Raw genomic sequence first — 461373 nt, forward strand, 5'->3', positions numbered from 1 at the left:
ATCGCGAGAAACACGATAACATGCTCCTAATTCGCTGAATATTCTAAGGACTGTACTGATAATGAAAAAGACACTACTGACCACGCTGATTGCATTGAGCTGCAGCTTTAGCACTTACAGTCATGCTGAAGACCTAATGCAGGTGTACGAAATTGCACTTGAGAACGATCCCGTTGTTTTAAAAGCTAAAGCTAACGCCGAAGCACAAGAGCATAACACAGACCGTGCACTGAGCGCGTTGTTGCCTCAGCTTGGTTTCAGCATGGGCTACACTAAATCAGAAAGTGATAGCTACGAGTTTGATGACGACTTGCTACAACTGGTCAAGGTTGACAGCGAGCGCGATACGTTTTCTCGTGAGATTGGCTTAAGCCAAGCCATATTCGACCTTAACGCATGGCGCTCATTGGATATTGCTGAGAAGCAAGCTCTGCAACAAAAGACCGTATACGACCAAGCACAACAAGCGCTGATTGTGCGTGTCGCACAGGGCTATTTTGAAGTATTAGCTGCCATTGATACCTTAGAATTTGTGCAAGCAGAAAAACGCGCTATCGAACGCCAGCTCGAGCAAACCAAGCAGCGTTTCGCGGTAGGCCTAACTGCCATTACCGATGTACACGAAGCGCAAGCGCAATTCGATAACTCAGTCGCTCGCGAAATCGTCGCTAAAAACGATGTTGAAACAGCGCGCGAAAAGCTCCGTGAGATCACCGGTAAGTACCACGCCAAACTCGACCAGCTTGATACTGAAACTTTCTCTACGGTGAAGCCGAATAAAGCCACTGAGGATTTTGTTACTCTGGCCAAAGCGAACAACTTAGAGCTGCAAGTTGCTAAAGCATCGGTTGATATCGCCAAACAACAAATCGATTTGGCGCAAACAGGTCACTATCCGAAGTTGACCCTCAATGCAGCCTACGGCGATTCATTAGTTGATAGTGAGCGTACTATCATGGGCCAAACCGTTGTTAATGACCATGTTCCGCGTGGCGACACAGCGTCAGTGGGCTTAAACTTCGAACTTCCGCTTTACTCTGGTGGAGCAACAGTGGCTTCAACTGACCAAGCACGTGCCCTTTATGTTGTTGCCAGTGAAGACTTAGAAGCGACCCTGCGCGGGGTAACGCGAACCACGATTACCTCTTATAACCAAGTGGTGTCTGATATCGCTACCTACAAAGCATTGGAGCAAGCTGTGGTTTCCGCAGAAAGCGCCTTACAGGCCACGGAAGCTGGTTTCGAAGTGGGTACACGAACCATTGTTGATGTATTGATTAGCACCCAGAACCTTTACAATGCCAAACGTAACTTAGCCGATGTGCGTTACCGCTATGTAGTATCGACTCTGGCACTGAAACAAGCTGCGGGCACGCTTACCGCTGAGGACCTAAAGGCAATAAATCAAGGCCTGAAGCCACAAAGCTAACGCGTCAAGATAAAGCCAGTGCCCAGCACTGGCTTTGTTATATGAATAACGTATACTGTCCGCCATCTACAACGGTGAATAACAACTACAGTGGTCAACAAAGCAACTTTCCAACTTGCCTTCTTAACCCCCAAGTATTGGCCAAGCTGGCTCTCCATTTTTTTACTTTACACCCTTAGCTGGCTACCACAATCCTGGCAATTAGCCTTAGGGCGTGCATTAGGTCGTTTAGTGCATCGGTTTGTAAAAAAACGCCGAAAAATTGCTGAAGTCAACATTGCCTTATGCTACCCAGAGTTAACAGAAGCCGAGCGCGCCGAGTTGGTGCTTAAGAATATGGAAAACACCGGCATGGCCATTTTTGAAAGTGCCATGGCATGGTGGTGGCCCGCATGGCGAGTAAAACGAGTGATGGGGTCCATCACCGGATTAGAGCATGTAGATCAAGCCAATAAAGACGGTAAAGGTGTGCTGTTATTGGTGCCTCATATTCTGCATTTAGAAATGGCCTCTCGCGTAATGGGATTAGAGCGCCAAGGCGTGGCTTTTTATCGCCCCCATAACAATGCCTTAATGGATTACTTTACCGCCAAGGGACGTTTGCGTTCGAACGAGTATTTGGTTGGAAAGCGTGATGTTAAGTCTTTACTTAAAGCTCTAAAAGATAAAAAGTTTTGCTACTACCTGCCGGACCAAGATTATGGCCGCAATCGCAGTGTTTTTGCGCCTTTTTTTGCCGTCAAAGAGGCAGCAACCACCACAGGTACACTATTATTTGCAAATAGTCGCCATTGCCGAACACTGAGCATTATGACTCACCGAGACGCACAGGGAAAATATCACCTCGCGGTGCAACCTCCGCTAGAGAACTTCCCCAGTGGCGATGATGTGCATGATGTCACGCAAGTAAACCAGCGTATGGAGCAAGCCATTAATAATGCACCTGAGCAATATATGTGGTTACACCGGCGCTTTAAGACGCGCCCTGACGAGCATGCACCGTCTTATTATCGCTAGTCAATATCAACAATGACCAACTATGCTTAACAATAACAACATCATCAGGAGTAGCTATGTGGTTTTGGATTAAACATTTATCACTGGCTTTTATTCTTATTTTAGCCGCCGCCTATTTTTTACTCGGCGATGGCCCTGTATTTCAAGTAAGGGAAGACAGCAACCCAGCCGCCAAAGGGTTGTCACAATTTTACGCTAACATCAAAAACACCGTGCGCAATGCCACTGAACGTGAAAAGTATGTTATCGAGCTGGGCGAGCCTAAAGACGACATCACGCGCATGCTGGAGCAACGTGTCGGTGTGGTGCAACCCACTGATATTCGCTGGCAAGGGCAAGTTAAAAGTCGTCGCTTTGCCGCTGGGGCTACACTGCGCAAGGTGATGTCTGACTTCGCCAAGGAAGAAGGTATCGCCTTTTACTGGTACTTAAATAAAGACTACGTAGTGAAGCACCCTTTTCGCGTGGACGACACTTTTGTATCAACGCTCTACCAAGTAGGCAAAGCGATTGACAGTGATTTTGAATACGAGGTACAGACCTTCTATTGCCACCGCGAGCGCGCGGCCGTGATCACCGAGCGCCCCTCACCTTATATTCGCGAAAACTGTAAAAAGATGTCTCGCGCTTAATGCCCCTCATTTGGGAGCAGCAAAAAGTTGCTCCCAGATTTGGCTGACCGAGGCGATTTCATCTTGCAGCTCTATTTTGGCAACCATTTTCTCTTGATTGCGTAAACTCAGTACATGATATAAGCCCCGATAGTGGCAATAAGCGTGTATAAGCTGCTGTGTCTGACGTTCGCTGATACAGCCACAGTGCGCCGCCGCTTCCAAAATGCGGATATTATCTGAATACTCGAGTAATGCAGGATGGTGGTGCGCATGGGCTAAAACCAAAAATTGAGTGATGAATTCAATATCGGTCATCCCACCAACACCCTGCTTCAAATCAAGCATAAACTCGTTTTCCCGGTTTAAATGCCGTCGCATTTTTTCCCGCATGGCGGTCACGTCGTCGCGAAGCGGTGCTATCTGCCGCGCTTGCGCTAATATCTCTATACGGATTTCACTAAATCGTTGGCGTAGCGCGCTGATTCCATAGACCATGCGGGCGCGCACCAAGGCCTGATGCTCCCAAGTCCAAGCTTGAGTTTGCTGGTAGTGAAGAAAGCTCTCAATATTGATGGCTAACAAGCCAGATGACCCTTCAGGGCGCAAGCGGGTATCGAGTTCATATAAAATGCCGGAGCTGGTGCGCGTGTTAAACAGGTGCATCAAGCGCTGCGCTAGTTTTAAATAAAACTGCCGTGCGGAAATCGACTTATCACCGTCGGTGCTGCTGTCGCCATCGTGGTTGTGAACAAAAACTAAATCGAGGTCAGAGTCATAACCTAACTCCAATCCGCCCGCCTTACCGTAGGCTATTACGGCAAAGCCCTTATGTTGCTCATCGGTGCCGGGGACTTTGCCAAAGCGCGCCACCATTTGCTGCCAGGCAAGGTTAACTGCCTGTTCTATAATCGCCTCCGCTAACGCGCTGAGGTGGTCGCTGACTTTCATTACTGGCAACGCACCGGTCGCATCCGCCGCAGCGATACGTAATTGCTGGGTTTGCTTAAACTGCCTGAGCGCCTCCATCTGCATTTCTAAGTCATGCTCATCAATGCGTAAAAAATATTGGCGGATCTCGTTACTATAGGCATCCAAAGGGAAAGGGTTGTAAAGCTCCGCAGGGTCAATAAGCTCATCCAACAGAATCGGATAATGAGCAATATGTTCGCCAATCCAACGACTGTGCGCACACAAGCGTACTAATTGCTGGAGAGCCCCTGGGTTTTCAAGTAGTAACTCTAAATAGGCGGTGCGCGACATAATTTTATCGAGCACATTGGTGACCAAGGCCACGACCTCACCACATGCGTGAGCATGCTGCAGCTGTTGCAACACATGGGGCATTAATTTATCCAGTGTGTCTCTGCCACGTTTACCTATAGGCTGTTTGCTTACGCGCTCATGAAAGTGATTCAGGGGTCCCTGCCAGCTCATACGCTGCTGGGCATTGGCAATCACATCACTGAGGGCCTCGGTATCGTTATGCTCCCACGCCAGGGTATAGCTGTCATCCAAGTCATCACCCTGCTCTGGCTCAAAGCCAATGACTTGTTCAAATTCATCGCGTATGCGCCCCATCGCCGCCTCAATAACTGCACGACTGTGTTCTTCATTAGCTTGATTGAGCAATGTATTTAATCGCAGCCAATCACGTTGTGACTGCGGTAATTGCTGGGTCTGCTCATCATTAAAGGCTTGCAGATATTGTTCTACCTGGCGCAGCAACGCATAGTCTTGCCATAGTTGCTGCTGTTGCCCGTCAGTAAAAACCCCGAGCTCTGTCAGTGCTGCCAACGCTTTAGCTAAGCTTTGAGTTTGTAGTTGCGGCTCTCGACCTCCTCTGATCAGCTGCAGTGCCTGAACAATAAATTCCACTTCTCGAATACCACCAGCGCCCAACTTGATATTGTCTTGTAAGCCTTTACGGCGTACCTCTTGGGCAATCAGTGATTTCATCTTGCGCAATGACTCAATCACTGAGAAATCAATATATCGGCGATAAACGAACGGTCTTAGCATCTCGTTAAACTCATGCACATAGTTACATGGCGCGTGAATGAATCGGCCTTTGAGCATGGCGTAGCGCTCCCACTCTCGGCCTTGCTCTTGATAGTACGCCTCCATTGCCGAAAAGCTCATGACTAAAGGACCACTGTCCCCAAAGGGACGCAGACGCATATCGACGCGGAAAACTCGCCCATCTACGGTATGTTGGTCTAAGGCAGCAATCACTTTTTGCGCCACCTTAGTGTAAAACACCTGCGCTTCAATACTGCGCCGCCCGCCTTGGGTGGGGGTGTTAAGGGGGTAAATGAAGATAAGGTCGATATCGGACGAGTAATTAAGCTCCTTTCCGCCCAGCTTGCCCATACCTAAAATCATCATGGCGATCGGGTGGCCGTGTTCGTCCACAGGTGCGCCATTAACTTTAGCTACCTGAGCGAAGGCCCATCGATTGGCTGCGTCTATCAGCGTATCACTTAAAGCAGACACATAAGCCATGGAGTCAGCGATGTCGTTGCCGCATACCAAATCGAGATAAGCAACCTTTAGCCAATACTGCTGGCGGTAACGACGCAACATGGTTAATGCCTGAGTTTCTGACACATCACTTAACTGCTGCGGCAAAGGATCCGGCACCGCACGACACTGCTGTTGCTCGGGGTCAACAAGCCACGCTCCCCACTGTTTATGGGTACTGAGTACATCGTAGGCAAAGTCGCTAAGCGCTAGCAGTTGCAACAAATCGTTGTCTATTTCTGTGTCGCCATATATCTGTTCATAGCGATCTTTACCAAGTTGCTGTAATTGCGAATTAAAACCAGAAGGTGCAGTCATAGATACCGCTCTCTTTTAAGTTAGGGCCAACCGTACTAGAATGAAAACAAAGTTCCTTTTCGGCTGCCAGTATGACGTATTTTTCTTTGTCAAACGAGTCCTTATATACCTTTGCTATTAGCTTCGTAGCTATTGCTGCGGTGCTGTTTGCACTGCGTATTTACACCCAAGTCAGAGCGCGGCAGGCCTTAAAAGAAGAGCTCGCCCAGCGTGATAACTTTGCGCTGGGAATTAGCTATGCCAGTTACCTGCTCTCGTTAGTGCTGATTATCGGCTACCTAGTGGATGACTTTTCACTGACGGTGATGCGCGAAGAGCCGTGGAAAGTGCCGCTTTTGTTAATACTGATGCTACTTTTTACAAAAGTTGGCCAAGCTATTCATCGAAAATGGATTCTCAGTCGTTTTAATGAAGAGAAGGCTATTTTAAAGCAGAACGTGTGCGCCGCCTTAGTCGACTCGGGAATGTTATTAGGAAATAGCATTGTGGTTATAGGTTTGGTCAGTTGGTCTCAAACTAACAGCATGTATTCTTTGCTTGTGGTGTTTGTAAACTTCTTATTTTTGCAGGGCTTATTTGCCCTAGATAGCAAAGTGCGCGAAGCTCGCTTTGCTAAGGTAAACCAAGGCGCATCGCTGCAAAGTAACTTTAACTTGGAAAATACCTCAATCGGTATTCGTTACGCAGGCAAATCTGTAGGTATGGCTCTGACCCTTTACGCAGGTCTAGCCAGCGCCAATTACTACAGCGGCAAGATGGTAGAAAATGTCTTTACATTGGCTGTGCACTGCGGTCTGATGTGGTTATTGGTCAATGCCATGGCTCGCGCCGTGTTGTTGATCGTACTTTATCGTGTCGACACCGGGGTCGAGGTTGATCACCAAGACAATGTTGGCATTGCTGCAGTGGTGTTTTCTGTATACTGTGCCATGGGCTATTTGCTGATTCAGTTTTTCGCCTAGTGGCAACGGAGAGAATGAATGGATAAGGATCTTAGCAACTATTTACTCATCGACAGCGATCCGCTGTTGAGCCGAGCCTTTTGCGCCAATCCCTATGCGCACACAGTGATAGTTGCTGGAGCGAACACCCGTCATATGGTTAAGCTTATGTTTGACCAGCAGGTAAAGGATTATTGTTATTGTGACTTTGATAACGAAATCAGTGTAGCTGAATTATCAAGTTACGCCTCGCGACACCATAGCGTTGCTGGCGTGCTGGTGTTTGCCTGCGCCTATGAAAGTGCTAGCAATTCCTTTAAATGGGTCATTGATTCGTTACATGAAAATCGGTTATTAATTAATAAGCAAGGCGCTGATTACCACCTTACACCACTGACTACGCCCTATCACCAAAATCACCTCAGCTGTAATCAGGATCCTGATATACTTGCGCATTTAGGCGACTAGTTTAGACTGTCGCAAAATCCTGATGATGGACAGCGTAATGAGAATTCCGCATATTTTCGAGCCGACCATAGGCGCTTTAGGTACAGACTTTAATTTAAGTGATGATGCAGCTGGGCACGTAGGCCGTGTGTTGCGCATGCAAGTTGGCGATCAACTGCGGCTGTTTAACGGCCACGGTGGTGAATATCACTGTGAAATCGTTGATAGCAGCAAAAAATACGTGACCGTTCGCTGTATAGAGTTTATCGATAGTGAATGTGAATCTCCCCTTGCTATCCATCTTGGGCAAGTGATCTCCCGTGGCGATAAGATGGACTTTACCATTCAAAAGTCGGTGGAGCTCGGGGTGAGCGAAATTACCCCGCTATTTAGTGAGCGCTGTGGGGTTAAGCTCAATGGCGAACGCTTAGCAAAGAAGCATCAACAATGGCAGAAAATCGCTATCGCCGCAGCCGAGCAATGTGGTCGTAATCGTATTACCACCATTCACCCGCCAATCGCTCTGGAGCAATGGCTAACCCAGCCGAGCGACGCCACTAAGCTTACGTTACATCCTCGCGCGCAGCACAGCATTAAAACTATGCCGGCGCCAAGTGCGGGTGTGCGCTTTTTAGTTGGCCCTGAAGGCGGCTTTACCGATGCAGAGATCCACAGCAGTCATGAGCATGGCTTTATGGATATTCGCATAGGTCCACGCGTCTTGCGCACAGAAACGGCGGCTTTAACGGTCTTAAGTGCGTTACAGATGCAGTTTGGTGATTTAGCGAATTGAATTTACTGCGCGCCAACCCCATAAAATAATTAGATTGATTAAACGAGTAGAGCAATGGCAATTAAACTGGGCATTATCAGCGACCCAATTTCTGGGTTTAATATTAAAAAAGACACCGGCTTTGCAATGATGCTGGAAGCCGAAAAGCGCGGCTATGAATTGTATTATATGGAAATGGACGATCTGTTTCTGCGCCAAGGTGAAGCTTTTGCTCACGCTGCTCGCGCCCATGTGTTTGATAATGCCGAGAAGTGGTATGACTTAGCGCCGCAACAGGACATTGCTTTAGGCGATCTCGATATTATTTTAATGCGCAAAGACCCACCTTTTGATACCGAATACATCTACGCCACCTATATCTTAGAGCGCGCAGAACTGGCTGGCGCCTTAGTCGTTAATAAACCGCAAAGCCTGCGTGATGCCAACGAAAAGCTTTATACCGCCTGGTTTAGCGAATTTACTCCAGACACCTTAGTGACCCGCTCGGCGAAGCAGATCCGCGCCTTCTTGGCTGAACATGGTGATATCATTATGAAGCCACTCGATGGCATGGGCGGCGCCTCTATTTTTCGAGTCAAAGAAGACGACGCCAATATCGGTGTGATCATCGAGACCCTGACTGAGCATGGCAAGCGTTATGCTATGATCCAAAACTATATTCCTGCCATTAAAGACGGCGACAAACGAGTCTTAGTCGTTGATGGCGAAGTGGTTCCCTACTGCTTAGCGCGTATTCCTCAAAAAGGCGAAACGCGAGGCAATCTCGCCGCTGGTGGTCGCGGTGAGGTGCGCCCTCTTACCGATGATGAGCGCCGTATCGCTGAGACACTGGCGCCAACGCTAAAGGCCAAGGGACTATTATTCGTGGGTCTGGATATTATTGGTGACAAACTCACCGAAGTGAACGTTACCGCGCCAACATGCGTTAAAGAAATAGAGGCTGAGAGCAACTTTTCTGTCACCGCATTGTTTTTTGACGCGCTTGAGCGCAATTTAACAACTTCTTAATCGTGGAGATGTCTATGCAGTCATTAACCAACCACTTTTTGGTCGCCATGCCCTCGTTACAAGAGCCATTCTTCAAACACGCAGTGGCCTATATTTGCGAGCATAACGACGAAGGCGCCATGGGTTTGGTGATTAACCAACCTATTGATGTCACGGTGGGTGAGTTATTGGACAAAATAGACATCGACAACGATAAAAACCAACAAGCCGCTGGACGCCAGGTGTTTGCTGGCGGACCGGTGAAAACGGACCGAGGCTTTGTGCTGCACACGCCTAAGCCGGGCTACGCATCATCGCAAAGTTTAAGCTCCGAGATAATGATCACCACCTCCAAAGACGTGCTTGCGAGTCTCACCACCGAGGATGCACCGGAGCAATTTATCATCACCTTAGGTTATGCCGGTTGGTCTGAGGGTCAGTTAGAGCAAGAGCTGTTGGAAAACTCGTGGTTAATTATGGAAGCCGACCCCGAGGTTATTTTCAATACCCCCATCAACGAGCGCTGGCATAAAGCCTTAGAACTTATGGGTATTGATGCTAATAAGCTTAGTTTGGAGGCGGGTCACGCATGAGTGAGTCCTCAAGCTCTAAAATGGGCCAGCGCAGTGTAATGGGCTTTGATTTTGGTACCAAGAGTATTGGCGCCGCCATCGGCCAAGAGTTAACAGGTACTGCTAATGGCCTGCGCGCTATCAAGGCTCGTGATGGTATTCCTAATTGGGATGATGTTCGTACCCTGGTCGATGAATGGCAGCCAGACTTGTTAGTGGTAGGCTTACCACTGAATATGGATGGCAGCGAGCAAGAGCTCACGCGCCGGGCACGCAAGTTTGCCAATCGCCTGCACAATCAAACGGGGTTGCCAGTACAAACCCAAGATGAACGACTAACCACGGCCGCCGCCAAGGAGCAGCTATTCGCCGAGGGCGGCTATCGAAACCTAAGTAAAGGCAATATTGATAATGCCTCTGCGGTGCTTATTCTGGAGAGCTTTTTTGCCGCTCAAGGGGGCTATTAAGCACGGCCATCTGCGTTAAATCAGGAATAAACCCCGCTTGCTCGTAAGCTGCTCGAATTCGGCCCTGCTCGCGCAGTTTGGCCAGCCCTTTTTGGAGTGCTTTAAAGGCCTGCTGACCTTGGGGGTGATTACGAGACACTACGAAGTGACGGCTGTCTTTTATTTGCACAACAAAGTGCGGATGCGCCTTCAGTGATATGTTATCCAGCTGGTAATGGTTATTATACTGAGGCATCAGTGGCATCAACATAAAGTCGACCCACAGCATCGACACCATGCGCGCTTGCGATAACCATTCATCTTCCTTAATCATGCGTTTCAACGGCAGTGCCTGCAAGGTGCGCCAATCACTGCGCCAGCGCGGCGTAGATACAGCGGTGAGTGCGGTCATATCGGCCAGCGATGTTATACTCTGCACCCGCGTGTTATCTGGGTGACTATAAATACCCGCATAATACTCACCTTGACGGATCACCGCATCGCTGACAAAAACCGCCTCACTGAGTATTAGCGCATCAGCACGCCAATAGGTATCAAAACTAATTAATAATTTACCTTGTTCCAGCAACCGCGTATTACGAAAATTAATCTTGCCGACACGGTAGTTAAAAGTGTACTCGAAGCCGCCTAGACGCAGCGCTTGCTGCGCCACTATCATATCGACCACATCCCGACGCACACGCTTACCGCTAAAGTCGCTGACGGCTAAGGGCGAGCGCCCAGCCAAAAAAGCTACATAATCGGTATAAACATCATCACGCAAATAGATGTCAATGCTTTGCTCTCTGCCCTGAGCAGGCAGTAGCACGGTGAGTATCAGCGCGTAAAAAAACGCCCTGATACTTTTTACGCTTGAGCGTTTAGCTATCGCTATCGTCGCCAAGGCCGTCCACCGTTACCCCTTGTAGGAAGCCTGCACCTTGTTGTTCGTTGTTACGAAGCTTAATCATCAAACGAAGATCGTTCGGTGAGTCAGCGTGGTGCAGTGCATCGGCGTAGTTGATGAGGTTTTGCTTGTACAGATCAAACAGCGCTTGGTCGAAGGTTTGCATGCCCATTTCTTTGGACTTAGCCATCACCTCTTTGATGGAGCCGATTTCGCCTTTTTTGATCAGCTCGGCAATCATCGGTGAGTTTAGTAACACCTCAATCGCTGCCACACGACCATTACCATCTGTGGTAGGGATCAGCTGCTGAGCAATAATAGCGCGCAAGTTAAGGGCTAAATCATATTTGAGCTTGTCGTGCTTTTCCTTGGGCACCAAGTGCATAATACGGTCAATGGCTTGGTTGGCATTGTTGGCGTGCAAGGTAGCAACACACAGGTGGCCAGTTTCAGCGAAGCTTAACGCATATTCCATGGTTTCTTGCGAGCGGATCTCACCAATGAGAATTACATCCGGCGCCTGACGCAGCGAGCTCTTCAGTGCAGCCTCAAAACTCTCGGTATCAAGTCCAACCTCACGTTGGGTAATGATACTTTTGTTATGCTCGTGTACGAATTCAATTGGATCCTCAATGGTAAGGATATGGCCTTTTTGGTTGCGGTTACGATAACCCAGTAGCGCCGCCAATGAGGTTGACTTACCGGTGCCGGTACCACCGACGAACAGCACTAGACCACGTTTTTTCATGATCACATCGGTAAGCACTGAAGGCAGACCGAGTTCATTAACGTCGGGTATGGTGGTAACGATACGACGAATAACCATCCCCGCCTGATCACGTTGCCAAAATGCCGAGATACGGAAACGTCCCTCATCGGTGGCAATGGCAAAGTTACATTCTTTAGAGTTATGAAACTCATTGATTTGTTTATCGGACATTGCCGACTCTACCAAGGTCAATGCCTCATCATCACTGAGCACATAGTCATCAAGGGGGGTGAGCTCGCCATTCACTTTGGCACTCACCGGCAAATGCGTAGAAACAAATAAATCCGATGCCTGCAAGGCGATCATCTTCTGCAAATAATGCGCTAAAGGTTGTATCATGGTGTTAATCCTACTACTGACCCGACATTCCGAATTGGGTCTTATCATGGGCTTTCGCCTGTGCTGCCTGTGTGCTGATAAGGCCACGGTTTAGCAAGTTTTGTAAGCACTGGTCCATGGTCTGCATACCATGCGCAGCGCCAGTTTGAATCGACGAGTACATCTGCGCGATTTTATCTTCACGAATAAGGTTTCGTATCGCTGGGATACCTATCATAATCTCGTGTGCCGCAATTCGCCCGCCCGACACTTTTTTCAACAGTGTTTGCGAGATAACCGCGCGCAGTGATTCTGAAAGCATCGAACGCACCATGTCTTTTTCTTCACCGGGGAAGACGTCGATGATACGGTCAATGGTCTTTGGTGCTGAGGTGGTGTGCAAGGTGCCAAACACTAAGTGACCTGTTTCTGCGGCGGTCATCGCTAGGCGAATGGTTTCTAAGTCCCGCAGCTCACCGACCAAGATAACGTCGGGGTCTTCACGCAACGCACTGCGCAAGGCATTGTTAAAGCTGTGCGTATCACGGTGAACTTCCCGCTGGTTAATCAAGCTTAGCTTGTTTTGGTGTACGAATTCTATCGGGTCCTCAATGGTGAGGATATGGTCGTGGCGTGATTTATTGATGTAATCAATCATCGCCGCCAAGGTGGTTGATTTACCCGAACCTGTTGGCCCAGTCACCAATACCAGACCACGCGGGTTTTCCGAGATGGTTTTAAATATCTCCGGCGCGCCCAAATCATCCAAGGTCAGCACCTCATTGGGGATGGTACGAAACACCGCTGCTGGGCCTCGGTTAGAATTAAAGGCGTTAACACGAAAACGCGCTAAGCCAGGAACCTCGAACGAGAAATCCACTTCTAGGTTTTCTTCGTATTCTTTGCGCTGTTTATCGTTCATAATGTCGTAGACAAGGCCGCTGACTTCCTTGGCCTCAAGCACGGGAATGTTAATACGGCGCACGTCGCCGTCGACACGAATCATCGGCGATACACCGGCTGAAAGGTGTAAATCCGAGGCCTTGTGTTGCACACTAAAGGCCAATAATTCAGTAATATCCATAACAGGACTCCACAACTAACTGATAACTTTATGGTTACAATAGCAGAACGACTCGATGCCGCCTACGCCCGAATCGCTACGGCGGCAAAAAAATGCAATCGCGATGAAAAAGACATCACTTTAATCGCCGTTTCTAAGAAAAAACCCTTAGAAGATATTTTAGCGGCTTTTGATCATGGTCACCGAGAATTTGCTGAATCCTATGTCCAAGAAGGTGTTGAGAAGGTGCAGGCACTTAACGACCATAAGACAATAGTATGGCATTTTATAGGCCCCATTCAGAGTAATAAAACCAAAGCGATTGCCGAGCACTTCCACTGGGTGCAAAGCGTTGATAGGGAAAAAATTGCTCGGCGTTTAAATGAGCAGCGTCCCACGAATATGAAACCGCTCAATATTCTCATTCAAGTGAATATTGATAACGACGATAATAAGTCTGGCTGTGCAGTAGCACAATTGCCGCAGTTGGCTGAACTCGTTAACAATAGCCGACAGCTGCACCTGCGTGGATTAATGGCAATCCCAGCAAAAACCGACAGTTTCGATGCGCAACTGCAATCTTTTGAGAAATTAAAGGCTTGCTTTGATAAACTACAGACCCAATATCCACAGCTAGATACCTTGTCCATGGGCATGAGTGCTGATGTGGATGCGGCCATCGCCGCCGGTTCAACCATGGTCCGAGTGGGCACTGCTATATTTGGAGAGCGCAGCTAGGACGTTGAATCGTATATTCTAATAACACAACAAGTTGAGGTTTATATGTCACAAAAAACCATCGCGTTTATTGGTACTGGAAACATGAGCTACGCCATTATTGGCGGCATGGTGAAAAACGGTTTTGCGAAAGAACGCATTATTGCTACCAACCGTAATCAGGAAAAACTCGCGAAGGTCGCCGCTGACTTTGGTGTACAAACCACCTCGGATAACGTTGAAGCGATTGAAAAGGCCGATGTCATCGTGTTGTCGGTTAAGCCACAAATGATGGCGGATTTAGCGCAAAGTTTTATTGATGCTGGTGTTGATTTTAGCGGCAAAGTGTTTATTTCCGTGGCGGCGGGTATTACTGTTGCGCGCTTACAAGAAATGCTCGGCCAACCAGTGAAAATGGTGCGCTGCATGCCAAACACGCCTTCATTATTGGGCCGTGGTGTATCAGGCCTGTATGCTGAAGGTATCAATGAGCAAGAACGCGACTTTATTCAAAGTGTATTTGAATGCACCGGTATCGCTGTATGGGTTGATGAAGAGACGCAAATTAACAACATTATTGCTGTTACTGGCTCTTCACCTGCATACTTCTTCTTATTTATGGAAGCCATTGAAGAAAAAGCTAAGGCACTAGGCTTTGATGAGCAACAAGCTCGAGCACTAGTACAACAAACAGCTTTGGGTGCAGCGGAGATGGCCTTGTCGCAGGACGATATTAGCATTTCGCAACTGCGCGCTAACGTCACCTCTAAGGGCGGTACCACCCACGCTGCCGTTGAGCACCTCAAAGACCAAGGCCTAGTACAGACTGTTGCCGGAGCCATGGATGCCTGTATTGCCCGTGCCCAAGAGATGGAAAAAGAAATTTAACTTGCGAAGAGACTAAGCTCATGAATGCCATGCAATTTCTTGTTGGGATCGTATTCGATCTATTTTTAATGGTGGTACTGTTGCGCTTTTGGCTGCAGGCTGTGCGAGCGGATTTCTATAATCCGCTGAGTCAATTTGTGGTGAAGGCCACCAGTTTTGCAGTGAACCCATTACGTAAAATCATCCCCGGTTTTGGCGGTTTGGATATCGCTTCACTGGTGCTGGCATTCATTGTTGCCTTTGCCAAGGTCAGTGTGCTTCTGATGATGTTCCACGGCGGCTGGAGTGCCCCTACGGTGCTTATCTCCGGCGCTCTAACGGTAGTTAAAGAAGGTCTTAACTTACTGTTCTGGGTGCTCATTATTCGTGCCATTTTGAGCTGGGTCAGCCAAGGTTACAATCCCATAGAAGCGATTTTCCATCAACTTACTGAACCCATGCTAAGACCGATACGCAAGGTGATCCCACCCCTTGGTGGCTTAGATCTTTCTATCCTTGTCTTGATTATCGCCTTACAGTTCTTACAAATTTTGTTTATGGACTTTATCGGCTAACCTGAACTCGCAGCAAACCCCGGCTTTGCTGTTCTCTGGTACACTTAAGGGTAAAGAGTGCGTTGGTCGAGCTAAGGCCAACGCCTAACCACAGGAGTCATATTATGAAAACCCTGTTCACTGCATTGCTGTTAAGCATACTCAGCATCTCCCCCAGCTATGGCGAGCAAGCCGAAGTTCAAGGGGGTCAATTTAAAAACTTGGGTCACTGGCAAGTACACTATATTGCCTTTCCCTCAACATCCGTTCCCGCAGAAGTTGCGCGTAACTATGACTTAGAACGGGCTGGCGATAGAGCCCTAATCAATATTTCGGTATTACAAAATAACCAAGCCCAAGCCGTCGACATTCAAGGCAGCGCCAAAAACCTCATTGGTCAAACAGAACAGTTAACCTTTAAAGAAATTAAAGAAGGCGAGAGCATCTATTACATAGCCCAAATGCGCTTTGATAACGAAGAAGTTTATCGCTTTGAAATAACCTTAACGCAAGGAAATACAGTTGAAGTGCTGCGTTTCCATCAAAAGTTGTACGAACATTAAGAGAGAATACATGACCACTTGGGTGCTAGCCACAGGTAACAAAGGCAAAGTTGCTGAGCTCAGTGCGCTGTTAAGCGAGCTAAATATTGAAATAAAACCACAAAGTGAGTTCCAGGTAAGCGATGTTGCAGAAACTGGCACTACCTTCGTTGAAAATGCCATTATTAAGGCTCGCCACGCCAGTGCCGAAACGGGTCTGCCTGCAATCGCCGATGACTCCGGGTTGATTGTTGATGCCCTTGACGGTGCTCCCGGCGTGTATAGCGCTCGCTATGCTGGGGCCAATGCCAACGATGACGACAACATAGATAAATTACTCGCGGCCATGCAAGGCAAAAACCAACGCAGTGCCCGCTTTTGCTGTGTGTTAGTGCTGGTACGCCACCAACACGACCCATTGCCATTAATCTGCCAAGCCACTTGGGAAGGAGAAATTACTTCGGCGCGCAGCGGTGCCCAAGGTTTTGGCTATGACCCGGTATTCAAAGTAAATGGTTTGGAAAAAACCAGCGCCGAGTTAAGCAAGGAAGAAAAAAATCGTCTGAGCCATCGTGGACAAGCATTACGCCACTTACTCAGCGCGTTAAAAGGCTAAGCAGTGCAACACCTTCCACCTTTGAGCTTATATATTCACATCCCATGGTGTGTCCAAAAATGCCCTTATTGCGACTTTAATAGCCATGCGCAAAAAGGCCAACAAATCCCTGAGCAAGAATATGTCCAGCATCTGCTTGGCGACCTGCGCAATGACGCGCCGCTCGCCTGCGGACGCCCTATTCACAGTATTTTCATTGGCGGTGGTACGCCAAGCTTGCTCTCCGGTCAGGCCATGCAACAATTGCTTGACGGTGTGAGAGCGCTCATTCCTTTACAGGAAAATGCCGAAGTGACCTTGGAGGCAAACCCAGGCACAGTTGAGGCGGGGCGTTTCAGTGAGTATGTCCAAGCCGGCGTTAATCGCATCTCTATCGGGGTGCAATCAATGCAACAAGATAAGCTGACCGCCTTGGGCCGTATTCATAGCCAAGAAGAAGCCATCAATGCGGCAAAACAAGCCCATGATGTTGGCCTTCGCAGCTTTAACCTCGACTTGATGCACGGCCTCCCCGGCCAGTCTATTGATGATGCATTGGCAGACTTAACACAAATCATCGCGCTGCAACCCCCGCATATTTCTTGGTATCAGCTTACTATTGAGCCTAACACGCAATTTTACTCCAAGCCCCCGACCCTGCCAGAGGACGACACCTTATGGCAAATCCAAGAAAGGGGGCAAGCACTGTTGGCCGAAGCGGGCTACCAGCAGTATGAAATTTCCGGCTACGCAAAGCCGGGACATCAGTGCCAACACAACTTAAATTATTGGCGATTCGGCGATTATTTAGGCATAGGCTGTGGCGCTCATGGCAAAATAACCAAGCCTGATGGGCAGATCGTGCGCACCGAGAAGGTGAAGCACCCGCGCGGCTATATGGATTTAACCAAGCCATATTTGTATCGCGACTGGTCAGTCAGCGAACAAGAGCGGCCATTTGAGTTTATGATGAATCGCTTGCGGTTAATAGAGTCTTGCCCTATCGCTGAATTTGCCCAGCTGACCGGCTTGGCGTTATCGCATATTGAGCCGCAGCTGCAACGAGCGCAGCAACTAGGGTTAATCGCATTAGATAATACCCAACTAACAGTCACAGCTCAGGGTCATCGTTACCTTAATGAGTTACTTGCGCTCTTTGTTGACGATTAAACTTCGGCTTATAGAGTAGCCACAAACACAGAAGGATAAGCACAATGAGGTGGGTGTTTTTGCTAATAACACTGTTGGCTGGTACGGCGCACAGCGCCACTAATGAGCCGGTCATTAAAGACTTTGGGCTCTTTTATCCGGTACCCGACAGTGACCCTATTGGCCAGGACGTGCGCTTTAAAATTGCCTTTGACGTGGCCTCTGGGGCACCGGTTGGTGAGCAAAATAACCACATCAACTCATTAGCCCGATTTATAAACATGCATGTGGCCCATGGCGTGAACCCAAAAAATATAGCATTGGCACTGGTAGTTCATGGCGATGCGACCCAAGATGTACTCAAAAGCAGTGAATACCAAGCGCGATTTGCCGCTGATAATGCCAACGCTTCGTTAATTCGCCAACTGCTCGCAAATAATACCCAAGTGTATGTGTGCGGCCAATCGGCAAAGCACAACAACATCAATGCTAAGCAGTTGTTGCCTGGGGTCCGCATGGCCCTTTCTGCCATGACCGCCCATGCACAATTACAACAACAAGGGTATACACTGAATCCATTTTAGCGATATAGCAGCCAATAGCGCAGTCCTGCATTTAGCCTAACGACTGTGATACTTGGCGCTATGTGCAATATTAAAACAACAAGTGAAATAGGTATCTAACTATGCGTAAGCTCACTCTAATCGCGGCCACTGTCAGTGCCGCACTACTGGCTGGCTGCCAAGGCACCCCAGCAAATAACAGCACTGCTAACAGTGCGCCAGTACAGCAGCAAGTGGTGCAATCGGAAGTAGCAAAGGCCAATGCATTTTTCGAAGAGGTCTTTAACCGTAATGTGATGCGCAGCCCTGTGTACCAAACCTACATGGGCATTAAAAAAGACTATGACAAATGGGACGATGAAAGCGAAGCACGCGCTAAAGAAGATTTAGCGTTAGCGAAAAAAGATCTCGCCACGCTAGCGACCATAGATCGCGCTAAGCTCGATGCGAATACCCAAATCAGCTATGACCTAATGCAGCAAAACTTAGAGCAAAGCATCGCTGATTACCAATGGCGCTACCACAACTACCCAGTTAACCAAATGTTTGGCACCCACTCTATGGTGGCGGCGTTCCTTATCAACCAACACCAAATCAGCAGTGTTGAGGATGCCAAAGCCTATATTGCTCGTTTAAATGGGGTGCCTAAGCTATTTACACAGCTACAAACCAATTTACAAACTCGTGCAGACAAAGGCATCATAGCTCCGAAATTTGTATTCCCACACGTCATTGAAGCCAGCCAAAACATCATTAAAGGTGCCCCCTTCGGTGGTGATAAAGACTCTACTTTATTGGCCGACTTTAAACGCAAAGTCGACAAGCTAGATATCGACAATGGCGATAAGAGCGCCTTAATTGCCGAGGCCACCGAAGCGCTACAAGTCTCAGTCAAGCCGGCATATAACGGCTTAATCAGCTACCTACAACAACTTGAAAAACGCGCCGATAACCGTGACGGTGCTTGGAAGTTCCCTGATGGTAAAGCCTTCTATAACACCATGTTGGAGCGCACCACCACCACCGACTTAAGCGCGGAACAAATCCACGCCATCGGTCTTGCGGAAGTACAGCGTATTCATGATGAAATGCGCGCCATCAAAGAAAAAGTCGGCTTCGAGGGCGATTTAAAAGCGTTCATGGAGTTTATGAAAACCGATGAGCAGTTCTATTACCCCGATACCGAAGCCGGTCGCGAAGCATACCTAAATGAAGCTATTCGTGTCATTGATGACATGAAGGGACGCCTCGATGAGCTGTTCTTAGTTAAACCTGAAGCCGGACTAAAAGTAAAACGTGTCGAGGCATTCCGCGAAAAGTCAGCGGGTAAAGCCTTCTATCAACAGCCGGCTCCCGATGGCTCACGCCCAGGTGTCTACTACGCTAACTTGTATGACATGGAAGCCATGCCCACCTATCAATTGGAGGCCTTGGCTTATCACGAGGGGATCCCAGGCCACCACATGCAAATCGCCATTGCCCAAGAGCTCGAAGGCGTGCCTAACTTCCGTAAATACGGGCGTTTTACCGCTTACACCGAAGGCTGGGGACTTTACTCAGAGCTGCTGCCAAAAGAAATGGGGCTGTATCAAGACCCTTACTCTGACTTTGGCCGTTTAGCGATGGAACTTTGGCGCGCATGCCGCTTGGTTGTAGATACCGGTATCCATGCTAAACGTTGGACGCGTCAACAGGGTATCGACTACTACGTCAATAACACCCCTAATGCAACGTCAGACGCAGTGAAAATGGTTGAGCGTCATATCGTTATGCCATCACAAGCTACCGCTTATAAGATTGGTATGCTGAAAATCGTTGAGCTGCGTGAGCAAGCTAAAAAGGCGCTAGGTGATAAATTCGATATTCGTGAATACCGCAATATCGTGCTTAAAAATGGCCCAGTACCACTGAACCTACTTGAAGAAATGGTTGCCGAATGGGTCGCTAGCAAGCAGGCATAAGGCAAGAGAAACAGCAGCCGTAACAAGCAAAAGGTTTGTTACGGCTTTTTTATGTTCGCACTAAAGCCCGCTGTCTTGGGGCTAATCTACCAAGTAATACTCAATGGTGCTCACCACCCTGACCTTTTTTAAATGCGGCGAGTTGGAGTCGCGGCTGCTAATGCTAAATTGGCCTTGGCGCGCCGACTTAATTTTGCCGAGCGTTGATTGCGAATCATGGGCAAATTTAGTCGCCACTTCACGGGCATTATGAGTTGCCTGTTCAATCATCTGCGGTTTTAAGTCATTCAAGCTCGTGAATAAATACTCAATACGATTGCTGTAGCTATCGCCACTGACAGCAATTCCTTGCTTCGCCAGTTCGCTTATCTGACTGCTCGCATGACGAACTTTTTCGGGGTCTTGACTGTACACCGACATATTCGCGGTAACCAGGTACCTTAACCCCACTTGCTCTGGACCATATTGCTGAGCTTTCTTATCTACCACCGCAACCTGGCCGAGGGATATTTCTTCATCACTGAAACCGTGCAGTTTTAAAAAGGCTACCACAGCAGCTTGCTTTTTCTCCACCGCCGCCATCACATCATCGAGTTTATCCCCCGCCTCGGTAAAGGCAATGGGCCAAATGGCGGTATCTGCAGGCACTTGCTGCTCGGCCAAACCTTTAACCGTGACCGTTCTGTCCATGGCTTTAAATTGCACTATGGCGCTGTGTAGCAAAAAACCAATTGAGGCCAGCCCCAAAGCCAACAAAAATGCCGGTAATATATTGATGTGCGTTATACTTTTGTGCATTGGTGCTTTCCTTTTGCAGCAAGTGTGAGAGTATATTTCAGTGATCAGTGTACCAAAAAGAGTGAGCTATGAGCGTAAAACGCATTAGTCAGTTCTTCAACCCCCAATCGATTGCCGTTATTGGCGCCTCTAATAACCCCTCGCGCCCTGGTTACATCGTGATGCGTAACTTGCTACAAGGGGGCTTCAATGGCCCCATAATGCCAGTCACACCGAAATATGAAGCGGTACATGGGGTACTGGCCTATGCCGATATTGCCAGTCTGCCACAAACACCCAGTCTCGCGGTGATCTGCACCAATAAACAGACCATTGCGGGCTTACTTAGTGAATTAGCCGCTCGCCAATGCCGCAACGTTATTGTTATCGCCGCCGGGCTTAGCAGCGAGCAAAAACACAGCCTCACGCAGCATTGTAAGGCGCTGGGAATGAATTTACTGGGGCCCAATTGCTTGGGGTTGATGATCCCCCATTTAGGCGTTAACGCCAGCTTTTCACACACTGTCACCCGTCCGGGGAGGCTCGCTTTTATCTCCCAATCGGCAGCGGTGTGCTCAACCATTTTAGACTGGGCCGAACACAAAGATATTGGCTTCTCTTACTTTGTCTCTGTCGGGGATTGCCTCGATATCGATTTTGGCGAGCTGCTTGATTTTCTCGGTCGCGACGCGCGCACTAAAGCGGTATTACTTTACATTGATAACCTCAAAGACATTCGTGGCTTTATTTCTGCGGCGCGTGCTGCCGCTTTTAGTAAACCGGTGATTGTTATCAAAACCGGACGTACCGAGGCCGGCGCCCAAGCTGCTTTCGCTCACACCGGCGGCAATACTAGCTCAGATGCGGTATACGATGCCCTTATTCAGCGTGCCGGTATGCTCAGAGTTGCTGATTTACGCGAGCTATTTGCCGCCACGCAAACCCTGGCGCTGCACCCTAAACTGCTTAAAGTCGAACCGCTGTGTATTCTTACCAATGGCGGCGGCCCGGCGGTAATGGCTGTGGACAGCCTGCTGCAGAGCTCCGGTAAACTCTGTGAGCTCAGTGACGAGACCTTGGCGGCGCTCAATGCGGTGATCCCACAATCAGAAGCAGCCGCTAACCCGGTGGATATTTTCGGCGACTCCGACCCGGGACGCTACCAACAAGCCTTGAAAATATTGCTCGAAGCCAAAGAAGTGGAGAACTTATTAATTATTCACACTCCTTCTGCACTGGCGCCAAGTACTGAGTATGCGAAAATCATTGTCGATACCGTGGCCCAAGTCGATAGCCGTCGTCGTCCTTTTGTAATGACCAATTTTATGGGTGAAAATGCCGCCTATGAAGCGCGCAAGATATGCGCTCAAGGGGGCATTCCCACCTACCGCACACCAGAGGGCGCAGTGGGCGCATATATGCACCTAATTAACTATCGCCGTAACCAAAAGCACTTAACGCAAACCCCTGAATCCATCGTTGATGAGTTAGCAATTAACGCCCAAGATACCCAAAGTGCTATTGATGCTCATTTAAGTCGCAGTGAAACCTACCTCAGTACTCATCAAGCGGCCCCCTTGTTGGCCTATTATGGTATTGATACGGTGACTACCCATATCGCCACCACTCCCAGCGAAGCTGCTGAGGTGGCCAGCGAATGTGGCTTTCCGGTGGTGTTAAAGCTGATTAGCCCTGACATTGCTAGCAAATCTGAGGTCGGAGGCGTGCTGCTCAATCTCAATGATGCACATGAGGTAGAGCAAGCCGCGTTTGCTATCTTGCTGCGTATCAAGCAAACCTACCCACAGGCAAATATTCATGGCTTTTCCATCCAACCTATGGTGCCGCGCGCCGGTACTCATGAGCTGCGCATTGCCATTAAAACCGATCCCCAATTTGGGCCAGTGATCCTGCTGGGTGAGGCCGGGAGCGCCCTTGATTTTTCACAAGCGGCGGTCGCCCTGCCGCCGTTAAACATGAATTTGGCCAAGTACCTGATTGCCAGCGCCCAAGATAAAGGCGTACTCAAGGAGCGGACGCTACCAGAAAAAGTGGATAAGTATCGACTCTGCGCACTGCTCACTCGGGTGTCACAGCTGATAATCGATCAACCGGATATTCATCACTTGGAGCTAAACCCGCTGCTTGCCACCCAAGGCCAGTTTTTGGTGCTCGATGCCTGTATTGAAATCAGTCACTATCAACGCCTAGCACATCGTAAGCGCTTGGCCATTCGCCCCTACCCTAAAGAATGGGAGCACCCGGTAACGCTCAAAGACGGCTCTCAAGCCTTACTACGCCCTATCCGCCCCGAAGATGAGCAAGCACACCGTGAGTTTGATGAATCTTTGTCGAAAGAGGATCGTTATCGCCGTTTTTTTGGCGAAATGCCCCATTTTAGCCATGAACAATTAGCGAAAATGACTCAGATAGACTACGACAGAGAAATGGCGTTTATTGTCACCCGTAAACACCATGCTAAAGACTGCACTTTAGGTGTATCACGGGTACTTATGGACCCAGATAATGCCATAGCGGAGTTTGCCATTGTCATTGGCTCGCAGTATCAAGGTTTGGGCCTAGGCCGGCTGCTCCTACAAGCGGCCATTGATTACTGTAAAGAGCAAGGGGTTGCCAGCGTTCAAGGGACCACCTTGTGGGAGAACACCGGAATGATTGAGTTGGCACGCAAGCTCGGATTTACCGTGCGTCGCGACTTTGAAGAAGGCACGATAGAGATGATCTTGCCGCTGAATAATGAATGAGAAACGATGATAAGAATAAGAAACACCTTAGCACAAGTATTTGAATCTCGGGGCCGGGTGCGCCATTACGGCTACGCCTTTGACGCTATTTTAGTGGCACTGATCCTCGCCAATGTCATTGCTATTGTTATTGAGTCGGTGCCCAGTGTTGCTAAACAGCACATTGGCTTTTTCGCTTATTTTGAGCTTATATCGGTGAGCATTTTTACCCTTGAGTATTTAGCTCGGTTGTGGACCAGTGTTGATTTGGAGCGCTTTGAGAACAGCACTTTGAGTGATACGCAACGGCGCCTGCGCTACCTTTGCTCGCCCATGGCGATTATCGATTTGTTGGCTATTCTGCCCTCTCTACTGGTGTTCTTTGTGTCCTTCGACTTGCGCTTTTTGCGGGTTTTACGACTGCTGCGTATCTTCAAACTCACACGCTACTCGCGGGCCATGCAGTTGCTGCTGCAAACCATTCGAGAAGAAAGTGGCTCTTTGTTTGCGGCCTTCTCTATTATGGCGGTGATTTTAATCGTCGCCGCCAGTGGCATTTACTTACTGGAACATGATGTCCAACCCGATAAGTTTGGCTCTATTCCCAAGGCCATGTGGTGGGCATTGATCACCCTAACGACCGTCGGTTATGGCGATGTCGTGCCGATCACCGGGTTAGGCAAGGTGTTCGGCGGTATCATTACCATTTTAAGTATGGGGATGGTGGCCATTCCCACCGGTTTATTGGCATCAAGCTTTTCCGACCAACTGCGCCAACGTCGTGACAGATACAGTGAAACAGCCTACCAACTGATGGAAGACGGAGTGATTTGTGTTGATGATCGTGAACATCTCGACGAATTAAGAGTAGAGCTGGGTCTGAGCAAGCAAGAGTGCGCGCAAATAGAGCAACAAGTACGGGAAAAACATCCTTTAAAGCGCTTTTGCCCACATTGTGGGCATCACCTAAATTAGCTGCGGTTACTTAAGCAAACTAGCAATGCTGTCGCCCAAGGCTGGGCGCTGCATGTGAAACCCTTGTATCGCGGCACAGCCGATGTCACGCATCAGCTGTGCTTGGCGCTCAGTTTCCACGCCAACGGCAATTACGGTCAGCTCCAAGGCGTTAACCACCTTGAGAAAACGAGTGACTTTAGCTTGCACCGACATATCCATACAAATTTCAGCAACTAACTGCGGACCCAACTTCACTGCGCTGAGCGTATCACCACACAGTTCAGGGACACAAAAGTCATCACCACGATTGACCTGCAGAGCTATTTTTACACCCTCTTGCTGAAGCATTTGCAATGCTTGTTTGGCTTGCTCGTCTAACTGCAGCCAATCATTCACATGTATCTCCAACATCAGCTGCGCGAGGGGAAAGTTAAAACTGCGCAGCAGGTGAGTGATATCGCCGGTACACCCCGGTTGGCTAAACTCGCGCCCGGACAGGTTCATGTTGATAGTCAGGTCATGACGCTGGCGCAACCAAAGCTGACTCTCTAGTATCGCTCGCTCTAGGGTTTGTAAAAATAACTTAGACCATAGTTCGGGCTTGCGCACATGAACTAAAAATTCGTCAGGAGCTAGTAATTGCTGCTGCTTTTGCCAGCGTAATAACACCTCAAAGCCGATAACTTGCTGACTCTGCGCTGCAAAAATGGCTTGATACTGATTGACGAACTCACACTGCTCGTAAGCAGATGCCACTGCTTTTTCGGTGTCTATTCGCCGTTGCACATAAGCGTTCATTTCCGGCTTAAAGAACTGACAGTGGCTCCCGGTTAGACGCTTTGCCTGATACATCGCCAAATCAGCACACTTTAATAACTCGTCACTGCGTTGCGCGTCTTGTGGGAAAAGCGCGATCCCAAGGCTAACCTCAACCAGCGGTTCCATTACCCGCTGCTTGAACGGCTGAGTTAATACGTCGCGTACTTTTTTACACACAGTGACGATGTGTTCGACATCGTCCATATTCTCCAACAGCAATGCAAACTCATCGCCACTCACACGCCCTAGACTGTCTTGCGAACGCACCGTACGCTGTAGCCTATAAGCGAGGCTAAGTAACAGCTGATCACCACTTTCGAAGCCACGCGCACTATTGATTTTATTAAGATTGGCAATATTAATCAGCACTAAAGCACACTGGTTTTGTTGCCGCGCTGATTGCTCCAGCGCATGCTCCACTCGGTCCATAAAAAGAGCCCGATTAGGCAAGCCCGTTAAACTATCGTAATGGGCATGCTCACGCTTACTGGCGAGAGCGTTTTTAGGCGCGTTAATGTCGGTAAGGATAATGATATAGCTGGTGAGGTGGTGCTCAGCATCTGCCACCGCACTCATTTTCAATAGTACCGGTACCTGCTCACCATTTTTAATAATGACAACTTCCTCACTCTGATAATGCTCACCCACATTGAGGTCATTCAAGATACGTAAGTAGTTAATACGGGTATTTTTGCTCAACCCAAGAGTGAGGTGTCGACTTGAGCGTGTACTTGGTGAATAGTTAAAATGCTCCCGTAACGCTTGGTTAGTGGCACGGATACGCAATTTATGATCAAGAATAATCACCCAATCACTGGTTTGCTCAAACGCTGCACCAAATAGCCGCGCATTTTCTTCAAATACCAACTCCCGGGTCATATTGGTATAGGTACCAGCAACTTGCATAGGCAAATCGTCTTGCCACGCCATGACTTTGCCAAAGTCCTTATACCAGCGCCATAAACCGTTGCTGTGACGCAGGCGATACACACAGTTGAAGTAACCCTTATCTGTGGACAAGAACTCTAACCACTCAATACGGAATTTTTGCCGCTCATCAGGATGAATAAGTGCCAGATAATCATCTAAGTGGCAGCTATCGTAGTCATAACCCAGTTCCTCGCGCAGACGCGGTTGGTATATTTGGCTACCCTCTTGTCGCCAATCCCATACCCCAGAGTGACTGCCGTCCAAGGCGAGTTTCAGCCGAGCTTCTGACTCTTTACTCTCATTGTGGGCAGCAATAATCATACGCTGAATCTGATTACGGCGGTACAGCCACAAGCCCACCAGGGTCGCCCCCAGCAGTACATATAAAGTCAGGTAAAAAGGTGAGCTCCAAGGCGGATAATCGACCTTGATTTGCAGCTGCGCGGGATCAGTAAATTCGCCTGTGAATGGGTCCTGTGCCCACACCTTGAGAGTATGCAAACCTGGGTTAAGCTTTGAAAATACCACCCGGTTATTATCTTTGGTATGTGCTTTGGGACTGTCGCCAAGCTGATATTGAAAAATAATACGGTCTTGATAGTTATATATCATTGCCGCAAAAGACACCTCTAAGCCGATATCATCATGCTCTAGATGCACTTGCTCTAACGGGCTAAGTTGTTTATCTAACTCCCGATAGGCGAGCTGTGCGGAAGTAATATTGACGCGCTTAAGTAACGCTCGCTGCGGCTGATTCTGTTGTGGGTAAAAAAGTGTTGCGCCTTTCACGGAACCATACACCACTCGACCATCATCAAAACGGCTAAAAGAGCCGCCATTAAACTCATTCGTGGCCAACCCTTCTTCGGTGGTATATTGCTGAAAGTGCTCGGTCAATGGATTAAAACGCCAAATACCTTTGTGGCTACTCATCCAAATCATGCCATGCTCATCCAGCACCAAATCATACATTAAGGTCCCCAGCCCTAGTTTCTGTAAATCGATGCGTTTAATCAGCTCGAATGTGCGCGCATCCAGCGCCACTAGTCCAAAGTTAGAAAACGATAGCCACAAAACATTTTGATGGTCGACGACATAGCTGTTGAGATTCACCGCCAAGTTTTCATGGGACTGAGGTACTTCGTAGAGCAGCTGTAATTTTTGCTGCTCGCTATCAAGGCGTAACAACTGACCACCACTGTAAAATAAGGGTTGGTTCGGCTTATCAGGCAGTGGTTTGTTGAAGCCAAGCGCAAGGAAGGGATCAAACTCATCAAGGTCGCCGTGCAGCGGCGTGAGCACTTTCGTATCTAAGTCGAAATAGAAGAATCCTTGGTCTTGGTTCACTCCATATACGCGGTTATCTGGGGTTTTGTATAGGCCATGTAACCAGCCTTGCAAATACTGTTGCTGATCATTGTTGGTAGCAATAACACGATGTAGCTCAGTACTATCAATATCGAAATAGAATAAGCCTCGTGTAGTATTTAACAGTAACTGATCAGCAAAAGGAATGAGCCTGTAAATACTAAAGGCATTATCAAGCTGATCGCTCAAATAGTTTTTGTACAAAATTTGGCTGCTATTGTGCTGTGTATCGACAATAGTAAGGCCATTGTGAGTCCCCAAATAAAGGGTATTATCGACCACGGTGGATGCCCAAATATTGTGGTGCGACAGGCCCTCGCCACGTAAATTCTGTGCTGTTAGATTATCAAATTGAAAATGCTTTTTCGGTAAAAAGAAGGCGCCATCACTTTTGGTTCCCACCCACAAATCCCCTTGCGGCGTCTCTTGCATAGCAATAATACTGGCGTCTGACAAACTGTACTCGCTGTCGATAAGTTGGCGACGTTTACGCAGAGCTCGGGTGGAAATATTAAATTCAAATAAGCCTTTATCAGTGGCCAACAGTACGGTGTCTTCGCCTAACACCTGCATTTGCCATATATTCAAGTCAGCTATTAACATTTCGCTAGCAGGCGAATGTGCATCAGCGGCGAGCGAACCATCGGCGTTAATATCAAGCTGATACAGACCTTTTACCGTGCCAACCAGCAAATGTTCAGCGTCTATCACCGCGAAAGACTTCACATTATTACGGTGAATCCCACTGATGCCTGCGGGAAGGTGTGCCAAAGAGCGGACCTTCTTAGCCTGCAAATCATAGATATAGGCACCCGAGCTAGTACCGACATAGACCTGCTCGCCGAATTTAAACATCTGCCTTACTAAAGAGCGTTCATCTTTACTCTCCAGCGTGAACAATGAGGTAACTTCGCCGGTCTCTATATTCAGGCTCGCCACATCCTCACCACGACCAAGCCAAAGCTCATTGGGGCCAATAGCCAGCATAGTAAATACCGCTTTAGCGAATGTAACGTCATCGCTCTGTGGTGGCCCCAGCACTTGCTCGGTGCGCCCGGTATCAGGGTCAAAACGATGTAAGCCAGCGAGTAATGAGGCTATCCAAATATGACCTTGTTGGTCTTGATAGAGAGCGTCGATCATCGCCTCATCAAGCTCGCCGTTGTCTCCGGCCACAGCAATGACCTGATAACCATCGTAGCGATTCAGACCGCTTTCGGTGCCCAACCACAAATAGCCGTATTTATCGATCAACATATTACTGACATAGCTTTGCGACAGTCCTTCATTCGGCGACAGTCGTTGTACTTTGGCACTCACTGCACACGCAAAGAAGCAGCAACACACTAGCAAAGCTCTAAGCATGGTTTCCTCGATTCAGGCAATATGCCAAGATATCGCGTCCTTGGCGCTGATAGGCATTAAATCGCTGTTGTAATTCGTCGGGCAAATCGGGCTCGGGCTGAAACCCTAAGCTGAGGTAAAAAGCGGCTAAATGGGCGTAAATAAAACTAAAAACGGGCTGCTTTTGGTGTTGGCACACAGTACTGATTAACTCCCGAGCAACCCCGTTTTGCCGCCACGGTGGGGCAATAAACACGCCAACGAGTAGCAAGTTCCCCGACAAGTGCAGCAACCGTGCTGCACCAATGATGCCACTATCGGCTCTGGCTACCCAAACCTGGTCTGCCTTAGAGGCACGACCTCGAGCCCCATAAGCCTGATAAAACTTGTTAACTAATGGGGTGGCGATGTCAGCAAGGCGCTGCACATCAACGTCGCTCATCGCGATGCACTCATCAATGCCAAATAATGTTCAAACTGTTGCTTGAGATAATTTTGCTCAGAGACAGGACGAATATTAATCGCCTCATAAACTTTGTCGCGGGCATTTTTACCGCGCACTATTTGGTAAGCCCAAAATGAGGCCTCGTAGTCTAGCTGAATACGGTACTTTTCTTCGCGAGGCAGTAGGCACAAATTGAAACTCATCGCAGTTACACTCAGGTTGGTGTTCATATCCTGACTATACTATACCAAATCCGACCTAGGGCAAAAGTAGATAGTTTGTTGCTTAGTTGCGACAAGTGCTAGAAAAACCTAACTAACTTCCCTAGAATGGTGGCGAAATTTAACGCGTATTTTACATGGGTAACGGAGTAAGCCCAATTGCGAAACAAGGAAGTGCCACGCATAAACTATGGTATAGCATGCTTAACTCAACCTTGTTACAACGCACCATCCTCTATATTACTTCGCTATGGCTGCTGAGTGCGTCTGTTGGCGCCTATGCATCGTCTAACATGACCTTTAACAAGCCTGTTGATACACCACAAGCTCGCTATGTTATTGAACTTATGGATTTAGCCTATGATCAGCTTGGATATCAGCTTGAGTTGATAGAGTTTGACCAGCCACAAGCATTACGCGCTGCCGACGAAGGAACTTTAGACGGGCAATTAGGGCGCATTGCTGCAATTGAATCTCGTTACGCTAATTTGGTTCGCGTTGATTTTCCATTGTTTAAGTTTGAGTTGATCATGCTTACGCGCTGCGCCGAGTGCCAACTGAACGATCTTAATAGCGTGGTGCTGCGTAGCGGTTACCCGGTAGCCGAACAATACCTCGACAGCCAAAATTACCAAGGCCGGCGGCTCAGCCTAAAAAGCGTGTCGGCGCAATTAAACCTCTTAGCTCAACGACAAGTTGATGGCATTGCCATCTTAGACTTTCACCTCAAACAGGCTTTCGACAGCCATAGCAACCCCAGCTATCATCGCCAGCATCTTAATGATTACTACAGCTACCACTATGTGCATAAACGCCATGAGGCGTTGATCCCTGACTTACTTGAGGTGTTAAACACCCTTAAACAGAATGGCGTTGTTGACTACCTAAAACAAAAGCACGGCTTATAAATCAAGCTCTCCCTGCCCCGTATCAGGTGTGTTGATGTCACCCTGTTGTTGCTTGCGCTGCATTGCTCGCTTATAGCGCTGATGACAAAGTAGGTTAACGTGACGTTTTTGCTCATCACTGAGTTGGTTCCACATAAAACGCTCATCACGAGAACGAAAGCAGCCTAGGCAATAACCTCGGTTATTGACCTGACATACCCCTTTGCAGGGGCTATCAATAGAAAAGATTTCCAGCTGCTGCATGTACGCTCTACCCAGTGTGATTAGGCCAAGGTTCAATGCTGCTTGCAGCGCATAACGCCGAGCGCATCGACTACCCTAACCTTTGTTACCCTTGGTGTGTATTAAAAACCAACCCTAGGTATAACGTTAATGCCAAAGACTCTGAATTACCAGCCTAGGTATCCATTTCTTCCTTGCGCAGTACTGGGCGCGCATACAAGGCCGTAACGAGATCGCGTAGCTCTTCGGGAATTGCACGCATACGCTCATCAAACTCTTTCACATCCACGGACTCGGAATCAACAACCGCATCACCGTGCTTAGCGGCAATGTAATTGCCTGGGTGCAAATAAAAAGATTCAACAATCTGCTTATCGATGGTTTTTGCAAGATCCTCTGGGGTATCACAGCCGGTTTGCACCGGTTGACCAAAAGCGAGGTGGACATGGCCTTTATTGGTCGTAAAGCCCTCTACTATACTGCTGATATCCTCACCGGCAGATTTTATATACTCGCCGTGGTGCTTTTTATGATAAAGCTCCTTCGCTTTGGATATTGCACACGGTTCATACTGATAAGAAATGGACACCGGCACAATTTTTAGCTCACGTACATACTCAGCAAACTCTTTCTTTTGCTTGCGCCCATTCAATTGCAACATTTTTAATAACGCCGGATCGGTTTGATCAAAACCGTCTTTGGTACGCCCTTCGCGCTGGGCTATCCAAATACTGTGGCCATCCTGCAACGAGTCATAAATATAGGCTGAGAGCTGTGATAACGCTTTAAGCATTTCTTTGGGTGCTTTTGCCGAGCGTTTTACAATAAAACTTTTGTTTAAGCGCATCAGCTCAGTGATGTATGGGATCTGTAGCAGATTATCACCAATGGCAATGCGCACGGTATTCATATCATGTTGGTGCAAGCCAAAATTCACCAACGCGGGATCAAGTACGATATCACGGTGATTGGAGATAAACAGATATGCTTGGTTTTTATCGAGCTTGCCTAGCCCTGAATAGGTGACCTCTGAGGTGGTGTTGTGGATGATGCGCTCAAGATAATGCACAACTTCAAGCTGGACTTGGCGCACTGAGTTTACTTGGCCCCATTTACGTTTCAGGCTCGCACGCACCAGCGGGCGAGATAGAAAGCGCATACCGGCAAGCCAACCGGGCAAATTATGCTTCGCTATCAAATCAACAAAGTCATTATCTGCTACCAACCGGGCAACAGCATCTGCTACTTCGTCGTCATTATAGGGTCTTATGTCTGCATACTTATCCACGATTACACCTTATTACCACAGGCAAAAAAACGGCGCTTATTGTATCGCGCCATTTACGTATTCGCTAAGTTTATCAACTCTTACCAGTAAGGGATACAACCCTTTATGCATTATCATGGTGCTGCGCAGGTGCTTGCCATGCGCGCAATTTCAGCCATACCAAGCGTAATAACAACAGCAGTAAAATCACGGCTAAGCTTTGCGATAACCACGGTGCCATAAGCTCGTGCTGATGCCCAACTAAAGGGCTCACTGCAAAGCCGAACCGTACCACCAGCCAATCCGTTAAATACCCAAATGCTAAGGCTACACCAATGACAGCACTGAGATAGGCAACAATCGCGCGCTTGCCTAACTCCTTACCAACAACACCGAGTGTGGCAATGTTAGTCGCAGGTCCTGCTAGCATAAATACCAATACCGCGCCTGGCGATACTCCAGCAATGAGCAGTCCAGCGGCAACTGGCGTAGATGCCGTGGCACAAATGTACATTGGAATACTGATAAGCACCATCACCGTCATCGCCAATAATCCGCTGCCCCACTGGCTTAAGTAAGAAGCGGGCACATAAGTTTGCACTAACGCCGCGAAAAACAGACCAATCATTAACCACATGGCGGTATCATTTAACAGTTTCGTGGTACTAAAGTGCACCGCTTGCTTAAACTTAGCCATGAAACTGGACTCTTTTGTAGCTTTAGAGCGGCTACTGCAGCATGAGGCCGGCGCTGTATTATCAGCCTGTTGTGCCTGCGTGGGAGCTTGGGATGCTGGCGCTTGTTGCTTATTGGTGCAACATGAAGTGCTCGGCTGTGGCGTTCTTTCGGCGCAGCAACTCGGCGAAGATGTCTGTGTTGGGGTTGCCTCGGGCTTAGACTCTTTACCTACTAGCACACCTGCGGTAATGGCACTGGTAATTGCGGCAATAGGACGAATAATAGCCATAAAAGGGCCCAGTAAGACATAGGATACGGACACTGAGTCGACACCAGTTTCAGGCGTGGAGACTAAAAAGGACGTAGTCGCACTTTTCGAAGCGCCTGCCCGTCTGAGCCCAACGGCTGCAGGGATCACGCCACAAGAACATAATGGCATGGGAGCGCCAATAAAAGCCGCTTTCACAGTTGTCCAAAAGCCTTCTTTACCAAGGTGGCGTTGCAAAAAGTTAGCTGGAAGGTATACATTGATGAGCCCAGCTAAAAACAGCCCCAGCATCAGCCAAGGTGCAGATAGCACAAACAGTTGCCAAAAATTAGTTAGTAAGTCCATCAACGTCCTCCAATGCGGTCAAAATTGAACAATGCTCTGCCGGTAACTCTGTGCCACAACACTGCTCCGCCAATTGTGAAAGAGAGGCATAAAAGCGTTGCAACTCAGCGATACGCTCTGCCACAAGTGCCTTTTTTCGCAGCGTGAGTTGCTTCACTTCATGACAGCTATGCTGCTGTTTCTCAAAGTTAATCTTCAATAACTCAGAGATTTCTTGCAAACTAAAGCCGACGTCTTTAGCACGACGAATAAAGTTTAATTGCGCTAAATGGGCGTGCGTATAATCCCGGTATCCTGCTGCAGTGCGATTAGGCGGCTGTAATAGCCCTTGCTGTTCGTAGTAACGAAGCGTATCGGGACTCATGTCCACCTTTTTTGCTAACTCTGAAATTCGCATTAGTTTTTCTCGCAGTTATTTAACTGTCACTGATTGTAGACCTTAGTGTTAACTCCAAGGTCAATATTTTTTTGCGTCCGCTAAGTCACCATGAAAGACTAGTGCTAAACCACCGTATTTTAACGCCTACTTTGTCTCACTGGCGAAACGAGAGAAGAGAGTTATGAACATAGTACTACTTGATGCAAAAACTTTAGGTGACAATAGCTTAGCCCCACTGGAGCAACTCGGAGACTTCCATTCTTATGAGCTAACTGAGCCGCAGTCCGTTGTTACTCGTTGCCAAGATGCCGAGGTTATTATTAGCAACAAAGTAGTGATAAATGCTGAGCACATGCAATCGCTACCCAAGCTTAAATTGATTTGCGTTGCTGCCACCGGCACCAACAATATCGACTTACAAGCCGCTGCCAAGCAAGGCATCACAGTATGTAATGTTGCTGGCTACTCTACCGCCTCAGTGGTGCAACACACCTTCGCCCTACTCAACGCCTTATTAGGTAACATTCATCGCTACATTAATGACTGCCATCACGGTGCGTGGCAACAAAGTGATATGTTTTGTCGCTTGGATTATGCCATTGAGGAGCTTGCCGATAAAACCCTTGCTATCATCGGCTATGGCGAGTTAGGTCAGGCGGTGGCGCGCGTTGCAGAAGCCTTCGCTATGAAGGTCATTGTTGCGGAGCGTAAAGGACAGCCAGTACGAGAAGGACGGGTTAGCTTTGAACAAGCACTGCAAAACGCTGATGTGGTCTCTATTCATAGCCCTTTAACGCCACAGACTCAGCAACTATTTAACGCCGACGCATTCACTTTAATGAAACCAAGTGCAGTGCTCATCAATACAGCTCGTGGCCCTATTATTGATGAACAAGCGCTCGTTGCAGCCCTAGAGCAAGGTGATATAGCCGGTGCGGCGTTAGATGTGCTTACACGTGAACCTGCCACCGCAGATAATCCATTAATTGCATATCAAGGCCATAACTTATTGTTAACACCACACATTGCTTGGGCCTCTCGCCAAGCCCGCGACCGCCTCATTGAACAATTGGCGAAGAATATTATTGGGTTTGCCAATGGTGAAATCCGCAATCAGGTTAGTTAGATTCACTAAACTATGGGTTTCTAGGCCTAAGAGACACCTTGGTAATTTAATAACCTAATGATAATAAAGACAAATAAATATTGGCATTAAATTTGTTATCTTACCTAGGTGTTAACAATACTTAATAACGGATATAACAATGAAAAAAACACTTATTGCCGCTTTAGTCGCCCTTCCTTTACTGGGAGGCTGTGTTGTTTCAGTGAATGATGGCGATGCTGATGCTCGTTGGGCTGGCAGTGATTGGCAGCAGCAACAAAAAGACAACCGCACATATATTGCTGACTTGCAGCTAGGTACGGGGTTTGCGCAAGTGAAAAATTCTTTGGGAACGCCAGATTTCAGTGAATCGTTCCGTCATCAACAAGACAACTACCAAGTGTTATTTTACGCCACGCAAAGTAAAAAGTCTGATGGCAAAATCTCAAAGGACGAATGCACTCCTTTGGTTTTTGCTGATGGCGCCTTAGTCAGTGTAGGTGACAGCGCCTACCAAGCGCTTATCAATAAGCTATAAACGTTCAGCCACCCACAGGGTGGCTTTTTTTATGCGAAAAATACAATGGTGTTACGCCCTTGTTGCTTCGCTTTATAAAGACCCTTGTCAGCGCGCTCAATAAGCTGTGATTCCGATTGCGCATCACCAAAACCAGGATAGGTGGACACCCCCATACTGATAGTGACATGGTCAGCAACAGGCGAGTCTATATGCGCCACGTTAAGCTCTTCTATAACGCGTTTTAGCTTTTGTGCCAACGCCATGGCTGTCCCCTCTTCACTCCCTGGCAGCACAGCAGCAAATTCTTCACCGCCATATCGAGCGACGAAGTCACTACCACGTTGACAATTGGCCACCAAGGTTGAAGCCACTTTCTTCAAACACTCATCACCGCGTTGGTGGCCATAGTGATCGTTGTAGCGTTTAAAAAAGTCAATATCAATGAGCACCACAGACAACGGCAGCCCAGCACGGACACTGCGCCGCCACTCCCGCGAGAGCTGTTCATCAAAATAACGGCGGTTGGGGATTTCGGTTAAGCCATCGATACTGGCCAGCATCTCTAATAGGTCGTTCTTTTGCTTGATAGTCAGCTGGTTTTTAACGCGCGCGCGCACTATGGCACTACCAAAGGGTTTGGTTATGTAGTCCATGGCTCCTAGCTCAAGGCCTTTAGCTTCATCAACGAGAGAATCATTGGCGGAAATGATAATGACAGGAATAGGCTGTGTGCGCTCATCATGCTTAAGCTTACGCAGCGCTTCGTAACCATCCATACCGGGCATGACGATGTCCAGCAAGATCAGATCAACACTGTTAGTCGCTAACCACTCGAACATGGCCTCAGCACTTTCGACACCAAACACTTTGTGCTTGGGGCTCAGCGTTTTCTCCAAAACCACCCGATTTAACTCGTCATCATCGACAACAAGAATACGTGCTGACCTCATTTATTTGCCCTAGTTTGTCTTAACTGCTTGCAGAACCAATACAAAAGAATGAATTAGGCTGCAATTTACCCGCTATTTAACGTATTTACCCAGTTTAGACATAAATACCTAACAATTCACTGAATATATGGCAGAAATTAGCCACATACACAGTGAATTAGCTTGTATGCTTAGAGGTTTTCTTCAGCAAATGAAGCAAGGCGACTGCGCACCACACCGTTTAGATTTACGGTGGCACTGCCCTCAAAATGCTTAAAGCGCTCAACGATATAGGTCAAACCCGATGTCACTGGGGTCAGATAGTTACTGTCTATTTGCGCCAGATTCCCCGAACAAATCAATTTAGTGCCCGCCCCGCAGCGCGTGATGATCGTTTTCAACTGTGAGGCTGTTAAATTCTGGCTCTCATCAAGCAATACCACGGCATTTTGGATACTACGCCCACGCATGAAGTTCACCGATTTAAACTGAATATTGGCTTTTTCCATAATATAGTTGCGACTGGAAATCGGGTTCTCATCGCCTTTGTGCAACACCTCCAAAGAATCGGTGATCGCTGCCAGCCAAGGCGCCATTTTTTCTTCCTCTGTGCCTGGCAAAAAACCTATAGACTCCGCTATTTCAGGGGTGTTGCGGGTCACAATTAGTTTGTCGTATATACCTTTTTCGATGATCATTTCAAGGGCGGCCGCTAAGGCTAAAATCGTTTTGCCGCACCCTGCCGGGCCTGTGAGTAACACCAGTTCGATATCTGGGTCGAGCAAGGCATCCATGGCCATGCCTTGGTAAATATTTTTTGGTTTAACGCCCCAGGCACTGCGCGCCAATAGCCGTTCAACTCCTAGGTCTTTTAGGGTTATATGTGCTTCATCATAGCCAACTACACGAGCCGCGAAATGGCCACTGTCATCAAGCAAATATTCATTGGCAAAGACATCAGGTACCAACTCTCTGGCAACGTGATGAAGCGCATCGCGCCCTTGCTGCTCGGTTTCACACTCCCCAACATGCTGCCAGAAATCACCCTCTATTTTTTTATACCCTGAGGTCAGTAGTGTAATGTCATCAATCAGTTGGTCTGTACGGTAATCTTCAACATAATGCAGACCCGCACCTTTGGCTTTAAGACGCATGTTGATATCTTTGGTCACTAGCACCACTTTGGCATCGCTGTACTGCTTTTGCAGATACACTGCGCAGTTAATGATGCGGTGATCGTTTTCATCCCCAGGCAGCCCAGAGATGCTATCTGCAAACAAATGATCATTAACAATAATGAGCTTACCCCGAGGCGCTTCTGGTGCACGTTTATTACTGGGCAATAGCACCCCCTGCAACATTTGCTCTGGGGTGGCATCGCGCAATACTTCATCGAGTGCACGAATAGCCACTCGTGCATCGCGACTCACATCACGTTTGCGGTCTTTTATGTGGTCGAGCTCTTCGAGGACAGTCATTGGAACAATTACATCGTGTTCTTGGAAAGAGAGGAAAGCAAGGGGTTCGTGGAGTAATACGTTGGTGTCGAGCACATACATTTTACTACTGGTAGCGTGGCGGTCTTGGTCCATAGCGCGTTCCTATTTGTCTTTTATTGTATGTATGCCGCCGCAGCTCAATAAACAGCCTGAATCAGTAACGGCATACTTCAAGTTTAGTCTATGGATTACAAAAGACGCTTTTATGACAGTAAAAAAGACGATGAAAATCACACTTTTTTGTTTGCAAAAATGCCCTTCTTTTGCTGCTGTATATAAAACACACAAGCGTAGAAACTTTTCTGCGTTTTGTGGTGATAATCAATCAAGAGCACGCTAATATAGCCGCCTTTTTTTGCTTGGGCCAACGCGCTCAAGCCTAGGTAAATCAAAGTCGAGTCGAGCAAGTAATGAATTTTTCCTTAGGTCAACGTTGGATCAGTGATACCGAGTCCGATTTAGGATTAGGTACCGTAGTTGCATTGGAAGGACGCCAAGTAAGCATTCTTTTTCCTGCAAGCGGGGAAAACCGGGTCTATGCACAAAGTGAAGCCCCCGTTACCCGTGTAAAGTTCAATCCTGGCGATACTATTCGCAGTGCTGATGAATGGGAACTTGAGGTCAGCGAAGTAACACAAAGCGATGGCTTATATACCTACGTAGGCAAACGTCTTGATAATGACGAACCGGTGGAACTCAAAGAAACTTTTCTCGATCATTTTATTAAGTTTAATAAGCCTCAAGACAGGCTTTTTGCTGGTCAAGTAGACCGTTTCGACCGTTACACGCTGCGCTACAACACGTGGCAACATCGCTACCAGCGCGCGCAGTCACCACTAAAAGGGTTAATTGGGCAACGCGCTAGCCTTATTGAGCACCAATTGCATATTGCCCGTGAGGTGGGACAACGTTTTGCTCCGCGCGTGTTACTCAGCGATGAAGTGGGTCTAGGTAAAACCATTGAAGCCGGTATGATTTTGCACCAACAGTTGCTTACCGGGCGCGCTGCGCGCGTGCTCATAGTCGTGCCGGAGAATTTACAACATCAATGGCTAGTAGAAATGCTGCGCCGCTTTAACTTACAGTTTGCCATTTTTGATGAGGAGCGCTGCGCCGAAGCCTATGCCGACAGCCCCAATGTGTTTGAGACCGAACAGTTGGTGCTCACTAGCTTAGAATTCCTAACCAAGAAAAAACGCTGGTTTGAACAAGCAACCTTGGCGGATTGGGACCTTATGGTGGTTGATGAAGCGCATCACCTAAGCTGGTCGGTGGATAACCCCAGCACCGAGTATCAGCGCATTGAAGAGCTCAGTCGCGATATTGCCGGTCTTATTTTGCTTACCGCCACCCCAGATCAGCTTGGCCACCAAAGTCACTTTGCCCGTTTGAAACTGCTCGACCCTGACAGGTTCTATGACTACGACGCCTTTGTTGCCCAAGAGTCACATTATCAAGACATTGCTGACGCAGCCAATAGCGTACTCCAAGAACAAGCTCTGAGCACTGAACAACAGCAAGTACTTACCAACCTGCTAGGTAGCGAAGCGCAAGCACTACTTGCCGGTATTGCTAAGGGCGATGAGCAAGCGAAAGCCAGCATGCTAGAGCAGCTTCTGGACCGTCATGGCACAGGGCGCATTTTATTCCGTAACAGCCGCAGTGGCATAAGCGGCTACCCCGAGCGTATTTTGCACACCTACCCAATGGCAATGCCGTCGCAATACCAAACGGCGATGAACGTAATGGGCAGTTTAGGCAGCTCAGGGCCGGCTGAGCTCAACGCCATGCGCGCGCTGTTCCCAGAGAAAATGTTCCAAGAATTCGAGGGTCAAGACAGCAGCTGGACACAATTCGACCCTCGGGTACAGTGGCTTATCGACACCCTCAACGCCAATAAGCCGCAAAAGATGTTGGTGATTTGTGCTAAAGCCGAAACCGCGTTAAGCCTTGAGCAAGCACTGCGTGAACGCGAGGGGATCAAGGCCGCACTGTTCCATGAAGGTATGAGCATTATTGAACGTGACCGCGCCGCCGCATTCTTTGCCGACATTGAAGACAGTGCTCAGGTCCTTATTTGTTCTGAGATTGGCTCTGAAGGGCGCAACTTCCAGTTCGCTCACCACCTCGTGCTGTTCGACTTGCCGCTCAACCCAGACCTTCTAGAGCAGCGCATTGGCCGCTTAGATCGTATCGGTCAAAGCGAAGACATTAAAATTCACGTGCCTTATTTTCAACACACTGCACAAGACATCCTGCTGCAGTGGTATCACCATGGATTGAATGCCTTTGAACACACTGCCAGCACTGGGCATATTCTCAATCAAGAGTTTGGCGATGAGCTCATCGAGTTACTGGCTGATGGCAGCTACCAAGATGAACCGCTGCAAGCACTGGTACAGCGCGTTCATGCGCGTTATCTAGCGCTCAAAGCGCAAATGGAGTCAGGACGTGACCGGTTATTAGAGCTGCACTCCAGCGGCCAAGGCCAGTCTGAGCACCTAGTGCAGGATATCAATGCCTTAGACCACAGCTTTGAGTTGCCCAGCTACATGATCAATGTGTTTGATATTTGGGGTGTAAACCAAGAAGACAAAGGCGAAAATAGCATTATCCTCAAACCCACGGAGCACATGCTTGGTGCCACCTTCCCCTGCTTAAAAGAAGAAGGCATCAGTGTCACTTTTGATAGAGACACGGCGCTTGCGCAAGAAGACTTGCACTTTATCAGTTGGGATCACCCCATGGTCGAAGGGGCGATGGAGATGATCTGTGATGACGATTTTGGCACCGCTTCGGTGGCGCTGTTTAAAAACAAAAAACTGCCGGCCGGCACCTTCTTTGTTGAATTGGTCTACATCGCCGAAGCCATGGCTCCGAAATCATTACAATTAGGCCGCTATTTACCGCCGACTCCCATACGACTGCTACTGGATAAGGGCGGTAACGACCTCAGCGCCAATGTTGCCTTTGATACCTTTAATCAGCAATTAAATGCCGTTGGCAGACAAACGGCTTCGAAACTCGTAAATGCATTACAAAGTGCCATTCACCCGCTAATTGAGCAAGGTAATGAGCAGGCGCAGGTGCACATGGAGCAACTACGTGAGCAGGCCAAACAGAGCATGCATCAGGCTCTGGATACAGAGCTGACTCGCTTGCAAAAACTGAAAGAAATCAATCCGAATATTCGTGACGAGGAGCTCAGTTATTATCGTGATAACAAGCAGCAAATGGATGATTACATCGACAAAGCCAAGGTTAAACTCGATGCCATTCGCTTAATCGTTGTCAGCCACTAAGCATTTCTTTAAAATGGCCGGCCTTATCTAACGGGGCTGGCCATGCTGTTACACTATAATCCACCGCGCACTCCTTATCTGCGCATTCTTTACCAAGATGATGACTTATTAGTACTGGATAAACCCAGTGGTTTACTCAGCGTTCCCGGTAAAGACCCTAAGCATGCTGATTGTGTGATCCGTCGCGCTAACCTTGTTTTTCCTAGCGCCAAAATTGTGCACCGCCTGGATATGGCTACCTCCGGGGTTATTTGTCTGGCATTAAATAAAGCCGCACACCGCCACCTAAGTATGCAGTTCCAAGAGCGGCAAACGGCCAAGCGTTACCTTGCTCGGGTTGAGGGCCACCTAAAAGAGCAAAGTGGTAGCGTCGATTTGCCCCTTATTTGCGACTGGCCGAACCGGCCAAAGCAAATGGTCGATCATGACCGAGGAAAACCCTCACTCACGCATTATCAGGTGCTTGATTATGAGCAGGACGCCACCCGTGTTGAGCTCACCCCTATCACCGGTCGCAGTCACCAGTTACGCGTACATATGCTTAGCCTAGGACATGTGATCCTCGGCGATAGACTTTACGCCCACGAACGCGCCAAAGCCCGAGCAGATAGGCTACAACTACACGCCACTTGGTTACAGCTACGCCATCCTAGTAACGAAGAGATGATGGAGTTCACCGCTTCGTGTCCGTTCTAAACTTTTTATGACGTTGGCCGATAGCTATGTAGATATAAAAATAATAGAGGGTGTTTAACGTCTGTGCTGCGATTGATACTGATATTAATAGGGTTGCTCGTGCAATGGCCAGCCAATGCCAGCCCGGCCCTCGATAGGCATTACCTAGCTAGCCTCGATGAGACACAAACGCTACTCGCCAAAGGGGAAGAGTTTAGTGTGGTGTTTCGCCCACATATGGCGTCAGAGCACCGCGGTGTAGTGCTTATGATCCCGAGCATCGACGACCCCTATGGTAATCAACGTGGTTTTATTTTTTTACGGGCACTGCTCAGTGAGCGTGGCTACAGCAGCTACCTCTTAGTTAACCACCCAGCAACACGTGACGATGAGCAACAGAGCGAAGCTGCCCAGCAAGACGCTAGCGAAGAGCAGCAACAAGACCAAACGCAGCAATCTCAGGAGCCGCCTCCACAACCTGCTGACGAAACCGAGCAGCCGCAACCCAGTTATGTCCCAGGCTATCAACAAGCCATCTCCTCTGAACTGTTGGATAAAGAACAACAGCGCTTAAGCGCACAACTTACTAGTCTGCTAGAGCGGGCACAAGAGCAAGGCAAAGCGGTTAGTGTGTTCGCTGCTGGGCGCAGCGCCGGCTTACTCAGTGAGTACTTTGTCGATAATCTACAGGTGGATATTAACGCGTTTATTGCTGTGGGCGCCTACTTGCCGGTCCCTGCGCGCCACCATCACATTAGCGCCAATTTATCAGTGATGCCCCCTGCGGTGCTCGACGTGTACACCCCTTTTGATCATAGCTGGGCCACACAGCAACGGCCACAGCGACGACTCTGGGCAGAGAAAAACAGAAAATTTGATTACCGCCAACGTACATTATTCGCTGAGCTTAGTGAGCAGCAGCAAATACACCGCCTAGCAACGGAAATCGACGGTTTTCTGCGGCGCTTATTCTAAGCCTTTAAGTACTCATACGCCGCTTGGATATCCTGACTTTTCTTTTGCGCTAACTTCATCATATGCTCAGGAAGGCCCTGAGAGACTAACTTATCTGGATGGTGCTGCGCCATCAACTTGCGGTAGGCCTTTTTAACAGTGCGCGCATCCGCTCCCTCTTCCAAACCAAGAATATCCAACGCCTGACGACGATTCATACCCGCATCGCTGGTACTTGATGTACGCCCTTGATGATGCTGCTGTTGTTGCTGAGAAAAGCGTTGCTGCTGTTGGCGAAAAGCAAATTCGGCTTGGTAGCGTTTGAGGATAAAGTTAAAATGGGTTTTACTGACACCCAGCCCTTTGGCGACCTGCTCCAACAGCGCTTTTTCTTGCTCGGCTAAGTGACCATCACTGAAGGCCATCTGAATTTGGATTTCCAAAAATAACTGCAACATATCGAAGCGCCCGGCAAAATGCTCGCGGAACTCTCGCAGCGTCGCATTCATGGAGAAATCAGCCTCTTTCCCCGCGCGAAATGCATGCTGAGCTTCGCGCTTGTCTTCACCACTTAAGCCCATTTCATCCATAAACTGTGTAGCTGCACGAATGTGCATCTCGTTGACGCGACCGTTGGATTTCGCAATGTGCCCCATGACAGCAAAGCAACTAGAGAAAAATAAGGCTTGGCGCTGAGATACATCTTCGTGGTTAAAAAAGCCACGAAAACCGCCAGCACGGTCAAAGTCCTGCTTTAAGCTTCTATCGAACATATGCCCAACGAACAGCCCCAATAAGGCGCCAAGAAACTTACCAAACATAAAGCCAAAGCAGGCACCAAGAAGCTTGCCCCACATCACCTAAATACCTCTGAAAACCAATGTGCACCACATAGTGACGAAAAATCATCGAACTAACAAGCGAAAGCATGACCCAGTAGCGCAGCTAGTTGTATACCCTAGCGCTTTTATTGCTAACAATTTTTAACCCTTATCCGCTGACATCGCTTTGTCAGCGGATGTAATTACGGAAAAATTGCTTTATTATGTCATGCTTATTTCCAGTGCACTTGGCAAGCAACATTAAGTTTAAGGGAAGTCGATGAATAAATTGTGGGGCATGGTTATTCTCGCCCTGTATGGTGCCAGCGCAGGCGCCGTTTTTGCGCGCACAGCAGAGCTTGCGGCCAACACCGCTTCGGCGCAAGAGCACACAGATACCGATAAAAAACAGTTATCACAAAATATGAAGGTAGCGCACTGCTTAGCTGCTTCACGCCCTGCGCCTTGGCAAGCCCCTAACTTACCCTTGGGTCTAGTAGAAATTGTTTCCGACGACGTTGAATTAATAGGCCAAGATAGTGCTCAGTTTGACGGCAACGTCAACATCAATACGCGCACCATGAGCTTACAAGCGCAGTCGGCACTGATCGACAAACAACAAGGTTTATTAAATGCGACTGGGCCGCTAACTTACCGAGACGGTGTCTCTAAAATCACCAGTCGCGGCTTAAATGCAAGCTTAAACGACTCTAATATCAGCCTTCTTGGTGCCGATTATCAGCTCACTCAACAGCAAGGCCGTGGTGGCGCTGAACAATTGCAGGTTAATGAGGACGCCTTAGAGCTGAGTAATGCCAGCTTCACGACCTGCCCAGTCGATAGCGAAACCTGGGCAATCAGCGCCGATAAAATCATTCTTTCGCAAAAAGAAGGTTGGGGCGAGACCTACGGTGCCACACTGAAAATTTATGACACTCCGGTGTTGTATCTGCCTTATTTTACCTTTCCTATTGATGATAAACGCAAAACAGGGTTTTTAGCACCACAGATTTCCAGCTCAAACCGATTTGGCGTGGAGACTATCACTCCTTACTACATCAACTTGGCTCCTAATTACGACCTCACATTAACGCCGCGCTATATGTCCAAAAAAGGTATTCAGCTGCAGTCTGAGTTTCGTTATTTAACCCCGAGCAGCCAAGGTTTGCTAGGGCTCGAATACTTGGATTCAGATAAAAGTGAGCGCGAGCTTGGAAACCGTTATTTATTCCACTGGCAGCAGCAGAGCTACTTTAGTGATGTCTGGCGTGCAGGCGTTGATATTACGAATGTGAGTGACGATAACTACCTCACGGATTTGAATTCTAATTACGCCAATAAAACCGACACCCACTTAGCCCGTACGGGGATTCTTACCCATTTGGGTGAGCGTTGGCGCACTGATATACAATTGCAAGATTATGAAGTCCTGGGCGACCATCTTGAGTCCTACACAACCTTGCCTCGCATCGGCTTTACACAGACGAATGCCTATAAATTGGGTTGGTTTGACGCCACAGTAAGCGGCGAGTTGAGCCATTTCCGTAACAGCACGCGAACTATTGATGAAGCCACACGAGTGCACATAGAACCGCAACTGCGTTTTAGTGAAGAGCGTTATGCGTGGTCATTTCTCTCCGAGTTCAGTGTGCTGCACACTTATTATGACCAGCAAGGTAACCTTGAAGGGACGCAGTATGAGCAAACGGTAAACAGAACCCTACCGAAAGTTCGCCTATACAGCCAACTTAACTTCGAGCGCGACACCAGTTTACTCGTCGAAGATGGTATTCAAACCCTGGAACCACAAATTCAATATTTGTACACCCCCAATAAAGACCAAAATAACATTGGCCTGTTTGATACCACCAAACTCCAAGACGACTTTTATGGCCTGTTCCGCGATCGTCGTTTCTCCGGTGTAGACCGCATCGCTGCGGCTAACCAAATTACCCTCGGGGCGACAACGCGTATCTTTGATAAACAAAATGAGGAATTATTTAACCTCAGTGTCGGGCAAATATTTTATCTCTCTGATTCTGCTAAACCCACAGAGCAAGACTTTGCCGGCGAAAACAATTACAACGCGTTATTCGCCGGTGAAGCCATGTGGCACTGGCACCGTCGTTGGTATCTCTCCGGCGGCATTCAGTATGACACCGATGGCAAGCAAATAATCCAATCCCATGTGACCCTAGATTATAAGGGCGACGATAATGAGTTGGTGCAGTTGAACCATCGCTATGCAAACGATGTCTCAGGGAATACAATTGAGCAAATAGGTATGTTTACCAGTGTCCCAATTGACGATAACTGGCAATTCGTGGCCAGCTACCACCGTGATATTGAAACCGGTCGTAGCATCGAAGTGTTCAGTGGTTTACAGTATGAGTCATGTTGTTGGGCAGTGCAGATCACTGGCCGCAGACAAATAGAAACGGACTTAAACCAAAGCATAAACCAAGAGCAAGCCATCTTCGACTCGGGGATCGGCATCAAATTTGTCCTTAAAGGACTTGGAGGCAAGAGCAGTTATGATGCACAAAAGTTACTTAGAGAAGGCATTTTTGGCTACCGTCGCCCCTATTTCCTTACCAATTAAAGCAATAAAAAGTATGAAATTCAGACGTTTTTTAGCAACAACTTTATTCGCCCTAGGGTTATCTCAGGGTGTACAAGCACAAGAACAACTTATTGACCAAGTCGTAGGTATCGTTAACGAAGGGGTGATCCTTGAAAGTGAAGTGGACGCCATTGTTAACCGAGTAAAAGCACAAGCCAAAGAAAGTGGTCAAGATCTTCCCACTGACAGTGCTTTACGTGTGCAAGCTATTGAGCGACTCGTCAATCAAACCTTACTGATGCAAATGGCCGACCGTATGGGCTTAGAAATCTCCGATGGCCAGCTTGATCAAACTCTTGCAACCATGGCTAAAGACCAAGGCGGTACGATTGCCGACATGCGTCGCTCTGTGGAAGCATCCGGTGAAAGCTTCGCCCAATTCCGTGAAGATATTCGTAAAGAGATCACCACTCAGCAGGTATTGCGCGCTAACGTCGATCGTCGTATCTACATTAGCTTGCAAGAGATTGAAAACCTCTTACAAATTATGGAGCAGCAAGGCGGCAACAGTGAGGAATATGATATTGGCCATATTCTTATCGATATTCCCAGCTCTGCAACGCCAGAGGAAATTGCCAGTGCGCAAGACCGTGCAGCTAAAGTAATTGAATTACTTGAAGAAGGCCGAGAGTTTAAGCGTATCGCAATCGCCTCATCCAGTGGCTCTAAGGCGCTCGAAGGTGGACAGCTAGGGTGGATGAGCACCAATGAAATGCCTTCATTATTTGCCGAGGCAGTGAAAGGTAAGAAAAAGGACACGATTGTTGGCCCACTGCGCAGTGGCGCGGGCTTTCACATCATTAAAGTACAAGACGTGCGTGGCCGCCAAGTCGTGGAAACTGTCGAGATGCGCTCACGTCACATTCTTCTCAAGCCCTCAATTATATTGAGTGAAGAGAAAGCACGCTCAATGCTTGAAGGCTTTGTCAAAGACTTGCGTGCCGGTGATGCTGACTTTGCCGAATTGGCAAAAGAATATTCTGAAGATCCGGGCTCAGCGCTTAAAGGTGGTGAGTACGATTGGACCGACCCTACTACCTATGTGCCTGCGTTTCGCGATACGTTAATGTCGCTAGAAAAAGGCGAGATCAGTGAACCGTTCCGTTCCACTTTCGGCTGGCACATCGTGCAGCTGTTAGATAAACGCGTCGCCGATAAAACCGATTTAGCGAAGAAAAACCGTGCTCAACAGCTGCTATATAATCGTAAGTTCAAAGAAGAGAGCTTTGCGTTCCAGCAGGAGATCCGCGAGCAAGCGCACATTGAGATCTTCGCAGAGGATTAATGGTTATGACCTTACGTATCGCCATTACTCCGGGGGAGCCGGCTGGCATAGGCCCGGACTTATTGCTTGAATTAGCACAGCAGCAGTGGCCCGCACAACTGGTCGCTATTGCTGATGCTAAGCTATTGCAACAACGAGCCAAAGCGCTGGGTCTGCCGCTACGGTTAACGCCTTTTGATGAGCAAGCTCCTGCCCAGCCCAGCGCAGCGGGTGAGTTGTATATCCATCAAGTCGATTTAGCAACGCCTGTGGTGGCTGGTGAACTTGATGAGAAAAATGGCGAATATGTGCTTGATACTCTGCGTATTGCCTGTGAGAAAAACATGGATGGCACGTTCGATGCCATCGTCACAGGCCCAGTTCACAAAGGTATCATTAATAAAGCGGGTATTTCTTTTAGCGGGCACACCGAATATTTTGCACAACAATCAAATACCCCGGATGTCGTGATGCTGTTAGCAACACAAGGACTGCGAGTTGCGTTAGTCACCACGCACATCCCGCTGGCCTATGTAGCCAAAGCCATTACAGAAGAGCGCTTGAAAAAGGTAATTGGTATTCTTGAGCACGATTTACGTACTAAATTCGCAATTGCCAAACCGCGCATTTTAGTCTGTGGTTTAAACCCACACGCTGGCGAAGGCGGGCACCTTGGCCGTGAAGAAATTGAAGTGATCACTCCGACCTTGGAAGCGCTAAATCAACAAGGTATGAACTTAGTGGGCCCCCTTCCTGCAGACACCCTTTTCCAAGATAAATACCTCAATGAGGCGGATGCAGTACTAGCGATGTATCACGATCAGGGGTTGCCTGTGTTAAAATATAAGGGTTTTGGAAATTCCGTAAATATCACCCTTGGCCTCCCTTTTATTCGCACCTCAGTCGATCACGGCACTGCCCTTGACTTAGCTGCGAGTGGCCAAGCAGACGCTGGCAGTTTTCGCGTTGCTTTAAATGAAGCAATCAAAATGGCGAGCAAAAAAGCTAAGAGACAATGACAGATAAATTACACCTAGGCCACTATGCTCGAAAGCGATTCGGGCAAAACTTTCTTCATGACGAAACCGTCATTGACAAAATAGTCACCGCTATCGACCCGCGTCCGGGCGATAACCTAGTCGAGATTGGCCCAGGTTTGGGCGCAATCACCGAACCGGTGTGCGAGTTGACCGATCACCTTAACGTGGTTGAGCTTGATAAAGACTTAGCCGAGCGCCTGATTCACCACCCTTTTATGGCACCGAAGCTAACGGTACATCAAGGCGATGCGATGAAATTCGATTTTTCCTCGCTGCTACGCAACGACGCCAAATTAAAAATATTTGGTAATCTGCCTTACAATGTTTCAACACCACTGCTATTCCACCTATTCAACTTTGTTGATGAGGTGGAGCATATGCACTTTATGCTGCAAAAAGAGGTGGTTAATCGTATGGTCGCAGGTCCAGGTAGCAAAGCCTTTGGCCGTTTGAGCGTAATGACACAATATTACTGCCATGCCATTCCTGTTATTGAAGTGCCGCCTAATTGCTTTAAACCGGCACCTAAGGTGGATTCGGCCGTGGTGCGCTTAGTGCCGAAAGACAAAGCACAACGCAGCGCTAAAGATACTAAGTTACTTAATACCGTGTGTTTAGAAGCGTTTAATCAGCGCCGTAAGACACTGCGAAATAGCTTGAGCAATTTATTGGATGAATCGCAGCTAAAAGGCCTAGGTATCGATCCAAGTTTGCGAGCAGAAAGCCTGAGTTTACAACAATTTATTGAGATTGCGAATTGGTTATATGACAACAAGCAGTAGTACAGATTCAGCGATTAAAGTGAATGTCGAGACCTTCTACGTTGAAGGTCAATCGGAGCCAGAGCAAGACAAATACGTATTTGCTTATAACATCACGATAAAGAATCACAGCCTGAGTAGCGCCAAGCTCGTCAGTCGTTATTGGCTTATCACCGACGCCAATGGCAAAGAAGTCGAGGTAGAAGGTGAAGGCGTGGTTGGCGAGCAGCCAACCATCGGCCCGGGTGAAAGTTACAGTTATACCAGTGGCGCAGTGTTGGAAACTCCCGTAGGCACCATGCAAGGCTACTACGTGATGCGCAGCGAATTTGGCAATGAGTTCCAGGCGCCCATTGATGTTTTCCGCCTGAACTGCCCCAACATTTTACACTAAGCTCATGGCGCTATACGCAATAGGTGATCTGCAAGGCTGTTATCATGAATTTGATGCACTGTTGCGGCGTGTTGATTTCAACCCCAGCCAAGATCATCTCTATTGTGTGGGTGATATCGTTGCGCGCGGTCCCGACTCGCTGTCATGTCTGCGCCGACTTGCGCAATTGCAAGGCAGTGTGAGTGTCACCTTAGGTAATCACGATTTACACCTACTGGCTTGTGCAGCATTAAATAAAGAACCCAACCCAAAAGATAAACTCGCCCCTTTATTTGCCGCCGATGATTTTGATTCCCTACTCGCGTTTTTACGTAACCAACCCTTAGCTCTTTGGTTAGCACCGCTAAACACTCTGGTATGCCATGCTGGTTTGTCTCCACATTGGTCACTTGCGCAAGCTCTTGAGCAAGCGCAACAAGCGCAGCGCTGTTATCAAGGAAAAGACGCAGCCCATTATTTCGCGCACATGTACGAAAACAGACCTGTAAAATGGTGCGATTCTCTCAGCGAAATGGAAAAGTTTGTCTATACTATCAATAGTTTCACCCGCATGCGCTTTGTGGAACCCAGCGGTGCTTTAAACCTAAAAGAAAAAGGTAAACCAGGGTGTGATGATCAGCTTGTACCTTGGTTTGCTCACAGCCATCGTCAGCATGATGATTTTGACATTGTATTTGGGCATTGGGCGGCACTAGAAGGCAAAACCGGGCGAGATAATGTACATGCTTTGGACACAGGATGTGTTTGGGGTGGCAGCATGACTCTGATGGACTTGCAGAGTAAGAAAAAAGTTGTAAAGCAATGCGAATTTTTATCGCAATAAGCTGATAAAAACGCAAAAAGTTGTTACATTTTAGCAATAGTTACCTTAATTTATCCTTAATCCTGCCGATAAGTTAAGATATTTTATGTAGTTAGGAACATCTATGAAGCTTACTGTGAGTCAACGTATCTGGGGTGGATTCATCTTTATCACCCTCCTCCTTTTGGTTATAGGTGGCAACTCTCTTGTTCGCATTGCGAATATTGATAGCTCGACGCAAAGTGTTAACCAACTTTCTTTACCTGCTTTAGATAAAAGCTCTGAGCTACAAGTTGAATTTGTGCTCATGAGTAAAGCTGCACTGGGCGCCTACAATAGCGAGGATGAAAAGTCCCTTGCTGAGCTAAAACAAGCTTACAATAAAGAGCAAAAGCGCTTTGACAAGTCCATGGCGAACCTTATGGATGTGGTTGCTGATGAGCCAGAATTAAAACAGCTCGCGCAAACCGTAGAAAAAACTTACACCCAGTTTGAGGGCCAAGTCACTCAGCTGTTTAGCAATAAAGCGAAAGCGCTGGCGCTTCGCAATACACTGCGCAGCCAGTTTGACGATATCGACCTAAACGCAGAAGATGCCATTTCTGTGGTTCTTGATATTTCTGACTTAGACGGCCTAGAAGAAGACTCACCACGCGCTTACCAGGCAGTTACGCAATTGGAAAACAACCTCACCGCAATTGCCACCACAGGCAACGACATTCTGTCTGTTAAGAATAAGCAAACGCTGGAAATTATTAAGAACGACCAACTGTTTTATATGGACGAGCTTGAACGCTCAATGGGGCTGATTGAAGAAGCTGTAAGCGCTAAAGATGCGTCACTGTACAGTGATTTAAATACCTATGTGAGTACCATTAGCGATGCGGTTAAAGGCTCAAGTTCACTTGCCGCAAACAAGTTGGAATTACTTAATACCTTAGATAAAACCACGGTTAATCTTGAAAACTCAGAAGTAACCACTGAGCAGGCGATCAAAAACCTGACCACCTTAGTGAAGCAAGTAAATAACCTTGCCTTCAAGCAACAAGAAGGTGTACGTGCCGATGTCAGTGCCGCTAACCTGTGGACTTGGTTGGGCATGATCATAGCCACCATCATCGCAGTGATTGTTGCTTACTTCACCGTAAGCCGTATTACTAAACCATTGAGTGAAGTAAACAGCGTACTTAATATTGTTGCCTCGGGAGATATGACGCAACGCTTAGACGACAGTGCACAAGATGAATTTGGTGAGCTGGCACGCAGTTGTAATACCCTAATTGACAGCTTGCGAGCTTTGATTCAAGGCATCATCTCGCGTTCAACACAACTTGCTGCAGCATCAGAGCAGACGTCGACCATCACCTCTGAGTCAAGCCACGCAATTCAATCGCAGCGCGCTCAGGTAGAGCAAGCCGCGACTGCCACAACCGAAATGAGTAGTACCTCTCAGGCAGTGAACGACAGTGCTCAACAAGCACTGAGCGAGATTAAGAATGCCGACAGCGAAGCTAGCCGTGTTAAAGGGATCTCTAACCAAAACAAAGAAACTATCGAACAGTTGGCTATTGAAGTTGATAACGCCTCACAGGTTATTAATCAGCTGCATCAAGACAGCGCATCAATTGGCGGTATCTTGGATGTTATTCGTGGCATTGCCGAGCAAACTAACCTCCTGGCATTGAATGCTGCAATCGAAGCCGCACGAGCAGGCGAACAAGGGCGAGGCTTTGCCGTTGTAGCTGACGAAGTACGCTCGTTGGCAAGTAAGACACAAGAGTCGACGCAAGAGATTCAAAATATGATTGAATCACTACAAACCGGAGCTCAAGCTGCTGTAGAAGCGATGTCGAAAGGCCGTCAACAAGCCGAGTCCTGTGTTGAGCAAAGTGAGCATGCGACCACTGCACTAGACTCAATCACTCACGCCGTTGCCACTGCACACGATGTGAGCGAGCAAATCTCATCGGCAGCGATGGAGCAACAGCAAGTGTCGCAAGAAATAAGTGAGCGCTTGGAGCAAATTGTTTCTATCGCTGAGCAGACAGCTCAAGGGGCCGACCAGACTTCAGAATCAAGTACTGAAGTGGCCAAGCTCGCTGAAGAGCTGCGCCAATCTGTGGACCGCTTTAAGGTTTAAACAGCCAAGTGCTGATGATAAGGGCCGCTTTAGCGGCCCTTTTTGTTGCTGCTTAATTATCCTCCCCTTCCCGGCTGTTCCCTTGCGTATAAATTTGCTACATTCACAAAGCTGCTAACAGAGGATAAAAATGATGAAAAACAAACTCGTTGCACTATTAATGATGTGCTCTATACCTTGCACAGTATTGGCACAAACCACGGTTATTCATAACATAAAAGGCTATACACCCACTCAAAAAGGCGAGCTTGAGACCTTTGCAACCTTAGTGATTAAAGATGGGCGAGTGATCAATCGCGGCAAAGCACAACTTAGTAAAAGCTACCCTGATGCAAAGCGCATCGACGGCCAAGGTAAGGTGCTACTTCCTGGCCTTATCGATGCACACGGTCATATCATTGGCTTAGGGCAAAACCTAATGCAGCTTGATTTACGCGGTGCAACCTCGGTTGCAGAGGTGGGAAAGCGTCTTCAAGCGTTCGCCGCACAGTCTGAACAGCCATGGATTATAGGTCGTGGCTGGAACCAGGAACTTTGGCCTGGAAAAACCTTCGCCAGTGCCGCAGATTTAGACAAGTTCGTAAGCGACAGACCCGTGGTATTAAGTCGCGTAGATGGTCATGCTATTTGGGTCAACTCCAAAGCCATGGAGTTAGCAGGTCTTGATAGTGAGGTAACAAGTCCAGCCGGAGGTGAGATAATACGCACTGCTCAAGGGAATCCGAGCGGCGTGTTTATAGATAAAGCAGAGCAGTTGATCACAGCACACATTCCCAAGCGCAGCGAGAAAGCTCTCGCCACAGCCTTAGATAAAGCCGGTCAACATTTATTAAGCTTAGGTATTACCAGCGCCCATGATGCCGGCATCGATTTTGATACGTGGCAACTGTATAAACAACGCGCCAAAGACAACAACCTTCCGCTGCGCATTTACGCTATGCTCGGGGCCACCGATGCTAAGCTCGAGACCATGCTCAAAGCTGGTAAAGTCGATGATAATGAAGACATGTTGGCCATTCGCAGTGTGAAAGTGTACGCGGATGGCGCGCTAGGCTCTCGTGGCGCCGCCCTACTGCAAGACTATGCTGACAGAAAGGGGCATCGAGGCCTGATGCTTGAGGACCAACAACAGCTCGAGGATATTTTCAGTTTATGCTTTAAGCATGGTTTCTCCGCTCATACCCACGCTATAGGCGACAGAGCGAACCAAATAGTGCTTAACGCATACGAGAATGTCTTTAAACGCACAGGTGGTATTTTGCTACGTAACCGTATTGAGCATGCGCAAATTGTTGATACCGATGATATCCCGCGCTTTAAAGCACTTAAGATTATTCCTTCTATGCAGCCGGTTCATGCCACCTCTGACATGCATATGGCCGAGCAACGCTTAAGCGACTCACAACTAGCAGGCGCTTATGCGTGGCGTACATTTTTAGAGCAAGGCTCTCGTGTGGCAGCGGGTTCAGACTTTCCCGTGGAGCTTGCAAACCCTTTCCATGGTCTTTATAGCGCTATCACACGCCAAGACCATCAAGGCTTACCTGAGCAAGGTTGGCGTCCTAAAGAATTGCTCACGCGCGAGCAAGCTTTGCGAGCATTCACTCTAGACGCTGCCTACAGCGCCTTCCAGGAGTTTAAGGTTGGCAGTTTAGAAAAAGGCAAGTGGGCAGATTTTATCCTTGTCGACACCGACATTATTCATGCCCCGGTGCAGCAGGTATGGCAAACCAAGGTGTTAGAAACTTGGTTGGCAGGCCAGCGTCGCTACCAGCGTCAGCCTGCGCTTTGACGTTTAGCCTGGGCTAATTTGTGCAAGTGATAGATGTTAACAACAGAGAGTAAGGCGTTGGTCAGTGCCACTGGCCACGCCGCAATGGCGACCCCATAGGCAGTGAACGCGATACAGCCGGCGAGATTAAACCAACGCAGTTTCACGACATCGCTCATCGCCAGTGACGTAACTAATAAAGCAGAAGCGACATAGCCTAAATATTCCCAGGTCATTTGTTCTCTCCTCTGCTTTAAGTTAGCATAAACCTCGCTTGTTATAAGCCATTGTCGGCAACATCGCGAGAATAAGATAAAAAAGCCAATTCACACCACTGAGTAAAAACGAATAAGTAAACACGGGAATGATTAAACCTATGACGGACTCAGTCTCTGTGCGTAAATTGGCATAAAAAGCGCTACATTTTCATCGTAGCGACATATTGGTGTAACAAAAAGGACAATTGTCCCAACGAGTTTTGACTATGTTTCAATATCATTTTTCTACCGACTTGGTAGAGCAGCTACTTCATTTCACTGGCAATCGCTACCAGCAGCAAAAAAAGGAAGTGCTATTACACCAAGATCAACCGCTTAAAAAGCTGGTACTGGTGCGCAGCGGTACCGTGTCTTTTAGCTACGATGTGGGCAATGGGCGACGTTTGCTCTTAGGTCAGCTTGATTGCAACAACACCCTGATTGGGGAAATAGAAGCGCTTAACAATCAGCCCTGTATCTATACCGTAACCTGCTTTAGCGATGTAAGTTATAACCTTATCGAGCTCAAGCATTGGCGCCAAGTATTATTAGAGAACCCCCAGCTGAGCTTGTACACAGCGCAAACTATAGCCGCGAAGTTTCAGGAAAACCAAAAGGTTAACCTTGATAAACTGTTACTGCCGCTAAGCTATAATATTGCCAAAGATTGCTTAATGCGGGCACAAAACAACAACCCGACCTTGTTACGCGCCTACCCCACTGTGAGCGCCGAGGCTGAGCGCTTTGCCACCACAGAGCGGGCTTATCGACGCGTGGTTACCGAGCTGGTTGATAAAGGGCTTATTGTGCGCAGTAAAGAAGGCTTACAAACAATTGATGTGTCAGCTTTAGAGGAGTTTGTAGAAAGCTTCACGTAAGTGAGATCAGAGCACCAGCCTGCCCACTTGGGTTGTAAAAATGGGATAAAAAAAGCAGCTTACGCTGCTTTTTTTAATCGACTAATAAGTCTTTAATGTTGGCTAAATCCGATTTACCTTCAATCAATTCCTCGGGGGTTAACCCTGAAAGTTCATGAGGGAACACCAGCCACTCATCCGATTCATGGATGTAATAGTCAGGCTTCATAGGGACTTTGGTATTTTTCGGCTTATAATATGGGCAAGCTACGCGAATATCTTTAGGCAGGTTCAAACGCATCAATTCTGCTAACTTTTCTTTTAATGCAAAAATACTGCGTCCTGAGTCGAAAACATCATCCACAATAAGGAGTGAATCACCCGCATTGGCATTTTCAATGATGTAATGCAAACCGTGTACTTTGATCTCTTTCGATTGCTTACCAATACCATAGTAAGAAGAGGTACGAACGGCGATATGATCGGTCTCTATCCCTTTATAATCATAAAACTCTTGTACAGCAATCCCAATAGGAGCACCACCGCGCCAAATACCAATAATAAAATCTGGACGGAAGCCGTCCTTATAGACTTGCGCAGCGACACGAAACGAATCTTCCAATAGTTGCTGTGCGGTAATATAAAGCTTATCTGACATAAGTTGCCCCTAGTTTGTGGTGGCTGAAGTTGAACACTGTGTCTTAGTGTGCCGCCACCAAACGATAACATGTGGCGGCAAATTCTATCGCATTTTCAGAATAAATGCTCTAGCCTTGCACTGGCGATTGCTTTTTACTGGGTAAAACAAGATTGAGCACGATGCCAAATATGGCGCACAAGCTAACGCCTTGCAGGGCAAATTCATTACCACCTATTTGCATACCGCCAATACCCAACACCAAAATAAGTGCAATAATCACTAAGTTGCGTGGTTCACTCACATCCAAATCAGCCTTTAATAACGTTTTTAATCCAACCACAGCAATAGAGCCAAACAACAAAATCATAATGCCCCCCATTACTGGGACCGGAATAGTTTGTAAACCCGCCCCCATTTTGCCTATAAACGCCAGCAAAATCGCGATAACGGCGGTCCACGTCATAACCTTGGGATTGAAGTTCTTGGTCAGCATCACTGCACCGGTGACCTCTGAATAAGTAGTATTAGGCGGCCCGCCAATACTGGCAGCTAGGCTCGTCGCGACGCCATCTCCCATCAGTGTGCGGTGTAAGCCCGGTTTTTTTAGGTAATCTTTACCGGTAACCTGACTAATAGCCATCATATCGCCAATATGTTCAATAGCAGGCGCAATGGCCACGGGGATCATAAACGCCACAGCCTGCCACTTAAATTCTGGCGCGCTGAATGCGGGCACAGCGAGCCATTGGGCATTGTTGATCACCGCAAAATCGACTACGCCAAAGGCCAATGACAAGGCATAGCCAACAACAACCCCAGCTAAAATAGGCACTAAACGCCACACTCCTTTGCCAAACACAGCAAAAACCAGCGTTGCCACCAGAGCCGCCATGGATATCCACATTGCATGATCATAGGCCACTAATTGGGCGCTGCCATCACCACTTTTGCCCATGGCCATATTCACTGCCACAGGTGCCAGCGCCAAACCTATGACCATGATCACCGGGCCAACAACCACCGGTGGTAGCACGCGGTGCAGCATGTCTGTGCCTTTCAAGCGAACAAGTACGCTCAGTAACATGTAGGCGACACCTGCAGCCATTAACGCGCCCATGGTAGCGGCACTGCCATACAATTGGTTACAGGCAATGATAGGTGCGATAAAAGCAAAGGACGAAGCCAGAAATACCGGAACTTGCCCGCGAGTAATAAGCTGAAATGCCAATGTGCCAGCCCCAGCACTAAACAATGCGACGTTCGCATCAAGGCCTGTTAATAAAGGAACTAGAACCAAGGCGCCAAAGGCGACAAACAACATTTGCGCGCCGGTGAGGATGGTTTTAGGTGCAAATAAAGGCGTCATTAAACGGTACCAAAAATCTTGTCTCCGGCGTCTCCAAGCCCTGGCACAATGTATCCTTTTTCATTGAGGTGGTTATCAACTGATGCAGTATAAATATCAATATCTGGGTGTGCCGCCAGTGTCTTTTCTATCCCCTCTGGGGCAGCGACTAGCACGATCACTTTAATTTGTGTGCACCCTGCTTTTTTCAACATATCTAAGGTCGCAATCATTGAACCACCGGTGGCCAACATTGGATCGATAACTAGGCTCAGGCGCTCATCAATATTGCCGACCAGCTTTTCAAAGTAAGGCACCGGCTCTAAAGTTTCTTCATTGCGCTCAAGGCCAACAACACTTACTTTCGCTGCAGGGATCAGGTGCATCACCCCCTCTAGCATCCCCAAACCAGCGCGTAAAATAGGCACTACGGTAATCTTTTTACCTTTGATGCTTTGCACTGACAATTCACTCCCTTGCCATCCATCAATGGTTTTATCTTCTAACTCTAAGTTTTGAGTGGCCTCATACGTGAGTAAAGTACCCACTTCCGATGCTAACTCACGAAAACTTTTGGTACTAATGCCGTGTTCGCGCATTAAACCTAGTTTATGTTGAACAAGAGGATGATTGATTACATGAACTGCCATATTGATTTCCTGAAACGTTGTCGTAACTGCTATTTTATCTCAGTATAGGAAGAGAACTGAATGGCTATCGCCAATTATAGGCAAAAAAAAACCATGGACTTGGCCATGGTTTTTTTTGTAGACGGTGCTTAAAGACCGGCACGGTCCTTAATGGCTGCGATCAGCGGTGAGCCTGCGTGATTGCTTGTTGCCCAATTTAAATCGGCGCCATCTTCTAGTGAACTTTTCGGTAAGCTTTTAATGATGTACTCGCCGGTGTCAACTGCGTTGCTCGCAACTGCGTGACGGACTAGGTTGTTGCCATTACACTTTACAGCATCGCTGATATCACGAATCTTAAGGCGTGCTGAGCGCAGCGTCTTACGTAAACGGTTTTTATCATCTGCAGCAATATACTCACAGATACTAATAGCTAGGCGATCATTCGCACTTGCAGGAGTGGTATACAGCGCACTTCCAGCTAATACGGCAGTAGCGATAAGCGTTGACATTAATTTCATTTGTAGCACCCTTTAATACTTTTTTCTTACAAAGTAGACTAATAGTTTACCAACAAGCACTAATTTTATCAATCAACTCACACTTCTTTATTAAGTGTAACAAACTCGTAGTTATGTGGATTCGTCGCATCTTTACTATGGCTAACCCGCTCTACACAGCGCCACCGGCCAACTTGCTCATAATCAGGGAAACGAGTGTCGCCTTCTACTTGCAAATCGATAAAGGTCAGATATAAGGATGAGGCTAAGGGTAAAAACTGCTCATAGATATGCCCGCCACCGATGACCATTACCTCTTCAACATCCTCAACTTGCGCTAGCGCTTGTTGCACCGACGTAACCACTTCGGCTCCTTCAAAAGCATAGTCTGAGTTGCGGGTGATGACAATATTGCGTCGTCCTGGAAGCGCTCGCCCAATAGACTCTAGCGTCTTACGACCCATAATAACGGGCTTACCTAAGGTCACTTGCTTAAAATGCTTTAAATCGGCTGGAAGATGCCATGGCATATCGTTGTCTTTGCCAATTATGCGGTCTTTGGCCATGGCCGCAATCATCGATATTTTCACTACAGATATCCTATATACAAAAGGGCGCAAGTGCGCCCTTCATAACAGTTGTTAACGTTCGTAAATGATCTCAACATCGTAGTCGTCATCATCCCAATCGTCCCAATCATCGTCATCACTGTCTTTAGTGGCATGACGGTGGTAGGTGTCCCACTTAAACTCAACTTCTTCTTGTTCCTGCTCTTGCGCGAATTTTTCTTTCGGCATGGACTCAAGAAGTTGCATAATATCCTGGCATAACGCTTGGGTGTTCAAGCCGCTCGCCGCTGAGATTTTATAAATATCATGCTCGACACCCAGCTCATTAGCGATGCGGTTACATACCTCATCTACTTCGCTTTCATCGAGTAAATCAATCTTATTAAAGACTAACCAGCGCGGCTTGTCAGCCAACTTAGGGCTGTATTGGTGTAGCTCATTAATAATGGCAAACGCATTATCCAAAGGGTCTGAGCCGTCAACAGGCAACACATCAATGATGTGTAATAACACTCGGCAACGCTCTAAGTGTTTCAAAAAGCGTATCCCTAAACCGGCACCATCAGACGCCCCTTCGATAAGCCCTGGAATATCAGCAATAACAAATGACTGCCCAGAGGCCGGGCGAACTACACCTAGGTTGGGTATCAAGGTCGTAAATGGATAATCAGCCACTTTCGGCTTGGCTGCAGAAACGCTGCGAATAAAGGTCGACTTACCGGCATTAGGTAAACCTAACAATCCCACATCAGCAAGCAACATCAATTCAAGTTTAAGATTACGTACTTCGCCAGGTGTTCCCAGGGTCTTTTGACGTGGTGCACGGTTGGTGCTTGATTTAAAGCGCGTGTTACCAAGGCCATGAAATCCACCTTTTGCTACCAGTAGTTTCTGTCCATGCTTGGTTAAATCCCCTAACCCCTCTTGCGTATCAACATCGGTGACTCGCGTGCCGACGGGCACTTTCAAGGTAAGGTCTTCACCTTTTTTACCTGTACAATTTCGGCTTTGGCCATTGGTACCACGTTGGGCCCGATGAAAACGCTCGAATTGGTAATCAATTAAGGTGTTAAGGTTTTCGTCTGCTTCTAAGTAGACGCTGCCACCATCACCGCCGTCGCCACCATCAGGGCCGCCGTCTGGGACATATTTTTCGCGTCGGAATGACACCACGCCGCTGCCGCCGTCGCCAGCTTCTGCACGGATTTCGACTTCATCAACAAATTTCATGATTTTTCACTTAGCGGATCTGCGATTGAATACCTGTATTATACAAGTTTATATGTATTGAAAACAAAAAACCCCGCAAAAGCGGGGTTTTTCTGTAAGCTGGGTTACTGATTATTCAGCAACGATGCTTACGTATTTGCGACCTAGGGGACCTTTTTGTTCGAATTGAACTTTACCATTTGATGTTGCAAATAGTGTGTGGTCTTTACCCATGCCTACGTTTGAACCCGCGTGGAAACGAGTACCACGTTGACGTACGATGATGTTACCCGCAAGAACTGATTCACCGCCAAAGCGCTTAACACCTAGACGTTTACTTTCTGAATCACGACCGTTACGAGTACTACCAGCTGCCTTCTTGTGTGCCATCTTTCTGTACCTCTAAATTAAGCGCTAATGCCAGTGATTTTAACTTCAGTGAACCATTGACGATGGCCCATCTGCTTGCGAGAGTGCTTACGACGTCTAAACTTAACAATCTTCACTTTCTCGCCACGACCGTGAGAAACAACCTCAGCTGTTACTTTACCACCGTTTACGAACGGGGTACCGATCTCGATTTTCTCACCATCAGCAACTAAAAGTACTGTGTCAAATTCAACCGCTGCACCAGTTTCTACGTCTAGTTTCTCTAGACGAATTGTTTGACCTTCAGTCACACGGTGCTGTTTACCACCACTTTGGAAAACCGCGTACATAATTAACTCCGTCTGTGCGCCCTCAAATCGACGCAACTAAATATTCTTCAATAGGGCGCGAAGTCTACGCTAAAACGCCCGGCTTGACAAGCTGTTTTTTCAATAAAAACTTGAAAAAATGGCGTCGATGAGGACATGAAAAAAATTTTCCTTATTCTATCTGTTTTTAGCCCGTTGCCAAGCAGATTAAGCAGTTTTTAATCACTTTTTTTAGCTTTGGCTTATTTTTACTGCTAAAGCTTATAAAAATGATGCTTTGCTGGGAAAGTGTCGAGCAATGGCAAAAATTCATGTACAATTCATCGCGCATTTCCTTGAACAACCGACAGTGGGCACGGAGTTAAATGGATATAAAAGCTATCCAGACGCTTATCGCTGACGATATGAACAGCGTCAATCAGTTAATACATGCGCAGATGCAATCTGACGTCGCACTGGTTAACCAGCTTGGTTTATACATAGTAAATAGTGGCGGCAAACGCGTACGCCCCATGTTAGCGCTGCTCGCAGCCCGGGCCTTAGGTTACCAAGGCGATAAACATGTCACCCTAGCGACTATCGTTGAGTTTATCCATACGGCGACCTTATTACATGATGACGTGGTAGATGAATCTGACTTACGTCGCGGCGAGCCTACCGCTAATGCCGAATTTGGTAACGCAGCCAGCGTGCTTGTGGGGGATTTTATCTATACCCGCTCTTTTCAGCTCATGGTCGGGTTAGGGCAAATGCGGATCATGGATATCTTGGCCGATGCCACCAATGTTATCGCCGAGGGCGAGGTTTTACAGCTAATGAACTGTAACGACCCAGATACCACCGAACAAAGCTATATGCAGGTCATCTATTCGAAGACCGCTAAACTGTTCGAAGCAGCCACTCAATTAGCAGCAGTGATCACCGAGCAAGACGCAAACGTTGAAGAGGCAATGCGCTTGTACGGTATGCACCTCGGTACGGCTTTCCAGCTCGTTGATGATGTGTTGGATTACAGCGCCGACGCCCACACGATGGGCAAAAACATTGGTGATGACTTAGCTGAGGGTAAGCCGACGTTACCATTAATTTATGCTATGCAGCATGGCGAAGCGGCGCAGAAACGACAAATACGCGAAGCAATAGAGCAAGGAAATGGCTTAGATTACCTCGGTGATATCTTGACGACATTAACACAAACAAAAGCGCTTGATTTCACTATGCAGCGCGCTCAACAAGAAGCTGACAAAGCCATTTCGGCATTGGATTTTTTGCCTGAAAGCGCAGAGAAAGAGGCGCTTGTTGCCTTAGCGAATATCGCAGTCAAACGCGACCATTAATGGGTGCCAGTAAAAACACACTATAAGTAGTGCTTTGATAAACAATTACTTAGATCGAAAAAGGCCAGCTAAGCTGGCCTTTTTTGAGCACGGTATAACTACTTATGCCATCGCATTTTGCAGCTTTTTCATCGCCGTTTTTTCTAGCTGGCGTACACGCTCTGCTGACACTTCATATTTTTGTGCCAACTCTTGTAATGTCGCTTTCTCATCTGCAAGCCAACGCGATGTAACGATATCCTGCGAACGATCGTCCAGCGTTTTCAGTGCTGAGAATAAGCGTGCATGAGATTGCTCTTGCCATTGCTCCTGCTCTACACTTTCGGCTAAATCCGAAGCGTTGTCAGTTAAGTATTGCACTGGCGAATAGCTTTGCCCAACACTGCTATCATCTTCGTCAGCACTTAAATCGAAGCCCATATCTTGGCCGCTCATACGTGATTCCATCTCACGTACTTCTTTTTCACTAACGCCTAGCTCGCTGGCCACTGTGGCCACCTCTTCTTGGTTGAACCAACCTAGGCGCTTTTTATTTTTGCGTAGATTAAAGAACAGTTTACGCTGCGCTTTAGTGGTCGCAACTTTTACGATACGCCAGTTCTTTAACACATATTCATGGATTTCAGCTTTGATCCAGTGTACGGCAAAAGACACCAAACGCACTCCCACACTGGGATCGAAACGTTTAACTGCTTTCATAAGGCCAATGTTACCCTCTTGGATTAGGTCTGATTGTGGCAAACCATAACCGCTGTAACTTTTGGCAATATGGGCGACAAAACGCAGATGCGACATGATCAACTGTTTTGCAGCCTCTAGATCGCCTTCTTGCTGTAATCGAGTCGCTAACCGACGTTCTTCCTCGGCCTCGAGCATTGGGATGGTGCTAACAGCCTGCAAATATCCTTCGATGCTCGCGCTTTGTTGGCCAACCGTTAATGCCATTGCATTTAAATTCGTGCTCATTTTTCACCTCGGGTGATCAATCTGTCCATTTAATTTAGCACTCTTTAACCGAGAGTGCTAATCGCATTGTAACCTTTGACCTTATGCATATCAAGAAGTTCTACAAATCTTCTTAATGCGCTCTAACTTAATGATAAAAAAGGAAAATAAGTTGAGAGATTCAATTGTAACTCACAAAGATGACAAAAGAATAACAGCAACTTTTAAATTCAACCTAACAAAGAAGCCCTGAATTAGAAGTGAACTATAGCACCACCTCACGCACTTGCCACAAGCAAAGCTGTGAGCATCACTTGATGAAACAACCGTGCTTACAAGCGGTGCCGGCCCATTAAACTTTATCCGGTTCAATTTCCTTGATATATCGACGCACAGATGAGTACGAACCACTAAAGCCCAAGATCACCGCTAAGCCAATAAGAATGAGGAATTCGTTAGCATCGAGCCCTTCTAAAATGAAGTTCGACTGGTATATTCCGGTCACTTGCACAACGGCCGACTCTAACCACCACATCATCAGCAGGTTGCAAATTAGCGCCACAAAGCCGCCAATAATGCCATACCAGATGCCTGTCCATAAGAATGGAGCTTGAATAAAGCCGTTGGTAGCACCAACTAACTTCATTACTTGAATTTCACTGCGCTTATCAATAATCGACAAGCGAATGGTATTGCCAATAATAAGAATGACAGAAGTGAGCAATAATAGGGCAATAGTGATCACGCTTTCCTTAAGAAGATTCAAAATTGCATTTAGACGCTCCAGCCACTCGATATCCAACTTGCCAAAGTCGACCTCTCGCTCTTGTTGTAATTTATCTAGTAGCGCATTAGCAGCATCTGCATTACGGTAGCGTTCACCCGGAGTGACCAGCACCACATCAGGCAAAGGGTTGTCATCCAAATAATCTAACGCATTAGCAAAGCCAGACACCTGTTTAAACTCTTCTAGCGCTTGGCGCTTGCTAATAAAGCGCACTTCTTCAACTTCTTTATAGAGCGCCAAACGCTTTACCAAACTTTGTGTTTGTTGCTCCGACATTTGTTCTTTAACAAATAAGGAAATCTCCGCTGCATTATCAAAGCCACTACTGACTTTCTGTACATTTTTAACGACCAAGTACAAAGTAGAAGGTAAGGTTAAGCTTAGTCCCAGTACAAGGATTGTCATCATTGATGCGGTTGGTGTACGCCACATCTCTCCTAAGCTCTGCACCCCTTGACGAATCGTATTAATAATACCGAAGTACATGCGTGCAACGGGCGAATGGCCTTTGCGCTGATAATCAGTTTCCCGACCTTTAAATAATAGACTCATGAGAGCGCCTCCTGAGCCAGTGGATCACTGAGCAGACGGCCTTCTTTAAGCGTCAGGCTACGATATTTCATCCGCGCTATTAAACCAAGATCGTGAGTGGCGATAAGCACAGAAGTACCATGGCGGTTGAAGTCTTCAAATAATTGCAGAATTTCCATCGATAACTCTGGGTCTAGGTTACCCGTGGGCTCATCCGCGAGCAGCAAAGGTGGGGAGTTAACGATTGCGCGGGCTATGCCCACCCGTTGTTGTTCACCCCCAGAGAGAGTTGTTGGGTTACAGCGGGCTTTATCACTGAGCCCCACTTTATCCAGCGCAGCATAGACACGCTTTTCTAATTGTTTGCGATGTGCCCCTTCAATAATCAGCGGTAACGCGACATTATCAAACACGGAGTAACGTTCAAGAAGTCGATGATTTTGAAAAATAATACCTATATCGCGGCGCACAAATGGAATTTGCTTTGCTTTGATAGCAGCGAGGTCTACGCCATTAATGGCGACTTTACCAGCTGAAGGGCGCTCCATTAAGCTAATAAGCTTAAGCAGCGTACTCTTACCAGCGCCACTGTGCCCGGTGAGAAAAGCCAACTCTCCTTTTTCGATATGAAAGCTGATTTTCTCTAAGGCTCGATGCCCCCCCGGGTAGGTTTTACTGACCTCTTGGAACTTTATCATTGTTATTATTTCCCAATGTTAGGGTAATTATTGTTCGTTGCTAAACAGCGCCTCTATAAAGTCATCACTTTTGAAAGTGCGCAAGTCATCGATGCTTTCACCCACACCAATATAGCGAATAGGTGTTTTAAACTGATCGGCTATGGCGAATATGACTCCCCCTTTCGCCGTGCCATCTAGTTTAGTCAAAGTGATACCGGTCAAACCAACGGCCTGATCAAATAGTTTTACTTGGCTTATCGCATTTTGACCTGTTCCCGCATCAATGGTCAACATCACTTCATGGGGTGCTTCAGGGTCTATTTTTTTCATCACTCGCGCTATTTTTTCAAGCTCTTGCATTAGATTGTCTTTATTTTGCAAGCGCCCGGCGGTGTCAGCAATTAGCACATCAACGTTGCGCGCTTTTGCAGCTTGGAAAGCATCAAAGACCACAGAAGCGCTATCAGCTCCGGTATGCTGCGCGATAACGGGAATATCATTACGCTCTCCCCACACCTGCAATTGTTCTACCGCTGCTGCACGGAAGGTATCGCCTGCAGCAAGCATTACCGACCTCCCTTGTTGTTGATACTGTTTAGCAAGCTTACCTATGGTGGTGGTTTTACCGACACCATTAACACCGACCATAAGTATGACAAACGGTCCATCTTTGCCCTCAAGGTTTAATGGCTGCTCAGCACTTGCCAACATTGTTGCCATCTCTTGCTTCAGTAGCTCATATAAAGCCTCGCCATCTTTGAGCTGCTTGCGATCTGCTGCATCGGTAAGGCTATCAATCAACTTCACGGTGGTATCAACACCGACATCGGCTGTTAGTAGTTGTGTTTCTAACTCTTCGAATAATTCATCGTCAATTTTTTTGCCGCTAAATATAGACGCAAAGCCGGAGCCGATGTTTGACTTGGTTTTTAATAGCCCTTTTTTGAGTCGTGAGAAGAATCCTGGCTTTTTCTCAGCTACGGCCGCTTTTTCTGCCTGCTCTTGGGCGAGGCGTTCTTGCTGTTCACGTTCTGCTTGTTCTTTAGCTAAGCGTTCCTGCTCTTCGCGTTCTGCTTGTTCTTTCGCTAAACGCTCCTGCTCTTCACGCTCGGCTTGTTCTTTAGCTAGGCGCTCCTGCTCTTCACGTTCTGCTTGCTCTTTCGCTAAACGTTCTTGCTGTTCGCGTTCTGCCTGTTCTTTCGCTAAACGTTCTTGCTCTTCACGTTCTGCTTGTTCTTTAGCTAGGCGCTCCTGCTGTTCACGTTCTGCCTGTTCTTTCGCTAAGCGCTCTTGCTGTTCACGTTCTGCCTGCTCTTTAGCTAGGCGCTCCTGCTGTTCACGCTCGGCTTGTTCTTTCGCTAAACGCTCCTGCTGTTCACGTTCTGCCTGCTCTTTTGCAAGGCGCTCCTGCTGTTCACGTTCTGCTTGTTCTTTAGCTAAGCGCTCCTGCTGTTCACGCACTGCTTGTTCTTTCGCTAAGCGCTCCTGCTGTTCACGTTCTGCCTGCTCTTTTGCAAGGCGCTCCTGCTCTTCACGCTCGGCTTGTTCTTTAGCTAAGCGCTCCTGCTCTTCACGCTTGGCTTGTTCTTTAGCTAAGCGCTCCTGCTCTTTTCGTTCTGCCTGTTCTTTCGCTAAGCGCTCTTGCTCTTCACGTTCAGCTTGTTCTTTAGCTAGGCGCTCTTGCTGTTCACGTTCAGCCTGCTCTTTAGCTAAGCGCTCCTGCTCTTCACGCTCTGCCTGTTCTTTCGCTAAACGTTCCTGCTGTTCACGTTCTGCTTGTTCTTTCGCTAAGCGCTCCTGCTCTTCACGCTCAGCCTGCTCTTTTGCAAGACGTTCCTGTTCTTCTTGTTTTGCTTGCTCTTCTTTTTTACCTAATCCAAACCAGGACAGAAACTTACTTTTTTTAGCCATTGTATGAAACCATATTTCCAGTCATGGCGATGCACTCGCCTTTTAAAGCAGCTGTCGTTAGCCACAAATATTATTTATAATTGCGCGTTATATTACCATTTTCCCAGCCTGTGGAAAAAGCATATAGTGAGTAAATGCATGTCCATCAATAGAAAAGCCGCAAAACCCGCGCATAAACGCACAACAAAAACAGGGCAAATACGCATTATTGGTGGTCAACATAGAGGCAGAAAGTTACCAGTACATGATATTGAAGGCCTAAGACCAACCACAGATCGCGTAAAAGAAACCGTTTTTAATTGGCTCATGATGGATATTCGTGATGCCCAGGTATTAGACTGCTTTGCAGGTGCCGGCAGTCTAGGGTTTGAAGCCCAATCACGATTTGCCAAACAAGTGACTCTGTTTGAATTGGAGCCCAAAGCAGCACAGCAACTACGCGATAACGCAGCACTCCTTAACATGCTAAACGTGAGTGTACAACGAGGGGATGCGTTATCTCTGTTAGCTCAACCAAGCAGTGCGGCTTATGATATTGCTTTTATTGATCCACCTTTTAATAAGGGACTCGCGAATAAATGTGCCCAAGCCTTGGAAGAAAATGGTTGGCTAGCTGACGATGCTTTAGTGTATGTGGAAGTGGAGGCGAATAACGCCGACTTCACTGCCCCTAATAACTGGCAGTTGCGAAAGGAAAAACGCGCTGGGCAAGCTTGGGGACGCTTATACCAGCGCATGTGATATGTGGCGTTGGGCTAAATTTCTACACCAATGTTAGTGTGCCCATCCTCTACAGCAAGATGGCGCAAGGCTTTAACATTGTCTTTATCGATGCGATTCAAGGCCGAGACAAAGTCAATTAACTCACTTAGCACCCCAACCTCGTATTCCATTAATGGGTGTTGGTTTACATCTTTGGCTTGATAAGGTTGCTCGTCCAGCTCAAACTGATACTCAATCAATCGTGCTACTGTACCTTGAGCAATCTTGCATACGTTGACGTACTCTTGCTCATCCTTGCTTTGAATCCCATGCAAAAGCGTTAGCAGCGCGGTTGCCGCATCGATAGCTGGATATACACCAAAGACATCAAAATCAGACACTTCTGGCACATTTGGCTCAACTTTCTCGACTAACTTCTCGATACTAATCTTACTTTTTGGTAAAAGAATTTTTTCCCAACATAAAGCGAGTGCATTTTTGAGTACTGCGGGATCTCCAAATTCAAGTGCATCACTGAATAGCGAGTAGTTAGGAAGCATACGTTCCATTAAGGCTGCCGCTAACGCAGCCTTTTGCACCGTATTCAACTCACGAATACGCTGAAAGTTATTGGGCTTGTTCATGTTTTTCTTTCATGCAGGACCAACACAGATCAAAGCTTGCAGGGTTCCACTGCTGACAATGGTGGCATTGCCACTTCTGCGCGGATGTTTTCGATTGTCGATATTCTAACAAGATTTGTTGGGCGGCGGACAGTTTTATATCGTACACCCACACACCAACGCCAGCCTCAATGAAAGGGATCTCTCCCAAGGCCCCTTGCAGAGCCTCGCCGGTCAAACGACTTTCTATACCAGCATGTTGTAGGCGACCTTTAATGATATTGGCCTCGACGCCGTGCTCAGCGTCGAAGACCTTAACCCACTTGAAATCCACTACGAATCGCTTTGCAGCTGCTTCTGGGCGTAGTCAAATTTCAGTTTGTATTCCATCATTTTCTCTTGTGCTTGCTCTAGCTCATCTTTGAGTTCGATGTGCTCAGAACGTAAGCTATCAAAAGCTTGGCGAGCTTGTCGTGAATCATTATCAATACGTGAACGCAAGCTCTCATTACGCTCTCGCTCATCGCGATGGCGGTTGGTCAGCTCTTGAATTTGCTTCTTCAGCTCTTCAATTTCTTGCTCTTCTTGCTCACAACGTACTTTATGTTGCTCAAGCTCTTCAGCAAGCGATTGCTTCTGTTGATCCAGCTCTTCGGTTTGCGATTGCTTCTCAGCTAAGCCCTGCTCTAATTCCTCTAACCGCGCTTGCCACTGTTGCTGCTGCTGTTCAAATTGAGCTTGTTGCTGTTGCGCTTGTTCTTGCAGAGCTTGCTCATGCTGCTCGCTTTGCGCTTGCATTTGCTACTTCAACTCATCAATGGTGCCCAGCTGTGCCGTAAGTTGCTCGATTTTCTGCTGCGACTGCTCAATTTGCTGAGCCATATCGCCGCTACTCGCATCTTGGCGCTCTAAACGCTCAATGAGTTGCTGATTTTCTTCCTTATGTTGAGCAACCGCAGCTTGTTCCTCGCTGAGCTGTTCACGTAGCTGCTCACCTAGTTGCTGTAAGCGCTCAACAGTAAGCTGGTGATTTTCACCTTGCTGCTCTGTTTCATTAAGCTTTTCAGACAGCTCCGAGAGTTGCTGATTCTGACGGCTAACAAGCTGTTCGTAGTGAGCCAGTTGCTCTGCAACAGCTTCATTTTCTTTTTGCAGATCAGTGAGCTGCTGTTCGAGCTGCTCGTTACCTTGCTGTTGCGAAGACACTTCTTGCAGTTTTTCTTGCCACGCCATATTGCTTTGACGTTGGCTCTCAAGCGCCTGCTTCAACGATTGGTTGTCTTGCTCCAACCGTGTTTTTTCCTCTCGCAACGCTGTTACGGCATCCAGTAACTCTTGGCGCTCACTTTGCGAATTGTAATTATCGCTCTCAAGCTCCGTTAAACGATGCTTCAATGCCGCCAGTTCATGTTGTTTTTGCTTAAGTTGAACATGCTCATCGGCATACTGCGCATTTTCCTGCTGCGCTTCTAGTAACTGACGATTCTGTTTGGCATAGCGCTCTTTAATAGCACTGAGCTCGTTACGCAATTCGTCTAGCTCTGCGCTATCTCCACCACGACCCAGCTGCGCTGCAACGAGAGCAATGCTCAGCTGCTGACTTAATTGCGCGGCAAGTTGATTTACTTGTTGATCACTGGATGAAGCCGCCAAGGCTTGATTTAACTGCTCTGGCTCAACATTGAACAAATCAGCACAACGTTGTGCGAAGTCACTTGCTAATTTATCCGTTACTTCATTGTGATGGTATTCACCACTGTTGATAGCCATCTCTCCCCCTTTGCATCAACGTGCGGCACCGTATCACCGACACGAGCCCTCTACGCATACGCATATTCTTGATTAATCTTGTCTTTTGCCTTAGCTTTTGAATTGGCGAGCGGCAAATTGTTAACATTAAGCCCGTTATTTGTAAAAATGTCTAGCCCATAGTTAACATTCCCTAATTATACACATAAAAATTGGAAAAAATGATGACATTAACCACCCCTGCACTGCTTTTTCCAGCGATTTCTCTTCTCCTGTTAGCCTATACCAATCGTTTTCTCGTACTGGCACAACTGATCCGCGAACTTAATGCCCGCGAAGGCGAGCAAATCCGACCCTTCGTGATTGAGCAAATATTAAACTTAAAGAAGCGAATTCGACTTATCCGCAGTATGCAATTTTGGGGGGTAGCGTCGTTCTTACTGTGTACCCTAGCGATGTTTGCGTTATTTGTTGAGTTTACCCCTCTAGGCACGGCCTTATTTGGCATAAGCTTAGTGGCACTCATGGTCTCTTTGCTCACCTCTCTTTACGAAATACATATTTCCTGTGATGCGATTGCCATTGAATTAGAAAGCATAGGAAAACATTCTCACTCACCAGAGAAATAAATCTCACCTATACTCAGGTTACATTGACCTGAAATGGTGGAACCCAGTGTGAGTGAGTATCTTTTTTCCGAAGTCGATGACGCAGAAACACAAACAACAGAAACTAGTTTACCGCCTTGGCGTGTACTTGTTGTTGATGACGACCAAGATATTCACCATGTCACTCGGTTAGTGCTTTCTAACTTTGAGTTCGAGCATCGCTATGTAGAATTAACACACGTCTATTCAGCACAAGAAGCTATCGAATTACTGGAACAAGATAGCACTTTCGCTGTTGCGCTAGTCGATGTGGTTATGGAAACCAATCACGCCGGATTGATGCTCATAAAGCATATTCGCGAGCAAATTGATAACCATGATATCCGTCTTATTTTACGCACTGGGCAACCAGGAGAAGCTCCCGAAGAGTCGATTATCCGCGACTACGACATCAACGATTACAAAAATAAAACTGAGCTTACCGCTATAAAACTCAAAACGTTGGTTTATTCGGCGCTGCGCGGATATCGCGATATTCAATTAATTAACCGCCAGAAACAAGGGTTAGAACGCATCATCAACGCCTCTACGGTGTTTCTCAAGTGTGACAGCATCCACCAATTTGCGTCCGTGGTGCTCAATAACATTTCCCATATACTGGGCCTAGAAGATGCCGAGCTATACTGTGCTGCGGTGACCTACAGCAGCAACCAAGAAGATACTGAGTTTAAATTGCTCGCGGCTTCAGGACACCCTCCCGAGTCAGACATTAGTAAACTGCCACACAATGTGCGCCAAGATTTCCACAGTGCTCACCAGCGCAAACGTTCAATAAAAAATGATAGTAACTATGTCGGTTACTTCCCAGGTCAAAATGGCATGGAGACCATGCTATATGTTGATCGCGGCGCCCACTTGAATACTCATGAACACCAATTACTAGAGTTTTTCGCCAATAACGTGGCGCTGGCTTACAACAACTTAAAATTACGGGAAACGGTAAGAGAGTCGCAAAAAGAGCTGTCGTATATTCTCGGTGAAGCCGTGGAAAAACGCTCGAAAGAGACCGGTTCTCATGTAAAAAGGGTGGCTAATTACAGTTATCTATTGGCAACACTTTATGGCTTAAGTGATTATCAAGCTGAAGTACTTAAACTGGCATCGCCGTTACATGATATTGGCAAAATAAGCATCCCGGATCATATTTTAAATAAGCCTGGAAAGCTCAATGATCAAGAATGGGAAATAATGCAACAACATGCACAAGTGGGTTACGAAATACTCCACAGATCCAGTAACGAAATTTTACAATGTGGTGCAATAATCGCCGGCCAACACCATGAAAAATGGGATGGCTCTGGATACCCTAAAGGCCTTGCCAAAGAGGCCATTCACATTGTTGGCAGAATTACGGCTCTGGCAGACGTATTTGACGCACTAGGGAGCGAACGCTGTTATAAAAAGGCTTGGCCTATGGAGGATATAATAGACTTTATAGAACAACAAAAAGGGCATCATTTCGACCCGACTTTAGTCGAATTAATGATCAAAAATATTGATGAATTCATTGCTATAAAAAACCGCTACCCTGACTGATGATTATTATTAATTAACCCCACGATGAACTTGAAAAATTTGTTACAAAAGACATCTTTTTATTTCAGGTACAATGTACTAGTATTGAGGAGGATTAACCCCAATCCATACACCTAATAACTTACTTAAAAGGAATTAAAAGTGAGATTCGAACAACTTAAACAATTCCTCGCCCTTGGCTCTTTGCGCCATTTTCGCCAAGCGGCAGAAAAAACCAACATCAGTACCTCCGCATTAACACGAAGCATTCAAACTTTGGAAGAGGAAGTTGGTCATCAACTAGTATCACGCTCTACACGCTCAGTCATATTAACGAAGGAAGGCGAAGTTTTTTTACGTTTTTGCCAAAATACCCTAGATGAATATGCACGTACCAAACAATTACTCGACAAACTCAGTGGCAAAAGTGAAAACCGTGTTGTAATTGGCTATACCAGCTCAGCAAGCTCCATTGTGCCCATGTCTTGCGGTCAGTTTATGGCACAGCACCCTGAAGTGAAAATCGAGATGCAGCTACAAGATCAGCAAGAGCTACATTCTCGTCTGAAACGAGGCGAAATTGATATTTTTGTCAGTGAAGAAAACGCCTGCCTCGGCGGGAGCGATATCCATTTACCGGATCAGCTCGTACTCTTTGCAAGTCGCAACCACCCTTTAGCACACAAAGCCAGCGTCACCTTACATGACCTTGATGCCTACCCGCTGTTTGGTTGTTTTTCGCAAAGCCAGCATGTGCAAAGCATGATAAAAGAGGCTGCCGACGTACTGCGCAAGGGCAATGGCCTGCGTTTAGGTAGCCTAGAAGAGGTGATTAACGCGGTGACCAACGGGCAAAGCATTGCCATTGGCGGCATTGAACATACAAATGCCATCAACAACCACGATGACCTTATATGCCTACAAGCCAGTGATGAAGCGCACTCGCGTTTAATCGTCAAAACCCAAGAGCAATTGGAGCAGCAACAGCACATTATTCAACTATTAGATGTGATTGAACAAGTTGCCAGCGCTCGGCACTTGAGTGCTTAACTCTTCGCAGCCTCTAAGTAAACACCTACCGACTCGCTCAAACTTGGGCGAGTATTACTACTCCTCCTTAAGTGCCAAGCCATTAAAAAAATAGCAGCTAAGACTAGGCGGGCGAGGCTTATCTATCAATGTGCCCACATTTACACCAATAAACAGTAGTGCTTTGTCATTTCGAGGGTATACTAAGCCACCTTTTAACTTGAATTTCCCCATGTGAATCAAGAACCATTATTTGCACAGATCATCGATGATGTGCATCAGCACGGTTATGCTGTGATTGAACATGCATTACCGAGCTCTTTAACCAGCCAGCTCCTGAATACAGCGCAACAACAATACGATGCCTTTTCACCAGCTGGAATTGGCCGCCGCCAAGAGTTTCAACATAACGAGCAAATAAGAAAAGACAAAACTTTGTGGTTTAGCGGACACTCACAAGCAGAGCAAGACTACATAGCTTTAATGGAAGCATTGCGCCTGCACATTAACCGACATTTTTTCCTTGGCCTGTTCGATTATGAATGCCACTTTGCCCACTATCAGCCTGGGGACTTCTATAAAAAGCATTACGATGCTTTTAAGGGGCGCTCGAATCGTGTATTTACTACGGTTTGCTACCTAAACACTCCTGATGAGGGAGGCGAGTTAGTGATCTATCAACCGCGCTCCAAATTAGTTGCCCGGCGCGTAGCTCCCCGCTGTGGCACACTGGTTGTGTTTGAAAGTGAGTTATTTATGCATGAGGTATTGCCAGCAAAGCAGTCGCGCTTCTCTATCGCTGGCTGGTTTCGCAAGAATAATTCAGTCGCCGGCTTTGTTGACCCGCCGAATTAAAGCAAGCTAACGGCAATACCAATAAAAATGGCTAGGCCGACATAGTGGTTATTCAAAAATGCATTGAAACACGCGGCTCGCTCTCGGTGGCGACACAAGTATAGCTGTCGCACCAACAACATAGTCGCAATGCTGAGACCAAGCCAAAATGGCCAAAAAAGTTGCATATCCAAGCCGATATAGGCCAATAGTGCAATAAAGGTGACATCCAATAAAGCCACCGCCAGAAGGTCGTAACGACCAAATAAAATAGCGGTGGATTTGATACCTATTTTAACATCATCATCCCTATCCACCATCGCATATAAGGTGTCATACGCTACAGTCCACACTACATTGGCAAAAAATAGTAACCATGCATGTATCGGCAGCGCTTCGATAGTAGCCATGTAAGCCATTGGAATTGCCCAGCTAAACGCAGCTCCTAATACCACTTGGGGTAAATGGGTATAACGTTTCATAAAGGGGTAACACGCAGCCAAGGCAAGCGCCCCAAATGACAGCAATATCGTCTGCCAGTTAAGTAATAACACTAGCGCAAAAGCCATAACTACCAGCAAAGCGAATAAGCTCAGCGCCTCACCGGCACTCACGGTTCCTGCTGCCAAAGGGCGCTGTTGAGTACGCTGTACCGCACCATCAACATTACGATCGGCAAAGTCATTGATCACGCACCCTGCGCTACGCATAACGAACACCCCCAAGGCAAAAATTACCGCGAGACTCACCGGCGGCCAATCTGCACCAGCAAGCCACAAAGCCCAAAAAGTGGGCCACAGCAGTAGCAAGGTGCCGATAGGCTTATCAATACGCATCAATTGCTTATAATAAGGCCAATGCATCGCCTTAAGTGGTGCTAGTTTCATAGGTAAGGATAGGCTCCGGGTAAAAATATCTCGCACACCATTATTTGTTGGTTCGTTAAATTGAAGCAACTACGGCGTCCCCATAGCGGCCCACCAGGCAGCTTTAACGAGTGTGTAAGCTCAGCCAGACTCTGATTGTGAGCGAAATCAGCCACCTCCATACCTACTCGTTGGATTTGCGGGTCTTGGAAAATCACTTCGCCCAATGGATTATTGCCCAAATGGGCTAAATCAACCCCTTGCTCCGACTGCTGTTCAGGAAGCCAAGTTTGCGCATAGACCATAGGTTCATTATCGCAAAACAGCAACACTTCACGCACACGCACATTCGTACCGGGGGGCTTGAAAATAGCGTGGTCGCAAAAGCGACTGGCTACCACTTTTTCACTTAGAACTTCCACCGCAAATTGTTGGCACTGTGACTTTAAACGCTTCGTTAGCGAGCCAGACTCCAGTAGCCAATCGGCTAGTGTGTCAGTCACCTTAGCGTGCTCGATGCTTATCCACTGCGCGCGAAGAGGTATAGGGTGTGCAGGCAAAACATACTACCTTGATTCGACTATTGCTTCGATCATACCACTGCTACACTAATGGCAAAAGCTCTCACAGAGCACAGTAACCCCTTTACTAATAAATCTGGACGATAAATCGCTAAGCGCGCTAAAATATGGATAACTTGATGAAAACTAGCACACTAATTATTATGCCTCGAGCGCTCAAACTATTACTTGTCAGTGCCTTTACTCTGCTCATGTTCAGCCCCGCAAAGGCGGCGGGAGATGTTGGTTATTATGGCTTTGAGCCTGATATCGTTGCGAACTACATTAGCCAATCAAGTAAGAAGCTCGGCTATGTGCGAGTGACTGTCGATCTGATGTTAGAAGATGTTGGCAATATTTCAGTGGTTGAACACCACATGCCACTGCTGCGTGACGCCATTGTTGAAATTTTATCGCAAGAGCCAGAGGATAAAATCAAAAGCTTAACGGGCCGCGAAGAGATAAGACAGAAATGCATCGAACGGCTTAAAACCTTACTAAAGCAGGAAACCGGTAAAGATATTATTCGCGATGTACTGTTTACCAAATACCTTTATCACTAACATTACGAGTAATAAAAAAGCGGCTTAAGCCGCTTTTTTATTACTTCCAAAGGCCATCACCAGCGCTAACACGATACCGCTGACTAAACCGCCTAAATGCGCCCAGTTGGCCATAGGCATAAAGAAAGTATCGGTAAAACCAAAAACTAGCCACAGTAGCAGAAAACCAATCATCGCCTTGGTCATCATCGGTTTAGTTTTCGCTAGCAAAGGATAAATCCAGCAAAACCCTACCTGCGCATACACAACACCCGAGAGACCACCGAAATTAGGGCCGACCATAGTATATTGCGCCCACGCGCTGGCCAAAGAGCCAAGCAAAAACACACTCAATAAAGTGAGTTTCGATGTCTGGCGTTCAATAGCGGGCCCTAACGTCAACCACCACAGCACATTAAATATCAAATGAATTGCAGAGAAATGAACGACTGCTGGCGTTATCCAAGAGAGCGGCTGCGATGCTTTAAACTGTAACAGTGGGAATATATGACTAAACTGGCCCAATAAAAACAGCGCATAGATAATCACACTGATAATACTGACGCTTTTAACCAATAAACTTAGCCCGTTGAAGCGTTGCCACAAGTTAAGCTTATTGCCGCTGTAAACCAAGCCTGAATCGGTACGCCCACTTTGCCAAGCGGCATCACTGTATCGCGGATGATTCGGCTCTGTTTTAAACTCATTCCATAACGGCTGAGCAGCATGAAAATGCTCCGGATCAACAGCAATAATTACATGCCCCTGCTGTGCAGGTTTGAGCTCGCCATGCAGCCCTTGAGTACTCAAGTAATCAATAAACCCTTGAGCAGCACGCACGTTATTGGTGCTCCCTAGTTCAATCATTTTTCAACCGACTGTGGAAATTGCTTCGCCCAGGCGTCAAAGCCGCCATCCATACTGTATACGTCATCAAACCCTTGCTCAGCTAGGTAACCAGCAGCGCCTTGCGAGCTAATACCGTGGTAACACACAATAATAATAGGTTGCTCATACTCCTTATGCAGCATGAACTCACCGATATTACTATTACTCAAATGCTCTGAACCAGGAATATGGCCGCTTGCGAAACTGTTCGGGTCACGTATATCAGCAATAACGACATTATCGTCGTTTAGTAATTCATGTGTCTGCGACACCGAGATATGTTTAAAAGCCATGGGACTCCAAATTTACTAAACACTGAAAAGGCGGCTTAGCCGCCTTCATAGGCTACTTACTGCCAATCGAGGATAACTTTACCCGACTGCCCCGACAACATCGTGTCGAAACCTTGCTGAAAGTCATCAATATTGAATTGATGAGTGATCACAGGGGAAATATCAAGACCTGACTGAATCAAGCTGGCCATTTTGTACCAGGTTTCAAACATCTCACGACCATAAATACCCTTGATTACCAAGCCTTTAAAAATAACTTGGTTCCAGTCTACAGCCATATCTGAAGGCGGAATACCCAGCATGGCTATCTTGCCGCCATGGTTCATGTTATCAAGCATAGAGTTGAATGCCACCGGCACCCCTGACATCTCTAAGCCAACATCAAAGCCCTCTGTCATCCCCAACTCTGTCATCACGTCTTCGAGCTTTTCTTCACTGACGTTAACGGCCCGTGTAGCGCCCATCTTACGGGCCAAATCAAGGCGGTACTCGTTGATGTCGGTGATCACCACATTGCGTGCGCCAACGTGCTTAGCTACAGCTGCAGCCATAATACCAATCGGGCCTGCGCCGGTGATCAATACATCTTCACCGACCAAATCGAACGACAAAGCAGTGTGTACAGCGTTGCCAAACGGGTCAAAAATAGAGGCCAGCTCATCGGAGATATTATCGGGGATCTTAAAAGCATTGAACGCCGGAATAACCAAGTATTCCGCAAAGCTGCCTTCACGGTTAACGCCCACACCTGTGGAATTACGACACAAATGTACACGCCCAGCACGACAATTACGACAATGACCACAGGTAATATGACCTTCACCAGAAACCCGGTCGCCGACTTCAAAGCCTCGTACTTCCTGGCCCATATCGACAACCTCACCGACATACTCATGACCTACCACCATAGGCACTGGAATGGTGTTTTGCGCCCACTCATCCCAGTTGTAAATATGCACATCGGTGCCGCAAATAGCGGTTTTACGAACTTTAATCAATAAATCGTTGTGGCCCACTTCCGGTTTTGGCGCATCAGTCATCCAAATCCCGGTTTCAGCCTTTAATTTTGATAATGCTTTCATCACTGCGCTCCTAAATTACGCCCAACTCTTTGCCGATACGAATAAAGGCATCAATGGCTTTGTCGAGTTGCGCTTTGCTGTGTGCAGCAGAGATTTGGGTACGAATACGCGCCTGCCCTTTTGGCACCACTGGGAATGAGAACCCGGTGACATAAATGCCTTCAGCCAGTAGTTTATCGGCCATTTGCCCAGCGAGCTTGGCATCTCCTAGCATCACCGGAATAATGGCATGATCTTTACCAGCACAAGTGAAACCCGCCGCTTCCATTTGCTCACGGAAGTAAGCCGCATTGGACCATAAAGTATCGCGCAACTCTTTGCCATCAGCCAGCATATCCAGCACTTTTATTGACGCAGTCACAATGGATGGTGCCAGCGAGTTCGAGAATAAATAAGGACGTGAGCGTTGGCGTAGCCACTCAACGATTTCTTTCTTACCTGAGGTATAACCGCCTGATGCGCCGCCTAAGGCTTTACCTAGGGTTCCAGTGATAATATCGACACGGTCTAACACGCCACAGTACTCAGGCGTACCACGGCCGTTTTCACCAACAAAGCCTACAGCATGAGAGTCATCGACCATAACGAGGGCATCGTACTTATCAGCTAAATCACACAGCGCTTCGAGGTTACAAATCACGCCATCCATCGAGAACACGCCGTCAGTGGCGATCAGCTTGGTTTTAGCGCCTGCTTCATCAGCGGCAATCAGTTGCTGCTCAAGGTCGGCCATATCATTGTTGGCATAGCGGAAACGCTTTGCTTTACATAGACGCACACCGTCGATAATTGAGGCATGGTTTAGCGCATCGGAAATAATGGCGTCTTCAGGGCCAAGAATGGTCTCAAAAAGACCCGCATTGGCGTCAAAACAAGAAGAGTAAAGAATGGTGTCTTCGGTTTGTAAAAAGTCACTGATTTTGCTTTCAAGGGTTTTGTGAATGTCTTGCGTACCACAGATAAAACGCACGGAAGCAACACCGAAACCATGGTCGTTCAAGCCTTGTTGCGCTGCTTTAATAAGCTCTGGATGATTCGCTAAACCAAGGTAGTTATTAGCACAAAAGTTAATCACTTTATCGCCGCTGGCAACGTCAATTTCAGCCTGTTGCTGCGAGGTAATAATGCGCTCGCTTTTGTATAGGCCATCGGCTTTGACTTGCTCGATTTGCGCTTGCAGTTGAGTATAAAACGCAGAGGCTCTCATAGATTTCTCCAATACTTGAACGGGGGACCCATGCTACGTCAAAGACGTGGGTAGGTTCGCTTGTTAAACAAAGTTAGGGGTATTGTAAAAGGTTACACGTACAATTGCATTGTTTGTACACGCGGTTGGACCACAGCACAGCGTGGTAACCCATCCCGGATGTAAAGATTCCCTCACAGCAGTGCAGGCACATCAGCGAGCGCGTCGCAGGTGTAATCGGCATCACTTTGCGCCTTTTGGTCAAACTTTTGGCCGCTACGCACCAACACTTTAGTGCCAATGCCACAGCGCTGTGCAGCTTGGATATCGCCATGTTTGTCACCGACCATGACACAGTGCTCGGGGTCGAGGTTAAACGCAGCAATGCCGCGTTGCAACATGCCCGGTTCAGGCTTACGACAGCCACACTGCTGGCGGTAGTCGCCTATCCCCTTAGTGGGGTGATGAGGACAGTAATACACCTCATCAATGCGCACATCGTGCTGTAAAAACTGCTCTTTCATCCAGGTAGTAAGTTCAGCAAATTGTTGTTCGCTGTAATAGCCACGGGCAATACCCGATTGATTCGTGACAATTATCAGTCGATAGCCACGCTGTTGAAAACTGCGACAGGCGGCAAACACGCCCGCAATAAACTCAAAATCTTCGGGTTTGTGGACATAGGCATGGTCGACATTAATAACGCCATCGCGGTCTAAAAAAACGGCTTTATTGCTCATAATCGGTGCTCGTGTACAACTTTATCAAACATCGCGGTCACAGCTTCAACACTAATGCGATGCATTAGCTCACCTTTAACCCGCGTGCCCCAAGGTAACTGCTCAGCAGGCTTACCATGCTGTTCTTTAACCGCGTCAAAATAGCTTTCCACTACGTACTGCTGCGATAGGTAGGGCCCGGTTCGCTTCGGGTTTGAGTGCGCATATAGGCCAATAACGGGTGTGCCTTGGGTCGTTGCCATATGCGCCGGACCGGTATCGGGAGCCAGTACTACGGTGGCCAAAGCCAACACGCAGGTCAGCTCTTTAAGCGAGGTTTGGCCCACCAAATTATTCACCTCAAAATCGCACTGGCTGATAATATCAGCGGCTAAAGCGCGCTCCATGTCGGTCGGGCCGCCAGTGAGTGCCACCTTGAAACCTTTACTCGCCGCATACTTGGCAACAGCAGCATAACGTTCAGGTAGCCAATTACGCTCCGCTTTACTTGCCGCAGGGCTTATCACCAATAACGGATCGCCATTGTCGCCCACCAGCTCAACTGCTTTGGCTTTATCTACCCCGCTCAAGGGCAACTGCCAGTGCGGGGTAAAATCTTGCACCCCTAATTGCTCGGCAAATTGCATAAAACCTTCGAGCACATGAGGTTCACTCTTAGCGTCGATGCGTTTATTAATAAATAGGCTGTGCAGTTCTTTTGAGCGTGCTTTATCGAAGCCGATTTTCACCCTAGCTGGAATACAACGGCTAACCAAGCCCGCTCTAAAAGCCACTTGCATGTTCAATAACACGTCAAAGCGCTGACCTTTGAAGCGTTGCTTTAAAGCTTTAAAAGCAGCCCTTCCCTGCTTTTTATCAAACACCACCAGCTCGACCCCCGGCAATCCTTGCAACAGCATGGCCTCAACCTTGCCAATCACCCAAGTAATCTTGGCATTAGGATGCACTTTTTGAATCGCTTGCACGGCACTGACGGCATGACACACATCGCCAATCGCAGACAAACGAAGGATACAAATGGATTGCACAGACTCTAGCGGCACGCGGTATTTCCTAATAGCAATTAATCTTCGCAAATGGTAAAGCAACCCCAGCGCAATGCAAGCGTGAAGCGGTTTAACCTGACTCCAAAAGCAGCTACACTAGCGCCATTATTTTGTTTGCCTTGTAACACTCATGCATACTCGCCCACTTTCTTCCAAGCACACGCTATTAACGTACAAATACCCAGCCCAATCTGTGCAGGAAAATTGGTTCGAGCCGACGTTTTGGTTAAAGCAAAATAAGGTCTATGCACAAAAAAGCGGCCGAGCAACCACCTATTTTTTCGAACATCAGGGTTTACGGGCAGTGCTTCGCCACTATTGGCGCGGCGGATTGATTGGCAAGGTGCTGAGCGATCAGTATTTTTATACTGGTTTAGCCAACACCCGAGTATACAAAGAGTTCGCCCTCACCTGCCAACTTCATGAACAAGGCCTGCCTGTAGTTGAACCCATAGCTGCCATGATTCGCCGCAACGGCTTAATTTACCGGGGCGACATTATCACCCGGGCACTACCAGGGGCGCAAAGTTTGTGTGAAAAGCTAGTTGCCGCGCCCCTAGAAGATACGCTGATAAGCCATATCGGCACCACCCTGGCTCGCTTCCATCAAGCCGGGGTGTATCATGCTGATTTAAATATTAATAATATTTTGTTTGGCGCTGACAACCAGGCCCATGTTATCGATTTTGATCGTGGCGAGCTGCGCATTCCCAAGCAACAATGGCAGCAGCAGAATATCGCCCGCTTACAACGTAGTTTCGCTAAAGAAGCCGCTCGACAGCCCAGTTTTCATTGGCAAGAACACCATTGGCAACGCTTAGAGCAAGCTTACCTCGATACCCTAAACGCTCTATAACGCCAACAACTCTTGAAATTGCTTGGCAATGAAATCTTGGCTATGCAATTGCGCACGCCCCTGCAAAGCGTTTTGTATGCTTGCCCACTGCTGTTCATCATTGAGCAGTGCTACCGCTTGTGCAGTCAGCGTGTTACGGTTTAACGGCGCAGCATGCACTAACCCCTGTGCAGAGCACATTGCTAGGCGCTTAGGCTGATCTTTAGAAACGGGCGCGGCAACACAAGGGAGCTGCAAAGCAATCGCTTGTAATAAAGCATCGCCGGCACTCAGCAGACCCATCTTGGCATTAGCCAGTAAAGCAATAAACTCAGCATTACTCAAGCCACCGACAACATGCACCAAGGGGTCGCTCGATACAGGCAAAGCGTCAGGGTAATTAGCCCCAAATACGACCACCGTCGGGATATTTAAGCGCTCACTTAACTCTTGTGCAGCCTTATAAAATACATCGGCACAGACTCCTTGCTCACTCAGGTGCCCGCCTGAGCCGGCGTTAACAACAACGTATTGACCCGCTTGAACCCCTCTATCGGCCATTGCTTGTCGTGTTGATTGAGCATCAGGGAGCGCAAAGTAAGGGCCTATGTTGATTGGCTCAACTAAGTTGAAACAGCGAATTTTAAGGCGTTCCAACCAACTTAGTGGTTCGATGCAAAAGTCTGGCTGCACCACCCAGTGCTTATCAATACAATCAACGCGATTTAGCTTGAGCCCTTTTGCGCGCTTTTTAGCGTGCTGAGAAATAAACACAACCTGGGCTCCCGCTGCACGGGCACTGCGCATCTGCGATGCTCTTCCAGCACAATCAAAAATCACGACATCGGGCTTATAATCTTGGATTAACGCACACACACGCGTATTTTCTTTTGTCGGCGACTGCACCAGTAAGGTGGTATTGAAGGGACAGGTACTGGCGTACTTGGTGTGCTGATTAAGAGCAAAATGCACATCAATAGCATCCGCGTAGCGCTGCTTTAAACTCAGGGCTAGGGTTAGAGAACGTATATATTCGCCGATACCTTCAGTGGATGAGACCGGAATGAATAGCAGCCGTTTTACACTTGTTGGTGCTATTGGGCTAATGCGCTCGGAATGTTCCATTTACTCCACATTCTGGCTTGCGTTAATCGCCTCATTATATAGGGGGTTGATGTAGTTTTCGATACCCTCACGGTCGCTGTATTGAATATTTAATAAATTATCAAAGCGTATTTCAACTGCTGCAAACTCACTATTAGCTTGGTAGACTACCCGCTCGTTTTGTATTAGGGACTAATAACGTGCGCTTCTCTACTTCTTCATTATGCACTTTTTTGTGTTTAGTTAGTTCTTCAGTTTTTGCTGAGCCTTGGGTTAAGCCTGATGATTATGGTCTTCGTGCAGATATCCAACGCCTTGCCGATGCCGGTGTAATCTCAGCCCCGGTAACCACATTTCCACTTATGTGGAATAGCTTTATCGACGAGTTGCGCGCGGCACCGGTTGCGTCATTAAGTGCTGAGCTTCAAGATGCGGCACTGCGTGTACGTCACCGCTTTGAATCCGAAAATGGCCAACCTCACAACTTTCAAGTGCATAGCTTTAAAGCCACCGACCCCCGTGCAGTCACCAGTTTTGGGATGAGCCACTCTCAGCAAACAGAAATGCTTGCAAGTTACAGCTACTTGGGAGAGAACTTTGCGGCAAAACTGGCAGTTAATCACCGCGAAGACGGACGTAATTGTTATGTCAAAGATAAAGGCCAAGCGGATATCGTGGCCAATGAGCAAGCACTCGAGCAATGTGATGACACGACTTTGGACCACAGTTATATCGCTTATCGTTTAGGAAACTGGATATTTCGTGCCGGTGCGGTTGAGCAGTTTTGGGGGCCGGGTATTGATAACAGCTTGATTATATCCACCAACGCCAAGCCGCTACCAGCGATTAGTGTGAGCCGTGAAAAGGCCACCGCGTTTGAGACGCCGTGGCTAAGTTGGATTGGTCCTTGGTCATTTACCGCACAGATGGCGCAACTTGAGTCAACACGGGTCGAGCCTGATGCGATGCTATGGAGCACCCGCGTTAATTTCCGCCCGCTACAACAACTTGAAGTCGCTTTATCGTGGTCAGCGCAATGGGCAGGTGAAGGCCAGCCAAGCTCCTTAGGAGACTTTGTTGATATGATCTTAGGTAAAACCGAATGTGCAAACGGCGCTGACAGCTGTACCTCTGAGCAGGAGACCAAACTCGGTAACCAACTTGCGGGGCTCGATGTGCGTTGGTCAGACACGCTTTTTTCTCAGCCTTATGCCTTGTATGTCAGCACAATTGGAGAAGATGCAAGCAGTTACTTTAAACCGGCAGACAGAGCTTATGTCTTTGGCGCCCAAACCAGCGCATATGCATTCGCGCAAAACCTGACTTTTAACCTGGAATATATCGATACTGGCGTCAGCTGTGCCGCCGAAGCACCGGATATTGAAAACTGCTATTATGAGCACTCTATTTATCTATCTGGCTATCGTTATCAAGGACGGACTATTGGCTCGGCTTACGATAACGACACGCAATCTTGGGTATTTACTGTTTTAGGCCAACAAAGTAATGGTCATGACTGGCAAGTCAAGTTGCGCCAAATCGACTTTAACAGTGACAACAGCGATCGTTACCCCAACAACCCTGACCTTGGTCATAGCATTACCAAAACACCGATTGATAGCCAGCAGCTGGAAGCTCGCTATCGCTTTTTAGCGATGAAAGGACGTTTCACTGTGGGTGGCGTTGTTGCTAACAATGATACCGTTGAGGGCTCAGAAACAGACACCAGCGCATACTTAAAGTTTGAATACAACTTTTAAACCTGACTCATCAAAAAAGGAGCCGTAGCTCCTTTTTTACTGTCCTTTTTTACTGTCCTTTTTTAATTCGCTCTATCACGTTGGAAGTTGAGCAACCATCGAGAAACTCCAGCACTTCAACATGGCCGCCATGGCGCAGCACATGTTCGGCCCCTGCAATTTCTTCTACGTTGTAGTCTCCGCCCTTGACTAAGATATCCGGGCTGATTTGCTCAATCAGTTTTGCCGGCGTGTCGCCCTCATGCTCTTTGCCGAAAGGGATCACCCAGTCCACAGAGTTCAGCGCACTCAATACCATGGCCCGCTCAGCTAAAGGATTGATAGGACGTTCAGGCCCTTTCAGCCGAGCAATGGAGTCATCGGTATTTAAGCCAACAACGAGCCTGTCTCCCATGGCTTTCGCTTGTGCCAAATAGCGCACATGACCGGCGTGGAGGATATCGAAGCAACCATTGGTGAATACAATTTTCTCACCATTTTGTTTCGCAAACTCAATATGCTGGATTACGGATTCAAAAGGCGTTTGGTAATGCTCGCCATTCGCACGCAGGTACTGGCCTAGTTTTGCACTGAGCTCCTCAGGCGACACGGTAGCCGCACCTAGCTTACTCACAGCAATACCCGCTGCTAAATTGGCCAGCTCTACTGCATCAGAATCTGGCATTCCTGCCCCGAGCATCACCGCTAAAGTTGCGATTACAGTATCGCCAGCGCCTGTGACATCACTCACTTCTTGCACTTGTGCGGGATAGTCGTGTTTAGCGCTGGCACTAATCAACGACATACCTTGTTCTGAGCGAGTCAGCAACATCGCGCCAATTCCCGCCTCTTTTATTAATGCCCGCGCCGTATCAGTCAATGCCTGCTCGCTGCTGGCATCGCCACCGGCGAGCTTAAACTCATTTAAATTAGGCGTGATGTAGTCAGCACCACGGTATAAGCCTAACTGCGGCGACTTAGGATCTACCAATACGGTTTTTCCCGCATCTTTGGCTACCCGGATCATAGCCTCAATGAGCGTCAATGAGCCTTTGTTGTAATCTGAGAAAACAATGAAATCATAGTCACCCACCACACGCTCTAAACGATTCAACAATAACTGCGAATGCTCTTTAGAAAACTGTTCTTCTTGGTCTAGGCGCACCACTTGCTGGTGTCGACTAATCACCCTGAGCTTGGCTATCGTCGGCAATTCCACAGCATGGACTAACTGTGAGTCAATGTGTTCATCAGCAAGAATGCGCTCTAGAATTTGACCACTTTCATCCTCACCAATAAGCCCTAGCAGGCCTACCTGACCATCAAGGCGCGCGATATTCTTGGCAACATTGGCAGCGCCACCGGCTTTGTCTTCAAGCTGGTTCACTTTGACCACCGGTACCGGCGCTTCAGGGGAAATACGCCCGGAGTCACCATGCCAGTATCGGTCAAGCATGACATCCCCAACCACCAAGACCTTGGCATTGTGCAGCTGTTTTAACAGACCTAAATCCATGTTGCTTACTCCGCCACTAGCATATCTAGGGCTTCACACAACCAGTGGCCGATAAACATATGGGCTTCTTGGATACGCGCGGTCTCATCATTGCTGATGATAATGGGAAGTTTAGCAATATCTTTAACGGTGCCGCCTTCACGGCCAGTCAAAGCCACGGTATAAGCACCGATGTCGTTGGCCGCTTGGAGCGCAAGATTGATGTTAGCGCTGGTTCCCGAAGTCGTCAGGCCAATAACCAAATCCTGTGGTTTACACAACGCCTGAACTTGACGCTCAAATACAGTATCAAAATGATAGTCGTTAGAGTGCGCGGTTAAAATCGAGGTATCCGTTGTCAGGGCAATGGATGCCAGTGGCCCACGCTCTTTTTTATAGCGCACCACAAACTCTGCAGCGAGATGCTGTGCATCTGCGGCGCTGCCACCATTACCGAACCAGATCACCTTACCACCAGCAGCTAGTGTCTGATGACAGGCGCTCAACAATTGCGATACTTGCGGTTGGTATTGTTCCATGGTGTCGAATAGTGCGCGGTGGCGCGCAAGGCTATCGAGGTAAGTGTTGGCGGCGTTGTCAATATTAGCCATAAAGCGTCCTCATTCACGGGTTTATCGGCATTATTCCAAAGAGTACTGATAAATGCACGTTTTTGTCAGCCAAGCTTTGGCTTGCCCTATTGCCTGCGGTACACTTTAGTCGAATTTTACAATTAGGCTTTATCGTGTTTGCCCGTTTTCTTTATTCGCTTGTTTTAGTACTACTGATCCCCATAGCCTGGGTATACCTGTATTGTTTACGTGGTCGTAAGAACCCTGGTTATCGCCAACACTTTGGCGAGCGCTTTGGCTACACTCAGGCCACTGGCGATATTATTTTGCATTGCGCCTCAGTCGGTGAAGTACTTGCCAGCGCACCACTGATAAAAGCCTTGCTCGGTGCCAAGTACCGCTTAATCATTACTTGCAACACCCCCACCGGGCGTGAGCAAATCACCACTTTATTCGCCGACGCCATAAGCCAAGAACGTTTAAGCTGCTGCTACTTACCGTTCGATTTGCCTTGGTGTCAACGGCGCTTTATCCGTCGTACACAAGCAAAAGTACTGTCTATAATAGAGACCGAACTGTGGCCGAACTTATTAAAGCAGGCGAAACAAGCAGGTTTAGCGACCGTGATTATTAACGCGCGGCTGTCGGCGAAATCCGCCAACGGATATGCCAAAGTAGCTCCCCTCACTCGAGATATAATGCGCCATATTGATGTGCTTGCCTGCCACCATCATGATGACGCCGAGCGATTTGTAAAGCTGGGTCTGGCCCAGCATAAAGTGCATGTTACCGGCTCCATCAAGTTCGATATCACCGTCAGCGAAAAGCACCAACAACAAGCTCAGCAATTGCGCCACAAGTTCAATAAGCCCTTTGTTTGGATTGCCGGCTCCACTCACCCTTGCGAGCCGGAATTACTCCTTCAAGCACACCAGGAATTACTGAAGCAGCAGCCCTCGGCTTTACTGATCATTGCCCCGCGTCATCCGGAGCAATTTGACAATGTTGCCACCGTGCTTAAACAGCAGAATTATGATTTTTGTCGTCGTAGTCACAACGACTACCAAGGGCAGAGCGTCATGCTCGCAGATACTTTAGGAGAGCTGACCATGCTTTATGGCTGCGCTGACCTCGCTTTTATCGGCGGCAGTCTTATCGCGCGCGGCGGACACAATCCATTAGAAGCTTGCGCCCACGCCATTCCAGTTTTAACAGGCCCCCATACTTTCAACTTTGCCCACGTTTACCCAGAGCTCATCAAGCAAGGCGGTGCGCAGCAAGTGCAAGCCGATAACTTAGCAGCACAACTGATCGCACTCAGCCATGACCCTCATAAGCGCCAACAAATGGGCGCGATAGGTCTTAATGTAGTGAAGAAAAACCAAGGGGCGATAGCGAAAACATTGGCGATTATAGAGGAATACACTGATGTCTAACTGTGTTGCAGCCATGCGTGAATGGGTCAGTGCGGTCATTGTTAAATACAACTTTTGCCCGTTTGCTCGCAAAGAAGTCGAAAGCCAACGCATTCATTATCACCCCAGTGATGCCGTTAGCGTTGATGAGGCGGTGCTTGACACCCTAGAGCAGTGTCGTGTGCTTGATAACGATAGCGACATTGAAACCACCTTGGTGATTTTTGCTAAGGGTTTTAACGACTTTGATGATTTTCTCGAGCTGATAGATTTAGCTAATGCTTTATTAGTTGCACAGGGCTTTGAGGGCACCTATCAATTAGCCCACTTTCATCCGCACTATGTATTTGCTGACGCCGAGCCGGAGGATGCCGCAAATTACACTAATCGCGCGCCCTACCCGGCCTTACATATTATTCGCGAACACAGTATGGAGCAAGCACTCGCACAGTACGATGACCCTGAAAGTATTCCCGAAAACAACATTCGTTTGGCTCGGCGTAAAGGTAGCCGTTTTTGGCAGCAACTGTTGCAACACTGCACTAACGCAGCCGATAAGTAAAAAAGACCATTAACTGGTGCGTATAATGTGTCGATACTAAAGGGCTGTGATAAATTTCATCGTCCCAGAATTCGCTTCGGTAAGCGGCTACTGCCTGCCATTGCGGTGCGAATTGATAACTCAGGGCAACACGTGCAAAAGGGTTGATAGCGCCTTGGGAGTGATACTCCGTGCGCCCATACTGTGGGGCAGCTTGCACCTTACTTACACCATAAAAGTGTTGGGTATAATCTTCACTGAGCAACCGAACTCCGAATCTTGTGTGTACCCGGAGCTTGTCACTCAACTCCCAAGGAGACAGCGTGTAGGAAACGTTTGCCGCCAGCGAACTGGATTCATTGCTAATATCTTGGGCAAAACGGGCCGAGAAGCCATGATAGTTGAGCGCCATAGTTGCGACCAGCTCGCCACTAGGGTCGTCATAAGAGGTGAATACAGGGTCGTCAGAAAGGTCGCTTTTATATAACAAAACACTGTCGTAGCTGGGGTCGCGAAAGTTAAGGCCCATATCAATACCGACTTGGCTATCCAACACGCGGTAGCTCACCAACCCTTGGTCAACACCAAAGCGCCAACGTCCATATTGAGCACTTACAAACGGCAGTGACTGATGTTGTGTTGCCATTCCAGCCCAAGGGGTTGTGATAATGGCTCCGCCAGCACCGAGGGTGACCTGCCATTGAGTAGACTGCTCAGCCTGAGCCTGCACGGCGACTAACAAGAACCAGGCAGCGTTCAATACTTTTTTCATTGTTCGTATCCTGTGATGAGGTTGAAGTGTCACTGTAAAGAGCAACACCCCATTCGACCTGTGCCAAATGTCACTGGATGCGAAAAAAGACAAAAAAAAGCGCCTTCAGGCGCTTTTTATCTGTGCTTTATTACGGTTTCAATGCCGCTTTGCGTTCGTTATAGCCGCGTATCAGTTCATCCACCGTGTCCTGACAATACTCACGAATCCCCGAGACCAGCATATGCTTTTCTCCACGACCCACAACTTCACCCTGAGCCAGTAAATCAAAGCGCAAAATAATCTTGCCGCGCTTACCTTCGTAGGTAAATACATGTTCGGCTTCGCGCAGTTCTGGAGCTGTTACTGCTAGAGTATCCATATGAATACTCATTGATTCATAAATGATCATTGGCCGCGCAGGGTTAATCATTACACCTTGCTTTGCCATCAGTGGCACAACCACATGGGGAAAGGCCTTTCCCGAGAATTCAACATAGTTTTTGATCAGCGCATTGGTCAGGGTTTTACATTGGCTGTTTTCACCCTCACGCTGCACGCTTAGATAGCATTTGTCGCCGTCTTTAATATCGAACTGTGCTTCTCCTTGCGGCATGCTTAGCTTTACACCCTCATCGACCATATTGGCGAAGGTGAAGTGCATTTGCTCATTAATTCCATATTTATCGAGTACCACCGAGAACAGTAAATCCCCAGGCACGCAAAATTTCTTCGCCTCGACATCATGTAATGGGTTGAAGTCATCGGCGACCGCTTTGGCAAATCGGCTGCCTTGCTCACGAGAAATGCACACATGGGTACCAAAGTCTTGATAAAACTGCTCTAACATACCTGCTCTGCTTTAGTTCAAAAAAACTGCGGCAGTGTAACAAAATTTACGCATGGAGAGGTCGAATCTGTTGCAATTTATGGAAAAAAGGCACAAAAAAGCCGCAGCATAACAGGCTGCGGCTGTCTTTTTGCCAATGCTTAGTTAAAATCGCGGTAGGCTTTTTCTAGTTTCTTCGCTTGCTTCTTAGATACACCAATGTGCCCTAGCGCTACACGCAACCGTGCTCGCGACATATCAGAGCCAAGAATTTCCATCGCATCGATCACCGATGTAGATGACTTCTTGCCCGTAATAGCAACAAAAATAGGCTCTAAAAAGTCTTTGATCTTCAATTCATGGAAGGTCGCCACTTTTTTCGCAATAGCAAAGATCGCTGACTTTTCCCAGGTGCGCAGTGTTTCCAACTCCCAAATAAAGAACTGCAGTGCTTGGCGCACCACATCTTCTGGCGCTTTACCATCGGTTAATAGCGCAGGGTCATATTCAGGCATCCCGGCGACAAAATGCCCGGCCAAGTCGACTAAGTCAGAGAGTGTATCAATACGGGTTTTCGCTTCAGGTAGTATGCGCTTTAGCGTATTAGCGTTATATTTCCAGTCGACAAAACGCGTAATCAGTTGCTCATCGCTAAACTCTTCACGTAACCAAGTGCCATTCAGCCACTTTAGCTTTTCCACATCGAATACCGGACCACCCAGAGAAACACGTTTCATATCAAAGTGTTCAATCATCTCAGCGAGGGTAAACTTTTCTCGCTCATCAGGCATCGACCAACCCATACGACCCAAGTAATTCAATACGGCCTCAGGAAGGAAGCCCATTTCCTTGTAGTAATTAATAGACGTTGGGTTTTTGCGCTTTGAAAGCTTTGACTTATCAGGGTTACGCAGCAAAGGTAAATGCCCTAATACCGGCGCTTGCCAACCAAAATCTTCATACAGTTTCAGTAGCTTTGGTGCCGAGTTAATCCACTCTTCACCACGGAAAATATGGCTAATTTGCATGTGGTGGTCGTCCACCACGTTAGCTAAGAAGTAAGTAGGGAAACCATCTTGCTTCAATAACACCTGCATATCGACATTTTCCCATGGGATTTCAATCTCACCACGCAAATAGTCATTGAAAGTAAAGGTGCCTTGCTCCGGTATTTTCATGCGGATCACATAAGGCTTACCAGCATCCAGGTTGGCTTGAATTTCTTCTTCGCTCAAAAGTAACCCACGCCCATCGTACTTAGGACGCAAGCCTTCGGCCATTTGCTGCTCACGCATTTGCTCAAGCTCTTCGGCGCTGGCAAAACAATAAAAAGCTTTGCCCTGCTCCACGAGCTGGTGTGCATACTTTTTATAAAGCTCTGAGCGCTCTGACTGACGGTATGGGCCAAACTCACCACCGACATCCGGTCCATGATCCCATTGCAGGCCTAGCCATTGTAGGCTGTCCATGATCGCCTGTTCTGATTCTGCGGTACTGCGCACTTGGTCAGTGTCTTCTATACGCAATACGAATTCACCGCCTTGCTGCTTGGCAAAACAGTAGTTAAACAGGGCAATATAGGCAGTGCCTAGGTGCGGGTCACCCGTAGGTGAAGGGGCAACACGGGTGCGAACACAGATGTGGTCAGTCATGCTAGCTTCTCTTTCAATTAGCAACAAAAATTTGCTGCAAATGCTAGCACAAAGGGGCAAAACTTCGTAGTGGAAAACGCCGCAATTGCGGCGTTAACGATAAATAGAATGGTTGCTTAAGCAGCTAAATCATCAAGGTAGGCAACAATGTCGGATGATTCATACAACCAGCGCACCTGCTGGTCTTGTTCAATACGTAAACATGGCACTTTTACTTTGCCCCCTTGCTCAGCAAGCTCTTGGCGGTAAGTGTCATTGTTTTTAGCGTCCCGCGTTTGTATTTTTAGGCCGTTACGCTTAATCGCGCGGCGTACTTTGACACAAAAAGGACAGGCGTGAAACTGATACAATGCCATATTCGCGGTTTGCGCATCTAACTGCTGCTGCGCTTCAGCAGGACGTTTTTTACTGCGCGGAGTAAAGACAAAATTAAAGAACAAAATAATACGGCCTAGCAACCAACGTACAAACTTCATAAGCACTCTCAAACAGAAAAATTCGGCGCAGAGTTTAGCACGCTCTGAAAGTGGTTAAAATAGCTCCAACATATCGTCGTCTAGATCATCGTCGCCTGCACCCTTGGGATTATCAGGAATATTTAAGCTATGGAAATCGACCACTTGGTTGCGGCCATTATTTTTCGCACTGTAAAGAGCTAGGTCGGCTTTATGCACCAGCTCAGGGACCATTGAGGTGTTATCAAAAGCACAAAAACCAGTGCTAATAGTCAATCTTTTCACCTGCGGAAAGGTAAAATCAGCCACAGTTGCGCGCAGTCGCTCTAACACTTGCATCGCTTGGTCTTTATTATCGCACAGCAATAGCACGGCGAACTCTTCGCCTCCATAGCGAAACACATAATCCTCACTGCGAAAGCTCTGTTTTAAAATTCGCGCTACGAGAATAATAACCTCATCACCAATCACATGGCCGTAGGTATCATTAACGCGTTTAAAGTGATCAATATCGAACATGGCAAGATACCATTGGCGCTCAAGTTCATTGTCACGGCGCTCAGCAAAGCCGTCGCCATTGATGATGTCCATCACCTGTGAGTCAAAAGTTTGCCGGTTAAGCAGTTCAGTGAGTGGGTCTAATCGCGAGCGATACAGTAAATACAGCTGGTTGGCGTAAATATTAAGAATATTAGTGATCACGAAGGGGGAATCATGCGTCAGCGCGAAGTCACTTCTGCTTTGCACAAAACCTATCACTGCACCAAGATGGTAGATAGGAAAGTAGACATATTGTCCTTGGCTACCACTAATGCGCATGCGCTCAGCATCAATTTTTGCCACTAACTGCTGAGCTTGTTCATCATTGAGTATTGCGGCTGAGCCCCCTGAATAGCTGCATCGTATGTGGCCCTGCGAAGTAAATTGTTTATTCATGTACAGAGCAAAATTGTTATCGGCAAACACCTGGCTAAGTATATCAATAAGCGCTGCATCCAACGCACGTTCACTTTGTTGCTGCGTTAGACGAATGATCCATTGATGACCACAGGAGTTACTTTGCATAGGCGCTTGTTTTGCTGCTTGATTCTCCTAAGTGTAGACGAACAAAAAGAGTTCTGTGCCCAGTGCACAATGACTGTGTGCAGGCTAAACACTGTCAGTGAAATTGATAAAATCATCGCGATGCACCAGCATAGCGCCATTACTGTAGCCCAAGGTTTCGACGATAGTTTGCTCTTTATGAGCCAGCAATTGGGCCACAGCCACACTGTCATATCTCGCCACGCCTTTGCCTAAGTTAAGCCCTTGCTCGTCACACAAGGTGATGACATCACCACGACTAAACGGCCCCTTTAATTGCGTTATACCAACCAGAAGTACACTGGCCCCACCTTTTGCAATCGCTGCTGCCGCACCGACATCAAGCACCACCTTGGCTTTGCTCATCGGCCCTGCTAGCAACCACAGCTTGCGACTGCGCCGAGGTGCTTTTAAGCTCAATACCCGGGTGCCTGTTTGCTGCTGCAAACAATTTATAATGACATTCTGGCCATGTCCTGCACTGATCACCACATCCACACCACCGTGACGGGCAATACTCGCAGCTTCCAGCTTAGTAGCCATCCCCCCTGTGCCCACAGTACTGCCCGAACCTCCTGCTAACGCCTTTACCTGATCATCAATATGGCGGATTTCCGCAATCAGCTCGGCATCGGGGTGGCTGCGCGGATCGGCGGTGAATAATCCAGGCTGATCAGTTAACAATAACAAGGTATCAGCGCGAGCTAATATGGCTACCTTAGCGGAAAGGTTATCATTGTCGCCCACTTTAATTTGTGTGGTTGCGACGGCATCATTCTCATTGATGATGGGCACCGCTCCCTCTTGCAATATAGCTAGCAACGCATCACGAGCATTGAGGTAGCGCTCGCGGTTTTCTAAATCCGCTTGTGTCAGTAACATTTGCCCCACGGCAATCGAATAAAGCGCAAATAGGCTTTGCCAGGTATGCAGCAGCTGGCTTTGCCCGATAGCAGCTAACATCTGTTTTTGGGCCAAGGTCTCAGCACCAGGCTGGCGGCCCAATAATTCTCGCCCCGCTGCAATCGCCCCGCTGGTGACGATAATTATACGATGGCCTTGTTGCTTCAATTGCGCGCACTGGCGCACTAAATCAACCATGTGCGCTTTATCTAGGCCTCGGCCATGATTGGTCAGCACGCTGGTGCCCAACTTAACGACAATAGTTTGCACTTCATTGCTTCACTTTGTGGAAATAATGACTAATTATTACCCTAGGACTAGGCGCACAAACAAGTTAAATTAATTCAAGTGTGCTAGCATCGCCGCAATTTTGCTTAACCCCACGTTTGTTTATGCCTGCAAGCTTATGTTTAATTATTGCCACCTTCTTATGGGGCAGTTCTTTTATCTCGCTAAAGTATGCCATTGGCGTGTACGACCCAGCCGTGGTTATTTTCTTGCGTATGCTCACCACTCTAGCTGTAAGCCTATGCCTGTGGCGTTTTATTACGCGTTTTGATTATCGCCAGGGTGACTGGAAGTACCTTGTGTCGATGAGTTTAGCCGAGCCTTGCCTGTATTTTCTATTCGAAGGCCACGCTATGGAGCACACCTCAGCATCACAGGCAGGGGTGATTGTGTCGTGTTTACCGCTGATTGTCGCTGTACTGGCATTTTTTATGCTCAAGGAGCGTATCAGCCGCGCCATTATTGTCGGCTTCACGCTGTGTATCGGTGGCAGTATTTTGCTCACTATGCTCTCTCCTGCCTCTGAGCATGCGCCCAACCCCATTGTTGGCAACACCCTAGAGCTACTGGCGATGCTCTGCGCCGCTTATTACACTGTGAGCGTAAAACACCTCGCGGCGCGCTACTCACCGCTGAGCTTGATTGCTTTGCAAGGTCTGGCAGGCTCACTGTTCTTTGCGCCATTTTTGCTTTTTGTAGAAGTGCCGCAGAACCATGATCCCATTGCCTTTGCCCATATCCTCTATTTAGGCACCTTTGTAACCCTTGGCGGCTATGGCATGTATAACTATGCCATCAGTAAAGTATCGGTGCTCACTGCCGCCGCCTACTCAAACTTGATCCCTATTTTTACCCTGTTGCTCTCTGCCATTGTGCTCAGCGAGGTACTGACTCTGGGTCAATGGTTAAGCATTGCCGTGGTGTTCGCTGGGGTGATGATAAGCCAACGACATCAGGCGATTGTCGTTGACTTGGAAGAGGAAGAAATCAATGAGGCAGAAACTAACAAGCGCAAATCCGTGCCAGAGGCGGGCGAATTAAAAGGGTAGCACGTCACCAGATGCAAACCGGGAGCACTGGCCGCTGCGGTCTGCTCCTGGTGCACCACTTGTTTTTGCTCAATGCGATAACTTAATTGACGACCATCAGCGAGCGACAACACCAGTGTGTCGCCCACCTGCACATGGCGTAAAAAAGCAAAGTGGGTATCATTATGCGCAGCAATCACGCTGCTACCATCACTGCCTAATGGGCTCGAGGCCAAAGCATGAGCGGGGCCGAACGCCAAATTTCGGCCGCTGGCTCCGGCCAGCACATAGCGCTCAAGCGCTAAGTCCGGCACACTGAGCTTTGCCACCACATGGGTATCAGCATAATACCAAGGCGCGACTGCGGCGCCTTGGCGTATCAGGCTTTGCTGCCAAGCTCGCTCAATAAGGTGCTGAGCCAACCATGCTTTGGCTTGTACATAGCCCCCTTGAGTAAAGAGCAACAACCCCAATGCAAACACCCCATAAAGGGCGTAACGCCCCTTCTGTTTACGCATGTTGACCTCGCACCTTAAGCCAAGCGGATGCAATCACCATCAGCACCATGCCCAGTAGTACATGCCACAATGACTGACCATCTGTTTGCGCAAAGCGCATAAGACGCTGCCCCTGGGCCACAGGGTTAGGCACTTGCTCATCATGCATTGCCGGGCTTTTAGCTGGTGTTTCATCAACCGCAATAAAGGCGGTGAATGGGCTTAACAGCTGATGCTTCAGCGCTAATTCCAAGACTTGCTCACGCACCGCTTGCTGTTCATTATAAAGTAACAGTGAAGCTATTTGTTGACGCGCCCAGACTCTCGCAATGGCTTCGCTACGCTCATAATTACGCGCACTCTCATGCATCGGCATACTCAGACGTAATGGACCATGTTGCGACGTGGCGTTAATGTGGATATCTTGCTGCTGACTGTCGAGCTTAATTGCCACCATTAACGGCTCGCCAAAATAAAGATCCGGTAGCGGTTTGGGCCAGTAGTCTAATTCACCACTGCGCGCCCCAGCGAGATGCAAGTCTCTCAGTGCAGGGTTGGCAAGGCGTGCTATCAATGCTTGCATTTGCGCTTGCACCTCAGAGCCATCACTAATAAAGGTGTAGCTACCACGACCCACTTGCGCAGCGCGGCGCATAAAGTAGCTATTGGGCGCACTACCGATGCCCACCGTAAATAAACGGCTATCGCCTAATCGCGCTTTAATCAAATCAAACAGCGCTTGCTCATTACTCACGCTACCGTCGGTCAAAAACACCACCTGACGAACAAACCCCGGGTGTTGCTTAGCGTCTAGCGCGTGATGCAACGCACCGACTATTTCGGTGCCGCCATCGGCGTCAAGGTTATAAACAAATCGCTCAGCCTCATTGCGGTTAAACTCATTAGCCGCCACGGCACTGGGCCGGAATAAACGCGCCGTAGAGTCAAAGTCAATGATATTGAAGCTGTCATTTTCATTCATGTTGTCCAGCGCATAAAACAGTGCCTGTTTTGCCGCCTGCATGGAGCTGCCATGCATTGAGCCGGAACTGTCAATCACGAAAATGAGCTCTCGCGCTAAACGCTGCTGAGCGCTAAATTCATCGCTTGGTGGTAGTAGCATTAACAGCCCATAATCACCACTTTGCGCTGTCTGCCTAAAGAAAGCGGCACGTGCTTTATCGCTTTGCTCCACCTTGGCACGCAGCACAAAATCGCGGTTCATAATTTCGTCACTCACTAAAAGCTGGTAACGACCAAAGCTAGGGTTGCGAATATCCGCCTTATAATGAGGGGTGCGAATGCTGTGCAGTGCGAGGCCAAAATCGATATCTACCTGCAGCTGCAACTTCGGCTGTGTATTGGTTATTGGCTGCTGACCGGTGGCTTGTTGAACAAAACGCGGGCTCATCCAGCCTGACACTAACTCTGCTGCCCCACTTGCAGTCGCCCCTGCGGTCGCCCCTGCAGTCGCCCCTGCAGTGGTTTCTAGTCCAGGGCTGCTAAGCGTTGCGACCTTATCAGCCCCATCAAGACGATACTGCCTTGGGTGATAACGAGGCGTGAAGGTCATCGGCAAACGCACGCTGAGCTGGGCATCGCGTAAAGACACCATTTCTTGATACTGCAAGGTAATGCGCACTTGCTCACCGGGGCCGAGGTTAGCCAGTCGCGAGGTAAACATATTGGCACGTTGCTGGTTAACTAGAGCCGCACGCTTACCGGCACGTTTAGCCGCTTGATACTGACGCTGTGCCGCTTGTTTCTCAGCAATTTTACCGACAATTTTGCGCTCTCCCACGGTCATAACCATGGCGTGTACCGCACTCTCACTGGGCAACGGAAACACATACTGGGCATTGACCGCAAACGGATGACGATTGATAAAAGTTTGCGTTACCTCAACATGGTTAATTAACCCAGTAATACGCATTTTTGCTTGGGTATTCAGTAACACTCCGGGCGCTACATGGGCGCCATGCGCATCACTTAAGCGCAGCTGCGCTTTGTTGTTTGCATGACTATCATTACTGGCTAAAGCTGGCGAACATAGAAGTAGAGAAAAAAGGCCCACAGCGAGAGCTGTGAGCACTTTGCTAGGACTACTCAACATAATCGGGTCCTCGTGATGATTGGCAAACTTAGTTTTTAGCCATTTGGCTTTGCGTCGCACCACGGGCCGTTAATGTTACGCGACGATCGAAGAAGTTAGTTTCATATTCATTGCCGTTATCGACCAGTTTCTGCTCACCATAGCCTTGAGCATAGAGTTGTTCGCCACTCACGCCTTGGTCAACAAGGTAAGCCTGTACTGCATCAGCACGACGCTGCGATAAACTCAGGTTTGCGCTTTCATCGCCCTGAACATCGGCATAGCCGTTCAAGTTCAGGCTCAATTCTGGCTTACGCTTAAGGATTAAAGCGAGCTGGTCAAGCTGCTCGGCGAAATGTGGCTCGATACGCGACGAACCCGAACGAAATTGCACCGTCATTGCCAGTAAGTTATCAATGCGCGCTTGTTCTAAGCGATTTTGTTCATTTTCTAATGCGTCGATTTGCGCCGTCAGTGAACGGTTACGATCTAAGGTGCTACGCAATTGTTGGTCAGTGTCTTTATATTGGCTGAGCATCACTTGTTGTGATTCAACGGTGTTCTCTGCAGCTTCTTTCTCGCCGATGATGCCGCCGATAAATGCGCCTGCGAAAGCGCCAATCGGGCCACCGACTACGGCACCAATGGTGGCGCCCGTGCCAAGTCCCCATGCTGTTTCTGAGGCCATTTCTTTTTTCTCTTTCGCCATCGCTGGTGCAGCCATTAGGGTTGAAATAAGTGCAGTTGCAAGTAGTTGTTTTTTCATCGTCTTCATCCTTCAATACTTAATTTGGTTGGTGTATTGCAAGCAACAAAGTGGTTGGTGACTGTGCTGTCTTGCTTAGGAGTTATTAAAACAAGACACAGTGGCAACAAAGGGGAGCAAAAAAGGAAAAATGAAGGGCAATTATGGCAATAAAATGGCAAGTCTGAGCGCCAGCTTAAAATGGTAGTGAAACCACCTCTGTAGAGACGTTTTGCGGCCATAAACACCGCAGCTGATGATGAAAATAGTCGGGGCAAGCGGAAGTTGCGAAGCGTGTTTCCCCCACTTTAGAGGCCGGATTAATTGCTTGGCTGGGTAAGCACCGTTGCAGTTGCAGGGCCACCGCTTGCTCGGTGGTCAGCACACCAATGTGTGGGCCATATAGCTTGCGCAAGACAGGAGCAATAAAGGCATAGTGTGTGCAACCCATCACCAAAACATCGGCTCCTTGGTCAATCAAGGGCTGCGCGTAGCTGTGCAGCAGTTGCTCCACCTTTTTGCCACTCAGTTGCAATTGCTCTATGGTGCCTGCCAGCTCAGGGCAAGGTTGGAAAATAATACGCCCAGAGGCCTCGCCTTGGCGTTGACACAATTGAATGAATCGTGGCGAAGCCACGGTATTGGGTGTTGCTAACACCCCAACCACCTTGGTTTTGCTCAATGATAATGCCGGTTTCACGCCGGGCTCAACACCCACAATAGGCAGCGTGAATTGTGCTCGTAAGGTATCAATGGCTGCCATCGTCGCAGTATTGCAAGCCAAAACAATCGCACTGGCCCCATGCTCGCATAAGTAAGAAGTAATACGCGAGCACCTTGATATCACTTGCTCAGGGCTTTTGTCGCCATAGGGCATAAAGCCACTGTCCGCAACATAGTGAATATCATACTGGGGCAGCAATTGTCGCACTTGTTGGGCAATGGCAAGACCACCCACGCCAGAGTCGAAAATACCGATAGAAGAGAGGAACAAAATAGCGCGCTCAGGGTTACTAAGGCGGCCAAGTGTAGAGCCTTTATGACACAAAGCCAAGCAACAAAAACCGGCTTAGCCAGGTATTTAAAGGTTACAGTTGCTTGTCTATAAAGTACTCTTCGACATCATCTTTAATATCGAGGTAATCGTCATTTTCGAGGTCGAGCACGGCTAAGGCCGACGCCTCAAAGTACTGCCAATCCTGAGACGGTGAAAACCGCCGCTGTAAATGCACGAAGTTTTCCGCCATTTTCAACGTTGCCATGGTCATACGCAGAGTTTCATCTTGGCAGCTATTAAAAAAGTGGTGATCATGGTGGCGTAAAATAAGCTGGCAGGTGTCTTTTGGTAAGTTCCAGGCACTGGCCAAGTAATAGCCAATAACGGCATGATTAGTACGATAAGCCATTTCTTCATAGGCCACTAAACTACAGCTATGATCGCTGTTTGCTTGCTCTAACACATTGATATAGTCCGGATACTGAACGGCTAAAGCAGGGATCCCTGCATCATGGAATAAACCGAGCATATGTAGATTTTCGGTGGGCACTCTAGATTTAATCTTTTTGCCAATTAATACTGCCATATCAGCCACTTCCGTGGCTGTGTCCCAAAACCGCTCTAACTTGATGCAGCACTGATGTTGTGAGTAGGCTTGCTTTAGTAAAAACCCTGTCACTAACGTGGTAATACTGTCGAGACCAAGAAACATTACCGCTTGGCGAATATCAGTGATTGACCTTGCCAAGCCATAGCAAGGAGAGTTTATCACTTTTAACACCGCCGCTGAGGTGGCCACATCTTGGGAGATGAGCTGAGCAATATCATGCAATTCAGGCTCTGGCTGTTCAAGGCTATGCTGTAGCTGGGTGAGCAGCTCGGGTTTGGGAGGTAAGCTAAAGCCGCGCTCAACATCTTGTAGCACGGAGCTGTCAATATTTATCATATTCAATGCACTCGTAAATGGGTTATCGCCATCCACTAGCTGAACCTTGCGTTAACGAGATAATAGTTTAGCTGGTTATTTTTTACTACTATTTTGTTAATTAAATTTTAAAAAGCAATACAAAATAACTATTATCTATATGCATAACATCTGGCCCTAGTTGCAGGGCACAAAAAAGCCGAGCATAGTACTCGGCTTCGTTAAAAAACATTCCAGTTTAAAGCTGAATTACCGCGTCAGTGCCTAACCCCGGGCCGTAGACAATGGCATTGAGCAGTAACCGTGCGGTGCCTTTAGTGGCACCACGGAAGTTAGGCATATTGGCAAACATGATCACTTGGCCATTGCCCTTTTTCTCGCGCGTAAGGTAAGCGGCATTACTCATTCGCTGCGCCGCTTCAGGCCACAACAAACCACTCATACGCACGTACAAGTCCTGCCCTTGCGGTATGGTCGCCCAGCCAATCATGCGCTGCTCGACCTTACTATTTTCTTGCAGCACACCGTAGCGCACCACCGCATCAACACCTTGCTTGGCCATAAACAAAGGCACATCACCAGCTAATACGGGCAGCTGCTGATTAACCCCGTAGCTGAGCCAATGTTTTTGATCTGTGCGCCCAGCGACTATCGCCCCTGAAGGCATAAATGCAGCACTCCAATCATGCCAACGCTCAAGCTGCTCCTTGTTCAAAGGCTTCACATCGTCGCTTTTATCCCAAGGGAAACTCAATTGTGCAGAAACCTTATGGGCATTAATCAAATCAGCATTGGCGATACGCTGCTGCTTGGCTTGCCACTCGCGCATCAGCGCCAGATCATACTCATCGGCCTTATCAAAGCTCTGCTTCAACAGCGCCACTTTTGAGAAGTCTTCTGCTGTGGCTAATTGCGCAGCCGAGTTACCATTAACGATTAAGGTGCCGCCCTGCGCGACCCATTTGTCCAAAGCGCTAATGTGGCTTTTCGATAACTCACCATACCAACGACTAGGGACAATGATGACATTGTAGCCACGAAGATCGCTGTAAGAGAGCATCTCTTGGCTTAAATGGCTATGACGAATACCAAGCTCGGTATCAAGCATATGCCACATCGAGCCAATATCGCCCGGAGCAATGCCATTTTGACTAATAAAGGCTATTTTTGGTGCTTTCAATAACTTAAAGTTTTCGCCGCCAATATCGGGTAAGTCTCCTTTACCCAAACCTTGGTCTATAGCGATGGCAGACACGCCGACTTCCTTTGCCACCTTATCCAGTAAGGCGCTCAGCTCGCCGCTCTCTAGGGTGTTATCATAATTATTGACCACCACCGAGCCTCGGTTGAAGCGGGTGTCGTTAAACACGCCCGGCTTAGCCAATACGCGCACTTTTACGCCTTGCTCAAGTAAGCGCGCGGCAAACGCCACAGAGGCATCGCTGGCACCATCAACAATATAAGCAATGGCATTATCACGAGGTTGCACACCGGCTTCGCTGGGGCGCTGGTAGGTGGTGAGATCATCATCAAGGTGCTCAGGTACTTCCAATGCCGGCAGACCAAACATCATCGATACATTCCACGCGGTGGTGTCATACATAATTGAGCTGCCATCACGCAGGGTCTTTTGTCGCTCCTCCAATAGCACCGCATCATTTAATTCTGCGTCAAACTCCATGATAGTTGCCAGTAACGGCGCATCATACTGACGATTGGGGATGACAATAGCGCCCTTAGGGATGGTCGCATCACGCACCTGCCCGAGGTGGTTTTTGGCCTTGCGTACCTTAAGCTCTTCAGTGGTTGCATAATAATCGATGCCCTGCAAATCAAGGATATCCAACAGCTTGTGCAGGCGCGCGGTATTATCGGTCGGGAGAATAACAAAACTGCGCTCACCATATTTTCCGTCGGGGTCAATATGCGCTAAGCGGTTACTGACAAAGTCACGGTACATAGCTTTACTGTGCTGTTGCAGGGTCTTAAGGTTAGCCAAAGAGCTAATATATTGATGATCAACAGACTCTTTGTAACTACGCACATTGCCATTTTTTAAGCGCACGCCATCTTCTGCGGTACGTGCTTGTTCATATAGAATATGTACCGTTCCTTTGTACTCGGCATAATTGGAGTAACCCGGGTAGAGGTTTTCAAACCACTCGCCGGTGTAATAAGGCCAGTTTTTATCATCAAAGGCGCTGGCATGATCGCCCGCGAATACCTTGCTCCATTTACGCGTACTGGTGGGAATATTCACGTTCAGCGGCTCACGCGGCGGGCCCATTAAAAAGGTGTCTAAGGCACCCATTTCATGGCCATCGATCATCAGCTGCGGGAACCATTCATTAATGGCTTGTATACGACCCTTTGATTCTGGATTTACGGCAAAGTAAAAGTCGCGATTGAGATCGAAGTAATAATGGTTAGTCCGCCCAAATGGCCATGAACCGCTGTGCAGCAGTGATTGCGTGTCAAAGTTAGGCGCGGCACTGCGGCTTTCTTGCAGGCGTTTAGTAAAACGGGCGCGCCCATCGGGGTTCATTAATGGGTCGACCAGTATCACCAAATCATCTAGGAGCGATTCTATCTCTGAGTCTTGTGAGGCAAGTAATTGGTAAATAAGCGCTAAAGATGCATCCGCACCGGAAGATTCATTGCCATGGATACTGTACGCCATCCATGCCGTACCTGGAGTCGAATCAATGAGAGTATCTATTTGTGATGATGAGAGCGCGTCCGGTTCGCTGAGTTTACTAATATTCGCTTTAATTTCATCAATATTGGCCAGATTCTTTGCTGAGCTAATCATTAAATAATGCAACGGGCGCCCTTCATAACTGCGGGCGTACTCAACGATTTTTGCTTTATCACTTTGCTCGGCCCACTTATTTACCAGCTCAGTAATTTGCGCTGGCGTGGCGGTGCGCTGACCCACGTCAAAGCCAAGCACCTCATTGGCTGGGGTGATATTTGCCGCATATTGCCCTTGATGTAGCGCGGGATAGTCGCCACCGGGCACCGACGTGGGCTGCATTAGCACAGTGGCATGGGCACTGGCCGCAAACACTGCACAGCCCCATGCAGCACTTGCTAATATCCTGTTTAGCTTCATAAATTTACCTTTTTATTATGGTTTTACGTCGCCTTCACTATAGCAGCTGCAATCTAAGCCGAGCATTATTTGAGCTAAATAGCATTATGCTGCGATAACCATAACGCGAGATAGCGCAACAGCAATTGCAGCAAACATTGGCATGATGTTTCTGTGCCACGTTATAATAGGGCTATACACCATTGGTTTTTGCTACCTACCTAAGCGTGACAAAGGGCAATGAACCTTTGCTAAACGCGTAATTGGGGAAGCACAATCAATTTAACCAGCACTAAACTCAACCGCCTCGGTGTCGACGCACCTCTATTTTTACTCAGCGCCGGATTCATCATCTGCTTTTGCCTTTTTGCCCTGTTCGACCTCAAGACCCTATCGCAGTGGGTTGATGCCAGCTTTGCTTGGTCGGCTAAGTATTTTGGCTTGTACTGGCAGTTGTTGTTATTAGCCACCTTTATCATTGCCATCGCCACTGCCATGTTGCCTGCAGCCAAACAGCGTATTGGCAACTTAGCCGCCCCGGAATTTTCGTTATTCCAATGGGGAGCCATGATTATGTGCACTCTGCTCGCGGGCGGTGGCGTATTTTGGGCTGCTGGAGAGCCCATGGCTCACTTCTTATCCATGCCGCCCCAATTTAACCACGTCGCGGCGGCAACCCCAGAGGCGGTGCCCTACGCTTTGGCCCAGTCATACTTGCATTGGGGCTTTCTGGCTTGGGCCATACTCGGTAGTTTAACCACTATTATGCTGATGCATTATCACTATGATAAAGGCTTGCCTTTAGCACCACGCACTTTGCTCTACCCGGTATTTAAAGAAAAAGCCCTGAGTGGGCCCATTGCCGTTATCGCCGATGCCGTGTGTATTGTGGCTGTGGTAGCCGGTACCGTGGGGCCAATCGGCTTTTTAGGCTTACAGGTAAGCTATGGCTTGAATGCGTTATTTGCCATTCCCGATACCATGCTCACCCAAGTAAGCGTGATAGGCGTGCTCACTTTTATTTTCGTGATGTCGGCCGTCTCTGGGGTTACCAAAGGCATTCAGATACTCAGTCGTTTGAACATGTTACTTGCGCTGGTGTTACTGGCATTTATATTGGTTGCGGGAGCCACCTCATTTATTTTCACGAGCTTTTTTAGCGGCCTTATCACCCATTTAAGCCACTTTTTTGATATGGCTTTATACCGGGGCGAGGCAGGACTATTTAATGATGCCGGCTGGCTTGGTTGGTGGACAGTGTTCTTTTGGGGTTGGTTTTTAGGATACGGCCCGATGATGGCCATTTTTATCGCGCGCATTAGTCGTGGCCGCTCTATTCGCGCCATTATTATTATGCTGTGTGTCGTCGCCCCACTTATTACCATGTTCTGGTTTACCATCGTCGGTGGCACCGGGTTAAGCCTCGAACTAGAACAAGCCGATACTATTTCCAAAGCGTTTGCTGGTTTTAACCTTCCCGCAGCATTAATTGCCATCACTCAGGCCTTGCCGCTAGGCGGGTTAGTGTCTTTACTGTTTTTAATTCTAACCCTGACCTTTGTCGCCACTACGGGGGATTCGATGACCTATGTATTGTCGGTTTCGACCTCACGTTCAGAGCACCCCGCCGTGCCCATTCGAGTATTTTGGGGGATAGCTATGGGCTTGATGGGCAGTATTTTAATCATCATAGGCTCTGGCGGTATCGACAAACTGCAAGCGTTTATAGTGGTCACCGCCGTGCCGGTCTCTATTATCTTACTGCCCTCGCTGTGGGATGCGCCGCGTATTGTGTTTGCTCGGGCAAAAAATCCGCCAAACCATATGTGAGGATGAGTTCAAGGTTAGGGTGTAGCAGCGAGGCGTGAGTGAGAGTTATCAACACGCCTGCCCACAGGCCCAGCCGCAGCTCCACGCATATTGGAAATTATAGCCACCGAGCCAGCCGGTGACGTCGGTAACTTCGCCGATAAAGTAAAGCCCTGGGCTTTGCTTTGCTTCGAAGGTTTTCGAGCTAAGCTCATCGGTGTCCACTCCGCCTAGGGTCACTTCGGCGGTGCGATAACCTTCGGTGCCATTGGGCTTAATCTGCCAGCGGTGAAGGTAGTTGCCTAACTCGTTTATCTGGCTATGGCTTAACTGGTTTACATTACAATCAGCAATAGCGTTCGTCTCGTGCAACATCTCCACAAATCGCTTCGGTAAGATGGTGGCCAAGGCATTTTTTAGCGACTTCTGCGGGTTATCTTGACGCTGCTGATCTAACCATTGCTCAACACTCAGATCGGGTAAAAGGTTAATAGTCACGGCTTGGCCGGCACGCCAAAACGAGCTTATTTGTAAAATAGCGGGGCCCGACAAGCCGCGATGGGTAAAGAGTATATTTTCTCGAAACTGCGTGTTGCACTCACAGCTCACTTCACACTCCACACTAATCCCAGAGAGACCATCGAAACGGTCTTTATCGTGCTGGTGCAACGTAAAAGGCACTAAGGCCGCCATAGTCGGTAACACCTCTAAGCCGAATTGTTCAGCAATTTTATAGCCTATTGGCGTCGCGCCTAGTTTCGGCATGGTTAGGCCGCCAGATGCTACGACCAGAGATTCACACGCATAGGTTTGCGTACTGGTGGTGACCACATAGCCCCGCTGTGCTTTTTCAACACTGATGACTTCACTGCGCAGCTGCACATGAACGCCCGCCCATTGACATTCGGTCATAAGGATATCGACGATATCTTGCGCACTGTTATCGCAAAATAACTGCCCCAAGGTTTTATGGTGATATGCCAGGCCATGTCGCTCGACTAGGTCGACAAAATCATGCTGAGTGTAGCGACTGAGACAGGATTTAACGAAGTGGGGATTATTGCATAAATAGTTATGAGGACTGGCATGCTCGTTGGTAAAGTTGCAACGCCCGCCGCCGCTGATAAGAATCTTACGTCCGGGCTTTTTGCCCATGTCGACGACCACCACATTGCGCCCACGATACCCTGCTTGTGCAGCGCACATAAGCCCCGCAGCGCCAGCGCCTATAACCAGTACATCGACTTGTTGCATCACTTAAACCCACATCAACATAAAGATGCATTATAACAGCTGAATACAACTCAGCGACAGCAACTTTACCCACTTATACGGCTTGATATAACTTTTTGTACCAGTTTTATTTCAAAATATTATTTTAACAATGTTCACAGTATCTTTACGATTGTCCCCTCATTTGATCCAGATCAAATGTAAAAATTCAACAAAAGGGATACCTTATGACAACCACAAAAACCCCTCGCTCATTGAGCGTCAAGAAAACCGTTTTAGCCTTGGCAATTCCAATGGCGCTAAGCACCACTTCAGCCTTAGCAAATGATCTTCAAGAAGTTTCCGTACCAGCCCAAGCAACCATGGCGCAAACACAAGCCAAACTGCAAGGCCAATCGTCCCTAGGTACTCAATTCATCATAAAATACAAAAATGTACCTGAATTCGGTGTTAACAGCCCTGCTACAGCGGCAAATGCCAATCTTCGTGCGCAAAAGTTTGTAAACAACTTTAAGAATAAAGGCCTAGCTCGCGCTCAATACGTGCGTGAAATGGCCATGCAAGACCACCACGTTATTCGTACAGACAAAAAGTTAAGCACCCAAGAAGCTCAGCAGTTTATGCAAAGCATGGCGTCGAGCGGTGAAATCGAATACATTGAAATTGACCAAATGCTACAACCGTTTGCTACGCCGAGCGATCCACGCTACAGCGATCAGTGGCATTATTTCGAGCAAACAGCTGGTATTAACTTGCCTAGTGCATGGGATAGCGCAACAGGCGCGGGGGTCACTGTGGCCGTGCTTGATACAGGGTATCGCCCGCATGCCGATTTAGCTGCTAACCTTCTTGCTGGTTATGACATGATCTCCGACACCTTTGTTGCTAACGATGGCGGCGGTCGTGACAATGATGCACGCGATCCAGGTGATGCGATCACCGCAAACGAGTGTGGCTACACTCATGGCGCACAAGGCTCTAGTTGGCACGGTACACACGTAGCAGGAACGGTTGCAGCCGTTGCCAATAATGGTGAAGGTGTCACGGGTGTTGCTTATGACGCCAACATCGTTCCGGTTCGTGTTCTTGGTAAATGTGGTGGTTTAACGTCTGATATTGCTGATGCAATCGTATGGGCGTCTGGTGGCAGCGTATCGGGTGTGCCTGCAAACGCTAACCCAGCTGATGTTATCAACATGAGCTTAGGTGGTTCAGGCTCTTGTAGCTCAACTACGCAAAATGCGATTAACCAAGCACGCGCTAACGGCACGGCCATTGTAGTGGCAGCTGGTAACGATAACGACAACTCTGCCAACTACAACCCAGGTAACTGTAACGGCGTTATCAACGTCGCTGCGGTAGGTCGTGACGGTGGTCGTGCATACTATTCAAACTACGGCAGCAACATCGACGTAGCAGCCCCTGGTGGTGCGCAAAGCTTTGCAAACGACCCTGAAGGGATTCTTTCAACCCTAAACAGCGGTTCAACTTCACCGGGTAGCGACAACTACGCCTACTCTCAAGGCACTTCAATGGCTGCGCCGCATGTTGCCGGTGTTGCTGCCTTGATCAAAGAAGCAAAACCTGCTGCTACGCCAGATGAAATTGAAAATATTCTTAAAGCAACCACCAAGTCTTTTGGTGCAACGTGTAATAACTGCGGTACAGGTATCATCGATGCAGCAGCAGCGGTTGCCGAAGCAGGCGGCACCACGACACCCCCACCAAGTGGCAATAATGAGCTTACTCCTGGCCAAGCAGAAACAGGCCTAAGTGGTGCGCAAGGTTCTGAAACCACCTTCACAATGACCGTTCCTTCAGGTGCGTCGAACGTGACCTTCACCACCAGCGGTGGTAGCGGTGACCTCGACATGTATGTGAAAGCAGGTAGCGCCCCAACAACTTCAAGCTATGACTGTCGTCCATACGAAAGTGGTAACAACGAAGTATGTAGCATTGATAACCCTGCAGCAGGCACTTACTACGTGATGCTACGTGGTTATAGCAGCTACAACAATGCCAGCCTACTAGGAGAGCTAACTACCTCAGGTGGCAGCACTGGCGAAGGTGGCGGCGGCAGCGTTACAGACATCTCTGCAAGCTCTGGCCAATGGAAACATTACACCCTAGAAGTACCTGCAGGTATGAGCACACTAGACATTGATATGTCGGGTGGCACAGGTGACGGTGATCTTTTCGTGCGCTTTGGCTCACAACCAACAAGCAGCAGCTACGATTGCCGTCCTTATAAATCAGGAAACAATGAAAGCTGTAGTTTCAGCAACCCACAAGCAGGTACTTGGCACATTAGCATTAATGCGTACCAGACCTTCTCTGGAGTTACGCTAAACGCACAGTACAACCCGTAAACAACCCTACGAAAACACCAAGGGCCGCAATTGCGGCCCTTTTTTATGCATTCTCGCGTGTTTTACAGATTCGCCAGAACCTGCTCTGCACTTGAAACGCCAAATTGCTTGTCTTGCTCAACAAATAACTGCGTCACGACCCCATCATCAACCACCATGGCATAACGTTTCGAGCGTATGCCACCAAAACCAGCGGTGTCTTTGTCCAAGCCAATGGCTTTGGTAAAACTGGCATCACCATCAGCTAGCATGGTGATCCCCTGCGCACCTTGGTGCTCACCCCAGGCTTTCATGACAAAGGCATCATTCACCGATAAACAGATGATGCTGTCTACACCTTTGCTGCTAAACTGCGCTTGATGAGCAATAAAGCCAGGAAGGTGCTTAGCCGAGCAAGTGGGGGTAAACGCGCCTGGCACAGCAAACAGTACAACCTTTTTGCCAGCAAAAAGCTGCTCTGTGCTGGGGTTGGTCATTCCTTGCTCATCAAGGAGAGAAAAAGTGGCAGAAGGGAGCGCTTGGCCTTGGGCTATCATTATTTATTTCCTCTTTTAAACGGGGTTAAGCCGATTGATTATCAAGCCCTAGGCTAGCACGAATACTTTGCATTTGTTGCTGCAGGCTCAGGTGAATATCTTTAACCCGGGTATCCGATGCGCTAATTTGCTTTTGCATATCTTGCATGGAGCGCTCGAATTCAATCAGCATATCACGCTGGCGATGCGCGTAGTCGGTTGCTTGTGCCGCCACTTGGTTAGCATGCTCTGCGCTTTGAGAGATATCTTCGGCGTTACGCTTAAGCTCTTCGGCGTTGTCTGTTTGTGCTTGCGCTTGCGTTGCCAACTCGCCAATGTGTTGTGACACGCGCTGCGAATTAGCACTTAAACTATTGAGTTGGGCGTGAATATCGCCCAAAGAAGCTTGTGTTTGCTGCGCCAGTTTACGCACCTCATCGGCCACTACAGCAAACCCTCGGCCATGTTCACCAGCACGAGCCGACTCAATAGCAGCATTAAGCGCTAGCAAATTGGTTTGCTCGGCAATGGTATTGATCACATCCAACACCTTGGAGACATCCTCAACACCAGCGAGTAACTGATTAAGACTTTGCATGCCTTGCTCAATACGTTGCTCGGTGGTCGACGAAGCCGCTAACATAGCATCGGCGAACCCTAAGCTTTGCGCCATGGTGGTCAGCGTATGCTGGGCGTTATCAGCCACTTGGCTATTCACCTCATTGACATCATCGCCAATACGTTGCACTTCACCGAGTAAGGTTTGACTGTGCGACGCATGTGCTGAGGTTTGCTCAGCGCCACTGCGAATATGCTGCAGGTTATCGCTCATGTCACTCATAAATTCATTAATGACCCGCAGCATCTCTTGGCGCTCACGCACTTCATTGCGTTGGCGCTCTATAAGCTGGTTAAAGTAATCCGCAATTTCGCCTACTTCCGTTTCGCTATTTTTGCTTACTATGGGGTTAAGTTCGTTGCTTTCTATGAGTGTGGCGAAGCCGTCGCGCAATTGGCGCAGTGGGTTCAGCACTTGCGAGCGCTGCAACCAATATACCGCTGCGGCCAAAATAAATAGCAAACCAATGGCAATGCCAAATACCACTAAAAGGCGTTGCTTGAGAACATTCTGAGCCGCGCGCAGCTGCTGTTCAGCATCAATAACCACATCAACGACACTGCTTACCTCTGTACGCAGTTGCATTATGCCCTGCTGGTGAATTTGTCCTTGTTCAATGGTACTTTGCAAATCGCGCGGATAACGTTTTGGCCAGCTGCGGATCTCCGCTTTTATATCGCCAGCGAGGTCTTCAGGCTCAGCACCAAAGAACAACTCGTCTTCATCTACCTCACTCATCACCCCGAGGTTTTCGGTATTTTCAATCTCTGCCGCTAAAGTATTGAGCTGCTTTACTGCTTGTTCAACCGCTACCTGCTTGTCGGCGCTATAACCTTGGTACAACGCTTGAGTTGCGAGGCTTAAATCAAGGACGCTTTGGTAATAATCTCCCGCCAACTCAATGTACCTTGAGGCACTGCCGCGCTTATCTTGCGGTGCTTGTTGGGCATAATTAATTAACGAGGTTGCCGAGCCCGCCATTTGCCGAAGTGCGTTATCTAATAACGCGGTTTCATTTCCAGAGAGCTTACCCAGAGCGCGATAATCGCCGTCAATGCCACCAAGCAGTACTTGCAAACGGGTATTGAGCTGGCGCTGCAATTGCGCCGACAACGAGGGCAAGTATTGATTTTGAATGGTTTCGATACGCTGTTTGGCATCTACCAGATTTTGCGCATCTCCAGTACTTAAGTAGTCTTCGATGTCACCCGATAAGCCGATGATAATGTCATTTTTAAGAGCGCCATAGTGGGTGTTTTGTTGCTCCAAAGAGACTAAGGTTTTAGATGCCCACCAAAGTACAGCAACAAGCACCAAACTGGCTGTTGAGAGCAACAGTGCTACCAAACGAGTAAAAGTAGAAACACGCATAAAAAACCCCACCAATGCAAGTGGGGATAGCGTATTACTTATTTATGACAGTTGTATTAAAAAACACATATAGGGGTATTGAAGGCGCTACCGACTTGGTTTATTTCATGGCTGCATTCACATACACATCAAAGCGGTTTTTCTTGGTTTTTATTTGTGTGCTAGGCGTTTTATCTTCTAAAAACGGGGCGTAGTCAGGGCGCTTTACCACAACCCGTTTTGTCGCTAATGAAAGAGCCGGTGCTAATAACGCATCCGCGTCTTGATCATCCCCCACTAAGGTTTGAAATACGCGCATCTCCTTTTTTACCAAAGCCGACTTTTCTCGGTGCGGGAACATAGGATCAAGGTACACGACATCAACAGGCTGCTCACTACTGACAATGGGTAGTAACTGCTGCGACGCGCCATGCTCTAAGCGCATACGCTCACGCATCCAAGGGCCAATTTCGCTATCCATGTAAGCCCGCTCTAGGCCATCGGCAAGTAATGCAGCAACCACAGAGTGGCGTTCAAATAGAGTCACCGTGCATCCAAGCGATGCCAGCACAAAAGCGTCTCTTCCTAGCCCTGCGGTGGCATCAAGAACATGGGGAATTGCGCCTTTGTTTAGCCCCACCGCTTTGGCAATCGCTTGGCCTTTGCCGCCACCGAATTTACGACGGTGCGCAGCGCCGCCGCTGACGAAATCAACACGAATAGGCGCGAGTTTTGGCTCATCCCGTTTCACCAAAGATAAGCCGTGTTCATCGTACTGAAGATAAAAAGTGTCGTTGTCGTTATACTCTGCTAGTTGAAAACGTGTTGCTAGGGTATCAACATAGCCTTGTGCCTGCGGAATTCGGCAATAGATTTGCACAGCTCGCTCCAAGAAATCACCAAGGCGCCCATAATAACAAAAGTTCGTTATTCGCAGGGACTAAATTCCCGCCTAAAACAGCTCAACATCCGTTTGACTGCTGCACTGTTGTTCTGAAGGGGGTTGGGCGAACTGCTCAATATAATGAATTAGCTCATTGCGAATACTTTGTAACTGCGCTCCTTGAGTGGCAACCAGGCGCAATAACTCTTTTTCACCATGGGCCTCAAGCTTGTTCATTAACTGGCTTTCAAACGCCATAAACGCTTCACCAAATAATGCTGCGCAGCGCAGCGCTTGGTCACTGTTTTCCATATCCTGTAACTTCGCGTTCGTGGCCTCTAATAAATGTGGGAATAAATCTTTATAGCGCCCATACAACGCACTGTCATCAATAGGCATATTCTTTATTAATAATGACACTTTGGGGTAATTAATAATGGTGTTGTCGTCAAAATCAACGAAGCGCTCACCGTGGCGCTGTTGCAACAGTAGCTCCTGCTCTAGCGGACACTCTGCGCCATGGTTAGCAAAGAACTGATGCTCATCCTCGTGCCAAAACGCCACCACGACGTCGAGCCGCATTGGCTCAAAAAAGGCCAAAAAGTTGCGCGATAAGCTCGCTAAGTCATGAGTAGCAAACGACTGACTGACAAAGCGCATAACACGTCCCATATCTCCCGAGTCGGTCATGGCCATTTCAGCGGTACTTTGAGCGCGATTTACCTCGTGTTCTAACTCCTTAGAGCGCTGTTTGTATTGGTACAAGACATCAATACGCGCTGCCAGCTCGTCACTGGCAAAAGGTTTAATGATGTAGTCATCAGCACCGGCATTATAACCGCGAATACGTTCTTCTAAATCTGCACGACCGGATAAAAATAGTATGGGAATGCCTTGCGTAAGCTCATTATTTTTAAGTTCTTTACATACCGCATAACCATCCATTTTGGGCATTTCAACATCAAGCAAAATGATATCAGGCTGGTGCTTTTGCGCTTGACGTATGCCTTGTTCGCCGTTTTTTGCGTGGATCACCTGAGCAACCCCAGATAACGCTTCTTCCACTAGATGGTGAATCACTTTGTCATCGTCGATGGTCAGCACTATTTTCGCCATTGGCCACTCGCATACTTAGAAAAGTTACTATTAGCATAGTATGAGTGACTGATTTTGCGAGAGAAAGTGAGAGTTTTATAGGGGAGGAAAAGCAAACAGCGCCCGCAGGCGCTGTCAGTTGTATGGCTTAAGCCGCGATGCCACTGTGCCTAAGCAATGCGTCAACGGTTGGCGCACGACCACGAAAACGCTCAAATAGCACTGCGGGCTCTTCAGAGCCGCCTTTTTCCAAGATATTGGTTAAAAATGCACGACCGGTATCGCTATTAAAAATGCCCTCTTCTTCAAATTTAGAAAAGGCATCGGCCGAGAGCACTTCTGCCCACTTATAAGAATAATAACCCGCGCTGTAACCGCCGGCAAAAATATGCGCAAAACCATGCTGGAAACGGTTGAAACTCGGCGGTTGAATAACGGCCACCTGCTGGCGCACCTTATCGAGTATGAATTGAATTTCACTGCCCGCAGTGGGGTTGTAATCGGCGTGAATATGAAAATCAAATAACGAAAACTCGAGCTGGCGAACCATCTGCATAGCGGATTGGTAGTTCTTTGCCGCGAGCAGTTTTGATAGCAGCTCTTGCGGTAAGGGCTCGCCACTTTCATAGTGGCCAGAGATAAAGGCAAGTGCCTCTTTCTCATAGCACCAGTTTTCTAAGAACTGGCTTGGTAATTCCACCGCATCCCAAGCCACGCCGTTTATACCGGCAACGGCAGCGGCATCCACTTGAGTCAACATATGGTGCAGACCATGGCCAAACTCATGGAACAAGGTGACCACCTCATCGTGGGTAAACAGTGCCGGTTTATCCCCTATTGGGCGATTAAAGTTACACACTAAATAAGCGACTGGGGTTTGCAATTGCCCACCCAAGCGTACTTTTCGGCCCATGCAGTCATCCATCCAAGCGCCACCGCGCTTGTGCTCACGGGCATACAAATCAAGGTAAAAACGCCCGCGCAGCGTGTTATTGCCATCATAAATGGCGAAGAAGCGCACATCGTCATGATATGTATCGATATCTTGCTGCTCTTCAACACGCACACCAAACAGTTGCTCAACTGTTTTAAATAAACCACTGAGGACTTTATCTTCAGGGAAGTACGGGCGTAATTGTTCGTCGCTGATGGCGTACTTTTCTTGCTTTAGCTTTTCACTGTAGTAGGCATAATCCCACGCTTCGAGCTGATCAATATCGTGTTTTTCTTTGGCATAGGCACACAGCTCCTCTAGCTCTTTTTGCGCTTGTGGTCTCGACTTTTCCGCCAAGTCATTTAAGAAGCCAAACACTTGCTCAGTGGAGTCTGCCATTTTAGTGGCTAACGACATTTGCGCATAGTTTTCAAAACCCAACAACTGCGCTAATTCATGACGCAGTGCCAATTCCTCATCCATGATAGCGCTGTTGTCGTATTCACCGGCATTGGGGCCCTGATCGGACGCACGGGTCACGAACGCGGTGTAGGCCTCTTGGCGAAGTTCACGGTTATCGGCGTGGGTCATAATTGGCAGGTAAGAGGGAATATCTAATGTAAACAACCACCCTTCTAACTCTTTGCTCTGCGCTGTTTGCGCCGCCAAAGCCTTTGCTGATTCAGGTAAGCCTGCGAGTTGCTGCTCATCGGTAATATGCTTTTGCCATGCCAGTGTCGCATCCATCACATTATTACCAAACTTAGCGGCAAGTTCACTTAAGCGACTGGATATTTCGCCATAGCGTTTTTTATCACTGGCATTCAACGCGATGCCAGAGAGCTTAAAATCTCGTAAGGCATTATCAATAACTTTTTGTTGCGCCCTTGACAGCTGCGTGTATTCATCGCTTTGCGCTAAAGCAGTGTATGCATCAAACAACCCTTGGTGCTGACCCACATAGGTGCTGTATTCACTTAATTTAGGTAATACTTGGTCATACACTTCACGCAGAGCTTGAGAGTTTACCACCGAGTGCATATGCGACACGGGCGAGAACAGTCGGCTTAGCTTGTCGTCCGCTTCCTCCAGCGGCATCACTAACCCTTGCCAAGTAAAGTCTTTGCCAGCAAGCACTTGTTCAATGGTTTTCTTGCACTGCTCAATACCGTGCTCCACGGCTGGCACCACATGCTCGGGTTTGATCTTTGAAAATGGCGGTAAGCCCTCGAGGCCAATCAACGGGTTGGTCATAGTAATCTCTCATTATTCGTTTAATACCTACATTCTTGGGGCGATGATGGAAAATGCAAGTGCAGATCCACCGCCTTATTTCTGCTAAGGTATGGCAATATAGTGATGACAACATCAGTTCATAGGAATAAAGAAATTATGGCTCAACATTTTGATTATATTTGTATTGGCGGTGGTAGTGGCGGCATTGGCTCGGCAAATAGAGCGGCCATGCGTGGTGCTAACGTCGCATTAATTGAAGCAACTCACTTAGGTGGCACTTGTGTGAATGTAGGATGCGTGCCTAAAAAAGCGATGTGGCATGGTGCCCAAGTTGCAGAAGCAATTAAGCTATACGCCCCAGATTATGGTTTTGATGTTGAACTAAAGAGTTTCAGTTGGAGTAAGCTGGTAGAAAGCCGTGAGGCCTATATTGGCCGTATTCACCAAGGCTATAACAAGTACTTGGCCAGTAACGGTGTAACCGTGATTAATGGTTTCGCTAAGTTTGTTGATAGCAATACCGTAGAGGTGAATGGCGAGCACTACAGTGCCGATCATATCCTTATTGCCGTGGGCGGACGCCCTATTATTCCAAATATTCCTGGTGCTGAGTATGGCATTGATTCGAACGGCTTCTTTGAACTCACCGAGCAGCCTAAACGCGTTGCGGTTGTGGGTGCTGGCTACATTGCCGTAGAAATTGCCGGTGTACTGCATGCCCTCGGCACAGAAACGCACCTGTTTGTGCGCCGCCATGCACCACTGCGCAATTTCGACAACATGCTGGTAGAGACGTTAGTGGAGGTCATGAAAAAAGAAGGGCCAACCCTACATACCGAATGCTCGCCTAAAGAGGTGGTGAAAGAAAGCGATGGCAGCCTCACCATTCACTTTGAAAATGGCCACAGCCAAAATGTCGATGAAGTGATTTGGGCCATTGGCCGCACGCCTACTACCGATGCGATTAACGTTGCTGCTGCAGGTGTAGAGGTGAACGAAAGTGGTTATGTGAAGGTCGATGAGTACCAAAATACCACCGCCAAAAACGTTTATGCCGTTGGCGACATTATCGAAAATGGCATTGAACTCACACCGGTTGCAGTTAAAGCAGGCCGCTTACTCTCTGAGCGCCTTTTCAACCCAGAAATGCCTAATGCGAAAATGGATTATGACCTAGTTCCGACCGTGGTATTTAGCCACCCACCTATCGGCACTATTGGTCTCACCGAGCAAGAGGCCATTAACCAATATGGCGAAGAAAATATCAAAGTGTACAGCTCTACGTTTGCAGCAATGTATACCGCCGTCACCCAGCACCGCCAACCATGCGCAATGAAATTAGTATGCGCTGGCAGTGACGAAAAAGTGGTCGGCTTACATGGTATTGGCTTCACCGTTGATGAGATGATCCAAGGTTTTGCGGTAGCAATGAAAATGGGCGCGACCAAAGCCGACTTTGATGCCGTGGTTGCCATTCACCCCACCGGCTCAGAAGAGTTTGTTACTATGCGCTAACACGCTGAGTCACTGATAACCTCTGGCAGGCTGCTCAAAGTAGCCTGCTGCCCTAGCCCCTTCGACAACACCCTATCTGCTAAGGCCATACAAACACACTCTTGAAGGCTGTTCACTCTCTATAACACTCACCATGATAAAAACTAGCGTTAGCTCTTAATAGCGGGCACGTTATTTAAGTACGACTTGATGACGTTAACACGCAACTGGCTCCGCACAACACACTTAACCTTTTCAAGGTGGCAGACACTTTCAACTAGAACAGGCGTGTGCTATATTTTGAAGCTCTAGCAGGATGGCTAGAGGTAATGGAATACAACTTTAAAAGGATGATTAAAATGCCTATCCCAACCCATTTAACAGCATATAACCTCTATAACACATACAATTCAGCTCAAAATCAGCAAAAGTCGAACGCATTCGCTCGAGTTTTAAAGCAAGCCGAAAGTTTAACCGTGATTCAAATGAATACCGATGAATTCTTTGATTTCTACGTATGTACCTTTTTAAAACTCGGCTTCTCACGACTAGATATAGCCGATCTGTTTGGTAAAAGTGCTGAGCTTGGCAACCTCACCAAAGAACAGCGCGATACTGCCTATGAATATATCAAATCAGGTGTTGTTCAGGCTCCTTTACTGTCTGACATAAATACACTCAAGGGAATGCTCCAAGATATAATGAATAAAGCGAGAATATTGTCTAAGTATCAAGTAAAGCGTTATGGTGGCTCAATCAGCGTGGTAATGAAGGGCAATTCACGATTTATGCGCTTTCTTGCTGGTACCTGGTACATAGCAAAGAACCCAAAAGTATTTAAAATCGCAGCCGGCACGCAAGTCGTAAGGGGGACGTTAAAGTCAGGGTTTGTGATGACTTTGGTTTTATCGCCTGCGATTCGAGGATTTGAGCAACTAATGTACGATAATTTGACATGGCATCACTTCGTAGTAGGTGTGGCTGTTGATTATGCAATCGCTTTGGCTTCAATAGCTACTGCTGCTGGACTAGCTTTTGGAGGCACAGCAATAATTGGTGCTTCGGCCGCAGCAGCGATACCGATGGCAGTTATAGTCCTGGTTGGGTTAGCTTTCTCCTGGTTCACAAACGTGGTTTTTAGTGATCAAATAGAAAAATTCATTGACGATACGGCAAAAATATTAGCAAAAAATGAAGAAGAGCTCTTTTGGAGATTAAGAAACAAGAGCATTATTTTAAAAATAGAGAATACCCCAGATGGATATGAAAAATTCATACACAATCTACTAGCCGTCCCAAACATAAGTGGGATATTTGAAAATAAAACATATTAGACTTTAAATATGAAAATTTTCCAAGAAGAACCAATCCTTAAAGCCGGTTTTACATATAGAGAGTTAGGCGCTTTAATAGTAGCTATTTTTTTTGCAACACCAATATTAATTGCATTTTCAATAGGCCTAATAAGAATTTTTTTTGAAACAATAAGCTTATTAATAATGGTTAACAAAGGTGAGTTGCTATTTTTAAAAGAAAATGGACAGTCTCTAGGAATGGTTTTTTTCTTTATAACCATGGCAGCTTACATTTTCCTATCCCTACCAGCATTAATAAACAAAAGGTTCAACAAAAAAATAATATTTTTTTCATGCGTTTTTGGCGGATTATCATTATTGATAGGGATAATAACTACTCCCATCTCAAGCTTTTTAGTAGAGAGTTATATTGAGAAAAGAGGTTATACGAGGTGCGATTACTATTCTGGCCGTGGTTTCAACCCTATGGATTACTATGTCTTTGACTCAAAATATTGTGTATCAGCAGTCTCTGTTTTAAAAAGCGAAGCATTTCCTTGGTTTGAAGAAATGAACAAAAAGGGAGAGGTCGACTACGACGAGTTTTTGCTCAAAGTCGAGCAATGGAAAGCAGAAAGCCCTTTTTTTGAGGATGAATAGCCCAAATTGACAACTCTTTAGATCTATCTGCGATAAAAAGCACCAAATGTCGCGCCTCCCAATGAAGTGTCTTGAACCTGAGAACATTAATATGGATATTTTTAGTAAAGAGTCAGTTTTCACTTCCCAAACGCCTTTTAAAGAAGTAGCGCGCGGAATTTTATGTGGAATTTTCGCCCTGCCTATTTTGGTAATTTTATCAAAAGGAGCTTTTGATAAATTTTTAGAAACAATCTCATTATTAAAACTCGTTGATAAAGGTGAGATATTTTTTTTCTACGAGGCAGGACAATCTCTAGGGTTAGTCTTATGCATAATCACCATCATAATATTTATATTTTTAACATTACCTGTTTTTATAAATAGAAGATTTAGCAAGCCAATAGTAAGATGGTCATGCATTGTGGGCGGACTACCACTTTTGATAGGTTTAATAACTGCTCCCATCTCAAGCTTTTTAGTAGAGAGTTATGTTGAAGAGAAAGGTTATAGCAGGTGTAGTTATTATTCTGGTAGTGGATACAATCCTGTAGACTACTACGTCTTTGACTCGAAGTACTGTGTTTCAACGGTCTCAATCTTAACAAATAAAGCATTACCTTGGTTTGAGGAAGCAAATAAAAAGGGAGAGGTCGACTACGACGAGTTTTTGCTCAAAGTCGAGCAATGGAAAGCAGAAAGCCCTTTTTTTAAGGATGAATAGCCCAAGTTGAAAACTTCCTTGGTCTATCTGCTACAAAGTAACACTAAAGATCACGCCTCCCTATTTAGGAGGCTATAATCTGAGAATATTATTAGAATATGGATATTTTAAGTAAACGGCCTTTTATTGAGCCCGGCACCCCACCTAAAAAACTTGCATATATGATTGGGTGCACTATTGGCACATTAATAGCCACTACAGCAATTTCTTATGGATATATATACAAGTTTTTCGAGACAGTTGAATTGCTGAAGCTTGTTGATAAAGGCGAGATATTTTTTTTCGAAGAAGCTGGCTATACTCTTGGACTTATCCTTTGTATCACTCCAATGATATCATTTGCTATAATGATTCTACCCACATTTATAAACCGCCGCTTTAATTCTAGCATCTCGCTAGGCGTGCTACTCATAGGCTTACTCGTCTTTCCAATAGGCTTAATACTAGCGCCCATTTCCAACTTTATCGTAGAAAGCTATATTGAGAGTCAAGGCTATGAAGAATGCTATTATTATTCAACTAGACGTGGGGGTAGAGGCCTACCTCCAGACTACTACGTCTTTGATTCAAAATACTGTGTATCAGCGGTATCTAAGTTAAGAAATAAAGCATTTCCTTGGTTTGAGGAAGCAAATAAAAAGGGAGAAGTCGACTACGACGAGTTTTTGCTTAAAGTGGAGCAATGGAAGGCGGAAAGTCGAAGACTTAACAAATAATTATATTAGCAATTGATCTGGCCTGTCTGCTGTAAAATAGCACAAAGATCACGCTCCCCATCGGGGGAGCTAGAGCCTGAAAATATTACTTGGACATGGATATGTTAAGTAGAGAGCCCGTTTTCAACTTTCAAGCTCCTTTTAAAGAAGTAGCTCGTGAGATTATATATGAAACTTTTACTTCTCTTACCTTTTAGACAGCAGCAGCGCTTTATAAAAAGCATCACAATGAAAAGCACCTAAATCCATTGATCGCTTGTTATTTGTTTGCACAAGCTGTCGTGCTAGTCTGAGTAAAAACTCTAAGGATTTACTCATGCCAGATAAACAACAGTTTTTAGAACGCTTTCCGCACGCCTGTGAAATTAAAGTGGCCTGGGGTGATATGGATGCGCTACAGCACGTCAATAACAGTATGTACTTTAAGTACTTTGAAATAGCGCGCATTGATTTCTTTGCGCAAGCGGGGCTGTTTGATCGCCTCGAGGCAGAAAAGATAGGCCCCGTACTGGCTGACAACTATTGTAAATACAAGCGCCCGGTTACCTTCCCCGACACCTTACTCATTGGAGTCAGCGTTAGCGAGATTGCCGAAGCAGGGTTTATGACTCACTACACGGTGTTTTCTTGTGCCCAGCAAGCCATTGTTACCGAGGGTCAAGCTCGAGTGGTGATGTTCGATTTCAAGACATCGCAAAAAGCACCATTGAGTGATACCTTACGTACATTCCTGCATGCGAATGAAAAAGGATAACTCAATGCACTATACAAAACTTGGTCACAGTGGTTTAAATGTATCGCGGGTGTGCCTAGGGAGTATGACGTGGGGTAGGCAAAACACTCAACAAGATGCCGATGAGCAACTCAACTACGCGCTTGCTCAAGGCGTTAACTTTATTGATACTGCAGATATGTATGCAGTTCCCCCGACGCCGGAAACCTATGGTAAAACCGAAGCCATTATTGGTGATTGGCTAAGCCGCCATAGCGACAAACGTAAGGATGTGGTTATTGCCACCAAAGTGGCTGGGAATGGCCTAGCTTGGGTCCGTGACGGTGGTGATATCACCAAAGAGTCAGTCATCAGTGCCGTTGATGGCTCGTTGCAACGTTTACAGAGCGACCATATCGATCTTTATCAAATTCATTGGCCTAACCGCACCTCGCCACATTTTGGTAAACAGTGGCCAGGTATGGTGGATTTGCAGCAAATAGATAAAAGCGCGCAGCGGGCGCAAATGCACGCTATTTTAGAGGGCTTAGATGCGTGTGTTCGTGCCGGTAAGATTCGCCACTGCGGGCTTTCAAATGAAACGCCTTGGGGCTTAAATCAGTACCTTGATTTAGCGAAACAGTATTCGCTTCCGGCCATGGTATCGATGCAAAATGAGTTCAGTTTAGTGCATGCCAAAGATTGGCCTTATCTGCTTGAGCAGTGTCACCATGAGGGCATCGCTTATTTGCCTTGGTCTCCTTTAGCGGGCGGCATGCTCAGTGGTAAATACTTAGGAGGAGCCCGGCCACAAGGCTCGCGTTGGACCATAGCCCAGCGTAACGGCTTGTTCCGCGATACTCACCTTGCGCAAGAAGCGGTTGCTAAATATCAGGCTATCGCGAAAGAACACAATATGACGGCGGCACAACTGGCCCTGGCGTGGTGTAACCAAGTGCAAGGGGTTACCTCCACAATCATTGGTGCAACCACTATGGCGCAACTTGAGGAAAACATTGCTGCATTTGATATCCAGCTTGAGGACGAAGCACTGGCGCAAATCGACTCAGTGTTAAAAGCCTATCCCGCTCCCTTTTAATGTGGAAGTAGCCTGTAATAGGCTACTTTTCTGATTTCACATCTATTTGCGTGCGCTTTTTCACATTGGCTACGCTGAGCCAGTAATACACTTTCTCTAACAGCTGATCAGCATCAACAGGTTTGGTGATGTAATCACTCATACCCGCTTGCAAGCAGCGTTCGCGATCCCCTGCCATGGCGTTGGCAGTCATCGCGATAATCGCAATGCCGGTGTAATGCTCACCCGCATCCCCTCGGCGAATCGCTAAACTGGCGCTGTAGCCATCCATCACCGGCATTTGGCAATCCATTAAAATGACGTCAAAGTGCGGATCAGCATTGAGAATATCTAACGCTTGCTTGCCATCCCCACAACTGACTAGGGTAATGGGTAAATCTTTAAAGACACCGGTCACAACCACTTGGTTAATAGCGTTATCGTCTACCACTAGCACTTTTGCACCTGAAACCGAATGAAAGTCGAGTGCGGTGACCGGTGGGCTATCACACAGTGGCTGCTCCGCACCTTCGGCTGAAAACAAAATATGGGCCAACACCACAGCAGAAATAGGTGGTAAGAGGCATTCAACATTGTCATATTGCTCAGCAAATGCCGTATTCATTTGATACTGACTACAATTGACGATGACTTTAAGTTTTTCACTGTGCTGGGCATGTAATAAGGTATGTAAATGCGCTTGCACCTCTCGGCCTTGTTTCGTAGCGTCGACAAACAATAACAACTGATGGAAATCACCAGAAGCTGCGAGTTCGTCAACATCATGCCAGTCGGCGTCGATTACTTCTGCGCCCCACTGGCGCAAATGATTAGTGATCACCTGTTTACGTATGGCCACTTCATCGATGATAACTGCGCGAGACCCAGCCAAAGGCTCAGCCATTACCGCACGGTTTTCAGCACTGCGTAACATGATATGGCCGATAAAGCGCGACCCTTTGCCAAGCTCACTCTCAACACGGATCTCGCCCCCCATCAGCTGCACAAGTTGTTTAGTGATAGCTAACCCTAGTCCAGTGCCGCCATACTTGCGGGTAATGCTGTTATCCGCCTGTGTAAACGAGCTAAAGAGATCTTTTAGCTTACTCGGCTCAATACCCACACCTGAATCTTCTACAACAAAATCAATACGGTACTGACCTTCTTGTAGCCGACTTTGCACCTTGATTAACACATGGCCATTGTCAGTAAATTTAATGGCGTTACCAAGCAGGTTGGTAAAAATTTGTCGAATACGGGTGACGTCTCCCAAAAACGTAGGTTGAGTCAAGCCACTGCTATCTAATAACAGCAACAGCCCCTTCTCTTTTGGGCGAATGGAATTGGATTGCAGTAACTCACTGAGCACCACCTCTAAATTGACACTTTGTACTTCAAGCTCCATCTTTCCTGCTTCGATTTTAGAGATATCAAGCACACTGTTGATCAGCCCAGTTAGATTCGTAGCACTGGCTTGTGCTAATTGCAGATAATGGTTTTGTTGCTCGCTTAACGGCTCTTTTTTGATCAGGTTGAGCATGCCAAATACGCCATTCATGGGGGTGCGCAGCTCGTGGCTCATATTGGCTACAAATAGACTTTTAGCTTCGTTGGCTTGCTCCGCTTCCTTGCGCGTCGCTTCAAGTTGCTCTGTGCGTTCGGCTACTTTAGTCTCGAGAGAGGCATTCATACTCTGCAATTGTCGGCGTAAATTAAACTCAGTAGTATGATCATAAAGCAGCAATGCAGCCACCGCAGAAGAGGTTGGCTGCTTCTGCTCGTACACAGGTAGCACGCTAACATTGACTTGTCGTTCTTCACCATCAGCATTACTGATACCCAATTCCATATCAAGGTGTTCACGCTTATCGATAGCGGCTTGAATTTGCTTGCATTGCCGCTCTTCGAAGCCCAACAATGTGGCAAAGTGCTGATTTTCCGAACCATTTACAGAATTAAATAGCTGCTCAGCCGCCGGATTAGCACTGCACACAGCCCCTTTGCTATTTAACAGCAGCACAGGCATTGCGGTGCGTTGAAAAATGGTGTGGTACTCACGAATCGTGCGCGACAAGGTCAGCTGACGAATAACAAAATGGTGATACGTTAGGGCACTGAGTAGCAAAATAACATAGAGAATGATGAGGACCCCCAGCCACACCTGCCAACGCCTATCTATCGCCATGGCGAGACTTTCTTTACTGAGATAAAGTGCAAGGCTTAGGGCGATAGGCGTTTGTGGACTGCCAACGGTTATCGACTGCTGTTGCGCATAAACGTGTTGAGCAGAGAGCTTATCTAAGTACACCGGCATTCCCAACTCTTGTTTATTGGTGCGAACAAATTGCTGCTGCGCGGGCACGAAGGTAGCATTGAATTCATTGGCAAATAGCCAGCGTGTATCAGGATGAGCAAAGAACTGCTGTTGAGCGCCGATACCAATTAACTCTAAGCCTTGAGCAAGCCCCTGTGCTATCGAATTAATCAATACATTAGCGTCATAGTTGACGACTAATACGGCCCGGGGTTGGCCCTGCTCATCATGTATCAGTTGCGTGATGCGATAAGTCGGCTGGTAAGGCTCCTGCACGCGTCCAAACTCGTGATTCAGGTTGATATCAGAGACATAAGTTTGCTGGCTTTGCAGCTGCATACTATGGGATATATAGTCTCTGCCCCCTTTAGCTTGTAGTTGGGACTGTGGTGTACGTACTATTTCGTCGTCGACGAGCTCCACCCTAACCAATTCGGAATAATTTTTATCAGCCAAAATATAGCGAATTTGCAGCACATCTCCGTGCTCTTGAATGTAGGAGCGAAATATAGTCGCGAGGCGGTCACGCCATTGACTTAGCGATGTTTTATCTTGTTCATCAAAACCTTGGTTATCAAGGGCGCGGATAATGCCACGATTAGGAGGAGTATTAGCAAGAAATCGAACTTGGCTGCGCCCGTATTCGAAATGCTGCTGTACGTCGTCAACTCGCATCGCTAGCTGGCTATTGATTGTTTGTTTGGCGTTACTTGCTTCGCTGCTTTGGACCAACACGTATGCGTAATAACCGACCCCCGCAAACAGGGTAGTGAGAACGGCCAGCATGACTATTAACCCGTAGCGCTCAAACCATGTCACTGTCATCGTCCCTTTAGTGATTATGCCTCATGGACACCCGTCTTTTTAGTCTAGATGAGTTCCCGCACTTCACAACATGGATCTCGCGCTTTGTCTCTCCCTTAGAGAAACTGGCGAGACTCATGTGAATTTCTATACTCACCTAGAGCACACTGTAAATACCATTACTGCACAGGGAGAGACTATGCTTAAGCCACGACAATTACTTGTTGCCACTATGGTTTTATGTACAGCTTGGAGTACCAAGGCGCAAACGGTAGAGAAAATCATTTGGCTACAAAGCAAGACTCCGCCTTTCCATTTACCTCGTACTACAGAATATCCCTTTGCAGGGCTATGTGATGAGTTGCTAAACCAGCTCATCACCAATATGCCAGGTATTGAACATGAAAAGCTGCTATTGCCGCAAAAGCGTATTCACCGCTATATGAATGAAGGCGAAAAGGTGTGCTTCCCGTGTATGATCCACCGAAATAAAGATACACATACTGCCAAGCTGAGTATCCCCACAGCGGTGTATCCTCCCTTTGCACTTATCACTACGGTAGACAAGCGCGATCAACTCACACAAGTCCATGGTCAGCCTATTAACTTGGCGAGTTTGTTTGCCGATGACTCTTTTACTTACGGCCAAGTGGCTGCGCGACGTTTTAATGGCGAGCTGCAAACGTTACTACAACAAACGGCTCACTCCCGCCCTGCGGTATTGAGTTATCGCGCCGATGGCGAAAGCGGTGCAATTGCCGAAATGCTACAACATGACATCATCGACTACACCCTTGATTACCCGTATATGGCTCGCTATTTTGCTAAGAAATACGGCAATATCCGCGCCTTAGAAACCAACCTCACACAAGACTTAGTCAGAGGCGCAGTAGGCTGCTCCGCGAGCGCTGCAGACGGCTTCGCTGAGCAAGCTATTTCAGCCATCAACAAAGCGCTCAAACAAGTCGTTTTGGAAAATACCAATTACGTGCTGTCACAGCGTTTTTGGTTAGCCCCTTATTTCACCGATTTTGATGCGGTTTATAAAACTCACGTGCTCAAAGCCACTGACGAGCAACCACCATCAACGCAAGACCCATAAAGGCAACACTGAGTAAGCGATTGATCAACACTTGATTGCGCTCCAATACAGGTAAAAATCGACCATGGCTACACAATAGTGCCACTATCACATACCAACTCGCATCAATGACGGTAGGCGTTGCCACCATAACAGCGCCTTGCACGGTACTGACTTGCTCTGCGGGGATGAATTGAGAAAATAACGCGATAAAGAAAATGGCTAATTTAGGATTCAAAAAAGCTATAAAAAAGCCATCTGTGGCGGCTTTTTTATAGCTCCCTTGGGTTGTCTCAATGGTCAGCTTTCCTGCGCTACTACGCCAACTGTTAATAGCGAGGTATACGAGATAAGCCGCCCCCCCATAAATGAGCGCGGTGTAGAACATCGGCCACTGATGAATAAGTGCGCCCAACCCTAACACGGCTATTAAGGCATACACACCCACACCAAAACCATGGCTCAATGCGGTGATAATACCCGCCGTGCGGCCACTGGCTAGACAATGCTTCAGCACCACAGCCAAGCTAGGCCCGGGAGACATCGCCCCCATTAAGCATATTCCTACCAGCGCTAACCACATTGATAACTCCATTGTTATTCTTGCCTTTGTTGTTGTATTAAATTAAAAATTGCCACCGTTGCTTCTGCGTCACTCATGGCGCGGTGATGCCGCGACAATACAATATCTAAATCGGCACTTAAACGTGCTAACGAGTATGATGCATGTCCGGGCAAGTAACTGCGACCCAAGCGCACTGTGCATAGTTTCGCCATACTTAAGTGGCGCTCGGTACGGGCGAATTCTGCTTTTAAAAATCCATAATCAAAGTTAACGTTATGGGCGACAAAAATACAGCCTTGCATAAATTGCCATAGCGATTCTGACAACTCTGCGAATACAGGGGCATCGGCCACCATCACATTATCTATGCCGGTAAGCTCAGTAATTGCTCGCGGAATGTGGCGCTGTGGGTTAACTAACGAATGCCAACGCGCAACTTCCTTACCAGCCACCACCTTGATAGCGGCAACTTCGGTGATTCGATGGCTTTGATGGCGCCCACCAGTGGTTTCTATATCAACAATCACATAAGGCTGTTCACTGTTCACCTGCCAGCGTACAGTTTGCACACTGACATCAAAGCCGGCACGCTGCAATTGTTTTAACGCCACCAGCTGATTGCGCCGCAAGCTATCACCCGGTGCTTTTATTTCTTCAAAACGCACTTTGCCAGATGTGATCACCATCAAATCTGGATAACCGTCCTTGGCGCTGCGGAAGTCTTTCGCCATGGTTTCCAGCTGCGTATAAACCGCGCTTAGGGGGGCATGATTGATGAGAGCGACCAATGGCGCTAATACTTCTTCGTGCCAACGAATAAATGCGTTAGGCTGATGGTAGTAGCGACTGGCCGCCGCGCTGATGTGAGTGATTAACGCCCCTTTACTGCTATGCTCTGCGAACAGTTCGCGTATTTGCTGCTGATAATAGTGATAAAACTGACCGTCACGTAAGCTTGCAGGAAAAACATCAAACTCACTCCCCCTGCCAGCCTGTTCGCCATCAAACAATAAGTGCCAAAAACAGAGCGCAAATAAGTGTTGCCACAACTGATTTTCGCTATGCAGCGCTTGTTCGCCGCGTTGGGTATATAAATCTATCACCCCCTGCTCGACTTGATGGCGATACGCCTCATCTATAGCCAACGGTTCTTTCTCAGCCAGCAGGTCGCTCAGTACGCTGGTGCGTTTGCCTTGATATTTTAAAGCGTAAAAATCCTCAGCGAATACAAACACCTCATCGCTAGGCGGATCGTCAATCAGTGCGCATAAACGCTGCTCAACCCATTGCCTGTACCCTTTTTTAAAGCGCTGACGCAGCAGCAACTCAATGGCGCGGTTATCCTCACTGTGTGCTAGCACTGATAATGCTAAATCTTGATGCGGTGCTTCCGCGAGTAAGGCTTTACCTAAACGATAGAGATACTCATGCGAGTAGCGCTCTGCCAACGCACCAATAGCGCTTGGTAGCTGCGTTACTTGCTCGCCATGCTGCATCAGCTGCTGCTCGCTCAACTCGCTAACCTGGGCCCGTAATTGCGCATAAGTGAACGCACTTTTAGCCTCCTCTAAGGTGTCAAAGCGCGGGATGACCTTGCCTTGTTGGGTACGCATGATCCCTAAATCACGTAACGAAAAATGACCCAGCCCAGCTTGTAGGCGACCAAAAAAGATAAAACATAAATAAGCTAAAACCGGGTTATAGGCATGGACTACATAACTGAGAAATACATGGCTGTGGCAAGCTTTGGCAAAGCTCACGTGGGTTTGGCAATAGCCCAACCATTGCTCCTTACGCTTAGACAACGCCACCCCGGGTAGCCCCAGTTCACGACAAAGTGCGACTAGCTCAGCTTTGGTTAATGCCACCAACCATTGTTCAAACTCCCCCTCGTGTACATGACGCAACCAACCTCGACGCTTGAGTAAGGCGAGCGCCAGTGGCGCTTGCTCTATCTCGTCATAATGCAAGCTGCTTTGTTCAAGAAAATCAGACTTGCGATTAAAGCCGCGCACCAACACACACTGGGCATTTTTTGGCAAGGCTAAAAAGTCATCAATAAAGCGCTGTTCATGGGCACCGCATAAATGCCAGCCTTGGTGCTGGAAAAAATGCAGCAACTCCAAGAAGTGATCATGATAATAGGTTGGGGGTAAAGACTTGTTGTACATAAACTCGGTAATTCCGACTTGGTGGCACAAGCCTAATACTGTTTATTTATACAGTCAAGTTATCTCTTGCGCGCCAGCTCTGGCTCACTATCACCTCTTGTGAGAGCAGCAGCTGCGCCGTAAACTCAGCTTCTGCGTGTACTTCCCCAACGCCTTTAGGGGTGCCAGTCATCAGCCAATCGCCCGGCTGCAAAGCCATAAATGTGGCCAGCTCTTGCACCGCCATAAGAGGCGGATACATCATATGCTTTACTTCTCCGTGTTGTACTTGCTTGCCATTAATCAGTAAACGCACACCCAATTGCGAAATCTGTGCTTCGCTAATATCAATGAAGTCGCTCATCACCACGGCACCGTCAAAGGCTTTAGCACGCTCCCAAGGCAGTCCAGCTTGCTTGAGCTGGCTTTGCAGCATGCGCTTAGTTAAATCAAGGCCCACCGCTGCTTGAGTGAGACCTTGCTCGGTCATACGCAAGCAGATCTCAGCTTCGTAATGTAATCTATCGCCTTGATGCTGAGCATAAAGATGCTGGCTAAGACTACTGCTAGGCTTGTTAAATACCACCATCTGCTCTGGAATAGCATTGCCCAACTCGTGAATATGCTCAACATAATTACGGCCAATACATACAATTTTTCCCGGTAAGCTCATGGGCGTTATCTCTTTTTTCTTTATTTGCCGCTCAGTGTAACTGCCTTTATAAAGAGCGCCAAGCTAGACACCATAGCGTCGACGATAGTGCTGCGCGGCGTACATCAAGCCCGCGCTACCAACCAAAGTGGGTAGCAGCCAACCAATTAACTGGGCATCACTTCCTAATACCGCATTAAATAGACGGCGTCCGCCAAAGGCACCAAAAGCGGTATACACACCAATACCGGAGCCTAACATGGCGCTTAGGTGCTCAATAACCCAGCTACGAGGCCGCAGAGAGGGTCGGTAAATATAATGCGCCATAGTGACTGCGATAACCATGGATAACACCGAAAACGCCAGCAATAACACTTGTTGCTGTTGCCACCCTAGGTAAAAGGTATAACAAGCACATACAGCCAGTGCTGCAATAAGCCCAAGGTGAGCTGGCGTGCGTAATAAGGAACGCTGCTCCTTGGCCACCAACACTCGCCGGCCATGATAAACCGACACCCACACCAATATTGATAACATGCTTAAAAACCATGCCATACGATGGTTAACCTGAAGATAGCGGCGCAACTCTTCTGCCGTGCTCAAGGTATCGATATTGCGCGCGCCCAACGGGTCTAATAGCACTAGTGCACAGCAAAAAAGGCCACTGCCTGCAACTGCGTACATTACATATGCATAGACCTTACCACTTTGATTGTGCAGCCGGGAGCCTTTGGCTGCGCACACTGGCAGCCAAAATAACACTAAAGCAATGCATCCTAATACAATATGTATATAAAGCGCCCCTTGATGTAACCAATACATAACTCTTCTCACTGTGTTGCCAATTAACAGTGTTAGAGTGCAAACGCCATGCTGGCACGGTAAGTCACATTCGTCATTTTGGCGCATGACATCTGTCACAACATGCGTTGCACTGCTGGTGTTAGATGCGTGCTGTGGATATAGTTAAGAAATGAAAAAATACTTTCGTTATCAGTTATCTTGGTTAGTGGTCGTGCTCGTAACTTGGGCCGTTATCGCGATACCGCGCATCATGGTCAACACTGAGCATGGGTTTACTGCATTAGCCACCATAGAAGTGGTGATACACACACTCATGTTGTTTTGCTTACTACTGGTCATAAACGAGCAAGAGCAAAGTTACGGCTACCCGGTACGCTATGTACTACTCGTTGTTATTGGCGCGGGCATTATCGGCCTGCAACTGCTCACTAGCGCAACACTGATTCTCATCTACATGGTGATGTTTAGCGCCATTTTAGTTTATTACTTGCCGCTGCGTTACTGTTACCTCAGCATTGCTGTTAACGCGGTACTCTTTTTACTCCTACAGCGATTTTATTGGCATCACCCATGGCCTGTTTTGAATACGCTTTCTACCAGCGCCTTTTGCTTATTCGCGTTAGTGGTGAGTCAACGCACAATGGCCGAACAGCAAGCCAAAGAAGCACTGCAAATCAGTAATGCTTCATTACAAACCACTCAAGCCTTATTAATCCAAGCTGGAGCAAGTGAAGAGCGCTTACATCTTGCGCGTGAACTGCATGATGATGTAGGCCATCAATTAACGAGCCTTATAATGCAGCTAGATATTGCTCGGCGTACCGCCTCGGATACGCTTAAACCACAACTTGAACACTGTTATCAACATGCTCGGCAAACGCTTGCTAGTGTCCGCTCTGTGGTCAGTGACAAACGCAACCACAGCCCGATTGATTTACAGCCTACCTTAATGCAGCTAGCTGAAAACACGCCACGCATTGCGGTGGTTGTACACTACCAAGCTCACCCACTGCTGGCACAACTTAATTATGCCCAATGTGTGCTGCGCTGTGCTCAAGAGGGAATTAGCAACGCTTTAAAGCATTCGCTTGCTACGGAGCTACATATACATTTATATAACCATAACCCACTGCGGTTGACGATAAGTGACAATGGTGGTCACTTACATAATCCAGTACCTGGCAATGGCCTGTTAGGGTTAAAGGAGCGCGTTGAAACCTTAGGCGGCACGTTTACGTTCACCCCCAATAGTAAAGGCATGGTGTTAAATGCGGAGTTTCCCTATGCAAACGACAACCATTAAAGTTCACCTAGTTGACGACCAACACTTAGTTCGTGCAGGGTTGGCGAGTTTGCTGGCGCTCGATAAGCGCATCCAGGTCAGTGGTGAGTCTGTGGACGGCCAAGCCTTTTTAGAGTGTTATCAACAGGGAAACGTGGATGCGGATGTAATTCTACTGGATGTACGCATGCCACGATTAGACGGCATAGGCGTGCTACAGGCACTTGCGAAGTACCACGCGCCGCCCTGCCTTATCCTAACCACCTTCAACGACAGTGACATTTTGTTTCGGGCTATTGAGCACAACGCCAAAGGGTTCATGCTTAAGGATGCATCACTGGAAGAGTTAGTTGCGGGGATCACAGCACTCTCGCAAGGCGGTAGCGTATTACAACAAGCATTAAAAGAGGCGGTGATGGCTAAGCAGCGCAGTGTAGTAACGCCACAAGTACAGGGCTTAACAGCGCGCGAACAGCAAATTTTACAGCTTATTTGTGCAGGCTATGCCAATAAAGAAATCGCCGCTAAATTACACAAAGCACCAGGCACTATTCGCAACGCGGTATCGACGATATTAACTAAACTTGAAGTGCGCGATCGCACCCAAGCCACCATTAAAGCCATCGAATTAGGCCTGTACTGCGCTGCGAATACACCTAGTGATTAATGCACACTTGATTACGACCCTGCTGCTTTGCCTTGTAGAGGCTTCCATCCGCACGACTGAGCGCAGAACCGATATCTTCACCTTGGTTAACGTGAGTAACACCGATGCTGCACGTCACGCGAAGTTCGGGGTAGTCATCAAAAGTAAGTTCACTAATGGCGATGCGAATTCGCTCGACAATGCCACGACCTTGCTCAAGGTGTGCACTGAGTAACAATACAAACTCTTCGCCACCAAAACGAGCGGCTAAGTCATGCTCACGTAATTGCTTGGTGAGGCAATAGGCCACGCATTCCAACACTTCATCACCAGCCTGATGACCAAAGCGGTCATTCACCTTCTTAAATAAATCTAAATCGACAACCGCAATGCTGCTACTTTTTCCCTTTAGCCCACCGCAGCGTAAGCTGTGCTCAGCGGCATCCATAAAGGCATTTCGCTGCATTAACTGCGTCAAGTCGTCAAACCGAGCTTGGTGCTGCCAATAGTGTTTTGAATCGGTCTCATTGAGTAATTGCGACTGCAATAGCCGCCCACCTATGGTCAACATAGAAAGGGTCACAATAAACGATTGCAGCATAAACAATGACTGCATGGGGGTATCTTGAATAAAAGGGCCAAAGTCATGACCAAAAAGCACCACCAGCGCCGCCACAACGGCTAGCAATACCGAATAAACAAAGACACTGGCGCAGACAAATATCATCACCAGTACGCAAGGCAAAACAGCAAAAATAAAGCCACCGAGCCAGAGTTTGGCTGTGAGCATCGCCGCCAAAGCCAGCACAATCGCTGCACATGCCAGCGCCGATTGGCGCAGTGGCCATTGCTTTTGCTTCACAAAAGCATCAAAAAATGCGTAGACCAGCAAAGCACCTAAAATGTCGGAAAACAGCAATTGCAGCACATACTGAGCAAAGAGTTCGCTACCAATATACCCACCTAAAATAAGGTTGGCCGTTAGCATCACCACAGACAACGCAATAGGTAGCAGATAAACTCGCACAACCAAGGTGACCAAGTCTTGAAAGCGGCTTAAGCCACTTTGTAAATGGCGTTTAACAAGCCCCGCCATCACCCAAGGCGCAAGTGTATCAATCAAAGCCGCGATACTGGTATGCACTACCCCATGGGCCATGTCCGCCACCTGCATACCAGGATAATTAGCAGCGAAACTTGCAACAAAAACCACAATGGCGGATGCCTTGCCCAATCGCAAATACATCACTAGCGCTACACCAACACTGAGCCAAATCAAGGTAATATTAGCAGGCTGAGTCGCCATAAAGGTCATACCGAACTGCGCTAAAGCGTAGTACAACAGGCCGCCAATCAATAGCTTAGGAAACGTATTGAGATGAGGTAAGCGCGCGCTTGCATGAGATTGTGCTTTTACTGTCGGTGTCACAGCGAACCTGTCTAATGATTATTTATTATTTTGGGACGAAATATACCTTGTATGAGGTAGATCAATCCAATAAAAATTTACATTTGCTTAAATAATAGTCGTAAAATGTGACTAAAAGTGATTACCCCATGCAAAAAGCCACCCAACTCACCCTATTAAAATGCATCATAGTATTGGGACTGTTGCTCATTTTGAGTGGTCATAGCCTGCTTGTCGTGGATGGATTCCGCCAGTATTTTGGTATGTACAGCTATATGCTTGGCGCTATGTGTATTGCTATTGGGCTTATTCTCTCACTTCCCACCAAAATATATCTAACCATTTTATTAATGCGCCATGAGGGCCACGATTCCAAGCTTTAGGTTAATTTTAGGCATAAAAAAAGCGGCGCAAGGCCGCTTTCTATCGAATTGTTAAAGTTACGACTTTTCTTGTAGCGTACGTGCAACCGTACGCATGCCTTGTGTCGTTGCCCCAGCTGCCCACATGCCCGTAGCGGATGTTTGAAACGCTGCGGCTAAATCGATATGCACCCAGCCTTGTCCTTCATCACGAACAAAGCGAGACAGGAATCCGGCGGCGTTTGAGGCGCCACCAAAACCACCACCTTTTTGTGGACGACTATTAGCGGTGTCAGCATAAGGTGATGGACAGTTGTGCTGGTGGAACTTCTCCAATGGCAACGGCCATGCACCTTCAAATTCTTCTTTAGCGAAGCCTTCAACATCGCGCACCATGTCTTTGTCTAAGCCAAACAGAGCGTTATATTCCTGACCCACAGCCACTAACGCTGCGCCCGTTAAGGTGGCTGCATTAATAATGGTTTTCGCCCCAGACTCACTGGCGGCCATCAAACCATCAGCTAGCACTAGGCGGCCTTCGGCGTCGGTGTTCACAATCTCCACTGTGGTGCCGTTTTTATAGGTCAGAATGTCACCAAGTTTATATGCGTGCCCTGAAATCAGGTTCTCAGCACAACAAAGGTATAATTTAACTCGCTTGTCTAAACCACGACTAATTGCCAGGGCCAAGCCTGCGGTGACGGTTGCTGCACCGCCCATATCGCACTTCATGCCCAGCATCCCTTCGCTCGGCTTGATTGAATAACCACCGGAATCAAAGGTGATCCCTTTACCAACAAGTGCAGAAGCCACTTCAGCGGCATCATCACCTGTGGGGTTAAAATCAAGCTCTAGTAGCACCGGTGGGCGCTCACTACCGCGACCGACTTCGTAAATACCAATCCACTGCTGCTCTTTTAGTGCTTCGCCTTTAATAATTTGATAGCTGACATGCTCAGGCGCCAGCGACTGAATAAACTCACCCGCCTTTTCTGCCAGGCTTTCTGGGTAAATTTCTTCTGCCGTGCCGTTGATCATCTGGCGCATCCAAGTCGCTGCTTGCTTAAGCGCTTGCAGCTCCTTAATGTCGCTTTGGTCGTTATCAACAAAGCTCACCCCATCGAGTACCTTAGGGCTAACAAAGCCTTGGTAGAATGCCCACTGACTTTCAGTGCACCAAGTATCGCCGCTTAACTGCACCGCTTTTACGCCTTGATTAGCTATGGCGCGGCCCGCCTTTTGTACGTTTTTAAGGGTTTCATCTTCACTTAAGTGCACCGTGGCACCTTGTTCATTGAAAGACACTGATGCAGATTCGCCCCAATGACTAGGCGCAGCTTGTTCACTTAGGTGTACTAAAAATTGTTGACTCATGTGGGTCCTCTTGGACTGTGATTACAATTACTAGCAGTTTACACTAGGGCTATGCAGTTCTAAAGCGAAGTGAGATTAATGTTATTTCCTGCCCCGTTACAAAGCGCCACCCTGCTAAAGCGCTATAAACGTTTCTTAGTGGATTTGCGCGACGAAGATGGTAATGAGTTTACCGTGCACTGTGCTAACACCGGTAAAATGACCGGCTGTGCCGAGCCTGGCGTGCACGCCTACTACTCCACCAGCGACAACGCCAAACGCAAATACCCGCATAGTTTGGAGCTCAGTAGTAACGCCCAAGGGGATTTAATTTGTGTTAATACCGCCGTGGCTAATAAAGTCGCCATTGAGGCCATCAACAACGATGTGATCGAAGAACTGCAAGGCTATGAACAACTACACAGTGAAGTAAAATACGGTGCAGAAAATAGCCGTATCGACATACTGTTGCGCGATGCCGACAAAGCAGATTGCTATATCGAAGTAAAATCAGTGACCTTACTTGAGCACTCAGGACAGGGTTACTTCCCCGACGCGCAAACGCTACGTGGGCAAAAACACCTGCGCGAGTTAATCACCATGCGCCAACAAGGAAAGCGGGCGGTGTTACTGTTCGCTGTGCTGCACAGCGGCATCAACCAAGTCAGCGCCGCCGCCCATATTGATCCGGTTTACGCCGACCTCCTGCGCCAAGCGCAGCAAGCCGGCGTTGAAGTGTTAGCCTATAAAGCCCGTATCAGTGCCGAGGAGGTCACCCTCACTCAGCGCTTGGCTTTTCAAGACTAATACTCATCTCGGCAATCAAGTTGTTGCTAATGTCGCCCTCAGAAAAATACAGCGGGCGCAAAGCGGCTTGTTGCGAGTAATAACGGCTTTGGTCGTCAAAGTGCGGTGAGTCTGAGTGTGCGCTCTGAGACATGGTCAGCAACCCTTTGGCAACCGGGCCGTTCTCGGTAAAGTTCATCACAAACATCCAGCTTGAACCATAGTTGATGGGGTAACCAGATGCACTGAGATTGGAAGCCAGTGGTGCGCCGCTAAGCGCATCATTGAGCGCGGGGTAGCTAACATAAGGGATCACCGTCGAATCGGAAAGCCCACGGCGGTCAAAGCGAAATACGTTAAAGCCGCCTTCGACATGCATAGGGCCCGCCCAGGGGAGTTTTTCTCCTGAGGCCATGCCCCCGGCCAGTGTTTTTTCAACGAACTGTAACTCACCCAAGGTCGCATCCAGGGCAAAACCATTGTCGGTCACATTTAGTACCGCATGTGCCAGAGTTTGTAATGCTGAGCCATCGGGGCGCAACGTGTTCGGAGTATTTGCAGCATCGATGCTGGAGAAGTTATCAAACAAGTGCACTTCTGGGTCAAATAAATGCGCAAACTCACGGATCAGCGCAGCGCCTTTGGTCTGCAAGGTCATCTTGCCGTCAAACTGAGCCAACAGCGTGCAGGCATCACTTAAGTCAACCGCCCGACCATCAAGGTTAATAGGCTCGCTGCCCTGAGCCTGACATTGATTTACTAGCTCCGGAAAGACCAAGTCATAAAGGTAAATATCATTGCCAATTAACGCTTGCTCGAGCTCAGCTAATGAGAACTTACCGTCTTCGCCACCGCCTTCACGCAGTAGCTTTAGCCCCATGCGCGTGCGCAGTGATTGCGGGTATTGCACGTCACCATATTGCGCGGCAAACCCTGACAGCGGTTGCTCGGGGTTGGTAAGCCAATAACTGTCATTGGAATTTTGCACATAATCGCTACGCTCTAACTTCGGTGCCTCGGCATAAGGCACGACACCATCAGCGGCAAATAATGAAGTATCGCCAGGGACTAAATCGAACCCTGTTTGCTCACGTAATGCCACTAATTGTGGCTCTAATCGCAGCGCCAAGTTAGCGGTTTCCCCTACTTTTAGAACGGTGGAGTCATCAATAAAAAAGGCATTGCCGTGCTTGTCCGCTGCCATGGTATTGTTAAAGGATACGCCATCAAACTCGGCAAATGCTGCTTTCATGTCGTCCAAGCTACTGGCGGCATTCATACGCGACCAAAAGCCCACCACATCCATATTAAATTCGTTGGCATCTTTAATGGTAAATGCGTGACTGTCACTCCACCCTAATCCTTGCGCGGCTGGGGTCTCGATCATCAAGCCTTGATGTGAGTAATAGTAGTCTTTCGTCAAGGTAATACTCTGCCCTGGTGCAATGGCAACATCGACATTGATGGTTTTGCTGTTAATGGCCATAGGCTCACCATCTAAGGTGTAACTTAAGCGGTCATTGTCACTGAGCGCTAACTGGTAAATAATGAAATGCCGAGCCTTGGAGAAGGTATGAGTCCAAGCGACATGCTCATTAAAGCCGATATTGACCACACCCGGCATGCCCTGCAAGCTTCCGCCCATGACATTGAGTGATTCAGGGATGGTCAAATGCGATTGCCAGAACCTGAGGTTACCGCGATGCGGAAAATGCGGGTTCGCTAACAAGCCACCCATGCCATTTTCCATTTTATCTTTACCTAACCCCCAACCGTTCGAGCCCAAGTGCTCATACTTCTTTTCTAGCTTTAAGGTTTTCGTACGGGCATTCAAATTGGCGGCAAAACTCTGCGCCACCGCCCCGCTTTGGGCCATAACTGGCAGGTATTCATCGCCCTCACCAGGGTTGGCATAAAAGGCTAAATCAAGAAAGTTGGCTGAGCTTGCTAATTGCACCGTAGCCATAGAGTAGGCCAGCATATCTTCAGGGGTGAGCGTGATCACCCAAGGTTGTGAGGCGCACTCGGGGGCGAGATTAGCAGCCCCAGTGTCACTGACATACTTATTAAACCCAGCAACAAAGCCTTGATAATGGGCGCGACTTTGCGCATCGAGCTGGTCGTAATTTTCTGCAGCGTAGTCATTAACGCCCAAGGCCTTATAACCAAAGTCCGAAATCAAATGAGCGGAGTCGCCAGTGCCAGGGACTTCATCTGGGCCAAAGTAACGGCTACGGTGGCCTCGCACTTTGACGATTTGGTCCATCAACACACAGGCGTTGTCTTTGGCATAGGCGTAGCCACTACCAAATGCCAAGCTCTCAACATTGTCTGCTTTAATATGGGGGACGCCATAAGTGGTCCAACGTATATCAGCGTTTAAGGTACCATCGTCATCAAACAGCACCAGAGGTTTAGGTTCAGGGTCCGGTTGTACTGGGTCCGGGGTTTCGACCACAGGCGAGGTATTGTCATCGGAGTCAGAGCCGCAACCATTTAAGGTTAGTGCGCTGATGACGGCAAGGCACAGCGGCGTAAACGATGTTTTCATAGGGTGTCCTTCTCTATTGTTATTCTACTTGCTCTGCTTCACCTTGCCCTAAGCTCAGGTGTAAATCTTGACCTATAACGCCAAAAATTGACTTTACGCGCCAATTAGCGCAGCGTGGATAAAGAACAATAAAATAATAACAAATAGCTCTATGAGTCCCTCTTTTGTCAGCCATCAAGTACTGCGCTCTTTGGTTTTGTTTTTAGAAACAAAGGGGCTGAAACGAGCCGACGCCTTGCACCAGCTGCGCTGCGATGAGCAGGCACTACACCAGCCCAGTGAAAGCTTTCACCTTGGCCATTACCACCGTCTAATGCTTTGGGCGCATCAGCAACTCAATTGCGCACATATCGGCTTATACTTTGGCGTGCAGTTGGACCTTGAGCGCTGGGGCGTGCTTGGTCACCTTGCTGCCGTGAGCCCTAATTTACACCGGGTCATTGACTACGGACGTCGATTTCACCCATTGGTGCGCCATACCCAAAGCCTTACCTTTCATCAGCGAGCGCAAACGCTAACTTTGGATTTAGGGCCCACGCAGTCGCACTGTTACTACGTAATTGATGAGCTTTTTGCTAGCTGGCTAAGCTTTGCTCGCATGTATGTCTTGCAAGCTGAGCAGCTGACGCCGGTTGCCGTGCACCTAATGCGCTCGCCACCTAATAACACCAAGGAACAGCGTATTTACGAAAACGTGTTTAAATGTCCAGTGTATTTCAATAGCAGCACTAACAGCATGACCATCGCAAGGGTGTTGCTTGGCCAACCTCTCAAGCAGCCCGATACCACCCTAGAGCAGCTGTTACTGCATCAAGCTCAGCAACAACTGGATGCGCGCTTTGATTTACGCGAAAAAGTAAAACAGCAACTGGTAGCGCATTTGCCGCAGCGGCTCAATGTAGAGCAAGCGGCGCAACTGTGCGCTGTGCCAACACGCACATTGCAGCGTCATCTGGCGCAGCAGCAAACAAGCTTTTCACTATTATTGGATGAAGCCCGTGCACGTCTGGCTTTACAGCTCTTTGAATCCGGCTACAAAGCCATTGATATTGCAACAAAACTTGGTTTTTCTGAGCAAAGTGCGTTGCAACGAGCTTTCAAGCGTTGGTATGGCAAATCACCAAAACGTTATCTTATTACAAAAAACAACTTGAAATAGTGGCCAAGGACACCATATAAAGCTGAATTAAGAAAAGAATAAACGCCACACCTTATCGTTCCTTTTTACCAGTCACGATGGATTCAGTCGCCATCGGGTTAAGAAAAAAGTGTTTGCTAAGGGGGTGGTATTCTGCTATTTATAGCCGCCGGTTATTTCCGGGGACTGTATATTAAGGATTTAGGAGAGTGTTATGCCAGAGCAGCGTAAACTAGGGTTAATCGCTCAGGCGGGGTTAGAACCGTATCAAGAACAGCCAGGCGAAGAGTATATGAATGAGCAGCAACGTGCTCACTTTCGCAAAATTCTGGAATCATGGCGTAACGAACTGAGAAACGAAGTTGACCGCACCAAGACCCATATGGCGGATGAAGCGGCTAACTTTCCAGACCCAGTCGATCGTGCCGCGCAAGAGGAAGAGTTCTCTTTGGAACTTCGCACTCGTGACCGCGAACGTAAGCTAATTAAAAAGATTGAAAAAACCCTCACACTTATCGATGAAGACGAGTTTGGTTATTGCGAATCTTGTGGTATTGAAATCGGTATTCGCCGCTTAGAAGCGCGACCAACTGCAGATTTGTGTGTGGACTGTAAATCACTCGCTGAGATTAAAGAGAAGCAAGCCGGTCGCGGTTAATCAACCATGACAACTACGGGTTTGGGCACGAGCACACCTGCCGCGCGCCATTACGTTGGCCGTTTTGCCCCTTCCCCATCCGGTCCCCTGCATTTCGGCTCTCTGGTAGCTGCTCTTGGTAGCTACCTAGATGCCCGCTGTCATCATGGCCGCTGGCTCGTTCGCATTGAAGATATTGACACTCCACGCGTCAAAGCCGGCGCTGATACCGACATTCTAAAAACCCTCGAAGCCTATGCACTGCATTGGCATGGTGACGTCGTTTACCAAAGCCAACGTTTAGAGCGCTATCAAGCAATCACCGATGAACTTTATGACCGAGGTTTAATTTACCGCTGTCAATGCACCCGCAAACAAATTAAAGCCATGGGTGGCGTCTATGACAATCGCTGCCGCAACTTGACGGTGAGCGGTGATGAATATGCCCTCAGATTAGTTCAAAACCAGATTGTCGAGCGTTTTCAAGACCGCCTTCAAGGCGAGGTAAAAGTGTTGGCGCAACAAGCACGCGAAGACTACATTATTAAGCGCCGGGACGGCTTGTTCGCATACCAACTGGTCGTGGTCATCGATGACATTGACCAAGGCATTACTGATGTTGTCCGTGGTGCCGACTTACTTATCCCCAGCGCACGGCAAATCGGCTTATTTACTGAATTAGGGGCCACTCCACCGAGCTATATGCATCTGCCGTTAGCTGTGGCTAGCCCGGGCTTTAAGCTGTCGAAGCAAAATTACGCGCCAGCTATCGAGCGCGCACACCCTCAACCAGCTCTATTAGATGCATTACGCTTTTTAGGTTTTCAACCCGACCCTGAACTGCTCCATGAGCGCGCTGCAACCATTGTTGATTGGGCTGTTAGCCAATACCCTAAAGTACAGCTGCGTCAGGCCCTAGAAGTGCAAGTAAGTGAAGATGAAGCGGGCAACACCGAATTAACCACCCTATAAAGCCGTGATTTTTTGCTCCCTCGCTTAATTTTTCCGCCGCGCTGGTATATTATAAGCCACTTCTAAAATCGCCATAAATGCAGCCTAGGAGAGCGATTATCATTTCCAAATTGTTTCATTTTTGCCGACAAGCACTGTCCGCAAAAGAGCACATTGACGCCCACTCAGCAACCGTAGGGACGCTCGACGAGCCGGTGATTATCCCCCGCAGCGAGCACGGGATTTCGCGCAGCCAGTTTAGCCCCAACGCGTTAAAAGTATTATACCGACTCAAAGACGGCGGTTTTGAAGCCTACCTGGTCGGTGGTTGTGTGCGCGATTTGCTACTGGGTCTGCAACCAAAAGACTTTGATGTTGTTACCAATGCGACGCCAGAGCAGGTTAAGAAGCTGTTTCGCAACTGTCGTTTAATTGGTCGTCGCTTTCGTCTCGCGCATATCGTATTTGGCCGCGAGATCATTGAAGTGGCGACCATGCGTGGTCACCACGAGGCGCAAGACTCAAAAAATAACGTCAGTCAGTCATCTGAGCATGGTCAACTGCTGCGCGACAACGTGTACGGTACTATCGACGAAGATGCCGAGCGCCGTGATTTCACTATCAATGCGCTGTACTACTCAATTAAAGATTTCTGCATTTATGATTACGCTAATGGCGTCGCAGCCATTAAAGGCCGCCGCATAGAGCTTATTGGCGATCCAGAGACACGCTACCGCGAAGACCCTGTGCGTATGTTGCGTGCCATTCGCTTTGCCACCAAATTAGACATGAGCATTAGCAGCGCTACAGCAAAACCCATTACTGAATTGGCTGACTTACTTGCGCATATCCCGCCGGCTCGTTTGTTTGAAGAGTGTTTGAAGTTGTTTTTAGGCGGCAAAGCCGAAGCTAATTTCCATGCTTTGCGCCAATATGGGTTATTTAAGTATTTATTTCCCGCATTGGACAAGCTGCTTGATGCCAACCCAGGTGGTCAAGAAGAGCGTTTTATAGCGCAGATGTTTGCCAATACCGATGTGCGGATTAACGGCGACAAGAAAGTCACCCCGGCGTTTATTTTTGCCGCACTGCTGTGGTTCCCGCTGTTAGAGCGTTGTCAGTTGTTGATGCAACGCGATCAATTGCCACATTTTGAAGCCTTGGCTGCGGCCATGAACCAAATTTTATCGGAAAACGCCCAACATGTGGCAGTGCCAAAGCGCTTCACGCTAGGAGCACGAGATATTTGGCACATTCAACACCGTTTTGATAAACGCGGTGGCCAACGTGCCTATCGCCTGAGCCAGCAACCACGCTTTAAAGCCGCTTACGACTTTATGTTGCTACTGGTAGATAGCGGTCAAGAGGACCTAAAAGAGCTGGCTGATTGGTGGAGTGCCTACCTTAATGCCGATGTGAATGGTCAAAAGATGATGGTCAAAGCCCTAGGAGGCAATAACCGCCCTCGTCGGCGTCGTCGTAGCGGCGGCTCACGCAACCGCAATAAACCTAAGGGTGAGTCACAATAATGACTCAGGTGTACTTAGGATTAGGTGCAAACCAAGGCGACCCTATCGCCCAATTACACCATGCCATTACTGAACTCAAGGCTCTGGCGGGCACCACAGCACACCGCTGCTCGGCGCTGTACGCCAGTAAACCTATGGGACCGCAAGATCAGCCCGACTATGTGAATGCGGTGCTCGCAATGCAATGCACCTTAGGCGCACACCAACTTCTCGATGCCACTCAAGCGATTGAACAACGACTCGGTCGAGTGCGCAAGGCCGAGCGCTGGGGACCACGTACTTTAGATATCGATATCCTCTTATTTGGCGAGCAATGCATTGATGATGCCCGCCTCACAGTGCCACATTACGGTATGAAAGAGCGTGAATTTGTGCTCTACCCACTTCATGAGCTAGCTCCTGATTTACATCTACCAGATGGCAGCTCGCTGCAACGCCTCGTGGCCAATACCCCACGCAATGGCTTAGAACAACTCTAATAAGGACAGCATATGGCGAAGATCTCAGTTTCTACTCTGGCAAAGAAAAAACAAGCAGGTGAAAAAATAACCTCGCTTACAGCCTATGATGCCAGTTTTGCAAAACTTTTTGCCGACAATGGCGTTGATGCCGTATTGGTCGGTGACTCCCTCGGCATGGTGCTGCAAGGCAGTGATGATACGCTCGCAGTCAGCATAGAGGATATTGCATATCACACGCGTTGCGTTCGCGCTGGCAGCCGCGATTTGTTTGTCATCGCTGATATGCCATTTATGACTTACAACACCGTTGCAGCAAGCTGCGAGAATGCAGCTAAGCTGATGCGTGCCGGTGCCAACATGGTTAAGGTGGAAGGCGGTGAGTGGCTGCATGATAGTATCCGAGCTCTCACTCAGCAAGGCGTACCGGTTTGTGGACATTTGGGGCTAACGCCGCAATCGGTCCATGTGTTTGGCGGCTTTAAAATTCAAGGCCGTGACCAAGCGCAAGCGCAGAAAATGATTGCCGATGCGCAAGCATTAGAGCAGGCTGGAGCGCAGCTTTTGGTACTTGAATGCATACCTAGCGCCTTAGCCAAAGCCATCACCGATGCGGTGAGTATTCCCACTATAGGCATTGGCGCAGGCAACCAGACCGATGGACAGATTCTGGTTATGCATGATTTAGTCGGTATTTCCGCAGGGTATATTCCCAAGTTCTCGAAAAACTTTCTTGCCGAAACCGGTAACATGCCTGCGGCGGTGCAGAAGTTTTGTGAAGATGTAAAAAGTGGTGCCTTTCCTGGCCCTGACCATGAATTCAATTAGACGAAGATAGCTATGCAGACTACCAGCGAAATTCGCTCACTACGCAGCCAAATTAAGTCTTGGCGCCAAGCGGGGTTGAGCATCGCCTTTGTTCCAACTATGGGCAACTTACATGAGGGGCACTACTCACTTGTTGATAAAGCGAAAACATTAGCAGATAAGGTGGTCGTCAGTATTTTTGTTAACCCTATGCAATTTGGCGCCAATGAGGATTTAGATGCGTACCCGCGTACCTTAAAAGCTGATCAACAGGGGTTAAGTGAGCGCGGTGCCGATTACTTATTTACTCCCACGGTACAAACCATCTACCCCAATGGCTTAGAAAGTCAAAGCTATGTTGACGTCCCTGGCGTATCATTGGGTTATTGCGGCGGTGCCCGCCCAGGACACTTTCGCGGTGTTGCCACTGTGGTCACTAAGCTGTTCAATTTAGTACAGCCTGACTTCGCCTGTTTTGGCGAGAAAGACTTTCAGCAGCTACAAGTTATAAAAACCATGGTGCGCGACCTGTCCATGCCTATAGAGGTCATCGGTGTGCCAACCGAACGAGATGTGAATGGTTTAGCACTAAGCTCTCGGAATAACTATCTTAATGAAGCGCAAAAGCAGCAAGCGAGCACCTTGTTCACTACCTTGCAATGGGTCAAAGAACAAATACAGGCCGGTAATAACGACTTTGCCGACTTGGAGCATCAAGCTATTGCCCGCATAGAACAGCAAGGACTGCGTATCGATTACTTTAATGTGGCTGAGCGCAATCGACTGACAGCAGCGACAGCCAAAGACTCTGAGCTGGTGTTATTAGTGGCCGCCTATTTGGATAAAGTGAGACTTATCGATAATTTAACGCTAGACTGCAGCTAAGTAACAGAAAAATAAAAGGGATGAATACCATGAAAGCGATTTTCGCGTTAGCTTTAGTCGCCGCTCTAAGTGGCTGTCAGAATAGTGTGGAAAACCCTGAGCTTAACCAGTGTGCGCAGCAAAATTTTCAGTGTGAAACCAACTGTAGCAACAGCACCGTTGAAGAGAGTATGACCAACACCGTGTGCGTGGCCCAGTGCCAAGAAATCTACAACCGCTGTAAAGAGCAAGCCGAAAAGCTCGGCGAAATTCAATAACCAAACAAGCCGCCTAGAGCGGCTTTTTTTATGGCTCATTGCTGAGCACAACTAAAGTCCCCTCCAGGGTGCGCACATAGGCGTAGGTGAGCCCTTGATGAGTTGCCGGTGGCGACAGTGGTTCAGCCCCAGCGGCCACCGCTTTAGCAAAGCTCTGAGCAACATTATCGCAGCATAGGCTCAACTCAAAGCCCAGTGCCGGCTGCTTTGGCTGAGTACGGATATATTCTTGGCGAAAGCGTGATTGCGCAAATGGATGGCTGGCAAAGGCGATTTTAGCGGCCCCGCAGGCTAGTTCGCCGTAAGTGCCTTGCTCGTCAATGTAGTGTGTCGATAAACCAAAAGCTTGGTAATAAAAATCCAGCACTTCTTCGACATTATCAACGAAGATAGTCGTCCCTACGCACTTCATAGCCACTCGTTTTATTTCTGAACAATAGCTTAAGAATAGCGCTAAGGGCGTATAAAATAAACAAAAACGGCGCTCTAATTGCGCCGCTTTCATTACTTACCTTTAGACTCTTGGCTGATTTTTTTCAGCTTCCGTCGCTGTGATAAGGTCATTTTATTACTGCGTCCTGCATAAGGGTTATCCCCTTCACGGAATTCAATTTTGATCGGCGTCCCCATGATGTCTAGGGCTTTGCGATAATAGTTCATTAAGTAACGCTTATAGCTATCCGGCAACTCATGTACTTGGTTACCATGAATAACGATACGCGGTGGGTTATAGCCACCGGCGTGCGCATACTTTAACTTCACTCGACGACCACGCACCAAAGGTGGTTGGTGATCCGCCTGTGCCATATCCATGATCCGCCGTAACATCGCCGTACTAATTCGTTTAGTGGCGCTATCAAAGGCTTCTTCCACCGACTCAAATAAATGCCCTACCCCAGTGCCGTGCAGCGCTGAGATAAAGTGAATACGCGCAAAGTCAACAAAGCCAAGACGACGGTCTAACTCAGACTTAATACGGTCTTTGACATCGGTATCCAGTCCGTCCCATTTATTTACCGCCAATACCAAGGAGCGTCCGGCATTGAGGGCAAAGCCAAGCAAGCTTAGGTCTTGATCGGAAATGCCCGTGCGCGCATCAATCACCAACAGCACGACGTTCGCATCTTCTATGGCCTTGAGCGTTTTAATCACCGAAAACTTCTCAACCACATCACTGACTTTCTTGCGCTTTCGAACACCGGCAGTGTCTATCAACACATACTCGCGCTCATTGCGGGTCATAGGTATATAAATGGAGTCTCGTGTGGTACCTGGCATATCATAAACAATTACTCGCTCTTCACCAAGGATACGGTTAGTGAGTGTTGACTTACCAACATTAGGACGACCAATAATAGCCAACTTTATGGCTTGATTCTCCAGCTCTTGCTGAGCTTCGTCGCTCAGCTCACCGTCGTGATCAAACGCAGCAAAGGCTTCTTCCTCAGTACCAGCCTCTAATGCGCTGAGCTCTTCGATAACCGGGTGCAATGCTGTAGTAAGTAGCCCAGCTATACCACGACCGTGGGCAGCTGCAATCTGGTATACCTCACCGAGGGCTAACTGATAAAACTCCGCACAGTTAGAATCAGCATCGATGCCGTCGGTTTTATTTGCTACCAAGAATACCTTTTTTTCCTGCTTACGCAGGTGGTGGGCAATGGCCTGATCAGCCACCGTCATGCCAGCTCGAGCATCGACTAAAAACAGCACCACATCGGCTTCATCAATCGCCAACAGCGATTGCTCTGCCATTTCTGTTTCTATGCCCTCTTCAGAGCCATCGATACCACCGGTGTCGACCACAATAAAGTCATAGCCATCATAGCTCGCTTGACCATATTTACGATCACGAGTGAGCCCGGGAAAATCAGCAACGAGCGCATCTCGAGTGCGAGTTAAGCGGTTAAACAATGTCGACTTACCAACATTAGGTCGCCCCACTAAGGCGATCACAGGAAGCATAATATACCTCTTAAACAACAAAAAAGCTCCGCCATGACCAATTGGCCTGAAGGCGAAGCCTATTTTAGGGCAAAGCCCAATTAATCTAACTTACGGCGCTTTAACGGCGCTTACTTCGCCATCGCGCGTGACAATGATCAAGCGATCATCAGCAACCACAGGTTCAACGTAAAACCCTGAGCCATCAAACTCGTGACGAGCGACTAACTCACCGCTGTTGCGGTCTAGCCAGTGCAAGTTACCTTCTTGGTCACCCACAGCGAGGTAATCACCTAGTACTGCAGGGCCTGTGATATACCAGCCACGCAGTGCTGGCTGTGACCAGCGTTCGATCCCCGAACTCTTATCTAAAGCATAGATAACACCATCAGAATCGACCACATAAATCGTAGTACCAACAATACTGAATTCGCGGTAGCTGCTGTATTCACGCTTCCAGACCACGTTACCAGAGCGAATATCAACCGCAGCCAAGTTGCCGTTATAAGCTAAGGTGTACACCATAGAGCCGCTTACTTTGGGCTCAGTGTCAACGTCGACTAAACGCTCGAACTCAGAAGCACCTTTAGGCTGGGCAATATCTGCCTGCCACGCGGCAAATCCACTATCGGAAATAAGCACAGATAACTTACCCGTCTCTTCACCCACTAAGACTCCGCCATTCGCGACAGTGGGAGCACTTAGGCCACGCAAGGTCAACGGCGGCACTTCTTGCTCATAGCGCCAGCGCTCTTCCCCGCTATCAGGGTGTAACGCCAGTAACTTACCCGAGCCTAAGTTAACGTAAACCAGGCCATCTCCAGCGGCGGGCTTTGATAGCGCTTCACCGGGAACACTTTTACGCCAAATGACCTCACCAGTTTCTCGGTCAAGAGCAACCACTTGACCATGCTCCGAGCCGATAAATAGCTTGCCATAGGCTTGCAAGATACCACCTGAGAGTTTGGCGCTGTCTGTGCTTTCCCATGGCCAAAACGAGGCGTCTGCGCGCACATCGTTCTCCCACAAGACGTCGCCATCAGTTAATGACAATGCTTGTACTTCACCAAAACGCGAGGCAACAAAGACGCGGTCTTTATAAACAGCGGGCTGTAAACGAGAAAAATAATGCTCTACACCATCTCCCACAGTTTCTTGCCACAACACTTGCGTTTCAAACTGGTTGGCAATCTCTGGTAACACCAACTCATCTTCATCACTGGAAGAGCAACCGGTGAGCGACGCCATACACAGTGCTAAGCCTGCCAGGGTTAACTTTTTCATACTACCCACTCCTTAAGCTGCTGGAGTCTGCTCGGCTAAATCGTCTAACTTCACTTGTAGTAAAGGGTTACTCTCTAAACCGCCATTGTCTGCTGCCGCTTGGTACGACGCCCGCGCTTGTGCTTTATCGCCTTGAGCTAGGTAAATATCACCCTTAAGCTCGGCAACATTGGCCTTATAGCTTTCAGGTAACTGCGTATCAAGCGTTGCGAGTGCCGCATCATAGTCTTTCTGAGCTAGTTGAATACGCGCTAAGCGCGTGGTAGCAATCGCTTGCAATTCTGCTTTGCCAGCATTTTTTTGTGCCCACGTTAGCTTCTCAGCAGCCAGAGCTAAGTCGTCATTATCAACCGCTTCTTTCGCTGCAACGAAAGCCGCCAGCACGGCATAGCTCGAGCCATTGTACTGCTCAATAAAGGCATCACTTTTAGCAACTACATCACTGTCTTGTGACCCAGCACCTTCAATCACCTTGTTAAAGGCATCAGATGCTTGCTCGGCGCTGCTTAACTGGTTTTGGTTATAGGCTTTCCAGCCATATAAGCCACCTAGACCGATAACAATACCTAGGCCTAGCGTAATACCATTTTCTTTGAAAAAGCGCTTAATCGCTTCTGCTTGTTGTTCTTCTGTTGAATAAATTTCCATTATTACCTCGTAGACTCAGGTCTAAATCATCTCAGCCAATAGCTGGGTAATTTCATTCAAGGAGTGGGTTGCTTGTGGTTTTTCTTCACGCAGGTATTTCACTGTCACCACTCCCTGCTCAAGTTCGTCTTCACCGAGGATCAGCGCTACTTCAGCACCGCTCTTATCGGCTCGTTTTAATTGTTTTTTAAAGTTACCACCACCGGCGTGTACTAGCACTCGTAAACCTGGCACTTGCGCACGTAACTGGGCAGCAATAACGGGGGCTTGAATACTGGCTTTGTCACCCATTGCTGCAACGTATACATCGGCATCACGGCGAATGTCGCCGACGCTATCTAATGCTTGCAACAACAACACCAAACGTTCCATACCCATGGCAAAGCCAACAGCAGGCGTCGCTTTACCACCAAGTTGCTCAACTAAGCCATCGTAACGACCGCCCGCACAAACTGTGCCTTGGGCCCCCAAACTATCAGTCACCCACTCAAACACAGTGCGGTTGTAGTAATCAAGACCACGCACGAGTTTTTCGTTAACCTGATATTCGATACCCGCTGCGTCTAAACGTTCACATAAATCTGCAAAATGCGCTTTAGATTCATCATCTAAGTGCTCTGATAACTTAGGTGCGTCGGCCAGAACGGCTTGTACATCAGGGTTTTTACTATCAAGCACTCGCAGTGGGTTGGAGTGCATACGACGCTTTGAATCTTCATCGAGCTTGTCTTCGTGCTGCGCTAGGTAAGCAATAAGTGCATCACGATATTGTGCACGCGCTTCATTGGAGCCCAACGAATTAAGCTCGAGGCGCACATGCTCGCTAATACCAAATTGCTGCCAAAGCTGCGCAGTAAGCATGATCACTTCGGCATCAATATCAGCACTGGCAATACCAAACACTTCCAAACCGAACTGATGAAATTGGCGATAACGACCTTTTTGAGGGCGCTCATGGCGGAACATAGGCCCCATATACCACAGGCGCTGTTCTTGATTATACAGTAAACCATTTTGGTTCCCGGCACGCACACACACCGCGGTGCCCTCAGGACGTAAGGTGAGGCTATCACCGTTACGATCGGCAAAGGTATACATTTCCTTTTCTACGATATCAGTCACTTCGCCAATAGAGCGCTTGAAAAGATCGGTTGATTCAACGATCGGGAAGCGGATTTCTTGATAACCGAAAGAGGCCACACACTGGCGCAAGGTACCTTCCACTTTCTGCCAAACTTGTGTATCACCCGGTAGGATGTCATTCATCCCACGGACTGCTTGAATTTGTTTTGCCACTGATAATCCCAAAAATTCTGTTTAGGCGCTCAAGCGCCGATGTCAAAGCGTCGATAAATTAAGCGCGCCATTATAGCCTTTTGTGCCGCTACCACCAAGTAGCAGAGCAAGGCTTAATCAACTAATTTAACGTCGATTGGCGTTTGTTGTTCTTGTTTAGCGAGGTAATCGCGCACTTGCTCTTCAAGTTGATCGACAATGTTATCGTTATCGATACGCAGCTTTTGTCGCTGACCGTTGATATACAGGCCTGAACGGCGATTTGCCCCGGCTAAGCCAATATCACTGACCAAGGCTTCACCCGGGCCATTGACTACGCAGCCGATCACAGAAACGGTCATCGGCTTGACCACGTCTTCGAGGCGCTCTTCAAGCTGGTTCATGGTGCCGACCACATCAAACTCTTGACGCGAACAGCTTGGGCAGGCAATAAAGTTAATACCGCGCGAACGTATGCGCAACGATTTAAGGATATCAAAGCCGACTTTAATTTCTTGCACAGGATCGGCCGCCAACGACACCCGTAAAGTATCACCAATCCCCTCGGCTAGGAGCATGCCTAAACCGACTGCTGACTTCACCGAGCCAGAACGAAAACCACCTGCTTCGGTGATCCCTAAATGCAACGGCTGATCAATTTCTTGTGCTAACAATCGGTATGCGCCCACAGCCAAAAATACATCGGAGGCTTTGACGGACACTTTAAACTGGTCGAAGTTGAGACGCTGTAAAATTTCCACATGACGCATCGCCGACTCAAGCAGAGCTTCAGGCGTTGGCTCGCCGTACTTCTCTTGTAAGTCACGCTCTAGTGAACCGCCATTAACACCGATACGAATCGGAATATTACGTTCACCAGCGGCATCGACTACTGCTCGAATTCGCTCCTCATTACCGATATTCCCGGGATTAATACGTAGGCAATCAGCGCCGTACTCAGCCACTTTAAGCGCGATACGATAGTCAAAGTGGATATCCGTAACTAGCGGAATATCCACTTGTTCTTTAATGCTTTTAAACGCCTCAGCCGCCGCCATAGTGGGCACTGAGACACGCACCAAGTCTGCGCCTGCTTGCTCAATAGCTTGAATTTGCTTGACTGTGGCATCGACGTCCATGGTGTCGGTATTGGTCATGGACTGCACCGCAATTGGCGCGCCGTCGCCAATAGGCACATCACCTACATAAATACGCGTCGATTTGCGGCGTTTGATCGGTGACTCTGAAAACATACTACTTACTCTGTTAACGGTAATGAAAATTTAGCGAGGCGGTTTTTCGGAAACTGTGAAATATCAACCGCTTCACCATTTAATTCGATATCAACAACATCGTGTTTGCCAAGCGTGACAGCAAAAGGCGCTTTGCCAATGAGTTCAAGCTCTTGTCCTGCATTTTTTATATCGTAAACTAGGCGCTTACCATCAGCATCTTCTACCGCCACCCAGCACTCACCGCTAAAACGCATATATACACGCTGCTGACCACTTTTTAAGGGCTCGCTTTGCACTGCAGTATTTGCTGTAGGTGTTGCATCAGCAGTCTCTTCACGCTCTTCTGTCGCAGTGTTAGAGATTGGCTCTTGCGCGCTCAGCGTCGTGGCTGATTGCTGTGCTTCGGGAGCAGGTGTTTGTTGGCTTTGTTCTTGGGTTTCGCCACTTGGTTGCACTGGCTGTTGTTCAGCGTTTTCAGGCCCCTCACTGGATATTGGGTTCGAGCTCACAGTGCTGGACTCTGGGGTAGACAAACTCAGCGGGTCATCACTATTTTGCCACCACCAAATAGCGGAAGAGCCCAAGATGATAGCCAGGATAATATAGCTTACCAGCATCAAGCGGCTGTCATGGGCTTCTTTTTCAGTTCTTCGCGAAAAGCTTTGCATGGCCGCGATTTGTTCACTGTCATCTTGTGGGTCATAACCCTCAAGCAATTCTTTATGATCTAGGCCTACCACTTTGCAGTAAGCCTTCACATAGCCTTTAACAAAGATCGGCGGGCCGAGCTTTTCGAGGCGGTCATGCTCTAAATCATCAAGCTTTTGCACTGTCAGGTTCAGCCTTTTCGCCATTTGTTCTTGGCTTAACCTGTGTTGCTCCCTCGCTTGTACTAAATATTTCCCTATTTCTAATGGAGCACTTTCCTCTGTTATTTCACTATTTTCGCTCATATTTAATAGTTTTGAGGATCAACTAAATACAGTTTCTCGCCGGGTACTAGGCGAGCGCCCTCATCTAGCTGATTCCATTCCATTAGTCGTTGCAGAAGAATGTTATACTGGGTGGAGATACTGAACAGCGTATCTCCTTCTTGCACAGTATGATAAATGTTCGGCTCTTTTAAGTAAATTTTACTACCGCTGAGCACGTGATCTGCGCTCTTAAGGTTATTCCATTCACGCAATGTGCTTAAGCGAATATTATAGCGTGCTGAAACACTAAATAAGGTCTCCCCTTTTTTCATTACGTGATAGGGCAGCGCCAGTGGGTCATCACTATCGACCTGTGCGCCTTGAGCGATAAATTCGCTGACCCCTTCACTGAGCTCAGTATTACTTTGCTGTACCACCACATCTTCACTGGCTAAAGCCTGTGCATCGGACGCTTGCGTACTGTCTACAGGCGTAGTGTCATCACCCGCATTCTGTACTGGAGTATCACTCACCTGTGCCATTGCTTGTTCATCGGTGGATAAAGATGGCGGCTCGGCGCCGTCATTGCTTTCGGCCACTACGTCAGATGCACTGTCAGCCCCTTCGCTTTGGGTCGCTACTTCATCAGCATTTTGTTGCTCAGCAACCGTGTCGACTTCATCGGTGACGGCTGTGGTTGCAGGCTCATCTTGTGCAGCGGAGTCGTGCTCTGGCAAATCGGCCGGTGACGTTGATTGTTCATCAATTTCGGCGCTTGCTTGCAGCGCTTTAGCAGGCTGTTGCGGTGCACTCTGCTCGCCATCGCTATTATCGTCACTCGGCTGTGCTGCAGGTTGTGCAGCTGACGGCTCTGGATTCGGGGTCGTTATCTCGTCACTGGTATCGGTGGTCGTGACCACCGCAATGTCCTGAGAGTCTGCATTAACCTGCTCGGTAGCACTTTGTTCGGTTTGAGTCGCTTCAGTATCTGAGGTTTGTGCTTTAACAGCTTCTGCGGCTGTATCCACCTCAGTATTTGCTGCTTCTACCTTGTCATTTGTGGTTGCTGCATCGTCATTTGCAACCAGGTCGCTATTTTCATGAGCACTGTCGACCATTTCTTGAGTCTGCTCGGCACTGCTGGTTGCGGCCTGTTGCTGCGCTGGTGAAGTGATGACTACCGGCGATGTAGTAGGCGTTGTCGAAGTGCTCGACTTTTTCTTCATCACCTTGATTTTTGGCTTGGCAACGATGCGGTCATCTTGCATCACCCCTTGCAACTCAGAAAGTTGGTGTTTGCGATACTGCTCTCGCAACTGTTCAAACTCACTGGCGCTATAGCGCTGCTCGCGGACAATACGCGCTTCAATCGACGACGGGTACGTCAGCTCGATGGTTTCTGCTAATTTACGCGCATCTTCCACATGACCCATACGATCTTGAATCAAATATCCAAGTAACAATGACCGCGATGAAACTCGTCCAGTGCGCTCATAACGCTGGAGCACCTGCTGTGCTTTATAAAAATCGCTTTTAGCATAGTGCACTGCAGCTAAATTAATGAGGCTGGATGCACGTAAAGAACTGTGATTCAACGCTTCTTCAAGGTAGGACTCAGCGGCATCAAATTTATCAAATTCGAGTGCGCACAAAGCTAAGTTTTCGTAGCTTTCCGCAACCCGTAAATAGCTTGGAATTTCAATTGCTGACATAAACTTGTCAACCGCGCCTTCATAATCGCCAATATCACATAAAAACACCCCATAGTTATTCAAGGTGTTTGGATCATTCGGCTCGAGCTCAATCGCACGTTCGTAAGCATCTTGGGCACGCTGATGCTCACCGACTCGTTGATAGTAGTAAGCCATCGAGTAATGTACTTCAGGAAGCTCTGGTGCAAACTTAGCTGCGCGTTCGAGGTTATATTTAGCTTGTGTGCTGTTGCCCTGCGAGAGATAGTTGAGGGCTAAAGAGATGCGCGTACGCGCGGCGTCGACATTATTTATTCGTTTTTCTACTACAGGCCGGTCGCTGCCCACATAGGTGCTTTCGGTTACACACCCGCCTAAGGCGAGTAAACTGACACTGGTCACTAAAAGCTTGCGCATGGCGTCGCCTCGTTAATTCCGTTATTGCACCTATATTACCGAAAAGCCCTTTTGTTTCATCTATTTTTTAACAAAAGGGCGATATTTTCTGTTATTGAGCCACATTTATAGCGATAGCGCTCTTTTCTCGCTCTTTTCTCTTGGCCAAACGTTTGGTTCTATCAACCACATCACCCACCAGCTGACCACATGCGGCGTCGATATCATCGCCTCGGGTACGACGCACGATGGTGGTAATACCGGCCCCTTGCAGTACCTTCGAGAAGCGGTCGATACGACTGTTGCTTGAGCGCCCGTAATCATTGCCTGGGAAAGGGTTAAAAGGAATCAAGTTAACCTTCGATGGCGTGCCTTTAAGTACTTTCACTAATTCATGGGCATGATCGGTGCTGTCATTGACTTCTTGCAGCATCACATACTCAATGGTGATGTCTTTATTCGCTTTTGAACCGTCAATATAACGGCGACACGCCGCTAAGAACTCTTCAATAGGGTACTTTTTATTAATCGGCACTAGCTCATCACGCAATTCGTTATTCGGAGCGTGTAAGGAGATAGCCAAGGCCACGTCTATTTGCTCTTTTAACAAATCAAGCGCTGGGACCACACCTGAAGTACTCAAGGTAACGCGACGTTTCGATAAACCAAACGCCCAATCATCCATCATCAACTCCATCGCCGGAACCACGTTTTTCAAATTCAGCAGTGGCTCTCCCATGCCCATCATCACCACATTGGTGATAGGACGGCGGGTGCTGTCACCGTGCAGACCGATATCACGGGCTACACGCCATACCTGACCGATGATTTCAGAAACCTTGAGGTTACGGTTAAAGCCCTGTTGTGCAGTCGAGCAGAAAGTACATTCCAATGCACAACCCACTTGCGACGATACGCACAAGGTGGCGCGATCTTTTTCCGGGATCCAAACGGTTTCTACCTCTTGGCCACCATCGAGTAGCAAGGCATATTTGATAGTGCCATCGCTGGATGGCTGCTTTACCGAAATTTCCGGAGCGCGAATCTCACACTCAGCACTCAGTCGCGCTTTGAGTTTTTTATTGAGATTGGTCATGTCGTCGAAATTGTCGATGCCGAAATGGTAAATCCACTTCATCACCTGATCGGCGCGGAACGGCTTTTCACCAATGGATGCGAAATACTCGCGCATTCCTTGGCGATTAAAATCGAGTAAATTGATTTTTTTCTCAGTCGTGGCCATGAACAAACCTCTATCAGGTGACGGATAAAACGAAGGTGGCAAATTGTACACAATTTAACCATTATAGCAATTCCTTAGCTCACTGGCTGCACTGCCAATAAACTAAGGAATTACAAGGACAAGAAAAGGGCCCGAAAGCCCTTCCCGCGACTGTTGTCGTAGCTCGAAATTAACGAGTACGAGGACAGATTTCTTCTTCAGCGAAGAAGTAAGCGATTTCGCGAGCCGCAGACTCTGGCGCGTCAGAACCGTGTACTGCGTTTTCGTCGATGCTGTCTGCGTAGTCAGCACGTAGTGTGCCAGCAGCCGCTTCCGCAGGGTTAGTCGCACCCATGATTTCGCGGTTTTTACGGATTGCATCTTCACCTTCAAGAACTTGCACCATTACTGGGCCAGAAGTCATGAAAGAAACAAGGGCACCGAAGAAAGGACGCTCTTTGTGTTCAGCGTAGAAGCCTTCAGCTTGCTCTTGTGATAGGTGAACCATTTTTGATGCAACGATCTTAAGACCTGCAGTTTCGAAACGGTTGTAGATTGCACCGATGTGGTTTTTAGCTACCGCATCAGGCTTAACGATAGAGAAAGTGCGCTCTAAAGCCATGTTTTGCTCCAAATAACGTTAAATTTTAAGTGTTAAACTTTACCGGGCGCGAATTATACGCGCTTTAGCGTGAAAATCCTACTACATTGTTACGCCCGTGAGCTTAGTGAATAAACAAGTCAGGGCGATGACAACCTCGTTTCGGTGATGATGTACCCTGCCGCCCTACTGTGCTTAGTGCGCTGACGCAATAGCAAAAGCTGATCCATATCAAACCATCCTAGCGCCCTCACCGCTACACTGCCGAGCTATTTTTTCACTGACCTGGACTCAGTTAAGGAATCATTATGTCTGTATTTTCACCAGAGCTGCTCAGCCCTGCGGGTAGTTTAAAAAATATGCGCTACGCCTTTGCCTATGGCGCTGATGCCGTCTATGCGGGACAGCCTCGCTATAGTTTGCGCGTTCGAAACAACGAGTTTAACCTCGCTAACCTCGAGCTTGGTATAAATGAAGCCCACCAGCAAAATAAAAAACTTTATGTGGTTTCTAATATTGCGCCGCACAACGCCAAAATAAAAACCTATTTGCGCGATATAGAGCCGGTTATCGCCATGAAGCCCGATGCCCTAATCATGTCTGACCCGGGGCTTATTATGTTGGTGAGAGAAAAATGGCCTGATATGCCCATTCACTTGAGTGTTCAAGCCAACGCCGTGAATTATGCCAGCGTGCTGTTTTGGGCCAAACAGGGGGTTGAGCGGGTGATTCTATCGCGTGAGTTATCACTGCAAGAGATTGCAGAGATCCGCGAACTGTGTCCTAACACCGAATTAGAAGTGTTTGTCCATGGCGCGTTATGCATGGCGTATTCCGGGCGCTGCTTACTCAGTGGCTACATCAACAAACGCGACCCCAACCAAGGTACCTGCACGAATGCCTGTCGCTGGAGCTACGATGTGCAACCGGCCACCGAAACGCCGACCGGTGATGTGGTGCATAAGGTGGACCCAACACTTGGGTTGGGTGCGCCTACCAATGAGGTATTTATGCTTGAAGAACAAGGCCGCCCGGGGGAGTATATGCCAGCATTTGAGGATGAACACGGCACCTACATCATGAACTCCAAAGACCTGCGCGCCGTGCAGTATGTGGATGCGCTGACGCGTATGGGCGTTCATAGTCTTAAAATAGAAGGCCGTACTAAGTCGTTCTATTACGTTGCACGCACGGCTCAGGTGTACCGCCAAGCCATTGATGACGCCGTCGCTGGCAAGCCATTCGACGCCAACTTACTGCGCAGTCTCGAGCATCTCGCCCACCGAGGCTATACCGAAGGCTTTTTAAAACGCCATGCGCACCAAGAGTATCAAAATTATGACTATGGCCACTCTATTTCTGATTCACAGCAGTTCGTTGGTGAGGTGCTTGGTCGAACCGCAAATGGCTTGGCGGAAATAGACGTCAAAAATAAATTTTGTACCGGCCACTCATTGGAGTTAATGACACCTAAAGGCAACGTGCATTTTAACTTACAACACATGGAAAACACCAAGGGCGAGCGTATTAGCGATGCAAAAGGCTCTGGCCATCAAGTGCGTATTCCTATCCCCGAGGATATCGACCTTGAACACGCCATTTTGATGCGTAACTTAGAAAGTGGTCAAGATACACGCAACCCATTTAAGTCGTCGTGTTCGTAAGCCATATAGCTTGATAAGGGCGCATGCTCAGGCATGTGCTCATGTCTTTATAGACAATGTCACTGAGCAAATCGCACCACGGCTGGGTGTTCACCAAGTTTAAATCTTCCAGTGACAAGGTTTGTGGCTGATTGCTAATGTTAAACAGACAAAAAATACTTTGTTGGCGGTCGGCGCTTTGCCGCCAAAAGCCGAAAATTTCTTGGCCAAGGTGCAAAGTAAACTGCGTTGCATTGGGGTGAAAGGCTTTTTGCTTCCCGCGTATCTTAAGCAAATTCAACATACCACGATGCACCTTTTGGTGATGGCTATGTGGATCGGCCAATTTGGCCTCTAAGTCATGCCAGTGCCAACGATGGCGATTAATGGCACGATTATGCTGGGTATTATTAAAACGCTCATAGTCGTTTTCGGTCCCCGTGAGCGAGTGAATATACACACCGGGAATTCCCTCCAGTGCCAACATAATGGCATGAGCACATAGAAATCGCGCCACAGCAAAGTTATCTGGCCCCTGCTGCGCTCCCTGTAAGGCATCAAACAACGCGATGTTGATTTCATAAGGCGCTAACGTACCGTCATTTTGTGTGCGCCAACTCACCTTGGCACCAAAGCGCTGCATACAGGCCACCAGAGCATTAATTTGCACGGTATCTAACAGGCCCTCTGCTGGGCGCAAGCCAATGCCATCATGGGAGGCTATAAAGTTAAAATAGGCCGTACCATCTTGGGCGGGGGGCATGCGCATCATCCACTTTTTCAGTGCTGTGCAGTCACCGGTAGTCAAGGTGTGTAATAACAAAGGAGGTAAAGAGAAGTTATAAATGCAATGCGCTTCATTGGCATTACCAAAATAGGAGAGATTTTGCTCATTGGGAATATTGGTTTCAGTAATGATAATGGCCTGTGGCTGCACATGTTCTATCAAAGTGCGAAGCAAACGCACCACTTCATGTGTTTGCGGCAAGTTAATGCAGGAAGTTCCGGGGACTTTCCACAAAAAGGCCACCGCATCGAGGCGAAATAAACGTACCCCGTTGTCGAGATAAAAGCGGATAATCGCCACAAACTCTCGCAACACCTGCGGGTTAGCGAAGTCAAAGTCCACTTGATCATGACTAAAAGTGCACCACACATGTTGCTCACCCGCTGCCGTACGCACCTTGTTGAGTAGCTCAGATGTGCGTGGACGCACCACACCCTCTAGATTGTCACTGATATTGGCCGTTTTAAAGTAGCCCTTTCCAGGGGCAACGTTAGCAATAAAGTTACTAAACCACAGGCTCTTACTGGAACAATGATTGATCACTAAATCGGCCATCAGCCGGTAATCTTTGCTGATATCGTTTATATGCTGCCAACTGCCAAGGGCCTCATTGACTTGCACGTAATTCATCACCGCAAACCCCTCGTCTGACGAGTAAGGGTAAAACGGCAAAATATGCACCGAGTTAATGGCGCCTTCGGTGTAGGTATCGAGAAATTGTTTCAGTGTATACAAAGGCGGTTCAGTGGGCAGCGTATGGGGTTCATGAGCCTGCGTTTTATTCACCGAGTCGCCATAACAAATCAACACCGCATCCCGTTCATCCCAGCGACTTTTATGGGGGGTGGGCTGGCGAACCACATCACCTTGAAGCATCGATTCCAGCAACTGTGCCGCGAGCTCCTGACATTGCGCATCATCAAGAATACCGGCGTAAATGATCGCTAAATGGTGGGTGACACGTTGCTCAAACTGACGCTGGCGAGAAGTCATACTACCCCGCCTTGCGTATGTGTGCGCTGAACTGCTGATTATCAAGCTCAACCGCTTCACGTAATCGGGCAAACACGTCAGGCATTGCCGACACTACCCGGTTCCAGCTGGGCACGAAAGGCGCTTCCATCGGGTGCTCTAAAAAATGTTGCCCGGCATGCATAATATTTTGCGCGAACATTTCCACCGCCTTTTCTTCTTGGTGAATATCGAGGCTTAAACCATTCATAAGCGCATCATTATGATAGGTTTCGACAAAATCCAAGGCAATGCGGTAGTAAGTTGCTTTCAGTGAGCGAATGGTTTCAGTAGTAAAGGTTTCCCCTTGGGTGGCAAGCTTGCGAAATAACGCTTTGGTAATATCCACCGACATTTTTGATAGCCCAGCGTTTCTATCTTCCAAGGAAAGATCTTGGTGTTTGTGGTCATAGGTTTGGGCAATATCGACTTGGCATAAACGGTTATGAGCGTAGTTGCGGTACATCTCCGAAAGCACACCAATCTCTAAGCCCCAGTCACTGGGGATACGAATATCATTGAGCACATCGCGGCGAAACGAAAATTCCCCCGCTAAGGGGTAGCGAAATGAGTCCATGTACTCGAGGTAATCGGTACTACCTAATACCGTTTTGAATGAGCGCAGCAGTGGCGTCACCAATAAACGCGAAACTCGACCATTGATTTTTCCTGCCGCAGTACGGGCATAAAAGCCCTTACAGAACTCATAGTTAAAGCGTGGGTGGGCCACAGGATAGATAAGCCGAGCCAGCAGTGCACGGTCATAGGTGAGAATGTCGCAATCATGCAAAGCGATAGATTCAACTTTTGATGCAGCAAGGGTATAGCCCATGCAATACCACACATTACGCCCCTTCCCTAACTCCTTAGGGGCCACACCAAGGGCCTGTAGCTCACTATCCAAGGCACGTAAACGCGGGCCATCATTCCATAGTACCCGGTGTTTTTGCGGCAATTTATCGAAGAATGTCAGCGCATGACGGTACTGTTGCTCGTCTGCTCGGTCCAGGCCTATGATGACTTCATCGAGATAAGGCACTTGCTGCAGGTGATTCACTATGTTTCCTAACGCGGGGCCTTCGAGTTCGGAAAAAAGCGATGGCAGAATAAGACCCATGGGCCGTTCTTGGGCAAATTGCACCAACTCCCCTTCAAGTTCAGCGACCGAACGCTGAGAAATATTGTGGAGTGTTGTGACAATGCCATTTTGATGAAAATCAGCCATGGTTACGCACCTCATCTGCTGCTAGTTGCTCTTTGATCAGCGCTAAACTACTGAGCGTTTCCTGCCAACCTCGCGGCCCGGCATGAACACTGAATAACGCGCTGCGTTTTTTTAAAATCGGGGCTGTGTTTTCGCTGTTCGCAATAACTATCGCAGTGTCTGCCGCCTCTAGCATTGCCACATCATTATGGCTGTCGCCCAGGGCGATGCTGTGCAGTGGGCAACTATATTGCGGTGCCAGCATTTGCATCACATAGTGCAGCGCTTTGCCCTTGTTCACTCCCAGACTCAGGTGCACAAAGCGCCCACCGCGCAACACTTCACATCCTAATTTCTGCGCCGCCAGCGTGAATTGGTGTAACACCTCGTCACTACCTTGCCAGTAAAGCGGATCGCTGTAATGGCGTGTTTGCGCTTGTGTTAATGCCTCTCCAGTGAGGCCAGTTAAGGCACTTAAGCGCTTAGACGATAGTTGACTAAAAGAACGAAAGCTGTCGCCGAATTGTTCTGCCAAAGCCGAAATGCACTGTTGTAAGGTCACTAAAGGCGGGGCAAAGGGCATAATCCAGTAGTTATCGCACTGCTGAGCAGCTTTAGGTGGTGTAATAAAGTGCCCTTTGGGCACATACAGAGCGGCGCCATTTTCGCAAATAAAGGGCAAGTCTAGGTGTAAAGCCTGGCACAGCGCATGGATTTCCGCCGCTGTTTTACTGGAATTAACGATCACTGGCACCTGCGCCTGATTCAAAGCATTGAGTAAGGGCTTCGCCTCATCACACTGATAGCTGTGATGATCTAATAAAGTGCCATCCAAATCGGTAAAGACCACCGGAAATGCCGACCCCTGAGTGGCTAGTTTATTATCGCATTGGTAAATGTGTCGTGTGTTATCAAGGTGATAAACTACATCACAGTGCGCGGGTAAGTGAGCTAAACAATGGCGGGTTAAGCGCTCAAAATAGTTAATAAAGGATTTGACTCCTTGCTCGTCGAGAGTGTGCTCACTGGCTCCACGGCGGGCAATAAGCTGCTGCTCTTGCTGCCAACGCCACGCTTGCACAGCATCAAAGCTGGGCGCTTTCAACATGATGCGAATATCAGCGGCGTTGAAAACCGCTTGATACTCATTGGCCAAACGGGAATTCACACAACGCCGCCAGCGGCCATCTGGATCTTGGTTCTGCTCTAGACTATTAACCGCGACGTTAAGCTCACACGGGCTTTGTGGCTGCGCACCAACACACCAGCCTTCAAGAATAAACACATCGATGGGGCGCTCAAAGCAAGGCCAATTCACTAACGGCTCGCGGTCATCGGTGGCTTTATTGAATCGCGGCACTCGGATACCACGAGCTCCGTCTTGAACTTGTGCGATCACTTTATTGAGCAGTGCAATATCATGGGTGCCCGGCACACCTCGGGTGGCAAAGAGCGGATGCACTGACTGCGCTAACTGATCACGCACCGCTCTTGGGAAGTAGAAATCATCTATAGAGCACGCGCAGGTATGCAAAGCAAAGCGCTGTTGTAATGCTTGCGCCAAGAACGCTGCTAAGGTGCTTTTACCCGACCCTTGCGCACCATTTATAGTGATAAACAACGCCTGTCCAGGTTGCTTACTATTTGCTAACTGCTGCGCCAGCGGCATGAAGTGGTGCTGAATTTGCAATTTATAACTCGACTGCAACTGTTGCGCTGATATAAATTTTTCAATATCCATGCCGTGCTCACACAAGGTTCGATTGTAACTATGAAGGTAATCTGCAGGACTTAGGCCAAATTGTAAAAGGCGGCCTTTTCATAAGGTTAGTAAATAAGCGAAGAGTAAGCGCACCAAAAAAGTGCAAAAAGGAGGGATTATGCGCTGCTATCGCACTTTGTTTTAGATCAAGCAAAGTAGTAAAACGATAACTAAAAGGCTGTGCTTGAACCACGTTTTTTGTACTATCGCGTCCGCGCTGAAACAAGGGGAGTGGTGATGGCTTTATTAATCAACGATAAGTGTATTAACTGCGATATGTGTGAGCCCGAGTGCCCTAATGGCGCTATTTTTATGGGCGAAGAAATCTATCAAATCGAGGCGAGTAAATGCACTGAGTGTGTTGGTCACTATGATCAACCAACCTGCGTGCAAGTATGCCCTATTGATTGCATAAAACCAGACCCTGCACACAAAGAGAGTGTGGAGCAGCTTGCCGATAAGTATGTACGCTTAACCGAACAAACTGCCCACTACGGCAACACATAAATTACGACCGAGGCGCAGATGTATTGCTTTTCTCTGCAGTATTCACATCATCATCAAGTGTTTGCTCTAGCAAATTAGAGACACTCGCTCGCAGTGCTTCACGTTGCGCTTGTACAAAGTTTTCAAGTGCTTGCTCAGCCGCTTGTTTAACGGCTAATTCCACCTCTTCGGCTAGACTGGCTGCTTGAGTAGAAAAGCTCAATGTCATTACAGTAGTGATAAGTGCGATACGTGCGAATTTCATAGTTGTATTCCTTTTTCAGTTTAATTAAAGCATCTTTTGATGCGCTTACTGTAGGAATATCAAGGTCCGTGCCAAAAATTTAAATGTTTAATTATCAATAACTTAAATATTTAACACGCATTTTATTCGTAGCTAAGCTGTCCGCCTGTGGACACGTATGCGTCCGCAATCGGACACTTTTGTTGTATCAGCTTGCTTATCACCGCAACCAAAAACAGCCATTGCTCGATAGACTCACCCCAACAGGTTCAGTATCAAGCTATCGAATTTAAAGAGGGGTTAAGCGCCAACGATACCCAATGGTGTGGCGCTTTTCCAGGCACCACGAGTAAAATCAGGAATACTCAAGGACTCACTGCGATTAGCCACCGACTGCGCAGATAAGGGAGAGATCACTGACCACGCGGCGCCATCGTATACATCTTGATCCAATGGCTCACCATTGCGCAGACAGTAGATCATGCGCCAAAACATCAAGAAATCCATACCACCATGGCCACCATTATGCTCTGCTTGCGCACCCATTTTTTGCCATAAGGGATGATCGTATTTGTCATACCATGGCTGCATGTCGTACTCCCACTCATGGAAGCTTTTACCGCCTCCTTGCTCCAGAGCGATGCGATTAGGGAAGCCGGCAAACACGCCGTTGGTTCCTTGGATAAGATTATGACGACTATAAGGGCGAGGAGTGGTGGTATCGTGCTGAACCATAATACTGCGCCCTTTAACGGTTTTTATCAGCGTGGTATTCATATCGCCAGCTATGAATTCCATTTGATTACGCGAGTGTTCGGGGGGAAATTCGCGCTGTGCATACGCAGCACGTCCTAATGCTGGGGAACTCATAGAGGTGAGGTAATCGAAACGATCGCCACGATTGATATTCATGTATTGCGACACCGGACCTAAACCATGTGTTGGATACAAGTTACCATTACGTTTGGTGTGCCATGCAGTACGCCAAGAGCCGGTCTTATGGGTGATTTCTTTCATTTGCCAACGCAGCTCATGAATGTACGCAGCTTCACCATGGAGTAACTCACCAAATACGCCCTGGCGCACCATATTTAACACCATAAGCTCATCGCGACCGTAATTGACGTTTTCCATCATCATACAGTTCATTTGCGTGCGCTCAGCGGTATCTACCAGCTCCCACATTTCTTCTACAGTCAACGCCAGTGGCACTTCAACAAACGCGTGCTTACCGCTTATCATGGTATCGATAGCCATTGGCGCATGCCATTGCCAGGGCGTGGAAATAATAACAATATCAATGTCATCGCGTGCGAGCATATCGCGATAAGCATAGTCACTATCGCCGTAGGCAGTGGGCTTAGGTTGACCGTTATTAACAACGAACTGGACGCTGCGCTCCAGCACTTCTTGGTGGGTATCGCAGATGGCTTTGATTTCGGTGCCTGCAATGGCACTCATGCGCTTTACATGGCCGTAGCCTCGTTGACCAACGCCGATAAAGCCGACCCGAACAACCTCCATTTTAGGTGCCACCAAACCAATCACTGAACTGCCTTGGCGTGCAGGCGTCACTGCTTGTTGTGAACTGGCACAGCCAGCCAAAGAGGCGGTTGCCGCCCCAGCGGCAACCGCGCCTGCGGCCTTAATGAAATCGCGTCGATTAAACTGCTTCATAATCTATTCCTTGGTAAATGCGTCACTAGCACGCTATCGCAAAGCGGTTGGCTAGGCAAAAGGAACAGGATGAATAACGCGCTGGTTGGAGCTGTCGTCAGCTGAGATAACGCGACGACAGCAAAAAGCTAAGCGTGATCGATCAGTTTTTTCAGAGTGTCGGTGTTATTGATGAGATCGCGGTACAAGGCAAACTGATTGTTTGCTCTGTCCAAATTATGCTCGGGATACTTAGTGGCAAAGTACTTATCGCCATTAATATAATCAGTTAAAAAGCGTACACCAATCATAAATGGCATCACTTGCGCACCGAGCCAAAAACTGCGTTTTTCCTGTACCGTGATCAGCCCTTTTAATGGCTCAATATAACCCTCAACAATAGCGGCAAATATATCTTTACGCACCCGCACATTACTAAGCTCGGTACTGTCTTCGGGTTCAGGCGAGCAAAAGGTACGGACCATATCACCGAAATCAAATAACCAATAACCTGGCATACAAGTATCTAGGTCAATGACCGCCTTGGCCTGATCGGTTTTGTTGCTAAAGAGCATGTTATTTATCTTGGTGTCGTTATGACATGGACGCACTGGAACACAGGTCACAAGTTCTGCCAATTGGTGCACAAGATGGGTTTGCTGTTGGCAAAAGGCTAATTGCTCATCCACCTTTGCTACACGCCCTTGGCTATCCGCTTGCACCGCTTGCTCGAGCATGTCCAAGCGCATTGCTAAGTTATGAAAGTCCTTAATCACCGGATAAAGCTGCTCGGCGTCGAAATCCTCAAGCGCTGCTGCAAATTGACCGAACGCATTAGCCGCGACCCTCGCTTGGCTTGGTGAGCGCACCACTTCCTCGCTGTAACTACCACCGATAAACTCCAATGCACGCCATTTCTCACCGTTGATATCGAGTAGGTAGCGCTGATCTGTAGTGGCTACATGTTTAATAATATCAAGCTGATATTGTTGTTTATGATGCTTTTTAAGCAAGTGCTGTTCGATTTTACGGGCATTCGCGACCAGCTTATCAGGCTTAGGAAACACATCGGTATTGAGGCGTTGTACCACGACCGCGCCGTGAGCATGTTTCAATAACATGGTGGTATTAATGTGACCATTACCAATGGGATTTAAACTAAGCTGGGTCGGCTCAAAGCCGAACTGGTGCGCCAATAACTGCGCATGAGAGTCTGTATTCATAGGTTCAATCTTGAGTGCCGCTTCGCTCATTGCTTAATCCCTTGAGCTGTTTTATTTTTTTTGCGATTACAGCGAGTTCATCTTTATAAGTCATGCCGAGCCAGGGCTGTGTGGCAGGGTAAACATCAACGGTCGCCAAATGATGGTCAATGCAATATTGTATTTGATCGGGAAGATAATACTCTTTTTTGACACCGTTGTCAGTGCGCGCCAAAAAGCGCTCGAAATTATCCGCTAACACATCAAATAATGCTCGCCCTACACCCCAAAAGGTCATTGACGCGAGCGCTCCCGAATCAATTTGTAACCTTTCATCCTTATCATTATAGCCGACAAGCTCGTCATCAACGTTTTGAATATTAAGCACTTCATCAACACGTTGAAGTTGATTATGGCTGTTAAGCTGACAGATCCCCCGATTCACGCCGCCCTGCTCACTACAGGTACTCACCACCGGGTAAGCAACACAGGCCCAGTGCTCACTGTGCTCAAAGTGTGCCACCACTTGCTGATAGGCGTGCTCACCATAATAGTCATCGGCGGTGATCACGATGGCTTTATCCCTCACCTTGTCTCTCGCACATAGCAAAGCATGGCCAGTTCCCCAAGGCTTATTGCGCTCATGTACTAAGTGAGCATAAGCCGCTGGTACATCACTGATATGTTGCTCGACCAAGTCAACACTCATGTCCTTTGGTAATTGCGGTAATATATGCTCGCACAGCGTCGCCCGTACTTGTTGGTTAATGACCAATACTAAATGGCGCACCCCCGCCCTATAAGCGTCTTCAATACTCAATTGCATTATAGTCTTTTGCAAACCCGGCAATACCGCCACCTGCTTGGTGCCACCAAAACGACTCCCTAAGCCGCCAGCAAGAATAACTAAACTTAGCGTTGCTGCACTCATATTCGTCCAATTACTACGACAAAAGGTAGAGTGTACAGATAACTGAGGGAGTTGAGCAAATAGTTGGGAGGGAATCCAGATGAGGCGCGTTTGCACGCGCCCCCACTTAAGCTGTTAATCAAGGTTGAGACACAAATACTTCTCTTCGAGGTACTCTTCTAACCCTTGGTGCCCCCCTTCACGGCCAAGACCAGACTGTTTCACCCCGCCAAAGGGTGCTACAGGATTAGAAATGAGTCCTTCATTGATACCTACCATGCCATATTCAAGCGTCTCTGCGACCCGGTGTATCTGGGCTACATCTTGACTGTAAAAATACGCCGCTAAGCCGTAGGGAGTGTCATTGGCCTGTTGTAGTGCCTGTTGCTCGTCTTTAAAAGTGGCAACCGTGAGCACTGGGCCAAAAATCTCCTCACGACTGATACGCATCTCACTGGTAACATTACTCAATAACACTGGCGCCACAAAATTTCCTTCAAGACTTTGACGCTCGCCCACTAAGGTCGCGCCTTCTTGCAGCGCCGAGTCGATAAGCTCATTCACTTTCGTTTTGGCTTGTGGGTAAATAAGTGGGCCAATATCAACGCCTTCTTCGGTGCCTGACCCTACCTTTAATTTGGCCACTCGCTGCTGTAACTTGGCAAGCAACTTGTCGGCAATGCGCTCGTCAGCTAAAACACGATTAACGCACACGCAGGTCTGCCCAGCATTGCGAAACTTACTGGCAATGATGCCATCAGCCGCCTTATCTAAGTCAGCACTGGCGAACACCAATAAAGGCGCGTTGCCCCCCAGCTCCATAGAGGTGCGCTTAATGGTATTCGCGCATTGTTTTAGCAGCTGGCTGCCGACCTGGGTTGAGCCAGTAAAGGTGAATTTACGCACCGTTTCGCTGACCGTAAGTTGTTCCCCAACCGCTTTAGCATCATCACTAAGCAGAACATTAAAGGCGCCCCGAGGGAACCCCGCTTGATGCGCCAAGTGAGCCAGAGCTAACGCGCACAGTGGTGTGTGTTCTGAGGGCTTAAGCACAAAGCTACAGCCCGCCGCATAAGCAGGTGCAACCTTACGAGTGATCATGGCAATGGGAAAGTTCCACGGGGTAATGCCAGCAACTACACCAACGCCTTGCTTAATCACACTAATGCGATGTTCAGGCTTGCTAGCTGGAATAATTTCACCATAGCTACGTTTGGCTTGCTCAGCAAACCATTTTACAAACCCGGCACCATACGCGACCTCACCTTGCGATTCGGCTAACGGCTTACCCTGCTCCAGCGTCATCAGCTCAGCAAGGCTGTGTTGATGCTTCATAATCAACTCATACCAACGATAGAGTACTTCGCTTCGCTGCTCAGCAGTGGTTGTTTTGAGACCTTTAAAAGCACGTTGTGCACTCGTTATTGCCTGCTCTACCTGAGAAGGGCTCACCCTTGAGGCACGCACTATCTCGCTCCCATCGGCGGGGTTAGTTACGGCAAACTCCCCCTCTCCTTTTAGCCATTGCCCATCAATAAATGAGTGTTGAAATATCCAAGCTGAATCCATAACGCGCCTCCAAAACAAAAAAGCCGCTGAAGATAAATTACAGCGGCTTTTTGCATAAATTAAGTTCGAACCAAATTAATGCTCTTCATTAACGATGTTGAGGTTGTATTTGGGAATTTCAACCACTAAGTCTTCGTCATGAATTTTGGCTTGGCACCCAAGGCGTGATTCGGCCTCAAGTCCCCAGGCTTTATCAAGCATGTCATCTTCAAGTTCATCACTTTCTTCTAAAGAATCAAACCCTTCGCGGATCACCACGTGACAGGTAGTGCAGGCACAAGATTTTTCGCAAGCATGGGGAATACTGATGCCATTTTTCAGTGCCACATCAAGGACTGTTTCGCCCTCTTTTGCCTCTAAAGCCGCGCCATCGGGGCACAATTCATCATGGGGTAAAAAGATAATTTGTGGCATTGCTTATACCTCGTCTACTGACTGGCCCGTAAGAGCCTTTTTAATGGATGCATCCATACGACGCGCAGCAAACTCGCTGCTGGCCGCATCAACTTTCTCAATTGCTTGTTTAATTTGCTGTGGCTCATCGGCCTGACTGCTAATTTCCGTGAGCTCCGCCATGGCTGCTCGCAGCGCATTCAACTCTTGCTCATCAAGCAAGTGACTGTCGGTTGCCAATGAAGCTTCTAGTGCCTCAACAACCCGTAGCGCCTCTACTTGCTGCTCTTTAAGCATACGCGCTTGCATGTCTTCTTTCGCGTTGCTCATTGACGATGTAAGCATCTCGGCAACCTGATCATCAGATAGACCATAAGAAGGTTTGACCTGAATCTCTGCTTGCACACCGGTGGATTTTTCCATCGCCGTCACACTCAGTAAGCCATCAGCATCAACATTAAAGGTAACCCGAATGTGCGCTGCACCAGCGGCCATGGGCGGGATTCCTTTTAAGCTGAATTTCGCCAGAGAACGACAATCGTCAACCAGCTCTCGCTCGCCCTGCAAAACATGCAACGACATGGCTGTTTGCCCATCTTTGAACGTGGTGAACTCTTGCGCCCGTGCAACCGGAATTGTGGTATTGCGGGGAATGATTTTCTCCACCAAGCCACCCATGGTTTCTAATCCTAAAGACAGCGGCAACACATCAAGCAATAACATATCAGAGTCAGGCTTATTCCCGACTAAAATATCGGCTTGAATCGCAGCGCCGACGGCAACAACACGATCTGGGTCAATGCTGGTTAATGGCTGTTTGGCAAAAAACTCGGCCACTTGCTCACGCACTAGCGGCATTCGAGTCGAGCCACCGACCATCACCACTTCGAGCACTTCTTCGTTGCTGATTTGGGCATCTTTTAACGCCCGGCGACAGCTGCGTAAGGTTTTCTTAACTAGCGGCTGTGCCAGCTCGGCAAACTGTTCACGGGTCACGGTAACGGTGTGAGATTGACCATCAAACTCCAACACCACATTCACTTTGCCATAGCTTGTCAGTGCTTCCTTACAGGCTTTGGCTTTATTGATAAATAACCGTAAGGTATTGGCCGTTAATTGCGTAACGCCGGTTTGCTGCTTAAAGTAATCCACCAGCAAAGAATCAAAGTCATCGCCGCCCAGAGCTGAATCGCCACCGGTTGCCAGCACTTCAAACACGCCTTTGTTTAAGCGCAAAATAGAGATATCGAAGGTACCGCCACCGAGATCATAAACGGCAATCACCCCTTCTTGGCCCGAATCTAAACCGTATGCCACCGCCGCTGCGGTTGGTTCATTCAGTAAGCGCAACACTTTTAGCCCTGCTAATTGGGCCGCATCTTTGGTGCTTTGGCGCTGGGCATCATCAAAATAGGCAGGCACGGTGATCACCGCCCCGGTGATGTCCTCACCGCCGAAGCTTTGCTCGGCGCGGTTACGCAATGCTTTGAGAATCTCACTGGAAGCTTGTACTGGGCTGATATCGCCTTGACGAGTGTGAATGTGCAGGCTGTTATTGGTATCAGTGAACTGATACGGCAGCTGGCCATAACTGGCTTCGATTTCCTCTTGGGTCTTACCTAAAAAGCGCTTAACCGAGATCAGCGTATTATGAGGGTCATCTGCAGCGTGCTGCTGGGCGTCGGTGCCGACGACCACGTCTTGCTCTAAATAACGCACAACAGAGGGTAAAATAGCCTCACCTTGCTCATTAGCTAAGGTTTTTGCCTCACCGCTTTGCACCGTGGCAACAAGCGAGTTGGTGGTGCCTAAATCAATTCCCACAGCGAGTTTGTGTTCATGTGGTGCCGCGCTTTGCCCCGGCTCAGCGATTTGCAATAATGCCATGTAATCTAAAAAACCTTTTCGTTTAATGCGCTAGTCAAATAACTCATCTTCAATGCGTTCTAGTTCATCTCGTAACTTGTAGACAAACTTCAGTTTGCGCACGTCATCTGCAGCCTTGTGCCACTGTGCTGAATCGTCGCTCGCTAACAGCGTCGCGAGTTCATTGCTGTATTGCTTATCTAAGGCAGCAATGTGCTTTTCAAACTCAGCGATGGCCGTATCCGGGTCGCTGGCTGATTGCAATTCTTCAAGCTCTTCACGCAGCTCCATTTGCTGCATTAAAAATTCAGGGTCTTGCAGCGTCTGCTGTTCGCCGCGCAAATCCACCCCAAGCTCAGCCAGCATATACTCTGCGCGCTTTACTGGGTGCTTAAGCGTTTGCAACGCATCATTGATTTCCGCTGTTTTTTGCACGGCGACGAGTTTATCTCGCTCACTGCCACCACTGTGTCTGTCTGGGTGAGCAGCACGTTGCAACTCTAAATAGCGCTCATTAATTAAGGTTAAATCAACCGTAAAGCTGACTGGAATAGAAAATAGTTCAAAATAACGCATTGGTTAAACCCTATAATGAAAAGCCCTACATTGGGTAGGGCTTAAAAACGTGCGATGCACACCGCTTCGGCGTACTCACTGTTGGTTATTAAACAGTGAAGCTCTCGCCGCAGCCACATTCACCACTTTGGTTCGGGTTATTAAACTTAAACCCTTCATTCAACCCTTCTTTGGTGAAGTCCAGTTCAGTGCCATCAATATACACCAGGCTTTTTGCATCAATGATCAGGGTTACGCCCTTGTCTTCGAAGGTTTGATCTCCTTCGCTGAGCTCGTCGACAAACTCTAGCACATAGGCAAGCCCCGAACAGCCGGTGGTTTTGATCCCCACGCGCAAACCTATGCCCTTGCCACGGTTTGCGAGGAAGGATTTAACTCGGTCTGCTGCTGAGTCTGTTAAGGTGATTGCCATATACTGCCGCCTTATTTGTCTTGCTTGCTCTTGTAATCTTTGATTGCTGCTTGGATTGCATCTTCCGCTAGGATTGAACAGTGAATTTTCACTGGTGGTAACTCTAGCTCTGCACTGATGTCGGTATTTTTGATAGTCGCCGCTTCATCTAAAGTTTTGCCTTTCACCCATTCGGTGACCAGCGATGATGATGCGATTGCACTACCACAGCCATAGGTTTTGAACTTAGCGTCTTCGATGACACCTGTATCAGATACCTTGATTTGCAACTTCATAACGTCGCCACACGCAGGTGCGCCGACCATACCAGTTGCAACGCTGGGATCGTTTTTGTCTAGAACGCCCACGTTACGTGGGTTTTCAACATGATCAATTACTTTATCACTGTATGCCATAACTTTTACCTCGCTACCTTGTCATTCGCCAAGGCTTAATGATGTGCCCATTCAACCGATTCTAAATCAATCCCTTCTTGGTGCATCTCCCACAACGGAGACATTTCACGCAAGCGGCCAATGGACTCTTTAATAAGTTTTACGGTGTAATCGATTTCCTCTTCAGTGGTGAAACGACCAATACTGAAGCGAATCGAGCTGTGTGCTAGCTCATCGTTACGACCTAGTGCACGCAGCACGTAAGACGGCTCCAAGCTTGCTGATGTACAGGCTGAGCCAGAAGATACGGCAATGTCTTTCACTGCCATTAACAGCGACTCACCCTCAACAAAGTTGAAGCTAATGTTGGTAATACCAGGAACCGACTGCTCCGGTGCACCGTTAAAATACACTTCGTCCATGTCATTCATAATGCCGTCAATTAAACGCTGACGCAGGGCACTGATGTGTGCATGGTCTTTATCAAAGTCCTGTTTGGCATAGCGGAATGCCGCGCCCATGCCAACGATTTGATGCGTTGCCAGCGTGCCCGAGCGCATACCACGCTCATGACCACCACCGTGCATTTGCGCTTCTAAACGCGCACGTGGCTTACGGCGCACATACAATGCACCAATGCCTTTAGGGCCATATACTTTGTGGCCAGAAAATGACATGAAGTCGACTTTTAACTCTTGTAAGTCAATTTTCACCTTACCGGCGCTTTGAGCGGCGTCGACATGGAACATAATTTTACGTTCGCGACACATCTCACCGATGGTGGCGATGTCTTGAATGACACCAAGTTCGTTATTTACGTGCATCACGCTCACCAAAATGGTGTCGTCACGCATTGCTGCTTCCAGCTTTTTCAAATCAAGTAGGCCGTTTTCTTCAACGTCCATATACGTCACTTCGAAGCCCTGACGCTCAAGCTCACGACAGGTATCGATCACCGCTTTGTGCTCGGTACGCACGGTAATCACGTGCTTACCTTTTTTCTTATAAAAGTTAGCGGCGCCTTTAATAGCTAGGTTATTCGATTCAGTCGCACCCGAAGTAAATACAATTTCACGGGCATCGGCGTTGATTAAATCGGCAATGTCGTGACGCGCCTGATCGACCGCTTCTTCCGCTTGCCAACCGAAGCGGTGTGAACGCGATGCGGGGTTACCAAAATTACCTTCCATTGTCAGGCATTGCATCATTTCTTCGGCAACGCGCGGGTCCACCGGCGTTGTTGCTGCATAATCTAAATAAATCGGTAACTTCATTACTTTCTCCGCTTACGGCAACCTAGTTGCTTACAGTTGACAGCTGACTTGAATATTTTCTAACTTGCTAATGGCATCATTAAGCTGTTTATCTTGGCGATCGGCCACTTCTTTAATGTCAGATTTGCTGACTAACTCAGATAAACTAATACCATGTAAAAACTCTTCTATGCGCTGACTTAAGTCAGACCACAAAGTGTGGGTCAAACAGCGCATGCCGCTTTGACACCCACCATCAGCGCCATGACAACGAGTGGCATCCACCGACTCATTAACCGCACTGATAACATCGCCGACCGAAATAGCACCGGCTTCTTTACCTAGTAAATAACCGCCGCCTGGACCGCGCACTGAGGTCACTAACCCTTGCTTACGTAGGCGAGCGAATAATTGTTCAAGATAAGATAATGAGATTTCCTGCCGCTGTGAAATATCGGCAAGGGGAACGGGCCCTGCATCGGTGTGCAGCGCAACATCGAGCATCGCGGTAACCGCATATCTGCCTTTGGATGTTAACTTCATATCGCCCCCATACTCTTCAAGAGTGTGAATTTTAATTACCTGAGTATTAGAGTCAAGTATTTACTGGAAGTACTTGAGTAAAATACTCGGGTATTGACTGTCATTGTAATTACCTGAGTAAAATAGTCAAGTATTAACCTGCAGTGTATAGAGGGATCACGAGCGCCCCTTCACAGTGGCGCTCTAGTGACGTTTCTGAGTATCAGTCTTGGTTGTTTTGCTGTTTATCTACGGAAGTCAGCATACCGCGCAGAATATTGAGCTCTTGTTGCTCTGGGCGGGCACGGTTAAACAAACGTTTTAGTTTTGTCATCACCTGGCCAGGGTGCTGTTTGATGATAAATCCGGTGTTGCTAAAGGTACTTTGCAAGTGTTCATAGAAGCGCTGCATTTGTTCATTGGTAGGGTATTCGTTGTCGTCTTGTTCGACCGCTTGCTCTTGAGTATCTAAAAACTGCATGCGCGTCTCATAACACAGAGTTTGTACCGCCATGGCTAGGTTCAATGAGCTGTAGTCTGGGTTCGCCGGAATACACACATGGAAATTACATAGCTGCAACTCTTCATTGGTTAGGCCGCTGTTTTCACGACCAAAAACCAATGCCACAGGGCTACTTTCGCCTTCTTTAACAAGTTTTTCACCGCATTGGCGAGGGTCTACCATCGGCCAGCTCAAAGTTCGAGAACGGGCGCTAGTGCCGATGGCCAATACACAGCCTTCAAGTGCTTGCTCTAGCGTATCGACCACTTGAGCCTGCCCTAAAACATCCGTAGCTCCAGCTGCGAGTGCGCTGGCATGACTATCAATTTCACAGGCTGGGTCAACAAGATAAAGGTTACTAAAACCCATGGTTTTCATTGCTCGAGCCGCCGAGCCAATATTACCTGAATGCGAGGTGTTAACCAAAACGATGCGAATGTTCTCAAGTGCCATAGTACGGTGTTTATTCTTTAGTAAATTACAATACGCCGTAGTTTATCATAACCCTAGGTAGAGAGCCGCTGAAAAATTTTTCTAAGCAAAACAGCGCTGCACAAAAAACCATCAGGTTATTTTTACTCGCGTATTTACTTTAGTTGAAAAACCGCTAGAATACGCCGGCTCGAAATATTGTTCTTTTACAACCCAAAGGTAATGCTATGCATCCGATGTTAAACATTGCGATTCGCGCTGCGCGAAACGCAAGCAAGGTGATTTTGCGCGCCTGTGAAGATTTATCAAAAGTAGAAGCCAGCCAAAAAGGCAGCAATGACTTTGTAACCAGCGTTGATAAAGAGGCGGAAGCCGTTATTCGCGAAACCATCTTAAAATCTTACCCTAACCACAGTATTATAGGGGAAGAGTTAGGCCAACATAATGGCACTGATGCTGACTACCTTTGGGTGATCGATCCCCTCGATGGCACCACTAACTTCATTAAAGATATCCCGCACTTCTGCGTCTCTATTGCCTTAAAGGTAAAAGGCCGTATCGAACAGGCCGTTGTCTATGATCCTATCCGTGGTGAGCTTTTCACTGCAAGTCGAGGTCAAGGCGCGCAACTTAATAGCAAGCGTATTCGTGTTAGTAACGCTAAAGAGCTTTCTGGCACAGTGCTAGCCACAGGCTTCCCATTTAAACAAAAGCATCACATGGATGCATACATGGAAGCGTTTAAATCACTATTTGTATACACTGCCGATATTCGTCGCGCGGGCTCTGCCGCGTTAGATATGGCGTATGTGGCGGCAGGCCGTGTTGATGGCTTCTTTGAGATTGGTTTGAAACCTTGGGATACCGCTGCAGGTCAACTATTGGTAAAAGAAGCCGGTGGTTTGGTGATGGATTTTGCTGGCGGTGCTAACCACGAGAAAAGCGGTAACGTGATCTGCGGTTCACCAAAACTCGCTAAAGCTATTGTAAAAGAAATTCGCCCGGTATTAACAGAGTCACTACTGAAGTAATGTCGTGACCGGCGCTTGAACTATCAAGCATAATAGAAAAAACGCGAGCTTAGGCTCGCGTTTTTTATTGCTCTCTAAAAACCGTAGTTAAAGCTGACGCCCGCAACTCTTGGCTCGGCATATTGCACGTAAGTTTGCGCGATGTAACCATTCACTGGGTTATTGCCGAATTTAAAGCCGCGATTGTAGTAGTCTTTATCTAGGGCATTGCGCACCCAGAAGTTCACTCCCCAATATTCGGCTTGGTAGCCAACACTGGCATTAACAAGGTTGTAGCTCGGCGACTTCGAATTATGGCTATTTGAGAAATAGTACTCGTCTTTGCCTTCTACCCCTAAGTTCACGAATAGCGCGTCGGTGATGTCAAAACGGGCGTTCAATGCATACTGATAATGGGGCGCTTGCGCTTGATCGCGGTCACTTTGATCAACGCCCTCAGCGGTAACAAAACCATCGATTTCACTGTCCAGTGCACCGACACTGCCCGTTAAGGTTAAGCGCTTAGAAACAGCATACTCGCCTTCAATTTCAAGGCCGTAGTTTTCGCCGCTGTTGCCGTTATCAAAGTAGCCTGCGAACTGCTGGTCTTCGGTTTTCCAGGCTTTTAGCTGGATATTATCGCGATACATATAAAACGCGGTGATGCGTAAATTAAGGCGCTTATCGGCCGAGCTGCCCTTCACGCCGAACTCAGCATTCCATAAGTACTCTGGATCGAAAGTGCGATGGTTTAAGAAAAAATCAGCATCTTGGCTTAACCCTTCGTCATTAGCCTTGGCGATGGCTTCGGCATTGATACCACCGGCTTTGTAGCCTCGGCTGATACTGGTATAAATCATCGTTCTCGGCACTACTTGATACTCAAGCGCCACTTTTGCACCGACCATGGTGTCGTCCACATTCTCGACGACCGCAGCGGAGTCACTGTATTGGCCCTCATTGCGCTCAACGCGAAGTCCCGTGACCAACCGCGTTTTGTCGCTGATAGGCATTTCTATTTGCCCATATAAGGCAATATTTTCACTGTCATAGGTCGATGTGAAATCACCGGCATTCCAGGTGTACTGACGCAATAAGTCAACATCGCGAGACTGGTAATATAGCCCAGAGACCCAATTCCCCGCTTTGCCGCTAAGTTGTAGCTCTGCGGTGTAATCTTGACGGTCACGTTGATAGCTGTCAGTGGAGCTGTAAGCATAGGGATGCAAGCCCTCTAAACACAACGCTGGCTGCTCGGGGTCATTACACACCCAATCTTCATCGTAACTATACAAAAGGTCAGCGTCTAAACCGGTTAAGTTAAATTGCACATCGGCAAAGTTAAAGCCGCTGTAGATATTGCTCAGCCCCACAGCAACACTCTCTTGAGTATCTTTACCTGGCTCATCGGCCACACTGATACGGGTATTATCTAAGGTGAACGCATCATAGCCGTTATCAATATCCATATAATGAGCAACGAGCTCCGTACGCCAATGCTCAGTAATTTGCGAGTGCAGCTTTATGCGGGCGACTTGCTCATCAATATTTTGACTGTTGCTATCAAGGTACTGGTTATCAACATAGCCGTCTGACTTATTTTGATAGAAGCTCGCGCGCACACTGCTTTTTTCACCAAACCCAGTGCCTGCAGCAATACCGGCATCCCACGCATTGTAGTTACCCGCACCAAGCTTCACCTTAACACTAGGCTCCAAGGTTGGCTCAGCGCTTTCCATGTGGATCATCCCCGCAAGCGCATCGGCGCCAAAACGCGTGCCTTGTGGGCCTCGATAAATCTCTACTTGGTCAACATCAAACAGCATTGCGGCGCCGCCAAGGCCGGAGTAATTAATACCATCAATCACCACTCCGACCGATGGATTAACAGGGTCAACAAACTGCGAACGCAAGCCGATACCACGAATTTGCACAAACTTACCGCGCGACGCGCCGGCAGTAAAATTCACATTGGCAGCTTGGTTAAGTAGCTCATCTAAATATTTGGCTTCGCGGGAGGCAATATCAGCCTCGGAGAACAAGCTTGCGCTAGCGCTAAGCTCTTGGATTGATTCGCTTTTAAAGTCACCCGTTACAATGATCTTTTCAATATCACTTTCATCAGCGTGTGCACTGAGACTCAAACTTTGAGCCACGGCACAGGCCAGCAAACATAGACGTGCATTCATGCGCAGCTTGGCATCCCTAGTGGATTAAAAAAGGAACACCGAGTCTAGCAAAATCAGGCCATTAAATGAATATCTGTGGGGGCTAAAGCTTAGAACGTTTACCTTTAAGATAAGCGTTGCGAAAGTCAATAAAATGCTCGGCGAGCTTGCTTGCAGCTTGGTGCTGTTCAGCTAACTCTAAAACCATAATAGCCACTTCAGCAGTCCCTAACTGATGCTCATGTGGGGCAATACGTAAGCGATAGTCCGACACCTGCTCTGGGGCAATGGATAGCACCGGAAAACCATCTAAATAAGGAGATTTACGCATCATTTTTTTCGCCTCACGCCAAGTGCCGTCAAGGAAAATAAACAAAGGCGTTTTGCCCTCAATAGGCTGTACCTCAGTACAGACTCGTTGTGGTTCAACGCCTTGCTCCGGGAACACCACCCACGGCTGATAACGACTATCTTCTAATAGCGCTAATAATGCAGGGTCTGGATCGGTTCTATCCCAGCGAAAAGCAAAGTTCTGCGGCACGATATCGGCAATGAGCCGACCGGTATTAGAGGGTTTAAAACTCTCGTTATGATACATCAACAAACACACCGCAACATCACAAGGCACCGTTTCAACCCCGGCACAAATACATAATGACTGCGCTAACAAGCAATGTTCACAACGGCTGAGCTTACTGCCTCGGGCTTTGTATTCGCGTTTGGCATCAGCAATTTGCTGCGCACGAAGTTTTAATACAGAATTAGTCACCACATACCTCAGGTCGACGATAGCCGCTTATTGTAAGCGAATTAAGGATGCAAGAACATGGTTAACCTAACCAATAGCGCGCGACTACGCTTTCGCCTTATGGATCTTAGCGACGCCGAGCTATTGTACGAACTAGACCAAGACCCCAAGGTGATGCGCTACATTAATGGCGGAACGCCCACCTCCAGAGCAAGCATCAACGAAGTTTTTCTGCCTCGCCTTCGCGCATACCTTAATCCTGCAAAGGGCTGGGGCATTTGGCAAGTCAACCGTATCGCAGATGATGCCTATCTCGGCTGGATACTCGTGCGCCCTTTTGATTTTTTCAGTGACGCACCAAAATGGCACGATATTGAGCTCGGTTAGCGCTTTAAACACTCAGCATGGGGCCAAGGTTATGCCACTGAAGCGGCTCATGCGGTGCTTCATGGTCTTGCTGAACAGCAACCAGAAATACGTTACTTCAGCGCCATCGCGATGGCCGAAAATCTTGGTTCCATCGCCGTCATGAAGCGCCTAGGTATGCGCTTTCAGCGCCAGTATGTGCACCATGATCCACTGGGGGACTGGCCCGTTGTCCACTATCAGTTAGCGGTGTAACCCACTGTAATGTGAAGTCCCAGCGTTTGAATCTACATTGGTTAGTACACCTAACAGGCACTGAGTGCGTGTTAACCGTCATTACCCTATTGATTCAAGGAGCTGAATATGAGGCTACCCCTCATTGCTGTTGCCACTGTTGGCGCACTCAGTACGTTTGCTAACGGCCATGCGCAAACAACGCCCACACAACAGTTAACCCCCCATCTACCCAAAGACATCAGCGTCACCGAGCCAGTCACATTGCAGTCTTTACAGCATGACTTTGATGTATTTTCTTGGCAGTCCTTTATTGCTCTGAATTGGCCTGCAAATGCGGACGGTCTGCCGGATACCAGCAAAACCATAGGCCAACAAGGCAACGCTGTGGTATGGCAGCACTATAAGGAAAGTCGCGATATATTTTTAGCTAACGGCGCCAAACCGCCCGGCTGGAAAGAGCACAACCCGCCGCCAACTCAGTGCGATGCACCTAATAATGCGTTAGTGCTGTCGCAAGTGGGAAAAACTCCGAATGTGCTTGATGAAAGCGGTGAGCCGTTTCAAACCGGGCCACTGATAGACCAAAATGGCCAGTACACGCGCTTTGAAATTCTCACCAATAAAATGATGTTCGATTACATCGTTGATAACGAACTCTACAACCAGCAAGGGCAACATAAATTCAAAGGCGACGCTGACTTTCCGTCTACCGATAACAGTAAGGATAAAGACGGCGCAATTATGATAAAAGCCGCTTGGAAAGTGATGGGCCCAGGCGATGATCGCAGCCGTTTTTATACCGTAGATGCCTATGTGTATAACAATCCCGACGAAAACCAGGGAGTTCAAGCTGCGTGCCAATTGCAGCGAGTTGGCTTAGTTGGCTTTCATATCGCCACAAAAGTAGAAGGCAACCCACAATGGATTTGGTCTACTTTCGAGCATATTAATAATGCACCCACGCAAGGCCAACCGGCAACTAAGCAGAGCTACAACTATTACCGACCCAACTGTGATGATTGCACTGCGGTGAATACTCCGCCGCCACGCCCGTGGGACCCAAGCACACCCCATACGCAACCCTCGCAGGTTGAACGCGTAATTGCAATTGACGAGGCGACCAACAAGCTGAATCAGAAATATCATGCCCAACTCAAGCACGCCTTTGCCGAAAGCGTTTGGGTGAACTACGAACTAGTGAGCACTCAGTGGCCCACAGACGCTCAAAGTAAAACGGATCCAACCGGCGTCCCAGCCCCCAGCTTTCTTGCCAATACCACCTTGGAGACTTACATACAAGGCGAGGTTAAACAAACGTCATCAAGCTGTATTGGCTGTCACAACAATGCCGCCATGACCAATGGCCGCTTTGCTGATTTCACCTACCTACTACAACGTGCACAAGCCAAAGGAGAAAAGTAATGAGTAAAATGGATAATTTCATCGGCTTGAGTGCCGTTTTAACAGGCTTTGCCGAGAGCAAACTCGCGCCGCAAATCGACCCTATTGATATCAAATCTGAGTACCTGCCGCTGTGGCAAGAAAAGGTTGATGAGCAAAGTAACGGCTTAAGCAGCAAAATTCTCGCCACTTACAGCGACCTAAAAAGCGTTCAACCGCCCTTGTCAGATCAAAAAATTGGTGAGGCCATGCTCAGCGAGCGCAACGGCGCTGACTTCACCATGGCCTGCCGACAACTCATTTACCTTTGGTATATGGGGGCCTGGCCCAGTGTCCCAAAGGACAATAGCCGTACCGACTTCACCATAGTGTCAAGTAAAGCTTACTCTGCAGGGCTGGTGTGGCAGGTCATGCAAGCCCACCCTATGGGCGATTCGAATGAACGCTACGGCTATTGGGCGGAGAAGCCCAGCGCCACATTAAGTGACTTTACCGGCCACAGCAGCGAGCAATAAGGAGTAACATGATGAATAGCAAAACCGAATATGATGTGGTGATTGTCGGCGCAGGAATCGCAGGTGCCATTGTCGCCTACGAGCTTGGCAAAGCAGGTAAAAAGGTACTTATTTTAGAGGCCGGACCTGCCGTGCCCGCTGATCGCTCCAAATATATGGATACTTTTTTTAAAGCTGCCGCAAAAACACCTGAAAGCCCGTACCCACCGGCAACACAGAATGCGGTGGCAAATAGCCTAGACAATCCCCTTGGCTTACCCGATCCCAGTACCGAAAACACACCAAGATACACAGTATTACAAGTGGATGCTTGGCGTAAACCGACACAATGTTACTTTGATTATCCACCGCAAGATGCCAATGTCAGCGGCACGAGTTTAAATGCTAAGTTTGCTTTTGCCAGCTCCTACGAACGCATCGGTGGCGGTACCACATGGCACTGGTTAGGCACCTGCTTGCGCTTGTTACCACAAGATTTTGAGCTTAAAACCTTGTATGGCCAAGGGGTTGATTGGCCCGGTGGTGAGCAGTTTTATCAGGACTTAGTGCCGTTTTATGAAAAAGCGGACCAAGAGATAAACGTCGCTGGCGACAAACAGCGGATGCAACGCCTGTATGAGCAGTTTGGCGTCGACCCCAGCGGCACCTACGGTGCTCATTATGATTTCCCCATGCCGGGGATCGTCCCTGCCCTACAAGACAGAGTCTACGAGCATGCCACCTTGGGCATGAAATATGAGGGCAATGAAGTCTATGTATCGCCAACGCCACAGGGACGAAACTCTCGCCCCGGTGAGCGCCGCCAATGCGCCGGCAACACCAACTGCATACCTATTTGCCCTATTCAGGCTAAATATGATGCCACCGTGACCTTGGCTCGAGCACTGCAAACCGGCAACGTTGAGATCCGCTATCAACATGTGGCAAGCAATATCCAGCTCGATAGCACGACCCAACAGGTATGCGCCATTGATTACATCAGCTATACCCATGCTAACGGCATTGCCACTGGTCAGGGTTCGGTCACTGGCAAACGCTTTGTGCTTGCCGCGCACGCTATTGAAACTCCGAAACTACTGCTTATGTCGAATAAAAACCCTGGCTTCGAAAACGGGGTTGCTAACAGCAGCGATCAGGTGGGCCGCAACCTCATGGACCATATTATGTATTTAGGCTGGGGACTAGCGGAAAAGCCAATTTACCCGTATCGCGGTCCACTTTCCACAGGTGGCATTGAATCGCTGCGCGATGGCGACTTTCGTAAACAGCGCTCAGCTTATCGCATCGAGATTGGTAACGAGGGCTGGCAATGGGCCGCTAATGATCCCGGCACGACACTCGCTGATTTCATATTTGGGCAGAACAATAGTCAGTTGAATGGCAACTCGGTGAATCAACAAGGACAAGAGCTACGCTTAGATGATAACTTACCGGCGAATAGTAAGTTGTTCGGTCAACAACTGGTGCAGACCTTGAATCAGGCCTACACCCGCCAACTGCGTTTAGGTTACCTAATTGAGCAACTCCCCGATGCCAATAACCGAGTCGAGCTATCTTCGACGCTGAAGGACAACCTTGGCTTGCCAAGACCCAAGGTCACCTACCGCTTGGCATCCGATTACGAGCGTAAGGCGTTTGTTTCGGCGAAACAAATTACCACAGAGTTGTTCACCCAATTAGGCGCCACCGAATATACTCAAGACCCCGGCGAGCCCAACCTCAGTAATGCCGAGGATGCCTCGGCGACAAAATTCCAATACCAAGATGACAGTGGCACCTTACATAATTTTAAGTTTTATGGCGCAGGGCATATCGTTGGCACCTATCGCATGGGGGATGACCCAGCGACCTCGGTGCTTAACCACCGCCAACAATCATGGGACCATGCTAACCTGTATATGGTAGGAAGCGGTGTGTTTCCAACCATTGGTACGGGTAACCCCACATTGACGATCGCCGCCTTGGCATTTCAAGGTGCTGGCCACATACTCGACGATTTAGCAGGAGCTTAATGCCATGCGCTTTTTATCTTTGACTTACTATGCCTTACTTACAGGCATCGCCACCCTAACTCTGAGCACCCATGTGTATGCTGAGTCAGCAAAGAGCATTTTAACCACCGATTCCTTTGCTACGCTAGAGCAGCAAGTAATGCAGTGGGGGGAGCCAGAAAACACTCTGGTAGTGATGGATAACGACGATACGCTGACGATGATCGCCTGCGCTGACGACCAATCCCCGAGTAAGTGCCAGTATCTCGGTGGGGCCGCTTGGTATGCGTGGCAAAGTGAGTTAGTCACTGCACAATCAGCTCCGCGTGTCGCCGACACAAGTTTAGAGCTTATTGAAGCCTCAGACCTATTATTTGCGCTTAACACCATGGTTTACACTCGAGATAACGTCCCCGCCATATTGGCACGGTTAAGCAGTCAAGGGGTGAGGCTAATGGTTGAGACGGCACGTGGTAACCAAACGATTTCTGCTACAGAAGACCAGTTTACCGACTTAACACTACCAGATGGCGGCGATTTACTGGGCTTTTTTGCCACCCATGCGCCCAAGTTTGCAGGACTTGCTAGTAAAGCCAACCCCTACTCTTCGTGTGATAGTGGCAGCCAGCGTCGCATTTCCTATCGCCAAGGAGTGATGTATTTGGCAGGCCAAGATAAAGGCAAAAACCTACTGTGCTTTGTGAACCAGTACAACGACACGCTATCACCCGATAAGCAAATTCGTAATATCGCCTTTATTGATGACACACTGGAGAATGTCGAAAGTATAAACCACGCATTTGCAACTCAAGCGCAGTTCAACGTTGCCGCCTACCACTACACGGCGCTGGCGGCGCATAAAGCGGCACTAACCCAAGGGCCAATGGCGAAAAAGCATCAAGCAAAGGCCACCGAACGCTGGTGTAAGGTAATAAAAACCATGACCAAGGAGCTGATAAAACCAAGCTATACCCGCGAGTGCCACTGAAAAAAGAATATTCCTCCTAGCTTATTTGAGCTAGGGGGAAGTACTTGCCAAAACGAAAGCGTTTGCGAACATAGTCAAAAGCACTTAAATTAGTTTTTCATCAATACTAATGAGTAAAGAACTACTTCGGACAAAGCAACTACCCACTTTACATAACAACAGATGCTAAGTTTTTTATAAGACAATAACTCGCCTTAACTGAAAACAATGGCCACATTCAGTGCTAATGCTATTTAACAAATAAGAAGTGTTTGAAAATTATGGTTTTTACTACCTAATAATCGGAAGCATATTTCGTCTTATGAGAAAAAAGTTTGAAAAATAGAAAGAAGATAAAACAAGCTAAATTGAGCGAAACAAGGCTATTTATAAATAAAGCAATATTTTCATTGTTTTGCTGGCTTAGCGGTTTAGCAGGGCTCACAGTACCTATAGTTGCGCTTTTTACTGGCCATATCAGTAGCCTTAGGAAGTATGGGCCGCCTGAAGAGACCTACTTCTTCACATCTTCTCCTTTGACCTTCATATTTATTGTACTGCTTTATTTTGGCTCTTCTCTATTTTTACTGCTAGCACCGACACTATTCAATGCAACATTTTTCCCGAAGAAAATAAAAAGAAAGAATAAAAAGTGATTACTTTTAAGTTACTTTATCTTCCTATAGCACCCCAATTACATTGCTGAATTCAACTTTTATGTTCCTATCACAGTTAAACAATTAAGTATAAATATCAAACATAAAAAAACCCGGCACTAAGCCGGGTTTTTAAATTCAGTTGAAGAAGCTTACTTCTTCTTTTTCGCAGCCTTTTTGTTCGGTAGGTCAGTGATTGACCCTTCGAAAATTTCAGCCGCGAGACCGATTGACTCATTAAGCGTTGGGTGCGCGTGGATGGTTAAAGCGATGTCTTCAGCATCGGCGCCCATTTCCACACCTAGACCAATCTCACCCAGCATTTCGCCAGCGTTGATACCGATCATTGCACCACCGATAAGACGATCTGTGTCTTTATCGAAAATGAGTTTAGTTTGACCTTCGGTACGTGATGAAGCAATCGCACGACCTGAAGCAGCCCATGGGAATACCGCTGTTTCAATATTCAGCCCTTGCTCTTTTGCTTCTTTCTCAGTGACACCAACCCATGCAATTTCAGGGTCTGTGTAGGCAATTGATGGAATGCACTTAGGATCAAAATAGTGCTTTTTGCCAGAAATTACTTCAGCGGCAACATGGCCTTCATGAACGGCTTTGTGAGCAAGCATAGGCTGGCCAACGATGTCACCAATGGCATAGATATGCTCAACATTGGTCTTCATTTGCTTATCAGTGTTGATAAAGCCGCGCTCATCAACGTTAACACCGGCTTTGTCGGCATCAACCAACTTACCATTTGGTGTACGACCAACAGCAACTAATACTTTGTCGTAACGCACAGGCTCCGCCGGCGCATTTTTGCCTTCAAAAGTCACGTATAGACCGTCGTCTTTCGCTTCAACACCGGTTACCTTAGTCGATAGCATAACGTTGAACTTGTCTTTAACGTACTTCTGGTAAATCTTGATAACGTCTTTGTCCGCTGCCGGAACTAGCTGATCAGCAAATTCAACCACGTCGATTTGTGAGCCTAGAGCGCGGTATACAGTGCCCATTTCAAGACCGATAATACCACCACCTAGTACCAATAGTTTTTCTGGTACGTCTTTCAGCTCAAGCGCACCAGTCGAGTCAATAACACGCTCGTCTTCTGGAATGAAAGGTAGGTTCACCGGCTGTGAACCAGCCGCGATAATAGCATTATCAAAAGTGATGGTGGTTTTGCCGTCATCGCCTTCTACGTCAATGGTGTTGCTGCCAGTGAATTTACCGTAGCCGCTCACGACTTTCACTTTACGCATTTTTGCCATGCCGTCTAGGCCGCCAGTTAGCTGACCAATAACAGAGTCCTTCCAATCGCGGATCTTGTCTAGGTCAATTTCAGGCTTGCCAAAAGAAACACCGTGTGACGCCATTTCGCTCGCGTCATCAATCACTTTAGCAACGTGTAGAAGTGCTTTTGAAGGGATACAACCGACATTCAAGCACACACCACCTAGGGTCGCGCGTGACTCAACGAGGGTCACTTCCAAACCTAAATCCGCAGCACGGAATGCCGCAGAGTAACCACCAGGACCACCGCCTAGTACAACGACTTGTGTTTTGATTTCGTTGCTCATGCTATTACCTTATTTTGTCCGAACGGGAAGCAATGACACGGTTTGCTGTCAACATGCCATCGCTCACAAAAATTGTGCAAAGATTGTATCATTGCAATTTAAAAAAATCCCAGTAAAAACCGATTACTGGGATTAAAGTTCATTATCTGTATGGCTTACATTACCAAGTGGCGAATATCGCTTAGGTAATTTGCCAGAGTCACAGTAAAGCGTGCTGCCAGCGCACCGTCAATAACACGGTGGTCGTAAGAGCAGCTTAGCGGCACCATTAAGCGCGGCTCAAACTCTTTACCATTCCATTTCGGTTTAAAGTCTGACTTAGAGACACCCAAAATAGCCACCTCAGGCGCATTGACGATAGGCGTAAACGCAGTGCCACCGATGCCACCGAGGCTAGAGATGGTGAAGCAACCGCCCTGCATATCGGCCGAGGTTAGCTTACCATCGCGGGCCTTTTTGGAGATATCCATCAGCTCGCGTGATAACTCCATAATGCCTTTTTTGTTGACATCACGAACCACAGGAACAACGAGACCATTAGGGGTATCAACCGCAATGCCGATGTGTACATACTTTTTCAGAATCAAGCTCTCGCCGTCTTCTGAAAGTGATGAGTTAAAGGTTGGGAATTCTTCCAACGCCTTGGCTGCCGCTTTCATCACAAACACTAATGGAGTGATTTTAACGCCCAGCTTTTTCTTCTCAGCCAGCGCGTTTTGCTCTTTACGGAATGCCTCTAAGCTGGTGATATCGGCTTCGTCGTATTGGGTTACATGAGGAATATGTACCCAGTTACGGTGTAAGTTAGCACCAGATAGCTTTTGAATGCGCGACAGCTTCTTCTCTTCGACTTCACCAAACTTGCTGAAGTCGACTTTTGGCCATGGGATCAAGTCGACACCGGCACCACTACCGCCTTTACCTGCGCTACCGGATTCAACTTGCTTCACTAAGTCTTTGACATAGTTTTGCACGTCTTCTTTTAACACCCGGTTTTTACGGCCTGTGCCTTTGACTTTCGCCAGGTTAATACCAAACTCACGGGCCAAACGGCGCACTACCGGAGAAGCATGGGCATAATCAGCATTTTCAACGAAGTCTTCACGCTTCGCCGGCGCTGGGCCACTGGCCTTGTGCTCTTGCGGTTGCGCGCCGCTTGCCGTTGTTGATTGCTGCTTAGCCGGAGCCTGCTGCTGTGCGGGGGCACTGCCTTGCACCTCAAAGGTAAAGATTAAGCTGCCGGTTTTCACGGTATCGCCCACGGCAACTTTCACTTCTTTTACTTTGCCGGCAAAAGGAGCTGGCACTTCCATAGAAGCTTTATCGCCTTCGACGTTAAGAATCGACTGCTCTTCGTCAACGGTGTCGCCGGCACTGACCATCACTTCGGTCACTTCCACTTCGTCGCCGCCAATGTCCGGCACCGTCACTTCTTTAACTTCAACACTGCCGCTGTCTTTGTCTGCTTTCGCTTCTTGCTTGTCGCTATCGCTCGAGCTTGGGCTCTCGGCACTGCCACCGCCTGCGGTTTCAAAGATAAATACCAGCGACCCAGTCTTTACGGTGTCGCCGACATTGATTTTGATTTCTTTAACTTTACCGGCTTGTGGCGCAGGCACTTCCATAGAAGCTTTATCGCCTTCAACGTTAAGAATTGATTGTTCTTCTTCAACGCTATCACCGACACTGACCATAATTTCGGTGACTTCAACTTCGTCATCACCAATATCAGGCACAGTAATTTCCACCTCGGCGCCGGCTTGATTGCTAGCACCGCTGTTGTCCTCACTGCTGTCTGCAGCCTCGCTATGCTCGGCATCGGCATTGCCTTGCTCGCCTTCGAAAATCATAATCAAAGTGCCAGTAGAGACGGTATCGCCCTCTTTCACTTTGATCTCTTTTACTACGCCCGCTTCGCTGGCAGGCACTTCCATAGAGGCTTTATCACCTTCTACGGTAATCAAAGATTGCTCAACTTCAACCTTGTCGCCCACCGAGACAAGCACTTCGGTGACTTCAACTTCATCGCCACCAATATCAGGTACGTTAATTTCAATGCTCATTTGCAAACCCCTTAAGCGTGCAGCGGGTTAATCTTGTCGGCATCAATGTCGAACTTCTTGATTGCTTCTGCAATCACAGATTTTTCTACATCGCCACGTTTCGCTAATTCTGTTAGTGCAGCAACCACCACGTAACCTGCATTCACCTCGAAGTGACGGCGCAGATTCTCGCGGCTGTCGGAGCGGCCATAGCCATCGGTACCCAGTACGCGATATGACTCAGCCGGGATGAAGGCACGAATTTGTTCGGCGTAGTTCTTCATGTAGTCGGTAGCCGCAATCGCAGGCTCTTCACCTAATACAGTTTGCAGATACGGCACTTTCGCCTCTGCCTCTGGGTGCAGCATGTTATAGCGGTCGGCTTCTTGACCATCACGGGTGATCTCATTAAACGAGGTTACCGAGAAAATATCTGAGCTAACGCCGTAGTCATCACTTAGAATTTGCGCTGCTTTGCGCACTTCGTTCATGATCGTACCCGAGCTTAATAGCTGTACTTTGCCCTTGTTGCCTTCGTAGCTTTCGAGCTTATAAATACCCTTACGGATCCCTTCTTCCGCACCTTCTGGCATGGCTGGCTGATGATAGTTTTCGTTCATCAACGTCAGGTAGTAGTAGATATTTTCTTGGTCTTCACCATACATACGGCGAATACCATCTTGAACGATAACCGCGACTTCATAGCCGAAGGTTGGGTCATAAGAAATACAGTTCGGCACGGTGTTCGCTAGAATATGGCTGTGGCCATCTTCGTGCTGCAACCCTTCACCATTAAGCGTTGTTCGCCCTGCGGTGGCACCAAGTAAGAAGCCACGTGCTTGTTGGTCACCGGCCATCCACGCCATATCACCTACACGTTGGAAACCAAACATCGAGTAGTAGATGTAGAACGGGATCATCGGTAGGTCGTTAGTGCTGTATGAGGTCGCCGCAGCAACCCATGAGGACATCGCACCGAGCTCGTTAATACCTTCTTGCAACACCTGACCTTTTTGGTCTTCTTTATAGTAAGCAACGATATCACGATCTTCCGGGCTGTAATTTTGGCCCCGTGGATTATAAATACCAATTTGACGGAACAAGCCTTCCATACCGAAGGTACGTGCTTCGTCGGCAATAATTGGCACAATATTTTTGCCAATGCCTTTGTCTTTTAGCAATACATTAAGAGTGCGCACAAATGCCATGGTGGTGGAAATATCACGCTTTTGCTCTTCAAGTAATTGCTTGAACGCATCCATCTGCGGCAACTGCAACTGTTCGCTGAAATTAGGCAAACGGGTTGGCGTGTAACCATGCAGCTCTTTACGACGGGCGTGCATATACTCGTACTCTTTTGAGCCTTCTTCTAAGGTCAGGTACGGTAAGTCTTTAAGCTCATCTTCGGAAACAAGATCTTCTAACCCTAGGCGCTTACGTAAGTGAGCCACGTGGGTCATGTCCATTTTCTTCACTTGGTGAGCAATGTTTTTACCTTCGGCGGCATCGCCCATACCATAACCTTTAACGGTTTTAGCTAAGATCACCGTAGGACGGCCCTTGGTATCTTGCGCCGATTTAAAGGCTGCGAATAGCTTCGATGGCTCGTGACCACCGCGCTTTAAGGCAAAGATTTCGTCGTCGGTCATATCGGCAACAAGAGCTGCTGTTTCTGGGTAACGGCCGAAGAAGTGCTCGCGCACATAGGCACCATCTTTTGACTTATAGGTTTGGTAATCGCCGTCAACCGTTTCGTTCATCAGCTGTAGCAATTTACCTGTGGTGTCTTTGGCCAGTAATTTATCCCAGCCACTGCCCCACACGACTTTGATGACGTTCCAACCAGCCCCTTTGAACAGGCCTTCAAGCTCTTGGATAATCTTGCCATTACCCATAACTGGGCCATCAAGACGCTGCAGGTTACAGTTAATTAGGTAGCATAAGTTGTCCAAGCCTTCACGAGCAGCAAAGGAAATTGCGCCCCGTGATTCTGGCTCATCCATTTCACCATCACCTAGGAAGGCATAAACGCGTTGGTTGCTGGTATCTTTCAGACCACGACCTTCAAGATACTTGAGGAAGCGAGCTTGATAGATTGAAGCGATAGGACCTAGACCCATAGACACAGTTGGGAACTGCCAAAACTCAGGCATCAACTTAGGGTGTGGGTATGAAGGTAACCCTTTTCCATCTACTTCTTGGCGGAAATTATCAAGCTGCTCTGCGCTCAGGCGCCCTTCGACGAAGGCACGTGCATAAATACCCGGTGAAATGTGACCTTGGTAATACACCAAATCACCACCGTCTTGCTCATTTGGCGCGCGGAAGAAGTGGTTGAAGCAAACTTCATAAAATGCCGCTGATGATTGGAAAGACGCCATGTGTCCACCCAAGTCAAGATCCTTTTTCGAGGCACGCAGAACAATCATAATCGCATTCCAGCGAATGATAGAGCGGATACGACGCTCAACGTTCACATCACCTGGGTACGCTGGCTCTTGGTCAGCGGGGATGGTATTGACGTAGTTTGTGGTAGTGCCAGTTGGCATATCTACGCCATCAAGACGTGCTTGCTCTAGCACTTGTTCAAGGATGTATTGAGCTCGCTCAACGCCCTCTTCACGCACAACCGACTCAAGGGCTTGTAGCCATTCCTGGGTTTCGAGTGCGTCTACGTCAACATTATTGACTTCAGACATATGGAGTTTTCCTTATGTTTAAAATACGAATTTAAAATGCCAAAAAGCCCCAGCTTAAGCGCGATGCTCAACTGAGGCTCACAGCGAATTTATTGTGCTCTGGTACGTCGCAAAGAGCGCTCAATACGCGAATGCTCTTTCGTTGCTTCCAGTAAGGCTTCTTCGATAAAGGCTAAGTGCGCATTACTGGCCAGGCGTGCCTCTTCTGGGCGGCCTTCAATGACGGCGTCCATCAACACTTTGCGGTGCTGCGCTAATTGCTGCGACACGGCGGTTTTCTTCATCAATACCTGCAAGTTTTGCAGTACGTTTTGCTCTAGTAAAGCTTGCATGCCACGCACTAAGTGCAGTAACACCACGTTATGAGACGCTTCAGCGATACAAAAGTGAAAAGCGTTAATAGCTTTCGCTTTGGCACTCAGGTCATCACTTACTTGCGCTATTTTTTCAAAGCTATGCTTTACCTTTACAAAGTCATTTTGAGTCCCGCGTAATGCCGCATAATAGGCGGCGATACCTTCGAGGGCGTGGCGAAACTCAAGCAAATCAAACTGCGACTCTGGGTGCTTACTGATCAACTCAAACAGTGGATCACTTAAGCCCTCTTCCAATTGATTCTTTACAAAGGTGCCACCACCTTGGCGGCGCGTAACCAACCCCTTGGCTTCGAGTTTTTGAATTGCCTCACGCAGCGATGGGCGTGATACTTCAAACTGCTTAGCCAGCTCACGCTCAGGCGGAAGCTTTTCCCCTGGTGCCAGCGATCCCTCAAGAATCATATTCTCTAGCTGGGCCAAGATCACGTCCGATAATTTCGCTGCTTTTACTTTCAATGACATCGTTGATTTATGCTTTGGGTAAATTGGTCATACCAAAAAGTGCGGTTAAGGTATCAAATTCACCGCAAGCTGTCAAAATTGACCCAGTTCACATCAATTTTTATTCAGCCAATTATGGTGGATATGCGCGCAAATTAAAGTAATTTACGCTTAGCGACAAATGGTCAGACCAGTAAGGAGAAAGGAAATAAATGCACAAAAAAGCCCCTACAGCAGAACTATAGGGGCTTTTAGCATGATATCGCTATTAGCCAATATCATGAAGTAACGGCCATGGTGGCTATTACTTATTCATGAAGTCGATGCCTTCTTGAATATCTTTATTCAAGGTGCCTAGCATGTCTTCTTTGGCTTGTTGTTCAAAGGCGCTTAGTTCACCGTAAGAAAGCAACTCTTCGACACCATTTTTACCAAGACGTACTGGCTGAGCGAAGAACTGTGCGTCTTCACCATTGCCTTCAACATAGGCGTATTCAACAACATCTTCACCTTGCATGCCTTTGACTAGTGACAAGCAGAAGCGCGCTGCAGCTGCGCCCATAGAAAGTGTAGCGCTACCGCCACCCGCTTTTGCTTCAACAACTTCGGTACCGGCGTTTTGGATACGCTTAGTTAGCGCCGCAACTTCCTCATCAGAGAAGCTCGCACCTTCTACTTGAGACAGTAGAGGAAGAATAGTCGTTCCTGAATGACCACCAATTACTGGCACCTTCACGTCATTCACGTTCAGGCCTTTTAGCTCAGCAATGAAAGTTTCTGCACGGATAACATCAAGTGTGGTTACACCAAATACGCGTGCAGGGTCATAAGTGCCCGCTTTTTTGAATACTTCAGCCACGATTGGCACTGTGCCATTTACTGGGTTAGTGATAACACCGACCATGGCTTTCGGGCAGTTTTTAACAATGCCTTCAGCTAGCGTCTGGACAATGCTGGCGTTTACATTAAACAAATCAGCGCGGTCCATGCCCGGCTTACGCGGCATACCCGCTGGGATTAAAACAATGTCACAACCGTTTAGTGCTGCGTCTAAGTCTTCTTTACCGAAGCCCTTTACATCAACCGCAGTTGGGATGTGTGATAGGTCAACAGCAACACCAGGAACCACAGGGGCTACGTCGTATAGAGCAAGCTCAGAACCAGCAGGAAGGCTATTTTTTAGTAGCAAAGAGAGCGCTTGACCGATACCACCGGCAGCACCTAAAACGGCAACTTTCATTTTAATTCTCCGTAAAATAACGAGATTGGGTTATCAAGATTTGGGTCATCTGACCTTTTGGTGGCCTTAAAGATAATGAAAAGCGCCGATAAAGACAAATTTATCCGCGTTATTTTGACGATAATCTCGACCATAGTCGTAAACTTCACTGTAAACCTCAGTGCCTTGGATGAAATAACCCCGGTTCTTGGGTAGAATGATAAGACTTTAAGCTACAAAGACCATTATTATGCACGCGCAAGAAAAACAAGAAGCCTTGGTAAAAGCCTTTAAAGCCCTCCTAAAAGAAGAAAATTTCGGCTCACAAGGAGAGATTGTTGATGCCTTAAAAGAACAAGGCTTCGATAACATCAGCCAAAGCAAAGTTTCGCGCATGCTCAGCAAGTTTGGTGCGGTGCGTACACGCAACGCCAAACAAGAAATGGTCTATTGCTTACCCGCAGAATTAGCCGTTCCCACAGCGAAGTCGCCACTGCGCCAATTAGTGCTGGATATTGTTCACAATGAGATGATGATCATCATCACCACCAGCCCGGGTGCAGCACAATTAATCGCGCGCTTGCTCGATTCTCTCGGTAAGGCCGATGGCGTGCTGGGAACCATTGCCGGAGATGACACCATCTTTATTGCCCCCGCCAAAGTCTCAGAAATTGATATTACTCTGGAGCGGGTGCGTAAGCTGTTTGAGAACGTGTAGCTAACGACTTTAGAAAATCCACCGAAGGGGCAAAAAACGCTGAGCCCATGTCGGCTTGGGTAAAGTCCAGCCAAGCATCATAATGATGATGATCCCCTAGCTGACTTTTCAGCATTTGCGTAAACGCGTCGCCACTGGCGGCGCAGGTCACCGACAGCAAGCCTTGCTTGGTCATGGTGCCAAAAGGCATGCCCTGGTGCAGTAACAGCGGCTCGCCTTTTTCATCTTTCAACTCTGAGCGCGCCGCGTGACTGTTGGCATTAATCGGCATTAGCAGCTCGGCATCGAGACGAGTACGGCCAATCACCAACTCTTGTTCTTCAATACTGAGCGCTTGCCAGGCATTGAGGTTGTGGGTAAAGCGCTGGACGTGCACATAACTGCCTTTTACAAAATCATTGCCGGGGTCATTAATGAGCGCCGTGAGATTTTTTTGCCGTCCATGAGGTGTATCTGGAGCGTAAAGAAAGCCATTAAAATCACGCCCGTCTAAAAAGCGATAACAGGTGATTTCCTCAACAAGCTCCACATCACTGCCTAACAGTTTCAATACTCGCTGGCCAAATAGATGATTGACATCTTCCCGGTCCGAGCGAATTTGTATAAACAAATCGAACGGCTGTGCTAGCACGTGGTGGTCACGGTTGGGGATACTCGGAAAGCTCGCTAATTCTGCAGGCATGGCATCGGGATGAAAATGCGGCCAGTACTGCGCACCTATGGCGACAAAGCTGGAAACCATAGCCTCAGAGAAGCGATCATCGTATTCGCTTTGCAGGTCCACTAACTGTGCGAGCTTACTTTTAACTGCGTGATCATGGCCATCAAGGACATTGAGAAACAAGTGCAAGCCGTGCAAATTGGCCTGCGCGCACACACCGGATTGCGCTCTGGGCATTAAGTTACCATTCCTTTCGTTGTTATTGTTAGCAGCGCCTATTACGGGCGCTAAGCCGCCCGCGCGGCTACATACAGGCTATGAATTCGCGCTTAATCAGCGAAGAAATTCACAGAGTGTGGGGTAATTGTAAGCGATAGCTTCTGACTCGGCAAAAACTCTTGTTCAGCTTTAGCAGGAATTTCAACTTCTTGAGCAAACACGCTGACGCGATAAACGTATTCTGTGCCGACAAAACGCTGTGATAGTAACGTCACTTCACCGTGTTCATCACCAATCAACTGCATATCGTGAGGACGAACATACACTTGCCCCTTTCCCGATGATGGCAAAGGCTGTAAAGAGCGCACAATACCAAAGGGCGTTTGTACATGCTCGGCATCAACGATAGTGGCATCAATATACACACCCGTGCCTAAGAACTCTGCCACGACTTTAGAGTTAGGGTGCTGGAATAATTGTTTCGCCGTACCTTGCTGCGCAATTTGTCCGTTGTGCATGACCGCTAATGTGTCGGCAAAGGCAAATGCTTCTTCTTTGGAGTGGGTCACAAAAATAGCAGAGACGCGCTGGTCTTTAATAATGCGGCGAATGTCAGCAATTAGTTGAAAACGCACCTGATGGTCAATATTCGAAAACGGCTCATCAAGTAGCAATAGGCTAGGTTTGTATGCCAGCGCTCTAGCTATGGCAACACGTTGCTGTTGGCCGCCTGAAAGCTGGTGTGGATAACGCCCTCCACACTCATCTAGATGCACCAGTGCGAGCATTTCCGCGACCCGCTGCTGTTTGTTTGCTTTGCTCATGCCCTTTAAACCAAAGGCTATGTTTTGCGCCACGGTTAAGTGTGGAAACAGCGCGTAATCCTGAAACATCATACCCATGTTGCGGTGCTGTGGGGGCACACAATGCTGGTCACTACACAGGACCTCTTTCCCTAAGCGGATCACCCCTCGATGTGGACGTATAAGCCCAGCAATGGCTTTTAGTGTGGTTGTTTTGCCGCAACCGCTGGCGCCTAGCAAACACAAAATCTCATCGTCTGCTAAGGTCAGGCTTAAATTGTTGACCACTGCCCGCTCAGCGTATTCGAAACTAATGTTGTCTAATTCTAGTTGCGCTGTCATGACCGAGAATGCTCCATTGAGCGGTTAATAAAATACAAGGGCAGTAGCCCCACTAATACAATAAATAGTGCCGACACTGAAGCCAGCTCTAATTGCTCATCGCTCACATACTGAAACACATGGGTCGCCAATGTTTCAAAGTTAAATGGCCGCAACAGTAATGCTGCTGGCAACTCTTTCATGCACTCGATAAACACTAATAAGGCAGCGGTTAAGATACCGCGTTTAAGAATGGGAATATGCACGCCAAGTAAGGTTTGTCGCTCATTGCGGCCCATTGAGTGGCTGGCCATATCCAAGCTCGGGCTAATGCGGCTAAAGCTTGATTCTATGGCGCCATGGGCAATGGCGTAAAATCGCACCAAGTAACCAAATACGATGGCAAATATAGTACCGCTCAAGAATAACCCTGGTTGATAGTCATACTGGGCGAGCCAATCATTAATGCCGACTTCTAAACTAGTCAGTGGTAACAGCACCGCAATGGCTAAAACGGTGCCAGGTAAGGCGTATCCAGTGCTGGCTAAGCGCCCAGGCCACAGTGTATATCGTGCTGTACTCAAGCGTTGGTAGTACACCACAAGAATACTCAGGGTAATGGCGAGGATGCTGACCATAGTGGCAATTTTTAGGCTTTGCCAAGCATAGAGGAAAAACTCATCATTCCACGCTTGGTCAAAATAATTAAACGCGTAGCTAACCAGCACCGCCGTCGGAATAGCGAAAGCAAGCGCCAGAATAACTAAGGCAAAGCCTGTGGCTGCCAACGCTTTAGCTCCTTTGAGAGTATAAAGAGGCTCACCGCTTAGCTGGGTTTGGCGCTCAAATACGGCGCGGTTGCGGCGCGAATAACGCTCAATAATGATAGCCAAAAACAAAATGAGCAGCATGATCCCTGAGATTTTCGCAGCGGCGGTTAATGAATAATACCCAAACCAAGTATCGTACACCGCTGTCGTTAGGGTGCTTACAGCAAAGTAATTGACGGTGGCAAAATCCGCCATCGCCTCCATGCTAATTAAGGTTATAGCGGCGACAATCGCCCCTCGAGCTAAAGGAAGACTGACTTTAAAAAAGCCTGCAACTGGGCCGTGTCCCATAATATGGGCGGCTTGAACCAGCTTATGAGACTGCTCCTTCAGCGCGGTTTTAAAAATTAAGAATAAGTAGGGGTACAGCACTAACGCAATCATCACGATTGCGCCACCGAGCGTGCGAATATCAAAAAACCAGTAATCATCCGGCGATTGCCAGCCAAACCACTGCCGTAACTGAATTTGCACCGGACCAGCATAATCCAGTAAGTCGGTATAAACATAGGCAATAAGATAGGTAGGCATGGCTAAGGGCAGCATCAAAGCCCATTCAAAGTGTTTTCGCCCCGGAAAGTCGCAGCAGGCGACCAGCCACCCTAGAGGCAACGCAATCAAGCAACTCAGTAGCGCTACACCGAGGATCAACACTAAGGTATTACGGGTATAATCCCACAGCACCGTATCCCAGAGGTGGTTAAACACGTTGGGATCACTTTGCAAGGACTCAAAAATAAGGAAAGCTAACGGTAACGACAGGCCTAAGCCTGTCGTCCACGCAATAAGCTGCCACGATGACAGCGAGAATTTAAAGCGCATCAATACCCAGTAATTAAAGGTCGAATTTTACCTCATCGAGCAGCTTCAACGCCGTTTGACGATGTTTACTGATTTCCGATAAAGGCAGAGAGTCCTCTTTAAAGTCACCCCAAGAGGCAACTAACTCAGACAATGGCACACCCTTTTTCACTGGGTATTCCATATTCACAGAGGCATACATATTTTGCGCTGTATTGTCGGTCATAAACTCGATCAGTTTCAAGGCGTTATCCTTGTTTTTAGCATACTTTGTTAAGGCAACGCCGGAGACATTAACGTGTGCTCCTCGGTCTTGTTGGTTAGGAAAGTTAATATAAACGGCATCAGCCCAAGTACGTTGTTGCTCGTCTTGCATCATTTTTCCAAAGTAATAGCTGTTACCGATGGCCACATCGCACAGCCCTTCTTTTACGGCCTTAACCTGCGCTCGATCGTTGCCCTGCGGTTTACGGGCAAGGTTCTGCTTTAACGCGGTTAACCACTGCTTGGTTTGCGCTTCGCCATGATGGGCAATCATAGATGCGACCAACGCCAAGTTATAAGGGTGCTTGCCTGAGCGCATGCACACCTTACCTGCAAATTGCTCGCTCCCCAGGTCTTCATAGCGCACGCTGCTTAACTGGCCCACACGTTCTTTTGACGAGTAGACATTGCGCACCCGTTTGGTTAATGCCACCCATTGCCCATTGGGGTCGCGGAAGCTAGCAGGAATATTGTCGGCCACCGCGTCGCTATTAATGCTTTGCGTTAGCTCCATATCGTCTAGTTGCATTAAGGCACTAAAATTAGAGGTAAGTACTAAATCAGCGCGAGTATGCTTGCCTTCACGCTTTAAGCGCTCAATAAGCCCTTTTTTCGCAAACACCACGTTGGTCTCTATTCCCGTTTGTGCTGTAAACTTCTCTAGTATGGGCTCAATAAGAAAAGGCTGACGAAACGAGTAAATATTGACGCTGTCTTGCGCCAAGGTGGGAGCGGCTGTTAACGTAGTGAGTAACGATGCCAAGCCCAAAGCCAATGCTTTTTTCATAAAGCCTCCAATAGATAAAAATAATTCTCAAGCGCATCATATCTTTTGCACCGCAAAAGTACAGCACCATCATCACAACATAAACACCAGCTGAACAACTTCCATCTTTGCCCGAATTACTGTGAGATATATCTCACATAGCATCAGGTTATTGCGTCATTTGCGATAAAGAACAGCACGCAAAAATACACAACGCACTGATAATTAATGGATTTTTAATTATTTCGTTTATTTTACTAAATCAGTTTTTGTTACCACTACCTGACCTGTACCTAATTCATCCTTATACTGTCTCCATCGCTTGTAAGGGCATATGGGCGATAAAGTTAAGGAAAGCCAACCTCAAAGGACGGACCGGAAGTTCAAGGACAGGCGCAGGACGCGTAACGCAACGGACACGCAGACAGGACGGTAGGATTTGGCAAGGTGCCATAGAAGGACAGGTGCAGGACGCATAACACAAGGGAATTGTTATTCTAAGGATAGTCAAGGGAAAACGGCAAGATGCCAATATGGACAGATGCAGGATGCATAACGCAAAGGAGTTGCTACTTTAAGGACAGCAAAGGAAAAATAGGCAGGATGCCGAGCACACCGGACGTGATACTCAAGGTTGAGTATAGGACAGGCGAGTGAACGCAGCTCACAAAGGAAATGTGAATAAGGACAGCGAAGGATTTGTCAGTGATAGCTCCACTGAGGATTATGTGCAGGATGTACATATCACAGGAAGTACAGGATGAGCTAAACAATCATAGCAGTCATAATGCTAACCACATGCGACTGACTTGGATGTGTATCACAGGTTTATACAGGAAGTGGACAAGGATGAACCTACAAAGCGATTTGTAGCGCTCACTACGGTGAGTAAAGGAACATTGGACTTGCTCCAATCCCGGCAGGAAGCTGGAAATTATTCCGTCAGCGCGGCCCTCAACGGCCGCGTATTTTTTTGCCTATCGCACACACCTAGTGATGATACTCAGCTACCACGAAACACACCGCAATACTCAGATAGACACCTGCAACGGTGCCGTGCACTGAAGTCCCTTATTCCACTACTTTCACACATCAGTCGTTATTGTAAAAAAGCCTGCTTAGAGTTTACCTCACACTGCTCTACAGGACGGGCTTGAAGCGAGCGACTCACCACCCAACAGTCGTCATAAATTGAGCAGTAACACAGCTCAATTTCGAGGCGTTTATCTATCTTTAAGATATTTTCTACAGCCTCCCCTTTGTATACCAAGGGCTTTATCATTTCGCCTGCAGGAAGCGTGATTGAACTGATATGGGATTGGTAAATGGAGTTGAACTCAGGTAAATCCGACCACTGCTGCAAATACCGCTTACCGATACTGACTTTTACATACTTAATAATGGCCGGGCCCGTGCCTCTATTCGCCACGCCATAACTAAAGCGATCCTTTCCTTTGCTTCTGAAAACCTCTACTTTTGGCCACACAGAAGCTTTCGCGTAGGCGCGATCTATGTACGCAGAATAAATAGAGATAAAGGCCGTAATTAAGCCAATAAAAAGCGCGGTCAGCGCAATGAGCATTTCTGGATTTTTGTACCACTTCTGTTTTTCCAACAACTTAGTCCTTTAATACGCGAAGCCTCTGTATTGTGTTCGCTCCGTAAACTTGGGCCCTACCCTAATACAGCATCGATAATGGTTATTTCCGTGGCCCAGGGGAGAGAGAAAACCACGAGATACCTGATCAACTTTAAGCATTTACATTTTAGTAAGCTATCGAGTCATAGCTCAACGTTATTATTGATAGCAAAATTTGCTATCGCTTACTAGCACTTAAACGCAAGTCACTGAAAATGTCCGCACAAAAAACGACCCAATGGGCCGTTTACGTGCACTGACATAAAATTTTAATGACCACGCTTATGATGGCCGCGCGACTGGCGCTTTTCCTTGAGTTCCTGCAACTTTTGTTGCTGCTGCTCGGTGAGTAAGTTCCATATTTGATGCTGGGTGTGTAACCGTGCAATCTTACGTTCAAGCTGTTTAGCTTGCTGCTCTTGGATTAACGCTCGCGCAGCCTGCTCATCGAAGCTCGCATTGGTGTGCGTTAAGGCATTTAGCTGCTGTTTCATGTCACCACGCTGGCCTCGCTGCGGCTGCAGTTGCTTTTGCGCATCTAAAATAGCGTCGATTTGGCTCTGTTGCTGCTCGCTAAGCTGTAAATAATTGGCCATACGTTTGTTAAACATACCACGCTCACCATGGTTGTGGTGACCGCCTTGACCAGCAAACACGGCGCTGGATGCCAAGGCTAAAGAAAACAACGTCGCGCTAATACTCTTACCTAGTTTCATTGTGGACTCCTTGTTTGTCCTGATTGAAAACAATTCACAGTGCCTAGCATAGCGCCGTCAACGCAAAGCACTGTCAGGGCTGTGTAAAGGTTATGTAAAGGATTCACACTGCTGGCAAGGGATAAGGTAGTATAGCGTTGTCGCTGTATACGTATTGGGAATGACATGCATATTTTACTAACCGACGATGATACTGAACTGGCGCAAATGCTCAGCGAATACCTACAGAGCCAGCATTTCCAAGTGACCTGTGCGCATGATGGAAAAACAGGCTTGGAGCTTGCCGAAACTGGCAATTTTGACCTGTTATTACTGGATGTCATGCTGCCAGAGTTAGATGGCTTCGAGGTCTTAAAAAGGCTCAGAGCTCAATCGCTGATGCCAGTCATCATGCTGACCGCCAAAGGCGATGATTTTGATCGTATTTTTGGCCTAGAGCTCGGTGCCGATGACTATATCCCCAAGCCTTTCAACCACCGAGAGCTGCTCGCCCGCGTCAAGGCCATTACTCGACGCATCGAGCATATCAATGCCACTAAGCCTCGTCAGGACTTACAGTTTGCTGGTCTGGATATGTGTATGCATAGCCGCAGCGTCAGCGCCAATACACAGCCTTTAGCACTCACCGGCACTGAGTTTGCTATTTTGCACTTATTACTACAACAACCGGGCACCGTGATCAGTAAAGAGCAAATAAGTGAACAAGTATTGGGCCGCCGCTTAGCGCCATACGACCGCTCTATTGACATGCATGTCAGTAACTTGCGCAAGAAAATAGCCGAACACATTGAGGCCGAGCGTATTCGCACGCTACGCGGTGCCGGTTACGTCTTGGTGGGAGATGCGTAAATGCGGCCACTGTTTAGCAAACTTTATGTGAAAATATTCTTGTGGTTTTGGCTCACCCTAGCCGCGACCTTCGCGTTGCTTGCCGGGCTAAGCTCAATGAGCTTCAGTGAACTATCTTATGAACCTTTACGCGGTGGCGATGCGCACTACTTAAAGCGCTTAGGGCATGCCATTGAGCGCAGTGCTAATAAACACGATATCAGCGCTGAGCAGCTCATCAACCATGGCCGCTTTGCCAAAAGAAAGCAGCTTTATCTGTATTCTGTTGACCAAGATAAAGCGCTACAGAACTTCACCCCACCCCACGACATTGGCCTCAATGAACTTAATTTTCGCCAGAGCATGGCTCCACAAATGATTTTCCACGAGCACTTTCAAGCATTAGGCCCTTTGCTGATCACCCTACCGGACGGGCAATATCAGCTGTATGAGCTGCGCCCCGGGCGCAAGCTACCTTGGTTATTGCGGCTCAAACTCATGCCTACTTGGCTTAAAGTAGTTGTGGCTTTGGGTGCCTCTTTGTTGTTGAGTTTGCTGTTTACCCGTACCTTGATCACACCGGTCAATGCGCTACGAAGCGCCGCGAAAGACATCGCCGCAGGTAATTTACAAAGTCGTGCGCCGAGTAACGTGCGCCATGATGAGCTTGGCGTTCTCACCGACGAGTTCAATGCCATGGCGGCGCGTCTAGAAACCCTTGTGAATAGTCAACGTTCGTTGTTGGGTGATATTTCTCATGAGCTACGTTCGCCATTAACGCGACTCTCGCTCGCCTGTGCATTAGCCCAAGACAGTGCCGATAGCGTAACCTTACTACAACTGCAGCGCATAGAAAAAGAAGCCAAGCAGCTTGATACTCTTATTGCCCGTATTTTGATGCTCTCACGGCTAGAAAATCGTCAACAAAGTATTGTGCGCCAGCGCATCAGTGTGCGTGAGTTACTGGCTCCGGTATTTGCCGACGCCAAGTTCGAGGCCGACTCTGAACATAAGCAGCTCTGTCTTGCTGAGCTCAGTGATAGCCATTTCCTCAACATTGACCCCCAAGTGGTAGCCAGTGCCTGCGATAACTTACTGCGTAACGCAATCAAATATGCCAATCAGCATATTGAAGTGAGCTTGCAGTGGATAGACACGATAATGCTACTGTCTATTAGCGACGATGGTCCTGGCGTTGCTGAGCATGAGCTTGCTCACCTCAAAGAACCCTTTTACCGCGTTGGCTCTGCGCGCAGCCGCGATAGTGGCGGCACCGGTTTAGGCTTAGCGATTGCCAACAAGGCCATAGCGGCCCACAATGGGGAACTTGTATTGCAAAATAACCCTCAAGGTGGTTTAGTAGCGACCATAAAACTCCCTACGACCTGATACTGAATGTTCTACTCCAGCGAAGCACTACTGCATAAAAATGATGACGCCATCGCGCAATTTTGGCAGCAAGATATGCATAAGGGCTTTGTGGACACACGCCAAGGTAAGTTATTTTACGCCTACCATTTACCCTACCAAGCTGACTTTGCGTTAGTGATCAGCTCAGGGCGCATTGAAGCGGCACAGAAATACCAAGAGCTGCTGTGGGAATTTGCGCGTAATAACATTGCCGTGTTTATTGTTGACCATCAAGGTCAAGGGCGCTCTTATCGCCATCTTGAAGATAGCCACAAAGGGTATGTAGGGCACTTTGATGATTACAGCCGAGACCTTGCGCAATTCGTAAACGAGGTGGTTGAACGCCACTGGCAAGGGAAAAAAATACTCCTTGGCCACTCCATGGGGGGAGCAATCGCCTTAGATTATCTTTGTCACCACCGCCATTCGTTCAGCGGCGCGTTTTTAAGCGCCCCGATGCTGCAACTGGATACCGGTAATATCAAAGCTTGGCAAGCACGCTTATGGGCATGGCTAATGACCTTAGTCGGTCAAGGCGGGCGTTATGTCCCTGGACACGGCCCTTATCGTAATATCCCCTTTGCAGAAAATGAACTGACCCACAGTGAAGCCCGGTATACGCGCTTTCGCCAGTTATATGAGCAGCACAGCGATATGCAATTGGGGGGGGTGACTTACGCCTGGCTTAACGCCGCTTTTGCCGCTATCAAGAAGCTACGGACCTGCCAATGTCCTGTGCCGTTATTTGTCGCTGCAGCACAATGCGATACCGTGGTTGACCCAAGTCCTTATAACGACTTTATCCATGGTCAACGCCAAGCTGTATTAAAAACCTACCAAGGGGCTAAGCATGAGCTTTTGTGTGAGCATGATACGGTGCGTAAGCCACTCATTCGCGACTTACTCACCTTCTGTCAGGACTTGTAGTTTAAGGCAGGCTTAAAGGTACTTAGACAAGTACTTTTTATACATCGGATCTGAGGCGGCTAATTCGCGCTGCTCTGCCAGAATGTCCTTAAGTATCGCTTTCGATGTGAGTGGGTTCGCCAATACCACACGAAATACCACCGTAGGCTGATAGCCGTAGGCAGCCGGAGTCAACCGGGTACGCGATACAAATGAACGCCCCGCCTCACGCTGGCGCTTTTGCATGCTAGCGGTGAAACGATTCAATGCGGCGTAAATATCCAGCTTGGTTTGCTCATCCGCCTGCTGCAACCGTGCCTTTATTTTCTCTGGCACATAACGGTAGGTTAATAAGCACAGTTCAGGCTCGGAGATCAGTTCAAAATCCGCTTCCGATTTAATTAAATCAGCGAAAAAGCGCGCTTTCTCTAAGCTTTTATCGATCAGCATCTCATAGCCTTTACGACCGATTATACGTAAGCAGGCATGCACCAACATCGCCATTCCCGGGCGGCTACCCTCTAAAGTATGACTGCCTAAATCTTTTGAACCTTTACGCAGTATATATTCAGCGTGGTGCTCTATGGCGTCGGTCGCGCTGGGGTCTTTAAATAACACGATTCCCGCGCCCATAGGCACATACATTTGTTTGTGCGCATCAATGGTGATGGAGTCTGCACGCTCGATGCCACTGAGCAGATGACGGTGATTATTCGATAACAAGGTGGCTCCACCCCAAGCCGCATCGACATGGAAGTGACAGCCTAGCTCCTCGGCCAGATCAGCCATGTCATTCAACGGGTCGATATTGCCGGTTTCGGTGGTCCCTGCGACTCCCACCAAGGCCATTACTTTAATACCTTGGGCTTCGAGGGCACGCGCTTCTTTGCGCATCGCCGCAACATCGACTTTATTATCTTCATCGGTAGGAATCGCGATAAAGTTATCGCGGCCAATACCGAGCACATCGGCGGCCTTGCCAAGGGAATAATGGCCTCGCTCGGAAACCAATACCGCCAAACCTTTGTAGCCGTAGTGAAACATCGCCGACACCAATCCTTGGGCGCCAATGCCTTTAAAATCACCTTCGGCCTTAAGCAAGCAGTTGCGCGCTATCCACAAGGCGGTAATGTTCGCCACCGTGCCCCCGGAGCAAAACGCACCGAGCGAGGTTTTGGCGCTATGCATCCACTTGTCGTAAAACTTTTGCTCGCGACCATACGCCATATGATGCAGCATGCCGACCACTTGGCGCTCTAATGGGGTAAAAGCTTTGGAGGTTTCGATCTTTACCAGGTTTTGGTTAAGACCCACCATGAGTTTGGACAGTGGCAGCACAAAATGAGGTAACGCCGAGGTCATATGACCAATAAAGCTCGGGGCAGCGGTATGCACGGAATGCGCGACCAGCTTTTCCATGATGTCCTGAGCATGGGCACTGACAAACATCGGCTCTTCGGGAACCTGAGCTGATTCGAAGTCGCGCTCGATTTCATGCAGCGGTTTTTCAACCGCAGCAATGTTCTCATTTAAAAAGCCAGCTAGATTACTAGAAATCTCGGCTTCTATTTTACTGAGCGTTGAGTCCGGTGCCTCTGGCACCGTAAAGACGCGCATCAAGCTCTGCTCTGATGCGACGGCAAAACGCTTATCACTCATGACATACCTAAATGCATTGGCTTTAAGGCGGTGACGGGTTGCTTAAAGCAGTTCAATTTAATTGCGCTCACTTTATAGCAATCACCTTAGAAAGTCTTGCAGCTTTGGTCAAATTTAAGAAAGTTAGGTGAATTTTTTACGACATTACCAGCATAAGCGGCACTTATACTGGTACAAAAGAATGAATTAACAATGCCTCATCTTAGGCTGCGCGCATGGATTGAACATGCGCACACGACCCTTAAGCAATGCTCGGTAAACTATCTATTGGCCAGCGCGGCATAACTTGCGTGCTCACATCGCCAGTTTGCCCTGCTTTTAGGCGCTGCATGCCGGCGTAGGCGATCATCGCACCATTATCTGTACAAAAAGCTGGGCGCGGATAGTACACCTCACCTTGCATGCCTTGCATTACCTTCGCCAACTGTTCACGTAAATAAGTATTGGCACTGACTCCACCGGCGATCACCAAACGTTTTATACCGGTTTGCTTAAGTGCTCGCTTACACTTAATCGCCAAGGTGTCGATCACCGCTGTTTGAAAAGCATGGGCAATATCAGCCTTCGTTTGTGAGTCGTCCCCTTCATTACGAATGGTATTTGCCGCAGAGGTCTTCAACCCGCTAAAGCTAAAATCCAAGCCAGGTCTGTCGGTCATTGGTCGGGGGAACTTAAAGCGCCCCGGCGTGCCTTGCTCTGCCAACTTCGCCAATAAGGGTCCGCCAGGATAATCTAACCCAAGTAACTTTGCGGTTTTATCGAAGGCTTCACCGGCAGCATCATCCACCGATTCACCAAGTACTTGGTATTCACCGATATTGCTAACCTTCACCAACAGCGTATGCCCTCCGGATACCAACAGAGCCACAAAAGGAAACTCTGGGACTCGCTCTTCCAACATCGGTGCCAGCAAATGTCCTTCCATATGGTGAACCGCCACAGTAGGGAGCTGCCACCCATAGGCTAAGGAGCGTGCAATGGATGAGCCTACTAATAAAGCCCCTACAAGGCCTGGACCTGCGGTATAGGCCACACCATCTAAATCCTCAGGGCCACATTTTGCTTCGGCAAACGCAGCTTCAATTAAAGGCAATGTCTTACGCACATGATCGCGCGATGCTAATTCAGGCACCACGCCGCCATAATCGGCATGCATTTTCACTTGGCTATATAATTGATGCGCAAGCAAACCTTGTTCATCGTCATAAATAGCAATCCCGGTCTCGTCACAGGAAGATTCTATTCCCAAAATGCGCAATGTGAGTCTCCTACATGGGCTTAGGTGGCATGGATAAGGCCGCATATTCTACTTGGTTGCTGCAATTTTACCAGTATTGTGATATTTATTCTTTACACACGGGGGTAAGTCGGATTACAATGCCGCACCATTTTTGAACCACTTGATCATAATTTGATCAGATGAGTGAAGCTCATTTAGTTAGGTAGGTGAATTTTTAATGCCAGTAGTTAAAGTAAGAGAAAACGAGCCGTTTGACGTAGCTCTACGCCGCTTCAAGCGTTCATGTGAAAAAGCAGGTATCCTTTCAGAAGTTCGTCGTCGCGAGCACTATGAAAAGCCAACCGCTGCGCGTAAGCGTAAAAAAGCGGCTGCTGTTAAGCGTCACATGAAAAAGCTTTCTCGCGAAAACGCACGTCGCGTTCGTTTATACTAATCGCTTTCCGGTCTTGATGTCATGAGTCTTTTAGTTACCTTAAAAGATGCACAAAAAGACGCGATGCGTGCCAAGGACAAAATGCGCCTTGGTGCTGTGCGTTCAGTATTAGCAGCCATTAAACAGCGTGAGATCGACGAGCGCATTACCTTAGACGAAGCCGCGATTACCTCGGTTATCGTTAAGCTCGTTAAGCAACGCCGTGATTCTTATACTCAGTATAAAGACGCCGGTCGTGACGATCTCGCTGATGTGGAAGCTGCCGAAATTGCGGTTTTAGAGGAGTTTCTTCCAAAGCCACTGAACGAGGATGAGATCAATCAACTGATTGATAACGCCATCGCCGACACCGGTGCCCAAGGCATGCAAGACATGGGTAAAGTGATGGGCGTAATTAAGAGTCAAGCTGAAGGCCGTGCCGATATGGGCAAATTATCAGGCCTTATTAAACAGCGACTCAGCGCCTAGATTGCGAAAGCAAATTCAAGCAAACCGAGCCTCGTGCTCGGTTTCTTCGTTTGTGCACAATTGAAAAATAAAGTCACTGTGGCAGCTCCATTTCTTCGTGGCGATTGATATACTACTGAGATTCTCTATTCCCAATTAGGTGTTAGCAATGGCAGGCAAGATCCCACGGCAATTTATTGATGATCTTTTAGCTCGCACCGATATTGTAGAGTTAATAGACGCGCGCGTTAATCTTAAAAAAGCAGGCAAAGACTACCAAGCCTGTTGCCCTTTCCATAACGAAAAAACACCGTCGTTTACCGTCTCTCAAGACAAACAGTTTTATCACTGCTTTGGTTGTGGCGCCAATGGCAACGCCATCAGCTTTGTCATGGAATACGATAAACTCGACTTTGTTGATGCTATCGAGGAGCTCGCCAGTTTATTGCACCTCGAAGTGCCAAGAGAGCAAGGCCATAATAATTCCGAGCGCCCCCCTGTCAGTCAAGAACAAAAGCGCTCAGACTATGAATTGATGGAACAAGCAGCACGGTATTATCAGCAGCAGTTGCGCCATCATGCTAATTCACAGTTGGTGATTGATTACCTTAAAGGGCGAGGCCTCAGCGGCCAAACGGTTAAAGACTATCAAATTGGCTATGCCCCGAGTGAGTGGGAAGCCTTGTGCCAGACTCTAGGGAAAAACCCCAAGCAAAAGCAGCAGTTGATCGAGCTTAAACTGGCCACCCAAAAAGACAATGGCCGCACCTTTGATTTCTTCCGTGACCGACTGATGTTCCCTATCCGCGACCGTCGCGGTCGGGTCATTGCTTTTGGCGGACGTATTATGGGCAGCGATGATAACGGCCCTAAATACCTAAACTCACCTGAGACCCGGGTATTCCATAAAGGTTTTGAGCTGTACGGTTTTTATGAGGCTAAGCAAGCGCACAAAAAGCTTGAGCAGTTACTCATTGTTGAAGGCTATATGGATGTGGTGGCCTTGGCTGAGCATGATATTAAATATGCCGTTGCCGCCTTGGGCACTGCGACCACCGCCGAACACATGCAATTACTGCTGCGGGCTACCGACAAAGTTATTTGTTGTTATGATGGCGACCGCGCGGGTCGCGACGCGGCTTGGCGAGCGCTTGAAAACGCCCTGCCCTATTTAAAGGACGGCAAAGCTCTGAAGTTCGTGTTTTTGCCGGACGGCGAAGACCCAGATTCATTGGTACAGCAAGAGGGCAAAGCGGCCTTTGAACAACGCTTGGGTGACGCCAAAGATTTTATCGAGGTGTTTTTTGCTCGTTTGAGCGAACATATAGATCTTACTCAGGATGCAGGCAAAGCCAAGTTACTAAGTGAAGCCTTACCACTGATTGAAAAAATTCCCAGTGAGTTTTACCAAGAAAGCCTATTAGAACGTTTAGCACGGTTTATTGGCCGCACTCGGGAACAACTCAATGCCAAGCTCAAAACCCCAAAACAACAAAAACGGGTTGAGAGCCAATTTAAAATGACACCCATGCGCACCGCCATTGCGCTTATGGTGCAACACCCGCAATTGGCACCTACGGTTGAGTACATGCCAGAGCTTGCCAGTTTAGGTTTACCGGGTTTGGAATTGTTTTTAGCCATTCAAAAACAATGTTTAGACAACCCACAAATTACTACCGCACAGTTGTTAGAAAGTTACCGTGAACGCCCTGAATACGGTGCGCTTACTAAGCTTGCGGCGTGGCCACACCAAATAAACGACGAGGTTTTGGAACCTCATTTCCAACAAACGGTCAAATTCATTGAAGATCAGTGTTTAAATCATCGCCTCGAGACCTTATTAATAAAGGACAAGACGCAAGGTTTAAGCTTTGAAGAACGACGTGAATACGCGCTACTAACGCAAGCACTAAAAGGCAGTGAAGTGCTCGAAAGCTAGCCAGAAAAAACTCGGTCTGTTATAATACGCAATTCACTGCGTCAAACCGGCTTGGGGCTCCCAGCTTAGGTTCTTAAGCTGACGCCTGTTGTATCAACTTATCAGGGTGGAAGAGCAAATCTCTATGGATCCAACTCCTCAGTCACAACTAAAACTTCTGATTCAGAAAGGTAAAGAGCAAGGTTATCTTACATTCGCGGAAGTGAACGATCACCTTCCACAAGACATCATTGACTCGGATCAGGTCGAAGACATTATCAGCATGATTAATGACATGGGTATTAAGGTCAGCGAGTCTGCCCCTGATGCCGATGAATTAATGATGGCTGAAACGACCACGGATGAGGACGCAGCAGAGGCTGCGGCTGCAGCCCTGGCAACGGTAGAAAAAGAGATCGGTCGTACTACGGACCCTGTGCGCATGTATATGCGTGAAATGGGGACGGTTGAGCTACTTACTCGTGAGGGCGAAATTGATATCGCCAAGCGTATTGAGGAAGGTATCAACCAAGTACAGATTTCTGTTGCTGAATATCCAGAGGCTATCTCGCACCTACTTGAACAGTGGGACATGTTCGAAGCCGAAGAAATTCGCTTGAGCGACATCATCACTGGCTTTTTCGATCCCAACGAGGACGAAACACAAATCTCTGCCACACACATTGGTTCTGAATTGAGCGAAGAAGAGCTCGATGACGAAGACGATGATGCTGACAGCGATGACGATGATGAAGAAGAAACCGATAACGGTCCAGATCCGGAAGAAGCGCGCGAGCACTTTGAAAAGCTTCGTGCCTTGTACACTGGCGCACGCGAGATTTTCGAGCAAAAAGGCCGTTCGCATCCCGATGCTAAAGCCGCGATTATCGAGATCGGCGAGCTATTTCGTACCTTCAAACTAGTACCGAAGCAATTTGATCGCATGGTTAACAACATGCGTGCAATGATGGATAAAGTGCGTGTGCAAGAACGCATCATCATGAAGCAAGCGGTACAAGTTGCTAAAATGCCAAAGAAAACGTTCGTTAAGCATTTTGCTAATAACGAAACAGATGCCTCTTGGCTAGATGCCGAAATCGCTAAAGGCGAGAGCTACTCAGCGAAATTAAGCGAGCTAAAACCGGAAATTGAACGTTGCATCAATAAGCTAAAACAGATTGAGCAAAGCACCGGTTTATCCATTGAGCGTATTAAAGACATCAACCGTCGTATGAGCATTGGTGAGGCGAAAGCTCGCCGTGCGAAAAAAGAGATGGTTGAGGCAAACTTACGTCTGGTTATTTCAATTGCCAAGAAATACACCAACCGAGGTCTGCAGTTCTTGGATCTGATCCAAGAAGGTAACATCGGCTTGATGAAAGCGGTCGACAAATTTGAATATCGCCGTGGTTATAAGTTCTCAACTTATGCAACTTGGTGGATCCGTCAGGCAATCACTCGCTCGATTGCTGACCAAGCGCGTACTATTCGTATTCCGGTACATATGATTGAGACCATTAATAAGCTCAATCGTATCTCGCGTCAGATGCTTCAGGAAATGGGCCGCGAGCCAAACCCTGAAGAACTGGCTGAGCGCATGCTAATGCCTGAAGATAAGATTCGTAAGGTATTAAAAATCGCTAAAGAGCCGATTTCAATGGAGACGCCTATCGGTGACGATGAAGATTCGCACTTAGGTGATTTCATTGAGGATACCACCATTGACTCGCCAATCGATTCAGCGACCATGGAAAGCCTTAAAGGCGCGACTCACGAAGTACTGGCAGGCCTGACAGCCCGCGAAGCAAAAGTACTACGTATGCGTTTTGGTATCGACATGAATACCGACCACACCCTAGAGGAAGTGGGTAAGCAGTTTGACGTTACTCGAGAGCGTATCCGTCAAATCGAAGCGAAGGCACTGCGTAAGTTACGCCATCCATCGCGCTCTGACCTGCTGAAGAGTTTCTTAGACGCCAGCAAATAAGCCGCGTCTTACACACTACATCAAGGCCGCTTTTTAGCGGCCTTTTTTAACGAGGATTTACAATGGCTTGGATCCAAATCCGCATTCGTGCCACCGAGTCAACGGCTGATGCCATTAGTGATCACCTTATGGACATCGGTTGTCCATCGGTGACCTTCATGGACACTAAAGACACGCCTATTTTTGAACCCCAGCCCGGGGAAGTAAAATACTGGGCAGAAACCACAGTGATTGGCCTGTTTGAGGCCAACCACGATATGCAAGCCGTGGTTGACTACCTAAAAGTACAGCCTGAGCTGAAAGAGCAATTTCATTATAAAATTGAGCAACTTGAAGACAAAGATTGGGAACGAGAGTGGATGAAAAACTTCCACCCTATCCGCTTTGGCGAGCGTTTGTGGATTTGCCCAAGCTGGCTCGATGTGCCAGACCCTAGTGCGGTTAATGTTATGCTCGACCCGGGTCTGGCCTTTGGCACCGGCACCCATGCTACTACCGCGCTGTGCTTAAAGTGGTTAGAAGGCCTCGATTTAAGCGGCAAAACTGTGGTCGATTTTGGCTGTGGTTCCGGTATTTTGGGTATTGCGGCCATCAAGTTAGGTGCTGCCCGCGTTATCGGTATAGATATCGACCAGCAAGCCCTCGATGCCAGTCAAGACAACGCCGCACGTAATGGTGTTGCTGAACAGCTAGAGGTGTATTTGCCACAAAACCAACCTCATCTTGAAGCTGATGTGGTGGTTGCTAATATTCTTGCCCAGCCCTTGCGTGAACTTAATGAAGTGATTCTCAGCTTGCTAAAATCCGGCGGTGACATCGCGCTATCCGGAGTGCTGGCTGAGCAAGCGCAATCGGTAGCCAGTCATTATGACCAGCAAGTAAGCCTCGCCCCTATCGAACAAGAAGGGGATTGGGTGCGCATCAGCGGGGTTAAAAAGTAACCACAGCTGACACTATTTGCGCAGCGGACAATTGTCCCTGCGCGACTTTTTTACACTTTTTACGCATCATCAACACCCCGCAGAGTAAGCTTTCACGGGCCTGTGTTCATAAAACGAACAAAAAAATCACTCCCTCAGCTCGTTACCAAATGTCAATACGAAAAGTTTAAAAAAAAAGCACTTTTGTTCAATTTATAGCCTTTGATTTTGGCGCAAAAAACCGTAAACTTAGCGCCCCTTGAAACGAGGTGAATTGAGTCGCTGTGCAAATTGGTCCGTACCAGTTAGAAAACAACTTAATGGTCGCTCCCATGGCTGGGATAACCGACCGCCCTTTTCGACAACTCTGTCGTCGATTAGGTGCAGGCCTCGCGGTCTCCGAGATGTTGTCTTCCAACCCAAAGGTTTGGCGTACAGCTAAATCCATGGGCCGTATGGATCACAGTGGTGAGTCAGGTATTCGTTCCGTGCAAATTGCCGGTGCCGACCCTGAACTTATGGCGCAAGCCGCACAATTTAACGTTTCCAATGGCGCGCAGATCATAGATATCAATATGGGCTGCCCGGCAAAAAAAGTGAATAAAAAGCTTGCAGGCTCTGCGTTGCTGCAATATCCAGAGTTGGTCGAAGCCATCGTTAAAGCGGTGGTTAATGCGGTGGATGTGCCCGTCACATTGAAAATCCGTACTGGCTGGGATGTGGATAATCGCAACGGCGTCGAGATTGCAGCTATCGCTGAGCACAATGGTATTCAGTCACTTGCCGTCCATGGACGCACTCGTGCGTGCATGTATAAAGGCAATGCTGAATACGACACGATTAGAGCCGTGAAACGCTCAGTGTCAATTCCTGTGGTGGCTAATGGTGATATTACATCGCCACATAAGGCACAACAGGTTTTAGAGTATACGGGCGCAGATGCCATCATGGTTGGCCGAGCCGCCCAAGGTCGCCCCTGGATTTTCCGGGAAATCGATCATTATTTAAAAACCGGAACGCTGCTAGCGCCGCCTGAATTAGGCGAAGTACGCAGCATATTGATGGAGCATTTAACTAATCTGCATCAATTTTACGGTGAGCCCATGGGGGCGCGGATTGCTCGCAAGCATGTTGGATGGTATTTGCACGCTCATGACGAAAACGGTCAGTTTAGGCGAGTATTCAATGCGCTAGAAACACCTCAACAGCAGGTGGAAGCGCTTAATGAGTACTTTGAAACTTATTGCTAATCCAGAAAGAAAGAGACAATACAACGATGTTTGAACAAAATGTGACTTCTCCTTTTATTACTAACGCTCACGTTCAGTCACAAGAGAAACCACAGCCTCTTCGCGACGCTGTTAAAAAAGCTGTTCACCACTACTTAAAGCAGCTTAACGGTCAGGACGTACAAGATGTATACGAGCTTGTTCTTTCTGAACTAGAAGCACCGCTTCTAGAAGAAGTAATGACTTACACACGTGGCAACCAAACGCGTGCGGCCATCTTGCTAGGTATCAACCGTGGTACTTTACGCAAGAAGCTGAAAAAGTACGGCATGAACTAATGAATACGCAGCGCTAAGCTGCACCTAAAAGCACCTTCGGGTGCTTTTTTATTTTCGTCCATACGCGAAAATGACCAGCGCTACACCTGGTCTGGTGTTATACAAAAGCACCATCATTGTTTAAAATAAGGGATTCTAAGCAAGTCCCCTTGCCTAACCCCAAGGCGTAAGCCTAGGCAAGCTTTCACTCATTGAGGTAATCAAAACAACCATGGATACACATCGTCCAATTCGTCGCGCACTTATCAGTGTGTCTGACAAAACGGGTATCGTTGAATTCGCTCGCGAATTAGCCGCTCAAGGCGTTGACATTCTTTCTACCGGTGGCACCTGCAAGCTGCTTGCTGACAACGGCATTAAGGTCACTGAAGTATCTGACCACACCGGTCATCCAGAAATTATGGACGGTCGCGTAAAAACCCTGCACCCGAAAATCCACGGCGGCATATTAGCGCGTCGCGGCCAAGATGAAGGGGTGATGAGCGACAACGACATCGATGCCATCGATATGGTTGTAGTGAACCTATATCCTTTTGCACAAACCGTTGCCAAAGCGGATTGTAGCCTTGAAGACGCCGTTGAGAATATCGATATCGGCGGCCCAACTATGGTGCGCGCGGCAGCGAAAAATCACAAAGACGTGACCATCGTAGTAAATGCGGGTGATTACACACGCGTAATTGACGAAATGAAAGCCAACCAAGGTTCAACCACCCACGCCACACGTTTTGATTTAGCTATTGCGGCTTTTGAGCACACCGCTCAGTACGATGGCATGATCGCTAACTACTTCGGTAAGATGGTGCCAGATTACACCGAGGAAGCGGCGGCTGAGACTAAATTTCCGCGCACTTTCAACATGCAATTCACCAAAAAGCAGGACATGCGCTATGGTGAAAACTCGCACCAAGATGCGGCGTTTTACGTTGAAAATGACCTTAGCGAAGCCTCAGTGGCCACCGCTAAGCAGCTACAAGGCAAGGCGCTATCATACAACAACATCGCTGATACCGACGCAGCCCTTGAGTGCGTAAAAGAATTCGATGCGCCAGCGTGTGTGATCGTCAAACACGCCAACCCATGTGGCGTATCGGTCGGTGAAAACATCCTTAGCGCCTATGACCGCGCCTTTAAAACCGACCCAACTTCCGCTTTCGGCGGCATTATTGCCTTTAACCGTGAACTTGATGGTGATACCGCAGAAGCCATCGTTGCGCGCCAGTTTGTGGAAGTGATTATTGCGCCTAGCATCAGCGAAGAAGCAGCGCAAATCGTTTCGGCAAAACAAAATGTACGCCTACTAGAGTGTGGCCAGTGGCAAGATAAAACCACCGCTGTGGATATTAAGCGCGTTAATGGCGGTGTTTTAGTGCAAGACCGCGACCAAGGCATGGTGGCCAAAGAAGAGCTAAAAGTTGTGTCTAAGCGCCAACCTACCGAGCAAGAGCTAAACGATTTAATGTTCTGCTGGAAGGTCGCTAAGTTTGTTAAATCGAACGCCATCGTATACGCCAAAGACGGCATGACCATTGGTGTGGGTGCCGGACAAATGAGCCGCGTTTATTCAGCGAAAATCGCCGGTATTAAGGCTGCTGACGAAAACCTCGTGGTTGAAGGCTCGGTCATGGCCTCGGATGCCTTCTTTCCGTTCCGTGATGGCATCGACGCCGCAGCAGCGGCTGGTATCACTGCCGTGATTCAGCCTGGTGGCTCAATGCGCGATGAAGAAGTTATCGCCGCTGCAGACGAAGCAGGCATGGCCATGGTATTCACCGGCATGCGCCACTTCCGCCACTAAAACCGCTAACCACGCCAGTGCATAATTTGTACTGGCGTGTTTTCGTAGACTATTCAAATCAATCTGTTATGTTGGCACTAAATACCAAAAACAACAGCAAGGATTAGATTATGAAACTAGGCTTGAAAACCGCGCTCAGCGCTGCTTTAGCTGTCTCTTTAAGTGCTTGTGCTGCAACCAGTGGCACCGAAGCACTCACCGATGCCGCGCAAAACGATTTGCGTAGTGAGCAAGCAAAAAGTCGCGACCAATATCGCCACCCGGTGGAAACCTTGGCGTTTTTTGGCTTCGAACCGTCGATGACCGTAGTTGAGATCTGGCCTGGTGGCGGCTGGTACAGCGATATTATCGCCCCTGCGATGAAAGGTGAAGGCACCTTTTACGCCGCCCACTTCCCTGCTGATAGCGATGTTGAGTATTACCAACGCTCACTAACCCGTTTCCAAGATAAACTTGCCAGCGACAGTGCCTACAGCGACGTTAAACTCAGTGAGTTTGCGCCTGGCACACATCATAGCATCGCTCCTGAAGGAAGCGCCGACATGGTGCTGACGTTCAGAAACCTGCACAACTGGTATATGCAAAAAGACGAACAAGGCGTTAAAGATGCCTTTAAAGCCTTTTATGCAGCCTTAAAGCCCGGTGGCGTACTTGGTGTAGTTGATCACCGCTTACCCGAAAGCCGCGATGCAGGTAAAGCGAAACGCTCAGGCTATGTTAAAGAAAGTTGGGTGATTGAGCTGGCTAAACAGGCCGGATTTGAACTCGCTGCGAAAAGTGAAATCAATGCAAACCCGAATGATTTTGCCGACCACCCTCGTGGCGTGTGGACATTGCCACCGCGTTTAGCGCTAGGCGATGAAGATCGCGCTAAATATGAGGCGATTGGTGAAAGCGATCGGATGACGCTGAAATTCATCAAACCGCAATAGGATTTTTACGCCATGAATGTACTTGTCATTGGCAGTGGCGGCCGCGAACACGCACTTGCGTTTAAGGCCGCTCAATCAAGCAAAGTAGAAAAAGTATTTGTCGCGCCAGGTAATGCTGGCACCGCTCTAGAGCCAAAACTAGAAAACGTCGCCATTGGTGTCGAAGACATCGATGCGCTTATCGCTTTCGTCAAAGAAAACCAGGTTGAACTGACCATTGTCGGCCCTGAGGCACCGCTAGTGATTGGTGTGGTCGATGCCTTTCGCGAACAAGGCTTGGCTATTTTCGGACCGACACAAGGCGCTGCCCAACTGGAAGGCTCTAAGTCATTCACTAAAGACTTTTTAGCACGCCACAATATCCCAACGGCGTTCTACAAGACCTTTGAGCAAATCGAGCCCGCGCTGGCTTACATTAAAGAGCAAGGCGCTCCTATCGTGGTCAAAGCCGATGGCTTGGCCGCAGGTAAAGGCGTTATTGTGGCGATGACCGAAGCCGAAGCCGAGGCTGCGGTACGCGATATGCTCGCAGGCAATGCCTTTGGTGAAGCGGGTAGCCGCGTGGTTATCGAGGAGTTCTTAGAAGGCGAGGAAGCCTCGTTTATCGTTATGGTTGACGGTAAAAACGTACTACCTTTTGCCACCAGCCAAGACCATAAGCGTGCCTATGATGGTGATAAAGGCCCGAACACCGGTGGCATGGGAGCCTACTCTCCAGCCCCCGTGGTCAGTGAAGAAATTCACAACCGCATTATGGATGAAGTGATCAACCCTACCGTAGCAGGTATGGCTGCAGAGGGTCATCCTTATACCGGCTTTTTGTATGCAGGGCTGATGATTGCCGCCGATGGCACGCCTAAGGTCATTGAATACAACTGCCGCTTTGGCGACCCAGAAACGCAACCGATTATGTTGCGTCTGCAATCAGACCTTGTGTCGTTAATTGAAGCTGCGAATCGTCAAGAACTGGATCGCACAGAAATTAACTTCGACCCACGCGCCGCCGTTGGCGTGGTGCTGGCAGCGAAAGGGTATCCAGGTTCTTACCCTAAAGGTGATGCTATCTCCGGTCTAAAGGTAAATTACCCACAGGGCGAAAAAGTCTTCCATGCAGGCACCAAGCAGCAAGGTGAAGACATCGTCACTGCCGGGGGCCGGGTGCTGTGTGCGACAGCGCTAGGCGATACCGTAACAGCGGCGCAACAACGTGCGTATAAGTTGGTGCAAGAGATTAACTGGGACGGTGTTGAATACCGCACCGATATCGCTCACCACGCCATTCGTCGCGAGCGTACTTAACCCCCACGAGAACCTTCGTTCAAAACAGGGTTAAGAGCTAATAACCGTACATATCAAGCGAGGCTAAATGCCTCGCTTTTTTATGACACTTTTTCTAGCTTGATTTAATCCTATATAGAGGGCTTTTAGGCAACATCGAAACTTTGGGAATTACATTTAAGCTAACAAGAACACATAACGGTTTGCTGCGCCAGTACATTCGGAAAGGTGCCTATTTACGGACGCTAACAGATAGGAAATTATCAAGATTGAACGAGCAGTAAATGCCATACCTATGAAGTGCCTAGGTTATAAACAGCCTATCATTGTGTTCAATGAATTACACTATGCGGCCTAATTTAGCGAGTGGTGCACTTCGGAGTTGAATTCATGTTTACACCTACTGTCTATATCTTAAAGGAATAAGGTACAGTTTTTTTCCGACAAATTTTGTGCTACTTTGCACTTTAAAATTTTGTGCTACTTTGCACTTTAAACAGGAATATAAAGGGAATTTAATATGATATGTCCGGACATTAGTGAATTAGAGTTTTCTGACCGTGGAAAATTGGCAGTAAAAGAAATAAGAAGAATAAAAGAAGTAAATCAATGGCTCAGCTCCACCATTGTTGTTGGTACCTTTGCAAACATTTTCGCTGGCAACGGCATAATAAAGAGCCACTATAACCTTACTCAAACAGATTTTAATTCTTTTAATAAGGCTTTAAGAGATTCTCCAAGCATTGCTAAGCGAACGATAAAGACTATATCGGGCCTACAAGCAATTAGAGCTAAAACAAGCAAAGAAAGACAGTTTTGGAAGGCTGTATACAATGGGTGCGTGGCTGCAAAATGAACTATTTAATTTGTGCTTTTTCTTTATTCTTATCACTTTGCTCCTATGCAAATACGACTGAGCAAACCCTTGAAGACTATCTTACTGTCCAATACCATAACTCGATTAAAGCGTACGAGCTTAAGCTTGAAGAGTGCCAAAAAACAGAAGAAGTTATCACCCCTAATGACGTCGAGCATATTTCGAAAGATTGGAACGTGATCAGTGCTGCTTTGTCTTATCATTATGCAAAGTTTCAGGATTTATGCACGCATGATGAATTACAACACTTCACTGTACTTTCTGCAAAACTGCAGGCTTTAGAAAGTAGCGATAAGTTAGTGCTTGATAAGTATAATCAGTTAATTATGGCAATACCTTTAACTTATGAACGAACTAAAGCTGATTATTTTGTTTTGCCTGAAAACTTACGCAAGCAGTTTTCAAGGATAGAAAAACTGAACAGACCATTTGATCTGATGGGAACAATGGAAAATTTTGATTTATGAAATAAAGCAGCCTCTACAGGCTGAGGGTTTTTCTAAATTCAATTCAGAGGGCTGCGACTGAGCGGCCTTTTTTATTTCAATACAAAAGTGGTTTTTCGCTTACATCACCAATACTATCTCTCTAATAGTTATCATAAACTCCTAATGTAAACTTAAGACCTGAGACGCATAAAGCGTTCACTGGGTGAGGCAAAACTCATTCTTAGTTGATATATAGTCATAAACCTTTTTCAAGGGTTGATATCAAATCGCTAGTAGCAAAAGTAACTGGGCGTTAATCCGTCCATTTTTCTGTGCTTTGCTACACTTTGACCATCTAAACTAGAAGAAAGTATTGCATTTTGTTGCCACGGCTGGATTTATTTAACGTACTTGCTGCTTGTTTGCTCGCCACTCTAGTGCTTATCGCCGGTGTGTTAGCCGCCAATATTACTCAGTCTTCACCCCACAGTCTGGGCAATGAACCAGGGGTAACAGTGGTGCCAAGTTTTATGGTGCTCCCGCAAGCGGTCACATTTTCAGCGCTTCATGAAAAGCATTTTGATGACTTCACTGCAGGGTCATGGCAACAGGTTCCTTGGCAATTTGGTACACAGCAATATTGGCTACGTTTAACTATTACCAATAACCAAACTGAGCCAAGATCGCTTATTGCCCGCTTTGATAACCCCATGGTCGATAATTTGCTCGTGTATCACCTTGATGAAGCAGGCCAAGTGCAACATAGCGTGCAATTGGGCGACCACCGCCGCGATTTAAGCCAGCTTGAATACGCCCTGCCTCACTATGCATTTACTCTGCAAGCGCAACAGCAACATACTCTAGTTATTGGTATACACACCACGGGCATAAGCAAAACCCCAGTCAACCTTTACTCCGAACAGACCTTTTTTGAGCTTAGCCGCAGTACTTTCTCGTTGTGGAGCGTATATGTTGGCGTGTTATTAATGACCGCGCTGTATAACTTGATTTTATACTTCAGCATTCGCGATCGCGTGTATTTGCTCTATGTGGGCTATATTCTTGCGGTGATGACCTTGCTCGGCATCGTGCTCGGCTATGGCTTTTATTTATGGCCCACGTCATGGCAGCAATGGTTTCACCACCAAGTCATTTTATTTAACTACGCCATCGCCATTACCACGCTGGGGTTTTGCGTTATGTTTTTGCGTTATCACAAAGACCGAGGCAAGCCGTATCGCGTGGCGATAGGTTATTTGCAGCTTTTGCTGTTGTTGTGCGCGCTCAGCCTGTTTTTACCGGAATTTTATAGCGCACCGATATTTTTTATAACCATGCCGGGGCTGTATATCATTTGCTTCTGGCTAATTTTCAAAAAGCTCATCAGTGGTTTTCGGTGGGCTAAATATTACGTGCTTTCGTGGTTTCCGTTGTTATGTGCCGCCGCCATCCAGCCGTTAGAATTGACCGGTGTTATTGAATACAGCTATCTAACCCGTCATGCTTTTTTATTTGGCAGCTTAATTGAAATTACCCTGATGGCCCTGGCACTGGCCGATAGAGTGCGCTATCAACGCAAGAAGTCACTATATTACGCCATCCATAATAGCCACAGTGGCTTACTAACCTACACCACCTTGATGCGCCGGATTGCGCAACTACAAAATCAACGTCGCAGTTTCACACTGTGTATCGTGCATATGGCGAACTTTCAAAACCTACAGAAGACCATTGGCATCGAAAGTAGCTCGCAACTGCTCAAAAGTATTGCAGCAACGCTCAGTGAACACGCTAAAGCGCTTCGCTGTTATCGCATTCACCCAAGCAGTAAAGAAACCGTGGCTGAGCTTAACAACGGCTGTTTAGCAGTGCTCAGCGCAGAGCCTGCGGCGACACTCGAGCATCAGCGACTGCCGCACTTGCTTAGCCAGTTACAGGCCGAGTTGAGTGTGGCCGATTTACGCCTTAAGCCCAGTTACATTCTTGCCACTGTCGCTGCTGAGCAAAGCTCGCAGCCTTTTAAACAGCTAATAGAGCAAGCTTGCCAGTGCGTACAAAAAGCCCCTGCTGGCCTGCATCGTATATTCTCAGTGGATGACAACAACGATGTCAGCCAGTTACAACGCGCCACTGCACTGCAGCAAGCCATGCACAACAATGAATTGTGTCTTTATTACCAGCCGCAGCTTAATCTGCAAACTCTGCAAGTATGCGGCGCTGAAGCGCTGCTGCGCTGGCCCCAGCAACAAAGCCGTGATTTTACCGTTGAAGATATTATTCATTTGGCAGAGCAAACGGGGTTGATCAATCAGCTGACCCTGTGGATTCTTAATTGCGCCTGCAGAGATATCGCTGCGCAAGGAGTGCTGTGGCAAGGGCAGCATATATCTGTCAACCTCAGTGCCCGAGACATACATATTGCAGATTTTACCCACAAGCTTGCTGATATCCTTAATGAGCATGGGGTGGTCCCGACACAGCTGAAACTGGAACTGACAGAGTCAGCCCTTGTTGATGATCCAGAAGCGCTTAAAGCCCTTATTGCTAGGCTTGCTGAGTTGGGGGTCCACGTCGTGTTAGACGACTATGGTACTGGCTACTCATCGCTCGAGTATCTCGTTAAATACGCCTTCGCGGAGCTTAAAATTGATAAATACTTTGTTATGTCATTGGCGCATTCTCAACACCATCAAGCGATTGTAAACACGACTATTATGATGGCCCATAACCTTGGTTTAAAGGTCACTGCTGAGGGCGTTGAAACGCAAGAAATCGCTCACTTGCTACGCCATTATGGTGCGGATACGGCGCAAGGCTATTTGTATGCTAAACCCATGAATATTGCCGATTACAACGCATGGCTGCAGCAGCACAAGCAATGGAGCAACGACAGTCTAGCCTAGGTTTGCTACCATACGCGCTGACTTTTAACATTGGGGCGTTAAATGCTAGGCACACTAAATAAAATGAAAGCCGCGCTAAGTGATAGCGACGGCGTACATTACCAGCTACCCGTCGGTGACGAACTGCTGTCATTGAATGAGTTAATGGGTCAGCCCATTACCTTAACTCACACCGGCAATATCTTTTGTAAAAACTGCGGCAAAAAAACCAAGAAGAGCTACTCACAAGGTCACTGCTTCGTATGTATGCGCAAGCTCGCTAGCTGCGATATGTGTATTATGAAGCCGGAAACCTGCCACTATGACCAAGGCACCTGCCGCGAGCCACAGTGGGGTGAGGAAAACTGTATGATCCCGCACTATGTCTACTTGGCTAACACCTCAGGCCTTAAAGTGGGTATTACTCGCCATACACAAATCCCCACTCGCTGGATAGATCAAGGTGCGACCGCTGCGCTGCCTATTTTCAAGGTGCAAACCCGCCTACAATCTGGCTTGGTCGAGGTTGCTCTCGCTGATTTTATTGCCGATAAAACTAATTGGCGCAATATGCTAAAGGGCACGAGCGTCGATGTTGACTTGAAAGCGGCACGCGATGAGTTAGTGCCACAAATTCAGCACAAATTAGATGAGCTGGCTGAGCTTTTCGGAGCCACCGCAGTGGAACTGCTCGACGAAGAGGTGGTAGAAATTAACTACCCAGTACAAGATTATCCAAGCAAAGTCAGTTCCTTTAACTTTGATAAGAACCCTCAGGTCAGTGGTGTACTACAAGGAATTAAAGGCCAGTACTTAATTTTAGATACGGGTGTAATTAATATTCGCAAATTTGGCGCTTACGAAGTAGAAGTAGCGCACGGATAAACATAGCGATTATTAAAGTCTGTGATACTGCAAGGTTCGCCAAGTAAAAAACCTTGCACGTAATCACAGGCTAAGCCTTGTAAAAACTGGTGTTGGCAAGGCTTCTCCACCCCTTCGGCAACCACCAACAAGTTCAGACTAGAGGCCATAGCAATAATGGCGCTGACAATTTCGCTATTGCCGTATTCATCCGGCACTTTAGCAATAAAGCTAGAATCAACCTTCAGCTTATCAATCGGTAACTTGGTCAAATAACTAAGCGCCGAATAGCCGGTGCCGAAGTCATCCAAAGCCACTTTTACTCCTAGTAATTTGAGCGCTAACAATACTTCCCGTGCTTGGCTAAATGAGCTAATGAAGCTACTTTCGGTAATTTCAATTTCCAGTTGCTCGGCACTCACTCCATGCTCATTGATAGCCGCTGTCACGGTATCGACTAAATCATGGTGACATAAGTGCGCCGCTGACAAGTTAATTGATAAAGTGCCACTAAAGTGTGTGTGCTGTTGCCACTGGGCAAGCAGCGCGCAGCTTCGAGTGATCACCCATTTATCAATATCAATGATCAATCCGAGCTCCTCGGCCAGTGGAATGAACTGCCCTGGTGCTACCATGCCCAGTTGCGGGTCTTGCCATCGCAGTAAAGCCTCAGCACCACACAACTGCGTTGTTTGGCAATCGACAATAGGCTGTAAAAACAATTCAAACTCATCATTGACCAGCGCCTGTTTAATTCGACTGCTCATGGTTAGGCGCTCCAAAGAGCGGGCATTCATAGTCGCTTTAAACAGCTGATAAGAGTTTCTACCTAAGTCTTTAGAGCGGTACATCGCAACATCAGCATGCTTTAACAAGGTTTCCATGCTCTCACCATCATCAGGGTAAATAGCAATACCTATTGATGTAGTAATGGTGATGGCTTGGCCTGCCAACGAAAAGGAGGGCTTAAACTGAGCCAACACTTTCTCTGCACAGGCGATCACCTCATCGATATCCGCTACCTCGTTAAGCAGTAAGGTAAACTCATCGCCCCCCAAACGTGCTAGGGTATCGCCACTGCGCACACAGCGTTGTAATCGCTTCGCCACTTGCTTTAGCAGCTCATCGCCAACACTGTGACCAAGGCTGTCATTGACGCCTTTAAAGTGGTCTAAGTCGATAAACATAATGGCTAAGCGCTGATGTTGCCGCTGACCGTGTGCGAGGGCGACACTGAGCCGGTCTTTAAACAAGCGTCGATTCGGCAGCCCGGTCAGGTCATCAAAATAAGCAAGCTTTGTGATTTTGCGCTCTGACGCTTTGCGCTCAGTTATATCGGTAAAGATCCCCGCATAGACTAAATCGCTGTCTTGCTTATCTTTAATCTCAATGATGGTGAGCCATTCGACATAGGTGTCACCGTCTTTACGGCGATTACAAATCTCGCCTTGCCATACCCCCTGCTGCGATAAACTCTGCCACATCGCCTGGTAAAAACTGCGATCATGAGTGCCAGAGCTCAATATTCGCGGGGTCTTGCCTAGTACTTCTTCAGCACTGTAACCAGTTAGTCGAGTAAAAGCAGGGTTAACTTGTAGAATCGTTCCCTGAGCATCGGTGATCATGATGCCATCTAGAGAAGCGGCAATAATTTTATTCGCTAAATACAAGTCTTTTTGCGAGGCCTGCAACGCACAATCGCGCTCAGCCAATACCGCTTCCAATTCACTTAAATAAGCAGACTCAATTTCGGTATTGATATGCTTGAGGGTGAGCACCCCCTTTACTCGCTGCGACTCTTTGCTCGCTGTGACAAGCAAATGACGAATACCATGTTGGTGCAATAACCGATAAGCATGCAGCAAGGTATCTTCACAACTTACAGTGACCAGCTCTTTACTGGCAAAGGGCCAACAGCATTGCCCCTGTGCCGCGAGCATCATTTCCAGCACATCCGTGGCGGTAATAATACCCACGTGTTGTTGCTGCTCCACCAGCACCGCATGGGTATTCGACTTCGCCATGTGTTGGGCTACGACCCGAGCATTGTCGCTGCCTTGCACTTTGGGCACACGGTGATCAAAATGATCGCCAATCAATTTTAGATTAAGGTAATGATCCAACCCCTGATTGCCGACAATATCAGCCAATGACAACAGCCCTAAGGGGGTATCGTCGTCAGCGACCACAATTAAGTGACGAATCGCCAAGGTTGCACACTTATTGGCGGCGTCATTAAGCGCACTATCATCACTAATCGTATGCACTGGGGTCGACATTAAGGTACGAATGGGTTGGCGCAAAACATCACCATTGTGCGCTTGCGCACGAACACAATCCGACTCGGTCCAAATCCCGATCACCTTATTTTTCTCACGAATGGCAATCGCACTGACATTGTGGGTGCGCATGAGCTTGATAACAGCAATGGCTGGCTGGTGAGGCATACAAAAGTGCAACGCCGATAGCTTGGCGTCTTTTACTTTGTAGTCACGAGTGCTCAGTTGCATAGCCATTCCTAGAGGTTGTAACATGGCTATACTAGACAATCACTGCATTGCACAATTTGACATAAAACAAAAAATGACCAACTTTCACTTTCCCGTTCTGGCCGTTGAAGCCGCTCACCTAATCCGTTGTGATAGCGCCAGCGAACTGGCACACCTTTGCAACAGTGCTCAGGTGCTGTTTATTGTTGATACTCACCAGCAGTATTTTGATGTGTCCGGGCAGCGCATTGAGCGCCAGTGGCCGATGTTACAGAAGGCGTTAAAAGCTTACCTGATTGGCGAAGGCGAATGTTGTGTTAGCAAGCTAAGGCTTGGTGATGAAAGCCAAGTGTGGAAGTTCGTCGATTAACCCAGCTGGCCTCGTAGATAATGCTCAACGCTGCGAGATAAAGCAGAGAGGTGATAACCCCCTTCTAAAAAAGACACCACCCCTTTCACGTCATGACTTTGTGCAAACTCACTAATGCATTGACTAAACCAGCCGTAATCTTGCTCGACAAATTTCAGCGCCGACATATCATCTTCTAAATGCGCATCAAAGCCCGCAGAGACGAAGATAAGCTGGGGTTTAAATTCTTGCAGCCTTGGCAGCCACTGCTGCGCAACCACTTCGCGCAATGCTTGGCCATCACTGGCAGGCGGCAGTGGTGATTGCACTAGGTTATCGCGCGCGATGAGTTCGGGATCTGGGTATAAAGGGCGTTGGAACAGCGAGCACAACAACACCGAATCGTCGTCGCTAAAAATACTCTGAGTACCATCACCATGGTGAACATCAATATCCAATACCGCTATACGTTCAATACCCAGTGACTGCGCATAGCGTACAGCGATTGCCAGATTATTGAAAATACAAAACCCGGCGCTGCGGTCTTCGCTGGCATGATGCCCCGGTGGACGCACCGCACAAAAACCAGCATCGATATGCCCGGCGAGAATTTCGTCTACCGCCGTGAGTCCAGCGCCGACTGCTCGCTCAATAGCATGAAGGGTTTGTGGACACAGACGCGTATCGCCATCTAAATCGGCGTAGCCAATATCAGGTATGCGCTGCTCTACCTCATGCACTAAGCGCTCACTGTGAACCCGCAGATAATCTTGACGTTGCGCCCCACGTGCTTGCAGCTGCCGCACTTCTAAATCCAGGCTGCTAGCAAGTAAACGATCAGAGATAACATCAAGGCGCTCCGGTGACTCAGGATGTTCACTGCCCATTTCGTGGCGACGACATGCGGGGTGAGTAATAACAGCGATTCGAGACATAAGCGGTTTAGGCAATTACATGGAGCCTATATAGTAAACAAGCTCGCATCAATGCGCTTTTCTCCTTTAGTCTTATAATGAACAAGGCACCCTTAGGTGCCTTATTATCACGGTTTTACTGCTCTGTGGCTCGTAAATCTAAATTACGGAAGTCGAAGCTAAAGTCTGTCACCTGTGGTGCCACCGCACGCATAGAGGCTGACTTTAGCGTATTATCGCTACCCATGGTAAATTCGATAAAAGCATCGGCTTCAAGCAATGGCTCGTCCCACTTAACGATAAAGGTGTTGCCACTGTGATGCTTGAGCTGCCCTTTTAAGCGTTTAGTATGGGTAAAATCGATACGCAACGTGCCGCTCACTTCTTCGATAATCACATCGCCGTACCAAGCATCGTGCAAAGTGCCGGTATAATAATGATTAGGCAATGCCTGTTGGTAATCTTCCACCATGGCTGGTTTAGCTGAAGCATAGGCTTTTTCCTTGCGGCTAAAGTGCTGTTCAGCGTAAATTTCAACCCAGTCTTTATCTTCTAGCTCCAGCGCTTGCTCAAAAATTTCCTCGGTCACCGCTGATAAAGCCGAAAACGCCTGCTGGTTTGATAACACCACAACACCGAGCTTTTCTTCAGGGATCAAAGAAACCTGAGAGACCATGCCAAGAATGCCGCCACCATGGCCAACACGCTTGTAACCGTGATAGTCAACAATCGACCACCCTAAACCATAGCCACTGAATTGACGGCGCGAGTCGGCAAAAGCTTTTTTCGACACGGCGCGGTTAATATGCGGTAACCACATCTCACGTTGCTGCTTTTCACTGAAAAGTTGCTCGCCATTAGCCATTGTGCCGCCATTGAGCTGAGTATTTAACCACGAGCTCATCTCCTCAACATTGGAAGCTATTGCACCAGCACCACGGAAGTCTTCAAGGTAGTTGACAAAAAACGGGTGCAGCTTGCCACCTAAAGGAATGTGCCCGGTAGCATAGTTAGTATTACCTGGTGCGATACGCGAGAACCCGGCGCGTGAGCGGGTCATCTCAAGCGGTGTGAGAATCTTCTGTTCAATATAATCCTGCCAACTCATACCACTGACTCGCGCCACCACTTCACCGGCGGTCACGAACATTAAGTTGTTGTAGGCATATTGACTACGAAAGCTCGACTTTGGTTTTAAATGCTTTAGCCCGGCGAGAATATCCGCCACCGATTTATTGGTGTCTGGCCAAATCATTAAGTCACCCTGCCCAAGCCCCAATCCGCTACGGTGACTCAACAGGTCGCGAATAGTCATATGCGCCGATGCATAAGGATCGTGCAAACGAAACTCCGGCAGATGTGTCTGCACCTTATCATCCCAGTCCAACTTGCCTTCATCTACCAGCATCGCGAGCGCCGCACTGGTAAAAGCTTTGGTATTGGAGGCAATGCCAAACAAGGTCTCGCTAGTCACTGGCTCTTGGCTTTGAATATGGCGCACACCAAAACCCTGGGCATACACCATTTCGCCATCTTCGACGACAGCCACAGCCATACCCGGCACATCAAATCGGGCCATAGAGTGCTCAATAGCGGCGGTTATTTTATCTTTATCAAGCGCTGCCGAGGCCGAATTAGGTAGGTGCAGAGCGGCGAATAGCGCACTCGAAGCTAACAATGTTTTCAGTTTCATTTTTGTTCCTTGTTATACATCTGTGTTTCCCGTAAATGCCGTTCGCGATTTAAATCCTCTACGCTGGCCCTGGTTTTAATAGCGTTCACATAATGCTCCGGTAGCTGAGCTTCACGGGCGCCGTAATACACATGCTGAACATACCAATCAAACGGCAGCGCAACTTTATCTAAGGTATTGGCAATGTAACAAAACACCTGCACGTGTTCATTGCTGTCGATAAGAGTGACCGTGCGAGTTTCAATGTCATAACGCGGCCCTTCGATATCGTGCAAAATACCTTGTTCGTGATCACTTAATTGCCACACAACCCCATACACGGATTCATCATCACTGGGATGAATCGTACATTTTCCAGAACCATCCAGACTGAGCATATCAAAATCAAGACGGTGGCCTTTGAGTTCTGCTACGCCAATGCGCTCAGCCCCTGGCAGGCGAGCGCGAATACGGTGAAGTGACATATTTGAGCCAAAGGCAAAATAAAACTGTGTCATAAAAGCACCACTTGTGTCGCTAATAGTAGAAGTACTACGCCGATGGCACGGTCAAACCAAAACCCCTTAGCAAGGAAGAATGTGCGCACTCGTGCCCGTGTCAGCATAATGGATAAAAAAGAAAACCACGCCCAAGTCGCCAGTGCCATATAGAGCCCGTAGCCCAGTTGCACCCATTTGGGCGTGTCGATTGAGATCACTAGGGTAAATAACGATAAAAAAAACAGCGTTGCCTTGGGGTTTAACGCATTGGTTAAAAAACCACGGCGAAAGGCCACTATAAATGACTCTGTAGGCTGCGTGGTAGTAGGGTGAACTTGCTCAACTTGCCCCGGTTTCGCGTGACGTAAAGCCTGAATACCCATGTATGCCAAATAGGCGGCTGCCATGTATTTAAGTAAATTAAATAAATCAGGTGCCTGCGAGATAAGTAATGCCACACCTACGAGGCAGTAAATAATGTGTACGAGAATACCCGCGCCCACCCCAGCGCTGGTAATAAGCGCATTATCGCGACCAAAGCGCACACTTTGACGCAGTACTACGGCAAAGTCAGGACCGGGACTGGCAACGGCAAAAAAGTGGGCACTGGCAATCGCTAAAAATTCCGGCCAATAGCTCATACTTGCTCCTTGCTCAGCAAGGATAGCAACATCGGGTTCGGACTATGATTGGCCAGTGTGCTGATAATCTTATGCGCTTTTTTATAATAACTGCGCAAGTGTCCTTTCAAGTGTGCAGTGCCTTGCTTTTCCCCTTTGATAAAACAAAATAACGCCAGTAAAAACACATGTTGCTGCTCAGAAAGCTCACTGGCGCGATTAGCGTAGGGGTTATAACACTTGCCACAGCCGCCACGGAACTGATAGACGGTGTTGCTAAGCATCACGCCAAAACCAAAGAAGCTGGCCACTACCTCAGTAGCGGCACCTATCATGGCTTCGCCACCTGGTGGCAATACCCCACGCTGATAAATCATAATGCGCGCAAAAGCTTGTGCATAACTGGCGATTAAGTCTTGAGGTTGATTAATTTGCTGCGGGTTATAAGACACAAAGATCGCATGACTGTGCTCAACACAGTGCGCTTGCTCGCCTCGTAAACCACCACTGAAACGCATCAACGGAAATTGCTGCTCTGGCATCTGCCCCGGACCGAGTAATTGAATAGGCCAATTTTGCAAGCCACTGTGCGCTTTGACTTGGGCAAACACTTGCGCCGCCATTTGCTCTGTACTGCTACTTTGCCCCTGGAAAAATTCATTACTGGGCTGCACCAAGCGACTGTGATTGCGAAAGTAATCCGCATCAAAATGTTCGAAGGCCCATAAAAAGGCATCAAGCAGCCACTGCTGTTCGCTCTCGGTCAGTAACGGCGAGGGTTTTAACCAACTTAACATGTAATTTTTTATTGCAACTTATGTCGTTAACTGCAAGCATATCAACTTGGGTAAAAAATGATAGCCATCAGCGATATGGCTCAGCTATCGATGTCACACTAACGCTCAAGGAGAGCCCTTATGATCACTCGCTCATTGTTGTTAGCCACGACCCTATTTAGCAGCGTTGCTGCCGCCGATGTAGCCGTGACCCTTTATGGCGGTCAATCATTTAGTCAAAGCTTAGAAACCAAAGAAGGCACCGATATCGACCTTGAAGATGCCAATCACTTTGCTTTTAGTATCGATAGGACCATTACCGATGCTCGCTATGGCTTTTATTACTCAGCCAACAAGAGCGATATTCAAGGGAATAATGAGCGCCAAGTAAATATTCAACACTATATGTTTCAAAGTGCCGTAGAGTATCCCCTAGCGAGCTCGACAACGGGTTACTTTGGGGCCCAAATTGGCGCCGCGAATGTCGACCCCGAATGGTTAAGCAGCGATACCTACTTTGCCACCGGGTTATTCACTGGCGCTGGCTATCATGTCACCGACAACGCTCAGCTTATGTTCGAGGTGCGCTGGTTAGCGACCATTATTAATAATGACAGCGACTTTAATTGCACCATTAGCAACGATCCAAATGATCAATGCCTCTGGCATTTTGATGGAGATGTGCTAAACCAATTCAATACCAGCTTGGCATTTAGTATGCGATTTTAACGAGTTCAGCCATGCCACACATTGTTGTAGAACACTCAGAAGATTTGCCTGTACTCCCCCAGGTACTGGTAGAAAAAGTACACCAAGCCACCTTTTCCAGTGGCCTCTTTGAATTAGATGCGATTAAGACGCGAGCCATCGCCTATCGCCATTATCAACTTGGCGAAAACAAAGAAGGCTTCATTCACATCTGTGCTTACATTATGGCGGGACGCTCGCCCATGCAGAAACAGCAACTCAGCAATCACTTATTAGAGTGTCTGCGCACTTATTGTCGCGAATCAGATTGTCTCAGCGTCGATGTGCGTGATCTTGAGCCAGATATATACTGTAAAGGGTAATACGGACCAAGACAGGTGAGGCGAGTATTCGGTTCTCGTCTTACCTTTGGCCGTTAGCGATATACCATAATGTCAATTTGCGGGTCTTTATAGGCACTGTACAGCAGCCAGTTCTTGTGCGGCACAAAGCTCATTCCCAAATTACGAGAGAAGCCGCGCTCTTGCACCCTGATCACATCGGTCACCTTATTCGTGGCCATATCATAGCGACTAATACGATAATCGGCGCGATTAACTTTAAAGAAGTACACCTTTTCATTGTGATAATGCCATCCGTAGGCGCCCGACAAGAGCACCTCCTCGGTCAGCGGTGCCGAAGTGCCATCGCTTAAGTTAAGTAAGTACAATCGCTTACCTTGAGGTTTGGCGTATATCAAGGTCTGCTCATCCATCGCCATTGCATAAGCGCCGCCATCTTGAGTCAGCGCCTGCACGCTCAGGGTGTTCAAATCAATACTATAAAGTTGCTTCTGGTCAGAAACATAAAGGTGATGGTTGTCTAGAGACCACGTAGGACGCCCAAAATAATTAAGCGACACCTCTAGCTGCTGAGCGCGGCCACTGTGCATATCATAGATATACAAATGATTACTGTGTTCACTGAAGGCATTAAAAGCAATATAGCGGCCATCATGAGACCAGCTCGGGTCCTCTGCGGTCATCTGCAAATGCGTCAGTTGGCGGCGATTGCTGCCGTCGACATCGGCACTCCATAGCTCATCAAAGCCTGACTCATTGGAGACAAACACTATTTTTTTGGCTTGTTCGCTGTATGCGGGGTAGCGCACACTGTGCTCACCTAGCAGCAAGGGGAAAGGAGTTGAGGCCACATCGGCGTTTAGACTTAATCTCACTATCGATTTAGGAATGCGCCAACGGTGGTAATACAAGGCACCATCTGGCCCATAATGCGGATAGCTAAAGCCAGGCAAATCGAGGGCTTGTAACTGTCCACTGGGCAAATGCAAGTGATAACCTTGACGACGCCCTTGTTCAATAACAGAAAATGTAAGCCGAGATAATAAAGGATGCCATGCCACACCACGCACATCGAGAAAGCCTGATGTAAGTTGCTGTTGCTCGCCGCTGGTGGCATTGATCAAGACTAACTCTTCATGGCCTGAGTCATAGTTGCGGCTAACCACCACCTGCGAGGCATCCGGCGATAAAGCTAATGCTTCATCACGAAACTGGCAAGGCTCATGGATGCAGCTCAAAGGCCGTTTGCTACCGGTGCGCAAATCACGCAAATAAGCAATGTTAGTAGTACCATCGGCACTCAAGCCGATATACGCTAATGTGTGACCATCTTTCGAGATAGCAACATCAGCACTGCCTTTACTTAAACACTGATCCAGTATTTGCACCTTATTATTAAGCAAAGAATGTTGCACCACTTGGCAGCCGATATCCTTACCCTTACGGTAGTAAAATAATGAATGCATATCAGCGCTAAATACCCCACGACTTTCACGATACGGGCTTTGCGTAATTGCCTGCGCACTTTGCTCCGGTGCTAATAAGCTTTGTTTGTAAAGGTTGGTGGGTTGGCCAAGGCGGCGCCACGAGTACAACAACCATTGACCATCGGGTGATACACTGGGGAAGAGTTCACGCCCTAACTCATCGGTGATTTTAGTGCTACTCGCCTGCGCTATTTTAGCTGCCGGTTGCGGCCACCAGAAAAAAATGATCGCAGACAGAGCCATAATCCCCAAGAAAATCAAAGCGAACGAGCGTTTAAGCGGTTTTGTCTGTGCTTGCTTAGGCTCTTGTGCCTGCGGCGAAATACATAAGCGATAACCCGTTTTGCGCAATGTTTCAATGTATTCATGCTGCGCATCGCATTGTTTAAAGGCACTACGCAGATGCCAGATAGCATTAGTGAGTGCTTTTTTGCCTACATAGGCGTTGCCCTGCCAAATATGCGCAATTAACTCGTCGCGACTGACAGGCTCAGGATAGCGCTCGGCTAGATAGCATAATAATTCCATGAATTTGGGCTGCAATGCATGACTATTCTGCCCACATGTAATAATGCAACGGCTTACATCTATATGACACGCACCTATTAAAAATTCCTTGCCAAACTGCACTAATTCTATACAACCCAAAAAGCCAACATATCCACTTTTGCAGTCTACAGTGATTCACTTTAGTTAACCAAGCCGTTTGCGATAAAGGGTCGAGGAATAAAATTAAACATATGATTTTTAAGGAATAGATATTTAATAGATATAAAAAAGGTTGATAAAAGAGGCTCCCTTGTTTGCTAGTTGTCAGCAATCAAATTACAACGGTTACATGTAATTAACCACTGTAATATTACACATAATTAAAGACCCATCGCTGCCGCGCAGGCAAACTGATTTCCCCCCAGTTATTGGTTTAAAACGCTGCGGCAGCACCTCGAATATAATAATAAAGGGAACAATCGTGTCTTACTCCAAAACCCCACTCAAAAAGTGTCTAGTCGCGGCAGCAATTAGCGCCTGTTTTAGCAGCTATGCAGTGGCTAACGAGCAACAAGTAGCGCGACAAAATAACGCTGCGCCCGCCACCGTTGAACAGCCAGAAGAAGTTGAAAAAATCATCGTCACTGGGTCACGACTACGTCGTACCAATTTTGACACGCCTTCACCCATTGTCAGCGTCGGTAAAGACGAACTAAACGACACTGGGCTTGGCTCATTATCTGAGATATTAGTCGATCAAATACCCGCGATCAGTGAATCATTCAGTAACACCAACAGCCAATCTAGTGTACAAAATACCGGGTTATCCACCATAAACCTACGAGACTTAGGCACTGACCGCACCTTAACCCTGATCGATGGCCGTCGCGTTGTCTCCAACAGCTACAGCGGCAACTATATCAGCCTTGGCACCATCCCCTCCGGTATGGTGCAACGTGTTGAAGTCATTTCCGGTGGTGCTTCAGCCGTCTACGGCTCTGATGCCATAGCCGGGGTGGTTAACATCATCACCCAAACAGATAAAGTCGGCAGCGAAATTAAAGTGCGCGGCGGCACCACGCCTGAAGGCGGTGGCGACGAATTTACTCTAGATGCCGAGCATGGCTTTACCTTTGCTGATGGCCAAGGCTACGGCTTTTTTAGCGCCACATGGGATCGTCAATTTGGCATTAATTGGGAGGACCGTGACCGAGCAGCTATAGAGGCCAGTTATGATTACCTCGCCAGTAAAATGTGTAATGCCATGAACACCATCGATGGTGACCAATGTATGCGTGATATCACCCAAGCCGATTGGCGAGAGCGCAGCGATGGTACCTATGGCGGGGTATTCGAAGAAGGGTTAGATGCCGCTGACGGAGGCTACTATTACACCGCAGATGGCTTACAAAGTGGCTGGAATGAAGAGCGCGATGGTATCAACTTTGAGATGTTTGATAAGATTAAAGTCCCCAATGATCGCTTCGCTGCCGCCTTTAAATTTGATTACGATTTGAATGACAGTGTTCGCGGCTATGCGCAAGTGCAATACAGCAAAACTGGTTCCCGCAATGTGAAGTCGCCAGAGGACGAATACGAAGGCGCAGATGCACTCATTCTCGACCCATTAACGGGCGCTGCAGGTGAAATTAGCCCAGGGTATATTGAGCTTGATAACCCCTTCTTGCCCGATGAAATTCGCGATAATGCGAAAGGCCGTATCAACTGGGACCGCCGCTTTGCCGAAGTCGGCCCAGTGACCACAGATAACAGCCGAGAAACGATTCGTAGCTGGGCAGGCTTAAAAGGCACGGCCTTTAATGATGAGTGGGACTGGGATGTTTCGGTAGGCTATGGCACCTTTGAGCAAAAACAAAAGCGCCTTAATGAGCTAAATACCGTGCGTGTACGCCAAGCCCTCGCCTCTGAGCGTCTGGCTGATGGCACGGTGCAATGTAAAGATGCCGATGCACGAGCCGAGGGCTGTGTACCGCTGAATATTTTCGGTATTGGCTCGATTACACCAGAGATGGCAGATTGGATCCGGGCCACTCCCGTGATCACCACAGATATTACTCAGCTTAACGTGCAAGGCTATATGACAGGCGATCTATTCGAGATGCCAGCTGGCCCAGTGGCGACTGCTTTTGGCTTTGAGTACCGCCGCGATACCCAAGATGTGATCACCAATAAAGAGCAGCGATATGGCGGCGTAACCTTTAACGTAGTGCCGACCTTCTCAGGTGATATGGATATTTATGAAGCCTTTGCCGAGGCCTCCATCCCCTTACTTAAAGACGCCACTTTAGCAAAATCTCTGGATTTAGAAACCTCGCTACGTATTGCCAACTATAGCCCAGAAGGCATAGATACCATGGCGAGTTACCGCGCAGGGTTTAGCTGGGTGCCAGCCTCAGGTTATATGGTTCGTGCCAACTACTCTCGAGCACAGCGAGCCCCGAACATTACTGAGCTAATGTCGCCACCACGCGGTGACTTTGATAGCTTCAGCGATATCTGTGATGGCGTAACAGCAACCTCCACAGAGCTTGGTCATGATGCCTGTCGCCAAGAAGCGGGAATTGCCCAAGCGATTGCAAACGAAGGCGTGTTTGAAGATGAAAACAGCGGCTACTCACCTAACACCGGTAACGAACTGCTCAAAGAAGAAACCGCCGACACCTACACGTTAGGGTTAACCGTACAGCCGGATTTCGCTCCTAATTTAGGCATGTCGTTCGATTATTATGATATCCAAATCAGTGACTCCATCGAACAAATTGGCAATGAGGATATTCTCCAAGAGTGTTATGCCTCAGCCTCGGTGCCCTTTGGTGAAAATAATAGTTTCTGTGGTGACATTACCCGTGACAGTGATGGTCAAATCACACAAATTTTGCAGCGTGTATTTAACCTGAGCGAAACCCGTACTCGGGGCTATGATATTGCCATCAACTACCGTTACGACTTGCCCGAGTACGGTAGTCTGCGCTTAAAGCTCGATTGGAACCACGTCACCGAGTACAGCATTACCTATGAAGGTAACGACGGCACAGTGGTCAATCGCTACGATGGTGAGCTAGATTCTGGCATTTTCACCGACAAAGCTCGCGCTTCACTCACTTGGTCATATGAAGACTTACGAGTACGTTGGACCACCAAGTACAAAAGCGACATCGTTGATAGCCATGACCGCGTTGAAGACATGCGCGAACTCTTTGCCGAGAATGCCGCAAATTGTGCCACTGGCGATGATAGCTGTGTCGAAAATCCAGAGCAGCCAAAATATTTATATTACCCCTCTTATATCACCCATGATATTTCGCTTTCTTATAACCTCGCATTGCAAGGGGATCAGAACGTGCGCCTATTTGCTGGGGTAAATAATATTTTTGACGACCAAGGCCCGTTTATTCCTTACACAGGCGATAATGTCGAGCATGGCGTCGGCAACTTTGATAGTGAATATGGCGGTGGTGTCGGCCGGTTTGTCTATCTTGGAGCCCAATACAGCTTCTAAACCAGTAGGCTCATCCCCTACCTTGTTGACTAAAGCCTCTCAATGAGAGGCTTTTTTATAGCTGGCGATAAAGCTGCCAAGCATTATCGTGCATAAGTTTGTGCTTTTGCGGCAACACCATATCGGCGTACCCCTGCCACACCTGATGATAACTTTGCTGCATTAAACACAGGGGAAAGTTACTGGCGAGCATCACCCGCTCAGCGCCCAGCGCGTTAATACAACACCTAATAACCTGCTGCTGCCACTGCACTGACTTATGCGGATACAACATTTCCCAGCCGCTGCATTTGATCAAGATGTTGTCACAGCTGCGCAATAGCGCTAGGTTGTCTTGCCATAATGACCATCCATCCACACTCACCAAGCCACAATGATTAATGACTATGTTGATAGTCGGCACAGCAATGGCCAAATCAATAAGACGTTTACACAATTGGCTATCAGCAAGTGTAAATTGCGCCTCAAAAATAAGCCCTTGCTCAGCTAACAGCGCGGCGTTGTCGATGCAATGGGGGTTAAGTAATCGCGCTCCATCTGCGCCTTCGGTGATATCACGAATACCACGCAATAGGGGATGTTGTAACTTGACTAATGCCTCAGAAAAATCAGCAGGGGCCAGGTCAATCGCGGCATGACTAATGGCGGCCCCAGTAAATCCCGAGGCAGCCAACCACTGTAGCTCTCGAGCGGGTTCAGCATTGTCAAAACCGGCTTCAATATGCACCGCGCCGCAGTGTTGCAACGGCTCCTTAAGGTGCAAATCCTGTTGCTTAAAATTGCGCGTAATAGCCTGTTTTTGCGGCCAAAATGGCGGTCCTTTGCGCCTTAACCAGTGATAATCACCCCGGCTAAGGTCAAACAAGTGCACATGAGGGTCAAACAGGCGTTGCGACATTTACTGGGCCGTGTAACCACCGTCGATCACCTGCAGTGATCCGGTGATAAACCCAGCTTCATCGCTGGCTAAAAATGCCACTAGGCTCGCCACTTCATGGGCTTGCCCGAGTCGCCCCAACGGCTGCATGGCTGACTCCTGCGCCACCACTTCTTCTTTGTTAGCGCCACTGCGCTGGCAGTAGTTGTCGATGGCATTGTGGAACAATGGCGTTTCTATGGTACCTGGACACACCGCATTGGCCCGAATGCCAAACTCGGCGTAATCCAGTGCTGTGGTTTTCGCCATCGAAGCCAATGCAGATTTCGATAGGCTGTAGGCGAAGGAGTTGCGCTTACCCACCAGTGCTTGGTCAGAAGAAATATAAACAATCGCCCCTTTATTAGCGCTGCGCATACTGGGCAGCACGGCTTGGGTCGCCGCATAAGCACCTTTTATGTTGAGCGCGATAACTTCATCCAGCAGCGCTTCATCGGTCTGCTCTATGGTGGCGCTGCGATGAATTCCCGCATTGCATACCAACACATCAACCCCTTGCTCACGCTCGCATATCTCTGCAATGATCGCTTTTACGCTAGGCACATCGCGCATATCACAATGGCGATACTCGCCTTGCTCCGACGTGACAATATCCAAGTTATAGACGCGATACCCTTGCGCTAATAACTTTTCGACAATGGCCAGACCAATTCCTTTACTACCACCGGTTACAATAGCGATTTCACTCATATTCATTTACGCCTTGATGTACTGTAATCCCCATACTAGCATCAGCGCCAAATAAAAATATAGGAATTGAGATTATGACCTTTCGTATTGATATGAAAGTACGCGATTACGAATGTGATATTCAAGGAATTGTTAACAACAGTGTTTATTTCAACTACTTAGAGCATGCTCGTCACGAGTTTTTACTCGCTCAAGGGGTTGATTTTGCTGCGCTTGCGAGAGATAAAATCAACTTGGTGGTGCTGCGTAGCGAGCTGGATTACAAGGCATCGCTTATGCCGGGGGATCATTTCTACGTTACCGTAGAGGTTGTGCGCGAAAGCCGCTTAAAATTTGCTTTTGTGCAAAATGTTTATCGCAGTGCTGATGACAAAGTGGCCCTACAGGCCAAAGTAATAGGGACGGCGGTGAATGCCAAAGGTCGCCCTTTTGTTGCCAAAGAACTGGAAACGCTAATCACTTAAGGTGTGGTGCGCTTGAAGGTGAGCACATGCTCGCCGCTCAGCGTCATTTGACGCTCGCCAAGGCGCACAATCGGCGCTGACTTCAACGTCACCAATAGTGCTTGCTCTGTGCCTGTCAGTGCGGCGTTACATTGTTTATAGGTCATTCCCAGATTAGTGACTTCTAAGCGTTGCTCGCGAATATTGCTGGCGGCAAAGAAGTCATTGCAACCGGAAAAGCCATTTAGCTGCAAAGCATCAATAAAGCTGAGTGAGGCTTGATGATGGCGCACATCTTGACCGTCAACCGACATAAGCTGCCAGTCATGGTACTTCGCTGCATCCGCTAGCTGCTCGTCAGTTGATGCACAACCGCTCAACGCTAAAACCATAGCCATCGCAAAGACTTGTTTTGCTCTCACCTATTACACCTTACGCTTATTCTTAGCCACGTCCGTAGTGGGTATTAACTATCGCGCTAATGCTAATGCAAAGCAACGTATAATGCACTGCTTTAACTAAAAGAAAGCGATATAAATCATAAGAGTTAACTTTCTTTTTACAGTCTTACACGCTTTGATATAAAGTTACTTACAGGCTAACACTAAGGCGAAACTCCATGATCATTAAACATTCTTTTCGAACGGCTTTATGTGCCGCTATCATAGCCACCTTAAATGGCTGTGGGGGTGGCAGTGACGATACTACATCCCCAGGCCCTAGCCCCGATACAGGTTGGGTAGCCGGTGTTTTTGCTGACTCCGAACAATTTAAAGGCCAATGCGCTGCGCTAGACCAAAAGTACTGGCTGCGCTCATGGAGTAATGAAACTTACCTTTGGTACGATGAAATTGAAGACCGCGATCCCGCGTCCATCACCGATGTCATTGACTACTTCAATGTACTGAAAACGAATGACGTCACCGCGTCCGGTGCGCCCAAAGATAACTTTCACTTTAGCCTGCCCACCGATGAATGGGAGCAACAACAGCAAAGTGGCAGTGTGTTAGGCTATGGTTTTAACTTTCGCGTTGTCAAGGCGACTCCTCCGCGCGAGGTCGTGGTGACCTACAGCGAGCCGAATACTGATGCGAGCACCCAAGGCATTGAGCGAGGTTGGCAAATCGCCGCTGTAAATGGCGTGGATGTTGTCAATAGCGACAATGTCGACGCCATTAACGCCGCCTTATTCCCCACGCAAACAGGAGTTGAAACACAGTTTACCTTCACCCTGCGCGGCTCCAACCAGCAACAGCGTATTACCTTAGATTCGGCGCAATTCATCCAAGACCCAGTAATGAAGGTGGGCACACTCAGTACCGGCACTGGCAATGTTGGTTATATGCAGTTTAATGATCACAATGCACCTGCCGAGCGTCAGCTGGTTGATGCTGTTAATCAACTCGCCAGCGCCAATATTTCTGACTTGGTGGTTGATATGCGCTACAACGGTGGTGGCTTTCTCGCCATGGCGGCTCAGCTTGGGTATATGATTGCAGGTAGCAATAACACCAATGGGGTGATATTCGAGCAAACTATTTTTAATGATAAAAACCCAGACACAAACCCGGTAACTGGCGATCCCTTAACCCCCTTTCCTTTTATCGACGAATACATTGGCTTCGATCCCGACTCCGGGATCAGCGCGGGCACAGCCTTGCCAAGTCTTAATTTGAACCGTGTATTTGTGCTCACCACCGGCAATACGTGCTCCGCCAGCGAAGCGTTAATTAACGGCTTACGGGGTATCCCTGATAGCCGTAACTTTGAAGTGGTGCTCATTGGCGATGGCACCTGTGGCAAGCCTTATGGCTTTTACCCTACCGATAATTGCGATACCACCTTTTTCACCATTCAATTTACTGGCGTCAATGACAAAGGGTTTGGTGAATATGCCGATGGCTTTGCGCCGCAGAATATTACTAATACCGAGCGCGCGCCAGTGCTTGTGCAAGGCTGCGCTGTAGCCGATGACTTTAATCATTTACTCGGCGATCGTAATGAGGCCTTGCTCAGTGCAGCTCTTGGCTACCGCGCGACCGGTAACTGCCCTGCAGCAAGCACTTTAGCTGGCTTAAAAGGTTATGCTGTTAGCAATGCTGCGGCTAATTCAGGAGCAGCTGCCATCGGCGACAACCGCACGCACAGCAAGTTGCAAAACAACCGGATAATGACGCCAGTGATAAAGGACTAACGGCTATGACTCTTAAAAAAATCACAACCCTGTTGGCGTCAATGCTGTTTATCACCAGTACCGGTTGCAATAGCACCAGCGACTCGCAGCTCAAGCAAACCCTACTGGTCAATGCCGCAGACGAGCAAGTCGCTGAGATTATCAGTCGCATCCTTGACGCTGATAAGGTGCGCCTCAGTGGCGGCGTGTTCACTCAGCAAAGCTCATTGGTACTAAGCCATCCCAATGTGGTCGATAGCCAAGGCAACCCTATCATGGGCAAACAAATCACCATGCCCGATCGCTTTATGCTTATGCGCGATAAAGACCAGTGTTATATCCATCACCTTAATAGCGACACCCTAGTCGCGGCACCACAGCTGCAATGCCAGTAAAAACAAAAAAGGCCAGCGCATAGGCTGGCCTTTTTTGTATCCAGTGAAGCTACTTCACTTCAACTCTTGATGAGCGCATCACGACCTCATCATTAAGCTCTATGCCAATACCTGGCGCTTCACTGACCTTAAACTTGCCATTCACTGGCTGCGGGTCTTGAATACACAGCTCGCGGTTCCACTTTTTAATGGCATAGGTGTGATGCTCGTGAATTAAAAAGTTCGGAATCGCACTTTCTAGATGCAAGGACGCCGCCGTAGCTACTGGCCCGCCACACACATGCGCTTGAATACGCACATCGAAGATATCGGCATAGTCACAGACTTTTTTAGTCTCGGTAAAGCCACCGCACAAACCAATATCCGGTTGCAGTACGTCAATACTTTGATCTTCAAGATAAGGGCGTACACCCCAGCGGTTATATAAACGCTCACCACCGGCGATGGGCACGGCGACTTTGTCTGCCACCTTTGCATGCAAAGAATGGTTGAGATAATTCACCGGCTCTTCGTAATACATACAATCGAATTCTTCAGCGATTTCACCAATCTGAATTGCCGATGTTGCTCCGGGCAGGCTATGACATTCAAAAATAATATCCACCTCGTCCCCCACCGCTTCACGAATGGCTTGCATCCGCGCGCGGTACAGTTTCATCTCGCCACGGTCGATGATCTTAGTGCGATCGTAGTAAGTGTTCCCTTGTTTATCATATTGAATTGGGTCCACTTTCACAGCATCGTAGCCTTGCGCCACCGCCTTAAGTGCGGCTTCAGCATACTCTTGCGGCTGCACTAAGGCCTTAAATTCGCTGTCCCAGTCAAACTGTAACTGCGACGCATAAGTACGCAGTTCATCATTCACCTTGCCGCCCAATAATTGGTATACAGGTAAGCCCAAAGCTTTACCCTTGATATCCCAAAGCGCGGTATCTATCGCACTCATGGCGGCGTAGACCACCGGCCCGCCACCGAGCCCCCAAAAGCTCTCACGCAGCATCCGCGACCATAACAGTTCCGTTTGGAATGGGTCATGACCGATTAAAAATGCATCCGCCATTTCTTTAATCATCGCTGCTGCAGCGCTGTGCCCCAAGTCATAAGCCAAGCCTGCTTCACCTACACCACTGATCCCCTCATCGGTGTGAATACGCACAAATACGGGTGTCCAAGCTGGGCGCTCTGGGCAGTGAATATCAAATATTTCTACACGATTTACTTTCATGGCTTATCCTTGTTATTCAGCAAAGCTAGGGTCAAGACGATACGCTTTACGAAGCATAGCTGGCCACGCTTTTTGCCCGCCGGTGCTGCCGCTATGGACCACATTCGCTTGATTATAAATATTATCGATAATAGCCTGGGGCACAGGCGTAGGTGGCTGATTCATACTTTGCATGGCCACTTGAATTTCACACGCCCGCTGCAAGTCATAGAAACGCATAAAGGCATCACCCACCGTTGGCCCGACGGTTAACCCGCCGTGATTCACTAACAACATATGGTTAGTAGTGCCTAAGTCTTGTTGTAAGCGCTGCTTTTCCTCGTCATTCACTGCCAACCCTTCGTATTCGTGGTACGACAATGATGGCAATGAGAACATAGAGTGCTGGCTGTAAGGCTGCAAGCCACCCTTAACACTGGCTACAGCGATGGTTTCTTTGGTATGCAAGTGGATTACACAGTGGGCATCATCGCGCACTTCGTGAATGGCGCTATGAATAGTAAAGCCCGCTGGGTTTATTTGATGGGGCGTGTCGTCAAGAATATCGCCTTGCAGATTCACCTTCACTAAATTAGAGGCAGTCACCTCATCGAAGCTCAGGCCAAATGCATTCACCAAGTACTCATCAGTGCCGGGAATACGCGCCGACATATGGGTGTAAATTAAATCGCCCCAACGCATATGCTCAACCAAGCGATAACACGCCGCCAAATCAACGCGTAAACGCCACTCTTGATCACTGACCTTATCGCGTACGCTTAACGGGGGTAATGTCGGGATCACACTCATGAGTTACTCCACTTAAAATAGATGTATAGAAGTCTAAACACTTCTAGGGTGTCATTCAATAAAAAAAGCCACCGCAGGCAAACCTACGATGGCTTTTTTAAAATAATGACCTTATTTTACGTTGGCAAGGTATTCGGCAATGGCTTCAAACTCCGCATCACTGATGTTCATTACCATGGCTTTCATCGCCGCCGACATGCCATTGTTGCGCTTGCCAGACTTAATATCTTTCATTTGCGCTACCATATACTCTTTGTTCTGCCCTGCTAGTTTAGGATACAAAGGCATGATCGGTGCTTTACCATCGGCGCCGTGGCAAGTGTGGCAGTTTTTCTCGGTGTAGAGCGCTTTGCCATCGGCAGCATGAACATTCATAGTTAATGCCGATAATGCTAAAGCACCAGTTCCCACAAGGACTTTTGTTAGTTTTTTCATAGTAGTTACTCTTATGTTGACGGTAGATAAAATGTTAACAATGAGTGTAGACCCATGTTCTTAAACCTAGCAACTAAGAATTAACCTACACTGAGTGCCACCGACCACTGTGCTCGTGCCGTCGCCTTTGACTACCAGATTAGATCATCAGGTACTTCGTAGTCTGCGTACGGATCGTCCTCATCTTTTTGGTCGTCCTCATTTTCCACATGGAAAACAATATATTTTTCATCGACCTCGGCTATTTTACGGGCTGGCTCATCCTGCAGCACATAAAACTGGCCTTCTAATACGCAAATGGCTAAGCGCCCTTTTGCCAGCGCCTGCTGGGTTTGTGCATTAACATCGATTTCTTTAATTTTATTGTCGTAGGTGAAGTTGAAAGTAAGCTCACCGCGAATCTCATCTTGATTGTGATGTTCAAGAATTTGTTTTACCCGTGCAACCTGCTCTCGCTCTTTAAGCTCCTTTTGGCGCTGCTCATTTAGCTGATTAGCTTTTTCTTGCTGCGCTTGTTTGGTTTGCTCAATGTGCTTTTGCAAATCACTTTGGTCGCTAGTGGCGCCTTTTTTCTTCTTTTTCTTTTGTGCTTTTCGCTTTTCCGACTTGGCCAGTTTAGCTTTGTGCTCGTTGGTTAGCCCGGCTTTAAGAAGCTGATCTTGTAATGACCCCATAACTATCACTTGTAAAATACGAACTGAATAAGGTTATTTTACTCATCATTTTCGGAAATGACAGTAACAGAAGTGATTGCGAGAAACTTTGACTAAGCGCAAGCCAAGGTTTGCCCCTGAACTTATGATACACTGACGCTGCAGCTACTCATTTTATGTACTTGGGTTTATGTCTTATTGGTTGTTACTGACCTGCTCGGTCTTTACTTTTTTTATTCTTTACGCCGTACAACCCCTTTTGGCGCTGTTCGCACAGTACTATCAAGTATCCCCAGCCACTGCTGGCTCGCTCATGACCCTGACCATGGCCCCTTTGGCCATTGCTCCTTTACTTTATGGTGTCATTCTCAATCGCCGCAACTTATACCGGGTGCTCCAAGTAGTGATGGTCACGCTCGCCTTAACCAACGCCTTGATACCACTCACCGAGCAATTTTGGCAGTTGCAAGCGCTGCGATTAATTCAAGGTTTGGCACTGCCCGCCGCACTCACCGCGATGACGGCCAGTATTGCGATACGCTACCAAGGCGCAGATGTGAGCAAAAAAATGAGTGGTTATATTGGCAGTACCATTGCTGGTGGCTTTTTAGGTCGCGCCTTAGCAGCTGGATTCGCTGAGTATCTCAGCTGGCAAAGCTTTTTTTGGCTTAATTCACTGCTATTGTTGGCACTCGCTGCATGCATTCGCGCCCATCGGGCGCCCATACGCCAAGCCCATACACCACTGCGGGGTAACCTTAGCGCACTGTTAAATACGCGCATACTTACGCTTTACGCCAGTGTTTTTTGTATGTTTTTCTGTTTTGCAGCGCTGTTGAATTATTTGCCCTTTATTTTGCGCAGTACCTACGCCATGACCAATACCAAAAATATTGGTTTAGTTTATAGCGGTTACCTATTAGGAGCGTTAACGACCTTTGTTACTCCCTATTTGCAAAAACGCTGTGCGAATATTTTCAGTTTATTGGCCACGGTATTTTTAGGCTACAGCGCCACCATTGCGCTGATGTTTTGGCATAGTTTGCCGGTTTTCCTCGTTGCCTTTACCTGTTTTTGTGCATCGATGTTTATTATTCATGCCACCGCGGCTCCGCTAGTAAACCGCCTCAGCAGCGCCAGCGCCAGCCTCACCAATGGAGTGTATGTGTCTTTTTACTACAGCGGCGGCGCACTGGGCTCGTTTGTTCCCGGGTTGTTGTATCAAGCCTATGGTGAGCGTGCTTTTTTAGGGTGTTTACTACTTGTGTGTCTATGTGGCTACTTACTCATCGCCGTGCCACAACGTTTGGGGACCGACAAAACCTGCACTTGATGCTGCCAATGCCTGAACAGACGCAGTAAGTCCTGCTTGGCCACCAGCCAAGTATAACGATTGTCAAAAGGATGGCAGTGATAAAGCGTACCAGGTGGAGTGTTCTGCCAAATGGCCTCATCTAGCCATAATTCGACCTGATTTTCAGGGTCATTCATCAATGCCAACATTGATACACACCCGGGGTGTACGCCTAAGTAACGCTCTAACCGCTCATTCGATGCAAAGCCAAGACGCGATACTTGCTGCGCTTTAGAAAGCGCTTTGAGATCCACCTGCGCGTCATGGGCGGTGATCAGTAAAAAATGCCGGCGGCCATAGTTGTCTCGTAAAAATAGATTTTTTAGCCTCACTCCAGGGCGCTCTAAGGCAATGTTGTCGGCCGCTTGTGCCGTGGCTAAGGGCGGGTGAGAGAGCCTCTCACAAGTAATATCCAAAGCCGTAAAAAGCGCCTCCAGCGCTGCAATAGCTCGACTCATTACAGGCACTCACCGCGCAACTGCACACTTAAATCACGCCATAGCACTTGTGTTATTTCATAGTCACCGGGGCAATACTGGCGCTCATCGAGCTCTTTTTTTAGGGCTGCGGCACCTTGATCTTCAAGTTCCAGTTTCAGCACCCGCGATTCTTCGAAGTACTCCTTTTCAGCATAACGTTCAAACTCACGGCGAGTAATGGGTTCATCCGGGTCGAGCATTTCTCTGCGGCTGGCTTTGACGGTAATAACATAGGCGAATATTTTCTGCCCTTGCTCTGTGGTTTTGCCGTAAAACTGCTGTGACTGCACCTCATATTCGGGTTCATCATAAGATGATGAGCAGGCCGTTAAAGCACAATAAAACAAGGCCACCGTGATTAATTTATACATGATAAAGACATTCTTATTATTAACTTTCCCTACTGTATCAAAGCCCCCGCGCTTTGGGGAGCGTATTGTCGCAAAGTGACAGCCCGCACCTTAGTGCGTGCATCTGATAAAGATAATGTTTAGGTTTGCGTGATTTTTTTTGATGCGGTACTTGACCTTGAAAGTAAAATTAATAAAATACCAAACGTCTTAACGGACAAGCCACTTTTTAGTGGGGCTATAGCTCAGCTGGGAGAGCGCCTGCCTTGCACGCAGGAGGTCAGCAGTTCGATCCTGCTTAGCTCCACCATTTCCTTTCTTTTTTATTACTTTTATAGTCTGGCATCCAAGCCCATCCCCCGGCTCGGTATCCTTACCTCGCGTTCAAAACTAAAAAAGCAGTGCTTTTTTCGAGCGTTTTTCACCCTGCTTAGCTCCACCATTTCCTTCTTGTTTTATTATTTTCTTAGTCTGGCATCCAAGCCCATCCCCCGGCTCGGTATCCCTACCTCGCGTTCAAAACTAAAAAAGTGGTGCTTTTTTCGAGCGTTTTTCACCCTGCTTAGCTCCACCATTTCCTTCTTGTTTTATTATTTTCTTAGTCTGGCATCCAAGCCTATCCCCCGGCTCGGTATCCTTACCTCGCGTTCAAAACTAAAAAAGCAGTGCTTTTTTCGAGCGTTTTTCACCCTGTTTAGCTCCACCATTTCCTTTCTTTTTTATTACTTTTATAGTCTGGCATCCAAGCCCACTGGCCAGACAGCCGTAAGTGTTATTATTTACAACCACCCTTTTTGCCTGGCGATACGCGCTGCATCACTGCGATTGGAGGCATTTAACTTACTAATCGCTTCACTGAGATAATTGCGTACCGTGCCTTCGCTTAAATAGAGCTGCGCGGCGATATCACTGGTTTTAAGCCCTTCTTCGGTGAGCTTAAGTGCGGCACTCTCTTTACGACTTAGGGGGTTATTATCCTCCAGCGCTAACAATGCCAACTCTGGGTCGATAACTTTTTGCCCTTGATGGACTTTCTTTAATGCATCGATTAGATAATCACTGGACGCTTCTTTGAGAATAAATCCGCGTACACCCGCATCCAGTGCGCGGCGAATATAACCAGATTTAGAAAATGTTGTCATAATCACGATTTGGATACCTTCATGGGTGACTTGCTCGGCCAGCTCCAAGCCACTCATATTGGGCATTTCGATATCGCTGAGTAGTAAATCAGCCTGTACTTCAGTCAATAATGTCAGCGCTGATTGGCCGTCACTGGCTTCACCAACCACTTCAATAAAAGGGTCTAAATTTAGTAAAGCAACAATGGCATTACGCACTAGCGCCTGATCTTCTATAACAACAACGCGTATCATCGCCGCCCCCTTATTTTAAAAATGTGCATGTTAAACGCACGCCTTGCTCAGTGTTGATATCGAGCTCACCACCTAACTGCTCACAGCGTGTTTGAATGCCCTTAAGTCCATTGCCAAAAGAGACGTTCGTTTCTTTGCCATTATCGAACATACTCGCTTGCCAATAGCTATCAGTCTCTTTGAACTCAACCCCAAAGTGAGTCGCCTTGCTATGGCGTATAACATTGGTTGCCGCTTCTTTGCAGATAAAGCACAGTGCACTCTCAATCGTGCTCGGCAAACGTGGCACCGGCCCAACATGGCATTGAATGTTCTGGCTTTGCAAATTTTTAGTAATGGTCTCTAACACTCCACCTAGGCCCATTTGCTTCATCCCCGCCACCGCCTGGCGCACTTCGCTGAGTAAGTCCCGAGCCAACTGACTTACCTCGTTTATCTCGACGCGGGCTCGCTCACTTTCTTTGGCATCAAGCATTTTTTGCGCGAGCTCTGATTTTAAGGCAATACTTGATAGCGAATGCCCTAGTAAGTCATGGAGATCGCGAGCGATGCGCTCACGCTCAGCCACCGCGCCAATATGCTCAATTTGTTGCTCGCTACGTGCTTTAGCTCGTGCATGCTGACGCTCGCGGCGCTCAAAGACACCAAAAAAGAAAATACCAATACTAACTACCACCGCCGGGAGCAAGTAATAACCGAGCTGCACCGGGGCAAAGACCACACCACTTAGGGTCGCGCCCAGTAAAATAATCACTAACGCAGCTTTCCCTTGCCAGCCAATAAAGTGAAAACCACATAAAAACGCGATAAAACCAAATAATGCCTGGCTTCCAGGGGTGATAGCCGTTGCTGCAATACACAGCACCAGCATGGCAATCACACAGGCAACCAGCTTGCTCCCTTTAACCCGAAGAGCGAAGCCATACAGCCCGACAAAAACAATGTAAGCGACGATGGCTAACGCGATCTGTGCCGACGAAAAATAATCGCTCGCCATGATTAAAGGTAAAAAGTAAAAACTTGAGAAAATCAGTGGCATCCAGTTCCAAAAAGGCTTCTGGTTTTGTGCGATAGTGTAGGAGTAAAGCATATAACGGTTTTCCTGTGGCCTTTAACTCATAGAGCGACCATGACGCTGTATGAGCTAGTAAATAACAAGCGGCGGTGGTTATCAATACCACCGCGCTGATGGGCTTGTGCTCATAATCTACTGATTTTTAGCGATAAGCATTTTCGCCCAGCCATAATCAGGGTTCACTTGCAGCGCCTGCTGCCAGTCGGCTAAGGCTTGCTCGCCATGGCCAAGCTCCTTTTGTGTTAGCCCACGCCATGTGTAGGTTTCTGCCTCTCCCCACCCATAGCGAGTGTCCTGTTGCTGAGAGAACAATAACACTGCTTTATTAAAATCACGCAATGCCTGTTGTTTTGAACCGCCAAACATGGACGGGGTGTTATAAGCACTAACACCTTTTATAAGGTGTACACGCGGACTATTAGGTGCAAGACGCTCTGCTTGGGATAATAACTTACCAGCTTTAGGCCCGTAGTACGCCCCTTTGAGAGGGTTAAAGGTGATTTTGAAGCCATACACTTGGGCCAGCAAAGCTTTGGCCTCGCCTAATTCGGTATCTGACAAAGGCTCAGCTAGAAGTTGTTCTAAGCTCTGCTGCGCCATCTCCAGGCTTTGCTGCGCCGCCTGCTGTTGTGCTTGCAAGTACTGACTCATACTCAAGCGGTAATAGGCCAAGCCTTGCTCGTAACCTTGGGCTGATTGACTATGTAAGCGTAGCTCTTGTATATCTAGAGTGGCAGCTGCTTGCTCAATGTGTTGCACATCGGTTGAGCTGGCAAAGGTCGAAGTGGTCACGGCGCTGATAAGTGCCAAAGCGATAATGGTTATTTTCATGATGTCTCTCCTGTTGTTTGGACATCTTTATCATTGCTTATTTACCATCCGCTGCGCAGTCACCTTTGTCATCAATAGCAGATGACATTTGTCAGCACCTGCTTTGTTACATAGCTCATGGTATGCTGGCAAAAAAACAGCCTTTGACGCGCTATGAGCTCTCACAAACAAAGCTTATTCTTTTTGCATACAGCGGTTCTACTGTTTGGTGGCACCGCCTTATTCGCCAAGTTAATTCACCTGCCAGCGTTAGATATCACCGTATATCGCACCGCAATCGCAGCCTTTGCCTTAGTTATCATGCTCGGTGCAATGCGCCAGCCCATCGCCCTAAGAAGCACCAAAGACTACCTTATTGCACTGACACTCGGTGCCATCGTTGGCGTGCACTGGGTAACCTATTTTGCTGGAATGCAGCTTGCCGGAATCACCATTGGCATTATCGCGTTTTTTAGTTATCCGGTTCTAACCGTTATGATTGAACCGCTTTTTCATCGCGCTTTGCCCAAGCTTAAGGATATGATCAGTGCCATTGCCGTCAGTGTCGGAATTTACTTACTCATACCAGAAGCAACACTGGGAAATGATGTCACTTTGGGCATAGCGACCGGGGTGTTTTCTGCATTATGCTTTGCCCTTCGTAATATTTTGCAGCGCCAGTACTTCAACCACTATGGCGGCCCGCAAACCATGTTTTATCAAACCTTGGTCGCCAGTCTAATGCTATGTGCCTTTGTTGAGGTTCCCCCCATGGCCGTTACGCAGCGTGATATTGCTCTGCTGTTTTTGGTCGCCATAGTATTTACAGCCACTCCCCATGCATTGTTTGCCGCCTCGTTGCGCCAACTCAGTGCAACAACGGCTGGACTCATCTCTTGCTTACAACCCCTCTATGCCACCATTTTGGCCTTTATTTTATTGCAAGAGCGCCCAGACATCGCCACGCTGATAGGCGGTATGCTGGTTGTCAGTGCTGCATTTTTTGAGACTTGGTCAGTATCTCGACAATCGCGATAAATGCTCTTGATAAATTGGTTGCCATCAACAAAGATAGCAATGACCCTGCTAGACGGACTGATAAGAAATGAAAGTATTTGCTCATCGCGGTGCCAGCGGTAACTACCCGGAAAATACGCAAATCGCCATAGAAAGTGCCCTTTCTGTGGGCGTCGATGGTATAGAAGTCGACCTACAAAGCTGCCTTGATGACTATGTCATCATTCATGATACCTGGCTTGATAGAACCACCTCAGGTCAAGGTAAGGTCAATAAGACCCCTTTAGCAGAAATTCAACGTTATGATGCCGGCCAAGGACAGCGCGTGCCGGGGCTGCAAGACATGATCGACTGGATAGGGAATAAGACCCTACTGAACCTAGAACTTAAACACACATTCTCACTCGATAAGCTCGTTGCTACCCTTGAGCACAATGTACAACAGGGTTTATTACAACGAGAGCAGCTTATTGTCTCTTCTTTTGATCACCATCAACTCGTATGGTTGAAGCAACATCTACCTTGGGTGAAAATTGGGGCGCTGACTTCCTCTATCCCGCTCAACTATGCTGAGTTTGCTCAACGCTTGCATGCGTATAGCTTGCACTTAGACAAAAACTTCGTAAACCACGAGTTTGTCGCCGATGCGAAACAGCGCGGGCTCGAGGTCTATGCTTATACTGTAGATAAGAAAGAAGATATTCTTGATATGCGAGCACTGGGAGTTGATGGCATTTTCACCAATTACCCATGCAATACTAAGATGATTTTAGCGAATGATGCCTAACTAGGCGCTTACTTCATCGCTAAACACTTGAAAATCTTTTGCTTTATACAATACTGAGCATGTATACATTGACGTCTACTCAGGCAAACGGAGCCCTCATCAATGAGTTGGTTTATGCGCATGTACAATTATATTGAAGAAACATTTTTTTATACGCTAACTCGTAAGATTGTTGGCAACCTTAGCTTTTTGTTTGCTTTACAGTTACTTACTTTAGTTTGGCTGTATCGCGAACTGAGCGCTCAAGAACAAGGTTTGGCGCTGTTTGCGGTGATCTCGCTATTAGTCGTCGGTGGTTTTATTTTTACGGTGTTCTATATGCGCCATTTAATTGTGCGCCCAGTGCAAGCGATGCGCGATACGTTAGAGCAAATCAATCAACAGGATGCCAACTTAAATGCGCGATTACCCCAATTCACGTATGATGAATTTCGTGACTTATCAGAGCAATATAATAAGTTTGTACACCATCTAAGCGCCCTTTTAAATACCACCTATGAAGGTGCAGCCCAAGCTGCTGATAGCAATCAGCAGGTCAATTTATCCATGCAAAACACAGCTGAATTGGGAGCTCGACAATTACAATTTAGTAGTGAGATTGCAGCGAGCACCACGCAAGTCACGCATAGCCTAGAGCAAATCGTCGCCAATACGGATGCGGTGTTCAGCGACAACAGTGAGAACCTCACCTTTGTACGCACTTCATCTGAAGAGCTTAGCCAATTAGTATCGCAAATTCATAAGATCACGCAGCTATTAGGGCGATTTGCCGACACCGTTGCAGGCTTGAAAGAAAACTCAGAGAACATTCGCAGTATTTTGCAAATGGTCGAAGGGTTTGCCGATCAAACTAACCTGCTCGCCCTTAATGCAGCCATTGAAGCTGCTCGCGCCGGTGAAGCAGGCAGAGGCTTTGCTGTCGTTGCTGATGAGGTACGCTCACTGTCACTTAAAGTCAGTGATGCGACCCAGCAAATTAGCGACTTTATTAATAAAATGGGCACCTTGGTAAGCGATACTAACCAAGAGTCAGAGCAACTTATTGAGCACTCTTCAAGCGCTGAACAAGCAATCGGTAACACGGCTTCAGGCTTTAGTGAACTAGTGCAAGACTTTGAGAAAAACCAACAACAATTGCAGGATATTGTCGCAGCAGTGCATGAACTGGAGCAAACCCAGGCCAATACTCAGCAATCGGTGGAGCAAATTAAAACCTTAGGTGAAGACGCAAAAGCGCAAATAGACCAAGCCGCAGAGCAATGCGCACGCTCAGAGCACCTAACCCGCACCACTCAAAGCGAGCTAGAGCGCTTCGTAAAATAACCTTTAGAGCACAAAAAAGCCCAGCACTAAGCTGGGCTTTTTAAATCTTAGTCGTGATTAGCTACGAATTTGTCCTTCACCATTCACTAAGTATTTTTCTGTGGTCAATGACTCTAGGCCCATAGGCCCGTAAGCGTGCAACTTAGTGGTTGCGATGCCGATTTCAGCGCCTAGACCTAGCTGCGAACCATCAGAGAAACGTGAGGAGGCATTTACCATCACCACCGACGCATCAACACTGCGCTGGAACAAGTTGGCAGTTTGCTCGTCTTTGGTACAAATAACTTCGGTGTGGAAGCTACCAAAGCGATCAATATGCGCCACGGCTGCATCAAAGTCAGCGACGATACGTACCGCGATTTCAAGATCAAGGTACTCTTCACCAAATTCATCATCGCCAATGACATTCGCATTGCTGAAGAACTTCGCTGCTTGAGCATCAGCATTAACACGTACACCTTTTGCTTCAAGCTCTTTTGCCGCACGAGCTAAAAACGCCTCTGCCACCTTTTGGTGCACAACTAAGCCCTCTAGTGCGTTACACACACCAGTACGTTGAGTCTTACCGTTCAGCAACAGGTTCATCGCCACATCAAGGTCTGCATCTTTATCAACATACAGGTGACACACCCCTTTAAAGTGCTGAATAACCGGTACGGTACTGTTTTCAGTCACAAAATTAATCAGCCCTTCGCCACCGCGAGGAATAATCAAGTCAATGGTGTCACGCTGTTGCATAAGATCCATCAACAGGCCACGGTCTGGATCAGGGATCACTGAGATAAGCGCCGTCGGCAAGTTGTGTTTCTCCAGCACACTGTGCAGTACACTGGCAATGGCTTTACTTGACGCTAAAGCCTCTTTACCGCCACGCAAAATAACCGCATTACCTGATTTGAAGCACAGTGCGCCAGCATCGGCTGTTACGTTTGGACGGGCTTCATAAATCATGCAAATCACCCCAAGAGGCACTCGCATTTTATTGATTTTGATACCATTGGGGCGCTCACCCAATGAACGCAACTGACCTACTGGGTCATCGAGATCGGCAATGGTTTCAATGCCCACGGCCATATCTTCAATACGCTCATCGGTCAGCGTCAAACGGTCGACCATGGCTGCAGCTAAGTTGTTGTCTCGCGCATTGGCAAGATCTGATTCGTTTTCCGCCTTAATATGCTCTTTATTGGCACGCAGTGCCTCAGCCATTTCTTTAAGTACGTTGTTTTTACTCTCTGTATCAAGCAGAGCAAGCACCTTAGCGGCTTTTGCTGCTTGAGCTGAAATATCCTTAACTAAACTCATGATTTCTCCAATACTGCAATGTCTTCGTCTGAAATAATCGGGCCGATGGAATCTTGTGCTTCATCGCTAAACTCACTGGTTTCATTCTCGGCAATAAAGTTCAGCAAACAGCTACTGTAGTTTGCTCGTGCCTTAGCCAGCTTAGTGCCGTCGTCGCTGCGCACCAAAATAGTGTCGCCAACGGAGAACTCGCCCCGAACCTCGATAATGCCTTGCGGGTTAATCTGCTCGGCGTTTTCATCTAATGGCTCGCTGAAGTCACCTTCAACAATCACCTCACCCTGCTCACTGGCGGTATGTGTACGCCAATGGACTGCCTCTTGCATTGGTTTTTCATACGGCAAGAAGATAGTGCCCGGGTTTTTACCTTCTAACAACAAGTTAAAGGTCTGCTCTTTAAAGCCATTTAGAATAAATGTGGTAATACCATGGGAAGTGGCTTTTTCTGCCGCCTCGATTTTGGTTTTCATGCCGCCGGTGCCAACAGCACTGGTAGCACACCCAGCCATGGCGTAAATAGATTCATCAATTTCACTGATCTCAGGTAACAGTACAGCGTCGGTATGCAAGTTAGGATTCTTGTCATAAAGGCCATCCACATCTGAGAAAATCATTAATGCGTCAGCATCAGCGGCCGCTGCTACCATAGCTGATAAGTTGTCGTTATCACCTACTTTCAAATCATCAGTGGTCACCGTGTCATTTTCGTTGATGACAGGAAGAACACCGTGATCAAGCAAGGTAAAAATGGTGTCGCGTACACTGGTGTAACGCTCACGGTCACGTAAATCACCGTGCGTTAGCAGAATCTGTGCTGATGGGAAATCAAAAAAGCGATCCCATGTTGCCATCATCTCCATTTGCCCGGCGGCTGCCATTGCTTTTTTAAGTGCTACAGAGCGCGGCTTATCCTCTGGGAATAAGTGTGAGCCCGCAGCCACAGAGCCTGATGACACCAAAATAACTTCAATACCTTGGGCGCGGCAACGAACAATAAACTGAGCTATGGTGAGTAAATAGCGTGAACTACAGCCATTTTGCTCGGGTGCAATTAAGGCACTGCCTACTTTGAGTACGATGCGTTGCCATTTAAAATTTTGCATTGCGATTACTTTCCTTACTAGCTTTAGCTAAGTTGCTCAAGTTTTTGCTCAGTTGCATGAAAAGTTTCTTTCACCTCGGCTGACGGTGCCTGAGAAAGCTTACTCACCACAACGATTGCAAGTGAACTTGCGATAAATCCGGGAACAATTTCGTAAATAACACTGCTCAGCGTGCCCCCGTCACTAAGCACTGGTGCAAATATCCAGAATAAAACAGTTGCTGCGCCGACTACGATTCCGGCGAGCGCGCCTTGATGGGTTATTTTCGACCAACACAGGCTAAATAATACTAATGGGCCAAATGCGGCACCGAAACCAGCCCAGGCATTACTGACCAATGACAAAATGCTATTAGATTTGTCCAGTGCCAGTAAGGTAGCAACGAGTGCCACGGCGAAAACCCCTATCCGGCCGATTTTTACTAAGGTTTTTTGCTCTACCTCAGTTTTTGAAAAAGCACGGTATACGTCCTCGGTCAGCGAGCTTGATGACACCAACAACTGTGATGAGATGGTGCTCATGATCGCCGCCAAAATCGCGGCGAGTAAAAAGCCGCTAATCAGAGGGTGGAACAAAATTTCCGAGAAAATAACGAAAATTGTCTCTGGGTCAGCCACTTGCAAACCAAATTTGTTGGCATAAGCAACCCCAACTAAGCCTGTTCCTAGCGAACCTAAAATGGTGACTGTCATCCAGCTCATACCAATATTACGCGCCGTTTTAATATCTTTTACCGAGCGAATCGCCATAAAGCGCACAATAATATGAGGCTGGCCAAAATAACCTAATCCCCAAGCCAAGCTTGATACTATGCCCAACAAGGTGATGCTCTGCCAAGATTCGCTAAAACTTGGAATTGATTGCTGCGCGAAATTAAGCATATCGGCACTGCCATTGAACTGCATGTAAGCCACAATCGGCACGAGTATCAATGCCACAAACATAATGCAGCCTTGGACAAAGTCGGTCATGCTCACAGCTAAAAAGCCACCTAATAAAGTGTAGGCCACAACCACCGAAACGGTAATGATTAAGCCAAGGTGGTAGCTTAAACCGAACGCCGATTCAAACAGCTTCCCGCCTGCAACTAACCCTGCCGAGGTATAGAGCGTAAAGAACAAGATGATCACTGCCGCTGAAATCACGCGAATCGGTCCTTTGCTCATGTTAAAACGCTTATCGAAGAAGTCCGGTAGCGTCAGTGCATCATCGGCCATTTCTGTGTACACCCGCAGGCGCGGTGCAACTAATAAATAATTGGCCAGTGCACCTAAAACCAAGCCCAGTGCAATCCATACGGTGTCGAAACCAGTTAAGAACATGGCTCCTGGCAAGCCCATTAGCATCCAACCACTCATATCCGATGCTCCTGCAGACAAGGCAGTCACATGAGGGCTCACTTGACGGCCACCTAGAATGTAGCCAGAAATATCACTTGTGGAATTGCGATAAGCGAACAAGCCAATGCCAAGCATGGCTAAAAAATACAATGCGAGAGAGAGATATGTATAAAAATGCATTCCTTATCCTGTTTGGCCACCCTAGGTGGACTTTGTTTTGGGCAATAAAAAGCGTCGCGATATAACAACTGGGGCGACGCTAAATTTTGCTTACGGCTTTACCTACCCAACGCTAACAAGCACAGGCATCAAGCTGTTCCAAAACCAATTAAAAGGAAAGCACTAACAGTTGTGGTTTACGCTGTGATAACAGCGGTTGCATACGACGAGGCAGGCTAAAAACCACAATTAATTAGCACTCTAATAATTTGTCTACGAACGTTATTATGCGGATTTAGATATAAAAATCAAGGTCAAAACTTAGCCATAGCCAGTATTCATGCTATTTATAGCGCATTGAAATAGCCCCTAAGCGCGTAAAAATGCACTCTAGCGATGAATACATAAAATTTTGACCTATTATGAATTTTTAGTGATCTAAGGCTCTTTTTTACTTAAAGAGTAATCAGCTTCGCTATATCTCACGTTAAAAGGTGGGTAGTTATGCGTGTTTGACTGATGTAGCAAAACGTTGTCATCACGCTCTGCTTATCTCATACTGAGTTTTCATGGACAGATAATAAGGGTCTTTATGTCAGCAATTTATATTGCAGGAATTGCTTTATGTAGTGTTATTGCGCAATGGCTCGCCTGGGCCTTCCGTGTTCCCGCTATTTTATTTCTTTTACTCACTGGCTTATTACTTGGGCCAACCACCTCGTTACTCGAGCCCGACGAACTCCTTGGCGACTTACTGTTTCCAGTGGTGTCCTTATCGGTGGCGATTATTCTTTTTGAGGGCGCGCTCACGCTCCACTTTAGGGAGCTAAAGGGCATTGGTAAGGTGGTGCGCAACCTGTGCTCCATTGGCATGCTCATAACCTGCCTAGTCGTCAGCTTAAGTGCTTATTGGTTGCTTGAGCTCGATTGGCGTGTTGCAGCAGTGCTAGGCGCAGTATTGGTCGTTACCGGGCCCACGGTTATCGCGCCCCTACTTAACGCCATGCGCCCCACTCAAGACATTGACCGAGTGCTGCGCTGGGAAGGTATTGTGATTGACCCCATCGGTGCGCTCTTCGCTGTGTTAGTGTTCGAGGCGGTGATGTTAGTGGGGCAAAGCGATGTGTTTAGTCACACCTTAGGGGCATTGGTCACCACGCTGAGTGTGGGCTTTTCGCTCGGTGCTGCCGCAGGATGGTTAACAACGCAATTGATTCGTCGCGAATGGCTCCCTTATGAGCTGCATAAGTTTGGTATTCTTGCGCTAGTGCTTATCAGCTTTACCGTCTCGAACCATCTCAGTCATGAGTCTGGGTTGCTAGCGGTGACGGTATTTGGTATTTGGCTTGCGAACCAAGACGATTTGGAAATTGACTCGGTGCTTGAATTTAAAGAAGACCTGTCGATGATTCTTATCTCTAGCTTGTTTATTTTGCTGGCAGCACGCCTCAAGCTTGAAGATTTACTGGCTCTGGATGCACAAGTCTTTATCTTTTTGGCCATTGTGCTGTTTGTCGCTCGACCACTGAATATTTTAATTTCTACTTATGGCAGTGACTTGCCCGTCAAATCGCGGCTGATACTGGCATGGATTGCGCCTCGCGGTATTGTTGCCGCCGCTGTCGGCTCGGTGTTTGCGCTCAGTATGGCCGATGCCGGTATTGTGGATGCCAATAAAATGGTGCCCTTAATCTTCACGGTGATAATTGTCACTGTGGTTTTAAATAGCCTCACCGCCATCCCATTAGCAAAAATGCTCGGGGTCCGCCAACCTGCTCCCTCGACCTTACTCATCATTGGTGCGAACCACGTTGCCAGAGCTATAGCCTGTGGCCTAAAAGAGCAAGATATCGATGTGCACCTCTCCGATCCGGCATGGGAAAACTGTAAAATGGCCCGTATGGATGGTTTGCCCTGCTATTATGGTAATCCGCAATCGGAACATGCCGAGCGGTATCTGCCACTAACAAGCATCAGTAAGGTGTTGGCACTGTCACCTAACCGCCATCACAACGCATTAGGGGTGCAATACTTTAGCCACCTATTTAGCGAAAACCGAGTGTTCTCACTCAAGTCATCACAAAACCACGCGAAAGCCAATAAAGACAGTGCTACTTTCCTCTCTCGACAAATTCTATTTGGCGAGAATGGTTCTTATGCCAAGCTCAGTAGCCTGATAGCCAAAGGCGGTAAGGTCAGTGCGACTCGATTAAGTGATGAATTTGACTGGCAACAATATCAAGAAGTAAATAGCGAAGCGATTCCGCTTTTTATTATTGGTAACGAAAAAGTGGTGCGCATTATTACTGCGCAAATGGAGAATCCACCAGCCAGTGGTGAGAAGGTTGTTGCTCTGCAGCCACCAAAAATGTCGATGGTGAAAGATGCACAGCAAAACCCACCGACCAAGAATCCGCAATTACAGCCAACAAAAAACCCGACATAAAGTCGGGTTTTCAAATTTGGAAGCGTACGCTTAAAATCAGATTACTTGATTTTTGCTTCTTTGAAAATCACGTGCTTACGAGCTTTAGGATCGTATTTTTTGATTTCCATTTTTTCAGGCATGTTACGCTTGTTTTTGTCGGTAGTGTAGAAAAAACCAGTACCGGCAGTTGAAACTAGACGAATCTTATCGCGCATGACTCAGGCTCCTTAAACTTTTTCGCCGCGAGCACGGATATCAGTCAGTACCGCGTCGATGCCTTTTTTGTCGATGATACGCATACCTTTAGTAGTAGTGCGTAGTGATACAAAGCGTTTTTCGCTTTCAACCCAAAAACGGTGAGTTTGTAGGTTAGGTAGGAAACGACGCTTAGTCGCGTTGCGCGCGTGTGAGCGGTGGTTACCTACCACTGGGCGCTTACCTGTAACTTGACAGACTTTAGACATGTCTATTTATCTCCAATAACTTCGCTCGAGCTTAATTTTCCCTTACGGCCTTTTTGTATACTGCCCCGGGATAAATCGAAGGGCGCTCTTTATACAGCATAGACAGGCAAAGATCAAGAAACCTGATCTCAGAATCAGCTCATATGTAAATTTGATAGCGGCTAATTATAAAGATCAACGCAGCAAAGGGAAAGCAAAAACTGCATTTAAATTGCACAAATAGCTACAGTAGGCCACGCTCGGCAAAAGAGACCGCGTGACAACCACCTATCACTAAATGATCGAGCACACGAATATCCACCAAACCAAGAGCTTGTATTAGCTTGCGGGTAATAACTTCATCGGCCTGGCTCGGCTCGGCGATACCGCTGGGATGATTATGCGCAAAAATAACGGCAGCGGCATTATGCTTGAGTGCTGCTTTGACCACTTCTCTGGGATATACCGACGCTGCATCTATGGTGCCTTGAAACAACGTTTCTGTGCTTATTAAACGGTGTTGGGCATCAACAAACAACACTAAAAAGACTTCCCGTTGCAGCCCTTTTAATTCTAACTTGAGATAATCTTGCACCGCTTGTGGTGAGTCAAAGCTGAGCGCTCGTTCCAAACTTGTTTGTAAATATCGCCGCGCCAACTCAATTGCCGCCTGCAATTGCGTATACTTAGCGGTGCCCATACCTTTAAAACGGCAGAAATGGTCATGTTCAGCAGCCAACAAAGTATGCAGCCCTTGGCTTTGGCTGAGTATCTGTTGGGCTAGGTCAATAGCATTGCAACCGGCAATGCCCGTTCTAAAAAAGATAGCGAGTAATTCGGCATCACTCAGTGCCCCGGCACCCTGAGTAAGTAATTTCTCCCTAGGCCGTTGCTGGGCTGGCAAGTCAGTGAGTCGCATGGGCATTCCTTGGCTTTTGCGCTTATGAACCTTCCTCAACTATAGTGCAATAGCGGCACATCTGGTATCTTCTAAGCTGTCACACAAGCGATATTGTCTATTGTTATGCAAAATAAAAAGGTGGTCCTTGGGATCAGTGGCGGCATCGCCGCATACAAATGTGCAGAGCTAACCCGACGGCTGAAAGAACGCGGTTGTGAGGTCAAAGTGGTTATGACCGACAGCGCTAAGCATTTTATCACCCCGCTCACGATGCAAGCGGTATCAGGAGAAATTGTTTCTGATTCACTGCTCGATCCTCAGGCCGAAGCAGCGATGGGCCATATTGAGTTTGCCAAATGGGCCGACTTGATTCTCGTTGCCCCAGCTACTGCCAATATCATTGCCAAAATGGCGGCTGGTATTGCCGATGACCTACTCACTACTTTGTTGCTGGCCACCCCAGCTAAAGTTGCTATCGCTCCCGCCATGAACCAGCAAATGTATGCTCATGCGGCAACGCAAGCGAACTTAGCCACCTTAGCACAGCGAGATATTGCTATTTGGGGCCCAGGTGCGGGCGAACAAGCCTGTGGTGACGTAGGAGCCGGGCGTATGCTCGAGCCCAACGAGCTTGTTGAGTTAGTGTGCACTCCTACAGTACAGCCATTATTAGCGGGGAAAACCCTCACCATCACTGCCGGCCCCACCCGTGAAGCGCTCGACCCAGTGCGTTACATTTCTAACCACAGCTCAGGTAAAATGGGCTATGCCTTAGCCGCTGCAGGGGTGGCAATGGGAGCAACAGTGAATCTGATTTCCGGCCCGGTTAATTTACCAACACCTGTCGGAGTCACGCGCATTAATGTACAAAGCGCACAACAAATGCACCAACAAGCACTTGCTTTGGCACCAAGCTCCGATATTTTCATTGGCTGCGCTGCCGTGGCCGATTATCGTGCTGCTGATATCGCCGAGCAGAAAATGAAAAAGCAAGGCGATGAACTCACCCTCACACTAGTGAAAAACCCGGATATTATTGCTGATGTTGCTGCGCTGTCTGAGAATAGGCCGTTTACTGTTGGTTTTGCTGCGGAAACACAAGATGTCGCCACCTATGCACAGGGTAAATTAAAGAATAAAAAACTAGATATGATTTGCGCTAATGATGTTTCGGTACAAGGGCAAGGGTTTAACAGCGATAATAATGCCCTGACCTTATTTAGTCATGACAGCACACAAAGCATTGCGCTTATGAAAAAAGATAAGTTAGCACTTACTGTCATCGAAGCGATTGCTACAAAGTTAGTGTAAAGGTCGCAAAAGACTGGAAAGGGACCTCACAAAGCATTAATATGGCGTTCATAATAAAGGTCAGTGACCACCAAAGTTGTTAAAAAGGAACGCCATGGCTGCCTCACGTCGCACTAACCGTAAAGAGCAGATTTTACAATCACTCGCGCAAATGCTGGAAACTAGTCCCGGTCAGCGTATCACTACCGCCAAATTGGCCGCCGAAGTAGGCGTTTCAGAAGCAGCTCTCTATCGCCACTTTCCTAGCAAAGCGCGTATGTTCGAGGGATTAATTGAGTTTATTGAAGACACCTTGCTGTCTCGCATTAACTTAATCTTAGAGAACGAGAAAGAAACGCAAAGCCGTGTCTACAACATTTTGATGCTACTGCTAGCGTTTGCAGAAAAGAATCCTGGGATTACTCGAATTCTCACTGGTGATGCACTGCAAGGCGAAAACGAACGATTACGTGAACGCATTCAGAGTCTATTTGAAAAGCTAGAAACCCAGTTCAAACAGGTTTTACGTGAACGTAAATTGCGTGAGGGTAAGGCCTTTGCAAGTGACGAGGGAACCCTAGCGAACCTTTTCCTTGCGTTTGTTGAAGGGAAAATGAATCAGTTTGTACGCTCTAATTTCACGATTAAACCCAGTGGTCAATTTGATAAGCAGTGGCAAGAGCTACAGAAAATTTGGTTGTAGATCAGGCTTTAGCCTGACAATGTAAACCGGCCTCACACCCGTGCAAGGCTACAAGCCTTGCCTACAACAACCAATTACACACCCGTTGTAGGTCAGGCTTTAGCCTGACAATGGACATCAATCTAACAGCTGTGCAAGGCTAAAAGCCTTGCCGACAACAACCAACTACACACACGTTGTGGGTCGGGCTTTAGCCTGACAATCAAAATCAATCTAACTCCTGCGCAAGGCTAAAAGCCTTGCCTACAACAACCAACTACACACCCGTTGTAAGTCAGGCTTTAGCCTGATAATCGAAATCAACCTCACACCTGCACAAGGCTAAAGCCTTGCCTACAACAAACTACACACCCGTTGTGGGTCAGGCTTTAGCCTGACAATAGAAATCGACCTAATACCTGAGCAAGGCTAAAAGCCTTGCCTACAACATCAAGCTGCACACCCGTTGTAGGTCAGGCTTTAGCCTGACAATCGAAAGCAATCTAACTCCTGCGCAAGGCTAAAAGCCTTGCCTACACCAACCAATTACACACCCGTTGTAGGTCAGGCTTTAGCCTGACAATCAAAATCAATCTAACTCCTGCGCAAGGCTACAAGCCCTGCCTACAAAAATTAAACCACACACTGGTTGTGGGTCAGGCTTTAGCCTGACAATGGAAACCGGCCTCACACCTGCGCAAGGCTAAAGGCCTTGCCTACAAAATCAAACTTCACACCCGTTGTGGGTCAGGCTTTAGCCTGACAATCGACATCAATCTAACAGCTGCGCAAGGCTACAAGCCTTGCCAACAACAACCAACGACACACCCGTTGTAGGTCGGGCTTTAGCCTGACAATGTAAACCGGGCTCACACCTGAGCAAGGCTAAAAGCCTTGCCTACATCATTAATGGCTTGGTAAAGACCAACGTGGGTCGGGCTTTAGCCTGACAATCGAAATCAACCTAACAGCTGCGCAAGGCTAAAAGCCTTGCCTACATCATTAATGGCTTGGTAAAGACCAACGTTGCATTTCAATTAAGCGCGACTGGGTACGCGCAAACTCAAAAGCTAAACGCTCTCCTTGATAAAGTGACTCCAGCTCCACCTCTGCAGTGATAACTAGCAGCTTATGGTTATCATAAAACTCATCAACCAAAGCAATAAAGCGCCGCGCTTCATCGTCATACTGAGCCTGGCGCTGTGGAACCTGATCGCGGATGTAACCATCTTCTGTGCCTTGGGCTACATGTGCGCTGTTCATAGCGACTCCCATAGCTGGGACTTTGTCCACATAAAGCACCTGCAGTTGTTGGGCCAGCTCCATATAATCTGCACTGGCGCGGCCATCACCGCACAAGGCAAAGAAATCAATCATGGCCACATCGCTGGTATAGGCCATAAAATGCATGCTTCGTCGGTTTATCTCTCGTATGCAAGGCTCAATAGAACAGCGTTGTTGCTGCTTAAACAGCCCATTCAACACATCTGGGCCATAGGCGAGATAGTAACGAAAGCCAGCAAACCCTTGCAGCCGATAATCTTGCTCACCGCTGACATCACAGACATGGCAATGCGCCTCGAGTAAGGCGATGGTAGGTTCAAAGCGCGCTCGCTGTAACCCATTGCGATACAACTGTTGCGGATGGCAATTACTGGTTGCTACCAAGACCATACCTTGGGCAAACAAAGCCTCGAATAGCCTGGCCATAATCATGGCGTCACCGATATCGCTTACGAAAAACTCATCAAAACACAGCACATCGGTACTTCTGGCATACTCCTTTGCCAACTGACGCATAGGATTCTTCACCCCCTGCAACTGCCCCAAACGTTGATGTACAAAAGCCATAAAGTGATGAAAGTGTAAACGTTGCTTTTTATCACTATTGAGATGCTGGAAGAATAAGTCCATCAGCATTGATTTGCCCCGCCCTACCGGGCCATATAAATATACCCCGGTCGTGACTTTAGGACGACGCCAAAAGCAATGAGACGATGAGCGCTGCTCAAGTTCCTGCGCTAAACGCGCAAGCTCCTCGACCGCCCGTTGTTGCGCATCATCAACGGCAAGTATTTGCGCATCAATTTGCTGTTGGTACTGTGAGAGGATTTTATTCACGGTGGCTGTTTTCGCTGAGACGCATAAGCTATACTCGCGCCATTGTAGCGAAATTAAAGCCCCGACCCAATGAAGTTTCCTTGCCGTTTAGATAAGTTCATTAGCCACGTTACCCAGTTACCACGTACCAAAACCAAGGCCGTGATCAAAGCCAAGCGGGTATGTGTGGGTGGTGAGATGACCACACAGCAAAACACCGCTATTGATGAAAACACCGTGGTTACTCTAGACGGTGAACAGTTACATTATTTGGGCAAGCGCTACTTTATGCTTAATAAGCCCGAAGGCTATGTATGTGCTAATAGTGACGATTTACATGCTACGGTGCTCGATTTAATGGATGAGCCCAACTTGCAGGAATTGCATGTTGCTGGGCGTTTGGATATCGATACCACTGGCCTAGTGTTGCTGAGTAACGATGGTCAGTGGACACATCAAATAACTAGCCCGAAGAAGCAAAAATACAAAACCTATGTGGTGGAATTAGGCCAACCTATTAGCGAACACGCGGCGCATGAACTTGAACAAGGGGTGCAGCTACATGGCGAACGTGAACTCACTCGCCCAGCCAAAGTTGAGGTATTAGCCCCCTATCAAATTCGATTGCATATTGTTGAGGGTAAATATCATCAGGTGAAGCGCATGCTAGCCGCCGTCGGCAATGAGGTGGTCGCACTGCACCGAGAGGCCATAGCCGGTGTTATTCTTGATAACGCGCTTGCCCCAGGGGAGTACCGAGCATTAAGCGAAGATGAAGTAAACCTTTGTTGAGCGTACCTACCAAACATACACTCAAAAAAAATTCAACAGAAAAAAGTCTGTTTTTGCGGCTTTTGCCTTAAAAAGCCGCTGAAAAAGTGATAAGTGTAACAAACCGCTTATCGACTTGGAGCTTGCTGTGTTCGCAACGTTCTCTTTACGAAGCAAAATTATTGCTTTTGCTGTCACCCTATTTATTGCCCTTATTGCCGTCGCTTTGCTAGGTTTGCAAGCCTTGCGTCATGCTAGTGAAAACGACAATATTGCCCGTATTAATCAACTGATGAAAAGCACCGTCAATGTGGTTGAGGAGCTCGAAAACTTAGCGGCTCAGGGTGAGCTTAGTGACGCTCAAGCACAAGCTTACGCCAGCACCATATTACAAAATAATACTTACCATGACTCTGAGTATGTGTATGTAGTCAGCAGCGATCTCAACTTTGTTGCCGCACCGCATGATCCGCAATTGCACGGTACCAGCTTTAATGACTTCAAAGATGCCCAAGGCAACAGCATTGGTGCCATGGTGGAGCGCTTAGTTGGTAGCAAAACGGGTAAGATCATCACCTACCACTGGACTTCTGAGCGCGATGGTGAAGTCGTTGATTTAACCTCAGTTGTACAAAAAACGCCTCGTTGGGGTTGGTATATTGGTACCGGCATCAGCTACAAAGAAGTCGATCAGCGTTACTGGAGCACCGCCAGCTGGTTACTCGGTTTATCGCTTATCATCGCGGTATTACTCACCCTCGCCTTGGCTAAGTTTGGTTTAGCACTGACCAATGCCTTAGGCGCTGAATTAAGCTCAGTAAAAGATATCGTAACGCAAGTATCACGCGGGCGTTTGAACAATACTATCGCCTATCAAGAGCACAACAAAGATAGCATTATCGGCAGCATGGCCTACATGCAACAAGGATTGCAGGGAGTGGTAACAGGCATAAAAGAAGTCGCAGACACCTTACAGCAGCAAAGCATGGACTCAGACAAACGCTCGGTTGAGCTGGAGCGCTTAACGCAATCGTTACAGCAAGACACTGCCATTGTGGCCTCAGCGATTACCCAGCTTACAGCCTCAGCGCAAAGTGTGGTCGACCTGGCCGAGCAATCAGCTTATGCCGTTGGCGAAGCAGAGCAGCAAGGCCAAGCCGCTAACGCGTTGACAGAGGAGGCTGTTGACACCATTTCCCTTTTAGAGCAACAAATTGACAGCGCTGGTAATAATATTCAGCTACTCGATGACGAAGTCAATAATATCGCCAACGTGCTCGGGGTTATTCAAGGTATTGCCGAACAAACAAACCTACTGGCGCTAAATGCGGCCATTGAAGCTGCTCGCGCGGGCGAGCAAGGCCGAGGTTTTGCAGTGGTCGCGGATGAAGTTAGGCAACTCGCGCAGCGCACCCAAAGTAGCACCGAAGAAATCCACAGTATGATTACTAATCTACAAAGTGCCACCAGCGAGGCTAAACAGTCGGTACAAATGAGCATTGAGACCAGCGAACAAACCGTGAGTAAATCGCAACGAGTGCGCACCGAGTTAGTGCATATCGCACAGTCGTTGAGTACCCTAGCCGGTATGAGCCAAGAAATAGCCAGTGCCGCGAGAGAGCAGCTCGGGGCAGGTGAAGATACTGCAAATCGCGTGGTGGTGATCTCTGATACCGCCACGAACACAGCGCAGGTATCAAAACAGGCGCATGTGGCCAGCGAAAGCATGCGTGCACTCACTGAGCAACTAGAGCAACAAACGCAAAAATTTGAAACCTAAAACCTTGACCTTGAAGGGCTGATGTTCTCGGCACTTAAGTGCTACAGTGAAGGCATAAGCAGCGAATAAAAGCGATATGATCAGCAATGGATGAGGTGCAAATACGCCATCATGGCGCGGTAAACGGTGTTACTGGCTCTTGCCATGAACTTCAGGTGAGTAAGGCACAGTCGGTGCTTGTAGATTGTGGGTTGTTTCAGGGTGCCGAGGCCAAGCCAAGTTTGGCCATCGACTTTGATATAAGTGCCGTGACTGCGGTTATCATCACGCACTGTCATATTGATCATGTCGGCCGCCTCCCTTATTTACTTGCAGCGGGATTCACAGGCCCTATTTATGCTTCACAGGCGACATCGGCATTACTGCCTTTGGTCATTGAAGATGCGCTCAAACTTGGTGTCACTCAAGAGCAAGAATTAGTGGCCACCTGTATTCGTTTGCTTAAACGCCAATTGGTAAGCGTTGATTTTAAGCACTGGTATGATTTACCCAACACCGATTGTCGCTTTCGACTGCAACGCGCGGGCCATATTCTTGGTTCAGCCTATGTGGAAATTGATTTGCCGCATAACGAGACCCGCCACCGCGTGGTGTTCTCGGGCGATCTTGGAGCCCCTTACACTCCGTTACTACCAGCGCCGAAAGCGCCCTACAAGGCCGATACTTTGGTTATTGAGTCCACCTATGGCGATAGCCTCCATCATGGCCGTAAACAACGTACACAGCAACTTAAAGCCGTGATTGAACGCGCGGTGTCAGATAACGGCGTGGTGCTTATTCCAGCCTTTAGCATTGGCCGCACACAGGAATTACTATACGAGCTTGAACAGATTATACACAGCGCTAAAAAGCACTCTTTCTGGCAAGATATCGAAGTGATTATTGACTCTCCCATGGCAGCCAATTTCACCCGAGAGTATCGGCGCTTTAAGTCATTATGGGATAAAGAAGCCAAAGCAAGAGTTGCTAAAGGTCGCCACCCTCTCGATTTCAATAACATAGTGACAATAGATACTCACCAACAGCATGTGCAGCTACTACAATATCTTAAGCAAAGACAAAAGCCCGCAATTGTCATTGCTGCTAGCGGCATGTGCAGTGGCGGGCGTATAGTTAACTACCTCGTTGAGTTTTTACCAGAGCCCACGACCGATGTCATTTTTGTTGGCTACCAAGGTGCAGGCACGCCAGGGCGAGCTATTCAAAAATATGGCCCACGAGGAGGCTATGTTGAACTAAATGAGCAACGCATTGATATCAATGCACATATCCACACCATCAGTGGTTACAGTGCACACGCCGATCAGGCTGGGCTGATACGCTTTGTTACCGGCATGCGTAAAAAACCTCAGCATATTAAAATTGTTCATGGCGATAATGAGGCCAAACAAGCGCTGGCAGAACAGCTCAGAAGTAAGCTTGCGCAGCAAACCAAGGTAGAAATAGCCACCTAATACCTATGCAAGGCTGAAGCCTTGCCTACAACAATCGAACTATACATCTGTTGTAGGTCGGGCTTTAGCCTGACTGTCTGGATACACCTGATTCCTGTGCAAGGCTGAAGCCTTGCCTACAACAACCAAACCACAAACCAGTTGTAGGTCGGACTTTAGCCTGACTATCTAGCTACACCTAATACCTGCGCAAGGCTGAAGCCTTGCCTACAACAACCAAGCTACACACCGGTTGTGGGTCAGGCTTTAGCCTGACTGTCTAGATAAACCTAATACCCGTGCAAGGCTGAAGCCTTGCCTACAACAATCACACTATACACCGGTTGCTGATCAGGCTTTAGCCTGACTGTCTAGATAAACTTAATACCTGTGCAAGGCTGAAGCCTTGCCTACAAAAAACCACACACCCGTTGTAGGTCGGGCTTTAGCCTGACTGTCTAGCTACACCTAATACCTGTGCAAGGCTAAAGCCTTGCCTACAACAACCAAATCACACACCGGTTTGGGTGTCGATAAAAAAAGGAGCTAAACGCTCCTTCTCTATTAATCTTGATATCCATCCGGGTTTTTGCTTTGCCAACGCCACGTATCTTGCATCATCTGCTCAATACCTCGCTGTGCATGCCAGCCAAGCTCATCAGCGGCTTTTTGAGCGCTGGCGTAACAGGCAGCAATATCCCCATCGCGCCGTGGTGCAATTTCGTATGGCACGGCTTTATCGGCGGCTTGCTCAAACGCTTTCACCATTTCCAAAACCGAGTAGCCATTACCTGTGCCCAAGTTATAGATGTGCACACCGCTATGCAGGCTCAGCCAATCCAACGCTTTTAGGTGACCAATAGCAAGATCAACGACATGGATATAATCACGCACTCCGGTGCCATCTTTGGTGTTGTAGTCATCACCAAAAACTGCCAGTTGCTTGAGCTTACCTACCGCCACTTGAGAAATATAAGGCAATAAATTATTTGGGATACCATTGGGGTCTTCGCCTATTTGCCCACTATGGTGCGCACCCACCGGATTAAAATAACGTAAAATAGCGAACCGCCAACGCTCATCCGATTGCGCTACATCCTGCATGATTTGTTCAACCATTAACTTTGACGTGCCGTATGGGTTGGTCGTCCCCCCCACGGGTGCCGATTCCTTAATGGGCAGAGTCTCAGGGTCACCATAAACGGTCGCCGATGAGCTGAACACTAAAGAAAACACACCGGCATCGCGCATGGCCGAAATTAACGTCAATGAACCTTGTACGTTATTTTGGTAATACAGAGTAGGCTTAGCAACAGATTCACCCACGGCTTTCAAGCCCGCGAAGTGCACAACGCTATCAATATCATGGTTCTTAAATACGCTATCAAGTGCGCCTTTATCACACACATCACCTTTCACAAAGGTGACAGGCTTGTCGGCGAGCACTTCAACGCGACGTAGCGACTCTCTGGAGGCGTTACTCAGGTTATCAAAAACCACCACCTCACTTCCTTGATTTAGCAGTTCCAACACGGTGTGAGAACCAATGTAGCCGGCACCACCTGTCACTAAAATTGCCATTTTAACTCCTTCGCTTTAAATACTCTTGAGGTGTTCCGAGAAGTCCGCACCTAACTCAGGGTGTTGCTGGGCATAGCGTACAAACGCCTTCAAATATCCCAACTTGTCGCCGCAGTCATGAGAAATGCCACTCATGCGAAATGCCTCGACCGCCTCTTGAGCTATCAGCATATCAATGGCATCGGTCAATTGTATTTCACCACCGGCACCAATAGGTGTCTTTCTTAGCAGTGGCCAAATATTGTGAGACAGTACATAGCGACCTACAACCGCGAGATTAGACGGTGCGTCTTCGACTTTAGGCTTTTCTACCATAGACTTGATGACTGCACTCTGACCAGGTTCAATTTGCTCGCCATTAATATCAGCAATACCGTACTTACTAACGTCTTGTTGCGCTACGGCCTCAAGCATAATTTGACTGGTTTGCGTATCCTTAAAACGGGCAATCATTGCCGCTAAGTTTTCACTGGTTTGGTCGGCACTGTACTCGTCTAAGATGACATCCGGAAGAATAACCGCAAAAGGCGCATCACCCACCACTGGCTCAGCACACATAATGGCATGCCCTAAGCCTTTGGCCTCGCCCTGGCGTACACCAATAATGGTAACGTCGTCGGGGCAAATAGAGCGTACTTCTTCAAGCAATTGGCGTTTAACCCGTTTCTCCAAAGTCACTTCCAGTTCAAAGCTAGTATCAAAGTGATTTTCCACTGAGTTTTTCGATGAGTGTGTCACTAAAATAATTTCTTTGATCCCCGCTCGCACACACTCATTGACAACGTATTGAATAAGCGGCTTATCAACAAGAGGAAGCATTTCTTTAGGGATAGCTTTGGTCGCGGGAAGCATGCGGGTGCCCAAGCCCGCAACGGGGATAACGGCTTTCATAAAAGTCCTTGAAATAAAAATGGCTAGCAATTGCTAACCATTCTAATATCTTTTTAGGGCTAAACACCAGTGAGAAACGGCTTGCTAATCGGTGCCAAAAATATCTCGTGTATACACTTTGTCTGTGACATCGTTTAAAGATGCAAACATCCGGTTGGCAACAATCACATCAGCATGAGCTTTAAAATGCTCTTCGTCTTTAAAGACTTGAGAATTAAAGAAGCTATCTTCTTCGAGTGTTGGTTCAAAGATAATTACTTCGACCCCTTTAGCCTTAATGCGCTTCATCACTCCTTGAATCGCTGAGGCCCTAAAATTGTCGGACCCCGCTTTCATGACTAAGCGGTAAAGCCCAACTACGCTGGGTTTTTTAGCCAAAATAGACTCAGTAATAAAGTCTTTACGGGTGCGGTTCGCTTCAACTATCGCTGAAATCAGGTTATTCGGCACATCCTGATAATTAGCTAAAAGCTGCTTGGTGTCTTTCGGCAAGCAATAACCGCCATAACCAAACGACGGGTTATTATAATGATCACCTATACGCGGGTCTAAGCCAACGCCCTCGATGATCTGACGAGTATTCAAGCCATGCGTCTCTGCGTAGGTGTCCAGCTCATTAAAATAAGCAACCCGCATCGCCAAATAGGTATTTGAGAATAGCTTGATAGCCTCAGCTTCGGTGGAGTCAGTTAGCAGCACCTGAATATCCTGCTTTTTTGCCCCTTCAACAAGCAAATCAGCAAACGATTGCGCGGTTTGTGAGCGCTCACCCACAATCACCCTCGAAGGGTACAAATTGTCGTGAAGCGCTTTGCCTTCACGCAAAAACTCAGGAGAGAAAATGACATGTAAGCCGGGAAATTGCTCAGCCACACTTTGCGTGTACCCCACCGGCACGGTCGACTTAATCACCACGACCGCATTCGCAGCATAAAGCTGAACATCGGCTAATACCGACTCCACAGAGCTCGTATCAAAGTAGTTGGTTTGCGGGTCATAGTCCGTTGGTGTTGCTATCAAAACAAAGTGCGCGTCGGCATAAGCCGCTTGCTTGTCCGTAGTCGCGTGGAAGCGAATATTGGCATCACCTAGGTATGCATCAATATCGGCATCAACAATGGGAGAGACGCCCTTGTTAAGGGCCTCTACCCGGCCTTGGTCTATATCCAACGCCACTACCTCATTGTGTTTGGCCAACAACATGGCGTTAGACAAACCCACATACCCTGTGCCAACGACAGTAATCTTAGTCAAAACGACAACCTTTCCTTACGCCGACTGGTTTTCTAATAAACTAGGCAGGTGCTCTAGTGACATGATCATTGCGTAGCAGTGATACAGCACACCCAGTTTTTTAAGTTCGATATACTTACGCTGTGATAGACCTTCGAGCTTTTTCTGGTTAAGTACGAAGAAGCTTTGCAGTTCTTTTTTCTCACCTTGCGACTCAACCACCAACTGACGAGGCTCAATTAACTCATATTCCACTAATAGCTTAGTAAATTCACGAGTTTGATGTTGCTGCTGGGTGAAGTGTACCAAATGCTGTTTACGGCCTTTAAGCGCCTCGGTCTCAGAGCCATCATCATTAAACATGGCGACGGTAGACTCATCTTCGGCATTGGCGATCAGCTCGCTTTGCATATCAACCGCAACAATATAATCATTGCCCTTAGTTTGGCTGAGTATCAACGGTTGATTAAACAGCGCTAATGGAGTGCGCTTTGCCAGCCATTTGCCCTGCTCAACGAAGTTGTTGCGCTGTGGCTCAAGCGAAAACAATGCAAAAGGGGCCAACTCACCATTACTTTGGCGTAAAAATACTAAAGGAAACTCAGCTGCTAGCTTTGGCATCTCCGATAATACAACCGGCACAGCCTGCTGTTTCTCTAGTGAATTCAGTGGTAAGTCTTTTTTAATTCGTAAATTTTTATGCGTTTGGGCATTTAATCCCTGAAATTGACGAGCCATTGACTGCTCCTACTTGTCGTCAAATGATAAAGAATAACCGTAGTGAGCGGCTATTGATTCTAATTGTGGCGCGTATGGCAACAATTTATCTGCATAATTATGCCATGTATTGATAGACCCTTTATAGAGCTTTTGCGTTACTTGGCCTTTTGATGCTGAGGTCACATGCTTTTTCTCGCGTGCAAACTTATCAAACTCTTTGTAACTGTCATCAGCCTCAATACCAATAAAGTCGAACACCTGCTGCATTTGATTGTCGAAATCTTGCACAATGTCTTCATACTTTATTTCTAAAAAGTTCTCCCCTACTCGCTCCTTGAAGTAAAGCCACATTTCAAATGTTGTTTTATATAACTCTGTAGCACTATCAAGCGTCAATAAAAGGTCATTGAACGCATGGGAGCTGAAGTTTTGCTTGAAGCAACTCAACAGTACATCGAACGGATGACGAATAGGCGTTATCACCCGAGCGTTGGGGAATAGCGTTAAAATCAGAGGCAGCGCAATGGTATGGTATGGGCTTTTATCGACTATTTGTCCAAGCTTCACATCATCGTTATTGAAGTAACGTTTTGCATAACTTAGATACACGCCTCTTAAGAAGTCTATTTTTTCATCATCTAGCTTAGCTAAATCCTGAGGGTAGGTATAACCGTATTGGCTATACATTGCCGCGATAACCGGCGCCATAGTATCGGCTTCACTAAAAATATAAAGCTGCTTTTGCGTATCTAAAGCTGTTTCTAATAACGTTGTTCCAGAGCGTGGAAAGCCCCCCATGAAAACTGGGCTCTCGGTATTATCTTTTTCACCGCTTTCGCGTCTATCTAATACTTTCGTCAGTAGCTTTTTAACTGCTTGACGATTTAGTGGCGTTAGTGTTCGTTCTTTTAAATGAAGCTGAGCGGCACGTTGCACTAACTGGAATGACTCTTCATAGTTTCCAAGCTTGTCATAGACTCGAGCTAAATCATAATTGATTGCCTTATGATCGCCACTACGGATAGCCTCATACTTTGTCACACACTTTTGATACTCGCCATTATGAGCCAATAGCAATACCTCAGCTACTTCATTGAGGATATTAGGTTCGTGTTTACTTTTCTCTAGCAGCTTTCTCGCTTGCTCGTAATAACCTGCATCTATCAGCATTAAGGCGGCATGTAGAGCCTGCTCAATAGACCCTTCTAACAGATATCTTTGCGTTAGTTGCTCCACTAGCGCATGCGCGTCTTGTTTGTGGCCTTGCTTTGAATAGGCTTCAATCAATAAGTTACACGTATGTAGGTAAAAATCTGATTTACTTAGCAGTGGTAATAGCACATCTACTGATCTTTGAAAGTCACCCAGCTTGTTAAAAAGCTCAGCGGCAGCGATACGAGATGCGTCGGCATATGAGTCATTACCGGCCTGAGTGGCTTGAACAAAATACTCTGATGCCAAGGCCGAGTCACCCAGCTTGAAACTGGTTCTGCCTTTCAAATTAAGCTCAATGGGCGTTAAATTGGTATATTTAGCAGTTAAATTCTCCAATAGAGCCCACGCTTTACTAAAGTCGAGTAGTTGGAAGCGGCACTCCGCTAATAAATATAACCCTTGGCGCGAGAGGCCAGCATTGCTTCTTTGAATTTTTTGCAGTGCCGAGATGGCAGCCTTGTAGTTACTGCTATTGAAGGCACTTTGTGCCGTTTGCCATAATTTATCTAGTTTTTGTTGTTTAATTGACATAGTTTGATTCGTATTTCTTTGATGATGTCCACAGCAAGTCGACCAAGTTACTTTGTGGTTGGTACTCCAACGGCGCCGCTAACAATATGGCTCTTACTTGCTCACAATCAAATTGATTGCATGCTAAACGCAGCTGCTCTAAAGTCACACGCAATTGTGAATAAGGCAAGAACTGCTCCTGAGCGGTCATAATACGCTCATGAGTCGTGCCTTGTACATTATCCCCAATCAAAAGCTCTTCATACAGTTTCTCGCCCGGGCGCAACCCAGTGCATTGAATCTCAATATCACCATAAGGGTTGGCGTCATCACGCACTTCTAATCCAGACAGGTGCACCATCTTGGTTGCTAAATCTTTGATTTTGACTGGCTCACCCATGTCTAATACAAACACATCACCGCCTTGTCCCATCGCGCCCGCTTGTATCACTAACTGCGCCGCTTCTGGGATGGTCATAAAATAGCGGGTAATATCATAGTGGGTTAGGGTTATAGGCCCGCCACTGGCGATTTGCTTGCGAAATAAAGGCACTACAGAGCCGGAAGAGCCCAGCACATTGCCAAAGCGCACCATACAGAAGCGCGTTCCCTTTTGGTGCTTGGCAAGGGCTTGCAGGATCATCTCTGACATGCGTTTACTGGCGCCCATGGTATTAGTGGGGCGAACCGCTTTGTCGGTCGAAATTAACACAAAGGTTTCTACTTTGTGTGTTATAGCGGCTTGCGCGGTATTGAGGGTTCCGAATACGTTATTCTCCACCCCTTCTATGGTGTTGTATTCAACCAAAGGCACATGCTTATACGCTGCTGCATGGTACAGGGTTTGTACATTGAAGTGATGCAACACTGAGCCGATGCGCTCGGCATTTTGCACTGAGCCGAGAACAGGGGTAATAGTACAATTAAGGTTTTGCGCTTTCTTAATACCGTTTAACTCTTTATCTATGCTGTAAAGGTTAAACTCTGAGGCTTCGAATAAAATTAGCTGTGTGGGTTGCTGAGCAATAATTTGACGGCACAGCTCAGCGCCAATAGAGCCGCCAGCGCCGGTAACCAGCACCACCTTGTCACGAATATTGGCCTGCATCAGCTCAGGGACTGGATCAACGGCGTCGCGACCCAGTAAATCGGCGACATCAACCTCGTTAAGCTCATCAATGCGGTGCTTACCGGCAACAATATCGGCAATACAGGGAATGGTCAGCACTTTAATACTGAGTGGCTCAAGCCCTGAGAGAATTTGTTTACGTTTAGCGCGAGTAGCGCTGGGAACCGCTAACAGTAATTTGGTTGCACCCTTACTTTTTATTAGCTCTGGGAGCTGATCACGGCGATAAACGTTAATGCCCATGATCATCTGCCCCTGTAGGCTGGCATCATCATCAATAAAAGCGGCGGCATGGTACTCACCACTATTTATCAGTCCGGTGGCCACTTGGCGTCCGGCAGACCCAGCGCCATAAATAATGACCGGCTCAACCCCTTGTAATTGTTTGGCAGAAATTAGCGCGCGAATAAAAACACGGCTTCCACCAACGCCTAACAACAAATAACAGGCATAAATTAACACCGATGGCCAGGTAATGGTTGAAGGTAGAATATGGGAGAACACATATAAACTCAGGGTGCTGGCTAGGCTTGCGCTGAGCACCACGCCCACAGCACGGCTACTGATATAGCGCAGTACTGCACGGTATAAACCAATGCGAATAAAAATAGCTAAGCTGGTCAGTGATACCGCAGCAAGCACAACCCAGTTCGCCGGTGTCGCCAACGCCGTGGTAATCGGCGATATCAGGGCAACAGCCCCCCAAAATGCGGCAACGATAAAACTTAAATCAACAGCAAGTGTAAATAAACGTTTGTGGGATTGGTGAGCACCCAGTAATGGTTCAAGAAAAGACATAACGGTTATTTGATTGGCCTCGAAATCCATTTATGCGGCGGCAAGTTTAGCGCCTGCGTCATGAATTTGCAATGAAGGCAATAAAAAAGGCACCCGTAGGTGCCTTTTTTTAAGTTAGTAAACTAACTTGGAATTACTGCCATTGACGACCGTCAATAGTGTAAGTACCACAAGTAGTTACTACGTCATTTACGTTAGCTACGCCACCGTCAGTCTCAGTGCTGAACTTACGGCACTCAGTTTCTTGAGTTTGGTTGATGAAGTAAAGAACTGGTGAATCGGCACGGCCGTTCGGGTTCTTGTTCTGTGCAGCAACGTGTACTTTGTTCTGCGCAGCTTCAACAAGTAGCTCGATTTCGATGTGGTAGTTAGTCGCAGCATCTAGGCCTAGGCTCTCGATGATGTGCTTACCGTCGAACGTTAGGTGACCTTCAGCAGGAACGTGACCTAGTGATTCGATATCGAACGTGTAACCGCCTTCTAGACGACCAGTTGCTGCATCAACAGCAGTTTGGTAATCACCAGACTCAAGTACTGCAGACGCTTTGTTACCTAGCTCACCAAGGATAACTTTAGCAGAAACGTTTGCTTCGTTTGCGCTTTCGTTAACAATCTTAACTACTGAAGACCAGTCGTCAGCATTGATGTTGTATAGGTAAGGGATTTTCGCCTGTAGACCATTGATAGTCCACGTGTGCGTTTTGCCGTCAGCGTTGTCGCCTACTGGAACGTTGTAAGTACCAGAAGTTACTTCGCTACCGTCAGCGCCGTCATCAGTTACTGTTAGCTCAGCCATCCAGTCAACTGCGTCTTCAACGTTAGGGTAAAGGATAGTTTCACCGTCAACGTTGATTACTAGGTTTGCACCGCTAAGTAGTGGATCAGCTGCGTTCAAGAACTCAACGTCGCCAGTAGTCCAAGAACCGTCACCGTTGTCAGTTAGCGCAACACCGTTGAAAGTGATTGACTCAACTGCTTCAGAGTTCTCGCCGTCTTTACGCTTAAGCGTTAGGTTCCAGCTGTCGCCTGCGTTTAGAGTGATACCGTAGTCAGCACCGTTCTCTAGGTCGAAACCAGCGATTGACGCTTCAAGGTCAGTATCAACTGCTTCGTCAACAAACTGTAGACGTGAACCAGCTTCTGCTTCTACGTCGATTTGTGAAGTTGCGTGGTCAACGTCAACCATTAGGCCTGAAGTGATAGTCACAGCAGTAGTAGCGTCAGCTAGTGCAGCAGTGATATCAACACCTGCGGTGTTTTTCGCTTCTGGGATAGAGATATCAATCTTATCGCCAATCTTAGAACCTTCAGTTACTACGAAGTCAACTGGAGCGTAATCTGCAGTGGTTGGCTTAGCTAGGTATAACTGAGTACGACGTGGAAGGGCTTCACCTTCTTCAAGTACGCCAACGTCGTTGCTGTACGCGCCAACTGGAGCACCGTTAGTGTCAACGATTGGAGTTGCAGGAGCTGACACGTAGCTTGCACGCCATACGTCATCTGCAGTACCCGCTGTGTTATCAGCACCGTCGTCGATTTGAATCCACTCAACGCCAGTTGCACCAGCATATACTGGCTCATAACCGTCAAGTGCTAGGTTAAGGTTAGTACCTGCTGCTACTGGTGCAGAAACAGTGTCTAACTGGATAGTTACGTAATCTACGTCGCCATCTGTGTCTTCGTCAGCATAGTCAAATGATTGACCTACTTCTACGAAGTGACCAGTTGATGCACCGGTGAAAGCTGCAGCTAGGTCAGTGTTGCTTGGAAGCGCAAGACCTGAGCCATCTGCTTTGGTGTTAAGAGTTGCAACAGCTGTACCGTAAGCGATAGTGCCTACAGTTGCTGCACCAACAGTTGCAGTTGCAGCGATAGGAGCGAAGCCTGCTGTGTCAACAACTTGCGCTAGCACTACTAGGCTGTTTGCTGTTGCTGGGCTGAAACCACCTGCTGGGCCAGAAAGTTGGAAACGTAATGTACCTTCATCCGGAAGCTGTACGTCTGATGAGTAAGCGATTGATACTGACTTACGACCAGAAGCTGGCATATCACCTTTGAAAGTGATTGCACGCTGACCTACTACAGAGTTGCCGTCGTCAAGTACGTATACTTGGTCAACAGAAACGTCATCGCTGGCGATGTATGAGTTAGGCTTGATACCGTAAGAAACGTTAGAAGCGTTAAGCGCAACTGGGTAAGTGATGCTTGCTGGAGCCGCTGTATCAGCAGGAAGACCTACTTTCGCGTCATTTACAACAATCTTTGCCGCAGCATTAGCAGCAAGAGGTGTTGCTAGCGCACCTGCAACTGCCAAAGAAAGCAGAGCTTTATTAAATTTCATTATATTCTCCTTGAATATTCGGAATATTTTGGTTAACCAAAATGCCCTTTGATCAAATTAAGGCAACTATATTTAAGCCAGTTATGACAAAGGTGTCAAACACTTTTTCGTTATCGTGATAACTTAAATACAGGCCAGTACAGTAAAACAATCGATTGTGAAATACAATCTATTAACAGTAGAAAACGTTTGTTTGCCGTTTTTTTAAGCAAAAAAATTTTTTCAACTCTCACTTTTCACACTAACACATTGAATATAAAAGACTTATTCAATTACTAAGCTTTTGAATTCTTGTGTCATTACGTCGAGTAATTCGTTAATGTGGTCATCGCTGCGAATAATACGCGGCGTCAACATAACAATCAGCTCTACCCGGTTCGAACTATCACCTTGGCTCTTAAAAAGATTGCCCACTAAGGGTAAATCACCTAATAGTGGCACTTGCGTGGAGCTGTCCGAGTTATTTTCACTGATTAGGCCCCCGAGTACGATGGTTTGGCCATCACGGGCTAATAGCTCGGTGCTGAAGCTACGGTTAAGAATGATGGGTGAGTCGACCCCAGATAATTTGTTTTCCCCGGCCTCGGACACAGACTGATTGACCTTTACACTGATCACCCCTTGGGCGTTAATGGTGGGGGTTACATTTAAGGTCACACCGGTATTACGGTATTGAACATTTTGCACTACGCGGTCTTGAGATGCATCTAAATCAGACGAGGTCTGTGTTAATAACGGGATTTCAGTGCCCACGTTAAGGTTTGCCGACGAGCCATCTTTTACCAAGATACGCGGCTTCGATAAAATATTAACCCGAGATTGGCCTTGCAAAAAGTTAAGCGTTGCCGAGTAATCCACCCCTGAAAGCGTGTAACTCAAGCCACCGCCACTGAAATCAAGTAAACTGCCTTTGCCTGGGCTGGTATCATCGATTAAGGCACCATCGGCCAATGACCAGTCAACGCCATAGCTAAAGTTCCCTTCCAAGGTCACCTCGGTGATAGCGGCTTCGATAAGTACCTGCCCCGGTAGAATGTCTATTTGCTCTATAAGCTCAACAACATCGTGATACTTTGATGGTGTGGTATAAAACATTAACACGTTTTGATTTTTATCTACCGCCATGGAGATATCGTTAGAAACATAGCCGCCTTGACCCGCTGCTTTGTTATTGTTGCGACGCGTTGTTGTCTCTTCTACCGACGCTGATTCTTCTAACCCAAATAACTGTTTTAAGCTCTCGCCTAAATCTTCGGCACGGATATTTTTAGGGAAATAAGTAAAGTAGCGACGACCATCGCTGGATGTCGGTACATCCAGTTGCTCTGTCCAAAACTCTAGGCGATCGAGTAACTTTTTCGAGGAGGTATGCACTAATATTGAGCGCATACGTGGCATAGGTGTAACCACGATACTACCGGATGTAGCTAAACCTTCGGCATCCATCACCGTTGTTAGTTGCTCTTTAAAGTCTTCGGGTGTGATATACACCAACTCTAATAAGCGGATGTACTTACCACGCGATGATGGCTTGTCAAAAGCGTTGACGATTTTTATAACCTGCTCAACTTCTTTATACGTGCCCGTAACTGATAGCGCATTTTGGGTATTGTTGTATCTGAAATTTGCATTAGTTAGGGTTTTCAAAATACGCGTAAGCGAGCCATAATCGACATATTCCAAGGGTACAAATTGTAAAATTTGACCATCAGACTTTGGTATATCAGAGAGTTGACGCCCAGCGCCTAACGCCAGCTTAGTTTGCGCATCACGTGGGCGCGGCATCACGAACAACACCTCATTGCGCGGCTCGATAATCATATCTTTATCAAGCAGTAGGTTCACCGTAATTTCATACAGCTTTTCCTTGCTCACCCCTTGAGGCAAGTTTAAGGTGATGGTGTCGCGCGACTTTTGCAATTGATCATCAATCACATAGTTCAGGCCTAAATTCTCGCCCATGACTAGGTGTAAAAAGTCAGGCAGCGCCAGCTGATTAGCTGACACATTAACGACTGTGTCTTTATTCTCTATAGGCGGAATAAATACCGACATATCATTGTTAAAGCCGCGCTCATCATAAGCAACAGACGGCAGCTCTTTGATTTGCCTTTGACGCTCACTGTCTTGATATTTAACTGTGTCTCTTTGCTCAGTACTCTGCTTTTTGGCGAGGGCTGACTTTGTTATTTTCACCGGCTCATGCTCTTGGCCTCGCTCAGTGACAGCACAAGCACTCAGCATTGCAAGGGTTAACACGCTTAGTGCAAGACTTCGAACTCTAACCATTATTTTCACCATCAAAAATTTTAATTTCTGCCTGTTGCTCACCTTGGGTGAATACAACCTTATTCAGGGTAATTGTGCTTACATCAAACCCAGCAATTTTTTGCCCTTGGTTGATTTTCTTTAAGCTCCCTACTTGCGTCAGTGGCTCTTCTAAATTTTGCACATCGATAAGTGCAATCAACTGTTGCTCTTCGAGCGAAATAGCCTTAAGGACCACTTTGTATTTACCTAGCAAGGTTTCACTAGGGCCTTGTACAACCGGAGTTTGCTCTTGCTCTTCACGTACTTTGCCAAAGATATCATATTCAAATTGATGCTCGGCAAGCGCCTGCTCGGCGGGTTGCTGCGGAGCACTGAGCTCATAACTATATTCTTTCGGAGCATGCTTTACCGTTAATACATTTGAATATAAGTCAAAGCCTATCAATGCAACCGCAAGGCCTACTAATACAAACTTGAGATTCATGACTGCTCCCGGTAATAGGCAATAATACCTATATTGATACTCAGCTTGTCGTTGCGCCCCACAGAGCGGACAAAAAAGTCAGAGACTAATAACCTAGGAGTGTTGCTTTCCAAGCGTTCTACAAATTGCATAAACCCTTTGGAGCGACCATCTACGGATAAGGACAGCTTCACTGCCTTTATGTCCCCTTTGAGTTCTATAGGTTGCCAGTTCGCGCGCTTCTGCTCGAGCTCAAGCTCGTTCAGAATAGGCTCTATCTTGCGCTGCAATTGAAGCTGCAATGACTGAATACTGGTGGTTTTAAATACATGTTTATCTACCACTTCAATCGTCGACTTAAGCTGTTCGCTTGCCTGCTGGTAATCCTTTTGTGCTTGAGAAACAGAGTTGAGCTCCCGAAGCTGCATGGATTGTGAATCTACTTGCTGCGCCAACTCCGCGCGCCACTCAAATAAAGGCTGCACAATAAACTTTGCCGAAGCTAATAGCAACACTAGGTATAAATACATAGCTTGCTTGCCAGGGACCTGCTTTTTCTCTTTCAGGTAATCAATAAATGACGGCACCATACTACAGCCCCTCTCCTGGTGTGGTGGTAAAGGAGATATTAAACGTGGCGAGCTTACCGCGCTTTACCGTTGGGGTGATATACGCCACATTATGCATATTCGGGTGTTGGTTAAAGGCTTCAAAAACGGCTACCGCATCTTCTGCTTTACCCGTTACCCGGAATAATTCTTTGGTGTAGTTCACCCGCTCGATATCGAACTCCGCTTGTTTGTAGGCATCACTTAATGCGGCGATAGCAAGGGCTACTTGCGGCGGCGTTTGAAATGGCGCCCGGATGGAGTTGTAGGTATCAAGCTGGTTTTGGTATTCACTTTGCGCTGTTATCAGCTGTTGCTGTTGCTCCTTTTGCGCTTGCATATGGGTCTCTATATCGTATTGCTGATAGATAAGAAACCCCGCACTGGCAGCGCCGTATAGGCACACCCCAAGTAATGTCAAAGTGAGCGCTTGTTCATATTTTTCGATAAAGTTTTTATTTTGCTTTACCAGTTGGCACTGACCCAGCAATAACACATGCTTAGGTTGAGCAAACTCGACCAGCATTTGCAGCCACTGCTGGACACTATTGATGACTTGGTACTGTTGCTGGCTAACCAATTCACCTAGCTCAAGTGGGTTATCTGTCTGGGTCATGCCTAGTTGCGCACTACTTAAACGATAACCATTAAATGCTAATTCATAGGCACCCTGATGTTGGTGCTGTAAAAGTAATTCTTCAGGGATAATAAAGCAGCTGCTTTGCAACTTTTGCTGCAACGTGGCAACAGCTGACTCGGTCAGGTAGAAAAAGTTAACAAGTGAGCTTGTTTCCTTTTTTTGTTGCTTGTCGGCAACAACTAGCGGTGAAGGAAATGGCTTTTGATGCTCTTTATACAGCTTAATAGCTTTACCTAGCTCTTTACCCGTTCCAGGTAGTTGACGCTGATCTGCTAAATAGCATTGGCTTGTCACAAACACCACGGCGTAGGCCGGAATATGAGTGGCTTCACTTCCTTTGCTATCATAAACACTTTGTCCATCAAAGTAATAGCAACGCGCTAATAACTTTGCTCGCCAATCAAATTGCATATTAATTTACTACCCAATGCCACGTGCTTATAGGGGGTTCGTTCTTATACTTGAAATTAGTGTCAAGTACAAGCTCCCGGGAGGCCGAAACCTTACCAACATGCGCCTCGACACGCAAGCGATACGCGCCTGAGAGAGTGTACCGTACGCCCAATGCGTTGGGGGATTCCAGTTGTTTTGCTATTTCTGTAGGTGCCATGCGTGAGCGCATATCCAATACTTTTTCAGCCGCACTTTGGTCTTGGTAAAAGGCTTCAACTAACACAGGGTCGGCCATGACTGGATAGAAATCAAAGTAATTATACGGCGTTAGATAAGGCGACACTTTATCAACTAACGCTTTATCCCAACCACAGATAAGTTGTAGCTCAGCTTTAGACATCAACATCGCATTGCGCGGTGGCACTTTGCTCATCGAAGTGTAACTGTATGACTCGCCGCCGTTTAGACGTTTTAAATCGTCCCAGTCGGTCCAATCTTGCAGACATTCAGAGGCACGCGTTGCGGTTTCTTCACTTTCCCCTAGCTGCATTAGCAACCTTTCGATAATGCTCGCTTTTGGGTTGTTGTAGGGGATCAACGAAGCGACATCTAAGACACTCGCTTGAACATTATCGCTAAGGGTAAAGGGAGCACCATAGTAATTAAATGTGGTTGTTTGCGCATCAAGCTCTTGCTGATTGGTGAATGAATTTAATGACTCAACACTGATATCTGCGCTACGAGCGGTGCCTTTTATAATGTCCATTTTTAACTGTGCCATCGCAGAGTCGGCCTTTAGTTCTGCCCGCATTCGATTTTGAATGCGCTCTAACAGCAGCTGGTTTTGCTTGGTCACCGTTAAATAATAAGCAGAAAACGCAGCGAGAGAGGCAACCACTAACAGTACAGAAAAAAGGGCAATCCCTGTTTGACGCTTGAGCATGTTAAATCCCCACCTGATGAAACTCGACGACCTGTCGCTTGTACTTTGGTAAGTTTCTAATGTGGGTTCGAAACACACTTTGGTATTGGGTCTCTTGGTAGGTGTATGAAACCTTTATCGCTCGCGGCAATAGGTGCTGCGCCTCTGCTTCAACGTATGATTCACTGATATCATCAAAGGTTATTATCGGCTTTGCCTCTATGGCAGTGATGGTAAAGTCACTGACAGGCTGCTGCAGAACTTCACTGCGGCATGAGCTTTGCTCGATCTGCTGAGAAATACTTAATATTAAATTTTGGGCTAAGTCACACTCAGTAATAACAAGCTCGTTTGGCTGCTGCTCGTTCATTGCCAGTGTAGTCACTACCTCATTGCCAAAGCCGAGTACAGAGTAATTCGAGGCGTAGCGAAGGGTATTGTTTTGCGTACTTAACAGCAGCATAGTCTCACCGCTGCCATCATCAACATAGTAATCCATCATGCTGGCTATGGAGTAGCGTAGCTTAAGTTGCGTCTTTAAGTTTGTTTGTGCACCACTTATCAGGGATTTAGTGCTGCCAAAATTTTTCAAATACAGACCAAAAGCTTGATAGCTCAACGTTAGCACCATAGCTAAGATGGTGACTGAGATAAGCATTTCAATTAATGTGAAGCCGTTATTGTTGCTGCGCATCTTTCAACCATAACAGGTGAGTAAATTTAAACGTTTGTGAGCTTACATCATCTTTGACGCATGAAAATTCAACATCAATCAGTTGATATGAATAGCGGCTGTTAATATACCCACCCGCGTCTATATCAAAGCGGCTTGGGGTGTATTGCTCTCGCTTTTCGCTGCTCCAATTACATTGCTTGCCTAGTAACTCTATGGTGCCGGAGCGTTGCTCGTCTTCCAGCGCAATAATAATTTCGTCACGTAGAGTCAATACACTTTCAAGCTCATTGATCCGCTTACTCGCTTTAATCTCGAAGTTAACGAAGTTGCTGTATATTAATTGTGTCAATGCTATCGCCATGGTGGCAATGGTTACCGCTACGAGCAACTCAACTAAGCTGAAGCCTTTAATATTGTTCACTGCACAGCTCCAAGCTCGTTAATGCTTGCTGCAAAAATTGCAAACGCTCACTTTCGATACACCCAGTAATTTCGCCACTGGGGCTGATAGTGAACTCTTCTTTGCGCTGCACCTGAGTATTTAACTCCAGTGTTCGGACTGTCTCGGAATTTTGCGCTAGCATCACGGTGTTGTTGTCAAAAGTGAGTGTTTGCGCTTGGTTTGTCCAAAAAGCGTAATCAACCGCCGCTCGCGCTAGGCTGAGAGTGGTTTTTTCATCGCTTTTTTGTCTAATTTTATCAAGCTGGTCAATTCCTAACGGCACAACAAACGACAGCGCTAAGCCAAGCAACGAAAAAACAATAAGCAGCTCTATTAAGGTAAATCCCAGATTAGAGCGTGACATCTTGAACACTCAAAATACTCAGCATCATAATAATTACAACGCCCCCGACTAAGACCCCCATGACTAAAATCAACATCGGCTCTAGAATCTTTAGCAAGCTATTGAGCTTTAAATTAAATTGCTCAATCTTTCGTGTTCTGACCTCATCAAAGGCACCGGCTAAGTCGCCCGTTTCTTCGCCAATCTCCAAATAGCCAATATCCATACTCTCGAGAACGTTAGCCTCTTCTATGGCATTAGAGAAACGCTCTCCGCCTTGGATGACTTTAGAGGCCATCTGCACTCGAGCTCGGTGAGATAAGCTACTTAACGTGTTCGAAGCCAGTTTCATTGCGCTGGTTAAGTTCAACCCACTACGTAAAGACACATACATTGCCGAAGTGAAGCGCGACTGCTCAGCCAAAGTGTGCAACCCTTTGATAAGCGGCGCTTTAAGCCATACTTTTAACAACCTAGAGCGGAACGCTTTGGCGAATGCCTGGCTTGAGGTAAACAGCATAGCGACAAGTGCTGCAATGACAGCAAGACTAATAAGTCCATATGAGGAATTAATCCAATTGCTGGCAACTAACAAGGCCTCGGTATACACAGGAAGCTCTTTACTGCCGTCAAGCATTGACGAAAGCTGCGGGACGACGACTTTCAAAATAAACGCCAAAGATGCAATACACACAAACACAATAACCATCGGATATGACATGGCTTGTTTTATTTGATTTTGCATTTGGTTTTTAAATTTCAGCTGTTCACTCAGGCCTTTCATGACCTCACCAATTGTGCCGGTGGCTTCACCTAACTCAACCAGTTTAATGTACAGCTCATCAAAGTGCTTAGGGTGCTTCTTTAGCGCACTCGAAAGGGCTGCACCGCCACGCACGGAAATTTGTAATGATTGTAAAAGCTCTTCAACTTGTTCATTGTCGGCGGATTTCATCAACAAGCCCAAGGCTTTATCTAGATTGACGCCGTTCCCCAGTAGCGAGGCTAAGTTTGTAGTTAACGTCTCAATGTCGGTGGATTTCACCTTGGGCGCGAACAAGCTGCTACTGGACTTTTTGCGTAAAGGCTTAATATCGGTAGGTGAGAAACCAATATCCGTGAGGGATTTATAAGCAAGCGCTTCTGACTCAGCCTGAATAATTTTCTGGTGTTTGTGCCCCTGCTTATCTAGATAAGTCGCCTTGAACTTTGTCGCCATTAGCCCGCAACCCTCATGACTTCTTCAATGGTGGTTTGCCCTTGCAGTACTTTTAATAGGCCATCTTGCTTAAGGCTACGATAGCCTTGCTTACGCATGAATTGCTCAGCACTGAGAGCGAAATTACTGTCTTTCGGCAATGACTTAATATGATCGACATTCGGCAGATACTCTAATATCGCTAAACGCCCTTGATATCCCGTTCCTTTACAGTGTTCGCAACCAACAGCACGGTTTATGGTTATATCTTCGATACCACATTGCTGCGCTAGTTTATCAAGCTCTAACTTTGCAATATGCTCTGTGGCATGAGGGTCAGGCTCTTTACAGTGCTCGCATAATTTACGAGTTAGTCGCTGCGCTAAAATGGCAACCACCGCCGAATTTAGCAAGAACTCATCAACACCTAAATCTATCAGTCGGACATATGCACTGGGTGCATCGTTGGTGTGCACGGTACTGAATACAAGGTGGCCGGTTAGCGCTGACTGCATGGCGATACGCGCCGTTTCACTGTCTCGAATTTCACCGACCATGATCACATCAGGGTCTTGACGAACAATACTACGAATACCCGCAGCGAAGTCGAACCCAATATCAGGTTTTACTTGAATTTGGTTAATCCCTTCGATTTCATACTCAACAGGATCCTCGAGAGTAATTATTTTCTCATGAATGTCGTTCAGTGAATCAAGGAATGAATACAGCGTCGTCGTCTTACCTGAACCGGTAGGCCCGGTCATGAGGATCACCCCTGAGGTGCGATCTAAGTCTTGTTGTATGTGCTCAACTAAGTCATGGTGAAAACCAAGATCATTTAAATCCAGTTTCAACGAACCTTTAACAAGGAAACGCATTACCACACTTTCACCGTTATTAAGCGGCAAGCAAGACACACGAATATCAATGTTCTTGTGTTTTAGCGCAATTTTACCGTCTTGTGGACGGCGCTTTTCAGCAATATCCATGTCAGCGAGTATTTTTAAGCGCGATACAACCGCCAAAACAAGGGAGGCTGGGATAGTATCAAGCTTGTGTAACAAGCCATCTACCCGGACTCTGACAATTCCGCCTTCTTTAGTTGGTTCTACGTGCATATCCGAGGCCCCCATATCAAGAGCCCGAGATATGAGTGAATTAACCAAGTTCACAACCGGGGTTTCTGATGCAAGCGCTCTGATTTTTTCTAGCTCTTCACTTGCTTCTTTAGCTTCGTTTTCGAGCCCTTCAACAATAGACACAACCCTTTGTAACAGAGTTTTGTCGGTCACTATGAGCGTGTACTGCACATCGGCTAAGCGCAAAAAGTTTTTCGCGGCATTGCACAGTGGTCGGTTAGTGACAATGTGAAGATTGTCGTCTTCCCTACTTAATGGGTACCAGTTTTTACCTTTAAGAAACGTCCATTCTATCTCTGAGTTATGTAATGCATCTTGCACTTTAAACTCATCTATAAAATCTATCGCATTCCCGTAATCAATAAGCTGAAGGTTAAAATGCTCAGCAATTGCGGCAATGACCTCCTCCTCACTCAAACCGGAAAAGCCAACTAATACCTCTTCAGCATTAGTTAGCTTATTGAATCCACTAGGGTATTCTGATTGGAAAGCAGGGTTTTGTGATACCGAGCTTACGATACTGCTTAAATCGCGCATAAACGTCACTTAGTAAATTATATCAGCGTCAATATCAGTGCCGCCTTCTTTACCATCACGGCCTAAAGAAGAAAGTTCGAACCCTTCACTGGTACGCTTATATTCATAAGGGTTATCCCAAGGGTCCATAGGCACATCTTTAGGCAAATAAGGACCATCCCAGCGTTTATCATCACTCACTCTTAGACCTTGCAGGCTTTCTGGGTACTGCCCCACATCGAGGCGATATGTATCTAACGCGGTGGCTAACAAATCCATTTGCGCTTCGGCAGTATTTACTTTTGAGGAATCTAATTTGCCAAACATAGCCGGGCCGACTAGTGATGCCAAAAGACCAATAATAACCATCACTATCAATAGCTCAACCAAAGAAAAGCCTTGCTGACGTTTGCTAACGCTGTTTTTAAATTTATTCATGTTAATTCACCACACTATTATTGTGCTTCGTTAGGTACCAGTTTAAATGTATGACCATGCAACTTGATATAAGGCTGATATTGACGAAAACTCACCGCCCTAACCCGTCGTTGGACTTCATCCGCATCCATTTGCGGAGTGATGATAAATAACTCTTCAAACTCTTTTCGGGTATACGGCTTTCGTGCCCATTGCTTGTTTGCAACCGCAAATTTGCCGTCTTTTACAAAGGTATCTATCACTTCTTGGAAAAGAGCTAGCTGCGCATCATATGCTCTCTTCAATATACTTTCAACATTGTCTGATGCATCTAAGTCGAACTCTTTGGTGGCGATAATTTCACCTGTATCAACTGCGGCTTTCATGTGATGACAGGTTACGCCGAAGGTTTTCTCGTTGTTATACAGAGCAAAATTATTACAACCAATACCTGGGTATTCTGGCGGTGCCGGGTGAAAATTGATGGCGGCTATGTTGGCCCTATCAAGCAAAGCTTGTGGCACTATCCAGCGTGAAAGGTAGGAAATAATAATATCTCCCCGCCATTGGGCTGCGCTGTGAGGTAATTTATCACCCCACTCGCCAAAATGATGTTCAACATCAAAGCCTTTATCATGTAGGTAACTCAGTGCCGAGCTACTTGCGTCGTCGCCTTTTTTGGCAAGGAATAGTACTTTCATAAACTGCTAGCTCGAGAAAAAGTATGTTTTTGCATCTGCAGGTAAGGGGTGTATCGAGTTAAAAACAAAGGGCTGCTCTAAAGTAGGTTTTAGGCTCTGTTGTAACTCACGCCACTGCTGTGACCAAATATTGATATGTAAACTAAGACGCAACGCAGCCTGTTGCGCGGGCTCATCCAGCTGGTGCCCAAGCTCCATAATAAGCGTATTGAGTTGCTGGTTATAAGAATACAGCGCATAAGCGAAAGCATAGGCCTTGTTATGCTGCAAATATTCGCGATATGCATGGTCGCAGCCATGTAGTAAAAAACGAATTCGTTGTTGAACCTGTTCTGCGTCCATTACTTATCATTACCCTCAAAAAACTTAGTTGTTGCTTGCCCTTCAGCCACAACACCCTCACTTTTAATGACCTTGCCTAAGGTTTGGTACATAATTTTGATATCCAATGCTAGGCTTTGGTTTTCAACGTACCACACATCATGTTCGAACTTATCCTGCCAAGACATATCATTTCGACCGTTTATTTGCGCCCACCCTGTTAGTCCAGGACGCACATTATGGCGCTTACTTTGCCTCTCGTTGTACAAGGGCAGGTATTGCATCAACAAAGGCCGTGGGCCAACAAAGCTCATATCTCCTTTTAAGATATTAAAAAGCTCAGGAAGTTCATCCAATGATGTGGCTCTTAGTTTTGCGCCAAATGGAGTCAACCGCTGCTCATCACTGAGTAACTCCCCATGCTCATCTTTACCGTCAGTCATGGAGCGAAACTTGAACATCTTGAATGGTTTGCCATGCAACCCTGGACGAACCTGAGAAAAAATAACTGGTCGACCAAGTTTCAACGCCACTAAAGCCGCCGTAATGAATAATATCGGCGCTAGCAGCAATATAAGCAGTGCGGAAAAAACGATATCAAAAACTCTTTTCACTCTTTACCCCATAGCCTCGGTTAACACCGACTTTAAAGCCGCCACTGTGGTTTCAATTTCCTGTGATGTGAGCGTGGGATGCACCAATAGCATTAAGCTTCGCTCTCCAAGTGCTTTCGTATTAGGTAATCGATGTGCCGGGGCGAGACCTGCATCGTCAAAGCACTTCTCCAAATATATCTCTGAACAACTGCCTTGATAACAAGGGACACCACGGGCATTTATTTCAGCAACGATACGGTCACGATGCCAATGCTGTGAGAGGCGCTCAGGTTTGATATAAAGATACAGTTTGTACTGAGCGTGAATTATATTCGCTGGATAGACTGGTACTTCAATTGTTTCTATACCTTGCAGAGCCTCACGGATCGTATCTGCATTGTCGTTGCGCTGCGCTGTCCATTGCGACATTTTCTTTAATTGGATGCGACCAATCGCAGCCTGCATTTCGGTCATACGATAATTGGTACCAAAGCTTTCATGGAGCCACCTGAATCCGGGTGGATGCTGACGATGATAGACCGCGTCGTAACTTTTCCCACGATCTTTAAAAGACCACATTCGGCTCCACAGCTGTTGCTCATTGGTAGTGACCATGCCCCCTTCACCGCCCGTGGTCATAATCTTATCTTGACAAAAAGACCAGCAACCAACGTCACCAATAGACCCGACCGAGCGGCCATTATATTTGGCACCATGTGCTTGCGCGCAGTCTTCTATTACAAAAAGCTTGTGTTGCGCTGCGATGGCCATAATCCGATCCATATCACAAGGCCACCCAGCAAGATGTACACAAATAATCGCTCTAGTTCGCTCAGTTATGAGCGAAGCGACAGAGTCGGGGTCAATATTACCGGAATCACTGAGTACATCAGCAAATATAGGGACACCACCGGCAGTAATGACTGATGTTGCAGTTGCAAGGAAGGTACGAGAGGGAACGATTACCTCGTCACCAGCTTGGATATCGATTCCGTGCAATGCCAATTCAAGCGCGTTGGTACCATTACTCACAGCGATGGCGAATTGACTGTCAGCGAAGTCCGCAAACTCCCTTTCAAATGAGCGACACTGATCTCCTGTCCAGTAATTCACTTTGTTACTCAACAGGACTTGTTTTGCCTTTTCAGCTTCCTCTTCTGAGTAAGAGGGCCAAGGACTAAAAGCAGTATTTAACATGTGCGGTTCTGTCTGTGGGAAGTCCCTATAGTTTACATCAAGCCCACACGCTTTTTAACCTAAAACTCGGTGTTAACTTCTAGCTTTGCTATGACTTCGCAGTTTTTTTAATACCACATTCAGCCCACCTTTGAGATTGCCGACATTAAAGCAACCAAGTAAACTACAGAGGCTCAAAAAAACTCCACTTTAAGATCGCGAAACAAGCAAAGGCTCTCAATGCTTTCACCTTTTATTAAACGAGTTCTAACGCTGCTATCAGGCAGTGTTTTAGCTCAGGTTATAACACTAGCACTCACTCCACTTTTGGCTCGCCTTTATTCTAAAGAAGCCTTTGGAGAATTAGGCATACTTATGAGCAGCAGCGCAGTTTTAGCGATTCTCTTCACAGGTAAGCTGGAGCTGTCCTTTTTCAATTTACGCTCTCAAGTCCAAAGACAGAGAATGAAGCTGGGAGTGGTGTTTATTGCTTTATTGATGGGCTTGCTGTTTTTGCCAATTTTTTTCATATTTAAAAGTGATATTGCCAATACCCTAAATATAAGTGTTGTTGCGGCGTTATTGATTCCTGTAGCGGCGCTGTTTCTAGCTTATTTTAACTTATTCACTAACTTTGCCATTTCAGTACAAGATTTTAGCTCGGCATCACGCGCAAAAGTTGCTCGAGCAATTACCCAAGGTGCGGCCCAATCTGCTGCCTTTTTTTTGCCTCTTGGGCTAATAATCGGTGAAGTGTTTGGGCGCATTTACGCGTGTGGATACCTCCTATATAAAACCAAGATAGAAAATATTGCATTTAGTAAACGCAAGGTTTTGGCGACCTTACGCAAGGGCAAACCTTTTGTTAAATACACAACCCCAGCGAGCCTTTTAAATACCTTTAGTATGCAAATGCCCACTATCTTTATTGGTATTAACTATGACGCAGCTAGTGCAGGGCTCTTCCTCATGACACAGCGAATTCTGGCTGCGCCAACAGCTCTCATAGGGCAAGCACTATCCCAAGTGTATAATAGCGAATTTGCACACAGCGATTTGAACACCGCAAAATGGCGACTATTTAGAGCAACTTTGGTCAAATCCTCGGCTTTATCTCTACTCTTTTTCTCGACCCTAGCTATAACAGCTCCATATTTAGTCACTACATTCCTCGGCGATAAGTGGCTTAGTGTCGCTGATTTTATCCTGTTGCTGACACCCATGTTTTTTTGCCAACTTTCTATTGGTGTTATTTCCAACACCCTTAATATGCTTGAAAAGAACAAAGTAATGATGTTTTGGGATGCATTTAGGGGCTCAGGTATCATTCTTTTCGCCATTGCCACCACGACCCAGCACTTCACTATCAGTACGTTTTTGCTAGGATACAGTGCAATAATGGTATTTAACTATTTAGTATTGCTTGCTCTCACCCTAACGCCCATGAAGGCCTTAAAGGATTTATAATGCGTCTTTCACTCTTGCTTACTTCATCTTTATTAATTTCAGCCTGTGGAGGCTCTGACCCAACAACAGAGCCACCTACCAAACCGGAGCCCCCGATAGAGCCAACCACCCTACACAGTGATAAGGTGCAGCAATTATGGCAAGAAAATATAACCGACTTAATTACATCGGAGCCGCTTTGGCAAAATGACTATGCATATGACACGGCCAATGTATTAATGCTACCCATGCATTACGCGTATCAACATAAAGAGCGTTTTAACGATGACCCTCGACATAACTTTGAACAATTCTTTGCCAATGTGGAAAGTGCTTTCTATCCACAGGATATTGAAAACCGAGTTATAAAAACTCAGTTTCTGTATTTCGTTAGTCAATATCTAAAACTACAAATTGAGTCATCACGCTGGTCAGAGAATGAGACTGTAAACCTACTGTTGCTAGAGCGAATAGAAAGCGCTTTAAATGAGCTATGGTATAACCTTGATGCGGTTCATTGGGACGCTTCTTTGCAGTTCACAGGCATTAAGCAACGACTAGAGTGGAAACTTAGCTCGCCCGCATATGATTACGCCTACTATGGCGCCATTATTGATGAAGAAATGTTTTCTTTGGCAATAATGAATGATTTAGCTTTCATTAAGAGCGCTTTAGGTCAGGAATATGGACCTGCAGACGAAATTAAAGCGGTGACAAGGCAAGTGATCACCACTCAAGGTAGCTTTGATGGCACTGCTTGGTTTTTTCAAAAGGGTCAATGGCATGATCACCGAGATTACGCTTACGCAGGTCACGCCACTCTAGGTTCAGCTTTAGAGCGCTCTGAAGTCAGCGATATAGCAATAGACTCCTCTCACTCTCACAGAATGCCTCTTTGGCTTAAATCATTTGCTGATGCGGCCGGTTCAAATAATGACAGTCTTTATGTAGATGCATTAGCAGGATTTAGGCACACATTTGAAACATTTGCGCTACAAACACGCGAGTCAGAGGGAGAGTTTCAACTACTGCAAACTAATTATTTGGATGGCAGAAATGGCTTGTACCGTTACTCATATTCGACTCTAGGTGATGACAACGGCTATGGCCCATTTGAGTTATCAGGAACCTTATTAGTTGGTTATTACGCATTTTCTGGCTCACAGAAGTATGCTCAGGGAATGCGACGTCTAGCAAACAGCTTCCCACTATCACATGCGTTAATAGAGACATACACTGGGCCAGCTTCGAGTCGCTATAGACACCCTAGCTTTCAATGGCCAGAGTATTTTAGCAATGGTTTTGCACAGACTTTCTCGTTTCTTGCATCATGTTATCAAAGAGATATAGAAAGTTGTGAGGGGGAGTAAGTAATAAGCTGTGGCGATTGATATCGCCACAGCCTAGTCGGGCTTAATAGTAGTCGCGTTGAGCCAATGCTAAATAGGCTGAGTTCGCACGAATCAACGATACAGCACCAATAAGCGAATTAGCCTCTCTATCCAAAAAGGCCTCATTAGTTTGTAGCCAATTCGTGGCATCAAAATCAAAAGCGTACTTTGCGTACAGCAAAGCTTCTACGTTATTAGCATAGTAGGGACCATAATTAACCACAGCTTCATCAAGCATGCTTTGAAACACGCTGCTAAAGCCTAAGTTCTGCTTAGTTTGCCACTCCAATTTGGCTACTAGCATCATGTCATAAGTATGGTACGTTTTTTTGAAGTTTGGATAGCTCGCAGAGGACTCTTTCATAACGTAAGGGATGAGCCCGCTAAAGTTCTCTATTTGTGCCAATAGCGACGGCGAGTTATCAGCTATTACCTGCTTGGCAAACGAATCTTGTGGTTGAGTTACCCGTTCCGCGTAAAGTAAGCCAATAACTGAGTTAGTCCAATGATTCCACACGCCTTCAGTCGTATGCTCAAAAGCATTGCTCAACTGCTCCAATTTGACTTGGAAGACATCATCATTAGTGTACTTACTAAGAAGATACAATGTTTCCACAATGATGCCGTTATCCATTCCTGTTGGCAAAGGCGCACTTTCTGTAAGAAACCTTCGTGCATACTGACCTTCCCCAGCTAAAACGCGATTAGCTAGATACAGGCCGTTTTTCCTTGCTAGCTCTAGATACTCCGCCTTGCCACTCATCACATAGGCTCGAATTAACGAGTTAATGAAATATGCATTACTATGCAAGTAAGCTAAGCGGATCTCGACTCCCTGAGAGTTTGCTTGGGCGACATAAAACTCTGGGTAATCAGGCAGAAACTCACCTGTTTGAATGGGTTTCTTTTGCTCAAACCCACCTGTGGTCAGGTAAACATTGTTGCCGTCAAATATGAAGTTAATTTCATGGAGTGAACTCGCTCCTACTAGCCACCCCTCAGGAACATCAACACCGTTGCTATGTGATGCAAATGTAGTGGTAAAACGATGTGAGTTAACATCGTTATCACTCACCAAATAACCATCCACTAGCAAGTGAGGCTCACTTTTAATGAAAGCAAGTTGCTGATCCAAATTATTCAAGTAGGCTTGCGTTTGCTGTGACAACTCTTTCGGTTGGTACGATGAACTAAGGGCAAACGTTATATTGCCTAATGTAATACTTTCTTCGAGCCTGACACCAGGCTTGCTTGGCGCTATAGCAGTAAATCGAACACTATCACCCATAGAATAGCTGGTGCTTTCACTAACAATATTATCGTTAAGCAAAATTGTGAAAGCACTGCCTGTTGGCGGAGATATGCTGACAGCTGAATCGAACTCAAAAGAAAAAGCTTGAGAGCTTATCGCAGTATCTGGAAGATCACTTATCAGGTCTACGTCAATAGTTACTTTTTGTGACGGAGGTTGGGGAGTTGTTTCATCACTCTTTTCGTTACTTCCACATCCAAATAAAAAACTTACGAATAATGAAACAATAAACAACTGCTTTGACATTAAAAATCCTTTTAAAATATTAAAAATCAAATAACTACAAATATCCATGCATGGGCAGACTAAACACCGACTGCGCCAATTTAGTGGCAACAGGAAAGTCTTTATCTTCATAGCCTAATTCAGCAAAAGCACTCTGCTGGTGCATGCAGGTACCGTAGTAAATCATAGTAGGGACACCTTGTGCTTTATAAGCTTGCATATCTGACTCTCGGTTATCACTCACTAACGTATACTGAGCCCAAGAGCTGAGGTAACCTGAGGGCACTTTAGGAGTTTTAAACTTACCGCTTAATTGCTCCTCATAGCGCTGTGCTGCTTTATTTCTGTTCTCTAACTCTTCAGGGAATGCTGCCAGCTTTTCCAGTAGTATGGCCGCTTGGATGGTATCTAACCGGCTATTCATTCCTATACGCACATTGTCATACTTGTCTTTTCCCTTACCATGAACACGGTAGGATCTTAACAACTCTGCGTATTCGTCACTATTTGTAAAAATAGCACCGCCATCGCCATAGCAACCTAAAGGTTTAGCAGGGAAAAAGCTTGTTGTAGCAATATCTCCAAAGCTACCAGCTCGGCGTGAGTTTATAGCGCCTCCAAATCCTTGAGCCGCATCCTCGATGAGTTTGAGCCCATACTTTTCAGCGATACGCTCTAACTCAGGGTAGTTTGCTGGCAGACCAAATAAGTCGACAGCTATAATTGCCTTGGGTGTATAAAGACCCTGTTCAATTACGCTTTTTATCTGCTTCTCAAGGTGGACGGGGCAGATATTGAATGTGTCCTCATCAGAGTCCACGAAAACAGGTGTTGCACCAGCGTATGATATAACTTCGGCGGTGGCGAAAAAGGTAAACGTTGGACAAAAAACAGCGTCATTCTCTTCGATCCCCAATGTCATCAAAGACAGTGTTAATGCGTCGGTTCCATTCGCACATGAAATCACATGTTTAACACCGACATAATCGGCCAGCTGTTGCTCTAACTCGCGTACTTCAGGACCCATGATGTACTGACCATGTTCGAGGACCGTTTTTATACGCGCATCAATTTTATTTTGTAAATGCTTATATTGTGCTTCAAGGTCAATAAAGTGCATTTATTCTTCCTTTATCGATAGGTTACCATTCACTAATGAATACAGCTCGTTAGTGTGTACACAACGAGCTTCTGCGCTTCCCTCAAGGGGTAAATCTAGCTGCTCACCATACTTACTGATCCAGCCAACTTGACGTGCAGGTACGCCAACCATCAAAGCGAAAGCTTTTACATCTTTGTTGACCACAGCACCTGCACCTACTAGCGCATATTCACCAATGGTTACACCGCACACAATGGTGCAGTTGGCTCCCAACGTGGCGCCTTTTCGGACAAACGTATCTCTGTACTCAGACTTTCGTTCAATGAATGAGCGAGGATTGTAAACATTCGTGAAAACCATACTCGGTCCACAAAACACATCATCCTCAAGAAAGACGTTGTCATAGACTGAAACATTGTTCTGTACTTTAACGTTATTACCAATCGTAACTTTGTTACCGACAAAAACATTTTGCCCTAGCGAGCAGCCTTTACCTATTTGAGCTTGCCCACATACATGAGCAAAGTGCCAAACTCTGGAGCCTTCTCCTATTTCGGCGCCCTCGTCGACTATTGCGCTTTCGTGAATCATAACCGTCATCAGAGCACCTTCGCTAGCAGAGCATGAGCGCGATCACCGGCATTTACTAGAGGCTGTTTACGAATTGCTTCGACTGTCTCTATGGCGACCCGATTTTCATCAACTCCAAAGCCTTGCCCTTTCAAGATATACTCATAGCTTTGTGTGTGAAGGTCCGTAAACCCGCCTGAGAACTCTAGTTCTTCATCACCTATGGTGATGCTACGGTAGGTGAGCTTTTCACCTTTTACGGCATTTTCAGGTAAGTTATTTGCATCAATGGATAAAAACCACCTCACACGTGCTTTTTCATACTCGAGGTAGCCACTTGCTGTTTTTTCATCACGGTAATGCACCTCATTACTCAGCAACTTACCAAATACAAAGTGCAACATGTCATAAAAATGTACGCCTATATTCGTTGCTACCCCGCCAGATTTATGGTCGAACCCTTTCCATGACTTCATGTACCACTTACCACGAGAAGTCATATAGGTAAGGTCAACATCAAAGATATGATCAGCGGGTGCGGCTGCGACTTTCTCTTTTAACGCTATAATCGCAGGGTGCAACCTTAACTGAAGTATTGAGTTAACTTGTGCACTGTATTTCTCCTCATACTCTTTCAAGATATCCATATCCGCAGAATTAAGTACTAAAGGCTTTTCACAGATAACGTCTATGCCATTTTTAAAAGCATACTTCATGTGCGGCGCGTGGAGGTAGTTAGGGCTACAAATAGCAATGTAATCAAGCTTTTTGCCCTGCATACTTTGATCTTCAACGAAAGCGGTAAAGTCCTCAAATTCAGTAAAGAACTCGGCCTCGGGAAAGTAGCTATCCATTATACCCACAGAGTCATTAGTATCCATGGCAACGACCAATTCGTTACCTGTTTCTTTGATAGCCTTGAGATGGCGAGGAGCAATGTATCCGGCAGCTCCGATTAGTGCGAATCTTTTCATGGTTTAGGCCTTTATAACTTTCTGCGAGGCACTTCTATATTTGCCACGGGTGTCAACGATTAAAGGAGCGTGTTCGAGGATAAGTTCGTAATCAAACTTGTCATGATCGGTTGCCAATACGACAGCATCAACCTCACTCAACGACTCAGCTGTGAGTTCTTCGGAGCGTAAATCAAAATCATGCTCTCGCATTCGTGGAAATTCATGAACATGAGGATCGCTGTATGATACATCGCACCCTTTTGCTCTTAGGAGCTCCATGATTTCCACGGAAGGAGACTCACGCATGTCATCAACATTCTTCTTATATGCGATCCCTAAGACCAGTACTTTGCTCCCCTTGAGCGCTTTACCAGAGTCATTTAGACCATCCATCAGTTTACTAACAACGTATTCTGGCATGGCCTGATTCACTTCACCAGAGAGCTCAATAAAGCGGGTATGTAAACCATACTCTCTGGCTTTCCAAGTCAGGTAGAATGGGTCTATAGGGATACAATGGCCGCCTAAACCTGGTCCTGGATAATAAGGAGTAAAGCCAAAAGGTTTTGTTGCTGCAGCGTCAACCACCTCAAAAATGTCTACTCCCATACGATCAGCGACTACTTTCATTTCATTGACCAAGCCAATATTCACTGCTCGGTGAATATTCTCGAGTAGCTTTGTCATTTCAGCCACTTTAGTGGAGCTAACAGGCACCACACTATCAATCGCAGGTGAGTACAGCGATATGCCGACTTCTGTGCATTCTTTGGTATGACCACCACAAATTTTTGGGATTGTATTAGTCTGAAAATCTGGGTTGCCTGGGTCTTCGCGCTCTGGTGAGTATATTAAGAAATAGTTGTCTCCCACTGTAAACCCACACTTTTCAATCCTAGGAAGCAACTCTTCCTCGGTAGTTCCAGGATAAGTGGTGCTCTCAAGAGACAACACCTGTCCCGATATAAGGTGTGGCAGTAATGAGTCCATCGTCGATGTGACGTAACTTAAATCTGGTTCTCGGTATTTATTAAGCGGAGTAGGAACACATAAAATAATGGCATCACACTTCGCAGCTTGAGCAAAGTCTGAAGTAGCGACAGCTCCGCTGGTGACCGCTGCTGCTATCGCATCTGAAGCGATGTGCTCTATGTAGCTTTTACCGGAGTTTATCTGCTCGACTTTATTGGGGTCTATATCGATACCGATCACATTAAAGCCTATGGAGCTATACCTCAAAAGTAGAGGTAAACCAACATAACCCAGACCAACAATACCTATTGTTGCTGAACGTGACTCAAAACGAGAGATTAATTGCTCTTTATTATTCATGGTTACCTGCTAAAAACTTTGCTATTTCCTTTGCGCTTGAGCCATTTCCATAAAGCTGGCCTTGATTGTCTATTCCTGCGCTATTGATAATCTGGGATGCCTTTTTGATCATTGCTTGAGTATCAGAGCCGACCAGAGTGTTTACACCTGCTTCAACAAGCTCAACCCACTCAGTCTCTTCACGTGCCGTAATGCACTCACGCCCTAAAAAATACGCTTCTTTTTGTAGGCCCCCACTGTCGGTTACAACAAAGCTACTTGCATTAATGAGCTTTAACATTTCGACGTAACCAACAGGAGCAATCAGATCAATATTGGTGCTGATATTATGCTCGGCTAATTTCTGCTTTGTTCTTGGGTGAATAGGCATAACAATTGGAATTTGCTGGTTTATTTCCTCTAACCCAGAAAATATGTTGCGCAGCTTCTCTTCACTATCAGTGTTTTCAGCTCGATGTATGGTAGCCAGTACAAACTTACTGTGTTTTGCCAAAGTGTCCTTTAAAACTTCATTATCAGAGGGTTTATCCTTGAAATGAAGCACAGCATCATACATGACATCACCGGTTTCAACGACTTGGGCCGGCTTTTGGGCATACCCCTCCAGCTCGAGATTTGCCATTGCCGTTTTAGTTGGACAAAACAGCACATCACTAATATTGTCAGTCAGTATCCGATTCACTTCTTCTGGCATTTTTTTGTTAAAACTTCTTAAGCCAGCTTCAACATGAGCAACTTTGACATGAAGTTTTACCGCAGCTAAAGCCCCTGCTAAGGTAGAATTTGTATCGCCATAAACAAGGACCCAATCTGGTTTTTCGCGTTGTATAACAGACTCTATTTCTGCCAACATTGTACCTGTCATCACGCCATGAGAACCAGAGTTGATATTCAAATTATAATCTGGTTTAGGTATCTCCATTTGCGTAAAGAAGATGTCACTCATATTCTCATCAAAGTGTTGTCCCGTATGAACGATGATCTCTTTAACACCAGGTATTTCTCTAAGAGCTTTAGAAACTACAGCGGCCTTAACAAACTGCGGCCGCGCCCCTATCACGGTAAGAACTTTCATTGTGAAACCTTTTCATAAAATGCTTTAAGCTTGGCAAACTCAGGTTGCCAACTGTACTTGCTCTCAACGGCTGCGACCCCGTTTTTTCCCATTTGTTTCGCTTTTTCAGGGTTGTCCACCAGAAACTGCATCGCGTCCGCTATTTGCTGGGGATCTGTTGGGTCAACACAAATACCACATTCATGTTTTTCAACAACATTACGCCACAGAGGGAAGTTTGACGCGATAACAGGCAAACCAGCAGACATATACTCAAACAATTTGTTAGGTTGAGCTTCGACATGATTCGGCTCTGGTAGGAAGGTAACCAGCCCTGCAATTGCCTTTTCCAAAAGGAGTTGAACACCTTTACGGTCTACAGAACCAAGAAATTCAATATTTCCAGCTCCGAGGGATTCATTTACCTGTCGCAGAGTTTCTTGCTCTTGACACTTACCTGCCACTTTCAGCGTGAGACTAGTATTAATCGACAAAGCCTGTGCCAGTTCAACAATTCCCCTAATTTTACTAAATGCACCTACGTAGGCAAAGTAACTTTCTCTCTCAACATTGCCTGAGCGCTGAAGCTCACCAAGAATAGGATAGTTGTTAATGTCTACCACATTGGTATTCATATTCTTAAACTTGTCGCGAATGACCGGGGTCGCGGCGATTATGCCATCTAGTTTTGGCACCTTATACTTCTCATAACTATCAGCAGCAAAAGAGAGAATTTTGGCTACTGGTTTTGATAAATAAGGCTTTGACAATAGTTGCTTAGGGAAATCTTCATGCGCATCAAAAATAACTTTTTTGCCATTGTTCTTCAGTAAGTTTGCTACTGTGAGTAACTCAGGGTCATGCATATGGTAAACGTCTGCATTGAGTTCAAGGCCTTTTACAGCTACTTCTTTTGGAATTTTAAGTATGCGGCTAAAACGAGATGAAGCTGTGCCAACATCAAAAATATTGACACCATCTTTGGTTTCATCTCCTTGGCCATCGGCAACAACCAAAGATACCTTATATCCGGCAGACTTTAAGCTCTCACACATTTTCAAATAAACGCGGGTATCTGAGCGGTTGTGAACGGATGTAAGGTGACAAATATGCATGTCATTTGTTTGCAAAATAAATTCTCTTTAAAGCTTCTTAGTATTAATGAAACGCGTTTCTTTTTATTAGCATCGTAATTAAGAGAAACGCTACTAGCCCGTGAGTGAGTATTACGGTAGTTAAATCTGCTGACAGTATTATTGTTATCATTAAAATGAAGGTGGCACTGAAAATGAATCGTTCACCACACCTTTCCCCCAAAGAGGAAAAGTAGGAAATAATAACACCAACTAGTAGTGAGTAAAATGCGACCCCCAATAATCCTGCATTAGCATATCCAGAACCGACCCAGCCAGTGTTTGCTGATAGTTCAGGGTCTGAAAAAATCTCTTGGCCCATCAAAAATGCTGCTGTCACTGGGTAGGGAGATTCGATTAACCCAAAGCTCAGGCGACTGTCAGCCCAGTAATAATGAAGGTTATTGCTAAAAAACTCGAGATAAAGCATGTTTAAGTGAGAAGGAATTAAAATAGCCCGGCGCGATATTAATGAGCCAAACCAACCTAATAATGGGCTGTCTAGCTCTTGCTTAAGAGTAAAGTCCAGAATCGATATTGCGACTAGGCTAATAGCGCCAACAGCTAATAACCGCGCGATCATTCTCTTGGGGATCGTATAAACAGCTAATATCAGTATTGGGTAAATAAGTGGCGATTTATGAGCCGTTAAGCCAAATACCATTATCGAACTTGCAACCCCTAAAGCCGCATACAAATACTGCTTCTGAATTACCGACATCACGATGACAAGAGGTATGAATATTTTCCCTACAATGGGGCTTAAATAAGCAAACACTGGATGCAAACTGCTGTTTGCTTCATCTCTAATCTCATACACTTTAGAAAGGTTAAAGTTTAGATAAGATAAACCACCCTGAGCAATAATCCCCAACAGATACAGCGCTATCATCAGCAGGAGCAACCTTGACAGTACAATGGTATTTATTTGGTGGGATACAATTACTTTGGGTCTAAACAGCTTTGATGCCAGTAACATCAGAAGACACGCCATCATGGTAGTCAAGTAAAAATCATATCCGCCACCTCCAAACGCAAATAGCACAAGCGATGGAATTAACAGCAGACAATAGACTAGCTGAAGATACGTATACTTTAAGCGGTTAGAGTAAGAGACAATATAGATTAAAACTATAGAAATAATGCTTACAAACACCTTAAGAAGGTCAAGCTCAGAATTAAACTTCATGTAATCAAAAAGCTTGCCTACAAATTCATAATGGCAGTAGCCTAATAGCAAGAAGTAGAGAATAGCTAAGACTAAGCTTTGATAAAGGGGCTTGGGCAAAACTTACCCCTTATTTCTTCGGTGAGTATCGAAATACAGAGGTCACAGCCCCTATAAAGCCACCCAAAAATAGCCCTAATAACAACAGCCCAAAGCGATTGGGATAAGCTGGCTCTTCTGGCGCAATAGGTGGGTCGATAACTCTAAGGGAGTACTCTTCTCGAGTATTCGCTAGCATCTTCTTTTGCTCTTGCTGCTGAATAAGCTCATAAAAAACGTTTTCTAAGTCTTTCAAACGAGTGTCCGCGATCACCTCATTGAGATAATCGATACTCTTCTGAGCTTCCTTAATATCCTTCTCACGCGTTCGGTCATTTAAAAAAGCGACGAGTTTTTTCAATGTTTCTTTGGCAAAGTATGGCGAGTAATGGGAAAAACTTACTTCCACTAAGCCTGAGTTTTGATCAAAATCTACTTTTAAATATTCATCCTTCATGAACTTGCGAAGCTCAATTAAGCTCGGTTCTTGTTTCTTTGGCGGCTCCACTTCCCGAACCCAAGCTTGCTTATCCGCGTCATATAGCTCCGAGTCATATAGAAAACTATCGGAGGCATAGTCCCATCCTGACACCGCGAATATAGGTACAGCTAATTGATGTTTATCTATGAATTGCATTTGAAAATCCCTACTTTTAAGGATTTCAACTGTTAAAGCGATATCTGTGCCTTGCGCACCTCCGAGGTTAACCCCAGCCAAAGATGCTAGTCCGCCAAACTTGTTCGCTAGGGAAGAGAGGTCCCCTCCCTCCCCCGTATCAGCTGCTGCAAGCAACATTGAAGATTTATACATGTTAGGGGTATTAATAGCTACGACCGCGAAGATAGCACCGAATAAAAATGCAGCTCCAACAACAATCAGCTTTCCTTTCCATATGCGAGACAGCAAATCAAGGAGATGTATTTCCTCTGGCTCGTAAGTCTTATTCACACTTTCTGACATTACAAGCTCCCTACTGCTGCTACCGCAACACCTAACTGATAAACGATCTGAGTTACTTGTGTCCACAGCGTCAAGTTATCTTTGTAAGCGCTATCTAAAGGCACCACGATGGTATCGCCTGCAGCTATTTGTTCTTCAGCTCCACCTTTCGAGAACCAAGACTTTTGCTCAGGTACTACCACCTGACCGTTGGCCTTAATTACATAAACTTTTTCCATAGCAGCTTTGTCTTTATAACCACCGCTGAGGTTGATGTATTCATCTATTCCATACCCCGGCTTAAAGAGGTGAGAAGTAGCCACGTAGACTTCACCAATCACATTCACAGATTGACGCTCTGTTGGAACATATAAGGTGTCCATATTCTCAAGGACGAGACGAGTATCCCCGCTCATCACTTCATCTAAATCGATTATCAGACGGCCAACAGCTTCTGTTTCTGATAGTTGTTGGATTAGATCATTTAGCCCCTCGCTACCAGTAGAGAGTATGCTATCACTTGTATTTAGGTTATTAGTAATCACCTCGCGGCGAAGGGCCTCAGATAAGTCCTGAAGATACTTTTGCTCTTGCTCTTTGAGTGATTCTCGAGTAAACACTGCGGCATTAGGTTGCGCATATTCTGTAAATCCGCCCGCTCTCTCAATGACACTCTTAAGAGTTTCCCCGCGCTTTATAGTGTATTTACCCGGTAGTAAAACCTCTCCGACTAGTTCTACAACTTGGTTTTCTTGCCAATTCGGCGCTTTGAAAATGTTAATGTAATCTCGTCCCTGAAGCTCATAGTCTGAAGCTTTAGACGACAATGCGCTTTTCAGCGAAAAGGTTACGTTTTCAACATTGACTTTGCCTGCGGTTTGAATTCTTGTGATCTCGGCTTGCTCAAGGTACGTCCCCTCTAGTAACCCCCCAGCTGCCTTTACAACATCTTTTACTGTGGCGCTCTCAGAGATAGGGTATAAACCTGGGTACTTCACACTGCCCGAGATTTCGACGATGCTTGCAGGTTGTCCTTGACCGCCCTGTGTAGCTAGCTTGTCTAAAATAGGAGAAAGCAGCTTAGAACGGCTGAACACAGTCAGCTCATTTTCTATAAATTCCTTTGCTTCATCGACAGAATTGAATTCATTTACGTCTTCTTGCAACGAGCTTAAATAGATAGGATATTTGTTGGTTACAAATACTTCTAAATCTTGTTTTGATAGTTTTTTAGAAGTGACTTCTAGCTCTTCGCCAAAAGTCGCCTGTTCTTTCTTAGCAGTGTATTGTTCAAACTTGTATTGCTTATACTCATCCCAACGCAGTCGATTCTGTAAATTCTTGAGTTCTTGTTTTGTTAACGCCTTTTTACGTAATTGTGCAAGTTCTTGCTGCTTCAACTCAAAGCTACTAAATATAACAACTTGATCATGGGGTTTCAGTTCGTGATTCTGCTCGTCACTATCTAATATATTGATAGGTGAGAACTGCTTAATAACGACATTGCCATTATCTTGAGAACGCACAACCAAACCATAATTCAGGTCAGCATTGGGAAGAAGACTAATATTAGGGTCTCCTAGCAAGTCTGATAATCTGATTCCCTCATACCATTGATATTGACCGGGTCTTGAGGATGCACCGATGAGATAGATAGAATTTGACGCTTTATCTGTTTTCTCAGGGACAAAAACCTGATCTCCATCAGCTAGTTCAAATTTCCCTAAGTTTTTTCTGGCTACATTTTTAATCACCTTTGAACCAGAACCACTAGAACTATGTATGCGTATTGAGTCAGTATAGGCTTGGTGAGAGAAGCCACCAGCATAAGCAATTGCATCAGCCAAGGTTTCACCCGAGCTAAGCTCATATATCGCCTCTCTTTTGATACTCCCTTCAACGTTTACAAGCTTCTTAACCGTTGGTACTAAAACCACGTCGCCTGTACGTAAAGTGATATCGTCTGCATTCGAGCCTTCAACCAATAAGTCATACAAGTCAAACTCAGCGACTAATTCGCCGTTACGTTTTACCGATACTTCTCTGTAGGAGCCAACTTCACTGATGCCGCCAGCAAAACTAATTGCTGTACTAATTGTCGATAACGGAGGCAAAACGTAGGGACCGGGTTTTACAACTTCACCGGAGATATATACCTTGATGGGTTGTAACTGAGATATTGAAACAAGAGACTTAACACCGATAAGCTGGGTTTCAACCTGCTGTGCCACCAACTCTTTAACTTCAGCTAACGATAACCCGATTACGTTAATCGGCTCTAAGCTAGGAACAACCACTGAACCATTGTTGTCAACAACGACGGAGTGTTGCTCATTCTGTTTACCAAAAAGCGTAATAGAGAGCTCATCACCTATAGAGATAAGGTAATCGTTAGGAGAAGATTGTACGGTGGCCGTTGTAATATTAGAAATATCCGGCTGAAAGAACTCTTCTCCAAATCGCTTAAGTTCTAACTCTTCCGGTTTGTAATAATCGTCTTCAGGGAAGAGGCTGGTTTCCGATTCTTGCTCTGTCTGTTTTTGGTGAGGCGTATAATCGAATTCTTTGGTGCCTTGATCTTTGTTTTGCCCAGGAGAAAGTATGGTGTCTATATCAACACCGTACTTTTTTGCTAGTGCTTCTTGCTGAGACTTTGGCAGCTTTTTAAACATCTCCAATTGAGACTGACTGATCTGAGGCGCTGCCTGAGAAACATTAAAAGAACTCAGAACGAGGAAAACTACAAAAAAGCTACTTAACAATCGATACACATTACTCTCCCATCATGTGTGGCGCAAAACCGGCAAAGGATTGTATCTAAAGTTATGTAATTTTGAAAACCTTAATTGTTACCTAAGGTAGAGACTTTTCACCGTTAGGGTATAATCCCCCGTTATTCTTGTAAATTCCCCTCTAAATTATGCACATTTTATATCTTCACCAATACTTCGCTACTCCAAAAAGTAACGGTGGAACACGATCTTATGAGATGGCTCGTAGGTTAGTTCAAGATGGCTATACCGTAGAGTTTGTTACTTCCTCGGCCTTCTTAAATGAGGTATACGAATTTAAGCGAGGATGGAACGAGTTACATATAGAGGGTATTAAATTACATGTTTATCACTTGCCTTACTCCAATACAGACAGTTTTGTAGCGCGAATTCTCAAATTTTTACGCTTTTCCAGCGTTTCAATTTTTAAGAGTTTTTCTATAAAAACTGATCTCGTTTTTGCTACTAGCACTCCACTCACCATAGGCTTACCTGCACTTCTTTTGAAAAAGCTCAAAAAGCTCCCTTTAGTTTTTGAGGTCAGAGACTTGTGGCCTGAGCTACCAGTTGCCGTAGGTGTTATTAAAAATCCACTACTTATTAAGCTACTTAAGTGGTTTGAAGCTTGTATTTATCGAAACTCTAGAAGAGTCGTCGCGCTTTCTCCTGGTATGCAAGCAGGCATAGTGCGGACTGGCTACCCAGAATCAAAAACGACCTGCATTCCAAATAGTTGCGACGTTTCATTATTTAATATTCCCAATAAAGAAGGTGTAGCTTATAAGCAGCAAAAGTTAAGTTTTGTTGGTGAACGCAAGCTTATCATCTACGCAGGCACCTTTGGTCTTATAAATGATGTAGAATATATCGCCCATTTAGCTCATGCGGCTCGTTCCTATGATGATTTATGCTTTGTCGCCATTGGCAACGGGATGTGTAAAGCCGATGTTATTGCAAAAGCTAAAGAGCTGGGAGTTTATGAAAATAACTTATACATCTTAGACCCTATCGCGAAACAAGAAGTGATAAAGCTATATTCTGCGGCGGATCTGAGCTTGAGCTTGTTTGGCCCTGTACCTGAGATGTGGAACAACTCAGCGAACAAGCTCTTTGATGCTTTAGCTTCGCAGACTCCTATTGCCATTAATTATGCAGGTTGGCAAAAAGACTTCATAGAGGAGTCTGGTTGTGGTTTAGTACTGAACAATGATTTGAAAGACTCAGTGGATAAAATTGAATCCTTCTTAGCCAACTCAGAAAAATACACAAGCGCGGTGAAAGCTTGTCAAGATCTGAGTCACGGACAGTTTTCTCGGGATAACCTATACGAGAAGTTCAAGAAAACGATTGAAGATGCATACAGTGAACATGATTAAGTGCTCACTGTATGTATGTGAACTCACGCCTTGTTAAAAGTTATACACCAAGGTTAACGCGGTTTCGGTGTCAGTGTTTTCTTTGTCATCCGCCACATCGGAGTTATGAGTGACGTTAAAGCCCACTTTCATTTGCAAAGAGCCATTAATTTTAGTTAATAGCGCTGTTTCTGAACGGGTTTTAGTGTTGGTACTACCGTATTCCATCGCAACTAACTGAGTAAATTTGGCACCCTCGGAGATTTGCCAAGTGTAATCAGCCTTTGCTAGGGCGATCACTTCACCTTCCCACTCGTCAGCCAGTAACTCACCGTCATCCCCTACTTCGGTGCTATCGTCTGGGTATTGGAAATACTTGTAACCCGGACCAATTTCCGCATTGAGCACCATGGTGTCGGTATCGAGCAAACGCAAACCGTAACCGCCAGAGACCACCGCTTCTTGGCGGTAAGCGCCAAAGTAGTCACTTAAATAGGAGCCATACACGAATAAGTGCGCGTTTTCCTCGTTGAGCTTGTAGTTACCTTGCGCCGATGCAAAATACTTTTCGTTAGTGCGCTCAGTTACTTTAGTACCGTTGTCTTTCTCGACTTCGTCTTCTTTATAGATGCCGTCGAGCTTGTACTCGTTATTCCAGTTTTCAAGGTTGTGCTTTACGTTTAAAGCGCCCTTGAATGTAGTTGTTTCGGTATTACCACTGGTGATAATGGCACCTAGCTCAGCGTTGGCTTCCCAAGTCTTTTTTTCGCTAGCCACAGCGCTCGTTGCTACGCCTGCAGCAACGAGAACAGATAAATACTTCAATTTCATGTCAGCGCGGTTCCCCTAGTTTATTCGCTGGTTTTATGTAAATGCACATCCATTTGTGGATATGGAATACCGATGTCGTTGTCATCTAATGCAATTTTGATGTTTTCCATCAAATCAAAATACGTTGGCCAATAGTCAACGGTGTTTACCCAAGGGCGAACCACAAAGTTCACACTTGAATCAGCCAGTTCGTTCACGGCCACCGTGTATGCTGGCTCTTTTAACAGCCTTGATTCAGCATCAAGCACTGATTTTAAAACTTCTTTGGTCTTTTTCAGGTCGGCATCGTAGCTCACGCCAATAACCAAGTCGATACGACGCGTTTTCTCACGTGAGTAGTTTACGATGGCGCCAGACATAATCGATGAATTAGGCATCACGATAATTTTATTATCTGGTGTGTTGAGCTCGGTAGAGAAGATTTCAATTTTACGAACGCTTCCTGCTTTACCGCCTGCTTCGATGTAGTCACCTGATTTAAATGGACGCAAAATAATGATCAGCACACCCGAGGCAAAATTAGAAAGCGACCCTTGCAATGCCAGACCTACGGCCAAGCCCGCCGCACCTAGAATAGCAATAAAGGAAGTGGTCTCAACACCGACTTGTGATAACGCCATTAAAATAGTGGCGATGAACACCAAGACATAAATGATGTTGCCACAGAATGAGCCAACCGCTTTGTCTACCTTACGCTTGGCAAAACCTTTTTCAGTCAGCTTGCTACACCACTTAGCAAGGCGCATACCGACCAAAAAGACAATCAGTGCCAAAACAAATTGAATGGCGTAGTGAGTGAGCAGTCCGGAGTTTTCCGACAGCCAGTTTGTTATTGCTTCCATTAGCGCTCCTAATTATATGCTGATAGCCCATGACACCTTACAACTTTATGCTTTGTACCTATGCGCCGTAAAGTACCTAATCTATTATTTTCTCAAGCCGAACCTAAACGCCAACTGAACATTAGTGCAACTCAAGCAACAATAAGCCTAGCATATGCTTTTCGTGCTGTAATACTCCGTGGTTAAGCGGCTTTCATTGTGTTCACTGAACAAATTTGCAGCGAACGAATAATTATCTTAAATTTACACTTCACAAGGTGGCGGAAACTATGTATTATGCGCGCCACACATCACGAGATGATGTATCCCCTTTGTGGCGGCTGTAGCTCAGTTGGTAGAGCCCTGGATTGTGATTCCGGTTGTCGTGGGTTCAAGTCCCATCAGTCGCCCCATTCTTTTCTTTCTCATTTGTATTCCTTATTTAAATCAAACAGCTATCAGCGCTTTTTTATTCCGTATTACGCCAATATTGTGCCCAATAGCTTGCTTTGCAAGGCTAAAGCCTTGCCTACAACAAACCTATCCTGAACTTGTAGGTTGGGCTTTAGCCCAATCACGTGCTTTGCAAGGCTAAAGCCTTGCCGACAACACACCGACCCTGAACTTGTAGGTTGGGCTTTAGCCCAATAACACCTTCATCCCAACACAGGCAACCTTGTAACTCTCGAGCTATAATTAAATGTCCACCATATTCAAAGGAGCTGAATATGCCTTATAGTGATTTATTAAAAGGACGTTATTCGCAAATTCACCGCGAGTATTTTATTACTTTTTGTTGTTACAAACGCACACCATTTTTTGCCTCTGCGAAACTAGCACAGCTATTTTGCACCACGATTACAACGAATGAGCAGGCTTGCGGCTGCCAATGGTTAACCTGGGTCTTAATGCCAGACCACTTCCATGGGCTTGTGTTGCTGCACCATAGCGATCTTAGCGCTTGTATACGGCACCTAAAAGGTTGCACCGCAGCCATGGTTAATCGTCAATTACAGCGTCGCGGTAAAGTTTGGCAAAGCGGGTTTTATGATCACGCTTTGCGTGAGGATGAGCAGCGCATTCACATAGCCAGGTACATCGTTGCCAACCCATTGCGAAAAGGGATTGTCTCTAGTGTGCGATTATACCCGTACTGGAATTCGATTTATTTATAGGTTGCAAGGCTGAAGCCTTGCCTACAACAAACCAGTGGAACTTTGTGGGTTGGGCTTTAGCCCAACTCCGTGTTTACAAGGCTGAAGCCTTGTCTACAACACATCTGGCGGAACCTGTAGGTTGGGCTTCAGCCCAATCTCGTGCTTTGCAAGGCTGAAGCCTTGCCTACAACACATCTGGCGGAACCTGTAGGTTGGGCTTTAGCCCAATCTCGTGCTGTGCAAGGCTGAAGCCTTGCCTACAACGAACCTGTTGAAATTTTGTGGGTTGGGCTTTAGCCCAATCCCGTGCTTTGCGAGGCTGAAGCCTTGCCTACAACACATCTTCCTGAACCTGTAGGTTGGGCTTTAGCCCAATCACGAGCTTTGCAAGGCTGAAGCCTTACCTACAACAAACCAACCTGCACCTGTAGGTTGGGCTTTAGCCCAATCTCGTGCTGTACAAGGCTGAAGCCTTGCCTACAACGAACCTGTTGAAACTTTGTGGGTTGGGCTTTATCCCAATCCCGTGCTTTGCAAGGCTGAAGCCTTGCCTACAACAATTTGAGGTTAGGCGCGTTCGATGTCGAAACTGAGCACTTCGCGAATATGCTTTTTGCCGCAGGCAATCATCACGAGACGATCCACTCCGAGGGCGACTCCGGCACATTGTGGTAGGCCAGCATCCAATGCTGCTAACAAGTTTTCATCCAAGGCTACGGGCTCAAGACCTTTAGCAATACGTTTGTTGTTGTCATTGGCAAAGCGCTGGCGCTGTTCATTAGCGTCGGTCAGCTCATTAAAGCCATTAGCGAGCTCTTGCCCTTGGTAATACAGCTCAAAACGCCCGGCAACGCGTGGGTCTTGCTCATGAAGACGCGCTAGTGCCGCTTGCGAGGCCGGAAAGTGATACACAAAACACGGCTGTTGCTGGCCAATCGTTGGCTCTATCACCATGCAAAATAGCAGCTGTAATAAGGTGTCAGCATCTTCTTCATTCGCGGCGATATCAGCAAAGCCATGAGTGCTTGCAAGCTGCTTTAATTCACGCAAACTTGCCGTTAGCGGATCCACACCCAGCACCTGTATAAACACCTGCTGATAGCTTATATATTGGGCTTTTTCACAATCCAGTAGCTGTTGCATCAATTCGTCAATCTCAGCCATAAGGTCAAACTCATCAAAGCCTGGACGATACCACTCAAGCATAGTGAACTCGGGATTGTGATGACGGCCATTTTCCTCGTTACGAAAGGCTTTACAGATTTGGAAAATAGCCCCACTGCCTGCTGCAAGAAGGCGCTTCATCGCATATTCGGGAGAGGTTTGTAAATACAGTGGCAAGCCCTCGGCATAGCCTTGGCCCACAAACTGTGTGGCAAAGCTATGTAAGTGTTCATCACTCACCGACGCCTTGCTTAGCGACGGGGTATCCACCTCCATCACATCACGTTGATAAAAGAACTGCCTAATCTGCTGAATGAGCTTAGCGCGCTGCTGCAAAGTATGAATATCGGCACTGGGCTGCCACATCACAAAAATCTCCCATAAAAAATCCCAGCGCGGCTGCCCGGGCTGGGATATACACGTGTAAGGTGCTTATTTTACGCGACCCACGTACTCAGCTGAGCGGGTATCAACTTTGATCACTTCACCAATTTGAATGAATAAAGGAACACGTACCACGGCACCGGTGCTCAATGTAGCAGGTTTGCCACCGGTACCAGCCGTGTCGCCTTTTAGGCCTGGATCGGTTTCAGTTACTTCAAGTTCAACGAAGTTGGGTGGCGTTACAGCAATCGGGTTGCCATCCCATAAAGTAATGGTGCACACATCGTTTTCTACAAGCCATTTTACGTTGTCGCCTACAGCTTTTTCATCAGCAGCGATTTGCTCAAAGGTCTCGTTGTTCATGAAGTGCCAGAATTCGCCATCTGTGTATAGATAAGCTAGGTCGGTATCCATTACATCAGCCGCTTCCACACTTTCGCCTGACTTAAAGGTTTTCTCTAATACCTTACCTGAGATCAGTTTGCGGATACGAACGCGGTTAAATGCCTGGCCTTTACCCGGCTTAACCACTTCGTTTTCTAGGATGCTGCAAGGCTCGCCATCCAACATAAATTTTAGGCCACCCTTGAATTCGTTGGTGCTATAATTCGCCATCTTGTCCTCTAATAACCGTTTTTCGAGTAATTAATCCGTCAATGATACAAAGAATCGAAGTAAATTTGCATAAAAACTGGCAAAAAGAATTAGCCGATGTAGTCACTCGCCCCGAAGAGCTGCTGAGTATGTTGGATTTACCCCCCGATGCGTATCAACCGGATAGTGAGGCTAAAAGCTTATTTAATCTACGAGTACCGCGCCCCTTTATCGCCAAAATGGCCAAGGGTGACGCCCGCGATCCCTTGTTATTACAAGTGCTGCCACGACGACAAGAGTTTCAGCAACACTCGCAGTACAGTGTCGATCCGTTGCAAGAACAAGATAACAACGAGCCGGGTTTATTACACAAATACCGCTCCCGTGTCTTATTGATGTTTAAAACCGCGTGCGCAATCAACTGCCGATATTGTTTTCGTCGTCATTTCCCGTACCAAGATAACCAACTCAATAAAGCCGCTTTGGCCGATAAACTAACCTACATTGGTAATCATCCAGAGATCAATGAAGTGATCCTCAGCGGTGGCGACCCGCTCATGGCAAAAGACGAAGCTCTAGCATGGTTTTTAGATAAGCTTGAGCAACTCCCCAACATTAAGCGTTTACGCATTCACTCGCGCTTGCCGGTGACCATCCCGGCACGCATTACCGAGCAGTTATGTCAGCGTTTTGCCCAATCGCCCTTACAAATAGTCTTTGTGCACCATATTAATCATGCCAACGAGGTCGATGAGGTTTTTAGCCACGCCTGTAAAAAGCTGACCCAAGCAGGAGTAACGCAGTTGAATCAAGCGGTGTTATTGAAAGAGGTCAATGCCAATGCGGCTGCGCAAATCGCCTTAAGTGAGCGCTTATTTGCCGCCGGGATACTCCCCTACTACCTGCATCAATTAGACAAAGTGCAAGGCGCCGCACATTTTGAGGTAAGCGATGATGAAGCCCGCACTATCATGGCAGAGGTACTTAGCGAACTGCCTGGCTTTTTAGTGCCAAAGTTGGTGCGTGAGGTCGGTGGCGAACGCAGTAAAACCCCCATTGATCTGCATTTAGAGGCATAAAAAAACCCGCTTAACGCGGGTTGCTTGGGGTTCATTTACGACGCGCTGCCTTGCTATTACACGTGGATATTAATGTTATTACCCAAGGTTGCCGTAGTCGAGGCGGCTGGGCTCTGCGCTGCTTTGGTCACATTACCTGCTGACTCAATCAACGCCAATGCAGCCTGGCCATCGGCTTGCTGTCGTTTCTTAGCAAGGGCCGCGCTATAAACCTCGGCGCCTTGATCGGCTCCACTCATGGCGGGAAGTGAACTTCCTGATATATTCATAACGCTACCTGACATTTTAAATGAATCCACGTACCATATCGGCCATCTGCTCTAAAGCTTTAGAAAAAAATGCACGCAATTATCGAAAAGTTAAACGAAAACCTTAAACTCGCCTATCGTCAGGCCTTAGACGCCGATCAAAAACTGGATCAGCTACAAAAAGAAGGCCATGGTAAGTTTCAAGCCTTGTTCAATCGCGACGCGGGATTCGACTTTGAAGCAAAGCGCTTTAAACCCTATGTATTAGACGTGGCCGCCGATGTCGAGGCACTTTCCCAAGCCGAGCAACTTGATGAACAGAAGTTGAAACAAACCGTGGTTAAACTGCAACATATACTCACTTTGCTGGCGACTTTTAAAGACCAGTAAAGTCCTGTTTAAAACAAGGACGTTAAAATGCAATTACCTCACTCGCTGACTTGGGTTGGCTTTGATTTAGACGGCACTTTAGTCAATACCGCTGCCGATATCTGCGCCGCCATTAATACCACGCTGGAGCATTACCCAGTCGGTCAAGTCACCGTGGACGACGTGCAAACTTGGATAGGCAACGGTATTGATAAAGCCACCGAGCGCGCCTTAGCAAAAGTGGGCGCCACGCATATTGATGTTAGCGCGGCGGCGGCGAAAGTCAGTGCTGCTTACAACCAATGTGTGACCGATTCCTCGACTTTATATGTTGATGCCAAAGCGACCCTACAAGCACTGCAGCAGCAAGGGTTAAAGTTATTACTTGTCACTAATAAAAATGAAAGCCACACTCATGCTCTGGTAAATGCATTGGGCATTGCCGATTACTTTGATGCCATTGTCTGTGGTGACACTCTGCCCCAGCGCAAGCCAGACCCAGCCATGCTGTTTAGTGCCTTAAATAATCTCAGTCTTGATATTAGCGAAGGCATATATGTGGGAGATTCAAAAAATGATGTGGCAACCGCCAGAAACGCCGGCTGCCCGGTGATCTGCGTTAATTATGGCTACAACCACGGGTTGGATATTGCCGATGCTAATCCGGATAAAATCATCACCCGCCTTGGAGAGGTCGAAACATTGCTCGCGGCGCGTTAAGCGCCTTTTGCCTTTATCCACCGCTCAGGGAGAATGCCCCCGCGTTGGCGCAATGCAAGTACAACCACCGCGAGCGTTGCCACCACCAATAGCACCTTCAATGCCAGCGAAAATTGTAATATCACCACCGTTGAGCACACTTCAATGAATATCAACGCATAAATAAAGCGTAATACGTACTTTTCGTTGATTTTACTCATTACATACCCTCCTAGCGGTGCGCCTATGGCGACCACGGGAGCAGCGAAAAACCACGGTTCAAAGGCCACATGAGCGCTGCTTAGCTGCCCTTGTAAAATGAGCAGTACACTGCCAGTCACAGAAAGTATCGCCATAAAACACACTGTGGTTGGGATCAGTGCTTTGGCATCGAACTTTTGCCGCAATACCAGGTAGAAAAACAGCAAGGTATCAGCTCCGGCGCCAATATATGCCGAGAGTAACCCGCCCAGTGTGGCGATAAGATACAGCGACCAGCTGTTTCGCCACTGCAGCAACCGCGTATCACAGCGCTGCATCAATAAGTAACTACAAGCCAATAGCAAGAAACTAAAGGTGATCTTAAGTGGTTCACCGTCAACCGTTAATGAAAACCCACACGCTAAACCTAATAACGCAAAGGGCATTAATCGCGCCAGCAGTGACCAATATATACGGACCCCGCGAGAAACAAAAAAAATGGTGGCAAAGGTCATTCCCACAGACTGAATCGCCAATGAGAAGACCTTTGCGCTGTGTGCTTCAAACCCGAATAACTTAGTGAAGACCGGAAAAGCAACAGCTCCGCCACCTAAGGGCGTCGCACCTGCGACAAAGGATCCTAATACCATAGTCAACGATGTGCCCCAGTTATGCACAGCATCAGTGACACTGAACTGCGTCGCAAATGCTGAACTCCACGCTATAAAAAATAGCGTCAGTAAAGTGGGGTAAAGATAAGCTCTTTTCATCGTTATTGGTTGCTCGTTACAAAATATGAACACGCTTAAGGTGTCGCGTTAGCCCTTCACCTTGAAAGCGGTGGCGACCATGCAACATGGCATGGTTATCCACCAGCAAGTAATCGCCTTGTGTCCACTGATGGGCGTAGAAGCTATCGCTGCCATATAGGTGAGCTATCAGCTCACGCAAAAAAGCGTCACCTTGCGACGAGGACATGCCCTGCACCTGGGTCTCCACTGGATTAACGGCCATATTATCCTCATTGAAGGGTTCAATAAAGCGCATTCGCTGACGTTTAGTCGCTGGATGCGAGCTAATCAGTGGCTCCTCAATAGCTCCACCATAATGCGCCTTTTTCTCAGCAAAATAGCGGATCACCTTATCTTGATACTGCTGCAACTGCTGGGATGAACAGCTCTCAAGCAACCTACAGGTATTCACAAAGGTGGTTTCACCGCCACCACTCATGGCACTACTTTGTAGGCACTGAAAGAAGTTAAATCGCGGCGTTGCCCCTGCAAAGGCACCATCCCAATGCAGCTCAACCTTTCCTTGACTAAAAATATGATTTTGCGGCTGTTGGTTTATTTTTAAATCCAGCACATAGCCAAAATCCCACGCCAACAGCGGCCCCAGCTTTTTCGCAAAGGCCACCATTTGCTCATCGCTGCTGGGGTCGAAGCCACGCAGCAGCACCATACCTTGGTTCAAGATCACTTGCTCAAGTTCGGCAATGTTTAAATGTGCTAGTTTCTTAGCACCGCTTTCTCGTGCGTCAATTGTGAAGCACGCCGGTGAGACCTGTTCGCTGATCATAACTGTGGCTCTCTGTGCATACGCTCATAGTGGCTGGCTTGGCCATTGATGAACACTAAGACACAACCCAGCTGCTCGGCTTGCTCCCGAGGCATCAAACTGTGCTCGTCGCCGTCTTTAACGAGTACCGAGTGCCAAGGCGTGGTCCACACATCGTTTTGCGATACCAGTGAAATGCCGATTTTCTCAGAAACCAGATACTGCGGGTGAATCGATAATCGCAGCGCCTGAGGCAACTCCTGTTTCAACAACCGCCCCCACGCATTACTGCGCTGAATAACACGGTAAGCGGCGGTTTTAGCAACCTTTTGCAGCGCTGTGCGGCTATGTTGAGAAAACTTTTCGATACCCGAGAAATCTTCTAACATGAAACGGGTAATGCCCTTGTACATGGTGCTGGCTTCTTTCTCTGTTTTAATGCGCTGACGCAGAGACTTTAGCGTTTCACCGTATTCAATCATCAGCTCCTCACGCAATACCGCAAAGTCATTGACCTTGTCATATACATCTTCGAGGTTAAAGAAGTCGAAATAATCCGGATAATGTTGATTGGCAAAACGACGCAGGCCGTTTACATACTCACTGACATGGGCGTCGCTGACATGGATAATATCGGCGAAAACACGCCCATCCGAGCAAATTGTTACTTTTGCACCCGGCTCATAAACCTCCTCAATTTGCTGACATAATTGCACCAGCCGCTCAAATGCAAAAAACTCTCCTTTATCTGGCAGATAGCCCAAGGTTTTGTTGCGATTGGGTGATTTTGCCGGAAAGGCTGGCAGCACCATATTGATGGGCTGCTGGCGGTGAACAAAATCCAACACCTTTTCATAATGACCGACTATTTGCTCGTCAAACGCCACATCTTGCTCAATCGGTAGCAGCCGCCGCTGGGCAAAAATGAGTTCTAAAATAGCCCGCGCAGTGGCATCCGCCGTGTGTGCATTAACCCTGTTGTTGTTTGCTAAATTTTCCATTTTTGTGCTCTTTGTTCTGTCAGTATCAGTGTTTAAATAATTCCATCGCGTGGGTAAGCGATAGCTTGTCATTAATTGCTGCTTCGACCACTAGCGGCATTTTTTCTTCATCAAAGTCCATACGCTGAATTTCACACAGACTGCGTAAGAACCCTAAATAAGTGACTTCCAATAAGGCCTTATCGAGTTCGGCTATGGCCATCTCGTCTAACATGACGCCTCGGCTATGGGCGTGTTTCATGCGGCACTTGGTGAGCTCTATATCAAAGAAGTGACCGCGATTAAGGCGATACTCTTGACCTTGGATCAGCTGGATAAACTCATCTTTAAGTTCATGAATGCGGGAAATCGCCGCCCCTTGCACCATGGCCAGCGCTTTTTCATTCAGCTGCTCTTGGCTCATTTCACTCATGCTCGGGCAATAACCAAAATGGCGCGCCATGGACGAAGGTAAAATAAAGCCGAACCAATGCATTAATAAGGCTTCAAAATGCGTGCGGTGCACCTCGTAGCTGCCGTGGTAGTTCCCGGTAATATGCAGCATAAAGCTCTCAAACCAGCCTAAAAGGTAGGCATTGAAGGCCTTGGTTTTGCCTGCAAACATGGCCTCGTTACCGGCTAAATCTGCCTCTATAAGTTCACCAATCATGCGATTAGCATCGGTCAAATAGGCCGAGCCCGGCGACAATAAGGGGTCTAAAAAGGCCGATGACATGCCGGTGAGGAACCAACGATCAGTTGAGAACGACTGCTTGGCCCGCCGTGATAGCCGCTTCATGGCTTTGTAATCCTGCAATTCGAAGTGGCTGCCCAGAATTTCCTGCATACATTTATGCGAGCGTAAAAATTCCACGAAGTCGTCACTGGTTCTCACATTTAAGCTGACATCGGTATTTTTAGCGGTTACACCGATACTGACAGTGTGCTCATCCAATGGAATGAGCCATAACCAATACCCTTTATACATAAAGTGGTTGGTCGCTAATGCGCGGGTGGTAAAGTTGGTACGTGCACGCCACTGCTCACTGCCCAGGCTATCGAGTGGCGTGGTGAACTTAAACCGCGCCCAAGCTGAGCTCACAGAGTGGCGATGATCTTGCGACTCAATTAAATCCAGCTTTTTACCCAGCGGCGCAGCAAACCCGGCGGCATCGACTAAATAACGACAGCGAAAGGATTTGTCTGCGGTTTTCACGCTGTGACCATGCTCGCCATCGAGTTCGATATCGCTGACCGTCTCACCCAGTAAAACGTCCACACCAATATCTCGGTTAAAGCGCACTAGGTCGTTATCAAACTTAGCGCGATCAATTTGGTGCGCCGGAATACCGTGATACCAGGTGCGCCCGAGCTCACTCATTTCCTCGACATTGAGATCACGGTCGACGCTGTCAAAGAAAAATCGCAAACCATGTTTGTACAAATGGTTGGTGTCTAGGTAAAAGCCCAGTTGCAGATCACTGGCGGCGTAATCCCAAAACGATTCTAGGGTTGACTCCCCGACCCAAGAATTAAATGACTTTTTGCGCTCTAACACGGTGACCGATAGCTCGGGGTGTTTTAGTTTTAATTGTCGTGCTAAGCAACCACCAGCCATTGAACCACCGATGATCACAACATCACTATACTGACTTACCATACATGCTCCTTACAGGTAATAGGTCAATCTTACTTCTATAAAGTCATCATCTCGGTAGAGGTAAAGCGGCTGCTGTGGCTGTTGATCAACAAACATCCGGGCCTCAATATCAAGACTCAACTGACTATGAATACGGGTTTCGAATTCGCCCTTAATGGCGATGGAATCGCCGCCATTATCGATAAGGGCTCCCAATAACAAGGTGGTGGCATCGGTGTCGTTCCAAGCGAGGCGAGAGCCTACAAAGCTGCTATTACGATATATTTGATTTTCCCGAGCCTCGGCGTCGGTGTCGCGGTGCAGCTCCAGCAACAGACTGAGATCTTTACTGCTGCCCGCCACCCCATAAAAGTAATATTCTCCCCCTAAGGTGTAAGCCCAGCTATTACCACCGTAATCATGATTGCGGTGCACCGCTTCGAGCTTACCGAGCCACCGCTCACTGGTGTATTGCGCATCAAGGCCCCATTGCTGCAAGGCGCTGTAAATGGCTTGCCCTTGGCCTTGCTCGGTGATTTCAAAGGCTGGGGTTTTATCTAAACCGTGGAAGAAATAAGCACCGACATCCCAGTCATTGAGCACCGTGGCATAGCGCAGCGCCAGTGATTCTCGAGTGTGCTCAGATAAACCGACAAAGCGCTCTTGGCTAATGGCCACTGGCAATGAAAAGCGCTCATCGGGTTGGCTGTAATCGCGGGAGCGAAACCAAGGCATAGACAACAGCGATAAGGTGCCGTTTTCGGTAAAGTAGTCAACCTGCACCAATAGTTCGCCAAGTTTCTCTTCGCCTTCAAAATTACGTGCAGGAATACGCTGATTGACAATATCCACCAAATGACGAGACTCGGCGACGCCCCAAAATACCGTGTTCATACCGGCGCTTAGCTGCCAGTTATAGAATGTTTTCTGTAAGTAAGCCTCTTGTAAATCCCATTCAGGCAGGGCGCTATTGGTCGCGGCCACAGTCACCACCGGCTTTATATGTGCTTGTATACCCGAGGCGCGGGAGCGGTAATCAAGCTCAAGCCATAGCCTTGGGTCCCAAGCAAAGTTATGCGTTTGCTGAGCCCGAGCGCTATCACTATTGTATTGCCGGGCGCCGAGCTCTACCGCAGGCGTTATTTGCCATTGACCATACACGCAAGGCGCAAACACACAGGGCAATAGCCACCACTTCCTGAACATCACTACATCCTTACTTCAATGACGATTTAACAAAATCGCGATTACTTAAGCGCACAGAGAAATCGTAATCGGAGAACACCAAGGTAGTTTTTTTACCGCTTTGATGGTTTTCCATATGCATGGTTTGTGGTCGCCAGAATTTGTCTTGATAGTGCTGATAATCAGACAATGTCAGGGTTTTAAGATGGGCTTCTTTACGGTCGTAAAAGTCGATTTTGCGCACTTGGTAATGGCTTAAGTCAATTAAGGCGCGCTGGCGGGTATAGCCAGAATTTTCATACTTGGGAATACGGTCGACCACCGCACAGGTGAACTCACCGCATTGCTGCTCATCAATATAGCGATATTCGTACTTATTGAGCTCTTGGGCGGTAAAATCCTCAAAAGCAAACTCACTGCCCACAAAGGGGCCCGATTTATTCGCCGAAGAAATGCGCTTTACGCGTTTTAGCGCAGGAAGATAAAGCCATTGATCGTCTGGCTCCAGTATTTGCGCATGCGATAACAGTTTGGTGTCTTGTACATCGGCCGGGGAGTTAAAGACAATCAGGCTTTTATCGCCTTTATCTTCGTCGGCCACTTCTTTGGTGAGCATGCTTAAGCTGCGGCTCGATTTACGCCCGCTGGCATCTTCAAGGTGCATCATGACATCGACACGACTAACGCCAAAGCCGCGATCGGAGCGGTCACTTTGTGCCGCAATTTCATAGCCTCGTTGTTGCGCATCACTGGAAGCTGCGGCAGCCCAAACTGGGGTGATAAATGTGACTGCCGATAGCACGGCAAAAGCACTAGGAATTAATGGCTTCATGCGGGTTCTCCTTAATAGCTGAAAGACTCGGTTGAGATGAGGTAGACGGGCGTGCAACAAGCATGAGCAGCGCCGGGAGTAATAAGAAATCAATGATCAGTGCCATAACAATGGCCAGCGCCGTTAACATGCCCATTTGCGCGTTGATCATAAAGGTGGAGTAAGCCAGCACCATAAAGCCGCCCGCTAAAATTAAGGTGGTCACGAAGATGGCCTCTCCGACAGTGGTAAACGCATATTCAATGGCCGCTTGCGGCGTAAGGCCGCGCTCTCGCCGAGCTCTTAGGTACTTGCTGAGGAAGTGCACGGTGTTATCGACAATGATCCCTAACGAAGTTGAGGTCACTGTGGCCGCCGCAACCCCCACTTGACCCACTAACAGTGCCCATACGCCAAAGGTGAACAACATCGGAATGGTATTGGGGATCAAGCTCAAGAAGCCGTACTTAAGGCTACGTAAGGTAAGGATCATAATCAGGCAAATCGCGATGATGGCAATGGCATTACCACTGAGCATGCTTTGTGCGTTACGTTGGAAGATATGTGAGAACATCACCGTAGCGCCAGTGGCTTTGGCATGCATCGCCGCTGGCGTGTTGCTTTGCAGCCAGCCTTCAGCACGCTCAATAAAGGCCTGAATTTCTGCAGTAGATAGGTTATCCAGCGTCAGGCTTAACCGTGAAGCCGATTTATCCATACTGACGCGGTCAGTTAAATCGAGGCCAAAGGGCAGTGACATCTCGTACAGCAACAGATACTGCGCCGCTAACTGGCGATTATCAGGCAAGCGATATAGCGCCTCGTTATCCTGATGCATATTCTTATTTAAGCGTTTAATAATGTCGGTGTAGCTATACACATGAACTACTTCTGGCTGTTGACGTAACCATGTGGTGAAATCTGCCAGTCCCTGCTGATACTCGGGTTTACTGACGCCGCCACTTTCACCACTTTGAATGTCAAATTCCACTACATAAATGCCTGTTAAGTGCTCCATGGTGAAGTCGGTGTCGCGACGAAACTCAACGCGCTGATCAAAGTAGTTTACGAACTCGTCATTGAGCTCAATTTGCGGAATAGCCAAGCCACAGCCAATGCTCAGTAGCACTGTCGCAGCAATAATCATTCGATACTTTTTCGCGACCTGATTACCAAAACGCCCTAACCACACATTCAGGCCGTTGCGTTTTTTCTTATAGGTTTTCTTATCCGGCAAAATAGCCAGTAAACAAGGCAGGAATACCAGTGAGAGCAACCAAGCTGCGGCGATACCCATAGCAGTGATATTCCCTAAATCAGCAAATGGCGGCGCATCAGACATATTTAAGGTTAAAAAACCAACGATGGTGGTGATACTGGTAATGGACACGGCAACAAAATTGACTCGTAAGCTCTCTTTAATTGCAGCGAGCTTGTCCATGCCCTCTCTTCGCGCGCTAGCGTATGACAACAGCACATGGATGCTATCGGCAATGGCCAAAGTGAGAATAATGGTCGGTGCGGTGATGGAGATAGGCGTAAGCTCTATGCCGATATAGCCAGTTAGGCCCATGGCCGCTGCGCTGGCAAGGATCACTACGCCCACCGCAGCAATGGTACCGGGAATACTGCGCAGGCTCATATACATCACCACGATGAGCACTAGGTACATAATCGGCGTGAGGGTTTGCGCATCGGTTTGCCCAGCCTCACTAAAGGCGTTGTTGAGCATAGAAATGCCACTAATAGCAAAGGTAAGCTCAGGGTGCTGCTGCTTCATTTGCGCCACTAAATCGCGCACATAATTCACCGCTTTTGGCACTTCCGCCAAAGACTCCCCTGGATATTGCACGGTAATATTAATACCCGAGGTGCGGCCATTGTTGGCAATTAAGCGGTTGGCCAGTAGCGGTTCATCAAGGGCTATGCGTGCTTTTTCTTGCAATGCTGGCCAAGATAATTGCTCGGCATTTTTGATCAGATCGGCGACGATAAGGTCGTCTTGCTCAGCATAGGTATGTTGGAAATTAGTGATAGAGTCGACACGACTCGCAAAAGGGGTTTTCCACGCCTGTTCGGTGAGCTGCTCCACCACCTTCGCATGATTAGGCGTTAACCCTTGGCTTTGCTCGTCGTGCACCACGATCAGAATGTTGTCATTTTTACTGTATTTGTCTTGGAAGTTCTCAAAGGCAACGAGCTCTGGGTTCTCAGGGCTGAAAAATGCCCGGTAGTCGTTCGAGAAAGTGAGCCCTTTAGCCCCTATTGCCAGTGCGATGCAAATCAGCACACTGACAATAAGCAATAGCCAAGGGTAGCGTGTCACGCACTGCCCCCACCGCAGGGCTAAGTTGCTAATAAAGTGGTTCATTATCACTCCTTATAACAGAACACACATTCTGATAATGGTAAAAAATAACGCCTCAAGTGAGGCTCTTTATTTTCATAATAGCATAGTACCTTATTCAGGTTCAGCCATCATGTCGAATATAGTCGTCAAATATTGCCGTAATGTGTCACGATGAAAATCACTGCGAGCCATCACTGCTACGCCTTGCAACACACCGAGTAAGCACACGCTCAAATCAAATGCACTGAGCTCCTGGCGTACCTCGCTACGTGCTTGAGCTCGCTCAATAAAATGCTGAAACTGTGCGGTCAGCTTGGCATAAATATCACGCACAATGCTGTTCACATCCATATCTGTTTCACCAATCTCGGTAGCTGTATTGCAAATAAGACAGCCATTAGCGCCATGCTCAGCAATGTTCTCGCTGTACATGGAGAAAAAACAGCGTAGGTCTTCAAGCTCACCATCACTTTGCGCTATGCGCTTCAGCCCTGGGCTAATTTTGCTGAGGGAATACTCTTGCAAACACCGTTTGAACAGTTCTTTCTTGTTACCAAATTCTTGGTAAAAACCATACCTACTCACACCTGTTGCTTTAACCAACTGCTCCATTGATGTATCGCGGTAACCTTGGCGCCAAAACATAATAGTTGCCTTGCGCAGGGCTTCACTTACATCAAATTCTCTGGTTCGTGCCATAGGTTGTTCTCTGCTTAGCGTTTTTAAGAATGTACATTCTGAAATAGAAAAGATCAAGTTAAGATCAAAAAGAAAAAGCGCCCATTGGGCGCCTAACTTTGCCTTAATTAAATAGTGCTAGTCGCTAGCGATAGGCTTTCTTCGGCTCGATACCCAGCTCAGGCAACAAGGTTTTCTCAAACCACGAGCTTATCAAGCGAAAATCATAATAGTTGGCTTCGTTGGCTCGAGGTGAGCGAATGCGATCCATAAACTGCATGTCTTTTAAATCCGCTTCCCCTTCACTGACCACGTTACCCTCGGCATCGGTGACCGAGTAAGTAAAGTTAATCTTAGGCATGTAGATAGGTTTAATCACGCGGATCTCATTCATCCCAAAGCGCACATCGCCGGCCAAATCGAGGTTGGTGATCTCAGCGTTAAACACATACCCTTCAGGCAGGTTTTCTGCTTCTCTACTAAAGTGCTTATTAAAGTTTTTAACCAGTCGCTTGTGAAACGGTCCTTTTACTTCATTAGCTGGACGCGCATCGGTGTAATCGTCTAAGTCATGCCATTTGATTTTTGCTTCGCCAGCATAGCTACTAAGGGATGTAACTAATGCCGCGATTGCCAAACTGTAGCTCAGTGATTTCATCATACTCTCCAATTGCGTACGTCTATCTACTATAGACCGCTTGTTGTGTTGTTTGATTACTAAAACACCGCCAAGTTCGTAACAATTAGTAATCATTAATAACTATTTGTAGCCTGTGTACCCAATCGAGTCAACGCCCAGCAACTAACCCCTCTGAGTTTTACAGTTTGCCTCGTCGAATCTCTCATTTAGCAGCAGCGACTGTTTATTGCTTGAGTCTCACGCTCGCTACTTTTTGAGCGCCCTAATAATAAAGGTTATTGAGCCAATACTCGTTGCCGCTTTCAGCTTTTCCTCAGTACGCCAGAAGAACAAATGTTGCTGTCAGGGCCAAGTTAGGGATGAAATTCAGCAGCCATAAAAAAACCCAGCCGAAGCTGGGTTTTTATTAAGCGAGATAGCTTGAGGGATGATTACATCATGCCGCCCATGCCACCCATTCCGCCCATGCCACCCATATCAGGTGCAGCTGGTGCGTCGTCTTTAGGTAGTTCAGCAACCATCGCTTCTGTGGTGATCATTAGACCGGCTACCGAAGCTGCGAACTGCAATGCAGAGCGTGTTACTTTCGTTGGGTCAAGGATACCCATCTCTAGCATGTCGCTGTACTCGCCTGTTGCCGCGTTGTAACCGTAGTTACCTTCGCCACCTTTGACTGCGTTAACAACCACTGATGCTTCATCACCAGCGTTAGAAACGATTTGACGAAGTGGCGCTTCCATAGCGCGTAGGGCTACGTTGATACCATGATTTTGGTCTTCGTTGTCAGCGGTAAGTGAAGCAATCTTAGTTGCCACACGAACCAGCGCTACACCACCACCAGGTACAACACCCTCTTCAACCGCAGCACGCGTTGCGTGTAACGCATCTTCTACGCGGTCTTTCTTCTCTTTCATTTCAACTTCGGTTGCAGCGCCGACTTTGATTACCGCAACACCGCCAGCTAGTTTCGCCATGCGCTCTTGTAGTTTCTCTTTATCGTAATCAGACGTCGCTTCTTCGATTTGCGCTTTGATTTGACCAACACGGCCATCAATCGCTTCTTGCTCACCAGCACCATCAATAATGGTAGTGTCATCTTTGGTGATTACTACGCGCTTCGCTGTACCTAAGTCTTCTAGTGTCGCTTTTTCAAGCTCAAGACCGATTTCTTCAGAAATCACCGTACCACCGGTTAAGATGGCGATGTCTTGTAGCATCGCTTTACGACGGTCACCAAAACCAGGCGCTTTAACCGCAGCTACTTTAACGATGCCACGCATGTTGTTAACAACCAATGTTGCCAGTGCCTCACCTTCTAGGTCTTCAGCAACAATCAGCAATGGCTTGCTAGTTTTCGCTACCGCTTCTAGGGTAGGTAGAAGCTCACGGATGTTTGATACTTTTTTGTCGACCAATAGGATGTGTGGGTTATCTAGTTCAACAACACCTTTTTCTGAGTTATTGATGAAGTAAGGAGAAAGATAACCACGGTCGAACTGCATACCTTCAACAACATCCAGTTCATTCTGTAGTGATTGACCTTCTTCAACAGTGATAACACCAGACTCACGGCCTACTTTTTCCATTGCTTCAGCAATGATTTCACCAATTTCTTTGTCAGAGTTGGCTGAGATAGTACCCACCTGAGCAATGGCTTTGTTATCTGCACAAGGCACAGAAAGGTTTTTCAATTCCTCTACTGCAGCGGTAACGGCTTTGTCGATACCGCGCTTAAGATCCATTGGATTCATACCCGCAGCAACAGCTTTAAGGCCTTCGTTAACAATTGACTGTGCTAGTACGGTTGCAGTAGTGGTACCGTCACCGGCAGCGTCATTCGCTTTTGAGGCTACTTCTTTAACCATCTGCGCGCCCATGTTCTCGAACTTGTCTTCAAGCTCAATTTCTTTCGCTACAGAAACACCATCTTTAGTGATTGTGGGTGAGCCAAAAGACTTATCTAGAACAACGTTACGGCCTTTAGGACCTAAAGTTACTTTTACTGCATCTGCTAATACATTTACGCCTTTAAGCATTTTAGTGCGGGCGTCATTTGCAAAACGTACTTCTTTTGCTGCCATTGTTTCTTTCCTCTAAATTCTGTTTAAACCAAGTGTGTCAACATCAAGGGGTGAGTTAGCTCACGATACCTAGGATGTTGTCTTCACGCATAATTAGGTACTCTTGACCGTCGATTTTTTCAGTCTTCTCAACGTAAGAGCCGAACAACACAGTGTCGCCCGCTTTTACTTCCAATGCGCGTACTTCGCCGCTATCCAATACCCGGCCGTTACCTACTGCCACTACTTCACCTCGCGATGATTTTTCAGCCGCAGAACCAGTCAGCACGATACCGCCAGCAGACTTGGTTTCTTCTTCTAGACGCTTAACGATCACGCGATCATGTAAAGGACGAATGTTCATTTGTTTGTTTCTCCTAACAGTTTCTGAACAACTACAGAAAAGTCATTAAAATTTAGTTGCCATATCTAATGGGGGTCGAGGTTTTAAAACCCAAGAGTAAAAATTAAAATTTTTTACTCTTTTCGTTCATATTCACCTTCGATAGTGGTGTGCTCTTCGCGACGCTCACTGTGTTGATGCTGTTGGTGGCTGTGAAATTCAGCACTGAAGGTGCTTTGCCCCATCCCTTGGCTCATGCGCACTTGCGCCTGAGAAGCAAAGGTTGCGGCCATTTTATTGCGCACTGCTGGCGTCAGTAATAAGAAGCCGAATACGTCGGTCACTATACCGGGCGTTAACAACAGAACGCCAGCAATGATGACACAGATACCAGTAAACATTTGTTTTGCCGGCATTTGCCCTTGTGCCATTTGCACCTGCGCCTCACGCATTGCGCCAACGCCTTGTTGCTTCACCAGCTTAGCGCCCAAAATCGCGGTAACGATAATTAAGGCAATGGTGGCAACGCCGCCAATCACCTCGCTTAATTGAATCAATAGCGCGATTTCGATGATTGGAACAATGATAAATAGTAAAAAAAGTGCTCTGAACATAACGGCTCTCATAAAAGTCGATGAAATAGAATTGAGGTTGATAAGGTCAGATTTCAAGTCATCTGTTGTCGCTCTATGGGCTTTGCCCTTGCTATCAGCTAGTATGGGGGTTAGAAACGGGACTCACAAAAAGGTTCAGTATGACTACTCACTACCGGCTTATCTTTACAACTTGTGCAAATAAACAAGAAGCACGCGCGATGGCAGAACAATTGGTGCAGTTAAAACTCGCCGCCTGTGTCAACATTCTTCCCGAAGTAGAGTCAATCTACATGTGGCAAGGAGAAGTGGCCAGCGAAAACGAGACCAAACTGCTAATTAAAACCAAGTCTGAGAAAATGAACCAGGTGATCCAAACCATTAAACAGCTACATAGTTATGAAGTGCCTGAAATCCAGGTTGTTGATGTGGCCACCGGAAACCTGGCGTATTTTAATTGGATGGATGAGGTATTAAATTAATGCGTTATGTGCTGTTTTTGCTCACCTTAGCGTTTAGCTCGCTAAGTTGGGCGAACAACTCCGTTTTAAATAGCTTATTAGAGCCCTCTAAAAGCACTTTTCTCCCCGTTGAGCAGGCATTTAAGCTCGACTTTGACCAACAAGGCGACACCTTATTTGTAGGGTGGGATATTGAGCCAGGTTATTACCTCTACAAACACAAGTTAGAGTTTGTCGGTAAGGGCGCCACCATCACTCCACCCAGTGACCTTCCCCAAGGGGACATGATTGAAGACGAGTTTTTCGGTCGCACTGAGGTCTATTTTGATAGTGTGAGTATTATTTCCAAACTCAGTGATGTGGGTGATAATGCCAGTGTCAAAGTACGCTATCAGGGCTGCGCCGAAGCAGGCCTTTGCTACCCCCCTGAAGTGGTGGAAATTCCGCTTACGGCCCTTGCTACCAGCACGGCGACTACCGCTGCGCCAACCAGCGAGGTCCCGGTTAACAAAGCCACCAGTGATGAGGGTGAACAATCACTCACTGAGCGTTTAGCCAGCCAAAGCTTGGTCACGAATTTAGTATTCTTTTTTGTTGTCGGTATCGGCCTGGCGTTTACACCTTGTGTGTTCCCCATGTTCCCGATTCTTTCTAGCTTAATCGCTGGGCAGAAAAACCTCTCTACGAAAAAAGCCTTTAGCCTGTCGTTTGTTTATGTACAGGGCATGGCCGTTACCTACGCGCTACTAGGTTTAGTGGTTGCCTATTTCGGCGGGCATATTCAAGGCTATTTACAGCACCCCTATGTATTAATCAGCTTTAGTTTGCTGTTTGTATTGCTGGCGCTATCGATGTTTGGGCTTTACGAAATTCGTTTACCCCAAAGTTTGATGAGCCGCCTAACAGAAGTCAGTAATAAGCAAAAAGGCGGAAACTACACCGGCGTATTCTTGATGGGCGTACTCAGCGGCCTGATTGCCTCGCCGTGCACCACTGCACCACTTTCTGCAGCGCTACTTTATGTGGCTCAAAGCGGCGATTTTGTGGTTGGTGGCTTGACCTTATATGCCTTAAGCCTAGGTATGGGCCTACCACTGCTGCTATTAGGCACCTCGGGCGGGAAATTACTCCCCAAGGCCGGTGGCTGGATGGAGCAAGTAAAAACCTTGTTTGGCTTTTTAATGTTGTTTGTGCCACTTATCTTGTTAGAGCGTATTTTACCTTTCGAGGTGATCTTGCTAATGGCCGGCTTGTTGGCAATTGCTACCGCTATATACTTACATTATTGGCAAAGCGGTCAAAACCAAGGGAAAGGAAAAACGACTCTATGGAGTTTTGCCATGCTGCTGTTTGTTGGTGGCTTAATGCTGGTACAAAACTACATTTGGCCTAAGCCACAGAGTAACAGCACGGCTGCGACAGTTTCCTCTAACGAAAAGCATGGTGAATTTGTACATGTAGCTAATTTAGCAGAGCTGGAAACCTTGATTGCTCAAACCGATGGCTTGGTGATGGTTGATCTCTATGCCGAGTGGTGTGTGGCATGTAAAGAGTTTGAGAAGTACACATTCCCGAAAGACAACGTGCAACAGCAGTTTGAGCATTTCACTTTGGTACAGGTCGACCTCACCGAAAGTAATGACACCACCATTGAATTAATGGAGCACTACACCGTTTTTGGTCTACCAAGTATTTTGTTTTTCGATAACAGCAACGAAGAATTACCTGAGCTGAGAGTCACCGGTTTTATGGGGGCAGATGAATTTGCTTCCCACCTACAAGCAGTACGTGACGCAGCACAGTAATCCTTTTTACTGATTAATGCAGGGTGAGCCTCATCACCCTGCTCACTTTCCCCGCACTAGTAAACCCCACCTAGCCAGACCTGGTTAACAAGGTCATTAGACCAGTATTTTGCTGCTATTTACGTCGAACTCTCTATAATAGTCGGCAAACGTGAGAAAAGTTTGCTATTTGCTACTTTTGCCCTTAAGTTAAATACTATTATTTGTACAATCACTTAAAACTCACACGATAAAGGATTTTAGTCGCATTATGACTGCAAAGTTTAAGATTTTAGTTATTAACGGTCCTAACCTAAACATGTTAGGTAAGCGTGAGCCGGATAAATATGGCGTAAAAACACTGGCGCAGATCACCAGTGAACTAAATGATGCAGCAGCGGCCTTAAATGTTGAGCTGGCGCACTTTCAAAGTAACAGCGAAGCAGCATTAATAGAGCACATTCACGACGCGTGGCAGCAATTTGATAGCATTATTATAAACCCTGCCGCATTCACCCACACCAGTGTGGCCCTGCGTGATGCTCTACTCAGTGTTGATATTCCTTTCTTTGAAGTTCACCTCAGCAACATTCATCAACGCGAACCCTTCCGTCACCACTCTTACTTTTCTGACGTGGCACAAGGGGTTATCTGCGGTTTTGGTGCAATGGGTTACCACTTCGCGCTTCAAGCAGCGGTCAACCGGTTGCAGAATTCGAATTAAAAACTAACTAACAGGCGGGTTTTTCATGGACATTCGCAAAATAAAGAAATTAATTGAACTAGTTGAAGAGTCTGGCATTGCTGAGCTTGAGATCACCGAAGGTGAAGAGTCGGTACGTATTAACCGTCATAGCCAAGCTCCTGCGATGCCACAGCATTACGCCTTGGCGCCACAAGCGGCTCCTGCTCCTGCAGCCCCGGCGGCTGCTCCAGCAAGTGATGCACCAGCAGCGAGCGATGCACCTGCTCGCCCTAGCGGCCATGAAGTAACCTCACCTATGGTTGGTACATTCTACGCGGCCTCTTCACCAGAAGCCGCTGCTTATGTTGAAGTAGGTAGTAAAGTTAACGTAGGCGACACTTTGTGCATCGTTGAAGCGATGAAGATGATGAACCAGATTGAAGCTGACAAAGCCGGTACGGTTAAAGCTATCTTGGTTGAGAATGGCGAGCCCGTTGAGTTCGACCAACCTCTTTTCATCATCGAATAATCGCGCAACTCAAACAAGGCACTAACTATGTTAGATAAAGTTGTTATCGCAAACCGAGGTGAAATTGCACTTCGTGTTCTGCGCGCCTGTAAAGAGCTAGGTATAAAAACGGTTGCCGTGCATTCTACCGCCGACCGTGACCTGAAACACGTGCTCCTTGCAGATGAAACTATTTGTATTGGTAAGCCACCTGCTACCGAAAGCTACTTAGATATCCCCCGCATTATTGCTGCGGCGGAAGTCACCGATGCAGTCGCTATTCACCCAGGTTATGGTTTCCTATCGGAAAACGCTGATTTTGCCGACCAAGTTGAGCAAAGTGGCTTCGTATTTATTGGTCCTAAAGGCGACACCATTCGTCTTATGGGTGACAAAGTGTCGGCCATTGAAGCGATGCGTAAAGCCGGCGTTCCTTGTGTACCCGGTTCTGATGGTCCGCTCACTAACGACACCGAACGTAATATGCAAATTGCTAAGCGCATCGGTTACCCAGTGATCATCAAAGCCGCTGGCGGCGGTGGTGGCCGTGGTATGCGCGTAGTCCGCAGCGAGAAAGAGCTGGTCGACTCCATCGCCCTTACTCAGCAAGAAGCCAAGCAGTTCTTTGGTAACGGCATGGTTTATATGGAGAAATTCCTAGAAAACCCACGCCATATCGAAGTGCAAGTATTGGCAGACGGCCAAGGCAACGCAATTCACCTAGGTGAGCGTGATTGCTCAATGCAACGCCGCCACCAAAAAGTAGTTGAAGAAGCACCTGCACCGGGTATCACCGCAGAAATGCGTAAGTACATTGGTGATCGCTGTACTCGCGCGTGTATCGAAATTGGTTATCGCGGCGCGGGCACCTTCGAATTCCTTTATGAAAACGGTGAGTTCTACTTTATCGAGATGAATACCCGTATTCAGGTAGAGCACCCTGTAACAGAAATGGTAACAGGCATTGACCTAATCAAAGAGCAGTTAAAAATTGCTGCTGGTCAGCCATTATCAATCACTCAGGAAGATGTGCAAATCCGTGGTCACGCTATTGAGTGCCGTATTAATGCGGAAGACCCAAAAACCTTTATCCCATCACCAGGTAAGATCACCCGCTTCCACCCAGCCGGTGGTTTGGGAATTCGCTGGGATAGCCACATTTATGCGGACTACACTGTGCCGCCACATTATGACTCAATGATTGGTAAGCTTATTTGTTACGGTGAAAACCGTGACGTTGCCATTGCTCGCTCGCGCAACGCGCTCAACGAGTTGGTTATCGACGGCATTAAAACCAATACCGAGCTTCATAAACTGATTTTATCGGACGAGAACTTCAAAAATGGTGGCACTAATATCCACTATTTAGAGAAGAAACTTGGCCTATAGAGCTAAATGTTAAGCAAAGCCAAAGCCGACCTACGTCGGCTTTTTTTGTGCCTACAAACCCTAAATCTACTTTTTGTAAATAGCGCGCACTCACCCACCGTCTTAAAAGTTCAGAGCGAGTCGTTTACGAGGTTACAGCTCAAGCTACGCCCTTAGGTTAATTAGTAAGCGATTGATTTCGAGCGGCAAAATAATCACCCCACAGCTAGTGACAAGGCCCACAAAAGTTTTTATACTGCTCGGCGCTTGTCAGGATACTAATACCTTTATCAGTGGCACGCAAATGGCCCTATAGCTCTGTTGGGCGAATCAAGACCGAAGCATCGCTTCGTAGTTTGATGAGGTGGAGGCAGGAAGCCGACAGGATACCGCTTCATGGATGAATTTAATGAGCACTTACAATACGAAAATGGCCCTATAGCTCAGTTGGTTAGAGCGCACGACTCATAATCGTTAGGTCCCTGGTTCGAGTCCAGGTGGGGCCACCATTTTTCTACTCTTCCATGTTATTAACGACTAACCGAATCCCTTAGGTTCTACCTCTGTGCTACGTTGCTGTATAGTTATTTTTTAGGTTGGGTTTCAATTTTCAAATTCTGATTACTTATTAGAACCACCTTTTGACCTGTGTACAATGCAACGAACTTATCGGTGGACGCTATAAGAACACCTGTTGTGCTATTGCCTGTTGATTCAACAACCGTGGTGCAAACCGCCTTTTGTACTTTCTTACAATACGCGAAATCTGCTATTTCCTCTTTTGCAAGCTTTGAACCATAGGAGTAACTGCTCCAAATCAGCATGAAGATTGAGGCGATGAGTACTAACAAGAAGACTGGGGCTCCTACGGAAAAAATGGCCACTGCGGTAGGAATAAAGCCATAATTGAAAATCTTACTTTCCTTTAAGCCCACCTTTCTCTTCTGCACTTCAATTTCGATTTTTTCATATCGGTTAGACAGAAATACAATCACCAGCACATATAAAAACATTGCACCAGCACAAAGTAAAACATATAGAATGTTGCCGATTATCAAACTCACCAAATGAAACAACGAGCCTGATAAAACATAAAACGATTTCATCAAAATTGACTCAAATGGTAAGGACAACGAATCAACTGATTGGTTGTACACACTTAAGTACCCTTGGAAATACAAGTGACCGATTATGTATAGAAGCGGCACTGATAGAGAAACTACCGCCGCGATATTTGTTAGGTTAAAAAAATGGCGACTATCTTTTTCTGACATAAAACCTCCTTGTTAAATTCTTCCATATTCTGCACTGCAACGCTTTAAACAGCAATTTCCAGTTCACTTATGAGCAAGTCGTACCTACTCGAAGAGGTAGGGACGACTCGCAGAGTCGCCCAGCTCAAGGCTACTGCTCATGATGTCTTGAGCTCATCATCCCATCGAGAAACCAAAAGGCCAGAAGAGGGAAAGGCATACACAAGGTAAATTAGCCACTTACATTCACCGATCGATGTGTTTTTTTAAATATGAAACTGCTCGCAACGAGCAAATAGGAAAACGGGCGTCTCCCAACTGCCCTCGACACGTCAAGAGGAGCTACATCCGTAGCTGTCAGGCTCAACAGAGCCAGATTAATAATTATCAAAACCACTATAGTCTGCGCCTTGAACCAACAGACTCAGCGCCGCTTTGCTTGTTTGCTCTAGATCACGTAGCCCATGTGTCTTATGACAACCTGCCTAGTTACGTACTAGCCAAATAGCTTTAAAACTTACCTATATTGGCTTGTGCTCACTGCGCAATGACTTAAAAACGCGTAAGGTCGGCTGCTAGCGATTTTTTGGGCTTTTCAACCACACGGTGAATTTCTTGCCCCTCATCTAGAACAATAAACGTGGGTGTGTACTTAAGATTAAAACGTTGAGCCACACCCGCCTTATCCTGCTTTTGGTAGTCCACGGCAACGAACGACACCTGGGCGAGCTCAACTTCGCTGTGCTTTAGCAATTTAAGCAGTTTAGGGACTTCCCGCTCACTGTCGTGACACCAGGTGCCTAGTAACACCACTAACTCCTTACCAGCTAACTTAGCCATTGCTTGCAAGTCTTGCTCTGTGGGTTGGTAGTCTTGGTAATGCTGTTGAAAAGCGGGATAGTCACTTAGCAACTGCTCGCCACTCATCGCCCCTTGCTGTATTTGCTGGGCTTGCAGGGGCGTTACCATCAACAAAGCACACAGCAGGGCGCAACTAACACTTAGAAATACTTTCATTTATCCTCCGGCGTCATAGCAAAACATTAAATGATAATGATTTACATTTATTTACCTTTCTTTATAATGGCTCGCGTATCTAATTCAGTTCCAAAGCGTCTAGCAGTTTCACAATCCTGTAAGCGCTTCTTTATTCATCAAAATAACGGATTTATTTTATGTGCTCTTTTAGATTTTCCCTACCTTTTTTAAGTCTTTTACTTTCGTTCAGCTCCATCAATTGCGCCTTAGCCAGCGCTAAAGACGATACCCGTCATATCGAGGTCCTCACGGTAACCGGACAAAAACTCAATAACAGAGACTATCGCGTTGAGTCTTTAAATTCCGCCACCGGGCTGGATTTGAACCACCTTGATACCCCACAATCTGCCATTGCTATTAACCAGCAGCGTATGCAAGACCAACAGTTAACCAGTCCAGTTGAGGCGATTGGTGCTGTCACCGGGATCAGTATTCGCGAGGCGGATAATGGCAAGTTTTCCATTCGAGCGCGCGGTATTGGCGTCAACAGTATTTTATACGATGGTATTGCAACCACCTACGACACCCGTTTCAACTACGGAGATAACTTAACCGATACAGCAATTTACGAACGCGTTGACGTGGTACGCGGTGCCACTGGATTAATGTTAGGAGCCGGTAACCCTTCTGCGGCTATCAACCTTATCCGCAAACGCCCAACCGAGGTCGCTCAGGTTAATGTCTCTGCTTCACTGGGCTCATGGGACTATCAACGAGCAACCCTTGATGCCTCTGGGGCACTGAACCAACAAGGGGAAGTTCGTGGTCGAGTTGTTGCTGCCTACAGCGACCGTGAATCTTTCCAATCGCGCTTTGCACAAAGCCAAACCACTTTATACGGCACAGTTGAAACCGATATTGGTCGCGCTAGCTTATTACGAGTGAGTGCTGACTATCAATATACCAACCCAGAAGGAACCATGTCTGGAGGGATGCCGATATTTTATAGCGATGGCAGTCGCACGCAATACGATCGTGGCACCTCAACGGCACAACCTTGGTCATCATCAAAAACCCAAGCGCTTAATTCGGTGGTGACGTTTGAGCATCACTTCAATTCACATTGGCAACTCTCAGCCAGCTATATATATGGCGATAACGACTTAGAGTACGATGTCTGGTGGGTACGCGGAAACCCCGACCGGGAAAGCAATGAGGGCATGGTCCCCGGCTCAGTCAACTTTATTGACGCCGAACGAACGCAGCACACGGGCGACATCGAGCTACTGGGTCAGTTTGACTGGCTAGGCCAATCGCATCAGCTGCTTGTGGGTTGGAATCAGCAGAAGCAAGAATTTGCCACGCCTTACTACCCAGCAATCAACGCCCCAACCCAGGTCGGTGATTTTCGCCAAGATGATTATGCATTCCCTGCGCCGCAGTGGGCTGACACCGCCGCTTACGGCTCGTATGGTGAGACCGAGCAACAGTCAGCCTATGTGGCTGCACAGTTGAAACCAACGGCATCATTGTCGGTAATTAGCGGTGTGCGCTTAAACCAATGGCAAACCGATACCGATAATTTCGGCCGGACGCATGATTACTCACTAAACGACGAACTCACTTACTATTTAGGGCTGTCTTACGCGCTCACCGATAACTGGGTTGTTTATGCCAACAGCGCTGATATTTTCTCACCACAAAGCTTAATTGGCGAGCAAGGCCAATATCTCGACCCGGTGCAAGGAGAAAACCTCGAGTTGGGTATTAAAGCCACCTTGTTTAACGACAAGCTCGATGTTGCTTTTTCAGCCTTTCAAATCGACCAAGATAATGTTGGTGAATACACTGGCGAGACCATTCCAGGCACCACGCAGCGTATTTATAAAGGCATTGACGGCACCCGCACTAAAGGCGTAGAGCTCGAACTTAACGGTGCTATCACCGAAAATTGGCAAGTGTATCTGGGGTATACTCATGCCGAGGGCGAAACACCAGAAGGCGAGATATTAAACTCAACCAACCCAGAAGATCAGATTAAAGTCTTTTCTACCTATGATTTTTCTGGCGCCCTAGCTGGCTTAACCCTCGGTGGTGGCATTAACTGGCAAAGCGAAACCTTTGATGAAGTTTCCAACCCAGTGACCGGCCCAGTAGAAGTAGGTCAAGGTGGCTACGGTATCGCCAATATCATGGCTCGTTATGCTGTTTCTGAGCAACTTACGCTCAGCATTAACCTCGATAATCTCTTTGATAAACGCTACTACAATCAAATAGGTTTCTACGATCAATACCGCTACGGCGCGCCACGCAACTTTAAAGCCTCAGTGCGCTATCAGTTCTAAACCCTTATCGAATGTTCTTGGTGCGCTGCCCTGCAGTGCACCTCTTCCTTTGCTCACTGCCCTACTCCCTACACCACTGTGGTGATAACACGTTGCAAGTGCACGACTTTTCGGGTCACGACCGTGAATTTACGCTAAACTTAGGCGTGATAGTGACTGTACTTGGTGTATAACAACTAAACCCTAGAGGCTCAGCACGGGTGCATCCTTTTTTTGATGCGCGCCAACTAACTTTGGGAGAGGCAATGCAAGGTATTGACGAAACATTACTGTCACAGCTAGAAGCTGGATTTAAGCTGCCTGTTAAGCCCGCCGCATTAGAGCAGCTGCAAGCGGAGTTAAACCGCAACGATCCCAGTATTGATGTTGTTAGTGAACTTATTGCCACCGACGTGGCGATGTCAGCTACCGTGCTTCGCGTGGTAAATTCACCCAATTTTGGTAAAGAAAAGGAAATCACCGATATTAACTACGCGGTGATTCTCTTAGGCCTCAATACTATTAGCCATATTGTCTCCCGCTATTTGCTCAAACAAGTATTTCGGCAACAAGGGTGCTGCATTTCCCTAGCGCGGTTCTGGGATACCTCAACCGAGATCTCACGCTTATGCGTTTACATCGGCCAAAGCTTAACGCGAAGCTTGCCTGCTGATAATTTACAAACATTGGGGTTATTTCATGATATCGGCATTCCCGTGATGGCGATGAATTATCCTGATTACGTGAACGTACTAAACGAAGCCAACGACAACGTCCATGCATCGTTGACTCAGCTTGAAGATAAACGCTATCCCTGTAATCACGCCATCCTTGGTTTTTACATGGCCCATTCTTGGCATTTACCGAAAGTGCTGTGCAATACCGTGCTTCGCCATCATGATTTAGACTTTTTAGATGAACACCAAAGCAGTGAAGAAGAGCGCTTGTACTACGCGATTTTAAAGGTGGCAGAAAATATTGCTCATACCCACAAACGCTTTCGTAGCATTAATAATTGGTCCAGTATTGAAAGCCAAGTATTAGCCACTCTGGGGTGGCAACAAAATGAATATCAAGCCCGCTTGGAAGCTGGAGAGTCACTACTGATATTTAATGCCAATTGAGCATGCTACACTTTGGGCAAACAGCACAATAAGGACGACACATGCTTGAATGCCACAGCGACAAACCCATTACGCTGATTGTGGGCTCTAAAAACCCAGTAAAGATCAATGCCGCCAAAGCCGCCCTTGCCACATACTTCCCGGATAGAGACATTATTTGCCAAGGTGTGGACGCTCCCTCAGGAGTTGCCGATCAACCTTTGGGTGAGGCGCAAACCCTGCTTGGTGCGCACAACCGCATTCGTTATTGCCAAGCGCATTATCAAGGTGATTATTACATGGCTATGGAAGGCGGCGCCGCGCAGTTCGACTATGGGGCGGCCACTTTTGCCTTTGTGGTTATCGCTCATGGCGACGAGCACAGTGTCGGACGTAGCTGCAATTTGCCGCTGCCAAAGCACTTATACCAAAAACTAGAGCAAGGCCAAGAGCTTGGCAATGTGATGGATGAGGCTTTTGCAACCAAGAATATTAAACAGCAAGGCGGTGCTATTGGCTTGTTAACGCAAGGCCACGCCACCCGTCAAAGCAGTTATCAACAGGCCTTGTTACTGGCAATGGCGCCTTTTAATCACAGTGAGTTATTTGCGAGTACACGTTAATTATGCGCTACCCTTGGATTCTTTTTGATGCCGATGAAACCCTGTTCCACTTTGATGCTAAAGCGGGCTTAACACACATGTTTGCCCGCTATGAAGTGGACTTTGCCGATGCTGATTACCACACCTTCGAAGCCGTAAATCGGCCATTATGGGTGGCATATCAGGACAACACCATCACTGCGCAGCAGTTACAGGAACGCCGTTTCGAGCAATGGTCCGAGCGCCTGGGCGTGAGTGCTCGAGAGCTAAACTTACGCTTTATGGAAGCGATGGCAGAAATTTGCCAACCCCTGCCCGGTGCAATCGAGCTGCTTAACGCGCTACAAGGTAAAGCGAAGCTGGGCATTATCACCAACGGTTTTACTGAACTACAAAGCGCACGATTAGAAAAAACCGGCTTAAAAGGCGCTTTTGAGTGGTTGGTTATTTCTGAGCAAGTCGGCTATGCCAAACCTCATATGGCGGTATTTGACCATGCCTTCGCGCTAATGGGTCACCCACCAAAAGAGCAGATACTGATGGTTGGCGATACACTGGAATCGGACATTGTTGGCGGCATCAATGCGGGCATTGATACTTGCTGGCTAAATCGCCATGAGAAACAGGCCCCTGAGCATATGACCCCAACCTATGAAGTAAAGTCGCTGTGCCAGCTAAGAACGTTGCTACTGTAACGCCGAGCCTACCAATATAAAAAATGCCAGCACATGGCTGGCATTCACACACGGGAATATTTCTAATGGAATAGAAATTAGTTACTTCCAAGAGGTCATCTTGTGACCTTTGAGGGCATAGAATAGGAAAAATACATAGCTAGGTAACATCACCCAATACGCATTTTGCTGTCCTTCTGCGGAAATCGTTGAACCGGTCGCTAAACTCAAAAAGACTGGGCCGAACGCCCCACCAGCAATACCCATCACTAATAGGCCTGAGCCGACGCTAGTCAGTTTGCCTAAGCCCGATAATGCCAGTGGCCAAATTGCTGGCCATACCACAGCGTTAGCTAGACCACACAAAGCGAGCATCAGTACCGTGTCTGGTAGTGCAGGCCCACCAAAAGGCACTAACAATGCTTGCGCTAACACTGTAGAGTCGCGACTCACTGTGGTAATACCAATCACCAAGGCAAAGCCGAGAATTGCTGAGCCACTGAGTGCGGCTTGCTGGGAAATAACGCGCGGAATAAGAATAATCCCGAGAATATAACCCGCCACCATGCACACCATAGTGTAAGAGGTCATCACCCCGTAGTTTTCCACGCCGAGAGCGAGTGCATAAGAGCCAATAGTATCACCGGCGATCACCTCAACTGCGACGTACAAGAACAGGGCCATCACGCCCAGAGCCAAGTTCGGGTGCGCTAATGCGGCTTTAACCTGACCTTTACCACCTGCTTGCTCTTCATCATCGACCAACTCAGGCAGCGGAGAATATTTAACAGCTAACGCCAACGCACCGATAAACAGTGCCATGCCAACGTAAGGCCATACTAAGCTGTTAGCCATGGCATCAATATCATCTTGGCTGAGCTCTTTGCCCACTAAACCGGTAAAGTTGCTAATAATCAGTGCGGTAAACACCATAGGCGCAAACACCCCTGCACCTTTATTTAAAATGCCCATAATACTTACACGTGCTGCCGCTGACTCTTCAGGGCCAATGCGCACGACATAAGGGTTAACGGCTGTTTGCAGCAAGGTTTGCCCTATCCCCATCACCAATTGGGCAAATAAGAACAATGCAAACACTTGGGTTTTGGCGGCCGGAATGTATAAGAACCCCGCGACCATCATAGTTGCCATACCCAGTGCCATGCCATTTTTATAGCCGATTTTCTTAATCACTAGTGCTGAGGGCACAGCCGTAAAAGTAACCGCAATATAGAAAGAAAATAGAATAAGCGAGGCCTGAAACGGCGTCAGCTTCAAAATTTGTTGGAGGTAAGGCATCAATGAGCCATTGAGCCATGTTGCGAACCCTAGAATAAAAAACAGGGTCGCGACAATGGCCATAGGCACAAAGTTGCTTTGCTTTTTAGTTGTTGACACTGTTGCTTCCATAAACTCTTCTCGTTGTCGATATAGATAACATCAAAACTAAGCAGATCATATAGTTATCTCTACCGTTTCGATGGAAGCTGACTTCAAAGCCAGCATATAAGTAAGCGCACAAGCTCACCGAATATAAATATTATTGTTATAGCCGCGCTTTTTTCACAGCACGTTAGGATAAAACTAACGCCTAGTTCACAAAAATGACAGCGCTGCCATAAACTGTACGTCAAAAGCGTTTATTTTACCAGCAAGAATTTTATCAGCCTGATAAAGGGCCATATAACAAAGAGTTGGCTTAATTATGCCGGGTTACAAAGGTTATTAACCGGCGCTTTGCGCTGTCTATATGCAATGAGTGGAGGGATACAAAAAAGGCATCGCCTCATAGCCATGCCTTTTTATGTATGCGGTGATTAACGCACGCTAGTGGTGCGACTGATTTGATTATTCACCCGTGAGCGCAGTAACACCTCAGCGTTCGCATTGACAGTGACCGACTGCTTATAAGGCTGCCAAGTGCTGCCGTTATCTAGGCTGTATTCGATGCTTAGCCCAGGGTAGGCGCTATTAGCCACCAACTTACCCTGCTCTATCACACCGCCAGGCACCGGTAAATGCAAGCTAATGCCATCACGATCGAGCTTGTACAGCTCCTTTATTGCCAAGGCACTGGCAAAGCGCTGCCAATCCTGCTGGCGTGCGCGAGAATCGGGCTGCTCTCCTTCCCACTTCGCTTTGTGCCATGCACGCTCAGCGACCGCAAGCATACGGGGGAAAACCATGGCTAAGACTTGTTCTTCGGTACGGATCGTTTCAGACCATACCTGCCCTTGCATTCCCAACACATTTTCTGGCTTTTCCAAGGCTGGCATTGGTCGCCCCACCAAGGCTTCAAGGTTATCTATTTTATCGCGGGCGCGGGTATAATCAGCATTGGCATAAAGGTCGTCAGGCATATAACCAAACACTTTCTCGGTATCAGTGTAGCGCGTTGCCCAGTAATATCCGCGCTCTTGTGGGTGCGCTTCATAAGGGTGATCAAAATATAAGTGTGTGCCATGGGAGAGGATCACTTGATAACCGGCGTTAGCTAAGCGATAGGCGCGATCGGCGACGCCCCATTCCCAAATATTGTCCCAGGCGTTGGTAAAGAACACCTCGTTGGGGTATTCATCGCGGTTAAACGGGTTGACCTTGTCGTACATAATGCCGTCTTCCCACACCCCAGGGGCAATGCCGCGCTTGTGCAGCAGCTGCGCCACCCGCTGAGTAAAGTAGGGTTTTAAATCGGCCACTCCGGCCACCCCATTGTTGGCTTCGGCAAATAGCGCTTGGCATGCGGGAGAGCCAATCCAAGAGCCAGCTCCAACTTCATCACCGCCGATGTGCAAGTAGCGAAGTTTAGTCCCCGCTTCACGGTACATTTGCTGTAATTCATAAGTGACCTTATCCATAAATGCATAGGTTGAGTCCAAGCACACATTCATTGAGTTATCGGTGTAATTTTGCACCGTGATATAGCTGGACGTGTCTTTTGGGTCACTGAGCAGATAGCGAGTGGCGGCACTTAAATCAACCTGACTAAATTCTTGAGTATCGGGTTGTGGGTTAGTTAAAGAGCCTTGAGCATATTGCTCAGCCTGCTGCTTAAGACGACGATAACGCGCTTCCATCGCTTTAATAGAGGCACGAGCATGGCCGGGCCCCTCAATTTCTGGGATGATCTCAATATGGCGGGCTTTGGCAAACTGCAATAGCTCGATAAAGTCGGCGCGACTTAAGTAGCCATTGCCAGAGCCTGACTTAAATGGCCCCGTGCCCAACTGCGTAAGCAAACAGCGATTTTCTTGTAGGTCAAAACAACGATACGCGCCAATTTCGGTAAGCTCGGGTAAACCAGGAATTTCTAAGCGCCATCCCTCATCTTCGGAAAAGTGCCAGTGTAAGCGGTTCATTTTATAGCGCGCCATTTGCTCTACGAGCTTGAACATCGCTGCCTTACCATGATAATTACGGCCATTGTCGTAGTGCATGCCACGCCAGCCATAACGGGGGTTATCGCGCACCTCAAGGTTAGGTAGTGTTGCCGCACCAGTCGCTGGTAACAGTGCCAACAAACTCTGCATGCCATAAAAAGCACCGGCATTATCGTGGCCCACGATGCGGATAATGTCGTCATCAATTTCCAAGTAATACCCTTCGGGCTCACCTACTTGAGCATCCACGCTGAGCTTAATAACTTTATCTTCGCCAGTATTGAGGTGGTCGGCCTGAGCGCTGAGGTTCAAGCCATATTTGGCTTTAAGATCCGCAGTGAAGAGCGCAACTTCTGAGCTTAACTGCCCGGCAAAGCTGATACTCCAGCTCTCGTCTAACACCGCACTGCCACGATGGTAATCCACCTCTTGTGGCCTAGGAATAATCCGTTTAACTGCTTGTTCGGCATCGACCTTGGTTAAACCTTGGTTACGCTCAAAACGCACCTTTGCATCAACCAAGATGGTTTTATCTTCGGGGTTGTTGTAACGGCGGAGCTGCTTGGGCTCACTAAAAGGGGTAACGAAGTCACTAAAGTCCTCGCTGTCGGTATTAGCAAAAATGGCAGGCTTAGTATCCTTAGCAACAACAAAGGCACGAGGCATAAAGTCACTGTAAGCGACTATCCATACACTGGCTTCAAATGGGATCACTAGGGTTTCACCACTGGCTAAACCGGCAAAGTCACTGGTGGGGATTAATCGATGTAAGTCGCCATTAACATGCTCAATACGCAGCCCTTTAACGCTTTGCTCCTCCATTTTGCGCACGTTATGCAAGTAGATTTGCCAATCTCCCTGGCCTGCCGGCAGCGCCACATCGGAGCGGTTAGTCAGGGTAATGCTGCCAAGAAAGCTGCTGTCTTTGTTGTGGAAGTTGTCTTCTACCGCGAACATAAACTCGGTATTCGCAGCAAACTGGTTAACTTGCTCTTGGCTCAGCTGAGCCTGAGCCGCAATGGGGAGCATTAAGGCGGCGATAAGGCGTTTTCTAAACATGGTGACTCATTCCTTCCCTTGTTGGTGTTATTGTTTTTTTGGCTGATTATCGACCATCATATAAAATTCACAATGACAGCGCTATCATTTATCGACTATTTACATCCGCTGATAAAACACAAAGGCGGCCGAAGCCGCCTTTATCAATTAATACAATCTGCCTGCTAGGGTATCAATATCCCGCCGCATGACCGTCTTTTCTGGTTTCAGAGGCGCCGTAATAAACTCCGTTTTCCGGGTCACGCATAATCGCTTGATACCCTCCGAATGGCCCCACTGCGCCTTGCAGGGTATGACCTTTTTTCATTAGCTGACGCTGCGTTTCCATACTAAAGCCAGTTTCGAGTGATACATAGCCGCCGTCGGTCATCACTTCATCAGTAGGCTGGCTGGAGCCCGTATGTAAGATCCGAGGCGCATCGCCCGCTTCTTGCAAGTTCATACCAAAATCAATCATATTGATGAGGATTTGCGCGTGCATTTGTGGCTGTGTTGCCCCTCCCATCACCCCATAACTCATGTACGGTTCGCCATCTTTGGTCACAAAGGCGGGAATAATGGTATGGAACGGACGCTTGCCGGGTTGGTACTGATTAAAATGCCCGGGCTGCAACGAGAATAACTCTCCTCGGTTTTGCAGTACAAAGCCCAGCTTTTCGGGAGTCATGCCTGAGCCCATACCGCGATAATTACTTTGAATAAGCGACACCATGTTACCGTCTTTGTCTGCGGTCGTGAGGTAAATGGTATCCCCTTCTACCGGTCCGGCTTGATCACGCTTCGCCGCTTTATTGGGGTCAATCAACTTGCGTCGCTCGTCGGCATAGTCTTTAGAGATCAGCCGTTGCACAGGAATGTCATTAAACGCAGGGTCGGCATAATATTTAGCGCGATCGGCAAAGGCTAACTTCTTCGCCTCAACAAAAGTATGAATATACTGCGCACTATCAAAGCCCATGGCGGAAATATCATAGTCTTCAAGAATATTAAGGATTTGCTGTGCCGCGATCCCCTGACCATTCGGCGGCAATTCCCACAACGTATGACCACGATAGGTGCTGGCCACCGGCTCGACCCATTCGCTAGTATGGTTCGCTAAATCTTCATAGCGCAGATAGCCATCGTGGGCTTGCATATAACGGTCTATTTCTTTGGCGATTTTGCCCTTATAAAACGCATCACGCCCGCCCATGGCTAGCTGTTTATAGGTATTAGCCAATGCTGGGTTTTTAAATATCTCGCCTTTTTTTGGCATTTCACCATCAGCCATAAAGACTTCTTGGAAACCCGGATATTGAGCCCGCGCTGACACACTGCGCTGCATGTAATAGGCAATCAATTCACTGACCGGAAAGCCGTTTTCTGCATACTCAATGCTCGGCTTTAGAATTTTTGCCATGCTCAACGAGCCAAACTTTTTATGCAGCTCAAACCAGCCATCGACAGCACCGGGCACAGAAACCGGTAAAGGCCCATAGCTGGGGATTTTACCTTCCTCAGCGGTGAGTTTCTTCAGTTCATCGAAACTCAAGCCTTGGGGCGATCGCCCTGAGGCATTCAAACCATAAAGTTTGTCATCCTCAGCTGAGTACACAATGGCAAATAAGTCGCCGCCGACTCCGCACCCTGTGGGCTCGACCAGGCCAAGCGTGGCATTGGCAGCAATCGCAGCATCAATGGCATTACCGCCTTGTTTGAGAATATCTAAGGCCACCTGTGTGGCCAGCGGTTGGGAAGTTGCTGCCATTCCTTGCGTTGCAATCACTTCCGAACGGCTGGCAAAGCTATGGCCGGTAATACGATCATAAGCCTGGGCCACCCCAGATAATACACTGAGCGAAATCCCTGCTGCGCATAGTCCTAATGTTATTCGCTTCATACTCTACTCTGTTGTTTTTTTAGTCGCCTAATTAACTTAGTGATAAATCGACAGTGAAGCAATGTCTTTGCGGTCGCCAACATAAAAAAGCCCAGCAATTGCTGGGCCTTGTAGCGATTAATGGAAATTACCAAATCTTAACGCGATCTTCGGGTTTGATGTACATCTCATCCCCTTCCTTGACGTCAAAGGCCTCGTAGAATTCAGGCATGTTTGGCAATACACCAATCACACGGTAGTGACTTGGGGCGTGAGGGTCAGTCATCAAACGGTTGCGTAGCCCTTCATCACGATACTTACGACGCCAAATTTGTGCCCAGCCCATGAAGAAACGCTGCTCACCGGTGAAACCATCCAGCTCTGGCGCTGGTTGGCCATTTAATGACAGCTGATAAGCCTTGTAGGCCACGGTTAGGCCGCCTAGGTCACCAATATTTTCGCCCAGTGTTAGCTCGCCGTTGACGCTGGCATCTTCAAACGGAGCGAAACCGTTAAACTGCTCCACTAATTTCTTACCGCGTTGTTCAAACTGCGCTAAGTCCTGCTCACTCCACCAGTTACGTAGGTTTCCGTCACCATCATACTTAGCACCTTGGTCATCAAAGCCATGGCCTAGTTCGTGGCCGATCACCGCACCAATCGCACCGTAGTTGACGGCGTCATCCGCTTCTAGGTTGAAAAATGGCGGTTGTAAAATAGCTGCTGGGAATACAATTTCGTTATTCACCGGGTTGTAATAGGCATTAACGGTCTGTGGCGTCATATGCCACTCAGAACGATCAACCGGCTTACCTAGTTTCTCGCGCATTTCGTTATACGCCCACTCGCTGTAGCGAATAAAGTTACCCGCTAGGTCATCTGCTTTAATTTCCAGTGCCGAGTAATCTTTCCACTTATCTGGGTAACCGATTTTCGGTGTGAATTTATTTAGTTTTTCTTTGGCGGCCACTTTGGTTTCAGCGCTCATCCACTCTAAGCCGTCAATCGCTTGGTCAAAGCCTTTGATCAGGTTCTCTACCAGCTCCTCCATACGCGCTTTCGCTTCTGGCGGGAAGTTGTCTTTGACATAGACCTTGCCGAGCATCTCGCCTAACACGGCATTGGCAGAGTCCACCGCCTTTTTCCAACGTGGCTTTTGCTCTTCTACGCCACGTAATGTGGTGCTGTAGAAAGCGAATTTACGATCGACAAAGTCTTTACTTAGCTCATCGGCATAGTTGCTCACAAAGTGGAAAGTCAGGTAATCCTGCCAAGTATCCAGCTCAGTTTCTGCGAAGATGCTGCCAAAGTCCTCAAAGTAAGACGGTTGGCGAATGATCACTTCTTTGCTGTCGATGTCCGATTGCGCTAAGAACTGCGCAAAATCGAAATCACCAGTCAGCTCGTTTGCCTCGGCCACGGTCATCTTGTTGTATGACTTGGTCGCATCACGACTTTGCACTCGGCTCCACTGGGCTTTGGCAAGCTTACTCTCTAATGCAACGATGTCCCGCGCCGCTTGCTGAGCATCTTCAACACCCGCTTTAGTCAGCATATCAGTGATGTAAGTAATATATTCATCACGAATAGTGGCGAACTTTTCTTCATCTTTTAGGTAATAATCACGATCTGGTAGACCTAGGCCTGATTGCGATACATAAAGCGCATATTGGCTAGAGTTTTTGGCATCATTGTTAACATACCAAGCGAATGGCGTGGTACCACCTTGAATGCGAATGTCGGCCATCAGCGATACTAACTCTGACTTATCGCTCACGGCGGCAATGTTCTCTAAGTACGGCTTTAATGGCGTAATGCCTTTTTCTTCAAGCGCATCAGTATTCATGTAGCTGGTATAAAATGCGCCTAGCTTTTGCTCATCACTGCCCGCTTTAGCGTCGCTATTTTTAGCTGCTGCTTCAATCACTTCTTTAAGCGCTGCTTGCGACTGATCATATAAAGCGGTGAATGAGCCGTAGTTAGATTTATCACCGGGAATCTCGGTGCGCTCAAGCCACTTGCCGTTAACGTGATAGTAGAAGTCATCTTGTGCACGCACGTTACTATCGATATTTTCAATCTCAATACCTGAACCCAGCTGCTGCGATTTTTTTGTTTCTTGTTTTGCAACTGTTTCTGCTTGTTGATTGTTACTGCTTGACTGTGTTGGCTGCTCACTGCAACCAGTCAAACCTAATGCTAAGGCCGTAGCCGCAGCAACTAAGGTTACTTTATACATGTTGTTGTCCCGATTAGATTAATAGAGTTATTATTCCGACTACGCCATATTAACCTGAACATTTGCTAAACACAGGCGCAGTTTGTAACAATTTATGACTGTTCCAGTAGCTTATTGATAATCGCTACATTCGCCTTAGGAAAGGCGTAGTCGTTTAAGGCTGCGATATCCACCCAAGCCCCTTGCTGCCCTTCGGCACCATGTGGTTCGCCACTGAAATCGGCGACGATATGAATATGCAGACACACATGCTTATCGCCGTAGTCATGCTCAATGCGCATAAACTCTTCGGTGCTATGCACACGGATTGCCACTTCCTCGTGTAGTTCCCGGCTCAGCGCTTGGGCAACTGATTCACCCACTTCAATTTTGCCCCCAGGGAACTCCCACAGCCCGCCCTGGTGCTTATCTTCTGGACGCTTACAAATATAGGTTTGCGATTCGCGTTTAATAATACCTACGGCAACGTCAACCTGCTTCATAGTACAACTCCATAAACAAAAAGCGGCAATATGCCGCTTTTTAAAACCATTATTTTAACTGTGTTATTAGCTTAACTTGCCACAGCACTGCTTATACTTTTTACCTGAACCACAAGGACAGGGAGAGTTACGACCCACCTTTGGCTCACTACGAGAAGCCACAGCTGCCTGCGGCGCATCGCCACCGACTTGCTCAGCATCAGCATGTTGATACTGACGAGGAACTTCTTCCGATTTACGGTGCTGCTCTTCGACTTTCTCTACATCTTCTTCGGCACGCACTTGTACCTTGCTTAGAATATTAACTACATCAATCTTAAGGTTCTCTAACATAGCAGAGAACAACTCAAACGATTCACGCTTATATTCTTGCTTCGGATTCTTCTGCGCGTAGCCACGTAAATGAATGCCTTGGCGTAAGTGGTCCATCGCGGCAAGGTGATCTTTCCAGTGCTGATCTAAGCTTTGCAGCATGACCGCTTTTTCAAATTGACGAAGCACTTGTGCGCCGACCATTTCTTCTTTCGCTTTATAAGCGTTGGCCGCCTCATCAACAATACGATCACGCAGTTTTTCTTCAAACAGCTTGTTATCGTCGGCCAGCCACTGCTGGATAGGTAACTCGAGCAGGAAGTCGGCTTTTAGACGCTCTTCTAGACCAGGCACATCCCACATTTCTGCCAATGATTGCGGCGGAATGTATTGATCAATCACACCATTAACCACGTCATGGCGGATGGCGGTAATTGTCTCAGAGATATCCCCTTCTTCAAGCAACTCGTTACGCTGAGCGTAAACGACGCGACGTTGGTCATTAGCCACATCATCGTACTCAAGTAGTTGCTTACGAATATCAAAGTTACGGGCCTCAACTTTACGCTGCGCATTTTCAATAGCACGGTTAACCCATGGATGCTCGATAGCTTCGCCACGCTGCATACCCAGCTTGCGCATCATGTTAGTCATGCGTTCGCCGGCAAAGATACGCATTAGTGCATCTTCCATTGATAGGTAGAAACGGCTTGAACCCGCATCCCCCTGACGACCAGAACGACCACGTAGCTGGTTGTCGATACGGCGAGATTCATGGCGCTCAGTACCAATAATATGCAAGCCACCAGCTGCGATAACGGCATCATGGCGCTCTTGCCACTTAGCCTTGATGTCGGCGATTTGCTCTTCACTTGGGTTATCAAGCTTATCGATATCACTTTGCCAGTTACCACCGAGCACGATATCGGTACCACGACCAGCCATGTTAGTCGCAATTGTTACTGTGCCAGGCAGACCAGCATCAGCAACGATATCCGCTTCTTGAGCGTGGAATTTGGCATTCAATACGTTGTGCTGAATTTTCTCTTTACGCAAATATTGCGACAGATACTCAGAACTCTCAATTGAAATTGTCCCCACGAGTACCGGTTGGCCGCGCTCTTGGCAGTCTTTAATATCTGCTAAGATGGCTTCGTACTTTTCGTCTTGAGTCAGGTAAACCAAATCAGCACGATCGTCGCGGATCATCGGTTTGTTGGTAGGGATAACAACCGTATCCAGGCCGTAAATTTGTTGGAATTCGAACGCTTCGGTATCAGCGGTACCCGTCATACCGGCCAAGGTTTCATAAATGCGGAAGTAGTTCTGGAAGGTGATCGATGCCAGCGTCTGGTTCTCGTTTTGGATTTTCACCCCTTCTTTGGCTTCAACCGCTTGGTGTAAGCCCTCAGACCAGCGACGCCCTTCCATAGTACGACCGGTGTGCTCATCAACAATAATAACCTCATTGTCTTTGACCACGTAATCAACATCTTTCTGATACAGCTTATGAGCTCTAAGAGCCGCATAAACATGGCTCAGTAGGGTGATGCTACCAGCTGAGTACAACGAGTCACCTTCTTCGATTAGACCGCGTTGCGTTAGCAGTTCTTCAACTTTAACTTGGCCGCGCTCGGTCAGGTGAACTTGCTTGCCTTTTTCGTCGATAGTGAAATCACCATCGCCTTCAACACCCTCTTCGTCTTCTTTCTCTTGCAGTTCGAGCTCAGGCACAATCTTATTGATTTGCGTATATAGCTCTGAGCTATCCTCTGCTGGGCCAGAAATAATCAGCGGGGTACGCGCTTCGTCAATAAGGATTGAATCCACTTCATCGACAACAGCGAAGTTGAGTGGTCGTTGCACACGCTCATCAATGCTGAAAGCCATGTTGTCGCGCAAATAGTCGAAACCAAACTCATTGTTAGTACCGTAGGTAATATCTGCACTGTAGGCTTCTTTTTTCTGCATCGGCATCATGCCAGGCACGTTACAGCCAACCGATAAACCTAAGAACTCGAACAGCGGGCGGTTGGTTTCCGCGTCTCGCTTGGCAAGGTAATCATTCACGGTAATAACGTGCACACCTTTGCCGGTCAAGCCATTTAAGTAGGCTGGCAACGTTGCCGTCAGGGTTTTACCTTCACCGGTACGCATTTCTGCGATACGGCCCTGGTGTAATACCATGCCGCCAATTAGCTGCACGTCGAAGTGGCGCATGCCATAAACACGCTTAGAAGCCTCGCGCACAACAGCAAAGGCTTCTGGAAGAAGGTCATCTAGACTGGTGCCATTATCGTAACGTTCGCGAAACTCGGCGGTTTTCGCCTTTAACTCGTCATCACTGAGCGACTCTAGTTGGCTCTCTAACGCATTTATTAAAGCGACCGTTTTGCGTAGGTTTTTTATTGTGCGGTCATTGCGGCTACCAAAAACCTTGGTAAATAATTTAGTGATCATGATTTAACCGTTACATTCTCATCTGCATTAAGCGCTCTGGGTCAAACCCGAGTCACTTGCTTACTTAATATCATCCATTTATACAGCACCAGCGTGACATTAGAAGCACTTGGCGTGGACAAACTAAAATGTGACTGCTTGAGCGGTGTACTTTTGAGCGACATCATAACAAACTCAATGAATTGCAGCACCTAATAATACCAATTCCATTTATCCTGTTGGCCGCAGTAGTTTACAGCATTAGAAATTAATGGCATTGGTATTATCGCTGGCCTATCATAGCGTTCATAGAGATCTTTGCAATCATCCGAATGACTGGCTGCCCACCGCTTGCAATAAAGAAGTGATTCTCAGGGCTCAAGCATTCTCTAGAGGTGGTGACGATTTAGGCGAATTCAAGAGGCACCTTAGATTTATGGCGAAAGATAGGTATGCACCCAAACAACTTGACGAAGTTTTGGGCCAGCTGAGCCCGCGTATGGGGTCACGTATTGCCGACTATAGCGCTAAAAGCCAACAGCTCAGCCAGCAACAGACCGTGCTGCGTGAAGTGATCGGTGAAAATCTAGCGAAGAAATGCCGTGTTGCTAATATTCGTGATGATGCGCTCATCATTGAAGCACAAAGCGCCACCATTGCGTTAAAACTCAATTACGTAAAGATGGATATCCTTTCCGCCTTTCGCCAACAAGGCTTAGCGCAACTTTGCCAAGTAAAAATTCAAACCTCTCCCGATGCCGCGAGACGTTTAACTCCTCAGTCGCAGACCGGCAGCAACAAAGCAACCGCGACGAAGAAGCGGGCCATGAGCGAGCAAAGCGCTGAGTATTTGGAACATGTGGCCGAGAATGCTCCTCCCTCGTTACAGGAGAAATTACGGCGCTTGGCGCTACACGGCAGACAAAAAAAATGACGCTCAACGGCGTCATTTTTTTATCAGTATTTTTTAAGCTGTTTGCAGCTCGAGTGCCGGAGCAGGCATCGATACGGTGTCTTCGAATGTTGCCCATTCCCACGCTGACTCGGTAGCCATAATCTTACGCAGTAGCTTATTATTCAGGTCATGCCCTGATTTATAAGCTGTCAGCTTACCGAGGATGTTGTGGCCGGTCATAAACATATCACCCACACAATCGAGGATCTTATGTTTTACGAACTCATCGTCATAACGCAAGCCATTCGGATTCAATACTTTAAAATCATCCAATACCACTGCATTATCCATACTACCGCCAAGGGCTAGGTTGTTGGCATGCATGTATTCAATGTCTTTCATAAATCCGAAAGTACGCGCGCGGCTGATTTGTTCAATGAAGTTTTGCGCCGTAATATCAAGACCGATACGCTGACGGCTTTCATTGATAGCTGGGTGGTCGAAAGCAATTTCAAAGTCGATATGGAAACCATCATAAGGCTCAATCTCGGCCCATTTGTCGCCCTCTTCAACGCGTACCTTTTCTTTCACGCGAATAAAGCGCTTAGCAACATTTTGCTCGGCTAAACCACCTTTTTGTAGTAGATAGATGAACGGCAACGCACTGCCGTCCATAATAGGTACTTCTGCACTATCTAACTCAACTATTAAGTTGTCGATACCTAACGCCGCAACCGCAGCGATAAGGTGTTCAGTAGTCGATAAACGAACGCCGTCTTTGTTTGTTAAACAGGTACACAATTGCGTATCACCCACCGCTTCCGGGGTTGTCTCGAAATCCACAACCGGATCAAGGTCCACGCGACGAAATACTATCCCAGTATTTGCGCTCGCAGGTCGGAGAGTTAAGGAAACCTTCTCACCTTTGTGAAGCCCAACACCCGTGGCTTTGACTACTTCTGCAATCGTACGCTGTTTAATCATAGGCTTTCGCTCACTCTTTAAACTAAAGTCAGACGGCGGATTCTACCACACATCGCTGCTGTTAACAAATCAGTTTATTTTCTGTACTAATCAGCCTGCTTACGCAAGAACGCTGGGATGTCGAAGTAATCGCCACCGTCTTCTTGTTTCTTGCTGCCAGCGCTATTGCCGCTGCCTTTGTGGCTTTCTTGGCTCGGCGTTGCCGCCGGGCTAGCACTGCTATTATCGACTTTAGGCTGCTCTTCTACCGGCTTGGACTCTTCGCTAGCGCTTTGAGTTCCCTGCGAAGCAAAACTTGGCACAAACATAGACGTGCTCTGGTTGTTGCTCGTGCTAGAAGTTACATCTGAGCCTGAAGCTCGCTTGAAGCCATTGTCGACAACACCGAACTGTGGACGACGATCACCACCGAGACCCGTTGCAACAACGGTTACGCGCAGTTCATCGCTCATTTCCATATCAATTGCGGTACCGACAACCACGGTGGCATTTTCAGATGCCAAGGCTTTAACGTGATTACCAACGATTTCGAATTCTTCGATTGATAAGTCCATACCGGCAGTAATATTGACCAAGATGCCTTTTGCACCCGTTAGATCCACGTCTTCAAGGAGCGGGCTTGAAATCGCCGCTTCGGCAGCTTCTTGTGCTCGATCAGGACCTGACGCTGAGGCTGAGCCCATCATCGCCGTGCCCATGGCTGACATCACCGTACGTACGTCAGCAAAGTCGACGTTGATCAATCCTGCGCGGGTGATCAGCTCGGCAATACCTTGTACCGCACCATAAAGTACGTCATTCGCCTTAGCGAAAGCGTCTAATAAGGTTGTGCCTTTACCGAGCACTTTAAGCAATTTGTTATTTGGAATAGTAATCAATGAATCAACAATTTCCGCCAATTCACCGATGCCATGTTCCGCTGCTGCTGCACGCTTCTTGCCTTCAAAATCAAACGGGCGGGTAACCACAGCTACAGTTAGAATACCGAGCTCTTTAGCTAAACGCGCCACCACTGGGGCTGCACCCGTGCCCGTACCGCCGCCCATACCGGCTGCGATAAATACCATATCAGCGCCTTCTAGTGCGCTTTTAATGGTTTCTGCATCTTCTTCGGCGCTTTTCTTACCAATATCTGGATTGGCACCAGCACCTAAACCTGAGGTGATCTGCGTACCTAGCTGAACCGTAACGTCAGCTGATGATTTACGCAGTGCTTGCGCATCGGTGTTCGCGGTAATAAATTTTACCCCTTCGATGTGCTGTTGCACCATGTGTTCAACGGCGTTACCACCGCCGCCACCGACACCTATTACTTTGATAACAGCTTCTTCGCTGTGTTCTTCCATCATATCAAACATGTTAACTCTCCGACTTGAGCACTAAAACTCGCCTTGGAACCACTTCGTGATTCGGTTCCACCAGTTACCCTCGTCTGCTTTCGCTTTTGTTGCGTTGATCGACTGCATGGTCCGACCATATTGTAACAAACCTACAGCGGTTGCAAATGAGGGATCGTTTACATAGTCGGTCAATCCGCTTATCCCTATCGGACTGCCGATACGTACCGGCATCTGGAAAATGTCTTCAGCCACTTCCAGGGCACCGGCCATCTTCGAACTACCGCCGGTAATAACCAATCCTGCGGCAATTTGATCTTCTAAGCCTGAGCGCCGAATTTCTTCAAGCGCCAGTTCAAATAATTCTCTAAAACGCGGCTCCACCACCTCTGATAAGGTGTGGCGCGACATAATGCGTGCTGGGCGACCGCCTACGCTAGGTACCTCGATTTGCTCTTCGTTGCTGGCCATTTGGCTGCTCGCGCAGGCGTGTTGCACTTTAATCGCTTCCGCATGCGAAATCGGCGTACGGAAAATTTTCGCGATATCACCAGTCACCTGGTTTCCAGCGACAGGGATCACTGCGGAGTGGCGTAGCGCGCCATTAATGTAGATAGTGATATCCATGGTGCCACCACCGATATCTAACACCGCAACACCCAGTTCTTTCTCATCATCAGTGAGTACTGAGTAGCATGATGCAAGGGCATTGAAGATAAGCTGATCGACTTGTAAGCCACAGCGCTCAACACATTTCTCAATGTTTTTGGCCATGTCATTTGAGCAAGTAATAATATGCGCCTTAGCTTCCATGCGCACACCGCTCATACCCAACGGGTTTTTAATGCCTTCTTGCATATCAATGCTGTATTCCTGCGGCAATGCATGCAACATTTTGCGTTCAGCAGAAATAGGCACTGAACGGGCGATATGAATGACGTTATCGATGTCCTCGTCGGTGACCTCGGTGTTATTAATCGCCACAACACCGGTTTCATTCTGACATTGAATATGCTTACCAGAAATACCTAAATACACTGAGCTGATACGGCAATCAGCCATGAGCTCAGCTTCATCGATGGCACGACGAATAGACTCGGAAACAAGGTTGAGATCGTTCACCCCCCCTTTATCCATGCCATGCGAAACCTGGCGGCCGACGCCGACTATGCTGAGCTTATTGTCATCGGTGATCTCACCGACGGTGGCAACTACTTTTGCAGTGCCCACATCTAAACCGATCACAAGGTTACGTTCTACTGACTTGGTCATGCCTTACTCTTTTGTTCTTCTTCCGTTACATCCAGCGGCTTAAACTGCACCGCAAGGCCGGTATCATATCGTAAATCGACAACATCTACTCGCACATCTTGACGTTTTTTCAAGTGTGGATAGACATCAATAAATCGCTGCACCCGCTTAGCTTTCTCTTCACGCCCTAAGTTCAAGCGAATGCCGTTATCTAACCATAATTGCCAGGCAAAGCGCTCCGAAAGCGCCAAGCTCGTTAGGTTAAGGCCGTTAACAGCAAACAACTCTTTAAAGCGCACAAACGTTTGCCACGCCTCTCCTTCGCTGCCTTCGGGGCCAAATAGGCTAGGCAGTTGGGTATTCACCTTGTTGGTGGGGGCAGAAAAAACCTGCCCTTTAGTATTGAGCAGCATGTCATCGTTCCAATAAGCAACGGGATGATGTTCAACCACATACACCTGCAAAGTGTCTGGCCATTGCTTGCGCACCGAGGCGCTGGCTACCCAAGGCAGTTCAGTCACTAATTGCTGAACATGCTTTACATCAAGCTCAAAAAAGCTATCCAGATCGGCTTGCTTAATGGCGGTAATAATATCTCGCTCTTCGGTGTAATGTGGCTCACCCAGTACCTGCAGTTGCTTAAGTCGCGCGTCTTTATCTTGGACCAACCAATCGGAGAAATTAAAGGTCAGTTTAATCACCACAAATAGCACCAACAGAAAGAAACTCACACCAAAGAGTAGCGACCAGTTGGTACGCTCTTTTAAGTTGGTAAGCTTCTCTCTCAGTTCACTCATTTACAGGGTTTGCTCCAAAATGCGTTGTACTAATTCCGAAAATTCAATACCTTGTGCTTTGGCCGCCATGGGTACTAAAGATTTCTCTGTCATCCCTGGCACGGTATTCACTTCTAGCAAATAAAACTCGCCGTCATCACCTTGCATTGCATCAACCCGTCCCCATCCTTTGGCACCAACAAGATTAAATGCATGAAGCGCCATCTCTTGTAACTGCGCCGTTTGCTCAGCACTGATATCAGCAGGGCAAAAGTATTCAGTGGTGCTGGATTGATATTTGGCTTGGTAGTCGTAAAAGCCACTGGGAGTGCGCATTTCAATCACAGGTAAGGCCTTATCAGCCAAAATCGACACAGTAAATTCGCGGCCACTTAACCATTGCTCCACCAGCACTTGATCATCAAACTGAAAAGCGTCTTGCAATGCTTGCTTTAGCTGCTGTGCGGTATGCGCTTCAGCCATACCAATACTGGACCCTTCATGAGACGGCTTAACCATCACGTGACCCAGTTGTGCCATTATCGCCTGGCTGTCGTAGGCACTGTTTTTACCGACCACAACATAAGGAGAGGTACGCAGTCCCGCTACCTGGAATAAGTGTTTACAGCGCACCTTATCCATAGCCAACGCAGAGCCCAATACTCCCGACCCGGTGTAAGGCAAGCCCATAAATTCCAGAGCGCCTTGTAAGGTGCCATCTTCCCCGCCGCGACCATGCAGGGCAATAAACACCCGTGCGAATTGGCCTTGCATGAGTTCGTGTAGAGGTTGATGTGCGGGGTCAAACTGGTGAGCATCAACACCCGCTTGGACAAGCGCGTTGTGCACTGCATTACCTGATTTTAGCGATACTTCGCGCTCAGCCGACGAGCCCCCAAGTAGAACGGCTACCTTACCGAAATCTCGACTCATGACGACACCTGCTCAAGTTGGTTTATTTGTAGCTCAGTGGCCGCCAGCTTCTTCACTAGCTGACCAATATTGCCCGCTCCTTGAGTGATCACTAAGTCATCGTCAGCCAAGGTGGTCGCCAGAACACGGGCCAACTCGTTGTGATCAGCCACATGCAATGGCTCTTTACCACGCTGGCGCAAACTGCGACACAAACTCTTAGAATCAGCACCCACAATAGGTTCTTCACCGGCGGCATAAACATCGAGCAAAATCAGCTGATCGACATCACTCAATACCTTAACAAAATCTTCGTACAAATCGCGGGTACGGCTATAACGGTGTGGTTGGTAAATCATCACCAAGCGTTTTTGCGACCAGCCGTCACGCGCCGCTTTAATAGTGGCTGCGACTTCACTCGGGTGATGGCCATAATCGTCAATAAGCATGACTTTGCCACGCTCGTTAGTGAACTCACCATAATGCTGGAAACGACGACCGATGCCCTCAAACTTCTGCAAAGCACTGAGAATAGCGCTATCACTAATGCCTTCATCCTTTGCTACAGCAATCGCGGCGGTGGCGTTTAAGGCATTGTGTTTGCCCGGCATATTTAAGGTCACGTCGAGACGCTCACCCTGTTTTGACAGTACCGTGAACGAGCAGGTGCTGGCATTTTGGCTAAAGTCAGTGAGCCGATAGTCAGCATCACAGTGTTCGCCATACGTTGTCACCTGACGAGAAAAGCGGGGAATCAGCTCTTTAGCGACTTCAGAATCAATACACACCACGGCAAGACCATAAAATGGCAAGTTGTGTATGAAATCCACATAGGTGTCTTTCATTTTCTCGAGGCTGCCATCATAGGTATCCATATGATCTTCTTCCACATTGGTGATCACCGATACCATCGGCTGCAAGTGTAAAAATGAAGCGTCACTTTCATCGGCTTCAGCAATTAAATAACGACTGTCACCGACCTTTGCGTTACTGCCGGCACTATTGAGCAAGCCGCCGATTATAAAGGTGGGATCGAGCTTGGCCTCAGCAAAAATACTGGCTACTAAGCTCGTAGTGGTAGTTTTGCCATGAGTACCAGCAATGGCAATACCATGGCGAAAACGCATCAACTCAGCGAGCATCTCAGCGCGACGCACAATCGGAATACGGGCACTTCGAGCAGCGATAATTTCAGGGTTTTGCTCATCAATAGCACTGGAAACCACCACTACCGACGCATCTTTAACATTGTTTTGGTCGTGCCCAATAAACACTTCTGCGCCGACTTTAATCAGCCGCTCAGTCATTGCACTTCGGGCTATATCCGAACCGGTAATACGATATCCTTCGTAAGCCAGCACTTCGGCGATACCGCCCATACCAGCACCGCCTATGCCAATAAAGTGAATTGTCTCAACGCGGCGCATCGCTGGTCGTTGGCCGTTATCTTGTTGCTTGCCCAATTTCGGGGCTGTGCTCATTGCCTGTGTCATTAACTATACTGCTCACATTGTTTGGCAACCTGTGCGGTTGCATCGAGCTTGGCGAGCGCTTTCGCGCGCTTGCCCATCTCGGTCATTAATTCTGGTTGCTGCAAATATGGCATCAACAACTGTTGCACAGAGCCGTGATTAAAGTCGCTCTGTTGCATACATAATGCTGCTTCACCTTGCACCAAATACTCTGCATTGGCGGTTTGATGGTCATCCACAGCATGTGGAAACGGCACAAATAGCGCCATCCGCCCAGCGGCTGCAACTTCACTGACTGTCAGCGCTCCAGCGCGACAAACAATCACATCAGCCCACGCCAGTGCTGCGTCCATATCATCAATAAATTCAGTTACTTTCGCTTCAAGCCCTAGCTCATCATATTGCTGCTGTACATGCGCTGAGCGCGCCTTACCGGTTTGGTGCCACACGGCAAGAGGATGACTCTGGTTAAGCTCAGCAAAAGCACCAGGCAACACGTCATTCAACACTTTCGCTCCCAAAGAGCCGCCCACGACTAACATGTTAACTGGTGAGTCAGCCTGCTTAGGTTCAATATGCATCAATGACTGGCGCACCGGATTACCCAGCACTTTGAAATCATCATTGGCTAAAGCCCCGGGGAAGGCCCCAAGCGTTTGTGTGGCAATTTTAGCGAGCAGTTTATTACTCATGCCAGCGACCGCATTTTGCTCATGGATAATTAAAGGGATGCCTAAACTTTTTGCCGCCAAACCAACGGGGCCAGTTACATAGCCGCCCATAGTCAGCACCACATTAGGGCGACGCTGCTTGAGAATATGACGCGCTTTAAAAAACGCTTTCAAAATCATCAGTGGCGCTTTGAACAGTCGCATTAAGCCGTTCCCGCGCACGCCTTGAACATCGATAAAATCAATCTCGATGCCGTGTTTAGGGACTACTTCGGCTTCCATGCGGTCGTCGGTTCCGACCCAAGATACCTGCCAATCGCGCGCTATTAAGTATTGGGCTACGGCAATGCCCGGGAAGATATGTCCACCAGTTCCACCTGCAGCCACTACCATACGTTTACTCATGCTGCCCCCTGAACTGCTGAAGTTGAGCCACTTACACTTCGGCGATTACCACGCGGTGTTGCTTGCTTAGTGGCCATTTTCGTTTCAAAATCCACTCGCAGTAACACGCCCGCCGCAATGGCCATCACTAAAAAACTAGACCCCCCGTACGAGATAAAGGGTAAGGTAAGGCCTTTGGTTGGCAAAATTCCGGCGCTGGCACCAACGTTCACCATGCTTTGAAAAGCAAACCAAATACCAATTCCTAAAGCTAAATAACCCTCATATTCCTTATTCGCTTTGAGGGCGCGCTGGCCGATAAGCAGAGCGCGAAATACCAAGGTTCCCAACAGTACGAGAATGGTTAATACACCTATAAAGCCTAATTCTTCCGCTACCACGGCGAATATAAAGTCATTGTGAGCGTGTGGCATGTATTGCAGTTTTTGCACGCTGTTGCCTAGCCCTTGGCCTAGCCATCCACCCTGCCCATAAGCCATCAACGACTGAACCAGTTGATAACCTTTGCCAAAGGGATCTTCCCACGGCTCCAAGAAACCCACCACACGAGCCCAGCGGTATGGCTCAAAAACAATAAGAGCGATGACTAAACCTATGCCAGAGAGCATAAGCGCGAAAAACTGCCATAGTTTCGCGCCGGCAAGGAAAAGTAGCCCGACCGTGGTGACAAACATCACCACCACGGTGCCTAAATCCGGCTGCAACAAAATCAATCCGGCGTAGACAATGAACACACTAATGGGTTTAACAAAGCCTTTTAAATTTTCCTGTACTTCATCGCGTTTACGCACGAGGTAGCCAGCTAAGTAGCTAAAAAAGAATAGCTTCGCTACTTCAGAAGCTTGGATATTAATCGGCCCCATGGGGATCCACCGCTTCGATCCATTGATTTCATTGCCGACAATTAGTACCAGCACTAATAAACCTAAACCTAACAACAGCAAATAAGGGTTGGCCACTTTCCACCATTGCATTTTTACGCTGATGGCGACAATAAATAGCACAAAGCCTAAGGCCACAAACACTGCTTGGCGGATCATGATATGGTAAGGGTTATCGTACAGGCGCTCCGCTTCCGGCATCGAGGCGCTGGTCACCATTACAAAGCCTACGCCAATGAGGCATAGCAACGCGTAGATAAGTGGCACATCATAAAGTTGCCCTGAAGGTTTTAGATGGAACAAGTCTTTAATCTTTTCCCAACTCATGATGACTCCTCCAACACCTGTTGAATAAAGTCATTACCCCGGGCCATGTAATTGCTGTACATATCTAAACTGGCGCAAGCCGGTGCAAGCAACACAATATCGCCAGCCTGCGCGCAGGCTTTTGCCTTTTGCACCGCTTCACCCATGCCACTAACGCGATGACTGCCTGGTTTGAGCGCGGCAATGGCATCACCGTCTTTACCGAAGCAGATGAGTTCAGCGACTTGTTCGGCCAAAGTTTCTTTCAGTGGCGTCAGATCCGCGCCTTTGGCATCACCACCAGCAAGTAAAATCAATCGCCCGGGCTCAGCGGCTAAGCCTTTAATTGCAGCCAATGTAGCTCCGACATTGGTGGCTTTTGAGTCGTTGAAATAGCGCACATCATTTAAGGTAGTAACATACTGACAGCGGTGGTCTAGGCCTTTGAATTCTGACAATGCACGCTCAAACACACCGATATCAAAGTGAAAATCATGACACAACGCCATCACTGCAAGCACATTGAGTTGGTTATGGCTGCCCGGTAACACCGTTTTACGGCAAGGCAATAAAGGCGAGTTACGGTATGCGAAATAGCTCTCGCCCTGATGTTGCATGATATGGTAGTCGGCATCATGCAACGCAAAGCTCAGCGGTTGTGATGCATGCTCTGGGTAGGTATCTGCGTCACCACGATTGTACACAGCTAGCTGACAATCTTGATAAATACGCTGCTTGGCGCAGATGTAATCAGCCATGCCTGTGTAGCGGTCAAGATGATCTTCACATAGGTTTAAAATGCACGCTGACTTCGCAGCTAAGCTGGTTGTTGTCTCTAACTGAAAGCTCGACAGCTCTAATACATACGCATCCATATCTTGCGCTAGCAAATCAAGTACTGCGGTGCCAATGTTGCCACCTAAGCCCACCTGTAAGCCGCCGCATTCAAGCACTTTAGCTAACAGCGAAACCACCGTGGACTTACCATTTGAACCTGTCACTGCAAGCACGGGTTTGTTATTAAGCCGAGCAAAGAGCTCGACATCGCCGATCACTTCAACACCTTCGGCAATTGCTTGGCGCACTTGTGGTGTGCTGAGAGCTATGCCTGGAGCGATAATAATGACATCAAACTGCGTCAGTTCGGCTTTGTCAAAATCGCCAAAGCGACGTTCTAAGTGCGGCACGTGAGAGTCGAGCCACAATTGTGTTGGTACCTGTTGACGGGAATCAATAAGCACAGGGTGAAGATTATGAGCATGCAGAAAACGCACCGTGCCCAGACCAGATATACCCAGTCCGAGCACCGCGATACGTTTATTTTTAAGCGTGTCTAAATAGCTCATTACCTAATCTTCAATGTCGCCAAACCGGCCAAAACTAATACAATGGAAATTATCCAAAAGCGCACGATGACGCGCGGTTCTGGCCAACCTTTTAATTCATAATGATGATGAATGGGGGCCATCCGGAAAATACGCTCACCGCGCAGCTTGTAGGAGCCCACCTGTAAGATCACTGACAACGCCTCCATCACAAAGACCCCGCCCATAATCACCAATACCAACTCTTGGCGTACCAACACGGCAATAATGCCCAGTGCTCCGCCTAGCGCCAAGGAACCAACATCGCCCATAAAGACTTGAGCTGGATAGGTGTTGAACCATAAAAAGCCTAACCCAGCGCCAACAATGGCGGTGCACACCACCACCAGCTCACTGGTCAGCGGTAAATGAGGGATATGCAGGTAGCTGGAAAAGTTCGCATGACCGGTAACATAAGCGATGATTGCCAACGCTGAGGCGACCAAAATAGTCGGCACGATAGCTAACCCATCAAGGCCGTCGGTGAGGTTGACCGCATTAGATGTACCGACTAAAACGAAGTAGGTCATTACAATGTAGAACAGCCCTAGCTGAGGCATCACTTCTTTGAAAAACGGCACTATCAGCGCCGTTTCCGCTGCTTGCTGAGAGCTGGCATAAAGCGCAAACGCGACGACTAAGGCAATGACTGATTGCCAAAAATACTTCCACTTAGCGATTAACCCTTTGGGGTCTTTGCGAATCACTTTACGGTAATCATCAATAAACCCAACGATCCCCAACGAGCCAATGACAAACAACGTTGCCCACACGTATTTATTGCTTAAATCGGCCCACAGCAAAGTGCTGGTAAAAATAGCGCCCAGAATGAGTAGTCCACCCATGGTGGGTGTGCCGGATTTACTTAGATGAGATTGTGGACCGTCATCACGCACGGTTTGACCGATTTGCATACGCTGGAGCGCCACGATCAATTTCGGCCCAAAGTACAACGACATCAACAACGCCGTTAAAATTCCTAAAATGGCTCGCAACGTCAAATATGAAAAGACATTAAATCCACTATAAAATTGGGTCAGGTATTCAGCCAGCCACACTAACATTACTTCTCTCCCTCGCTGGCTAACTGCTTGCCATGCGCCACTAAATCTTCCACTAAAAGCTCCATGCGTGAACTGCGCGATCCTTTCACGACTACCGTTGTTTTTTGTTGTGTCTGTCGTAAGTCTTTGAGCATTTGCTCAAGGAGTTGATCACGCCCAGAAAAGTGGCGTTCGGCTTGTTCATAGACATCACTGGCGTAACGGCTCAATACGCCCAGAGAATAAACGGCTTCAATACCGCGTTGTTTTGCATACTCACCCACTTGTTGATGATAATCACGGGCATCTTCACCGAGCTCATTCATATCACCCAAAGCCAGTACACGGTGGCCTTGAACGTCAGCGAGTAGGTCAATAGCGGCTTGCACCGATTTGACGTTGGCATTGTAACTATCATCAATGACTGTGAGCTGACTTGATACCTCAATCAGATTAACGCGGCCATGGGCTTGATGCATGGTCTTAAGACCGCTGGCAACCTCTTGTAAGGAGCAGCCGACACTGGTCGTTAATGCTGCAGCAATCAAGACATTGGTGACATTATGTTTACCGGGAATAGCAAGCTCAACAGCGACTTTTTCTTTGCTGTTACACAGCGTAAACGACGCCCGGGCCAAAGCATCAAGATGAATATCTTCTGCCCATACATCCAGTTGCTGACTCATGGAAAACTGCTTCACTTTGCGTGAGCCCAAATCATCTAGCCACTGCTGTTTAAATTCGCTATCAGCATTAATGACTGCTACGCCATGCTCGCCGAGGCCAGAAAAAATTTCGCCTTTCGCGGTGGCCACTCCTTGTAACGAGCCAAAGCCCTCAAGGTGTGCCTCAGCGACATTACACACTACAGCCACATCGGGTTTAGTTAATGATGTGGTGTAGGCAATTTCGCCGAGATGATTCGCGCCCAACTCAATAACGGCGTACTGATGTTTTGGCGCTAGACGCATTAAGGTTAATGGCACACCAATATCGTTGTTAAAATTGCCTTTTGTCGCCAGCACTTCACCTTTTTGTGCCAATATTGCCGCACACATTTCTTTCACTGTGGTTTTACCCACGCTCCCTGTGATAGCGATAGTTTTAGGGGCGACTTGGGCTTTTACCGCAGCACCGATTTGCCCTAAAGCTAATCGTGTATCAGCCACAATCAGTTGCGGCAAAGTACTATCTACTGGGTGTTCAACAATGAGCGCAACGGCCCCTTGTTGCTCAGCCACATCAATAAACTGATGACCGTCAAAATTCGGCCCTTTAAGTGCTAAAAACACTTCCCCTGCACATAAGCTACGCGTATCGGTATTAATATTTTCGACAGCACAATTCTCGCCCTGGTAGGCACACCCTAAGGTGTCGCTAAGCCAGTTTAAATCCATGGCAATCATTATTTACCTCCTTGTTGATGCAATAACTGCTGCACCACAGTGCGGTCGCAAAACGCGAGTGTCTGCTCGCCAATGATTTGATAGTCTTCATGGCCTTTGCCGGCGATGAGCACAATGTCCTCACTGCCCGCTTGTGTAATCGCCAAGGCGATTGCCTTCGCTCTGTCCACTTCATAATGAGCTTCAATATTGGCACTGAAACCGCTTTTAATATCATCGAGTATGGTGTGTGGGTCTTCGCTGCGTGGATTATCGCTGGTCACCACAACACGGTCAGCGTACTTTTGTGCCGCCTTGGCCATTAATGGCCGCTTACCTTTATCGCGGTCACCGCCACAACCAAACACACAGGTCACTTTACCAGGTGCGTGTTGACGCAAGGCTTGTAATGCGAGCTCTAGAGCATCTGGGGTATGGGCATAATCCACCACACAGGTTGGCTGCTGTGGTGCACTATACGCTTGCATACGCCCGGCGATAGGCATCAAAGTTTTACAGCCAGCTAGTAACTCAGGCAGCGGATAACCAAGGCCAAGCAATGTTGCCAGTGCAGCGCACACATTATAAAGGTTAAACTCACCGAACAGTGGCAGCTCTATTTGCCCTTCTCCCCAACTACTGCTGATCTGCGCGCGTAAACCGCTTGGTAAAAACTGAACATTGCTAAAATACACATAGCGACCGAGCTCAGGGGGCAAGGTTTTACGGCCATATACAACCAAGTCATCAAATGGATATTTTTCTAGCCACCCCTGGGCAACCGCATCGTCTTGGTTAAGCACCACCATTTTCGCATTACAATCACGCATAAGGATCAGCTTGGCATCAGCGTAACTTTGCATATCGCCATGGTAATCTAGGTGATCGCGAGACAAGTTGGTAAACACAGCAGCGCGAAAATGGCTATTGGCAACACGGCCTTGAATAAGGCCATGCGAAGAGACTTCCATTGCCACTAACTGTTTTTGTTGTTGTTTTAACTTGGCAAAAATCTGTTGTAGCTCAACACTGCTCGGCGTGGTGTTGCTCAACGCATTCATCTGCTGGGCATCGCCCCAGCCCAACGTGCCGATTATGGCACTGCTGCGCTCACAGTACTGCGCTAAAGTAGCAATAAATGAGGTGGTAGACGATTTCCCATTGGTGCCAGTTACGCCAACCAGATCAAAGGCATTACTTGGCTCGCCGTAAAATTGCGCCGCCAACTGCGAAAGACGCAGGCTCAGCTCATCCACGACAATAATGCGCTCATCATCACTGTTAAGTTGACAACGGCTGTCGGCAATAACCGCATTCGCTCCTGCGGCAATGGCTTGTTTAGCAAATTGTCCGCCATCCAGTTGATGGCCTTTAATAGCTACAAAGACATCGCCGCGATTGACGCGGCGGCTATCGAGCTGCAACTCATTGACCAACTCAATGTCGGTATCTATGCCCCAAGGTGCGAGTACTTCGCGAAGATTACGCATCTCCACCTCCTTCTTCTGCAAGGTTAGCGACGGGCTCTAAATCAGGTGCTACATTCAAAATACGCAGCGCATTGGACATGATCTCAGCAAATACAGGGCCAGCTGTAGCACCGCCATAGTAAACATCGCCGCCGGGTTCGTTAACCATTACCACAACCGCTAATCGCGGGTCGCTGACCGGACCAAGGCCGGCAAAATACCCCACGTATTCATCGCCATAGCCACCCGCAACCGCTTTTTTAGAAGTTCCTGTTTTAGCCGCTACACGATAACCATCCACTTTCACTTTCGAGGCCGTGCCGCCTTTTTCAAAGACGCTTTCCATCATCTCAACTACCGCATTCACGTCTTTTTCTTTAAAGACGCGTTCACCTTGCAAAGGTTGTGGTTGTTTTAAAATCGTCAGTGGCCGAGAAATACCGCCCGAACCCAAGGTGGCATAGAAGCGCGCGAGCTGCGCGGTACTAACAGAAATGGCATAACCAAAGGATAAGGTCGCGATTTCGAAATCTGACCAGCGGCGATTTGGGTAGAATAAGCCGCTGCTTTCGCCCACCATGCCAGTGCCGGTATCACTGCCAAAACCAACACGCTCAAATAAACCGACAAAATAGTCTTTAGGGAGATCTTGGGTGATCTTCGCCACCCCCATATTGCTTGATACTTTGAGTATTTCTCGCAGTGACATCTCACCCCGGTTATGGGTATCTTGCACTAGACTGCCACCCACACGCATCCACCCTGGATAAGTATCTATGGTGTCGTTCGCTTGGATGTTTCCATAGTCTAAACCAGCTAACACTGACAAAGGTTTAATGGTTGAACCCGGCTCAAATAAATCGGTAATAGCGCGGTTACGGCGCTTATGTGGCGCTGCATCTTCTAAATTATTGGGATTAAACGAGGGACTGTTAACCATGGCTAAAATTTCGCCGGTTTTTACATCCACCACCATGGCCGAACCTGATGTTGCTTTGTAGGTGAGCACGGCTGATTTCAGCGCCTTATATGCGATAACTTGAATACGTTGATCAATCGATAGCTCGATATTTTCTGGCTCCACGCGCTGACGCTCGTCAAGCACCGCCACTTCGCGGCCACGTGCATCCTTACGAATAGTGCGTCGTCCTTCAGTGCCCGTGAGTGCTTCATCATAGAGTTTCTCAATGCCCTCGATGCCGTGCCCATCAATATTGGTAAAGCCCAATACATGAGCGGTGATCTCTCCCGCTGGATAATAACGTTTAGACTCGTCTAGCAGATGCACGCCTGGCAGGTTGAGTTCATCAATATAATTGGCAACCGCAGGGGTTACTTGGCGTTTTAAATAGACGAAGCGGCGGTCTTTATCGCCGGTAAGGCGCTTATCGACATGGGCACGTCCTAAACGCAATACATCGGCCAGTTCACGCCAACGCATATCTTGTTTGTAGAACGCTTGTTTTAAATCTTTTAAGTGGGCGGGTCTGTCCAAGACATCTTGCGGGTCTTGGCCCTGCTTTTTGGTATGACTCACTACCTTCTTGCGCAGGTACTTATCAATCGCCTTAGGGTCAGCGTAAACACTCACAACAGGTACGCTGACCGCCAACTCTTTGCCTTGACGGTCAAAGATCATACCGCGCTGCACTTGAAGCTTCTCTACTCGCACAGTGCGTTTGGCGTTCTCGCTACGCGCTTTATCCGGCTCTATCACTTGCAAATAAGCTGCACGCGCAACTAAGGTGACAAACACCATAAGCACAGCACCGCAGACCAGCATAAACCGCCAGGTGATAAGGTTGTTACCATTGTTTTTACGCTTTGCAGCTCTCATGGGACTATTACCACTTCCTCGTCTTCACTGGTGGGGCGCTTCATATCCAACTGCTCTTTCGCTATTTGCTCGATGCGGGCATGTTGAGAATAAAACTCTTCTTCAACTAATAAGTAACGCCAGTTCAAATCTAATTCGTCCCGCTCTTGTAATAAGCGGTCTTGAGCGATCAATTTTGCTCGCGACAAATGAGTGACTTGTACTATAGCCAAGGCACTGATAAGAATAAGAAAAAGCAGCCCCAATGTGATCTTATTGTCAAATAGTCCCCGCAAGATCTCTAACAAGAGATTTGGATGGCGATTTAGTTGTTGTTGGCTCATCCCAATCTCTCAGCTACACGAAGGACGGAGCTGCGCGCACGGCTGTTGCGAGCGATTTCTTCCTCGCTCGGCTTAATGGCTTTGCCTACTGCCTTGAGCGTTAACTGTTGTTTTAATTGCTCATCGGTTAACGGCAGACCTCTAGGCATTGCCTCTCCCTTGCTCTGCTTTTTAATAAACTGTTTTACAATGCGATCCTCTAAGGAGTGGAAAGAAATCACCACTAATCGCCCACCCGGTTTCAGTACTTTCAGAGCAGCTTGTAATGCCGTCTGTATTTCCTCTAACTCACTATTGATATAAATGCGAATAGCTTGGAATGTACGCGTTGCTGGGTGCTTATGTTTGTCTTTAACAGGCACCGCCTCATCAATCAGCTTGGCTAATTGCGCGGTTGAATTAATGTCAGTGTGGGCGCGAGTCTCGATTATTTTGGTTGCGATACGCCGAGCAAACTTTTCCTCACCGTACTTTTTAAACACGAAGACCATGTCCTCTAACTCTGCCTCTGCCAGCCACTGCGCAGCACTTCGCCCTTGAGAGGGGTCCATACGCATATCTAAGGGGCCGTCTTTCATAAAGCTAAAGCCACGTCCAGCGTCATCTAGCTGAGGTGACGACACGCCAATATCGAGCAAAATACCATCGACCTTGCCGGTAAGTCCCTGTGCTTCGGCGACTTCATCAAGACGAGAGAAACGACTGTGGGCAATATTAAAACGCGGGTCATCAGCAAAGCGTTGTGCCGCAGCGATAGCACTCGGGTCTTGATCGATGGCTTGCAAGCGCCCCTGCTCACCAAGACGAGCGAGTATTTCGCCAGAGTGCCCACCACGGCCAAAAGTCCCGTCGATATAAATACCATCAGGTTTAATGGCCAGGGCCTCTATTGTCTCCGTCATTAACACGGATATATGTTGAAAGTCTTCGCTCATGCGTGTGTTCGCGCCTTTTAGAGTTAGAATGAAAAATCAGCGAGATCTTCATCCTGTTCAAATTCTTGTCCTAGTTCGATAGCAATGTCATCTTGCATTTGCTGCTGCCAACGCGCCTCATCCCAAATTTCAAACTTATTCAGTTGCCCCACGAGTACGATTTTCTTACCTAGTTGCGCATAGTCGCGTAGATGAGGAGCTAATAGCACACGGCCATTTTTATCAACTTGGTAATCCATCGCGTTCCCTAGTAGCAAGCGCTGCATGCGTTTCGCTCTGGGCTTAATGTTCGACAAACTCGCTAAGCGTTGTTCGATGACTTGCCATTCACTCAGGGGATACAGCAATAAACAGGGATCACTTAAATTGATAGTGCAGATAATTTCGCCGCCATTATCCGCAAGCAGCTGATTCCGATACTTTGTTGGTATCGCAAATCGGCCCTTGTCATCAAGGCTGAGTGTGCTGGCGCCGCGAAACATAAATAAAATGCCGTCCAAGTGTTGCTGTTTTGGTTTTCGGTAATAGTGCAGATCCACATTGATCCACTAAAACCCACATTTTCCCACTGAACTACAGTCTAGGGCTTGACAAGCCTTTTTGTCAAGCAATGAAAAATCCAACAACCTCTTGCAAAGCTAGATAATATGCGGGTTTTAAGGAAGTCTATGAATTCGGTGGGAAAATGTGGATCATACTTTTACCTAGGGAATAAATGTTCATTTTTTATTCATTCCACGTGATGCCGTGATCTTCACTTTGTAAATTTTACTGCCTGAGTGCGTAAGTATTTAGTCTTACCCTCTCAATTTTATCTGCGTATGTTTTTAAGCTACTGATTTTGTTGACTTCTAATACTTGGAATGAGAGTTGCGTTAAAAACTGTGAACTGTCAGATAAAGGAGATACACCATGGCAAATGCTAATACTAAGACTGCTGAACAAACGCAAAGCAACTCAGCTCACACACCCACAGCTCCAACTACTGAAAGCGCCTCTAAAGCCGCCCACGCTGCGGTAGACCAAGTGGCTCAGAAAGCGGCCACGGCGGAAGACTATGTGCGCAAACATGCTAGTGAGTCTGCCGAGACTCTACACGAGAAACGCGAAGCGTTAGAAGCGAGTTTGAAAAGCTCTGTGAGTCGCAGTCGCCGCTTTGCGCAAGAAAATCCATTGCTATGTGCGGGATTGGCATTCGCGGCAGGCATGGCCGTTACCGCTCTTATTCGCCGTAAATAATCATGGCTGAAGAGCATCATGACTCGGCTGCTGAGAACGAGCAGCATGATGAGCAATCTGCGTCTTTGACGCGGGTTGCTCAATTATTTCAAGATTACGCGCAGCGCTGGGGTGAACAAATACAGTGCATCTTTGAGCTTGCTGCCACTGAAGCTAAAATCAGTGCCAAAGCGCTGTTATTAACTTTGGGTTTGATTGTCGCCATTGCTATGACCGCATTGGTAATTTGGTTAACCGTTGTTGGCGCCGCCGCCACGGTGCTGTACTGGTTAACACAATCAATGGCTCTGAGTATCTGTGGCTCATTAGCAGCGCAACTACTGCTGCTGTGGTGGCTAATCCGGCAAATGAAGCTTGCCTTGGCGCAAGTGAGTTTTGAACGCACCATTGCAGTAAGCAAGAAACCTTCATCTTCACAGGAGCAAACCGATGCTGACCCGTCTGATCCTGAAAAAACAGACTGAATATGCTGATTTACTGGCCGAGCAAGGGCAGATTCGTAAGCAGCTTATCGCTTTGGACAAACAGCAGTTACATTACCAAGGCGGTAAGTTGATGAGCCACCCCAAAGGTGTGGCTACGGCATTTTCTGCTGGCAGTCTTACAGAGCTGCTAACCAGCCGCCCTTCTTTAAAATGGCTGCGACTGGCTCAGCTTTTAATTTAGCCCATAAAGCGACGGTTGTGCGGGCGACTAAAATCTAAAGCAGGCCCTTTAGGCACTACTTGAGTCGGATTAATCATGGTGTGACTAAAATAATAGTGACGTTTAATATGCGCCATGTTGAGTGTTTCAGCCACGCCCTTAACTTGGTATAAGTCACGCAAATAATTCGCTAAATTATCATAGCTCTCTATGGTGCGCTTATTACACTTAAAGTGGCCAAAGTAAACAGCGTCAAACCGTATCAAGGTCGTGAATAACCGCCAATCTGCTTCAGTGAGCTCGCTGCCCACCAGGTAACGCTGACCTGCCAGCCTTCTTTCTACTTTTTCCAGAGCGCTAAATAGCGTATCAAAGGCTTGTTCGTAGGCTTGCTGTGTAGTGGCAAACCCCGTTCGATATACGCCGTTGTTGATACCGTGGTAAACCAGCTCGTTAATCGCGTCGATATCCTTGCGTAGGTGCTCAGGATAAAAGTCCAGAGTGTTGCCAGTCAGGTGGTTGAAGGCCTCATTAAACATCCGGATAATTTCCGCTGATTCATTACTCACGATACAGTTTTGTTGCTTATCCCACAGCACAGGAACAGTGACACGACCGCTGTATGTAGGATTATTGCGCGTGTACAACTGATGCATATAGTGGTAGCCAAATAATGAATCACCCGAGCTACCCTTAGCTTGATCGAAAGTCCATCCTTGCGACAGCATATCTGGGCTCACTACCGACACATCAATATAGTCTTCAAGGCCTTTTAAGGTGCGGAAAATAAGCGTTCGATGCGCCCATGGACAGGCTAAACTTACGTATAAATGATAACGCCCTTTCTGCGCTTTAAACCCTTCCCGACCACTTGGTCCAGCACTGCCATCAGCGGTGACCCAGTTACGTAACTGCGCACTTTCTCGCTGAAATTCACCTTTGCTACTATCAGTGTCGTACCACTTGTCTTGCCACTTTCCATTCACGAGTAAACCCATAAAGGTAGCCTCCTATTGTGATAATTGTCCGAATTGCCCGTTTTGATAATCGCGGATAGCATCCTGTAACTGGGCTTGTGTATTCATAACGAATGGACCCATGTGTGCGATCGGTTGGTGCAACGGTTCGCCCCGCAGCAGTAGTAACCCACTGGGTTGATCCGTTCTCGCAATGATGGCACTGTCGCCATCAAGCACCAGCAACTGTCCCGCCTGATACCTTTGTCCTGCAGCAGTAATTGAACCAGTGTGTATATAGGCTAGCACCCGCTCACAGCCCATAGCCGGCATCTCTAGTTGCGCCTTTGATTCGATGTTGATATCAGCAATGGCGCCGTTGCAAGCTAGGTTACTCAGAGGTGACTGCACTTGTTCAGCGTTAAGAGTCCAAGCTCCTGCCAAGGCTTTTAAATGCACTCCTTGGCTACTTATTTGCGGCAAGCCACTTTGCGCTGAGTCCTGATATTGTGGCGCATTCATTTTGTCTTTGGCATCCATATTGAGCCAAATCTGAAAACCGTGCAGGCCTTCACTATCAGCCAGGGGCATTTCACTATGGATGACTCCTTTACCTGTACTCATCCATTGCACATCACCGGCGCGAACAGCTTTACGGTTGCCAAGATGATCGCGATGTTCAAAACCACCTTTAATAAGATAAGTAAACGTTTCAATGCCGCGATGGGGATGCGCGGGAAACCCTGCCATATAATCGTCACTATGGTCTGATTTAAGCTCATCAAGCATTAAAAAGGGATCTAGATAACGACCGTCGAAACCTGGTACGCGGCGGATCTTAACGCCCGCCCCATCTTCAGCAGGCTGGGCATTGAGTACTTTAATAACATTCATGGTGCACCTTTAGACTTACGCTGATAACTCGCGTTATGAACCGACATAGGTTCAGTGTAGTGTGCGTTTATGGTTAGGGTAACCGGAAATATTAGCGTGCTGGATGCTAATTTTTAGCATACTGATTGAATGACCACGCTCAAGTGTTGCAACGGCGATTGACCAATCATCGCTAGCTTAAAGCGAGGTTTGAATAAATTCTTACCCTCGTCAGTTTTACTCACTACACTGATAGTACAGTAATAAGGGTTGTCGCTAGCATGGATGTGAGGGGGGATATGCATGGCTGAAATTACCTTTTGCGGTGCGGCACAAGAAGTGACCGGCTCATGTCACTTGGTTTCGTCTCCGGCGCTTGGCGCGGTACTACTAGACTGTGGCCTACACCAAGGAATGAAAGCAAAAACGGAGGCGGTACGTGAGCAATTTCCTTTCAATCCCTATTCCCTGGATGCAGTTATTTTATCTCATGCCCACTTAGATCATTGTGGACGTTTGCCGTTATTGGTTCATGATGGTTTTAACGGTGATATCTATTGCACTGAGGCAACCGCACAGTTGCTGCCAATTATGTTGTTTGATGCACTTAGCCTGTATGAGAACGACTTAATGCGCGAGAATCGTAAGCTCAAACGAAAAGGTCAGTGTGAATTGACGCCACAACACACTAAAGCCGATGTCCTGCATGTGCTCGCTCTATTAAAACCCACGGCCTATCAACAGCAGAGAAAATTAGCCGACAACGCCTCTGTGTGTTTCTACGACGCAGGCCACATACTCGGCTCAGCGGTTGTAGAATTGAAATTTGATGAGCATAGCCGTCAAAAAACTTTAATTTTTTCTGGAGATCTAGGCAATAAAGATACCTTGTTGATGAAGGATCCCACATGCTTGACGCGGGCCGACTTAGTGGTCATGGAAGGCACCTATGGCGACCGTGAACACCGCACTCAAGGCGATACCTTAGCTCAGTTTAAAGATATTTTGCACCGCGCATACACTAAAGGCGGTAATGTCATGATCCCAGCCTTTGCCGTAGGACGAACACAAGAGCTATTACTTTATTTAGGTAAGTTACAGCTCGCTGGGGAGCTTGACGATTGGCACATATTCTTAGACAGCCCAATGGCCATAGAGGTCACTCAGATTTATGACCAATGGTTGCCAACCTTGGATTGTGAGGGCGTAAAAGCGCTATGTACCGGCGAACAAACCCTACTCAAGCACTTCCTCAGCACGCTGCACCTTATGGTGTCGCCAGAAGAGTCGATGTCAATCAACAAGATCACCAATGGCGCACTGATCATCGCTGGCAGCGGTATGTGCACGGGTGGGCGCATCACTCACCACTTTAAGCACCGTATCTGGGAGAGTCGCAACACCCTTATTTTTGTCGGCTATCAGGCCCAAGGCACCTTGGGGCGTAGGCTGGTTGAAGGGGCAGAACATATCAGGATGTTCGGTGAACAATTCGCTGTCAAAGCCAATGTTGAAACCTTAGGTGGGTTTTCCGCGCATGCAGGGCAACAGGAATTGAGTGATTGGATTGGACATTTTCAGCTGCCATTACAACTCGCATTAGTGCATGGTGAGCCCGGTGCCTTAGCCACACTTAAAGAAAAATTGCGCTGCGATCATGGGATAGAGGCAGAGATACCTGTGTATGGGCAAACCATCAAGTTCTGATGCAATCGGCAGCTTCAGGTAAAGCACTATCAGTTAGTTGCTAATAAAGAACCCTGCGCGCCACAAGGTGTACCTCTGTCCGCCAACATGGCTGAAAGAGTTAAATATTACTAAGGAAAGGTTCCAAAAACCGCTTGATGATTCAAGCGGGCATGGAATTATTTGAGTCAGCCTATAAGCCGGGTTCTGTTCTCTCCCAAAGGAGATCGATAATCATTCGTCTAGGCCATAAATTGCTCTATGGCTCAAGCAACCTACCCGGTTCCGATGTGGGCCACACCATAAGGAACCCTATTTGGTCTTGCTCCGGGTGGAGTTTACCTTGCAACCAACTGTTACCAGTGGCCCGGTGCGCTCTTACCGCACCCTTTCACCCTTACCGGTCCCGAAGGACTTAGGCGGTTTTCTCTCTGCTGCACTTGTCGTAGGCTCACGCCCCCCAGCCGTTAGCTGGCACCCTGCCCTGTGGAGCCCGGACTTTCCTCCCCCTGATCATTTTCGTCACAGGCAGCGATTATCCGGCTGACTCAGGGGCGCCATTATACGCATGCCAAGTGATTTGCCCAGCACTTTATTGTTTTTGCGCTATCACGGCCTTATACAGTGCATTTTTCTTTTGTCCGAGATAGTCAGCAGCCACACCGCAAGCTTGCTTCAGTGGCATGTGCTCTTCCAGTAAGGCAATCAAACGCAGTGCTTCTTCACTTACGGCACTGGCCTTATTCGGTTTCCCTGGCAGCATCAACACGATTTCACCCTTTTGTCGCGCGGGGTCCTGCTGTAAAAACTGTTGTAACTCAGTGACCGTACCACTGAAGAAGGTCTCGAAGCTTTTCGTTAACTCTTTAGCAAGCACGACTTGAGCTTGCTCTCCTAGCGCGGCACTTAAATCCTCTAAGCTCGCCATAATACGGTGTGTACTTTCGTAAATAATGCTGGTCATGCCTGAGTTATACGCGTCACTGAAAAAACTTTGTCTGGCTTTGGATTTTGCTGGAGCAAAACCAATAAATTGGAATTGGTCGGTGGGTAATCCGGAGCAACTCAGCGCCGCAATAGCTGCGCATGCGCCGGGAATTGGGGTTACTTGAGCCCCTTGTTCACGGCATAAACTCACTAAGGCATAACCAGGATCGCTTATCAGTGGTGTTCCGGCGTCGCTCACCAGCGCTACGTTTTGCCCTTGCTGTAGCCAAGTGAGTACCTGCTGTGCCTTTTGCTTTTCGTTATGATCATGCAAGGCAAAGGTACGCTTACTGAGTCCCAGGTGCGACAGCAGCTTGGCAGTGTGGCGCGTGTCTTCAGCAGCGATTAAGTCGACGTCACTTAGGGTTTTGATAGCACGCTGGCTGATGTCATCCAAGTTACCAATGGGTGTGGCAACAATAAACAAGGTACCTTGGTCTTGGGGGTCGGTTGAAATATCCGCATTGGACATTGAGCTCTCCTGCATCAGTCAGTAAGATAAGCGAATCACACTAAGGCCAATTGGAATACAAAGACTGTGCGACTCAAATCGATTGCTTTTATGCTGTTATTGTCAGGCTTATCGGCCTGCAGCACAACACAAAAGCCACAAGAAAGTGAAAATCTTACAACTAACGTGAGTGAGCCTGAGCCGATTCAGACACTCAGTGCACAGCAGTTATACCAACAAGCTCAAAATAGCGAAGGCGCCACTCGCGTACAGTTACTTAACCGCACTCAAAATCAGGCTATTAATGAGCAAAATTGGTCGCTACTATTGCAAGCCAGCGACACCCTGTTACGCAGCCACCCTGAGCAACAAATTCAAGCGGTGTTATTAAAGTCTTACGCGCAAGCGCAAATGGGCGAACCACAACGTGCTTTGCAAACCTCACGCTCAGTGCAATCGCAATTGCAAACGCCAGAGCATTTCTACTGGCATCAGTTAGTGCAAGGCACCGCCTACGTGCGAATGCAAATGCCACAACAAAGCGCACCATTTTTATTACGTGCTTCAGAAACCGCAAACCGCTATCAAATAGAAGCATCACAGTTAAACCCCATTTTGTGGCGGTCTTTACAATCTTTGAGCCCGCAACAGCTAACAAAGTATGACTCCGGCTCAGCTATCGCTAAAGGCTGGGTACAACTTGCTAAAATAAAACAACTTTATTTGGGCTCTCCAGTTGAGTTACATCAAGCTTCCAATAACTGGCAACGCCGCTATCCAGGACACCCCGCGAGCTTTGCCCTAGACGAAAAAGTGGCTGAGCTGATGAAAGTTGAGCCCTATAACGCCACTAAATTAGCTGTTATTTTACCTTTAAGTGGCGCTAATAAGGGCCTGGGTGAAGCCGTGAAGTCAGGTGTATTGGCGGCCCTAGATAACTATCAATTCGAAGACATTTATTTCATTGATGCAAATTTAGAAAATCAGCAACTAACGCAGCAGCTCAATGACAAGCAAATCGATTTCGCCGTAGGGCCATTACTGAAAAGCAACATTAACCGCTTTGAACAGCACAACCTGCTAGAGGGAATACCCAGCATATACCTGAACCGCAGCGACATCGAACGCCAGTCTTTACAGCATTATTATTTTGCTCTGGCCCCGGAGCACGAATTAGATCAGGCCTTAGCACACTTTATGGCTAAAGGCTTTGAAAAGCCGCTGATCTTGGCCCCAAATGAGCGCTCAGGACAAAGATTGAGTGAGCACTTTAGCAGTCAGTGGCAACGTTATAATGAGCAGCCACCACTTGTGGGGTTATTCGATGACAATAAAGAGATGGAAAAAGTCATCACTGAGTTACTTGAAGTCGACGATAGCGAAGCACGCATAGACGCCATCGAGGGCATTTTTAAGCGCAACGTAAAGAGTGAAACCCGTTCTCGTCGCGACATAGATGTGGTTTATCTACTCGCTAATGCCACGCAAACTCGGCTATTAAAACCCTATCTTGATGTTAACGTGAGCACCTTCGTTGAGCGCATTCCCCTGTATGCAAGCTCCAAAAGCCACAGCACGCGCATTGATAGCACCGATAAACGTGACTTAAATGGCTTATACTTCACTGAGTTACCGTGGATGCTACCGACAAAGGGGTTAGCTAACCTGAATACTCGGCAGCTCAGAGAACGCTTTGATAGCCTCTGGCCTGACGTTGCCGACATTGAGCAGCGTCTATTTGCCATGGGCTATGATGCGATTTCACTGATCCCGCAATTGCGACAGCTCAGTATGCTGCCAGGAAAAAGCCAAACCGGTCTTACTGGAGAGCTAAGTGTAATAAGTAACGGCGAGATTGTTCGCCATTTAGCGTGGGCACGCTATCAGTCAAGAAGCATTAACAAAGTGAGTCTTGAGCACCTCGATCCCACACCGCTTTTCATGAAGAAGCAATTTGAGGAATCGAGTAATGTCATGGCTCCCGAAAGCGTGGCGCAATAGCCGAGAAAAAGGCCAGCACTTTGAGTTGCAGGCACAGAAATACCTAACTCAGCAAGGGCTGACGCCAGTGGCGCGCAATTACCATTGTCGCTATGGCGAACTGGACCTGATAATGAAAGAAGGTCAGGTGTGGGTATTTGTTGAAGTAAAGTTTCGTCGCCACAGTAGTTATGGCGGGGCTCTGCATGCGCTTAGCCACACCAAGCAACAGCGACTACAAAGAACCATTGCACACTATGTGCAACAAAAGGGCTTAGCAGGCTGCGTATTGCGTGCTGATTTTGTCGCAATACAAGGTGAGAAAGAGCCAGAGTTTCACTGGATAAAGAACGTATTATAAATGCAGGAACAAGTTAAAGCACTTTTTACCGAAAGCATTCAGGCGCAAATTGCCGCAGGGGAAGTTTTACCTAGCGTGCTTGAAACCGCTTCGTTGAGTATTGCACAGACATTGATTAACGGCCGCAAATTATTATGTTGTGGCGCGGCAAGTTGCCATATGCTCAGCGACCATTTTGCCGCTCTGTTGGTGAACCATTTTGAGACCGAGCGCCCGTGTTTACCTGCGGTATCACTGTCATCGCATGCACTGAATTTAAGCCCGGCTGGCTCATCACAACCCAGCCGCGATATCTTTGCTAGGCAGATTAAAGCGCTCGGCGAGCAAGGGGATTTATTACTTGCCATTGCTATTAATGGCAATGAAAAGAATGTCGTCAGCGCCGTAGAAGCCGCTTTGACTAAAGACATGACCGTTATCGTGTTAGTCGGCGATGATGGCGGCGAGCTGGCGGGACTGCTCAGTGCAAGTGACGTCGAGATTCGCGTACCAGCTAAGCGTCCAAGCCGTATTTTGGAATCTCATTTGGTCAACATACACTGTTTGACAGAACTTGTTGATATGACCTTATTCCCACAGGAAGAAAGCTAATGAATAAGAACCTTATAGCTATTTTAGTTGGTACTGTGCTTTTGCAAGGCTGCGCCGCAGCCGTAGTGGCCGGCACCGCTGGCGCAGTCACAGCAGCCAACGACCGCCGCACTATAGGCAGTCAAATAGATGACAATAATATTGAAATAAAAACCACCATGGCGATTAAAGAGGCGTTAGGCGAAAATGCCAACGCCAACGTGTCTGTCGTCAGCTATAACGGTATTGTATTATTGCTAGGGCAAGTGCCGAGTGAACAGTATAAAACCACTGTACAACACGCAGCAGAGCGCATCGATGGCACGCGAAAGCTTCATAACCAGTTACGTATTGGCTCTCCTACCAGCATCACCACACAAAGCCACGATACCTGGCTAACATCTAAGGTAAAAACCCAATTGTTGGCAGCTGAGGATGTCAGTGGCAACAATATTAAAGTAGTCACGGAAAATGGTGAGGTCTTTTTAATGGGGCTGGTAGCAGACGTGGAAGCAAACAAAGCGGTCAATATCGCTCGCAATATTTCAGGCGTGGAGCGCGTCGTTAAGGTATTCGAATACATGTAAAAACGTGAGCACCTATTATCGGGTTACTTAACTCGCGTTTTCGTTATCAACGCGCACAAAAAAGCCACTTCGTTTGAAGTGGCTTTTTGCTATCTAACTCGTGCTTAAATCGAGTCTTCTACCATGATCTTCGGAGTAACAAAGATCAGTAGCTCTCGTTTCTCATTACGCTCACTGGTTGAGCGGAATAAGTAACCTAGGTAAGGAATGTCACCCAACAAAGGTACTTTACTGGCAGAGTTAATAATTTGCTGCTGGTAAATACCACCAAGCACCACTGTTTGACCATTTTCTACTAACACCTGCGTCTCAATACGTTGTGTATCGATTGCTGTCGCAGGGCCAGTTGGCGTGTCTACGGTGTCGCCTCGTGTATCCTGGGTAATAGCAAGATCGAGAATCACTTTGTTATCTGGCGTGATATGAGGCGTCACTTCTAAGCTCAACACCGCTTTTTTGAAGGTTACGGTAGTGGCACCACTTGAGGCGGCCTGAACATAAGGAATTTCCGTACCTTGTTCAATTCGTGCCTTTTTCTGGTTAGCCGTTGTGATTCGCGGGCTAGCAATGATTTCACCTTTGTTCTCTTGCTCTAGCGCTGTGAGCTCGAGGTCGATCAAGGTACCGTCTGCTAACTTCGCTACATGCATACCAATGCTTCCCGCAGGGTTAGCGATAGGCAAGTTAACATTTAAACGATCGCCAATACTTGGGCGCTGACCGTTAGCAATAGCATTGGCACCATCAAGATTACCAGAAATACCGTCACTGTCTTGCTGGTCACTGAAACCCCAACGAATACCTAAGTCTTCTTGAACATTGTCACGAACGGTGACCATGCGCGACTCAATCACAACCTGCTTAACTGGCACATCGAGGTTTTCAATCATACGACGCACGTTTTCAATACTCTTCGCCGTATCTTTGATAAGCAACGTATTGGTACGTTCATCAACAGACACACTGCCACGCTGAGAAATAATGCTGTTTACATCCGTTTTCAGTAGGTCTGCAAAGGTTTGCGCCTTAGCATAGTTAAGCTGAATATACTCACTGTAAAGCGGCTCCAAGTCTTCAACTTGCTGTTTGGCCTTAAGCTCTTTTGCTTCTCGCGCTGCAAGTTCTTCGGTCGGTGCAACCATTAAAATGGAACCATCCATACGCTTATCTAAGCCTTTAACTCGCAGCACAATGTCTAACGCTTGGTCCCAAGGTACACCATCTAAACGAAGAGTAATGTTACCTGCTACTGAGTCACTAACAACGAGGTTAAAGCCGTTATAGTCAGCGATGATTTGCAATACTGCTCGAATTGAGATGTCCTGGAAGTTCAAAGACATTGGGCGGCCTTGGTATTCCTTACCATTGCCCAAGAAGCTACGCTTCGACTCATCTTTTTCAACAGTGATAGTAAAGATGTTGTCTAGCTGCTGATAGTTGTAATCAAAGGCATCTGTGGTATCGATAACGATACGACTGTTGGAACCATCTTTGAAGGTTTCAATCATGCTCACGACAGTACCAAAGTCCATAACATCGAGTTGATACAACAGATCATCGATAATGTCCGTATTATGGAATTCAACAACAATCTTACCCGCTTGCTCTCTTACGTCGATAGCCGCCATATTCTCTTGCAAGAATACCAGCACCCGAGCTTCGCCTTTCTCGCCACGACGAAAATCTAACGCTTGGATACGGTTGATGTAGCTTGTGCCTTCATCTTCTTCTGCAATTGTTTGTGCAGCATCTTGCGTAGGGTTGTCAGAAACGTGCAAGTAGAACAGGTTTTTATCGATACGGGTTTGATAAATCTTTAAGTGATCAAGATAAACCGTCACTTTAAAGCCGTCGTTTACGAACTCACTGGTGACTTTTTCAACACCCGCCTTATTGATTAAGACCTCTTCAAGGCTCTGTTCATAATCGGCTTCGTCAAAAAACAGTTCAATTCGCGCTGGCTCACTGAATACCTGAATCTGCGGTTCGATGTAGATCTCTTCGTCAAAAACGAACTCGATCTCAGTTTCACCTTCCAGCAAAGGGTTATAGCGAACGTCGTACAACAGCGGCACTGCGGTCGCAAAACTCGACATAAATAGGGTCGCAAAAGCGAGTACCAAAGAGTAAATACGATTCATATTGAATCCGTGTTTTTGCATTGTGCTTTTACCTTGATTTTTATGAACTGGAATCATCGCCTGCCTCCAACATCTCTAGCTTGGTCAGGCGTTCTTTCCAACATCCTGCTCCATCAGGGATTAACTCTAATAATTCTATATAGTTACTGCGTACTTGTGTCACTTTACCGTGATACAAGCCAACATAGTTGCCGCGTGATACACGGTGCAATGTTGCATCCGACGCTTTCACTAACGCCCACGTTTGCTCACCTGAGCCTAAAGTTCCCTTCATTGATAAGTTATCCAACGGATAACGCTCCAGCGGTTCCTTTTTACGCTGTGGATCGGGGTGCAAACAGTTTTGCACTTGTATCAATTTATCTTGAATAACTTCCGGGCGCGGTGCCACAAACGGGCTACGCAAGCTCGAAGCATCATAAGCAAAGTGTTCAAACTGCGCGACTTCGGGGATAGGCTCAACATTAGGTTGAGTGCTGGCTTTTACCCGGTTAATAAATTCGCGTTGTTCGGTTGTATCATCAAAACAACCGCTCAATAACACCGCCACGGTGGTAATTGTGAGGAGTTTTTTCATTATTCTGCCCCCTCATAGCGATAAGTTTTAGCAACCACACTGAATACCAGCTGGTCATCACCCGTCGCTTCAATTTCAAAGTCGTGCAAGCTGATAATACGAGGAAGTTGAGCCACTTTGCCAACAAACTCGCCAAACTCGTGATAACTTCCCTCTACTTCGATTTTGATCGGAAGCTCGGTGTAGAACTCTTTCTTAATCTCGGGAAGCCAACCGATTTTTACGAAGGTCAGGCCACTTGTTGTCCCGACATAAGAAAGGTCATCAAGTAACCCTGGGGTTTCGTTCGACGTTGGTAGCTTCTTCAACAACTGCGAGAACTTTTCTTCCATCTCCTGCATTTGTTGCTTGTAGATTTCTAATCTACTTGCCACTGCGTACTTAGTACGGTAAGTGCTGCGTAACTCAGACTCTTTTTGCTGAGCTTGCTCGTAAGAGGTTATTTCGTCAGCAACCAATAGTTTATAGCTGAAAAACAACACCAACGCTGCAGCAATCACACAAACAATTGCTTTTACGGCTACCGGCCAATCCCCGATATTATCAAGTTCCAGCTCATTCCAATCGATATCGTTGAGGGATTTAAGATCTATACTCATTCTTGTGCCTCGCCAATTTCATCGAAAGACTTCACATTGAATTGCATATTGAAATCGCTAAGTAATCGTGACTGCTCTTCACCGGCAACAATGCCTTGCAATGAGGCATTTTCAAGCAGGTATGAACTCTCTACCTGACGGATCATAGTCGATAAACGGTTGTTTGACTCACTTTTACCCGTTACTTGAATCGCATCGCCGCGACGCTCTAAGGTGGTGAAGTAAACACCTGAAGGTACAATTTTCGCCACTTCATCCATTATTTGGGTACCGAGGTTTCGGTTACTTTGCAGCTCTTCAATTAGACGCATGCGCTGTTGCAAGCTTTCTTTCTTCTTATCTAGCTCACGAATTTCTGCGATGCGCCTATCTAAGATCTGAATTTCCCGGCTCAGGAAGTTGTTACGAACGTTCTGCCCATCTTTGAGTGCGCTGTAGAATGAACTTAAAGCAAACATTGACGCAAAAGCGGCGACTAAGACAACAACTAGAATAGTTACAAAACGTTGTTGTGCTTCTTTACGCGCGGCCTCACGCCAGGGCAATAAATTTATATGTGGCATGCTGAGAAACTCCTCAATGCAAGACCCGCAGCAACAGCGAACTGTGCCTTATGCTTTTGCATTAGCTCTTGGTCCACTTTGGAACCAATCTCCATGCTCGCAAATGGGTCAACGACAACAGTGTGGATCCCTAACTCGTCGATTAATAGTCTATCTAATCCTTCGATCATTGCCGTTCCACCAGAGAGAACAATGTAATCCACTTGGTCTTTCCCGCTGGTCGTAAGGAACATCTGCACGGCTCGACGCACTTGCTGTAGCAATGAGGTCTGGAACGGCGCAAGTACCTCAAACGTGTAGTTTGGCGGCAAATCGCTGGTGCACTTGGCGCGCTCAGCTTCGTCAAAGTTTTTATTGTAGTAGGAGACAATAGTGTTAGTGTATTGCTCGCCACCGAAGACTTGGTCCCGGGTGTAGATAGTTTCACCCTTTTGCACCACACTCACTAGCGTCATCACCGCGCCGATATCCACAAGCGCCACAACTTTGTCTTTCGCATCTTCTGGCAGTGCAGCATAGCTCACATCCAAGCTACGTGATAACGCGTACGTTTCAACATCAACCACCTTAGTATCAAAGCCACCGGCCTCAACGGCGCCGGAACGGGCTTCAACACTCTCGGTGCGCGCAGCAGAGAGTAAAACATTAACCTTGGATGGATCAGCTTCATTTATTTCCAACTTTTCAAAGTCGATACTGACTTCATCAAGTGGATAAGGAATTAAGCTGTCAGCCTCAATTTCGATTTGTGACTCTAGTTCAGAGTCACTCAGAGACACATCCATGTAGATCATCTTAGTGATCACTGTTTGACCAGAAACTGCAACAATGGCATGGCTAACAGACTTTGGAATGCGCCGTCTAAGTTTTGCAATAACTCGTCCAATCGCCTCAATGTCTTGAATGTTACGCTCGGCCATAGCCCCTTTAGGCATGGGCTCTATAGCAACAGCATCAAGGCGATAACCCTGCTCATGCTGTGTTAATAACACCGCTTTTACAGAGTGCGAGCCAATATCTATACCGACCATAGCAGGCACAGACTTTTTAAGAAGTCGATTTAACATAAGAGCAACGTGAAACCTTTTTTTATAATTATAATAGACTTATAAATTATCGATGAAAAAATTTTATTCACTATTCAATCAAGATATACTACCAATCTCTTCGCTCAATTGGGAGTCCAAACAGGGAAATATCCGTGAAAATATTCAAAAAATTTTTACAAATCCTTTGCATATGTGTCCTCTTGGGCTGCATCGTACTAGCTGGGCTGTACCTTTACGTCAGATCTGACATCCCCAGTGTGGCGGTGCTAAAGGACGTAAAATTGCAGACTCCAATGCAAGTATTTACCCGAGATGGAAAACTTATCAACCAGTTTGGTGAAAAACGGCGAATTCCCGTAAAAATCAGCGAAGTACCTCAGCCTATGCTGAATGCATTCCTGGCCACTGAAGATAATCGTTTCTACGATCACTACGGTATCGACCCTATCGGTATTGTCCGTAGTGCAATCGTTCTTATCTCGACCGGTGAAAAGCGCCAAGGCGCAAGTACCATCACCATGCAGCTGGCACGAAACTTCTTTCTTACTCGGGAAAAAGCATACATCCGAAAAGTGAAAGAAATATTTATCGCATTGCATATTGAGCAATTATTAACCAAAGACGAAATCTTCGAGCTCTATCTCAACAAAATTGAGCTTGGTAATCGTGCCTTTGGCATCGGTGCTGCAGCACAAGTGTACTATGGAAAGCCTCTACAAGAGCTTGATTTAGCGCAAATGGCTATGATTGCGGGCCTACCTAAGGCGCCTTCTGCACTTAACCCTATCCGCAACCCTGAGCGTGCTAAAAATCGCCGTAACGTCGTGTTAGGCCGGATGTTAGATGAGGGCTACATCACTCAGGCTGAGTTTGATGAGGCAACGAACAAACCAATTACCGCCCGTTTCCACGGCGCCGAGATAGAGCTTTATGCGCCTTATATTTCTGAGATGGTGCGTGCCGAGTTGGTTGCTCAGTATGGCGAGGAGCAAGCCTATAATTCAGGTATGCGAGTTTACACCTCGGTAGAGTCAAAAGTGCAGCAAGCAGCTCAGCAAGCATTGCGTGATAATCTATATGCTTATGATATGCGCCATGGTTATCGCGGCCCCGAAGCCGTACTATGGGATAACGAAACCGAAGCTCCTCTTGACGAACCACAGTTAATCGCCCACTTACAGGGCCTTAACCCACTCGCCGACTTACATGGTGCAGTGGTGATGAGTGTGGACGAACAATCCGTTGAAGTACTTAATGAATTAGGTGAGCGATTCACCATAGAGTGGGACGGATTAAAATGGGCGCGCAAATTTATTACCCAGTCTCGTCAAAGTTATGCTCCGAAGAGTGCGGCCGATATTCTCTCTGCAGGTGCACAGATTTGGTATCGTTTCGACAATGATGGCCGCCCGCTGTTAGCGCAAGTTCCCGAAGCATCCAGTGCACTGGTCTCTATTGACCCTAAAGACGGCCGCATAAAGGCGATTGTCGGTGGCTACAGCTTTGAACAAAGCCAGTACAACCGAGCGGTTCAGGCAAAGCGCCAAGTTGGCTCTAACATCAAGCCCTTCATTTACTCAGCGGCGTTAGAGCATGGTTACTCCTTAGCAACCATTATTAACGATGCGCCGATAAACCACTGGGATAAAAGCCAAGGTGTTGCTTGGCGACCCAAGAATAGCCCAGCTAAATATGTCGGCCCGATCCGTGTTAGACGTGCCTTAGCGCAGTCAAAAAACGTGGTTTCAGTCAGGTTGCTGCGCGGCGTAGGTGTAGACCCTGCCGCTGAACACTTACTCAAGTTTGGCTTTCATGATGAAGATATTCCGCGCAATGAAACCCTGGCGCTGGGGAGTGCTTCATTAACACCTTTAGAATTAGCTCGCGGTATGAGCGCTTTCGCAAATGGTGGGCATTTAGTTGAGCCTTACTTTATTACCGAAATACAAAGCGCCGAAGGCGAAGTGTTAATGCAAGCTCGCCCCTATAAGGCCTGCTCTGAAGAGCAAAAGCGCAGTAATGAAATGTTTGCAGAGTTGGCAATGCTTGAGCCCAGCGGCGCCAGTGAGGGTACCCCCGACAACACTGACAGCGCTGAGACTACTGATACCCAGTTACCGCAATGCGCACCTCGGGTTATTTCTAAACAGAATGCCTTCTTAATTGCCGATGCGATGACCAGTGCAATTTGGGGCGGTGGCAGCTGGAAGCATGGCACCGGCTGGAATGGCACTGGCTGGCGCGCGACGCGGTTAAAGCGCCGTGATTTATCAGGTAAAACCGGCACCACCAACAACTCGGTCGATACCTGGTTTAGTGGCTTTAACGCCAATGTTATGACCACAGTGTGGGTTGGCTTCGATAACCCAGGTAATCCGCTAGGACGTACCAGTTACAACAACAACTTAGGGAAAGGACAAACCTTTGGTGCCGAATCTGGTGCAAAAACAGCGCAACCGGCTTGGATTGATTACATGCGTGTGGCCCTTGAAGATGAGCCTGCGGCCCCTATCGAGCCACCCGAAGGACTGGAATCAGTACGAATTGATCTAAAATCAGGATTATTAAGTCATCAAAACGACCACACCAGCCGCTTTGAATACTTTATAAAGGGGACTGCCCCCTCTAAATATGTGGAAAAAGCGCCGCCGGTGATCTTCGAAACTCAAGGGCAAGATGAGCCTGAGCTGCCCACTGAAGACGAACTCTTCTAAATAAAAAAGCCAAGCAATGATGCTTGGCTTTTTTATTACTCTGTTACCGCATTAACTAAGACTCTCAATAAGCCAGTAGAGATCTGAGTGGACACCTGCAGCGGTGACCTCTTTTCCTGCACCTGGGCCTTGAATAACCAAGGCATTCTGCGCATACCAGCGACTGTTGACGACAAAGATATTGTCACCGGGACTTAATCCCGCTAAGGGGTTGGATTGTGCCACTGCAACAAGACCCACTTGGGCTTTTACCTTGCCATCAACAATGCGTAAGTCAGCATTGTACCTCAGTACCTTTTGCTCTTTTTGCGCCTGCTGTGCGTGGGTGCCAACAAAGTCATCAAGTAAGGCAATGTTATCCAGAAAATCCTGCCAGCTCCCTTGTGCTAAAGACTCTGGCATTAATGGGCTTAGCTCAATATCGTCAATGTCCAATTGCAAACCCAACTCGCGTGCGAGGATCAACAGCTTACGTTGTACATCTCGGCCGGATAAATCTTCACGCGGATCGGGCTCGGTAAAGCCTAACTTTTGCGCCGCAAAAAGCAGCTCAGAAAAAGCTTGGCTGCCATCATAGTGACTGCATAGCCATGATAGCGTCCCAGAAAACACACCTTGAATACGGGTGATCTCATCGCCACTGCGCTGCAAATCGGCTAATGCAAAGTTAATGGGTAGCCCAGCGCCAACACTGGTGTTATAACGCCATTTGAGATTGCGCTCTGCCAGCTCGTTACGTAACGACTGATACCAACTATGTGGCGCTGTTCCGGCATACTTGTTGGCACTGATCAAATGACAGTTAGCACGCACAAAATCAGGGTATAGACCACTGAATGACTCACTGGCGGTTATATCAATGACCACCTTGTGTTCGTAATCAAGCTCATTGAGGCGTTCGCACAACTGCTCGCTTTGATAGGGAACCGCTTGTTCTAACCATTGACCTTGCCAGTTCTGCGGGTCTAACCCACAGGGGTCAAATAACATGCTGCGACTTCGCAGTAGACCAACCAGTTTTACCTCAAAGTGCTGCTCTAAACGCGCTAACTGCTGCGTAAACTGTTGTAAAAACACACTGCCCACATTTCCAAGGCCGGCGACAATCACGGCAATTTGCTGGTGTGCACCAATTAAAGTGCGGTGTACCTTCCCTAAACTATCGGCATCAATGATTTGATCGGTCAGTACCAAGGCGTAGTCTTGATCGCAGTGGCTAAAGCGGATAGTTAAGTTAAGTTGCTCTAAGCATGCCAGCATTTCTTGGTAGCCTTGCTGAGTATACTGGTTTGGGCTGACTAAGGCGCACCCATTGAGGTTTGACTCAACGAGTTGTCCACGCTCTCCCAGCTCACGGGAGATAAGAGTGCTATGGGCGCTGGGTACAATCAAAAAGTCTACCCCCTGCTGCTGAAAGTGGCCTATGGTGTGCTGTATAAGCTGGCTTAAGGTTGCCAGTTCATCCACTTTAAGGCTCGACACACGATATAGGTCAACGCCCTCTATGGTGGTCAAAAAACGTTTATGCTTACAGTAACCTTCGCGGACAATCTCAGTGCCACTGTCATCGCTGTCATAGGAGCTGCGCACCGATAGCTTGATGGCGCTACCTTGCAAAGGCGACAGCGTTTTCGCATGCAATACCGGATTACCTAACTGGGCCAGGCGGTTGGCTTGGCTACGACAAATTTTTTGATACTTTAAGGCATCGGCTACTTTGCGTGGGTCGGTGCTGAAAACCCCCTGCGTATCGGTCCATATACAAACTTGTTTGGCGTTGACATAACGGGCCAATAAGGTGGCGCTGTAGTCACTGCCATTGCGTCCCAAGGTGACTGTTTGCTGGTTGCTATCGGCGGCAATAAACCCCGTTACAACGTTGATTTTATCCCCGGCAATATGGCGCTCGCAGAGCTTTTCATTGTCCAAATGCAGTAGTTGCCCTTGGTGCACACACAGTAGCTGCCGCGCATCAAGATCTTGCGCAGCATAGCCTAATTGCTGCAAATAGGTCGCCAGCAAGCGGGCCGACCACAGTTCACCATGGGCTAATAAGGACGCCTCATCTAAGGTGTTTGTCTGCAATTGTTCAGCTATGCGCTGAAGCTCACTATTAAGCTGTGATTGCAGAGCGTGGGCTTGGTGCGCTGCTAATAGCTCATCAATAAGCTCATGCTGATGGGTGCGTAGCAACTGCAAGACATCATGATAGCCATGGCTATCGTGCTGTTGATAGGCCTGCCACAACTTCACTAGCGTATCCGTGGTTTTCCCCGCCGCAGAGACCACCACCACGTCACCGAGTTGGCTGTTGCCGATAACAATATTGGCGACCGCATGGTAACGCGCCGCGTTGCTGAGACTCGAACCACCAAACTTATGTACAACCTGAGTCATAGTATCCTCTTATTTGCTTGCTAACGCGTTAAAAGCGGCATCTAAGTCATCTATAAGATCTTGTTTATCTTCAATACCTACAGAAATCCGGATAAGCGTGTCGCCGACCCTAGCCTCAAGTCGTGCGGCTTTATCCATGCCCGCGTGAGTCATGGTCGCCGGGTGACAAATAAGGCTTTCCACCCCGCCCAACGACTCCGCTAAAGTAAACTGCTGTACTGAGGTGAGGAATTTTGCACTGTCTTGCAGCTGGCCTTTAATATCAAAGCTCACCATGCCGCCAAAGCCCTGTTGCTGCGCTTTTGCCAAGTCGTGTTGTGGGTGCGAACTCAATCCTGGGTAGTAAACTGACTGCACACTAGGATGCTGTTCAAGGTATTGAGCAATCGCCAAGGCATTTTCTTCATGCTGCTTAAGGCGCACTTTCAAGGTACGCAAACCACGCAGGGTGAGATAGCTATCGAAAGCGGCACCGGTAATGCCAATATTATTAGCCCACCATGCCAGCTCTTCACCCAACTCTTTGGTTTTGGTGATCACCGCACCACCGACCACATCGGAGTGACCATTGATATATTTAGTGGTCGAGTGCACCACCACATCACAACCCAATAACAATGGGTTTCTGTAAGGCGGGAGATAAAAACGTGTTGTCGGCTGCAACCAGCGCACCGATGCTCTGCGCGGCATCGCACACTGCGCGGATATCCGTGAGTCGCAAAATGGGATTACTGGGCGTTTCAATCCACACCAGTTTGGGTTTGGCGGCCACTAAGCGTTGGTAACAGTTTGATTGAGTGAAATCGATAACCTCAACCTTGAGCAACCCCCGTTTGGCTAAAGAGGTAAATAAGCGATAACTGCCGCCATAACAATCATGGGGGATCACTAGGGTGTCATTGGGTGTCAGTAGCTGCGTCACTAGATGCACTGCGGCCATACCTGTCGCGGTGATAATTCCGTGCTCTCCCCCTTCTAGTTGCGCTAAGGTCTGCGCCAAAATATCCCGATTGGGATTACCACTACGACCATAATCATATTCGCGTTTGCTATCAAAATCGGCAAAGGAATAGGTGGTCGATAAATGAATGGGTGGCACCACCGCACCATGGTGCTTATCGGCATCAATACCATGGCGCACGGCGATGGTGTCTTTTTTTAGTTGTGACATATTTGCCCCCAATCAAGAAAATGGATGTTTAGACGTCCAAAAGGTTAAATTAACACAATTTAGAAGTCAAAACATTTATACGTCTAAATAGCTAATTTATGAATATTTGACTATCCTTACCAACGCGATAAAATTTCGCCCTTATTGATGCCTAAGTGACCAAAAATAAGACGCAAATTATGGCCAAGTGGAATGGTGAATACATTCACCCTTATGCGGAGCATGGAAAAAAAGCCCAACAGGTAAAGAAAATTACCGTTTCCATCCCGCTCAATGTTTTAAAAGTATTAACCGATGAACGTACTCGCCGCCAGGTGAATAATCTTCGTCACGCCACCAACAGTGAGTTGCTGTGTGAAGCATTTCTACATGCCTTTACTGGTCAACCGCTGCCTAATGACGAAGATCTCCGAAAAGATAATCCGGAGAAGGTACCGGAAGAGGTGAGAAAAATTATGGAAGAAATGGGTGTGGAAGTGCCTGTTATCGGAGAGGACTAACAAAGATAAGCAAGTTTAACTAACCCCTGAGCATTAGACCTCATTGCAGGAGCTAGCTTAGTGTTGTTCATATATGTCGCAAGTCGGCCTGTATGAGAAGCGGTTAGTGAAGCTATTACTCTTTGCAAGCCATAAAAAAACCCAAGCACTAAGCTTGGGTTTTCTTTTTCTAGCGTTGAGTAGTAAAGTGATTACTCAGCCATATAATTCGCTGGCATATCAATTTGCGCAACACCTGAGTCCACAGCCGCCTGCGCCACGGCTTTCGCTACGCGTGGCAATAATCGTGGATCCATAGGCTTGGGAATAATGTATTGCGCGCCAAACTCTAATTCGCTCACTCCAGATGCCGTTAACACTGACTCAGGTACTGGCTCCTTGGCGATACTGCGAATAGCCTCTACAGCGGCAATTTTCATCTCATCATTGATAGCGGTGGCACGCACGTCCAGTGCACCACGGAAAATAAATGGGAAACACAGTACGTTATTCACTTGGTTCGGGTAGTCAGAGCGCCCAGTGGCCATAATTAAGTCTTTGCGCGCACTGTGTGCCACATCCGGCTTAATTTCTGGGTCTGGGTTAGAACAGGCAAAAATGACCGGCTTGTCGGCCATCAATTTAAGGTCTTCAGCTGAGAGCAAATCTGGGCCAGAAACACCAACGAACACATCGGCATCAGCAATAACGTCTTGCAAGGTGCGCTTATCGGTGTTGTTAGCAAATAATTGCTTATATTCATTTAAGTCATCACGACGCGTGTGGATCACCCCTTTACGGTCAAGCATGTAAATATGCTCGCGCTGAGCGCCACACTTAATAAGCAGCTCCATACATGCAACTGCCGCTGCGCCAGCCCCCAAACACACGATCAAGGCATCACGAATATCTTTACCTTGAATTTCTAAGGCGTTTAGCATGCCTGCAGCAGTGACGATAGCAGTGCCGTGTTGATCATCATGAAATACTGGCACATTACAGCGTTCAATGAGCGCTTGCTCGATTTCGAAGCATTCCGGGGCTTTAATATCTTCGAGGTTAATACCGCCAAAGGTGTCGGCAATATTTTCTACAGTGTTAATAAAGTCTTCAGTGGTGCGATGCTTCACCTCGATATCGATGGAATCAAGATTAGCAAAACGCTTAAACAGTAGTGCCTTGCCTTCCATGACCGGCTTAGACGCTAACGGGCCTAAGTTACCCAACCCTAAAATGGCACTGCCATTAGAGATCACAGCAACCATATTGCCTTTGGCCGTGTATTTATAAGCATTGTTAGCATCGGCAGCGATTTCACGCACCGGCTCTGCAACACCTGGGCTGTAGGCTAAAGCGAGATCGTTAACGGTCTCGGCGCTTTTGGTGAGTTCAATGCTAATTTTTCCTGGAACGGGGTTAGCGTGGTAATCGAGGGCTTTTTCACGAAAGTCAGACATGAACGAGTATCCTGCTAGAAATGTATGTGAGAGTTCAGCTAGTTAAGGCAAACCATACCGCTTTTCTAAATATATTCAAGCAATATCAGGTCTATCCTGTTGTACGAAATTAAAGGGTTTTAAGCCCAAATTCATGCACATTATCTAAAGCTTTATGTGTAAATTTTGATATTCCATGCACTATAGGGACTTATGCATGCATAAAAAACCACCTAAAGCCATGCATAATGCTATATCCGAATAACTTAATATAACTAAAAAGAATACCGATCGGATAACGAATCTTATTGTTCGCTAATAACAAAGTAAGTGAATTTTAGTGAACTTTAGCGTCATTATTGTGCTTTTTTTGTCACTTTAAATGAGCTAGAGCTTAAGGTGAAATGGCTAGTATGAATAATGGGGATGGATAAAAATCATAGACACAAAAAAAGCACCCGAAGGTGCTTTTCTCGACAAGCAAAGATTACTTCTTGCTGCTAAGCGCACCGAAGCGCTTATTGAAGCGATCTACACGACCACCTGTATCAAGGATCTTTTGCTTACCAGTGTAGAAAGGGTGACACTCTGAACATACGTCTAGGTGAATGTCTTTACACAGGGTAGAGCTTGTCTGGAATTTGTTGCCACAAGAGCACGTTGCGTTGATTGCTTCGTACTTAGGGTGGATACCTTCTTTCATGGGGGTTACCTCTAAATAGGCCGTATCGCTCTCCAAACCCGAAGTTTGGCACCATACGCGTTAGTTTCAATGTGCCAAAGCATGGATATAACCCGCTCAGCACCCTTAAGGCCGCGTATTTTATTTGACTCCTGATTAATGTTCAAGCTTTAATTGCGGCTATTCACTGCGCCATGAATTTAGTACATTAGCGCTATATTCTAGTTCTTGGGGCCTGATTTTTGTTGCCATCATCTCGCGATTCCAACAGCCACAGTAGCAACGCGACCCCGTGCTACGTTGAAGTAGCACTTAAGGTGCCCTTACACCGTAGCTTCGACTATTTATTGCCCACCGAGTTGTGCTCTCGCGCCGTGACTGTAGGGGTGAGGGTCAGTGTTCCTTTTGGTTCGCGTGTCCTGACCGGTATGGTATTAAAGGTAAAAGCCAGCACAGAGATGCCGGAAGATAAAGTCAAAGCCGTTAAGGCCGTGCTCGATAGCACTGCCATTATTGATGACAGTCACCTACAATTATTGCAATTTACTGCTCGCTATTATCATTATCCATTAGGTGAAACCGTCTTTACCGCTTTGCCAAAAGCGCTGCGTGAAGGCGCCGATATTGATAAAACCAGCATTAATTACCTGCAACTCACCGAGCAAGGGCAACAGCAGCCGACACTGCGGGCGAAAAAGCAACAAGCCTTGCTTAAGCAGCTGGCTGAATCAGGGAAATCGCCCACCACAGAAATTAAAGCTCTGGGCTACTCCAAAGCCACCATTGATGCCCTCATTAATAAAGAACTAATAACCCAAGCAGTTGAATTTGATAGTCAATGGCGCGAGCAGCCATTGCAGGTGGCCAACAAACCAAGGTTAAACAGCGAACAAGCCATCGCCTGCACTGCCATTAACCAATCCCCTGGCTTTGCCGCTTTTTTACTTGAGGGGGTCACAGGCAGCGGCAAAACCGAGGTGTATCTGCAGTGCTTAGAGGAGGTTTTGCAACAGGGCAAACAAGCCTTAGTCTTGGTCCCTGAAATAGGCCTAACACCACAGACGGTAAACCGCTTTCGCCGCCGCTTCCCCAATACGCCAATTATGCTTTGGCACTCAGCGTTGACAGATAATGAGCGTTTGCAAACCTGGCGGTTTTGCCAAAAAGGTAGCTGTGCCATAGTGATCGGCACACGTTCGGCGATTTTTATGCCGTTTTTACGCTTAGGCATGATTATTGTTGATGAGGAGCATGACGCCTCATTCAAACAGCAAGACACCCTACGCTATCACGCCCGTGATTTGGCCGCTTACCGTGCGCAACAGCAAAACATTCCCTTAGTTCTAGGCAGCGCGACCCCTGCCCTGGAAACACTCAACCGTGCATTGTCCGATAAGTACCAATTGCTCAGTCTCACTCAACGGGCACAAACCAGCAGTGATAATCAATTTGAACTCATAGACATTAAAGGTCAGCACCTTGAGGCTGGACTCAGCCATAGCGCCCTTGCCTATATCAAGCGTGAGCTGGCGAGACAAAAGCAAGTGATGGTGTTTTTGAATCGTCGCGGCTTTTCCCCTTCGCTCATTTGCCATGAGTGCGGCTGGCTCAGCGACTGCTCGCGTTGTAGCACCAGCGCGACCTACCACAAGGCCATGCGTCGTTTGGTGTGCCATCATTGTGGCGAGCAAAGTGCACCGCCCATGCAATGCCCGGATTGTGGTAGCACACAAATAAACCCGGTGGGGCTGGGCACCGAACAATTGCAAGAAGCACTAAGCGAGCAATTTCCCGACACACCCATCAGCCGTATCGACCGAGATTCAACACGACGTAAAGGCAGTTTGGAGGAAGAACTGGCTGCCATCAATCGCGGCGGCGCACGCTTATTGGTGGGCACACAAATGCTAGCCAAAGGCCACCACTTTGCCGATGTCAGCCTAGTCATTATTCTTGATGTCGACGCCGGGTTATACTCATGTGATTTCCGTGCCACCGAACACTTAGCACAACTAGTGACTCAAGTAGCAGGACGCGCAGGGCGCAGTGGCGAACCAGGCACCGTGTTACTGCAAACTCACTTCCCCGAGCACCCACTATTGCAAGATTTAGTCAACAATGGTTACCAACACTTTGCCCGTTATGCTTTGCAAGAGCGCCATGAAACAGAAATGCCACCGTTTTCGCACTTAGCCCTGCTAAGGGCGGAAGCGCATGATTTATCGCTACTGTTGCGCTTTTTATCGGATTTAGTTCCCGCAGCCCCCGTGCCTAAGATACAATTGCTGGGTCCGATTCCCGCACCGCTCGAACGAGTCGCTGGCAAATACCGTTATCAATTGCATATTCAAGGGCAAGATAGAGGCGCGCTACACGGCTTTTTGGCGCAACTAATGAACTACCTCGGTAGTAATAAGCTGGCACAAAAAGTACGCTGGAATTTGGACGTTGATCCCATAGACATGATGTAAAGAGAACACAAAAATAATTATGGCGCAGCACGACTATATAAATCGCAAACGACCTCAGCGTGGTAAGAACAAAAAAGCCCCAGCAAAAAAGCCTCTGCCGCTTGTGCTTATTACTTTGGCCATTTTGTTACTCGCCGGCTTCGCTTACGGCCTCTGGTATATAAAAACCAATGCTGATCCTGAGGCTGTTGAGCAAGTTAAGCAGAAACCAAGCGCCTCCAAGCCAGAAATTAAAAAACCGCAAACGCCCGAATTTATCAACGAAATAAAGCAAGCCGAGATAGAGGTTGAGGTCAAAGAAATTGAGCAAAAAGGCCCTTATCAAATGCAATGCGGGTCATTTAGAACCTATGCACAGGCGGAAACGCTCAAGGCCAAAATAGCCTTTGTCGGGCTAGTATCAGAAATCAGGCGCACTGAAGGCAGCAATGGCGTCTGGTTTAGAGTACGGTTAGGCCCCTATCCGACCAAGCGCGGCGCAGAGAGCGATAAGAACAAGCTTAAGCGTCAGGCAAAAATCATGGGCTGTGGCATCTGGTTGTGGAATTAGGCAAGCGAAAGCCGTTATCGCCATGTAAATAACCAAGCAGGCACAGCAAATCACATAAAGGGATTGCAAGTTTACCTTGAAATCCCTTTTTCATGCCCATATTTCCTCGCTATTAGACAGTTACAAACACCCAGACTGGGTATAAGGACACACATGACCACAATCGTTTCTGTACGCCGTGAAGGCAAGGTTGTTATTGGCGGCGATGGCCAAGTTTCGCTCGGCAACACGGTAATGAAGGGCAACGCGCGTAAAGTGCGTCGTCTTTTCAACGGTAAAGTGATCGCCGGGTTTGCAGGCGGTACAGCCGATGCGTTTACCCTTTTTGAGCGTTTTGAAAGTAAATTAGAGATGCACCAAGGGCATTTAACCAAAGCCGCTGTAGAGATGGCCAAAGATTGGCGCAGTGACAGAGCCTTAAGGCGACTCGAAGCCATTCTTGCTGTTGCTGATGAAACCACCTCACTGATTATTACTGGTAATGGCGATGTGGTACAGCCTGAACATGACCTAATTGCGATTGGTAGCGGCGGCAACTTTGCCCAATCAGCCGCAATTGCATTACTAGAAAACACCGAGCTTGGTGCGCGTGAAATCGTTGAACGCAGCTTAAAAATCGCTGGTGATATCTGCGTATTTACCAACAACCACCAAACTATCGAAGAATTGTAAAAGGAGCTGCCATGTCAGCTATGACTCCCAGAGAAATCGTTCACGAGCTTGATCAACACATCATTGGTCAGAGCAATGCTAAAAAAGCGGTGGCTATCGCCCTGCGTAACCGTTGGCGCCGTATGCAGCTCGACGAGAGCCTGCGCCCGGAAGTAACACCGAAAAATATCCTTATGATCGGCCCAACCGGTGTGGGTAAAACTGAAATAGCACGCCGATTAGCCAAACTTGCTAATGCTCCTTTTTTGAAAGTAGAAGCGACTAAGTTCACTGAAGTTGGCTATGTTGGTAAAGAAGTAGAGACTATTATCCGCGATCTCGTCGACATTGCCATTAAGATGGTTCGTGAGCAGCAGGCGAAGAAACACCACTTCCGTGCTGAGGAAGCTGCAGAAGAGCGTATTTTAGACGCATTATTGCCACCAGCTAAAGACACCTGGGGCGAGTCACAACCGAGTGAAAATAGCAGTACCCGCCAAAGTTTCCGTAAGAAATTACGTGAAGGTCAGCTCGATGATAAAGAAATTGAAATCGATGTTGCTGAGCAAGCGCCTAATGTTGAAATCATGTCACCGCCCGGCATGGAAGAAATGACCAACCAGCTACAGAGCATGTTCCAAAACATGTCCGGCGGCAAAACCAAAAAGCGCAAGTTGAAGATTAAAGAAGCCTTTAAACTACTTGTTGAGGAAGAAGCCTCCAAACTGGTAAACCCCGAAGATGTTAAAGAGCTCGCTATTGAAGCCGTTGAGCAGCACGGTATTGTGTTCTTGGATGAAGTAGACAAAATTTGTAAGCGCGGTGAAGCAAATGGCCCAGATGTAAGCCGTGAAGGAGTACAACGTGACCTGCTGCCGCTTATCGAAGGTTCAAGTGTGAGCACCAAGCACGGTATGGTGAAAACTGACCATATTCTATTTATTGCTTCTGGCGCGTTCCAAATGGCCAAACCCTCAGATTTAATCCCTGAACTACAAGGCCGTTTACCGATCCGAGTTGAGTTGGACGCCCTCAGCGCCGATGACTTTAAGCGCATTTTGACTGAGCCGCATGCTTCGTTAACGGAGCAACAAATCGCGCTTATGAATACCGAAGAAGTCACCATCGAGTTCACTGATGATGCTATTGACAGCATTGCTCAAGCAGCATGGCAAGTGAATGAAAAGACAGAAAATATTGGTGCTCGTCGATTACACACAGTTATGGAGCGATTGATGGAAGAAATATCCTTCGATGCTTCCGATAAGGCAGGCTCACGTCTTACCATTGACGGCGAGTACGTCAATCAGCACTTGGGTAACTTGGTGCAAGACGAAGACCTAAGCCGCTTTATTTTATAACGGCATGGGCTTGGGCAACTCCACCCAAGCCCTTTTTACTGAGGCTGGTTTATGTTGATAACAACCTTACACTATCATCAGCGTTCAAAAACCTTAGACATTCACTTTGACAATGGCGATAGCGCCGAGCTCAGTGCTGAATTCCTGCGTGTACACTCCCCTTCTGCCGAAGTACAAGGCCACCATCAAAGCGAGCCAAACCTCGTTACCAACAAACGGGACGTTGGTATCAACAAAATCGAACCTGTTGGCCACTATGCCGTGCGCTTAATTTTTGATGATGGCCATCTCAGTGGCTTATACAGCTTTCGCTACTTAGCCGAACTGACCAGCAACAAAGATAATCTCTGGCAGAGTTATTTGGCGCGACTTAAAGCTGCGAATGCCCAGCGTGATGCAAGTATTGCGATTAAGGTGACGCCTTAAGCTAAGTGCATTGCCATCACCACCTAGGGTGGGTGAGTAAAGAAAAGGGGGCTCTCGCCCCCTTTTATTATGTTACTGTCTTCGGCTTTTTCTAAACCTTGTATTTAGCCACGGCATCGTGCAACACCCGAGCCTGCTCTGCTACTTCCTCACTGGTATGGGCATTATTACTTGCATGGCCGCTGGCCTGCTCAGCAATATCACGAATACGCACCACGTTTTGATTCACTTCAGAGGCAACCTGTGATTGCTGTTCAATGGCCACCGCGATTTGCGTACTCATTTCCATTATGGTTTCAATTTCTTGGGTAATCGAGCTCAGTAGGTCGCCGGCACGAGAAGCTTGCTCTGCACTCTCACCTCCTTGGTCGCGACACTGTTGCATAATACTCACAACTTGTTGGGTCCGCTGTTGCAGGCCGGAAATAATATTTTCTATCTCTTGTGTGGAATCTTGTGTGCGTTGCGCCAATGAACGTACTTCATCCGCAACTACCGCAAAGCCACGGCCTTGCTCACCTGCCCGTGCAGCTTCTATGGCAGCGTTCAACGCTAGGAGGTTGGTTTGCTCAGCGATACCGCGAATAACATCCAGTACCGAGCCAATGGTGTCAGCATCTTTTTCTAAATCACCAACCACCCCAGAGGCATTGCCAAGCGAGTCTGAGAGCTGGGCAATACGAGATACGGTGGCATCCACTTCCTGACGCCCTTGAGAAGCACTTTCATTAGTTGTTTGCGCTCGTTTTGCAGCTTCCTCTGTGTTGCCAGAGATATCATGAATGGTTGCCTGCATCTCGGTGGCCGCTGTGGCCACCATATCAGCTTCTTGCAACTGCTCTTGTACGCCAGTACTGGTTGATGCAGTGGTGCTAGCTAAGCCTTCTGTTGCTGCGTTCAATGTCGCTAGGGCGTTATTCACATCAAAAATCAGCCCTCTAAAACCGGCGGTGAGGTTATTGATATTACTGGTCAGCGTAGCAATTTCGTCATTGCCATGGGTGTCAATTTGAATACTTAAATCATTGGTCTCACGAATACGGGTAATAGCACTGACCGCTCTATCAATTGGCTGAATAATAGCGCGACTGGTCATTGTCAGCAGCGCCGCCACCAAGATTGCAGCAATCACTAAAATTGTCAGAGCGGTGATCTGAGTCACTCGCATCTCTTGCTCTATCATCTCTTTCGTGGCGCCCAGCACTTGGCGAGCATACTTGTCACTTTGCTCAACAGACTGGCGTAATTGCCCCAGCGCGCCAGACTCTAAATCAACGCCCAAGCGTTGTTGCGCATCAACCAAGCTTTTAAATTTACTGCGATAGTCATCAAGGAGAGTGATTAACTTGGTGCGATAAGGCGCATCAAACCCCGCGCTTTGCACTTTGTTTTTCAGCGCGCTGAAATGGGTGTCAAACTTCCCTAGATACTTCACATCAAGGCGCAACATAAAATCTTTTTCAGCTCGGCGAAGTTGTAACATCAGCGCCAGCATTTCAAAGTTTTGTCGCTCTTTAAGAAGAGTTTCGACTTCATGTACGGCGCTGCGTAGAGCACCGTAAAGTGCATCTTTCGGGTGCAAACCGATTTCGTGCTGTAAAGCCTCGACGTTGTTAAAGTCATCACGATACTGCTGCGCCTGTGAGGCGAAATTATCAATCAGCTGAGTATCACCATTGAGGGTTACAAACTGCTCGCGCAGTTTTGCTATCCGCGCTTCAAGCGCTTGATATTCACTGGCGAACTCATCCAATGATTGTTCTTGCTTGTAAAATAGAAAGTTTTTCTCATGCTTACGTAAGGTAAGCTCATGAACATTGAGCTCTTCAGCATTTTCCAGTGTGGAGTTAAGTAACCCCATTATGCGGGCTTCATAGATAATTACAGCGAATAACACCAGCAAAGCTGTTGCTACGACTGCGCCATTTAACTGTAAACGACGTTTAATCGTGAGCTTTTTCATAAAGTTCATGGTTTTGACCTTCTAAGTAACTGCAGCGCCATTATCTTCAAATTTTAGCCGTCATATATGATATGTCGCAAAAAATTTGTCGATTTTTCTTAAAATCAAGGCAGTTATATCTTAATCAAGCGACCAGAACCAACAAAAATTACAACACGTTGTGCCACAACTGCTCATTTAAGCCTTTACGCTGATGCCACTGCCCCTGTACTAACCAATCGACCAAAGGCGCAGGATCTTGAGGATAGTTAATCCGAGAGTGGGTCGCAATATTGACCCAATCTTCGAGCGCATCTTGGTCAAGATAGTGCATCACTTGCGCCCGCTGCATTTGCTGCAACGTCAACGCATTTGAGTATTGCTCGAATTGACCGTTCAGAGGTTTAAGTAAGAGCTTCTTACCCAATGTAAGCGCTTCACTGGCAAGTTCAAAACCGGCATTGGCGATAACTCCGCTCGCACTTGCCAAATCACGCAGGAAGTTTGCCCGAGACGGGCGGCGCAAATGAATATGAGCAAGTGACTGGTCTTGCGCCTGTGGGTGATAACAGTAAAACTCTTTGCCAGGGAAATCTTTGAGATAATGTATGACCTCCTCCAGCTCCTCAAAAGGCAGGTACACCAATACCTTGTTATCAACATACTCACTATCAACCGCAGTGCCATGCTCAATAAACGGAGGAATAATAGAATCGTCAAAAGGCTGCCAATGCACTCCGAGATAAACATCCGCTGGAGCGAAGTTGCGGATCATTGCTTTGGTAAAGAGGTTATCGCCAGTCACTGGTACGTGGGGTGATAAAAATGCAGCTTGATGGCTCATGCCAATGACAGGAATTTTTTGCCGACGCCCAGCCCACGCGGTAACGGGCTCAAAGTCATTAAAGATTAAATCATAATGGCGTAAGTTGAGTTCACGAATATCACTGATAAATTCTCGTATTTTCGCTTGTTTAACCGTTTTAAAACCATTGACTCGCCCCCGCTCGGTGACAAAGGTAAGCCCTGTTCGCGTCTGAAAGTCGGCAAACTCCTGCATATCAAAATAGTCAGCTTTGCTGCGCCCAGAAAATAAGTAATCCACTTCAATACCTGCCTTGGCAAATGCCTTGGCCATGACCCGAGCGCGTGTGGTGTGGCCATTCCCTGTGCCCTGAACGCCATAAAGAATTCTCATAAAGTCCCTGTAATAATAAGTGCTAACAGTGCACAGCCGTAACCCATCAACGAGCCGATGACTACATCAAGGGGATAATGCACCCCGAGCAACACCCGCGATAACGCTACCAAGCTTGCCCACGCATAAAGAAATATAGCTAGTGGTGGATAGAAGTGGCTGACTACAGTCGCAAAGACCCACGCCGCTGCGCTGTGCCCTGAAGGCAAGCTAAATTTGTCGCTTGGGCGAATATGCGCATGGCTTATCACGCCATCACAGGGCCTTACACGCTGAAACAGGTTTTTCGTAGCGTAGTACACTGGTCTCTCTATTAGGTAAGCCACCAGCAGTACCATCACTAACGTCTGTTGCTGCGCGGTACTAAATGCCACTAAATACAGTGCAAAGGCCCCATATAAAATGCCGTCTCCTGAACGTGAAGTCATGCGAATGCAGTGATGTAACCAGCGTCGGTAACGCGGGCGAAATATCACCTTAAACAGTGCCCTGTCTATGCGATCTATGTGCGATAAGATCATTCGCTTTCACCTAACTAGCTGACTTACTTTGACTATAGTGAGCGAAAATAACAATTACATGACGTTTTTTAGACACTAATATGTCGTCTCACGATGACCTTGCGCTTCGCTTGCTAAGCCCCATAACCTAGGTATACTTGATGCAAAAGTGCCCGTAGGAGAGCCCAATGGAATACAGTACTTCTGAACTTTGCGACCATTTTGCCGATGTAGTTGATGTGCTTGAACCCATGTTTATTAATTTTGGTGGTCAAAGTGCATTTTGCGGCCGTATAAAAACGGTGAAATGTTTTGAGAGTAGCCAACTGCTGCGTGAGGTACTGCAACAAGATGGTACTGACTGTGTGCTGCTTGTTGATGGTGGCGGTTCAACTCGCCGCGCGCTGGTAGACATCGAGCTTGCAGAACTGGCCGTCGAGAATAATTGGGAAGGGATCATCGTATATGGTGCGGTACGCCATGTTGATGAGCTTGAAGAACTGGAGCTAGGCATCCAAGCGATTGCCTCAATTCCTGTGGGCGCAGACAACCTCGCTCCGGGTGAAGAAGGAATTCCAGTTAACTTTGCCGGGGTCTCTTTCTACGAAGATGATTATATTTATGCCGATAGTACCGGCATTATATTGTCCGCCGAGGAGCTAGAGCTGGAGTACATCGAAGACGAAGAGCTTGATGTATTAGAGGATTAATCCACTATATGAACCATGCAGTCACTATTTATGATGAGCAGAGCTTACAAGGCATAGTGGCTGCTCGCTCCGGCGAACAGCGTGTGTGGCAGGCGATGGCCTTGCTCGATACGCGTTTGGAGTTCAGTCAAGCTCTCAAAGATGCTTATGCCTTTGGCATACGTTACGTTATTCTTGGTATTCCAGAAGATATAGGCCCTCGGGCAAACTTAGGTAAAGGCGGTGCTCAACAAGGTTTTCGCGCTTTTTTATCAAAGTTTTTAAACCTTCCTGTCAATGAATTTACCCCCGTACAAGATACACTCCTGCTAGGGGAAATAGACTGCCAAGCGCTGCAGCTGCAAAGCCAGGCTTTGGATAATCTTGATCCAGACGACACCGTACGCCTGCGGGCCTTGTGTGAGAATATAGATCAGTTAGTCGAGCCTGTAGTGGCAGCTATTCTAGCGGCCGGACTAACCCCGATAGTGATAGGTGGCGGTCACAATAATTGTTACCCGTTACTGAGCGCAAGCAGCAAGCATTTCGGCTGCGCCATCAATGCGCTCAATCTAGACCCACACGGTGATTTTCGTGCACTTGAGGGACGCCACAGTGGCAATGGTTTTCACTACGCTGCACGCCGGGGATATTTACAGGGCTACCATGTTATCGCTCTGGATGAGCAGAAAAATAACCAAGATATATTAGCCGCACTGCATGAACATCACGCCAGCTATACCAGTTATCATGCTCTTAAAGTAGCCACGACCACATCAATAGCAGAGTCGGTGAATAGCGCCCTACACAGCTTTACTCTTAATAGCCCACTGGCCATAGAGTTGGATGTCGATGCCATTACCTGCGCGCCAGCCAGTGCGTTTAATCACCGAGGTGTAAGCCTTAGCGAAGCTGAGCAATATGCCTTTTGCGCTGCGCGCACTTCGGCGCTGGCGTACATTCATTTGTGCGAAGCGGCTCCAGAGCAAGACCCTAATGGTTATGACGCTGGTGCGAACGCCGCTGGGCAAATTCTCACGGCCTTAGTTATTGCTTTTTTACGTGCAAGATACCAACGCTAGCTGAAAGATTGCTGGTGACGCCACTGTCGCCCCCACCCTAATAACCCTTCTAATGGTAAAGGCTGGGTAAAAATGAATCCTTGCGCGCCTTGCACATTGAACTCTTTGATATAGCTAAGCTGGGCTTCGGTTTCAATACCTTGGCAAATCACTTGCGCCTTTAGGTGGCGATGCATGTCAATAAGGCCATTGAGTAGCGCTTTGTTGGCGCTGGTATAATCAACATCTTCAGTCAATGCGGGGTCTACTTTGACGTAACTTAGCTTAAGCTTCGGCAATTTCGCTAAAAATAGCGGCGTTTCGCCAAGGCCATCCAAACAAACGTGAACCCCTACCTGGTGTAACCGAGTTAACAATGACAAAGCGCGATTATCCAGCGACATAAGCACTGGCAGAGGACATTCAACAATTAAATCGCCATGAGCAAGATTATGCTCTCGTACCATACGCTCAGCAAAATCAACAAACTCATCGTGCAGGACTTCTTCACCATACAAGTTAATGCTTATCGGGGTCGGCTGCCCGTCCATTTTCAATGCCAAGGCCATTTCCGCTGCACGTTCAAGCACATGAAATGCCAGCTTATAACCACGTCCGACGGCGCGCAGATCAGCAATAAATTCTTCGGCTTTTAATAACCCTTTTTCTGGGTGCTGCCATCGTAGCAATAATTCTACATACAAGAGCTCTTGTTTGGGCAATCCAATTACAGGCTGAAAATAAAGCACAAAATCTTGCTCAAAATCGACCTTTTCTAACTCTTTCAGTTGTACTTCGTGGGCTTGCACCTGTTGCTCTAGCTCAGCACTGTAATGACTAATACGTTGCTCGGGATAAAAGTCACGCGTTTTAAACGCGCACTGCAACATGTCATCAAGGCTTGATGCTGAACTCGCCCCTTGTACGATAGCGATATGCGGTTTTAGCTCGACGATACCTTGCTGAGAATTGAACGGCCGCTGAGCGGCATCGGCTAGCTGCTGAGCAACTTGCTCATGTACGTGTCGCTCTTGGTCAAAGACCACCACGGTGCCGTAACACAGCGGAGCAACTTGGAAAAGTTGCGCGCTCTGTTGCACTTGTCGTCGCGGCACATTGAGATTTAACACTTGCGGGTGGTCGATGACTTGATTCATCCGCGTTAAAGCTTGCATCAATAATAGCTCAGCGAATTCTTGCCCGAGCTGACGGTTAAGAGGCTCATAGCCTTCTATTTGCACTAAGATCAAGGCGATATCAGCACGATTATTGGCGCTCCAATCTTGATATTGCGCTAACGCTTGCGGCCAAGAAATAATAGGGAGAGAGTGGTTATCAAGTGTATTAGTTTGTTGGTTGGATACAACTTCCGGCTCACTAAAGCTCAGCTCCATATAAGCGCTAAGCTGCAACAACAAAGGGACGATGCATAACCAAGCGCTGTGTAGCTCAAAAGAGAGGTGCGTTGCTATCAGCAAGCTCTGCAATAGCACTAACCCACCCTTGCCAAGCAGTAATCGTTTATTTTGATGCCGGTATACAAGCCAACAACGAACGCCATAAGCGCCTAACAAAATGACGCTGGCGACTTGCCAATAGCCACTGATATAGGCCAGCCCAGCGATTGAGTAGAACATCGCACTTAAGCCATCACGGCGCTCGCTGACAAGAACAACGCTGACGATTAGCGCCATCATAAACAGTCCGCTAATAAAGGCGCTCAAATGAATGCTGGTGATCATGATTATTATCGTTATTGTTGACGCGGCTGACGCTTGTTAATAAGCCAAGTATAGCCGCTTATAATTTAGCCGCCCATGATCAGAAAGTTTTGCTTAACACTCCCTGAATCCACAGTTGTTTCAAGGGCTTGGTCCCAAATTCGTAACTTAATTGTGCGGGGTGCTCAATGTCCCACAACGCCACATCGGCACGCTGCCCTGGTGCAAGCGTACCTCTATCTGCAAGCCCTAACGCTCGTGCCGCATGACATGTCACACCTTGTAACGCTTGCGCTGGTGTTAGTCGAAACAAAGTACAGGCCATATTCATCATTAGCTGCAATGAGCACAACGGGGATGTGCCGGGATTAAAATCAGTGGCAATCGCGATAGGCACATTATAACGGTGCAACAACTCTATCGGTGGATACTGACTCTCTCTAAGGTAATAGAACGCCCCCGGGAGCAACACCGCAACCATACCGCTTTGTGCCATTGCCTTAACCCCTTGTTCGTCAAGGTATTCAAGATGGTCACTCGATAACGCCTGATATTTCGCAGCCAAGGCAGTACCGCCCATATTAGAGAGCTGCTCGGCATGGAGCTTAAGTTTGAAGCCTAAATCCTGCGCCGCCTTAAGCACCCGCTCCGTTTGCGCATGAGAAAAACCAACATCCTCACAAAAAACATCTACCGCACTGGCCAGTTTCTTGGCCGCCACTTCAGGAAGCATCTGCTCACATACCAGGTCGATATAACCATCACTGTCACCTTGATACTCTTTTGGTAATGCATGGGCACCTAAAAATGTGCTCTGAATTGATACTGGATGATGGCTATCAAGTAACTTGGCGACCTCCAGCAGTTTTAGCTCAGCAGCTAGGTTTAAACCATACCCTGATTTTGTCTCTACTGTGGTCACCCCTTCAGCGTAGAGCGCATCAAGGCGCTGTTTGGCGCTAACGTACAACTGTTCCGGCTCTGCCGCGCGGGTTGCGCTCACGGTGGTCGCAATCCCTCCCCCTTGCTCAGCAATAGCTTGGTAACTTTCTCCTTGCAAACGGCGCTCAAATTCTCGTGCACGATTACCGGCAAACACCAAGTGAGTATGGCAATCGATGAGCCCTGGAGTCACCCACGCCCCTTTTGCCGAGGTCACAGGAATACTTAATAAATCCAGTTCTGGGAGCTCACTCATCGGCCCAAGCCATTGAATAACCCCCTCACCCATGACCACGGCTCCTTGCTCGATAACACCATAAAGTTCATCACCTTGAGGCTCCATAGTGGCGATATTTACATCTACTATAATGTGATCCGCGTGCATTAGACGTGCTCCTAATGAGTAATTTGCTAAGCTTGTATATACAAGATATTTATGCCATGTTTACATAATAACCAAGGCAGTGCAAAGTGCCGCGATGGTATTGATTAGGAGCCCCCATGTCGTCAGCTAAGTATCATCAAATTAAAGATCATATTTTAACCCAGATCCGCAGCGGACAATGGCAAGAGTTCCAACGTGTGCCATCAGAAAACCAGCTTGCGCAGCAGTTTGCAGTCAGCCGTATGACCGCACGCCGCGCTCTAAGTGAGCTTACCGATGCCGGCATACTCACTCGCACTCAAGGCTTAGGGAGCTTCGTTGCCAGTTTTAAATCACAGTCATCACTGTTGGAGATCCGTAACATCGCCGATGAGGTGCGTGAACGTAACCATAGTTACAGTTGTGCGCCGGTAACCCTAGAGTCCATTGATGCCGTTGCCCCCATCGCTATTGCGCTAGGCGTGGAGCCCGGCGAGCAGGTGTATCACTCAGTATTAGTGCACTTTGAAAATGATGCGCCCCTGCAAGTAGAAGAACGCTTTGTTAACCCGGAGCTGGCACCTAACTACCTGCAACAGGATTTTCATACCCTGACGCCACATGAGTATTTATCTCAAGTTGCCCCTCTGACCGAGGCCCGACATACGGTCGAGGCTATTACTCCAAACCAACAAATGTGTACGTGGTTAAACCTCTATAACGAAGAGCCTTGCTTACAAGTGATCCGTCGCACCTGGTCACAAAGAGGCATTGTTAGCTTCGCTAGGCTTGTATCTCCGGGCAGCAAATATCGCTTGGGTGGCCATTTAACATTCACTAAACGCAGTTAAAAAATTTTATAAAAACCAATTGTATATACAACCTATCAACAGGTGACATTATGACAACACACAGATTAGATAATAACCGCGTTATTCGCGCCCCGCACGGTGATAAAATCGCCGCTAAAAGCTGGCAAACTGAAGCTGCTAAACGCATGCTAATGAATAACCTCGACCCTGAGGTTGCCGAGCACCCTGAAGCACTGGTTGTGTACGGCGGGATAGGCCGCGCAGCTCGTGACTGGCCTTGTTTTGATGAGATCATTCGCACCCTAGACCGCCTTGAGGATGACCAAACCTTATTGGTGCAATCAGGAAAGCCTGTTGGCGTTTTTACAACCCACAGCAATGCTCCCCGAGTGCTCATCGCGAATTCAAATTTGGTGCCTCATTGGGCTAATTGGGAGCACTTTAACGAGCTCGATAAACAAGGTCTGATGATGTACGGACAAATGACTGCTGGCTCATGGATTTATATTGGCTCTCAGGGCATAGTGCAAGGAACCTATGAAACCTTTGTGGCAATGGCCAAACAGCATTTTGAAGGTCAAGCAAAGGGCCGTTGGATCCTCACCGGCGGCCTAGGAGGCATGGGCGGAGCCCAGCCGTTAGCAGCAACCATGGCAGGCTTTAGTGCCTTAGTCGTTGAGTGTGACCCAAGCCGAATTGAATTTCGCCTAAAAACCCGCTACCTGGATAAACAAGCCAGTAGCTTAGACGAAGCCTTAGCAATGATTAACAGCGCCTGCGCTCAAGGTGAAGCAATCTCAGTGGGGTTATTAGGTAACGCCGCCGATGTTTACAGCGAGCTGGTTGAGCGCCGGGTTACACCCGATGTGGTCACCGACCAAACCTCCGCTCATGATCCATTAAATGGCTATTTGCCTCAGGGATGGACTCTGGAGCAAGCTCATGAGCTGCGCCAGCAAGACCCAGAGCGGGTGGTACGCGAAGCGAAACAATCCATGGCGGTGCAGGTACGTGCCATGCTCGCCATGCAACACGCAGGCGCCGCTGCCACAGATTATGGCAACAATATTCGCCAAATGGCACAAGATATGGGCGTCAATAACGCCTTCGATTTCCCTGGTTTTGTGCCTGCTTATATTCGCCCACTCTTTTGCCAAGGTATTGGTCCCTTCCGCTGGGTGGCTTTATCGGGCGACCCAGAAGACATTTATAAAACCGATGCCAAGGTGAAAGAGCTTATTGCCGATGACCCGCATCTGCATAATTGGCTCGATATGGCTCGAGAGCGCATTCAATTCCAAGGTCTGCCGGCTCGTATTTGTTGGGTAGGGCTCAAAGATCGCGCCCGCTTAGCGCAAGCCTTTAACACCATGGTTAAAAACGGTGAACTAAAAGCGCCGGTTGTCATTGGCCGCGATCACCTTGATTCTGGCTCAGTTGCAAGCCCTAACCGCGAAACAGAAGCGATGCGCGATGGCTCAGATGCGGTATCGGATTGGCCGTTATTAAACGCGTTACTGAACACCGCTGGCGGCGCCACTTGGGTGTCACTACACCATGGTGGTGGCGTAGGCATGGGCTTTAGCCAACATGCTGGGGTAGTCATTGTTGCCGATGGCAGCGATGAAGCACACGACAAACTGGGGAAAGTGCTGTGGAACGACCCCGCTACCGGAGTGATGCGCCATGCTGATGCCGGCTACGATATCGCCATAGACTGCGCTACCGAGCAAGGCTTAGATTTACCTATGGTCAATAAGGAGCAGCGCCATGATTAATGTTCACTTGCACCCTGGTCAGCTCGATTTAGCCACTTTGCGCCAAGCGCAGCAACAACCTATCAATATCACCTTAGACGAGAGTGCTTTGAGCGCTATCGCCGCAAGCGCCGCCTGCGTGCAACAAGTGATTAAGGATAAGCGAACCGTTTATGGCATTAATACTGGCTTTGGCTTACTTGCGAACACCAAAATTGCTGAGCCGGAACTAGAACTGCTGCAGCGCTCTATTGTGCTCTCACATGCCGCCGGTATTGGTGAGTTGATGCAAGATAGTACAGTTCGCTTAATGATGTTGTTGAAAATCAACTCGTTATCACGCGGTTTTTCCGGCGTGCGACAATGCGTTATCGATCTCTTAATTGCCCAAGTTAATGCTGGTATTTACCCGTGCATTCCCATTAAGGGCTCAGTGGGCGCATCCGGAGACTTAGCGCCCTTAGCACATATGTGCCTACCGCTATTAGGCGAAGGAGAAGTGCGCTATCAAGGTGATATCTTGCCAGCAGCGCAAGCCTTCGCCAAAGCTAACCTGACCCCCATCACCCTTGCCGCGAAAGAAGGCTTGGCACTACTCAACGGCACCCAAGCGTCGACGGCATTAGCCTTAGAGGGGTTATTTCAGGGCGAGGATTTATGGGCACAAAGTGCGGTTATCGGCGCCATGAGCATTGAGGCGGCGATGGGCTCACGGGCACCTTTTGACGAGCGTATTCACCTCGCCCGAGGCCAACAAGGGCAAATCGACAGCGCTCAAGTTTTTCGGCAACTGCTAGATAAAGAGTCAGCCATTAGCCGCGCCCATATCGACTGTGAAAAAGTGCAAGACCCTTACTGCTTACGCTGCCAGCCACAAGTACTAGGGGCGTGCTTAACGCAAATTCGCCAAGCCAGTGAAGTTATTCTAGTCGAGGCCAATGGCGTCACCGATAACCCGCTGGTCTTTGCCGAGCAAGGTGAAATCATTTCCGGGGGCAACTTTCATGCCGAGCCCATCGCCATGGCAGCGGACAACCTCGCCTTAGCGATCAGCGAAATCAGCGCGCTGTCCGAGCGCCGTATCGCCCTACTCATAGATTCGAACTTATCTAAACTACCGCCATTTTTGGTGGAAAACGGCGGCGTAAATTCGGGTTTTATGATAGCCCAAGTCACCGCAGCAGCTTTGGCTTCGGAGAATAAATCCTTAGCTCACCCAGCATCGGTCGATAGCCTACCCACCTCGGCCAACCAAGAAGATCATGTGTCGATGGCCACCTTTGCTGCGCGACGACTGCAAGATATGGCGGAGAATTCTCGCGGTGTACTCGCAGTAGAGTATTTAGCCAGTGCGCAAGGGCTTGATTTTCGCGCTCCGCTAAAAGCGGCCGCCAGTGTTGAGCAAGCCAAGGCCACTTTGCGAGAACGCGTCGCTTACTATGACAAGGACCGGTATTTCGCTCCCGATATTGAGCGCGCTAATCAATTGCTCAAAGAGCGCGCACTATGTGCTCTGATTGACGGGGTGTTGCCGTCGGCCTAAATGGGTTGCTGATAACTAAACCCTAGTTGTTCGATGGCGCTTCCATCGATACGCCGTTTAATGGACCTCTGATTGGTAAAGGTCGGAGGCTCATTGCCCAAACGCTGACAGTGATCACGGTAATATTGCTGTTTCGTAGGGTGCTGAGGATGAACCAAATTGTAAACGCTTTGCGTTTGCTCATAGTGCGACAGTAGCTGCAAAATGCCGTCAATCACATCGTCACGGTGCACCATGTTCACCACATCATCGCCATGCGATGAAAGCGCTTTACCACTAACAAAACGCCCCGGTTCCCGCTTCGGGCCTATAAGACCTCCTAGACGCAGTGCCCGACCCCCCTGTTGTAACACGCGCTGTTCGGCAGCAAACAAACGCTGCTGGCGTTCACTGCTTAGCGTCAATTCACTGCTTTCTTTGTAGTCGCCACTCTGTTGAGGGTAGATACCCGAACTTGAGCACAATACGAACCCTCGGCCATGCAATGTTTGATAGAGCGCCAGCGCCGCCTCGAGGCTTTGTAGGTAGTTGCTATTGGGGTTTCGACTCCCCGGAGTCATTGCGCATAGCCAAAACGCATCGGTTAAATCGAGGTCATGCTCAAGTTCACCACGCTCGTTAATAACAAATTGACGTTCGTGACTTTGCTCACCACGACGACGGTGCGTTGCTTGTACCTGCCACCCTGACGATAAACAGCGCTGTGCCAGCGCTTCACCAAGCCAACCGGCTCCAATAATCACGATTTTTTTTGTCATATTTTCTCCCAAATTAACTCACCGCCATCTACACTTTGCACAGTACAACACCAAGGAATTCAACTTGCTATGTTTTTAGTTCGCTTAGTTTACGCTTCCCGTGTCAGTGATTCTCTCAGCACTGACGATGTGGCACAAATTTTAGAGCACTCGCGCAGCAACAACCGAAGTAACGATATATCAGGATTACTCTGTTTCAACCATGAATACTTTTTACAGTGTTTAGAAGGCTCAAGAGCCAGAGTGAATGCTTTGTACCAGCGCATACTAAGCGATACACGGCATCAAGATATACTGCTGCTGAGCTATGGTGAGATCACTGAACGTAATTTTGGCCGTTGGAGTATGGGTTATATCCCCGCTTCAAGCATCATTCGCGAAACCACCATGCGCTTTAGCGGCAAAAGTGAGTTTAATCCGTATGAAATGACCGGCGATAGTGCCCATGCTCTACTGGTTGAACTGGCACGCAATACCCCGACTTTGGAATAGTTCACGCTCAATTGCTGTAGATCAAAGCACCGCTGTGCAAGTTAAGTAAACTAGCCGCACTTCCACCTGTGTGAGAGAGCGTCGTGATAGCACAAGTACAATGGCACAATGAGCTAATAAACAAATACAACGTTTCTGGCCCGAGATATACCTCTTATCCTACGGCTTTACAATTAACCGATGGGGCCGATGGCAATACGCTAATAAACGCACTAAATCAGTGTCAGGGCGATGAATTATCGTTGTATATTCACATCCCCTTCTGCCACCAACTTTGCTATTACTGCGGCTGCAATAAAATTGTCACCCGCCACCAACATAAAGCGGATTTATACCTGGATTATCTAGGCCAGGAAATGGCGCTATTAAGTGAGCATAGCCGCCACTTAAAAGTTAAACAGCTGCACTTGGGCGGCGGCACGCCAACATTTTTAGATAGCGCACAAATGCACCGCTTAATGACTCTCATTAATGAGCACTTTAATATTGCCAGCGACAGTGAGCGCAGCATTGAAGTTGATCCCCGCGCTTTACCGCTAGAGCGCATTGATGAGCTTAAGGCACTCGGTTTTAATCGTATTTCTTTTGGTGTTCAAGACTTCAATGATGAGGTACAAAACGCCGTTAATCGACCACAGTGCGCACAGGATGTAGAACAACTGGTTCGTCGCGCGCAAGCGGTAGGCTTTACCTCGGTCAATGTCGATATGATCTACGGATTACCGAAACAATCAACGGCTTCCTTTGCGCGCTCGATTTCCAGACTGATTGATATTGGCCCGGATCGCGTCTCGGTATTTAATTATGCCCATCTGCCAGAGCGTTTTGCCGCTCAGCGCAAAATTAAAGACGCCGATTTGCCCAGCGCCCAAGCCAAGCTGACGATGTTTAAAGAAACCCTCTCCGCCATGCTCGCGGCTGGATACCAATTCATTGGTATGGACCACTTTGCCAAGCCGGACGATGAACTGGCTGTCGCTCAGCGTCAAGGTCATCTGCACCGGAACTTTCAAGGATACACTCTCGGCGGCGACCTTCCCCTACTGGGTTTAGGCGTGTCCGCCATTTCGCAACTGGGCAATCACATTATTCAAAACCACAAAGAGTTGAAGCTGTATTACCAAGCGTTAGAACATCATACTCTGAGTACCTGTAAAGCACTGACACTCAACGATGAAGACCATATTCGCGCGGCGGTAATAAAGCAGCTTATTTGCCACTTTGAGCTAGATATGGACGCATTCTCAAATCAATACCATATCGACTTTAAAGCCCACTTTGCCAACGAGCTAGCGCAGTTACAGGGGTTTATTAACGATGACATGCTTAGCGTTAGTGGGCAGCATATTCGCGTAACTGCAAAAGGTATTCTCTTCATTCGCATTATCTGTATGTGTTTTGATCAATACTTGCAACAAAAACTCAACCAACAACGCTTTTCGCGAGTAATCTAGAAGCGATAAGAAAAGCCGCTGTACAGCGGCTTTTCTTACATAAACACATGCTTACTGTTGGGGTCAGCTGTAAATTCACTGAGGATTTTCTCTGCATCCGCAAGAATATCCGCTTCCAACTCTTTTTCTTTACGCCAACGCGCACTATCTTGCTTGAAGATTTCCTTCTTCGAATATTTTTTACGCGCCTCGTGAGTAGGTAAGTCCTTGACCGCATCGTACATGGCATAGACACCCGGATAGTGCACCTGCAAATCGCGCTCTTGATCGAAGCTGTACTGACTCATAAGTACCCACACTCGTAAACACCCTTCCGAGTATTCACATTGACCTTCTTTCATCGCTTTCGCGAGCAGGTGGATACTATCACTCAATTTTGCATTACGGGCTAAGCGCTTTTCGGCGAGCTCCGCTCGTTTAGCTGCGATCGCCTGATTTTGCTCCTTCACTTGCCAAATCAAGCGCCCTGCATAAAAAGCCAACCCAGCAATGATCAGCGCCCCAATTACGATGGCAATGATCCACATGGAATTCATTTTTTATCCTCTTCGTCTAACCACTCATCCGCCAAAGAATCATTCATATAACTATCAAGCAGATCTTCGTCATCCGCATAGTCTTCATCATCAATGCCCAGTATCTCGCATAGTTGCTCATGACGTGCGACTTTGGCATTGAAATATTTTGCATCTTTGCCTGTTAACGTTTCGCCTTGATCATGGCGCTCAATAAGCGCTAGCAGGCGCTCATCCGCTTCAATCTGTGCCAACTCTTGTTGCGGACTCAGTTCTGGCTCATGCGCTTGGCGCAGAGTCGCTTGTGGTTGAAGATTGCGCCGAGGTTTAGACTCAGGCTTGCTCTGTTTAGGTGCCTGTGGTGTTAAGCTCACAGGCTTTTTGCTGCCCACCCGCTTATCTGTTTTGCCGCTCTCACTGCTCTCGCTACCCTCAACTTTTAAAAGTTGTGAATTACGGTTACCGGGCTCGGCACCTTTTTTCTTTTTCTTGCTGCGCTGCTCTTTCATCGCTCGCAGCTCTCTGAGCTTATCTTTACTTAAACGCGCAGTGCCGTTGTTGATGACCTTGCGGGACTTTTTCTTTCTCGTCATAGTTAATCTCTATCGCGCGGCCGTGTTAAGAAGATCACATCAGCCGCAATAAATTCCACATTAAATCCAAACTGCTCGGCGATATAAGCAAAGGTATCTTTGCTATAAAAGGCAATGTGTGTTGGATCATTTTTATAGTGCCAGGTGGCAAAACGCTCAGCATTGATAACTAACTTGGTCATCAAAGCTAAAGTGCCCCCTGGGCGCAATAATTCGTACCATTGTCCAAGGACAATACTAGGTTCGGCCAAATGCTCTATTACTTCGGTGCTGCATATAAAGTCATAACGATCATTAAGCACACATTGATCAGGGTAGTAATAGAGATCATACAATGCCACTGTATGTTCTTGCTCTTGCAACATAGCAGCGAGTAAGGGCGCTGGCCCACAGCCAAAATCTAAGCCTTTACTTCGAGCAACTAAACGCTGCTGCAACGGATTAAAGACCCTGCTTAGGAAACGACGGCACCCTGGGTCATCAAGATCATTCTCATGATGATCATAGATGGCCTTCTCTTGTGCTGCCGTTACGTATTGGCACGCCGCTACAAACACCAATGCACAACGCTGGCATTGCCAGTAGTCGCGTACTTTGTCGCGGTAGTAGTGATTTGGGTTTGGGCTTTGACACAGCGGGCAGGTATTCGCTTTCATAGCGTCTATTGTAACAGGACAAATAAAAAGGCGGTAGAGCTAACCTCTACCGCCTCGCAACTCGAGCGCCAAAATGAATTTGGACACTTCTCCCTTCGACTTGATTTTAAGTCTTATTTTATTATTTTTGTTATCACTTTCCGTATTGTTTTTATTATCTTCCGTGTGGTGTTTTATTTTTCTCGGTCTTCCTAACTCTTTGTTATTCTTCCTTGGTTGTGCATCTTTCGATGCTCCCCTAGCGCACAAACTTGCCGCGATTCCGTTACGAATTTCCCTGTTGTTATTGTTTGTTGCGACAGCAACTAATTTACTGATTCATAACTTAGTTACAACTGGTTTAACTATTTTTTGTAGTTTTGTTGCTGTACCAAAATAGGTAAATTTTTTAATTTCATTAAGTTAAGGTTTATTTAGTGATTTAAAATGAGCAATAGATTACATTCACATATGGTCAATGTCTCACAAGCAGGTGGAGATATCGTCAACTTAATTAACATGCACAAAAAAAGCAGCTAATGCTGCTTTCTTAGTCACTTTTCAAAACCTCATCCATTTGGGCGAGGCTGAATTTTAGTGTAGACCACCTAGGTACTTTGATAAGACCTCGATATCTTCATCGGTCAATTTTTTAGCGATGTCACGCATCATACCATTGTGGTCATTTGCACGTGCACCATCACGGAATTTCTCTAGCTGCGCCTTAAGGTATTCCGCATGCTGGAACGAGATTTTTGGGAATCCAGCTAAAGATGTACCGTTACCACGAGGACCATGGCACGCAGCACAAGCAGGAATTCCACGTTCAGCGTCACCTGCTTTGTAAAGCATTTCGCCCTGCTCGACAACATCTTCAGGGGTTGTGCCCTCAGACATATTGAGCGAGGCAAAATAAGCAGACAAGTCTTTCATATCTTGATCGCTCAAAGGCATTGCCATGCCACCCATGACTGGATCCGCGCGACCTTCTTCACCCCCAGAGGTCATGCCTAATTTAAATTCTTTAAGCTGCTTATATAGATACTCAGCGTGCTGACCTGCGATCTTAGGGTACATGGTGACAGGCGCGTTACCATCAGCGCCATGACACGCAGCACATGTCGCCGATTTGTCTTTACCTGCGCTGGCGTCGCCATCAAATGCTGCTGCGTTGTTTGCACTCAACACACCAACTAACATAGTTAAGGATAGTGCTAATTTCTTCATGGTAAATTCTCTGTTTCGGACCCTGTATTCGTTTACAATCTTTTCGATGCAATGGCTCTATTCTACACGATAAAAATTTCTCTGGCACGTTTTCTGCCCACATTAAGCTTATAAAATGCGGGGTTTTAAGGAAAATTTGTCTCAGCGCATAGTTTTGCCGAGCTTTCCTGACCCATTGCTTGCACCTTTAGCTTAGCCGCTTTCTGATATAAACTAGCGGTTAATCTAATTTTGGTGCCTCACTGAGGAGTTCATGTGGCCAAATCCCGCGTTGATTATACGCAAGCTAAGTTTATAACAAGTGCCCCGGATATCAGTAAATTACCGGAGGACACAGGTATTGAGATCGCGTTTGCAGGGCGCTCTAATGCCGGTAAATCCAGTTCACTAAATACGCTGACCGAACAAAAACTCGCTCGTACTAGTAAAACGCCTGGACGCACACAATTGATCAATACTTTTGCGTTGCAAGAGGATCAGCGGCTAATTGACTTACCTGGATATGGTTTTGCCAAAGTGCCAATGGAGATGAAACTAAAATGGCAACGCTCTTTAGGTGAGTATTTACAAAAGCGCGAGAGTCTAAAAGGCTTGGTAGTGTTGATGGACATACGTCATCCCCTAAAAGATCTCGACCGTCAACTTATCGAGTGGGCCAGCTCCAGCGACATTCCTGTGTTGGCGCTACTGACTAAGGCTGATAAGTTCAAGCAAGGCAAACGTAAGTCTGAGGTGCTAAAGGTGCGCCGCGAGCTTGCTGAGGTAGCAGACAACATCACTGTACACGCATTCTCGTCGCTTAAAGGTACCGGCTTGAATGAGTTAAGAAAGCAGCTAGATGAGTGGTTTTTAGGGCCTGTTGTCACTCAGCCGCCGAGTGAAAACGACTCTCCTGCCGAATAGATTATAAACTCCTCACCCTGGGGCTGAGCGAGCTGCTCGGCCCACGCATAATACACCGTACGCGCTAATTTCGCTTGCACCCCATAAGGCAGCTGCAGATAAGGCAGCTTCTGCCCTTGCGGGTCGGCATGTATAAGCAGCGGATGCTGTGCGCCGAGCACAAATTCACGGCCAATATTATCGATGCAAATAACCGCTGGATGCGCTGCGTTTTGCGCTGTAGCTAAACGCCAATCAACAATTAATAGCGGCGCATCGTCCACCCTGATAGCCATCTGTTCAATAGGGGTTTTTAGGTAGTACTGCCCTTGCTCACGCCACAACACCGAAGCAAACAACTTAACTAAACGAGCACGTTTAATTTCGGTGCCGTGATGGAACCAACGACCATCTGCAGTAATATGAATGTCGATGGTGCCGCATTGCTGCGGCGACCATTGATCTAAAGGCGCAATTTGCCCTTCAAGTTGCTGCGACAGAGCCGCTAGCGCTTGCTCATTACTGCTCATTTAAGGTCAATACAAAAGAGACAGGAACGGCGCGAGTTATAGAGTCTAACCCGGCTAATGACTTCAACTTATCGATCCCCGGTTGCAACGCAAAGTCAGCAGGACTTACTAACACTGGCATCATAGAACTAACCACCAGGTCACCGGCACGACTTGCCACCACGCTCACAGCTATTTGCTGAGCTTTAGTTTTACCGTGTAACGCGAGCTGTGCTTGAACATTTCCTTGAGCCACGCCGGTATCTTTCGCTTGTGCGATTAACTCACTGACATTCGCAGTAACTTCCATCGCGGGAAACTCGACGGTGTTAAAAAGAAATTTCTGCATGCGCTCGTTGCGAATCGGGATCTGCGTCTCAACACTGTTGAGATCGATCGCTAGCTTAAACATACCGCTCTCATCAACGCTGCCTGAAACGTCTTTGAAGAAGTGGTTCTCCGCAATAGCGTTATTCTTTACTGAGACAAAATTTACGCGGCTGTGATTATTATCTACCTGCCACGCAGCTAATGCACTGGTACTGCCAACAAGCAACGCTCCACACATTAAAGAACGAACAAAACTATTAAACATTACGCTTTCCTTCGATAAGAATGATTATCACCATGCTAGCAATAAAGTATCTACAGGTGAACTAACTACTCAGGGGTACTTAAAAAAATGAGTAAGGGATCAGCCAGTGGAATGCTAGGAAAGAGAATAAAAAACATAACAGAGAAGGAGTAGAAAAAGCCGGCCTACCAAAACGGTAAGCCGGTATAGCAATCTGGGGAGAAGCTATCAATACGCTGTACCATCGCAAAGCGAGTGGCACATCATCAACAGGATGTCCTACAGGATGAGGACGCGCGGACTGTAGCAAATCAATATCGAGAAATAAACGCAAAGCGCGCGCAACAGCGCTTATTTAATCCTATATAAACCAAATAAAACTATTTCTTATACTCTTTTACAGGGTTTTAACTAAGTGCAGCTTGAGCACAAAGTACTCAAGCTGCTTGATGCTAGTGTGCCTGCTGCCAATTATCTCCGCTATCCGCCTCGGCGATTAACGGCACATCTAAGCTAGCGGCTTTGGCCATAAGATTGCAGATTTCTTTGGTGTAGGCATCAACATGTTGCTCAGCGATTTCAAACACCAACTCATCGTGTACCTGCATCAATAGTTTGACCGTGCCTTGTGGTTGTTGTTGCACCCATTGGTGTACGGTGATCATCGCTTTTTTGATAATATCCGCAGCAGTTCCCTGCATCGGTGCATTAATTGCGGCCCGCTCTGCGGCCTTACGCCGTGCTCCATTGCGAGCATTGATCTCCGGTAAATGTAAACGGCGACCAAATAGCGTTTCGACATAGCCTTTATCTGCGGCTCCTTCGCGAGTGCGTTCCATATATTCTAAAACGCCAGGGAAGCGTTCAAAGTATTTATCCATATAATGCTGGGCCTCATGGCGCGGAATATCGAGTTGCCGCGAGAGGCCAAATGCCGACATACCATAGATCAAACCAAAGTTAACGGCTTTGGCTTTACGGCGCATATCACTGGTCACTTCCTCCAATGGCACAGAGAAAACCTCGCTGGCAGTGGCACTGTGCACATCTAAGCCGTCAGCGAAGGCGCTGAGCAGGCCCTTATCCTGTGAAAGATGAGCCATGATGCGCAGCTCTATCTGACTGTAATCGGCAGCGACAATTTTATAGCCAGAGGCGGCAACAAAGGCCTCACGGATGCGGCGACCTTCTTCTGAACGAATAGGAATATTCTGCAGGTTAGGATCGGTCGAGCTTAAACGTCCGGTGGCGGTCACCGCTTGATGATAAGAGGTGTGCACACGTTGAGTTTTCTCGTTCACCATCAGCGGTAACTTGTCGGTGTAAGTTGACTTCAGTTTAGCCAGCCCTCGGTGCTCAATAATGACTTTAGGCAGCGGATAATCATGCGCCAACTCTTGCAAGACTTCTTCTGCGGTTGAAGGAGCTCCCTTAGGAGTCTTTTTGATCACCGGCAGTTCTAGCTTCTCAAACAAAATCGCCTGTAGCTGTTTTGGCGAGCCTAGATTAAACTCCTCGCCAGCTATGTCGAAGGCTTCTTTTTCCAACTCCTGCAAACGCTCACCAAGGCGCTGCGAGTGCTTTGCTAGCATCGTTGAATCAATGGCAACGCCAGTGCGTTCAATATCAGAGAGCACATTAACCAAAGGCAGTTCTATATCGCTAAACACGGTTTTTAAACTGCTATCCGCCTCAACCTTTGGCCACAAATGCTGGTGCAAACGCAGGGTAATATCAGCATCTTCGGCAGCATAAGGAGCGGCCTTTTCTAACTCAATCTGATTGAAGGTCAGCTGCTTTTTACCCTTGCCGGCAATATCCTCAAAGCTAATGGTTTTATGGCCCAGGTATTTCAGCGCGAGGGAATCCATGTCATGGCGAGTACCAACGCTATTAAACACATAGGACTCGAGCATGGTATCGAAGGCAATACCATTAAACTCGATACCAGCATTGGCTAGTACACTTTTATCGTATTTAAGGTTTTGTCCTACTTTCGCCTTGTTAGCGTCGGCCAAAATCGGTCCAATTTTTGCCAATACAAGGTCAAGAGGCAGTTGCTCCGGTGCTCCAGGATAGTCATGGGTAAGCGGCAAATAAGCGGCTTCTCCAACCGTCACAGCAAAGCTCATACCGACTAGCTGCGCTTCCATGTAGTTCACGCTTGTGGTTTCGGTATCAAAGGCAATGAGCTCAGCTTGATTAAGCTTATCCACCCAAGTATCCAGCTGCTGCTCGGTTAAAATCGTTTCGTAATGAGCATCGCGGGTTGGCACTTCTTGAGTATCGGTGGGGGCATCAAGATGGGTGTCGGTGTTGCTGCCTTTATCCAGCACTTCGGCCAACCAACGACGGAACTCACACTCACCATAGAGCTCAATCAGGACATCGGTATCAGGTTGCTGCAGTTTTAACTGCTCCAAATCGCTGTCGAGTTCAACATCAAGCTTGATCGTTGCTAATTCATAGCTCAGTGGCAGGTGCTCCACGGCATTGCGCAGCTTGTCACCTATTTTGCCCTTTACCTCATCGGCATGGGCAATCACTTCATCGAGAGAGCCGTACTTGTCGAGCCACTTAACTGCGGTTTTAGGACCACATCCCTCTACACCTGGGATATTGTCGACTTTATCACCCATCAAGGCTAAATAATCGATGATACGATCGGGCCCCACGCCGAACTTTTCTTTTACACTATCGGGATCGGAAATACTGCCTGTCATGGTATTGATCAAGGTCACGTGTTCGTTGACCAACTGCGCCATATCTTTATCGCCTGTGGATATCAAAACGTGACGCTGCTGCTCACTGGCAATACGTGCATAGGTGCCAATCACATCATCCGCTTCCACCCCTTCAATACTAATCAAAGGAAAACCCATCGCACGAATAATATTATGCAACGGCTCTATCTGAGTACGTAAGTCATCCGGCATGGGTGGGCGATTAGCCTTGTACTCACTGTACATATCGTTGCGAAAGGTTTTCCCTTTGGCATCAAAAATCACCACCATGTGCGTAGGGTCATACTGCTTGACTAGGCTTTTCAGCATGTTGACTACGCCATAAATAGCCCCCGTAGCTTCCCCTTTAGAATTAGTTAGGTGTGGTGGCGCATGATATGCACGGAATAAATAAGAGGAACCATCAACGAGGATAAGCGGATTTTCTGCGATCTGCGCCATTTTTCAACACTCAAACATGTCAGTTTTTTAATAACGCAAGGATGCCATAAGGCGCTTAAGAAAACGAGTTGCAATTGCTGTTAAGCGCTGTAAATAGAGTAAAAGTAATGAACTAAAAACCTGTGGATAACTTTGTAGATAAAAACCATGACTTACCCTCCAGGTCCATTTTTCGAATCCAGATGGGTTTGTAACTCATTGTTTTAATTAGAAAAAGAAAAGACTGCGTAATTCGGTTTTCTTTTTTATTTTATTTATCCGATGTGGAAAGTGGCTTTCTAAGGGGCGCTAAGAATGCGTGTACAACGTCCTTTTCGATAACCAGCTACGCATTCTAGCATAAAGGATCAAAGATCCTAGTGATCCTTTATAACTTTTTTCTCTTAGTGGCATGAGAGCTGAGCATAAATCAGCGTTGACGGGAGCTACCTAGGATCGTTACCTTACTAGGGCAGAGAATATTATCTTTCATCTGATCAAGGAGCAAAACAATGGCGAATGTGGCGATAATTTTAAGTGGCTGTGGGGTCTTTGATGGCGCCGAAATTCATGAATCAGTACTGACTTTACTTTATCTTGAGCAAGCGGGCGCGCAGTATCAATGTTTTGCCCCCAATATAGACCAGCACCATGTGATTAATCACTTAACTGGGGAAGAGCAGCAGCAAACACGCAATGTATTGGAAGAAGCGGCGCGTATTGCCCGAGGGGAGATTCTGGATCTCAAAGAGCTTAATGTTAGCGACTACGACGCCCTTATTTTGCCCGGAGGCTTTGGCGCCGCAAAAAATTTATGCGACTTCGCTCTAAAAGGTGCCGATAGCTCATTAAATTCAGAGGTAGAGCGGGTCTGTAAAAGCTTTGCCGAACAAGGCAAGCCAGCGGCTTATTTGTGTATCGCGCCAGCAATGATTGCGCACATCTACCCACAAGGCACAAAAGCGACCATAGGTAACGACAACGATACTGCCTCAGCGATGAATGCACTTGGCGCCGAGCATGTGGACTGTGCCGTTGATGACATCGTCGCTGATGAAAAAGCGAAGGTTGTTTCCACGCCTGCCTACATGCTTGCGGGCTCCGTCAAAGAAGCAGCCAGCGGTATCGAAAAAGCCGTGAATAAGCTGTTGAGCTGGGTTTAACGCGATGTGCAACGGCGACAATATTTTGCGCTAGCGCATAAAATGGCTACTTTTTAACGCATTAATGAAATCTAGGCATTTTATAAATCGCTCGCTGCGGTTATAATTTGCCGATATTTCGTCACCAGGTCGTATAGACCGTTAGCACCCGAATGAGCAAAGAAACATGAAGAAACTATCAGCTGCACTGTTACTGTTATCCACTGCTGTTTACGCGCAACCTTACGACAACTCACTCACCGAGGAAGCTATCAAAAAGCGCCTGCAACCTGTTGGTGATGTTTACCTTGCCGGTGAAACTGCTGCTGCCGATGCGGCGCCAAGCGGCCCTCGCAGTGGTGAACAAGTATATCAAGCGGCCTGTTTCGCATGTCATGGTTCAGGTGCACTCGGCGCTCCAAAAACAGCAGCTGACTGGGAACCTCGCCTAGCAAAAGGCATGGATACATTGCTTGATCACGCGATCAATGGTTTCAATGCAATGCCTCCGCGCGGTACTTGTATGGATTGTTCGGATGAGGAAATCCAAGCTGCTATCGACTTTATGGTTAAGCAGTAACAACGACTTGTTAAAGAGTTAAAAAGGGAGGCAATGGCCTCCCTTTTTCGTTCCTAGTATAGAGGTCGATACTCCTTGACCTGAACCAAAAAAGATGGAATATTTGGCGGTTAATAAATAAACAAAAATAACAAATGGCACGTTCAGTGGATGAGTGGTCCCCGCAGGAGTTCAATAAGCTCCAGAAAAAGAATAAACGCCTGAAGGCGTTGCTGCAAAAATACAAGCAGCAACACCACCTCCAACATGCCCTTATTTTACTGTCAGAACAAGCCAGTACCATTCCTGAGCTGTGCTCTTTCTACCCTGCAATTCAACGTCTGCTAGCCGATTACGTACCGAGTAAAAATTTTTATGTGGTCCTGCGTAACCCAGATACAGGACTACTTGAGCTCTCCTACTTCGTTGATCAGAAAGACGGAATACAAACCCCCTTAGTCACCGATCAGCATTTTGAGCAAGGTGTGACTGGCTACGTATTTCGTTCACGGGCAACCGCCTATTTCACTCGTGAAACCATGACCGCAGCGCAGCAACAAGGCAAGTTCAAAATTTTAGGGGCGCAAGCCGAACATTGGCTTGGTGTGCCTATTTATCAAGATACTGATGTGATTGGTGTCATGGTGTCGCAAAGCTATGATGCTAAACAAGGCTATAGCCAAGAGCAAATTGAGCTATTTGAGGTCATCGCGCTGTACCTAGCAACGGCCATTGAGCGGGTAAAAAAGCGCGAATTACTTGAAAGCCAAGTAAAGCAACGTACTCAAGCATTAACGCTTAGCAACCAAGCGCTTAATGACGAAATTAGCCAACGTAAAAAAGCTTTAGAACGACAGCAAACGTTATTCCAAATATCGGAACTGGCGAGCCAGTCGATCAATATTGATGATGTCTACTACCATGTTCACCAGATCATGAAGTCCATCACCTATGCGGAAAACCTTTATATTGCGCTGTATGATAAAGACAATAATTGGCTTACCTTCCCTTACGCCGTCGATGAGTGCAGCGAAGACTTTGGTCCGCGACCCTTTGCAAAAGGCTTTAGTGAGTTAGTACTAACATCTAAGCAGTGCCAATTAATAGATAGGGCTCGCAGCGAGCAGTTGATTGCCGAGGGCATCATTGAGCGCCAAGGTAAATTAGACCCGAGCTGTCGCTGTACTAGCTGGCTAGGAGCTCCCCTAAAAACAGCGCAAGGAGTGATTGGACTCATTGTTTGCCAGGCATACAACAACAAGTATGACTTCGTGCAAGAGGATGTTGAGCTCATCGCTTACGTCTCCAACCAAATTGCCAACGTGCTGCAAAACCATTTATCGCAGCAAGCGCTGCGACAGAGTCACCAAGAATTAGAGTTACGTGTGGCTGAAAAAACGCGGGAGCTACGTCAAGCCAACTTACATTTACAACTACAAATTGACGAGCGCCGTAAAATAGAGCAACAGCTTTATCATGATGCCCATCATGACTCACTAACAGGGTTACCCAACCGCAGTTTGTTCTTATCTCAGCTTGAGCGCACATTGGGGCAATATCAGCGCTTTCCTGAAAAAGACTTTGCCGTATTGTTCATCGACCTGGATAAGTTTAAAGATATCAATGATAAGCTGGGTCATCAGTGTGGCGACCAATTCCTCATTGAAGTGGCGGATAAGCTTAAGCAATGTATTCGCGATCATGATTTGATCGCCCGCCTTGGTGGCGACGAATTTGTTATTCTGCTCACCCAACTCAACGAGCGTCAACAAGCCGAGGATGTTGCCAAGCGCATTATTGCAGTGATGCAGCAACCCTTCTGCAACCAAGGGATTTGTATTCAAAGCGGTGCCAGTATTGGCATTACTTACAGTAAACGCGACTACAGCCATACCGATGAAATCATTCGTGATGCCGATGCCGCCATGTATTATGCCAAACAAACTGGCAAAGGCCGCTTTGAGTTTTATCACCCGCTGCTAGGCTATGGCAACGATCAGCAAGAGCCACATCAACGTCATCATCTAATGGATTTACACACCCATTTTCGTGCTAGCGACATCGTAAACTTCGACCAGCAGCAACCTCACGCGCAATTACTTGATGCTTATGGCGAGCACCCAGTGCTCGGGAGTACCAGTTTTGAACAACTTAAGCGTTTTGCCAGTGATAATTACGAGCTCGCTAAGGTAGAGCTCAAACTGCTCAAATATGGCTTTAATCAACACCAGAGCGACATTATGAGTTTACTCAATTGCTCAAGTTTGTTGCTGGATGATAAACACTTTGAGGGGCTTAGTCATTGGGTCGGTCAACTGACGAATAAAGATAAACTCTGCCTGTTGTTCAGTGAAGCCGAGCTGCGCTTTTGTAGCGCTAACCAAATGAAAAATTTAGACAAGCTCTACCAGCAGGGATTGCATATTGGGCTCAATGAGTTTGGTAAAGATCGCTGCGAGTTAAGCTTACTGACCCAGCTGCCCTACTTCTGTGTATTACTCAATGCCACCTTTAGCCGTCGAGTATTACAGGACCCACGTTACGATCATATGCTGCAAGGCGTGTTGGCAGTCACACAACTAAATGACTGCATGGTGATCGCTAAAGGGCCCTGTATTCTTAATTATCGCTCGCTGCTTGAGCATCACGGTGTACACCACTTTATTGGTCAGCAACACGCCATTGCCGAGCAACAACCACTGCACGCTATTCCTTCTTAAGCATGGCCCTTAAATTAGCCACTCGGGCCTGCCCTTGCTCCATGCGTTGTTGCTGATTTTGTGGTGCTTTTCGTGCTTCGAAAGCCAGATCTTGCTGCGGGAGTTCCTCCACAAAACGGCTAATTTCTGGGGTTATGGTTTCACCAAATTGACGACGGCTTTTGGCATACGTCATCACTAACTCTTGTTGCGCTCGGGTGATCCCCACATAGGCCAAGCGACGCTCCTCTTCAACATTGTCCTCGTCAATACTGGTCTGGTGTGGCAAGAGTCCCTCTTCCATACCGACCATAAATACATAAGGGTACTCCAAGCCCTTAGAGGCATGCAGTGTCAGTAGTTGCACCGCATCACCGTCATCTTCCTCTTCATTACGCTCCATCATATCGCGCAGGGTGAGCTTCATCACTACCTCTGGTAGGGTGAGGGCTGGATTGTCAGCATCACCAGTGAGCATGTCGGTGATCCAACGATATAACTCAGAGACATTCTTCATGCGCATCTCAGCGGCTTTAGCGCTAGTCGAAGTCTCATATAAATAGGCTTCATAATTAATTTGTCGCACTAAATCTTTCACCGCCTCAAGGGTGTCACTACGTTGGCAGTTATCGGCTAACTCCACGACCCACCGAGCAAACCCCATTAACGCGTTAAAACCTCGCCCTTGTAAACGCTGTGCAAGCTCGGGCTCAAAACATGCGGCAAATAAGCTAATGTGCTTGTCATTCGCCAACGAACCCAGCTTCTCCAAGGTCATAGGGCCAATTTCACGCTTGGGAGTGTTTACGATGCGTAAAAACGCATTATCGTCATCTTGGTTTACCAGCAATCGCAGGTAAGCCATCATGTCCTTGATCTCAGCACGCGCAAAGAAGGACATTCCACCACTGATTTTATAGGGTATACGGTTACTCATCAGCGCCTTTTCAAACACCCGCGCTTGGTGATTACCGCGATATAGAATAGCGTAGTCACGGTAGCTTGTGCGCTTGGTAAACTTATGAGAAATAATCTCTGCTACCACACGTTCGGCTTCGTGCTCCTCATCGCGAGTACCAATGACTTTAATCTGATCACCAAAGCCCAGCTCACTAAACAGTTTTTTATCAAAAACATGCGGATTATTGGCAATGAGAATATTAGCCGCTTTAAGAATGCGTCCAGCACTACGGTAATTTTGCTCTAGTTTGATAAGACGCAGATGCGGGTAGTCTTTACTCAATTGTACGAGGTTTTGTGGCTTTGCCCCGCGCCACGAATAAATAGATTGATCATCATCACCTACGACAGTAAAGCGCGCCCGCTGCCCGACCAATAGCTTAACCAATTGGTATTGGCTGGTATTGGTATCTTGATATTCATCCACCAGCATATAACGAAAGCGATTTTGCCAACGCTCACGTACCTCGGCATGACTATTAAGCAATAACGTCGGGATCATAATCAGATCGTCAAAGTCGAGCGCATTGTAAGCACGCAACTGGGTTTGATAGCGGGCATAAAGTTGTGCAAAAAGGGCTTTTTGCTGCTCTCGAGCAGCCGCAATTGCCTGTTGTGGCAAGATCAGCTCGTTTTTCCAGTCGCTGATTTGCATTTTCAACAACTTAAGTAAGTCTTTGTCACCATCGAGCTCGTCTGCGGTCAGCTCGTTGAGAAGCTGATTCGTATCTTGGTCGTCAAAGAGTGAAAAGCCGGCTTTGAAACCTAAGGTTTTCAACTCTTTTTTAATTATCTCTAAGCCGAGGGTATGAAAGGTGGATACCCACAACCCTTTGGCCTCTTGCTTACCTAAAGTTTGCGCAACGCGCTCACGCATTTCCTTGGCAGCCTTGTTGGTGAAGGTAACCGCCGCGATGTTACGGGCCCGGTACTCACACTGCTGAACCAAATAAGCTATCTTATTAGTGATCACGCGGGTTTTACCAGAGCCCGCACCAGCGAGGACGAGACAAGGCCCGCTAATGTATTTCACTGCTTCGTTTTGTTGAGGGTTGAGCTTCATAAAACCTAATCTGAGTATCCGTGGGCTACGTATTTTATCTTATTAGCGAAAGTGATACAGCCGCGATATCAGGGCCGTGAGAAATAAATAAGTATGCACTAACGCAAACTGTATTGTGACTTGGGTTAGATACAGCGTATATAAACGCTGCCCTAAGGCAAACAAGTTGTTATTTGTGCTTGAGGTTAGTTACACTTAAGTATGTGAGAAAAGGAGCTGTGCAATGATAAACCCTGCAAAAATTGAAGAAATTGCTCGCCAGATTGGCAGTAACATGCCTAAAGGCATGCGCGATATGGCCGAAAACTTTGAAAGTAAGACTAAACAAGTACTGCAAAATAAACTCTCAGAGATGGACTTCGTGAGCCGCGAAGAGTTCGATATTCAAAGCCAAGTGCTAGTAAGAACACGTGAAAAGCTGACGGCGCTAGAGCAAAAAGTGGCGCTTTTAGAAGCGCAAATTCAGGGTAACCAAGAAAACCAAGACGAAGGTTAATTCGAGGCTAGATTGGCTGCCCAACTATTCGTTATTGCGCATTAGCTCTCACGCGCAATGCAACGTTGTGCAGCGCCTCTTTGTAGCTGCTGTGTAGCTCTTGATGACAGCGAACCACGGCATCGAGGTCATGTAAACGGCCGTTTTCAAGCCCATACACCCAACCATGCACCGTCAACGGCTGCTCTCTAGCCCATGCATCTTGTACTATGTTGGTACGGCAAACATTACGTACTTGTTCAATCACATTAAGCTCAATTAATCGAGCCAGACGCTGAGCCTCGGGTGCGCTATTTAACAGTGATAAATGCTGTGCTTTAACGTCATCAACATGGCGTAACCAATTATCAATCAGTCCCAGCTTGGCCTCATCGAGCACTGCCTTAACGCCGCCACAGCCATAATGACCCACCACCATAATATGCTGAACTTTCAAAACTTCTACTGCATATTGCATCACCGACAAACAGTTATGATCAGTGTGCACCACAACATTGGCGACGTTGCGATGAACAAATAACTCGCCGGGCATAAGGTCTACTATTTGGTTTGCAGGGACGCGAGAATCTGAACAACCAATCCACAAATATTTAGGGCTTTGCTGCTGCGATAACTTTTGAAAAAATTCCGGGTCATGGTCCGTAGTTCGTTCAGCCCATTGCCTATTACTTTCAAAAAGGTGACCTAGATTCTTCATTGCATCTCACTGTTTATGCTGGCTTCAATTAAGATATTACGAGGTGTGATTTCAGTTTCGCAAAACTCACTGAGGTCCACCTGATAATTGTGTTGCTGCAAATATAAAGCACGATCTAAAACCAGCCAAACTTCTATTGCCCTTCTAAAGAGATGTCTTACCAGTTCGATTCGCTCCGTCATGCGCTTCCTTTGCTCTGCGAGCTTCAAATAGCGAGTAAAATCGCACTTTTCTGGCAGGGTTAAGCCCTTTTCTCGTGCCGCCCACAAACAAAAATCTGAGAATTCACCGCTGAATATTTGCTTACCAACCGAAGGCACGGGCGTGTACTGTGAGCGCTTAAATTGCTCACGCACCAACTGATCAAACCCGAGTCGCCATAACACCTCTTTTTGCCGCACGCGCCGCACTCGCTGTGGTGCTGTCACAGTTTGTTGCAGCGCAAGTTTTAGATCACTGCTGGTCAACCGCAATGAGCTTGCCTGTGCAGCTGCGCTCATTGGTTGGTAATAGTCGCCATCAATAAACAGATGATAGCAACAGGGAGAAATTGAAATACGAGGTGTTTGCTGCTGACAGGCCTGACGTAACAAGGATTGATGCAAGCCACCGCAAGCATGTAGGGCAACAGCGTGATCACACTGCTCAATTAGGGCACTAAAATCATCTGTCAGTACATTGCCTTGGTGAAAGTGAATCGGTAAGTTTAGCTTATCCGCTAGCTGTTCACCTTGCTCACATAGATGCTGCTGAATTTCCACACTGTGCACGGGTACCTGATGTTGGTGCGCGAGGAGGCGCCCAAGATGACCTTTACCGGCACACCACTCTAAGACGGTACTGCCTTCCTGCGCAGGAGCAAGTCCATCAACAAAGCACTGTAGCTGGGTCAATTTACGGCCTTTAATACCATTACTTAGCCAAAATGGTAGCGCTTGAGGCTGTGCCTGTGTGCTGGTAGGCAAATCGGTTAGTTTCTGGCAACTGCGAAAGCTGGTAAATATGAGCACTGAAGTAGTCTATTAACTGTGATGGCTGGGCATCAAGCTCAGCCACTTGCTCATCGCTGAGATTCTCCAGCACCGTTGTCAGTTCAGGCCAAGGGTAGTGCTCGCATGAAAATGCCACACATTGCCAGTAATCTCGAGTGTCATTAAGCAATTGATCTAGGCGTTGAAAGTGCGATGTTAACGATGGCATGAGAAAGACTAACGGACTGCAATTGTTAGATTATATCAAATCGCTTGGCTCAAGCGCAGAAAACTTTATCTCGCCACTATACTATTTAGATTTTCGCGCTTGCACCACGAGTCGAACATAAGTCGGGACGGCAACTAAGATGATGGCAATAGCCAGAATGAACATCCACGACAAGCGCATACCACTTTGTTGTATTGGCTGGTACATAAAACCGCGAAAGCACTCCTGCATAGGCTTATCATCCAGTGCATAAAGCTCTGCAATCAGTCGCCATCGCGCATCAGACATTGCACCTAGCGTACTGCCAGTTCGCATCATCAAAGGTTTGAGTTGGTCTGCTTCAAAAGCCAGCTCTTGTAAGCTTTTATCAACGGCATAATGACGCTTAGTGAGGGCAATACTGTGCTGTAGGTTGAGTAACGCGTAACGCCAACCACGCATGCTCGCTTGATAAAAACGCGCTACCACTTCAGGCTGAGCATCAAGAAAGGTCTGTGATGTAAACAACACGTCACCATATACATTGAAGCCATGTTGCTTTGGGCATACGAGACGATAATCAATACCTTGCTGCGCCAAGGTATAGGGCTCGTTGGTAATGTACACCTGAATGGCATCGAGGCGCCCTTCAATCCATGCAGCCAATGGCTCCTGAGCACCAATATCAACAACCTCTGGCTGTATGCCTTCATTGGCAAGCATAGTGATAAGCTCAGCATTCTCACTGGCGCTAAGCGAGCTGATTTTCTTACTATCGAAATCTTGCGGAGCGAATATTGGTGAGTGTTTCTTTACTAGCCAGCAATAGGGGGAGGATTGCATCAGTGCGGCCATTGCGACTACAGGCTGACCCTGCAGACGATGCTTAAGCAAACCGGAGTGACTGATACCAAACTGAGCATGATTATCGAGCACCTTGGCCACGCTGTCAGTGTCGTTACCAACAGCCTCGACAATGTCGACCTCTAAGCCCAGATCACGGTAATAACCCAGCTCTTTGGCAACATAATAACCTGCAAATTGAAATTGATGTCGCCATTTTAACTGTAAGGTCACTTTAGTCGGGCTGGCCATTACTGAAAAAAAGGGCCAAAAAGCAAAAATAAACTCAGTAGGCCCTTTTTCCATTCCATGCGCTGCTTCACTGTACTTCCTTGTGCTAATGCTGTTAATACTATATTAAAGCTTAGACTTAAATACCAGCTTGTTGGGCAATTTTACCCTCCTCTTCGCAGCCGTTGTGTGCGAGAAACTGCTGATAACACGAATTACCTGTTTCTTCTACAAACCCATATCCAAGGCGTTTCAAGTGCTCATCAAAGGCATTATAATCTTGCCCAGGTACTTCAAATGCCGCCAACACATTACCCAGCGCAGCCCCATGATTACGATAGTGGAATAAGCTAATATTCCATTTGCTCCCCAAAGTATCGAGAAACCGCGCTAGCGCACCAGGGTATTCGGGAAATTCAAAACGCAGTACCCGCTCTTGTAGCTGCTGTGTTGGCTTGCCGCCAACCATATAACGCACATGTAATTTAGCAAGCTCGTTGTCGGACATATCAACATAGTGATAGCCCTGATGTTCAAGCTCACCGAGTAGTTCTTCAAGCTCACTAACACCTTGACGCAACCCGATACCGACAAAGATTTGTGCTTCACCCGGGCCGGCATAACGGTAATTAAACTCAGTGATCGCACGCCCGCCTAAACATTGGCAAAAGCGCTTAAAGCTGCCTTTCTCTTCTTTAATGGTCACCGCCAATAACGCCTCGTTCTTCTCACCGAGCGCCGTTCTCTCGGCGATGTGACGAAGACGGTCAAAATTTAAGTTCGCCCCGGAGAGCACCGCCGCTAAATTAGCTCCTTGCTGAGCCTGTGTTGTCGCCCATTTTTTTAGCCCTGCCAAAGACAGCGCGCCAGAGGGCTCCGCTACAGCCCGCGTGCTGACAAAAATATCTTGTACCGCAGCACAAATTTCATCACCACTGACGGTCACGACTTCGTCGCAAAACTGCTGTGCCAGACGAAAGGTTTCACTGCCGATGGTCTTCACCGCAACGCCATCGGCAAAACTGCCCACCCGCTCCAACTCTACAGGTTTTCCAGCGGCCATAGCCGCTTGCAAACACGCGCTTTCCTCGGCCTCCACAGCAATGATGCGGATATCTGGGCGCAGCGATTTAATATACACCGCCATACCGGCTAACAAACCGCCGCCGCCAACCGGGACAAACACCGCATCCAATTGCGGTAGTTGTTGCATTAGCTCGCGCGCAATCGTGCCTTGGCCAATGATCACATCGGGATCATCGAATGGCGGCACAAACACCGCCTGCAGTTGCTCGGCCAGTTTTAAGGCATGGGCTTTTGCAGCATCAAAGTGATGGCCGTGTAAAATCACCTCACCGCCGAAGCCACGTACTGCATTGACCTTGATCTGCGGCGTGGTAAGGGGCATCACGATAATGGCTTGATGCCCTAACTCGGTGGCACTTAACGCCACTCCTTGTGCGTGATTACCGGCTGAGGCGGTGATCACCTTGCTGCCTTTTTCCAGTTGCCTTAACTTGTTATAAGCGCCCCGCAACTTAAAGGAGTAAACGGGTTGTTGGTCCTCACGCTTAAGCCACACCTTGCACCCTAGTTTTTGCTCTAACGCAGTCAGTTCACTGACCTCTGTGAACTTAACCAAAGGCTCCATATTGGCTTGGATAATAGCGCGAAAATAGTCAAGCTCGGAGGCGGCCATCAGCTTAGCTCCTCAAGCTTTTCAAGGTCGCGAACAGCACCTTTGTCCGCACTGGTTGCCAGCAGCGCATACGCCTTGAGCGCGGCTGTTACAGGACGATTACGGTTGAGCGGCTTATATGCATCTTTGCCACGTTGCTGCTGTTTTTGCGCCCGCGCCTCAAGCTGCTGCTGCGATAAACTCAGATTGATACCTCGGTTGGGGATATCGAGTATCACTTCATCCCCATCTTCAACTAGAGCAATCGCACCGCCACTGGCAGCCTCAGGAGAAACATGACCCACAGAAAAGCCCGACGTACCACCGGAAAAGCGGCCATCGGTAATAAGCGCACAATCCTTGTCTAAGGCCATGGATTTTAGATAACTAGTCGGGTACAGCATTTCCTGCATGCCCGGGCCGCCCTTGGGGCCCTCGTAGCGGATCACCACCACATCGCCTTTTTGTACTTGGCCGCCTAAAATGCCTTCGACTGCATCGTCTTGTGATTCAAACACCCTAGCAGTGCCTTTAAACACCAACATGTCATCACTGACCCCCGCGCTTTTCACAATACAGCCGTTGGGAGCTAAGTTGCCATAAAGCACCGCCAGCCCACCATCTTGGCGAAAGGCATGTTCGACACTGCGAATACACCCCTGCTCGCGGTCCAAGTCCATCTCTTGCCAACGGTAATCCTGACTCATGGCTTTGGTAGTGCGGATGCCAGCAGGACCAGCACGGTAAAATGTGCGCGCCGCCGTGTTCTTTTCTTTGCTGGCATCATAGCGAGCAATCACCTCGCCAAGGTTGGCCCCCCCGACGTGGCCAACGGATAAATCCAGCTTATCCGCTTTCGCCAATTCGTTGAGAATGGCCATAATCCCGCCAGCGCGATGCACATCCTCAATATGGTATTGCTGCGTCGCAGGAGCGACTTTACATAAAAATGGGGTGCTGCGTGAGAGCCTATCAATGTCATTCATATCGAAATCTACCCCAGCCTCTTGGGCGGCGGCTAATAAATGCAACACCGTATTGGATGAACCGCCCATGGCGATATCCAACGTCATTGAGTTCATAAAGGCAGCCTGATTGGCGATATTACGCGGCAGCACCGAATCGTCTTCTTGGCCATAGTAACGCTGACATAAATCAACGATGCGTTGACCGGCTTCAACATAAAGCTGCATCCGATCCTTATGCGTTGCTAAGGTGGTGCCGTTTCCTGGAAGAGCCAAGCCTAGGGCTTCCAATAAACAATTCATCGAGTTGGCGGTAAACATACCCGAGCATGAGCCGCAGGTTGGACACGCAGAGCGCTCTACTTGTTCTGAGTCTTCATCGCTGACACTAGGGTCGGCGCCTTTGACCATGGCATCAACCAAATCTAATTTAATGTCGATATCCGCAAGGCGAGTTTTGCCCGCCTCCATCGGCCCGCCAGAAACGAAGATCACCGGAATATTTAATCGCAACGCGGCTAACATCATCCCTGGGGTGATTTTGTCACAGTTAGAGATACATACCATGGCATCGGCACAGTGAGCATTAACCATATACTCCACCGAATCGGCAATGAGGTCTCGTGACGGCAGAGAATACAGCATGCCGCCGTGACCCATGGCGATACCGTCATCAATGGCGATGGTATTAAATTCACGTGGCACCCCACCGGCATCACGAATGGTGTGTGCCATTAGCTCGCTGAGCTGGTTCAAATGCACGTGCCCCGGCACGAACTGAGTGTATGAATTAACCACCGCGATAATCGGTTTTTTAAAATCGCTGTCGTTCATGCCGGTCGCTCGCCAAAGCGCCCGAGCCCCTGCTCTTTTGCGTCCTTCGGTGGTTGTTGCGCTACGCAGTTTTGCCATGTTTACCTCTATATATTTGCAAGTACAGCCGTGGCTGCCTTGACTTACCTCATTCCCAAAATGGTGGTGCTAGTGGCACCTCGTCGTTAGTCGTTTACGTACTCTAGCCAGCCGCGCGGGTCTTCACTGCGCCCTTTGACCAAATCAAAATAGGCGGTTTGCAGCTCTTCGGTGATAGCGCCACGCTGGCCTTCGCCGACCTGAATTTGGTCGACACTGCGCACCGGAACGACCTCGGCGGCCGTACCGGTCATAAAGAATTCGTCGGCAAGGTACAATGCCTCACGGGCAATTGACTCTTCACGCACTTCATAGCCGCGCTCTTTGGCAAGCGTCATAATGGTGTCGCGAGTCAGGCCAGGTAAAATACAGGCGGTGGTCGGTGGCGTGTATAGCACACCATTTTTAATCACAAAGAGGTTTTCGCCTGCTCCTTCACTCAAACACCCATTGGTGTCTAAGGCAATGCCTTCAACATAGCCGTTACGCTTGGCTTCACCAGATATAAGCTGCGAAGACAAATAGTTGCCGCCCGCTTTTGCCGCCGTGGGCATGGTATTAGGCGCCAGGCGGTTCCATGAAGAGATACATACATCAACGCCTTGAGCGAGACTGTCCTCACCGAGATAGGCGCCCCATTCCATAGCCGCTACGGTGACATCGGCTAGGTGTGATTTGGGGTTTAACCCCAAGCCAACGTGACCTAAAAAGGCAAACGGGCGCAGATAAGCATCACTGAAGCCATTTTGTTTCACCGCTTCTTTACACGCCTGATTTAACTCTTCCAGTGAAAATGGGATTTCCATGCGGTAGATTTTTGCTGAATCAAAAAGCCGCTTCATATGGTCAGTTAAACGAAAAATAGCCGGCCCATTAGCGGTGTCATAGGCACGGATCCCCTCAAATACCGAGCTACCATAATGTAAGGCATGGCTTAATACGTGCGTGGTGGCTTGCTGGTAAGGGATCATCTCGCCGTTGTGCCAGATTAATTCGGATGTTTGTGTCATGTGTTAATACCTTCTTATAAATCCGTGTTGCTGTGCGCCTTGCTGGTCGCAGCGCTAAATCGCTTGTTGTTGTAGTTGTTGCAAAGTCACGCTTTGCACATCTACCAGCTTATTCAGTTGTTGCGTTAAAAGATAGATGGGTTTGTCGCTGTCGACAGTCATATTGATAGCATAATGCTCTTCACTGCTGGCTAATTCCAACGCCGTTAGCTTGAAACCACGATGGCGAGCAACTCGTAAAAAGCGTTCAACGGCGACGGTTTGATTGGCAAGATGTAAGGTTAAGCGATGTTTCATGGTTGCCCCTGTTGGTTTGTTTGCGTCAGCATTTGATCGTTCGCGGCACCTGGCGGTACCAATGGCCAGACGTTATCGGCATCATCAATACACACATGCAGCAAATACGGGCCGTCAATGCTATGCAACTCGCTAAGCGCAGCTTGTACTTGCTCCTGGGAAGTGATACAGCGCCCTGCGATGCCAAAAACGCGCGCTAAAGCGACAAAATCTGGATTGTCAGAAAGGGTCGTTTCACTGTAGCGTTCAGCGAAAAATAGCTGCTGCCATTGGCGCACCATACCCAACCTTTGGTTATCAATAACCACGATTTTAATATCTAAATTGTTACGGCGGATGGTGGCCAGCTCTTGAATATTCATCATGATGGAGCCATCACCAGAGACCACCACCACGGTATCTTCGGGGCGGGCGATTTTCGCGCCAATGGCAGCAGGTAAACCAAACCCCATGGTCCCGGCACCGCCGCTACTTAAGTGGTTGCTCGGGTGGCTAAATTGCATGTGCTGCGCGACCCACATTTGGTGCTGACCAACGTCACAACATACCACTGCATCGGCACTTAGCTGCTGCGACAGTTGATTAAGTAAAGCTGGTGCATACACGGTTTCACCGGGGTAGTCGTAGCGCCACGCATGCTCTTGGTTTAGCTCCTCAACATAGTTACACCACTGCGGCTCGCTGACAAAACATTGCAATTGCGGCAGTGATATTTTTAAATCCGCCACCAGCGACGCATCTGTAGGCTTTCGCTTGCCTACTTCAGCAGCATCGATATCAAGGTGCACAACTTTCGCGTTCGCCGCGAACTTAGTCAGATTGCCGGTCACGCGATCGTCAAAACGGGCACCAATACACAACAGCAGGTCACATTCTTGTACCGCCAAGTTAGCGGCCTTAGTGCCATGCATACCTAACATGCCTAAATTAAGTGGATAATCCGGTGTGACGCTGCCTAACGCCTTAAGTGTTTGCACCGCTGGCATATTGGTCTTGTATAGAAACTGCATGAGTTGTTGCTGGGCTCCAGCACTTTGAACCCCACCACCGATATAGGCCACTGGCCGCTGAGCTTCGCTTAGCAACTGATTAGCCAATTGAACTTGTTGCTGGCAAGGTTGCGACGTCGGCTCTGATTCGGCTAGCCAAGGCTGGTAATGCGCCTCATTCATTTGAATATCTTTTGGAATATCAACAAGCACAGGGCCTGGGCGACCACTTTGAGCTAAGTGGATGGCTTGTTGCAGGGTATGCGCTAAATCTTCACTGCGCTCAACCATAAAACTATGCTTAGTGCATGAAAGAGACATTCCCAAGACGTCAACCTCTTGGAATGCATCCGAGCCGATTGCCGCTGTGGGTACCTGCCCAGTAATGGCTAGTAACGGCACGGAGTCCATCATGGCATCGGCAAGGGCGGTGATCAGGTTTGTGGCTCCCGGGCCACTAGTGGCCATGCACACACCCAGTTTGCCACTACTGCGTGCATAACCCACAGCGGCGAAGCCAGCTCCTTGCTCATGGCGAGTTAAGTAATGAGTGACTGGAGATTCATAAAGGGCATCGTAAATGGGCATGATGGCCCCACCAGGGTAACCAAATACCTCGTTTATGCCCTCTTTGGCTAATATGTCGATCACTAATTCTGCGCCAGTCATTTTTCCTCATTCCTCAATGTGTTGGCCCATAAACGAAGAAGCCCCCCGAACTTTTCAGTGCGGGGGGCTTCTTTGCGAAATTACTTTTTTAACGCACTACAAAGCCCCCGTGGTAATAATAATCACCACGACGTTAATCACTAGGACTAGGCTAAGTTGCATATTCAACATGTACTTTTCGCTTCGCTTTTTTAAATTTGTTACCGCATTTCTGCGCTCTTTTTCTATTAGTACCTTGGCAGCCCTCCTAAGTCAACCATAAAAACAATGCGAAACAACTAAAAATGACGACACTAATCACATAAAAAAACCCAAAAAGTCAGTTAAGAGAAAAATAATTCCAACTTTTTCATTGCGACATTAAAACGTATTTAACATAGTGTGCTGTAACAGCTGAATATTTTTAGTAAAAATGGTCAGCCAATAGGCTAAATTACCGAACTCAGTTACACTGGCTAAAAACAACTACCTCTGGATACCATTATGAAAAAAACCTTCTGGTCACTGCTGTACATTTGTTTTGCATTTTTCACTCAGCTCTGCCTCGCAAACACCACTCCGGCACTGTGGCAAGTGGAGAAAAATGGCGTTACTTCCTATTTGTTTGGCACTGTGCATGTTGGTGATGAAGCAATGAAAGGCCTCCCCTCTTATGTTGAGCAAGCAATTAGCCGCAGTGATAAAGTGGTCGTTGAAGTAGATATTAGCGCGCTCTCACCTATGCAAATTCAACAACGCTCCATGCCGCTAATGATGCTGCGTAACGGCCGCACGCTAGAAACTGAACTGAGCAGTAAAAATTATCAACGCCTCAGTGACTACTTTGCACAAAAGAGTATTAATATAGCCATGTTCTCGGGCTTAAAGCCTTGGGCCGTTTTACTCACTATGGTGCAAATCGAGTATCAAAATGCAGGCTATTCAGAGCAAAACGGAATCGACAAGCAAGTGTTAGCTAAGGCAAACGCAATAGGTAAGCCGATAATGGAGCTCGAGTCGCTAGAGCAGCAACTAGAAATGTTCAGCGCCTTAGATAATTACGCTGATGAAATGGTCAACGATACTTTTCGCCAACTCAAAGACCTCGACCACTATTTTGCTCGATTGATCAGCGCGTGGAAGCAGGGAGATACTGACATACTGAGGCAGTACTACCACGACGCTTTTGATGACTCTGAATTCGGCCAACTTAACGAGCATATTTTACTTATTGAGCGTAATCAAAACTGGGTCGCACAACTTAACCAGCCAATGCAGCAGCAGTCACTGTTTATCGCCGTAGGTGCGCTCCATTTACCGGAAAAAAATGGGCTCGTTAACCTACTGCGCGAACAAGGATTCACGGTTACGAAAAGGCAGCCCTCTCAATAACGTGTTTTTTCAATAACGCGCTCAACTGCTGAGTATTGACCGGCTTGTTAAGTACGGCATTGGCGCCGACAGTGATACTCTGCGCGATACGATGCTCATCTTGACTGGCAGTCACCAAAAAAATAGGCACGCTGAGCGCTAAGCGCTCACGAATCTCAATAATGGTACTTATGCCGTCTTTGTTTGGCATATTTAAATCCATTAATACACATTGATAGTGATGTTCTAGTAATTTATTGAGTGCTTGCTCACCATCATCAACAATGGTGGTGTTAAAGCCTATTTGCTGAGCTTGTTTAGCAAGCACTAACTGATTTATTGGGTTATCTTCAACAATCAGAATATCGCCATGCTGGCTGCTTGGCTCTAACCGGGCTTTGTCGATAGTAAGTACGGGCCAAGTTAGCTTGGCCTCAGTGCCTGTTGTGGTACTACGAATCGTAAGGCTTCCACCCACCTCTTGAGCCAACGCATACACGAGGCTGAGACCTAATTTCACGCCCTGAAAGTGCTGTACCTGCTCGGTGTTGTAATACACAGCATGTTGCCGAGCAGCCTCAATATCAGCAGTAGCAATGCCATCGCCGTTATCTTTAACGACAACACTCAGCAGCCCAGATGGTTCATGGTATTCAAATTGCACATGCACCGCAGCGCGCGTATGTATAAAGGCGTTGCTCAATAGCTGATTAACTGCTTGGATTAAATGCAGATGATCAGTTTGTGCTTGAACAGGTAGGCTATCTTCACCCTCGACACTCAATCGCTGCAGGGTTTCAGACTTAAGCTGCCAAGGCGCCAATATTGCTCTCACCGTTTGCTTTAATGACTGCTCGGTCACTAAAGTAGTAAACGCTCCCGACTTAAGCTTCTGTAATTCCAACATTTCTTGCACTAGCGCTTGCAAATGTCGGGCGCAGCCCAATGCCGTTTGCTGTTCTTCGCGACCAGCCGCAGTATGAGAGTCCAATAGGCCAATAATCCCCGTAATTGGCGTCATTAGCTCATGACTCATATTAGCTAAGAAGTCAGATTTTACCCGATGCGCATGCGCGGCTTGACGCCGTTGGTAACGAAGCCGATAAAGAATAGCTGACACTCGACGTGTCAAAGGATTAAAGATGAGCCACCACTCACATAAAATAGTAGCAATGGCTGCCAGCGTTAAAAGGGGAATAACAAGCTGTAAATGTTCTATTTTTTGCTTAGATTTTGACTCTAATACGGTGACAACAGCATCTAAGTCCTGCAATAACGACAGTAGTTTTTGACCCTGAAAAGCACTTAAAGGTGCATCGCTGCGACTCGCTAACTGCACATACTGGCGCACCCGACCATCCAAACCCTGCTGGTGATAAAGCGCCAGCACCTGAGGGCTTTGCTGCACCAACTCTGAGCCTAATAAAAACTCATGGTTATTGTAAAAGCGCATAGTGGCACGAGCGAGTTGCTGCTGCTCAAAACTTACAGCACGGTCATTGACGGCCAATTTATGCAATGCAATCTTCTGCGAAAGCATCCGCTGCATACCTGCAATGTTTATTACTTTCGCGTCATTTCGCTGCATATTGATACTTTTCATCACATAAAATGTAGAGCTAAGTATGACAACAACAAGCACACTGGCTGCCCAGAAATAACGTTTTTGTAAGTGTTTGGTAAGACGTTGCATAAGAGGGGCCTTTGCAATAACCCCTTAATACTGACACAAAATCAGCCTTTGTAAAATTTGTTCTCGCTTTAGCGTTGACAGCGTTAAGCATAAAGTGATTGAATAAAAAGGCACCCTTATTGAGTCGGCCACATGTGCTGTGGTCGCAAGGGCTAGAAGAGGAGCGTCATTCAGGTAGTTATGGGAAGGAGAGCAAACTCCAAAGCACCATAACGAGGGGAATGTACGCCGAGAGACCAGTAAAGTTTGCTACTTACTGTCTCGGGCGCATGGGTTGAATCCCAGCGACTGTCACCATTAGCGCTCAGCGCTATGTTTTTGGTGGAGAGCTTCTGGTCTTAGTAACGCTGGGCCCATTTGGCTCTGTGTTTTAAGCCCATTCGCTCTTCGAATTTAACCAGTTCGATGCGAGGCGGGCAACCCCTTCCTAATTCAATCGAACTCGCACTAAGTTCGTGAGAGATGACTACAACTCATTCTTTAGCAGATACCATTGTCTGGACAGCATTGATCACTCCGATGCATGCTGACGGCAGTATTGATTTTAACACCTTAACCCTACTTGTGCGCGAGCAAGAGCAAGCGGGAAACGGCATTCTTATTCTTGGCTCTACTGGTGAAGCTCTGGCTCTCAGTATAGATGAGCAACAAGCCGTGGTTCGTCACGTTACTGCGCTCACCTTGCGTGTGCCACTGATGGTTGGCGTGGGCGGTTTTAACCTTAGCCAGCAACTACAATGGCTTAGTTTTTGTAACCAACACCCCATAGACGCCTACCTTCTGGGAGCGCCCTTATATGCTAAACCGGGTGTTCAGGGGCAGCTACATTGGTACTCGGCACTACTGGATGCCAGCAAAAAGCCGTGCATGTTGTACAACGTGCCCGGACGCGCTGCAGTTAGTATTCCCCCTACGGTCTTAGCACAGCTACAACAGCACCCACTGTGCTGGGCACTTAAAGAAGCCAGCGGTGATATTGCACAATTTGAGGCTTACCGCGAAGCCGCGCCTGAGTTAGCAATTTTCAGTGGCGACGACGCGCTGATGCCTTATTTTGCTCAGGCCGGTGCAGCGGGCCTTGTATCTGTGGCCGCCAACGTCTGGCCACAGCAGACACAGCATCTGGTACAACAATGCCTTCAAGGGCAAAGCGTCAATGCCTTTGTAACCTGGCGCAGTGCAATTGATGCGCTGTTCAGTGCAGCCAATCCAGTGCCCGTTAAGTGCCTTTTGCATGCTCTTGAACGCCTCAACAGCCCGGTGTTACGACCACCATTAAGCCACCTTGAGCTTAATGACACACAACCACTTCTTAATGCCCATGAACGCATTGTTGCGTGGGCACATTGATAAAATTAGTTAACAAGGTACCTCAGTTATGAGTTGGTTAGACTTACTAAATGACCTCGAAAGCGGCCACGTACGCGCCGCAACACAAGACGAACACGGCCAATGGCACGCCAATGTGGACGTAAAAAAAGGCATTCTCGAAGCCTTCAAAAATGGCAATAACACCGAGTTTGCGGGCGGCTTTGTTGATAAGCACAATCTAGCTCCTCGCGGTTTTAGCGCCCAAGATAATGTTCGCATGGTGCCTGGCGGTAGTGCTGTGCGTCGAGGTGCTTACGTTGCCCCTGGCACCATTATCATGCCACCTGCATATGTCAATATTGGTGCCTTCATCGATAGTGGAACTATGGTCGACAGTCATGCCTTGGTGGGATCATGTGCGCAAGTGGGCAAAAACGTTCACCTTAGCGCCGCTGTGCAACTAGGTGGCGTGCTCGAGCCAATTGGCGCTAACCCTGTAGTGATTGAAGATGATGCCTTTATCGGCGCAGGCTGTGTCATTGTCGAAGGGGTGGTGGTTCGCCAAGGTGCGGTACTCGCCCCTGGTGTACGTTTAAGCGCCACTATCCCAGTATATGACTGCGTTAACGAGCGACAACTCGATAAGGGCGAAGCGATTCCGGCCAACGCCATCGTTATACCTGGCTCGCGCCCAAGCTCTAGCACTTGGGGACGCGAACAAGGGCTCAGTATGAGCTGTGCGCTTATCGTAAAATATCGCGATCAGCACAGCGATGCATCGCTGGAGTTAGAAGAGGTATTACGCTAATGCCTGTCTCTGGCGCATTGTTAAACGCTTTTGATACCCTCACTCAGGAGCGCCAAGAACCTTGCTTTGTCTACGATCTTGACAGTCTACGTAAGCACCTTGATGAGCTGATGGCGCAAGATGTGGTGAAGTTATGGTATGCGGTAAAAGCGAATCCTTTATCTGCGGTTGTCGAGACTCTGGCAGCCGCTGGCTTTGACTTTGATGTCGCCAGCAGCGGTGAGCTCAATCAGGTGCTTTCACAATCTGTTGGTGCACAACGCATCCTCAACACCGGGCCGGCAAAATCGCGCCAGCAGTTAGGCGAATTCTTAGACGCTGGGGTACGTACCTTTGTGTTGGAGAGTATCAATCAAGTTCGCTGGCTTAATGAGCTGGCGTATAACCAAGGTATTGAAGTGGATGTGTTGCTCAGAGTGCAGTTGCGCTGGCCAGAGGGTGAGCGCAATCCGCTCGGTGGCAATACCCTGACTCCGTTTGGCTTAGCGCCAGAGCAGTGGCAAGGGCTCTACTTAGCCGACTACCCTGCGCTGAATTGCATTGGCCTCCATATTTTTCAGTGGGGCAACATGCTTGATGCGGCCCAGCTGCTTCACCTATGGCAAAGCATGTTAGCGCCATTACAAGCACTCTGTGAACGCCTTGGTTTTGCCATGCAAGTACTGGATTTAGGTGGCGGCTTAGGCGTTCCTTATGACAGCGAAAGCAGCCCGCTAAAGTGGCAGGATGTGCTCGGCGCACTGCGCGATATTAAGCGGCAAAGCGGCGTAAAAGAGTTGTGGATGGAGTTGGGCCGTTACGCCGTCGCACAATGTGGTTACTATTTAGACCCCGTCATTGAACAAAAAACAAATTATGGCGAGCGCCAACTGATCGTCGCAGGTGGTATTAACCACCTTTTACGCCCCGCTGTAGCAGGGCAAAACTTCCCCGCGCAGTTATTACGCCGAAGTACAGCCGAACAGGTAAACTATCGTATCCATGGACCTTTGTGTACGGCGCTGGATAGCCTAGGACAACACTCGCTGCCTGAGGATATTGATGAACATGATTGGCTCGTGTTTATGCAGGCCGGAGCCTATGGCTTCACCGAGAGTATGCCGTTTTTTCTGTGCCACTCATTGGCTAGTGAATACGTGTTTGAACACGGCACTTTGCGCGTGGTTCGTGAGCCACAACCGGCCAGTTTTTATCTGAGGTAAATATGCACCCTGTCAGTCAAGAAAACATTTATGTGGGTGAGGTAGCCAATGGCCTGCCATTAACCATTCCAGTTTACCGTTTAAAGGGTAATGGCACAGGTAAAAGCGTGTATATTCAGGCCAATATGCATGGCGCAGAGGTGCAAGGCAATGCTGTCATTTACCAACTATTGGAGCAGTTACAGACCCTCGAGCTTAACGGCGACATCACCCTTGTCCCCTATGCGAACCCCATTGGTTGCAACCAAAAATCAGGCGAGTTCACACTGGGCCGCTTTGACCCTATTACCGGTGTTAACTGGAATCGTATGTATCATTACGATAGCCAGTTGCCAAAGACAATGGCCGAGCAATGCGCGCACCTGTCTAGCGGCGAAATTCGCAATACATTTCAGCACGCGCTAATTGCGAGTGTCGACGCTCAACTTGAGGCCCCTGCGCACACGCTGTCAACGGGTAAGCGCATCGCTTTGCAACTTCAGCAGCTCGCACATCAGGCCGATATTGTTTTAGATTTACACACCGGACCGATATCTACTCAGCATTTGTATTGTCCTGAATATGCCCGTGCTAGCGCTAAGTATTTTAATATCGCTAACGTTTTACTTATACCCAATGAGTTCGACGGTGCCCTAGATGAAGCGGCGTTTTGCCCTTGGTGGCAACTTAAGGCTCAGCTCAATGCATTGGACTGTGCTTTTGATGTGCCTGTGGAAGCATTTACCGTTGAGCTTGGCTCACAAGAGCGTATCGACCTCAGTGCCGCTAAAGACGATGCCGACAACATTTTAACTTATCTTAACTACCAAGGCGTGTTGCAAGACGCCCCCTTCTACCCAAAAGAAATGACGCGCTATGGTTGTATGCTCAGCGATTATAAAACCTATTATGCCCCGATGGGGGGAATGGTGGAATATTTAGCCCCACTGGGGGAGCCGATTGCAGCGGGAACTCCAATCGCCAACATATTGCGTATGGAGCGATATTTAAGTGAAACGCCGCTGCACACTTTATGTGCTGACAGCGATGCGATTGCCATTCTTCATTTTGCCTCTGCGAGTGTAAATCAGGGCACTGAACTCTATAAATTCTTTACCAACACCTTCGAGTTGTAAACCATTGCGTGAGAGTCAGTGAGTTTACTCACTGCCAGTGGGCGACTTTGTCGCCCACTTTTTCAGCCTAAATTCACCCGCTTGTTGCTAAAAAGGTGTACTATTGATTTCATCTTCTGTCCCTTTTATTCAGCACACGGATTTTTATGAATTGGCGATACACTTTATTGGCTTTGACCCTGAGCGGCCATGCGTGGGCGGATGAGCCTGCAACAAATGCAAATAACGAACAAGACAATGAGCTAAGTATTGTCAAACAGTGCATTCTTAATGAAGCGATTGCCGGTGATGGTAAACAAACCTTGGATGAGCTTCGTAAAAAGTGCTCTGATTTAGAAGAAAGCAAACAGCTTACAGCCATTGATAAGCGCAAGGCTCGTGAAGAGGTGACGGAGAAAAACCGCAACGTGATCACGCCGCACAAGCGCAACTATATTTTGCCCGTGACCTACATGAAGCACCCTAATGAAGAACCCTTTGGGGATATCAGTGCTTTAGGCGACACCAATACCGGCGAAAACTTAGATAATGTTGAGATTAAGTATCAGCTGTCGCTAAAAGTACCGCTTTACGACAACTTCAGTGACGAGGACCAAGCCGTCTATTTCGGCTTTACCTTGCAATCTTATTGGCAGTATTACAACAAAGATATTTCTGCGCCATTTAGAGAAACCAATTATGAGCCGGAAATTTTTTGGATTAATTATCTAGACCCTGAAAACGTGCTTTGGGGCGACGAAATGGCCATTGCTGTGGGTGCTGTGCATCAATCCAACGGCCGTAGCCAACCTTACTCGCGTTCCTGGAACCGCTTATACGTCGACTTTATCTGGGAAAAAGACGGCTATGTATTTAGCTTTAAGCCCTGGTACCGCATCCCAGAAGATGAAAAAGAAGATCCTATGGTTGCCGATGGTGATGACAATCCAGATATTTATAAATACATGGGTTACTTTGAGCTCAAAGGCGTGCGCCGTTTCGAAGAGCATGAGTTTAGCTTTATGCTGCGCAACAATCTAAACTCGGATAATCGCGGTGCCATTCAACTAGATTGGTCTTTCCCTGTGTGGGGCCGTCTTCGTGGCTATGCTCAGTACTTTAATGGTTATGGTGAAAGCTTGATTGACTACAACCAAGATACCGAGCGCTTTGGTGTCGGTATTCTACTCACCGACCTTCTGTAGTATAAAAGAAAGCCCCGTCAGGGGCTTTTTTAATCTTACTCACTTTTAACGATAACAAAGCGGCCGGTAAACTCCCCGACCAAAATATCGCCATCATAAATGTGTACTGGCACCTGGTAACGTGCTTTCCCTTGGGTTGTTAAATCGCCAACATTCCCCTCACACTGGGTTAAATCAACCTGGGCTCTAGGCTCTTTGTTGATAGGTTTAAGGTACTTTATCTGCGCATCAGCAAGCACAATGTCCCCCATAAGTTGGGACTCTTGAAGTGCCAAATAAGTTGCTCCCCACCCTGCTAGCGTTGCCATAGAATAAACAGAGCCAGCAAACATGGTGTTGTGCACATTAACATTAGCATCCAGATCAGCACTGACACTAAACTGCCAGTCAGTATACGTTTCTACTTTGATTCCCATCTTATCGCTGATAGGAATCGATTCGCGCCAAGTGTCTTGCAAGACCTGAGTCCAATCTGGATGACGAAACCAACCTGGCTCGCTAGGGCGTTGCTTTACCATTTTCCAATGCTGCACATCACCAAAGGCAAGATGCGCTTTTTCTTTAAGCTCGTAGCCATGGCGTTGATAAAACTTCAAAGCTCGCTCGCGAGCAAACAAAACCAATTCACTCGCATCCTGATTCCAAGCTATTTTCTCCAGCTCATGTAATAGCCGGCTACCCAGATGTTGGCCTCGGTGTGCGTCATCCACAGCCATATAACGGACTTGGGCTTGTTGCGAGTTATTAAAGTGCAAACGTGCCACGGCGATCACCTCACCGTCCTTATTCTTAATAAACCGATGCTCTGACTCTTGTTCTAAATCATCCTGCTCGCTGCCTCTAGGCTGCTCCCAAGGTGCACGCAAAACTTGCCAACGTAAATGATAATAGGCCTGCCAATCATCGCTACTTTGCGGAATAGTTACTTCGAACATGCCAACTCCAGATAAAAAGTGATGCCTCACCTTACAAGATTTACCAACGGGATAAAATAAGACCAAAGCACTGCGGTTTCTCGCACCGTAAAATTTAGTGCACAATTAGGTAAAATGTCACAAGGTGTCTACGCTGTTGTTATGGAAACAGCAATCGAACATAGCGGAGCCGTCTCCGAGCACTTTGTTGCTGATTGTGCAAATATCGGCCAACTTTTGTATTGGCACAAATTCGGCTGCACAAGTATTCAGGTACGCCAACATAAACAGTTTCGCTGGTTGCTGATAAACCAAACACTGCAATCCATTATTGAGCGCAGTCGCCCTAATCACCTACTTTTTCCGCACCTACAAATTTTTGCTCAGTATTGGCACACCTTGCCCACCCCGGACAGAGTTCTGGAATTGGGGCTAGGTGGAGGGGCGATACGCAACTATTTACACCACAGCTACCCTGATACCGAGCTTATTTCCGTGGAGCAAAACCCCGATATTATTCATTGCTATAAACGCTACTTCGGTGGTCGTCATGACACCACTTTACGCTGTGCCGATGCCGAGCAAGTACTGAGTGAGCCGGGGTGTTACGACTGGATAATCATTGATTTATTCAGTGAGCTCGATGCTCCAATGTTCCTCTACAAACATCGGTTTTACGACAAAATACGCGCTGCGTTGAACCATGATGGGCACCTATTTATCAACTTCTTGGCCCACCATGAGTCACAGTTGCAGCAACTTAAACACTTGTTGATCACTTGTTTTGGCAAGCCACCCGATATGGTTAAAGTAAAAGGCTACTCCAATCATTTAGTGTTTTTGTCCCGTTAAACGGCTAAATTGAACGTCACCGGGCCATCATTGACTAATGATACTTGCATATCTGCAGCAAATTGTCCGGTCGCCACAGTGATGCCTGCTGCTTTAGCTTTATCAACAAACAGCTCATATAGCTGTCTAGCTTGTTGTGGCGTTGCCGCACTGGAAAAGCTAGGACGCATCCCTTTGCGAGTATCGGCGGCAAGCGTGAACTGCGACACCACCAAAAGCTCACCACTGGTGTCTTTTAGGCTTAAATTCATCTTACCTTGCTCATCGGTAAAAATACGATAGTGACTCACTTTATGGAGTAGTTTATCGACCTGTTGTTCACTATCGGCCTTTTCTACTCCCAATAACAGCACAATCCCTTGGTCTATTTTCCCTACTACATGCCCTTCAACTGTGACTTCGGCGCGACTAACGCGCTGTATTAATCCTTGCACTGCTGCCTCTTTAACTTCAAATACATATGATCGGTTGCCCGACATTGGGCTTGGCAATATACCTCATCAGCCAAGCTGTGACCAAGGCCTTCAAAAATATCTAAATGTGCTTGTGCGGCCGTGGCAAATGCCTGGGCTCGTGCGTATGAACACACCAAGTCGTGGCGCCCGTGAACCATCCATACCGGCAGGCCTGCGAACTCCTTGGCATGGTCCATGAGCATATTGTCACGTAGAAAAAACTGGTGCTTGAAGTAGTGCAGCTGTAGCTGTGCTCGGTTGATAAGAGCAGCGGGTTCTAGCAGTTTAATACTTGGTGCCGTGCCGCAACACAAGGTTTCCTCCCAGGCCACCCATGCTTTAGCGGCTTTGAGCTGCGTGGGCTCGCTGTCACTAAAAAGTTGCTGATGGAAACCTTCGATCAATGCTGACGTTGGCTGGTTTTGTGGGTTAAATTGGCGATAATATTCAGGGTAAAATTGTGCTCCGGCGCCACTTTTCCCCAGACACCAGTCGTAATCCTGTTGGCTTGCAAAAAAGCTGGCCCAAAGCATCAAGGCGCTTACGTGCTCACGGTGTCGCAAAGCATACACCATCGCTAGAGTAGCCCCGAAAGACTCACCACACACAACCCAGCGGCCAATTCCCAAATGACGGCGAATGCATTCGAGATCGCCAATCAAATGTTCGAGGGTATTATGCTCGCAACTATGAGGGGTGGAATTACCACACCCTCTTTGACTGAAAAGTAAAATTCGGTAGTGCTCGGGATTAAAGTGTGCGCATTCAAAGCGACTGAGCCCTCCACCAGGCCCCCCGTGACAGATAATCACCGGCAAGCCATCCCCGCTGCCATGTTCCTCAATTTCTAGTTGGTGCCCTTGTCCGACCAAGACATGGTGGGTTTTCCGTGGCGCACTAACGGGGTAGCTCAATGCCATTGTTACTCCTTAAGTGCGCGTTTCTCCTCGGCGACAATATCATCGATAGGAGGCTTGCTCACACTGATACACACAGTGAACTCTGCACCGAGTAGTACCACAGCCCACGACAGATACACCCACACAAATAAGATAGGTACTGTCGCTAGCGCCCCATAAATCACTTCATATGAGGGGAAATGACTGATGTACATAGCAAACCCCTTTTTTGTCAGCTCAAATAACAGTGCTGCAAAAATAGCCCCGGGAACCGCTGCTCTAAATGGAACTCGTGTATTTGGTACTAGAGTATAGAGCATCACAAAGCCAACAGTAGAAATAACGTAAGGAAGCGACTTTAAAACAAAACCACTAAAACCAGGAATGCCACCATCAGCAAAGGACACCAAAGACACAATGTAAGACGTGGCACCAATACTTAACCCAAGCAATACTGGCCCTAAACTCAGCACCATCCAATAAATAGCGAAAGAAATAACCGCAGGGCGTTTCTTTTTGATACGCCAAATCCGATTTAAGGTGAGATCGATATTACGTATTAAAAATAACGCCACAACAGCCAAGAAAGAGACCCCCACAGCGGTCATTTTATTCGCATTCCCTGTAAATGCGCCGATATGCTCTTTAATTACATCCGTTGAGGTGGGCACCATGTTATTAAAAATAAAGCTTTCGATAGCAATACGGGTATCTTCAAAGCCAGGAAAAGCCGAGAAAATGGCCACACCTACAGCAATTAAAGGCACTAAGGAAAGCAGGGTTACATAGGCTAGATAGCCTGCGTTAACAGTGATTTGATCTTCCATACACCGAGTAAAAAAATACCGCCACCAGCGCGGCTGTGCTTTTACCCAGATGGAGAGTTGCGCTTTGATTTTCTCACCGTTGAACTGCATGAGTTACCTAAAATATGAAAAACCTTTTGCTTATCATAGCAATCGACCACATAATTTACAGTATCAAGTATCCATACAAGGGTTGAAAATGATTAAAAAAATCGCGCTAGCTACTGCATTTATGACGCTCACAGCGTGTCAGTCCGCTTACTATTCGGCAATGGAATCTGTCGGCGTACATAAACGAGATATCCTTGTTGATCGTGTTGAGGAAACTAAAGAGTCACAGCAGGATTCTCAACAGGAATTTCAGTCAGCATTGGAGCGTTTAAGTACGTTAATTAATTTCGATGGCGGTGATTTACAAGACGCGTACGAGCAGCTCAATGATGACTATGAGTCAAGTCTCGCGGCGGCTGATGAGGTCTCAACTAACATTGATAAAGTAGAAGATGTAGCAGAAGCTTTATTTGACGAATGGGCCGATGAACTAGAAGAGTACCAAAGCGCCGCTCTAAAACGCGAAAGCAGTAAAAAGTTGCGTGCCACTGAACGCCAATTTGAGCAGCTCCTGCGCTCTATGCGCGCCAGCGAGGCGAAGATGCAACCCGTGTTAGAGTCTTTACAAGACAACGTGCTCTACCTTAAGCACAACCTCAACGCGCAAGCAATCGCCGCAATAAAAGGTGAATTCACGAATCTTAAGCGCGACATTCAAGTACTTATTGATGATATGAATCGTTCAATCGAAGACTCTAACCGCTTTATTGAGCAAATGAATCAAAGCTAACTCTCTTTGATAACCCACTGCCCGCATGATGGCGGGCATGTTCTACTTGTTGTACTACAGTAAACTGCCCCACCCCACTATCTAACTTTTCAATAGTCATGGTGAATGGCCATGCCCCTTGGCCATCGACATGTGTTAACCGCATATCCAGCACTAAATGTTCTTGCCTATCTAGGAAAAGAGTGAAATGAGCAAGACTTTATTCCAACGATTTCACACAGGTAACAACACCCAGAGCATTTGCTTTAGGCATAAAAAAACCCGCAACACAGTGCGGGTTTTTCAAATTAAGGGCTAATTAGCTCTTCTTTGACTCACGAGATGCGCGCTTACGCTCGCTCTCAGTCAATAATTTCTTACGGATACGGATGCTTTCCGGAGTCACTTCTACCAGCTCATCATCATCAATGAACTCAAGCGCTTGCTCAAGGGTCATCTTGATAGGTGGCACAAGTGTTTGCGCTTCATCAGTACCTGAAGCACGCACGTTGGTTAACTGTTTACCTTTTAGGGCATTAACCGTAAGGTCATTGTCACGGCTGTGAATACCGATAACCATACCTTCGTATACTTCAACACCATGGCCGATAAATAGCTTACCACGCTCTTGCAGGTTAAATAGCGCGTTAGTCAGCGCCTTACCTTGGGCATTCGCTATCAATACACCGTTCATACGCTGGCCGATCTTACCGCCTTTGTGTGGGCCGTAATGATCAAACGTGTGGTACATCAAACCAGAACCTGAGGTTAACGTCATGAAATCAGTCTGGAAACCAATCAAGCCACGGCTTGGGATCATAAAGTCCATACGAATACGGCCTTTACCATCTGGAGACATATCAGTCATTTCTGCTTTACGTAAACCCAGCTGCTCCATGATAGAGCCTTGGTGCTCGTCTTCACAGTCGATAGTCACTGTTTCGTAAGGTTCTTGGATTTCACCATCAACTTCACGCAAAATAACTTCTGGACGAGACACGGCAAGTTCATAGCCTTCACGACGCATGTTTTCGATAAGTACGCCCAAGTGTAGTTCACCACGGCCTGATACACGGAAGCTATCAGGGTTATCGGTCTCTTCTACGCGTAATGCCACATTATGAACTAGCTCGGCTTGCAAACGTTCAAGGATATTACGTGAGGTGACGTATTTACCTTCTTGGCCAGCAAAAGGTGAGGTATTTACAGAGAACGTCATGGTAACAGTAGGCTCATCAACACTCAGTGCTGGTAACGCTTCAACCGTGTTGACATCACAGATGGTATCCGAGATTTTCAACTCGCCAAGACCACTCACCGCGATGATGTCGCCGGCAGTTGCCTCTGTCGCATCATGACGGTCAAGACCTAAGTAAGTAAGCACTTGGCCCACTTTGCCGTTACGTTTACTGCCATCAGCACCGACAATAGTAACCTGCTGATTTACTTTCACAGTACCACGCTTAATACGGCCTACGCCGATAACGCCAACGTACGAGTTGTAATCAAGCTGTGAGATTTGCATCTGTAGCGGCCCTTCTGGATCCGCATCTGGTGCTTCAACTTCTTTCACGATGGCTTCAAACATTGGCTCCATGTTGTCAGAAGGCTCATCTAAATCGAGCGTTGCCCAACCATTAATCGCTGATGCATAAATAACTTTAAAGTCTAACTGTTCGTCGGTTGCACCTAAGTTATCGAACAAGTCAAATACTTGATCCATAACCCAATCAGGGCGTGCACCCGGCTTATCAACCTTGTTAATAACAACGATTGGCTTCAGCCCTTGCGCGAACGCTTTTTGCGTTACAAAGCGCGTCTGCGGCATTGGCCCTTCTTGTGCGTCAACAAGTAATAGTACGGAGTCAGCCATCGAAAGTACGCGCTCTACCTCGCCACCAAAGTCGGCGTGCCCAGGGGTATCGACGATATTGATATGGTAGTCTTTCCAGTTGATTGCCGTGTTTTTAGCTAGGATGGTAATACCACGTTCTTTTTCAAGATCGTTCGAGTCCATCACTCGCTCTTCGTTGCCACCACGGGTTTGTAGTGTGCCCGATTGCTCAAGCAATTTATCAACCAAAGTCGTTTTACCATGGTCAACGTGTGCGATAATCGCGATATTTCTTAACTTTTCGATGCTCATATATTTACTTAGAGGCTAACCCCATATTTCCTAAATGATCCACACCCAGCGGCGCGGGCCACCTGTGTCGAGTTTAAAAGGTCGCGTATTATCCCTTATAACGCCACTAGATGAAAGTTTATCCAGCTAATTAATTTACTTCCGTGCCTAACATAGCCTAGTCGCTTGACATAAAAATGACACCGAGACTGTGCTATCAGTGTTTTTTGGTGCGCTCACATCCTTATTTGAGTCATCCCTTGATACATGACAATGCAGCCTGAAAAATTTGCACTACAATGTAGCAAGTTCGCACCCTATTGGTGCAAAAAATAAGTTTGAGATTACCAAATAGAAAGTAACCCCCTACTAAACAGACACTTATACTTTTGGCATGGTTTAAGCTTACCCATGCACAAATGCAGTAAATTGCAGCAAATAATAATCCATAGTTGGAGGACACATGTCACAATCGGTATTAGATTTTATTAAAGAGCACGACGTAAAATTCGTTGACCTTCGTTTCACCGACACCAAAGGTAAAGAGCAGCATGTCTCTATTCCTCATCACCAGGCTGATGAAGATTTCTTTGAAGACGGTAAAATGTTTGACGGCTCTTCAATTGCAGGCTGGAAAGGCATTAACGAGTCAGACATGGTGCTGATGCCTGATGCTGAAAGCGCTAAGCTTGATCCATTCGCCGAAGAAACCACACTTATCGTACGTTGTGACGTTGTTGAACCTTCAACTCTTCAAGGCTATGAGCGCGATCCTCGCTCTGTGGCCAAGCGTGCTGAAGAATATATGCGCTCAACAGGTATTGCCGATACGATTCTGTTTGGCCCTGAACCAGAATTTTTCCTTTTTGACGATGTTAAGTACAAAACAGATATGTCTGGGTCAATGTATAAAATCGACGCTGAAGAAGCATGCTGGAACTCAGATAAAGATTACGAAGGCGGTAACACTGGTCACCGTCCTGGCGTCAAAGGTGGTTACTTCCCAGTTGCTCCAGTGGACTCATCACAAGATTGGCGTAGTGCTACTTGCATGGTGCTTGAAGAACTCGGCCAAGTCGTTGAAGCTCATCACCACGAAGTAGCAACAGCTGGCCAAAACGAAATCGCCACCCGCTTTAACACCATGGTTTTGAAAGCGGACGAAATTCAAGAGATGAAGTATGTTATTCACAACATGGCGCACCTGTATGGTAAAACCGCTACTTTCATGCCTAAGCCTGTGGTTGGCGACAACGGTTCAGGCATGCATTGTCACCAATCTCTAGGTAAAGATGGTAAGAACATCTTTGCAGGCGACAAGTATGGTGGTCTATCAGAAGAAGCGCTTTACTACATCGGTGGTATCATCAAGCACGCCAAAGCTATTAACGCCTTTGCTAACGCTTCGACAAACTCATACAAGCGCCTTGTTCCGGGTTTCGAAGCACCTGTTATGCTTGCTTATTCAGCACGTAACCGCTCAGCGTCTATTCGTATCCCTGTAGTTCCATCAGAGAAAGCTCGCCGTATTGAGGTACGCTTCCCAGACCCTACAGCGAACCCATACCTTGCCTTCTCAGCGATGCTAATGGCGGGTCTTGACGGCATTAAGAATAAGATCCACCCTGGCGACGCCATGGATAAAGATCTATATGACTTACCTGCAGAAGAGGCAGCAGAGATTCCAACAGTGGCAGCGTCATTGCAAGAAGCCCTTGATTCACTTGATGCGGATCGTGAATTCTTGACGCAAGGCGGCGTATTCACTGACGACCTTATTGATGCATACATCGGCTTGAAATCAGCTGAAGTAGAAAAGCTCAACATGACTACACACCCTGTAGAATTTGAAATGTACTACAGCGTGTAAACCGCATAACTACCACTTAGTTATATCATGTGTGTTCTCAAAGCCTGCTTAGCAGGCTTTTTTTATGGTAAAAAAGTTGTAAATAGACTAAAGTTAGGGTTTAACCAAGTAATTGGTTAATTTTCGGCTAACTATAAGAATAATAAACGTAAAATAGGAAGTAGCGTGACAACGAAGTGGTCTATCTTATGCGTTTTCATGGTTCTGGGTTTGAGTGCCTTTAACGCCAACGCAACCAATAAAAGCATCTATGTATGGAAGGATGAGAACGGTGTATTAGTTTTTTCTGACTCTCCAAGAAAAGGAGCTGAGAAGGTAAAGTTAAACTCCCCAGCGATGAGTATGCCCTCAACTGACACGCAAATTCTTGAGCAAGATAATAGCGCTGACCAAGGAGTTAATTTCTCCGTCGCTATTACCACTCCAAATCAAGAAGAAACAATTCGTGATAACACAGGCTCTGTACATGTTACCGGCCAAGTATCACCGCGCTTTATGCAAGGCCACCGCGTGCAACTTATGCTCGACGGAAAGCCTTACGATAAACCACAATCATCAACGGTGTTTGTTATGCGTAATGTTGATAGAGGGGCGCATCAAGTACGGTTGCGCCTAGTGGATGGCAATGGTAAACAGCTGGCCACTTCTGAACCTGTGACATTTTATTTGCATCGCCGTTCAGTGATCACAGGCCCTTAAGCTGCATATCACTCCGGGTTGCGCACCGATTGGGCAACCCGGCTAAATACTGCTAAGATAACTCGCACCAAGTTGGTGCAATACCGAAATTAATAATGAAGCTTCCTCGTGATTTTTTCCAACAAATGTGGGAAAACCTACATACCGCTATTTTAGTCTTAGACCAAGATTTCAATCTGGTGTATGCCAATACCAGCTGTACCGAACTCCTTGGGCTAGGCTTAAAACGCATTGTGGGCCAGCCTTTCAAAGCATTATTTAATTACCACTCGGTAGAATTAGAGCGCATCGCTGACTATACCCTTAAACAAGGGGTCGATTGCCACCAACACAGAGCTGACGTGGTATTCGTAGACTCTCGCCATGCCAATTTGGCGCTCAACTGTCGGCGTTTAAGCCACCAAGATCAGTATTTTCTGCTGTTTGAAATTCGCCAAACCGACGAAGAAATTCGCCTTGATCAGGCGTCTAACCAAATGCATCAACACCAAGCGGCGCGTACCTTAATTCGTAACCTTGCT

The 461373-nt window shown here is 47.5% G+C and carries 414 protein-coding genes, 3 tRNA genes, 1 other RNA gene, 3 pseudogenes and 1 riboswitch (1 of these 422 cut by a window edge); of the genes and pseudogenes, 170 read left to right on the top strand and 251 right to left on the bottom strand.

Translation table 11 applies throughout. The features are described 5' to 3' along the window. Positions 1–61 precede the first annotated feature (61 nt). The 3 genes from tolC to PRUTH_RS09440 all read left to right on the top strand — a co-directional run bounded on the left by tolC (position 62) and on the right by PRUTH_RS09440 (position 3078). Positions 62–1429: an outer membrane channel protein TolC gene (gene tolC / locus PRUTH_RS09430; protein ID WP_151173141.1), complete on the top strand. Its 1368-nt coding sequence runs from the start codon at positions 62–64 to the stop codon at positions 1427–1429. Between the two features lie 90 nt (positions 1430–1519). Further along, the gene (lpxL, locus tag PRUTH_RS09435; protein WP_151173142.1) at positions 1520–2446 is read left to right on the top strand and encodes an LpxL/LpxP family Kdo(2)-lipid IV(A) lauroyl/palmitoleoyl acyltransferase; all 927 of its coding nucleotides are present in this window, start codon (positions 1520–1522) and stop codon (positions 2444–2446) included. A 56-nt stretch (positions 2447–2502) separates the two neighbouring features. Further along, the gene (locus PRUTH_RS09440; RefSeq protein WP_022946307.1) at positions 2503–3078 is read left to right on the top strand and encodes a TcpQ domain-containing protein; all 576 of its coding nucleotides are present in this window, start codon (positions 2503–2505) and stop codon (positions 3076–3078) included. A 6-nt stretch (positions 3079–3084) separates the two neighbouring features. Here the strand turns inward: PRUTH_RS09440 and glnE are convergent, their stop codons facing one another. Continuing rightward, positions 3085–5898, bottom strand: a complete 2814-nt coding sequence (gene glnE, locus PRUTH_RS09445; RefSeq protein WP_151173143.1) for a bifunctional [glutamate--ammonia ligase]-adenylyl-L-tyrosine phosphorylase/[glutamate--ammonia-ligase] adenylyltransferase — start codon at positions 5896–5898, stop codon at positions 3085–3087. 71 nt (positions 5899–5969) lie between these two features. Between glnE and PRUTH_RS09450 the strand changes: the two genes are divergently transcribed. The 6 genes from PRUTH_RS09450 to ruvX are packed head-to-tail and all read left to right on the top strand — an operon-like array spanning position 5970 to position 10105. After that, positions 5970–6860, top strand: a complete 891-nt coding sequence (locus tag PRUTH_RS09450) for a DUF350 domain-containing protein (RefSeq protein WP_151173144.1) — start codon at positions 5970–5972, stop codon at positions 6858–6860. 18 nt (positions 6861–6878) lie between these two features. Beyond that, entirely contained in the window at positions 6879–7307 is a 429-nt protein-coding gene (locus PRUTH_RS09455; protein ID WP_138588413.1) for a hypothetical protein, read from the top strand. Between the two features lie 37 nt (positions 7308–7344). Beyond that, positions 7345–8079: a 16S rRNA (uracil(1498)-N(3))-methyltransferase gene (gene rsmE / locus PRUTH_RS09460; protein WP_026111304.1), complete on the top strand. Its 735-nt coding sequence runs from the start codon at positions 7345–7347 to the stop codon at positions 8077–8079. Positions 8080–8133: 54 nt separating this feature from the next. Then, the gene (gene gshB, locus PRUTH_RS09465) at positions 8134–9087 is read left to right on the top strand and encodes a glutathione synthase (protein ID WP_045979570.1); all 954 of its coding nucleotides are present in this window, start codon (positions 8134–8136) and stop codon (positions 9085–9087) included. Positions 9088–9101: 14 nt separating this feature from the next. Beyond that, entirely contained in the window at positions 9102–9659 is a 558-nt protein-coding gene (locus PRUTH_RS09470) for a YqgE/AlgH family protein (protein ID WP_022946313.1), read from the top strand. Further along, positions 9656–10105, top strand: a complete 450-nt coding sequence (gene ruvX / locus PRUTH_RS09475) for a Holliday junction resolvase RuvX (RefSeq protein ID WP_022946314.1) — start codon at positions 9656–9658, stop codon at positions 10103–10105. The genes PRUTH_RS09470 and ruvX overlap by 4 nt, the downstream gene beginning before the upstream one ends. Here ruvX and PRUTH_RS09480 read toward each other — a convergent pair. The 3 genes from PRUTH_RS09480 to PRUTH_RS09490 are packed head-to-tail and all read right to left on the bottom strand — an operon-like array spanning position 10065 to position 13162. Then, on the bottom strand, positions 10065–10988 hold the full coding sequence (locus PRUTH_RS09480; protein ID WP_257220918.1) for a hypothetical protein: 924 nt from the start codon (positions 10986–10988) through the stop codon (positions 10065–10067). The two genes, ruvX and PRUTH_RS09480, sit on opposite strands and share 41 nt — an antisense overlap. Further along, complete coding sequence (locus PRUTH_RS09485) at positions 10966–12099, bottom strand: PilT/PilU family type 4a pilus ATPase (RefSeq protein ID WP_022946316.1); 1134 nt, start codon at positions 12097–12099, stop codon at positions 10966–10968. Before PRUTH_RS09485 ends, PRUTH_RS09480 begins: the two co-directional genes overlap by 23 nt. Positions 12100–12112: 13 nt before the next feature. Further along, complete coding sequence (locus PRUTH_RS09490; RefSeq protein WP_151173145.1) at positions 12113–13162, bottom strand: type IV pilus twitching motility protein PilT; 1050 nt, start codon at positions 13160–13162, stop codon at positions 12113–12115. Positions 13163–13192: 30 nt separating this feature from the next. Between PRUTH_RS09490 and PRUTH_RS09495 the strand changes: the two genes are divergently transcribed. The 8 genes from PRUTH_RS09495 to PRUTH_RS09530 all read left to right on the top strand — a co-directional run bounded on the left by PRUTH_RS09495 (position 13193) and on the right by PRUTH_RS09530 (position 20089). After that, positions 13193–13879 (top strand): YggS family pyridoxal phosphate-dependent enzyme, encoded by a 687-nt coding sequence (locus tag PRUTH_RS09495; protein ID WP_151173146.1) that lies wholly within the window; start codon positions 13193–13195, stop codon positions 13877–13879. 45 nt (positions 13880–13924) lie between these two features. Next, positions 13925–14746, top strand: coding sequence for a pyrroline-5-carboxylate reductase (gene proC / locus PRUTH_RS09500; RefSeq protein WP_138547975.1), 822 nt, complete (start codon positions 13925–13927; stop codon positions 14744–14746). 20 nt (positions 14747–14766) lie between these two features. After that, positions 14767–15300: a YggT family protein gene (locus tag PRUTH_RS09505; RefSeq protein ID WP_022946320.1), complete on the top strand. Its 534-nt coding sequence runs from the start codon at positions 14767–14769 to the stop codon at positions 15298–15300. A gap of 104 nt (positions 15301–15404) precedes the next feature. Next, the gene (locus PRUTH_RS09510; protein ID WP_151173147.1) at positions 15405–15842 is read left to right on the top strand and encodes a DUF4426 domain-containing protein; all 438 of its coding nucleotides are present in this window, start codon (positions 15405–15407) and stop codon (positions 15840–15842) included. Positions 15843–15852: 10 nt separating this feature from the next. After that, the gene (locus tag PRUTH_RS09515) at positions 15853–16437 is read left to right on the top strand and encodes an XTP/dITP diphosphatase (protein WP_138590297.1); all 585 of its coding nucleotides are present in this window, start codon (positions 15853–15855) and stop codon (positions 16435–16437) included. 3 nt (positions 16438–16440) lie between these two features. Continuing rightward, positions 16441–17586 carry a radical SAM family heme chaperone HemW gene (gene hemW, locus PRUTH_RS09520; RefSeq protein ID WP_151173148.1) on the top strand — a complete coding sequence of 382 codons (1146 nt, stop codon included), beginning with the start codon at positions 16441–16443 and terminating at the stop codon, positions 17584–17586. 44 nt (positions 17587–17630) lie between these two features. Further along, positions 17631–18149, top strand: a complete 519-nt coding sequence (locus PRUTH_RS09525) for a DsrE family protein (RefSeq protein WP_151173149.1) — start codon at positions 17631–17633, stop codon at positions 18147–18149. A gap of 101 nt (positions 18150–18250) precedes the next feature. Further along, positions 18251–20089, top strand: a complete 1839-nt coding sequence (locus PRUTH_RS09530; RefSeq protein WP_151173150.1) for a DUF885 domain-containing protein — start codon at positions 18251–18253, stop codon at positions 20087–20089. 81 nt (positions 20090–20170) lie between these two features. Here the strand turns inward: PRUTH_RS09530 and PRUTH_RS09535 are convergent, their stop codons facing one another. Next, positions 20171–20887 (bottom strand): SIMPL domain-containing protein, encoded by a 717-nt coding sequence (locus PRUTH_RS09535; RefSeq protein WP_045979577.1) that lies wholly within the window; start codon positions 20885–20887, stop codon positions 20171–20173. Between the two features lie 68 nt (positions 20888–20955). Here PRUTH_RS09535 and PRUTH_RS09540 point away from each other — a divergent pair, with 68 nt between their 5' ends. Further along, complete coding sequence (locus tag PRUTH_RS09540; protein ID WP_151173151.1) at positions 20956–23631, top strand: bifunctional acetate--CoA ligase family protein/GNAT family N-acetyltransferase; 2676 nt, start codon at positions 20956–20958, stop codon at positions 23629–23631. A 6-nt stretch (positions 23632–23637) separates the two neighbouring features. Further along, on the top strand, positions 23638–24585 hold the full coding sequence (locus tag PRUTH_RS09545) for an ion transporter (RefSeq protein WP_045979579.1): 948 nt from the start codon (positions 23638–23640) through the stop codon (positions 24583–24585). Positions 24586–24591: 6 nt separating this feature from the next. On the opposite strand, the gene PRUTH_RS09550 is transcribed toward PRUTH_RS09545, so the two are convergent. From PRUTH_RS09550 to PRUTH_RS09560, 3 genes are read right to left on the bottom strand one after another with little or no spacing between them, the layout of a single operon-like run. Continuing rightward, on the bottom strand, positions 24592–29049 hold the full coding sequence (locus PRUTH_RS09550) for an EAL domain-containing protein (protein WP_151173152.1): 4458 nt from the start codon (positions 29047–29049) through the stop codon (positions 24592–24594). Beyond that, positions 29042–29470: a GNAT family N-acetyltransferase gene (locus tag PRUTH_RS09555; RefSeq protein WP_151173153.1), complete on the bottom strand. Its 429-nt coding sequence runs from the start codon at positions 29468–29470 to the stop codon at positions 29042–29044. The genes PRUTH_RS09550 and PRUTH_RS09555 overlap by 8 nt, the downstream gene beginning before the upstream one ends. Next, on the bottom strand, positions 29467–29676 hold the full coding sequence (locus tag PRUTH_RS09560; protein WP_026111308.1) for a DUF3283 family protein: 210 nt from the start codon (positions 29674–29676) through the stop codon (positions 29467–29469). The genes PRUTH_RS09555 and PRUTH_RS09560 overlap by 4 nt, the downstream gene beginning before the upstream one ends. A gap of 218 nt (positions 29677–29894) precedes the next feature. Between PRUTH_RS09560 and PRUTH_RS09565 the strand changes: the two genes are divergently transcribed. Next, complete coding sequence (locus PRUTH_RS09565) at positions 29895–30602, top strand: transporter substrate-binding domain-containing protein (RefSeq protein WP_170268929.1); 708 nt, start codon at positions 29895–29897, stop codon at positions 30600–30602. On the opposite strand, the gene PRUTH_RS09570 is transcribed toward PRUTH_RS09565, so the two are convergent. The 4 genes from PRUTH_RS09570 to zntR all read right to left on the bottom strand — a co-directional run bounded on the left by PRUTH_RS09570 (position 30597) and on the right by zntR (position 33779). Further along, positions 30597–30845, bottom strand: a complete 249-nt coding sequence (locus tag PRUTH_RS09570) for a DUF1289 domain-containing protein (protein ID WP_151173155.1) — start codon at positions 30843–30845, stop codon at positions 30597–30599. The two genes, PRUTH_RS09565 and PRUTH_RS09570, sit on opposite strands and share 6 nt — an antisense overlap. A gap of 154 nt (positions 30846–30999) precedes the next feature. Continuing rightward, a complete protein-coding gene (locus tag PRUTH_RS09575; protein ID WP_151173156.1) occupies positions 31000–32112 on the bottom strand; it encodes a 1-acyl-sn-glycerol-3-phosphate acyltransferase in 1113 nt (370 codons plus the stop codon). A gap of 103 nt (positions 32113–32215) precedes the next feature. Continuing rightward, positions 32216–33382, bottom strand: coding sequence for an SO_0444 family Cu/Zn efflux transporter (locus tag PRUTH_RS09580; protein WP_171038902.1), 1167 nt, complete (start codon positions 33380–33382; stop codon positions 32216–32218). Continuing rightward, positions 33366–33779, bottom strand: a complete 414-nt coding sequence (gene zntR, locus PRUTH_RS09585) for a Zn(2+)-responsive transcriptional regulator (protein WP_045979585.1) — start codon at positions 33777–33779, stop codon at positions 33366–33368. The genes PRUTH_RS09580 and zntR overlap by 17 nt, the downstream gene beginning before the upstream one ends. A gap of 163 nt (positions 33780–33942) precedes the next feature. Between zntR and PRUTH_RS09590 the strand changes: the two genes are divergently transcribed. Together PRUTH_RS09590 and PRUTH_RS09595 are read left to right on the top strand one after the other, a co-directional pair. Beyond that, positions 33943–34887 (top strand): D-2-hydroxyacid dehydrogenase, encoded by a 945-nt coding sequence (locus PRUTH_RS09590; RefSeq protein WP_151173157.1) that lies wholly within the window; start codon positions 33943–33945, stop codon positions 34885–34887. 139 nt (positions 34888–35026) lie between these two features. Next, the gene (locus tag PRUTH_RS09595) at positions 35027–35404 is read left to right on the top strand and encodes a DUF3192 domain-containing protein (protein ID WP_022946339.1); all 378 of its coding nucleotides are present in this window, start codon (positions 35027–35029) and stop codon (positions 35402–35404) included. Positions 35405–35433: 29 nt separating this feature from the next. Here PRUTH_RS09595 and PRUTH_RS09600 read toward each other — a convergent pair whose 3' ends face one another. Continuing rightward, positions 35434–36336: a diguanylate cyclase gene (locus tag PRUTH_RS09600; RefSeq protein WP_045979587.1), complete on the bottom strand. Its 903-nt coding sequence runs from the start codon at positions 36334–36336 to the stop codon at positions 35434–35436. Between the two features lie 170 nt (positions 36337–36506). Beyond that, positions 36507–37907, bottom strand: coding sequence for a PhoH family protein (locus PRUTH_RS09605; RefSeq protein WP_022946341.1), 1401 nt, complete (start codon positions 37905–37907; stop codon positions 36507–36509). Between the two features lie 317 nt (positions 37908–38224). Between PRUTH_RS09605 and rapA the strand changes: the two genes are divergently transcribed. The 3 genes from rapA to PRUTH_RS09620 all read left to right on the top strand — a co-directional run bounded on the left by rapA (position 38225) and on the right by PRUTH_RS09620 (position 42766). Further along, positions 38225–41116: an RNA polymerase-associated protein RapA gene (gene rapA / locus PRUTH_RS09610; RefSeq protein WP_151173158.1), complete on the top strand. Its 2892-nt coding sequence runs from the start codon at positions 38225–38227 to the stop codon at positions 41114–41116. A 42-nt stretch (positions 41117–41158) separates the two neighbouring features. Beyond that, entirely contained in the window at positions 41159–41812 is a 654-nt protein-coding gene (gene rluA, locus PRUTH_RS09615; protein WP_045979615.1) for a bifunctional tRNA pseudouridine(32) synthase/23S rRNA pseudouridine(746) synthase RluA, read from the top strand. A gap of 99 nt (positions 41813–41911) precedes the next feature. Further along, on the top strand, positions 41912–42766 hold the full coding sequence (locus PRUTH_RS09620; protein WP_045979616.1) for a DUF3530 family protein: 855 nt from the start codon (positions 41912–41914) through the stop codon (positions 42764–42766). On the opposite strand, the gene djlA is transcribed toward PRUTH_RS09620, so the two are convergent. Continuing rightward, the gene (gene djlA, locus PRUTH_RS09625) at positions 42763–43602 is read right to left on the bottom strand and encodes a co-chaperone DjlA (protein ID WP_045979617.1); all 840 of its coding nucleotides are present in this window, start codon (positions 43600–43602) and stop codon (positions 42763–42765) included. The two genes, PRUTH_RS09620 and djlA, sit on opposite strands and share 4 nt — an antisense overlap. Before the next feature lie 388 nt (positions 43603–43990). Here djlA and lptD point away from each other — a divergent pair, with 388 nt between their 5' ends. The 8 genes from lptD to PRUTH_RS09665 all read left to right on the top strand — a co-directional run bounded on the left by lptD (position 43991) and on the right by PRUTH_RS09665 (position 54382). Next, positions 43991–46168, top strand: coding sequence for an LPS assembly protein LptD (gene lptD, locus PRUTH_RS09630; RefSeq protein WP_151173736.1), 2178 nt, complete (start codon positions 43991–43993; stop codon positions 46166–46168). Positions 46169–46181: 13 nt separating this feature from the next. Further along, a complete protein-coding gene (gene surA / locus PRUTH_RS09635; RefSeq protein ID WP_022946348.1) occupies positions 46182–47474 on the top strand; it encodes a peptidylprolyl isomerase SurA in 1293 nt (430 codons plus the stop codon). A 5-nt stretch (positions 47475–47479) separates the two neighbouring features. Then, positions 47480–48472 carry a 4-hydroxythreonine-4-phosphate dehydrogenase PdxA gene (gene pdxA / locus PRUTH_RS09640; RefSeq protein WP_151173159.1) on the top strand — a complete coding sequence of 331 codons (993 nt, stop codon included), beginning with the start codon at positions 47480–47482 and terminating at the stop codon, positions 48470–48472. Further along, the gene (gene rsmA / locus PRUTH_RS09645) at positions 48469–49275 is read left to right on the top strand and encodes a 16S rRNA (adenine(1518)-N(6)/adenine(1519)-N(6))-dimethyltransferase RsmA (protein ID WP_022946350.1); all 807 of its coding nucleotides are present in this window, start codon (positions 48469–48471) and stop codon (positions 49273–49275) included. Before pdxA ends, rsmA begins: the two co-directional genes overlap by 4 nt. After that, positions 49259–49648, top strand: coding sequence for a Co2+/Mg2+ efflux facilitator ApaG/CorD (gene apaG, locus PRUTH_RS09650; RefSeq protein WP_022946351.1), 390 nt, complete (start codon positions 49259–49261; stop codon positions 49646–49648). Before rsmA ends, apaG begins: the two co-directional genes overlap by 17 nt. Before the next feature lie 4 nt (positions 49649–49652). Next, the gene (locus tag PRUTH_RS09655) at positions 49653–50471 is read left to right on the top strand and encodes a symmetrical bis(5'-nucleosyl)-tetraphosphatase (RefSeq protein WP_151173160.1); all 819 of its coding nucleotides are present in this window, start codon (positions 49653–49655) and stop codon (positions 50469–50471) included. A 103-nt stretch (positions 50472–50574) separates the two neighbouring features. Continuing rightward, positions 50575–52590 carry a HAMP domain-containing methyl-accepting chemotaxis protein gene (locus PRUTH_RS09660; protein ID WP_151173161.1) on the top strand — a complete coding sequence of 672 codons (2016 nt, stop codon included), beginning with the start codon at positions 50575–50577 and terminating at the stop codon, positions 52588–52590. Positions 52591–52720: 130 nt separating this feature from the next. Further along, positions 52721–54382 carry an amidohydrolase gene (locus tag PRUTH_RS09665; protein WP_151173162.1) on the top strand — a complete coding sequence of 554 codons (1662 nt, stop codon included), beginning with the start codon at positions 52721–52723 and terminating at the stop codon, positions 54380–54382. Here the strand turns inward: PRUTH_RS09665 and PRUTH_RS09670 are convergent. Then, entirely contained in the window at positions 54367–54597 is a 231-nt protein-coding gene (locus PRUTH_RS09670) for a YgjV family protein (RefSeq protein ID WP_045979623.1), read from the bottom strand. The genes PRUTH_RS09665 and PRUTH_RS09670 overlap by 16 nt on opposite strands. A gap of 248 nt (positions 54598–54845) precedes the next feature. Between PRUTH_RS09670 and PRUTH_RS09675 the strand changes: the two genes are divergently transcribed. After that, positions 54846–55496 carry a Crp/Fnr family transcriptional regulator gene (locus PRUTH_RS09675; protein WP_022946356.1) on the top strand — a complete coding sequence of 217 codons (651 nt, stop codon included), beginning with the start codon at positions 54846–54848 and terminating at the stop codon, positions 55494–55496. A 73-nt stretch (positions 55497–55569) separates the two neighbouring features. On the opposite strand, the gene PRUTH_RS09680 is transcribed toward PRUTH_RS09675, so the two are convergent. From PRUTH_RS09680 to rplU, 8 genes are all read right to left on the bottom strand, one after another. Then, positions 55570–56133, bottom strand: a complete 564-nt coding sequence (locus PRUTH_RS09680; protein ID WP_022946357.1) for a phosphoribosyltransferase — start codon at positions 56131–56133, stop codon at positions 55570–55572. A gap of 109 nt (positions 56134–56242) precedes the next feature. Further along, positions 56243–57481: a uracil-xanthine permease family protein gene (locus PRUTH_RS09685; RefSeq protein WP_022946358.1), complete on the bottom strand. Its 1239-nt coding sequence runs from the start codon at positions 57479–57481 to the stop codon at positions 56243–56245. Then, a complete protein-coding gene (upp, locus tag PRUTH_RS09690) occupies positions 57481–58110 on the bottom strand; it encodes a uracil phosphoribosyltransferase (RefSeq protein ID WP_022946359.1) in 630 nt (209 codons plus the stop codon). Before upp ends, PRUTH_RS09685 begins: the two co-directional genes overlap by 1 nt. A gap of 128 nt (positions 58111–58238) precedes the next feature. Continuing rightward, positions 58239–58610, bottom strand: coding sequence for a DUF3718 domain-containing protein (locus PRUTH_RS09695; RefSeq protein WP_022946360.1), 372 nt, complete (start codon positions 58608–58610; stop codon positions 58239–58241). 77 nt (positions 58611–58687) lie between these two features. Then, a complete protein-coding gene (folA, locus tag PRUTH_RS09700) occupies positions 58688–59167 on the bottom strand; it encodes a type 3 dihydrofolate reductase (RefSeq protein WP_022946361.1) in 480 nt (159 codons plus the stop codon). 63 nt (positions 59168–59230) lie between these two features. Then, entirely contained in the window at positions 59231–60388 is a 1158-nt protein-coding gene (gene cgtA, locus PRUTH_RS09705; protein WP_045979625.1) for an Obg family GTPase CgtA, read from the bottom strand. 111 nt (positions 60389–60499) lie between these two features. Beyond that, positions 60500–60757, bottom strand: a complete 258-nt coding sequence (gene rpmA, locus PRUTH_RS09710) for a 50S ribosomal protein L27 (protein ID WP_022946363.1) — start codon at positions 60755–60757, stop codon at positions 60500–60502. Positions 60758–60774: 17 nt separating this feature from the next. After that, a complete protein-coding gene (gene rplU, locus PRUTH_RS09715; protein WP_022946364.1) occupies positions 60775–61086 on the bottom strand; it encodes a 50S ribosomal protein L21 in 312 nt (103 codons plus the stop codon). A 344-nt stretch (positions 61087–61430) separates the two neighbouring features. On the opposite strand from rplU, the gene ispB reads away from it, so the two are divergent. Continuing rightward, positions 61431–62402: an octaprenyl diphosphate synthase gene (gene ispB / locus PRUTH_RS09720; protein WP_151173163.1), complete on the top strand. Its 972-nt coding sequence runs from the start codon at positions 61431–61433 to the stop codon at positions 62400–62402. A gap of 102 nt (positions 62403–62504) precedes the next feature. Here ispB and rpoH read toward each other — a convergent pair whose 3' ends face one another. The 4 genes from rpoH to ftsY form a co-directional block, all read right to left on the bottom strand. Next, positions 62505–63368, bottom strand: coding sequence for an RNA polymerase sigma factor RpoH (gene rpoH / locus PRUTH_RS09725; protein ID WP_022946367.1), 864 nt, complete (start codon positions 63366–63368; stop codon positions 62505–62507). Positions 63369–63699: 331 nt separating this feature from the next. Next, positions 63700–64686, bottom strand: a complete 987-nt coding sequence (gene ftsX, locus PRUTH_RS09730; RefSeq protein ID WP_151173164.1) for a permease-like cell division protein FtsX — start codon at positions 64684–64686, stop codon at positions 63700–63702. Next, complete coding sequence (gene ftsE, locus PRUTH_RS09735; protein ID WP_022946369.1) at positions 64683–65363, bottom strand: cell division ATP-binding protein FtsE; 681 nt, start codon at positions 65361–65363, stop codon at positions 64683–64685. The genes ftsX and ftsE overlap by 4 nt, the downstream gene beginning before the upstream one ends. Positions 65364–65390: 27 nt before the next feature. Further along, positions 65391–67256, bottom strand: a complete 1866-nt coding sequence (gene ftsY, locus PRUTH_RS09740; protein ID WP_151173165.1) for a signal recognition particle-docking protein FtsY — start codon at positions 67254–67256, stop codon at positions 65391–65393. Positions 67257–67394: 138 nt separating this feature from the next. On the opposite strand from ftsY, the gene rsmD reads away from it, so the two are divergent. Continuing rightward, a complete protein-coding gene (gene rsmD, locus PRUTH_RS09745; protein ID WP_151173166.1) occupies positions 67395–67997 on the top strand; it encodes a 16S rRNA (guanine(966)-N(2))-methyltransferase RsmD in 603 nt (200 codons plus the stop codon). 14 nt (positions 67998–68011) lie between these two features. On the opposite strand, the gene PRUTH_RS09750 is transcribed toward rsmD, so the two are convergent. Genes PRUTH_RS09750 through PRUTH_RS09765 form a run of 4 tightly spaced genes read right to left on the bottom strand, consistent with a single transcriptional unit; the run spans position 68012 to position 70351 of the window. After that, positions 68012–68602 carry a YjaG family protein gene (locus tag PRUTH_RS09750; RefSeq protein ID WP_022946474.1) on the bottom strand — a complete coding sequence of 197 codons (591 nt, stop codon included), beginning with the start codon at positions 68600–68602 and terminating at the stop codon, positions 68012–68014. Next, entirely contained in the window at positions 68586–68915 is a 330-nt protein-coding gene (locus PRUTH_RS09755) for a putative signal transducing protein (RefSeq protein ID WP_022946475.1), read from the bottom strand. The genes PRUTH_RS09750 and PRUTH_RS09755 overlap by 17 nt, the downstream gene beginning before the upstream one ends. Continuing rightward, positions 68915–69379: a hypothetical protein gene (locus PRUTH_RS09760; RefSeq protein ID WP_151173167.1), complete on the bottom strand. Its 465-nt coding sequence runs from the start codon at positions 69377–69379 to the stop codon at positions 68915–68917. The genes PRUTH_RS09755 and PRUTH_RS09760 overlap by 1 nt, the downstream gene beginning before the upstream one ends. Positions 69380–69382: 3 nt before the next feature. Continuing rightward, a complete protein-coding gene (locus PRUTH_RS09765; RefSeq protein ID WP_151173168.1) occupies positions 69383–70351 on the bottom strand; it encodes a coiled-coil domain-containing protein in 969 nt (322 codons plus the stop codon). 203 nt (positions 70352–70554) lie between these two features. Between PRUTH_RS09765 and PRUTH_RS09770 the strand changes: the two genes are divergently transcribed. From PRUTH_RS09770 to PRUTH_RS09785, 4 genes are all read left to right on the top strand, one after another. Next, entirely contained in the window at positions 70555–70959 is a 405-nt protein-coding gene (locus PRUTH_RS09770; protein WP_022946477.1) for a DUF2721 domain-containing protein, read from the top strand. 48 nt (positions 70960–71007) lie between these two features. Beyond that, complete coding sequence (locus PRUTH_RS09775) at positions 71008–72534, top strand: DUF3369 domain-containing protein (RefSeq protein WP_130148577.1); 1527 nt, start codon at positions 71008–71010, stop codon at positions 72532–72534. Between the two features lie 141 nt (positions 72535–72675). Beyond that, entirely contained in the window at positions 72676–73563 is an 888-nt protein-coding gene (locus tag PRUTH_RS09780) for a LysR family transcriptional regulator (RefSeq protein ID WP_022946479.1), read from the top strand. Positions 73564–73776: 213 nt separating this feature from the next. Continuing rightward, positions 73777–74397, top strand: a complete 621-nt coding sequence (locus PRUTH_RS09785) for a 2OG-Fe(II) oxygenase (RefSeq protein WP_151173169.1) — start codon at positions 73777–73779, stop codon at positions 74395–74397. Here PRUTH_RS09785 and ubiA read toward each other — a convergent pair. Both ubiA and PRUTH_RS09795 read right to left on the bottom strand, forming a co-directional pair. After that, complete coding sequence (gene ubiA / locus PRUTH_RS09790; protein ID WP_151173170.1) at positions 74394–75263, bottom strand: 4-hydroxybenzoate octaprenyltransferase; 870 nt, start codon at positions 75261–75263, stop codon at positions 74394–74396. The genes PRUTH_RS09785 and ubiA overlap by 4 nt on opposite strands. Beyond that, positions 75260–75802 (bottom strand): chorismate--pyruvate lyase family protein, encoded by a 543-nt coding sequence (locus tag PRUTH_RS09795; RefSeq protein WP_151173171.1) that lies wholly within the window; start codon positions 75800–75802, stop codon positions 75260–75262. The genes ubiA and PRUTH_RS09795 overlap by 4 nt, the downstream gene beginning before the upstream one ends. 212 nt (positions 75803–76014) lie before the next feature. Between PRUTH_RS09795 and PRUTH_RS09800 the strand changes: the two genes are divergently transcribed. Next, the gene (locus tag PRUTH_RS09800) at positions 76015–76365 is read left to right on the top strand and encodes a flagellar basal body-associated protein FliL (protein ID WP_231658170.1); all 351 of its coding nucleotides are present in this window, start codon (positions 76015–76017) and stop codon (positions 76363–76365) included. A 24-nt stretch (positions 76366–76389) separates the two neighbouring features. Here the strand turns inward: PRUTH_RS09800 and glpG are convergent, their stop codons facing one another. From glpG to PRUTH_RS09830, 6 genes are all read right to left on the bottom strand, one after another. Beyond that, positions 76390–77211, bottom strand: coding sequence for a rhomboid family intramembrane serine protease GlpG (glpG, locus tag PRUTH_RS09805; protein ID WP_151173172.1), 822 nt, complete (start codon positions 77209–77211; stop codon positions 76390–76392). Then, a complete protein-coding gene (gene glpE, locus PRUTH_RS09810; RefSeq protein WP_022946485.1) occupies positions 77208–77525 on the bottom strand; it encodes a thiosulfate sulfurtransferase GlpE in 318 nt (105 codons plus the stop codon). Before glpE ends, glpG begins: the two co-directional genes overlap by 4 nt. Before the next feature lie 56 nt (positions 77526–77581). Continuing rightward, the gene (tdh, locus tag PRUTH_RS09815; RefSeq protein ID WP_151173173.1) at positions 77582–78607 is read right to left on the bottom strand and encodes an L-threonine 3-dehydrogenase; all 1026 of its coding nucleotides are present in this window, start codon (positions 78605–78607) and stop codon (positions 77582–77584) included. Positions 78608–78617: 10 nt separating this feature from the next. Continuing rightward, positions 78618–79814, bottom strand: coding sequence for a glycine C-acetyltransferase (locus PRUTH_RS09820; RefSeq protein ID WP_022946487.1), 1197 nt, complete (start codon positions 79812–79814; stop codon positions 78618–78620). A 173-nt stretch (positions 79815–79987) separates the two neighbouring features. After that, complete coding sequence (gmhB, locus tag PRUTH_RS09825; protein WP_045979633.1) at positions 79988–80533, bottom strand: D-glycero-beta-D-manno-heptose 1,7-bisphosphate 7-phosphatase; 546 nt, start codon at positions 80531–80533, stop codon at positions 79988–79990. Next, on the bottom strand, positions 80530–81576 hold the full coding sequence (locus PRUTH_RS09830) for a glycosyltransferase family 9 protein (protein ID WP_045979634.1): 1047 nt from the start codon (positions 81574–81576) through the stop codon (positions 80530–80532). Before PRUTH_RS09830 ends, gmhB begins: the two co-directional genes overlap by 4 nt. A gap of 133 nt (positions 81577–81709) precedes the next feature. Between PRUTH_RS09830 and PRUTH_RS09835 the strand changes: the two genes are divergently transcribed. Then, on the top strand, positions 81710–82435 hold the full coding sequence (locus PRUTH_RS09835; protein ID WP_045979635.1) for a 3-deoxy-D-manno-octulosonic acid kinase: 726 nt from the start codon (positions 81710–81712) through the stop codon (positions 82433–82435). Here PRUTH_RS09835 and PRUTH_RS09840 read toward each other — a convergent pair. Further along, on the bottom strand, positions 82430–83539 hold the full coding sequence (locus PRUTH_RS09840) for a glycosyltransferase family protein (protein ID WP_151173174.1): 1110 nt from the start codon (positions 83537–83539) through the stop codon (positions 82430–82432). The genes PRUTH_RS09835 and PRUTH_RS09840 overlap by 6 nt on opposite strands. Positions 83540–83718: 179 nt before the next feature. Here PRUTH_RS09840 and PRUTH_RS09845 point away from each other — a divergent pair, with 179 nt between their 5' ends. Beyond that, positions 83719–85278, top strand: coding sequence for a capsule assembly Wzi family protein (locus tag PRUTH_RS09845; protein ID WP_151173175.1), 1560 nt, complete (start codon positions 83719–83721; stop codon positions 85276–85278). A 49-nt stretch (positions 85279–85327) separates the two neighbouring features. On the opposite strand, the gene hldE is transcribed toward PRUTH_RS09845, so the two are convergent. Both hldE and PRUTH_RS09855 read right to left on the bottom strand, forming a co-directional pair. After that, positions 85328–86773 (bottom strand): bifunctional D-glycero-beta-D-manno-heptose-7-phosphate kinase/D-glycero-beta-D-manno-heptose 1-phosphate adenylyltransferase HldE, encoded by a 1446-nt coding sequence (hldE, locus tag PRUTH_RS09850; RefSeq protein WP_130148583.1) that lies wholly within the window; start codon positions 86771–86773, stop codon positions 85328–85330. A gap of 5 nt (positions 86774–86778) precedes the next feature. Then, positions 86779–87363, bottom strand: coding sequence for an SIS domain-containing protein (locus PRUTH_RS09855; RefSeq protein ID WP_045979639.1), 585 nt, complete (start codon positions 87361–87363; stop codon positions 86779–86781). 134 nt (positions 87364–87497) lie between these two features. On the opposite strand from PRUTH_RS09855, the gene waaA reads away from it, so the two are divergent. Both waaA and PRUTH_RS09865 read left to right on the top strand, forming a co-directional pair. Next, a complete protein-coding gene (waaA, locus tag PRUTH_RS09860) occupies positions 87498–88760 on the top strand; it encodes a lipid IV(A) 3-deoxy-D-manno-octulosonic acid transferase (protein ID WP_151173737.1) in 1263 nt (420 codons plus the stop codon). Continuing rightward, positions 88753–89301, top strand: coding sequence for a DUF1415 domain-containing protein (locus PRUTH_RS09865; protein WP_022946496.1), 549 nt, complete (start codon positions 88753–88755; stop codon positions 89299–89301). Before waaA ends, PRUTH_RS09865 begins: the two co-directional genes overlap by 8 nt. Here the strand turns inward: PRUTH_RS09865 and PRUTH_RS09870 are convergent. From PRUTH_RS09870 to proB (PRUTH_RS09895), 6 genes are all read right to left on the bottom strand, one after another. After that, a complete protein-coding gene (locus PRUTH_RS09870; protein ID WP_151173176.1) occupies positions 89282–90052 on the bottom strand; it encodes a MipA/OmpV family protein in 771 nt (256 codons plus the stop codon). The genes PRUTH_RS09865 and PRUTH_RS09870 overlap by 20 nt on opposite strands. Positions 90053–90182: 130 nt before the next feature. Beyond that, positions 90183–90881 (bottom strand): DUF3581 family protein, encoded by a 699-nt coding sequence (locus tag PRUTH_RS09875; RefSeq protein ID WP_022946498.1) that lies wholly within the window; start codon positions 90879–90881, stop codon positions 90183–90185. A gap of 140 nt (positions 90882–91021) precedes the next feature. After that, a complete protein-coding gene (gene gltX, locus PRUTH_RS09880; protein ID WP_151173738.1) occupies positions 91022–92500 on the bottom strand; it encodes a glutamate--tRNA ligase in 1479 nt (492 codons plus the stop codon). Positions 92501–92628: 128 nt separating this feature from the next. After that, a complete protein-coding gene (locus PRUTH_RS09885; RefSeq protein WP_022946500.1) occupies positions 92629–92988 on the bottom strand; it encodes a glutaredoxin family protein in 360 nt (119 codons plus the stop codon). Positions 92989–93042: 54 nt separating this feature from the next. Beyond that, complete coding sequence (locus PRUTH_RS09890; protein ID WP_151173177.1) at positions 93043–94032, bottom strand: GGDEF domain-containing protein; 990 nt, start codon at positions 94030–94032, stop codon at positions 93043–93045. Positions 94033–94116: 84 nt separating this feature from the next. After that, positions 94117–95223, bottom strand: coding sequence for a glutamate 5-kinase (proB, locus tag PRUTH_RS09895; RefSeq protein ID WP_151173178.1), 1107 nt, complete (start codon positions 95221–95223; stop codon positions 94117–94119). Positions 95224–95345: 122 nt separating this feature from the next. Between proB (PRUTH_RS09895) and PRUTH_RS09900 the strand changes: the two genes are divergently transcribed. Next, positions 95346–96290: a DMT family transporter gene (locus PRUTH_RS09900; RefSeq protein WP_045979711.1), complete on the top strand. Its 945-nt coding sequence runs from the start codon at positions 95346–95348 to the stop codon at positions 96288–96290. On the opposite strand, the gene PRUTH_RS09905 is transcribed toward PRUTH_RS09900, so the two are convergent. The 6 genes from PRUTH_RS09905 to PRUTH_RS09930 all read right to left on the bottom strand — a co-directional run bounded on the left by PRUTH_RS09905 (position 96194) and on the right by PRUTH_RS09930 (position 104640). Beyond that, entirely contained in the window at positions 96194–96787 is a 594-nt protein-coding gene (locus PRUTH_RS09905) for a class GN sortase (RefSeq protein WP_151173179.1), read from the bottom strand. The genes PRUTH_RS09900 and PRUTH_RS09905 overlap by 97 nt on opposite strands. Next, on the bottom strand, positions 96780–98879 hold the full coding sequence (locus PRUTH_RS09910) for a marine proteobacterial sortase target protein (protein WP_151173180.1): 2100 nt from the start codon (positions 98877–98879) through the stop codon (positions 96780–96782). The genes PRUTH_RS09905 and PRUTH_RS09910 overlap by 8 nt, the downstream gene beginning before the upstream one ends. 28 nt (positions 98880–98907) lie before the next feature. After that, positions 98908–99624, bottom strand: coding sequence for a sortase-associated OmpA-like protein PdsO (gene pdsO / locus PRUTH_RS09915; protein WP_022946505.1), 717 nt, complete (start codon positions 99622–99624; stop codon positions 98908–98910). A 175-nt stretch (positions 99625–99799) separates the two neighbouring features. Then, positions 99800–100657: a glutamate racemase gene (murI, locus tag PRUTH_RS09920; RefSeq protein ID WP_151173181.1), complete on the bottom strand. Its 858-nt coding sequence runs from the start codon at positions 100655–100657 to the stop codon at positions 99800–99802. A 34-nt stretch (positions 100658–100691) separates the two neighbouring features. Next, positions 100692–101546, bottom strand: a complete 855-nt coding sequence (locus tag PRUTH_RS09925) for an HDOD domain-containing protein (RefSeq protein ID WP_151173182.1) — start codon at positions 101544–101546, stop codon at positions 100692–100694. Positions 101547–101763: 217 nt separating this feature from the next. After that, a complete protein-coding gene (locus PRUTH_RS09930; protein WP_151173183.1) occupies positions 101764–104640 on the bottom strand; it encodes a M14 family metallopeptidase in 2877 nt (958 codons plus the stop codon). Positions 104641–104895: 255 nt separating this feature from the next. On the opposite strand from PRUTH_RS09930, the gene PRUTH_RS09935 reads away from it, so the two are divergent. Continuing rightward, positions 104896–106449, top strand: a complete 1554-nt coding sequence (locus PRUTH_RS09935) for a BCCT family transporter (protein WP_151173184.1) — start codon at positions 104896–104898, stop codon at positions 106447–106449. 48 nt (positions 106450–106497) lie between these two features. On the opposite strand, the gene PRUTH_RS09940 is transcribed toward PRUTH_RS09935, so the two are convergent. Next, positions 106498–107682: a BaiN/RdsA family NAD(P)/FAD-dependent oxidoreductase gene (locus PRUTH_RS09940; RefSeq protein ID WP_151173739.1), complete on the bottom strand. Its 1185-nt coding sequence runs from the start codon at positions 107680–107682 to the stop codon at positions 106498–106500. A gap of 206 nt (positions 107683–107888) precedes the next feature. Between PRUTH_RS09940 and PRUTH_RS09945 the strand changes: the two genes are divergently transcribed. After that, entirely contained in the window at positions 107889–110030 is a 2142-nt protein-coding gene (locus tag PRUTH_RS09945) for a S8 family peptidase (protein WP_151173185.1), read from the top strand. Between the two features lie 62 nt (positions 110031–110092). Here the strand turns inward: PRUTH_RS09945 and PRUTH_RS09950 are convergent, their stop codons facing one another. The 5 genes from PRUTH_RS09950 to prlC all read right to left on the bottom strand — a co-directional run bounded on the left by PRUTH_RS09950 (position 110093) and on the right by prlC (position 116680). Then, the gene (locus PRUTH_RS09950) at positions 110093–110566 is read right to left on the bottom strand and encodes a peroxiredoxin (protein WP_151173186.1); all 474 of its coding nucleotides are present in this window, start codon (positions 110564–110566) and stop codon (positions 110093–110095) included. Positions 110567–110591: 25 nt separating this feature from the next. Then, positions 110592–112535, bottom strand: a complete 1944-nt coding sequence (locus PRUTH_RS09955; protein WP_151173187.1) for a methyl-accepting chemotaxis protein — start codon at positions 112533–112535, stop codon at positions 110592–110594. Positions 112536–112635: 100 nt separating this feature from the next. Beyond that, entirely contained in the window at positions 112636–113394 is a 759-nt protein-coding gene (locus PRUTH_RS09960) for a class I SAM-dependent methyltransferase (RefSeq protein WP_151173188.1), read from the bottom strand. Positions 113395–113466: 72 nt separating this feature from the next. Next, positions 113467–114513: a response regulator gene (locus PRUTH_RS09965; RefSeq protein WP_045979654.1), complete on the bottom strand. Its 1047-nt coding sequence runs from the start codon at positions 114511–114513 to the stop codon at positions 113467–113469. 127 nt (positions 114514–114640) lie between these two features. Then, the gene (gene prlC, locus PRUTH_RS09970) at positions 114641–116680 is read right to left on the bottom strand and encodes an oligopeptidase A (protein WP_151173189.1); all 2040 of its coding nucleotides are present in this window, start codon (positions 116678–116680) and stop codon (positions 114641–114643) included. 138 nt (positions 116681–116818) lie between these two features. Here prlC and gorA point away from each other — a divergent pair, with 138 nt between their 5' ends. The 7 genes from gorA (at position 116819) to PRUTH_RS10005 (ending at position 123341) form a co-directional block, all read left to right on the top strand. Continuing rightward, positions 116819–118177 (top strand): glutathione-disulfide reductase, encoded by a 1359-nt coding sequence (gene gorA, locus PRUTH_RS09975; RefSeq protein ID WP_022944254.1) that lies wholly within the window; start codon positions 116819–116821, stop codon positions 118175–118177. A gap of 308 nt (positions 118178–118485) precedes the next feature. Beyond that, positions 118486–119490: a hypothetical protein gene (locus tag PRUTH_RS09980; RefSeq protein ID WP_151173190.1), complete on the top strand. Its 1005-nt coding sequence runs from the start codon at positions 118486–118488 to the stop codon at positions 119488–119490. Positions 119491–119499: 9 nt separating this feature from the next. Continuing rightward, positions 119500–120111 (top strand): DUF1240 domain-containing protein, encoded by a 612-nt coding sequence (locus PRUTH_RS09985; protein ID WP_151173191.1) that lies wholly within the window; start codon positions 119500–119502, stop codon positions 120109–120111. A gap of 91 nt (positions 120112–120202) precedes the next feature. Beyond that, positions 120203–120814, top strand: coding sequence for a DUF1240 domain-containing protein (locus tag PRUTH_RS09990; RefSeq protein WP_151173192.1), 612 nt, complete (start codon positions 120203–120205; stop codon positions 120812–120814). 98 nt (positions 120815–120912) lie between these two features. Beyond that, positions 120913–121530: a DUF1240 domain-containing protein gene (locus PRUTH_RS09995; RefSeq protein ID WP_045979670.1), complete on the top strand. Its 618-nt coding sequence runs from the start codon at positions 120913–120915 to the stop codon at positions 121528–121530. Positions 121531–121846: 316 nt separating this feature from the next. Next, on the top strand, positions 121847–122284 hold the full coding sequence (locus tag PRUTH_RS10000) for an acyl-CoA thioesterase (RefSeq protein ID WP_022944255.1): 438 nt from the start codon (positions 121847–121849) through the stop codon (positions 122282–122284). A gap of 4 nt (positions 122285–122288) precedes the next feature. After that, a complete protein-coding gene (locus PRUTH_RS10005; RefSeq protein WP_151173193.1) occupies positions 122289–123341 on the top strand; it encodes an aldo/keto reductase in 1053 nt (350 codons plus the stop codon). Between the two features lie 22 nt (positions 123342–123363). Here PRUTH_RS10005 and PRUTH_RS10010 read toward each other — a convergent pair whose 3' ends face one another. After that, complete coding sequence (locus PRUTH_RS10010) at positions 123364–126453, bottom strand: hybrid sensor histidine kinase/response regulator (RefSeq protein ID WP_170268933.1); 3090 nt, start codon at positions 126451–126453, stop codon at positions 123364–123366. Between the two features lie 184 nt (positions 126454–126637). On the opposite strand from PRUTH_RS10010, the gene PRUTH_RS10015 reads away from it, so the two are divergent. Further along, on the top strand, positions 126638–127540 hold the full coding sequence (locus tag PRUTH_RS10015; protein ID WP_151173195.1) for an ABC transporter substrate-binding protein: 903 nt from the start codon (positions 126638–126640) through the stop codon (positions 127538–127540). Here the strand turns inward: PRUTH_RS10015 and PRUTH_RS10020 are convergent. The 4 genes from PRUTH_RS10020 to PRUTH_RS10035 all read right to left on the bottom strand — a co-directional run bounded on the left by PRUTH_RS10020 (position 127497) and on the right by PRUTH_RS10035 (position 131708). Next, on the bottom strand, positions 127497–128102 hold the full coding sequence (locus PRUTH_RS10020) for a LysE family translocator (protein ID WP_306669443.1): 606 nt from the start codon (positions 128100–128102) through the stop codon (positions 127497–127499). The two genes, PRUTH_RS10015 and PRUTH_RS10020, sit on opposite strands and share 44 nt — an antisense overlap. Positions 128103–128116: 14 nt before the next feature. Beyond that, positions 128117–130255: an exonuclease domain-containing protein gene (locus PRUTH_RS10025; RefSeq protein ID WP_151173197.1), complete on the bottom strand. Its 2139-nt coding sequence runs from the start codon at positions 130253–130255 to the stop codon at positions 128117–128119. A 46-nt stretch (positions 130256–130301) separates the two neighbouring features. After that, positions 130302–130907, bottom strand: a complete 606-nt coding sequence (locus PRUTH_RS10030) for a fumarylacetoacetate hydrolase family protein (RefSeq protein WP_151173198.1) — start codon at positions 130905–130907, stop codon at positions 130302–130304. Between the two features lie 63 nt (positions 130908–130970). Beyond that, positions 130971–131708 (bottom strand): hypothetical protein, encoded by a 738-nt coding sequence (locus PRUTH_RS10035; RefSeq protein WP_151173199.1) that lies wholly within the window; start codon positions 131706–131708, stop codon positions 130971–130973. 151 nt (positions 131709–131859) lie between these two features. Between PRUTH_RS10035 and PRUTH_RS10040 the strand changes: the two genes are divergently transcribed. Continuing rightward, positions 131860–132993: a sensor histidine kinase gene (locus PRUTH_RS10040; RefSeq protein WP_151173200.1), complete on the top strand. Its 1134-nt coding sequence runs from the start codon at positions 131860–131862 to the stop codon at positions 132991–132993. After that, complete coding sequence (locus tag PRUTH_RS10045) at positions 132974–133639, top strand: response regulator (protein WP_138509435.1); 666 nt, start codon at positions 132974–132976, stop codon at positions 133637–133639. Before PRUTH_RS10040 ends, PRUTH_RS10045 begins: the two co-directional genes overlap by 20 nt. On the opposite strand, the gene PRUTH_RS10050 is transcribed toward PRUTH_RS10045, so the two are convergent. Further along, positions 133629–135047 carry a GGDEF domain-containing protein gene (locus tag PRUTH_RS10050; RefSeq protein WP_151173201.1) on the bottom strand — a complete coding sequence of 473 codons (1419 nt, stop codon included), beginning with the start codon at positions 135045–135047 and terminating at the stop codon, positions 133629–133631. The two genes, PRUTH_RS10045 and PRUTH_RS10050, sit on opposite strands and share 11 nt — an antisense overlap. Before the next feature lie 128 nt (positions 135048–135175). On the opposite strand from PRUTH_RS10050, the gene PRUTH_RS10055 reads away from it, so the two are divergent. Beyond that, entirely contained in the window at positions 135176–135409 is a 234-nt protein-coding gene (locus PRUTH_RS10055) for a hypothetical protein (RefSeq protein WP_022944263.1), read from the top strand. 57 nt (positions 135410–135466) lie between these two features. On the opposite strand, the gene pepB is transcribed toward PRUTH_RS10055, so the two are convergent. Then, positions 135467–136762, bottom strand: a complete 1296-nt coding sequence (pepB, locus tag PRUTH_RS10060; RefSeq protein ID WP_045979682.1) for an aminopeptidase PepB — start codon at positions 136760–136762, stop codon at positions 135467–135469. Positions 136763–136840: 78 nt separating this feature from the next. On the opposite strand from pepB, the gene sfsA reads away from it, so the two are divergent. Beyond that, positions 136841–137548: a DNA/RNA nuclease SfsA gene (sfsA, locus tag PRUTH_RS10065; protein WP_151173202.1), complete on the top strand. Its 708-nt coding sequence runs from the start codon at positions 136841–136843 to the stop codon at positions 137546–137548. On the opposite strand, the gene PRUTH_RS10070 is transcribed toward sfsA, so the two are convergent. Beyond that, positions 137520–140078, bottom strand: coding sequence for a penicillin acylase family protein (locus PRUTH_RS10070; protein WP_151173203.1), 2559 nt, complete (start codon positions 140076–140078; stop codon positions 137520–137522). The genes sfsA and PRUTH_RS10070 overlap by 29 nt on opposite strands. A 151-nt stretch (positions 140079–140229) precedes the next feature. Here PRUTH_RS10070 and PRUTH_RS10075 point away from each other — a divergent pair, with 151 nt between their 5' ends. The 8 genes from PRUTH_RS10075 (at position 140230) to PRUTH_RS10110 (ending at position 146740) form a co-directional block, all read left to right on the top strand. Then, entirely contained in the window at positions 140230–141237 is a 1008-nt protein-coding gene (locus PRUTH_RS10075) for an AraC family transcriptional regulator (protein WP_151173204.1), read from the top strand. 193 nt (positions 141238–141430) lie between these two features. Then, positions 141431–141874, top strand: a complete 444-nt coding sequence (dksA, locus tag PRUTH_RS10080; RefSeq protein ID WP_022944268.1) for an RNA polymerase-binding protein DksA — start codon at positions 141431–141433, stop codon at positions 141872–141874. Positions 141875–141880: 6 nt separating this feature from the next. Further along, the gene (gene gluQRS / locus PRUTH_RS10085; protein WP_138588876.1) at positions 141881–142825 is read left to right on the top strand and encodes a tRNA glutamyl-Q(34) synthetase GluQRS; all 945 of its coding nucleotides are present in this window, start codon (positions 141881–141883) and stop codon (positions 142823–142825) included. A 77-nt stretch (positions 142826–142902) separates the two neighbouring features. Then, complete coding sequence (gene pcnB, locus PRUTH_RS10090; RefSeq protein WP_082079329.1) at positions 142903–144333, top strand: polynucleotide adenylyltransferase PcnB; 1431 nt, start codon at positions 142903–142905, stop codon at positions 144331–144333. Then, positions 144333–144812, top strand: a complete 480-nt coding sequence (gene folK / locus PRUTH_RS10095) for a 2-amino-4-hydroxy-6-hydroxymethyldihydropteridine diphosphokinase (protein ID WP_138509422.1) — start codon at positions 144333–144335, stop codon at positions 144810–144812. Before pcnB ends, folK begins: the two co-directional genes overlap by 1 nt. Before the next feature lie 12 nt (positions 144813–144824). Further along, positions 144825–145619 carry a 3-methyl-2-oxobutanoate hydroxymethyltransferase gene (panB, locus tag PRUTH_RS10100; protein WP_045979688.1) on the top strand — a complete coding sequence of 265 codons (795 nt, stop codon included), beginning with the start codon at positions 144825–144827 and terminating at the stop codon, positions 145617–145619. A gap of 12 nt (positions 145620–145631) precedes the next feature. Beyond that, on the top strand, positions 145632–146483 hold the full coding sequence (gene panC, locus PRUTH_RS10105; protein ID WP_151173205.1) for a pantoate--beta-alanine ligase: 852 nt from the start codon (positions 145632–145634) through the stop codon (positions 146481–146483). 29 nt (positions 146484–146512) lie between these two features. Beyond that, positions 146513–146740 (top strand): hypothetical protein, encoded by a 228-nt coding sequence (locus PRUTH_RS10110; protein WP_022944274.1) that lies wholly within the window; start codon positions 146513–146515, stop codon positions 146738–146740. Positions 146741–146768: 28 nt separating this feature from the next. On the opposite strand, the gene PRUTH_RS10115 is transcribed toward PRUTH_RS10110, so the two are convergent. From PRUTH_RS10115 to ndk, 10 genes are all read right to left on the bottom strand, one after another. After that, positions 146769–147152 carry a VOC family protein gene (locus PRUTH_RS10115; RefSeq protein ID WP_151173740.1) on the bottom strand — a complete coding sequence of 128 codons (384 nt, stop codon included), beginning with the start codon at positions 147150–147152 and terminating at the stop codon, positions 146769–146771. 92 nt (positions 147153–147244) lie between these two features. After that, the gene (gene der, locus PRUTH_RS10120) at positions 147245–148705 is read right to left on the bottom strand and encodes a ribosome biogenesis GTPase Der (RefSeq protein WP_022944276.1); all 1461 of its coding nucleotides are present in this window, start codon (positions 148703–148705) and stop codon (positions 147245–147247) included. A gap of 90 nt (positions 148706–148795) precedes the next feature. After that, entirely contained in the window at positions 148796–149968 is a 1173-nt protein-coding gene (gene bamB / locus PRUTH_RS10125; RefSeq protein ID WP_022944277.1) for an outer membrane protein assembly factor BamB, read from the bottom strand. 12 nt (positions 149969–149980) lie between these two features. After that, positions 149981–150616, bottom strand: a complete 636-nt coding sequence (locus tag PRUTH_RS10130) for a YfgM family protein (protein WP_022944278.1) — start codon at positions 150614–150616, stop codon at positions 149981–149983. 21 nt (positions 150617–150637) lie between these two features. After that, complete coding sequence (hisS, locus tag PRUTH_RS10135) at positions 150638–151912, bottom strand: histidine--tRNA ligase (protein ID WP_053910022.1); 1275 nt, start codon at positions 151910–151912, stop codon at positions 150638–150640. Positions 151913–152025: 113 nt separating this feature from the next. Next, the gene (ispG, locus tag PRUTH_RS10140; RefSeq protein WP_022944280.1) at positions 152026–153144 is read right to left on the bottom strand and encodes a flavodoxin-dependent (E)-4-hydroxy-3-methylbut-2-enyl-diphosphate synthase; all 1119 of its coding nucleotides are present in this window, start codon (positions 153142–153144) and stop codon (positions 152026–152028) included. A gap of 5 nt (positions 153145–153149) precedes the next feature. Next, entirely contained in the window at positions 153150–154079 is a 930-nt protein-coding gene (locus tag PRUTH_RS10145; protein WP_151173206.1) for a RodZ domain-containing protein, read from the bottom strand. A gap of 2 nt (positions 154080–154081) precedes the next feature. After that, positions 154082–156148: a type IV pilus biogenesis/stability protein PilW gene (pilW, locus tag PRUTH_RS10150; RefSeq protein ID WP_151173207.1), complete on the bottom strand. Its 2067-nt coding sequence runs from the start codon at positions 156146–156148 to the stop codon at positions 154082–154084. A gap of 91 nt (positions 156149–156239) precedes the next feature. Further along, on the bottom strand, positions 156240–157370 hold the full coding sequence (gene rlmN, locus PRUTH_RS10155) for a dual-specificity RNA methyltransferase RlmN (protein ID WP_022943790.1): 1131 nt from the start codon (positions 157368–157370) through the stop codon (positions 156240–156242). A gap of 169 nt (positions 157371–157539) precedes the next feature. Further along, positions 157540–157971: a nucleoside-diphosphate kinase gene (gene ndk / locus PRUTH_RS10160; protein ID WP_053910025.1), complete on the bottom strand. Its 432-nt coding sequence runs from the start codon at positions 157969–157971 to the stop codon at positions 157540–157542. A 287-nt stretch (positions 157972–158258) separates the two neighbouring features. On the opposite strand from ndk, the gene trhP reads away from it, so the two are divergent. Continuing rightward, entirely contained in the window at positions 158259–159614 is a 1356-nt protein-coding gene (gene trhP / locus PRUTH_RS10165) for a prephenate-dependent tRNA uridine(34) hydroxylase TrhP (RefSeq protein WP_022943788.1), read from the top strand. Here trhP and PRUTH_RS10170 read toward each other — a convergent pair. Genes PRUTH_RS10170 through PRUTH_RS10180 form a run of 3 tightly spaced genes read right to left on the bottom strand, consistent with a single transcriptional unit; the run spans position 159595 to position 164336 of the window. Next, positions 159595–161373, bottom strand: coding sequence for a sugar phosphorylase (locus PRUTH_RS10170; RefSeq protein WP_151173208.1), 1779 nt, complete (start codon positions 161371–161373; stop codon positions 159595–159597). The genes trhP and PRUTH_RS10170 overlap by 20 nt on opposite strands. A 1-nt stretch (position 161374) precedes the next feature. Continuing rightward, on the bottom strand, positions 161375–162616 hold the full coding sequence (locus tag PRUTH_RS10175) for a glycosyltransferase family protein (RefSeq protein WP_045979698.1): 1242 nt from the start codon (positions 162614–162616) through the stop codon (positions 161375–161377). Next, positions 162609–164336: an HAD-IIB family hydrolase gene (locus PRUTH_RS10180; RefSeq protein ID WP_151173209.1), complete on the bottom strand. Its 1728-nt coding sequence runs from the start codon at positions 164334–164336 to the stop codon at positions 162609–162611. The genes PRUTH_RS10175 and PRUTH_RS10180 overlap by 8 nt, the downstream gene beginning before the upstream one ends. Positions 164337–164594: 258 nt before the next feature. On the opposite strand from PRUTH_RS10180, the gene PRUTH_RS10185 reads away from it, so the two are divergent. Continuing rightward, on the top strand, positions 164595–164864 hold the full coding sequence (locus PRUTH_RS10185; RefSeq protein ID WP_045979700.1) for a YfhL family 4Fe-4S dicluster ferredoxin: 270 nt from the start codon (positions 164595–164597) through the stop codon (positions 164862–164864). Between the two features lies 1 nt (position 164865). On the opposite strand, the gene PRUTH_RS10190 is transcribed toward PRUTH_RS10185, so the two are convergent. The 13 genes from PRUTH_RS10190 to trmJ form a co-directional block, all read right to left on the bottom strand. Then, positions 164866–165108, bottom strand: coding sequence for a hypothetical protein (locus PRUTH_RS10190; protein WP_151173210.1), 243 nt, complete (start codon positions 165106–165108; stop codon positions 164866–164868). A 279-nt stretch (positions 165109–165387) separates the two neighbouring features. Further along, complete coding sequence (locus tag PRUTH_RS10195; RefSeq protein WP_151173211.1) at positions 165388–166764, bottom strand: Gfo/Idh/MocA family protein; 1377 nt, start codon at positions 166762–166764, stop codon at positions 165388–165390. Between the two features lie 128 nt (positions 166765–166892). After that, positions 166893–167966 (bottom strand): phosphotransferase enzyme family protein, encoded by a 1074-nt coding sequence (locus tag PRUTH_RS10200; RefSeq protein WP_151173741.1) that lies wholly within the window; start codon positions 167964–167966, stop codon positions 166893–166895. A gap of 4 nt (positions 167967–167970) precedes the next feature. Beyond that, the gene (locus tag PRUTH_RS10205; RefSeq protein WP_151173212.1) at positions 167971–168876 is read right to left on the bottom strand and encodes a sugar phosphate nucleotidyltransferase; all 906 of its coding nucleotides are present in this window, start codon (positions 168874–168876) and stop codon (positions 167971–167973) included. A gap of 114 nt (positions 168877–168990) precedes the next feature. After that, entirely contained in the window at positions 168991–170424 is a 1434-nt protein-coding gene (locus PRUTH_RS10210; RefSeq protein ID WP_151173213.1) for an NAD-dependent succinate-semialdehyde dehydrogenase, read from the bottom strand. A 75-nt stretch (positions 170425–170499) separates the two neighbouring features. Further along, positions 170500–170838, bottom strand: a complete 339-nt coding sequence (gene fdx / locus PRUTH_RS10215) for an ISC system 2Fe-2S type ferredoxin (protein ID WP_022943778.1) — start codon at positions 170836–170838, stop codon at positions 170500–170502. 3 nt (positions 170839–170841) lie between these two features. Continuing rightward, positions 170842–172704, bottom strand: coding sequence for a Fe-S protein assembly chaperone HscA (hscA, locus tag PRUTH_RS10220; protein ID WP_151173214.1), 1863 nt, complete (start codon positions 172702–172704; stop codon positions 170842–170844). 30 nt (positions 172705–172734) lie between these two features. Further along, a complete protein-coding gene (gene hscB, locus PRUTH_RS10225) occupies positions 172735–173259 on the bottom strand; it encodes a co-chaperone HscB (protein ID WP_045980589.1) in 525 nt (174 codons plus the stop codon). Positions 173260–173347: 88 nt separating this feature from the next. Then, a complete protein-coding gene (iscA, locus tag PRUTH_RS10230; protein WP_022943775.1) occupies positions 173348–173671 on the bottom strand; it encodes an iron-sulfur cluster assembly protein IscA in 324 nt (107 codons plus the stop codon). 11 nt (positions 173672–173682) lie between these two features. Beyond that, entirely contained in the window at positions 173683–174066 is a 384-nt protein-coding gene (iscU, locus tag PRUTH_RS10235; protein WP_022943774.1) for a Fe-S cluster assembly scaffold IscU, read from the bottom strand. Between the two features lie 35 nt (positions 174067–174101). Then, positions 174102–175319, bottom strand: a complete 1218-nt coding sequence (locus PRUTH_RS10240; RefSeq protein ID WP_045980587.1) for an IscS subfamily cysteine desulfurase — start codon at positions 175317–175319, stop codon at positions 174102–174104. A 30-nt stretch (positions 175320–175349) separates the two neighbouring features. Then, positions 175350–175841, bottom strand: coding sequence for a Fe-S cluster assembly transcriptional regulator IscR (gene iscR / locus PRUTH_RS10245; protein WP_022945495.1), 492 nt, complete (start codon positions 175839–175841; stop codon positions 175350–175352). A gap of 202 nt (positions 175842–176043) precedes the next feature. Then, positions 176044–176775 (bottom strand): tRNA (cytosine(32)/uridine(32)-2'-O)-methyltransferase TrmJ, encoded by a 732-nt coding sequence (gene trmJ, locus PRUTH_RS10250; RefSeq protein WP_022945496.1) that lies wholly within the window; start codon positions 176773–176775, stop codon positions 176044–176046. 206 nt (positions 176776–176981) lie between these two features. Here trmJ and suhB point away from each other — a divergent pair, with 206 nt between their 5' ends. Then, entirely contained in the window at positions 176982–177785 is an 804-nt protein-coding gene (gene suhB, locus PRUTH_RS10255; protein WP_022945497.1) for an inositol-1-monophosphatase, read from the top strand. Positions 177786–177859: 74 nt separating this feature from the next. On the opposite strand, the gene PRUTH_RS10260 is transcribed toward suhB, so the two are convergent. Together PRUTH_RS10260 and PRUTH_RS10265 are read right to left on the bottom strand one after the other, a co-directional pair. Further along, positions 177860–179953 carry a TonB-dependent receptor gene (locus PRUTH_RS10260; RefSeq protein WP_151173215.1) on the bottom strand — a complete coding sequence of 698 codons (2094 nt, stop codon included), beginning with the start codon at positions 179951–179953 and terminating at the stop codon, positions 177860–177862. A gap of 82 nt (positions 179954–180035) precedes the next feature. Then, on the bottom strand, positions 180036–180701 hold the full coding sequence (locus PRUTH_RS10265) for a tRNA-uridine aminocarboxypropyltransferase (RefSeq protein ID WP_151173216.1): 666 nt from the start codon (positions 180699–180701) through the stop codon (positions 180036–180038). 57 nt (positions 180702–180758) lie between these two features. Here PRUTH_RS10265 and PRUTH_RS10270 point away from each other — a divergent pair. The 6 genes and pseudogenes from PRUTH_RS10270 to PRUTH_RS10295 all read left to right on the top strand — a co-directional run bounded on the left by PRUTH_RS10270 (position 180759) and on the right by PRUTH_RS10295 (position 186813). Beyond that, positions 180759–181301 (top strand): annotated as a pseudogene (locus PRUTH_RS10270) (GNAT family N-acetyltransferase). 108 nt (positions 181302–181409) lie between these two features. After that, positions 181410–182705 carry a hypothetical protein gene (locus PRUTH_RS10275; protein ID WP_151173217.1) on the top strand — a complete coding sequence of 432 codons (1296 nt, stop codon included), beginning with the start codon at positions 181410–181412 and terminating at the stop codon, positions 182703–182705. Further along, complete coding sequence (locus PRUTH_RS10280; protein WP_045980583.1) at positions 182705–183199, top strand: hypothetical protein; 495 nt, start codon at positions 182705–182707, stop codon at positions 183197–183199. Before PRUTH_RS10275 ends, PRUTH_RS10280 begins: the two co-directional genes overlap by 1 nt. Positions 183200–183210: 11 nt before the next feature. Further along, positions 183211–185211, top strand: coding sequence for a GMC family oxidoreductase (locus tag PRUTH_RS10285; RefSeq protein WP_151173742.1), 2001 nt, complete (start codon positions 183211–183213; stop codon positions 185209–185211). A gap of 4 nt (positions 185212–185215) precedes the next feature. Then, positions 185216–186178, top strand: coding sequence for a DUF2608 domain-containing protein (locus PRUTH_RS10290; protein ID WP_151173218.1), 963 nt, complete (start codon positions 185216–185218; stop codon positions 186176–186178). Positions 186179–186492: 314 nt separating this feature from the next. Further along, positions 186493–186813, top strand: a complete 321-nt coding sequence (locus tag PRUTH_RS10295) for a hypothetical protein (RefSeq protein WP_151173219.1) — start codon at positions 186493–186495, stop codon at positions 186811–186813. 152 nt (positions 186814–186965) lie between these two features. Here the strand turns inward: PRUTH_RS10295 and lpdA are convergent, their stop codons facing one another. From lpdA to mdh, 5 genes are all read right to left on the bottom strand, one after another. Beyond that, positions 186966–188393, bottom strand: a complete 1428-nt coding sequence (gene lpdA, locus PRUTH_RS10300; protein WP_045980580.1) for a dihydrolipoyl dehydrogenase — start codon at positions 188391–188393, stop codon at positions 186966–186968. A gap of 155 nt (positions 188394–188548) precedes the next feature. Beyond that, a complete protein-coding gene (gene aceF / locus PRUTH_RS10305) occupies positions 188549–190456 on the bottom strand; it encodes a pyruvate dehydrogenase complex dihydrolipoyllysine-residue acetyltransferase (protein ID WP_151173220.1) in 1908 nt (635 codons plus the stop codon). An 11-nt stretch (positions 190457–190467) separates the two neighbouring features. After that, positions 190468–193134 (bottom strand): pyruvate dehydrogenase (acetyl-transferring), homodimeric type, encoded by a 2667-nt coding sequence (gene aceE / locus PRUTH_RS10310; RefSeq protein WP_022945362.1) that lies wholly within the window; start codon positions 193132–193134, stop codon positions 190468–190470. A gap of 89 nt (positions 193135–193223) precedes the next feature. After that, entirely contained in the window at positions 193224–193973 is a 750-nt protein-coding gene (pdhR, locus tag PRUTH_RS10315) for a pyruvate dehydrogenase complex transcriptional repressor PdhR (RefSeq protein WP_022945361.1), read from the bottom strand. A gap of 283 nt (positions 193974–194256) precedes the next feature. Next, positions 194257–195192, bottom strand: a complete 936-nt coding sequence (gene mdh, locus PRUTH_RS10320) for a malate dehydrogenase (RefSeq protein ID WP_022945360.1) — start codon at positions 195190–195192, stop codon at positions 194257–194259. Positions 195193–195421: 229 nt separating this feature from the next. Here mdh and argR point away from each other — a divergent pair, with 229 nt between their 5' ends. Then, a complete protein-coding gene (gene argR, locus PRUTH_RS10325; RefSeq protein WP_022945358.1) occupies positions 195422–195889 on the top strand; it encodes a transcriptional regulator ArgR in 468 nt (155 codons plus the stop codon). Here argR and PRUTH_RS10330 read toward each other — a convergent pair. The 6 genes from PRUTH_RS10330 to PRUTH_RS10355 form a co-directional block, all read right to left on the bottom strand. Beyond that, the gene (locus tag PRUTH_RS10330; protein ID WP_022945357.1) at positions 195849–196787 is read right to left on the bottom strand and encodes a Dyp-type peroxidase; all 939 of its coding nucleotides are present in this window, start codon (positions 196785–196787) and stop codon (positions 195849–195851) included. The two genes, argR and PRUTH_RS10330, sit on opposite strands and share 41 nt — an antisense overlap. Positions 196788–196879: 92 nt before the next feature. Beyond that, positions 196880–197914, bottom strand: coding sequence for an ABC transporter ATP-binding protein (locus tag PRUTH_RS10335; RefSeq protein WP_151173221.1), 1035 nt, complete (start codon positions 197912–197914; stop codon positions 196880–196882). Next, entirely contained in the window at positions 197911–199545 is a 1635-nt protein-coding gene (locus PRUTH_RS10340; protein ID WP_151173222.1) for an ABC transporter permease, read from the bottom strand. The genes PRUTH_RS10335 and PRUTH_RS10340 overlap by 4 nt, the downstream gene beginning before the upstream one ends. Positions 199546–199558: 13 nt before the next feature. Beyond that, positions 199559–200575 carry a Fe(3+) ABC transporter substrate-binding protein gene (locus tag PRUTH_RS10345; RefSeq protein WP_022945354.1) on the bottom strand — a complete coding sequence of 339 codons (1017 nt, stop codon included), beginning with the start codon at positions 200573–200575 and terminating at the stop codon, positions 199559–199561. A 1078-nt stretch (positions 200576–201653) separates the two neighbouring features. Further along, on the bottom strand, positions 201654–202169 hold the full coding sequence (locus PRUTH_RS10350; protein WP_151173223.1) for a hypothetical protein: 516 nt from the start codon (positions 202167–202169) through the stop codon (positions 201654–201656). A gap of 293 nt (positions 202170–202462) precedes the next feature. Then, on the bottom strand, positions 202463–202909 hold the full coding sequence (locus PRUTH_RS10355; protein WP_151173224.1) for a Spy/CpxP family protein refolding chaperone: 447 nt from the start codon (positions 202907–202909) through the stop codon (positions 202463–202465). Between the two features lie 165 nt (positions 202910–203074). Here PRUTH_RS10355 and PRUTH_RS10360 point away from each other — a divergent pair, with 165 nt between their 5' ends. From PRUTH_RS10360 to PRUTH_RS10370, 3 genes are read left to right on the top strand one after another with little or no spacing between them, the layout of a single operon-like run. After that, a complete protein-coding gene (locus tag PRUTH_RS10360; RefSeq protein ID WP_045980572.1) occupies positions 203075–203758 on the top strand; it encodes a response regulator transcription factor in 684 nt (227 codons plus the stop codon). Continuing rightward, positions 203759–205126 (top strand): ATP-binding protein, encoded by a 1368-nt coding sequence (locus PRUTH_RS10365; protein ID WP_045980571.1) that lies wholly within the window; start codon positions 203759–203761, stop codon positions 205124–205126. It abuts the gene before it with no gap. Between the two features lie 6 nt (positions 205127–205132). After that, entirely contained in the window at positions 205133–206074 is a 942-nt protein-coding gene (locus PRUTH_RS10370; protein ID WP_045980570.1) for an alpha/beta fold hydrolase, read from the top strand. 12 nt (positions 206075–206086) lie between these two features. On the opposite strand, the gene panP is transcribed toward PRUTH_RS10370, so the two are convergent. Both panP and tsaD read right to left on the bottom strand, forming a co-directional pair. Then, positions 206087–207712, bottom strand: a complete 1626-nt coding sequence (gene panP / locus PRUTH_RS10375) for a pyridoxal-dependent aspartate 1-decarboxylase PanP (protein ID WP_022945348.1) — start codon at positions 207710–207712, stop codon at positions 206087–206089. 241 nt (positions 207713–207953) lie between these two features. Further along, on the bottom strand, positions 207954–208970 hold the full coding sequence (gene tsaD / locus PRUTH_RS10380; protein ID WP_022945347.1) for a tRNA (adenosine(37)-N6)-threonylcarbamoyltransferase complex transferase subunit TsaD: 1017 nt from the start codon (positions 208968–208970) through the stop codon (positions 207954–207956). 199 nt (positions 208971–209169) lie between these two features. Here tsaD and rpsU point away from each other — a divergent pair, with 199 nt between their 5' ends. The 14 genes from rpsU (at position 209170) to PRUTH_RS10450 (ending at position 225304) form a co-directional block, all read left to right on the top strand. Next, positions 209170–209385, top strand: coding sequence for a 30S ribosomal protein S21 (gene rpsU / locus PRUTH_RS10385; protein ID WP_022945346.1), 216 nt, complete (start codon positions 209170–209172; stop codon positions 209383–209385). A gap of 21 nt (positions 209386–209406) precedes the next feature. After that, positions 209407–209853 carry a GatB/YqeY domain-containing protein gene (locus PRUTH_RS10390; RefSeq protein WP_022945345.1) on the top strand — a complete coding sequence of 149 codons (447 nt, stop codon included), beginning with the start codon at positions 209407–209409 and terminating at the stop codon, positions 209851–209853. Positions 209854–210001: 148 nt separating this feature from the next. After that, positions 210002–211771, top strand: coding sequence for a DNA primase (dnaG, locus tag PRUTH_RS10395; RefSeq protein ID WP_045980569.1), 1770 nt, complete (start codon positions 210002–210004; stop codon positions 211769–211771). Positions 211772–211895: 124 nt separating this feature from the next. Continuing rightward, complete coding sequence (gene rpoD / locus PRUTH_RS10400) at positions 211896–213737, top strand: RNA polymerase sigma factor RpoD (RefSeq protein WP_022945343.1); 1842 nt, start codon at positions 211896–211898, stop codon at positions 213735–213737. Between the two features lie 62 nt (positions 213738–213799). Then, positions 213800–214678, top strand: coding sequence for a 50S ribosomal protein L11 methyltransferase (gene prmA, locus PRUTH_RS10405; RefSeq protein ID WP_022945342.1), 879 nt, complete (start codon positions 213800–213802; stop codon positions 214676–214678). A 263-nt stretch (positions 214679–214941) separates the two neighbouring features. Beyond that, complete coding sequence (gene dusB / locus PRUTH_RS10410) at positions 214942–215907, top strand: tRNA dihydrouridine synthase DusB (protein WP_045980568.1); 966 nt, start codon at positions 214942–214944, stop codon at positions 215905–215907. Between the two features lie 26 nt (positions 215908–215933). Beyond that, positions 215934–216224: a DNA-binding transcriptional regulator Fis gene (fis, locus tag PRUTH_RS10415; protein ID WP_010374122.1), complete on the top strand. Its 291-nt coding sequence runs from the start codon at positions 215934–215936 to the stop codon at positions 216222–216224. 211 nt (positions 216225–216435) lie between these two features. Next, on the top strand, positions 216436–218022 hold the full coding sequence (gene purH, locus PRUTH_RS10420) for a bifunctional phosphoribosylaminoimidazolecarboxamide formyltransferase/IMP cyclohydrolase (RefSeq protein WP_045980567.1): 1587 nt from the start codon (positions 216436–216438) through the stop codon (positions 218020–218022). 110 nt (positions 218023–218132) lie between these two features. Further along, entirely contained in the window at positions 218133–218954 is an 822-nt protein-coding gene (locus tag PRUTH_RS10425; RefSeq protein ID WP_045980566.1) for a class I SAM-dependent methyltransferase, read from the top strand. A 12-nt stretch (positions 218955–218966) separates the two neighbouring features. After that, positions 218967–220253, top strand: a complete 1287-nt coding sequence (gene purD, locus PRUTH_RS10430; protein WP_151173225.1) for a phosphoribosylamine--glycine ligase — start codon at positions 218967–218969, stop codon at positions 220251–220253. A 499-nt stretch (positions 220254–220752) separates the two neighbouring features. Continuing rightward, positions 220753–221088 carry a hypothetical protein gene (locus PRUTH_RS10435; protein WP_130148755.1) on the top strand — a complete coding sequence of 112 codons (336 nt, stop codon included), beginning with the start codon at positions 220753–220755 and terminating at the stop codon, positions 221086–221088. Beyond that, positions 221085–221576, top strand: coding sequence for a hypothetical protein (locus PRUTH_RS10440; protein ID WP_240701158.1), 492 nt, complete (start codon positions 221085–221087; stop codon positions 221574–221576). Before PRUTH_RS10435 ends, PRUTH_RS10440 begins: the two co-directional genes overlap by 4 nt. Before the next feature lie 341 nt (positions 221577–221917). Further along, entirely contained in the window at positions 221918–224440 is a 2523-nt protein-coding gene (locus PRUTH_RS10445; RefSeq protein ID WP_151173226.1) for an EAL domain-containing protein, read from the top strand. Positions 224441–224482: 42 nt separating this feature from the next. Then, complete coding sequence (locus PRUTH_RS10450) at positions 224483–225304, top strand: DUF2797 domain-containing protein (RefSeq protein WP_022946777.1); 822 nt, start codon at positions 224483–224485, stop codon at positions 225302–225304. Here the strand turns inward: PRUTH_RS10450 and PRUTH_RS10455 are convergent. Further along, on the bottom strand, positions 225277–227793 hold the full coding sequence (locus PRUTH_RS10455) for an EAL domain-containing protein (protein WP_045980563.1): 2517 nt from the start codon (positions 227791–227793) through the stop codon (positions 225277–225279). The two genes, PRUTH_RS10450 and PRUTH_RS10455, sit on opposite strands and share 28 nt — an antisense overlap. Before the next feature lie 22 nt (positions 227794–227815). On the opposite strand from PRUTH_RS10455, the gene PRUTH_RS10460 reads away from it, so the two are divergent. Continuing rightward, entirely contained in the window at positions 227816–228142 is a 327-nt protein-coding gene (locus PRUTH_RS10460) for a hypothetical protein (protein ID WP_151173227.1), read from the top strand. Here PRUTH_RS10460 and PRUTH_RS10465 read toward each other — a convergent pair. The 5 genes from PRUTH_RS10465 to PRUTH_RS10485 form a co-directional block, all read right to left on the bottom strand. Beyond that, positions 228139–229056: a histone deacetylase family protein gene (locus PRUTH_RS10465; protein ID WP_138587313.1), complete on the bottom strand. Its 918-nt coding sequence runs from the start codon at positions 229054–229056 to the stop codon at positions 228139–228141. The two genes, PRUTH_RS10460 and PRUTH_RS10465, sit on opposite strands and share 4 nt — an antisense overlap. 115 nt (positions 229057–229171) lie before the next feature. After that, complete coding sequence (locus PRUTH_RS10470; protein WP_151173228.1) at positions 229172–230728, bottom strand: serine hydrolase; 1557 nt, start codon at positions 230726–230728, stop codon at positions 229172–229174. Then, positions 230725–231225 carry a gamma-glutamylcyclotransferase family protein gene (locus tag PRUTH_RS10475; RefSeq protein ID WP_022945892.1) on the bottom strand — a complete coding sequence of 167 codons (501 nt, stop codon included), beginning with the start codon at positions 231223–231225 and terminating at the stop codon, positions 230725–230727. The genes PRUTH_RS10470 and PRUTH_RS10475 overlap by 4 nt, the downstream gene beginning before the upstream one ends. Beyond that, entirely contained in the window at positions 231222–231848 is a 627-nt protein-coding gene (locus PRUTH_RS10480) for a LysE family transporter (protein WP_022945893.1), read from the bottom strand. Before PRUTH_RS10480 ends, PRUTH_RS10475 begins: the two co-directional genes overlap by 4 nt. Continuing rightward, positions 231845–232624, bottom strand: a complete 780-nt coding sequence (locus PRUTH_RS10485; protein WP_151173229.1) for a hypothetical protein — start codon at positions 232622–232624, stop codon at positions 231845–231847. Before PRUTH_RS10485 ends, PRUTH_RS10480 begins: the two co-directional genes overlap by 4 nt. Positions 232625–232744: 120 nt before the next feature. Here PRUTH_RS10485 and PRUTH_RS10490 point away from each other — a divergent pair, with 120 nt between their 5' ends. After that, positions 232745–233332, top strand: a complete 588-nt coding sequence (locus tag PRUTH_RS10490; RefSeq protein WP_138548552.1) for an outer membrane beta-barrel protein — start codon at positions 232745–232747, stop codon at positions 233330–233332. An 11-nt stretch (positions 233333–233343) separates the two neighbouring features. Then, positions 233344–233673, top strand: coding sequence for a 5-carboxymethyl-2-hydroxymuconate Delta-isomerase (locus tag PRUTH_RS10495; protein WP_022945896.1), 330 nt, complete (start codon positions 233344–233346; stop codon positions 233671–233673). 53 nt (positions 233674–233726) lie between these two features. Here the strand turns inward: PRUTH_RS10495 and PRUTH_RS10500 are convergent, their stop codons facing one another. Beyond that, positions 233727–235769: a winged helix-turn-helix domain-containing protein gene (locus PRUTH_RS10500; protein WP_257221080.1), complete on the bottom strand. Its 2043-nt coding sequence runs from the start codon at positions 235767–235769 to the stop codon at positions 233727–233729. A 340-nt stretch (positions 235770–236109) separates the two neighbouring features. On the opposite strand from PRUTH_RS10500, the gene PRUTH_RS10505 reads away from it, so the two are divergent. Then, complete coding sequence (locus PRUTH_RS10505) at positions 236110–239148, top strand: TonB-dependent receptor domain-containing protein (protein WP_151173231.1); 3039 nt, start codon at positions 236110–236112, stop codon at positions 239146–239148. A gap of 55 nt (positions 239149–239203) precedes the next feature. Here the strand turns inward: PRUTH_RS10505 and PRUTH_RS10510 are convergent, their stop codons facing one another. Continuing rightward, positions 239204–240046: an amidohydrolase family protein gene (locus PRUTH_RS10510; protein WP_151173232.1), complete on the bottom strand. Its 843-nt coding sequence runs from the start codon at positions 240044–240046 to the stop codon at positions 239204–239206. Further along, positions 240047–240775 carry an SDR family NAD(P)-dependent oxidoreductase gene (locus tag PRUTH_RS10515; RefSeq protein WP_045980555.1) on the bottom strand — a complete coding sequence of 243 codons (729 nt, stop codon included), beginning with the start codon at positions 240773–240775 and terminating at the stop codon, positions 240047–240049. A gap of 74 nt (positions 240776–240849) precedes the next feature. Between PRUTH_RS10515 and PRUTH_RS10520 the strand changes: the two genes are divergently transcribed. Next, a complete protein-coding gene (locus PRUTH_RS10520; protein WP_045980554.1) occupies positions 240850–241239 on the top strand; it encodes an acyl-CoA thioesterase in 390 nt (129 codons plus the stop codon). Here the strand turns inward: PRUTH_RS10520 and PRUTH_RS10525 are convergent. Continuing rightward, the gene (locus PRUTH_RS10525) at positions 241236–241640 is read right to left on the bottom strand and encodes an META domain-containing protein (protein ID WP_151173233.1); all 405 of its coding nucleotides are present in this window, start codon (positions 241638–241640) and stop codon (positions 241236–241238) included. The genes PRUTH_RS10520 and PRUTH_RS10525 overlap by 4 nt on opposite strands. 197 nt (positions 241641–241837) lie before the next feature. On the opposite strand from PRUTH_RS10525, the gene PRUTH_RS10530 reads away from it, so the two are divergent. Together PRUTH_RS10530 and PRUTH_RS10535 are read left to right on the top strand one after the other, a co-directional pair. Continuing rightward, positions 241838–243412 carry a S41 family peptidase gene (locus PRUTH_RS10530; protein WP_045980553.1) on the top strand — a complete coding sequence of 525 codons (1575 nt, stop codon included), beginning with the start codon at positions 241838–241840 and terminating at the stop codon, positions 243410–243412. 5 nt (positions 243413–243417) lie between these two features. Next, positions 243418–243786 carry a hypothetical protein gene (locus PRUTH_RS10535; RefSeq protein ID WP_151173234.1) on the top strand — a complete coding sequence of 123 codons (369 nt, stop codon included), beginning with the start codon at positions 243418–243420 and terminating at the stop codon, positions 243784–243786. A 49-nt stretch (positions 243787–243835) separates the two neighbouring features. Here the strand turns inward: PRUTH_RS10535 and PRUTH_RS10540 are convergent, their stop codons facing one another. From PRUTH_RS10540 to PRUTH_RS10555, 4 genes are all read right to left on the bottom strand, one after another. Continuing rightward, the gene (locus PRUTH_RS10540; protein WP_022945905.1) at positions 243836–245011 is read right to left on the bottom strand and encodes a mandelate racemase/muconate lactonizing enzyme family protein; all 1176 of its coding nucleotides are present in this window, start codon (positions 245009–245011) and stop codon (positions 243836–243838) included. 12 nt (positions 245012–245023) lie between these two features. Next, positions 245024–245791 carry a class II aldolase/adducin family protein gene (locus PRUTH_RS10545; protein WP_130148805.1) on the bottom strand — a complete coding sequence of 256 codons (768 nt, stop codon included), beginning with the start codon at positions 245789–245791 and terminating at the stop codon, positions 245024–245026. A 120-nt stretch (positions 245792–245911) separates the two neighbouring features. Next, positions 245912–246175, bottom strand: coding sequence for a c-type cytochrome (locus PRUTH_RS10550; RefSeq protein WP_371741525.1), 264 nt, complete (start codon positions 246173–246175; stop codon positions 245912–245914). Positions 246176–246366: 191 nt separating this feature from the next. Then, positions 246367–246909 carry a DUF2058 domain-containing protein gene (locus PRUTH_RS10555; protein WP_151173235.1) on the bottom strand — a complete coding sequence of 181 codons (543 nt, stop codon included), beginning with the start codon at positions 246907–246909 and terminating at the stop codon, positions 246367–246369. A 169-nt stretch (positions 246910–247078) separates the two neighbouring features. Between PRUTH_RS10555 and PRUTH_RS10560 the strand changes: the two genes are divergently transcribed. Continuing rightward, on the top strand, positions 247079–248221 hold the full coding sequence (locus PRUTH_RS10560; RefSeq protein WP_151173236.1) for an MFS transporter: 1143 nt from the start codon (positions 247079–247081) through the stop codon (positions 248219–248221). Here PRUTH_RS10560 and PRUTH_RS10565 read toward each other — a convergent pair. Both PRUTH_RS10565 and PRUTH_RS10570 read right to left on the bottom strand, forming a co-directional pair. Further along, on the bottom strand, positions 248167–248700 hold the full coding sequence (locus tag PRUTH_RS10565; RefSeq protein ID WP_151173237.1) for a prolyl-tRNA synthetase associated domain-containing protein: 534 nt from the start codon (positions 248698–248700) through the stop codon (positions 248167–248169). The genes PRUTH_RS10560 and PRUTH_RS10565 overlap by 55 nt on opposite strands. Next, entirely contained in the window at positions 248700–249092 is a 393-nt protein-coding gene (locus PRUTH_RS10570; protein WP_151173238.1) for a hypothetical protein, read from the bottom strand. Before PRUTH_RS10570 ends, PRUTH_RS10565 begins: the two co-directional genes overlap by 1 nt. A gap of 213 nt (positions 249093–249305) precedes the next feature. On the opposite strand from PRUTH_RS10570, the gene PRUTH_RS10575 reads away from it, so the two are divergent. Continuing rightward, a tRNA-Ala gene (locus PRUTH_RS10575) sits at positions 249306–249381 on the top strand. A gap of 469 nt (positions 249382–249850) precedes the next feature. Here the strand turns inward: PRUTH_RS10575 and PRUTH_RS10580 are convergent. From PRUTH_RS10580 to PRUTH_RS10590, 3 genes are all read right to left on the bottom strand, one after another. Then, the gene (locus tag PRUTH_RS10580; RefSeq protein WP_151173239.1) at positions 249851–250447 is read right to left on the bottom strand and encodes a response regulator transcription factor; all 597 of its coding nucleotides are present in this window, start codon (positions 250445–250447) and stop codon (positions 249851–249853) included. Positions 250448–250457: 10 nt separating this feature from the next. Beyond that, entirely contained in the window at positions 250458–251537 is a 1080-nt protein-coding gene (locus PRUTH_RS10585; RefSeq protein WP_151173240.1) for a sensor histidine kinase, read from the bottom strand. A 117-nt stretch (positions 251538–251654) separates the two neighbouring features. After that, the gene (locus PRUTH_RS10590; protein ID WP_045980353.1) at positions 251655–252353 is read right to left on the bottom strand and encodes a tetratricopeptide repeat protein; all 699 of its coding nucleotides are present in this window, start codon (positions 252351–252353) and stop codon (positions 251655–251657) included. 153 nt (positions 252354–252506) lie between these two features. On the opposite strand from PRUTH_RS10590, the gene PRUTH_RS10595 reads away from it, so the two are divergent. The 3 genes from PRUTH_RS10595 to PRUTH_RS10605 all read left to right on the top strand — a co-directional run bounded on the left by PRUTH_RS10595 (position 252507) and on the right by PRUTH_RS10605 (position 255459). After that, a complete protein-coding gene (locus PRUTH_RS10595) occupies positions 252507–253370 on the top strand; it encodes a DMT family transporter (protein WP_151173241.1) in 864 nt (287 codons plus the stop codon). Between the two features lie 67 nt (positions 253371–253437). Next, positions 253438–254136, top strand: a complete 699-nt coding sequence (locus tag PRUTH_RS10600; RefSeq protein ID WP_022946042.1) for a glycerophosphodiester phosphodiesterase — start codon at positions 253438–253440, stop codon at positions 254134–254136. Between the two features lie 102 nt (positions 254137–254238). Further along, positions 254239–255459 (top strand): methyl-accepting chemotaxis protein, encoded by a 1221-nt coding sequence (locus PRUTH_RS10605; protein ID WP_022946041.1) that lies wholly within the window; start codon positions 254239–254241, stop codon positions 255457–255459. Positions 255460–255516: 57 nt separating this feature from the next. On the opposite strand, the gene PRUTH_RS10610 is transcribed toward PRUTH_RS10605, so the two are convergent. The 3 genes from PRUTH_RS10610 to putP are packed head-to-tail and all read right to left on the bottom strand — an operon-like array spanning position 255517 to position 259387. Next, on the bottom strand, positions 255517–256764 hold the full coding sequence (locus PRUTH_RS10610; protein WP_151173242.1) for a glutamate-5-semialdehyde dehydrogenase: 1248 nt from the start codon (positions 256762–256764) through the stop codon (positions 255517–255519). Further along, entirely contained in the window at positions 256761–257867 is a 1107-nt protein-coding gene (proB, locus tag PRUTH_RS10615) for a glutamate 5-kinase (RefSeq protein ID WP_022946039.1), read from the bottom strand. The genes PRUTH_RS10610 and proB (PRUTH_RS10615) overlap by 4 nt, the downstream gene beginning before the upstream one ends. A gap of 23 nt (positions 257868–257890) precedes the next feature. Next, positions 257891–259387: a sodium/proline symporter PutP gene (gene putP, locus PRUTH_RS10620; protein ID WP_045980355.1), complete on the bottom strand. Its 1497-nt coding sequence runs from the start codon at positions 259385–259387 to the stop codon at positions 257891–257893. A gap of 571 nt (positions 259388–259958) precedes the next feature. On the opposite strand from putP, the gene PRUTH_RS10625 reads away from it, so the two are divergent. Then, on the top strand, positions 259959–261812 hold the full coding sequence (locus PRUTH_RS10625; protein ID WP_022946037.1) for a cation:proton antiporter: 1854 nt from the start codon (positions 259959–259961) through the stop codon (positions 261810–261812). A 41-nt stretch (positions 261813–261853) separates the two neighbouring features. Here PRUTH_RS10625 and rpmG read toward each other — a convergent pair whose 3' ends face one another. The 3 genes from rpmG to radC form a co-directional block, all read right to left on the bottom strand. After that, a complete protein-coding gene (rpmG, locus tag PRUTH_RS10630) occupies positions 261854–262009 on the bottom strand; it encodes a 50S ribosomal protein L33 (protein ID WP_022946036.1) in 156 nt (51 codons plus the stop codon). Between the two features lie 12 nt (positions 262010–262021). Beyond that, positions 262022–262258, bottom strand: coding sequence for a 50S ribosomal protein L28 (gene rpmB / locus PRUTH_RS10635; RefSeq protein WP_022946035.1), 237 nt, complete (start codon positions 262256–262258; stop codon positions 262022–262024). Positions 262259–262481: 223 nt separating this feature from the next. After that, on the bottom strand, positions 262482–263156 hold the full coding sequence (gene radC / locus PRUTH_RS10640; RefSeq protein WP_022946034.1) for a RadC family protein: 675 nt from the start codon (positions 263154–263156) through the stop codon (positions 262482–262484). A 105-nt stretch (positions 263157–263261) separates the two neighbouring features. On the opposite strand from radC, the gene coaBC reads away from it, so the two are divergent. Then, on the top strand, positions 263262–264449 hold the full coding sequence (gene coaBC, locus PRUTH_RS10645) for a bifunctional phosphopantothenoylcysteine decarboxylase/phosphopantothenate--cysteine ligase CoaBC (RefSeq protein WP_045980356.1): 1188 nt from the start codon (positions 263262–263264) through the stop codon (positions 264447–264449). A 94-nt stretch (positions 264450–264543) separates the two neighbouring features. After that, a complete protein-coding gene (gene slmA, locus PRUTH_RS10650; RefSeq protein ID WP_022946032.1) occupies positions 264544–265131 on the top strand; it encodes a nucleoid occlusion factor SlmA in 588 nt (195 codons plus the stop codon). A gap of 981 nt (positions 265132–266112) precedes the next feature. On the opposite strand, the gene zapE is transcribed toward slmA, so the two are convergent. Beyond that, a complete protein-coding gene (gene zapE / locus PRUTH_RS10655) occupies positions 266113–267231 on the bottom strand; it encodes a cell division protein ZapE (RefSeq protein WP_151173243.1) in 1119 nt (372 codons plus the stop codon). A gap of 69 nt (positions 267232–267300) precedes the next feature. Between zapE and rsuA the strand changes: the two genes are divergently transcribed. The 3 genes from rsuA to PRUTH_RS10670 all read left to right on the top strand — a co-directional run bounded on the left by rsuA (position 267301) and on the right by PRUTH_RS10670 (position 271215). Next, complete coding sequence (rsuA, locus tag PRUTH_RS10660; RefSeq protein WP_045980358.1) at positions 267301–268002, top strand: 16S rRNA pseudouridine(516) synthase RsuA; 702 nt, start codon at positions 267301–267303, stop codon at positions 268000–268002. Between the two features lie 127 nt (positions 268003–268129). Then, on the top strand, positions 268130–269761 hold the full coding sequence (locus PRUTH_RS10665; protein WP_151173244.1) for a methyl-accepting chemotaxis protein: 1632 nt from the start codon (positions 268130–268132) through the stop codon (positions 269759–269761). A gap of 95 nt (positions 269762–269856) precedes the next feature. Beyond that, positions 269857–271215, top strand: coding sequence for an MBL fold metallo-hydrolase RNA specificity domain-containing protein (locus tag PRUTH_RS10670; RefSeq protein ID WP_151173743.1), 1359 nt, complete (start codon positions 269857–269859; stop codon positions 271213–271215). A gap of 543 nt (positions 271216–271758) precedes the next feature. On the opposite strand, the gene galE is transcribed toward PRUTH_RS10670, so the two are convergent. From galE to PRUTH_RS10775, 22 genes are all read right to left on the bottom strand, one after another. Beyond that, on the bottom strand, positions 271759–272775 hold the full coding sequence (galE, locus tag PRUTH_RS10675) for a UDP-glucose 4-epimerase GalE (RefSeq protein ID WP_151173245.1): 1017 nt from the start codon (positions 272773–272775) through the stop codon (positions 271759–271761). A gap of 15 nt (positions 272776–272790) precedes the next feature. Continuing rightward, positions 272791–273666, bottom strand: a complete 876-nt coding sequence (gene galU, locus PRUTH_RS10680) for a UTP--glucose-1-phosphate uridylyltransferase GalU (protein WP_045980361.1) — start codon at positions 273664–273666, stop codon at positions 272791–272793. 84 nt (positions 273667–273750) lie between these two features. Next, on the bottom strand, positions 273751–274920 hold the full coding sequence (locus PRUTH_RS10685; RefSeq protein ID WP_257220920.1) for a nucleotide sugar dehydrogenase: 1170 nt from the start codon (positions 274918–274920) through the stop codon (positions 273751–273753). A gap of 15 nt (positions 274921–274935) precedes the next feature. Then, positions 274936–275637, bottom strand: coding sequence for a SapC family protein (locus tag PRUTH_RS10690; protein WP_045980363.1), 702 nt, complete (start codon positions 275635–275637; stop codon positions 274936–274938). A 9-nt stretch (positions 275638–275646) separates the two neighbouring features. Then, positions 275647–277365, bottom strand: a complete 1719-nt coding sequence (locus PRUTH_RS10695; protein WP_045980364.1) for a tetratricopeptide repeat-containing sulfotransferase family protein — start codon at positions 277363–277365, stop codon at positions 275647–275649. Continuing rightward, a complete protein-coding gene (locus PRUTH_RS10700; RefSeq protein WP_257220921.1) occupies positions 277355–279271 on the bottom strand; it encodes a polysaccharide biosynthesis protein in 1917 nt (638 codons plus the stop codon). The genes PRUTH_RS10695 and PRUTH_RS10700 overlap by 11 nt, the downstream gene beginning before the upstream one ends. Positions 279272–279404: 133 nt before the next feature. Next, entirely contained in the window at positions 279405–281612 is a 2208-nt protein-coding gene (locus PRUTH_RS10705; protein WP_045980365.1) for a hypothetical protein, read from the bottom strand. Positions 281613–281876: 264 nt separating this feature from the next. Further along, on the bottom strand, positions 281877–283901 hold the full coding sequence (locus PRUTH_RS10710; RefSeq protein WP_170268935.1) for a secretin GspD/PilQ domain-containing protein: 2025 nt from the start codon (positions 283899–283901) through the stop codon (positions 281877–281879). After that, positions 283894–284367 carry a hypothetical protein gene (locus PRUTH_RS10715; protein ID WP_045980367.1) on the bottom strand — a complete coding sequence of 158 codons (474 nt, stop codon included), beginning with the start codon at positions 284365–284367 and terminating at the stop codon, positions 283894–283896. The genes PRUTH_RS10710 and PRUTH_RS10715 overlap by 8 nt, the downstream gene beginning before the upstream one ends. Further along, on the bottom strand, positions 284364–284936 hold the full coding sequence (locus tag PRUTH_RS10720) for a GspMb/PilO family protein (RefSeq protein ID WP_138508562.1): 573 nt from the start codon (positions 284934–284936) through the stop codon (positions 284364–284366). The genes PRUTH_RS10715 and PRUTH_RS10720 overlap by 4 nt, the downstream gene beginning before the upstream one ends. A gap of 1 nt (position 284937) precedes the next feature. Beyond that, positions 284938–286005: a hypothetical protein gene (locus tag PRUTH_RS10725; protein WP_151173248.1), complete on the bottom strand. Its 1068-nt coding sequence runs from the start codon at positions 286003–286005 to the stop codon at positions 284938–284940. A gap of 1 nt (position 286006) precedes the next feature. Continuing rightward, the gene (locus PRUTH_RS10730; protein WP_045980370.1) at positions 286007–286930 is read right to left on the bottom strand and encodes a type II secretion system minor pseudopilin; all 924 of its coding nucleotides are present in this window, start codon (positions 286928–286930) and stop codon (positions 286007–286009) included. 1 nt (position 286931) lies between these two features. Then, the gene (locus PRUTH_RS10735; RefSeq protein WP_045980371.1) at positions 286932–287603 is read right to left on the bottom strand and encodes a prepilin-type N-terminal cleavage/methylation domain-containing protein; all 672 of its coding nucleotides are present in this window, start codon (positions 287601–287603) and stop codon (positions 286932–286934) included. Further along, positions 287587–288006: a prepilin-type N-terminal cleavage/methylation domain-containing protein gene (locus PRUTH_RS10740; RefSeq protein WP_045980372.1), complete on the bottom strand. Its 420-nt coding sequence runs from the start codon at positions 288004–288006 to the stop codon at positions 287587–287589. The genes PRUTH_RS10735 and PRUTH_RS10740 overlap by 17 nt, the downstream gene beginning before the upstream one ends. Further along, complete coding sequence (locus tag PRUTH_RS10745) at positions 287993–288391, bottom strand: pilus assembly FimT family protein (RefSeq protein WP_045980373.1); 399 nt, start codon at positions 288389–288391, stop codon at positions 287993–287995. Before PRUTH_RS10745 ends, PRUTH_RS10740 begins: the two co-directional genes overlap by 14 nt. Next, positions 288378–289589 (bottom strand): type II secretion system F family protein, encoded by a 1212-nt coding sequence (locus PRUTH_RS10750; RefSeq protein ID WP_045980374.1) that lies wholly within the window; start codon positions 289587–289589, stop codon positions 288378–288380. Before PRUTH_RS10750 ends, PRUTH_RS10745 begins: the two co-directional genes overlap by 14 nt. After that, positions 289589–291244, bottom strand: coding sequence for a GspE/PulE family protein (locus PRUTH_RS10755; protein ID WP_045980375.1), 1656 nt, complete (start codon positions 291242–291244; stop codon positions 289589–289591). Before PRUTH_RS10755 ends, PRUTH_RS10750 begins: the two co-directional genes overlap by 1 nt. A 9-nt stretch (positions 291245–291253) precedes the next feature. Continuing rightward, on the bottom strand, positions 291254–291661 hold the full coding sequence (gene gspG, locus PRUTH_RS10760) for a type II secretion system major pseudopilin GspG (RefSeq protein WP_045980376.1): 408 nt from the start codon (positions 291659–291661) through the stop codon (positions 291254–291256). Between the two features lie 17 nt (positions 291662–291678). Next, positions 291679–292341: a formyltransferase family protein gene (locus PRUTH_RS10765; protein ID WP_151173249.1), complete on the bottom strand. Its 663-nt coding sequence runs from the start codon at positions 292339–292341 to the stop codon at positions 291679–291681. Positions 292342–292347: 6 nt separating this feature from the next. Further along, entirely contained in the window at positions 292348–292683 is a 336-nt protein-coding gene (locus PRUTH_RS10770) for a hypothetical protein (protein ID WP_151173250.1), read from the bottom strand. Then, on the bottom strand, positions 292683–293276 hold the full coding sequence (locus PRUTH_RS19210) for a sugar transferase (protein ID WP_045980378.1): 594 nt from the start codon (positions 293274–293276) through the stop codon (positions 292683–292685). The genes PRUTH_RS10770 and PRUTH_RS19210 overlap by 1 nt, the downstream gene beginning before the upstream one ends. 3 nt (positions 293277–293279) lie before the next feature. Further along, positions 293280–294455: a DegT/DnrJ/EryC1/StrS family aminotransferase gene (locus tag PRUTH_RS10775; protein WP_179954345.1), complete on the bottom strand. Its 1176-nt coding sequence runs from the start codon at positions 294453–294455 to the stop codon at positions 293280–293282. A 219-nt stretch (positions 294456–294674) separates the two neighbouring features. Here PRUTH_RS10775 and PRUTH_RS10780 point away from each other — a divergent pair, with 219 nt between their 5' ends. Both PRUTH_RS10780 and PRUTH_RS10785 read left to right on the top strand, forming a co-directional pair. Further along, entirely contained in the window at positions 294675–295901 is a 1227-nt protein-coding gene (locus PRUTH_RS10780) for a lipopolysaccharide biosynthesis protein (protein ID WP_151173251.1), read from the top strand. After that, entirely contained in the window at positions 295901–297250 is a 1350-nt protein-coding gene (locus PRUTH_RS10785; protein ID WP_045980381.1) for a hypothetical protein, read from the top strand. The genes PRUTH_RS10780 and PRUTH_RS10785 overlap by 1 nt, the downstream gene beginning before the upstream one ends. A gap of 43 nt (positions 297251–297293) precedes the next feature. Here PRUTH_RS10785 and PRUTH_RS10790 read toward each other — a convergent pair whose 3' ends face one another. From PRUTH_RS10790 to PRUTH_RS10835, 10 genes are read right to left on the bottom strand one after another with little or no spacing between them, the layout of a single operon-like run. Further along, complete coding sequence (locus PRUTH_RS10790; RefSeq protein WP_151173252.1) at positions 297294–298829, bottom strand: hypothetical protein; 1536 nt, start codon at positions 298827–298829, stop codon at positions 297294–297296. A gap of 34 nt (positions 298830–298863) precedes the next feature. Next, positions 298864–299928, bottom strand: a complete 1065-nt coding sequence (locus tag PRUTH_RS10795) for a DegT/DnrJ/EryC1/StrS family aminotransferase (RefSeq protein WP_151173253.1) — start codon at positions 299926–299928, stop codon at positions 298864–298866. Further along, positions 299929–300510 carry an acyltransferase gene (locus tag PRUTH_RS10800; protein WP_045980384.1) on the bottom strand — a complete coding sequence of 194 codons (582 nt, stop codon included), beginning with the start codon at positions 300508–300510 and terminating at the stop codon, positions 299929–299931. It lies immediately after the preceding gene. Next, the gene (locus tag PRUTH_RS10805; RefSeq protein ID WP_151173254.1) at positions 300510–301454 is read right to left on the bottom strand and encodes a Gfo/Idh/MocA family protein; all 945 of its coding nucleotides are present in this window, start codon (positions 301452–301454) and stop codon (positions 300510–300512) included. The genes PRUTH_RS10800 and PRUTH_RS10805 overlap by 1 nt, the downstream gene beginning before the upstream one ends. Positions 301455–301457: 3 nt before the next feature. Then, positions 301458–302768 (bottom strand): nucleotide sugar dehydrogenase, encoded by a 1311-nt coding sequence (locus PRUTH_RS10810; RefSeq protein WP_045980386.1) that lies wholly within the window; start codon positions 302766–302768, stop codon positions 301458–301460. Continuing rightward, a complete protein-coding gene (wecB, locus tag PRUTH_RS10815; RefSeq protein ID WP_151173255.1) occupies positions 302761–303843 on the bottom strand; it encodes a non-hydrolyzing UDP-N-acetylglucosamine 2-epimerase in 1083 nt (360 codons plus the stop codon). Before wecB ends, PRUTH_RS10810 begins: the two co-directional genes overlap by 8 nt. Further along, positions 303840–304952, bottom strand: a complete 1113-nt coding sequence (locus PRUTH_RS10820) for a glycosyltransferase family 4 protein (RefSeq protein ID WP_218939679.1) — start codon at positions 304950–304952, stop codon at positions 303840–303842. The genes wecB and PRUTH_RS10820 overlap by 4 nt, the downstream gene beginning before the upstream one ends. 28 nt (positions 304953–304980) lie before the next feature. Continuing rightward, positions 304981–306243: a hypothetical protein gene (locus PRUTH_RS10825; protein ID WP_151173256.1), complete on the bottom strand. Its 1263-nt coding sequence runs from the start codon at positions 306241–306243 to the stop codon at positions 304981–304983. Positions 306244–306253: 10 nt separating this feature from the next. After that, the gene (locus tag PRUTH_RS10830; protein WP_151173257.1) at positions 306254–307183 is read right to left on the bottom strand and encodes a Wzz/FepE/Etk N-terminal domain-containing protein; all 930 of its coding nucleotides are present in this window, start codon (positions 307181–307183) and stop codon (positions 306254–306256) included. Continuing rightward, a complete protein-coding gene (locus PRUTH_RS10835) occupies positions 307183–309933 on the bottom strand; it encodes an SLBB domain-containing protein (protein WP_151173258.1) in 2751 nt (916 codons plus the stop codon). Before PRUTH_RS10835 ends, PRUTH_RS10830 begins: the two co-directional genes overlap by 1 nt. Before the next feature lie 149 nt (positions 309934–310082). Here PRUTH_RS10835 and PRUTH_RS10840 point away from each other — a divergent pair, with 149 nt between their 5' ends. After that, the gene (locus tag PRUTH_RS10840; RefSeq protein WP_151173259.1) at positions 310083–311309 is read left to right on the top strand and encodes a glycosyltransferase family 4 protein; all 1227 of its coding nucleotides are present in this window, start codon (positions 310083–310085) and stop codon (positions 311307–311309) included. A gap of 33 nt (positions 311310–311342) precedes the next feature. Here the strand turns inward: PRUTH_RS10840 and PRUTH_RS10845 are convergent, their stop codons facing one another. Both PRUTH_RS10845 and PRUTH_RS10850 read right to left on the bottom strand, forming a co-directional pair. After that, positions 311343–312119, bottom strand: a complete 777-nt coding sequence (locus PRUTH_RS10845; RefSeq protein WP_022945994.1) for a DUF481 domain-containing protein — start codon at positions 312117–312119, stop codon at positions 311343–311345. Between the two features lie 20 nt (positions 312120–312139). Further along, positions 312140–312961 (bottom strand): mechanosensitive ion channel family protein, encoded by an 822-nt coding sequence (locus tag PRUTH_RS10850; RefSeq protein WP_151173260.1) that lies wholly within the window; start codon positions 312959–312961, stop codon positions 312140–312142. Between the two features lie 316 nt (positions 312962–313277). Between PRUTH_RS10850 and PRUTH_RS10855 the strand changes: the two genes are divergently transcribed. Both PRUTH_RS10855 and PRUTH_RS10860 read left to right on the top strand, forming a co-directional pair. Continuing rightward, positions 313278–313353 (top strand) — tRNA-His (locus tag PRUTH_RS10855). Positions 313354–313668: 315 nt separating this feature from the next. Then, a complete protein-coding gene (locus tag PRUTH_RS10860) occupies positions 313669–314115 on the top strand; it encodes an REP-associated tyrosine transposase (RefSeq protein WP_151173261.1) in 447 nt (148 codons plus the stop codon). 549 nt (positions 314116–314664) lie between these two features. Here the strand turns inward: PRUTH_RS10860 and epmA are convergent. Together epmA and efp are read right to left on the bottom strand one after the other, a co-directional pair. Then, positions 314665–315627 (bottom strand): elongation factor P--(R)-beta-lysine ligase, encoded by a 963-nt coding sequence (gene epmA, locus PRUTH_RS10865; RefSeq protein WP_151173746.1) that lies wholly within the window; start codon positions 315625–315627, stop codon positions 314665–314667. A gap of 66 nt (positions 315628–315693) precedes the next feature. Further along, complete coding sequence (gene efp, locus PRUTH_RS10870; RefSeq protein ID WP_022945989.1) at positions 315694–316260, bottom strand: elongation factor P; 567 nt, start codon at positions 316258–316260, stop codon at positions 315694–315696. 41 nt (positions 316261–316301) lie between these two features. Here efp and epmB point away from each other — a divergent pair, with 41 nt between their 5' ends. Next, positions 316302–317318: an EF-P beta-lysylation protein EpmB gene (epmB, locus tag PRUTH_RS10875; RefSeq protein WP_151173262.1), complete on the top strand. Its 1017-nt coding sequence runs from the start codon at positions 316302–316304 to the stop codon at positions 317316–317318. Between the two features lie 56 nt (positions 317319–317374). Here epmB and PRUTH_RS10880 read toward each other — a convergent pair whose 3' ends face one another. Further along, complete coding sequence (locus PRUTH_RS10880; protein WP_130148167.1) at positions 317375–317587, bottom strand: hypothetical protein; 213 nt, start codon at positions 317585–317587, stop codon at positions 317375–317377. Positions 317588–317656: 69 nt separating this feature from the next. Here PRUTH_RS10880 and PRUTH_RS10885 point away from each other — a divergent pair, with 69 nt between their 5' ends. Continuing rightward, a complete protein-coding gene (locus PRUTH_RS10885) occupies positions 317657–317956 on the top strand; it encodes a hypothetical protein (RefSeq protein WP_045980396.1) in 300 nt (99 codons plus the stop codon). 27 nt (positions 317957–317983) lie between these two features. Further along, on the top strand, positions 317984–318655 hold the full coding sequence (gene gph / locus PRUTH_RS10890) for a phosphoglycolate phosphatase (RefSeq protein ID WP_151173263.1): 672 nt from the start codon (positions 317984–317986) through the stop codon (positions 318653–318655). On the opposite strand, the gene PRUTH_RS10895 is transcribed toward gph, so the two are convergent. The 12 genes from PRUTH_RS10895 to PRUTH_RS10950 form a co-directional block, all read right to left on the bottom strand. Beyond that, entirely contained in the window at positions 318652–319605 is a 954-nt protein-coding gene (locus PRUTH_RS10895; RefSeq protein ID WP_151173264.1) for a sulfite exporter TauE/SafE family protein, read from the bottom strand. The genes gph and PRUTH_RS10895 overlap by 4 nt on opposite strands. 16 nt (positions 319606–319621) lie before the next feature. Continuing rightward, positions 319622–320413, bottom strand: a complete 792-nt coding sequence (locus PRUTH_RS10900; protein ID WP_151173265.1) for a TauD/TfdA dioxygenase family protein — start codon at positions 320411–320413, stop codon at positions 319622–319624. After that, positions 320410–321393 carry an L-tyrosine/L-tryptophan isonitrile synthase family protein gene (locus PRUTH_RS10905; protein ID WP_151173266.1) on the bottom strand — a complete coding sequence of 328 codons (984 nt, stop codon included), beginning with the start codon at positions 321391–321393 and terminating at the stop codon, positions 320410–320412. Before PRUTH_RS10905 ends, PRUTH_RS10900 begins: the two co-directional genes overlap by 4 nt. Positions 321394–321418: 25 nt before the next feature. Next, positions 321419–323032 carry an NAD(P)/FAD-dependent oxidoreductase gene (locus tag PRUTH_RS10910; RefSeq protein WP_022945981.1) on the bottom strand — a complete coding sequence of 538 codons (1614 nt, stop codon included), beginning with the start codon at positions 323030–323032 and terminating at the stop codon, positions 321419–321421. A gap of 9 nt (positions 323033–323041) precedes the next feature. Continuing rightward, positions 323042–324217, bottom strand: coding sequence for a hypothetical protein (locus tag PRUTH_RS10915; RefSeq protein ID WP_151173267.1), 1176 nt, complete (start codon positions 324215–324217; stop codon positions 323042–323044). Between the two features lie 10 nt (positions 324218–324227). After that, on the bottom strand, positions 324228–325028 hold the full coding sequence (locus PRUTH_RS10920) for an outer membrane lipoprotein-sorting protein (protein WP_040643280.1): 801 nt from the start codon (positions 325026–325028) through the stop codon (positions 324228–324230). Then, complete coding sequence (locus PRUTH_RS10925; protein ID WP_026111263.1) at positions 325009–327378, bottom strand: efflux RND transporter permease subunit; 2370 nt, start codon at positions 327376–327378, stop codon at positions 325009–325011. The genes PRUTH_RS10920 and PRUTH_RS10925 overlap by 20 nt, the downstream gene beginning before the upstream one ends. Before the next feature lie 90 nt (positions 327379–327468). Continuing rightward, positions 327469–328056 (bottom strand): TetR/AcrR family transcriptional regulator, encoded by a 588-nt coding sequence (locus tag PRUTH_RS10930; RefSeq protein WP_022945979.1) that lies wholly within the window; start codon positions 328054–328056, stop codon positions 327469–327471. 124 nt (positions 328057–328180) lie between these two features. Continuing rightward, positions 328181–328696, bottom strand: coding sequence for a DUF3016 domain-containing protein (locus PRUTH_RS10935; RefSeq protein WP_235045758.1), 516 nt, complete (start codon positions 328694–328696; stop codon positions 328181–328183). A 410-nt stretch (positions 328697–329106) separates the two neighbouring features. Next, positions 329107–330756: a chaperonin GroEL gene (gene groL, locus PRUTH_RS10940; protein WP_151173268.1), complete on the bottom strand. Its 1650-nt coding sequence runs from the start codon at positions 330754–330756 to the stop codon at positions 329107–329109. 55 nt (positions 330757–330811) lie between these two features. After that, positions 330812–331099 carry a co-chaperone GroES gene (locus PRUTH_RS10945; protein ID WP_022945976.1) on the bottom strand — a complete coding sequence of 96 codons (288 nt, stop codon included), beginning with the start codon at positions 331097–331099 and terminating at the stop codon, positions 330812–330814. A gap of 113 nt (positions 331100–331212) precedes the next feature. Next, positions 331213–331692: an FxsA family protein gene (locus tag PRUTH_RS10950; protein WP_022945975.1), complete on the bottom strand. Its 480-nt coding sequence runs from the start codon at positions 331690–331692 to the stop codon at positions 331213–331215. A gap of 140 nt (positions 331693–331832) precedes the next feature. Between PRUTH_RS10950 and cutA the strand changes: the two genes are divergently transcribed. The 6 genes from cutA (at position 331833) to PRUTH_RS10980 (ending at position 336986) form a co-directional block, all read left to right on the top strand. Continuing rightward, positions 331833–332153: a divalent-cation tolerance protein CutA gene (gene cutA / locus PRUTH_RS10955; RefSeq protein ID WP_022945974.1), complete on the top strand. Its 321-nt coding sequence runs from the start codon at positions 331833–331835 to the stop codon at positions 332151–332153. Continuing rightward, positions 332153–333937: a protein-disulfide reductase DsbD gene (locus tag PRUTH_RS10960; protein WP_151173269.1), complete on the top strand. Its 1785-nt coding sequence runs from the start codon at positions 332153–332155 to the stop codon at positions 333935–333937. Before cutA ends, PRUTH_RS10960 begins: the two co-directional genes overlap by 1 nt. Positions 333938–334187: 250 nt before the next feature. After that, positions 334188–334640 (top strand): type II 3-dehydroquinate dehydratase, encoded by a 453-nt coding sequence (gene aroQ / locus PRUTH_RS10965; protein ID WP_151173270.1) that lies wholly within the window; start codon positions 334188–334190, stop codon positions 334638–334640. A 25-nt stretch (positions 334641–334665) separates the two neighbouring features. Continuing rightward, positions 334666–335130 (top strand): acetyl-CoA carboxylase biotin carboxyl carrier protein, encoded by a 465-nt coding sequence (gene accB / locus PRUTH_RS10970; protein ID WP_045980407.1) that lies wholly within the window; start codon positions 334666–334668, stop codon positions 335128–335130. 27 nt (positions 335131–335157) lie between these two features. Beyond that, a complete protein-coding gene (accC, locus tag PRUTH_RS10975; RefSeq protein ID WP_022946050.1) occupies positions 335158–336498 on the top strand; it encodes an acetyl-CoA carboxylase biotin carboxylase subunit in 1341 nt (446 codons plus the stop codon). Between the two features lie 411 nt (positions 336499–336909). Further along, a tRNA-Ile gene (locus tag PRUTH_RS10980) sits at positions 336910–336986 on the top strand. A gap of 75 nt (positions 336987–337061) precedes the next feature. Here the strand turns inward: PRUTH_RS10980 and PRUTH_RS10985 are convergent. Both PRUTH_RS10985 and PRUTH_RS10990 read right to left on the bottom strand, forming a co-directional pair. Then, positions 337062–337751, bottom strand: a complete 690-nt coding sequence (locus tag PRUTH_RS10985) for a hypothetical protein (RefSeq protein ID WP_151173271.1) — start codon at positions 337749–337751, stop codon at positions 337062–337064. A gap of 531 nt (positions 337752–338282) precedes the next feature. Beyond that, on the bottom strand, positions 338283–338747 hold the full coding sequence (locus tag PRUTH_RS10990) for a thioredoxin domain-containing protein (RefSeq protein WP_257220923.1): 465 nt from the start codon (positions 338745–338747) through the stop codon (positions 338283–338285). A 158-nt stretch (positions 338748–338905) separates the two neighbouring features. On the opposite strand from PRUTH_RS10990, the gene PRUTH_RS10995 reads away from it, so the two are divergent. The 4 genes from PRUTH_RS10995 (at position 338906) to yjjG (ending at position 343432) form a co-directional block, all read left to right on the top strand. Then, positions 338906–341053, top strand: coding sequence for a TonB-dependent siderophore receptor (locus PRUTH_RS10995; RefSeq protein ID WP_151173272.1), 2148 nt, complete (start codon positions 338906–338908; stop codon positions 341051–341053). 245 nt (positions 341054–341298) lie between these two features. After that, entirely contained in the window at positions 341299–342156 is an 858-nt protein-coding gene (locus PRUTH_RS11000; protein WP_022946054.1) for an HDOD domain-containing protein, read from the top strand. A gap of 41 nt (positions 342157–342197) precedes the next feature. Beyond that, on the top strand, positions 342198–342758 hold the full coding sequence (gene yjjX / locus PRUTH_RS11005; RefSeq protein WP_138508601.1) for an inosine/xanthosine triphosphatase: 561 nt from the start codon (positions 342198–342200) through the stop codon (positions 342756–342758). A 2-nt stretch (positions 342759–342760) separates the two neighbouring features. Beyond that, positions 342761–343432, top strand: coding sequence for a pyrimidine 5'-nucleotidase (gene yjjG, locus PRUTH_RS11010; RefSeq protein ID WP_151173273.1), 672 nt, complete (start codon positions 342761–342763; stop codon positions 343430–343432). Positions 343433–343513: 81 nt separating this feature from the next. On the opposite strand, the gene nagP is transcribed toward yjjG, so the two are convergent. The 6 genes from nagP to secA form a co-directional block, all read right to left on the bottom strand. Further along, entirely contained in the window at positions 343514–344821 is a 1308-nt protein-coding gene (gene nagP, locus PRUTH_RS11015) for an N-acetylglucosamine MFS transporter NagP (protein WP_022946057.1), read from the bottom strand. 407 nt (positions 344822–345228) lie between these two features. Beyond that, on the bottom strand, positions 345229–347850 hold the full coding sequence (locus PRUTH_RS11020; RefSeq protein ID WP_151173274.1) for a beta-N-acetylhexosaminidase: 2622 nt from the start codon (positions 347848–347850) through the stop codon (positions 345229–345231). Positions 347851–348022: 172 nt separating this feature from the next. After that, a complete protein-coding gene (gene ggt / locus PRUTH_RS11025; protein WP_151173275.1) occupies positions 348023–349729 on the bottom strand; it encodes a gamma-glutamyltransferase in 1707 nt (568 codons plus the stop codon). Positions 349730–349856: 127 nt separating this feature from the next. Next, complete coding sequence (locus tag PRUTH_RS11030) at positions 349857–351947, bottom strand: M13 family metallopeptidase (protein ID WP_151173276.1); 2091 nt, start codon at positions 351945–351947, stop codon at positions 349857–349859. 92 nt (positions 351948–352039) lie between these two features. Beyond that, positions 352040–352429 (bottom strand): 8-oxo-dGTP diphosphatase MutT, encoded by a 390-nt coding sequence (mutT, locus tag PRUTH_RS11035; protein ID WP_151173277.1) that lies wholly within the window; start codon positions 352427–352429, stop codon positions 352040–352042. Positions 352430–352495: 66 nt separating this feature from the next. Further along, positions 352496–355201, bottom strand: a complete 2706-nt coding sequence (gene secA, locus PRUTH_RS11040; protein WP_022946063.1) for a preprotein translocase subunit SecA — start codon at positions 355199–355201, stop codon at positions 352496–352498. Between the two features lie 250 nt (positions 355202–355451). Here secA and PRUTH_RS11045 point away from each other — a divergent pair, with 250 nt between their 5' ends. After that, a complete protein-coding gene (locus PRUTH_RS11045) occupies positions 355452–356114 on the top strand; it encodes a DUF721 domain-containing protein (RefSeq protein ID WP_306669444.1) in 663 nt (220 codons plus the stop codon). A 33-nt stretch (positions 356115–356147) separates the two neighbouring features. Here PRUTH_RS11045 and lpxC read toward each other — a convergent pair whose 3' ends face one another. From lpxC to mraZ, 16 genes are all read right to left on the bottom strand, one after another. Then, positions 356148–357059: a UDP-3-O-acyl-N-acetylglucosamine deacetylase gene (lpxC, locus tag PRUTH_RS11050; protein WP_022946065.1), complete on the bottom strand. Its 912-nt coding sequence runs from the start codon at positions 357057–357059 to the stop codon at positions 356148–356150. Positions 357060–357145: 86 nt separating this feature from the next. Then, positions 357146–358417: a cell division protein FtsZ gene (gene ftsZ, locus PRUTH_RS11055; RefSeq protein ID WP_022946066.1), complete on the bottom strand. Its 1272-nt coding sequence runs from the start codon at positions 358415–358417 to the stop codon at positions 357146–357148. A 21-nt stretch (positions 358418–358438) separates the two neighbouring features. Next, positions 358439–359668: a cell division protein FtsA gene (ftsA, locus tag PRUTH_RS11060; protein WP_022946067.1), complete on the bottom strand. Its 1230-nt coding sequence runs from the start codon at positions 359666–359668 to the stop codon at positions 358439–358441. Further along, the gene (locus PRUTH_RS11065; protein ID WP_022946068.1) at positions 359665–360444 is read right to left on the bottom strand and encodes a cell division protein FtsQ/DivIB; all 780 of its coding nucleotides are present in this window, start codon (positions 360442–360444) and stop codon (positions 359665–359667) included. The genes ftsA and PRUTH_RS11065 overlap by 4 nt, the downstream gene beginning before the upstream one ends. Beyond that, positions 360445–361356, bottom strand: coding sequence for a D-alanine--D-alanine ligase (locus PRUTH_RS11070; protein WP_151173279.1), 912 nt, complete (start codon positions 361354–361356; stop codon positions 360445–360447). Beyond that, positions 361353–362816 carry a UDP-N-acetylmuramate--L-alanine ligase gene (murC, locus tag PRUTH_RS11075; protein ID WP_151173280.1) on the bottom strand — a complete coding sequence of 488 codons (1464 nt, stop codon included), beginning with the start codon at positions 362814–362816 and terminating at the stop codon, positions 361353–361355. The genes PRUTH_RS11070 and murC overlap by 4 nt, the downstream gene beginning before the upstream one ends. Before the next feature lie 11 nt (positions 362817–362827). Then, positions 362828–363883: an undecaprenyldiphospho-muramoylpentapeptide beta-N-acetylglucosaminyltransferase gene (gene murG, locus PRUTH_RS11080; RefSeq protein ID WP_151173281.1), complete on the bottom strand. Its 1056-nt coding sequence runs from the start codon at positions 363881–363883 to the stop codon at positions 362828–362830. Continuing rightward, positions 363880–365091: a cell division protein FtsW gene (gene ftsW, locus PRUTH_RS11085; RefSeq protein WP_022946072.1), complete on the bottom strand. Its 1212-nt coding sequence runs from the start codon at positions 365089–365091 to the stop codon at positions 363880–363882. Before ftsW ends, murG begins: the two co-directional genes overlap by 4 nt. Beyond that, a complete protein-coding gene (gene murD, locus PRUTH_RS11090; protein ID WP_151173282.1) occupies positions 365088–366416 on the bottom strand; it encodes a UDP-N-acetylmuramoyl-L-alanine--D-glutamate ligase in 1329 nt (442 codons plus the stop codon). Before murD ends, ftsW begins: the two co-directional genes overlap by 4 nt. Continuing rightward, positions 366416–367498 (bottom strand): phospho-N-acetylmuramoyl-pentapeptide-transferase, encoded by a 1083-nt coding sequence (gene mraY / locus PRUTH_RS11095; RefSeq protein ID WP_022946074.1) that lies wholly within the window; start codon positions 367496–367498, stop codon positions 366416–366418. Before mraY ends, murD begins: the two co-directional genes overlap by 1 nt. After that, positions 367498–368883, bottom strand: coding sequence for a UDP-N-acetylmuramoyl-tripeptide--D-alanyl-D-alanine ligase (locus PRUTH_RS11100; RefSeq protein ID WP_045980424.1), 1386 nt, complete (start codon positions 368881–368883; stop codon positions 367498–367500). The genes mraY and PRUTH_RS11100 overlap by 1 nt, the downstream gene beginning before the upstream one ends. Further along, positions 368883–370352, bottom strand: a complete 1470-nt coding sequence (gene murE / locus PRUTH_RS11105; RefSeq protein ID WP_022946076.1) for a UDP-N-acetylmuramoyl-L-alanyl-D-glutamate--2,6-diaminopimelate ligase — start codon at positions 370350–370352, stop codon at positions 368883–368885. The genes PRUTH_RS11100 and murE overlap by 1 nt, the downstream gene beginning before the upstream one ends. Continuing rightward, positions 370345–372168, bottom strand: a complete 1824-nt coding sequence (locus PRUTH_RS11110; protein ID WP_045980425.1) for a penicillin-binding transpeptidase domain-containing protein — start codon at positions 372166–372168, stop codon at positions 370345–370347. The genes murE and PRUTH_RS11110 overlap by 8 nt, the downstream gene beginning before the upstream one ends. Beyond that, a complete protein-coding gene (gene ftsL, locus PRUTH_RS11115) occupies positions 372165–372491 on the bottom strand; it encodes a cell division protein FtsL (RefSeq protein ID WP_022946078.1) in 327 nt (108 codons plus the stop codon). Before ftsL ends, PRUTH_RS11110 begins: the two co-directional genes overlap by 4 nt. Then, positions 372488–373426, bottom strand: a complete 939-nt coding sequence (gene rsmH / locus PRUTH_RS11120) for a 16S rRNA (cytosine(1402)-N(4))-methyltransferase RsmH (protein ID WP_022946079.1) — start codon at positions 373424–373426, stop codon at positions 372488–372490. Before rsmH ends, ftsL begins: the two co-directional genes overlap by 4 nt. A gap of 23 nt (positions 373427–373449) precedes the next feature. Then, positions 373450–373908 (bottom strand): division/cell wall cluster transcriptional repressor MraZ, encoded by a 459-nt coding sequence (gene mraZ / locus PRUTH_RS11125; protein WP_045980475.1) that lies wholly within the window; start codon positions 373906–373908, stop codon positions 373450–373452. Between the two features lie 430 nt (positions 373909–374338). On the opposite strand from mraZ, the gene PRUTH_RS11130 reads away from it, so the two are divergent. The 3 genes from PRUTH_RS11130 to PRUTH_RS11140 are packed head-to-tail and all read left to right on the top strand — an operon-like array spanning position 374339 to position 375331. Next, positions 374339–374665, top strand: a complete 327-nt coding sequence (locus PRUTH_RS11130; protein ID WP_022946081.1) for a hypothetical protein — start codon at positions 374339–374341, stop codon at positions 374663–374665. A gap of 2 nt (positions 374666–374667) precedes the next feature. Beyond that, positions 374668–375129: a hypothetical protein gene (locus PRUTH_RS11135; protein ID WP_022946082.1), complete on the top strand. Its 462-nt coding sequence runs from the start codon at positions 374668–374670 to the stop codon at positions 375127–375129. After that, entirely contained in the window at positions 375095–375331 is a 237-nt protein-coding gene (locus tag PRUTH_RS11140; RefSeq protein ID WP_022946083.1) for a hypothetical protein, read from the top strand. Before PRUTH_RS11135 ends, PRUTH_RS11140 begins: the two co-directional genes overlap by 35 nt. Here PRUTH_RS11140 and PRUTH_RS11145 read toward each other — a convergent pair. Together PRUTH_RS11145 and PRUTH_RS11150 are read right to left on the bottom strand one after the other, a co-directional pair. Continuing rightward, positions 375328–376308 carry a glutathione S-transferase family protein gene (locus PRUTH_RS11145; RefSeq protein WP_045980426.1) on the bottom strand — a complete coding sequence of 327 codons (981 nt, stop codon included), beginning with the start codon at positions 376306–376308 and terminating at the stop codon, positions 375328–375330. The genes PRUTH_RS11140 and PRUTH_RS11145 overlap by 4 nt on opposite strands. 12 nt (positions 376309–376320) lie before the next feature. Continuing rightward, on the bottom strand, positions 376321–377160 hold the full coding sequence (locus PRUTH_RS11150; protein WP_151173283.1) for a pirin family protein: 840 nt from the start codon (positions 377158–377160) through the stop codon (positions 376321–376323). Between the two features lie 282 nt (positions 377161–377442). Between PRUTH_RS11150 and PRUTH_RS11155 the strand changes: the two genes are divergently transcribed. Beyond that, positions 377443–378846, top strand: coding sequence for an MBL fold metallo-hydrolase RNA specificity domain-containing protein (locus PRUTH_RS11155; protein WP_151173284.1), 1404 nt, complete (start codon positions 377443–377445; stop codon positions 378844–378846). A 159-nt stretch (positions 378847–379005) separates the two neighbouring features. Here the strand turns inward: PRUTH_RS11155 and rnpB are convergent. Next, positions 379006–379376: RNase P RNA component class A (rnpB, locus tag PRUTH_RS11160), an RNA gene on the bottom strand. Between the two features lie 41 nt (positions 379377–379417). Then, the gene (rsmI, locus tag PRUTH_RS11165; RefSeq protein ID WP_022946088.1) at positions 379418–380284 is read right to left on the bottom strand and encodes a 16S rRNA (cytidine(1402)-2'-O)-methyltransferase; all 867 of its coding nucleotides are present in this window, start codon (positions 380282–380284) and stop codon (positions 379418–379420) included. A 90-nt stretch (positions 380285–380374) separates the two neighbouring features. On the opposite strand from rsmI, the gene PRUTH_RS11170 reads away from it, so the two are divergent. Genes PRUTH_RS11170 through dolP form a run of 4 tightly spaced genes read left to right on the top strand, consistent with a single transcriptional unit; the run spans position 380375 to position 383761 of the window. Next, complete coding sequence (locus PRUTH_RS11170) at positions 380375–382264, top strand: penicillin-binding protein activator (protein ID WP_257220924.1); 1890 nt, start codon at positions 380375–380377, stop codon at positions 382262–382264. After that, positions 382233–382604 (top strand): YraN family protein, encoded by a 372-nt coding sequence (locus PRUTH_RS11175; protein ID WP_151173286.1) that lies wholly within the window; start codon positions 382233–382235, stop codon positions 382602–382604. Before PRUTH_RS11170 ends, PRUTH_RS11175 begins: the two co-directional genes overlap by 32 nt. Then, complete coding sequence (locus PRUTH_RS11180; protein ID WP_022946091.1) at positions 382605–383195, top strand: SIS domain-containing protein; 591 nt, start codon at positions 382605–382607, stop codon at positions 383193–383195. Then, positions 383195–383761: a division/outer membrane stress-associated lipid-binding lipoprotein gene (dolP, locus tag PRUTH_RS11185; protein WP_151173287.1), complete on the top strand. Its 567-nt coding sequence runs from the start codon at positions 383195–383197 to the stop codon at positions 383759–383761. Before PRUTH_RS11180 ends, dolP begins: the two co-directional genes overlap by 1 nt. Before the next feature lie 104 nt (positions 383762–383865). Here dolP and PRUTH_RS11190 read toward each other — a convergent pair whose 3' ends face one another. From PRUTH_RS11190 to PRUTH_RS11210, 5 genes are read right to left on the bottom strand one after another with little or no spacing between them, the layout of a single operon-like run. Then, positions 383866–385959 (bottom strand): type IV pilus secretin PilQ, encoded by a 2094-nt coding sequence (locus tag PRUTH_RS11190; RefSeq protein ID WP_022946662.1) that lies wholly within the window; start codon positions 385957–385959, stop codon positions 383866–383868. After that, positions 385943–386479: a pilus assembly protein PilP gene (locus PRUTH_RS11195; RefSeq protein ID WP_022946663.1), complete on the bottom strand. Its 537-nt coding sequence runs from the start codon at positions 386477–386479 to the stop codon at positions 385943–385945. The genes PRUTH_RS11190 and PRUTH_RS11195 overlap by 17 nt, the downstream gene beginning before the upstream one ends. After that, positions 386479–387078: a type IV pilus inner membrane component PilO gene (locus PRUTH_RS11200; protein WP_045980430.1), complete on the bottom strand. Its 600-nt coding sequence runs from the start codon at positions 387076–387078 to the stop codon at positions 386479–386481. Before PRUTH_RS11200 ends, PRUTH_RS11195 begins: the two co-directional genes overlap by 1 nt. Then, the gene (locus tag PRUTH_RS11205) at positions 387075–387641 is read right to left on the bottom strand and encodes a PilN domain-containing protein (RefSeq protein ID WP_022946665.1); all 567 of its coding nucleotides are present in this window, start codon (positions 387639–387641) and stop codon (positions 387075–387077) included. The genes PRUTH_RS11200 and PRUTH_RS11205 overlap by 4 nt, the downstream gene beginning before the upstream one ends. Continuing rightward, positions 387629–388708 (bottom strand): pilus assembly protein PilM, encoded by a 1080-nt coding sequence (locus tag PRUTH_RS11210; RefSeq protein ID WP_022946666.1) that lies wholly within the window; start codon positions 388706–388708, stop codon positions 387629–387631. Before PRUTH_RS11210 ends, PRUTH_RS11205 begins: the two co-directional genes overlap by 13 nt. Before the next feature lie 134 nt (positions 388709–388842). On the opposite strand from PRUTH_RS11210, the gene PRUTH_RS11215 reads away from it, so the two are divergent. Further along, a complete protein-coding gene (locus PRUTH_RS11215) occupies positions 388843–391404 on the top strand; it encodes a penicillin-binding protein 1A (protein ID WP_151173288.1) in 2562 nt (853 codons plus the stop codon). Between the two features lie 51 nt (positions 391405–391455). Here PRUTH_RS11215 and metL read toward each other — a convergent pair whose 3' ends face one another. Further along, positions 391456–393801 carry a bifunctional aspartate kinase/homoserine dehydrogenase II gene (gene metL / locus PRUTH_RS11220; RefSeq protein WP_151173289.1) on the bottom strand — a complete coding sequence of 782 codons (2346 nt, stop codon included), beginning with the start codon at positions 393799–393801 and terminating at the stop codon, positions 391456–391458. A gap of 9 nt (positions 393802–393810) precedes the next feature. Further along, positions 393811–394972 (bottom strand): annotated as a pseudogene (gene metB / locus PRUTH_RS11225) (cystathionine gamma-synthase). A 179-nt stretch (positions 394973–395151) separates the two neighbouring features. Between metB and metJ the strand changes: the two are divergent. Further along, complete coding sequence (gene metJ / locus PRUTH_RS11230) at positions 395152–395472, top strand: met regulon transcriptional regulator MetJ (RefSeq protein ID WP_022946657.1); 321 nt, start codon at positions 395152–395154, stop codon at positions 395470–395472. 191 nt (positions 395473–395663) lie between these two features. On the opposite strand, the gene PRUTH_RS11235 is transcribed toward metJ, so the two are convergent. Continuing rightward, positions 395664–396908 (bottom strand): malic enzyme-like NAD(P)-binding protein, encoded by a 1245-nt coding sequence (locus PRUTH_RS11235; protein WP_022946655.1) that lies wholly within the window; start codon positions 396906–396908, stop codon positions 395664–395666. A 466-nt stretch (positions 396909–397374) separates the two neighbouring features. After that, positions 397375–397590 carry a 50S ribosomal protein L31 gene (gene rpmE, locus PRUTH_RS11240; protein ID WP_081604468.1) on the bottom strand — a complete coding sequence of 72 codons (216 nt, stop codon included), beginning with the start codon at positions 397588–397590 and terminating at the stop codon, positions 397375–397377. 224 nt (positions 397591–397814) lie between these two features. Here rpmE and priA point away from each other — a divergent pair, with 224 nt between their 5' ends. The 5 genes from priA to PRUTH_RS11265 all read left to right on the top strand — a co-directional run bounded on the left by priA (position 397815) and on the right by PRUTH_RS11265 (position 403028). Next, positions 397815–400040, top strand: coding sequence for a primosomal protein N' (gene priA / locus PRUTH_RS11245; RefSeq protein ID WP_151173748.1), 2226 nt, complete (start codon positions 397815–397817; stop codon positions 400038–400040). 19 nt (positions 400041–400059) lie between these two features. Next, a complete protein-coding gene (locus PRUTH_RS11250) occupies positions 400060–400590 on the top strand; it encodes an SPOR domain-containing protein (protein WP_151173290.1) in 531 nt (176 codons plus the stop codon). Between the two features lie 153 nt (positions 400591–400743). After that, on the top strand, positions 400744–401262 hold the full coding sequence (hslV, locus tag PRUTH_RS11255; RefSeq protein ID WP_022946651.1) for an ATP-dependent protease subunit HslV: 519 nt from the start codon (positions 400744–400746) through the stop codon (positions 401260–401262). A gap of 11 nt (positions 401263–401273) precedes the next feature. Further along, the gene (gene hslU / locus PRUTH_RS11260) at positions 401274–402602 is read left to right on the top strand and encodes an ATP-dependent protease ATPase subunit HslU (RefSeq protein ID WP_151173291.1); all 1329 of its coding nucleotides are present in this window, start codon (positions 401274–401276) and stop codon (positions 402600–402602) included. A gap of 51 nt (positions 402603–402653) precedes the next feature. Beyond that, a complete protein-coding gene (locus PRUTH_RS11265; RefSeq protein WP_022946649.1) occupies positions 402654–403028 on the top strand; it encodes a gamma-butyrobetaine hydroxylase family protein in 375 nt (124 codons plus the stop codon). Positions 403029–403119: 91 nt separating this feature from the next. Here the strand turns inward: PRUTH_RS11265 and PRUTH_RS11270 are convergent, their stop codons facing one another. The 3 genes from PRUTH_RS11270 to PRUTH_RS11280 form a co-directional block, all read right to left on the bottom strand. Next, positions 403120–405000 carry a methyl-accepting chemotaxis protein gene (locus PRUTH_RS11270; RefSeq protein ID WP_151173292.1) on the bottom strand — a complete coding sequence of 627 codons (1881 nt, stop codon included), beginning with the start codon at positions 404998–405000 and terminating at the stop codon, positions 403120–403122. Between the two features lie 139 nt (positions 405001–405139). Continuing rightward, positions 405140–406168: an MJ1255/VC2487 family glycosyltransferase gene (locus PRUTH_RS11275; protein WP_151173293.1), complete on the bottom strand. Its 1029-nt coding sequence runs from the start codon at positions 406166–406168 to the stop codon at positions 405140–405142. After that, positions 406165–406689: a phosphatase PAP2 family protein gene (locus PRUTH_RS11280; RefSeq protein ID WP_022946646.1), complete on the bottom strand. Its 525-nt coding sequence runs from the start codon at positions 406687–406689 to the stop codon at positions 406165–406167. Before PRUTH_RS11280 ends, PRUTH_RS11275 begins: the two co-directional genes overlap by 4 nt. Before the next feature lie 167 nt (positions 406690–406856). Here PRUTH_RS11280 and rraA point away from each other — a divergent pair, with 167 nt between their 5' ends. Together rraA and PRUTH_RS11290 are read left to right on the top strand one after the other, a co-directional pair. Next, complete coding sequence (gene rraA / locus PRUTH_RS11285; RefSeq protein ID WP_151173294.1) at positions 406857–407378, top strand: ribonuclease E activity regulator RraA; 522 nt, start codon at positions 406857–406859, stop codon at positions 407376–407378. Positions 407379–407386: 8 nt separating this feature from the next. Continuing rightward, the gene (locus PRUTH_RS11290) at positions 407387–408439 is read left to right on the top strand and encodes a formimidoylglutamase (protein WP_151173295.1); all 1053 of its coding nucleotides are present in this window, start codon (positions 407387–407389) and stop codon (positions 408437–408439) included. Here the strand turns inward: PRUTH_RS11290 and PRUTH_RS11295 are convergent. Then, positions 408436–410160 carry an EAL domain-containing protein gene (locus tag PRUTH_RS11295; protein ID WP_151173296.1) on the bottom strand — a complete coding sequence of 575 codons (1725 nt, stop codon included), beginning with the start codon at positions 410158–410160 and terminating at the stop codon, positions 408436–408438. The genes PRUTH_RS11290 and PRUTH_RS11295 overlap by 4 nt on opposite strands. 79 nt (positions 410161–410239) lie before the next feature. Beyond that, positions 410240–411466, bottom strand: a complete 1227-nt coding sequence (hutI, locus tag PRUTH_RS11300) for an imidazolonepropionase (RefSeq protein ID WP_151173297.1) — start codon at positions 411464–411466, stop codon at positions 410240–410242. 116 nt (positions 411467–411582) lie between these two features. On the opposite strand from hutI, the gene hutC reads away from it, so the two are divergent. Genes hutC through hutH form a run of 3 tightly spaced genes read left to right on the top strand, consistent with a single transcriptional unit; the run spans position 411583 to position 415557 of the window. After that, positions 411583–412296 carry a histidine utilization transcriptional repressor HutC gene (gene hutC, locus PRUTH_RS11305; RefSeq protein ID WP_045980439.1) on the top strand — a complete coding sequence of 238 codons (714 nt, stop codon included), beginning with the start codon at positions 411583–411585 and terminating at the stop codon, positions 412294–412296. 50 nt (positions 412297–412346) lie between these two features. Beyond that, positions 412347–414035 (top strand): urocanate hydratase, encoded by a 1689-nt coding sequence (gene hutU, locus PRUTH_RS11310; protein WP_151173298.1) that lies wholly within the window; start codon positions 412347–412349, stop codon positions 414033–414035. Further along, the gene (hutH, locus tag PRUTH_RS11315; protein WP_022946639.1) at positions 414028–415557 is read left to right on the top strand and encodes a histidine ammonia-lyase; all 1530 of its coding nucleotides are present in this window, start codon (positions 414028–414030) and stop codon (positions 415555–415557) included. Before hutU ends, hutH begins: the two co-directional genes overlap by 8 nt. Here hutH and PRUTH_RS11320 read toward each other — a convergent pair. After that, positions 415554–416315: a Rossmann-fold NAD(P)-binding domain-containing protein gene (locus PRUTH_RS11320; protein ID WP_151173299.1), complete on the bottom strand. Its 762-nt coding sequence runs from the start codon at positions 416313–416315 to the stop codon at positions 415554–415556. The two genes, hutH and PRUTH_RS11320, sit on opposite strands and share 4 nt — an antisense overlap. Before the next feature lie 69 nt (positions 416316–416384). Here PRUTH_RS11320 and PRUTH_RS11325 point away from each other — a divergent pair, with 69 nt between their 5' ends. Both PRUTH_RS11325 and hemN read left to right on the top strand, forming a co-directional pair. Then, positions 416385–416807 (top strand): BLUF domain-containing protein, encoded by a 423-nt coding sequence (locus tag PRUTH_RS11325; protein WP_022946637.1) that lies wholly within the window; start codon positions 416385–416387, stop codon positions 416805–416807. An 83-nt stretch (positions 416808–416890) separates the two neighbouring features. After that, on the top strand, positions 416891–418261 hold the full coding sequence (hemN, locus tag PRUTH_RS11330) for an oxygen-independent coproporphyrinogen III oxidase (protein ID WP_151173300.1): 1371 nt from the start codon (positions 416891–416893) through the stop codon (positions 418259–418261). Positions 418262–418296: 35 nt separating this feature from the next. On the opposite strand, the gene PRUTH_RS11335 is transcribed toward hemN, so the two are convergent. The 4 genes from PRUTH_RS11335 to PRUTH_RS11350 form a co-directional block, all read right to left on the bottom strand. Then, positions 418297–418797, bottom strand: coding sequence for a DUF2489 domain-containing protein (locus PRUTH_RS11335; protein ID WP_151173301.1), 501 nt, complete (start codon positions 418795–418797; stop codon positions 418297–418299). After that, positions 418794–419369 (bottom strand): Der GTPase-activating protein YihI, encoded by a 576-nt coding sequence (yihI, locus tag PRUTH_RS11340; RefSeq protein WP_151173302.1) that lies wholly within the window; start codon positions 419367–419369, stop codon positions 418794–418796. Before yihI ends, PRUTH_RS11335 begins: the two co-directional genes overlap by 4 nt. A 2-nt stretch (positions 419370–419371) precedes the next feature. Next, positions 419372–420025, bottom strand: a complete 654-nt coding sequence (locus PRUTH_RS11345) for a class I SAM-dependent methyltransferase (RefSeq protein WP_151173303.1) — start codon at positions 420023–420025, stop codon at positions 419372–419374. Positions 420026–420598: 573 nt separating this feature from the next. After that, a complete protein-coding gene (locus tag PRUTH_RS11350; protein WP_022946632.1) occupies positions 420599–421231 on the bottom strand; it encodes a c-type cytochrome in 633 nt (210 codons plus the stop codon). A 255-nt stretch (positions 421232–421486) separates the two neighbouring features. Here PRUTH_RS11350 and yihA point away from each other — a divergent pair, with 255 nt between their 5' ends. After that, positions 421487–422134, top strand: a complete 648-nt coding sequence (gene yihA / locus PRUTH_RS11355; RefSeq protein ID WP_022946631.1) for a ribosome biogenesis GTP-binding protein YihA/YsxC — start codon at positions 421487–421489, stop codon at positions 422132–422134. Here the strand turns inward: yihA and PRUTH_RS11360 are convergent. The 3 genes from PRUTH_RS11360 to polA form a co-directional block, all read right to left on the bottom strand. Further along, positions 422098–422643 (bottom strand): DUF1285 domain-containing protein, encoded by a 546-nt coding sequence (locus tag PRUTH_RS11360; protein ID WP_151173304.1) that lies wholly within the window; start codon positions 422641–422643, stop codon positions 422098–422100. The genes yihA and PRUTH_RS11360 overlap by 37 nt on opposite strands. Further along, entirely contained in the window at positions 422633–423217 is a 585-nt protein-coding gene (locus PRUTH_RS11365) for a YceI family protein (RefSeq protein WP_257220925.1), read from the bottom strand. Before PRUTH_RS11365 ends, PRUTH_RS11360 begins: the two co-directional genes overlap by 11 nt. A gap of 431 nt (positions 423218–423648) precedes the next feature. Beyond that, the gene (gene polA / locus PRUTH_RS11370) at positions 423649–426381 is read right to left on the bottom strand and encodes a DNA polymerase I (protein WP_151173305.1); all 2733 of its coding nucleotides are present in this window, start codon (positions 426379–426381) and stop codon (positions 423649–423651) included. A gap of 491 nt (positions 426382–426872) precedes the next feature. On the opposite strand from polA, the gene elbB reads away from it, so the two are divergent. The 3 genes from elbB (at position 426873) to PRUTH_RS11385 (ending at position 430781) form a co-directional block, all read left to right on the top strand. After that, positions 426873–427523, top strand: coding sequence for an isoprenoid biosynthesis glyoxalase ElbB (gene elbB / locus PRUTH_RS11375; RefSeq protein WP_022946627.1), 651 nt, complete (start codon positions 426873–426875; stop codon positions 427521–427523). A gap of 166 nt (positions 427524–427689) precedes the next feature. Next, the gene (locus tag PRUTH_RS11380) at positions 427690–428082 is read left to right on the top strand and encodes a c-type cytochrome (protein WP_022946626.1); all 393 of its coding nucleotides are present in this window, start codon (positions 427690–427692) and stop codon (positions 428080–428082) included. A gap of 134 nt (positions 428083–428216) precedes the next feature. After that, entirely contained in the window at positions 428217–430781 is a 2565-nt protein-coding gene (locus tag PRUTH_RS11385) for a sensor domain-containing diguanylate cyclase (protein ID WP_151173306.1), read from the top strand. Here PRUTH_RS11385 and rep read toward each other — a convergent pair. Beyond that, positions 430768–432783: a DNA helicase Rep gene (rep, locus tag PRUTH_RS11390; RefSeq protein WP_151173307.1), complete on the bottom strand. Its 2016-nt coding sequence runs from the start codon at positions 432781–432783 to the stop codon at positions 430768–430770. The genes PRUTH_RS11385 and rep overlap by 14 nt on opposite strands. Positions 432784–433006: 223 nt before the next feature. Between rep and ubiK the strand changes: the two genes are divergently transcribed. Beyond that, positions 433007–433279 carry a ubiquinone biosynthesis accessory factor UbiK gene (ubiK, locus tag PRUTH_RS11395; protein WP_022946623.1) on the top strand — a complete coding sequence of 91 codons (273 nt, stop codon included), beginning with the start codon at positions 433007–433009 and terminating at the stop codon, positions 433277–433279. Between the two features lie 31 nt (positions 433280–433310). Here the strand turns inward: ubiK and can are convergent, their stop codons facing one another. The 8 genes and pseudogenes from can to ilvG form a co-directional block, all read right to left on the bottom strand. Further along, a complete protein-coding gene (can, locus tag PRUTH_RS11400) occupies positions 433311–433976 on the bottom strand; it encodes a carbonate dehydratase (protein WP_022946622.1) in 666 nt (221 codons plus the stop codon). Continuing rightward, a pseudogene (locus PRUTH_RS11405) lies at positions 433973–435176 on the bottom strand (methyltransferase). The gene can and the pseudogene PRUTH_RS11405 overlap by 4 nt, the downstream one beginning before the upstream one ends. Before the next feature lie 81 nt (positions 435177–435257). Further along, positions 435258–436304 carry an ABC transporter substrate-binding protein gene (locus PRUTH_RS11410; RefSeq protein ID WP_151173308.1) on the bottom strand — a complete coding sequence of 349 codons (1047 nt, stop codon included), beginning with the start codon at positions 436302–436304 and terminating at the stop codon, positions 435258–435260. Between the two features lie 64 nt (positions 436305–436368). Beyond that, positions 436369–437928 (bottom strand): threonine ammonia-lyase, biosynthetic, encoded by a 1560-nt coding sequence (gene ilvA / locus PRUTH_RS11415; protein WP_045980452.1) that lies wholly within the window; start codon positions 437926–437928, stop codon positions 436369–436371. Continuing rightward, positions 437928–439784: a dihydroxy-acid dehydratase gene (gene ilvD, locus PRUTH_RS11420; RefSeq protein WP_151173309.1), complete on the bottom strand. Its 1857-nt coding sequence runs from the start codon at positions 439782–439784 to the stop codon at positions 437928–437930. Before ilvD ends, ilvA begins: the two co-directional genes overlap by 1 nt. Positions 439785–439870: 86 nt before the next feature. Then, positions 439871–440794: a branched-chain amino acid transaminase gene (locus PRUTH_RS11425; protein WP_053910196.1), complete on the bottom strand. Its 924-nt coding sequence runs from the start codon at positions 440792–440794 to the stop codon at positions 439871–439873. 54 nt (positions 440795–440848) lie between these two features. Then, complete coding sequence (gene ilvM / locus PRUTH_RS11430; RefSeq protein ID WP_022943892.1) at positions 440849–441091, bottom strand: acetolactate synthase 2 small subunit; 243 nt, start codon at positions 441089–441091, stop codon at positions 440849–440851. After that, on the bottom strand, positions 441088–442749 hold the full coding sequence (gene ilvG, locus PRUTH_RS11435) for an acetolactate synthase 2 catalytic subunit (RefSeq protein ID WP_151173310.1): 1662 nt from the start codon (positions 442747–442749) through the stop codon (positions 441088–441090). Before ilvG ends, ilvM begins: the two co-directional genes overlap by 4 nt. Before the next feature lie 483 nt (positions 442750–443232). On the opposite strand from ilvG, the gene PRUTH_RS11440 reads away from it, so the two are divergent. Next, the gene (locus tag PRUTH_RS11440) at positions 443233–444120 is read left to right on the top strand and encodes a TraB/GumN family protein (RefSeq protein WP_052698293.1); all 888 of its coding nucleotides are present in this window, start codon (positions 443233–443235) and stop codon (positions 444118–444120) included. Here the strand turns inward: PRUTH_RS11440 and PRUTH_RS11445 are convergent. Next, a complete protein-coding gene (locus PRUTH_RS11445) occupies positions 444095–445792 on the bottom strand; it encodes a response regulator (RefSeq protein ID WP_045980455.1) in 1698 nt (565 codons plus the stop codon). The two genes, PRUTH_RS11440 and PRUTH_RS11445, sit on opposite strands and share 26 nt — an antisense overlap. 148 nt (positions 445793–445940) lie before the next feature. Then, positions 445941–446132, top strand: a riboswitch (Lysine riboswitch). A 122-nt stretch (positions 446133–446254) separates the two neighbouring features. Here PRUTH_RS11445 and dapA point away from each other — a divergent pair. The 5 genes from dapA (at position 446255) to PRUTH_RS11470 (ending at position 451412) form a co-directional block, all read left to right on the top strand. Continuing rightward, positions 446255–447142, top strand: a complete 888-nt coding sequence (gene dapA / locus PRUTH_RS11450; RefSeq protein WP_151173311.1) for a 4-hydroxy-tetrahydrodipicolinate synthase — start codon at positions 446255–446257, stop codon at positions 447140–447142. Positions 447143–447170: 28 nt separating this feature from the next. Then, positions 447171–447911 (top strand): 2,3,4,5-tetrahydropyridine-2,6-dicarboxylate N-succinyltransferase, encoded by a 741-nt coding sequence (locus PRUTH_RS11455; protein ID WP_151173312.1) that lies wholly within the window; start codon positions 447171–447173, stop codon positions 447909–447911. Beyond that, positions 447911–449113: a PLP-dependent decarboxylase gene (locus PRUTH_RS11460; protein ID WP_151173313.1), complete on the top strand. Its 1203-nt coding sequence runs from the start codon at positions 447911–447913 to the stop codon at positions 449111–449113. The genes PRUTH_RS11455 and PRUTH_RS11460 overlap by 1 nt, the downstream gene beginning before the upstream one ends. Positions 449114–449115: 2 nt before the next feature. Beyond that, positions 449116–450228 (top strand): succinylglutamate desuccinylase/aspartoacylase family protein, encoded by a 1113-nt coding sequence (locus PRUTH_RS11465; RefSeq protein ID WP_151173314.1) that lies wholly within the window; start codon positions 449116–449118, stop codon positions 450226–450228. A gap of 146 nt (positions 450229–450374) precedes the next feature. Beyond that, positions 450375–451412, top strand: coding sequence for a phospholipase A (locus tag PRUTH_RS11470; RefSeq protein ID WP_022946676.1), 1038 nt, complete (start codon positions 450375–450377; stop codon positions 451410–451412). Between the two features lie 35 nt (positions 451413–451447). On the opposite strand, the gene PRUTH_RS11475 is transcribed toward PRUTH_RS11470, so the two are convergent. Then, positions 451448–452347 carry a bifunctional GNAT family N-acetyltransferase/hotdog fold thioesterase gene (locus tag PRUTH_RS11475; RefSeq protein ID WP_022946677.1) on the bottom strand — a complete coding sequence of 300 codons (900 nt, stop codon included), beginning with the start codon at positions 452345–452347 and terminating at the stop codon, positions 451448–451450. A 141-nt stretch (positions 452348–452488) separates the two neighbouring features. Here PRUTH_RS11475 and PRUTH_RS11480 point away from each other — a divergent pair, with 141 nt between their 5' ends. After that, a complete protein-coding gene (locus tag PRUTH_RS11480; protein WP_151173315.1) occupies positions 452489–453178 on the top strand; it encodes a spermidine synthase in 690 nt (229 codons plus the stop codon). Here the strand turns inward: PRUTH_RS11480 and dtd are convergent. Genes dtd through PRUTH_RS11495 form a run of 3 tightly spaced genes read right to left on the bottom strand, consistent with a single transcriptional unit; the run spans position 453175 to position 455449 of the window. Continuing rightward, positions 453175–453612 (bottom strand): D-aminoacyl-tRNA deacylase, encoded by a 438-nt coding sequence (dtd, locus tag PRUTH_RS11485; protein ID WP_151173316.1) that lies wholly within the window; start codon positions 453610–453612, stop codon positions 453175–453177. The genes PRUTH_RS11480 and dtd overlap by 4 nt on opposite strands. Next, a complete protein-coding gene (locus PRUTH_RS11490) occupies positions 453600–454553 on the bottom strand; it encodes an alpha/beta fold hydrolase (RefSeq protein WP_151173317.1) in 954 nt (317 codons plus the stop codon). Before PRUTH_RS11490 ends, dtd begins: the two co-directional genes overlap by 13 nt. Before the next feature lie 2 nt (positions 454554–454555). Beyond that, entirely contained in the window at positions 454556–455449 is an 894-nt protein-coding gene (locus PRUTH_RS11495) for a virulence factor BrkB family protein (protein ID WP_130148017.1), read from the bottom strand. 88 nt (positions 455450–455537) lie between these two features. On the opposite strand from PRUTH_RS11495, the gene PRUTH_RS11500 reads away from it, so the two are divergent. Next, positions 455538–456179 (top strand): DUF2959 domain-containing protein, encoded by a 642-nt coding sequence (locus PRUTH_RS11500; protein ID WP_026111368.1) that lies wholly within the window; start codon positions 455538–455540, stop codon positions 456177–456179. Here PRUTH_RS11500 and PRUTH_RS19135 read toward each other — a convergent pair. Both PRUTH_RS19135 and typA read right to left on the bottom strand, forming a co-directional pair. After that, positions 456154–456324, bottom strand: coding sequence for a hypothetical protein (locus PRUTH_RS19135; protein ID WP_170268937.1), 171 nt, complete (start codon positions 456322–456324; stop codon positions 456154–456156). The two genes, PRUTH_RS11500 and PRUTH_RS19135, sit on opposite strands and share 26 nt — an antisense overlap. Positions 456325–456477: 153 nt before the next feature. Further along, positions 456478–458304: a translational GTPase TypA gene (gene typA / locus PRUTH_RS11505; RefSeq protein WP_022946684.1), complete on the bottom strand. Its 1827-nt coding sequence runs from the start codon at positions 458302–458304 to the stop codon at positions 456478–456480. Positions 458305–458746: 442 nt separating this feature from the next. On the opposite strand from typA, the gene glnA reads away from it, so the two are divergent. The 3 genes from glnA to glnL all read left to right on the top strand — a co-directional run. Further along, positions 458747–460153: a glutamate--ammonia ligase gene (gene glnA / locus PRUTH_RS11510; RefSeq protein WP_022946685.1), complete on the top strand. Its 1407-nt coding sequence runs from the start codon at positions 458747–458749 to the stop codon at positions 460151–460153. A 165-nt stretch (positions 460154–460318) separates the two neighbouring features. Beyond that, positions 460319–460852 carry a DUF4124 domain-containing protein gene (locus PRUTH_RS11515; RefSeq protein ID WP_026111369.1) on the top strand — a complete coding sequence of 178 codons (534 nt, stop codon included), beginning with the start codon at positions 460319–460321 and terminating at the stop codon, positions 460850–460852. Positions 460853–460947: 95 nt separating this feature from the next. After that, positions 460948–461373, top strand: partial view of a nitrogen regulation protein NR(II) gene (gene glnL, locus PRUTH_RS11520; protein WP_151173318.1) — the 5' end (the start) only. Its footprint extends 627 nt past the window's final position; the window shows 426 of its 1053 coding nt (coding positions 1–426); its start codon is at positions 460948–460950; its stop codon lies beyond the right edge, outside the window.

The sequence above is a fragment of the Pseudoalteromonas ruthenica genome (assembly GCF_008808095.1).
GTDB classification, from domain to species: domain Bacteria; phylum Pseudomonadota; class Gammaproteobacteria; order Enterobacterales; family Alteromonadaceae; genus Pseudoalteromonas; species Pseudoalteromonas ruthenica.

Coding starts and splice junctions, on each gene's coding strand:
- PRUTH_RS10925 (WP_026111263.1), bottom strand. CDS start 327,378: ATGAACCACTTTATTAGCAACTTAGCCCTGCGGTGGGGGCAGTGCGTG.
- PRUTH_RS11385 (WP_151173306.1), top strand. CDS start 428,217: ATGGCACGTTCAGTGGATGAGTGGTCCCCGCAGGAGTTCAATAAGCTC.
- ubiA (WP_151173170.1), bottom strand. CDS start 75,263: ATGAAACTAGCACCACTTAAGGCGATGCATTGGCCTTATTATAAGCAA.
- hscB (WP_045980589.1), bottom strand. CDS start 173,259: ATGCGTTATTTTGAACTATTTTCTATTCCAGTCAGCTTTACGGTTGAT.
- ndk (WP_053910025.1), bottom strand. CDS start 157,971: ATGGCTTTAGAGCGCACTTTCTCTATCGTTAAGCCTGATGCGGTAGCT.
- PRUTH_RS10340 (WP_151173222.1), bottom strand. CDS start 199,545: ATGCGCTTTAAATTCTCGCTGTCATCGTGGCAGCTTATTGCGTGGACG.
- gorA (WP_022944254.1), top strand. CDS start 116,819: ATGGCTCAACATTTTGATTATATTTGTATTGGCGGTGGTAGTGGCGGC.
- iscU (WP_022943774.1), bottom strand. CDS start 174,066: ATGGCATACAGTGATAAAGTAATTGATCATGTTGAAAACCCACGTAAC.
- PRUTH_RS10725 (WP_151173248.1), bottom strand. CDS start 286,005: ATGCAATTTGATTGGCGAGCAAAGTTATTAGCGCGTTGCTATTACTTT.
- slmA (WP_022946032.1), top strand. CDS start 264,544: ATGGCTGCCTCACGTCGCACTAACCGTAAAGAGCAGATTTTACAATCA.
- rpmB (WP_022946035.1), bottom strand. CDS start 262,258: ATGTCTAAAGTCTGTCAAGTTACAGGTAAGCGCCCAGTGGTAGGTAAC.
- ftsL (WP_022946078.1), bottom strand. CDS start 372,491: ATGAGCCAACAACAACTAAATCGCCATCCAAATCTCTTGTTAGAGATC.
- PRUTH_RS11480 (WP_151173315.1), top strand. CDS start 452,489: ATGGAAACAGCAATCGAACATAGCGGAGCCGTCTCCGAGCACTTTGTT.
- zntR (WP_045979585.1), bottom strand. CDS start 33,779: ATGCGAATTTCAGAGTTAGCAAAAAAGGTGGACATGAGTCCCGATACG.
- secA (WP_022946063.1), bottom strand. CDS start 355,201: ATGATCACTAAATTATTTACCAAGGTTTTTGGTAGCCGCAATGACCGC.
- PRUTH_RS10930 (WP_022945979.1), bottom strand. CDS start 328,056: ATGGCACGAACCAGAGAATTTGATGTAAGTGAAGCCCTGCGCAAGGCA.
- PRUTH_RS09675 (WP_022946356.1), top strand. CDS start 54,846: ATGTTTCAATATCATTTTTCTACCGACTTGGTAGAGCAGCTACTTCAT.
- PRUTH_RS10840 (WP_151173259.1), top strand. CDS start 310,083: ATGCACATTTTATATCTTCACCAATACTTCGCTACTCCAAAAAGTAAC.
- PRUTH_RS10950 (WP_022945975.1), bottom strand. CDS start 331,692: ATGTTCAGAGCACTTTTTTTACTATTTATCATTGTTCCAATCATCGAA.
- PRUTH_RS10485 (WP_151173229.1), bottom strand. CDS start 232,624: ATGTTAAGTTGGTTAAAACCCTCGCCGTTACTGACCGAGAGCGAACAG.
- galU (WP_045980361.1), bottom strand. CDS start 273,666: ATGAAAGCCGTTATCCCCGTTGCGGGCTTGGGCACCCGCATGCTTCCC.
- iscR (WP_022945495.1), bottom strand. CDS start 175,841: ATGAAGTTAACATCCAAAGGCAGATATGCGGTTACCGCGATGCTCGAT.
- rpmE (WP_081604468.1), bottom strand. CDS start 397,590: ATGAAAGAAGGTATCCACCCTAAGTACGAAGCAATCAACGCAACGTGC.
- PRUTH_RS09870 (WP_151173176.1), bottom strand. CDS start 90,052: ATGAAAAAAGTATTGAACGCTGCCTGGTTCTTGTTAGTCGCCGTGCAG.
- PRUTH_RS11180 (WP_022946091.1), top strand. CDS start 382,605: ATGCAGGAACAAGTTAAAGCACTTTTTACCGAAAGCATTCAGGCGCAA.
- PRUTH_RS10585 (WP_151173240.1), bottom strand. CDS start 251,537: ATGCTTTACTCCTACACTATCGCACAAAACCAGAAGCCTTTTTGGAAC.
- PRUTH_RS10745 (WP_045980373.1), bottom strand. CDS start 288,391: ATGTCACGCTCTAATCTGGGATTTACCTTAATAGAGCTGCTTATTGTT.
- PRUTH_RS09555 (WP_151173153.1), bottom strand. CDS start 29,470: ATGAGCGACGTTGATGTGCAGCGCCTTGCTGACATCGCCACCCCATTA.
- PRUTH_RS09800 (WP_231658170.1), top strand. CDS start 76,015: ATGTTCAGCCCCGCAAAGGCGGCGGGAGATGTTGGTTATTATGGCTTT.
- PRUTH_RS11295 (WP_151173296.1), bottom strand. CDS start 410,160: ATGATCACCAGCATTCATTTGAGCGCCTTTATTAGCGGACTGTTTATG.
- prlC (WP_151173189.1), bottom strand. CDS start 116,680: ATGACCAACCCGTTGATTGGCCTCGAGGGCTTACCGCCATTTTCAAAG.
- yjjX (WP_138508601.1), top strand. CDS start 342,198: ATGCTTGAATGCCACAGCGACAAACCCATTACGCTGATTGTGGGCTCT.
- PRUTH_RS10830 (WP_151173257.1), bottom strand. CDS start 307,183: ATGTCAGAAAGTGTGAATAAGACTTACGAGCCAGAGGAAATACATCTC.
- PRUTH_RS09945 (WP_151173185.1), top strand. CDS start 107,889: ATGACAACCACAAAAACCCCTCGCTCATTGAGCGTCAAGAAAACCGTT.
- PRUTH_RS09665 (WP_151173162.1), top strand. CDS start 52,721: ATGATGAAAAACAAACTCGTTGCACTATTAATGATGTGCTCTATACCT.
- tolC (WP_151173141.1), top strand. CDS start 62: ATGAAAAAGACACTACTGACCACGCTGATTGCATTGAGCTGCAGCTTT.
- PRUTH_RS11490 (WP_151173317.1), bottom strand. CDS start 454,553: ATGGCATTGAGCTACCCCGTTAGTGCGCCACGGAAAACCCACCATGTC.
- PRUTH_RS10015 (WP_151173195.1), top strand. CDS start 126,638: ATGCTTAAGCCACGACAATTACTTGTTGCCACTATGGTTTTATGTACA.
- PRUTH_RS09955 (WP_151173187.1), bottom strand. CDS start 112,535: ATGCGTGTTTCTACTTTTACTCGTTTGGTAGCACTGTTGCTCTCAACA.
- PRUTH_RS09995 (WP_045979670.1), top strand. CDS start 120,913: ATGGATATTTTAAGTAAACGGCCTTTTATTGAGCCCGGCACCCCACCT.
- hldE (WP_130148583.1), bottom strand. CDS start 86,773: ATGGATTTAGGTCTGTTAAAACAGCTGCACAATGCCAAGGTCTTGGTG.
- PRUTH_RS11045 (WP_306669444.1), top strand. CDS start 355,452: ATGGCATTGGTATTATCGCTGGCCTATCATAGCGTTCATAGAGATCTT.
- PRUTH_RS09750 (WP_022946474.1), bottom strand. CDS start 68,602: ATGAACAAGCCCAATAACTTTCAGCGTATTCGTGAGTTGAATACGGTG.
- dapA (WP_151173311.1), top strand. CDS start 446,255: ATGACTACAACTCATTCTTTAGCAGATACCATTGTCTGGACAGCATTG.
- panC (WP_151173205.1), top strand. CDS start 145,632: ATGCAGACTACCAGCGAAATTCGCTCACTACGCAGCCAAATTAAGTCT.
- PRUTH_RS09900 (WP_045979711.1), top strand. CDS start 95,346: ATGCCTGCAAGCTTATGTTTAATTATTGCCACCTTCTTATGGGGCAGT.
- sfsA (WP_151173202.1), top strand. CDS start 136,841: ATGTTATTTCCTGCCCCGTTACAAAGCGCCACCCTGCTAAAGCGCTAT.
- ilvD (WP_151173309.1), bottom strand. CDS start 439,784: ATGGCAAAACTGCGTAGCGCAACAACCACCGAAGGACGCAAAAGAGCA.
- PRUTH_RS10910 (WP_022945981.1), bottom strand. CDS start 323,032: ATGGTAAGTCAGTATAGTGATGTTGTGATCATCGGTGGTTCAATGGCT.
- ftsA (WP_022946067.1), bottom strand. CDS start 359,668: ATGACCAAGTCAGTAGAACGTAACCTTGTGATCGGTTTAGATGTGGGC.
- PRUTH_RS09535 (WP_045979577.1), bottom strand. CDS start 20,887: ATGCACAAAAGTATAACGCACATCAATATATTACCGGCATTTTTGTTG.
- PRUTH_RS10730 (WP_045980370.1), bottom strand. CDS start 286,930: ATGCTCAAGCGTCAAACAGGGATTGCCCTTTTTTCTGTACTGTTAGTG.
- PRUTH_RS11275 (WP_151173293.1), bottom strand. CDS start 406,168: ATGAGAATTCTTTATGGCGTTCAGGGCACAGGGAATGGCCACACCACA.
- ftsX (WP_151173164.1), bottom strand. CDS start 64,686: ATGAGTCTATTATTTAAAGGTCGGGAAACTGATTATCAGCGCAAAGGC.
- PRUTH_RS10345 (WP_022945354.1), bottom strand. CDS start 200,575: ATGAAAAAAGCATTGGCTTTGGGCTTGGCATCGTTACTCACTACGTTA.
- epmB (WP_151173262.1), top strand. CDS start 316,302: ATGATACAAAGAATCGAAGTAAATTTGCATAAAAACTGGCAAAAAGAA.
- PRUTH_RS11000 (WP_022946054.1), top strand. CDS start 341,299: ATGCAAGGTATTGACGAAACATTACTGTCACAGCTAGAAGCTGGATTT.
- putP (WP_045980355.1), bottom strand. CDS start 259,387: ATGCATTTTTATACATATCTCTCTCTCGCATTGTATTTTTTAGCCATG.
- glpG (WP_151173172.1), bottom strand. CDS start 77,211: ATGATTGAACTAGGGAGCACCAATAACGTGCGTGCTGCTCAAGGGTTT.
- purD (WP_151173225.1), top strand. CDS start 218,967: ATGAATGTACTTGTCATTGGCAGTGGCGGCCGCGAACACGCACTTGCG.
- PRUTH_RS09855 (WP_045979639.1), bottom strand. CDS start 87,363: ATGGCTAATATTGACAACGCCGCCAACACTTACCTCGATAGCCTTGCG.
- PRUTH_RS10755 (WP_045980375.1), bottom strand. CDS start 291,244: ATGCGCGATTTAAGCAGTATCGTAAGCTCGGTATCACAAAACCCTGCT.
- PRUTH_RS10735 (WP_045980371.1), bottom strand. CDS start 287,603: ATGCGCAGCAACAATAACGGCTTCACATTAATTGAAATGCTTATCTCA.
- PRUTH_RS10860 (WP_151173261.1), top strand. CDS start 313,669: ATGCCTTATAGTGATTTATTAAAAGGACGTTATTCGCAAATTCACCGC.
- murG (WP_151173281.1), bottom strand. CDS start 363,883: ATGAGTAAACGTATGGTAGTGGCTGCAGGTGGAACTGGTGGACATATC.
- PRUTH_RS10935 (WP_235045758.1), bottom strand. CDS start 328,696: ATGATGAAATCACTGAGCTACAGTTTGGCAATCGCGGCATTAGTTACA.
- PRUTH_RS10995 (WP_151173272.1), top strand. CDS start 338,906: ATGTGCTCTTTTAGATTTTCCCTACCTTTTTTAAGTCTTTTACTTTCG.
- efp (WP_022945989.1), bottom strand. CDS start 316,260: ATGGCGAATTATAGCACCAACGAATTCAAGGGTGGCCTAAAATTTATG.
- iscA (WP_022943775.1), bottom strand. CDS start 173,671: ATGGCAATCACCTTAACAGACTCAGCAGCAGACCGAGTTAAATCCTTC.
- PRUTH_RS10790 (WP_151173252.1), bottom strand. CDS start 298,829: ATGTCAAAGCAGTTGTTTATTGTTTCATTATTCGTAAGTTTTTTATTT.
- rpsU (WP_022945346.1), top strand. CDS start 209,170: ATGCCAGTAGTTAAAGTAAGAGAAAACGAGCCGTTTGACGTAGCTCTA.
- rpmA (WP_022946363.1), bottom strand. CDS start 60,757: ATGGCACACAAGAAGGCAGCTGGTAGTACTCGTAACGGTCGTGATTCA.
- PRUTH_RS09505 (WP_022946320.1), top strand. CDS start 14,767: ATGAATGCCATGCAATTTCTTGTTGGGATCGTATTCGATCTATTTTTA.
- bamB (WP_022944277.1), bottom strand. CDS start 149,968: ATGAAAAAGTTAACCCTGGCAGGCTTAGCACTGTGTATGGCGTCGCTC.
- rpoH (WP_022946367.1), bottom strand. CDS start 63,368: ATGAGCACGAATTTAAATGCAATGGCATTAACGGTTGGCCAACAAAGC.
- gshB (WP_045979570.1), top strand. CDS start 8,134: ATGGCAATTAAACTGGGCATTATCAGCGACCCAATTTCTGGGTTTAAT.
- PRUTH_RS10475 (WP_022945892.1), bottom strand. CDS start 231,225: ATGACACAGTTTTATTTTGCCTTTGGCTCAAATATGTCACTTCACCGT.
- PRUTH_RS10915 (WP_151173267.1), bottom strand. CDS start 324,217: ATGTTCAGGAAGTGGTGGCTATTGCCCTGTGTGTTTGCGCCTTGCGTG.
- PRUTH_RS10180 (WP_151173209.1), bottom strand. CDS start 164,336: ATGGATATTGAAAAATTTATATCAGCGCAACAGTTGCAGTCGAGTTAT.
- PRUTH_RS10005 (WP_151173193.1), top strand. CDS start 122,289: ATGCACTATACAAAACTTGGTCACAGTGGTTTAAATGTATCGCGGGTG.
- murD (WP_151173282.1), bottom strand. CDS start 366,416: ATGAGCTATTTAGACACGCTTAAAAATAAACGTATCGCGGTGCTCGGA.
- PRUTH_RS10260 (WP_151173215.1), bottom strand. CDS start 179,953: ATGAATGCACGTCTATGTTTGCTGGCCTGTGCCGTGGCTCAAAGTTTG.
- PRUTH_RS11020 (WP_151173274.1), bottom strand. CDS start 347,850: ATGTTTAGAAAACGCCTTATCGCCGCCTTAATGCTCCCCATTGCGGCT.
- glnE (WP_151173143.1), bottom strand. CDS start 5,898: ATGACTGCACCTTCTGGTTTTAATTCGCAATTACAGCAACTTGGTAAA.
- PRUTH_RS09660 (WP_151173161.1), top strand. CDS start 50,575: ATGAAGCTTACTGTGAGTCAACGTATCTGGGGTGGATTCATCTTTATC.
- PRUTH_RS09510 (WP_151173147.1), top strand. CDS start 15,405: ATGAAAACCCTGTTCACTGCATTGCTGTTAAGCATACTCAGCATCTCC.
- PRUTH_RS11170 (WP_257220924.1), top strand. CDS start 380,375: ATGCTGTTATTGTCAGGCTTATCGGCCTGCAGCACAACACAAAAGCCA.
- gspG (WP_045980376.1), bottom strand. CDS start 291,661: ATGAATAAATTTAAAAACAGCGTTAGCAAACGTCAGCAAGGCTTTTCT.
- rlmN (WP_022943790.1), bottom strand. CDS start 157,370: ATGGCCACGACTGAGAAAAAAATCAATTTACTCGATTTTAATCGCCAA.
- dnaG (WP_045980569.1), top strand. CDS start 210,002: ATGGCAGGCAAGATCCCACGGCAATTTATTGATGATCTTTTAGCTCGC.
- PRUTH_RS11475 (WP_022946677.1), bottom strand. CDS start 452,347: ATGTTCGAAGTAACTATTCCGCAAAGTAGCGATGATTGGCAGGCCTAT.
- PRUTH_RS10130 (WP_022944278.1), bottom strand. CDS start 150,616: ATGGAAATTTATTCAACAGAAGAACAACAAGCAGAAGCGATTAAGCGC.
- PRUTH_RS11210 (WP_022946666.1), bottom strand. CDS start 388,708: ATGTTAAATCGACTTCTTAAAAAGTCTGTGCCTGCTATGGTCGGTATA.
- PRUTH_RS11030 (WP_151173276.1), bottom strand. CDS start 351,947: ATGTATAAAGTAACCTTAGTTGCTGCGGCTACGGCCTTAGCATTAGGT.
- ftsY (WP_151173165.1), bottom strand. CDS start 67,256: ATGGCTAAAAAAAGTAAGTTTCTGTCCTGGTTTGGATTAGGTAAAAAA.
- PRUTH_RS10330 (WP_022945357.1), bottom strand. CDS start 196,787: ATGCCCAGAGCGCAATCCGGTGTGTGCGCGCAGGCCAATTTGCACGGC.
- PRUTH_RS09835 (WP_045979635.1), top strand. CDS start 81,710: ATGCATACTCGCCCACTTTCTTCCAAGCACACGCTATTAACGTACAAA.
- mdh (WP_022945360.1), bottom strand. CDS start 195,192: ATGAAAGTTGCCGTTTTAGGTGCTGCCGGTGGTATCGGTCAAGCGCTC.
- PRUTH_RS09930 (WP_151173183.1), bottom strand. CDS start 104,640: ATGAAGCTAAACAGGATATTAGCAAGTGCTGCATGGGGCTGTGCAGTG.
- accC (WP_022946050.1), top strand. CDS start 335,158: ATGTTAGATAAAGTTGTTATCGCAAACCGAGGTGAAATTGCACTTCGT.
- hutI (WP_151173297.1), bottom strand. CDS start 411,466: ATGCACGCGGATCACATTATAGTAGATGTAAATATCGCCACTATGGAG.
- PRUTH_RS10775 (WP_179954345.1), bottom strand. CDS start 294,455: ATGTTAAATACTGCTTTTAGTCCTTGGCCCTCTTACTCAGAAGAGGAA.
- trmJ (WP_022945496.1), bottom strand. CDS start 176,775: ATGGCACTTGAGAACATTCGCATCGTTTTGGTTAACACCTCGCATTCA.
- panP (WP_022945348.1), bottom strand. CDS start 207,712: ATGAGTGATAAGCGTTTTGCCGTCGCATCAGAGCAGAGCTTGATGCGC.
- PRUTH_RS10200 (WP_151173741.1), bottom strand. CDS start 167,966: ATGAATACAGACTCTCATGCGCAGTTATTGGCGCACCAGTTCGGCTTT.
- PRUTH_RS11065 (WP_022946068.1), bottom strand. CDS start 360,444: ATGAGTGAACTGAGAGAGAAGCTTACCAACTTAAAAGAGCGTACCAAC.
- PRUTH_RS10900 (WP_151173265.1), bottom strand. CDS start 320,413: ATGATCAGCGAACAGGTCTCACCGGCGTGCTTCACAATTGACGCACGA.
- PRUTH_RS11145 (WP_045980426.1), bottom strand. CDS start 376,308: ATGGGTTTACTCGTGAATGGAAAGTGGCAAGACAAGTGGTACGACACT.
- PRUTH_RS10960 (WP_151173269.1), top strand. CDS start 332,153: ATGCGTTATGTGCTGTTTTTGCTCACCTTAGCGTTTAGCTCGCTAAGT.
- ruvX (WP_022946314.1), top strand. CDS start 9,656: ATGAGTGAGTCCTCAAGCTCTAAAATGGGCCAGCGCAGTGTAATGGGC.
- PRUTH_RS11130 (WP_022946081.1), top strand. CDS start 374,339: ATGGCAAATGCTAATACTAAGACTGCTGAACAAACGCAAAGCAACTCA.
- PRUTH_RS10695 (WP_045980364.1), bottom strand. CDS start 277,365: ATGTCAATTAAACAACAAAAACTAGATAAATTATGGCAAACGGCACAA.
- PRUTH_RS10550 (WP_371741525.1), bottom strand. CDS start 246,175: ATGAATGTTCATGCTGCCGATGGCAAAGCGCTCTACACCGAGAAAAAC.
- PRUTH_RS10455 (WP_045980563.1), bottom strand. CDS start 227,793: ATGCAACTGAGCACTCGTGACTACAAAGTAAAAGACGCCAAGCTATCG.
- PRUTH_RS11345 (WP_151173303.1), bottom strand. CDS start 420,025: ATGAAAGCGAATACCTGCCCGCTGTGTCAAAGCCCAAACCCAAATCAC.
- PRUTH_RS10170 (WP_151173208.1), bottom strand. CDS start 161,373: ATGACTTCTCGCCAGCGTCAGTTTGAGCAACGTGTCACCCACCATTTA.
- cutA (WP_022945974.1), top strand. CDS start 331,833: ATGACTACTCACTACCGGCTTATCTTTACAACTTGTGCAAATAAACAA.
- suhB (WP_022945497.1), top strand. CDS start 176,982: ATGCATCCGATGTTAAACATTGCGATTCGCGCTGCGCGAAACGCAAGC.
- PRUTH_RS11205 (WP_022946665.1), bottom strand. CDS start 387,641: ATGCCACATATAAATTTATTGCCCTGGCGTGAGGCCGCGCGTAAAGAA.
- PRUTH_RS09565 (WP_170268929.1), top strand. CDS start 29,895: ATGCTTAACTCAACCTTGTTACAACGCACCATCCTCTATATTACTTCG.
- epmA (WP_151173746.1), bottom strand. CDS start 315,627: ATGTGGCAGCCCAGTGCCGATATTCATACTTTGCAGCAGCGCGCTAAG.
- proB (WP_022946039.1), bottom strand. CDS start 257,867: ATGCAAAATTTTAAATGGCAACGCATCGTACTCAAAGTAGGCAGTGCC.
- PRUTH_RS10600 (WP_022946042.1), top strand. CDS start 253,438: ATGAAAGTATTTGCTCATCGCGGTGCCAGCGGTAACTACCCGGAAAAT.
- ilvM (WP_022943892.1), bottom strand. CDS start 441,091: ATGAAACATCGCTTAACCTTACATCTTGCCAATCAAACCGTCGCCGTT.
- aroQ (WP_151173270.1), top strand. CDS start 334,188: ATGACTGCAAAGTTTAAGATTTTAGTTATTAACGGTCCTAACCTAAAC.
- prmA (WP_022945342.1), top strand. CDS start 213,800: ATGGCTTGGATCCAAATCCGCATTCGTGCCACCGAGTCAACGGCTGAT.
- PRUTH_RS10390 (WP_022945345.1), top strand. CDS start 209,407: ATGAGTCTTTTAGTTACCTTAAAAGATGCACAAAAAGACGCGATGCGT.
- PRUTH_RS11070 (WP_151173279.1), bottom strand. CDS start 361,356: ATGAGTCGAGATTTCGGTAAGGTAGCCGTTCTACTTGGGGGCTCGTCG.
- PRUTH_RS10055 (WP_022944263.1), top strand. CDS start 135,176: ATGCAAAAAGCCACCCAACTCACCCTATTAAAATGCATCATAGTATTG.
- ftsE (WP_022946369.1), bottom strand. CDS start 65,363: ATGATAAAGTTCCAAGAGGTCAGTAAAACCTACCCGGGGGGGCATCGA.
- PRUTH_RS10490 (WP_138548552.1), top strand. CDS start 232,745: ATGATCACTCGCTCATTGTTGTTAGCCACGACCCTATTTAGCAGCGTT.
- PRUTH_RS11200 (WP_045980430.1), bottom strand. CDS start 387,078: ATGAGTATAGATCTTAAATCCCTCAACGATATCGATTGGAATGAGCTG.
- PRUTH_RS09885 (WP_022946500.1), bottom strand. CDS start 92,988: ATGAAGTTTGTACGTTGGTTGCTAGGCCGTATTATTTTGTTCTTTAAT.
- PRUTH_RS10845 (WP_022945994.1), bottom strand. CDS start 312,119: ATGAAATTGAAGTATTTATCTGTTCTCGTTGCTGCAGGCGTAGCAACG.
- PRUTH_RS10785 (WP_045980381.1), top strand. CDS start 295,901: ATGCGTCTTTCACTCTTGCTTACTTCATCTTTATTAATTTCAGCCTGT.
- PRUTH_RS09890 (WP_151173177.1), bottom strand. CDS start 94,032: ATGCAAAGTAACTCCTGTGGTCATCAATGGATCATTCGTCTAACGCAG.
- PRUTH_RS11320 (WP_151173299.1), bottom strand. CDS start 416,315: ATGACAAAAAAAATCGTGATTATTGGAGCCGGTTGGCTTGGTGAAGCG.
- PRUTH_RS10780 (WP_151173251.1), top strand. CDS start 294,675: ATGCTTTCACCTTTTATTAAACGAGTTCTAACGCTGCTATCAGGCAGT.
- hutU (WP_151173298.1), top strand. CDS start 412,347: ATGACAACACACAGATTAGATAATAACCGCGTTATTCGCGCCCCGCAC.
- lptD (WP_151173736.1), top strand. CDS start 43,991: ATGAAGGTAGCGCACTGCTTAGCTGCTTCACGCCCTGCGCCTTGGCAA.
- PRUTH_RS09595 (WP_022946339.1), top strand. CDS start 35,027: ATGAAAAAAACACTTATTGCCGCTTTAGTCGCCCTTCCTTTACTGGGA.
- PRUTH_RS11460 (WP_151173313.1), top strand. CDS start 447,911: ATGCCTGTCTCTGGCGCATTGTTAAACGCTTTTGATACCCTCACTCAG.
- PRUTH_RS09530 (WP_151173150.1), top strand. CDS start 18,251: ATGCGTAAGCTCACTCTAATCGCGGCCACTGTCAGTGCCGCACTACTG.
- PRUTH_RS10810 (WP_045980386.1), bottom strand. CDS start 302,768: ATGAATAATAAAGAGCAATTAATCTCTCGTTTTGAGTCACGTTCAGCA.
- hslV (WP_022946651.1), top strand. CDS start 400,744: ATGACCACAATCGTTTCTGTACGCCGTGAAGGCAAGGTTGTTATTGGC.
- PRUTH_RS19135 (WP_170268937.1), bottom strand. CDS start 456,324: ATGCGGTTAACACATGTCGATGGCCAAGGGGCATGGCCATTCACCATG.
- yihI (WP_151173302.1), bottom strand. CDS start 419,369: ATGACGAGAAAGAAAAAGTCCCGCAAGGTCATCAACAACGGCACTGCG.
- PRUTH_RS11150 (WP_151173283.1), bottom strand. CDS start 377,160: ATGAATGTTATTAAAGTACTCAATGCCCAGCCTGCTGAAGATGGGGCG.
- PRUTH_RS11280 (WP_022946646.1), bottom strand. CDS start 406,689: ATGATCTTATCGCACATAGATCGCATAGACAGGGCACTGTTTAAGGTG.
- PRUTH_RS11155 (WP_151173284.1), top strand. CDS start 377,443: ATGGCTGAAATTACCTTTTGCGGTGCGGCACAAGAAGTGACCGGCTCA.
- rep (WP_151173307.1), bottom strand. CDS start 432,783: ATGAAGCTCAACCCTCAACAAAACGAAGCAGTGAAATACATTAGCGGG.
- PRUTH_RS09525 (WP_151173149.1), top strand. CDS start 17,631: ATGAGGTGGGTGTTTTTGCTAATAACACTGTTGGCTGGTACGGCGCAC.
- PRUTH_RS10000 (WP_022944255.1), top strand. CDS start 121,847: ATGCCAGATAAACAACAGTTTTTAGAACGCTTTCCGCACGCCTGTGAA.
- rplU (WP_022946364.1), bottom strand. CDS start 61,086: ATGTACGCGGTTTTCCAAAGTGGTGGTAAACAGCACCGTGTGACTGAA.
- pdhR (WP_022945361.1), bottom strand. CDS start 193,973: ATGTCATTGAAAGTAAAAGCAGCGAAATTATCGGACGTGATCTTGGCC.
- surA (WP_022946348.1), top strand. CDS start 46,182: ATGAAATTCAGACGTTTTTTAGCAACAACTTTATTCGCCCTAGGGTTA.
- PRUTH_RS10750 (WP_045980374.1), bottom strand. CDS start 289,589: ATGGCGACAAAGTTCAAGGCGACTTATCTAGATAAGCAGGGGCACAAA.
- upp (WP_022946359.1), bottom strand. CDS start 58,110: ATGGCAGTTCATGTAATCAATCATCCTCTTGTTCAACATAAACTAGGT.
- PRUTH_RS10540 (WP_022945905.1), bottom strand. CDS start 245,011: ATGAAAGTAAATCGTGTAGAAATATTTGATATTCACTGCCCAGAGCGC.
- PRUTH_RS10365 (WP_045980571.1), top strand. CDS start 203,759: ATGCGGCCACTGTTTAGCAAACTTTATGTGAAAATATTCTTGTGGTTT.
- yjjG (WP_151173273.1), top strand. CDS start 342,761: ATGCGCTACCCTTGGATTCTTTTTGATGCCGATGAAACCCTGTTCCAC.
- nagP (WP_022946057.1), bottom strand. CDS start 344,821: ATGGAAGCAACAGTGTCAACAACTAAAAAGCAAAGCAACTTTGTGCCT.
- ubiK (WP_022946623.1), top strand. CDS start 433,007: ATGATAAACCCTGCAAAAATTGAAGAAATTGCTCGCCAGATTGGCAGT.
- murE (WP_022946076.1), bottom strand. CDS start 370,352: ATGCGTAATCTTCGCGAAGTACTCGCACCTTGGGGCATAGATACCGAC.
- rsmE (WP_026111304.1), top strand. CDS start 7,345: ATGAGAATTCCGCATATTTTCGAGCCGACCATAGGCGCTTTAGGTACA.
- lpdA (WP_045980580.1), bottom strand. CDS start 188,393: ATGAGCAACGAAATCAAAACACAAGTCGTTGTACTAGGCGGTGGTCCT.
- PRUTH_RS10440 (WP_240701158.1), top strand. CDS start 221,085: ATGAACTATTTAATTTGTGCTTTTTCTTTATTCTTATCACTTTGCTCC.
- PRUTH_RS11455 (WP_151173312.1), top strand. CDS start 447,171: ATGAGTTGGTTAGACTTACTAAATGACCTCGAAAGCGGCCACGTACGC.
- gmhB (WP_045979633.1), bottom strand. CDS start 80,533: ATGAGCAATAAAGCCGTTTTTTTAGACCGCGATGGCGTTATTAATGTC.
- PRUTH_RS09865 (WP_022946496.1), top strand. CDS start 88,753: ATGTCTAACTGTGTTGCAGCCATGCGTGAATGGGTCAGTGCGGTCATT.
- murC (WP_151173280.1), bottom strand. CDS start 362,816: ATGAGCACAGCCCCGAAATTGGGCAAGCAACAAGATAACGGCCAACGA.
- PRUTH_RS10145 (WP_151173206.1), bottom strand. CDS start 154,079: ATGAGCGAAAATAGTGAAATAACAGAGGAAAGTGCTCCATTAGAAATA.
- PRUTH_RS09655 (WP_151173160.1), top strand. CDS start 49,653: ATGGCGCTATACGCAATAGGTGATCTGCAAGGCTGTTATCATGAATTT.
- PRUTH_RS09695 (WP_022946360.1), bottom strand. CDS start 58,610: ATGAAATTAATGTCAACGCTTATCGCTACTGCCGTATTAGCTGGAAGT.
- PRUTH_RS09940 (WP_151173739.1), bottom strand. CDS start 107,682: ATGCAACAAGTCGATGTACTGGTTATAGGCGCTGGCGCTGCGGGGCTT.
- PRUTH_RS11445 (WP_045980455.1), bottom strand. CDS start 445,792: ATGCAACGTCTTACCAAACACTTACAAAAACGTTATTTCTGGGCAGCC.
- rsmA (WP_022946350.1), top strand. CDS start 48,469: ATGACAGATAAATTACACCTAGGCCACTATGCTCGAAAGCGATTCGGG.
- PRUTH_RS10185 (WP_045979700.1), top strand. CDS start 164,595: ATGGCTTTATTAATCAACGATAAGTGTATTAACTGCGATATGTGTGAG.
- PRUTH_RS09570 (WP_151173155.1), bottom strand. CDS start 30,845: ATGCAGCAGCTGGAAATCTTTTCTATTGATAGCCCCTGCAAAGGGGTA.
- gluQRS (WP_138588876.1), top strand. CDS start 141,881: ATGACAACTACGGGTTTGGGCACGAGCACACCTGCCGCGCGCCATTAC.
- PRUTH_RS09980 (WP_151173190.1), top strand. CDS start 118,486: ATGGAATACAACTTTAAAAGGATGATTAAAATGCCTATCCCAACCCAT.
- PRUTH_RS10805 (WP_151173254.1), bottom strand. CDS start 301,454: ATGAAAAGATTCGCACTAATCGGAGCTGCCGGATACATTGCTCCTCGC.
- rapA (WP_151173158.1), top strand. CDS start 38,225: ATGAATTTTTCCTTAGGTCAACGTTGGATCAGTGATACCGAGTCCGAT.
- hutH (WP_022946639.1), top strand. CDS start 414,028: ATGATTAATGTTCACTTGCACCCTGGTCAGCTCGATTTAGCCACTTTG.
- PRUTH_RS10535 (WP_151173234.1), top strand. CDS start 243,418: ATGACTCTTAAAAAAATCACAACCCTGTTGGCGTCAATGCTGTTTATC.
- PRUTH_RS09515 (WP_138590297.1), top strand. CDS start 15,853: ATGACCACTTGGGTGCTAGCCACAGGTAACAAAGGCAAAGTTGCTGAG.
- PRUTH_RS09545 (WP_045979579.1), top strand. CDS start 23,638: ATGATAAGAATAAGAAACACCTTAGCACAAGTATTTGAATCTCGGGGC.
- aceF (WP_151173220.1), bottom strand. CDS start 190,456: ATGAGCATTGAAATTAACGTACCTGATATTGGTGGCGATGAAGTTGAA.
- rsuA (WP_045980358.1), top strand. CDS start 267,301: ATGAAGTTTCCTTGCCGTTTAGATAAGTTCATTAGCCACGTTACCCAG.
- rpmG (WP_022946036.1), bottom strand. CDS start 262,009: ATGCGCGATAAGATTCGTCTAGTTTCAACTGCCGGTACTGGTTTTTTC.
- PRUTH_RS10770 (WP_151173250.1), bottom strand. CDS start 292,683: ATGGACGCAGAACAGGTTCAACAACGAATTCGTTTTTTACTACATGGC.
- PRUTH_RS11270 (WP_151173292.1), bottom strand. CDS start 405,000: ATGAACTTTATGAAAAAGCTCACGATTAAACGTCGTTTACAGTTAAAT.
- folA (WP_022946361.1), bottom strand. CDS start 59,167: ATGATTGCGGCCATGGCCAAAGACCGCATAATTGGCAAAGACAACGAT.
- gph (WP_151173263.1), top strand. CDS start 317,984: ATGCAATTACCTCACTCGCTGACTTGGGTTGGCTTTGATTTAGACGGC.
- PRUTH_RS09680 (WP_022946357.1), bottom strand. CDS start 56,133: ATGTCAGATAAGCTTTATATTACCGCACAGCAACTATTGGAAGATTCG.
- PRUTH_RS10720 (WP_138508562.1), bottom strand. CDS start 284,936: ATGGTGCCGTCATTTATTGATTACCTGAAAGAGAAAAAGCAGGTCCCT.
- PRUTH_RS11465 (WP_151173314.1), top strand. CDS start 449,116: ATGCACCCTGTCAGTCAAGAAAACATTTATGTGGGTGAGGTAGCCAAT.
- PRUTH_RS09905 (WP_151173179.1), bottom strand. CDS start 96,787: ATGCGTAAACAGAAGGGGCGTTACGCCCTTTATGGGGTGTTTGCATTG.
- lpxC (WP_022946065.1), bottom strand. CDS start 357,059: ATGATTAAACAGCGTACGATTGCAGAAGTAGTCAAAGCCACGGGTGTT.
- ispB (WP_151173163.1), top strand. CDS start 61,431: ATGGATATAAAAGCTATCCAGACGCTTATCGCTGACGATATGAACAGC.
- PRUTH_RS10465 (WP_138587313.1), bottom strand. CDS start 229,056: ATGTCTCGAATCGCTGTTATTACTCACCCCGCATGTCGTCGCCACGAA.
- pdsO (WP_022946505.1), bottom strand. CDS start 99,624: ATGAAAAAACAACTACTTGCAACTGCACTTATTTCAACCCTAATGGCT.
- PRUTH_RS11425 (WP_053910196.1), bottom strand. CDS start 440,794: ATGACACAAACATCCGAATTAATCTGGCACAACGGCGAGATGATCCCT.
- PRUTH_RS09770 (WP_022946477.1), top strand. CDS start 70,555: ATGACATTAACCACCCCTGCACTGCTTTTTCCAGCGATTTCTCTTCTC.
- PRUTH_RS11100 (WP_045980424.1), bottom strand. CDS start 368,883: ATGATTGCCATGGATTTAAACTGGCTTAGCGACACCTTAGGGTGTGCC.
- PRUTH_RS09590 (WP_151173157.1), top strand. CDS start 33,943: ATGAACATAGTACTACTTGATGCAAAAACTTTAGGTGACAATAGCTTA.
- PRUTH_RS10355 (WP_151173224.1), bottom strand. CDS start 202,909: ATGAAACTAGGTAAGAGTATTAGCGCGACGTTGTTTTCTTTAGCCTTG.
- PRUTH_RS10360 (WP_045980572.1), top strand. CDS start 203,075: ATGCATATTTTACTAACCGACGATGATACTGAACTGGCGCAAATGCTC.
- djlA (WP_045979617.1), bottom strand. CDS start 43,602: ATGTGGGGCAAGCTTCTTGGTGCCTGCTTTGGCTTTATGTTTGGTAAG.
- cgtA (WP_045979625.1), bottom strand. CDS start 60,388: ATGAAATTTGTTGATGAAGTCGAAATCCGTGCAGAAGCTGGCGACGGC.
- galE (WP_151173245.1), bottom strand. CDS start 272,775: ATGGCAATTTTAGTGACAGGTGGTGCCGGCTACATTGGTTCTCACACC.
- trhP (WP_022943788.1), top strand. CDS start 158,259: ATGTCTGTATTTTCACCAGAGCTGCTCAGCCCTGCGGGTAGTTTAAAA.
- PRUTH_RS11140 (WP_022946083.1), top strand. CDS start 375,095: ATGCTGACCCGTCTGATCCTGAAAAAACAGACTGAATATGCTGATTTA.
- PRUTH_RS10610 (WP_151173242.1), bottom strand. CDS start 256,764: ATGAGTTTAGTTAAGGATATTTCAGCTCAAGCAGCAAAAGCCGCTAAG.
- PRUTH_RS09540 (WP_151173151.1), top strand. CDS start 20,956: ATGAGCGTAAAACGCATTAGTCAGTTCTTCAACCCCCAATCGATTGCC.
- PRUTH_RS09455 (WP_138588413.1), top strand. CDS start 6,879: ATGGATAAGGATCTTAGCAACTATTTACTCATCGACAGCGATCCGCTG.
- PRUTH_RS11410 (WP_151173308.1), bottom strand. CDS start 436,304: ATGGAAAAAGGGCCTACTGAGTTTATTTTTGCTTTTTGGCCCTTTTTT.
- PRUTH_RS09925 (WP_151173182.1), bottom strand. CDS start 101,546: ATGATAAATATTGACAGCTCCGTGCTACAAGATGTTGAGCGCGGCTTT.
- pepB (WP_045979682.1), bottom strand. CDS start 136,762: ATGAGTCAACAATTTTTAGTACACCTAAGTGAACAAGCTGCGCCTAGT.
- PRUTH_RS10070 (WP_151173203.1), bottom strand. CDS start 140,078: ATGAAAACATCGTTTACGCCGCTGTGCCTTGCCGTCATCAGCGCACTA.
- PRUTH_RS10920 (WP_040643280.1), bottom strand. CDS start 325,028: ATGAAGCCATTAATTCCTAGTGCTTTTGCCGTGCTATCGGCAGTCACA.
- PRUTH_RS10040 (WP_151173200.1), top strand. CDS start 131,860: ATGAAAAAATACTTTCGTTATCAGTTATCTTGGTTAGTGGTCGTGCTC.
- PRUTH_RS10715 (WP_045980367.1), bottom strand. CDS start 284,367: ATGAATCTCAAGTTTGTATTAGTAGGCCTTGCGGTTGCATTGATAGGC.
- PRUTH_RS11235 (WP_022946655.1), bottom strand. CDS start 396,908: ATGTCTGACTTTCGTGAAAAAGCCCTCGATTACCACGCTAACCCCGTT.
- PRUTH_RS09485 (WP_022946316.1), bottom strand. CDS start 12,099: ATGATACAACCTTTAGCGCATTATTTGCAGAAGATGATCGCCTTGCAG.
- PRUTH_RS11360 (WP_151173304.1), bottom strand. CDS start 422,643: ATGAGCAGTAATGAGCAAGCGCTAGCGGCTCTGTCGCAGCAACTTGAA.
- PRUTH_RS09985 (WP_151173191.1), top strand. CDS start 119,500: ATGAAAATTTTCCAAGAAGAACCAATCCTTAAAGCCGGTTTTACATAT.
- PRUTH_RS11290 (WP_151173295.1), top strand. CDS start 407,387: ATGAACCATGCAGTCACTATTTATGATGAGCAGAGCTTACAAGGCATA.
- PRUTH_RS10285 (WP_151173742.1), top strand. CDS start 183,211: ATGAATAGCAAAACCGAATATGATGTGGTGATTGTCGGCGCAGGAATC.
- PRUTH_RS11335 (WP_151173301.1), bottom strand. CDS start 418,797: ATGAATTCCATGTGGATCATTGCCATCGTAATTGGGGCGCTGATCATT.
- PRUTH_RS10515 (WP_045980555.1), bottom strand. CDS start 240,775: ATGAGTGAAATCGCTATTGTAACCGGTGGTAGTAAAGGAATTGGTCTG.
- argR (WP_022945358.1), top strand. CDS start 195,422: ATGCACGCGCAAGAAAAACAAGAAGCCTTGGTAAAAGCCTTTAAAGCC.
- PRUTH_RS10590 (WP_045980353.1), bottom strand. CDS start 252,353: ATGAAAATAACCATTATCGCTTTGGCACTTATCAGCGCCGTGACCACT.
- PRUTH_RS10035 (WP_151173199.1), bottom strand. CDS start 131,708: ATGTATTGGTTACATCAAGGGGCGCTTTATATACATATTGTATTAGGA.
- accB (WP_045980407.1), top strand. CDS start 334,666: ATGGACATTCGCAAAATAAAGAAATTAATTGAACTAGTTGAAGAGTCT.
- ispG (WP_022944280.1), bottom strand. CDS start 153,144: ATGTTTTCAGAGTCACCGATCAAACGCCGCAAATCGACGCGTATTTAT.
- PRUTH_RS10800 (WP_045980384.1), bottom strand. CDS start 300,510: ATGACGGTTATGATTCACGAAAGCGCAATAGTCGACGAGGGCGCCGAA.
- PRUTH_RS11380 (WP_022946626.1), top strand. CDS start 427,690: ATGAAGAAACTATCAGCTGCACTGTTACTGTTATCCACTGCTGTTTAC.
- PRUTH_RS10985 (WP_151173271.1), bottom strand. CDS start 337,751: ATGTCAGAAAAAGATAGTCGCCATTTTTTTAACCTAACAAATATCGCG.
- ilvA (WP_045980452.1), bottom strand. CDS start 437,928: ATGGCCGCCTCCGAGCTTGACTATTTTCGCGCTATTATCCAAGCCAAT.
- rsmD (WP_151173166.1), top strand. CDS start 67,395: ATGTCCATCAATAGAAAAGCCGCAAAACCCGCGCATAAACGCACAACA.
- groL (WP_151173268.1), bottom strand. CDS start 330,756: ATGGCAGCAAAAGAAGTACGTTTTGCAAATGACGCCCGCACTAAAATG.
- PRUTH_RS11470 (WP_022946676.1), top strand. CDS start 450,375: ATGAATTGGCGATACACTTTATTGGCTTTGACCCTGAGCGGCCATGCG.
- PRUTH_RS10435 (WP_130148755.1), top strand. CDS start 220,753: ATGATATGTCCGGACATTAGTGAATTAGAGTTTTCTGACCGTGGAAAA.
- PRUTH_RS10290 (WP_151173218.1), top strand. CDS start 185,216: ATGCGCTTTTTATCTTTGACTTACTATGCCTTACTTACAGGCATCGCC.
- rpoD (WP_022945343.1), top strand. CDS start 211,896: ATGGATCCAACTCCTCAGTCACAACTAAAACTTCTGATTCAGAAAGGT.
- PRUTH_RS11250 (WP_151173290.1), top strand. CDS start 400,060: ATGGCGCAGCACGACTATATAAATCGCAAACGACCTCAGCGTGGTAAG.
- PRUTH_RS10425 (WP_045980566.1), top strand. CDS start 218,133: ATGAAACTAGGCTTGAAAACCGCGCTCAGCGCTGCTTTAGCTGTCTCT.
- coaBC (WP_045980356.1), top strand. CDS start 263,262: ATGCAAAATAAAAAGGTGGTCCTTGGGATCAGTGGCGGCATCGCCGCA.
- PRUTH_RS11190 (WP_022946662.1), bottom strand. CDS start 385,959: ATGATTCCAGTTCATAAAAATCAAGGTAAAAGCACAATGCAAAAACAC.
- PRUTH_RS09875 (WP_022946498.1), bottom strand. CDS start 90,881: ATGTTAGAGCAGTTTTATCAAGACTTTGGTACCCATGTGTGCATTTCT.
- PRUTH_RS09965 (WP_045979654.1), bottom strand. CDS start 114,513: ATGGCGAAAATAGTGCTGACCATCGACGATGACAAAGTGATTCACCAT.
- PRUTH_RS09820 (WP_022946487.1), bottom strand. CDS start 79,814: ATGAGAGCCTCTGCGTTTTATACTCAACTGCAAGCGCAAATCGAGCAA.
- PRUTH_RS11365 (WP_257220925.1), bottom strand. CDS start 423,217: ATGTTTAATAGTTTTGTTCGTTCTTTAATGTGTGGAGCGTTGCTTGTT.
- PRUTH_RS10190 (WP_151173210.1), bottom strand. CDS start 165,108: ATGAAATTCGCACGTATCGCACTTATCACTACTGTAATGACATTGAGC.
- mraZ (WP_045980475.1), bottom strand. CDS start 373,908: ATGTTTCGCGGCGCCAGCACACTCAGCCTTGATGACAAGGGCCGATTT.
- PRUTH_RS11110 (WP_045980425.1), bottom strand. CDS start 372,168: ATGAGAGCTGCAAAGCGTAAAAACAATGGTAACAACCTTATCACCTGG.
- PRUTH_RS10700 (WP_257220921.1), bottom strand. CDS start 279,271: ATGTCTTTTCTTGAACCATTACTGGGTGCTCACCAATCCCACAAACGT.
- glnA (WP_022946685.1), top strand. CDS start 458,747: ATGTCACAATCGGTATTAGATTTTATTAAAGAGCACGACGTAAAATTC.
- PRUTH_RS10045 (WP_138509435.1), top strand. CDS start 132,974: ATGCAAACGACAACCATTAAAGTTCACCTAGTTGACGACCAACACTTA.
- PRUTH_RS10280 (WP_045980583.1), top strand. CDS start 182,705: ATGAGTAAAATGGATAATTTCATCGGCTTGAGTGCCGTTTTAACAGGC.
- PRUTH_RS10495 (WP_022945896.1), top strand. CDS start 233,344: ATGCCACACATTGTTGTAGAACACTCAGAAGATTTGCCTGTACTCCCC.
- PRUTH_RS09950 (WP_151173186.1), bottom strand. CDS start 110,566: ATGATAGCCCAAGGCCAAGCGCTCCCTTCTGCCACTTTTTCTCTCCTT.
- der (WP_022944276.1), bottom strand. CDS start 148,705: ATGCTTCCTGTGATCGCCTTAGTGGGGCGACCTAATGTTGGTAAGTCG.
- PRUTH_RS10595 (WP_151173241.1), top strand. CDS start 252,507: ATGAGCTCTCACAAACAAAGCTTATTCTTTTTGCATACAGCGGTTCTA.
- PRUTH_RS09600 (WP_045979587.1), bottom strand. CDS start 36,336: ATGAGGTCAGCACGTATTCTTGTTGTCGATGATGACGAGTTAAATCGG.
- PRUTH_RS10370 (WP_045980570.1), top strand. CDS start 205,133: ATGTTCTACTCCAGCGAAGCACTACTGCATAAAAATGATGACGCCATC.
- PRUTH_RS10115 (WP_151173740.1), bottom strand. CDS start 147,152: ATGAAGTGCGTAGGGACGACTATCTTCGTTGATAATGTCGAAGAAGTG.
- dolP (WP_151173287.1), top strand. CDS start 383,195: ATGAATAAGAACCTTATAGCTATTTTAGTTGGTACTGTGCTTTTGCAA.
- PRUTH_RS11440 (WP_052698293.1), top strand. CDS start 443,233: ATGAAAAAAACCTTCTGGTCACTGCTGTACATTTGTTTTGCATTTTTC.
- PRUTH_RS10510 (WP_151173232.1), bottom strand. CDS start 240,046: ATGTCGCAACGCCTGTTTGACCCTCATGTGCACTTGTTTGACCTTAGC.
- metJ (WP_022946657.1), top strand. CDS start 395,152: ATGGCCAAGTGGAATGGTGAATACATTCACCCTTATGCGGAGCATGGA.
- polA (WP_151173305.1), bottom strand. CDS start 426,381: ATGGCGCAGATCGCAGAAAATCCGCTTATCCTCGTTGATGGTTCCTCT.
- PRUTH_RS10705 (WP_045980365.1), bottom strand. CDS start 281,612: ATGAAATTTAATAAAGCTCTGCTTTCTTTGGCAGTTGCAGGTGCGCTA.
- hutC (WP_045980439.1), top strand. CDS start 411,583: ATGTCGTCAGCTAAGTATCATCAAATTAAAGATCATATTTTAACCCAG.
- metL (WP_151173289.1), bottom strand. CDS start 393,801: ATGACTCAGGTTGTACATAAGTTTGGTGGTTCGAGTCTCAGCAACGCG.
- panB (WP_045979688.1), top strand. CDS start 144,825: ATGGCGAAGATCTCAGTTTCTACTCTGGCAAAGAAAAAACAAGCAGGT.
- aceE (WP_022945362.1), bottom strand. CDS start 193,134: ATGTCTGAAGTCAATAATGTTGACGTAGACGCACTCGAAACCCAGGAA.
- rsmI (WP_022946088.1), bottom strand. CDS start 380,284: ATGTCCAATGCGGATATTTCAACCGACCCCCAAGACCAAGGTACCTTG.
- PRUTH_RS11350 (WP_022946632.1), bottom strand. CDS start 421,231: ATGAAGAAATTAGCACTATCCTTAACTATGTTAGTTGGTGTGTTGAGT.
- PRUTH_RS10880 (WP_130148167.1), bottom strand. CDS start 317,587: ATGAATATATCAGGAAGTTCACTTCCCGCCATGAGTGGAGCCGATCAA.
- mraY (WP_022946074.1), bottom strand. CDS start 367,498: ATGTTAGTGTGGCTGGCTGAATACCTGACCCAATTTTATAGTGGATTT.
- PRUTH_RS10460 (WP_151173227.1), top strand. CDS start 227,816: ATGGCTATACTAGACAATCACTGCATTGCACAATTTGACATAAAACAA.
- PRUTH_RS10565 (WP_151173237.1), bottom strand. CDS start 248,700: ATGAGTCGAGCTATTGCAGCGCTGGAGGCGCTTTTTACGGCTTTGGAT.
- PRUTH_RS10470 (WP_151173228.1), bottom strand. CDS start 230,728: ATGAAACTGAAAACATTGTTAGCTTCGAGTGCGCTATTCGCCGCTCTG.
- PRUTH_RS10480 (WP_022945893.1), bottom strand. CDS start 231,848: ATGAGCTATTGGCCGGAATTTTTAGCGATTGCCAGTGCCCACTTTTTT.
- PRUTH_RS10555 (WP_151173235.1), bottom strand. CDS start 246,909: ATGGGGTCATTACAAGATCAGCTTCTTAAAGCCGGGCTAACCAACGAG.
- pilW (WP_151173207.1), bottom strand. CDS start 156,148: ATGCGCAAGCTTTTAGTGACCAGTGTCAGTTTACTCGCCTTAGGCGGG.
- typA (WP_022946684.1), bottom strand. CDS start 458,304: ATGAGCATCGAAAAGTTAAGAAATATCGCGATTATCGCACACGTTGAC.
- PRUTH_RS11495 (WP_130148017.1), bottom strand. CDS start 455,449: ATGCAGTTCAACGGTGAGAAAATCAAAGCGCAACTCTCCATCTGGGTA.
- PRUTH_RS10945 (WP_022945976.1), bottom strand. CDS start 331,099: ATGAACATTCGTCCTTTACATGATCGCGTGATCGTTAAGCGTCTAGAA.
- PRUTH_RS10625 (WP_022946037.1), top strand. CDS start 259,959: ATGTCAGCAATTTATATTGCAGGAATTGCTTTATGTAGTGTTATTGCG.
- pdxA (WP_151173159.1), top strand. CDS start 47,480: ATGACCTTACGTATCGCCATTACTCCGGGGGAGCCGGCTGGCATAGGC.
- PRUTH_RS10795 (WP_151173253.1), bottom strand. CDS start 299,928: ATGCACTTTATTGACCTTGAAGCACAATATAAGCATTTACAAAATAAA.
- PRUTH_RS10075 (WP_151173204.1), top strand. CDS start 140,230: ATGAGTCCCTCTTTTGTCAGCCATCAAGTACTGCGCTCTTTGGTTTTG.
- PRUTH_RS10850 (WP_151173260.1), bottom strand. CDS start 312,961: ATGGAAGCAATAACAAACTGGCTGTCGGAAAACTCCGGACTGCTCACT.
- glpE (WP_022946485.1), bottom strand. CDS start 77,525: ATGGCTTTTAAACATATCTCGGTGTCGCAGACACATGAATTACTAAAC.
- hscA (WP_151173214.1), bottom strand. CDS start 172,704: ATGGCATTATTGCAAATCGCTGAGCCGGGGCAAAGCGCGGCACCACAT.
- PRUTH_RS10905 (WP_151173266.1), bottom strand. CDS start 321,393: ATGGAAAATTTAGCAAACAACAACAGGGTTAATGCACACACGGCGGAT.
- ilvG (WP_151173310.1), bottom strand. CDS start 442,749: ATGACTGGCGCAGAATTAGTGATCGACATATTAGCCAAAGAGGGCATA.
- PRUTH_RS09490 (WP_151173145.1), bottom strand. CDS start 13,162: ATGGATATTACTGAATTATTGGCCTTTAGTGTGCAACACAAGGCCTCG.
- PRUTH_RS10110 (WP_022944274.1), top strand. CDS start 146,513: ATGAAAGCGATTTTCGCGTTAGCTTTAGTCGCCGCTCTAAGTGGCTGT.
- PRUTH_RS10030 (WP_151173198.1), bottom strand. CDS start 130,907: ATGAGCTTACCGGGAAAAATTGTATGTATTGGCCGTAATTATGTTGAG.
- PRUTH_RS09560 (WP_026111308.1), bottom strand. CDS start 29,676: ATGAGTTTCAATTTGTGCCTACTGCCTCGCGAAGAAAAGTACCGTATT.
- hslU (WP_151173291.1), top strand. CDS start 401,274: ATGTCAGCTATGACTCCCAGAGAAATCGTTCACGAGCTTGATCAACAC.
- apaG (WP_022946351.1), top strand. CDS start 49,259: ATGACAACAAGCAGTAGTACAGATTCAGCGATTAAAGTGAATGTCGAG.
- PRUTH_RS11195 (WP_022946663.1), bottom strand. CDS start 386,479: ATGAAAAAACTCCTCACAATTACCACCGTGGCGGTGTTATTGAGCGGT.
- PRUTH_RS10020 (WP_306669443.1), bottom strand. CDS start 128,102: ATGTGGTTAGCGCTGGTAGGAATATGCTTAATGGGGGCGATGTCTCCC.
- ftsZ (WP_022946066.1), bottom strand. CDS start 358,417: ATGTTTGATATGATGGAAGAACACAGCGAAGAAGCTGTTATCAAAGTA.
- fis (WP_010374122.1), top strand. CDS start 215,934: ATGTTTGAACAAAATGTGACTTCTCCTTTTATTACTAACGCTCACGTT.
- PRUTH_RS10205 (WP_151173212.1), bottom strand. CDS start 168,876: ATGAGTGCAGCAACGCTAAGTTTAGTTATTCTTGCTGGCGGCTTAGGG.
- PRUTH_RS10580 (WP_151173239.1), bottom strand. CDS start 250,447: ATGATACGCGTTGTTGTTATAGAAGATCAGGCGCTAGTGCGTAATGCC.
- PRUTH_RS10710 (WP_170268935.1), bottom strand. CDS start 283,901: ATGGTTAGAGTTCGAAGTCTTGCACTAAGCGTGTTAACCCTTGCAATG.
- folK (WP_138509422.1), top strand. CDS start 144,333: ATGACTCAGGTGTACTTAGGATTAGGTGCAAACCAAGGCGACCCTATC.
- rraA (WP_151173294.1), top strand. CDS start 406,857: ATGGAATACAGTACTTCTGAACTTTGCGACCATTTTGCCGATGTAGTT.
- rsmH (WP_022946079.1), bottom strand. CDS start 373,426: ATGAGCGAAGACTTTCAACATATATCCGTGTTAATGACGGAGACAATA.
- PRUTH_RS10210 (WP_151173213.1), bottom strand. CDS start 170,424: ATGGATTCAGCTTGGATATTTCAACACTCATTTATTGATGGGCAATGG.
- proC (WP_138547975.1), top strand. CDS start 13,925: ATGTCACAAAAAACCATCGCGTTTATTGGTACTGGAAACATGAGCTAC.
- PRUTH_RS09760 (WP_151173167.1), bottom strand. CDS start 69,379: ATGCAAGCGCAAAGCGAGCAGCATGAGCAAGCTCTGCAAGAACAAGCG.
- PRUTH_RS10570 (WP_151173238.1), bottom strand. CDS start 249,092: ATGTATAAATTAATCACGGTGGCCTTGTTTTATTGTGCTTTAACGGCC.
- mutT (WP_151173277.1), bottom strand. CDS start 352,429: ATGAAGCAGGTTGACGTTGCCGTAGGTATTATTAAACGCGAATCGCAA.
- PRUTH_RS09840 (WP_151173174.1), bottom strand. CDS start 83,539: ATGGAACATTCCGAGCGCATTAGCCCAATAGCACCAACAAGTGTAAAA.
- PRUTH_RS09550 (WP_151173152.1), bottom strand. CDS start 29,049: ATGCTTAGAGCTTTGCTAGTGTGTTGCTGCTTCTTTGCGTGTGCAGTG.
- tdh (WP_151173173.1), bottom strand. CDS start 78,607: ATGAAAGCATTATCAAAATTAAAGGCTGAAACCGGGATTTGGATGACT.
- PRUTH_RS11175 (WP_151173286.1), top strand. CDS start 382,233: ATGTCATGGCTCCCGAAAGCGTGGCGCAATAGCCGAGAAAAAGGCCAG.
- PRUTH_RS11265 (WP_022946649.1), top strand. CDS start 402,654: ATGTTGATAACAACCTTACACTATCATCAGCGTTCAAAAACCTTAGAC.
- PRUTH_RS10275 (WP_151173217.1), top strand. CDS start 181,410: ATGAGGCTACCCCTCATTGCTGTTGCCACTGTTGGCGCACTCAGTACG.
- PRUTH_RS10605 (WP_022946041.1), top strand. CDS start 254,239: ATGAGTTGGTTTATGCGCATGTACAATTATATTGAAGAAACATTTTTT.
- PRUTH_RS10990 (WP_257220923.1), bottom strand. CDS start 338,747: ATGAAAGTATTTCTAAGTGTTAGTTGCGCCCTGCTGTGTGCTTTGTTG.
- radC (WP_022946034.1), bottom strand. CDS start 263,156: ATGCGACTCACTGACTTGCCAGCCCAGCAACGGCCTAGGGAGAAATTA.
- ggt (WP_151173275.1), bottom strand. CDS start 349,729: ATGAAGCGAATAACATTAGGACTATGCGCAGCAGGGATTTCGCTCAGT.
- PRUTH_RS09685 (WP_022946358.1), bottom strand. CDS start 57,481: ATGACGCCTTTATTTGCACCTAAAACCATCCTCACCGGCGCGCAAATG.
- PRUTH_RS11135 (WP_022946082.1), top strand. CDS start 374,668: ATGGCTGAAGAGCATCATGACTCGGCTGCTGAGAACGAGCAGCATGAT.
- PRUTH_RS09450 (WP_151173144.1), top strand. CDS start 5,970: ATGACGTATTTTTCTTTGTCAAACGAGTCCTTATATACCTTTGCTATT.
- PRUTH_RS09670 (WP_045979623.1), bottom strand. CDS start 54,597: ATGACCTGGGAATATTTAGGCTATGTCGCTTCTGCTTTATTAGTTACG.
- ftsW (WP_022946072.1), bottom strand. CDS start 365,091: ATGAGTTGGGAAAAGATTAAAGACTTGTTCCATCTAAAACCTTCAGGG.
- PRUTH_RS10895 (WP_151173264.1), bottom strand. CDS start 319,605: ATGAAAAGAGCTTATCTTTACCCCACTTTACTGACGCTATTTTTTATA.
- PRUTH_RS09765 (WP_151173168.1), bottom strand. CDS start 70,351: ATGGCTATCAACAGTGGTGAATACCATCACAATGAAGTAACGGATAAA.
- rluA (WP_045979615.1), top strand. CDS start 41,159: ATGCTGTTACACTATAATCCACCGCGCACTCCTTATCTGCGCATTCTT.
- PRUTH_RS10195 (WP_151173211.1), bottom strand. CDS start 166,764: ATGAAGCAGTTTAATCGACGCGATTTCATTAAGGCCGCAGGCGCGGTT.
- pcnB (WP_082079329.1), top strand. CDS start 142,903: ATGCAGCCTAGGAGAGCGATTATCATTTCCAAATTGTTTCATTTTTGC.
- PRUTH_RS11500 (WP_026111368.1), top strand. CDS start 455,538: ATGATTAAAAAAATCGCGCTAGCTACTGCATTTATGACGCTCACAGCG.
- PRUTH_RS09605 (WP_022946341.1), bottom strand. CDS start 37,907: ATGGACCAAGACCGCCACGCTACCAGTAGTAAAATGTATGTGCTCGAC.
- purH (WP_045980567.1), top strand. CDS start 216,436: ATGGATACACATCGTCCAATTCGTCGCGCACTTATCAGTGTGTCTGAC.
- PRUTH_RS10520 (WP_045980554.1), top strand. CDS start 240,850: ATGACCTTTCGTATTGATATGAAAGTACGCGATTACGAATGTGATATT.
- PRUTH_RS09440 (WP_022946307.1), top strand. CDS start 2,503: ATGTGGTTTTGGATTAAACATTTATCACTGGCTTTTATTCTTATTTTA.
- PRUTH_RS10690 (WP_045980363.1), bottom strand. CDS start 275,637: ATGGCTCGTCAATTTCAGGGATTAAATGCCCAAACGCATAAAAATTTA.
- PRUTH_RS09990 (WP_151173192.1), top strand. CDS start 120,203: ATGGATATTTTTAGTAAAGAGTCAGTTTTCACTTCCCAAACGCCTTTT.
- PRUTH_RS10025 (WP_151173197.1), bottom strand. CDS start 130,255: ATGTACAACAAGTCTTTACCCCCAACCTATTATCATGATCACTTCTTG.
- PRUTH_RS10335 (WP_151173221.1), bottom strand. CDS start 197,914: ATGACAGCGCAACTAGAATTAGACAACATTAGTTTCGAATACGCTGAG.
- PRUTH_RS09580 (WP_171038902.1), bottom strand. CDS start 33,382: ATGGACTTACTAACTAATTTTTGGCAACTGTTTGTGCTATCTGCACCT.
- PRUTH_RS10175 (WP_045979698.1), bottom strand. CDS start 162,616: ATGGCTGATTTTCATCAAAATGGCATTGTCACAACACTCCACAATATT.
- PRUTH_RS10560 (WP_151173236.1), top strand. CDS start 247,079: ATGTCTTATTGGTTGTTACTGACCTGCTCGGTCTTTACTTTTTTTATT.
- elbB (WP_022946627.1), top strand. CDS start 426,873: ATGGCGAATGTGGCGATAATTTTAAGTGGCTGTGGGGTCTTTGATGGC.
- PRUTH_RS10530 (WP_045980553.1), top strand. CDS start 241,838: ATGATCATTAAACATTCTTTTCGAACGGCTTTATGTGCCGCTATCATA.
- PRUTH_RS09910 (WP_151173180.1), bottom strand. CDS start 98,879: ATGTTGAGTAGTCCTAGCAAAGTGCTCACAGCTCTCGCTGTGGGCCTT.
- PRUTH_RS10765 (WP_151173249.1), bottom strand. CDS start 292,341: ATGAAAGTACTATTCCTTGCCAAAAAAGGCGACGACGCAAGTAGCTCG.
- PRUTH_RS10240 (WP_045980587.1), bottom strand. CDS start 175,319: ATGAAGTTACCGATTTATTTAGATTATGCAGCAACAACGCCGGTGGAC.
- PRUTH_RS10450 (WP_022946777.1), top strand. CDS start 224,483: ATGCTAGGCACACTAAATAAAATGAAAGCCGCGCTAAGTGATAGCGAC.
- PRUTH_RS09495 (WP_151173146.1), top strand. CDS start 13,193: ATGGTTACAATAGCAGAACGACTCGATGCCGCCTACGCCCGAATCGCT.
- PRUTH_RS09470 (WP_022946313.1), top strand. CDS start 9,102: ATGCAGTCATTAACCAACCACTTTTTGGTCGCCATGCCCTCGTTACAA.
- PRUTH_RS11325 (WP_022946637.1), top strand. CDS start 416,385: ATGTTTTTAGTTCGCTTAGTTTACGCTTCCCGTGTCAGTGATTCTCTC.
- PRUTH_RS10885 (WP_045980396.1), top strand. CDS start 317,657: ATGCACGCAATTATCGAAAAGTTAAACGAAAACCTTAAACTCGCCTAT.
- dksA (WP_022944268.1), top strand. CDS start 141,431: ATGCCAGAGCAGCGTAAACTAGGGTTAATCGCTCAGGCGGGGTTAGAA.
- can (WP_022946622.1), bottom strand. CDS start 433,976: ATGAAGAATCTAGGTCACCTTTTTGAAAGTAATAGGCAATGGGCTGAA.
- fdx (WP_022943778.1), bottom strand. CDS start 170,838: ATGCCACAAATTATCTTTTTACCCCATGATGAATTGTGCCCCGATGGC.
- wecB (WP_151173255.1), bottom strand. CDS start 303,843: ATGAAAGTTCTTACCGTGATAGGGGCGCGGCCGCAGTTTGTTAAGGCC.